At 70.9% G+C, this 461,373-nt stretch carries 375 protein-coding genes, 9 tRNA genes, 3 rRNA genes, 1 other RNA gene, 7 pseudogenes and 1 riboswitch (1 of these 396 only partly in view); of the genes and pseudogenes, 202 read left to right on the top strand and 193 right to left on the bottom strand.

The window, feature by feature from the left end:
• Positions 1-43 precede the first annotated feature (43 nt).
• Together CP978_RS14045 and CP978_RS14040 are read left to right on the top strand one after the other, a co-directional pair.
• Positions 44-658, top strand: a complete 615-nt coding sequence (locus CP978_RS14045; RefSeq protein ID WP_043440792.1) for a hypothetical protein — start codon at positions 44-46, stop codon at positions 656-658.
• A gap of 154 nt (positions 659-812) precedes the next feature.
• Positions 813-1,814 carry an Lrp/AsnC family transcriptional regulator gene (locus CP978_RS14040; RefSeq protein WP_227745369.1) on the top strand — a complete coding sequence of 334 codons (1,002 nt, stop codon included), beginning with the start codon at positions 813-815 and terminating at the stop codon, positions 1,812-1,814.
• Between the two features lie 23 nt (positions 1,815-1,837).
• Here CP978_RS14040 and CP978_RS14035 read toward each other — a convergent pair whose 3' ends face one another.
• Both CP978_RS14035 and CP978_RS14030 read right to left on the bottom strand, forming a co-directional pair.
• Positions 1,838-3,289: a carboxyl transferase domain-containing protein gene (locus CP978_RS14035; protein ID WP_043440790.1), complete on the bottom strand. Its 1,452-nt coding sequence runs from the start codon at positions 3,287-3,289 to the stop codon at positions 1,838-1,840.
• Positions 3,286-4,002, bottom strand: coding sequence for a CoA transferase (locus tag CP978_RS14030; protein ID WP_052454111.1), 717 nt, complete (start codon positions 4,000-4,002; stop codon positions 3,286-3,288). The genes CP978_RS14035 and CP978_RS14030 overlap by 4 nt, the downstream gene beginning before the upstream one ends.
• A gap of 250 nt (positions 4,003-4,252) precedes the next feature.
• On the opposite strand from CP978_RS14030, the gene CP978_RS14025 reads away from it, so the two are divergent.
• Positions 4,253-4,702: an amidase family protein gene (locus CP978_RS14025; RefSeq protein ID WP_227745628.1), complete on the top strand. Its 450-nt coding sequence runs from the start codon at positions 4,253-4,255 to the stop codon at positions 4,700-4,702.
• Positions 4,703-4,778: 76 nt separating this feature from the next.
• Here the strand turns inward: CP978_RS14025 and CP978_RS14020 are convergent, their stop codons facing one another.
• Positions 4,779-5,729, bottom strand: coding sequence for an RDD family protein (locus CP978_RS14020; RefSeq protein WP_043440785.1), 951 nt, complete (start codon positions 5,727-5,729; stop codon positions 4,779-4,781).
• Positions 5,730-5,851: 122 nt separating this feature from the next.
• Between CP978_RS14020 and CP978_RS14015 the strand changes: the two genes are divergently transcribed.
• The 4 genes from CP978_RS14015 to rrf all read left to right on the top strand — a co-directional run bounded on the left by CP978_RS14015 (position 5,852) and on the right by rrf (position 12,607).
• The gene (locus CP978_RS14015) at positions 5,852-6,859 is read left to right on the top strand and encodes a stage II sporulation protein M (RefSeq protein ID WP_043440783.1); all 1,008 of its coding nucleotides are present in this window, start codon (positions 5,852-5,854) and stop codon (positions 6,857-6,859) included.
• 590 nt (positions 6,860-7,449) lie between these two features.
• Positions 7,450-8,974, top strand: a 16S ribosomal RNA gene (locus CP978_RS14005).
• 315 nt (positions 8,975-9,289) lie between these two features.
• Positions 9,290-12,407 (top strand): 23S ribosomal RNA (locus CP978_RS14000).
• Between the two features lie 83 nt (positions 12,408-12,490).
• Positions 12,491-12,607, top strand: a 5S ribosomal RNA gene (gene rrf / locus CP978_RS13995).
• The 16S, 23S and 5S rRNA genes sit together here, the layout of an rRNA operon.
• Before the next feature lie 123 nt (positions 12,608-12,730).
• On the opposite strand, the gene CP978_RS13990 is transcribed toward rrf, so the two are convergent.
• The 5 genes from CP978_RS13990 to CP978_RS13970 are packed head-to-tail and all read right to left on the bottom strand — an operon-like array spanning position 12,731 to position 18,254.
• On the bottom strand, positions 12,731-14,041 hold the full coding sequence (locus tag CP978_RS13990; protein ID WP_043440781.1) for a DUF58 domain-containing protein: 1,311 nt from the start codon (positions 14,039-14,041) through the stop codon (positions 12,731-12,733).
• Positions 14,041-15,030: an AAA family ATPase gene (locus CP978_RS13985; RefSeq protein WP_107070530.1), complete on the bottom strand. Its 990-nt coding sequence runs from the start codon at positions 15,028-15,030 to the stop codon at positions 14,041-14,043. The genes CP978_RS13990 and CP978_RS13985 overlap by 1 nt, the downstream gene beginning before the upstream one ends.
• Positions 15,030-16,223 (bottom strand): DUF4350 domain-containing protein, encoded by a 1,194-nt coding sequence (locus tag CP978_RS13980; protein ID WP_043440776.1) that lies wholly within the window; start codon positions 16,221-16,223, stop codon positions 15,030-15,032. Before CP978_RS13980 ends, CP978_RS13985 begins: the two co-directional genes overlap by 1 nt.
• Entirely contained in the window at positions 16,220-16,936 is a 717-nt protein-coding gene (locus CP978_RS13975) for a DUF4129 domain-containing protein (RefSeq protein WP_376697930.1), read from the bottom strand. Before CP978_RS13975 ends, CP978_RS13980 begins: the two co-directional genes overlap by 4 nt.
• A 4-nt stretch (positions 16,937-16,940) precedes the next feature.
• Positions 16,941-18,254 (bottom strand): DUF7847 domain-containing protein, encoded by a 1,314-nt coding sequence (locus tag CP978_RS13970; protein ID WP_043440772.1) that lies wholly within the window; start codon positions 18,252-18,254, stop codon positions 16,941-16,943.
• Positions 18,255-18,394: 140 nt separating this feature from the next.
• Here CP978_RS13970 and CP978_RS13965 point away from each other — a divergent pair.
• Positions 18,395-18,973 (top strand): annotated as a pseudogene (locus tag CP978_RS13965) (S-methyl-5-thioribose-1-phosphate isomerase); the annotation flags it as partial.
• Between the two features lie 1,289 nt (positions 18,974-20,262).
• Here CP978_RS13965 and CP978_RS13955 read toward each other — a convergent pair.
• A complete protein-coding gene (locus CP978_RS13955) occupies positions 20,263-21,237 on the bottom strand; it encodes a LysR family transcriptional regulator (RefSeq protein WP_043440667.1) in 975 nt (324 codons plus the stop codon).
• An 83-nt stretch (positions 21,238-21,320) separates the two neighbouring features.
• Between CP978_RS13955 and CP978_RS13950 the strand changes: the two genes are divergently transcribed.
• Entirely contained in the window at positions 21,321-22,550 is a 1,230-nt protein-coding gene (locus CP978_RS13950) for an MFS transporter (RefSeq protein WP_052454107.1), read from the top strand.
• Here the strand turns inward: CP978_RS13950 and CP978_RS13945 are convergent.
• The 3 genes from CP978_RS13945 to CP978_RS13935 form a co-directional block, all read right to left on the bottom strand.
• Positions 22,521-22,703, bottom strand: coding sequence for a DUF397 domain-containing protein (locus CP978_RS13945; protein WP_043440671.1), 183 nt, complete (start codon positions 22,701-22,703; stop codon positions 22,521-22,523). The two genes, CP978_RS13950 and CP978_RS13945, sit on opposite strands and share 30 nt — an antisense overlap.
• Before the next feature lie 87 nt (positions 22,704-22,790).
• A complete protein-coding gene (locus CP978_RS13940) occupies positions 22,791-22,973 on the bottom strand; it encodes a DUF397 domain-containing protein (RefSeq protein ID WP_043440673.1) in 183 nt (60 codons plus the stop codon).
• Complete coding sequence (locus CP978_RS13935; protein ID WP_043440675.1) at positions 22,970-23,788, bottom strand: helix-turn-helix domain-containing protein; 819 nt, start codon at positions 23,786-23,788, stop codon at positions 22,970-22,972. The genes CP978_RS13940 and CP978_RS13935 overlap by 4 nt, the downstream gene beginning before the upstream one ends.
• Before the next feature lie 137 nt (positions 23,789-23,925).
• Between CP978_RS13935 and CP978_RS13930 the strand changes: the two genes are divergently transcribed.
• On the top strand, positions 23,926-24,552 hold the full coding sequence (locus CP978_RS13930) for an ATP-binding protein (RefSeq protein WP_079162128.1): 627 nt from the start codon (positions 23,926-23,928) through the stop codon (positions 24,550-24,552).
• Here the strand turns inward: CP978_RS13930 and CP978_RS13925 are convergent.
• The 4 genes from CP978_RS13925 to CP978_RS13910 form a co-directional block, all read right to left on the bottom strand.
• The gene (locus CP978_RS13925) at positions 24,529-24,726 is read right to left on the bottom strand and encodes a hypothetical protein (protein WP_144401448.1); all 198 of its coding nucleotides are present in this window, start codon (positions 24,724-24,726) and stop codon (positions 24,529-24,531) included. The two genes, CP978_RS13930 and CP978_RS13925, sit on opposite strands and share 24 nt — an antisense overlap.
• Positions 24,727-24,901: 175 nt before the next feature.
• Entirely contained in the window at positions 24,902-25,504 is a 603-nt protein-coding gene (locus tag CP978_RS13920; protein ID WP_043440677.1) for a response regulator transcription factor, read from the bottom strand.
• A 31-nt stretch (positions 25,505-25,535) separates the two neighbouring features.
• Positions 25,536-26,147: a hypothetical protein gene (locus CP978_RS13915; protein WP_043440679.1), complete on the bottom strand. Its 612-nt coding sequence runs from the start codon at positions 26,145-26,147 to the stop codon at positions 25,536-25,538.
• Positions 26,148-26,240: 93 nt separating this feature from the next.
• A complete protein-coding gene (locus CP978_RS13910; protein ID WP_079162517.1) occupies positions 26,241-32,426 on the bottom strand; it encodes an RHS repeat-associated core domain-containing protein in 6,186 nt (2,061 codons plus the stop codon).
• A 319-nt stretch (positions 32,427-32,745) separates the two neighbouring features.
• Here CP978_RS13910 and CP978_RS13905 point away from each other — a divergent pair, with 319 nt between their 5' ends.
• Positions 32,746-33,885 carry a sensor histidine kinase gene (locus tag CP978_RS13905; RefSeq protein WP_043440682.1) on the top strand — a complete coding sequence of 380 codons (1,140 nt, stop codon included), beginning with the start codon at positions 32,746-32,748 and terminating at the stop codon, positions 33,883-33,885.
• A 113-nt stretch (positions 33,886-33,998) separates the two neighbouring features.
• Here the strand turns inward: CP978_RS13905 and ssrA are convergent.
• The 5 genes from ssrA to ftsE form a co-directional block, all read right to left on the bottom strand.
• Positions 33,999-34,398, bottom strand: a transfer-messenger RNA (tmRNA) gene (gene ssrA / locus CP978_RS13900).
• A 140-nt stretch (positions 34,399-34,538) separates the two neighbouring features.
• Entirely contained in the window at positions 34,539-35,018 is a 480-nt protein-coding gene (gene smpB, locus CP978_RS13895) for an SsrA-binding protein SmpB (RefSeq protein WP_043440684.1), read from the bottom strand.
• 67 nt (positions 35,019-35,085) lie between these two features.
• Positions 35,086-36,249: a S41 family peptidase gene (locus tag CP978_RS13890; protein WP_079162130.1), complete on the bottom strand. Its 1,164-nt coding sequence runs from the start codon at positions 36,247-36,249 to the stop codon at positions 35,086-35,088.
• Between the two features lie 67 nt (positions 36,250-36,316).
• Positions 36,317-37,237 carry a permease-like cell division protein FtsX gene (gene ftsX, locus CP978_RS13885; protein ID WP_043440688.1) on the bottom strand — a complete coding sequence of 307 codons (921 nt, stop codon included), beginning with the start codon at positions 37,235-37,237 and terminating at the stop codon, positions 36,317-36,319.
• 28 nt (positions 37,238-37,265) lie between these two features.
• A complete protein-coding gene (gene ftsE, locus CP978_RS13880; protein ID WP_043440691.1) occupies positions 37,266-37,955 on the bottom strand; it encodes a cell division ATP-binding protein FtsE in 690 nt (229 codons plus the stop codon).
• A 300-nt stretch (positions 37,956-38,255) separates the two neighbouring features.
• On the opposite strand from ftsE, the gene CP978_RS13875 reads away from it, so the two are divergent.
• Positions 38,256-38,447 (top strand): hypothetical protein, encoded by a 192-nt coding sequence (locus CP978_RS13875; RefSeq protein ID WP_043440693.1) that lies wholly within the window; start codon positions 38,256-38,258, stop codon positions 38,445-38,447.
• 124 nt (positions 38,448-38,571) lie between these two features.
• On the opposite strand, the gene CP978_RS13870 is transcribed toward CP978_RS13875, so the two are convergent.
• From CP978_RS13870 to CP978_RS13855, 4 genes are all read right to left on the bottom strand, one after another.
• Positions 38,572-39,312, bottom strand: coding sequence for a hypothetical protein (locus CP978_RS13870; protein ID WP_043440696.1), 741 nt, complete (start codon positions 39,310-39,312; stop codon positions 38,572-38,574).
• Positions 39,313-39,638: 326 nt separating this feature from the next.
• Positions 39,639-40,745, bottom strand: a complete 1,107-nt coding sequence (prfB, locus tag CP978_RS13865) for a peptide chain release factor 2 (RefSeq protein ID WP_043440699.1) — start codon at positions 40,743-40,745, stop codon at positions 39,639-39,641.
• A gap of 139 nt (positions 40,746-40,884) precedes the next feature.
• On the bottom strand, positions 40,885-42,114 hold the full coding sequence (locus CP978_RS13860; RefSeq protein ID WP_150478221.1) for a serine/threonine-protein kinase: 1,230 nt from the start codon (positions 42,112-42,114) through the stop codon (positions 40,885-40,887).
• A 243-nt stretch (positions 42,115-42,357) separates the two neighbouring features.
• Positions 42,358-43,995 carry a serine/threonine-protein kinase gene (locus CP978_RS13855; RefSeq protein ID WP_043440705.1) on the bottom strand — a complete coding sequence of 546 codons (1,638 nt, stop codon included), beginning with the start codon at positions 43,993-43,995 and terminating at the stop codon, positions 42,358-42,360.
• Positions 43,996-44,492: 497 nt separating this feature from the next.
• On the opposite strand from CP978_RS13855, the gene CP978_RS13850 reads away from it, so the two are divergent.
• From CP978_RS13850 to CP978_RS13835, 4 genes are all read left to right on the top strand, one after another.
• Positions 44,493-48,020, top strand: coding sequence for an FHA domain-containing protein (locus tag CP978_RS13850; protein WP_043440708.1), 3,528 nt, complete (start codon positions 44,493-44,495; stop codon positions 48,018-48,020).
• A 277-nt stretch (positions 48,021-48,297) separates the two neighbouring features.
• Positions 48,298-50,553 carry a bifunctional glycosyltransferase/CDP-glycerol:glycerophosphate glycerophosphotransferase gene (locus CP978_RS13845; protein ID WP_043440709.1) on the top strand — a complete coding sequence of 752 codons (2,256 nt, stop codon included), beginning with the start codon at positions 48,298-48,300 and terminating at the stop codon, positions 50,551-50,553.
• A gap of 66 nt (positions 50,554-50,619) precedes the next feature.
• The gene (locus tag CP978_RS13840) at positions 50,620-52,797 is read left to right on the top strand and encodes a bifunctional glycosyltransferase family 2 protein/CDP-glycerol:glycerophosphate glycerophosphotransferase (RefSeq protein WP_043440713.1); all 2,178 of its coding nucleotides are present in this window, start codon (positions 50,620-50,622) and stop codon (positions 52,795-52,797) included.
• 5 nt (positions 52,798-52,802) lie between these two features.
• Entirely contained in the window at positions 52,803-55,010 is a 2,208-nt protein-coding gene (locus CP978_RS13835; protein ID WP_043440715.1) for a bifunctional glycosyltransferase/CDP-glycerol:glycerophosphate glycerophosphotransferase, read from the top strand.
• Between the two features lie 355 nt (positions 55,011-55,365).
• On the opposite strand, the gene CP978_RS13830 is transcribed toward CP978_RS13835, so the two are convergent.
• Positions 55,366-56,472, bottom strand: a complete 1,107-nt coding sequence (locus CP978_RS13830) for a glycosyltransferase (protein ID WP_063839056.1) — start codon at positions 56,470-56,472, stop codon at positions 55,366-55,368.
• A gap of 185 nt (positions 56,473-56,657) precedes the next feature.
• Positions 56,658-56,885, bottom strand: a complete 228-nt coding sequence (locus CP978_RS35620) for a hypothetical protein (RefSeq protein ID WP_144401449.1) — start codon at positions 56,883-56,885, stop codon at positions 56,658-56,660.
• Between the two features lie 1,492 nt (positions 56,886-58,377).
• On the opposite strand from CP978_RS35620, the gene CP978_RS35615 reads away from it, so the two are divergent.
• From CP978_RS35615 to CP978_RS13815, 3 genes are all read left to right on the top strand, one after another.
• The gene (locus tag CP978_RS35615; protein ID WP_052454110.1) at positions 58,378-58,629 is read left to right on the top strand and encodes a hypothetical protein; all 252 of its coding nucleotides are present in this window, start codon (positions 58,378-58,380) and stop codon (positions 58,627-58,629) included.
• Positions 58,630-59,941: 1,312 nt separating this feature from the next.
• Complete coding sequence (locus CP978_RS13820) at positions 59,942-60,730, top strand: IPT/TIG domain-containing protein (RefSeq protein WP_043440718.1); 789 nt, start codon at positions 59,942-59,944, stop codon at positions 60,728-60,730.
• A 151-nt stretch (positions 60,731-60,881) separates the two neighbouring features.
• The gene (locus CP978_RS13815; RefSeq protein ID WP_043440720.1) at positions 60,882-61,877 is read left to right on the top strand and encodes an IPT/TIG domain-containing protein; all 996 of its coding nucleotides are present in this window, start codon (positions 60,882-60,884) and stop codon (positions 61,875-61,877) included.
• Between the two features lie 252 nt (positions 61,878-62,129).
• Here CP978_RS13815 and CP978_RS13810 read toward each other — a convergent pair whose 3' ends face one another.
• A complete protein-coding gene (locus tag CP978_RS13810) occupies positions 62,130-62,477 on the bottom strand; it encodes a hypothetical protein (protein ID WP_150478220.1) in 348 nt (115 codons plus the stop codon).
• Positions 62,438-63,832, bottom strand: coding sequence for a glycosyltransferase family 39 protein (locus CP978_RS13805; RefSeq protein ID WP_242647116.1), 1,395 nt, complete (start codon positions 63,830-63,832; stop codon positions 62,438-62,440). Before CP978_RS13805 ends, CP978_RS13810 begins: the two co-directional genes overlap by 40 nt.
• Before the next feature lie 104 nt (positions 63,833-63,936).
• On the opposite strand from CP978_RS13805, the gene CP978_RS13800 reads away from it, so the two are divergent.
• Together CP978_RS13800 and CP978_RS13795 are read left to right on the top strand one after the other, a co-directional pair.
• Positions 63,937-65,268: a glycosyltransferase family 87 protein gene (locus CP978_RS13800; RefSeq protein ID WP_079162133.1), complete on the top strand. Its 1,332-nt coding sequence runs from the start codon at positions 63,937-63,939 to the stop codon at positions 65,266-65,268.
• Positions 65,269-65,323: 55 nt separating this feature from the next.
• Positions 65,324-66,940 carry a glycosyltransferase family 2 protein gene (locus tag CP978_RS13795; RefSeq protein ID WP_043440723.1) on the top strand — a complete coding sequence of 539 codons (1,617 nt, stop codon included), beginning with the start codon at positions 65,324-65,326 and terminating at the stop codon, positions 66,938-66,940.
• A 136-nt stretch (positions 66,941-67,076) separates the two neighbouring features.
• Here the strand turns inward: CP978_RS13795 and CP978_RS13790 are convergent, their stop codons facing one another.
• Positions 67,077-68,852 (bottom strand): immunity 49 family protein, encoded by a 1,776-nt coding sequence (locus CP978_RS13790; RefSeq protein ID WP_227745367.1) that lies wholly within the window; start codon positions 68,850-68,852, stop codon positions 67,077-67,079.
• A 135-nt stretch (positions 68,853-68,987) separates the two neighbouring features.
• Positions 68,988-69,623, bottom strand: coding sequence for a TetR/AcrR family transcriptional regulator (locus CP978_RS13785; RefSeq protein WP_043448578.1), 636 nt, complete (start codon positions 69,621-69,623; stop codon positions 68,988-68,990).
• A 259-nt stretch (positions 69,624-69,882) separates the two neighbouring features.
• Here CP978_RS13785 and CP978_RS13780 point away from each other — a divergent pair, with 259 nt between their 5' ends.
• From CP978_RS13780 to CP978_RS13765, 4 genes are all read left to right on the top strand, one after another.
• The gene (locus tag CP978_RS13780; RefSeq protein WP_043440726.1) at positions 69,883-70,797 is read left to right on the top strand and encodes an ABC transporter permease; all 915 of its coding nucleotides are present in this window, start codon (positions 69,883-69,885) and stop codon (positions 70,795-70,797) included.
• Positions 70,790-71,614 (top strand): ABC transporter ATP-binding protein, encoded by an 825-nt coding sequence (locus CP978_RS13775; protein WP_043440728.1) that lies wholly within the window; start codon positions 70,790-70,792, stop codon positions 71,612-71,614. Before CP978_RS13780 ends, CP978_RS13775 begins: the two co-directional genes overlap by 8 nt.
• A 149-nt stretch (positions 71,615-71,763) precedes the next feature.
• Complete coding sequence (locus tag CP978_RS13770; protein WP_043440730.1) at positions 71,764-73,998, top strand: CDP-glycerol glycerophosphotransferase family protein; 2,235 nt, start codon at positions 71,764-71,766, stop codon at positions 73,996-73,998.
• A gap of 20 nt (positions 73,999-74,018) precedes the next feature.
• The gene (locus tag CP978_RS13765; RefSeq protein WP_079162518.1) at positions 74,019-75,671 is read left to right on the top strand and encodes a glycosyltransferase family 2 protein; all 1,653 of its coding nucleotides are present in this window, start codon (positions 74,019-74,021) and stop codon (positions 75,669-75,671) included.
• A gap of 810 nt (positions 75,672-76,481) precedes the next feature.
• On the opposite strand, the gene CP978_RS13760 is transcribed toward CP978_RS13765, so the two are convergent.
• The 3 genes from CP978_RS13760 to CP978_RS13750 form a co-directional block, all read right to left on the bottom strand.
• The gene (locus CP978_RS13760) at positions 76,482-77,903 is read right to left on the bottom strand and encodes a hypothetical protein (RefSeq protein WP_150478384.1); all 1,422 of its coding nucleotides are present in this window, start codon (positions 77,901-77,903) and stop codon (positions 76,482-76,484) included.
• Between the two features lie 290 nt (positions 77,904-78,193).
• Positions 78,194-78,706 carry a GtrA family protein gene (locus CP978_RS13755; protein ID WP_227745368.1) on the bottom strand — a complete coding sequence of 171 codons (513 nt, stop codon included), beginning with the start codon at positions 78,704-78,706 and terminating at the stop codon, positions 78,194-78,196.
• A gap of 210 nt (positions 78,707-78,916) precedes the next feature.
• Positions 78,917-83,857 carry an NAD-glutamate dehydrogenase gene (locus CP978_RS13750; RefSeq protein WP_043440738.1) on the bottom strand — a complete coding sequence of 1,647 codons (4,941 nt, stop codon included), beginning with the start codon at positions 83,855-83,857 and terminating at the stop codon, positions 78,917-78,919.
• A gap of 595 nt (positions 83,858-84,452) precedes the next feature.
• On the opposite strand from CP978_RS13750, the gene CP978_RS13745 reads away from it, so the two are divergent.
• On the top strand, positions 84,453-85,019 hold the full coding sequence (locus CP978_RS13745) for a DJ-1/PfpI family protein (protein ID WP_043440740.1): 567 nt from the start codon (positions 84,453-84,455) through the stop codon (positions 85,017-85,019).
• Between the two features lie 52 nt (positions 85,020-85,071).
• On the opposite strand, the gene CP978_RS13740 is transcribed toward CP978_RS13745, so the two are convergent.
• Positions 85,072-85,737 carry an HAD family hydrolase gene (locus CP978_RS13740; protein ID WP_043440742.1) on the bottom strand — a complete coding sequence of 222 codons (666 nt, stop codon included), beginning with the start codon at positions 85,735-85,737 and terminating at the stop codon, positions 85,072-85,074.
• A gap of 81 nt (positions 85,738-85,818) precedes the next feature.
• Complete coding sequence (locus CP978_RS13735) at positions 85,819-86,328, bottom strand: DUF6912 family protein (protein WP_043440746.1); 510 nt, start codon at positions 86,326-86,328, stop codon at positions 85,819-85,821.
• A 360-nt stretch (positions 86,329-86,688) separates the two neighbouring features.
• On the opposite strand from CP978_RS13735, the gene CP978_RS36085 reads away from it, so the two are divergent.
• On the top strand, positions 86,689-87,723 hold the full coding sequence (locus CP978_RS36085) for an Rv3235 family protein (RefSeq protein WP_278190173.1): 1,035 nt from the start codon (positions 86,689-86,691) through the stop codon (positions 87,721-87,723).
• 121 nt (positions 87,724-87,844) lie between these two features.
• On the opposite strand, the gene secA is transcribed toward CP978_RS36085, so the two are convergent.
• Positions 87,845-90,658, bottom strand: a complete 2,814-nt coding sequence (gene secA, locus CP978_RS13725; protein ID WP_043440751.1) for a preprotein translocase subunit SecA — start codon at positions 90,656-90,658, stop codon at positions 87,845-87,847.
• A gap of 299 nt (positions 90,659-90,957) precedes the next feature.
• On the opposite strand from secA, the gene CP978_RS13720 reads away from it, so the two are divergent.
• Both CP978_RS13720 and CP978_RS13715 read left to right on the top strand, forming a co-directional pair.
• Positions 90,958-91,536 carry a GNAT family N-acetyltransferase gene (locus CP978_RS13720; RefSeq protein ID WP_043440753.1) on the top strand — a complete coding sequence of 193 codons (579 nt, stop codon included), beginning with the start codon at positions 90,958-90,960 and terminating at the stop codon, positions 91,534-91,536.
• A gap of 115 nt (positions 91,537-91,651) precedes the next feature.
• Positions 91,652-92,854 carry a winged helix-turn-helix domain-containing protein gene (locus tag CP978_RS13715; RefSeq protein ID WP_043440755.1) on the top strand — a complete coding sequence of 401 codons (1,203 nt, stop codon included), beginning with the start codon at positions 91,652-91,654 and terminating at the stop codon, positions 92,852-92,854.
• 82 nt (positions 92,855-92,936) lie between these two features.
• On the opposite strand, the gene CP978_RS13710 is transcribed toward CP978_RS13715, so the two are convergent.
• From CP978_RS13710 to CP978_RS13680, 7 genes and pseudogenes are all read right to left on the bottom strand, one after another.
• Positions 92,937-93,683: a response regulator gene (locus tag CP978_RS13710; protein ID WP_043440758.1), complete on the bottom strand. Its 747-nt coding sequence runs from the start codon at positions 93,681-93,683 to the stop codon at positions 92,937-92,939.
• 204 nt (positions 93,684-93,887) lie between these two features.
• On the bottom strand, positions 93,888-94,580 hold the full coding sequence (gene hpf / locus CP978_RS13705; RefSeq protein ID WP_043440760.1) for a ribosome hibernation-promoting factor, HPF/YfiA family: 693 nt from the start codon (positions 94,578-94,580) through the stop codon (positions 93,888-93,890).
• 313 nt (positions 94,581-94,893) lie between these two features.
• Positions 94,894-95,751, bottom strand: a complete 858-nt coding sequence (locus CP978_RS13700) for a ComF family protein (RefSeq protein WP_150478219.1) — start codon at positions 95,749-95,751, stop codon at positions 94,894-94,896.
• Positions 95,752-95,866: 115 nt separating this feature from the next.
• Positions 95,867-97,699 carry an LpqB family beta-propeller domain-containing protein gene (locus tag CP978_RS13695; protein WP_043448586.1) on the bottom strand — a complete coding sequence of 611 codons (1,833 nt, stop codon included), beginning with the start codon at positions 97,697-97,699 and terminating at the stop codon, positions 95,867-95,869.
• Positions 97,689-99,737, bottom strand: a complete 2,049-nt coding sequence (gene mtrB, locus CP978_RS13690; RefSeq protein WP_043440762.1) for an MtrAB system histidine kinase MtrB — start codon at positions 99,735-99,737, stop codon at positions 97,689-97,691. The genes CP978_RS13695 and mtrB overlap by 11 nt, the downstream gene beginning before the upstream one ends.
• A 1-nt stretch (position 99,738) precedes the next feature.
• Complete coding sequence (gene mtrA / locus CP978_RS13685) at positions 99,739-100,428, bottom strand: two-component system response regulator MtrA (protein WP_015659998.1); 690 nt, start codon at positions 100,426-100,428, stop codon at positions 99,739-99,741.
• 8 nt (positions 100,429-100,436) lie between these two features.
• Positions 100,437-100,997, bottom strand: a pseudogene (locus CP978_RS13680) (S-methyl-5-thioribose-1-phosphate isomerase); the annotation flags it as partial.
• Between CP978_RS13680 and CP978_RS13675 the strand changes: the two are divergent.
• From CP978_RS13675 to CP978_RS13640, 8 genes are all read left to right on the top strand, one after another.
• Positions 100,882-103,029 carry a bifunctional polysaccharide deacetylase/glycosyltransferase family 2 protein gene (locus tag CP978_RS13675; RefSeq protein WP_487248048.1) on the top strand — a complete coding sequence of 716 codons (2,148 nt, stop codon included), beginning with the start codon at positions 100,882-100,884 and terminating at the stop codon, positions 103,027-103,029. The pseudogene CP978_RS13680 and the gene CP978_RS13675 sit on opposite strands and share 116 nt — an antisense overlap.
• Positions 103,026-104,306, top strand: coding sequence for an acyltransferase family protein (locus CP978_RS13670; RefSeq protein WP_043440661.1), 1,281 nt, complete (start codon positions 103,026-103,028; stop codon positions 104,304-104,306). The genes CP978_RS13675 and CP978_RS13670 overlap by 4 nt, the downstream gene beginning before the upstream one ends.
• A gap of 187 nt (positions 104,307-104,493) precedes the next feature.
• Positions 104,494-105,081: a CGNR zinc finger domain-containing protein gene (locus CP978_RS13665; RefSeq protein ID WP_043440659.1), complete on the top strand. Its 588-nt coding sequence runs from the start codon at positions 104,494-104,496 to the stop codon at positions 105,079-105,081.
• Between the two features lie 539 nt (positions 105,082-105,620).
• Positions 105,621-106,157 carry a sigma-70 family RNA polymerase sigma factor gene (locus CP978_RS13660; RefSeq protein WP_052454105.1) on the top strand — a complete coding sequence of 179 codons (537 nt, stop codon included), beginning with the start codon at positions 105,621-105,623 and terminating at the stop codon, positions 106,155-106,157.
• Positions 106,154-106,966, top strand: coding sequence for a zf-HC2 domain-containing protein (locus CP978_RS13655; protein WP_079162126.1), 813 nt, complete (start codon positions 106,154-106,156; stop codon positions 106,964-106,966). Before CP978_RS13660 ends, CP978_RS13655 begins: the two co-directional genes overlap by 4 nt.
• Positions 106,967-107,116: 150 nt before the next feature.
• Positions 107,117-109,426 carry a HelD family protein gene (locus CP978_RS13650; RefSeq protein ID WP_043440656.1) on the top strand — a complete coding sequence of 770 codons (2,310 nt, stop codon included), beginning with the start codon at positions 107,117-107,119 and terminating at the stop codon, positions 109,424-109,426.
• A gap of 382 nt (positions 109,427-109,808) precedes the next feature.
• Complete coding sequence (locus tag CP978_RS13645) at positions 109,809-111,227, top strand: NAD-dependent malic enzyme (RefSeq protein ID WP_043440655.1); 1,419 nt, start codon at positions 109,809-109,811, stop codon at positions 111,225-111,227.
• Positions 111,228-111,648: 421 nt separating this feature from the next.
• Positions 111,649-111,930, top strand: coding sequence for an HU family DNA-binding protein (locus CP978_RS13640; protein WP_043440653.1), 282 nt, complete (start codon positions 111,649-111,651; stop codon positions 111,928-111,930).
• Positions 111,931-112,433: 503 nt separating this feature from the next.
• Here the strand turns inward: CP978_RS13640 and murA are convergent.
• Positions 112,434-113,771 (bottom strand): UDP-N-acetylglucosamine 1-carboxyvinyltransferase, encoded by a 1,338-nt coding sequence (gene murA, locus CP978_RS13635; protein WP_043440649.1) that lies wholly within the window; start codon positions 113,769-113,771, stop codon positions 112,434-112,436.
• Between the two features lie 309 nt (positions 113,772-114,080).
• On the opposite strand from murA, the gene CP978_RS13630 reads away from it, so the two are divergent.
• From CP978_RS13630 to CP978_RS13600, 7 genes are all read left to right on the top strand, one after another.
• A complete protein-coding gene (locus tag CP978_RS13630; RefSeq protein WP_043440647.1) occupies positions 114,081-114,650 on the top strand; it encodes a YqgE/AlgH family protein in 570 nt (189 codons plus the stop codon).
• A gap of 30 nt (positions 114,651-114,680) precedes the next feature.
• Entirely contained in the window at positions 114,681-114,962 is a 282-nt protein-coding gene (locus CP978_RS13625; protein WP_079162125.1) for a DUF3039 domain-containing protein, read from the top strand.
• Positions 114,963-115,512: 550 nt separating this feature from the next.
• A complete protein-coding gene (locus CP978_RS13620; protein ID WP_043440643.1) occupies positions 115,513-117,135 on the top strand; it encodes a beta-N-acetylhexosaminidase in 1,623 nt (540 codons plus the stop codon).
• 278 nt (positions 117,136-117,413) lie between these two features.
• Positions 117,414-118,307, top strand: coding sequence for an FAD binding domain-containing protein (locus tag CP978_RS13615; protein ID WP_043440641.1), 894 nt, complete (start codon positions 117,414-117,416; stop codon positions 118,305-118,307).
• Entirely contained in the window at positions 118,304-120,268 is a 1,965-nt protein-coding gene (locus CP978_RS13610; RefSeq protein WP_043440639.1) for a 2Fe-2S iron-sulfur cluster-binding protein, read from the top strand. The genes CP978_RS13615 and CP978_RS13610 overlap by 4 nt, the downstream gene beginning before the upstream one ends.
• On the top strand, positions 120,265-122,568 hold the full coding sequence (locus CP978_RS13605; RefSeq protein ID WP_043440637.1) for a xanthine dehydrogenase family protein molybdopterin-binding subunit: 2,304 nt from the start codon (positions 120,265-120,267) through the stop codon (positions 122,566-122,568). Before CP978_RS13610 ends, CP978_RS13605 begins: the two co-directional genes overlap by 4 nt.
• A 323-nt stretch (positions 122,569-122,891) precedes the next feature.
• Positions 122,892-123,965, top strand: a complete 1,074-nt coding sequence (locus CP978_RS13600) for an SUKH-4 family immunity protein (RefSeq protein WP_052454104.1) — start codon at positions 122,892-122,894, stop codon at positions 123,963-123,965.
• Between the two features lie 31 nt (positions 123,966-123,996).
• On the opposite strand, the gene CP978_RS13595 is transcribed toward CP978_RS13600, so the two are convergent.
• Positions 123,997-124,071, bottom strand: a tRNA-Cys gene (locus tag CP978_RS13595).
• A gap of 205 nt (positions 124,072-124,276) precedes the next feature.
• Here CP978_RS13595 and CP978_RS13590 point away from each other — a divergent pair.
• The 6 genes from CP978_RS13590 (at position 124,277) to CP978_RS13565 (ending at position 130,153) form a co-directional block, all read left to right on the top strand.
• Positions 124,277-125,734 carry an MFS transporter gene (locus CP978_RS13590; RefSeq protein ID WP_043440634.1) on the top strand — a complete coding sequence of 486 codons (1,458 nt, stop codon included), beginning with the start codon at positions 124,277-124,279 and terminating at the stop codon, positions 125,732-125,734.
• A 32-nt stretch (positions 125,735-125,766) separates the two neighbouring features.
• Positions 125,767-125,964, top strand: a complete 198-nt coding sequence (locus CP978_RS13585) for a hypothetical protein (RefSeq protein ID WP_043440632.1) — start codon at positions 125,767-125,769, stop codon at positions 125,962-125,964.
• Positions 125,964-126,332, top strand: a complete 369-nt coding sequence (locus CP978_RS13580; RefSeq protein WP_043440629.1) for a type II toxin-antitoxin system death-on-curing family toxin — start codon at positions 125,964-125,966, stop codon at positions 126,330-126,332. The genes CP978_RS13585 and CP978_RS13580 overlap by 1 nt, the downstream gene beginning before the upstream one ends.
• A 136-nt stretch (positions 126,333-126,468) precedes the next feature.
• Complete coding sequence (locus tag CP978_RS13575) at positions 126,469-128,262, top strand: DEAD/DEAH box helicase (RefSeq protein ID WP_043440627.1); 1,794 nt, start codon at positions 126,469-126,471, stop codon at positions 128,260-128,262.
• A gap of 366 nt (positions 128,263-128,628) precedes the next feature.
• Positions 128,629-129,270, top strand: a complete 642-nt coding sequence (locus CP978_RS13570) for an IclR family transcriptional regulator (protein WP_043440625.1) — start codon at positions 128,629-128,631, stop codon at positions 129,268-129,270.
• Between the two features lie 91 nt (positions 129,271-129,361).
• Positions 129,362-130,153: a S16 family serine protease gene (locus CP978_RS13565; RefSeq protein WP_043440622.1), complete on the top strand. Its 792-nt coding sequence runs from the start codon at positions 129,362-129,364 to the stop codon at positions 130,151-130,153.
• A 67-nt stretch (positions 130,154-130,220) separates the two neighbouring features.
• On the opposite strand, the gene CP978_RS13560 is transcribed toward CP978_RS13565, so the two are convergent.
• From CP978_RS13560 to CP978_RS13545, 4 genes are all read right to left on the bottom strand, one after another.
• Complete coding sequence (locus CP978_RS13560; RefSeq protein ID WP_043440619.1) at positions 130,221-130,403, bottom strand: hypothetical protein; 183 nt, start codon at positions 130,401-130,403, stop codon at positions 130,221-130,223.
• A gap of 12 nt (positions 130,404-130,415) precedes the next feature.
• Positions 130,416-130,997 (bottom strand): winged helix-turn-helix domain-containing protein, encoded by a 582-nt coding sequence (locus CP978_RS13555; RefSeq protein WP_043448549.1) that lies wholly within the window; start codon positions 130,995-130,997, stop codon positions 130,416-130,418.
• A gap of 102 nt (positions 130,998-131,099) precedes the next feature.
• Positions 131,100-131,909 (bottom strand): ABC transporter permease, encoded by an 810-nt coding sequence (locus CP978_RS13550; protein WP_043440618.1) that lies wholly within the window; start codon positions 131,907-131,909, stop codon positions 131,100-131,102.
• A 112-nt stretch (positions 131,910-132,021) separates the two neighbouring features.
• Positions 132,022-132,501, bottom strand: coding sequence for an Lrp/AsnC family transcriptional regulator (locus CP978_RS13545; RefSeq protein WP_043448545.1), 480 nt, complete (start codon positions 132,499-132,501; stop codon positions 132,022-132,024).
• Between the two features lie 122 nt (positions 132,502-132,623).
• Between CP978_RS13545 and hppD the strand changes: the two genes are divergently transcribed.
• Both hppD and CP978_RS13535 read left to right on the top strand, forming a co-directional pair.
• A complete protein-coding gene (hppD, locus tag CP978_RS13540) occupies positions 132,624-133,769 on the top strand; it encodes a 4-hydroxyphenylpyruvate dioxygenase (RefSeq protein WP_043440617.1) in 1,146 nt (381 codons plus the stop codon).
• Positions 133,770-133,918: 149 nt separating this feature from the next.
• The gene (locus CP978_RS13535; protein ID WP_043440615.1) at positions 133,919-135,325 is read left to right on the top strand and encodes an FAD-binding oxidoreductase; all 1,407 of its coding nucleotides are present in this window, start codon (positions 133,919-133,921) and stop codon (positions 135,323-135,325) included.
• 7 nt (positions 135,326-135,332) lie between these two features.
• Here the strand turns inward: CP978_RS13535 and CP978_RS13530 are convergent, their stop codons facing one another.
• A complete protein-coding gene (locus tag CP978_RS13530; RefSeq protein ID WP_043440613.1) occupies positions 135,333-135,761 on the bottom strand; it encodes an SsgA family sporulation/cell division regulator in 429 nt (142 codons plus the stop codon).
• A gap of 244 nt (positions 135,762-136,005) precedes the next feature.
• On the opposite strand from CP978_RS13530, the gene CP978_RS13525 reads away from it, so the two are divergent.
• Positions 136,006-137,652 carry an RDD family protein gene (locus CP978_RS13525; protein ID WP_079162124.1) on the top strand — a complete coding sequence of 549 codons (1,647 nt, stop codon included), beginning with the start codon at positions 136,006-136,008 and terminating at the stop codon, positions 137,650-137,652.
• 54 nt (positions 137,653-137,706) lie between these two features.
• A complete protein-coding gene (locus CP978_RS13520; RefSeq protein ID WP_043440611.1) occupies positions 137,707-138,468 on the top strand; it encodes an RDD family protein in 762 nt (253 codons plus the stop codon).
• A 121-nt stretch (positions 138,469-138,589) separates the two neighbouring features.
• Here the strand turns inward: CP978_RS13520 and CP978_RS13515 are convergent, their stop codons facing one another.
• The gene (locus CP978_RS13515) at positions 138,590-138,862 is read right to left on the bottom strand and encodes a hypothetical protein (RefSeq protein WP_043440608.1); all 273 of its coding nucleotides are present in this window, start codon (positions 138,860-138,862) and stop codon (positions 138,590-138,592) included.
• Positions 138,863-139,345: 483 nt separating this feature from the next.
• On the opposite strand from CP978_RS13515, the gene CP978_RS13510 reads away from it, so the two are divergent.
• Both CP978_RS13510 and CP978_RS13505 read left to right on the top strand, forming a co-directional pair.
• A complete protein-coding gene (locus tag CP978_RS13510) occupies positions 139,346-141,673 on the top strand; it encodes an immune inhibitor A domain-containing protein (RefSeq protein WP_043440606.1) in 2,328 nt (775 codons plus the stop codon).
• 165 nt (positions 141,674-141,838) lie between these two features.
• Positions 141,839-142,171 (top strand): hypothetical protein, encoded by a 333-nt coding sequence (locus CP978_RS13505; RefSeq protein ID WP_043440604.1) that lies wholly within the window; start codon positions 141,839-141,841, stop codon positions 142,169-142,171.
• A 69-nt stretch (positions 142,172-142,240) separates the two neighbouring features.
• Here the strand turns inward: CP978_RS13505 and CP978_RS13500 are convergent, their stop codons facing one another.
• Entirely contained in the window at positions 142,241-142,825 is a 585-nt protein-coding gene (locus tag CP978_RS13500) for a nicotinamidase (protein WP_043440602.1), read from the bottom strand.
• Positions 142,826-143,197: 372 nt separating this feature from the next.
• Positions 143,198-144,577, bottom strand: a complete 1,380-nt coding sequence (locus CP978_RS13495) for a nicotinate phosphoribosyltransferase (RefSeq protein ID WP_079162123.1) — start codon at positions 144,575-144,577, stop codon at positions 143,198-143,200.
• A 273-nt stretch (positions 144,578-144,850) separates the two neighbouring features.
• On the opposite strand from CP978_RS13495, the gene CP978_RS13490 reads away from it, so the two are divergent.
• The 9 genes from CP978_RS13490 to CP978_RS13455 all read left to right on the top strand — a co-directional run bounded on the left by CP978_RS13490 (position 144,851) and on the right by CP978_RS13455 (position 152,827).
• On the top strand, positions 144,851-145,744 hold the full coding sequence (locus CP978_RS13490) for an ABC transporter ATP-binding protein (protein ID WP_043448536.1): 894 nt from the start codon (positions 144,851-144,853) through the stop codon (positions 145,742-145,744).
• Positions 145,741-146,574, top strand: a complete 834-nt coding sequence (locus tag CP978_RS13485; RefSeq protein WP_043440600.1) for an ABC transporter permease — start codon at positions 145,741-145,743, stop codon at positions 146,572-146,574. The genes CP978_RS13490 and CP978_RS13485 overlap by 4 nt, the downstream gene beginning before the upstream one ends.
• Positions 146,575-146,712: 138 nt before the next feature.
• On the top strand, positions 146,713-147,030 hold the full coding sequence (clpS, locus tag CP978_RS13480; protein WP_043440597.1) for an ATP-dependent Clp protease adapter ClpS: 318 nt from the start codon (positions 146,713-146,715) through the stop codon (positions 147,028-147,030).
• Positions 147,031-147,042: 12 nt separating this feature from the next.
• Positions 147,043-147,648, top strand: coding sequence for a DUF2017 domain-containing protein (locus tag CP978_RS13475; protein ID WP_043440594.1), 606 nt, complete (start codon positions 147,043-147,045; stop codon positions 147,646-147,648).
• Between the two features lie 1,596 nt (positions 147,649-149,244).
• Positions 149,245-150,696, top strand: coding sequence for an amino acid permease (locus tag CP978_RS13470; RefSeq protein WP_043440592.1), 1,452 nt, complete (start codon positions 149,245-149,247; stop codon positions 150,694-150,696).
• 87 nt (positions 150,697-150,783) lie between these two features.
• The gene (locus CP978_RS13465; protein WP_043440590.1) at positions 150,784-151,206 is read left to right on the top strand and encodes a M67 family metallopeptidase; all 423 of its coding nucleotides are present in this window, start codon (positions 150,784-150,786) and stop codon (positions 151,204-151,206) included.
• Between the two features lie 79 nt (positions 151,207-151,285).
• Positions 151,286-151,381 carry a putative leader peptide gene (locus CP978_RS36220; RefSeq protein WP_311775015.1) on the top strand — a complete coding sequence of 32 codons (96 nt, stop codon included), beginning with the start codon at positions 151,286-151,288 and terminating at the stop codon, positions 151,379-151,381.
• Between the two features lie 147 nt (positions 151,382-151,528).
• Entirely contained in the window at positions 151,529-151,870 is a 342-nt protein-coding gene (locus CP978_RS13460) for a MoaD/ThiS family protein (RefSeq protein WP_043440588.1), read from the top strand.
• A 6-nt stretch (positions 151,871-151,876) separates the two neighbouring features.
• Positions 151,877-152,827 carry a PLP-dependent cysteine synthase family protein gene (locus tag CP978_RS13455; protein WP_043440586.1) on the top strand — a complete coding sequence of 317 codons (951 nt, stop codon included), beginning with the start codon at positions 151,877-151,879 and terminating at the stop codon, positions 152,825-152,827.
• A 120-nt stretch (positions 152,828-152,947) separates the two neighbouring features.
• Here the strand turns inward: CP978_RS13455 and CP978_RS13450 are convergent, their stop codons facing one another.
• Entirely contained in the window at positions 152,948-153,388 is a 441-nt protein-coding gene (locus CP978_RS13450; RefSeq protein WP_043440585.1) for a type II toxin-antitoxin system PemK/MazF family toxin, read from the bottom strand.
• Between the two features lie 246 nt (positions 153,389-153,634).
• Between CP978_RS13450 and CP978_RS13445 the strand changes: the two genes are divergently transcribed.
• Positions 153,635-154,387, top strand: coding sequence for an MBL fold metallo-hydrolase (locus tag CP978_RS13445; RefSeq protein ID WP_043440583.1), 753 nt, complete (start codon positions 153,635-153,637; stop codon positions 154,385-154,387).
• A 109-nt stretch (positions 154,388-154,496) separates the two neighbouring features.
• On the opposite strand, the gene CP978_RS13440 is transcribed toward CP978_RS13445, so the two are convergent.
• Positions 154,497-155,750 (bottom strand): PTS transporter subunit EIIC, encoded by a 1,254-nt coding sequence (locus tag CP978_RS13440; protein ID WP_043440581.1) that lies wholly within the window; start codon positions 155,748-155,750, stop codon positions 154,497-154,499.
• Between the two features lie 364 nt (positions 155,751-156,114).
• Between CP978_RS13440 and CP978_RS13435 the strand changes: the two genes are divergently transcribed.
• The 3 genes from CP978_RS13435 to CP978_RS13425 all read left to right on the top strand — a co-directional run bounded on the left by CP978_RS13435 (position 156,115) and on the right by CP978_RS13425 (position 157,874).
• Entirely contained in the window at positions 156,115-156,348 is a 234-nt protein-coding gene (locus tag CP978_RS13435; RefSeq protein ID WP_043440579.1) for a PTS sugar transporter subunit IIB, read from the top strand.
• A 155-nt stretch (positions 156,349-156,503) separates the two neighbouring features.
• A complete protein-coding gene (gene rph, locus CP978_RS13430; RefSeq protein ID WP_043440575.1) occupies positions 156,504-157,235 on the top strand; it encodes a ribonuclease PH in 732 nt (243 codons plus the stop codon).
• Positions 157,236-157,367: 132 nt separating this feature from the next.
• Positions 157,368-157,874, top strand: coding sequence for a hypothetical protein (locus tag CP978_RS13425; RefSeq protein ID WP_043440573.1), 507 nt, complete (start codon positions 157,368-157,370; stop codon positions 157,872-157,874).
• A gap of 99 nt (positions 157,875-157,973) precedes the next feature.
• On the opposite strand, the gene CP978_RS13420 is transcribed toward CP978_RS13425, so the two are convergent.
• Entirely contained in the window at positions 157,974-159,386 is a 1,413-nt protein-coding gene (locus tag CP978_RS13420) for an SMI1/KNR4 family protein (RefSeq protein WP_052454564.1), read from the bottom strand.
• 123 nt (positions 159,387-159,509) lie between these two features.
• Between CP978_RS13420 and rdgB the strand changes: the two genes are divergently transcribed.
• Complete coding sequence (gene rdgB / locus CP978_RS13415) at positions 159,510-160,112, top strand: RdgB/HAM1 family non-canonical purine NTP pyrophosphatase (RefSeq protein ID WP_043440570.1); 603 nt, start codon at positions 159,510-159,512, stop codon at positions 160,110-160,112.
• 53 nt (positions 160,113-160,165) lie between these two features.
• Here rdgB and CP978_RS13410 read toward each other — a convergent pair.
• The 4 genes from CP978_RS13410 to bcp form a co-directional block, all read right to left on the bottom strand.
• Positions 160,166-160,240: transfer RNA gene (locus CP978_RS13410), tRNA-Leu, on the bottom strand.
• Between the two features lie 15 nt (positions 160,241-160,255).
• Positions 160,256-160,954, bottom strand: a complete 699-nt coding sequence (locus CP978_RS13405) for an HNH endonuclease signature motif containing protein (protein WP_043440567.1) — start codon at positions 160,952-160,954, stop codon at positions 160,256-160,258.
• The gene (locus tag CP978_RS13400; RefSeq protein ID WP_043440564.1) at positions 160,951-161,613 is read right to left on the bottom strand and encodes an HNH endonuclease signature motif containing protein; all 663 of its coding nucleotides are present in this window, start codon (positions 161,611-161,613) and stop codon (positions 160,951-160,953) included. Before CP978_RS13400 ends, CP978_RS13405 begins: the two co-directional genes overlap by 4 nt.
• Before the next feature lie 140 nt (positions 161,614-161,753).
• On the bottom strand, positions 161,754-162,221 hold the full coding sequence (gene bcp / locus CP978_RS13395; protein ID WP_043440560.1) for a thioredoxin-dependent thiol peroxidase: 468 nt from the start codon (positions 162,219-162,221) through the stop codon (positions 161,754-161,756).
• 170 nt (positions 162,222-162,391) lie between these two features.
• Here bcp and CP978_RS13390 point away from each other — a divergent pair, with 170 nt between their 5' ends.
• The 3 genes from CP978_RS13390 to CP978_RS13380 all read left to right on the top strand — a co-directional run bounded on the left by CP978_RS13390 (position 162,392) and on the right by CP978_RS13380 (position 163,610).
• A complete protein-coding gene (locus CP978_RS13390) occupies positions 162,392-162,730 on the top strand; it encodes a DUF3618 domain-containing protein (protein WP_043440557.1) in 339 nt (112 codons plus the stop codon).
• Between the two features lie 43 nt (positions 162,731-162,773).
• Positions 162,774-163,115 (top strand): GroES family chaperonin, encoded by a 342-nt coding sequence (locus tag CP978_RS13385; RefSeq protein WP_043440554.1) that lies wholly within the window; start codon positions 162,774-162,776, stop codon positions 163,113-163,115.
• A 60-nt stretch (positions 163,116-163,175) separates the two neighbouring features.
• Positions 163,176-163,257: riboswitch (guanidine-III (ykkC-III) riboswitch) on the top strand.
• Between the two features lie 32 nt (positions 163,258-163,289).
• Positions 163,290-163,610, top strand: a complete 321-nt coding sequence (locus tag CP978_RS13380) for a DMT family transporter (RefSeq protein WP_043440552.1) — start codon at positions 163,290-163,292, stop codon at positions 163,608-163,610.
• An 84-nt stretch (positions 163,611-163,694) separates the two neighbouring features.
• On the opposite strand, the gene CP978_RS13375 is transcribed toward CP978_RS13380, so the two are convergent.
• Positions 163,695-166,148 (bottom strand): transglycosylase domain-containing protein, encoded by a 2,454-nt coding sequence (locus tag CP978_RS13375; protein ID WP_150478216.1) that lies wholly within the window; start codon positions 166,146-166,148, stop codon positions 163,695-163,697.
• A gap of 202 nt (positions 166,149-166,350) precedes the next feature.
• Here CP978_RS13375 and CP978_RS13370 point away from each other — a divergent pair, with 202 nt between their 5' ends.
• The 6 genes from CP978_RS13370 (at position 166,351) to CP978_RS13345 (ending at position 173,232) form a co-directional block, all read left to right on the top strand.
• Positions 166,351-167,151, top strand: a complete 801-nt coding sequence (locus tag CP978_RS13370; RefSeq protein WP_043440549.1) for an ABC transporter permease — start codon at positions 166,351-166,353, stop codon at positions 167,149-167,151.
• The gene (locus CP978_RS13365; RefSeq protein ID WP_043440547.1) at positions 167,144-168,019 is read left to right on the top strand and encodes an ABC transporter permease; all 876 of its coding nucleotides are present in this window, start codon (positions 167,144-167,146) and stop codon (positions 168,017-168,019) included. The genes CP978_RS13370 and CP978_RS13365 overlap by 8 nt, the downstream gene beginning before the upstream one ends.
• Positions 168,020-168,064: 45 nt before the next feature.
• Entirely contained in the window at positions 168,065-169,081 is a 1,017-nt protein-coding gene (locus tag CP978_RS13360) for an ABC transporter ATP-binding protein (protein WP_052454562.1), read from the top strand.
• 79 nt (positions 169,082-169,160) lie between these two features.
• Positions 169,161-170,009 (top strand): DUF1707 SHOCT-like domain-containing protein, encoded by an 849-nt coding sequence (locus CP978_RS13355; RefSeq protein WP_043440545.1) that lies wholly within the window; start codon positions 169,161-169,163, stop codon positions 170,007-170,009.
• Between the two features lie 320 nt (positions 170,010-170,329).
• A complete protein-coding gene (locus tag CP978_RS13350) occupies positions 170,330-171,667 on the top strand; it encodes a DUF445 domain-containing protein (RefSeq protein WP_043448526.1) in 1,338 nt (445 codons plus the stop codon).
• Between the two features lie 62 nt (positions 171,668-171,729).
• Positions 171,730-173,232, top strand: coding sequence for an MFS transporter (locus CP978_RS13345; RefSeq protein ID WP_043440542.1), 1,503 nt, complete (start codon positions 171,730-171,732; stop codon positions 173,230-173,232).
• Positions 173,233-173,254: 22 nt separating this feature from the next.
• Here the strand turns inward: CP978_RS13345 and CP978_RS13340 are convergent, their stop codons facing one another.
• Positions 173,255-173,557: a hypothetical protein gene (locus tag CP978_RS13340; RefSeq protein WP_043440539.1), complete on the bottom strand. Its 303-nt coding sequence runs from the start codon at positions 173,555-173,557 to the stop codon at positions 173,255-173,257.
• Positions 173,558-173,813: 256 nt separating this feature from the next.
• Between CP978_RS13340 and CP978_RS13335 the strand changes: the two genes are divergently transcribed.
• Positions 173,814-174,494 (top strand): hypothetical protein, encoded by a 681-nt coding sequence (locus CP978_RS13335; RefSeq protein WP_043440537.1) that lies wholly within the window; start codon positions 173,814-173,816, stop codon positions 174,492-174,494.
• A 104-nt stretch (positions 174,495-174,598) separates the two neighbouring features.
• Here the strand turns inward: CP978_RS13335 and CP978_RS13330 are convergent, their stop codons facing one another.
• On the bottom strand, positions 174,599-174,964 hold the full coding sequence (locus CP978_RS13330) for a hypothetical protein (protein WP_043440534.1): 366 nt from the start codon (positions 174,962-174,964) through the stop codon (positions 174,599-174,601).
• A gap of 175 nt (positions 174,965-175,139) precedes the next feature.
• Positions 175,140-175,297 (bottom strand): annotated as a pseudogene (locus tag CP978_RS13325) (IS110 family transposase); the annotation flags it as partial.
• Positions 175,298-175,453: 156 nt separating this feature from the next.
• On the opposite strand from CP978_RS13325, the gene CP978_RS13320 reads away from it, so the two are divergent.
• The 3 genes from CP978_RS13320 to CP978_RS13310 all read left to right on the top strand — a co-directional run bounded on the left by CP978_RS13320 (position 175,454) and on the right by CP978_RS13310 (position 177,515).
• Positions 175,454-175,927 carry a carboxymuconolactone decarboxylase family protein gene (locus tag CP978_RS13320; protein WP_043440529.1) on the top strand — a complete coding sequence of 158 codons (474 nt, stop codon included), beginning with the start codon at positions 175,454-175,456 and terminating at the stop codon, positions 175,925-175,927.
• A 146-nt stretch (positions 175,928-176,073) separates the two neighbouring features.
• Positions 176,074-176,814, top strand: a complete 741-nt coding sequence (locus CP978_RS13315) for an alpha/beta fold hydrolase (protein WP_227745365.1) — start codon at positions 176,074-176,076, stop codon at positions 176,812-176,814.
• A 98-nt stretch (positions 176,815-176,912) separates the two neighbouring features.
• Positions 176,913-177,515: an SMI1/KNR4 family protein gene (locus CP978_RS13310; RefSeq protein WP_227745364.1), complete on the top strand. Its 603-nt coding sequence runs from the start codon at positions 176,913-176,915 to the stop codon at positions 177,513-177,515.
• 129 nt (positions 177,516-177,644) lie between these two features.
• Here CP978_RS13310 and CP978_RS13305 read toward each other — a convergent pair whose 3' ends face one another.
• On the bottom strand, positions 177,645-177,803 hold the full coding sequence (locus tag CP978_RS13305; RefSeq protein ID WP_043440526.1) for a toxin-antitoxin system HicB family antitoxin: 159 nt from the start codon (positions 177,801-177,803) through the stop codon (positions 177,645-177,647).
• Between the two features lie 50 nt (positions 177,804-177,853).
• On the opposite strand from CP978_RS13305, the gene CP978_RS13300 reads away from it, so the two are divergent.
• Positions 177,854-179,080: an RNA-guided endonuclease InsQ/TnpB family protein gene (locus CP978_RS13300; RefSeq protein ID WP_043440523.1), complete on the top strand. Its 1,227-nt coding sequence runs from the start codon at positions 177,854-177,856 to the stop codon at positions 179,078-179,080.
• A gap of 467 nt (positions 179,081-179,547) precedes the next feature.
• Here CP978_RS13300 and CP978_RS13295 read toward each other — a convergent pair whose 3' ends face one another.
• The 3 genes from CP978_RS13295 to CP978_RS13285 all read right to left on the bottom strand — a co-directional run bounded on the left by CP978_RS13295 (position 179,548) and on the right by CP978_RS13285 (position 183,318).
• On the bottom strand, positions 179,548-181,944 hold the full coding sequence (locus CP978_RS13295; RefSeq protein WP_079162120.1) for a KAP family P-loop NTPase fold protein: 2,397 nt from the start codon (positions 181,942-181,944) through the stop codon (positions 179,548-179,550).
• Positions 181,945-182,272: 328 nt separating this feature from the next.
• Positions 182,273-182,473, bottom strand: coding sequence for a DUF397 domain-containing protein (locus CP978_RS13290; protein ID WP_079162119.1), 201 nt, complete (start codon positions 182,471-182,473; stop codon positions 182,273-182,275).
• Complete coding sequence (locus tag CP978_RS13285; protein ID WP_150478215.1) at positions 182,473-183,318, bottom strand: helix-turn-helix domain-containing protein; 846 nt, start codon at positions 183,316-183,318, stop codon at positions 182,473-182,475. Before CP978_RS13285 ends, CP978_RS13290 begins: the two co-directional genes overlap by 1 nt.
• Positions 183,319-183,526: 208 nt before the next feature.
• Here CP978_RS13285 and CP978_RS13280 point away from each other — a divergent pair, with 208 nt between their 5' ends.
• Both CP978_RS13280 and CP978_RS13275 read left to right on the top strand, forming a co-directional pair.
• The gene (locus CP978_RS13280; RefSeq protein WP_043440521.1) at positions 183,527-184,186 is read left to right on the top strand and encodes an ATP-binding protein; all 660 of its coding nucleotides are present in this window, start codon (positions 183,527-183,529) and stop codon (positions 184,184-184,186) included.
• A gap of 211 nt (positions 184,187-184,397) precedes the next feature.
• A complete protein-coding gene (locus tag CP978_RS13275) occupies positions 184,398-184,697 on the top strand; it encodes an NIPSNAP family protein (protein ID WP_043440518.1) in 300 nt (99 codons plus the stop codon).
• Positions 184,698-184,709: 12 nt separating this feature from the next.
• Here CP978_RS13275 and CP978_RS13270 read toward each other — a convergent pair whose 3' ends face one another.
• Complete coding sequence (locus CP978_RS13270) at positions 184,710-188,273, bottom strand: nSTAND1 domain-containing NTPase (RefSeq protein ID WP_043440515.1); 3,564 nt, start codon at positions 188,271-188,273, stop codon at positions 184,710-184,712.
• 275 nt (positions 188,274-188,548) lie between these two features.
• Between CP978_RS13270 and CP978_RS13265 the strand changes: the two genes are divergently transcribed.
• The gene (locus CP978_RS13265; protein ID WP_150478214.1) at positions 188,549-189,094 is read left to right on the top strand and encodes a YDG/SRA domain-containing protein; all 546 of its coding nucleotides are present in this window, start codon (positions 188,549-188,551) and stop codon (positions 189,092-189,094) included.
• 150 nt (positions 189,095-189,244) lie between these two features.
• Here CP978_RS13265 and CP978_RS13260 read toward each other — a convergent pair whose 3' ends face one another.
• Positions 189,245-190,276: an SEC-C domain-containing protein gene (locus CP978_RS13260; protein ID WP_150478213.1), complete on the bottom strand. Its 1,032-nt coding sequence runs from the start codon at positions 190,274-190,276 to the stop codon at positions 189,245-189,247.
• 385 nt (positions 190,277-190,661) lie between these two features.
• Between CP978_RS13260 and CP978_RS13250 the strand changes: the two genes are divergently transcribed.
• Entirely contained in the window at positions 190,662-191,927 is a 1,266-nt protein-coding gene (locus tag CP978_RS13250) for a M48 family metallopeptidase (RefSeq protein ID WP_043440512.1), read from the top strand.
• 115 nt (positions 191,928-192,042) lie between these two features.
• Here CP978_RS13250 and CP978_RS13245 read toward each other — a convergent pair whose 3' ends face one another.
• Positions 192,043-193,428, bottom strand: a complete 1,386-nt coding sequence (locus CP978_RS13245) for an MFS transporter (protein WP_052454101.1) — start codon at positions 193,426-193,428, stop codon at positions 192,043-192,045.
• 170 nt (positions 193,429-193,598) lie between these two features.
• Here CP978_RS13245 and CP978_RS13240 point away from each other — a divergent pair, with 170 nt between their 5' ends.
• The 3 genes from CP978_RS13240 (at position 193,599) to yidC (ending at position 195,424) form a co-directional block, all read left to right on the top strand.
• Entirely contained in the window at positions 193,599-194,153 is a 555-nt protein-coding gene (locus CP978_RS13240) for a winged helix-turn-helix transcriptional regulator (RefSeq protein ID WP_043440509.1), read from the top strand.
• Positions 194,154-194,249: 96 nt separating this feature from the next.
• The gene (locus tag CP978_RS13235; RefSeq protein ID WP_043440506.1) at positions 194,250-194,561 is read left to right on the top strand and encodes a DUF6412 domain-containing protein; all 312 of its coding nucleotides are present in this window, start codon (positions 194,250-194,252) and stop codon (positions 194,559-194,561) included.
• 146 nt (positions 194,562-194,707) lie between these two features.
• Complete coding sequence (gene yidC / locus CP978_RS13230; protein ID WP_043448511.1) at positions 194,708-195,424, top strand: membrane protein insertase YidC; 717 nt, start codon at positions 194,708-194,710, stop codon at positions 195,422-195,424.
• A gap of 31 nt (positions 195,425-195,455) precedes the next feature.
• Here the strand turns inward: yidC and CP978_RS13225 are convergent, their stop codons facing one another.
• Together CP978_RS13225 and CP978_RS13220 are read right to left on the bottom strand one after the other, a co-directional pair.
• Entirely contained in the window at positions 195,456-195,920 is a 465-nt protein-coding gene (locus CP978_RS13225; RefSeq protein WP_043440504.1) for a heme-degrading domain-containing protein, read from the bottom strand.
• Positions 195,917-197,002 (bottom strand): Gfo/Idh/MocA family protein, encoded by a 1,086-nt coding sequence (locus tag CP978_RS13220; RefSeq protein ID WP_043440501.1) that lies wholly within the window; start codon positions 197,000-197,002, stop codon positions 195,917-195,919. The genes CP978_RS13225 and CP978_RS13220 overlap by 4 nt, the downstream gene beginning before the upstream one ends.
• Before the next feature lie 55 nt (positions 197,003-197,057).
• On the opposite strand from CP978_RS13220, the gene CP978_RS13215 reads away from it, so the two are divergent.
• The 6 genes from CP978_RS13215 to CP978_RS13190 all read left to right on the top strand — a co-directional run bounded on the left by CP978_RS13215 (position 197,058) and on the right by CP978_RS13190 (position 202,781).
• On the top strand, positions 197,058-198,215 hold the full coding sequence (locus CP978_RS13215; RefSeq protein ID WP_043440498.1) for an ROK family transcriptional regulator: 1,158 nt from the start codon (positions 197,058-197,060) through the stop codon (positions 198,213-198,215).
• Between the two features lie 82 nt (positions 198,216-198,297).
• A complete protein-coding gene (locus CP978_RS13210) occupies positions 198,298-199,059 on the top strand; it encodes a hypothetical protein (RefSeq protein ID WP_311775014.1) in 762 nt (253 codons plus the stop codon).
• Between the two features lie 117 nt (positions 199,060-199,176).
• A complete protein-coding gene (locus CP978_RS13205; RefSeq protein WP_043440493.1) occupies positions 199,177-199,956 on the top strand; it encodes an HAD-IIA family hydrolase in 780 nt (259 codons plus the stop codon).
• Positions 199,957-200,109: 153 nt separating this feature from the next.
• Entirely contained in the window at positions 200,110-201,012 is a 903-nt protein-coding gene (locus CP978_RS36215; protein ID WP_043440491.1) for a hypothetical protein, read from the top strand.
• Between the two features lie 3 nt (positions 201,013-201,015).
• Complete coding sequence (locus tag CP978_RS13195) at positions 201,016-201,681, top strand: class F sortase (RefSeq protein WP_043440488.1); 666 nt, start codon at positions 201,016-201,018, stop codon at positions 201,679-201,681.
• 92 nt (positions 201,682-201,773) lie between these two features.
• Positions 201,774-202,781 (top strand): glycoside hydrolase family 6 protein, encoded by a 1,008-nt coding sequence (locus CP978_RS13190; protein ID WP_043440484.1) that lies wholly within the window; start codon positions 201,774-201,776, stop codon positions 202,779-202,781.
• A gap of 108 nt (positions 202,782-202,889) precedes the next feature.
• Here CP978_RS13190 and glxA read toward each other — a convergent pair whose 3' ends face one another.
• The 3 genes from glxA to CP978_RS13175 form a co-directional block, all read right to left on the bottom strand.
• Positions 202,890-204,824 (bottom strand): radical copper oxidase GlxA, encoded by a 1,935-nt coding sequence (gene glxA, locus CP978_RS13185; RefSeq protein WP_043440481.1) that lies wholly within the window; start codon positions 204,822-204,824, stop codon positions 202,890-202,892.
• Complete coding sequence (locus CP978_RS13180) at positions 204,821-206,719, bottom strand: glycosyltransferase family 2 protein (protein ID WP_043440479.1); 1,899 nt, start codon at positions 206,717-206,719, stop codon at positions 204,821-204,823. The genes glxA and CP978_RS13180 overlap by 4 nt, the downstream gene beginning before the upstream one ends.
• A 387-nt stretch (positions 206,720-207,106) precedes the next feature.
• A tRNA-Lys gene (locus tag CP978_RS13175) sits at positions 207,107-207,183 on the bottom strand.
• Between the two features lie 222 nt (positions 207,184-207,405).
• Between CP978_RS13175 and CP978_RS13170 the strand changes: the two genes are divergently transcribed.
• The 3 genes from CP978_RS13170 to CP978_RS13160 all read left to right on the top strand — a co-directional run bounded on the left by CP978_RS13170 (position 207,406) and on the right by CP978_RS13160 (position 210,422).
• The gene (locus CP978_RS13170; RefSeq protein WP_043440476.1) at positions 207,406-208,395 is read left to right on the top strand and encodes a peptidoglycan-binding protein; all 990 of its coding nucleotides are present in this window, start codon (positions 207,406-207,408) and stop codon (positions 208,393-208,395) included.
• A gap of 151 nt (positions 208,396-208,546) precedes the next feature.
• Complete coding sequence (locus CP978_RS13165) at positions 208,547-209,686, top strand: SPFH domain-containing protein (protein WP_043440473.1); 1,140 nt, start codon at positions 208,547-208,549, stop codon at positions 209,684-209,686.
• Between the two features lie 118 nt (positions 209,687-209,804).
• Entirely contained in the window at positions 209,805-210,422 is a 618-nt protein-coding gene (locus tag CP978_RS13160) for a lytic polysaccharide monooxygenase auxiliary activity family 9 protein (RefSeq protein ID WP_043440471.1), read from the top strand.
• A gap of 106 nt (positions 210,423-210,528) precedes the next feature.
• On the opposite strand, the gene CP978_RS13155 is transcribed toward CP978_RS13160, so the two are convergent.
• Positions 210,529-210,602: transfer RNA gene (locus tag CP978_RS13155), tRNA-Lys, on the bottom strand.
• Between the two features lie 251 nt (positions 210,603-210,853).
• On the opposite strand from CP978_RS13155, the gene CP978_RS13150 reads away from it, so the two are divergent.
• Together CP978_RS13150 and CP978_RS13145 are read left to right on the top strand one after the other, a co-directional pair.
• Complete coding sequence (locus CP978_RS13150) at positions 210,854-211,552, top strand: maleate cis-trans isomerase family protein (protein ID WP_043440468.1); 699 nt, start codon at positions 210,854-210,856, stop codon at positions 211,550-211,552.
• Positions 211,553-211,604: 52 nt separating this feature from the next.
• Positions 211,605-212,738, top strand: coding sequence for an LLM class flavin-dependent oxidoreductase (locus CP978_RS13145; RefSeq protein WP_052454100.1), 1,134 nt, complete (start codon positions 211,605-211,607; stop codon positions 212,736-212,738).
• 30 nt (positions 212,739-212,768) lie between these two features.
• On the opposite strand, the gene CP978_RS13140 is transcribed toward CP978_RS13145, so the two are convergent.
• A complete protein-coding gene (locus tag CP978_RS13140; RefSeq protein ID WP_043440466.1) occupies positions 212,769-214,658 on the bottom strand; it encodes a putative bifunctional diguanylate cyclase/phosphodiesterase in 1,890 nt (629 codons plus the stop codon).
• Between the two features lie 461 nt (positions 214,659-215,119).
• Here CP978_RS13140 and CP978_RS13135 point away from each other — a divergent pair, with 461 nt between their 5' ends.
• Positions 215,120-216,499 (top strand): M6 family metalloprotease domain-containing protein, encoded by a 1,380-nt coding sequence (locus CP978_RS13135; RefSeq protein WP_043440463.1) that lies wholly within the window; start codon positions 215,120-215,122, stop codon positions 216,497-216,499.
• 86 nt (positions 216,500-216,585) lie between these two features.
• Here CP978_RS13135 and CP978_RS13130 read toward each other — a convergent pair.
• From CP978_RS13130 to CP978_RS13100, 8 genes are all read right to left on the bottom strand, one after another.
• A tRNA-Lys gene (locus CP978_RS13130) sits at positions 216,586-216,659 on the bottom strand.
• Complete coding sequence (locus CP978_RS13125; RefSeq protein WP_063839053.1) at positions 216,650-217,279, bottom strand: bifunctional DNA primase/polymerase; 630 nt, start codon at positions 217,277-217,279, stop codon at positions 216,650-216,652. Before CP978_RS13125 ends, CP978_RS13130 begins: the two co-directional genes overlap by 10 nt.
• A gap of 153 nt (positions 217,280-217,432) precedes the next feature.
• A complete protein-coding gene (locus CP978_RS13120; protein ID WP_043440458.1) occupies positions 217,433-217,798 on the bottom strand; it encodes a hypothetical protein in 366 nt (121 codons plus the stop codon).
• 219 nt (positions 217,799-218,017) lie between these two features.
• Positions 218,018-218,167, bottom strand: coding sequence for a hypothetical protein (locus CP978_RS34855; protein WP_158508330.1), 150 nt, complete (start codon positions 218,165-218,167; stop codon positions 218,018-218,020).
• Positions 218,168-218,180: 13 nt separating this feature from the next.
• Complete coding sequence (locus CP978_RS13115; RefSeq protein ID WP_376697927.1) at positions 218,181-219,533, bottom strand: AAA family ATPase; 1,353 nt, start codon at positions 219,531-219,533, stop codon at positions 218,181-218,183.
• Positions 219,530-221,134, bottom strand: coding sequence for a hypothetical protein (locus tag CP978_RS13110; protein ID WP_043440456.1), 1,605 nt, complete (start codon positions 221,132-221,134; stop codon positions 219,530-219,532). The genes CP978_RS13115 and CP978_RS13110 overlap by 4 nt, the downstream gene beginning before the upstream one ends.
• Positions 221,125-222,291, bottom strand: a complete 1,167-nt coding sequence (locus CP978_RS13105; protein ID WP_043440454.1) for a hypothetical protein — start codon at positions 222,289-222,291, stop codon at positions 221,125-221,127. Before CP978_RS13105 ends, CP978_RS13110 begins: the two co-directional genes overlap by 10 nt.
• Positions 222,242-223,195, bottom strand: a complete 954-nt coding sequence (locus tag CP978_RS13100; protein ID WP_043440452.1) for a phosphatase PAP2 family protein — start codon at positions 223,193-223,195, stop codon at positions 222,242-222,244. The genes CP978_RS13105 and CP978_RS13100 overlap by 50 nt, the downstream gene beginning before the upstream one ends.
• A 262-nt stretch (positions 223,196-223,457) precedes the next feature.
• Between CP978_RS13100 and CP978_RS13095 the strand changes: the two genes are divergently transcribed.
• A complete protein-coding gene (locus CP978_RS13095; protein WP_043440449.1) occupies positions 223,458-224,054 on the top strand; it encodes a histidine phosphatase family protein in 597 nt (198 codons plus the stop codon).
• A 41-nt stretch (positions 224,055-224,095) separates the two neighbouring features.
• On the opposite strand, the gene CP978_RS13090 is transcribed toward CP978_RS13095, so the two are convergent.
• Positions 224,096-225,610, bottom strand: coding sequence for an NsdA family TPR-like regulatory protein (locus tag CP978_RS13090; RefSeq protein WP_043440447.1), 1,515 nt, complete (start codon positions 225,608-225,610; stop codon positions 224,096-224,098).
• A 301-nt stretch (positions 225,611-225,911) separates the two neighbouring features.
• On the opposite strand from CP978_RS13090, the gene CP978_RS13085 reads away from it, so the two are divergent.
• Together CP978_RS13085 and CP978_RS13080 are read left to right on the top strand one after the other, a co-directional pair.
• Complete coding sequence (locus CP978_RS13085) at positions 225,912-226,346, top strand: hypothetical protein (protein WP_174498630.1); 435 nt, start codon at positions 225,912-225,914, stop codon at positions 226,344-226,346.
• A 117-nt stretch (positions 226,347-226,463) separates the two neighbouring features.
• Entirely contained in the window at positions 226,464-227,330 is an 867-nt protein-coding gene (locus tag CP978_RS13080; RefSeq protein WP_043440446.1) for a spermidine synthase, read from the top strand.
• Positions 227,331-227,369: 39 nt separating this feature from the next.
• Here the strand turns inward: CP978_RS13080 and CP978_RS13075 are convergent, their stop codons facing one another.
• Positions 227,370-227,954 (bottom strand): hypothetical protein, encoded by a 585-nt coding sequence (locus CP978_RS13075; RefSeq protein ID WP_376697926.1) that lies wholly within the window; start codon positions 227,952-227,954, stop codon positions 227,370-227,372.
• A gap of 93 nt (positions 227,955-228,047) precedes the next feature.
• Between CP978_RS13075 and CP978_RS13070 the strand changes: the two genes are divergently transcribed.
• Together CP978_RS13070 and CP978_RS13065 are read left to right on the top strand one after the other, a co-directional pair.
• Positions 228,048-228,752: a response regulator transcription factor gene (locus CP978_RS13070; protein ID WP_043440443.1), complete on the top strand. Its 705-nt coding sequence runs from the start codon at positions 228,048-228,050 to the stop codon at positions 228,750-228,752.
• Complete coding sequence (locus CP978_RS13065) at positions 228,749-230,146, top strand: sensor histidine kinase (RefSeq protein WP_043440442.1); 1,398 nt, start codon at positions 228,749-228,751, stop codon at positions 230,144-230,146. Before CP978_RS13070 ends, CP978_RS13065 begins: the two co-directional genes overlap by 4 nt.
• 465 nt (positions 230,147-230,611) lie before the next feature.
• On the opposite strand, the gene CP978_RS13060 is transcribed toward CP978_RS13065, so the two are convergent.
• The 4 genes from CP978_RS13060 to CP978_RS13045 all read right to left on the bottom strand — a co-directional run bounded on the left by CP978_RS13060 (position 230,612) and on the right by CP978_RS13045 (position 235,517).
• Positions 230,612-232,033, bottom strand: coding sequence for a GH1 family beta-glucosidase (locus CP978_RS13060; protein WP_043440440.1), 1,422 nt, complete (start codon positions 232,031-232,033; stop codon positions 230,612-230,614).
• Positions 232,034-232,228: 195 nt separating this feature from the next.
• Positions 232,229-233,131: a carbohydrate ABC transporter permease gene (locus tag CP978_RS13055; protein ID WP_043440439.1), complete on the bottom strand. Its 903-nt coding sequence runs from the start codon at positions 233,129-233,131 to the stop codon at positions 232,229-232,231.
• 11 nt (positions 233,132-233,142) lie between these two features.
• Positions 233,143-234,159, bottom strand: coding sequence for a carbohydrate ABC transporter permease (locus CP978_RS13050; RefSeq protein WP_043440437.1), 1,017 nt, complete (start codon positions 234,157-234,159; stop codon positions 233,143-233,145).
• Positions 234,160-234,164: 5 nt separating this feature from the next.
• Positions 234,165-235,517, bottom strand: coding sequence for an ABC transporter substrate-binding protein (locus tag CP978_RS13045; protein WP_043440434.1), 1,353 nt, complete (start codon positions 235,515-235,517; stop codon positions 234,165-234,167).
• Between the two features lie 383 nt (positions 235,518-235,900).
• On the opposite strand from CP978_RS13045, the gene CP978_RS13040 reads away from it, so the two are divergent.
• The gene (locus tag CP978_RS13040; protein WP_043440431.1) at positions 235,901-236,956 is read left to right on the top strand and encodes a LacI family DNA-binding transcriptional regulator; all 1,056 of its coding nucleotides are present in this window, start codon (positions 235,901-235,903) and stop codon (positions 236,954-236,956) included.
• A gap of 432 nt (positions 236,957-237,388) precedes the next feature.
• Here the strand turns inward: CP978_RS13040 and CP978_RS13035 are convergent, their stop codons facing one another.
• Positions 237,389-238,030: an HAD family hydrolase gene (locus CP978_RS13035; protein WP_043440429.1), complete on the bottom strand. Its 642-nt coding sequence runs from the start codon at positions 238,028-238,030 to the stop codon at positions 237,389-237,391.
• Positions 238,031-238,263: 233 nt separating this feature from the next.
• Here CP978_RS13035 and CP978_RS13030 point away from each other — a divergent pair, with 233 nt between their 5' ends.
• Positions 238,264-238,749, top strand: coding sequence for a helix-turn-helix domain-containing protein (locus CP978_RS13030; RefSeq protein ID WP_043448500.1), 486 nt, complete (start codon positions 238,264-238,266; stop codon positions 238,747-238,749).
• A 188-nt stretch (positions 238,750-238,937) separates the two neighbouring features.
• Here the strand turns inward: CP978_RS13030 and CP978_RS13025 are convergent.
• A pseudogene (locus CP978_RS13025) lies at positions 238,938-239,258 on the bottom strand (GNAT family N-acetyltransferase); the annotation flags it as partial.
• Here CP978_RS13025 and CP978_RS36390 point away from each other — a divergent pair.
• Both CP978_RS36390 and CP978_RS13015 read left to right on the top strand, forming a co-directional pair.
• Positions 239,257-239,970, top strand: coding sequence for an RNA polymerase sigma factor (locus tag CP978_RS36390; RefSeq protein ID WP_359862850.1), 714 nt, complete (start codon positions 239,257-239,259; stop codon positions 239,968-239,970). The pseudogene CP978_RS13025 and the gene CP978_RS36390 sit on opposite strands and share 2 nt — an antisense overlap.
• The gene (locus CP978_RS13015; RefSeq protein WP_144401446.1) at positions 239,963-240,958 is read left to right on the top strand and encodes a CU044_5270 family protein; all 996 of its coding nucleotides are present in this window, start codon (positions 239,963-239,965) and stop codon (positions 240,956-240,958) included. Before CP978_RS36390 ends, CP978_RS13015 begins: the two co-directional genes overlap by 8 nt.
• Here CP978_RS13015 and CP978_RS13010 read toward each other — a convergent pair.
• The 3 genes from CP978_RS13010 to CP978_RS13000 form a co-directional block, all read right to left on the bottom strand.
• Positions 240,927-241,313 (bottom strand): DUF6415 family natural product biosynthesis protein, encoded by a 387-nt coding sequence (locus CP978_RS13010; RefSeq protein WP_144401445.1) that lies wholly within the window; start codon positions 241,311-241,313, stop codon positions 240,927-240,929. The two genes, CP978_RS13015 and CP978_RS13010, sit on opposite strands and share 32 nt — an antisense overlap.
• Positions 241,310-241,474: a hypothetical protein gene (locus tag CP978_RS13005; protein WP_227745362.1), complete on the bottom strand. Its 165-nt coding sequence runs from the start codon at positions 241,472-241,474 to the stop codon at positions 241,310-241,312. The genes CP978_RS13010 and CP978_RS13005 overlap by 4 nt, the downstream gene beginning before the upstream one ends.
• 216 nt (positions 241,475-241,690) lie before the next feature.
• Positions 241,691-242,410, bottom strand: a complete 720-nt coding sequence (locus tag CP978_RS13000; protein ID WP_150478212.1) for a GntR family transcriptional regulator — start codon at positions 242,408-242,410, stop codon at positions 241,691-241,693.
• Positions 242,411-242,465: 55 nt separating this feature from the next.
• On the opposite strand from CP978_RS13000, the gene CP978_RS12995 reads away from it, so the two are divergent.
• Complete coding sequence (locus tag CP978_RS12995; RefSeq protein WP_150478211.1) at positions 242,466-243,281, top strand: class I SAM-dependent methyltransferase; 816 nt, start codon at positions 242,466-242,468, stop codon at positions 243,279-243,281.
• 70 nt (positions 243,282-243,351) lie between these two features.
• Here CP978_RS12995 and CP978_RS12990 read toward each other — a convergent pair.
• The 4 genes from CP978_RS12990 to CP978_RS12975 all read right to left on the bottom strand — a co-directional run bounded on the left by CP978_RS12990 (position 243,352) and on the right by CP978_RS12975 (position 246,628).
• Positions 243,352-243,424, bottom strand: a tRNA-His gene (locus CP978_RS12990).
• A gap of 112 nt (positions 243,425-243,536) precedes the next feature.
• Entirely contained in the window at positions 243,537-244,139 is a 603-nt protein-coding gene (orn, locus tag CP978_RS12985) for an oligoribonuclease (RefSeq protein WP_043440420.1), read from the bottom strand.
• A 456-nt stretch (positions 244,140-244,595) separates the two neighbouring features.
• Positions 244,596-245,822 (bottom strand): helix-turn-helix domain-containing protein, encoded by a 1,227-nt coding sequence (locus tag CP978_RS12980; protein ID WP_043440418.1) that lies wholly within the window; start codon positions 245,820-245,822, stop codon positions 244,596-244,598.
• Positions 245,823-246,199: 377 nt separating this feature from the next.
• Positions 246,200-246,628: a hypothetical protein gene (locus tag CP978_RS12975; protein ID WP_079162115.1), complete on the bottom strand. Its 429-nt coding sequence runs from the start codon at positions 246,626-246,628 to the stop codon at positions 246,200-246,202.
• Between the two features lie 495 nt (positions 246,629-247,123).
• On the opposite strand from CP978_RS12975, the gene CP978_RS12965 reads away from it, so the two are divergent.
• A complete protein-coding gene (locus CP978_RS12965; protein WP_043440416.1) occupies positions 247,124-247,651 on the top strand; it encodes a universal stress protein in 528 nt (175 codons plus the stop codon).
• 321 nt (positions 247,652-247,972) lie between these two features.
• Entirely contained in the window at positions 247,973-248,539 is a 567-nt protein-coding gene (locus CP978_RS12960) for a GPR1/FUN34/YaaH family transporter (protein WP_043440415.1), read from the top strand.
• A gap of 141 nt (positions 248,540-248,680) precedes the next feature.
• Here CP978_RS12960 and glmS read toward each other — a convergent pair whose 3' ends face one another.
• Together glmS and CP978_RS12950 are read right to left on the bottom strand one after the other, a co-directional pair.
• Positions 248,681-250,498, bottom strand: a complete 1,818-nt coding sequence (gene glmS / locus CP978_RS12955; RefSeq protein ID WP_043440412.1) for a glutamine--fructose-6-phosphate transaminase (isomerizing) — start codon at positions 250,496-250,498, stop codon at positions 248,681-248,683.
• Between the two features lie 99 nt (positions 250,499-250,597).
• Complete coding sequence (locus tag CP978_RS12950) at positions 250,598-250,855, bottom strand: hypothetical protein (RefSeq protein WP_043440409.1); 258 nt, start codon at positions 250,853-250,855, stop codon at positions 250,598-250,600.
• A gap of 258 nt (positions 250,856-251,113) precedes the next feature.
• On the opposite strand from CP978_RS12950, the gene CP978_RS12945 reads away from it, so the two are divergent.
• On the top strand, positions 251,114-252,709 hold the full coding sequence (locus tag CP978_RS12945) for a beta-N-acetylhexosaminidase (RefSeq protein WP_043440406.1): 1,596 nt from the start codon (positions 251,114-251,116) through the stop codon (positions 252,707-252,709).
• Between the two features lie 67 nt (positions 252,710-252,776).
• Here CP978_RS12945 and CP978_RS12940 read toward each other — a convergent pair whose 3' ends face one another.
• From CP978_RS12940 to CP978_RS12890, 11 genes are all read right to left on the bottom strand, one after another.
• Positions 252,777-254,567: an IucA/IucC family protein gene (locus tag CP978_RS12940; protein ID WP_043440403.1), complete on the bottom strand. Its 1,791-nt coding sequence runs from the start codon at positions 254,565-254,567 to the stop codon at positions 252,777-252,779.
• The gene (locus CP978_RS12935) at positions 254,564-255,112 is read right to left on the bottom strand and encodes a GNAT family N-acetyltransferase (RefSeq protein WP_043440400.1); all 549 of its coding nucleotides are present in this window, start codon (positions 255,110-255,112) and stop codon (positions 254,564-254,566) included. The genes CP978_RS12940 and CP978_RS12935 overlap by 4 nt, the downstream gene beginning before the upstream one ends.
• The gene (locus CP978_RS12930; protein ID WP_150478210.1) at positions 255,109-256,392 is read right to left on the bottom strand and encodes a lysine N(6)-hydroxylase/L-ornithine N(5)-oxygenase family protein; all 1,284 of its coding nucleotides are present in this window, start codon (positions 256,390-256,392) and stop codon (positions 255,109-255,111) included. The genes CP978_RS12935 and CP978_RS12930 overlap by 4 nt, the downstream gene beginning before the upstream one ends.
• Positions 256,376-257,818 carry a lysine decarboxylase DesA gene (desA, locus tag CP978_RS12925; protein WP_043440393.1) on the bottom strand — a complete coding sequence of 481 codons (1,443 nt, stop codon included), beginning with the start codon at positions 257,816-257,818 and terminating at the stop codon, positions 256,376-256,378. Before desA ends, CP978_RS12930 begins: the two co-directional genes overlap by 17 nt.
• A gap of 126 nt (positions 257,819-257,944) precedes the next feature.
• A complete protein-coding gene (locus tag CP978_RS12920) occupies positions 257,945-258,787 on the bottom strand; it encodes a siderophore-interacting protein (RefSeq protein ID WP_043440390.1) in 843 nt (280 codons plus the stop codon).
• Positions 258,788-258,867: 80 nt separating this feature from the next.
• Complete coding sequence (locus tag CP978_RS12915) at positions 258,868-259,914, bottom strand: ABC transporter substrate-binding protein (protein WP_043440387.1); 1,047 nt, start codon at positions 259,912-259,914, stop codon at positions 258,868-258,870.
• 145 nt (positions 259,915-260,059) lie between these two features.
• A complete protein-coding gene (locus CP978_RS12910; RefSeq protein WP_043440384.1) occupies positions 260,060-260,590 on the bottom strand; it encodes a YrhB domain-containing protein in 531 nt (176 codons plus the stop codon).
• A gap of 147 nt (positions 260,591-260,737) precedes the next feature.
• On the bottom strand, positions 260,738-261,898 hold the full coding sequence (locus CP978_RS12905; RefSeq protein ID WP_043440381.1) for an acyl-CoA dehydrogenase family protein: 1,161 nt from the start codon (positions 261,896-261,898) through the stop codon (positions 260,738-260,740).
• Positions 261,899-261,901: 3 nt separating this feature from the next.
• Complete coding sequence (locus CP978_RS12900) at positions 261,902-262,840, bottom strand: hydroxymethylglutaryl-CoA lyase (protein ID WP_043440378.1); 939 nt, start codon at positions 262,838-262,840, stop codon at positions 261,902-261,904.
• A complete protein-coding gene (locus tag CP978_RS12895) occupies positions 262,837-264,777 on the bottom strand; it encodes an acetyl-CoA carboxylase biotin carboxylase subunit (RefSeq protein WP_043440375.1) in 1,941 nt (646 codons plus the stop codon). The genes CP978_RS12900 and CP978_RS12895 overlap by 4 nt, the downstream gene beginning before the upstream one ends.
• A gap of 8 nt (positions 264,778-264,785) precedes the next feature.
• On the bottom strand, positions 264,786-266,405 hold the full coding sequence (locus CP978_RS12890) for a carboxyl transferase domain-containing protein (RefSeq protein WP_043440373.1): 1,620 nt from the start codon (positions 266,403-266,405) through the stop codon (positions 264,786-264,788).
• 85 nt (positions 266,406-266,490) lie between these two features.
• On the opposite strand from CP978_RS12890, the gene CP978_RS12885 reads away from it, so the two are divergent.
• Positions 266,491-267,108 carry an SACE_7040 family transcriptional regulator gene (locus CP978_RS12885; RefSeq protein WP_043440371.1) on the top strand — a complete coding sequence of 206 codons (618 nt, stop codon included), beginning with the start codon at positions 266,491-266,493 and terminating at the stop codon, positions 267,106-267,108.
• 103 nt (positions 267,109-267,211) lie between these two features.
• Here the strand turns inward: CP978_RS12885 and CP978_RS12880 are convergent, their stop codons facing one another.
• The gene (locus CP978_RS12880; protein WP_043440369.1) at positions 267,212-268,492 is read right to left on the bottom strand and encodes a hypothetical protein; all 1,281 of its coding nucleotides are present in this window, start codon (positions 268,490-268,492) and stop codon (positions 267,212-267,214) included.
• 344 nt (positions 268,493-268,836) lie between these two features.
• Between CP978_RS12880 and CP978_RS12875 the strand changes: the two genes are divergently transcribed.
• Positions 268,837-269,994, top strand: a complete 1,158-nt coding sequence (locus CP978_RS12875; RefSeq protein WP_043440366.1) for an acyl-CoA dehydrogenase family protein — start codon at positions 268,837-268,839, stop codon at positions 269,992-269,994.
• Positions 269,995-270,086: 92 nt separating this feature from the next.
• Here CP978_RS12875 and CP978_RS12870 read toward each other — a convergent pair whose 3' ends face one another.
• The gene (locus CP978_RS12870; RefSeq protein WP_043440364.1) at positions 270,087-270,875 is read right to left on the bottom strand and encodes a phosphatase; all 789 of its coding nucleotides are present in this window, start codon (positions 270,873-270,875) and stop codon (positions 270,087-270,089) included.
• Positions 270,876-270,965: 90 nt separating this feature from the next.
• Positions 270,966-272,726 carry a helix-turn-helix domain-containing protein gene (locus CP978_RS12865; RefSeq protein ID WP_043440362.1) on the bottom strand — a complete coding sequence of 587 codons (1,761 nt, stop codon included), beginning with the start codon at positions 272,724-272,726 and terminating at the stop codon, positions 270,966-270,968.
• A 227-nt stretch (positions 272,727-272,953) separates the two neighbouring features.
• Here CP978_RS12865 and CP978_RS12860 point away from each other — a divergent pair, with 227 nt between their 5' ends.
• The 8 genes from CP978_RS12860 (at position 272,954) to CP978_RS12825 (ending at position 284,911) form a co-directional block, all read left to right on the top strand.
• A complete protein-coding gene (locus CP978_RS12860; RefSeq protein WP_043440360.1) occupies positions 272,954-274,414 on the top strand; it encodes a sodium:solute symporter family protein in 1,461 nt (486 codons plus the stop codon).
• Between the two features lie 105 nt (positions 274,415-274,519).
• Positions 274,520-275,527, top strand: coding sequence for an agmatinase (speB, locus tag CP978_RS12855; protein WP_043440358.1), 1,008 nt, complete (start codon positions 274,520-274,522; stop codon positions 275,525-275,527).
• Positions 275,524-277,209, top strand: a complete 1,686-nt coding sequence (locus CP978_RS12850; RefSeq protein ID WP_043440356.1) for a thiamine pyrophosphate-binding protein — start codon at positions 275,524-275,526, stop codon at positions 277,207-277,209. Before speB ends, CP978_RS12850 begins: the two co-directional genes overlap by 4 nt.
• 201 nt (positions 277,210-277,410) lie before the next feature.
• Positions 277,411-278,331: a serine hydrolase gene (locus CP978_RS12845; protein ID WP_043440354.1), complete on the top strand. Its 921-nt coding sequence runs from the start codon at positions 277,411-277,413 to the stop codon at positions 278,329-278,331.
• Between the two features lie 130 nt (positions 278,332-278,461).
• A complete protein-coding gene (locus CP978_RS12840) occupies positions 278,462-282,205 on the top strand; it encodes an ABC transporter ATP-binding protein (protein WP_052454098.1) in 3,744 nt (1,247 codons plus the stop codon).
• A 149-nt stretch (positions 282,206-282,354) separates the two neighbouring features.
• Positions 282,355-282,741, top strand: a complete 387-nt coding sequence (locus CP978_RS12835) for a hypothetical protein (RefSeq protein WP_043440350.1) — start codon at positions 282,355-282,357, stop codon at positions 282,739-282,741.
• A gap of 124 nt (positions 282,742-282,865) precedes the next feature.
• The gene (locus CP978_RS12830) at positions 282,866-284,311 is read left to right on the top strand and encodes a S28 family serine protease (RefSeq protein ID WP_043440347.1); all 1,446 of its coding nucleotides are present in this window, start codon (positions 282,866-282,868) and stop codon (positions 284,309-284,311) included.
• A gap of 66 nt (positions 284,312-284,377) precedes the next feature.
• Positions 284,378-284,911, top strand: a complete 534-nt coding sequence (locus CP978_RS12825; protein WP_079162113.1) for a class I SAM-dependent methyltransferase — start codon at positions 284,378-284,380, stop codon at positions 284,909-284,911.
• 166 nt (positions 284,912-285,077) lie between these two features.
• Here the strand turns inward: CP978_RS12825 and CP978_RS12820 are convergent, their stop codons facing one another.
• Complete coding sequence (locus CP978_RS12820; RefSeq protein WP_079162112.1) at positions 285,078-286,082, bottom strand: LysR family transcriptional regulator; 1,005 nt, start codon at positions 286,080-286,082, stop codon at positions 285,078-285,080.
• A gap of 109 nt (positions 286,083-286,191) precedes the next feature.
• On the opposite strand from CP978_RS12820, the gene CP978_RS12815 reads away from it, so the two are divergent.
• Complete coding sequence (locus CP978_RS12815) at positions 286,192-287,094, top strand: EamA family transporter (protein ID WP_043440345.1); 903 nt, start codon at positions 286,192-286,194, stop codon at positions 287,092-287,094.
• A gap of 71 nt (positions 287,095-287,165) precedes the next feature.
• On the opposite strand, the gene CP978_RS12810 is transcribed toward CP978_RS12815, so the two are convergent.
• Complete coding sequence (locus tag CP978_RS12810) at positions 287,166-289,514, bottom strand: ABC transporter permease (protein WP_184750524.1); 2,349 nt, start codon at positions 289,512-289,514, stop codon at positions 287,166-287,168.
• Positions 289,511-290,218 carry an ABC transporter ATP-binding protein gene (locus CP978_RS12805; RefSeq protein ID WP_043440343.1) on the bottom strand — a complete coding sequence of 236 codons (708 nt, stop codon included), beginning with the start codon at positions 290,216-290,218 and terminating at the stop codon, positions 289,511-289,513. Before CP978_RS12805 ends, CP978_RS12810 begins: the two co-directional genes overlap by 4 nt.
• A 216-nt stretch (positions 290,219-290,434) precedes the next feature.
• Here CP978_RS12805 and CP978_RS12800 point away from each other — a divergent pair, with 216 nt between their 5' ends.
• A complete protein-coding gene (locus tag CP978_RS12800) occupies positions 290,435-291,745 on the top strand; it encodes a sensor histidine kinase (protein ID WP_052454097.1) in 1,311 nt (436 codons plus the stop codon).
• Positions 291,742-292,443 carry a response regulator gene (locus CP978_RS12795; protein WP_043440341.1) on the top strand — a complete coding sequence of 234 codons (702 nt, stop codon included), beginning with the start codon at positions 291,742-291,744 and terminating at the stop codon, positions 292,441-292,443. The genes CP978_RS12800 and CP978_RS12795 overlap by 4 nt, the downstream gene beginning before the upstream one ends.
• 220 nt (positions 292,444-292,663) lie before the next feature.
• Here CP978_RS12795 and CP978_RS12790 read toward each other — a convergent pair whose 3' ends face one another.
• Positions 292,664-293,704 (bottom strand): LacI family DNA-binding transcriptional regulator, encoded by a 1,041-nt coding sequence (locus CP978_RS12790; protein ID WP_043440338.1) that lies wholly within the window; start codon positions 293,702-293,704, stop codon positions 292,664-292,666.
• Between the two features lie 285 nt (positions 293,705-293,989).
• Between CP978_RS12790 and CP978_RS12785 the strand changes: the two genes are divergently transcribed.
• The 3 genes from CP978_RS12785 to CP978_RS12775 are packed head-to-tail and all read left to right on the top strand — an operon-like array spanning position 293,990 to position 297,119.
• Positions 293,990-295,141 carry a Gfo/Idh/MocA family protein gene (locus CP978_RS12785; protein ID WP_043440336.1) on the top strand — a complete coding sequence of 384 codons (1,152 nt, stop codon included), beginning with the start codon at positions 293,990-293,992 and terminating at the stop codon, positions 295,139-295,141.
• Positions 295,138-296,289, top strand: a complete 1,152-nt coding sequence (locus CP978_RS12780) for a dihydrodipicolinate synthase family protein (RefSeq protein WP_043440333.1) — start codon at positions 295,138-295,140, stop codon at positions 296,287-296,289. The genes CP978_RS12785 and CP978_RS12780 overlap by 4 nt, the downstream gene beginning before the upstream one ends.
• Positions 296,286-297,119: a sugar phosphate isomerase/epimerase family protein gene (locus CP978_RS12775; protein ID WP_043440330.1), complete on the top strand. Its 834-nt coding sequence runs from the start codon at positions 296,286-296,288 to the stop codon at positions 297,117-297,119. Before CP978_RS12780 ends, CP978_RS12775 begins: the two co-directional genes overlap by 4 nt.
• 205 nt (positions 297,120-297,324) lie before the next feature.
• Here CP978_RS12775 and rbsD read toward each other — a convergent pair whose 3' ends face one another.
• The 5 genes from rbsD to CP978_RS12750 all read right to left on the bottom strand — a co-directional run bounded on the left by rbsD (position 297,325) and on the right by CP978_RS12750 (position 303,299).
• Positions 297,325-297,714, bottom strand: coding sequence for a D-ribose pyranase (gene rbsD, locus CP978_RS12770; RefSeq protein ID WP_043440328.1), 390 nt, complete (start codon positions 297,712-297,714; stop codon positions 297,325-297,327).
• Complete coding sequence (locus tag CP978_RS12765; RefSeq protein WP_043440326.1) at positions 297,711-298,610, bottom strand: ribokinase; 900 nt, start codon at positions 298,608-298,610, stop codon at positions 297,711-297,713. The genes rbsD and CP978_RS12765 overlap by 4 nt, the downstream gene beginning before the upstream one ends.
• A 126-nt stretch (positions 298,611-298,736) precedes the next feature.
• Positions 298,737-300,683 carry an ABC transporter permease/substrate-binding protein gene (locus tag CP978_RS12760; RefSeq protein ID WP_043440325.1) on the bottom strand — a complete coding sequence of 649 codons (1,947 nt, stop codon included), beginning with the start codon at positions 300,681-300,683 and terminating at the stop codon, positions 298,737-298,739.
• Positions 300,673-302,202: a sugar ABC transporter ATP-binding protein gene (locus CP978_RS12755; RefSeq protein ID WP_043440324.1), complete on the bottom strand. Its 1,530-nt coding sequence runs from the start codon at positions 302,200-302,202 to the stop codon at positions 300,673-300,675. Before CP978_RS12755 ends, CP978_RS12760 begins: the two co-directional genes overlap by 11 nt.
• Entirely contained in the window at positions 302,199-303,299 is a 1,101-nt protein-coding gene (locus CP978_RS12750) for a LacI family DNA-binding transcriptional regulator (protein ID WP_043440323.1), read from the bottom strand. Before CP978_RS12750 ends, CP978_RS12755 begins: the two co-directional genes overlap by 4 nt.
• A 356-nt stretch (positions 303,300-303,655) precedes the next feature.
• Between CP978_RS12750 and recD2 the strand changes: the two genes are divergently transcribed.
• Both recD2 and CP978_RS12740 read left to right on the top strand, forming a co-directional pair.
• Entirely contained in the window at positions 303,656-305,935 is a 2,280-nt protein-coding gene (recD2, locus tag CP978_RS12745) for an SF1B family DNA helicase RecD2 (protein WP_043440321.1), read from the top strand.
• A gap of 232 nt (positions 305,936-306,167) precedes the next feature.
• A complete protein-coding gene (locus tag CP978_RS12740; RefSeq protein ID WP_043440320.1) occupies positions 306,168-307,457 on the top strand; it encodes a citrate synthase in 1,290 nt (429 codons plus the stop codon).
• A 624-nt stretch (positions 307,458-308,081) separates the two neighbouring features.
• Here CP978_RS12740 and CP978_RS12735 read toward each other — a convergent pair.
• Both CP978_RS12735 and CP978_RS12730 read right to left on the bottom strand, forming a co-directional pair.
• On the bottom strand, positions 308,082-310,358 hold the full coding sequence (locus tag CP978_RS12735; RefSeq protein WP_043440319.1) for a heavy metal translocating P-type ATPase: 2,277 nt from the start codon (positions 310,356-310,358) through the stop codon (positions 308,082-308,084).
• A gap of 87 nt (positions 310,359-310,445) precedes the next feature.
• Positions 310,446-310,685 (bottom strand): heavy-metal-associated domain-containing protein, encoded by a 240-nt coding sequence (locus CP978_RS12730; RefSeq protein ID WP_043440317.1) that lies wholly within the window; start codon positions 310,683-310,685, stop codon positions 310,446-310,448.
• 206 nt (positions 310,686-310,891) lie between these two features.
• On the opposite strand from CP978_RS12730, the gene CP978_RS12725 reads away from it, so the two are divergent.
• Positions 310,892-311,935, top strand: coding sequence for a zinc-dependent alcohol dehydrogenase family protein (locus tag CP978_RS12725; protein ID WP_043440316.1), 1,044 nt, complete (start codon positions 310,892-310,894; stop codon positions 311,933-311,935).
• 89 nt (positions 311,936-312,024) lie between these two features.
• Here the strand turns inward: CP978_RS12725 and CP978_RS12720 are convergent, their stop codons facing one another.
• The 9 genes and pseudogenes from CP978_RS12720 to CP978_RS12680 all read right to left on the bottom strand — a co-directional run.
• The gene (locus CP978_RS12720; RefSeq protein WP_043440315.1) at positions 312,025-312,228 is read right to left on the bottom strand and encodes a helix-turn-helix transcriptional regulator; all 204 of its coding nucleotides are present in this window, start codon (positions 312,226-312,228) and stop codon (positions 312,025-312,027) included.
• Positions 312,229-312,645: 417 nt separating this feature from the next.
• Positions 312,646-313,239, bottom strand: coding sequence for a chaplin (locus CP978_RS12715; RefSeq protein ID WP_043440313.1), 594 nt, complete (start codon positions 313,237-313,239; stop codon positions 312,646-312,648).
• 131 nt (positions 313,240-313,370) lie between these two features.
• Entirely contained in the window at positions 313,371-313,562 is a 192-nt protein-coding gene (locus CP978_RS12710) for a chaplin (RefSeq protein WP_079162515.1), read from the bottom strand.
• A 533-nt stretch (positions 313,563-314,095) separates the two neighbouring features.
• A complete protein-coding gene (locus tag CP978_RS12705) occupies positions 314,096-314,959 on the bottom strand; it encodes an ABC transporter permease (RefSeq protein ID WP_043440309.1) in 864 nt (287 codons plus the stop codon).
• The gene (locus CP978_RS12700) at positions 314,956-317,844 is read right to left on the bottom strand and encodes an alpha/beta fold hydrolase (RefSeq protein ID WP_043440307.1); all 2,889 of its coding nucleotides are present in this window, start codon (positions 317,842-317,844) and stop codon (positions 314,956-314,958) included. The genes CP978_RS12705 and CP978_RS12700 overlap by 4 nt, the downstream gene beginning before the upstream one ends.
• A 141-nt stretch (positions 317,845-317,985) precedes the next feature.
• A pseudogene (locus CP978_RS12695) lies at positions 317,986-318,147 on the bottom strand (amino acid permease); the annotation flags it as partial.
• 67 nt (positions 318,148-318,214) lie between these two features.
• Positions 318,215-319,717 (bottom strand): CoA-acylating methylmalonate-semialdehyde dehydrogenase, encoded by a 1,503-nt coding sequence (gene mmsA / locus CP978_RS12690; protein ID WP_043440305.1) that lies wholly within the window; start codon positions 319,715-319,717, stop codon positions 318,215-318,217.
• A gap of 13 nt (positions 319,718-319,730) precedes the next feature.
• Positions 319,731-319,955 (bottom strand): annotated as a pseudogene (locus CP978_RS12685) (3D-(3,5/4)-trihydroxycyclohexane-1,2-dione acylhydrolase (decyclizing)); the annotation flags it as partial.
• 122 nt (positions 319,956-320,077) lie between these two features.
• Positions 320,078-320,287 (bottom strand): annotated as a pseudogene (locus CP978_RS12680) (5-deoxy-glucuronate isomerase); the annotation flags it as partial.
• 430 nt (positions 320,288-320,717) lie between these two features.
• On the opposite strand from CP978_RS12680, the gene chpG reads away from it, so the two are divergent.
• The 3 genes from chpG to CP978_RS12665 all read left to right on the top strand — a co-directional run bounded on the left by chpG (position 320,718) and on the right by CP978_RS12665 (position 322,182).
• Positions 320,718-320,957, top strand: coding sequence for a chaplin ChpG (gene chpG / locus CP978_RS12675; protein ID WP_043440299.1), 240 nt, complete (start codon positions 320,718-320,720; stop codon positions 320,955-320,957).
• A gap of 233 nt (positions 320,958-321,190) precedes the next feature.
• Positions 321,191-321,760, top strand: a complete 570-nt coding sequence (locus tag CP978_RS12670) for a hypothetical protein (RefSeq protein WP_052454095.1) — start codon at positions 321,191-321,193, stop codon at positions 321,758-321,760.
• A gap of 125 nt (positions 321,761-321,885) precedes the next feature.
• Positions 321,886-322,182 (top strand): hypothetical protein, encoded by a 297-nt coding sequence (locus tag CP978_RS12665; protein WP_043440298.1) that lies wholly within the window; start codon positions 321,886-321,888, stop codon positions 322,180-322,182.
• A 98-nt stretch (positions 322,183-322,280) separates the two neighbouring features.
• Here the strand turns inward: CP978_RS12665 and CP978_RS12660 are convergent, their stop codons facing one another.
• Together CP978_RS12660 and CP978_RS12655 are read right to left on the bottom strand one after the other, a co-directional pair.
• The gene (locus tag CP978_RS12660; RefSeq protein ID WP_144401444.1) at positions 322,281-324,008 is read right to left on the bottom strand and encodes a DUF11 domain-containing protein; all 1,728 of its coding nucleotides are present in this window, start codon (positions 324,006-324,008) and stop codon (positions 322,281-322,283) included.
• Positions 324,009-324,571: 563 nt separating this feature from the next.
• A tRNA-Arg gene (locus tag CP978_RS12655) sits at positions 324,572-324,644 on the bottom strand.
• A gap of 305 nt (positions 324,645-324,949) precedes the next feature.
• Here CP978_RS12655 and CP978_RS12650 point away from each other — a divergent pair.
• The 4 genes from CP978_RS12650 to CP978_RS12635 all read left to right on the top strand — a co-directional run bounded on the left by CP978_RS12650 (position 324,950) and on the right by CP978_RS12635 (position 331,312).
• Positions 324,950-326,557, top strand: a complete 1,608-nt coding sequence (locus CP978_RS12650; protein WP_043440297.1) for a dynamin family protein — start codon at positions 324,950-324,952, stop codon at positions 326,555-326,557.
• A gap of 5 nt (positions 326,558-326,562) precedes the next feature.
• On the top strand, positions 326,563-328,800 hold the full coding sequence (locus CP978_RS12645) for a GTP-binding protein (protein ID WP_079162514.1): 2,238 nt from the start codon (positions 326,563-326,565) through the stop codon (positions 328,798-328,800).
• Positions 328,801-329,101: 301 nt separating this feature from the next.
• The gene (locus CP978_RS12640; protein WP_043440296.1) at positions 329,102-329,623 is read left to right on the top strand and encodes a single-stranded DNA-binding protein; all 522 of its coding nucleotides are present in this window, start codon (positions 329,102-329,104) and stop codon (positions 329,621-329,623) included.
• A 276-nt stretch (positions 329,624-329,899) separates the two neighbouring features.
• Complete coding sequence (locus CP978_RS12635; RefSeq protein ID WP_079162110.1) at positions 329,900-331,312, top strand: Cys-Gln thioester bond-forming surface protein; 1,413 nt, start codon at positions 329,900-329,902, stop codon at positions 331,310-331,312.
• A gap of 77 nt (positions 331,313-331,389) precedes the next feature.
• Here CP978_RS12635 and CP978_RS12630 read toward each other — a convergent pair whose 3' ends face one another.
• From CP978_RS12630 to CP978_RS12615, 4 genes are all read right to left on the bottom strand, one after another.
• Positions 331,390-332,619: a vWA domain-containing protein gene (locus CP978_RS12630; RefSeq protein ID WP_043448472.1), complete on the bottom strand. Its 1,230-nt coding sequence runs from the start codon at positions 332,617-332,619 to the stop codon at positions 331,390-331,392.
• A 131-nt stretch (positions 332,620-332,750) separates the two neighbouring features.
• The gene (locus CP978_RS12625) at positions 332,751-334,034 is read right to left on the bottom strand and encodes an AAA family ATPase (protein WP_227745624.1); all 1,284 of its coding nucleotides are present in this window, start codon (positions 334,032-334,034) and stop codon (positions 332,751-332,753) included.
• Between the two features lie 161 nt (positions 334,035-334,195).
• The gene (locus tag CP978_RS12620) at positions 334,196-335,719 is read right to left on the bottom strand and encodes a hypothetical protein (protein ID WP_043440294.1); all 1,524 of its coding nucleotides are present in this window, start codon (positions 335,717-335,719) and stop codon (positions 334,196-334,198) included.
• 89 nt (positions 335,720-335,808) lie between these two features.
• Positions 335,809-336,483, bottom strand: coding sequence for a hypothetical protein (locus CP978_RS12615; RefSeq protein ID WP_227745361.1), 675 nt, complete (start codon positions 336,481-336,483; stop codon positions 335,809-335,811).
• A gap of 279 nt (positions 336,484-336,762) precedes the next feature.
• On the opposite strand from CP978_RS12615, the gene CP978_RS12610 reads away from it, so the two are divergent.
• Positions 336,763-337,158, top strand: a complete 396-nt coding sequence (locus CP978_RS12610; RefSeq protein ID WP_043440293.1) for a cupin domain-containing protein — start codon at positions 336,763-336,765, stop codon at positions 337,156-337,158.
• Positions 337,159-337,288: 130 nt separating this feature from the next.
• Entirely contained in the window at positions 337,289-337,879 is a 591-nt protein-coding gene (locus tag CP978_RS12605; RefSeq protein ID WP_144401443.1) for a hypothetical protein, read from the top strand.
• Positions 337,880-337,910: 31 nt separating this feature from the next.
• Here the strand turns inward: CP978_RS12605 and CP978_RS12600 are convergent, their stop codons facing one another.
• A complete protein-coding gene (locus CP978_RS12600; protein WP_052454091.1) occupies positions 337,911-338,204 on the bottom strand; it encodes a hypothetical protein in 294 nt (97 codons plus the stop codon).
• A 98-nt stretch (positions 338,205-338,302) separates the two neighbouring features.
• Positions 338,303-338,941, bottom strand: a complete 639-nt coding sequence (locus tag CP978_RS12595) for an SMI1/KNR4 family protein (RefSeq protein WP_052454090.1) — start codon at positions 338,939-338,941, stop codon at positions 338,303-338,305.
• 342 nt (positions 338,942-339,283) lie between these two features.
• Here CP978_RS12595 and CP978_RS12590 point away from each other — a divergent pair, with 342 nt between their 5' ends.
• Complete coding sequence (locus CP978_RS12590; RefSeq protein WP_043440288.1) at positions 339,284-339,676, top strand: hypothetical protein; 393 nt, start codon at positions 339,284-339,286, stop codon at positions 339,674-339,676.
• Between the two features lie 183 nt (positions 339,677-339,859).
• Here the strand turns inward: CP978_RS12590 and CP978_RS12585 are convergent, their stop codons facing one another.
• Both CP978_RS12585 and CP978_RS12580 read right to left on the bottom strand, forming a co-directional pair.
• Positions 339,860-340,459: an alpha/beta hydrolase family protein gene (locus CP978_RS12585; RefSeq protein ID WP_043440286.1), complete on the bottom strand. Its 600-nt coding sequence runs from the start codon at positions 340,457-340,459 to the stop codon at positions 339,860-339,862.
• A gap of 1,377 nt (positions 340,460-341,836) precedes the next feature.
• Positions 341,837-342,151, bottom strand: a complete 315-nt coding sequence (locus tag CP978_RS12580; RefSeq protein ID WP_043440285.1) for a hypothetical protein — start codon at positions 342,149-342,151, stop codon at positions 341,837-341,839.
• A 1,092-nt stretch (positions 342,152-343,243) separates the two neighbouring features.
• On the opposite strand from CP978_RS12580, the gene CP978_RS12570 reads away from it, so the two are divergent.
• The 5 genes from CP978_RS12570 (at position 343,244) to CP978_RS12555 (ending at position 346,882) form a co-directional block, all read left to right on the top strand.
• Positions 343,244-343,429 carry a DUF1737 domain-containing protein gene (locus CP978_RS12570; RefSeq protein ID WP_043440283.1) on the top strand — a complete coding sequence of 62 codons (186 nt, stop codon included), beginning with the start codon at positions 343,244-343,246 and terminating at the stop codon, positions 343,427-343,429.
• Between the two features lie 318 nt (positions 343,430-343,747).
• Positions 343,748-343,903: a hypothetical protein gene (locus CP978_RS34850; protein WP_158508329.1), complete on the top strand. Its 156-nt coding sequence runs from the start codon at positions 343,748-343,750 to the stop codon at positions 343,901-343,903.
• A 212-nt stretch (positions 343,904-344,115) separates the two neighbouring features.
• Positions 344,116-345,780, top strand: a complete 1,665-nt coding sequence (gene ettA, locus CP978_RS12565) for an energy-dependent translational throttle protein EttA (protein WP_043440282.1) — start codon at positions 344,116-344,118, stop codon at positions 345,778-345,780.
• A 2-nt stretch (positions 345,781-345,782) separates the two neighbouring features.
• Complete coding sequence (locus CP978_RS12560; protein WP_043440281.1) at positions 345,783-346,193, top strand: acyl-CoA thioesterase; 411 nt, start codon at positions 345,783-345,785, stop codon at positions 346,191-346,193.
• Positions 346,190-346,882 (top strand): DUF8185 domain-containing protein, encoded by a 693-nt coding sequence (locus CP978_RS12555; protein ID WP_043440280.1) that lies wholly within the window; start codon positions 346,190-346,192, stop codon positions 346,880-346,882. The genes CP978_RS12560 and CP978_RS12555 overlap by 4 nt, the downstream gene beginning before the upstream one ends.
• 99 nt (positions 346,883-346,981) lie before the next feature.
• Here the strand turns inward: CP978_RS12555 and CP978_RS12550 are convergent, their stop codons facing one another.
• The 15 genes from CP978_RS12550 to CP978_RS12480 all read right to left on the bottom strand — a co-directional run bounded on the left by CP978_RS12550 (position 346,982) and on the right by CP978_RS12480 (position 367,154).
• Complete coding sequence (locus tag CP978_RS12550; protein ID WP_043440278.1) at positions 346,982-347,395, bottom strand: globin; 414 nt, start codon at positions 347,393-347,395, stop codon at positions 346,982-346,984.
• A gap of 251 nt (positions 347,396-347,646) precedes the next feature.
• Positions 347,647-348,942: an FHA domain-containing protein gene (locus CP978_RS12545; protein ID WP_150478209.1), complete on the bottom strand. Its 1,296-nt coding sequence runs from the start codon at positions 348,940-348,942 to the stop codon at positions 347,647-347,649.
• Between the two features lie 92 nt (positions 348,943-349,034).
• A complete protein-coding gene (locus CP978_RS12540; RefSeq protein WP_043440276.1) occupies positions 349,035-350,378 on the bottom strand; it encodes a vWA domain-containing protein in 1,344 nt (447 codons plus the stop codon).
• 123 nt (positions 350,379-350,501) lie between these two features.
• Positions 350,502-351,926 carry a PP2C family protein-serine/threonine phosphatase gene (locus CP978_RS12535; RefSeq protein WP_043440275.1) on the bottom strand — a complete coding sequence of 475 codons (1,425 nt, stop codon included), beginning with the start codon at positions 351,924-351,926 and terminating at the stop codon, positions 350,502-350,504.
• Positions 351,927-351,929: 3 nt separating this feature from the next.
• Positions 351,930-354,491: a serine/threonine-protein kinase gene (locus CP978_RS12530; protein ID WP_079162109.1), complete on the bottom strand. Its 2,562-nt coding sequence runs from the start codon at positions 354,489-354,491 to the stop codon at positions 351,930-351,932.
• The gene (locus tag CP978_RS12525; protein WP_043440271.1) at positions 354,488-355,801 is read right to left on the bottom strand and encodes a hypothetical protein; all 1,314 of its coding nucleotides are present in this window, start codon (positions 355,799-355,801) and stop codon (positions 354,488-354,490) included. The genes CP978_RS12530 and CP978_RS12525 overlap by 4 nt, the downstream gene beginning before the upstream one ends.
• Before the next feature lie 72 nt (positions 355,802-355,873).
• Positions 355,874-356,875, bottom strand: coding sequence for a glutamate ABC transporter substrate-binding protein (locus tag CP978_RS12520; RefSeq protein ID WP_043440270.1), 1,002 nt, complete (start codon positions 356,873-356,875; stop codon positions 355,874-355,876).
• A 14-nt stretch (positions 356,876-356,889) separates the two neighbouring features.
• A complete protein-coding gene (locus tag CP978_RS12515) occupies positions 356,890-358,329 on the bottom strand; it encodes a hypothetical protein (protein WP_043440269.1) in 1,440 nt (479 codons plus the stop codon).
• Positions 358,330-358,805: 476 nt separating this feature from the next.
• On the bottom strand, positions 358,806-359,783 hold the full coding sequence (locus CP978_RS12510; protein ID WP_043440267.1) for an N-acetylglucosamine kinase: 978 nt from the start codon (positions 359,781-359,783) through the stop codon (positions 358,806-358,808).
• Complete coding sequence (locus CP978_RS12505; RefSeq protein ID WP_043440265.1) at positions 359,774-361,075, bottom strand: 6-phospho-beta-glucosidase; 1,302 nt, start codon at positions 361,073-361,075, stop codon at positions 359,774-359,776. Before CP978_RS12505 ends, CP978_RS12510 begins: the two co-directional genes overlap by 10 nt.
• A gap of 110 nt (positions 361,076-361,185) precedes the next feature.
• The gene (locus tag CP978_RS12500; RefSeq protein WP_043440264.1) at positions 361,186-362,079 is read right to left on the bottom strand and encodes a carbohydrate ABC transporter permease; all 894 of its coding nucleotides are present in this window, start codon (positions 362,077-362,079) and stop codon (positions 361,186-361,188) included.
• 2 nt (positions 362,080-362,081) lie between these two features.
• The gene (locus CP978_RS12495; RefSeq protein WP_043440263.1) at positions 362,082-363,023 is read right to left on the bottom strand and encodes a carbohydrate ABC transporter permease; all 942 of its coding nucleotides are present in this window, start codon (positions 363,021-363,023) and stop codon (positions 362,082-362,084) included.
• Between the two features lie 2 nt (positions 363,024-363,025).
• On the bottom strand, positions 363,026-364,357 hold the full coding sequence (locus CP978_RS12490) for an ABC transporter substrate-binding protein (RefSeq protein WP_043440262.1): 1,332 nt from the start codon (positions 364,355-364,357) through the stop codon (positions 363,026-363,028).
• Between the two features lie 74 nt (positions 364,358-364,431).
• On the bottom strand, positions 364,432-365,694 hold the full coding sequence (locus CP978_RS12485) for an ROK family transcriptional regulator (RefSeq protein ID WP_043440261.1): 1,263 nt from the start codon (positions 365,692-365,694) through the stop codon (positions 364,432-364,434).
• A gap of 308 nt (positions 365,695-366,002) precedes the next feature.
• Positions 366,003-367,154: a mechanosensitive ion channel family protein gene (locus tag CP978_RS12480; protein ID WP_079162108.1), complete on the bottom strand. Its 1,152-nt coding sequence runs from the start codon at positions 367,152-367,154 to the stop codon at positions 366,003-366,005.
• Positions 367,155-367,436: 282 nt separating this feature from the next.
• Here CP978_RS12480 and CP978_RS12475 point away from each other — a divergent pair, with 282 nt between their 5' ends.
• Positions 367,437-367,973, top strand: a complete 537-nt coding sequence (locus tag CP978_RS12475) for an HNH endonuclease (RefSeq protein WP_043440260.1) — start codon at positions 367,437-367,439, stop codon at positions 367,971-367,973.
• Positions 367,974-368,164: 191 nt separating this feature from the next.
• On the opposite strand, the gene CP978_RS12470 is transcribed toward CP978_RS12475, so the two are convergent.
• Together CP978_RS12470 and CP978_RS12465 are read right to left on the bottom strand one after the other, a co-directional pair.
• On the bottom strand, positions 368,165-368,416 hold the full coding sequence (locus CP978_RS12470; protein ID WP_043440258.1) for a hypothetical protein: 252 nt from the start codon (positions 368,414-368,416) through the stop codon (positions 368,165-368,167).
• On the bottom strand, positions 368,409-368,762 hold the full coding sequence (locus CP978_RS12465) for a hypothetical protein (protein WP_043440256.1): 354 nt from the start codon (positions 368,760-368,762) through the stop codon (positions 368,409-368,411). Before CP978_RS12465 ends, CP978_RS12470 begins: the two co-directional genes overlap by 8 nt.
• Positions 368,763-368,956: 194 nt before the next feature.
• On the opposite strand from CP978_RS12465, the gene CP978_RS12460 reads away from it, so the two are divergent.
• Positions 368,957-369,757 carry a MerR family transcriptional regulator gene (locus CP978_RS12460; RefSeq protein ID WP_043440255.1) on the top strand — a complete coding sequence of 267 codons (801 nt, stop codon included), beginning with the start codon at positions 368,957-368,959 and terminating at the stop codon, positions 369,755-369,757.
• Positions 369,754-370,455 (top strand): hypothetical protein, encoded by a 702-nt coding sequence (locus CP978_RS12455; protein ID WP_227745359.1) that lies wholly within the window; start codon positions 369,754-369,756, stop codon positions 370,453-370,455. The genes CP978_RS12460 and CP978_RS12455 overlap by 4 nt, the downstream gene beginning before the upstream one ends.
• Here the strand turns inward: CP978_RS12455 and CP978_RS12450 are convergent.
• From CP978_RS12450 to CP978_RS12430, 5 genes are all read right to left on the bottom strand, one after another.
• Entirely contained in the window at positions 370,422-371,030 is a 609-nt protein-coding gene (locus tag CP978_RS12450) for a hypothetical protein (protein WP_043440254.1), read from the bottom strand. The two genes, CP978_RS12455 and CP978_RS12450, sit on opposite strands and share 34 nt — an antisense overlap.
• Entirely contained in the window at positions 371,027-372,376 is a 1,350-nt protein-coding gene (locus CP978_RS12445; protein WP_043440253.1) for a hypothetical protein, read from the bottom strand. The genes CP978_RS12450 and CP978_RS12445 overlap by 4 nt, the downstream gene beginning before the upstream one ends.
• On the bottom strand, positions 372,373-373,158 hold the full coding sequence (locus tag CP978_RS12440) for an ABC transporter ATP-binding protein (protein WP_043448458.1): 786 nt from the start codon (positions 373,156-373,158) through the stop codon (positions 372,373-372,375). The genes CP978_RS12445 and CP978_RS12440 overlap by 4 nt, the downstream gene beginning before the upstream one ends.
• Positions 373,159-373,223: 65 nt before the next feature.
• The gene (locus CP978_RS12435; protein WP_043440251.1) at positions 373,224-374,120 is read right to left on the bottom strand and encodes an anti-sigma factor family protein; all 897 of its coding nucleotides are present in this window, start codon (positions 374,118-374,120) and stop codon (positions 373,224-373,226) included.
• A complete protein-coding gene (locus tag CP978_RS12430; RefSeq protein ID WP_174498627.1) occupies positions 374,117-374,731 on the bottom strand; it encodes an RNA polymerase sigma factor in 615 nt (204 codons plus the stop codon). The genes CP978_RS12435 and CP978_RS12430 overlap by 4 nt, the downstream gene beginning before the upstream one ends.
• A gap of 283 nt (positions 374,732-375,014) precedes the next feature.
• Between CP978_RS12430 and CP978_RS12425 the strand changes: the two genes are divergently transcribed.
• The 4 genes from CP978_RS12425 to CP978_RS12410 all read left to right on the top strand — a co-directional run bounded on the left by CP978_RS12425 (position 375,015) and on the right by CP978_RS12410 (position 379,828).
• On the top strand, positions 375,015-375,299 hold the full coding sequence (locus tag CP978_RS12425) for a hypothetical protein (RefSeq protein WP_043440249.1): 285 nt from the start codon (positions 375,015-375,017) through the stop codon (positions 375,297-375,299).
• A 363-nt stretch (positions 375,300-375,662) separates the two neighbouring features.
• On the top strand, positions 375,663-377,729 hold the full coding sequence (gene malQ, locus CP978_RS12420; RefSeq protein WP_043440247.1) for a 4-alpha-glucanotransferase: 2,067 nt from the start codon (positions 375,663-375,665) through the stop codon (positions 377,727-377,729).
• A gap of 105 nt (positions 377,730-377,834) precedes the next feature.
• Positions 377,835-378,074 carry a hypothetical protein gene (locus CP978_RS12415; protein WP_043440245.1) on the top strand — a complete coding sequence of 80 codons (240 nt, stop codon included), beginning with the start codon at positions 377,835-377,837 and terminating at the stop codon, positions 378,072-378,074.
• 260 nt (positions 378,075-378,334) lie between these two features.
• Positions 378,335-379,828 (top strand): FAD-dependent monooxygenase, encoded by a 1,494-nt coding sequence (locus tag CP978_RS12410; protein WP_079162107.1) that lies wholly within the window; start codon positions 378,335-378,337, stop codon positions 379,826-379,828.
• On the opposite strand, the gene CP978_RS12405 is transcribed toward CP978_RS12410, so the two are convergent.
• Entirely contained in the window at positions 379,806-380,387 is a 582-nt protein-coding gene (locus CP978_RS12405; RefSeq protein WP_079162106.1) for a MarR family winged helix-turn-helix transcriptional regulator, read from the bottom strand. The genes CP978_RS12410 and CP978_RS12405 overlap by 23 nt on opposite strands.
• A gap of 164 nt (positions 380,388-380,551) precedes the next feature.
• On the opposite strand from CP978_RS12405, the gene CP978_RS12400 reads away from it, so the two are divergent.
• Entirely contained in the window at positions 380,552-381,499 is a 948-nt protein-coding gene (locus tag CP978_RS12400) for an EamA family transporter (RefSeq protein WP_079162105.1), read from the top strand.
• A gap of 68 nt (positions 381,500-381,567) precedes the next feature.
• Here the strand turns inward: CP978_RS12400 and pepN (CP978_RS12395) are convergent, their stop codons facing one another.
• Together pepN (CP978_RS12395) and CP978_RS12390 are read right to left on the bottom strand one after the other, a co-directional pair.
• Positions 381,568-384,204: an aminopeptidase N gene (gene pepN, locus CP978_RS12395; RefSeq protein WP_043440243.1), complete on the bottom strand. Its 2,637-nt coding sequence runs from the start codon at positions 384,202-384,204 to the stop codon at positions 381,568-381,570.
• A gap of 119 nt (positions 384,205-384,323) precedes the next feature.
• Positions 384,324-384,929: a TetR/AcrR family transcriptional regulator gene (locus CP978_RS12390; RefSeq protein WP_150478208.1), complete on the bottom strand. Its 606-nt coding sequence runs from the start codon at positions 384,927-384,929 to the stop codon at positions 384,324-384,326.
• 130 nt (positions 384,930-385,059) lie between these two features.
• Here CP978_RS12390 and CP978_RS12385 point away from each other — a divergent pair, with 130 nt between their 5' ends.
• Complete coding sequence (locus tag CP978_RS12385; protein ID WP_207312914.1) at positions 385,060-386,151, top strand: aldo/keto reductase; 1,092 nt, start codon at positions 385,060-385,062, stop codon at positions 386,149-386,151.
• A 76-nt stretch (positions 386,152-386,227) separates the two neighbouring features.
• Here CP978_RS12385 and CP978_RS12380 read toward each other — a convergent pair whose 3' ends face one another.
• Both CP978_RS12380 and CP978_RS12375 read right to left on the bottom strand, forming a co-directional pair.
• The gene (locus tag CP978_RS12380; protein WP_043440240.1) at positions 386,228-387,244 is read right to left on the bottom strand and encodes an aspartate-semialdehyde dehydrogenase; all 1,017 of its coding nucleotides are present in this window, start codon (positions 387,242-387,244) and stop codon (positions 386,228-386,230) included.
• Between the two features lie 382 nt (positions 387,245-387,626).
• The gene (locus tag CP978_RS12375) at positions 387,627-390,953 is read right to left on the bottom strand and encodes a S8 family serine peptidase (RefSeq protein ID WP_043448451.1); all 3,327 of its coding nucleotides are present in this window, start codon (positions 390,951-390,953) and stop codon (positions 387,627-387,629) included.
• Positions 390,954-391,299: 346 nt separating this feature from the next.
• Between CP978_RS12375 and CP978_RS12370 the strand changes: the two genes are divergently transcribed.
• Positions 391,300-391,758 (top strand): NUDIX hydrolase, encoded by a 459-nt coding sequence (locus CP978_RS12370; RefSeq protein ID WP_174498626.1) that lies wholly within the window; start codon positions 391,300-391,302, stop codon positions 391,756-391,758.
• A gap of 232 nt (positions 391,759-391,990) precedes the next feature.
• A complete protein-coding gene (locus CP978_RS12365) occupies positions 391,991-393,766 on the top strand; it encodes a TIGR03767 family metallophosphoesterase (RefSeq protein WP_043440237.1) in 1,776 nt (591 codons plus the stop codon).
• A 15-nt stretch (positions 393,767-393,781) separates the two neighbouring features.
• On the opposite strand, the gene CP978_RS12360 is transcribed toward CP978_RS12365, so the two are convergent.
• The gene (locus tag CP978_RS12360; protein WP_043440236.1) at positions 393,782-394,846 is read right to left on the bottom strand and encodes a hypothetical protein; all 1,065 of its coding nucleotides are present in this window, start codon (positions 394,844-394,846) and stop codon (positions 393,782-393,784) included.
• A gap of 172 nt (positions 394,847-395,018) precedes the next feature.
• The gene (gene pepN / locus CP978_RS12355; protein WP_043440234.1) at positions 395,019-397,631 is read right to left on the bottom strand and encodes an aminopeptidase N; all 2,613 of its coding nucleotides are present in this window, start codon (positions 397,629-397,631) and stop codon (positions 395,019-395,021) included.
• A gap of 203 nt (positions 397,632-397,834) precedes the next feature.
• Between pepN (CP978_RS12355) and CP978_RS12350 the strand changes: the two genes are divergently transcribed.
• Entirely contained in the window at positions 397,835-398,497 is a 663-nt protein-coding gene (locus tag CP978_RS12350; RefSeq protein ID WP_043440232.1) for a mycothiol-dependent nitroreductase Rv2466c family protein, read from the top strand.
• 145 nt (positions 398,498-398,642) lie between these two features.
• On the opposite strand, the gene CP978_RS12345 is transcribed toward CP978_RS12350, so the two are convergent.
• The gene (locus tag CP978_RS12345) at positions 398,643-399,284 is read right to left on the bottom strand and encodes a superoxide dismutase (protein WP_043440230.1); all 642 of its coding nucleotides are present in this window, start codon (positions 399,282-399,284) and stop codon (positions 398,643-398,645) included.
• A 401-nt stretch (positions 399,285-399,685) separates the two neighbouring features.
• Here CP978_RS12345 and CP978_RS12340 point away from each other — a divergent pair, with 401 nt between their 5' ends.
• The 4 genes from CP978_RS12340 (at position 399,686) to CP978_RS12325 (ending at position 403,164) form a co-directional block, all read left to right on the top strand.
• Complete coding sequence (locus CP978_RS12340; RefSeq protein WP_043440229.1) at positions 399,686-400,264, top strand: biotin transporter BioY; 579 nt, start codon at positions 399,686-399,688, stop codon at positions 400,262-400,264.
• 138 nt (positions 400,265-400,402) lie between these two features.
• Positions 400,403-400,888, top strand: coding sequence for a ribose-5-phosphate isomerase (locus CP978_RS12335; RefSeq protein ID WP_043440228.1), 486 nt, complete (start codon positions 400,403-400,405; stop codon positions 400,886-400,888).
• A 39-nt stretch (positions 400,889-400,927) separates the two neighbouring features.
• Positions 400,928-401,737: an Fpg/Nei family DNA glycosylase gene (locus tag CP978_RS12330; protein WP_043440227.1), complete on the top strand. Its 810-nt coding sequence runs from the start codon at positions 400,928-400,930 to the stop codon at positions 401,735-401,737.
• A 248-nt stretch (positions 401,738-401,985) separates the two neighbouring features.
• On the top strand, positions 401,986-403,164 hold the full coding sequence (locus CP978_RS12325; RefSeq protein ID WP_043440226.1) for a PP2C family protein-serine/threonine phosphatase: 1,179 nt from the start codon (positions 401,986-401,988) through the stop codon (positions 403,162-403,164).
• Positions 403,165-403,180: 16 nt separating this feature from the next.
• On the opposite strand, the gene CP978_RS12320 is transcribed toward CP978_RS12325, so the two are convergent.
• The gene (locus tag CP978_RS12320; RefSeq protein WP_043440225.1) at positions 403,181-404,329 is read right to left on the bottom strand and encodes an acyltransferase family protein; all 1,149 of its coding nucleotides are present in this window, start codon (positions 404,327-404,329) and stop codon (positions 403,181-403,183) included.
• Positions 404,330-404,684: 355 nt separating this feature from the next.
• Between CP978_RS12320 and CP978_RS12315 the strand changes: the two genes are divergently transcribed.
• On the top strand, positions 404,685-404,879 hold the full coding sequence (locus CP978_RS12315; RefSeq protein WP_043440224.1) for a hypothetical protein: 195 nt from the start codon (positions 404,685-404,687) through the stop codon (positions 404,877-404,879).
• Positions 404,880-405,059: 180 nt separating this feature from the next.
• On the opposite strand, the gene CP978_RS12310 is transcribed toward CP978_RS12315, so the two are convergent.
• Positions 405,060-405,133, bottom strand: a tRNA-Gly gene (locus CP978_RS12310).
• Positions 405,134-405,283: 150 nt separating this feature from the next.
• Here CP978_RS12310 and CP978_RS12305 point away from each other — a divergent pair.
• The 5 genes from CP978_RS12305 (at position 405,284) to clpX (ending at position 410,410) form a co-directional block, all read left to right on the top strand.
• A tRNA-Pro gene (locus tag CP978_RS12305) sits at positions 405,284-405,360 on the top strand.
• A gap of 203 nt (positions 405,361-405,563) precedes the next feature.
• Complete coding sequence (gene tig, locus CP978_RS12300) at positions 405,564-406,958, top strand: trigger factor (protein ID WP_043440222.1); 1,395 nt, start codon at positions 405,564-405,566, stop codon at positions 406,956-406,958.
• Between the two features lie 522 nt (positions 406,959-407,480).
• The gene (locus tag CP978_RS12295; protein ID WP_150478380.1) at positions 407,481-408,092 is read left to right on the top strand and encodes an ATP-dependent Clp protease proteolytic subunit; all 612 of its coding nucleotides are present in this window, start codon (positions 407,481-407,483) and stop codon (positions 408,090-408,092) included.
• Positions 408,093-408,250: 158 nt separating this feature from the next.
• Positions 408,251-408,931: an ATP-dependent Clp protease proteolytic subunit gene (locus CP978_RS12290; protein WP_150478207.1), complete on the top strand. Its 681-nt coding sequence runs from the start codon at positions 408,251-408,253 to the stop codon at positions 408,929-408,931.
• A gap of 192 nt (positions 408,932-409,123) precedes the next feature.
• The gene (gene clpX, locus CP978_RS12285; RefSeq protein WP_150478206.1) at positions 409,124-410,410 is read left to right on the top strand and encodes an ATP-dependent Clp protease ATP-binding subunit ClpX; all 1,287 of its coding nucleotides are present in this window, start codon (positions 409,124-409,126) and stop codon (positions 410,408-410,410) included.
• A gap of 98 nt (positions 410,411-410,508) precedes the next feature.
• Here clpX and CP978_RS12280 read toward each other — a convergent pair whose 3' ends face one another.
• Entirely contained in the window at positions 410,509-411,462 is a 954-nt protein-coding gene (locus CP978_RS12280; protein WP_043440219.1) for a membrane protein, read from the bottom strand.
• Positions 411,463-411,599: 137 nt separating this feature from the next.
• On the opposite strand from CP978_RS12280, the gene CP978_RS12275 reads away from it, so the two are divergent.
• From CP978_RS12275 to CP978_RS12225, 11 genes are all read left to right on the top strand, one after another.
• Positions 411,600-414,224 (top strand): valine--tRNA ligase, encoded by a 2,625-nt coding sequence (locus CP978_RS12275; RefSeq protein ID WP_043440218.1) that lies wholly within the window; start codon positions 411,600-411,602, stop codon positions 414,222-414,224.
• 489 nt (positions 414,225-414,713) lie between these two features.
• Positions 414,714-416,222, top strand: a complete 1,509-nt coding sequence (gene folC / locus CP978_RS12270) for a bifunctional tetrahydrofolate synthase/dihydrofolate synthase (protein WP_174498625.1) — start codon at positions 414,714-414,716, stop codon at positions 416,220-416,222.
• Between the two features lie 6 nt (positions 416,223-416,228).
• Positions 416,229-416,585: a DUF4233 domain-containing protein gene (locus CP978_RS12265; RefSeq protein ID WP_043440217.1), complete on the top strand. Its 357-nt coding sequence runs from the start codon at positions 416,229-416,231 to the stop codon at positions 416,583-416,585.
• 225 nt (positions 416,586-416,810) lie between these two features.
• Positions 416,811-417,224, top strand: coding sequence for a nucleoside-diphosphate kinase (ndk, locus tag CP978_RS12260; RefSeq protein WP_043440216.1), 414 nt, complete (start codon positions 416,811-416,813; stop codon positions 417,222-417,224).
• 343 nt (positions 417,225-417,567) lie between these two features.
• Complete coding sequence (locus tag CP978_RS12255; protein ID WP_043440214.1) at positions 417,568-418,587, top strand: rod shape-determining protein; 1,020 nt, start codon at positions 417,568-417,570, stop codon at positions 418,585-418,587.
• Positions 418,588-418,796: 209 nt separating this feature from the next.
• Positions 418,797-419,735: a rod shape-determining protein MreC gene (gene mreC, locus CP978_RS12250; RefSeq protein WP_043440213.1), complete on the top strand. Its 939-nt coding sequence runs from the start codon at positions 418,797-418,799 to the stop codon at positions 419,733-419,735.
• Between the two features lie 21 nt (positions 419,736-419,756).
• Positions 419,757-420,425: a rod shape-determining protein MreD gene (gene mreD / locus CP978_RS12245; RefSeq protein ID WP_043440212.1), complete on the top strand. Its 669-nt coding sequence runs from the start codon at positions 419,757-419,759 to the stop codon at positions 420,423-420,425.
• 73 nt (positions 420,426-420,498) lie between these two features.
• Positions 420,499-422,841 carry a penicillin-binding protein 2 gene (gene mrdA, locus CP978_RS12240; protein ID WP_043440211.1) on the top strand — a complete coding sequence of 781 codons (2,343 nt, stop codon included), beginning with the start codon at positions 420,499-420,501 and terminating at the stop codon, positions 422,839-422,841.
• A complete protein-coding gene (gene rodA / locus CP978_RS12235) occupies positions 422,838-424,037 on the top strand; it encodes a rod shape-determining protein RodA (RefSeq protein WP_043440209.1) in 1,200 nt (399 codons plus the stop codon). Before mrdA ends, rodA begins: the two co-directional genes overlap by 4 nt.
• A gap of 120 nt (positions 424,038-424,157) precedes the next feature.
• A complete protein-coding gene (locus tag CP978_RS12230) occupies positions 424,158-425,663 on the top strand; it encodes a CYTH and CHAD domain-containing protein (protein WP_043440207.1) in 1,506 nt (501 codons plus the stop codon).
• A 108-nt stretch (positions 425,664-425,771) separates the two neighbouring features.
• Positions 425,772-427,733 (top strand): TIGR03960 family B12-binding radical SAM protein, encoded by a 1,962-nt coding sequence (locus tag CP978_RS12225; protein ID WP_043440205.1) that lies wholly within the window; start codon positions 425,772-425,774, stop codon positions 427,731-427,733.
• A 95-nt stretch (positions 427,734-427,828) separates the two neighbouring features.
• On the opposite strand, the gene CP978_RS12220 is transcribed toward CP978_RS12225, so the two are convergent.
• From CP978_RS12220 to CP978_RS12205, 4 genes are read right to left on the bottom strand one after another with little or no spacing between them, the layout of a single operon-like run.
• Complete coding sequence (locus CP978_RS12220; protein WP_052454553.1) at positions 427,829-428,302, bottom strand: GNAT family N-acetyltransferase; 474 nt, start codon at positions 428,300-428,302, stop codon at positions 427,829-427,831.
• A gap of 29 nt (positions 428,303-428,331) precedes the next feature.
• A complete protein-coding gene (locus tag CP978_RS12215) occupies positions 428,332-428,754 on the bottom strand; it encodes an arsenate reductase ArsC (RefSeq protein ID WP_043440203.1) in 423 nt (140 codons plus the stop codon).
• A gap of 30 nt (positions 428,755-428,784) precedes the next feature.
• Complete coding sequence (locus CP978_RS12210; RefSeq protein WP_043440202.1) at positions 428,785-429,528, bottom strand: aquaporin; 744 nt, start codon at positions 429,526-429,528, stop codon at positions 428,785-428,787.
• On the bottom strand, positions 429,525-429,905 hold the full coding sequence (locus CP978_RS12205) for an ArsR/SmtB family transcription factor (protein ID WP_043440201.1): 381 nt from the start codon (positions 429,903-429,905) through the stop codon (positions 429,525-429,527). Before CP978_RS12205 ends, CP978_RS12210 begins: the two co-directional genes overlap by 4 nt.
• 83 nt (positions 429,906-429,988) lie before the next feature.
• Between CP978_RS12205 and CP978_RS12200 the strand changes: the two genes are divergently transcribed.
• The gene (locus CP978_RS12200) at positions 429,989-430,459 is read left to right on the top strand and encodes an ArsI/CadI family heavy metal resistance metalloenzyme (RefSeq protein ID WP_043440200.1); all 471 of its coding nucleotides are present in this window, start codon (positions 429,989-429,991) and stop codon (positions 430,457-430,459) included.
• Between the two features lie 39 nt (positions 430,460-430,498).
• On the opposite strand, the gene CP978_RS12195 is transcribed toward CP978_RS12200, so the two are convergent.
• The gene (locus CP978_RS12195) at positions 430,499-431,041 is read right to left on the bottom strand and encodes a hypothetical protein (RefSeq protein WP_043440198.1); all 543 of its coding nucleotides are present in this window, start codon (positions 431,039-431,041) and stop codon (positions 430,499-430,501) included.
• A gap of 141 nt (positions 431,042-431,182) precedes the next feature.
• On the opposite strand from CP978_RS12195, the gene CP978_RS12190 reads away from it, so the two are divergent.
• A complete protein-coding gene (locus CP978_RS12190) occupies positions 431,183-431,776 on the top strand; it encodes a DUF4291 domain-containing protein (protein ID WP_043440197.1) in 594 nt (197 codons plus the stop codon).
• A gap of 43 nt (positions 431,777-431,819) precedes the next feature.
• On the opposite strand, the gene CP978_RS12185 is transcribed toward CP978_RS12190, so the two are convergent.
• A complete protein-coding gene (locus CP978_RS12185) occupies positions 431,820-432,518 on the bottom strand; it encodes a hypothetical protein (RefSeq protein ID WP_150478205.1) in 699 nt (232 codons plus the stop codon).
• Positions 432,519-432,764: 246 nt separating this feature from the next.
• On the opposite strand from CP978_RS12185, the gene CP978_RS12180 reads away from it, so the two are divergent.
• A complete protein-coding gene (locus CP978_RS12180) occupies positions 432,765-433,979 on the top strand; it encodes an IS110 family RNA-guided transposase (RefSeq protein ID WP_043438800.1) in 1,215 nt (404 codons plus the stop codon).
• Positions 433,980-434,049: 70 nt separating this feature from the next.
• Here CP978_RS12180 and CP978_RS12175 read toward each other — a convergent pair whose 3' ends face one another.
• From CP978_RS12175 to CP978_RS12165, 3 genes are all read right to left on the bottom strand, one after another.
• A complete protein-coding gene (locus CP978_RS12175) occupies positions 434,050-434,625 on the bottom strand; it encodes a hypothetical protein (protein WP_043440196.1) in 576 nt (191 codons plus the stop codon).
• A 168-nt stretch (positions 434,626-434,793) separates the two neighbouring features.
• Positions 434,794-436,317, bottom strand: coding sequence for an alkaline phosphatase (locus tag CP978_RS12170; protein WP_043440194.1), 1,524 nt, complete (start codon positions 436,315-436,317; stop codon positions 434,794-434,796).
• A gap of 263 nt (positions 436,318-436,580) precedes the next feature.
• Positions 436,581-437,165: a TerD family protein gene (locus CP978_RS12165; RefSeq protein ID WP_043440193.1), complete on the bottom strand. Its 585-nt coding sequence runs from the start codon at positions 437,163-437,165 to the stop codon at positions 436,581-436,583.
• A 148-nt stretch (positions 437,166-437,313) separates the two neighbouring features.
• On the opposite strand from CP978_RS12165, the gene CP978_RS12160 reads away from it, so the two are divergent.
• From CP978_RS12160 to obgE, 6 genes are all read left to right on the top strand, one after another.
• Positions 437,314-438,501, top strand: coding sequence for a hypothetical protein (locus CP978_RS12160; RefSeq protein ID WP_043440191.1), 1,188 nt, complete (start codon positions 437,314-437,316; stop codon positions 438,499-438,501).
• 48 nt (positions 438,502-438,549) lie between these two features.
• Positions 438,550-439,341 carry a TIGR03936 family radical SAM-associated protein gene (locus CP978_RS12155; protein WP_043440189.1) on the top strand — a complete coding sequence of 264 codons (792 nt, stop codon included), beginning with the start codon at positions 438,550-438,552 and terminating at the stop codon, positions 439,339-439,341.
• A gap of 247 nt (positions 439,342-439,588) precedes the next feature.
• The gene (locus CP978_RS12150; RefSeq protein WP_150478204.1) at positions 439,589-443,515 is read left to right on the top strand and encodes an Rne/Rng family ribonuclease; all 3,927 of its coding nucleotides are present in this window, start codon (positions 439,589-439,591) and stop codon (positions 443,513-443,515) included.
• Between the two features lie 362 nt (positions 443,516-443,877).
• The gene (rplU, locus tag CP978_RS12145; RefSeq protein WP_043440184.1) at positions 443,878-444,198 is read left to right on the top strand and encodes a 50S ribosomal protein L21; all 321 of its coding nucleotides are present in this window, start codon (positions 443,878-443,880) and stop codon (positions 444,196-444,198) included.
• 14 nt (positions 444,199-444,212) lie between these two features.
• Positions 444,213-444,467, top strand: a complete 255-nt coding sequence (gene rpmA, locus CP978_RS12140; protein WP_043440182.1) for a 50S ribosomal protein L27 — start codon at positions 444,213-444,215, stop codon at positions 444,465-444,467.
• 162 nt (positions 444,468-444,629) lie between these two features.
• Positions 444,630-446,066: a GTPase ObgE gene (gene obgE / locus CP978_RS12135; protein ID WP_043440181.1), complete on the top strand. Its 1,437-nt coding sequence runs from the start codon at positions 444,630-444,632 to the stop codon at positions 446,064-446,066.
• Between the two features lie 60 nt (positions 446,067-446,126).
• Here obgE and CP978_RS12130 read toward each other — a convergent pair whose 3' ends face one another.
• Positions 446,127-449,690 carry a bifunctional glycosyltransferase/CDP-glycerol:glycerophosphate glycerophosphotransferase gene (locus tag CP978_RS12130; RefSeq protein WP_043440179.1) on the bottom strand — a complete coding sequence of 1,188 codons (3,564 nt, stop codon included), beginning with the start codon at positions 449,688-449,690 and terminating at the stop codon, positions 446,127-446,129.
• Positions 449,691-449,714: 24 nt separating this feature from the next.
• Positions 449,715-451,946, bottom strand: coding sequence for a bifunctional glycosyltransferase/CDP-glycerol:glycerophosphate glycerophosphotransferase (locus CP978_RS12125; protein ID WP_043440177.1), 2,232 nt, complete (start codon positions 451,944-451,946; stop codon positions 449,715-449,717).
• A 331-nt stretch (positions 451,947-452,277) separates the two neighbouring features.
• On the opposite strand from CP978_RS12125, the gene galE reads away from it, so the two are divergent.
• The 6 genes from galE to CP978_RS12095 all read left to right on the top strand — a co-directional run bounded on the left by galE (position 452,278) and on the right by CP978_RS12095 (position 458,472).
• Positions 452,278-453,249, top strand: a complete 972-nt coding sequence (galE, locus tag CP978_RS12120) for a UDP-glucose 4-epimerase GalE (protein WP_043440176.1) — start codon at positions 452,278-452,280, stop codon at positions 453,247-453,249.
• 192 nt (positions 453,250-453,441) lie between these two features.
• Positions 453,442-454,602, top strand: coding sequence for a glutamate 5-kinase (proB, locus tag CP978_RS12115; protein WP_174498624.1), 1,161 nt, complete (start codon positions 453,442-453,444; stop codon positions 454,600-454,602).
• A 131-nt stretch (positions 454,603-454,733) separates the two neighbouring features.
• Positions 454,734-455,225, top strand: coding sequence for a hypothetical protein (locus tag CP978_RS12110; RefSeq protein WP_043440172.1), 492 nt, complete (start codon positions 454,734-454,736; stop codon positions 455,223-455,225).
• A 60-nt stretch (positions 455,226-455,285) separates the two neighbouring features.
• Positions 455,286-456,572 (top strand): glutamate-5-semialdehyde dehydrogenase, encoded by a 1,287-nt coding sequence (locus CP978_RS12105; protein WP_043440171.1) that lies wholly within the window; start codon positions 455,286-455,288, stop codon positions 456,570-456,572.
• A gap of 120 nt (positions 456,573-456,692) precedes the next feature.
• Entirely contained in the window at positions 456,693-457,283 is a 591-nt protein-coding gene (locus CP978_RS12100) for an SCO2584 family spore wall biosynthesis protein (protein ID WP_446558417.1), read from the top strand.
• Positions 457,284-457,392: 109 nt separating this feature from the next.
• Positions 457,393-458,472: an SCO2583 family membrane protein gene (locus tag CP978_RS12095; RefSeq protein WP_043440167.1), complete on the top strand. Its 1,080-nt coding sequence runs from the start codon at positions 457,393-457,395 to the stop codon at positions 458,470-458,472.
• Between the two features lie 80 nt (positions 458,473-458,552).
• On the opposite strand, the gene CP978_RS12090 is transcribed toward CP978_RS12095, so the two are convergent.
• A complete protein-coding gene (locus tag CP978_RS12090; protein WP_043440165.1) occupies positions 458,553-459,689 on the bottom strand; it encodes a M48 family metallopeptidase in 1,137 nt (378 codons plus the stop codon).
• 158 nt (positions 459,690-459,847) lie between these two features.
• Here CP978_RS12090 and CP978_RS34845 point away from each other — a divergent pair, with 158 nt between their 5' ends.
• The 4 genes from CP978_RS34845 to CP978_RS12080 all read left to right on the top strand — a co-directional run.
• Complete coding sequence (locus tag CP978_RS34845; RefSeq protein WP_043440163.1) at positions 459,848-460,006, top strand: hypothetical protein; 159 nt, start codon at positions 459,848-459,850, stop codon at positions 460,004-460,006.
• A gap of 108 nt (positions 460,007-460,114) precedes the next feature.
• The gene (locus CP978_RS34840; protein WP_167748008.1) at positions 460,115-460,264 is read left to right on the top strand and encodes a hypothetical protein; all 150 of its coding nucleotides are present in this window, start codon (positions 460,115-460,117) and stop codon (positions 460,262-460,264) included.
• 82 nt (positions 460,265-460,346) lie between these two features.
• Positions 460,347-461,009: a nicotinate-nucleotide adenylyltransferase gene (gene nadD, locus CP978_RS12085; protein WP_043440162.1), complete on the top strand. Its 663-nt coding sequence runs from the start codon at positions 460,347-460,349 to the stop codon at positions 461,007-461,009.
• Between the two features lie 16 nt (positions 461,010-461,025).
• Positions 461,026-461,373: the start of an LCP family protein gene (locus CP978_RS12080; protein WP_043440160.1), read on the top strand. Its footprint extends 1,455 nt past the window's final position; only the first 348 of its 1,803 coding nucleotides appear in the window; the start codon lies at positions 461,026-461,028; the stop codon falls past the right edge of the window.

Here is a 461,373-nt window from a genome sequence, read left to right as displayed (position 1 = left end):
CGGACGGACCGGCCGGACCAGTCCGTCACGACCCAGGACCCCCATGCCCCGCGGCCGCTATTCGCTTCACGATCCGCACGATCACACCCTCCTCGCCGAGGAACACTTCCAGTGCGCCCCGGGCCCCTCCGGCTGGCGCTATGTCTCGCAACGGACCACCCCCTCCGGGGATCACTCCGGCTCCGTCGACCTCGCCCTGGACGAACTGGGCCGCCCCATCCGTCTCGAACTCCATGCCGCGGGCTGGCAGGTGCGCGCCGCCGCCCTCGACGGCGTCACCTGGGTCCGCACCGATCCCACCGGCGCCCATGCCACCGAAGGCAATGTCCGCGCCCATGCCTTCACCGGCACCTCTCCGGCGTTCCTGGTCGCCACCGCCCGTCTGCTGCGCCTCACCCCTTCCTCCTCCGCCACCCGCGTACGCCTCGTCGCCTTCACGGACCCGGTCCTCGCCCCCCGTACCGTGGACCAGTCCTGGGCTCTGGTGGAAAGAGAAGCACACCCCACTGACAACGCCCCGCTGATGGTGGACGAATACCAGGTCACAGCGCTGGACACGGGGGAGCGGCACACCGTCCACCTCTCCGGCGACGTGGTGCTCTCGGCGCCCGGCATCGAGCTGGAACACCTCGCATCACCGCCGTCGGTCTTCGACTGACCCGGCGGGCCGGCCCCGTCGGCCACGGTCCGGACGGCACGCACCGGCCACGGCACCGCCCTTTGACCGCCGGGCAGTCGGGCGGGCCGGCCGGAGAGGCTCGTACCGCCGCCTGCGCGCGGACCCGATGCCTCCGCTCGTTACTGTGGAGGCCGTGATCCCAGCCGAAGCGGGCGTGGACGCCCTGGACCGCCGCATCATCGCTGCCCTGCAGATCGACGGCCGGGCCTCCTGGCGGAAGATCGCCTCGGTGCTCGGGGAACCGGAGCGCACGGTCGCCAGAAGGGCGCTGCGCCTGTTGGAGAGCGGCCTGGTGACGGTGACCGGGCTGATCGCCCGGGGGGACACGGTGATCCTCCGGCTGAACTGCCGCCCCGGGGCCGTACGGGACGCGGCGGTGGCGGCGGCCCGCTGGCGGAACACGGTCTTCAGCTATGTGCTGGCCGGCCCCGCGGACTGTGTGGCCGAATTGCAGTGCCCGCCCGAGCAGCTGGCCCGGTTCATGCTGGAGGAGGTGCCCGCGGTGCCCGGCCTGGTGTCGCAGCATGTCTCCCCGGTGCTGCGGTACTTCCGCACCGTGCACGAGTGGCATCCGGGAATCCTGGAGCCCGCCGAGGAGGCGGCGCTGGCCCGCTTCCCGGCGCCCGGGGCGACGGTGGAGCCGCCGGAGACGGACCTGGGACCGGAGGAGTGGAGCATCCTGAACGCGCTCGCCGAGGACGGGCGGCGCACCCATGAGGAGCTGGCGGCGATCGCCGGGGTCTCCGAGGCGACGGCCCGCCGCCGGGTGGAGTCGCTCTCCCGCAGCGGGCAGGTGAGTATCCGGGCGGCGGTCGAGCCCGCACTGCTGGGGCTGCCGGTGGAGGCACTGCTGTGGATCCGCACCCGGCCGGACGAGGTGGAGGAGGTCGGCCGGGCGCTGATCCGTTCCCCGCTGGTCCGCTATGCGGCTGCGGTGATGGGGGAGTACCAGCTGCTGGTCGACGTCACCCAGCCCTCCAAGGACGCGCTGTACGAATTTCTGTCCACCGCGCCGTGGGTGAGCAAGGTGGAGGCGGTGCAGTCGCATCTGGTGGTGGAGGCGCTCAAGCGCAGCGCAGCGCCGACCCCGTTGCTGCGCGCGGTGCAGGACGGGCCGGCGGCGACCGTGGACTGACCATCGGCGCCGGGCGTGGCCGCTCAGGCGACGGCCCCCGTGGCACCGGCGGCCCGGGCGGCGCGGTGCAGGGCCCTCAGCTCCCAACCCAGCGCGGCGACCAGGCGGGCGGTGAAGCCGTCCCGGTCCTCCCCCGCCGGGACCGGTTCGGCGAGGATCCGGTGCACGATGCCGTCGTCCAGCAGCTCGGCCGCGCCGATGCGCTGCTCCTGGGCGAGTTCCGAAGCGCGCGCGGTGGTGCGGTACAGGATCGCCGAGGCACCCTCGGGCGGCAGCGGGGAGAGCCAGGCGTGCTCGGCGGCGAGCGTGCGGTCGGCGGGCAGCAGAGCCAGTGCCGCCCCTCCCGCGCCCTCGCCGAGCAGCAGGCTGAGCCGGGGGACGGTGAGCCGCGACAGGTCGGCCAGACAGCGAGCGATCTCCCCGGCCAGGGCGCCCTCCTCGGCGTCCGGGGTGAGCCGGGCGCCCGCGGTGTCGATCACGGTGAGCAGCGGCAGCCGCAGTTCCTCGGCCAGCCGCATGGCCCGGCGTGCGGTGCGGAGCCCGGCGGGGCCCATGGATCCGGGAGCGGAGCGGTCGTGGCCGGCGACGACACAGGGGGCGCCGCCGATACGGGCCAGGGCGATGCGCAGGGCGTCCTCCCGTTCCCCGGCGCCGGTGCCGCCGAGCGGTACCACGGTGTCGGCGGCGGCGAGCAGCTCGGCCAGCCCGGGGCGGCGTGGATCGCGGGTCAGGCCGACGGACCGCCGGATGTCCTGCGGCGGAAGCGGATCCTGCCGGGGCCGGCCGCCGGGCGGACCGCCGTGGGGAACGCCGGCGGTGATGTCCAGCGTCGCGGCGAGGGTCCCGCGCAGTTGCCCGGGGGAGAGCACGGCGTCGATGACACCGTGCTGTGCCAGGTTCTCCGCCCGCTGGACGCCCACGGGGAAGGGCGCCGCGTGCAGGGCCTCGTACACCCTCGGGCCGAGAAAGCCGATCAGGGCGCCCGGTTCGGCGGTGGTGAGCTGCCCGAGGGAGCCCCAGGAGGCCAGGACCCCGCCGGTGGTGGGGTGGCGCAGATGGACGAGGTAGGGCAGATGGGCGGCCCGGTGCGCGGCCAGCGCGGCGGCGATGCCGGCCATCCGCACGAAGGCGGGGGTGCCCTCCTGCATACGGGTGCCGCCCGAGACGGGGGCGGCGAGCACGGGGAGGCGCTCGGCGGTGGCCCTGCGGACGGCGTGCACCAGCCGGTCGGCGGCGACGGTGCCGACCGAGCCGGCCAGGAAGGCGAACTCGCCCAGCAGCAGGGCGACCCGGCGTCCGGCGATCCGCCCCTCGCCGGTGAGCACGGCCTCGTCGGCGCCGCTTCGCTCGCGGGCGCGCTCCAGCGTCCGGCCGTAGTCCCCGCCCACGGCCGGAGCGGGGGTGTCCCAGCTGCGGTGACTGCCGTGGTCCAGCACGGTGTCCGCGAAGTCGAGGGCGGCGGGTCGCGGGCTCACCGGGGGGCTCCCGCGGTCGCGGTCGGCGCGCGCGCCGGGCCCGTGTCCCGGGCGGCGTCCTCCAGGTCCTGCCAGTCGCGGACGGACCGGTCGTGCTGGCCGAGGGTGGGCGGGGGGAGACGGCGGGTGCGTCCGCCGCCGTTGAAGGACCAGGGCACACCGGCCGCGTCCAGCCGGCCGATCCACTGTTCGGCGCTTCCCCGGGAGAACACGGCCTCCAGTTCGGCGGCGAGCTCGGTGCGGTTCCGGACCCGTTCGGCGTTGCCGGCGTAGCGCGGGTCGTCCGGGTCGAGTCCGGTCACCTCGGCGACGGCACGCCACAACGACTCGCTGCCGGCGGCGAGTCGCAGGTCACCGTCGGCGCAGCGGAACAGTCCGTACGGGGCGATGGCGGGGTGCTGGTTGCCGGTGGTCCGGGGGATCTCCCCGGCGACGGTCCAACGGGTGCCCTGGAAGCTGTGGATGCCGACCATGGACGACAGCAGCGAGGTCCTGACGACCCGTCCCCGGGCGGTCCCCTGCCGCTCCAGCAGGGCCGCGAGCACCCCGGAGACCCCGAAGATCCCGGCCGGCAGATCGGCGACGGGGGTGCCCGCCTTTGCCGGTGCGCCCGGTTCCCCGGTGAGGCTCATCAGCCCGCCCTCGCCCTGGGCTAGGTCGAGCACCAGATGGCCGGAGAGCGGCCCGTCGTGGTGGGGGGTCTGGTCGTTCATGGCACTCCACAGATGCGTCAGAGAACCCATGTGGCTGAAACATTCAAAAGCTAAGCACTTGGTGTCTACTTCCGCCTGGTCCATGGTTTGGATGAAGAATCCCTTCTGCCTGGCATCGTTGCCGACTTCACCCCGCGCCACATGGGATTTTGTTGATGGCTGAAAACGTCAACGTGCACAAACCCTTGACTGAAATCGTCACCGACTCCAGCGTTGGGTCCCATCCCGCACCGCCGAGGCCGCCCGGCAGCTGGCCCGGGGCCGGGCCGTCGGCCCGCTGCACGGTCTCCCCATTGCTTTCAAGGACACCCACCTGACGCGGGACATGCGTACCACCCACGGGTCCCCGCTTTTCGCCGACCATGTACCGGACACGGACGAACTGGCCCCGGTCAGCCAGGTGGTCCCCTTCGAGGTCGAACTGGAGTACCCGCAGCGGATCGCCGGACAGGAACAGCACACCTATCTGGACTGGATGCGCTCCGCGTACCTCATCTCCGTGATGGGATCACCGGCGCTCTCCGTCCCGGCCGGCTTCCCCGCCCCCCGCCGGACTGCCCGTCGGCATCCAGATCGTCACCGCCCCGCGCACCGACCTGACCACCCTCCAGGTCGGCGCCGCCTTCGAGGCCGCGACCGGCCACGGCCGCCGGCCCCCTCCTTCTCGCAGTGCCCGGCACCACGGGCCGTCGCAGGCTGACCTGCCGCACCGACGACGGGCCCCGCCCCTCGGAGACGAGGGGCGAGACCCAGCCCGTACGCGTGACTCGTGCCCGTCACGCGGGCGGTGCGAACCCGGTCGCGGTCCCGTCCGATGTCTCGTCCGACGGATCGTCGTACGACGTCGGCCGCTCCTGTTCCTCCGGGACGCGGGGCGCCTGCGCCTGAGGCTGGGACTGGGACCGGGTATGAGACGGTACGGGCCCGCCCGGGACGGAAAGCTCCTCCGGAGGCACCTCCGCGGCCCCGGCCCCGCCCGGGCCGGTGTACATCCGCCGCTTCTCACGCTCCTGTCGCTCCTGCACCACCGCCGACAGATAGGCCGCCGGTGGAATGCCGTGCGGTGCCGGTGTCCCCGTGCAGGCCGCCAGGTCCGAGGCGAGACGTGCCGACATCGCCCAGCCCACCTGCGGATCCAGCTGATGCATACGCGTCAGGTACTGCCGGATCGCCAGCCACAATCCGTCCGGCACCGTGGAGAGATCCAGCTCCGAGAACCGCCCGACGAGCCAGGGCGGAGGCGGAGGCACCGAGGCCGCCGACACCGTGGGCACCCGCTCCCTCACGACCAGGGTGCCCGCGAACACGTCTCCGAGCCGGCGGCCCCGCTCGGACACGAGGGAGGCGATGCAGGCGACGCATCCGAAGGTCCCCAGGATCTCGATCACACCGACCGCGCCGCGCACCAGCGCGTGCCGGAACCGGATCGGTCCGCCGTCGTCCCGCACCACGCGCAGTCCGCACGCCAGCTTGCCCAGCGAACGACCGTGGCTGAGCGTCTCCACCGCGATCGGCCCGCCCACCAGCACCAGTACGAAGGTCGCGATCGACAGTGCCGTCCGCGCGGCGGAGTCCAGCCCTGAAGTGGACGCCACCAGGGCGACCGTCACAAGGATGTAGGCGACCAGGGCGACCACCAGATCGAGCACCACGGCCAGCGCCCGGCTGGGAAGCTTCGCGGGGCGCAACTCCAGCGCCACCGCCTCGCCCGTCACCAAATCGCTCATGCCCGCCGCCCTTCCCCTGGCCCACCCCGACGGACATCAGTCTGCCAAGCTGAGGGCATACCGCGCCGTAGCGGTACGACAAGCCGACACGCATTACAAGAGGACGAGGAGCAGCCCTTCCCATGGACCTCGATGTGTTCGTGTCGACCCATCGTGCCGAATGGGACCGTCTGGAGGCCCTGCTGCGCCGCCGGCGCGGCCTCACCGGGGCCGAGGCGGACGAACTCGTCGCCCTCTACCAGCGCACCGCCACTCATCTCTCCGTGATCCAATCCAGTGCGCCGGATCCGCAGCTCACCGGCCGGCTCAGCCGACTGGTGGCCCGCGCGCGCAGCACCGTGACCGGCGCACGCAGCGCCTCGTGGCGCGATGTCACACACTTCCTCACCCATGGGTTTCCGGCCGCAGTGCACCGGACGCGCCACTGGTGGGTGCCCACCGCACTGGTGTCCACGGTGGTGGCGGCCCTTCTGGGCTGGTGGATAGGTACGCACCCCGACGTCCAGGCCTCGATCGCGGCCCCCGGCGAGCTGCGCGGCCTGACCCGCCCCGGCGGTGAGTACGAGACGTACTACTCCAGCCACAACGCGGCCGCCTTCGCCGCCCAGGTGTGGACCAACAACGCCCAGGCCGCCGCGCTCTGCCTTGTCCTGGGCATCTTCCTGGGCCTCCCGGTCCTGCTGGTCCTCTTCACGAACATGCTGAACCTGGGGGTGGGCATCGGCCTGATGTCCTCGGCGGGCCGCCTCGACACCTTCCTCGGCCTGGTCCTTCCGCACGGCCTCCTGGAGCTGACCGCCGTCTTCGTCGCCGCCGGAACAGGACTACGGCTCGGCTGGACCCTCATCGACCCCGGTCACCGCAGCCGTCGCACGGCCCTTGCCGAGGAGGGGCGGGCCGCTCTCGGCATGGCCATCGGCCTCGCCCTCGTCCTGTTCGTGTCGGGCGCCATCGAGGGCTTTGTGACCCCCTCCGGCCTGCCCACCTGGGCCCGCATCAGCATCGGCGTCTTGGCCGAGCTGGCATTTCTCGGGTACGTCTTCATCCTGGGCGGGCGCGCGGCCGGCGCCGGGGACACCGGCGACCTGGAGTCGGACGGACGCAGCGAGACGGTTCCGACGGCCGCGTGACGGGAACGGCACCCCATCGGCCCTGCTGGATGTGCGTCTTCCCGTGTTGGCCTGCTAGTCTCCTCTTCGCCCCACGGGAGCCGTTGACACGGGTCCGGTGGGGAGGTAGATTCGAACAGTTGCCTAGAGGTGGACGTATCCACCGGGCGACAGTGAGCGTCTAGCTGCTTCCGAAGCCCAAGGCTTCGAGGAGCCCCTCCCGATGATTCAGAAAATGGAAGCCGGTTAAACGGCCCCCAGAAACTCTGATAAAGTCGGAACCGCCGGAAAGGGAAACGCGAGAGCGGGAACCTGGAAAGCACCGAGGAAATCGGATCGAGAAAAGATCTGATAGAGTCGGAAACACCGAAGGGAAGCGCCCGGAGGAAAGCCGAGAGAGAATCTCGGTGAGTACAAAGGAAGCGTCCGTTCCTTGAGAACTCAACAGCGTGCCAAAAGTCAACGCCAGATATGTTGATACCCCGTCTCCGGCCGGTTCGGTCGGGACGAGGTTCCTTTGAAATAACACAGCGAGGACGCTGTGAACCGAGGGGATTATTCCTCCTCTCTGGTTCCGCTCTCGTGGTGTTTACCCCGATCACGGGGAAGCATTCACGGAGAGTTTGATCCTGGCTCAGGACGAACGCTGGCGGCGTGCTTAACACATGCAAGTCGAACGATGAAGCCCTTCGGGGTGGATTAGTGGCGAACGGGTGAGTAACACGTGGGCAATCTGCCCTGCACTCTGGGACAAGCCCTGGAAACGGGGTCTAATACCGGATACGAGCCGGGGAGGCATCTCCCTGGTTGGAAAGCTCCGGCGGTGCAGGATGAGCCCGCGGCCTATCAGCTTGTTGGTGAGGTAACGGCTCACCAAGGCGACGACGGGTAGCCGGCCTGAGAGGGCGACCGGCCACACTGGGACTGAGACACGGCCCAGACTCCTACGGGAGGCAGCAGTGGGGAATATTGCACAATGGGCGAAAGCCTGATGCAGCGACGCCGCGTGAGGGATGACGGCCTTCGGGTTGTAAACCTCTTTCAGCAGGGAAGAAGCGAGAGTGACGGTACCTGCAGAAGAAGCGCCGGCTAACTACGTGCCAGCAGCCGCGGTAATACGTAGGGCGCGAGCGTTGTCCGGAATTATTGGGCGTAAAGAGCTCGTAGGCGGCTTGTCGCGTCGGTTGTGAAAGCCCGGGGCTTAACCCCGGGTCTGCAGTCGATACGGGCAGGCTAGAGTTCGGTAGGGGAGATCGGAATTCCTGGTGTAGCGGTGAAATGCGCAGATATCAGGAGGAACACCGGTGGCGAAGGCGGATCTCTGGGCCGATACTGACGCTGAGGAGCGAAAGCGTGGGGAGCGAACAGGATTAGATACCCTGGTAGTCCACGCCGTAAACGGTGGGCACTAGGTGTGGGCAACATTCCACGTTGTCCGTGCCGCAGCTAACGCATTAAGTGCCCCGCCTGGGGAGTACGGCCGCAAGGCTAAAACTCAAAGGAATTGACGGGGGCCCGCACAAGCGGCGGAGCATGTGGCTTAATTCGACGCAACGCGAAGAACCTTACCAAGGCTTGACATACACCGGAAAGCATTAGAGATAGTGCCCCCCTTGTGGTCGGTGTACAGGTGGTGCATGGCTGTCGTCAGCTCGTGTCGTGAGATGTTGGGTTAAGTCCCGCAACGAGCGCAACCCTTGTCCCGTGTTGCCAGCAGGCCCTTGTGGTGCTGGGGACTCACGGGAGACCGCCGGGGTCAACTCGGAGGAAGGTGGGGACGACGTCAAGTCATCATGCCCCTTATGTCTTGGGCTGCACACGTGCTACAATGGCCGGTACAATGAGCTGCGATACCGTGAGGTGGAGCGAATCTCAAAAAGCCGGTCTCAGTTCGGATTGGGGTCTGCAACTCGACCCCATGAAGTCGGAGTCGCTAGTAATCGCAGATCAGCATTGCTGCGGTGAATACGTTCCCGGGCCTTGTACACACCGCCCGTCACGTCACGAAAGTCGGTAACACCCGAAGCCGGTGGCCCAACCCCTTGTGGGAGGGAGCTGTCGAAGGTGGGACTGGCGATTGGGACGAAGTCGTAACAAGGTAGCCGTACCGGAAGGTGCGGCTGGATCACCTCCTTTCTAAGGAGCACTTCTAGGCCGCCATGGCGGTCCAGAGGCCAGTACATCGGCGAACGTCCGGTGCTGGTTGCTCATGGGTGGAACGTTGACTACTCGGTCAGGACCTCGGGTCGAAGGCTGCTAGTACTGCTCGTGAGAGCGTGGAACGCATGATCTTCGGACGGGACTTGGCCGGGCACGCTGTTGGGTGTCTGAGGGCACGGCCGTTTGGTCGGAAGCCTTCGGTGCCGGCCCCAGTAAACTCGCTGGTTTTTCAGCGGGGTGATGGGTGGTTGGTCGTTGTTTGAGAACTGCACAGTGAACGCGAGCATCTGTGGCCAAGTTTTTAAGGGCGCACGGTGGATGCCTTGGCACCAGGAACCGATGAAGGACGTGGGAGGCCACGATAGTCCCCGGGGAGTCGTCAACCAGGCTTTGATCCGGGGGTTTCCGAATGGGGAAACCCGGCAGTCGTCATGGGCTGTCACCCGCTGCTGAACACATAGGCAGTGTGGAGGGAACGCGGGGAAGTGAAACATCTCAGTACCCGCAGGAAGAGAAAACAACCGTGATTCCGGGAGTAGTGGCGAGCGAAACCGGATGAGGCTAAACCTATGGCGTGTGAGACCCGGCAGGGGTTGCGTTGTGGGGGTTGTGGGATCTCTTTGTCACGGTCTGCCGGCCGTGAGACGAGTCAGAAACCGTTGATGTAGACGAAGGACATGCGAAAGGTCCGGCGTAGAGGGTAAGACCCCCGTAGTCGAAACGTCAGCGGCTCGTTGGAGAGACACCCAAGTAGCACGGGGCCCGAGAAATCCCGTGTGAATCTGGCGGGACCACCCGCTAAGCCTAAATATTCCCTGGTGACCGATAGCGGATAGTACCGTGAGGGAATGGTGAAAAGTACCCCGGGAGGGGAGTGAAATAGTACCTGAAACCGTGTGCCTACAAGCCGTGGGAGCGTCGGAATGTGCTTGCACATTCTCGTGACTGCGTGCCTTTTGAAGAATGAGCCTGCGAGTTTGCGGTGTGTTGCGAGGTTAACCCGGGTGGGGTAGCCGTAGCGAAAGCGAGTCCGAACAGGGCGTTTGAGTAGCATGCCCAAGACCCGAAGCGGAGTGATCTAGCCATGGGCAGGTTGAAGCGGAGGTAAGACTTCGTGGAGGACCGAACCCACCAGGGTTGAAAACCTGGGGGATGACCTGTGGTTAGGGGTGAAAGGCCAATCAAACTCCGTGATAGCTGGTTCTCCCCGAAATGCATTTAGGTGCAGCGTCGTGTGTTTCTTGCCGGAGGTAGAGCACTGGATAGGCGATGGGCCCTACCGGGTTACTGACCTTAGCCAAACTCCGAATGCCGGTAAGTGAGAGCGCGGCAGTGAGACTGTGGGGGATAAGCTCCATGGTCGAGAGGGAAACAGCCCAGAGCATCGACTAAGGCCCCTAAGCGTACGCTAAGTGGGAAAGGATGTGGAGTCGCACAGACAACCAGGAGGTTGGCTTAGAAGCAGCCACCCTTGAAAGAGTGCGTAATAGCTCACTGGTCTAGTGATTCCGCGCCGACAATGTAGCGGGGCTCAAGCGTACCGCCGAAGTCGTGTCATTGCAGCATGAGGGCCAACGCCTGCTGTGATGGGTAGGGGAGCGTCGTCTGCCGGGTGAAGCAGCACCGGAAGGTAGTTGTGGACGGTTGACGAGTGAGAATGCAGGCATGAGTAGCGATTCACACGTGGGAAACGTGTGCGCCGATTGACTAAGGGTTCCTGGGTCAAGCTGATCTGCCCAGGGTAAGTCGGGACCTAAGGCGAGGCCGACAGGCGTAGTCGATGGATAACCGGTTGATATTCCGGTACCCGCTGTGGAGCGTCAAACATTGAATCCAGTGATGCTAAGGCCGTGAAGCCGTTCCGGACCCTTCGGGGAATGGAAAGTGGTGGAGCCGCTGAACCAAGTTGGTAGTAGGTGAGTGATGGGGTGACGCAGGAAGGTAGTCCATCCCGGGCGGTGGTTGTCCCGGGGTAAGGGTGTAGCCCGGTGTGTAGGTAAATCCGCACACCTTGTGGGTGAGACCTGATGCCGAGCCGATTGTGGTGAAGTGGATGATCCTATGCTGTCGAGAAAAGCCTCTAGCGAGTTTCATGGCGGCCCGTACCCTAAACCGACTCAGGTGGTCAGGTAGAGAATACCGAGGCGTTCGGGTGAACTATGGTTAAGGAATTCGGCAAAATGCCCCCGTAACTTCGGGAGAAGGGGGGCCACTTCTGGTGATCAGCTTTACGCTGTGAGCTGGGGGTGGCCGCAGAGACCAGCGAGAAGCGACTGTTTACTAAAAACACAGGTCCGTGCGAAGCCGTAAGGCGATGTATACGGACTGACGCCTGCCCGGTGCTGGAACGTTAAGGGGACCGGTTAGCTCACTTTCGGGTGGGCGAAGCTGAGAACTTAAGCGCCAGTAAACGGCGGTGGTAACTATAACCATCCTAAGGTAGCGAAATTCCTTGTCGGGTAAGTTCCGACCTGCACGAATGGCGTAACGACTTCTCGACTGTCTCAACCATAGGCCCGGTGAAATTGCACTACGAGTAAAGATGCTCGTTTCGCGCAGCAGGACGGAAAGACCCCGGGACCTTTACTACAGTTTGATATTGGTGTTCGGTTCGGCTTGTGTAGGATAGCTGGGAGACTTTGAAGCGGCCACGCCAGTGGTTGTGGAGTCGTCGTTGAAATACCAGTCTGGTCGTGCTGGATGTCTAACCCGGGTCCGTGATCCGGATCGGGGACAGTGTCTGATGGGTAGTTTAACTGGGGCGGTTGCCTCCTAAAGGGTAACGGAGGCGCCCAAAGGTTCCCTCAGCCTGGTTGGCAATCAGGTGTTGAGTGTAAGTGCACAAGGGAGCTTGACTGTGAGACCGACGGGTCGAGCAGGGACGAAAGTCGGGACTAGTGATCCGGCGGTGGCTTGTGGAAGCGCCGTCGCTCAACGGATAAAAGGTACCCCGGGGATAACAGGCTGATCTTCCCCAAGAGTCCATATCGACGGGATGGTTTGGCACCTCGATGTCGGCTCGTCGCATCCTGGGGCTGGAGTCGGTCCCAAGGGTTGGGCTGTTCGCCCATTAAAGCGGTACGCGAGCTGGGTTTAGAACGTCGTGAGACAGTTCGGTCCCTATCCGCTGTGCGCGTAGGAGTCTTGAGAAGGGCTGTCCCTAGTACGAGAGGACCGGGACGGACGAACCTCTGGTGTGCCAGTTGTTCTGCCAAGGGCATGGCTGGTTGGCTACGTTCGGGAGGGATAACCGCTGAAAGCATCTAAGCGGGAAGCCTGCTTCGAGATGAGGACTCCCACCCACTTGATGGGGTAAGGCTCCCAGTAGACGACTGGGTTGATAGGCCAGATCTGGAAGCATCGTGAGGTGTGGAGGTGACTGGTACTAATAGGCCGAGGGCTTGTCCTCAGTTGCTCGCGTTCACTGTGTTGGTTCTGAAACCACGAACAATCGCACCCTGACGGGTGGTCGGGTTGTGTGTTTCATAGTGTTTCGGTGGTCATAGCGTGAGGGAAACGCCCGGTTACATTCCGAACCCGGAAGCTAAGCCTCAGAGCGCCGATGGTACTGCAGGGGGGACCCTGTGGGAGAGTAGGACGCCGCCGAACAAATTGTGGGAAAACCCCGCACCGTATGGTGCGGGGTTTTCTGCGTTTCCAGGGATTTTTCCATGGACTCGGGGATCCCCCCGTCCGATTCGGACCGGTCGGCTGGATACCGGTCGGTCCGAATCAGAGGCGGCCCGCCGCCTTCAGGGCCAGATATGCGTCCGCCAGGGCCGGCGCCAGATTCTCCGGCGTCGCATCGACGACCGTGACCCCGTGTCGGCGCAGTTGTTCCGCCGTGCGTGCGCGTTCCGACTGGGCCTGGGCCGCCGCCGCGGCCTCGTACACCGCGTCCGTGCTTCCCCGGGCCGTCGACATATGAGCGACGCGAGGATCGGCCACCGATGCGAGCAGGACCGTATGGCGCCGGGTGAGGCGGGACAGTACCGGCAGCAGCCCCTCCTCGACGGGGGCCGCGTCGAGGGTGGTCAGCAGGACGACCAGAGCACGGCGCGGTGCCGTTCGCAGCACGCTGGTCGTCAGACCCCGCGCATCCGTCTCGACGAGCTCCGGTTCCAGGGTCGCCATGGCGTCGACCAGCGACGGCAGGACCTCGCGGGCACCCCGGCCCTGGACCAGCGCACGTACCCGGCGGTCATAGGCGAGCAGGTCCACCCGGTCGCCGGCCCGGGAGGCCAGGGCGGCCAGCAGGAGCGCCGCGTCCATCGAGGCATCCAGCCGCGGTGCGTCGCCGACCCGCCCGGCCGAGGTGCGGCCCGTGTCCAGGACCAGCAGCAGGTGCCGGTCGCGCTCGGGTCGCCAGGTGCGGACCGCGACCGCGTTGTGGCGGGCTGTCGCGCGCCAGTCGATGGAACGGGTGTCGTCCCCGGGAACGTAGTCGCGCAGGCTGTCGAACTCGGTGCCCTCGCCGCGGGTGAGCACGCTGGTGCGGCCGTCGAGCTCACGGAGGCGAGTCAGCTTCGCCGGAAGATGCTTGCGGCTGGTGAACGGCGGCAGGGCCCGTACCGTCCACGGCACCCTGTGGGTGCCCTGACGGGCGAAAAGACCGAGGGGGCCATAGGAGCGGATCGTGACGCGGTCCGCCTGCCGGTCGCCCCGGCGGGTGGGGCGCAGACGGGTCGTCAGCCGACGACGCTCCCCCGGAGGAACCGTCAGGCGGTGGCGTGACGCCTCCACTTCGGTGCCCGGCTGCCAGCTGCTGGGCGGCCAGGCGTCACGCAGCACGGCACGCAGGGGGCGGCGCGAGGGATTGGTGACGGTGAGCGTCACCTCGGCCGTCTCCCCGAGGCGCACGGATGTGTCGCCGGAGCGGCTCAGCGTGAGCCGGCGCACGGGCGCGGCCAGCGCGGCGTCGCACACGCATGCCAGGGCCAGCGGGCCGTTGACGGCGAGGATGCCCGTCCAGCCGGGTTCCCAGATGCCGACCGGGAGACTGCCGAGGGCCGCCAGCAGTGCGGCGCGTCCGGTGAGTGCCATCAGCGGGGGACGGGGACGTGGGCGAGGATCGCGTTGATGACCGAGTCGGCGGTGACCCCCTCCATCTCCGCCTCGGGGCGGAGCCGCACCCGGTGACGGAGCGTCGGGAGGGCGAGAGCCTTGACGTCGTCCGGGGTGACATAGTCACGGCCCGTCAGCCAGGCCCAGGCGCGGGAGGTGGCGAGGAGGGCGGTCGCGCCACGGGGTGACACCCCGAGGGCGAGGGACGGGGACTCGCGGGTGGCGCGGCAGAGGTCCACCACATAGCCGGTGATGTCGGGGGAGACCGTGACGGCGGCGACGGCGGCGCGGGCGTTCTCCAGGACGGCCGCGTCCGCCACGGGGCGTACGCCGGCGGCGCGCAGGTCGCGCGGGTCGAATCCCTCGGCATGACGGGTGAGGACATCGATCTCGTCCTGACGGGACGGGAGCGGGATCGTCAGTTTGAGCAGGAAGCGGTCCAGTTGGGCTTCCGGCAGGGGGTAGGTGCCCTCGTACTCGACGGGGTTCTGCGTCGCGGCGACCAGGAACGGCTCGGGGAGCGGGCGCGGGGTGCCGTCCACGGTGACCTGGCGCTCCTCCATGGCCTCCAGAAGGGCCGACTGGGTCTTCGGCGGAGTGCGGTTGATCTCGTCGGCGAGGAGCAGATGGGTGAAGACCGGGCCGGGCTGGAAGGAGAACTCGGCGGTCCTGGCGTCGTAGACCAGGGAGCCGGTGATGTCGCTCGGCATCAGGTCCGGGGTGAACTGGACACGCTTGGTGTCGAGTTCGAGTGCGGCTGCCAGCGCGCGGACGAGCAGCGTCTTGGCGACCCCGGGCACCCCCTCCAGGAGTACGTGGCCCCGGCACAGCAGGGCGACGACGAGGCCGGTCACGGCGGGGTCCTGGCCGACCACGGCTTTGGCGATCTCGGCGCGCAGGGACTCCAGGGACGCGTGGGCGGTGCTCGCGTCCCCGGTGTACCCGGCGGTGTCAGTGGTCGGGTCCATCATGGACGGCGTACCTCACTTTCGAGGGCGTCGAGTTGGTCGGCGAGGGCGATCAGGGCCGCGTCGTCGCCGGGCGGCGGGCCGAAGAGGAGAGCGTGCAGGGGCGGGTGACCGTCGCCTCCCAGGCGTGTGGACAGCGCGGGAAGCAGTGCCTCGGGCGTGTGTGCCTGAGCGGAGGAGACGCCTACGAGAGGGGCGAGGCGGGTGCGGGTGGTGGAGCGCAGAGCGGCGGCCGCGCGATCGCGGGCGTTCGCCTTGCGGTAGAGGCGGGCGCGGCCTTCGACGGTCTCGGAGGCACGGATCACGACGGGGAGCTTCTCGGGGACCAGCGGGCCGAGTCGGCGTGCCCGCCAGAAGGCGGCCAGGGCGGCGGCGACGAAGAGCTGGAGCGTTCCCCAGAGCCAGCCCGAGGGGAGCAGATCGAGGAAGCTCTCCTCGCCCGCGTCGGAGGCCGAGGAGTCGGAGAGCGAGGGGAGGTACCAGACCAGATGGGAGCGGGAACCGAGCAGCTGGAGGGCGAGGGAGGCGTTGCCCTGCTCATCGAGCCGGTCGTTGTAGAGGATCCGGGGCGAGCCGAGGACGACGGTGTCACCGTCTCCGGATGCGGCTGGGAGGCGTACCAGGGTGGGCAGGCCCTCGCTGGGGTAGCAGGTGTCGGCGCGGGCGTCGTGGGAGCGGTAGCGCATCCCTCCCGTCTCGGCGGCACCCGCCTGCCGGGCGGCCGCCATGCGGCAACCGGGGGGCAGCGTGGAGTCGAAGCCGGCGGCAGGGGCGGCCAGGAGGCCGGGGGCGAGGGTGTCGACGGAGGTCCGGGGCGCGATCAGGACCGTCCGGCCGTCCGAGGCCCGGGTCGTGCCGTGCAGCAGTTGCTGCTGATGGGGAGTCAGCAGGTCGGGCACGGTGATCAGCAGGGTGGTGTCGGGGCCGACCGCGGTGCGTGCCTCGTCGAGGGTGGTGACCACCCGCGTGGTGACGCCCCGTTCGGCGAGCAGCGTGGCGACGGCGTGGCTGCCGTAGGGGGCGGTGGAGCGCGGATCGAGGCTGCCGTACTGGGCGCCCGAGCGGATGACGGCCGTCGCCACGGCGCCGATCAGCAGGAGGACGACGGCGATCAGGACCCCGCGTGTCCGGGTCCACACCTGGCCCACGGTGGGCGAGGCCGAGGTGGCGGGAAGGGCGGCCTCGGTGGTCATCCGGCGGCTCCCCGGTGGACGTCCTGGCCGACGGCGCGGGCGCTGCCGGACAGCTGGGGCCTGGTGAGCAGCAGATCGTCGTCGAGGAGGGAGAGCCGACGGTATGTCTCCTCGCCCGCGGGCCGGCCGCCGTATGTGATGTCGTCGAAGTCCCGGGCGGCGGCGCGCAGCCGGTCCCTGTGGTCGGGCAGGGCCCGGCCGGCCTCGGAGGCGGCCTCGTCGGCGGTGCGCCCGGGACGCACATCGAGGAGGGCACGCTCCTCCAGGGAGCGGACGACGGCGCGCATGCGTTCCTGGACGGCCTGGCTCCAGTGGCCCTGGGCGGCGTGCGCCTCGGCGGCCGCGCGGTGCTCGGCGGCGCTTCTGGGCCGGTCCTCGAAGAGTGTCACGGACCTGGCGGGCGTGCGGCGCGGGGTGCCCAGGCGCCACCACAGGGCCCCGGCGAGCGCCAGGACCGCCAGCACGATCACGAGAAGGCCCAACGAGCCGCCGGGGGTCGCGGTCGAGGCGGCCCCGAAGAGCTTTTCGATCCAGTCCCAGAAGGCGCTCAGGGCGCGCTGCAGCAGCCCGGGGTCGTTCTGGTGGTACATCCCCTTCGACAGCTCACGCCGGGCGGCCTCCCGCGCGGGATCGCGCGGGACCGTCACCGGTGGTCCGTCGCCCGTGTGCCACAGCACCGGTACGACGTACCTTGCTCCCCCCGTCGGAATCACCGCATCAGCCCCAGGTGGCCGGGGAGGGAGCGGTGCCGCCGTGGCCCTGCGGCCCGGCGGAGCGGGCCAGATCGAGGTCGAGGCCCTCACGGCGGATGCGCTGGTCGATGTAGAGCAGCACGATCACACCGGCGGTGAAGGGGAACGAGAGTATGCGCCCGATCACCGAGCCGATCCCGGTGATGATGAGGAAGGTCCAGCCGGGGCCGCCGCGGCCACCGGCGTCGAGCACCCCGGAGATCAGGGTGAAGGGGATCGCGACGACCATGCTCAGGAAGAACGCGATGATCTGTGCCAGCACCTGAATGCCGAAGGTCCGCCACCACGAGCCGCGCACCAGCTTGACGGAGCGGCCCATCGCCTTGCGGACGGTCTGCTTCTCCAGCATCAGCGCGGGCGAGGCGAGCGAGAGCCGGATCGAGATCCACAGGGAGAGCGGGAGGCCGACGAGGACGCCGAACAGGGCCAGCCCACCGCCCGACTCGGTCTGCCCGGCCAGCATGACGACGAGTCCGGGCAGGGCGCACACCGCGACGATCGCGATGCTGATGAGCGGCAGCAGAAGGGTCAGGCCGAGCAGCCTGAAGAGCTGCGGGCGCGCTTCTCGCCAGGCTTCACCGGTGGTCACCGGCCTGCCGAGCACCGCCCGGCTGGTGATGGTCGTGAGCAGGGCCGTGGTCACGAGGGTGCCGAGCAGCGACACCAGGCCCACCAGAACCGAACCCACCATCACCGTGCGTATGGTGGCGGCCAGTTCGCGGAAGGCGGCATCGGAGCCGTCGAAGGAGGTCACCGTGGTGACGCCGTCGTCCAGGAGGACCTTCTGGAAGAGGATGACCAGGACCTGCGTGGCCACCGCGACGGTCAGGGTGAGGCCGAAGACCTGGCGCCAGTAGACGCGCATGGTGGAGATGGCACCGTCGAGGATCTCGCCGAGGCCGAGCGGGCGCAGTGGGATCACACCGGGCTTCGCCGCGGGCGGCGGTGGGCCCCAGGCTCCGTAACCGCCGGGGCCGGGACCGCCCCAGCCGCCGGGGCCGGGGTATCCGCCGGGTGGCGGGGGCGGGGCTCCCCAGCCTCCACCGGGCGGTGGCGGAGGCGCGCCGGGACCCTGCGCCGGGGGAGCGGCCCACTGCCCCGGTGGGGGCTGCTCGGCGGACCAGTTCGCCGGCGGCCGAGTCCCGTCGGCGGCACCCTGTTCCGCGTCCCCCTGGCCCGAGGGCTGCTGCGGGGGCTGCGCGCCGGACGCGCCCGGCTGCTGCCGGTCGGAGGGGGCGGATCCAGATCCGGGCGAGGCCCAGCCCGGAGTGTCTTCCATCGTCGCTCCTTCACAGTGCACATCCGCGGTCGCGGCGGCGATTCGGCAGCCATCGTGCCACGCTGCGCGCCTGAGGGGACCAGGGGGAGAGCTGACCGCACGCCTTCAAATGCCGGCCGGGTACGGGGCACACTGACCGCATGGCCGATCAGTACGCGCAATCCGGCGAGGGCAGACCGTCGCCCGGGATACCCGCGATCCGCTGGGAGGAGCCGCCCGAAGGGCCCGTCCTGGTGCTTCTCGACCAGAGAAGGCTCCCGGCGCAGGAAGCCGAGCTGGTGTGTACGGACCCGTCCGCGCTGGTGGACGCGATCCGCACGCTGGCCGTGCGCGGGGCGCCCCTGCTTGGGATCGCCGGGGCGTACGGCGTCGCGCTCGCCGCCGCGCGCGGCTTCGACGTGGACGAGGCCGCCGCCGTGCTGGCGGGCGCCCGGCCCACCGCGGTGAATCTGGCCGTCGGGGTGCGCAGGGCCCGGGCCGCCCATCGGACGGCGCTCGCCGGGGGCGGCGGCCGGGAACGGGCCGCCGGGGCGGCGCTCGCCGCGGCGCGGGCCCTGCACCGGGAGGACGCCGAGGCCAGCGCACGGATGGCGGGGCACGGACTGGCGCTGCTGGACGAGCTGCTGCCGGGCGGTGGGTACCAGGTGCTGACGCACTGCAACACCGGGGCACTGGTGTCCGGCGGTGAGGGCACGGCGTTCGCGGTGGCGCTGGCGGCGTTGGTCGGCGAGGATCTCGCTGTGGACGAAGCCGCGCAGCATCAGCATCGCCATCAGGGCGGCGAGCACCAGTGTGGGCAGCAGCAGACGCATGGGGACACGGCGGCGGGCGCCGTCCGCGGCTCTGTTCGCTGCTCGGGGACGGCGGGTGCGGGATCCCATCAGAGGACGTGCTCCTGGACCGGGTGGGACGAGGACGGCTGCCCGGCGGGAACCGGGGCGGCGAGCGTCGAGGACTTCGGGGACTTGGGTGCGCCGGCGGCGGGTGGGTTGTTGCCCGGGGTGTCGCCGGTGCCGGTCGGCGTGGGGTCGGCCGTGTCGTCGCCCCCACCGGCCGTCGGGCCGGGGTCGGCCGGAGGAGTGGTGGATGCCGTGGGACCGGTGCCCGCCGTGCTCTTCCCGGGCGACGGGTTCTTGGTGGTCGTGGTCGCCGACGGCTCGGGGGCGGTGGAGGTGTCCGGCCGGCCGGGGTCCGCGGTGACGGCGGGGGCTCCGGCCCCGGTGTCCTGCGAGGGCACCGGGCCCTCGCTCACCGGGGTGCTCTCGTCCGGAGCGACACCGGTCTCCTCGGACGGCAGCACCGACTCCTCCGGCAGCGGCGAGGTGTCGACCTTGCTCGCCGGGGCGTCGTCCTGCCCCGGGACCGGAAGCCAGGCGGCGTCGGAGTTGCCGGACAGGAGCGTGGCGACGATGACGACGGCGTAGACCGCGCAGGCGAGGCCGATGGCCATGCCGATCCGGCGGAAGCGGCGGCTGCGCCGGCCCGACTCGTCGACGAAGACCGGTCCGTCGGCGCCCTCACGTTCACCGGGCCCGCCGGGGCCCGGCCGCCGGGCCGTCATGCCCGGCTGTCGCGGTATGCGTTCCAGCTGGACGGTCACCTCGTGCGGGTCATGGTCGCGCTCGGCGCCGCCGGCGGAGTCCCAGGGATCCCGAGGGGTCACGGTGCCGCCCGCTGCCGGAAGGACCGCGGTCCCGTCCGCGTCGGAGGGCGCTTCGCCCCCGCCCGGGCCTTCGGTGCCCGTCGGCTCCGTCCATATCCGGGTGTCCTGCCCACCGGCTGCGACACCTCGGGTCGCGAAGGCAGCGTCAGGTCGTTCCGGTTGGGCGTTTTCACGCCACTTTTCCACGCGCACGAATCCCCCCACGGGACAGTTCAGGGTGCGCATCCGACCCGAGCATCCGTCGACCGAACCAGGCCCCCAACCGGGTTCTCGCGCTTCCCTCATCGCAGCAGCGTGCTCGGGCCACGAATGTAGCGCATCTGGGGGGTCTGTGTTCGCGGTGTGTCAATTGTGGGAATTCATCACCTTCTCGTCCGCGGCCGGAATCCAACCATCCATAGGCCGCCGCAGCCACCCCTCCCGTGCCGCCACCTCGGCCGATGCCCGTCTGAGCGCCTCAACTCCCGGATGCGCCAGCCCCCTTCGCCATACCAGAGAAACCGGCGACAGCGGTACGGGATCGACAAGCGGGCGCAGCACCATCCCCGGCAGGGGCGGGGAGTCCACCACGGCGAGGATCGGATGCCCCGTCCTGGCCATGATCCGCTGGAACTCCTCGTACCCCACGGCCGGCGGGGCGGCCGGCGCGACCTGGATGCCCCGTCCCTCGAAGAGCCGGTGTGCGAGGTCGGTCCACTCCGGGGTGCGCGGGTTGCCCGCGCCCGCGTAGACGGTCTCACCGGCCAGCGCCGCCAGCGGCACGGCGGTCAGCCGCGCCAGCGGATGCTCCTCGGGCAGGGCGATCGTCATCGGCTCGTACCGTACGGGCTGCTGCTCCAGGCCGGCCCGCAGCGCCGGGGCGAGGCCGGCGAACCGGCCGAAGGAGGCGTCCAGCCGGCCGGCCAGCAGTTCGACGGCGGCGCCCGTCAGGCCGCTCTCATAGCGGGCCAGCAGTTCCTGCTCGGGGGCGAGTTCACGGGCCCTGACCAGCACCCGGTGCCCGGTGAGCAGGCCCGAGAAGTTCAGGTCCACCAGCAGGGGGCGGGCCCGTCCGAAGGCGGCGAGCAGCTCGTCCTGCGCGTCGAGGACCCGACGGGCGTAGGGCACCAGCCGCTCGCCGTCGGGAGTGAGCGTCACCTGGCGGGTGGTGCGCAGGAACAACTCGGCGCGCAGTTCCCGTTCGAGCCGGCGCACATCGCGGCTGAGCGCCTGCTGGGCCACATACAGCCGGGCCGCGGCCCGGGTGAAGTGCAGTTCCTCCGCCACGGCGAGGAAGGCGCGCAGCAGACGGGGGTCGACGGTGACGGGGCTGGTGGGCATCCCCCGAATTTACAACCCAGGTGCGTCAATCGTCGTCGATCAGGTGTTGGACCGGGTCCCGGGCGCCGGGTGACGGTAAGCGCATGCCGTCTACGCCGCCCCTCGCCGCACCGCCCCGGAACCCGTACCGCCGTCTCTTCACCCACCCCGGCACCCTCGCCTTCACGCTCGGCAACCTCGTCGCCCGGCTGCCGATGGGCATGTTCAGCGTGAGCGCGGTGATCATGATCGCCGGGGCCCGGGGGTCGTACGCCCTCGCCGGCGCGGTCACCGCCACCGGGCTCGCGGCGACGGCCGTGGTGGCCCCCTGGATCGCACGGCTTGTGGACCGCCACGGCCAGGCGCGGGTCGCCGTGCCCGCGACGGGGTTCGCCCTGCTCGGCGGTCTGGCCCTGCTGCTGTGCGTGCGCTGTGACGCCCCGGACTGGACCCTGTTCGCCGCCTATGCCGCCACCGCCACGACCCCCAATATCGGCGGGATGTCCCGGGCGCGCTGGGCCCACCTCTTCCGGGGCGACCCGGCGGCCCGGCACACCGCGAACTCCTTCGAACAGGCCGCGGACGAGCTGTGCTTCATGCTCGGCCCGGTGCTGGCCGCGTTTCTGTGCGGGTCGCTGTTCCCGGAGGCGGGCACCCTGACCGGCGGGATCCTGCTGATGACGGGCATGCTGCTGTTCACGGCGCAGAGGGCCACGGAACCGCCGCCGAGCCGGACCGAGAAGGCGGCGCCGCCGCTGCGCGCCCCCGGTATGCCCCCGCTGCTGCTCTCCCTCGTCGCCACCGGGGCGGTCTTCGGCTCCATGGAGGTCGTGACCATCGCCTTCGCGGACGCCCAGGGTCACCGGACGGCCGCGGGCGCCGTGCTCGCGCTCCAGGCGGCGGGGTCGTGCGCGGCCGGTCTGCTGTACGGCGCGATGAAGCCGTCCGGTCCCGCCGAGCGCCGTCTTCCGTGGTGTCTGGCGGCCATGGCGGCACTGATGGCCCTGCCCCTGCTCGCGGCGGGCACCACCGGGTCACTCGTCGGACTGGCGCCGGCCCTGCTGCTCGCGGGAATGGCCACCGCCCCCACGATGGTCACCACGATGACCCTGGTGCAGCAGCGCACCCCCGAGGGCCGCCTCAACGAGGGCATGACCCTCGCGGTGACCGCCCTGCTGGGCGGTATCGCCTGCGGCAGCGCGACCGGTGGCTGGACCGTCGAACACGCCTCGGCGACGACGGGTTACGCGGTACCGGTGGCCGCGGCGACCGCCGCGCTCTTGATCACCCTCGCCTGCGCGCGCTCAACGCGCCGCGTACGCCAGGAAGTCTGACCATGCGTCGACGTCCACAGCGAAGCGCGGCCCCTCGACGCCGAACTTGGAGTCACGGACGTGGATGGTGTGGGGCGAGGTGGCGACCTCTACGCACGCGCCGCCCGAGGAATCGCTGTAGCTGGACTTGAACCATGACAGTTCGTCGCTCACAACGTCTCCGCCGCCTTCCTGGTGAACTGGGCAGACTCGTCAACCACGGCGGCGCCCCGCTGTTGATTTCTCTCGCAGGGCGCGTGCTCAGCGGGCCGCGTACGCGAGGAAGGCTGACCACGCGTCGCTGTCCACCGCGAAACGCGGCCCCTCGACGCCGAGCTTGGAGTCACGGACGTGGATGGTGTGAGGCGATGCGGCGACCTCGACGCACGCGCCCCCTTGCGAGTCGCTGTAGCTGGACCTGAACCAGGTCAAGGGTTCGCTCATAGCTCCTTCGCCACCTTCCTGATGAATGCGGCCGACTCCTCAACTCCCAGAGCCTGCATACGGATCATCCCATGGACTTGCACCAGATCGCTGATCCTATTTGCGTCAGCGTGCAGCACGCTCGTCTCTGGACCCTCAACGTACGCGAAGCGTTCGTGTTCGTCAGTCTCAAGCAAAATGAACGAGCCATTGAGTGCAAGACCGCTGCACTTCCCAAAGGGCAACACCTGGATGGACACGTTGCGCCACCCGCCGATCTCCGGCAGGCGGAGCAGTTGCTGACGCATCACGTCCCGTCCACCCACCTCCGTGCGGAGTGCAGCCTCATAGATGACGAAGCCGTAGACCACTTTGGTGCGATGCGCCAGCGCACCCTGCCGTTCCAGCCGCGCCCTGACCCGCTCCTCAACTGTCTCGTCATCCAGCGGCGGACAACTCTCACTGATCAGTGCTCGCGCGTACTGCTCGATCTGCAGGAGACCAGGAATCAGACCGAGCGAGTAGTCATGCACGGCGATGGCCTCGGCCTCAAGCGCCATGTACTCCTGTGACCGCGCGGGGAACGGCTCCGGCTTCAGGAACTCATGGGCGGCAGCCAACTTGCCGCCGGCCCGGCACAGTTGATCTGCGGTCTGCAACAGTCTGAGGGTGGGCCGACGGCGCCCGCACTCCATCGACTTGACGTACTCGTAGTCGTACCCGGACTCTTCGGCCAGGGACTGCCGGGTGACCTGGGCCTCCTCGCGCCACAACTTGATCTGCCCACCGCAGTAACGCCAGTTCTGCTGCGTCTGCCGGGACTCCCCCGTGGCCATGCGCCGTCACCCGCCTTCCGCCGCCGCACCGTGTACAGCCACGCTGCGTACCCGACTCGCTACTCCCGAGGCTAGGCACGGTCCAGCAGGATTTTCCCGCCGAACGACGGAGAATCACACGCAAGGAACCACTACGTATGCCGACGCCGCACCGCTCCCCCGCCGCGCTCCCCCGGGACATCGAGTTCCGCTTTCCCCGCCATGCCCGCAGCGTGGGCCGGGCCCGGGTGCTCCTGCGTGAACAGGCGACGTCCTGGAAGCTGCCCGACGAGGTGACGGACACGGCGGTGCTGCTGCTCAGCGAGCTGATGACGAACGCCTGTCGCCATGCGAAGGTCTCCCCCGGCCGGGAGATCCGGGCCCGCTGCGTACTGAGCGACGAGGGCCGCCTCCGCGTCTCGGTCGCCGACGCCGACGGCACCCTGCCCACGCCCCGGGAGGCGTCCCCGGACGACGAGTCGGGCCGCGGCCTCACCTTGGTGCAGGCTCTCGCGGACGACTGGGGCGCCGAACCCCGCTCGGGCGGCATCGGCAAGACGGTCTGGTTCGAGTTGTCACCCTCCGGGCGACCTGCGGTTCTTGATTCTGGCACCGAGGAAGGCTCCGCCTATGCCGACGGTCAGCCCTCCCACGACCTGACTCGGAAGGCCGTCACCGAGCAGGGTGGCCAGAGTCGCCCCCACCGTCACGAAGACTGCGAAGATGAGCAGATCGGACAGTTTTATCTTCAACGCCTTCACTCACTCCTGCTCAGCGACGGCTGAGCCAGGCTCGTCCTTGACCGTCGCCCTTCCCAGCCGGATCCCATGGCGAACACACCAGATCGCCACCAGTGAACCCGCCATGGCGGGCAGGAACCACACGAGCATCCACGGCCCACCGAGCATCACACCTGCCACAGCTGATCCGAACACCACCGCGGCCAGGGCGTAGATCACGCCCATCTCCAGCCTTGCTCGCCCTGCCGTTCTCGGCCGCCCCGCCATCAAAACCGTGCGCTCCCCGACTTCCGTGCACCTCTGCCGCGCCGCGCCCTTCGGACCGCGGGGACAGACCGGTCGGTCCCGACCCCATCACGCGGCCCCGGGCCCGGGAAGTGAGATCTTCACGTATCTACAGCCAGCCATGGCGTTCGGCGATGCGGACGGCGTCGACGAGGGTGCGCGCATGGAGCTTGCCGACAGCGGAGGAGAGCCGGTTGCGCACCGTGCCCAGGCTCAGGAAGAGATCGGCGGCGATCTCGCGGGCGTGGGCGCCCGAGGACGCCAGCCGCAGCATCTCGGTCTCCCGCTCGGTCAGAGGGCTGACCGTGTCGGCCCCGCCGTCCCGCATCCGCGGATCGATCACGCGTCCACCGGCGGCGACCCGGCGAATCGCGTCCGCGGTCTCGGCGGGGGTCGCGCTCTTGAGGAGATAGCCGGAGGCTCCCGCGCTCATGGCACGACCCAGATACCCGGGCCGGTCCAGCGCCGTGAGGATCAACGTGCGGCATTCTGGGAGCTGTTCGGCGAGCGCGGAGGCGACGGCGATGCCGTCCACGACGGGCAGGTCGATGTCGAGGAGGACCACGTCGGGCCGAAGTCGCTCGGCCTCCGTGAGCGCCGAGGAGCCGTCGGCGGCCTCGCCGACGACTCCGATGCCCAGTTCCCCCGAAAGCAGCGCCGTGAGCCCGGACCGTACGACGGCATGGTCCTCGACAACCAGCACTCTGATCACCGACCGATTGTCCCTCACCGAGCCAGGGCACTCACATCGCGGTCGTGCCACCCACTTCGTCGTGGACAGCCTTGCTGACATGCGGCGCGAAAGCCTTGAGGACACTCCAACTGGCACCGTCGTCCATCATTCTCCAGGCGGCCTTGGGGCGGGCCTCCATCGCCACGATCGCGGCGTCCTGGTCTGTGGTGATGGAGACATGGAACCTCACCGGGAGGCTCAGGGACTTCCTGCAGATGAGGGTGAGCTTGCCGTGGGTGAATTCCTTGACCTCGTCGATCTCAGGGGCCGGGAGTTGCTTGAGGGCGTGCAGCACACTGTCGGTGAGCTGGTAGGCGGTGATGCCGGGAGGTATCGGAACGCGGATCTCCGCAGTGCACGGCAGACGCACGGCCTCCGCGGACAGCGTCAGGCCGTGGTGCGAAGCCGCACGCGCGGCCTTCCACGTGTTCGACGTGGCGCCCGCAATGGCCACGGCGGCGCTCACCGCGAGACCGAAAAGCGCTCCCTGAAGTAGCGCGGCGGCCCAGGCGGTGGCGTTATCCCAGATCATTACACCGGCCATGGCACCGCCGCAGAGAACGGCGCACACGGAAAGGGCCATGGCAGCACGGCGTACAACCGCCAGCCAATAGGTGAACATGGGTGGAATTCCCGGTTTCTGTGCGAGGGGTGGGCCGTACTGGTCCGGTGCCGGGTGGCGAGACGGCCCACCCGGCACCGGACCAGTGGGGCATTACTTCTTCATGGCCTTCTGGAACTTGTCCCACGCCTTGATGGAGGCGCGGTCACCGTAGCCCCGGAAGATCTTGCCTCCGATTTTCAAGAGAAGCTTTCCTGCCGCTCCTGCAAACCCACCGATCCCGAGGCCCAAGAGGGCTGCCTTCATGGCGCCTTTGGTGGTGTATCCGTGGCCGTCGCGGTGGGTGTACCAGTATTCAGCGAAGCCTCCAGCGCCGCCGGTGACGGCACCGCAGATGACTGGATTCAGCGTGAACCCGGCGCAGATCGTACCGGCGATCGTGGAGACGCCTCCGGTGAACACGGTGCACCAGAAGCCACAAGAACGTGGCTTCTTCTGCTTCTTGTTGCCGTCGAGATCGTAGGCGTTGACCGGGTCGGCCGGGTAGACGTACGGGTTCGCGTTGCCGCCGTACACCGGGTCCGGACTCAGGAAGCGGCCCGTCGCGGGGTTGTACAGGCGGGAGCCCATCAGGGTCAGGCCCGCCACGGTCTCGGCGGAACGCTGCTTGGCGCCCAGCCAGTTGTACCGGGCCGCCTCCTGACCGACGCGGGCATTGCCGAACTCGTCATTGTCCAGCGCCACCGGGGATTGTTCGCTGTCCAGCGGGAGCTGGAGGGCGACATCACCGTGCACGTTGGCCAACTGGAGGACGGTTTCACCCGTCTTGCTCGTGGTGGCGAGGAAATCGCCACCGAAGGACGTGACATTGCGAGTAAGCGCGCCGGTGCCGGTGTCCTCCACGATCCAGCGAGGGCTGTCGCCGTCACCGTCGTAGTGGTTGAGCTTGGACCCGGTCTGGGTCCAGGTGCTGCCACTGCCGCTCTCGGTCCTCCAGGAGCGGAAACGCATGGCGGAGTCGAGCTGCCACGTCTGCCGCTGGGTACCGGAGGTGAGCTGGTAGGCCCGGTCGTTGGCGTAGTAGCCGACCGTGCTGCCCGGCAGTGCCGTAGTGCGGCCGAAGGCGTCGTACGTGTAGCCGCTGTCCACGATCCGATCGCCGCTGTCGTACGCGCTCATCGTGGCGGTGCCACCCGTGGTCGGACAGTCGGCGCCGAGGACCGCAGTAGCGCTGGTGACCGAAGTGCGATTGGAACGCTTGTCCAGTGCGTAGGTGCGGCGGGTGCAGACGTCCGAGGCGATGTCGTCGACCGACGTCAGGCGGCCGGCCTTGTCGTACCGGTAGGTCTGGCTGGACCAGCCGGAGTGCCGGACGACCTGGTCGTGCGCGGACTTGGTCACGCTGTCCGACATGACCGTGGCACCGTCACTGTTCCGCGTGTACACGCGGCTGGTGATCGCGCCGGCCGGGTCGACCTCCTGGGCGAGCGTGTAACCGCCGGGCAGCCTCTGGCTGGTCATGGTGCCGTCGGCGTCGTACCCGGCGGAGAAGGTGCCCGCCACCGAGTCGGTGGTAGAGACCGGAAGTCCGCGCGGCTCCGCCGCCGTGTCGTAGGTGTACGTGACGGAGGACGGGACGGAGTCCGACACCTTGACCATGCGGTCGAGCAGGTCGTACTCGGTCCTGGTGACACCACCGTCGGCGTCCGTGTAGGAGATGAGGCGGCCAAGCTTGTCGTACGCCTTGGTGATAATGCCGCCGGTGGACGAGGTCGTACCGGCCGGGAGGCCGGTGGCCGAGTCGTACACGCTGGTGGAGTCCGGGACCGCCCGGCCCGGTCCGGTCACCGTGGTCTTCAGCCGGCGGCCGGCGTTGTCGAACGTGATGGTGGTGGTGCGGCTCGACCCGTTGGCCGTTTCGATCCGCTTGGTGTTCTGGCCGAAGAAGGCGTACTCGTAGCTGTTGTCAACCACCTGCTTGGGCTGCGAGCCGCCGCCGGTGATCTCACCCGCGGGACCCGTCCAGCACACCGCGTCGGCCCACTCCGGACGACCCTTGCACCAGCCGGTACCGGTCGCCGACCAGTAGACGGAGACACGGGTCGCCGGGTCGGAGCCGGTGGAGCCGGGCTGGCTCACGTCGGTGACGCGGCCCTGGGCGTCGTAGGCCGTGGAGGTGACGAGGTTGAGGCCGCCCGAGTCCGTGATGGTCATCTTCGGCAGGCCCTTGGCCCAGTCGAACAGCGTCTCGTTGACGTGCTTCTCACCCATGTTCGAGTCGTAACCGCGGACCCGGACACCTCTGACGGTGAGTGTGAGCTGGTCCTTGACGACGGCGCTGCCGTCGGTGGGACGGCCGGTGTCGTACTCGCTGACGACCCACTCACGACCCGGGACCGAATCGCCGCCGGTCACCAGGACGGCCGAACCGCTCTTGAGGTCCTGGGTCAGCTCGACCCAGTGCAGCGGACCGAAACTCTCCGTCTCGCGCAGACCATCGGCGCTGTAGTACGTGAGCGTGGACAGCTCCATGGCCCGCTCGGAGTTGGTGAGGGCGTTGATGCCGAGGTCGAGGAGCTTCTCGGCCGCCCCAGGCGCCGTACCCAGGGCCAGCGCCCGGTTACCGGCGGTCAGGCTGCGAACCGGGTTGCCGAAGCGATCGAATTCCTCGGTGCCGATGTGACCGCCCGGCTGCGCCGTATTGACCTCACGCCCTGAGACGCCCAGGTAGTACACGTCCGCGCGCTTGTAGTCGTCAGCGGCGAGGCCGGAGCCGGAGTTCGACGGCGGAGTGACATCACCGGGGAACATGGCCGTGGCGTCGGTCGGGGCGTCGGTCTGGCCCCAGGCCCGTACATCGGACGCGCCCATCTTGTACGGGGCGGCCGACCCGGTCAGCGGGACGTCGTAGACGAGCGTGGTGGAGTTGGTGCCTTCGGCCACGTCGGCCGTGCCACGCTTCAGGCCGGGTCGGCTCGCCTTGAGCAGCATGCCGTCGCCGGCGGTGGCGGCGTTTCCGGCCTTGCCGTAGGTAAACGTCCACGGAAGCTGGCCGGGCGGGGTCAACTGGGTGACCCGTCCTGCGGCGTCGTAGGAGTACGTCGTCTTCAGGGACGGCGTGATCTGCGGGTTCCACGCCTGCCGCAGACGGCCGGCCGTGTCGTACAGATAGTTCTGGACCGCCTTGTACGTCGCCGTGTTGGCGCCGGCCTCGGTGGACCACAGCCGGATCTCCTTGACCTGACCGCTGTAGTCACCGTCGGCGGTGGCGGTGGCGGTGGTCGAGGTCGCGTAGACGAACTCCAGTGAGCGGCAGCCGACGGTGGCCGAGGCCGCCGCACAGGTGGCGTTGGACACGGCCGAGGTCGGAGCGATGACGCGCTTCGGGCGGGCCAGGACCTTGCCGCCGACGACGACCGTCTCGGAGACGACGTTGGAAGTGCTGGAGGCCAGGCCGTTGAGCTTGGACGTGTCGACGACCCAGGTGGTCGCCGAGGCGTCCGGCTTGTTGAAGAGGGTTTCGGCGCCGTCGCTGTCGGTGAGCGCAAAACCGGTGGCGAAGGTGCCCTTGAGCGTCAAATCCTCGGAGCCCGGCTCCGGAATCCAGCCGTTCTGCGCAGCATTGGCGGTGAAGGCGATCGCCTTGCCGCCCTCCTCGACGACGGAGAGAGCCGTGGCCGAGACCTTCTCGATCTGGACATAGTCCGATGCGGCGGTATCGGCGACGGCGCTGCTGGACCACTCCTTGCCGAAGATCGGCATCTGGCCGTCGGTCTGCGCGTTAGGTTCCCGGGAGGAAGCGGTACGGCCCACAGAGAGGCCGAAGTACGAGGCGTCGCCTTCCGACAGCAGGAAGTCACCGGTCAGCAGGTTGACGGTGCCCGGGCCCACCTCCCTCGATGCCGCGCCCGACGCGTTGCGGTCGACGACCGCCGTCAGCGGTTCGGTACTGCCGACCACGCTGTTGGGTCCGGTGAAGTCGGCCTTGATCTGGATCGTGCCGTCCGGGTCGACCGTGTCGGTGGCGTTCCAGACCAGCGGGGCGTTCTTGCCGTCGGTAAGCGGGACGGGCCACGCGGTCAGCCGGTTGCCGCCCGAAGTGACGTCTCCGAGCGGGATCTTCACCCAGGGGTCCGCCTCTGAGCGCCGCCAGGAGAAGGACACCGCGTTGTACTTCGCCGCCTCGACCTCGACGGCCAACGGCAGGCGGCGGGCGGTGCGCTCGCCCTCGGACGGCTGGGCGAAGCCGCCGGAGCCGGCATGGAAGGTGTACTCGATGGGCTCGGACTTGTTGTCGGCCTTGTCGACGGCCCGTACCTGGAGGGTGTGGGTACCGTCCTTGGGCGGGGTAACCGAGATGGCCTTGTCGCCGGCGGCACCGCCGGTGGCGACCTTGGTCCAGGTCAGCCCGTCCAGGGACCATTCGAGCCAGTTGTGGTCGGCGGCAGGCGGGGCGACCGTGAAGGTGCCCGCCTTGCCGGCGCCCTTGACCCACTTGTCCGACGGGTAGTCCGTGGAGACGATCTTCGTCGGGGCGGACGGCGCCTTGGTGTCGACCGTGAAGGTCTTCCACGCCGACCAGCCGGTGTTGTAGTGCGTGCCGTCGTAGGGGCTGGTACGGAACTTGTACGTCTTGCCGTTCGCGAGCAGCCCGGCCGGGACGGTCACCGAGGCAGGCTGGCCCGATGCCACGTACTTCGACACCAGGGCGTTGCCAACCTGCGCGTTGGTGGCGGAGTCGAAGATCTGGAAGGTGCCGTTGACCTTGTCACCGTCGGGGTCGACGAAGGTGTCTCGCAGGGTCGGGGTGGTGGTGTTGACGACGTAGTCGCCGCTGTATGAGAAGTACGGCGGGCCGGCCTCCTGCTTGGTGCCGGTGCGCGGGCGGTAGTTGTAGTTGACGACCAGCTTCGGCGGGTTCGTGGCGGCGTTGGCGGAGTTGACGCGCTTCCACTGGGCCACGACCGCTTCGCTCGTGGCTTGGATGCCCATGTGGCCGCGGGTGGTTTTGGCCGAGGCCCACTCCTGCGTCAGCGCGGTCACATTGGCGTTGATCCAGCCCGCGGGCTGGGTGCTGGTGCACTTGGTGTTGCCGCGGGTCTCGTAGGAGGTGGCCTTCAGGGCCGTCATGGTCGGGCGGTTGGTCCACCGGCTGGAGGTGGAGGCGGCCGGGGAGGACCACACCTCCCACGGGACCGTCGTGCAGTCCTCGTTGGCCGAGTGGAAGTTCCACAGCGACAGCTTCGCGTCGAGGACCAGCGCGTCCTGGATGGGCGTGGTGTTCCAGGAGATGAAGGTCTGCGCGGTGCGCGGGGTGCCGTCGGCGTTCTTGGTACCGGGGTTGCCCCAGTCCAGCTCCGTGTCGGACGACTGGTCGACCGTCACACCCTGCTGCACGTAGGTGTCGAAGACGTTCGAGAGCGAGGAGGTGGAGGGGTCGATGGTGACCGGGTACTTGGTGGCCGGGTCGGCGAGGAAGGCGGCGTCCGGGGTGATCACCAGGTCGACCGAGGCGCCCTTCTGGACCACCTCCAGGCCGACCCTGGCCTTGCGGGTGTGCTCACCGGAGCGCTCGTCGACGGTGGCGTCCCACATCACCGGCGCGGGCATCACGGCCCGCTTCTTGTTCTTCTTGTCGGTGAACAGCACGCTGCCGTCGGCCAGCTGCTTCGCCTTCAGTCCCCTGGCCTTCAGCGGCAGAGTGTACGAGTAGCCGCCCGCGTCACCGGTCTCGGGACGGTGCTTGAGCTCGACGTACTGCTCGAACCCGGTGCGGGTGGCCTCCACGACCACGTCCGCGCCCGGTAAGGCGTTGGAGTACTCCGCCCGCGTACCGTCCAACTTCGGCTGCGGCAGCCCACCCTTCCACCGCAAGGTGATCTGCTGATCGCCCTCTCCCAAAGTCACCAGGTCGGTGGCCTCGACCCGCTGAGCGGCCTCCAGCGACTTCGCCGGGGTCCCGGACCTGCCGGACAGGCGCAGGCCTCCCGGGTGCGCCTTGGGTTCGACGGTCCCGTCGGCCCCCTGGACGAGATCCAGGTCGACCTCGCGCCACTCTCCCGTGGGCTCGTCCTTGAACCGGACGGGACCGGCGGAGAGTTCGGTGGTGAGCGAGCCGTCCTTGTTCACCCAGGTCGTGGAGGTCTCGGTACGCTCCGAGAGCGCCTCGGCCCTCTTGCCGGACAACCGGGCCGCGACCTTCGCCGACGGGATGTCCGCGGCGGAAACGGGGCCCTTGGCCGTTTCCTTGGTGGCCGTCTGCTGTATCTTCTCGCGCGTGAATGCCACCGCTTGGCCGGTGTTGGCGACTACCAGCGCTGTCTCCGCCGCAAGCACCATGGCGGTCAGGACCGCGATCCGGGGCAACAGCCGTCTGTGCCTCTGCAGGGCGACGGCCGAACCTTCCCACTCGCCGGTCGGGCGTGTTCTCTTCGACACGTTCAGTCATCTCTCTTTGGTATGGACATGACGCAGACGCGATCAAAGCAGGGGCACCACGGCCGAAGAAGTGAAAAGTTCACAAGATGCGAAGATCCTGTGAAGCCGCTCACGTGTGCACCTCAAAGGCCCCTTTGAGGGGGACTGGCGGGGTCACGATCACCTCTCCTGGACCGGTCCATAATCGATCGTTAATGATCGAAAACGGAGCGGGGCGAGGATGCAGAGCAGAGCAGCGAAGGGCGTGACGGCCCCGCCGGGGGCGCGGGTCGCGTTAGGCGCACTGGCCGTGGTGGTGATCGGATCACTGGGGCTGGTCGCGCTGGATGTCGCCGCCTCGCCGTTCCACAGGCGCACGGTCACCGCCGGTCTGACCGTGCTGGTGCTGACGCCGGCCGTGCTGCTCGGCCAGTACGCGCCCCCGCCCTACCGGCTGCCGTACCGCTGGAGGTGGGGACTGCTGCTGGTGCAGGCCCTGCTCACCTATGTGCCGTTGGTGGTCTTCCAGCACCGATGGCTCACTCTGCTGGGCTTCCTCGCCGGCGCCGTGATGCTCACCCTGCCGCCCGCCAACTCCGTTCCGGTCGCCCTGGCCGTCGTCGCCAGCGGGCCGCTGCTCATCCGTACGGGCGTGGTCGAGAGCAGCCGCGGTTCACTGGTCGCGCTGCTCAGCGCGGCGATCACGGCGAGCACGGTCTTCGCGGTCACCCATCTCGCCCTGCTCTGCTCGCGGTTGTACGGCAGCAAGGAGCAGACGGCCCGGCTCGCCGAGCAGCGTGCCCAGGCGCGTATGCGGCAGGACCTGCACGATCTGGTGGGGTCGTCGCTGGTGGCCATCGCGATGCGAGCGGAGAACGCGCTGCGCGCGGACGCCTCCGCCGAGTCCGCCGGGGCGGCGCTGACCGAGGTAGTCGAGCTGGCCCGGCGGACGCAGGAGGACGTACGGCTGATCAGCGGCGCCGGGGCGACCCGCTCGCTGGCCGACGAGTTCGCCCGGGCGCAGCGGCTGCTGACCACCTCGGGGATAGGGGTGCGCGCCTCGCTGCCGCCGCGCCTCGAACTGGACGACGCGGTGACGGGGTGCCTGCGGTCGGTGCTCCATGAGGCGGTGGGCAACCTGCTGGAGCACAGCCGTGCCACGTTCTGCGAGATCGAACTGCGCGCCGACGAGGACGGCGTCCGGCTGATCGTCAGGAACGACGGTGTCGCCGCCGGCGCGGCGCCGGCCTCCGCCCCGGCGGCCGGGCGTGGCACGGGTCTCGCCGGGCTCAGGGGCCGGGTCGTCGCGCTCGGCGGGACGCTGCACTCCGGTCCGGAGGGCCGGGAGTTCCGGGTCGCGGCGGTGCTGCCGCTGGGGTGACGGCGCGGCCCGGCAATCGCGGCCGGGGGCGTATCCGGGCAAGCCGAAGGCCCCGTCGCTTGTGAGCGGCGGGGCCTTCGGCCACATGGGAAGGAGGTCCGGGGACCTCCCGATTGTGGAGATGGCGGGAATCGAACCCGCGTCCACCGGTGCGGAACCAGGGCTTCTCCGTGTGCAGTCCGCTTCGCTTTTCTCGGCCCCGGAGATCACGCGGACAAGTCTCCGACGGGCTCAGTCACTGTTAGATTTCCCTCTTCACCCCGTGACCGGGATCAAGGTTTAGTCCCCTAGCTGATGCCAGGATCCGGGTCGGGAACAGCCCCGGGCTGACACTCCCTTAGTAGGAGGCTCGCTCTGCTACCTGAGATCAGGCAGCGAGGGCGAAGGCCTGCTGGGAGGAATCGCGCTTGGTATTGGCGATTATTTTTTTCGGCCTGTGGTTTACGAGATCATGGCCGCTTCCTCGACACGCTTCCCCTGCTTCGACAACCGCTGTCGAAACCGATCATCCCCATGTTGATTTTTCAATGCGCGGCCCTTCGGGAAGGACCCGCACCCTCTGTCGGGTGCGCTGCCATCGTACGTGAGCAACGCGGGTGAGTGCCAGCGTATTCCCCCGGGCGGAGGGCCCAGGCACGCTGCTTACGGCGGCCCTAGGCGCGCTGCTTGCGGCGGGCCGCCGAGACCGCCCGGTCCGTCTCGCGGCGGTCCTGCTTCTCGCGGAGCGTCTGCCGCTTGTCGTACTCCTTCTTGCCCTTCGCCAGCGCGATCTCGACCTTGGCGCGGCCGTCCTTGAAGTACAGGGCGAGGGGCACGATCGTGTGACCCGTCTCCTGAGACTTGGACTCCAGCTTGTCGATCTCGTCCCGGTGCAGCAGCAGCTTCCGCTTGCGGCGGGCGCTGTGGTTGGTCCAGGTGCCCTGGCTGTACTCGGGCACATGCACGTTGTGCAGCCAGGCCTCGTGCCCGTCCAGCTGCACAAACCCGTCGACCAGCGAGGCCCGCCCCTGGCGCAGTGACTTCACCTCGGTACCCATGAGCACGAGACCGGCCTCGTAGGTGTCGAGGATGTGGTAGTCGTGCCGCGCCTTCTTGTTCTGCGCGATCAGCTTGCGCCCTTTTTCCTTAGCCATAGTGCGGCCCATTTTCGCACTACGGAGGGCGTCCACGGGAAACGGATTACCGAGGGTGCGCCCACCGTCACGAGGCGTCGCCCAGGCCGCCGAGCACCGTCTCGGCCCGCTCCAGCGCCTGGCGGTCGGCCTCCAGGTCGGGGGTGATGCCATGCCCGTCGACGCTCCGGCCCGAGGGGGTGCGGTAGTGCCCGACGGTCAGCTCCGCGACGGAGCCGTCGGGCAGTCGGCTCGGCATCTGGACCGAGCCCTTGCCGAAGGTGCGGGTGCCCACCACGACGGCCCGGCCGCGGTCCTGGAGGGCCCCGGTGAGCAGTTCGGCCGCGCTCATCGTGCCGCCGTCGACGAGCACCACCATCGGTCGGGTGGTGTCGCCGTCCGCCCCTGCGTGCAGGGCGCGCTGCCGGCCCTTGACGTCGTAGGTCGCCACCAGCCCGCCGTCCAGGAAGGCGCCCGCGGCGGTGACGGCCTCGGCGACCAGACCGCCGGAGTTGCCGCGCAGGTCGAGGACGATCCCGTCGCCCCGGGGCGCACGGTCGGCGGCCCTGCGGACGAGGGCGCCCGCCCCCTTGGTGAAGGCGGCGACCCTGATCACGGTGACACCGACGCCGAGCCGCCGCGCCGTCACCGGGTCCGTGGAGAGCCGGGCCCGGCGCACCACCGCGTCCCAGGTGCGCGTGGCGCGCTGGAGACCGAGCCGGACCCGGGTGCCGGCGGGCGCGTCGTCGGGGTCGCCGCGCAGCAGGGAGACGACCTCGGTGACGGGCCTGCCGTCGACGTCCACGCCGTCCACGCTGCGCAGCCGGTCGCCGGTGCGGATCCCGGCGGTGGCCGCGGGCGAACCGGGCTGCACCCGGCTCACCTCGATCCGGCCGTCGCGCTCGCGCCGGGCCGACAGACCGACCCCGGTGTACCGGCCGTCGAGGGCCTCCTCGAACTCCTGGTACTCGGCCCGGGAGTACACGGCCCCCCAGCGGTCCCCGCTGCGGCTGACCGCCCGCTCGGCGGCCTCCACGGGGGAGGTGCCGGCGGCCATCGCCCTGGCGGCCGCCTCGGTGACGTCGTCGTCGCGTCCGGCCCGGTCCGCCGGGCCCGCCGCGGGGGAGGTCCCCGTGGGCTCCTCGAACGATCCGGTCGCGGCGCCCGCGACGAGGACGCTCGCGAAGACCAATGTCAGAGCCACCCCGTGGCGGATGCGACGGGGCTGACAGAACAGGTCATGGCCTGACATGCGGGTGAGTCTAGGACAACGCAAAGGGGCGCACGGGCAGTTGCCCGCGCGCCCCCATTGAGGTGCGTCACACCTTCAGATACTTGCGCAGCGCGAAGAAGGCGGCCAGCGCCGGCATCAGCAGGCTGGTGGCCAGTATCAGCGGCAGCTTGGTCAACACGGCGTCCCAGCCGATGAAGTTGATCAGGTTGAGCTTGTGGGACAGATCGAGGCCGTGGTCGATGAGGAAGTACCGGCCGATCAGCAGGAATCCACAGGCGACCGTGCCGCCGATGAGCCCCGCGACGGCGGCCTCCATGATGAACGGCGCCTGGATGTAGAAGCCGGAGGCGCCGACCAGACGCATGATGCCGGTCTCCCGGCGGCGGCTGAACGCCGAGACGCGCACGGTGTTGACGATCAGCATCAGCGCGACGACCAGCATCATCGCCATGACCGCGCGGGCGGCCCAGTTCATGCCGTTGAGCAGTCCGAAGAGGTTGTCGAGGATGTTCTTCTGGTCCTGCACCGACTGGACGCCGTCACGGCCGTTGAAGGCACTCGCGATGATCTTGTACTGCTCGGGCTTCTTCAGCTTGATGCGGTACGACTCCTGCATCTGGTCCGGCGTGAGCGAACTGGCCAGCGGGGAGTCGCCGAACTGCTCCTTGTAGTGCTTGTAGGCCTCGTCCTGCGTCTCGGGGGTGACCTTCTCGACGACCGTGGTCATCTTGTTCAGGTCGTCGAGGATCTGCTTCTTCTGCTCCGCGGTGACCGCGCCCTTGGCGCAGTTGGAGTCGGAGGTCGCGTCGCTCTTGTTGCAGAAGAAGATCGAGACGTTGACCTTGTCGTACCAGTAGCCCTTCATCTGGTTCACCTGGTCGCTCATCAGGAGCGAACCACCGAACAGGGCGAGGGACAGGGCGACCGAGACGACCACCGCGAAGGTCATCGTCAGATTGCGGCGGAGACCGACACCGATCTCGGACAGTACGAACTGGGCGCGCATGGCGTCTGCTCAAGCCTTTCCGTGGAACTCAGTGCTGGTAGCCGTAGACGCCGCGCGCCTGGTCGCGGACGAGGAGGCCCTTCTCCAGCTCGATGACGCGTTTGCGCATCTGGTCCACGATGTTCTGGTCGTGGGTCGCCATCACCACGGTCGTGCCCGTCCGGTTGATCCGGTCGAGCAGTTTCATGATGCCGACGGAGGTCTGCGGGTCGAGGTTGCCGGTGGGCTCGTCGGCGATCAGCAGCTTGGGCCGGTTGACGAACGCCCGCGCGATGGCGACGCGCTGCTGCTCACCACCGGACAGCTCGCCGGGCCTGCGGTCCTCCTTGCCGCTGAGCCCGACCAGATCGAGCACCTGGGGCACGGACTTGCGGATCTCACCACGCGTCTTGCCGATGACCTCCTGTGCGAAGGCCACGTTCTCGCCGACCGTCTTGTTGGGCAGGAGCCGGAAGTCCTGGAAGACCGTCCCCAGCTGGCGGCGCATGTGCGGCACCTTCCAGTTGGAGAGGCGGGCGAGGTCCTTGCCCAGCACATGCACCTGGCCGTGGCTGGCGCGCTCCTCGCGCAGGATCAGCCTCAGAAAGGTGGACTTACCGGAGCCGGAGGACCCCACCAGGAAGACAAACTCACCCTTCTCCACTTCGAGGGAGACATCCCTGAGTGCGGGGTGGGCCTGTTTGGGGTAGACCTTGGACACGTTGTCGAATCGGATCACGGATACACCACGGGCCGTCGGGGGTAGGTGACCGTGACCTTACGCGACTCGGGTGTGGGTGCGCAGTCGCCGATCGGGGTTTGCGCGGGAGTCATGTGGTTTGTCCGCGCGCCATGAAGGTTCCGTGCGTTCCGCGAACGATTTCGGGCGGTGACGGTGCACCGGTGCGGCACGGGCCCGGTGCCCGGCCGGGCGGGGAGGCCGCGCCGAAATCGACGGAACCTGGCACAGTGGGGTGGGGAACGGTTGCGTTCCCGGAGACGTTGTGTACGTGAGAGCGGCACAAGGAGGGCGAGGCGCATGACGTACGACCGATTGGTGTGCGCGAACTGCGCTGCGCCCGTCAATGAGGGTCGTTGCCCGGTCTGCCGCGCCAGCCGGGAGCGGCTCCAGCAGGAGAGCCCCTGGTCGGGGCTGAATCCGACGGCGCTGATCGTGCTCCTGGCCATATTGATCGCGGCGCTTGCGGTGGTGGCGCACCAGACGGTGTGACAGATGTGACAGGACAGAAAGAGGCCCGGGGCAGGTGCCCCGGGCCTTTCTCATGCGCCGCCCGCGGCCGCGGAGGTGTGGATCACCTCCGCGGGCACGGGGTCACGCCCGTCACGACCGCCGCTCAGGCAGCGGCGCCGCCACGGCCCTCCATGAGGCGGGGCAGCATACGGAAGCCGAAACCGCCGGCGATCATCGTGGCGGCACCGATCAGCAGGAAGGCGGTCTGGCCGGCACCCGTCTCGGCCAGCTCCTTGCCGTTCCCCTGAGCGGTGGTGCCGCTGCTGGAGCCGGTGTCGGTCAGGACCGAGGAGCCCTTGTCCTGCTGGACCGGGTGGTTGCCGCCGTCGGGGATGCTGCCCCCGCCGCCCGAGTTGCCGCCACCGTTCGAGCCGCTGCCGCCGGTACCGCCACCGTTGCCCGAGCCACCGTTGTCGCCCGAACCGCCGTTGCCGCCCGAGCCACCGTTGCCGCCGGAGCCGCCGTTGCCGCCCGGGGTGCCCGAGCCGTCGCCCGGGGTTCCGGAGCCGTCGCCCGGGGTACCCGAACCGTCGCCCGGAGTGCCGGAGCCGTCACCCGGGGTACCCGAACCGTCGCCCGGGGTGCCGGAGCCGTCACCCGGGTCGCCCGAACCGTCACCCGGGTCGCCCGGCTCACCGGAGCTGTCGCCCGGGTCGGTCGGGTCGGTGCAGGCGACGATGTCACAGTCGTCGCCCCCGTCACCCGGGTCGTCGGCGGTGGTCAGAGTGGCCGACACATTGAGGTCGAGAGCCGAAGCGGCACCCGCGGCGGTCAGCGAAGCACCGGCGGCGATCATCGCGCCGGCGGCTATGCGCGCCACACGGACCCGCGTCTTTTTTGTCATCTGCCTGCTACCCCCAGTAGCCGATCGTCAATGGAGCAGCGCACGGGGCCGCGGCATCGGGGACGGCTGTGATCGAGCCCCCCGGTTCACATGCACCCCGTAGATACGCATGCCGCGCATCACCCTTCCGACTTTTCACAGCAACGTCAAGGACGTTGCGCGCGGAATGCGGCCTCTGCGGTCCTTTGCGAAAGAGGGAAGGCTGTGAGTGTGATGTAAAACCCGGACATCGGGCAAAAGAGAAGGCAACTACCCTTAGGGAAAGGGCAGTTGCCTTGTCGACAAAGCGTTGTCCCGCGACGGCGGTCTCGCCGTTCGCGTCGGGACTACTTCTCCTGCTGCTTGCGCCAGCGGATGCCGGCCTCGATGAACCCGTCGATCTCACCGCTGAACACGGCCTCGGGGTTGCCGACTTCGTGCTCGGTCCGCAGATCCTTGACCATCTGGTACGGGTGCAGGACGTACGAACGCATCTGGTTGCCCCAGGAGTTGCCGCCGTCCCCCTTGAGGGCGTCCATCTTGGCCTGCTCCTCCTGCCGGCGCCGCTCGAGGAGCTTGGCCTGCAGCACGTTCATCGCGGTGGCCCGGTTCTGGATCTGGGACCGCTCGTTCTGACAGGTGACGACGATGCCGGTGGGGAGGTGGGTGATACGCACCGCGGAGTCGGTCGTGTTGACGCCCTGGCCGCCGGGTCCGGAGGAGCGGAAGACATCGACGCGAAGGTCCGACTCGTCGATCTCCACATGGTCGGACTGCTCGACGACGGGAAGCACCTCCACACCCGCGAAGGAGGTCTGGCGCCGGCCCTGGTTGTCGAAGGGCGAGATACGGACCAGCCGGTGCGTCCCCTGCTCGACGGAGAGGGTGCCGTAGGCGTAGGGCGCCTGGACGGCGAAGGTGGTGGACTTGATGCCGGCCTCTTCGGCGTACGAGGTCTCGTAGATCTCGGTCTTGTAGCCGTGCTGCTCGGCCCAGCGCAGATACATGCGCTGGAGCTTCTCGGCGAAGTCGGCGGCGTCGACGCCACCGGCCTCGGCGCGGATGTTGACGAGCGCCTCACGGGCGTCGTACTCGCCGGACAGCAGGGTGCGGACCTCCATCTCGTCCAGCGCCTTCCTGACCTCGGCGAGTTCGGCCTCGGCCTCGGCGAGGGTGTCCGGGTCGTCCTCGGCCTCGGCGAGCTCGAAGAGCACATCGAGGTCGTCGATCCGGCCGCGCAGGGCCTCGGCCTTCCGCACCTCGGACTGGAGGTGGGAGAGCTTGCTGGTGATCTTCTGCGCCTCGTCCGGGTTGTCCCACAGGGACGGCGCGGCCGCCTGCTCCTCGAGCACGGCGATGTCTGCCCTCATCTTGTCGAGGTCCAGAACGGCCTCGATCGACTCCATGGTCGAGGAGAGGGACTTGAGCTCTTCGGATACATCGACGACTGCCACGCATCCAGCGTAACGGCTCCGCCGGGCGGCGATCGCAGGGTGACCGTCGGTTACCCCGTGCGCCCGGCGGCGGAGAACCGTGACGGGAAGTGGGACGGGGCGGGGCGTCGCGGGGCAGCCGGTGCTTTCGGAACTCGCCCTACGGCACGGCCGGGGCCGAGTTCCCGGTGGGCGGAGGTTGTCCGCCGTCCTCGTCGGACACGGCCAGCCAGGTCCCCACGCCGACCGCGGCCAGCACCACCGTGCTCACGGCGGCCAGGACGATCCTGCGGCGGCGGGCCTGCGCACGGCGGCGGGCCGAGCCCGGGCGCGGGGCGCCCACCGCCCGGGGCACCCGGGCGGTGCCACGGGCGCCGCCCGCCAGCTCGTCCGGCATCGGCACCCGCATCGAGGTGTGGGTGTCCCGGTTGGAGTCCGGCCTGGCCCCCGGCACCAACGGCACCGCCCCACGGCGTTCCCGCGCCGCCTCGGGCCTGCCCGGCACGGCCTCGGGGGCCTCCTGCTCCGTCTCCGCGTCCGGTTCGTCCACGTCCAGCGGCGGAATGCCTGCCAGCAGCGGCAGTTGCTCCCGCAGCCGGGCCGCCAGCTCCGACGCCCGCAGCCGCGACGCCGGCGCCTTGGCCAGGCACTGCACCATCAGCCGCCACAGCTCGTCCGGGATGCCGGGGAGCGGAACCACCGTCTCCGTGACATGGCGGCGCAGCACCGCCCCCGGATGGCCGCCGCCGAACGGGGTGAAGCCCGCAAGCAGCTCGTAGAGGACCGTCATCAGCGCATAGATGTCCACGGCCGCGCTCGGCGGCAGGCCCTCCACGACCTCCGGCGCCAGATAGTCGGGAGTGCCGATGATCTTCGTCGCGCGGGTGCGGCGCGGGGAGTCGATCAGCTTCGCCACACCGAAGTCCGTGAGCAGCGCCGGGTGCGCGCCGCCGGGGCCCAGCGGCCCCTCCATGTCCAGCAGCACATTCTCCGGCTTCACATCGCGGTGCACCACGCCCGCCGCGTGTGCCGCCGCCAGCCCCTCCGCCACGTCCGCCACGATCGCGACCGCCGCCTCGGGCGACAGTCGGCGCTCCCGGTCCAGGCGGGTCCGCAGATCGGTGCCCCGGACCAGGTCCATGACCAGTGCCAGGTCGTTGCCGTCGACCACCAGGTCCCGTACGGACACGACATGGGGATGCTCCAGCCCCAACAGCGCCGTGCGCTCCCGGACGAAGCGGCCCACGAGCTCCTGGTCGGACGCGAGGTCCTCGCGCAACAGCTTGACGGCGACGGGCCCGTCCGGCCCCTCGCCCAGCCACACCGTGCCGGCGCTCCCCCGTCCCAGAATCTGGTTCGCGGTGTACCGGCTGCCGATCTTCCGTGCCAAGGCTGCTCCTACTGGGGACGCGTGGTGCCGACGCTGCGCCGTTCCGGGAACCGGTCCGGCGGCGGCTGGCGCCGACCCGCGGGTCCCGGTCGACAAACCTACGCGTCCGGAGCGACGGCCTTCACCGCCGAGACGGAAATCATCCGTTGGGTGTCGACAAATCCCCATGCCCGGACCGCTCCGGGGTCGTGCCGGGGGCATGCGCCGCGCCGACGGCCCGTCGCCCCCGGCTCCTCAGCTGCTCTAGCCGAACCACCCGGTCACCGTGTCGTACCAGTCCTTCAGCTGGTCCCAGTACGTGTTCGTGGTGCCGAGCCAGCCCTGGAGCGGACTGAACTCCCACACCAGCCACCCCGCGACGAACAGGATGAGGACCATGAACAGGCACCCCTTCAGGCAGCCGAGTCCCGGGATCTTCATCGGGTTGGCGCTGCGCTGCCGCGGCGGACGCGGCTCGCGCGCCGGCCGCGGGGCGGGCTGCTGAGGCTGCTGGGGCGCGGGCGCATACCGCTGGGGCTGCTGCTGCGGGGCGGGTGCGTACTGCTGCCGCTGGGGCTGCTGCTGCGGGGCGGGCGCGTACTGCTGCCGCTGGGGCTGCTGCTGATATCCGTACCCGGGCCCGGGCTGCTGCGGCCGCTGCTGGGGACGCGCGACCTGCCGCTGCGGCCTGCGGCGCAGCGGGTCCTGCTCCGGGTCGAGGTACTGGACCTGGGTCTGTTCGTTGCGGTCGCGGGCCGCGCGCAGCTGGTTCTGCCAGGGGTGCGGCTCCTGCTGCCCGGGCTCGGCCCCCGGCGGCACCGGCGGCAGCACCGCCGTGGGGTCGGCCGCGCCGGTGTTCGGCAGCATGGCGGTGGGGTCCGCGGAGTCCACGGTGTGCGGCAGGACGCTGGTGGCCGCGTTCGGGTCGAAGGAGGCCGAGCCCTGCGGCAGCACCTGGGTGGCGTCGGCGGCGCCGGGCACGGCGGCCGGGGCCGGGTCCGGCCCGAGCAGCGCGCCCACACCCTCGGCGGCGGCGATCTGCGCGGAGTTCGCATGCACCCCGACGCCCTCCGCCACGACCCTCAGCGCCCGCGCCAGGTTCTCGGCGCTGGGCCGGTCGTCCGGGTTCTTGCGCAGACAGCGGTCGATGACCGTCCACAGCGGGTCGGGCACCGTGGAGGGACGGCGGGGCTCCTCGCTCAGATGCTGGTGAAGCACTTCGAGGGCGGTCGCCCCGGCGAACGGCGGGCGCCCGGTGATCAGCTCGTACAGCAGGATGCCGGCGCCGTAGATGTCGACGGCGGAGGTCTGCGGACGGCCCTCGGCGGACTCGGGGGCGACATAGGCGGGCGTGCCCACGAACTCATGGGTACGGGTGAGACCGGGCGAGTCGGCCAGTCGGGCGATACCGAAGTCGGTCAGCATCGGGTGCATCTGCCCGTGCTCCTGCTTGAGCAGGACGTTCGCGGGCTTGAGGTCGCGGTGCACCACTCCGTCCGCGTGGCTCGCGGCCAGCGCGTCGGCGATCTGCGCGGTGAGCAGGGATGCGGCGACCGGCGAGAAGGGGCCGTTGTCGCGGAGGTAGCGGTGCAGGTCGGGACCCTCGACCAGGTCCATGACCAGCGCCAGCAGATCGCCCTCGACCACCAGGTCCCGCACCCGCACGATGTTCGGGTGGGTCAGGCGCAGCAGGACGGACCGCTCCCGCAGGAACCGCATCACGATGTCCGCGTCGCTCGCCAGCTCCTCCTTGAGGACCTTGATCGCCACGGTCTCGCCTGGCTGGCCCGCGACGGCCGCCTCGGCGCCCGCGGCCTCCCGCTGGCTGGCACGCCAGACGGTGCCCGTGGCGCCGCGTCCGAGCGGTTCCACGAGCAGGTATTTGCTGCCGACCGGCCGCACGTCATGCGCTCCCTGCTGCTTGCTTGCCTGGTACGTCCACCGTGCTACTGGTGTTCCGCCCCACTGTAGTGCCGTCGCTCGCGGCACCGGGCGGTCGGCGGCCCGTCCGTACACCGCCGTATTCCACCGTCATGGGCGTCATTCCACAACCGCGGAGGACGGCGGCGAGATCACCGCGCCCCGCACCACCCGCACCTCCGTCTCCGTGGGGGTACGACGAGAAGACGTCCGCCTCGGTGACCAGGTTGCCCGAACCAGGCGTGAGCGGTCTCAAGCGGACCGCGGCCGGGCACCGCGCAGGCATTTTTGGGGGCAGAGCCGACCAATCAAGATCACATGGCTGCGGGCGGCGGGCGCACTGTCCGTGGCAGGTGCGAGGATGCTCCCCGTACTGGCCGATGTGTTCGTGTGCGGTGGGGGGAAGTAGCGGTGGGGGACCGCGACTTCGGCTCCGTCCCCGTGCGCGGGCGTCCGCGCAGAAGGGACCGCTGACGGCGATGCAGATCCGGCTGACCGTCGTAGATCCGCAGGGCCCGCCCCCCACCTCACGGGCCCGCGCCGCAAGCTGCGATGTGCTGGTCACCGCGCCCGCCGGGACGGCGCTGGCCGCGGTGGCCTCGGCCCTGGCCGCGGCGGCGGGAGCGGGCGGGGGTGCCTCCTCGAGCGAACGGGGCCGGGAGCCCGGGAGCGGGCCCGTGGTGCTGTACGCGGGCACGGAGCGGCTGGACGCACAGCGTTGCACCCTGGGCGAGCCGCCGCTGCTGGACGGCGCGGTGCTGACCCTGGGCGCTCCCGCGGAGCCGGGCCCCGAGCCGGACGAGGACGCGGCCCAGCTCCATGTGGTCGCGGGCCCTGACGCGGGCGGTGTCCATCTGCTGCACGGCGGGGTGATCCGCATCGGCCGGTCCGCCGACGCGGACGTGCCGCTGGACGACCCGGACGTCTCCCGGCTGCACTGCGCGGTCACGGTCACCGCCGACGGCCGGGTCTCGGTCGCCGACCTGGGCTCCACCAACGGCACGGTGCTCGACGGCCGCCCGGTGACCGACCAGCCGGTGCGTCTCGCCCCGGGGGCCCTGCTGCGCCTCGGCGAGTCCTCCCTGCGGCTGGCCGCGTCCCGCGGCATAAGGTCCGTGGGCACGGCGCCGGACGGCGAGGGACATGTCCGCGTCCTCGGAGAGGAGCCGGGAGGCACGACGACGGCCGAGCCGCGCGCACGCACGGGACGGGTGAGCGGGTTCGCGCCCGGCGCCGCCAGGGGCGGCCGCACCGGCGGCGACGGCACCCCACGGGACGGACGGCACGGCTCCGGCACCGCCGCCCCGGAGCCCGGTCCTGCCCGCACGGACCGCCCCACCCCGGCCGGGAGCCTCTCCGGTGACACCCATCATGGCTTCGGCGACACCGCCTGGGGCGCCTCGGGCGGCCACGCCCCGGGAGCACAGGAGCACCGGACCGGGGAACCGCTGTCCCCCGGTCCCTCGGGTCCACCCCGCCGACCGGAGGAGGGCCCCGCGGCGCCGGCCGTACCGGAGCAGGGCGGCGCCCCCTCGGTCGAGAACCCGGTCCCGGTGTCCGGGGGCGCGATGGTGTTCGACGGCACCCGCAAGGGCACCCCGCCCCGGGGCATCCAGGTGCCGCCGGGCCTGCGCAGGCGCGGCGCGTTCACCGCATGGGCGCGCCGGCTCGCCGGGAGCCGCTTCGACCAGGGCGGCGCCGGGCGGACGGCGTACGAGGAGGGGGGCGTCCCGGCCTTCGCGGCCCTCCAGGCCCGGGCCCCGGAGAAGTGGCCCGACCCCGCGGCCCTGCTGCTGACCGCGCTCGGCCCCGGACCGCGGCTGTGGGAGCGCGGCCCCGACCATCCCGAGGCGCTCACGGTGCGGCTTGGCACGGCCGACCGGGTGTCGCCGGACGGCTCCGGGGTGCTGCCCGCCGTCCCGGTGACCGCCGGGCTGCGCGAGGTGGGCGCGCTGGGTCTGGCCGGGCCCCGGGAGCGGCTGACCGGGCTGGCCCGCGCGGTGCTGGCACAGCTCGCCGCGCTGCACTCCCCCGATGCCCTGGAGCTGGTCCTGATCAGCGCCGATCGCTCCCGTCCACTGGCGGAGCGCACCGCCGACTGGTCCTGGCTCGGCTGGCTCCCCCAGGTCCGCCCGGGCCACGGCCAGGACTGCCGGCTGCTGCTGGCGTACGACGCCGACCAGGCGGTGGCCCGTACGGACGAGCTGCTGCGCCGGCTCAAGGACCACCTGGCGGAACCGGCGGGCTCCCCCGCCACGTCCGGTGCCGCTCGCCCCACGGTCACGGACCACACGACCGGCACGGACCGCGTCACCGGCGCGACGGGCCCGTCCGGCCCGACCGGCCGCACGTACGGCAGCTGGCACCACCCGGCCGCTCAGGACGCCCCCGCGCGGCGAGGCGCCGGCCGACGCCGTCCCTCCCCGGTGCAGGACGGCGCCTTCACCGGTCCCTGCACGGTGGTGGTCGTGGACGGCGATCCCGGTGCCGAGGTGCGCGAGGCCCTGGTGCGGCTGGCACGGGACGGCGCGCGGGCCGGGATCCATCTGCTGTGCCTGGCCGAGGCGCCCTCCTGCTCACCCGCCTCACCGGTGACCCAGACCTATGAGGCGGCCTGCGCGGTCTCACCGGCGTTCCGTGAGTGCGGTGCCGTCGGTCTGCTGAGCGGCGATGTGGCGACGGCCCTGCGACTGCTGCGGGTCGCGCCCGGGGAGGGCACGGACAGCGTGCGCGGCACGCGTGCCCCGGTGGGGCACGGCACGGTCGCCGCCGTGGACGCGGTGTCCCCGGCCTGGGCGGAGCGGTTCGCCCGGGCGCTCGCCCCGCTGCGCCCGGACGGCGGCGGGGACCGGCACCCACGGGTGTCGGCGCCGTTGCCGCAGATGGCGCGGCTGCTGGACGAGCTGGGGCTGGCACGGGCCACCCCCGCCTCCCTGATGGCGCGCTGGGCGGACGCGACGGACGACCCCGGGGCGCCGGGCGGGCGCGCCTGGGCGGTGCTGGGCGCCGGTCCCCGCGGTCCGGTCCCTCTGGATCTGGCCGCGGAGGGACCGCATCTGCTGATCGAGGGACCGCCCGGCAGCGGCCGTACGGAGCTGCTGCGCTCGATCGCCGCGGCGCTGGCGTCGGTCGAGCGTCCGGACCGGCTGGGGCTGGTGCTGGTCGACGGCCGCGACCGCGCGGAGAACGGCGCGCGGGGCGGTGACGGCCTCGGGGTGTGCACGGATCTGCCGCATGTCACCACCCATCTCGCGGCCAACGACCCGGTGCGCATGCGGGAGTTCGCGCAGTCCCTCAGTGCCGAGCTGAAGCGGCGGGCCGAGCTGCTGGGGCGGCTCGGTTTCATCGAATGGCACCTCCAGCGGGAGGTGTCGGGCAGCCGGATCGTGCCGCAGCGGGCGGGGGGTTCGGCCTCGGGCGACCTGGACTCGCCGCCGAGCACCACCCTGCGGCTGCGGCCGGGGGCGAAGCGCCGGCAACCGGAGCCGGGGCCCGCGCTGGCCCGGCTGGTGGTGCTGGTCGACGACCTGGACGCACTGCTGTCCCCGGCGCTCGGCTCACCGGGCCGCCCGGCGGCCGGGTCGGTCGTCAGGGCGCTGGAGGCGGTGGCCCTGCACGGGGGCCGGCTCGGGGTGCATCTGGTGGCCGCCACGCACCCGGGCGGACGGACGGCGCAGTGGGAGCCGGCCCGCACGGCCCCGCTGCGCATCGCCCTGGAGGAGGTGTCCTCGGGCGCGGACGAACCGGCCCCCGGCCGTGGACGGTTGACGAGACCGGACGGCACGATGACGCCCTTCCAGGGCGGGCGGATCACGGGGCGCATCCCTCGCACGGCGACGCTCCGCCCCACGGTCGTCCCGCTGGAGTGGCATCGCATGGGCGACCCGCCGACCCGGCGTCCGGTCCGCGAGCTGGGGAACGGGCCCACGGATCTGGCCCTGTTGGCGAGCGCGCTGGAGAGGGCGGCACGGTCGGTGTCGGCGACCGAGGTCCCCTCACTGCTGTGACCGGGGCTCCTCGGTCACGGGCGTGTTCGTCCCGAGGGTGATCCCGCGGGGCCGTCCGCCGCGCGCTCCCGCGGCGGTTCGCCTCCGGCGGCCCGTCGGGCAGCGTCAAACGGCGCCGTCCGCACGGAAGTTCACGGGTGGGCCGGGCCCCGGCCCGCTCCTCGCCGTTCACCTGGGTTTTCCACCCGCGTTCCCCCGCTTGCCACGTCCGGCGTAACCAAAGGGCGTCATCGGCCGTTTCCGGGCAGTATGCCCGCGCCGATCCCATGGATGCCCGTTGCCCAGGTTCAGTGTCATCGTCCCCGCGTTCAAGGTTCAGGCGTACCTCCAGGAATGCCTCACCTCCGTGCTGGAACAGTCGTACACGGACTTCGAGGTGATCGCCGTGGACGACTGCTCACCCGACGCCTGCGGCGCGATCGTCGACGAGTTCGCCGCCCGTGACCCCCGGGTGCACCCGGTGCATCTGCCGCAGAACATGGGACTCGGCCGGGCCCGCAACGCGGCGCTGGAGCGGGCGAGCGGCGACTATCTGCTCTTTCTGGACGGCGACGACACCCTGACCCCGGGCGCGCTGCGGGACATCGCCGACCGGCTGAAGGAGACCTCCGACCCGGATGTGCTGGTCTTCGACTACGCCCGCACGTACTGGACCGGCCAGGCCGTCCGCAATCAACTCGCCCATCTGCTCGACGAGGAGGGCCCCGCGCCGTTCCGCCTGGACGACCGCCCCGGCCTGCTGTCCCTGCTGATGGTGGTGTGGAACAAGGCGTACCGCCGGGAGTTCGTCGAGCGCGAGGGCTTCGCCTTCCCTCCCGGCTACTACGAGGACACCCCCTGGACGTTCCCGGTGCTGCTGAGCGCGGACACCCTCGCCACCCTCGACCGGGTCTGCGTCCACTACCGCCAGCGCCGCCGGGGCAGCATCCTCGGCTCCACCAGCCGCAAGCACTTCGACGTCCTCGACCAGTACGACCGGGTCTTCGCCCATCTCGACGCGCACCCCGGACTCGCCCACTGGCGGCCCGCGCTGTTCCACCGCATGGTCGGCCATCTGGCCACGGTCTACACCCGGCGCGACCGGCTGCCCCGGGACAGCCGCGCCGAGTTCCTGCGCCGGGCCCGCGCCCACTACCGCCGCCATCGCGTCCCGGGCCCCCCACTGGAACCGCGGCATCTGCTGATCCGTTTCGGCGCCCATCGCACCTACCGCCTGCTGTCCGCGGTGTCCCGGCCGGCGCGCGGAGTCCGGCGCACGGCCGCCCGGACCGGCCGCCGGCTGACCGCTCTCGCGCTGCGGGCGCACTACCGCGTCCAGCTCCGCCTCCCGCTGCGCGCCGACCGGGCCGTCTTCACCCGTGACGGGGGAGGCGTCTACGGCTGCAACCCGGGCGCCCTGGAGTCGGCGTTCCGTCAGCTGGTCCCGCACATCCGCACGGCGTGGATCGCCCGGCCCGAGCACCAGCACACCGTCCCGGTCGCCACCCGCCGGCTGCGGCCCGGCTCGGCCGCGTACTGGACCGCACTGGCCCGCTCCACATACCTCGTCCACAACGCGGACTTCGACGACCGCATGGTCAAACGCCCCGGCCAGGTGCTGATCCAGACCCGGCGGGGCACCCCGCTCGCCCGGATGGGCCTGGACCTCCTGGGCCGTCCGGCCGGCCCCCGCGACACCGACCTCGCCCGGATGCTGCGCTCCGCCGACACCTGGGACTACGTCCTGTCCGGCAACCGTCACTCCACCCTGGTGTGGGAGCGCGCATACCCCTCCGGGTTCACCGCGCTGGAGTACGGGCTCCCCCGCAACGACGTCTTCGCGCACGCCACCGCGGCCGATGTGACCCGGCTGCGGCAGACCCTCGGCATCCCCGAGGACTCGGTGGCGATCCTCTACGCGCCGACATACCGCGACCACCGGCGCGAGGGGAGTCCCGCCCTCGATCCGGAGCGGCTGCTGCAACGGCTCGGCCCGCGCTTCGTCCTGCTGACCCGTGCCCACCCCGGGCACGGCGCACCGCCCGCGCGGACCTCGAGCGGCCGGGTGATCGATGTCTCCGGCCGTCCGAGCGTGGAGTCGCTGTGCCTGGCCTCGGACGTCCTGGTCACCGACTTCTCGTCGATCATGTTCGACTACGCCAATCTGGACCGGCCGATCGTGGTGTACGCCGACGACTGGGAGACGTACGAGGCGACCCGCGGCACCTACTTCGATCTGCGCGGCTTCCCGCCGGGCGCGATCGCGCGCGACGAGGACGAGCTGATCGACGTCTTCGCCGGCGGCCGCTGGTGCGACTCCCGCTCGGCGCGGCTGCGGACGTCGTTCCGCGAGCGGTTCTGCCCCCATGACGACGGGCGCGCCGCCGAGCGGATCGTGCGCCGGGTGGTCCTCGGGGAGAGCGCCTGGCAACCGCCGGTGGTCCCGCCCGCGGACCGCCGTCCGGCCCCCGCCGCCATGGCGTGCCCGCCGGCCGTGCCACCGGCGACCGTCCCCGCGCCCGCCCGCCGTGCGGTGCTCACCGAGCGCCTCTGACCCGCGCGCACGTCCATGACGCACCGGCCCCGGGGCGGAAACCGGGAGCCCTAGAGAAAGAGCAGCATGCCCCGCTTCAGCATCATCGTCCCCGCCTCCGGTGTCGCCGGCCGGCTGTCCCAGGCACTGGACTCCGTCCTCACCCAGTCCTTCGGCGACTTCGAGCTGATCCCGGTCTGTGACGCGCCCGGCTCACCGGCCGGCGCGGTCGCCGCCGGGTACGCCGAGCGGGACCACCGGGTCGTGCCCATGACGTCGCCGTCCTCGGGCGGCCCCGGAGTGGCCCGGACCACCGGGGCGGGCGCCGCGACCGGGACCTATCTGCTGTTCCTCGAGGGGGACGACGTCCTGACGCCCGGCGCCCTCGCCGCGATCGACGCCCGTCTGACGGAGACCGGCGAGGTGGACGTCCTCTACTTCGACCATCAGCGGGTGCACTGGTGGGACGGCGAGACCTCCACTCCCCCGCTGGGCGAGGCGCCCGAGGGTGCCTTCACCCCCGGTGAGGCCCCGGAGCTGACCGGGGTGTCCGTGCCGGCCTGGAGCGCCGCCTACCGTCGCGCGTTCGTGGCCGGGCATCGCCTGGTGTTCCCCGCGAGCCCCTTCGCCGACCTCGGCTGGGGCGGTCTGGTCACCATCGCCGCCGAGCGGGTGGCGGTGCTGCGCACGGTGTGCGTAAGGCATCTGCTGCGCCGGCAGGGCCCCGGGCCAGAGAGCCCCGGCGAGCAGCGGACGGACCTTCTCGACCAGGTCGAGCTGGTGCTGGACCGGGCGGTCGCGGCCGGTCTGCCCGAGGACCGGCTCGGGCCGCTGTTCGCGCAGCTCTTCTCCGTGGTGCTGGACACCGCCGCGCAGCCGGAACGGCTCCCCGCGCGGTGGCGCCGCCGCCTCTTCCGGCGGGCGTCCCGGCTCTACCGCCGCCGGCGCCCGGCCGGTTTCCGGCCCGGGGTGCGGCACCGGCTGCTCGCCGCCGGTGCCTACGGCGCGTTCCGGGTGCTGTGCGGCGGCGGCCGGGTCGCGGCGCGGGCCCGGCGCGGGACGCTCCGGCCGCGTGGACTGCGTACCCGGCTGCACTATGCGCTGGCCCTGCGCCGCCCGCTCGACGCCGAGTTGGCCGTGTACTGCGCCTACTGGGGCCGTGGGTACAGCTGCAACCCGGCCGCGATCCATCGTGCGGCCCGTGAACTCGCCCCGCACATCCGCTCGGTGTTCCTGGTGGAGCCGGAGGCCGTGGCGGGCCTGCCGAAGGACGTGGAGTACGCGGTGCTGGGCAGCCGCGCCTCCTGGGACCTGCTCGCCCGCGCCACGTACCTGATCAACAACGCCAACTTCGCCGACGGGATGGTGAAACGGCCGGGCAGCGTGCATGTGCAGACCCAGCACGGCACCCCGCTGAAGAAGATGGGCGTCGACCAGTCGACGTATCCCGTGGTCGCGGCCACCACCGGCAGTTTCTCCAAGCTGCTGGCGCGCGTGGACCGCTGGGACTTCAACCTCTCCTCCAACCGGCACTCCACCGAGATGTGGGAGCGGGCCTTCCCCGGCTCCTACGAGACCCTGGAGTACGGCTATCCGCGCAACGACGTCTACTACACCGCGACCGCCGAGGACGTCGCCCGGCTCCGGCGCGAACTGGGCGTCCCCGAGGGCCGGACGGCCCTGCTCTACGCGCCGACGCACCGCGACTACAGCACCGGCTTCGACTCGCGCCTCGATCTGGAGGCGTTCTGCGAGGCGGTCGGCGAGGACTTCGTGGTGCTGCTGCGCGCCCACTACTTCTACGACCGGGGTGTGGAGCGCGCCGGGGGCCGGATCATCGATGTCACCGGGCACCGTTCCTCCGAGGACGTCTGTCTGGCCGCGGACGCGCTGATCACCGACTACTCGTCGATCATGTTCGACTACGCCAATCTGGACCGGCCGATCGTGGTGTACGCCGACGACTGGGAGGTGTACCGGGAGACCCGGGGCGTCTACTTCGACCTGATGGAGGCGCCGCCGGGCCGGGTGGCCCGGACGCCCGAGGAACTGGCCGCCGTCTTCCGCGACGGCTCCTATGCGAACGGCTCCGCCACCGCCCGCCGGGCCGCCTTCCGCCGCCGTTTCTGCCAGTTCGACGACGGGCGCGCCGCGGAGCGCGTGGTGCGCCGGGTGCTGCTGGGCGAGCCGCCGGAGTCGATCCCGCCCGTGATCCCGCTCGCCGAGCGCATCCCGGCCCCGGCCCACGCCCTCGTGAGGAGCTGATTCCCGTGCCCCGCTTCAGTGTCATCGTCCCCGTGTTCAAGGTGCAGGGATTTCTGCGCGAGTGCCTCGACTCGGTGCTCGGGCAGTCGTACGCCGACTTCGAGGTGATCGCCGTCGACGACTGTTCGCCCGACGGCTGCGGGGCGATCCTCGACGAGTACGCCGAACGCGATCCGAGGGTGCGGGTGCTGCATCTGCCGGAGAACGTCGGTCTGGGCCGCGCCCGCAACGCCGGAATGCCGTACGCCACCGGGGACTTCCTCTTCTTCCTGGACAGCGACGACACGCTCACCCCGGGGGCGCTGCGGGCGATCGCGGACCGGCTGGAGGAGGCACGCGACCCGGACGTCCTGGTCTTCGACTACGCCCGCACCTACTGGTGGGGCGGCACCCGCCGCAATGTGCTGGCCCGGGTGCTCGCCGAGGCGTCCGTGGGCACCTTCACCGCGGTGGAGCGCCCGGAGATCCTGGAACTGCTGATGGTGGTGTGGAACAAGGTCTACCGCCGGGGCTATGTCACCGAGCACGGCTTCCGCTTCCCGCCGGGCTACTACGAGGACACGCCCTGGACGTTCCCGGTGCTGCTCGGCGCCCGGCGGATCGCGGCCCTGGACCGGATCTGCGTCCACTACCGGCAGCGCCGCCAGGGCAACATCCTGTCCACCACCAGCCGGAAGCACTTCGACATCCACGACCAGTACGAGCGGGTGTTCGCCCATGTGGACGCCCACCCGGAGCTGGCCCGTTGGCGGCCGTATCTGCACCGCAAGATGGGTGAGCACTGTCTGGACATCCTCGCCAAGCCGGACCGGCTGCCCCCGTCGGACAAGGGCGAGTTCTTCCGGCGCACCGCCGAACTCTTCCGCAGACACCGCACCTCGACGCCGGTCCCCGCCGAACTGCGGGTGCTGGAGGGGAGTTACGCGCGCTATCTGACCCGGCGACGGGCCGCGGCGGCCGGCAGCGCCCTGGACCGGCGTGCCCGGGGGGCCCGCAAGGCAGCGGTGAAACGGGTCAAGCGCGGCTGGTCCTGGGCGCACGAGCGGCGGCCCCTCGACCCGAACCTGGCGCTCTACTCGGCGTTCTCGCACCGCGGGGTGCTGGGCGATCCGGCCGCGATCCACCGCGCGGCACGCGATCTCGCCCCGCACATCCGGGGCGTGTGGGTGGTGCGCCGGGACCAGGTGGAGCAGCTGCCGCCGGACATCGAGTACGTCCTGCCCGACTCCCTGGAGTACCGGCGCCTCGCCGCGCGGGCCACCTATTTCGTCAACAACGTCAACTGGCCCCGGGTCCTGGCCAAACGCCCCGGCAGCGTCCATGTCCACACCCATCAGGGCACCCCGCTGAAGTACATGGGGGCCGATCTGCTGGGCAAGCCGGGCGCCCGGCAGGGGGTCGATGTGCCGGGGATGCTGCGCCGCGCCGACCGCTGGGACCACAGCCTGGTCGCCAACCGCCACTCCGAGCTGGTCTGGGACCGCGCCTACCCCTGCCGCTTCGCCTCGGCCCGCACCGGCAGCCCCCGCAACGACGTCCTGGTCAACGCCAAGCCGGACGACGGGGCCGCCTTCCGCCTGCGGCACTCCATCCCGGAGGACCACACGGTCGTGCTGTACGCCCCGACCCGCCGCGACCATGTGCGGGGCGGTCATGTGGAGCGCTTCGACCTGGCCCGGTTCGCGGAGGACCTGGGCGAGGGCCACACCCTCGTCGTCCGGCTGCACCCGTCGCTGGCGAAGGGTCCGGCCCGCGGGATGGGGCTCGCGGAGCTGCACCGGCGGGGCGCGCTGGTGGACGCCACCGACTGGCCGCGGGTCGAGGAGGTGATGCTCGCCTCGGACGCCCTGGTCACGGACTACTCGGCCCTGATGTTCGACTACGCCAATCTGGACCGGCCGATCGTGGTGCACGCCGACGACTGGGGCGCGTACACGGCGAGCAGGGGCGCCTACTTCGACATCACCGCGGGCGCGCCCGGGCATGTCTCGCGCTCCTACCGCGAGCTGACCTGGCTCTTCGCCTCCGGCTCCTGGCAGGACACGGAGGCGACGGAACTGCGCTCCGGGTTCCGGGACCGGTTCTGCGAGTTCGACGACGGCCGAGCGGCCGAACGAGTGGTACGAACCCTGATGCTGGGCGAACCGGACACCCCGATCTCGATCCCGCTCCCGGCAACAGCAGGCGACGACGAGGCACCGGCCCACGCCTGACCGGCCGAGGGCCGCCCGCCATGGAGCACGGGGCAAGGCCCCCGGCCGGGGCCCCGGGCGGGGACCGGCCGTGGCGGACAGCACGCCATCGGGGCACAGTGCCTCGATGGCGTGCCCGAGCGGGAACAGCGCCGTTCCCGTCAGGCAGCCGCCCGCCGCCCGGACGGGCAACTGCGCCGTCGCGCGTTCGCCGTGGACGGCACATGCCCGCGCGGAGCAGTCCGGCAAGACGGCACCCGGGTGTTCGTCATCACCGCCGTCCGCCGCAACGACGCCCTGACCGCAGCACTGCGCGAGATCGGCATCCGAGTTGATCGCCGTGGTCCGCCGGCATTTCGGAACTCGCGTGAGCCCCCTACTGGCCGACGCCGCCGGCATCGGCCGGACGACAAGACTCCCGGCGCTTCTCGACGGCAAACACCCGGTTCTTCTCCACCTGTTCGCGAACGGCCTCAGGGAGGTCGTTCATCGACAGCAGTTCGTCGCACGCGACGACGGACCGGCCGTAGTCCCCCACCCAGTAGGCGGTGATCGAGTACTCGAAGAGGAGCCCCCACCGGTACACCCAGGGCTGGGTGAACAGGATGTCCTCCGAGGGCAGGGGTTTGCGGATCCCGCTGCCGAGCAGCGCGTGTGCAGTGTGGTAGCGCTCCATCTTCCTCAGCCGCGAGGCAAGTTGGTAGCAGGCCTCGAGCCGTTGCGGCCGGATCTCCCACGCCTTGGTGAAGGCCTCCGCAGCGTGCGGCCAGTCCGAGACGGCGGCCTTGAGCAGGCCGATCTGATACAGGGAGTAATACAACTCCTCCTCCCAGCCACCCATGGCGACGCGGCGCTCGTAGAGATCGATCGCCTCGGCCGTGTGGCCCAGGTCCCGCATGGTCTGCGCCAGGTAGAACACCGTGCGCGGATTGTCCGGGTCGCGCTGGAGTTCCAGGTTCAGCAGACGTGCGTCGCGCTCGAACTTGTCGTGTCTGGAGCCGCCGTCGCCGTGGTCGCGGATGACCAGGGCATCCAGGTTCTCCCGGCGTACGGGTTGGTCACAGGTCAGGTATTCGTGGGTGACGCCTTCGTACCGCCACGGCAGGTCGCCGCGGACGAGCCGCGGGATACGGTACGAAGTGTCGCCGTCATGGCACAGCAAGTACTCGCCGGCGGTCAGCGGGGGAATCTCGCCCTCACGCAGCACTTCGAGATCCGCGTCCAGCAGTAGGAGATAGTCGGCCTTGCCGCGGGCGTGCCGGATGTTCAGGGTGCGGTTGTATCCGAAGTTCACCCAGGGCAGTTCGTGCAGTTCGCCCGGGATTCCGTCGAGCGCCAGGCGGATCATGTCCTGGGTACCGTCGGTGGAGCCGGTGTCGGTGATGACCCATGTGTCGATCACCTCCTTCGCCGCGGTCAGACAGCGTTCGATGATCTTCGATTCGTTTTTTACGATCATGCACAGGCAGACGGTTGGCTTCATGGGGTCCCCTTATGGGTGCTGTCGCTTGCGGTGGATCGCTGCCGAACCGTCACCACTTCAGGACGTCGAGGCCGCTCAGAACGGTCCCGAAAGGTGTCCAAGCCTCCGGCTCACCGACTTGGGGGTCGGCGTGACTGATGAAGAGCTGGCTGCCGTTGCGGTCTGAAATCGCTCTTCGCCCGGGATCAGACCGGCTGGCAGACCGACGTGACGTTGACGGTCGCGGCGTCGACGCCAGGGTTGTGGACAGAGACGGTCCAGGAGTCACCCGGAGAGCTCGTCAGCGTCTGCACCTCACCCGATCCCCCCACCTGGTTCTCGCCGCCACTGACGGCCACGAACGACCCGAGGGTGGTGCAGTCCCCTCCCTGCAGCGTCGCCGTGCTGCCGGCGGGGATCGTCTGGGGGTTCAAGGGCGAGTCCAGCAACTGCGTTTGCGTGGTACCTGACGCGCCGGTCGGACCGGTCGGACCGGTGGCACCGTCCACCCCCGCCGCACCGGTCGCACCCGTCGCACCGTCCAACCCCGCCGCACCGGTCGCACCGGTCGCACCGGTCGCACCGTCGATTCCCGCCGCACCCGTCGCACCCGTCGGGCCAGCCGCACCGGTCGGACCAGTCGGACCGGTGGCACCGTCCAACCCCGCCGCACCCGTCGCACCCGTCGCACCGGTCGGACCGGTCGGACCGGTCGGACCGGTCGGACCGGTCGCACCGTCGATTCCCGCCGCACCCGTCGCACCCGTCGGGCCGGTCGGACCGGTCGCACCGTCGATTCCCGCCGCACCCGTCGCACCCGTCGGGCCAGCCGCACCGGTCGGACCGGTCGGACCGGTCGGACCGGTGGCACCGTCCAACCCCGCCGCACCCGTCGCACCCGTCGCACCCGTCGCACCGGTCGGACCGGTGGCACCGTCGACTCCCGCCGCACCCGTCGCACCAGTCGGACCGGTCGCACCGTCCAACCCCGCCGCACCCGTCGCACCCGTCGCACCGGTCGGACCGGTCGCACCGTCGATTCCCGCCGCACCCGTCGCACCCGTCGGGCCAGCCGCACCGGTCGGACCGGTCGGACCGGTCGGACCGGTGGCACCGTCCAACCCCGCCGCACCCGTCGCACCCGTCGCACCCGTCGCACCGGTCGGACCGGTGGCACCGTCGACTCCCGCCGCACCCGTCGCACCAGTCGGACCGGTCGCACCGTCCAACCCCGCCGCACCCGTCGCACCCGTCGCACCGGTCGGACCGGTCGCACCGTCGATTCCCGCCGCACCCGTCGCACCCGTCGGGCCAGCCGCACCGGTCGGACCGGTCGGACCGGTCGGACCGGTGGCACCGTCCAACCCCGCCGCACCCGTCGCACCCGTCGCACCGGTCGCACCGGTCGCACCGGTCGCACCGTCCAACCCCGCCGCACCCGTCGGCCCAGTCGCACCCGCCGCACCAGTCGCACCAGTCGCACCAGCGGCACCCGTCGCACCGGTCGCACCCGTCGCACCCGTCGCACCCGCCGCACCCGCCGCACCAGTCGCACCCGTCGGGCCAGTCGGACCGGTCGCACCGTCCAACCCCGCCGCACCCGTCGGCCCAGTCGCACCCGCCGCACCAGTCGCACCCGTCGCACCCGTCGAGCCGGTCGGACCGGTCGCACCCGTCGGGCCAGTCGGACCGGTCGCACCGTCCAACCCCGCCGCACCCGTCGGCCCAGTCGCACCCGCCGCACCAGTCGCACCAGTCGCACCAGTCGCACCAGCGGCACCCGTCGCACCGGTCGCACCAGCGGCACCCGTCGCACCCGTCGGCCCAGTCGCACCCGCCGCACCAGTCGGGCCCGTCGCACCCGTCGGACCGGTGACGCCGTTGGGGCCCTGAGGGCCGGTCGGGCCGGTAGGACCGGTCGGACCGGTGCCCGCGCCGCAGAACGGCACGCCGGTCGCGGCGACCCAGTGTGCGGTCACCCAGCCGGGACGGCCCGCCAGCCGGTACCAGACGGTGTTCCTGTGCACGGGAGTGCCCGTGTCCCAGCACAGGATGCTGACGTGCGCCCTGTACCGGAACGAGCCGAGGATCGCCGAGTCGGTCGTGGGCTGCTCACGGATGCTCACACCGGTCCTCGCGGTGACCGTCCCCCTGGCCGCCGACCGAAGGTGCTCGTGATTCCTTCTCGCCCCCGCCTCCTGAGCGATCCGCGCCGCCTGCGAGGCGGCGGCCTCAGTATGCGCCCGGTCCGCGACAGACTGCGCCTGCGTGGCAACAGGGCCGCAGAGGCACCAGGTAAGGCCGAGACTCGCTGCTCCGAGTGCCAAATACGAGACTCTCCTGGTCTTGACGGCCCCATACACCAAACCCACCGTGCCTTCCTGGCGAACTGTGAAGAATGAGATGAGGACAGCCAACTACATACGACTTCAGCAACATCAGACAACCCGACTGCAATGACTCAAACGCCGCACATATATCGCTCAGGAAGCTCGAAAATAATATGATCCGTCAAGCGATAGGAGAGGGGACGGAGATCAGCCCGCAAGGGCACCCCCGTTCACCCCAGACCCCGACTAAAGTCACGTTCGCCCGGTTTGACTATGTAGGGCGACGCCACTCGCGGTGATCGTGTGCGCGATGACCAGCGTGAAACGCAGCTATATTTTCAGGCCGAATCGCGCGGGAGTGCGACTTTCCGGGCCATTTACGCTGGTGGTACGCCCTGTAGAGGCGGAGGGTGGTGCGCTCCCTCGAATGAGGGGTTTGACTGTCACTCTCTTGCGATGATGGCCACCCAGATGGATTACTGACTGTTGTCGGACTGGCCGAGTCATCCGCCTCCGTGTTCGAGATTATCCCGCTCCGGGCTCGGAGCCGTCAGCGGCACGGTTTGGCTTCCAGCGAGTGAAATTCGCTTGCCGGTTCTCAGCTCGCAACGCACATCGTAAGAAATTGGAAGTGGTGCCATGCTCAGCTGCAGCTGAAGTCGACGCCGCCACGTCTTTGGCGTTTCGTCGCCACGAGGCTTTCGACCGCCTCCGTCCTTCCCTGTCACATCCTCGCCGTCGAACCAGCTTCGGACGAGCCGCAATTCCAGTGAGGCTGTGGACGTCACGAACTTCGGTCACGGTACCGGGCCGAGCCGGGACGCCGCCCGGCCATGTGTGCCGCAGGCTCCCGGATGCGCGAGGTCGCTGGGGCTCTCCCCCTTCTCTCTCCATGCGCATCCGGCTCGAACCAACCCGCACCCCCTTCACAGCCCACGGCGCGTCGGCGGTCTGTCGGGAGGCGCCATCGCCAAGCCGGTGGCGCAAGGACCTCACCAGCGGCACGGCCGGCACGACCATGCGCCTGCGCCGGACACTTCACCGTTCAGCCGGCCACCGGACAGGCCACCGAGCCTTGCCCTCGGAACACCCATGCCCACAAGGCCCTTCGGCCCACGCGACCACCACCGATCACACGGCCAACTGCGAAAGGACGCATCATGGCAACCATCACCTCCTTCACGGGCAGCCCCGGCTCGGTCGGGCAGACCCTGACGATCAACGGAACCGGCCTGTCGAGCGCCACCAAGGTGAACTTCGGCAACAAGTCGGCCACCGCCACCGTCGTCAGCAGCACGCAGATCACCTGCCCCATCCCGTCGCTGTGCGCCGGGCAGTACAACGTCAACGTGATGGCCGGAACGTCGACCACCAACTCCCTGCCGTTCTTCTACGCCGCCACCCCCGCCGTCTTGTCCGTGAGCCCTGTCTCCGGCGCGGCCAGCCCCGGCTCCATCACCGTCAACGGCAGCGGCTTCCTCAACGCCACCGCGGTGACCTTCGGCGCCATCGGCGCGGGCACCGGGCTGACCGTGCTCAACGACAGCCAACTCAGCGTCACGGCTCCCGCGCACGGAGCCTTCACCGGCTGCCTGGACACCGTGGACATCACCGTCACCACCCCGGGCGGCACCAGCACCACGAGCGTCAGCGACCAGTTCGTCTACTACAACGCCCCCGCCGTCACCGGAATCAGTCCGACCTCGGGGGCGGAGGGCACCAACGTCACCGTCACGGGCACTTGCTTCGACAGTGTCAGCGACGTGACTTTCACACCGACCGGCGGTGGCGCATCGATCTCGGCGAGCAGCTTCACCCCCATCTCCGAGACCCAGCTGGTCGCCGTCGTCCCCGCCGGGCTCACCGCGAGCGCCACCTACGACATCCAGGTCGTCACCCCCGGCGGTACCAGCCCGGCCGTCGCCGGCGACGTCTTCACCGCGGCCTGACCCTCCACCGCCCAGGGGCCGCCCGTCGTCTCCCCCGACGAGGGCCGCCCCTGGGCACACCCGCACTCGGGAGTGCACGGACCGCCGTGCCCTGACCCCGCTCCTGACCGGGCACGGGGCGCCCACCCCACCACGCGGAAAGGAGCACGTCATGGCGCCGATCATCAACAGCATCAGCCCCAACCAGGGACCGGCCGCCGGCGGGACGGCTGTCACCCTCACCGGCAGCGGCTTCACCGGCGCATCGTCCGTGACATTCGGGACGAACCCGGCCCAGTTCGCCACGCTCAGCGACACGAAGATCAGCTGCACCGCCCCCGCGGGGTCGGGCTCCTCCGCCGTCACCGTCACCTCCTCGGGCGGCACCAGCAACAGCTCGACCTTCACCTACCTTCCCAGCCCGGTCGTCAGCTCGATCGCTCCGAACCAGGGCCCTACGGCCGGAGGGAACACCGTCACCGTCACGGGCACCAATCTCTCCGGCGCCACTGCGGTCGTGTTCGGCAGCCACAGCGCCACCATCACCGGCAACACCAGCACACAGATCACCGTCCAGCCCCCAGCCGGTGCGGCGGCTCCGGTCAACCTCACGGTCACCACGGCGGGAGGCACCAGCACCCCGTTGCCGTACTTCTACATCCCCCTGCCGACCGTCGACGACATCTCCCCTGCCCTGGGGCCGCCCCTGGGCGGCAACGCCGTGACTGTCACGGGGAGCAACCTGTCCCTCGTCAGCGCCGTACGCTTCGGATCCCGCACGTCCGCCAGCATCAGCGTCGTCTCGGACGGCGAGATCACCGCCCTGGTCCCGCTCGGCTCCGGAACCGTCAGCGTCACCGCCACCACGCCGGGCGGCACGAGCCTTCCCGGCGTCGGCAATCCTTACTACACCTACGTCGGGCAGCCGGTCATCACCAGTCTCAGCCCCAACCAGGGGCCGGCCGCCGGCGGAAACAGCGTGACCATCACCGGAAGCAACTTGACCTACACGGACAGCGTCAGGGTTGGCGGCATCCTGACCCCGTTCGTCACCGTCTCCGACACCGAGGTCGTGGCCGTCGCGCCAGGAGGCACCTCCGGCACCGTCGCCGTCCTCGTCCACAGTCCGGGCGGCACCAGCAGCGCCAGCTACCAGTACACACCGTGACTCACAACGCCGGGGCGGTCCCCACGGCGTGATGCCCGCGGCCTCCCGTACGGCCCCACGTCTCGCGGTCGTGGCCGCCCTCCCTGTAGTAGTCGATCGCGAGGGTCCCCCCTCCATCAGCTCCTTCGCCTTCGGAGCGATCTCGCCCGGGAGCGACCGCCCTGGAACGCCGGTCCCCGGCCCCGGACAGGGCCCCGGGCGCGGCCGGCGCCGGAAGGAGGCGTCGGGCCGCGCCCGTTTCCCGTCCGGCGCTCAGGGGCGGGCGGTCGGACGTTCCCCGCGGCGTACATACAGTCGAAGGATGACGCCGCCGCGGGCGTACTCCTCACGGGCGATGAACTCCCGGGTCACCACCCTGAGCTTGACGCGCTCGGTGGCGTTCCTCGGGGTCCAGGTGGGCTGTAGTGCGAACGGCGCGCAGACCACCCAGACGGACGCAAGGCCGGCCAGCCGCCGCCGTAGTTCCCCGGGCCCGGCCTCCCGCCCGTACAGCGTGCCGTCGACGGCGGCGGGTACCTCCAGCGCCACGTCCCGCACGCCGCGGAACGGCGCCGGATAGGTCAGCGCGGACCGCCGCTCCAGCGAGGGCAGAAAGAGCACGGCATCCCCGGGCCGCAGCTCCCGGCCCACGGTGGCGGAGACGACGGCCAGGTCGTCGGGCCGGTGCGCGGCATCGCGGTCCTCCCGCAGCAGCGGGAGCTGCCCGAGGAAGGCACCGCCGACGGCGAGCACCCCGGCCAGGGCGACACCATGGCGCCCGGGCAGGGAGGGCACCGGGAGGTCCCGGCGGACCGGGGCACGGTGGCCCGTGGCGGCTCCGCGAGGGCGACACCGTCACCGGACGACGGCACCGCTCGCGGGCCGGTGAGCGGCGTCCGCGCCCCGGGACCACCGGCGGCCGGGCCCGCGCCGAGCGGGGTGCCGGGAGCGGGCCTCCCCCGGCCGCCGGGCCGCAGCCGGGCCGACGTACCGGCCACGCGGCCCAGCGCACCGGCCACCCGGTCCAGTCCCGCCGCGGCCAGCAACGGCGCCCCGGCCAGGGCGTACAGCACATACCGGTCGTCGTAGAGCGGGTGGATCTGCGACACCTCCATCAGCACCGCCGGCGGCACCAGGACCAGCGGCAGGGCCACCGCGGACAGGGACACCCCGCGGCGCCCCCGCGGTGTCCACACGGCCGTCGCGACCAGGGCCAGACAGGGCCACAGCACACCGGGCGACGGTCCCGCGAACTGCTCGACCAGCTGCCCCGCGCTCTCCGCGTCCGGCGCCGTCAGCCAGGCCACCTGCCTCGCCTGCGCATGTGAGACCAGTACCAGCGGCAGCAGCACCACGACGACGGCACCGGCCGCGCCCGCCCACCCCCGCCACACCTTCCCCGGCGCCCGCGCGAGCGCCAGCGTGCAGGCGTGCGCGAGCAGCACCAGCACGGCGAACTCGTGCAGCACACAGGTGACGGCGACCAGCACCCCGTAGGGCCACCACCGGCCGCCGTCCCGCACCGCCCGTACCAGCAGCAGCGTCGCGCCCATGACCCCGGCGGCGACCATCGCATAGGAGCGGCCCTCCTGCGCGTAGTGCCCGACCATCGGCGTGACCGCGTAGAGCAGCCCCGCCCACAACCCCACGCGGGGCCGGCACAGCCGGGTGCCCAGCGCGCCGACCAGGCCGGCGGCCACGGCCGCCCCGCAGACCGAGGGCAGCCGCAGCAGCACCTCGTCGGGGCGGACGGCCAGCACCGGGTGCATCAGCAGGTAGTACAGGCCGTGCACCGCGTCCACGCTGTGCAGCAGGTGCCAGATCTGCGGCACCGAGCGGCGCGCCACCTGGAAGGTGACCGCCTCGTCGCGCCACATGCCCCCGCGGTCCAGTCCCCACAGCCCGATCGCGGCCATGACGGCCGCGGGCACAAGCACGGCCAGGCGCTCCCGGCGCCTCTCCGGTGACCTACTCATGCCCGCATTCAACATGCACAGATTTTGTACTATCGACCGACTTTTACAGGAGTTGACGGCCTATCAGCACACAGGGCATACAGGCGACTTACCATCCGGCCTTGATGAGTGCCTCGAAGAGCGCCAGAAAGACCCGGGCGGCGAGCCGCGCACCCCTGCCGCCGCCCCGCACAGCACACACCGGCGGCCCCCGCCGGCTGTTCCTTCTCGCCGGCTGCTGGATCGCCACCCGCGCCCTGATGCTGTGGCTCCTCACCCACGACCAGGACCCGCTGCTCGGCCGGGGCGGGGTCTCCCGCGAGGTGGGGCAGCTCTACGTCCACTGGTACGGCATCCTGCGGCACGGCGCGTTCCCCTCGGGCGACCCGCTGTGGCAGTACCCGCCGGGCGCGGGCGCGGTGCTGCTCACCCCCGCGCTGCTGCCGGGCCTGGCGTACGTCCAGGCCTTTGTGGCCCTCACCCTGCTGACCGACGCCGCGATCACCCTGGCCCTGGCCTACGCGGGCCGGCGCCCGGGCCGCTCGCTGCGCGGCGCGGCGCTCTGGACGGCGGGTCTGCCGCTGCTGCTGCACATCCCGCTCGCCCGCTACGACGTCCAGGTCACCGCCTTCGCGGTGTTCTCCCTGCTGGCGCTGTCACGCTCCCCGCGCGGGGGCGGCGCGTTCGCGGCGCTCGGCGCCCTGGTGAAGGTCTGGCCCGCGCTGGCCCTGCTCGGCACCCCGCGCGGGCGGACCACCCGGGAGGCGTGGACGGCGGCCGTGGTCACCGCCGTCACCCTGCTCGCCCTGCTCACGGCCGTGTTCCGCGACCCGTTCGACTTCCTGCGCCAGCAGGGCGGCCGGGGCGTGCAGATCGAGTCGCTGGGCGGCACGGCCCTCATGATCGCCCGCCGGGCCGGCTGGCCGGGGCACACCCACTACCAGTACGGGGCCGTGGAGTTCGTGGGCCCCCAGGTGCACGAGGTCGCCCTCGGCTCGCTCGCGCTGACCGCGGGAGCCTTCGTCCTGCTGCTGCTGTGGCGGCTGCGGGCCCGCCGCTGGACCCCCGCGACCCCGTACGACGCGGCGCTCGCGGCGGTCCTGCTGTTCACGGTGACCAGCCGGGTGATCAGCCCCCAGTACCTGGTGTGGCTGATCGGGCTGACCGCGGTCTGTCTGACGTCCCGGCACACCACCCAGCGCCCCGTGGCCCCGCTCGTCCTGGCGGCGACCGCGGTCAGCGTCGTCGAGTACCCGGCCTGCTACGCCGAGGTCGTCAGCAGCAGCTGGACGGGGTGCGTACTCATGATCGTCCGCAACGGGCTGCTGGTGTCCGCCGCGATGGTGTCCTTCATCCGGCTGTGGCGATCCGGACGACCCACCCCCGATCGGCTGGAATCGGACACGCCACCCCCGGACCTGGCCACCATTCCTGCGAGCTTCCGCACAGGCTGTTAATTGCCTCTTAACAGATGATTACCAGGAATCCCTAACGTTCCAGGGCGTGGAAACCATGCACCCTCATGATGCGCAGGTCAGCATCGTCGTCATCGGGTACGACGACGCCCGTCATGTGACGGACGCGGTGCGTTCGGCTCTCGCCCAGGGCGGTGTCGTACGCGAGGTGATCGCGGTCGACGACTGCTCGACGGACGGCAGCCCCGAGCTGCTGGACGCCCTCGCGGCCGAGGACCCGCGGGTGAAGGTCCTCCGCAGGACCGTCAACAGCGGCGGCTGCGGCACCCCGCGCAACGACGGGATCGACGCGGCCCGCGCCCCCTATGTGATGTTCCTGGACAGCGACGACGTGCTGCCGCCCGGCGCGGTGGAGGCACTGCTGATGGCGGCCGTCGCCCATGAGACCCCGGTCGCCGCGGGACTGTGTGTGCGCCGCGAGCTGCCGTCGGGCCGCGAGACCCCCTGGCAGCCGGAGCTGTACACGCGTCCCGCGCTGATCTCCCACCCCGGCCGGCGCCCCCGGCTGGCGTACGACACCCTGTGCGTCAACAAGCTGTACCGCACGGACTTCCTGCGCGAACACGGCATCCGCTTCCCCGAAGGCCGCTTCCCCTACGAGGACTTCGTGTTCGGCGCGCGCGTACTGGCCGCCGGACCGGCCATCGCCCTGATCCCCGAGACGGTCTACGTCTGGCATGTGCGCCGCGCCGCCCGGCGCCTGTCCATCTCCCTCGACCGCGCCGACATCGGCAACTGGACGGCCCGTATGGAGGCGACCCGGCAGGCGCACCGGATCCTGCTGGACGCCGGTGAGAAACGGCTGGCCCGGGCGGCGCGCACCACCTTCCTCGACCGGGGGCTGCGCATGTACGCCCGGGAGCTGCCGCTGCACGACGAGGAGTACCGCGGCCAGTGGTGGCGGCTCACCCGCGCCTATCTCTCGGACTTCGACGCGGCCGATCTCGCCCAGGCGTCCGTGCCGGGGCGGGTCGTCGCCCAGGTGGTGCTGGCCTCCGAACGCTCGCGCGACCTGCACCGGCTCAGGGAGCTCGCGGCCCGTCCGGCGCGGCTGACCCCGCCCTACCCCAGCGCGGCGGACGGCACCCCCGTCTGGTCCGCGGACCTCCCCCAGGTCCGGCTGGGCCATCTGCTGCACCGCCCGGTCCGGCACCTTCCGGTCGCCGTCGACGCCGAACTGCGCCCCGGCGCGCGCACCACCCTGCTGCGGCTGCGCCTGCACGAGCTGTACGGGCGGCTGGAGAACGCGCGGCCCTCCCGGGTGGACGTGGAGTTCGTGCCGCGGGAGGGCGCCGCGCGGCCCGGGGTCCGCCGCACCACGGCCCAGCTCCGGCGGGACGGCACCTCGGGCGGCTGGACGGCCGAGACGCCGGTGGCCCTCGGAACCCTCGGCGCCGGCACCTGGGACGTGCGGCTGACGCTCCGCTTCGACGACGGCACCAGCCGCGACACCACGGCCCACGCCCTCACCGGCCCCGGCATACTGCGCCGCCGCGTCCTGCCGAGCGTGCGCCACGGCGTACTGCTCGTCCAGCCGTACGCCACCCACTCCGGCGCCCTGGCCCTCCGGCTGGCCCCGGGGGTCCACGGTGTCTCCTCCGTCCTGACCCGCAGACTCCACCGCCTGCTCCGCCGGGCCGCGCTGCCCGGGTGACCGACGGCATCCACGGGGAGGAACCGGTGGCCCCGGGCGGCTCGGGCCCGGAGGTGCCGAGGGCTTAGAGCTCCGAACAAAAGTGGGGCCCGGCGGGCGGCGCCCGCTGATCGGACCCCACTTTTGTTCGGAGCTCTCAGAAGGGCTTCGCCGCCTCCAGGAGCCGGGCCGGCAGATAGGGGGACCTGACCCGGATCTCCCAGCCGCGACGGCGGGCATGGCAGGCCAGGGCCAGGATGTCCAGGCTGAGCGCGGCGTCGGGGTCGGTCGCGCGGTCGCCGATCGCGTAGTGGTCGCGGTGGGCCTCCAGCGCATCGAGGAGCGCCAGCTGGAAGCTCTCCTCGTCGCCCTCGACCAGCTGGGAGAAGAGGACCGCGGGCGGCGGCAGGAAACCCCAGGTCCTCGCCTTCTCGCACTCCTGAAGGGCCAGCTCCGTGGCGGCCTCCGGGTCCTCGCCGCGCAGATAGTCGTGGAGGGCCCGGCGGTAGGCGGCGAAGGCCGACTCGTCCTTGCCGACCCGGGTGGGCCCGGCCAGCACCAGCGGGGCCAGGTTCTCGCGCCGTCCCGTGATCAGGGCGAGGTTCACCGCGGTGTGCCAGACGCCGGGTCCGGCCATCTCCCCGTGATAGGCGCGGTAGGTGACCGGGTGCCCGTCGATGGTCACCTGGACCTCCGCGTCGGGCTGGGCGAGCGTCGTACTGAAGAGCGCGGCCCCGGCCTCGGCCGCGAGCCGCAGGTTGCGGAGCTGGAGGCCCGTCGCGTCCGGGGACTGGGTGGCCCGGATCTTGAAGAGGATGCGCTGGTGGTTCATGGCGGAGGCCAGGCCCCGGGCTTCCAGCGGCTCCGCGCCCCGCGGGGTGACGGCCTCCCTGGTGTACTGCTCGAACAGCGCTTCGCTCTCCGGGTGCAGGGGCTGCGGTTGCTCGGGCCGCGCGAACGTCACCGGCCCGGCGGCCGCCTCCGCCACCGCCTCGGGGCGCCGGTCCCGGCCGTAGGCGCCCACCCTCGGCCCCGCCGACTCGAAGCCGGTGACCAGGGCGCGCGGGAAGTAGTCGGTGGCGACCGGCTGCTGCCAGCCCTCCCGGCGATGGCCCAGGGCCGCCAGGGCGAGCGGAAGCAGCGGCAGCAGGGTGCGCGGCTCGGCGCCGGGCCCGTTGAGCGCGGCATAGGGGAGCAGCAGCTTCACCACGGCGGTGCGGAAGGCCTTCTCGTCGCCGGTGGTCAGGGCCCGCAGGGCCTGGAGCGCGACCGTGCGCGGATCGTGCAGGACGGCGGCGGTCCCGTCGTCCCGGTACCGGATCCGGGTGAGCGCGGCGTCGAGCGCGGCGAGTTTTTCCTCCCGGGACGGCGGATAGCCGGCGTCGTCGTCCCCGGTGTCCCCGATGACGTACGCCATGAAGCCGCCCGCGAGTTCGACCGCGGGCTGTCCGGCCGCGAGGGGCGGGAACTTCCGGCGGGCGAAGTGGAAGGCCTCGCCGTGCCGTTCCGCCCGGTCGGAGAGGATCGCCAGACAGAAGGCGTCCAGCCACAGGTCAGCAGTGACGGACTCCACGGGCGCCCCCGACCCGGGCTCGTAACTCATCCCGAAGTTGAGGTAGTCGAGGAAGATGTGGAACGAGACATGGGGGTGGTACGCGGCATACGCCACCGCGCCCGCCGCGGCCTCCGTGGCGTTGTCGAGGACCGCCCTGGCCTCCGGGGTGTACAGATCCGGGGTGCTGACGGAGAGCGCGCCCAGATAGTCGAGGAACTCCTCCGCCAGCTCCCACCATTCATAGGTGGTCATCCAGCCGGCCTTCGACATCGACCGGGCCAGGGTGCCGATCCGGTCGGCGAAGTTCTCGCGGGCCGCGGCGACCGCGCCCTCACCCACCCGGTGCCGCTCGATGCGCATCGCCGTTCCCCGTCCCATGACATCTCGTTCAAGATCGATTCCGAGTATCCATCAGGGCGTCCGCGAACGGGGAACGGGGGAGGGGTGGAAAACGCGTCGGCGAGGCACGGGCGACGGGGGGCGTCACGGCGCCGAACAGGGCGGACGTCCCGTTCACAGCGCCCTGAGCGCCCCCGCCGTGGCCCGGGCCAGCCCCGCCAGATAGCCCTTGGGCGGCTTCGGATCCCGTACCACCACCGCCCGCCAGTACAGCGGCCCCGAGATCAGGTCGAGCGCCAGGTCCATGTCGATGTCCTCGCCGATCTCGCCGCGGGCGGCGGCCGCGGCGACGATGCCGCTCGCCACGCTCTGCTGGCCCTCGCGCAGCGCCTTCTGCAGGGCGTCCGCGATGTCCGGGTTGCGGGCCGCCTCCGCCTGGAGATCCGGGATGATCTGGCCGGCCACCGGGTGCCGCAGGGCGCGGGAGGTCACCTCGTACAGCAGCCGCAGATCACTCTCCAGGGAGCCGGTGTCGGGGGCGGGCAGCCCCTGCACCGCGACCGCCGAGACCAGATCGAGGACCAGGTGCAGCTTGGAACGCCAGCGGCGGTACACCGCCGTCTTGCCGACCCCGGCCCGGCGGGCGATGCCCTCGATGGACATCCGGGCGTAACCGACGGCCGCGAGCTCCTCGAAGACGGCCATCCGGATGGCCTCCGTCACATCCTCACGGAGGACGGCCGCGCCCGCAGGCACCCTGCGGCGCCGCTTCACCTCTGCAGTGTCGGCAGTGTCGGCGTTCGTGGTCATACGGACCAGCATAGGGCGTGACGACGGAACGGTTGCGTCCCGACGTCGGAACGGCTTACGCTCGCGTAACGACGATACGGTTCCGTCCCGACGTAAAGGGCAGTCGTTCGAACCCCCAAGAGCTGCCCGAGACCCCAAGAGCAGAGCAAGACCCCGGCAAGAAACGTGAGAAAAGCCGGGGAACGGTACCCATGGGGTCGGCACGGCGGAAGACTGCAGACCGGTTCGCGGACCCGATCCCCGAGCGAAAGCGACGGATGTGAGCCAGGCCCTTCACACACCGCCCTCCACGGCGGCCGTTCCGGCCGAGACCCCGGCGCAGCTCGCCGCCCGGTTCGGTCTGTCGGTCAGCGGTGCCCGCCCCACCCTGCGCGCGTACGTCCGGCAGCTGTGGGCGCGCCGTCACTTCATCACGGCCTTCGCCACCGCCAAGCTGACGGCCCAGTACAGCCAGGCGAAGCTGGGCCAGCTCTGGCAGGTCGCGAACCCCCTGCTGAACGCGGCGGTGTACTACTTCATCTTCGGTGTGCTGCTCGGCACCAAGCACGGGGTGCCCGACTACATCCCGTTCCTGGTCACGGGCGTGTTCATCTGGACGTTCACGCAGAGCTCGATCATGGCGGGCACCCGGGCGATCTCCGGCAACCTCGGGCTCGTCCGCGCCCTGCACTTCCCGCGCGCCGCGCTGCCCATCTCCTTCTGCCTCCAGCAGCTCCAGCAGCTGCTGTTCTCGATGGCCGCGCTGCTCGTCATCCTGCTCTGCTTCGGTGTGCCGGTCTCCCTCTCCTGGGTGCTGGCGATCCCCGCGCTGGTGCTGCAGTTCATGTTCAACGCCGGGATGGCGATGATCATGGCCAGGATGGGCGCCAAGACACCGGACATCGCCCAGCTGATGCCGTTCCTCCTGCGCACCTGGATGTATGTCTCGGGCGTCATGTGGAGCATCGACAAGCTGACGAAGAACAGCGATCTGCCGCCCGCCGTGATGACCGCGCTGGAGATCAATCCGGCCGCCGTCTACATCGACCTGATGCGCTTCGCGCTGATCGACAGCTTCCACGCGAGCCAACTCCCCCACCATGTGTGGCCGGCGGCCACGGGCTGGGCGCTGCTCGTCGGCGTCGGCGGCTTCATCTACTTCTGGAAGGCTGAGGAGACCTACGGCCGTGGCTGACCCGACCAGCGCCGAGCGCATCCCGACCGTCATCTGTGACGGCGTCGACATCGTCTACCGCGTCAACGGCACCGGAGCCGGCCGCGGCACCGCCACCGCCGCGCTCCACCGCATGCTGCGCCGCGGGCAGGCGGAGAAGGCGGCCGGGGTGCGCCGGGTGCACGCCGTCCGGAACGTGTCCTTCACCGCCTACAAGGGCGAGGCCATCGGGCTGATCGGCACCAATGGCTCCGGAAAGTCGACGCTGCTCAAGGCCGTCGCCGGACTGCTGCCGGTGGAGAACGGCAGGATCTTCACCGATGGCCAGCCCTCCCTCCTCGGCGTGAACGCGGCGCTCATGAACGATCTGACGGGCGAGCGCAATGTCCATCTCGGCGGCCTGGCCATGGGCATGTCCCGGGAGCAGGTCAAGGAGCGCTACCAGGGGATCGTCGACTTCTCCGGCATCAACGAGAAGGGCGACTTCATCACCCTGCCCATGCGGACGTACTCCTCCGGCATGGCCGCCCGGCTGCGCTTCTCAATCGCCGCCGCCAAGGACCATGACGTCCTGCTGATCGACGAGGCCCTGGCCACGGGCGACCGCTCCTTCCAGCGGCGCTCCGAGAAACGCATCCGTGAGCTGCGCCGGCACGCGGGCACGGTCTTCCTGGTCAGCCACAGCAACAAGTCGATCCGTGACACCTGCGACCGGGTGCTCTGGCTGGAGCGCGGGGTGCTGCGCATGGACGGCCCGACCGAGGAGGTCCTGGAGGCGTACGAGGCCTTCACGGGCGGCGAGGACAAGCCCGGGCGCGCCAAGGCGACCAAGGGCTGAATCCGCGGCAAAGGGAACCTAACTCCAGGAAAACCACTCTTCCTCTCTGAGGCGCAGAAAGCGCTCGAAACTTTGTTCATGTCCCCGGCCGTCGCCGGCAGCGGTGCCCGAGCCATGGGTGTCCGGAGAACAGAAGAAAGGAAAGCCTCGTGCAACCAGGGCTGAGCGTCGTCGTCCACGGCCCCGATCCCCAGGGGCATCTGGGCGAACTCCTGGACGCCCTGTCCGCCGAGCCCTACGCCGAGGCGGAGATAGTCGTCGCCGCCGTCGGCGACTGGGCCCGGCAGCAGGCGGAGCGGTATGCGGCCCAGGACTCCCGGATGGTGGTGGTGCCGCTGCCCGGGAGCACCGGCGACGGCGCGGCCCGCGCGGCGGGGGCCGACCGGGCCACCGGGCGCTGGCTGCACTTCGTGCACGCCAAGGACGGACTGCCGGCCGGCGCCCTGCGCACCGTCGCCGACCGCACCGCCGAACTCGCCGGCTCGGTGGACGTCCTGGTCGTCGACCATGTCCGGTCCACCTGGGGGACCTCGGGCGCGCCCAGCGCGGACGGCCGGTTCCTGGCCCGCGCCGGCCGCCGTGCCGCCCCGCTCAGCGACCTCCCTCAACTGCTGCGGCTGACACCGGTGCTGGGCAACCGCGTGATACGCGCGGACTTCTGGCGGTCCCCGGAGGTCTCCGCGCTGCTCGCGGAGGAGGGGGTCCCCGAGGACGAGGCGTACACCGCCACGGCCCTGCTGCTGGGCGCCGGCGAGATCGCCTGTCTCGACCAGGTGGCCTATGAGATACGGGAGTTGCGCGAGCAGAGCCTGCCGCCGGTGACCGCCGCACAGCGCTATGCGCTCGTCGAACACTACGAGCGGCTGCACCGACTGCTGGCCGAGCGGGGCACGCCCGAGGGGCCCCGGGCGGTGCTGTACGACGTGATGGTCCGCGATCTGCTGCGTGTCTTCGCCCGCAGCGGGATGCCGGAGCCGGTGGCACGGGAGTTCTTCGCGCGTGCGTCCCGGGCCGCGGTGCGCTGGCGTCCGGAACACCACCGGGGGCCCGCCGGGTTCGAGGGCATACGCCGCTCGCTCCTGGAGGAGAACGCGTACACCAGGTACCGCGCCTTCCAGGTCGCCAACCAGAAGCGGCGCCGGGCGAAGTCGGCGGTGGCGGCGGGCCGACGGCAGATCACCGCGAAGCTGCGCGACCACCGCTACCGGAGGGCGCTGGAGGAGCCGGTCGACCCCCGTCTGGCGGTGTTCTCGGCGTACTGGAACCGGGGGGTGGCCTGCAATCCGGCCGCGATCGCCGCGAAGCTCGCCGAACTCGCCCCGCACATCCACCCGGTGTGGGTGGTCTCCCGGGACAGGGCGGCGCTGCTGCCGCCGGGCACCGACCACATCGTCCCCGGCACCCGCCGCTACTGGGACGTGATGGCCAGGGCCAAGTACCTCGTCAACAACGTCAACTTCCCCAATTCTGTGGTCAAACGCCCGGACGCGATCCATCTCCAGACCCACCACGGCACCCCGCTCAAGCGCATGGGCCTGGACCAGGTGGACTTCCCGGCCGCCGCCAAGGGCCTGGACTTCGACGCCCTGCTGGCCCGCGTCGACAAATGGGACTACAGCGTCTCCGCCAACAGCCACTCCACCCGGATGTGGGAGCGCGCCTACCCCTCGCACCACACCTCGCTGGACCACGGCTATCCGCGCAACGACGTCTTCTACTCCGCCACCGCCGAGGACATCCGCGCCGTCCGCGAACGCCTCGGCATAGCCCCGGGCCGCCGGGCGATCCTCTACGCCCCCACGCACCGGGACTACGAGGCCGGCTGGTCCCCGCGCCTGGACCTGGCCTCGCTGGCCGACCGGCTCGGCCCGGACACGGTCCTGCTGGTCCGCGGCCACTACTTCTACGGCGGTGCGGCCTCCCCGCTGACCGGGCTGCTGCGCTCGGGCCGGGTGATCGACGTGTCCTCGTACGACCCCGTCGAGGAGCTCTCGCTGGCGGCGGACGTCCTGATCACGGACTACTCGTCGATCATGTTCGACTTCGCCAATCTGAACCGTCCGATCGTGATCTACGCCGACGACTGGGAGACCTACGCGAAGACGCGTGGCGTGTACTTCGATCTGATGGCGCAGGCACCGGGCCAGGTGGCGCGCACCCAGGACGAGCTCGCGGCCGTCCTGGAGACGGACGCCTGGCGCAACGAGGCCGCGCTGAAGGCGCTGGGCCTCTTCCGGCGGCGCTTCTGCGAGTTCGACGACGGGCGGGCCGCCGAGCGGGTGGTGCGCCGGGTGTTCCTGGGCGAGAGCGAGGAGTCGCTGCCCCCGGTCGTCCCGGTGGACGAACGGACCCCCGCCCCGACCCCCGAGGAGGCGACGGCGTGACGACGCCCCGGACCCCCGATGTGAAGACCCCCGATGTGACCGTCACGGTGATCGTCTACAACGACGCGGAGCGCCTGCCGCGGGCCGTGGCCTCGCTGCTGCGGCAGACCCACCCGGACCTCGAAGTGATCATCAGCGACGACCACTCCACGGACGACACCCCCGCGGTGGCCCGGCGGCTGGCGGCGCAGGACGACCGGGTGCGGTATCTGCGGCTGCCGGAGAACAGCGGTGGTTGCAGCGCCCCGCGCAACCGGGCGATCGACATCGCCCGGGCGCCGTATCTGATGTTCCTCGACAGCGACGACGAACTGCCCGACGACGCGGTGGAGCTGCTGCTCGCCGCTCACCGGGAGCGCGAGGTCGACTTCGCGATGGGCGCGGTGGAGCGGGTCCGGGTCGACACCGGGCGCCGCTCGACCTGGATGCCCCAGCTGGTCGCCGAGCGGCGCACGGTGGAGGGCATCGCGTCCGAACCCGGCCTGCTGTTCGAGCATTTGTCGACGAGCAAGATGTACCGGAGGGAGTTCCTGGACCGGCACGGGCTGCGCTTCCCCGAGGGGATCCACTACGAGGACCAGCTGTTCTCGGCGCAGGCGTACTGTCTGGCGCGGTCCTTCACGGTCGTGCCGGAACCGGTGTACCGCTGGTACATCGCGCCCTACGGGGCGGCCGAGTCGGCGTCGATCTCCAACCAGCGGCACAAGCTCTCCAATGTCCGCGACCGCATCCATGTGCAGAGGCTGATCGACGCCTTTCTGGCCGAGCACGGGCACGGGGAACTGCGGAAGGAGAAGGACCACAAGTTCCTCAAGCACGACTTCCGGATGTACGCGGGTGATCTGCCGTACCGGGACGAGGAGTGGCTCGCCGGCTTCGCGGACGTGGTGACGCCGTATCTGGACACCCTGGCGCCCGAGGCGTACGCCCGGCTGCCGCGGATGGAACGGGTGGTGCTCCAGCTGGTGCGCGACCGCCGGCTGACCGACGCGCGGTCGGCGGCACGAGGACTGGGACACCGGGTGGCCCCGCGGGAGACGGTGACCGACGCGACGGGCACGACCTACTGGGGTACCGAGGTCCCGGCGTCGCCCTCCGCCCGCCGCGAACTGGACCTCTCCGACCTGGATCTGACGGACCGGCCCTTCCCGAGCGCGCTGTTCCGCCATGAGATCACCTCCCTGACGCCGGGCCCGGGGGCCTCGCTGGACCTCACGGTCCGCACCTACGACCCGGGCCTGCGGCTGCCTGTGGGCCCGCAGCGGGCGAGCCTGGTGGTCGCCCCCGGCCGGCGCCGCCTGGTGACGGCGTTCCGCCTGGACCCGGTCCGCCCCGGCGTCTTCGAGGGCCGGGTCCGGCTGGACCTGGCGGCGGCCCGGCTGCCCGTACAGGGCTTCGACGGCATCCGCCACCCGGTCCTGCGCCTCGACCACCACGGCCTGACCAACTCCTCCGTCCTGCTGGCCCCCCTGGACTTCCCACCCTTCGAGGCCGCCCCCGTGGGCACCCTCCCCCACGCCCTCACGGTGGAACCGGAGCACCACACCCCGGGCCGCCTCCAGCTCCGCTGGCGCCCCATAGGCATCACCACCCGCCTCACCCCCCTCCTCCACAAAGCCGCAGGCCCCAAAACCCGCCAAGCAGCCCACCTCCTCAGAAGCACCCTCCACTAACCCACCCGCCCCTCCACCCCAACCACCCCGAACCCCCTGGGGCCCGCGGCGAGGCCCGGCGTGGAGGCCGGGGGCGCCGCCCCACCGGAACCCCTGGGGAGGAGCCCCGCGAGGGGCACAGGGGACGCGGCCCCACCCAAGGGCCAGAGGCAACGCCGCGCGTGGGGGCCGGGGCCACTGCCCCACCGAAACCCCCGGGGAGGGCCCCGCGAGAGGCGCAAGGGACGCAGTCCCACCCAAGGGCCAGAGGCAACGCCGCGCTTGCGGACCGGGGCCATTGCCCACCCGCGGGCAGCCCCGCGAGGGGCGCAAGGGACGCAGTCCCCGCTCGGGGCCAGGGGCGAAGCCCCGCGTGGGTGGCTGGGGCCCTGCCCCCACCGGAATCGCCGGAGAGAACCCGCGAGAGGTGCAGGGGACGCAGTCCCCGCCCGGGGCCAGGGGCGAAGCCCCTGCCGGGGGGGGTCGGGGGCGCAGCCCCGCGATGCACCCCGGTCCCCTGCACGCCGGCTCACGCCGAACTCCGACCAGCGCCCGGCGAGGGGTGCAGGGGACGCAGTCCCCGCTCGGGGTCAGGGGCGGAGCCCCTGGTGGGAGGTTCGGGGGCGCAGCCCCCGCGATGCACCCCGATCCCTGCACGCCGGCCCACGCCGAACTCCGACCAGCGCCCGGCGAGGGGTGCAGGGGACGCAGTCCCCGCCCGGGGTCAGGGGCGAAGCCCCTGCCGGGGGGCTCGGGGGCGCAGCCCCCGGTGGGGGCTCGGGGGCGCAGCCCCCGGGATGGGACGGGTAAGGGCGGCGGGGGCGGGATCCCTCAGCGTGTCACCTCGTACAGCACCTGACCCCCCGGCCCCGAAGCCACCCGCCGCAACACCCCACCCCCCACCGGCAACCCCCCGTCCGAAGGCCGCTGCACGACCCACCGGACGTGGTACGTCCGCAGCACCCCCAGCCGCCGCGCCCGCGACACCCCCGCCCCGAAGTACGTCCGTACCGCCGCCTCCCGCCGCCCCCCGTCCGGCAGAAAGAAGTCCGGGTACCCCGGGGCCACCGTGTACGCCCCGTACGCCGGAATCTGCCGCGACGGATACATCCTCGCCATCACCACATCCCCGTACCGCACCCACCGAGTGATCCAGTGATACCCCGCCCACGGCGCCGAGTACTTCGCCTCGACCACCCGGGGCAGCGCCCCACCCCCCACCACATACCCCACGGTCTGCACCTGCCCCCACACCCCGGCGGCGAGCGCGACCGTCAGCACCCCGGCCGCCACGTTCCGCCGGGCGCCGCGCGCCGCCCCGGCCGCCTCCACGGCCGCCGCCGTCTGCGCGGGGATCAGCGCCGCCGGCAACGCCCGCCCCCATGAGTAGTGCCCGGTCAGCCCGCCCGCCGCGAACACCACCGCCCCCAGCAGGAAGAACACCACCAGCGGATCGCGCCGGTCCCGCCGCGCCCGTACCGCCAGCGCCGCCACCCCGACCAGGACCAGGCAGAACCGCACGAACAGGTGCTGGTACAGCGGCCGGTGGATCTCGTCCAGCCCTCCCGCGCCCAGCAGCGCGAAGAAGTCGTAGTAGGGCCACACCGCGAGCACCACCACTCCGAGCACCGCCCCGGCCCCGAGCCGCAGCAGGGACCGTCGTCCGGCCCGCGCCCCCACCACGGTCGCCAGCACGCCCAGCGTCGCCACCACCCCGGTGAACTGATGGCTGAGCAGAATCACCGCCCACAGCACACCGAGCCCGGGAAGCACCGCCCACCCCACGGGCCCCGCGGGCTCGCCCCTCAGCGCCCGGGTCAGCAGCGCCCAGAGATGGAAGGCCGCCCCCAGCGCGAACACGCTCGGATAGGCCACCGTCAGCGCCAGCGAGTTCAGCCCGAGGAAGCCGCTCCAGCTGAACGCCTGGGTGCCCCACAGAAGCAGCACGCACAGCAGGGCCAGCGGCGGCGCGGCACGCCGGTCGCTCAGGGTGCGGGCATACCGCCATACGCCCGTCACCAGCAGCGTCAGCCCGATCAGCGCACCGATGCGCAGAACGACCCAGACCGAGGCGCCCGTGAGCCGCGCCACGACTCCCAGGAAGACGGTCCACGGCGAGTAGTAGGGGCTCGGTGTGTCCGCGTCGACCAGCGGATTGCCGGGGTGCAACAGCCCGTGCCGCAGCCGTTCCACGGTCGCCGCGTGCATCCCGAGGTCACCGACCCACGGCAGCCGGACGATCACCAGAAGCATCAGGACGACCAGCAGGGCAACTGCCGCCCACAGCACCGCCCCGACCGCACCGCGCGGCGCCGCGAGGGCCCCGAGCCACGCCCGGTGCCGCCCGGCCCCGCCGGTCCCGGGTCCCCGCGTCGTCGTCCCCCCGACCCCGGACACCCCAATACTCCCGGCACTCCCGGCACTCCCGACGGTCCCAAGAGCCCCCAGAGGCCCTACACCCCCACCACCCCCGGAAGACTCCCCGCCGTCCCCTCCGCCTTCGCCCGACCCGGCCGACTCGTCGGCCCCCTGCGGCGCGAGGGTCATCGGGCGCCGGCGCCCGGCTTCGTCCCGTGCTGGAACACCCAGGTCCGGTACACCAGGAAGCGGAACGCCGACGCCAGCACGATCGACAGCGCCTTCGCCAGGTTCGATCCCAGCGCCCCGCTCATACCGAGCCCGTGGTAGCCGATGTAGAACAGTGCGCTCTCCATCACCACGCCGATCCCGCTGAAGGCGAAGAACAGCACGATCTGCTGCCGGGTGCGCGAGGCCCGGTCTCGATAGGCGAAGAAGCGGAAGCCCAGGTAGTTGGTGCCCATGGCGACGACACTGGCGAGCACCGTCGCCGTCATCGGTGCCCATCTCAGCGCGTGCAGCAGAAAGTTGAAAACCAGGAAATTGACCGCGACACCGCTGCCGCCGACGACCCCGAACTTGGCCACCTCGACCGCCAGCCGCCCGAACCGGGCAAATACCGGTGCGGGGACGGGAACGACGGTCTCGGCAGCCGGGCGAGCGGCCTGGGGCAGCTGCTCGGAGAGGTTCACAGTCACGGGTACGGGTCCTCCACACTCGTCCGACGATCAGGCCACACACCAGCCCAAATGTCCGGTTTAGCAGCAAGGGGTAAATCCCGTACTGGAATTACCCAAGGTGTGGGCAAGAAAGCCGGACCGGTGCACAACAGGAAGATCATGCCCCGGTACGCCGACGGGGGCGCCCCAACTCGCTGGAGCGCCCCCGCCGTCGTACAAGGACGTGGACTAGCTGTGCGTCCGCAGCAGCGTCCGCATCGTGCGCATCGCGACCGAGAGGTTCGCGAGATCGAAGGAGTCCGAGTTCGCGATCTCGTCGAGGGTGGCGCGCGCCCGGGTCAGGATCGGCGCGTTGTTCTCGTGCCAGGACTCGAAGCGCTGTTCAGGCGTGGCGGCACCGTTGCCCACCGCCAGGACGTCCGCCGTCAGCGCCGAGTGGGCCGCGTAGAGGTCCTCGCGGATCGCCGCACGGGCCATCGACTGCCACCGGTCGGTGCGCGGCAGTTCGAGGATGCGGTCCATGAGCTGGGTGATCTGCAGCCGGTCCGCGAGGTCGTAGTAGACCTCTGCGACGGCCATCGGGTCCTTGCCCATGCGGTCGGCCACCGAGACGATGTCCAGCGCCGGGAAGGCCGAGGAGAACCCGGCCACCCGGGAGGCGAGTTGGTCCGGGACGCCGGCGCCCGTCAGCTCGTCGTAGATCTTCTGCCACCACTCCAGGTCCGCGCCGCGCATCAGCTTGGGCAGCTCGTTCCAGACCTGCTCGACGCGCTTCCCGAAGAACTCGATCGTCTCCGTGAGCTGCAGCGGCTGCGGCCGGTTGTTGAGCAGCCAGCGCGTGCCGCGCTCGACCAGCCGCCGCGAGTGCAGCCGGATCCGGGTCTGGACATCGGCGTCGACCTGGTTGTCCAGGGCCTCCACCCCGTCCCACACCGCGCTCGCATGGAAGATCGCACGGGCCGCGGTCTGAGCCCTCACGATCTCCTCCAGCGAGGCGCCGGTCTCCTCGCGCAGCCGGTGCAGGAAGCTCGTACCACCCGTGTTGACCGTGTCGTTGACCAGCACGGTGGTCACGATCTCGCGGCGCAGCGCATGGTTGTCGATCTGGCTGAGGAACTTCTTGCGCAGCGCCGTCGGGAAGTAGGCGTGCAGCAGACCGAGCAGATACGGGTCGTCGGGCAGCTGCGTCTGCAGCAGTTCCTCGGCGACCGTGATCTTGGTGTAGGCCAGCAGCACGGCCGTCTCCGGGCCGGTCAGGCCGTGCCCGGTGTTCAGCCGCTCACGGATCTGCCGGTCGGTGGGCAGGAACTCCAGCGCCCGGTCGAGGTGGCCCTCGCGCACCAGGTGGCGCATGAACCGCTGCTGCGCGTGCAGCATGTCCTTGGACTGGAACAGGGCGTTGGCGATCGCCACGTTCTGCGCGTAGTTGTTGCGCAGCACCAGCGAGCCGACCTCGTCGGTCATCCGGGCGAGCAGCCGGTTGCGCTGCTTGACCGTCAGATCGCCGTCGGCGACGACCGAGTTGAGCAGGATCTTGATGTTCACCTCGTGGTCCGAGGTGTCCACACCGGCGCTGTTGTCGATCGCATCGGTGTTGATCTTGCCGCCGTGCTGGGCGCACTCGATCCGGCCGAGCTGGGTCATGCCCAGGTTGCCGCCCTCGCCGACGACCTTGGCGCGCAGATCGCGGCCGTCCACCCGGATGGCGTCGTTGGCCTTGTCGCCGACGTCCGCGTTGGACTCCGCCGAGGACTTGACGTACGTCCCGATGCCGCCGTTCCACAGCAGGTCGACCGGCGCGGTGAGGATGGCCCGCATCAGGTCGGCCGGCGTCATCTTGGTGACGGCGCCGTCGATGCCGAGGGCCTCCCGGATGTGCGCGTTGACCGGGATCGACTTGGCCGACCGGGGGAACACCCCGCCGCCGGCCGACAGCAGCTCGGCGTTGTAGTCGGCCCAGGAGGAGCGCGGCAGCTCGAACAGCCGGCGGCGCTCGGCGTACGCGGTCGCCGCGTCCGGGGTCGGGTCGATGAAGATGTGCCGGTGGTCGAAGGCGGCGACCAGGCGGATGTGCTCGGAGAGCAGCATGCCGTTGCCGAACACATCACCGGACATGTCGCCGATGCCGACGACCGTGAAGTCCTCGGCCTGGGTGTTCACGCCCAGCTCCCGGAAGTGCCGCTTCACGGACTCCCAGGCGCCGCGGGCGGTGATGCCCATCTTCTTGTGGTCGTAGCCCGCCGAGCCGCCGGAGGCGAAGGCGTCGCCGAGCCAGAAATCGTAGCTCTCGGCGACCTCGTTGGCGATGTCCGAGAACGTGGCCGTGCCCTTGTCCGCGGCGACCACGAGGTAGGTGTCCTCGGAGTCGTGCCGGACGACGTCCGCGGGCGGCACGACCTCGCCGGCCACCATGTTGTCGGTGATGTCGAGCAGGGCGGAGATGAACGTCCGGTAGCTGCGGACGCCCTCCGCCAGCCAGGCGTCACGGTCCACGGCCGGGTCCGGGAGCTGCTTGGCGACGAACCCGCCCTTGGCGCCGACCGGCACGATGACGGTGTTCTTCACCATCTGTGCCTTGACCAGGCCGAGGATCTCGGTGCGGAAGTCCTCACGCCGGTCGGACCAGCGCAGGCCGCCTCGTGCGACCTTGCCGAAGCGCAGATGCACGCCCTCGACACGCGGCGAGTACACCCAGATCTCGAACGCCGGGCGCGGCGCCGGGAGGTCCGGGATGGCCTGCGGGTCGAACTTCATGGAGACGTAGTCGTGCGGCACGCCGCTCTTCGTCAGCTGGAAGAAGTTGGTGCGCAGGGTCGCCTTGATGAGGGTGAGGAAGGAGCGCAGGATCCGGTCCTCGTCCAGCGAGGCGACCTGGTCCAGGGCGGCGTCCAGCTCCTCCAGCAGGGCGTCGGTCAGCTCCACGCCGGCCCGCTGCCGGTCCGGCGACATCCGTGCCTCGAAGAGGGAGACCAGCAGCCGGGTGGTGTGGATGTTGTTGCGGAGGGTGTCCTCCATGTAGTCCTGGCTGAAGGTCGAGCCGGCCTGGCGCAGGTACTTGGCGTAGGCGCGCAGCACCATGGCCTGCCGCCAGGTGAGCCCGGCGCCCAGCACCAGCGCGTTGAAGCCGTCGTTCTCGGCCTGCCCGGTCCAGGTGGCGGCGAAGGCCTCCTGGAACCGCTCCCGGGCGTCGTCGCCGAGGGAGTCGACGCTGCCGGTCAGCGAACCGGGCAGCCGCAGACCGAAGTCGTAGATCCACGCGATCGTGTGGTCCGAGCAGCGCAGTTCATACGGGCGTTCGTCGATGACCTCGACGCCGAGCCGGTGGAGCACCGGCAGGACCGCGGACAGGGAGACGGCCTCGCCCTTGCGGTAGATCTTGAAGCGGCGCTCACCGGGGGCGGCGCCCACCGGCTCGTAGAGGCTGAGGGCGAAGTCCCTGCCGCCCTCCCCGGTGGTGAGCTCCTCCAGGTGGACGAGGTCGGAGACCGCCGCACGCGGGGTGTGGTCCGCCTTGTAGCCCTCGGGGAAGGCGCCCCCGTAGCTCCGCTGGAGTTCGGCGGCGCGCTCCTCGCCCAGCTCGGCGTTGAGCGCCTCGGAGAAGGCGTCGGCCCAGGAGCGGGCGGCCTCGACGAGACGGGCCTCGATGCGCTCCTTGTCGGCGTCGGACAGCTGCGGCAGCTCGGTGCCCTGCGGGACGCGGACCACGAAGTGCAGCCGGGAGAGGACCGACTCGGTGTTCCAGGCCGTGAAGTCGACGCTGGTGCCGCCGAGCTCCTCCTTCAGGATGTCGATGATCCGCAGCCGGACGCCGGTGGTGTAGCGGTCGCGCGGCAGGTAGACGAGGGCGGAGTAGTAGCGCCCGTACTCGTCCTGGCGCAGGTAGAGCCGCAGCCGGCGGCGCTCCTGGAGGTAGAGGACGGAGGTGGAGATGGAGCGCAGCTCGTCGGTCGGGGTCTGGAACAGCTCGTCGCGCGGGTAGGTCTCCAGGATCTGGAGCAGGTCCCGGCCGTCATGGCTGTTGGGCGAGAACCCGGCGCCCTCGAGGACCTCCTCGACCTTGCGTCGGATGACGGGCACCCGGCGCACGGACTCGGTGTAGGCGGCGGACGAGAACAGGCCGAGGAAACGGCGCTCGCCGACCACATTGCCCTGCTCGTCGAACTTCTTCACGCCGACGTAGTCGAGGTACGAGGGCCGGTGCACGGTGGCGCGGCTGTTGGCCTTGGTGAGGACCAGCAGCTTGTGCTCGCGCGCCTTGGCGCGGGCGTCGGCGGGCAGCCGCTCGAAGGACGGGCTCACCGGGTGGCTGTCGTCACCCGCGTGCTGCGGGTCGGCCCGCAGTATGCCGAGCCCGGTGCCGGGCACCGCGGCCAGGGAGTCGTCCTCGCGCAGGTGGTACTCGCGGTAGCCGAGGAAGGTGAAGTGGTCGGCGGCCAGCCAGCGCAGCAGCTCTCCGGCCTCCTCGATCTCCGCCTGCGGGAGGTCCTGGGGCACGTCCTCCTTCTGGAGGTCCTCGGCCATGCGCAGCGCGGCGTCGCGCATCTTCTCCCAGTCCTCGACGGCCTCGCGGACGTCGGACAGGACACGCAGCAGATCGGCGGTGATCTGCTTGAGGTCGGACCGGTCGGTCTCACGGTCGATCTCGACGTGGATCCAGGACTCGATGTGCGCGTCGTGCGGCAGCTCGCCGGCGGGCGCCTCGGGCAGCACCTCGAGCAGCTTGCCGGTCACATCGCGGCGGACGACGAACTGGGGGTGGATGACCACATGGATGCCGCGCCCCTGGCGCGACAGCTCATTGGTGACGGAGTCGACCAGGAACGGCATGTCGTCGGTGACGACCTCGACGACGGAGTGGGTGCAGGTCCACCCGTTCTCCTCGACGGTCGGGGTGTGGACCCGCACATTGGCCGTGCCCTGCGGACGCACCTCGGCCAGCCTGTTGTGCGAGAACGCGGCTCCGAAGACATCCACCGGGTCGCGGTCGCTCAGGTCCTCCGGAGCGGTGTGCAGGTAGTAGCGCTGGAGGAACGCGAGCGCCGTGTCCCGGTCGGGGCTGCCCTCGTCCGTCGTCCCGGTCGGTAGGTGTCCCCCGACCGGACCGTTCTCAGCTACCCGGGCAGCCCTTTCGAGCAGCTCGGCCTTGGCTTCGTCCAGCTTGGTCTGCATGGTCCTCTGACTCCTGTCGCGCGCCGTTGCGTGACGTAGAAGGAAATACGGTCGCTTCTCCGGCACAACGCCGCGACGCGGGATGTCCGGCCGGGTTCGACGGTATGCCGCCCGGAGAGCTCGGCGGGGGTTTATCGGCCATTTCCGGCATCCCTGACGGCTGTGACGCTGCTCTCGGCGCATGGAGCGCCTTCCGCGTCCCCGACGCCCGGGCTTCCGTGGCGGGCGCCTGCGGCGCCCTGTCCGACCGGCCCCGCCTGTGAGGATCAGCGACCGCCGCCCGGTCTCGGACATCGTCCGAGCTCACCGGGCGCGGGGCAGGGACGCCGACGTCCCCGCGACGTATCGCGCTGATCACGTCACCAGGCTATCGCCCCGGACCGGGGGCACGTCATGAGCCGTATGTGTACAAAACCAGGGTCGGAACTTTGACGTTCTGCACAGGGGCCAAGAAGACCGTGCCGTGCGGGGGTCCCCGGTGCGAGCATGGCGGTACGAGCGGTGACGGGCCCCCGGCGGGACGTGCCCCAGCTCAGGCACCGTTCCATGAGCACCCGTCCGGGCCGTCCGCACGACCGAGGGGAGCACAGCGAACATGGCGCAGAAGATCCTGATCGTCACCGGCGACGCGGCGGAATCACTGGAGGTCCTGTATCCCTACCAGCGCCTGTGTGAGGAGGGTTACGAGGTCCACATCGCGGCCCCCACACGCAAGACCCTCCGCTTCGTCGTCCATGACTTCGAACGCGGATTCGATACGTACACCGAGAAGCCCGGCTACACCTGGCCCGCCGACCTCGCCTTCTCCGAGGTGGACCCGGGGGACTATGCCGCCCTGGTGATCCCCGGCGGGCGCGCCCCGGAGTATCTCCGCAACGATCCCGAACTGCGCAAGATCCTGAAGTCGTTCTTCGACACCGACCGGCCGGTGGCCCAGATCTGCCACGGCCCCCTGCTCACCGCCGCGGCCGACGCCCTGCGGGGGCGGCACGTCACGGCCTATCCGGCGCTGGAGCTCGACATGCAGGCGGCCGGCGCCACCTTCCAGGACACGGAGGTGGTGGTCGACGGCGCCCTGGTCTCGTCCCGCGCCTGGCCCGATCACGCCCACTGGATGCGTGAGTTCCTCAGGGTCCTGCGGGCGAAGGCGCCGGCGACCTGAGCCCCTCGGCGGGCTCCGGGCGCGGCGCCTGTGGGCGTCGCACCCGCTCAGGTCATGCCGCGAGCCGTTCGGCTTCCTCGACCGCCTCCTCCAGCGAGTCGACCACCGGGACGCCCACGGACTCCAGGCTGGCGCGGCTGTGGGAGCCACCGGTGTACAGCACGGCCCGGGCCCCGACGTGCAGGGCGGCGACCGCGTCGTCCGCGGCGTCCCCGATCACCACGGTGCGCGTCGGCTCGACCCCCTCCAGCCTCTGGAGGTGGCGGACCATGTGCTCGGCCTTGCTGCCGCCGGAGGGCCCGGTACGCCCCTGCACCCGCAGGAAGTGCGGCTCGATCCCGAATCCCCGCACCAGCGGGACGAGCTCCTCATGCCCGTACATGCTGAGGATCGACTGGCTGCGGCCCGCCGAACGCCATCCCGTGAGCAGCTCCACCGCGCCCTCGGTGAGCCCGCAGCCGAGCCGGTGCTCCGCGTAGTAGCGCTGGAATATCTGGTCCATGGCCTCCCACTCGTCGGTGGTCGGCAGCCGTCCCATCAGCCGCTCGTAGAACTTCGGCACCGGTACGCAGTACAGCGCCCGGTAGCGCTCCAGCGTGATGGGCTCCAGCCCCACTTCGGCGAAGGCCGCGTTCGTCGCCCCGATGACCGCGTCATTGTCGTGGAACAGCGTGCCGTTCCAGTCCCAGACGATGTGCGCGCTTCCGTACGTCCCCATGGAGGAAAACGTACCCGGCCCCACCGACAGTCACTGCGGCGGCCGTCCGGCGGCCCGGCGCCGGGCCGGTGAACGCGCGGTTCAGCCGGCCGACCCCAGCAGGTTCGGGATCTCCTGCGTCGCGTACCAGAGCAGCTCATGGTCCTCGGCGCCGTCCACCACGGACTGTGCGTCGTCGTCCCCGCCGTCCGCCGCGTCGAGGGCCCCGGCCGCCGCGGTCACCTCCGCCTCCGCGCCGGCCGCGTCGGCGTGCACCGCCGCCGCCTTCGACAGCGCCACGGTGCCGGAGACCCGCACCTCGCCGAGCGCCGCCGGATCGGTGTCCGGACCGGCCGCCGCCGCGCCGTCGGGCACATCGACCGCGACGACCAGTCGGCGCCGGGGCGCCCCGGGGTCCGCCGCGAGCAGCCGCAGCGAGGCCAGCGAGGCCTGGTTGAGCGCCGCGTACTCCAGCTCCTCCATGTCGTCGGAGCGGCACCACTCGCGCAGCCCGGGAGTGACGGCGTACGCCACGAACGGTCCCGCGCCCAGCTCACCCGTCTTGTACGCCTCGGCGAGACCGGGGAGGGTCAGGGGGACGTAGACGCGCATGGCGAGCCGCTTTCGTAGTCGGTCGGGGCGGCCGGACGGCCGGAAGGCCTCGGGAGACCGTCACGTTCGTGTTCCGGGTCTCCGGCGAGTCACCCCAGGATACGTGCGGGTGTCCCCCTTCGGGTCCCGTCGCGCCCTTCCCCGACGTCAGCCGGGACAACCGCGCTTCACCCGGTTCTCCCCCGCCCCGCCACGGGTTTCCGGGCCGCCGCTCACCCTGACGGGTGAGGCCGCCACCGCGTCCGGCACGCGCCCGGGTTCCTTGCGCACCGCGCCGCCGCCTCGTACAAGGTCCCCAGCGAGAAGTTACCGACCGGTATCGACCGGTCCCGCGAAACGGGGATCTTCATGAACAAGGTAATGACCAGAAACACCGCCGCCCCCAGGAGCCCCAGGAGCACAGCCACCCCCGGGCACACGGCAACAACGGGGGCCGCGAGCACACCGGCGACAGCGGGCACGCCGACCACCGGGAGCACGCCCGCCCCGGGGGCCACCACCGCGGCCAGGAACGCACCGCCGACCGCCGGGCGCGTCACGGCGACCAGGAACACCTCCACGACCGGAAACACCACGGCGGCCGGGAGCGCGCCGACCGCCGGGGACCTCACCGCGACCAGGGTCACCCCCGCCGCCGGGAACGGCTCCACGACCGGGCATACGGCGGCGGCCGGAAGCACGCCGACCGCCGGGGACGCCACAGCGACCGGGGACCCCACCCCCGCCGCCGGGAACGGCTCCACGGCCGGACATACGGCGGCGCCCAGGAGCACCACGCCCGCCGACAACACCAGGACCGCAGGGAACACCAGGACCGCAGGGAACACCAGGACCGTCGGCAACACGGCGACCGCGAGGAGCACCGTGGCCGCCCGGAACGTCACGGCCGCCGGAGGTGTCTCCCCGGCCAGGGGCGGGCGGCGGCCCGGTGGACGGCCTCCGGTGCGCCATGACTCCCGCCGTCCGGGCAGCACGCCCCGTCCCGCGGCACCGAGCAGAGGGACGGGGCGTGCGACGGCACCCGGCGCCGTAGACCGGGCCCCGACGGCCGCTCCGGCCCGCCGTGCCCGCCCGACCGATGTCTTCGCCGACCGCCTGCTGTCCGTGCTGAGCGGTCAGCGCCCGGTGCACAGCATGCTCCGCCACACCGTCGGGCGGGCCTACGACGAGCTGGCACTGCTCGCCGAGCGCGGCCCGCTGCGCACCCGCGGCACCCGTCCGGTCGTCCGCGACATCGGCTACTACGTCCCCCGCCCCGGCGCCATCGAGGCCTTCGCCCGTATCGGCGCGGGCGACCAGCTCCGCGCCATGGCCTTCCGCCTGGAGTGCGGCCCGGACCACCGCTGGCGCTGCACCGCGGTGGAGCTGGGCGGCCCCCGTACGAACACCGGCTGACGCGCGCCGCACCGCCGCACACGCCGCACCACCGCCCGCCGGACGGAACGCACACACACGAGGGCCGGGCGCCCCAAAGGGGTGCCCGGCCCTCACCACAGCGGTGTCGCCCGCGGGGGCGTCACTTCTTGCGGCGCCGGCCCTTCGCCTGCTTGCGGCGCTCCGCCCGCGTGAGGCCGTCCGCCTCCGAGCGCACCGGCTCGCCGTCGCTGGTGAAGTCGCCCTCGACCACGCCGCCCTCGCCGTCCACGGTGGGCGCGGAGAAGTGCAGCCGGTCGTGGCGCTGCGGGGCGTCCAGACCCTTGGCGCGGATCTCCGGGCGGGCCGCCTGGGCCGCCACGGCCTCTTCCTTCTCCAGGGAGGGCTTGGCCTCGGCCTCCTCGACCGGCACCTCCTCGACCTGCTGCTCGACCTGGACCTCCAGGTTGAACAGATAGCCGACGGACTCCTCCTTGATGCCCTCCATCATCGCGGTGAACATGTCGAAGCCCTCGCGCTGATACTCGATCAGCGGGTCCTTCTGGGCCATCGCCCGCAGGCCGATGCCCTCCTGGAGGTAGTCCATCTCGTAGAGGTGCTCACGCCACTTGCGGTCCAGGACCGACAGCACGACCCGGCGCTCCAGCTCACGCATGATCTCGGAGCCGAGCTGCGTCTCACGCTGCTCGTACTGGTCGCGGATGTCGTCCTTGATGGACTCGGCGATGAAGTCGGCGGTCAGCCCGGCCCGGTCGCCGGCGGCGTCCTCCAGCTCCTCGATGGTGATCTTCACCGGGTAGAGCTGCTTGAAGGCGCCCCACAGCCGGTCCAGGTCCCACTCCTCGGCGAAGCCCTCGGCGGTCTCGGCGCCGACATAGGCGTCGATCGTGTCGTCCATGAAGTGCTGGACCTGCTCCTGGAGGTCCTCACCCTCCAGGACACGACGCCGCTCGCCGTAGATGACCTCGCGCTGCCGGTTGAGCACCTCGTCGTACTTGAGGACGTTCTTCCGGGTCTCGAAGTTCTGCTGCTCGACCTGCGACTGGGCGGACGCGATGGCGCGGGTGACCATCTTGTTCTCGATCGGCACATCGTCCGGCACATTCGCCATCGACATGACGCGCTCGACCATCTGGGCCTTGAACAGACGCATCAGGTCGTCGCCCAGGGAGAGATAGAAGCGGGACTCGCCGGGGTCGCCCTGACGGCCGGAACGACCGCGCAGCTGGTTGTCGATACGGCGGGACTCGTGCCGCTCGGTGCCCAGCACATACAGGCCGCCGAGCTCCTCGACCTCGTCCTTCTCGGCCTTGACCGCCTGCTCGGCCCGCTCCAGCGCGGCGGGCAGGGCCGCGGCCCACTCCTCGATGTGCTCCTCGGGGTCCAGGCCGCCCTGGCGCAGCTCGGCCTCGGCGAGGTCCTCGGGGTTGCCGCCGAGCTTGATGTCCGTACCACGGCCGGCCATGTTGGTGGCCACCGTCACGGCGCCCTTGCGGCCGGCCTGGGCGACGATCACGGCCTCACGGTCGTGCTGCTTGGCGTTCAGCACCTCGTGCTGGATGCCGCGCTTGCTCAGCTGCTGGGACAGATACTCGGACTTCTCGACCGACGTCGTGCCGACGAGGATCGGCTGGCCCTTCTCGTGCTTCTCGGCGATGTCGTCGACGACCGCCTCGAACTTGGCGACCTCGGTGCGGTAGATCAGGTCCGACTGGTCCTTGCGGACCATCGGCTTGTTGGTGGGGATCGGGACCACGCCGAGCTTGTAGATCTGGTGGAACTCGGCGGCCTCGGTCATCGCCGTACCGGTCATGCCGGAGAGCTTGTTGTAGAGGCGGAAGAAGTTCTGCAGGGTGATCGTGGCGAGCGTCTGGTTCTCGTCCTTGATGTCCACCCCTTCCTTCGCCTCGATCGCCTGGTGCATGCCCTCGTTGTAGCGGCGGCCCGCGAGGATACGGCCGGTGTGCTCGTCGACGATCATGACCTCGCCGTCGATGACGACGTAGTCCTTGTCGTTCTTGAAGAGCTCCTTGGCCTTGATCGCGTTGTTCAGATAGCCGACCAGCGGGGTGTTCACCGACTCGTAGAGGTTGTCGATGCCCAGCCAGTCCTCGACCTTGCTGACGCCGGACTCGTGGATGGCGACCGTGCGCTTCTTCTCGTCGACCTCGTAGTCGCCGGTCTCCTCGATGCCCTTGAGGGGGTTGCCCGCCTCGCCCTTCTTCAGGCGGGTGACCAGCTTGGCGAAGTCGCCGTACCACTTGGTGGCCTGGTCGGCCGGGCCGGAGATGATCAGCGGCGTACGGGCCTCGTCGACGAGGATGGAGTCGACCTCGTCGACGATGGCGAAGTTATGGCCGCGCTGCACAAGTTCGTCCTGCGACCAGGCCATGTTGTCGCGCAGATAGTCGAAGCCGAACTCGTTGTTCGTGCCGTACGTGATGTCGCAGGCGTACTGCTCGCGGCGCTGGGCCGGCGTCATGTTGGCCAGGATGCAGCCGACGTTCAGGCCCAGGAACTTGTGGACGCGACCCATCATCTCGGAGTCGCGCTCGGCCAGGTAGTCGTTGACCGTGACGATGTGGACGCCGTCCCCGGAGATGGCGTTCAGATACGCGGGCAGCGTGCCGACCAGGGTCTTGCCCTCACCGGTCTTCATCTCGGCGACATAGCCGAGATGGAGCGCGGCGCCGCCCATCATCTGCACGTCGTAGTGGCGCTGGCCGAGGACACGCTTGGCGGCCTCGCGCACGGTGGCAAAGGCCTCGGGGAGCAGGTCGTCGAGCGTCTCACCGTCGGCGTACCGCTCCTTGTACTGATCGGTGAGGGCCCGCAGCTCGGCGTCGGAGAGGTCGATGAAGTCCTCTTCGATGGAGTTGACCTGGTCCGCGATGCGGTGCAGCTTGCGCAGGATCTTGCCTTCGCCTGCACGCATGATCTTCGAGAGGACGGACACGGGGGTTTGTCTCCTTGCCGGTCGGGCCTGGGACGGTCGGTTGCCTGGGAACAGCTTGAGCAACGGCCATCGTAAGCGAGGACCCCGCCGCGCCGGGAGGCCTGCCGATGACAGCCACTAGGACAACGGACGGGCGTCACGGAAGGTGCCGCGTCCGTGCCACGAAAAGTAACCGGCCTTTCACGCTCTGACGACTGCGCCGGGACAACGGCGTGGCGAGGCGGACGACGCGAGGACGGGAGACGCGACCGGCGCGGAAAGTCATGGCGTGACGGCGCGGGTCCGCGCAGAATCGGGCGATGGACCCCGTCACGCTGACCACCGACCGTCTGCTGCTGCGCACCGTGGAGGCGCGGGACACCGACGCGGTGTACGCGGCCGCCCAGGACCCGGACATCCAGCGCTGGACCACCATCCCGTCGCCCTATCTGCGCGAACACGCCGAAGGGTTCGTCCGGCAGATGGTGCCCGACGGCTGGGCGGACTCCTCGGTGTTCACCTTCGGTGTGTTCCTGCCCTCGGGGGAGCTGGTGGGCATGCTGAGCCTGACCATGCGCTCGCCGGGCGTCGCCGAGGTGGGCTTCTGGACGGCCGCGGAGCACCGGGGCAACGGTTACATCACGGAGGCCACGCTCGGCGCGTCGCGCTGGGCCTTCGCCCGTCTCTCGGTCGACCGCGTGGAATGGCGCGCCGAGGTCGGCAACGCGGCCTCCCGCGCGGTCGCGGAGCGGGCGGGCTTCACCGTCGAGGGCGTGCTGCGTTCCGCGGTCAGCAACAAAGGGGTGCGCCGGGACTGCTGGGTGGGCTCACTGCTGCCGTCGGACCTGGGCCTGCCCTCGGCGGCCCCGTATCTGCCGGCCCCCTCACGGGCGTCCTAGCGGTATTGCCCCGACAGGCGGGCGGAGCCTCGCACCCCGCGCGGGCCGAAAAGGCGGTGCGGGGCAAAAGCCCAGCTCACTCCGCGTTGTCAGTGCCACCGCCTACGGTGTGACCATGCCGAGTGTCCCGCGCCCCGCCACCGAACTGACCGCCGACGACGCCCGCCGTATCGCCCTGCGCGCCCAGGGCCTGCTCGGCGTCCCGGACCGCAGGGCCGGTGTCCGCGGCGTCCTGCGTCACCTCGGCGCGGTCCAGCTCGACACGATCTCGGTCCTCGCCCGCTCCCACGAGCTCATTCCCTACGCCCGCCTGGGCGCCATAGGCCGCAAGGCGGTCGACGCGGCCTACTGGACGCCGAAGCCCGACGGCACGGCCGCGGCCCGGCCCCATGCGTTCGAGTACTGGTCGCACGCCGCGTGCCTGCTTCCCATCGAGGAGTGGCCGCACTTCGCCTTCCGCCGCCGCGCCTACCGGGCCCGCCCGCACTGGAACCACCCCCTCCCGGACGGTGTCTACGACCAGGTCGTCAAGCAGCTGCGCGCCGAGGGCCCCCTGACGGCCACGGATCTGGGCGGCGCGAAGAAGACCAGCGAGTGGTGGGACTGGTCGGGCACCAAGGTCGCAGTGGAGCGCGCCCTGATGTACGGGGAGGTGGTGTGCGTGGAGCGCCGCGGCTGGAAGCGGGTGTACGACCTCGCCGAGCGCGCCGTCCCCGCTGCCCTGCTCCACGACGAGCTGGACGACACCGAGTGTCTGCGCCGTCTCGTCCGCCTCGCCGGCCAGTCCCTCGGGGTCGGCACGCGCGGGGACATCGCCGACTACCACCGGCTCAAGGCCGAGCAGGTCGACGCGGTGATCGCGGACTCGGGCCTGGTGCCGGTGACGGTCCAAGGATGGGGCAAGCCGGCCTGGGCGGACCCGGCGGCGCTGGAGACCCCGCCGCGCGGCCGGCACCGTACGACGCTGCTGTCCCCCTTCGACTCCCTGATCTGGGAGCGGGCGCGCACGGAGCGGATCTTCGGTTTCACCCACCGCCTGGAGGCGTACGTCCCCAAGCAGAAGCGGGTGCACGGCTATTTCGCGATGCCGGTCCTGGCCGGCGGCCGGCTGGTGGGCCGGGTGGATCCCGCGCGGGAGGGCCGGGCACTGGTGGCCAAGCAGGTCTCGGTGGACGGTCCCGGGGCGGTTCCGGCCGTGGCCCAGGCCCTGCGGGAGGCAGCGGCCTGGGTGGACTGCACCGATGTGCGCGTGGAGCGGATGGACGATCCGGCCCTGCGGGAGGCACTGGTCCGGGAGCTGGCCCACGCGCAGAACTGACTCGCGCCGGGCTGACTCCCTGCACATCCCCGCGTCCACGGGCCCGTTCCGTCGGCGAAGCCGGACGGTCCGCCGAGGGAACTCAGCGGATCTCCAGGATCTTCTCCCGCATCGCATAGACCACGGCCTCCATCCTGGAGTGCAGCTGCAGCTTCTCCAGGATGTTGCGCACATGGTTCTTCACGGTGTTCTCGGAGATGAACAACTCCTTGGCGATGTCCCGGTTGTTCATTCCGGTGGCGACGAGTTTGAGGACTTCCAGTTCCCGGTCGGTGAGCCGGGGCGCGGGGACCAGTCGGCGCTCGTCGGTCCGCTGGATCATCGATTTGAACTCGGTGAGGAGTTTCGACGCCATGGAGGGGCTGATCTGCGACTGCCCGTCGGCGACCGCGCGAATGGCCGTGGACACCTCGTCGGTGGAGATCTCCTTGAGGAGATAACCGGTGGCGCCCGCCTTGATCGCGTCATAGAGATCGGCTTCTTCATCGCTGATCGTCAGCATGATGATCTTTGCGCTGGGTGCCACCTCCTTGATGGAGGTACAGGCCTCGATCCCGCCCCGTCTGGGCATCCGCACATCCATCAGCACGATGTCGGGCAGCAGGTCGGCCGCCTTGTCCACCGCCTCCGCGCCGTCCCCCGCCTCGCCGACGACCTGGATGTCCTCCTCGGCCGCGAGCACGATCTCCAGGCCGCGCCGGAAGAGAGCGTGGTCGTCGACGACGAGAACACGGATGGGCTCCTTGCGTGAAGAGCCCCCCTCCGGGCCCATGGCGACGACGCCGTCGTCGACGTCCTCGTCATGCATCGGTCCGAAGCTGTCCGCCATCGTTCCTCCCCCTGAAGGCTGTGGCCTGGTCCTGTGCCATCGCCAACCCAAGGCAACGGCCCACCCGTTGGGCCGTTGCGGCCATGATTCCATGCCTGAGCGGCGGTCAGGTGACAGAGCGCGGCGTGAAATGGCCGCATACCGGTGCCCCTGGGGGCGCGGGGGCTCACCAGGGGCACCGGTCGCGGCATCGTCCCGGCCGGATCAGCCGCCGAGCGTTCCGCCCGTTTCGGCGGTCTGCGCCTGGGTCACCATCTGGTCCGTGCTGAGGTGGATGACGCCGTAGTCGTATGCGTGGCGCCGGTAGACGACACTGGGCTGTTTGGTCTCGGAGTCGACGAACAGATAGAAGTCGTGCCCGACCAGCTCCATCTCGTAGAGCGCCTGGTCGAGCGACATCGGGGCCGCGACATGGGTCTTCTCGCGGACGACGAGGGGGCCTTCGCCCTGGACCTCCAGCGATCCCATCCTCCTGGCGGGCACGCCGCCCGCTTCCCCCTCCGTCACGACACTGCCGTTGCCGTCGAGCGTCGCGGCACCCGGGACATGGTCGGGTACCTCAGCCGCAGTGAGCCTGCGGACCCCACGCCGGGTGTGGCGCTTGTCGTGCTGCTTGCGCAGCCGGGCCTCGAGCTTCTCCGCCGCGAGATCGAGCGCCGCGTACGGATCGCTGGCCGCTGCCTCCGCCCGGATCACCGGACCGCGGGAGTAGAGAGTGATCTCCACTCGGTCACAACGGTCGGCCTGTCGGGGGTTGGGCTCCTTGGACACCTCGACGTCCAGGCTGATCACCTTGCCATCGAGCTTCTGGATCTTGTCCAGCTTCAGCTTCTCGGCCACGTGCTTCCGGAACCGCTCGGGCACCTCGGTCTTGCGGCCCTTGACGACGATGTCCACGCAGAACTCCGTTCCCGGATCGCTCCGCACCCCTGGCGGAGCATCTCCCTTGTGCACCAGGCTCCGGTGACCACCGGGGCCTCGGACTCGGTGACTCCACCTCCTCCTCCCCCATGGGCGAGATCTCCACCCTGCCGCCGACGGGATCAAGACAAACCCACAGCACGGCATTCGGATAGGCGGGGTATGGCCTGCGCCTTTCCCTCACCACCGAACATATCTCGCCCGGACGGATGTCGTCACCCTCTACTGCGGCGTACTTCCGTTCAGGTGAATTGACCTGCTCATTACCTGCAACGACGAAAGATCTCGGTCAGTTCCGGTTTGTTTCGAAGGATTCGGGTGGGGCCGCGATCACCGCCGCGCGGATCCCGGGTCCAAGGACGTTTCCAGCGCCCGTTGATCGTGCTTCGCCATGCCGATGTGCGGATGCCGTCCTCTCCCCAGTCGTCCGTTCCCCCGTTGCTTCCCCGGCCTGGCGCTCATACACTTCGCCGTCCGCCGTCCGGGGACCGTCGAGCACCGCCCGGACCGCGCGGGCGGCCTCCGACAGCGAGGCGCCCGTGGTCATCAGATCGTCCACGAGGACGATCCGGCCGCCGGCCAGCAGCCGGCCGCACCCCGCGACCACCTCCAGGGCGCCCGCCAGATTGGCGAGGCGCTGCCGGGAGTCGAGCCCCGCCTGGTCGGCCACGGCCCGCCGCTGCCGCAGCACCGCCGCCACCCGGGCCGCCGTCCCGCCCCTGCGCAGCTCTCCCGCCGCCGCGAGCGCGATCCGCCGCGCGGGATCGTGCCCCCTGGCCCGCACGGCCCGGCGCGCGGAGGGGACCGGCACCAGCAGCACGGGCACCCGGCCGCTACCGGTCCCGGGCTCTCTCCGGCCCAGCGCCGCCTCTACGGCCCCGGCCAGGGACACCCCCAGCGGTCTTGCGAGCGTGAGGGCGCCCCGCTCCTTGTGGGCCAGGATCGCGGCGCGCACCGCGCCTCCGTACACCGCGGCCGCGTGCACCACGGGCAGTCCCCCAGGCGCCGGGACCGGCCGCACCCGGCGCGGCGCGGCCCCGTACAGCGCCGTGCGGCACTTCGCGCAGAGCACCGCGCGTGGCCTGCCGCAGCCGCCGCACTCGGCCGGCAGCACCAGGTCGGTCAGGTCCTGCCACCACCCCCGCACGGCCACCACTGTGCCCGGGCCCGCGGTGACCCGCCAGGCCTGTGGACAACTCCCTGTGGACAACCGGCGGAGGCCCACCGGTGGAGGCCCGCCGCCCCCGGTCGCGGCCCCTCGTCTACCCCGGATAGACGGGAGCCGTGCCCTTCTTCACCACCTTCTGCCACTGCGTCCCGCCCGACAGACGCACGATCCCGTCCTCCGAGTACGCCACCAGCGGCAGCCGCTCGTCCTCGGAGGCCGCTATCTGCTTGACGCCCGTCAGCGAGGCCGGCGGAACCCCCGCCGGGGTGGAGCCGTCGACCTGCACATATCTCAGCTGCTGCACCCCACCGGCCTCGCGTCCGACCACCACGAGCCTGCCGTCACCGGCCCACGACATGGCCGTGACCGCCTCCAACTGCGGGGTCACGGAGTGCAGTCCGCGGATCGACACGGTGATCGCGCCGTCCGCGCCCTCCTTCCGCTCCACGCGCCCGATCTGCAGCGAGGTGGTGCCGCCCTTCTCGACGATCAGGGCGATCCGTACGCCGTCCGCGGCCACCCGCACCGCGTCGATACGCCCGTCCAGGCCCGGTGTGCGCACCGGCACCGGCTCACCCGCGCCCTGCTGAAGCAGCAGCAGCCGAGGGTTCTTCGGATCGCGGTCGGCCACCCACAGATCGCCTCCGCCGTCCCAGCTCGGGGTCGTCAGCCTGTCCTCCTGCGACAGCCCCGCACTGGTCAGCACCGCGTCCCCCAGCGTGGCGCCCGGCACCAGCGAACTTACGTACAGGGACCGCCCCTCGGCCGAGACCCCGGCCGCCGTGCCCTCGTCCCGCGAGACCGCGGCCGCCCGCAGTGGTGTCTCCTCCGTGCCCAGCGCGCCGGGCACCGGATCGGGCTCCTGGGAGGGGCTGCCGGTGGGCAGCCGGACCAGCCGTTGCTTGCCGTCGATGAAGTACTCGTACGCCGGCCGCTTGCCCGTGCCGTGCGAGGCGATCCGCTCGGCCCCGTTCTCGCTCAGCTCACACAGCTTCTTGCCGTTCTCCCGCTGCAGCTCGATCCGGTTGACACCCGTGGGCGTCAGGTCCTGGAGCGTGAACAGCAGCTGCGCCGCCATTCTGGTGCACTGCACCCGCCCGACCCCGTCGGCCTTGCCGTTGAGCGGCACCGTCAGCGTGTTCTGGTCGTCGGGCGACAGCGAGACGACGTCCTTGCGCAGCGCGGTGCCCGTGGGGAAGCCGGTCGTCGTCACGGGGGCCAGCCAGTGCGTGGGGCCCTTCAGCAAGGAGCGCACCGTCGCCGTCACGGGGTCGACCTTGCTGCGCACATACACCGGGTCCGCGACCGTGCTCAGCTGCCCGCTCACCGTGGTCGGGACGTTCGAGGCGTAGTAGTACTTGTTGACCGAGACATAGTTGCGCTGGAAGTCGGACCGGCCCATCACCACGCCCTGCGGCAGCGAGTCGATGCGCCACTGGTTGGTCTTCCTGTCCAGCACGAGATGCACCGTGCTGCCGTACGTCCCCGAGTCCGGCGCATACGCGTGCTGCGCGTCCACCACGGCGAGCCGGCTGCCGGTCAGGGTGTAGGCGTAGTCGTCGCCCACCTCCCGGCTTCTGCTGCCCTCGGGCATGGCGTTCGGCCCGTCGGAGAGCACCGTGGTGGAGGCGTCCGGCCTCCAGGTGCGCGAGGCTCCGGAGGTCAGATACTTCCGCGCCGTCTCATACTGCGGGTCGTCGCTGGTCAGCGCCTCCAGGAAACCCTGCACGATCTCCGCGGGCCCGGCGTTCTCCCGCGGCGGCTTGGCGAACACCCGGACCTGTGCGTTCTGCCGGGGTGTGGACTCGACCCCGCTCAGTCCGCCGCTGTCCGGCATCGAGGCGCACCCGGCCAGCAGTACGGCACCACAGCCGGTGAACACCCCGAGGCGTGGAACACGCCGCCGGCCGCTGCCCTCAGCGCCCACGAACTGCCTCCCCTTGCGCCCGCTCGTCCGGACCGCCACCACCCTGGGGCGGTTCCGGTGTGCTGTCGTCGTTCCGTCGTACGGTCCCGGCGGGCCGTGGCACCACCCGGGCGCCGTTGCCGGGCAGCGCCGTCGGGTCCGCCGTGGGCGTCGCCGGCGTCGACCGCGGCGCGATCGGGGCGTGCGAGGGCGGCTGCTCCCCGGTGGCCTGTACGGGCACCGTGGCGCGCTTGCCGGAGCCACCCGGGGCCAGTCCCGCGTCGTTCAGTCCGCGGTTGCGCCGTGAGTCCTTGGGCTCCAGGGGTATCGGGGAGCCCCGCAGCGGCTCGTCGGCGGTCCGGGGCAGCGTCAGCCGGAACTGCGAGCCTCCACCCGGCTCTCCCCACGCCTGCAGCCAGCCGCCGTGCAGCCGCGCGTCCTCCAGGGAGATGGACAGCCCCAGACCCGTACCACCGGTGGTACGGGCGCGCGCCGGGTCCGCCCGCCAGAAGCGGCTGAACACCCGGGTCGCCTCGCCGGGCTTGAGCCCCACCCCGTAGTCGCGCACGGCGACCGCGACCGCGCCGCCCGCCGCGGCCAGCTTGACGACGACATCCTTGCCCTCGCCGTGCTCGACCGCGTTGACGACCAGATTGCGCAGCACCCGCTCCACACGCCGGGCGTCCGCCTCGGCCACCACGGGCTGCTGGTCACCGACGACGCGTATCCGTGTGCCCTTGCGCTCGGCGAGCGGCTCGGCCCCGCTCACCACCCGCCGCACCACCTCCCGCAGGTCGATCGCATCGGCCTCCAGCGCCGCCGCGCCCGCGTCGAAACGGCTGATCTCCAGCAGATCCGCGAGCAGGGACTCGAAGCGGTCCAGCTGGTCGGCGAGCAGCTCCGCCGACCGCCCGGTCACCGGGTCGAAGTCGACCCGTGCCTCATGGATGACATCGGCGGCCATGCGCACGGTGGTCAGCGGTGTACGCAGCTCGTGCGACACATCGGACACGAACCGCCGCTGCATCCGCGACAGGTCCTCCAACTGCTGGATCTTCAGCTGGAGGTTCTGCGCCATCTTGTTGAAGGCCTCGCCCAGGCGCGCGATGTCGTCCTCGCCGGTGACCTTCATCCGTTCCTGGAGGCGCCCGGCGGACAACCGCTCCGCGATACCGGCGGCCATCCGTACGGGGGTGACGACCTGGCGCACCACCAGCCAGGCGATCGCTCCGAGGAGGACGACCACGAAGAGCCCGGCGGTCGCGAGCGTGCCCTTGACCAGGCTGAGCGACTTCTCCTCCTGGGTGAGGGGGAAGAGGAAGTACAGCTGGTACGGGTCGCCGTTGGAGTCATTGATCTGCTTGCCGATGATCAGCGCGGGCTGGGTGCCGCGGCTGCTGTTCGTGTAGACGATGCGGGTGTAGCTCTGGGCCACCCCGCCCGCGTCCAGACGCCTGCGCAGATCCTCGGGAACGCTCTGGCTCGGGTCCACCCCGCCCGAGGCGCGCGGTCCCAGGCCACGGATGTCGTCGCCCGCGGCGGTCGTGCTGAGCGTGACCACGTCGAAGGCGCCCTGGCCGCCGCTGGAGAGCGACTCGACGAGGTCGCTCATCCAGCCGCTGACGTTCTGCACGGGGTTTCCGGTGCCCGGGCCCTCGTCACCGCCGCTCGCCCCGGCCGCGCTGTCGGCCTTCTGCCCGGCGGCCGTGAAGCCGCCCACGGCCTGGCTCTGCGACGCCTTCACCTTGGCGTCCAGCAGCCCGTTGCGCACCTGGCCGATGACCACGAAGCCCAGCAGCAGCACCACGCCGAGCGACATCAGCAGCGTGGTGACGACGATCCTGAGCTGGATGTTGCGCCGCCACAGCCGGATCACCGGCAGCAGCGGCCGACGCACCCAGCGCATCACCAGCCGCAGCACGGGGCTGCCGTGGACTCCGCCGCGGAGCAGCCCGCCCTCGAAGATTTCCCACCGGGAACCGGCCGTCCGCCCTCCGACAGGCCGCTCCGGTCGGGTTCCCGGCCGACCGGGCGCCGGAGCGGCACTGTCAGGCGCCATATCAGCTCGGTCCGGCCTTGTAGCCGACGCCACGAACGGTCACCACGATCTCCGGCCGCTCCGGGTCCTTCTCCACCTTGGAGCGCAGCCGCTGGACATGAACATTGACAAGGCGGGTGTCGGCCGCATGGCGGTAGCCCCAGACCTGCTCCAGCAGGACCTCACGGGTGAACACCTGCCACGGCTTGCGCGCGAGCGCCACCAGCAGATCGAACTCCAGCGGCGTCAACGCGATCGACTGCCCGTCCCGCTTCACGGAGTGACCGGCCACATCGATCACCAGGTCGCCGATGGCGAGCTGCTCGGGCGCCGGCTCCTCCGACCTCCGCAGCCGCGCCCGGATCCGGGCGACCAGCTCCTTCGGCTTGAACGGCTTCACGATGTAGTCGTCCGCGCCCGACTCCAGACCGACCACCACGTCCACGGTGTCGCTCTTGGCCGTCAGCATCACGATGGGCACGCCGGACTCCGCCCTGATCAGGCGGCACACCTCGATGCCGTCCCGCCCGGGCAGCATCAGATCGAGCAGCACCAGGTCGGGCTTGGTCTCGCGAAAGGCGGCCAGCGCCTTGTCGCCGTCGGCTACGAAAGACGGCTCAAAACCTTCACCACGCAGCACAATGCCGAGCATCTCGGCCAGTGCGGTGTCGTCGTCGACGACAAGGACTCGTCCCTTCATAAACGACATCATCCCATTAACTAAATCGTTACCTGGCGTGACCTGTCACACAGCGCGGCGAGGGCCCCTGCCGTCACGGGCGACACGACTCCTTCTTCGGTGACGATCGCCGTCACCAGCTCGGGCGGCGTCACATCGAACGCCGGGTTGTACGCCTGGGTCCCCAGGGGTGCCACCGGTGTCCCGCCTCCCGTCTCCGCTCCCGTCGGCCGAGGCGCGAAGGCCTCCGTCACCTCGTGTCCGGCCCGCTGCTCGACCTCGATCGACGCTCCGTCCGGCGTGGCCGCGTCCACCGTCGTCACCGGCGCCACCACGAGGAACGGCACATGGTGGTACTTGGCCAGCACGGCGAGGGGATAGCTCCCCACCTTGTTCGCCACCGAACCGTCGGCCGCGATCCGGTCCGCCCCGATCAGCACGGCGTCCACCTGCCCGGCCGCGAACAGCGATCCCGCCGCATTGTCCGTGAGCAAGGTGTACGTCATCCCGTGGCGGGCCGCCTCGTACGCCGTCAAACGAGCACCTTGCAGCAACGGACGCGTCTCGTCCACCCAGAGCCTGCGCAGCCGGCCCTCCCGGTACCGCATCCAGCCCGAGGCCTCCACCGACAAGGTGCCGGAGAAGATCCTCGAGGGCGGCCCGGTCATCGACACCCGCAGCGGCCGCACCGCCAGCATGCGGGTGCCCGACCACCAACTGGTCCTCACCTTCGACGACGGCCCCGACCCGACCTGGACCCCCAAGGTCCTGGACGTGCTGAAGAAGCACGACGCCCACGCGGTCTTCTTCGTCACCGGCACCATGGCCTCGCGCTATCCGGACCTCGTCAAGCGCATGGTGGACGAGGGCCACGAGGTCGGCCTGCACACCTTCAACCACCCCGACCTCTCCTACCAGTCGGAACGGCGCATCGACTGGGAACTGTCCACCAACCAGCTCGCCATCACCGGCGCGGCCGGCATCCGCACCTCGCTCTTCCGGCCGCCGTACTCCTCCTTCGCCGACGCCATGGACGACAAGTCCTGGCCGGTCACCCAGTACATCGGCAGCCGCGGTTACATCACCGTCGTCAACGACACCGACAGCGAGGACTGGAAGAAGCCCGGCGTCGAGGAGATCATCCGCCGGGCCACCCCGAAGGACGGCAAGGGCGCCATCGTCCTGATGCACGACTCCGGCGGCGACCGCCACCAGACGGTGCAGGCACTGGACAGCTTCCTGCCCGGGCTCCAGGCCGAGGGCTACAAGTTCCAGAACCTCACCGAGGCGCTCGGCGCGCCCAGCGCCCACACCCGGGTCACCGGCTCCGAACTGTGGAAGGGCAAGGCCTGGATCTTCCTCGTCCAGGCCTCGGAGGAGGCCACCGGAGTCCTCGCCGTCTGTCTCGCGATCATCGGCGGCCTGGTCATCACCCGCTTCGTGCTGATGCTCGTCCTCTCCGGCGCCCATGCGCGCCGGGTGCGGCGCCGGGGCTTTGGCTGGGGGCCGTCCGTCACCGAACCCGTCACGGTGCTGGTGCCGGCGTACAACGAGGCCAAGTGCATCGAGAACACGGTCCGTTCCCTGATGGCGAGCGAGCACCCCGTCGAGGTGATCGTCATCGACGACGGCTCCTCGGACGGCACGGCCCGGATCGTGGAGGATCTGCGCCTGCCGGGCGTGCGGGTGGTGCGCCAGCACAACGCGGGCAAACCGGCCGCGCTCAACCGGGGCCTGGCGAACGCGAGCCACGACATCATCGTGATGATGGACGGGGACACGGTCTTCGAACCGGCGACCGTCCGCGAACTCGTCCAGCCCTTCGGCGACCCGAAGGTCGGTGCCGTGGCGGGCAACGCCAAGGTGGGCAACCGGGACAGCCTCATCGGCGCCTGGCAGCACATCGAGTATGTGATGGGCTTCAACCTCGACCGCCGGATGTACGACATGCTGCGCTGTATGCCGACGATCCCCGGCGCGGTCGGGGCCTTCCGGCGCTCGGCCCTGGAGCGGATCGGCGGCATGAGCGACGACACGCTCGCCGAGGACACCGATGTCACCATGGCGCTGCACCGCGACGGCTGGCGGGTGGTGTACGCCGAGAACGCCCGCGCCTGGACGGAGGCCCCCGAGTCGGTCCAGCAGCTGTGGTCCCAGCGCTACCGCTGGTCGTACGGCACCATGCAGGCGATCTGGAAGCACCGCCGCGCGCTGGTGGACAAGGGCCCCTCGGGCCGCTTCGGCCGGGTGGGCCTGCCGCTGGTGTCCCTGTTCATGGTGGTCGCGCCGCTGCTGGCGCCGCTGATCGATGTGTTCCTGCTGTACGGACTGCTGTTCGGGCCGACGGAGAAGACCGTCGTGGCCTGGCTGGGCGTGCTGGCGATCCAGGCCGTGTGCGCGGCCTACGCCTTCCGGCTGGACCGCGAACGCATGACCCATCTCATCTCGCTGCCCCTGCAGCAGATCCTCTACCGCCAGCTGATGTACGTCGTGCTGCTCCAGTCCTGGATCACGGCGCTCACCGGCGGCCGGCTGCGCTGGCAGAAGCTGCGGCGCACCGGCGTCGTCGAGGCGCCGGGCGGTCCGGTGCCGCACCAGCGGACCGGCAGCAACGATCGGAGGCCCGTGGCATGACCCACGGATACACGGCCGGAACGGGCACCGGACCGGAGTCGGCACCGCCGTACGGGATCCCGCAGCAGCCGGGTCCCGAGCAGCGGCAGGAGCCCGCGCCCGCCGCGGCGAAACCGGGCCGGGACCGCTATCTGGACCTGCTGCGCTCCATCGCCCTGGTCCGCGTCGTCGCCTACCACCTCTTCGGCTGGGCCTGGCTGACGGTGCTCTTCCCGTCGATGGGTGTGATGTTCGCGCTGGCGGGATCGCTGATGGCGCGCTCGCTGAAACGCCCCGCCCTGAGCGTCATCAAGAGCCGGGTGCGGAGGCTGCTGCCGCCGCTGTGGGCGTTCAGCGCGGTGGTGCTGACGCTGCTGTTCGTCAGCGGCTGGAACCCGGTGAAGGACCCGGACAACGGCGGCACCCTCGGCGTGGTGCAGTTGGTGAACTACATCGTCCCGATCGGCGCCCCGCCCTTCCCCTGGCACATCGGCTCCCCGCACGGACTGCTGGAGGACACCTGGGCGGAGGAGGCCGCGGGCCCGCTGTGGTACCTGCGTGCCTACCTCTGGTTCGTGGTGGCCTCGCCGCTGCTGCTGTGGCTGTTCCGCCGGGTGCCCTGGGTGACACTGCTGGCGCCGCTCGGTCTGACGGCGATCGTCGGCACGGGTCTGGTCACCATCCCCGGTGAGACGGGCAACGCCGTCACGGACTTCGCGGTCTACGGCGGCTGCTGGGTCCTGGGCATCGCCCACCAGGAGGGGTTCCTGGCGAAGATCCCCCGCTATGCCGCCGTCTCCTGCGCGACGCTGGTGATGGCCTTCGGCCTGTGGTGGGCCTCGGGCCATCAGGGCGACGAGGGCTGGGACCTCAACGGCATCCCGCTGGGGCAGGCCTGCTGGTCCTTCGGGTTCGTCGTGATCCTCCTCCAGTACTCCCCGTCGTGGCAGGAGCTGCCGGGCCGGCTGCGCCGGTGGGACAAGCTGGTGACGCTGTCCAACAACCGCGCGGTCACGATCTATCTGTGGCACAACATGCTGATCATGGCCACCTTCCCCCTCGTGGACCTGCTCTACGACCTCCCCTTCATGGGGAGCGACGCCGCGTCGAGCGCGCTGGACACCACCTACTCGCTGTGGACGTTCGTGATGGCCTGGCCGCTGATAGGCCTGGCGATCCTTGCCTTCGGCTGGGTCGAGGACGTCGCGGCGAAGCGGAGTCCGCGGCTGTGGCCCGACGGCACCTCCCGCGCCCGTGCCGGGTCCCGGGACGGCGGGCACCGACGGCGAGGAGCCTGAGGGTCGGCACGGCCGTGGGCAGGCAGGGCCGGACGGGGCCTTCCCGGAGCAAGGGCGGGCGGGCACTGTAGAGGGGACGGACGCGGGCGGCAGGCCTCGGCATCCCGCGGGCACCCTTGCGCGGGCTCGCCTTCCCCGGCGAGCCCGGGCCGCCTCCCGGCGGCAACCCCAAGGCGGTGACTGGCACATGGCAACCGGCGCGGCCACGGCCCCGTACGAACTGCGGTTCGACTCCGGGCGGATCTGCCTGGACCTGCTGGCGACCACCCACCCCGCCGAACGCCTCGACTCGGTGGAGCGGCTGCGGATGTGGATCGCCGGAGCCGGACTGGTGCCCCCCGGCACCCGGCTGGCCGGGACGGACGCGAGATGGCTGACCGACTTCCGTGAACTGCGCGGCCAGATCGGACGGTTGGTGCGCGGGGAACTGGAGGGACGGCCCGCCGACGGGGCGTTGGCGCGGGTCAACGCCTGGGCGCGGGAGGCGCCGCCGGCCCCGTATGCGGTCCGTACGGAGGAGGGCGCACTGGTACGGCGGCTGCGCACGCCACCGGGGCGCGAGGAACTGCTCGCCGCGGTGGCCCGGGAGACCGTCGAACTGCTGACGGACCCCCGGGCGCGGGCCGGCCTTCGGCAGTGCCAGGGCGACAACTGTCCCCTCGTCTATCTGGACACCTCCCGGGGCCGTCGCCGTCGATGGTGCTCCAGCGAGGTGTGCGGCAACCGGGAGCGGGTGGCCCGCCACCGCCGCAGGGCCGCCCTCGCGCGTGGGTGAGACCCGTGGGTGCAACCCGGACCCGTGAGGGATCCCCAGACCCGTCGGGGATTCCCAGGCCCGTGAGGGATTCCCGCGGCCGAAGGGCTCATGATGAACGGGGCCGACTCCGGATATCACCGCGAATGAATCGGGCCAAAAGCGGACTTCGGTGGAATGCACGGAAAACCGGCAAGTCGCGGCAAATGGCGACAGTGATCAGTCGGTGCGTTCCCGCGCCTCGACAATTCCTCCACGAAAGTCAAGTCAAATTTTCACAGGGCGCTCCGGGGTGGGCCCGGGAGTGAAGCCCCCGACCCCTGTGACCTGGCTCTCCCTTGACCGGCAGTCATATGTCCCCTTGGGGGAGAAATAAGTGCCCAGAACGGCGGCGGCCCACACCTCCCTGAGAAAAATTCAGGTCTCACTTTGAACACGACGGCACCCTTCCGCGTACTCGGATGGGAGCGACCGACTGGGGGAACCCCCGGACACCGGAGGTAGGGGTGCGCAAGGATTCCGCCGTGGCTGATGAACGAAGGCCAAGGGCCCGACATCGCATGTCCTCGTCCTCACCGTCCTCGTCGACGGAACCCGACGAGGAGCTGATGCGTGCCCTGTACCGAGAACATGCGGGACCCCTGCTCGCCTATGTGCTGCGGCTGGTCGCGGGCGACCGGCAGCGCGCCGAGGACGTCGTGCAGGAAACACTCATCCGTGCCTGGAAGAACGCCGGTCAGCTCAATCGTGCGACCGGTTCGGTACGCCCCTGGCTGGTGACGGTCGCCCGGCGCATCGTCATCGACGGCCACCGCAGCCGGCAGGCCCGGCCGCAGGAGGTCGACCCGTCGCCGCTGGAGGTCATCCCCGCGGAGGACGAGATCGACAAGGCGTTGTGGCTGATGACACTGTCGGACGCGCTGGACGACCTGACCCCGGCTCACCGTGAGGTCCTGGTCGAAACGTACTTCAAAGGGCGTACGGTCAACGAGGCGGCCGAGACGCTCGGCATCCCCAGCGGAACGGTGCGCTCCAGGGTGTTCTACGCCCTGCGGTCGATGAAGCTGGCTCTGGAGGAGCGGGGGGTGACGGCATGAGCAATGTGCACGGGGGGTTCGGAACGGGCGGCCCGAAAGCCGTGAGAGGCCCACAAGGACAGGGCGACATCCATGAGACCGTCGGCGCCTACGCCCTCGGGATCCTGGACGACGCCGAGGCGACGAGCTTCGAGGAACACCTCGCCGGCTGCGAATGGTGCGCCGGGCAGCTCGACGAGCTCGCCGGCATGGGGCCGATGCTGGCCGCACTGGCGGACCTGCCCGACAGTCAGGGCACCCCGGCCATCGGCGAGTCCCTGTCCGCGAAACCCGCCCCACGACTGGTCGAGCGGCTGGTCGACGAGGTCTCCGAGCGGCGCGCCCTCAAACGCCGTCGCGGTTTCTACCTGGTGGCGGCCGCGGCCGCGCTGATCATCGGCGGCCCGCTCGCCGTGCTGGCCGTCAACGGCGGCAGCGGCGGTGACAGCGGTGGCACGGTGGTGGCCTCCTCCGCCGAGGCGGCCTTCGAGACCATGAACGACAAGGTCTCGGCGACCGACCCGGAGACCAAGGTCGACGCCGTGGTCGCGATGGAGGGCAAGACCTGGGGCACCGACACGGTCCTCCAGCTGAAGGGCGTCAAGGGCCCGCTCAAGTGTTCGCTGGTCGCCGTCGGCAAGAACGGCGCGCGCGAGACGCTGTCCTCCTGGTCCGTCTCGGAGTGGGGCTACGGCATCCCGGACGCCAAGACGGATGAGGCGAAGAACCCGCTCTATGTGCGCGGTGGCGCCGCCTTCACCCCGAACGAGATCGACCACTTCGAGGTCATGACCTTCGACGGGAAGCGGCTGGTGGAGGTGAAGGCGTAACGGTTCGCGGCCTTCGGCCCGGACATCTCCCGCGACGCAGGGACGGCCGGCGTCGCGGGCCGACGTGTGCGGGGCCCGTGCGAGGCGTAGCCTCCCCGGGCCCTTTTCGCGTACGGTAGACGGCTGCCCAGCACGTCAGAAGGGGGCCCGGTGGCCGCTCAGGTTCAACAGGAGACCGCGTTCGGCCCGGTCGACAGGTCCGCGCACGACTCGCTCCGCGACCGGGAGATCAGCGTCGAACAGGAACACCTGGACCGGGTGTACCGGCGCCTCGAGGAGAAGATCCACGAGGCGGAGTTCCTGATGAACGACGCCGTCAAACGCGGCCAGGTCGGCACACCCGGGGCGCTCGCCGAGCGGGACGCCCAGGTCTACCGGGCGGGCATCCATCTCAACCGGCTCAACAACGAGTTCGAGGACTTCCTCTTCGGCCGGATCGACCTGCTGCTCGGCAAGGACGGCAAGAAGGGCCCGGACGGTGCCTACACCGCGATCGAGCCCGCCGAGGGGGCGGTGCACCCCGACAACACCGCGGAGATCGCCGAGACCCTGCACATCGGCCGCATCGGCGTCCTCGACGAGGACTACGCCCCCCTGGTCATCGACTGGCGGGCGCCCGCCGCGGCCCCCTTCTACCGCTCCACCCCGGTCGACCCCGGTCGGGTCGTGCGCCGCCGGGTCATCCGCTCCAAGGGCCGCCGGGTGCTCGGCGTCGAGGACGATCTGATGCGCCCCGAGCTCAGGGCGACCCTGGACGGGCAGGGGCTCCCCGTGATCGGCGACGGCGCCCTGATGGCCGCCCTCGGCCAGGCCCGCACCCACACCATGCGGGACATCGTGGCCTCGATCCAGGCCGAGCAGGACCTGGTCATCCGGGCCCCCGCCGCCTCCGTGACCTATGTCGAGGGCGGCCCCGGCACCGGAAAGACGGCCGTCGCCCTGCACCGGGCCGCCTATCTGCTCTACCAGGACCGGCGCAGATACGCGGGCGGCATCCTGATCGTCTCGCCCACGCCGCTGCTGGTCGCCTACACGGAGGGGGTGCTGCCCTCGCTCGGCGAGGAGGGCCAGGTCGCCATCCGCGCCATCGGCTCGCTCGTCGACGGCGCCGAGGCCACCCTCTACGACTCCCCGTCCGCGGCCCGCGTCAAGGGCTCGTACCGCATGCTCAAGGTGCTGAGGAAGGCCGCCCGCGGCGCCCTCGAACGCAAGGACGCCCCCAGCCGGCTGCGGGTCGTGGTCTTCGGCCGCCGCCTCGAACTGGGCGGCGAGGAGCTGGGGCGGATCCGGCAGAACGCCCTGAGCGGCACCGCCCCGGTGAACCTGCTGCGCCCGCGCGCCCGCAAGCTGCTCCTCGACGCCCTGTGGGCGCTCTCCGGCCAGGCCACCCGGCACACCGACCCCGAGCTGGCCGCCGAGCTGCGCTCCTCCTTCGACGAGGACGTCGCCTCCGAGGACTCCTTCCTCGAGTTCCTGGACGCCTGGTGGCCGGAGCTGACCCCGGCCGCCGTGCTGGACGCGATGGCCGACGAACGGCGGCTGGGCCGCTGGGCGCGGCGCGTCCTCACCCCGGGCGAGGTGCGCAGGGTCGCGCGGTCCCTGAAGCGGGACGGGCTCTCCGTGCACGATGTGGCGATGCTGGACGAGCTGCAGGCGATCCTCGGCCTGCCGGCCCGCCCCAGGAAGCGGCGCGACCTCGACCCGCTGGACCAGCTGACCGGGCTGGAGGAACTGATGCCGGTGCGCGAGGAGTCCCAGTGGGAACGCGCCGAGCGCCTCGCCCAGGAGCGGACCGAGTACGCGCATGTGATCGTCGACGAGGCGCAGGACCTCACCCCGATGCAGTGGCGGATGGTGGGACGCCGGGGCCGGCACGCGACCTGGACGGTGGTCGGCGACCCCGCCCAGTCGTCCTGGTCCGACCCGGACGAGGCGGCCCAGGCCCGCGACGAGGCCCTGGGCACCCGGCCGCGCCGCCGCTTCACGCTCACGGTCAACTACCGCAACCCGGCGGAGATCGCCGAACTCGCCGCCAAGGTGCTCGCCCTCGCCATGCCCGGCTCCGAGGCCCCCTCGGCCGTCCGCTCCACGGGCGTCGAGCCGCGTTTCACGGTGGTGGGGGAGTCGATGGAACGGACCGTGCGGGAGGAGGCCGCCCGGCTGCTCGAACGCGTGGACGGCACGGTCGGCGTCGTCGTCGCCATGAACCGTCGCGAGGAGGCGGCCCGCTGGCTCGACGGACTCGGCGGCCGCGCGGTGGCGCTCGGCAGCCTGGAGGCCAAGGGCCTGGAGTACGACGCCACGGTCGTGGTCTCCCCCGCGGAGATCGCCGACGAGAGCCCCGCCGGCCTGCGCGTCCTGTATGTGGCGCTGACCAGGGCGACCCAGCAGCTCACCGTCGTCTCCGGCCCCCATGACGCCCCGGACGCCTCCGGCCTCCCGGACCTCCTGCGGGACTGACCCGCCCCGGCGCCGGGGCGGGGCGGGCGGGTGAACTGCCGGTGGGGGAATGGCACCGCGGGATCCGTTTGTTAGCCTGGATGTGACACCGGCCCGATCCAAGCCCCCGGGCCCAACCTTCGTCGCTTCGAGCGACCACTTGCCGCGAGGCGAGCATGGCGGGTCGGTGTCCTCGAACTTGCGCAGAGGCCCAGGTCACCTGAGTGACGTGGGCCTCTTTCGTTTCCGATCGCGACCGGTGTGGTGGAAAATGTCTTGCGTTCATCGGCGGGTTCGCGCGAACAAAACGTCCGCAATCCGGGGCGGCTACCACGTACTCAGGGGTAGGTGCGACGATCGGACGGCACACTCGGCAACACGGTGAAAGCAGAGGAAGTCGGCCATGGCAACGGCGCCCAGCGTCTCCTACTCGATGACGGTCCGGCTGGAGGTGCCCGCGAGCGGAACCGCGGTCTCCCAGCTCACCACGGCCGTGGAGTCCTCCGGAGGCTCGGTGACCGGCCTCGACGTCACCGCGTCCGGCCACGAGAAGCTCCGTATCGACGTCACCATCGCCGCCACCTCGACCGCCCACGCGGAAGAGATCGTGGAGAAGCTGCGGGGCATCGAGGGCGTCGTCCTGGGCAAGGTCTCGGACCGTACCTTCCTGATGCACCTCGGCGGCAAGATCGAGATGGCGTCGAAGCACCCCATCCGCAACCGTGACGACCTCTCCATGGTCTACACCCCGGGCGTGGCGCGCGTCTGCATGGCGATCGCCGAGAACCCGGAGGACGCCCGCCGCCTCACCATCAAGCGCAACTCCGTTGCGGTCGTGACGGACGGTTCGGCCGTGCTGGGCCTCGGCAACATCGGCCCCAAGGCCGCGCTGCCCGTGATGGAGGGCAAGGCGGCCCTCTTCAAGCGCTTCGCCGGCATCGACGCCTGGCCGATCTGCCTGGACACCCAGGACGCCGACGCGATCGTGGAGATCGTCAAGGCGATCGCCCCGGGGTTCGCCGGCATCAACCTCGAGGACATCTCCGCGCCCCGCTGCTTCGAGATCGAGGCGCGGCTGCGTGAGGCCCTCGACATCCCCGTCTTCCACGACGACCAGCACGGCACCGCGATCGTGGTCCTCGCCGCCCTCACCAACGCGCTGCGGGTCGTCGGCAAGTCGATCGACGGTGTGCGCGTGGTGATGTCGGGCGCCGGCGCGGCCGGTACCGCGATCCTCAAGCTGCTGCTCGCCGCGGGCGTCAAGAACGCCGTGGTCGCCGACATCCACGGCGTGGTGCACGCCGACCGCGAGGACCTGGTGGGCGCCGCCCCGGACTCGCCGCTGCGCTGGATCGCCGACAACACCAACCCCGAGGGCCTGACCGGCACCCTCAAGGAGGCCGTGCGCGGCGCCGATGTGTTCATCGGTGTCTCCGCGCCGAACCTGCTCGACGGCGCGGACGTGGCCGCCATGGCCGAGGGCGCCATCGTGTTCGCGCTCGCGAACCCGGACCCCGAGGTCGACCCCGCGGTCGCCCGCCAGACGGCGGCCGTCGTGGCCACCGGCCGCTCGGACTTCCCGAACCAGATCAACAACGTCCTGGTGTTCCCCGGTGTCTTCCGCGGTCTGCTGGACGCCCAGTCCCGGACGGTCAACACGGACATGATGCTGGCCGCCGCGACGGCCCTGGCGGACGTGGTGACCGAGGACGAGCTGAACCCGAACTACATCATTCCGAGCGTGTTCAACGACCGGGTGGCCGGAGCCGTCGCCGGAGCGGTGCGGGACGCCGCGAAGGCGGGAGAGGCACCGGCCGAATAAGCCGGACAAGTGCGGGCGAAGCGGACGCGTCGGGTCGATTCACGGTTGTGATCATGGCCACGGTGGCCAGGGGCCCGGCGCGTCGCGGCGCCCGTGTCGGGCCGTCCCTCTAGGGTGGCGGCCAGGCTCAGGTCCCCCAGGTCCTGCGATCCGTGGCCGGGAGTGGACCGAGCGTCACCGTGACGAGGCGCAGTGGCGCTTTCGTGTGACTCCCAAGGGTGTTCTCGCGACTCCTACGGGTGCCGGATTGGCATTACCGCCGCAGGTGGGGGCAGGATGCGTCTTCGGGCGCGAGGGTCTGACGACGGACCCGGGTCCGGGGACTCTCCGAGGACCCTGGCAGCATCGGCTTCGCCGTGCCCAGCATGCGGCTCCGCCGCGTGGCACGCCGCAACGGCAAGAAGAACACGGGAGTAACAACATGAACCGCAGTGAGCTGGTGGCCGCGCTGGCCGACCGCGCCGAGGTGACCCGCAAGGACGCCGACGCCGTGCTGGCCGCGTTCGCCGAGACCGTCGGCGAGGTCGTCGCCAAGGGCGACGAGAAGGTCACCATCCCCGGCTTCCTGACCTTCGAGCGCACCCACCGTGCCGCTCGTACCGCGCGCAACCCGCAGACCGGCGAGCCCATCGAGATCCCGGCCGGCTTCAGCGTGAAGGTCTCCGCGGGCTCCAAGCTCAAGGAAGCCGCCAAGGGCAAGTGATCTTGCTGTTCGTACGCCACGGGACGGCGTACGACAAGGCCGTACCGCCCAGGGACGGCTCCATGGCCCGCTGACGCTCCTCGGGACGGCGTACGGGCCTGGTGCCCCGGCAGGCACGGTCCGCCCCGTCGCGACGACCGGTACGCACCGGACGCCGCACCCCGACGGGCGGCCGCCACCTGACGCGGCACCAGGGCGAGTTTCGAAAGTCCCGCCTGCCCCGCGACGCCTGGCACGCACTTCCCCGAGTCGTTCGAACAGGGGAACCTCGAGCCGCGTCGTCGGGATCGCCCTCGTACGTCCAGTGCGGGGGCGAGCCTCCGCCTTGCGGTCGCACGCCTCCCCACGCTCGGCTGCGCTCGCACGGGCGGTACCTCCCCCACGACGCCGCGGGGCCCGCCCTCAGGGCGGACGACGCCGCGTTCGAGACACGCCCGGGTAGAAGTACGGAGGGGCGGTCACCCGGTTCGGGTGGCCGCCCCTCGCGTGTGTCCTCGGGGCCGTCAGCCGAGCGTCTGCGGAAGCTCGACCTTCGCGCCCAGCTCGACCAGCTTCTCCATGAAGTTCTCGTAGCCGCGGTTGATCAGTTCGATGCCGTGCACCCGGGAGGTGCCCTGCGCCGCCAGGGCCGCGATCAGATACGAGAAGCCGCCGCGCAGGTCGGGGATGACCAGATCGGCGCCCTGGAGCTTGGTCGGGCCCGAAACCACCGCGGAGTGCAGGAAGTTGAGCTGCCCGAAGCGGCAGTGGGAGCCGCCCAGGCACTCGCGGTAGAGCTGGATGTGCGCGCCCATCTGGTTGAGCGCGGAGGTGAAGCCCAGCCGGGACTCGTAGACCGTCTCATGGATGATCGACAGCCCCGTGGCCTGCGTCAGCGCCACCACCAGCGGCTGCTGCCAGTCGGTCTGGAAGCCCGGGTGCACATCCGTCTCCAGCGCGATCGACTTCAGCTGGCCGCCGGGGTGCCAGAAGCGGATGCCCTCGTCGTCGATCTCGAACGCGCCCCCCACCTTCCGATAGGTGTTCAGGAACGTCATCATCGAGCGCTGCTGGGCACCGCGGACATAGATGTTGCCCTCGGTCGCCAGCGCCGCCGACGCCCAGGACGCGGCCTCCAGGCGGTCCGGGAGGGCGCGGTGGGCGTAGCCGCCGAGCTTGTCCACACCGGTGATGCGGATGGTGCGGTCGGTGTCCATGGCGATGATCGCGCCCATCTTCTGCAGCACGCAGATGAGGTCCTCGATCTCCGGTTCCACGGCGGCGTTGGAGAGTTCGGTGACCCCCTCGGCCAGGACCGCCGTCAGCAGCACCTGCTCGGTGGCGCCGACGGACGGATAGGGCAGCCGGATCTTGGTGCCGCGCAGCCCCTTGGGCGCCTCCAGGTACTGGCCGTCGGCGCGCTTCTCGATGACCGCGCCGAACTGCCGCAGCACATCGAAGTGGAAGTCGATGGGCCGGCCGCCGATGTCGCAGCCACCGAGGCCCGGGATGAACGCATGCCCCAGACGGTGCAGCAGGGGGCCGCAGAACAGGATCGGGATGCGCGACGAGCCCGCGTGGGCGTCGATGTCGGCGACATTGGCGCTCTCGACATGCGTCGGGTCGAGCACCAGTTCCCCGGGCTCCTCGCCCGGACGGACCGTCACACCATGCAGTTGCAGCAGCCCGCGTACGACGCGCACGTCGCGGATGTCGGGCACATTGCGCAGCCTGCTCGGCGCGCTGCCCAGCAGGGCCGCGACCATGGCCTTCGGTACGAGGTTCTTCGCACCGCGGACACGGATCTCACCCTCCAGCGGGTTTCCGCCGTGCACAAGGAGGACATCGTCGTTGACGCTCATGAATCTCGCGTTCCGTGGAGTTGGGCAGGGGCCGAAGACGTAAGCGTAATGGCCGCCCACCCCCCTTGAGTAAGCCCGAGGCCCACACAGGTTCGTCATGGCTCTGCCACAACACGAACCGTGTGTCGCCGGACGCGGGCGGTGACCGGCCCCGCCGTGCGCCCGTACCGCATCCGTGCGCCCTCCCTGCTTCCGTCGCCACACGCCGACGGAAGCCCTCACCAGGCGGCCCGTCCCCGCCCGGCGGCATTCACCCGCGTACCCGCATTGCCTCCCCACGGGCGGGCAAGATGCGGGATCATGTCTGGCATGACCGAGGTGTCCTCGCTCACAGGGCGGCTGCTCGTGGCCACACCCGCCCTGGCGGACCCGAACTTCGACCGCGCTGTGGTGCTGCTCCTCGACCACGACGAGGAGGGCTCGCTCGGTGTGGTCCTCAACCGGCCCACGCCCGTGGACGTGGGCGACATCCTGGAGGGCTGGGCGGACCTCGCGGGTGAGCCCGGGGTCGTCTTCCAGGGCGGACCGGTGTCGCTGGACTCGGCGCTCGGCGTGGCGGTGATCCCCGGCGGCTCCGAGGAGCGCGCCCCGCTCGGCTGGCGGCGGGTGCACGGCGCGATCGGCCTGGTCGACCTGGAGGCCCCGCCGGAACTGCTCGCCCGGGCGCTGGGCTCGCTGCGCATCTTCGCCGGATACGCCGGCTGGGGGCCGGGCCAGCTGGAGGACGAGCTGGGGGAAGGGGCGTGGTACGTGGTCGAGTCGGAACCCGGCGATGTGTCCTCCCCGGAGCCGGAGCGGCTCTGGCGGGAGGTGCTGCGACGGCAGCGCAGCGAACTGGCGATGGTGGCCACCTATCCGGACGACCCTACGCTGAACTGATGACGCGGGCGTTTCAGTACCCTTGGCGTCATGAGCACTCTTGAGCCCGAGCGCGGAACTGGTACGGGGACCCTCGTCGAGCCGACACCGCAGGTGTCGCACGGCGACGGTGACCACGAGCGCTTCGCCCACTATGTCCAGAAGGACAAGATCATGGCGAGCGCCCTCGACGGCACACCCGTCGTGGCGCTGTGCGGCAAGGTGTGGGTACCGGGGCGCGACCCGAAGAAGTACCCCGTCTGCCCCATGTGCAAGGAGATCTACGAATCCATGGGCAGCGGCGACGAGGGCAAGGGCGGCGACAAGAAGTAGCCGGCCGGCTCGGAGCCCGTCGATCGCAGGGCCCCCGGGACGCGCGGGTGACGGCGCGTCCCGGGGGCCTTTGTGTCTTCTTCCGGCACCCGGCCGGCGCATGAATTCCGGCGGTACCGCCCCGACCGCCGCTCTCCCGGTTTCCGTTTCCGCGACCGCTTCCGACGCCCCTTCCGGTGCCGTTTCCGGACGGCCTCGTCGATCATGTTTTCCGATCGCCCGGACGGTGCCCGTGGAGGTGGTGACGATCTCCGTCTTCTTCCGTGACGGTCTTCCTCGCGCACACCTCCGACGGCCCTGCGCGGCCCACCGCCCCGGGATCGCCGGTCCCGTCCCCGATCGTTTTCCCGGCCGCCTTCCCGGCTGCTTTCTCGGCGGCCTTCACGATCCGGCGGCAGCGGGTTTTGCGCGGGCCGTTCCCGGGGTGCCGCGGGGCCGATTCCGCGCCGGTGGTCCGCGCTGATCCGGTGGGTACTCCTGCTCGTATGCGTATTGGTGTTCGTACCGCGACGCCCGGTCCCGCGGCCGGGCGGAAAGCTGAGGGAACGACGTGACGGAACTGATTCCGGCGCCCCGCGCCGTCGAGGGTCCCCTGAACCACCACGTCCCGCTCGACCGGGACACCGTGCTGTGCTCCGAGCCCGGCACGGGCACCACCGAACGCTGGCTGCGCTCCACCCTCGGACCGGCCCTCGGCCTGCCGTTTCCGCCCGGCCCCGAGGACAGCCGCAATGCCGTACGGCTGTGTCTGGACGACACCCTGGAGCCGGAGGCCTACCGGCTGAGCGCGCTGCCCGGCCGGGGGGTCGAGATCCGGGGCGGCGACGCGGCCGGAGTTTTCTGGGGTGCCCAGACGCTCCGTCAACTCCTCGGCCCCGACGCCTTCCGGAGGGCCCCCGTACGCCCCGGTACCGCCCGGGGAATTCCGCAGCAGATCATCGAGGACGCGCCGCGCTTCCGCTGGCGCGGACTGATGCTCGATGTCGCCCGGCACTTCATGCCCACCGACGGCGTTCTGCGCTATCTGGATCTGATGGCCACTCATAAACTCAACGTCTTCCACTTCCACCTCACCGACGACCAGGGCTGGCGACTGGAGATCCGGCGCAGTCCGAGGCTCACCGAGGTCGGTTCCTGGCGGGCGCGCACCCGATTCGGCCACCGGGCCTCACCGTTGTGGGAGGAGAAGCCGCACGGCGGTTTCTACACCCAGGACGACATCCGCGAGATCGTGGCGTACGCGGCCGAGCGGCATATCACCGTGGTCCCCGAGATCGACATCCCCGGGCACAGTCAGGCGGCCATCGCCGCGTATCCCGAACTCGGCAACTCCGATGTCGTCGACACGGCCTCCCTGACGGTCTGGGACGACTGGGGGATCTCCCCGAACGTGCTCGCCCCCACCGACCGCACCCTGCGCTTCTACGAGGGGGTGTTCGAGGAGGTCCTGGAGCTGTTCCCCTCGACGTTCGTCCATGTCGGCGGCGACGAGTGCCGCAAGGACCAGTGGCGCGCCTCCCCGGCCGCCCAGGCCCGCATCAAGGAACTGGGGCTGGCCGACGAGGACGGCCTCCAGTCGTGGTTCGTCCGGCACTTCGACGCCTGGCTCACCGCCCGCGGCCGGCGGCTCATCGGCTGGGACGAGATCCTCGAGGGCGGCCTCGCGGAGGGCGCCGCGGTGTCCTCCTGGCGCGGATACGCCGGCGGGGTCGGTGCCGCACGGGCCGGGCACGACGTGGTGATGTGCCCCGAGCAGCAGGTGTACCTGGACCACCGTCAGGACGGCGGCGCGGACGAGCCGGTGCCCATCGGCTATGTGCGCACCCTGGAGGACATCTACCGTTTCGATCCCGTTCCCCCGCAGCTCACCGGGGAGCAGGCGCGCCATGTGCTGGGCACCCAGGCCAATGTGTGGACCGAGGCCATGGAGGACCGCGCCCGGGTCGACTACCAGGCGTTCCCCCGGCTCGCGGCCTTCGCCGAGATCGCCTGGAGCGCCCTGCCGGCCCCCGCGGACCGCGACTTCACCGACTTCGAGCGGCGGATGACCGCCCATTACCGGCGCCTGGACGCCCAGGGGGTGGCCTACCGGCCGCCCACGGGGCCACGGCCGTGGCAGCGCCGGCCCGGTGTGCTCGGACGCCCGATCGAGGGTGCGCCCCCGAACGTGTGAGGCGGTCCCCGAGGAGCGGCCGAGGCGCCCCTCTCCTGGAAACGTGATGCCGTGGAAGAAAACAGGACAGGGGAGGCCGATGAGCGGTAACGCGCCCTCGTCGGCCATCCGGTGGCAAAACGGTCCATCTCTCCGGCCAGGGGGTGAAAGTCTCCTAGCGGACCCCCGCGTCGTGGGACGTGAAAGATGTGCCAGAGTTGCCACGTCCGCCCTGTCAGCACGTACCGTACGGAGCCACAGGTGGGGACCAGGTGGGGCAGCGGGAAGGGGCAGCCGGTTTGACCACGCAGGCACCGCAGGCGGCGCACGCCGTGACGTTGCCCGCCTCGCTGGACGAGGCTGTGGCGGCCCTCGCCGCCATGCCGGCGGCCGTTCCCGTGGCGGGCGGCACCGATCTCATGGCCGCGGTCAACTCCGGTCAGCTGCGGCCCGCCGCGCTGGTCGGGCTCGGCCGGATCAGCGAGATCCGGGGGTGGCAGTACCAGGACGGCCATGCGCTGCTCGGCGCCGGCCTCACTCATGCCCGCATGGGGCGCCCCGACTTCGCCGCGCTGATCCCCGCCCTCGCGGCGGCGGCGCGCGCGGCCGGACCACCGCACATCCGCAACGCGGGCACCCTGGGCGGCAACATCGCCTCGGCCGCGCCCACCGGCGACGCGCTCCCGGTGCTGGCCGCCCTGGAGGCCACCCTGATCATCGCGGGCCCGAACGCGGCCCGCCGGGAGATCCCGGTCTCGCATCTGCTGGCCGGGGTGGACATGTTGCGCTCCGGGGAGCTCATCGGCTACGTGCGGGTGCCGCTGCTGCACGCCCCCCAGGTCTTCGTGAAGGCGACCGGGCGTACCGGCCCCGGGCGGGCCGTCGCCTCCGTGGCGCTCGTCCTGGACCCGGCCCGGCGCGGGGTGCGCTGCGCCGTCGGCGCCATAGCACCGCTGCCGCTGCGCCCCCTGGAGGCCGAGCAGTGGGTCGCCCGGCTGATCGACTGGGACAACAACCGCGCGATCGTCCCGGAGGCGCTCACGGCCTTCGGCGAGTACGTCGCCGCGGCCTGCATCCCCGATCCGGAACCGGCGGAGGACGGCAGCGCCCAGCAGCTTCCGCCCGCCGTACTGCATCTGCGGCGCACCGTCGCCGCGCTGGCCCGGCGAGCACTGGGGAGGGCGCTGTCGTGACCGACGACCAGCACGGGGAGGGCGGCCCCGACCGGGGGGCCCAGGGCTCCTGGGAACGACTGCCGGGGGAGTACGACGACGGCGCCACCGCCTTCGTCCAGCTCCCCGAGGGCGGTATCGACGCCCTGCTCGCCGCCGACAGCCCGCTGGCCGCACCGGGCCACAGCTATGTGCCCCCCTCCTTCACCCCCGCCGCCGGCACGCCCATCGACCAGGCGGCCGCCGGCAGTTGGGACACCCCGGCCGAGGGCGTGCAGTGGCCCGACCCCGCCGCCGGACCGGACCAGGGGGCCGGGGACCGGTTCACATACCACCCCGGCACGGCCGGACCGTGGCACTACGCGGGGTACGAGCAGTACGAGGAGCCCGCGGCGCCCGCGGCACCGCAGGAGGCGCCCGCGCCGGGACGCGATGTCACCGGCGAGTGGTCGATCCCGGTGGCGGGCGGTGATCTGCCCGACGAATCCGGTGAGTTCAGCACCTCCTCGCTCGTCGAGCAGTGGGGCGGCACCCCGCCCGCGACCCTGCCCGGCGGCGCGGCCGCGCCCTGGGCGGCGAGCACGGTGGGACAGCCGTGGCCGGACGCGGCGGAGACCCCCGGGGATCTGCCCGCCGAGGTCCCCGGAGAGCCGTCGGACGCGCCCTACGAGGACGGAGCGGTGCACGGTGGGGTCCCCGGAGGTCCCGAGGCGCCGGAGGCCGCCCAGGAGGCTTCTGGGGCCGTCGAGATGCCCGACGGCGTTCCGGGGCAGGGCTTTTCGCAGGGCATGGGGCACGACCCCGCGCAGGCCCGACGGCAGGACCATGCACAGGGGCCCGGGCACGAGCCCGCCCCGGCTCATGGGCAGGCTGCCGCGCAGGGCGGCTACGACCCCGCACCGGCCGGGCAGCAGGGCTTTGCGCAGGGTGTCCACCAGGAGGCCGCGCCGCTTCCGCCGCACGACGGCGGCCGGCTCGGACACGATCCCGCGGCGGCTCACGCACAGGGTCTCGCCCAGGGCGTTCACCACGACGCCGCGCCTGCCCGGTCGCAGGACGGCCATGAGCCCATGCCGGCCCCGCAGCAGGGTTTCGCGCAGGACGCTCGGCACGAGCCCCGGCCGGCCCAGCCGCAGGACGGTGCGCAGCCCCACGAACACGCGTCCGCGCCGCAGCCCGAGCCGGCGCTCCTCGCGGGGCCTGAGCCCATGGCGGCACCCGGGCCCGCACCCGTCGCCGTACCCGAGGCTCCGACGGCGCCGGGGCAGGCGGCGGCCGAACCGGCCGCCGAGGCCGCCGACGCACCGGACCCGGAGCCCGGCCCCGAGCACGAACCGGGGGCCGCGTCCCCGCACGACGACCACCCCCTCGCCTCGTACGTGCTGCGCGTGAACGGCGCCGACCGGCCCGTCACCGACGCATGGATCGGCGAGTCACTGCTGTACGTGCTGCGCGAGCGGCTCGGCCTCGCGGGCGCCAAGGACGGCTGCTCGCAGGGCGAGTGCGGCGCCTGCAACGTCCAGGTCGATGGCCGGCTCGTCGCGTCCTGCCTGGTGCCCGCCGCCACCGCCGCGAGCAGCGAGGTGCGCACGGTCGAGGGCCTCGCGGCCGACGGACAGCCCTCGGACGTCCAGCGGGCGCTCGCCCGGTGCGGTGCGGTGCAGTGCGGCTTCTGCGTCCCCGGGATCGCGATGACCCTGCACGACCTGCTGGAGGGCAACCCCGCGCCCACCACGCTGGAGACCCGGCAGGCGCTGTGCGGCAATCTGTGCCGCTGCTCCGGCTATCAGAGCGTGATCGAGGCCGTCAAGGAGGTCGTCGCCGAACGCGAGGCACACGCCGAGGCCGAGGTGGCGCTCGACGCCGAGGAGGCCCGCATCCCGCACCAGGCGGGCCCCGGATCGGGCGGTGTCCACCCCTCCGCGTTCGATGACGCGCCCCCGAACGAGCACCCGTACGGCCAGGACGGAGGCCAGGCGTGAGCAATGAAGCCGCCACCATGACCACCGCGGTGGACGCACCCGCCCCCGATCCGCTGCCGCACGGTCTGGGCGCCTCCCTCCCGTCCACCGACACCCGCGCCAAGACCGAGGGCACCTTCCCGTACGCGGCCGACCTGTGGGCCGAGGGCCTGCTGTGGGCCGCCGTGCTGCGCTCGCCGCACCCCCATGCGCGCATCCTGTCCATCGACACCGGCCACGCACTGAAGATGCCCGGCGTCCGGGCCGTCGTCACCCATGAGGACGTGTCCGACGGAGCGCTCCACGGCCGTGGCTCGGTGGACCGGCCGGTGTTCGCCTCCGAGGTGGTACGCCACCACGGGGAGCCGATCGCGGCCGTCGCCGCCGACCACCCCGACACCGCGCGGATGGCCGCCGCCGCGGTCATCGTCGAGTACGAGGTGCTCGACCCGGTGATCGATCCTGAGCAGGCGTTCGAGGCCGAGCCGCTGCACCCCGACGGCAATCTGATCCGTCACATCCCGCTGAGCCACGGCGATCCGGCCGTGATCGGCGAGGTCGTCGTCGAGGGCCAGTACCGCATCGGCCGCCAGGACCCCGCCCCGATCGGCGCGGAGGCCGGCCTCGCCGTGCCCCGGCCCGACGGCGGGGTCGAGCTGTACCTCGCCTCCACCGACCCGCACAGCGACCGCGACCGGGCCGCCGCGGTCTACGGCCTCGAACCCGAGCGGGTGAAGGTCGTCGTCACCGGGGTGCCCGGCGCCACCGCCGACCGGGAGGACCAGGGCTTCCAGCTGCCGCTCGGACTGCTCGCCCTGAAGACCGGCTGCCCGGTCAAGCTGACCGCGACCCGCGAGGAGTCGTTCCTGGGGCATGTCCACCGCCACCCCACCCTGCTGCGCTACCGCCACCACGCGGACGCCGAGGGCAAGCTGGTGAAGGTCGAGGCGCAGATCCTGCTGGACGCCGGCGCCTACGCGGACACCTCCTCGGACGCGCTGGCCGCCGCGGTCTCCTTCGCCTGCGGCCCGTATGTCGTCCCCAACGCCTTCATCGAGGGCTGGGCCGTACGCACCAACAACCCGCCGTCCGGGCATGTGCGCGGCGAGGGCGCGATGCAGGTGTGCGCCGCGTACGAGGCCCAGATGGACAAGCTCGCCAAGAAGCTCGGCCTCGACCCGGCGGAGCTGCGGCTGCGCAATGCCATGGCCACGGGTGATGTGCTGCCGACGGGCCAGACGGTGACCTGCCCGGCGCCGGTGGCCGAACTGCTCGAGGCCGTACGGGACCACCCGCTGCCCCCGCTGCCCAAGGACACCCCCGAGGACGACTGGCTGCTGCCGGGCGGCCCCGAGGGCGCGGGCGATCCCGGTGCGGTGCGCCGCGGGGTCGGCTATGGCGTCGGCATGGTGCACATGCTGGGCGCGGAGGGCGCGGACGAGGTCTCCACGGCCACGGTGAAGGTGCAGGACGGGGTGGCGACCGTGCTGTGCGCGGCGGTCGAGACCGGCCAGGGCTTCACCACGCTGGCCCGCCAGATCGTCCAGGAGACCCTCGGCATCGACGAGGTGCAGGTCGCCTCCGTCGACACGGACCAGCCGTCGGCGGGCGCCGGCTGCCGGGGCCGGCACACCTGGGTCTCGGGCGGCGCGGTGGAACGCGCCGCCAAGATGGTCCGCACCCAGCTGCTGCAGCCCCTGGCCCACAAGTTCGGGATGTCCACCGAGCTGCTCCAGATCACCGACGGCAAGATCACCTCCTATGACGGGGTCCTGTCGACCACGGTCACCGAGGAGTTGCGCGGCAAGGAGCTGTGGGCCACGGCCCAGTGCCGCCCGCACCCGACGGAGCCGCTGAACGAGGCGGGCCAGGGCGACGCCTTCGTGGGGCTCGCGTTCTGCGCGATCCGCGCCGTGGTGGACGTGGACGTCGAGCTGGGCTCGGTACGGGTGGTGGAGCTGGCGCTCGCCCAGGACGTCGGCCGGGTGCTGAACCCGGCGCAGCTCGCCGCCCGGCTGGAGGCGGGCGTCACCCAGGGCGTGGGCATCGCCCTCACGGAGAACCTGCGCACGGCCCGCGGCCTGGTCCGGCACCCCGATCTGACGGGCTACTCCCTTCCGACGGCCCTGGACGCACCGGACATCCGGATCGTGAAGCTGATCGAGGAACGCGATGTGGTCGCGCCCTTCGGGGCCAAGTCGGTCAGCGCGGTGCCCGTGGTGACCTCCCCGGCGGCCGTCGCCTCCGCGGTGCGCGCGGCGACGGGCCGCACGGTCAACCGGCTGCCGATCCGCCCCCAGGCGGCGGTGACCGCTCAGTGACCGGCGGCGGCCTCGGCGCCGCCGCCGCTCCCGTCCTCCTCACGTCCGGGGGACCGTGAAACCCCGGCCGTTCTTCCCCGACCCGCGCCCGGCGCCGGCGACCGCGCCGCCCCGGGCGTTCGTGCCGGCGCCGGGTGCCGATGCCGCCGTCGGGCGTTCGTCATGGCGCCCCGCGTGGCTCATTTCACCTCTTGGACCCCGAAAGTATCGGGGAGTTGTCAGTGGGGCGGCGTAAAGTTCTTGGCATCCGGGAGAGCCGTTCGACGGCTGGAAGCGTCCTTTCTGAGAGAGACGTTCCGGGGACGAACCACACGGGGGAATCAATGGACACGACGAACACCGGCGGTGTGATCACACTGACCACGACGGGCCTCGATCCGTACGGCACACACACCGAGACGCGGCATCTGCGCACGGGACCGGGGCTCTCACCCCCGGGCGCCCCGCCGTGGTTCGGCACCCTGCGCGGGCGGCCGGCGCTGCGACGGATCGCCGAGCTGGTGGCCGAGGCCGGAAAGCTCGCCGCGGTGCTGCGGGAGCAACTGGTCATGGGGGCCCTGCGCACCGTCGACCGCGATCTGCAGTCCCTGGTGCTGGACGGCACCACCGGCGCGGTCCCGACCTATGTCCACCCGTGCAACCCCGGCCTGATGGACTTCTCGCCGCTCGCTCCCTCCCTGGCGCCACTGCTGCGGTGCGCGTCCCACGCCCGGTTGAGGAGGGGGGAGCACAGCGCGCGAGCGGAGGCGTCCGGGCGGCCGGCGTCCCAGGCGGTGACGGAGGTCTCCCGTTGGCTGGCCTCGGTGTTCGGAGCCGAAGCCGCGCAGGACTCGCTGCCGTACCGACGGATGGCCGCGCTGCTCCGCCCCATGGCCCGGATCGCCCGCCCCGCCGAGGGCCTCGCGCTCGCCCTGCCCCCGCGGCTGCTGGACGAGGAGTTCGGTTCCGCGGCCGTGGTGCACTTCGAGGACATCGACTTCCCCGCCGCCCTCACCCACGAGCCGACCCGCCGCTTCCTGCGCGACACGGGGCTGCCCGAACACGGGTACTGGTACGAGCTGGACACGGATGTACCTCTGCCCACTCTGACGGAGTACTACACGGACGAGGACGTCTTCACCGCGGACGAACTCCCCGAGGGCGCGGACCGTCTGATACGCCTCGGCCATCTCCTCGAGGACACCAGCCTGCTCGTCGACGGCACCACCGGCGCGCTCCTGTGCTGGAGCGAGCCCGAGTCACTGCTGCGCCCGCTCCACGCGGACCTCTCCACCCTGGCCTTCACGGTCTGGCTGGTCCACCGCGAGAAGACCCTCGACACGGACCACGCCCTGACCGAGGCCTACGAACACCTCACCGCCACCGCCCCTACAACGATCGACCCGCTGTACGCGTAGGTACCCGGCCGTGGTGGTGCGGTGGCGCGTTTGGAGGCCGTGGCGGGATTCGAACCCACGTAACCCGCTTTGCAGGCGGGCCCCTGAACCACTCGGGCACACGGCCAAGATCAGGTGCGGCACGGCTCACTCGTTCCGACCTGACGTAAGGACCGTACGGCCGGGTGCACAGGGGGCTCAAGGGGATCGCCGGGGCCGCAACGGGACTGCCATACGCCGTTCATGAACGGCGCGTCGTAGGACCAAGGTCGCACGCGATCACCGTCTTCCGACAGGAGCCAAACGCCGCCGAGACCCTTACCCTGACCTGCATGGCAGCCCTGGAACCCCACGACACCGACGTCGTCGCCCCCGCACCTTCCGTCTCCGTGGACGACACCGCCGGTGTGCTGGGCCGGTCCTATCGGGCGCTGAGCATCGGCATCGTCTCCGTCGTGCTGCTGATCGCCTTCGAGGCGACCGCCGTGGGCACCGCGATGCCGGTCGCGGCGCGGGAGCTGGACGGGGTCTCCCTGTACGCCTTCGCGTTCTCCGGGTACTTCACGACCAGCCTGTTCGGCATGGTGCTCGCCGGGCAGTGGTCGGACCGGCGCGGTCCGCTCGGTTCGCTGACCTCCGGGATCGCCGTCTTCGCGGCGGGGCTGCTGCTGTCCGGGACGGCCGGGTCGATGTGGCTGTTCATCCTGGGCCGGGCCGTGCAGGGGTTCGGCGGCGGGCTGGTGATCGTCGCCCTGTATGTGGTGGTGGGCCGGGCCTACCCCGAGCGGCTGCGCCCGGCGATCATGGCGGCGTTCGCGGCGAGCTGGGTGGTCCCCTCGGTGGTCGGCCCGCTGGCCGCCGGCGCGGTGACGGAACACCTGGGCTGGCGCTGGGTGTTCACCGGGATCCCGGTGCTGGTCGTGCTTCCGCTGGCGCTCGCGCTGCCGCAGATCCGGCGGCGGGCGGCCGGCCCCGTGGACGAGGGCGCGGTGGCCCCCTCCGACCGGCGGCGCCTCCGGCTCGCCCTGGGGATCTCCCTCGGGGCCGGGCTCCTCCAGTACGCGGCCCAGGACCTGCGGTGGTTCTCGCTCGTCCCGGGTGCCGTCGGGGGCGCCCTGCTGGTTCCCGCGGTGCTCGGACTGCTGCCGCGGGGCACCTACCGGGCGGCGCGCGGGCTCCCGTCGGTCGTGCTGCTGCGCGGGGTGGCCGCGGGTTCCTTCATCGTCGCCGAGTCGTTCGTGCCGCTGATGCTGGTGACCCAGCGGGGGCTGTCGCCGACGCTGGCCGGGTTCTCCCTGGCGGCGGGCGGGGGGACCTGGGCGCTGGGCTCCTGGGTGCAGTCCCGGCCGCGCATCGAGCCGCACCGGGAGCGGCTGATGACCGGCGGGATGGTGCTGGTCGCGGCCGCGATCACCACCGCGCCCAGTGTGCTGATCCACGCCGTGCCCGTGTGGATCGTCGCCGTCGCCTGGGCCTTCGGCTGCTTCGGCATGGGCCTGGTGATCTCCTCCAGCAGCGTTCTGCTGCTCAAGCTCTCCGCCCCGGAGGAGGCCGGCGCCAACTCCGCCGCCCTCCAGATCTCCGACGGCCTGGCCAACGTCGTCCTGCTCGCGGCGACCGGCGCGGCCTTCGCGGCCCTGGGCGGAGGCACTACGGCGGTGACGACGGACACGGCGACCGGCGCTTCCGGCGTGCACCCCGCCGCCTTCGCCGCCGTGTTCCTGCCGATGGCGGGGGTGGCGCTGGTGGGGGCGTGGGTGGCGAGGCGGGTGCGGGCGGATATTCGGTGACACCGCGCGGTACCACGTAGTACCGTCGAGGCATGGCTGGACTGAATGTGCGTTTCACGGACGAAGAGCTCGACGCGCTGCGCGAGCGTGCGGCGGCGGAAGGGCGCAGCATGCAGGCCTTCGCACACGAGGCCGTGATCGCGGCCATAAACGAGCACGCGAGGCTGTTCAACGAGGCGGCGGAGCATGTGCTGCAGGCCAGCGCCGAGCTGAACCGAAGGCTGGCCTGATGTATCACCTCACGCTTCCCGAGCTGCTGAACCTTGCGCAGCGGCTCGGTGCGGACGAGGTTCGCGACTTCGGGCTTCTGGACTCGGCGCTGGCGCGCCCCCGGTCGAGCGTCTTCGGGCAGGACGCCTATCCGGACGTCTGGCAGAAGGCCGCGGCGCTGATGGAGTCCCTGGCCCGCAACCATGCCCTCGTCGACGGAAACAAGCGCATCGCCTGGTACGCGACCTGGGTCTTTCTGCATATGAACGGGCATCCGCTCGACTCCGGCTTCGATGTGGACGAGGCCGAGCGATTCGTCCTGGACGTGTGTCAGGGTGCCCTGGATGTGCCCAAGATCGCGGCCCGGTTGCCTGAGTTCGCGCGCTGATTCCACGCGCTCTCCTGTGACGTGGCTCCCACCCGCCGCCCCCCGGTCCGGTCGGCGGTCGGGTGAGGGCGGGGCGCCGATAGGGTGGCCCGGTTGTCATACGTAGCCGAGCCGCTCACCCCCCGAACCGGAGACCGTGACTACCACCGCCGCTTCCTCCTCGCATCATCTCTCTCCCGCCTTCCCCGGCCGCGCCCCCTGGGGCACCGCCAGCAAGCTGCGTGCCTGGCAGCAGGGGGCGTTGGAGAAGTACGTCCAGGAGCAGCCGCGCGACTTCCTCGCCGTGGCGACGCCCGGCGCCGGCAAGACGACCTTCGCGCTGACCCTGGCGTCCTGGCTGCTGCACCACCATGTCGTCCAGCAGGTGACCGTGGTCGCGCCGACCGAGCATCTGAAGAAGCAGTGGGCGGAGGCGGCGGCCCGGATCGGGATCAGACTGGACCCCGAGTACAGCGCGGGCCCGCTCAGCCGGGACTACCACGGTGTCGCCGTCACCTACGCGGGCGTCGGCGTCCGGCCCATGCTGCACCGTAACCGGGTCGAGCAGCGCAAGACCCTGGTGATCCTCGACGAGATCCACCACGCCGGTGACTCCAAGTCCTGGGGCGAGGCCTGTCTGGAGGCGTTCGAGCCGGCCACCCGCCGGCTCGCCCTGACCGGTACGCCGTTCCGGTCCGACACCAACCCCATCCCCTTCGTCGCGTACGAGGAGGGGGACGACGGGATCCGGCGGTCCGCCGCCGACTACACCTACGGTTACGGGTCCGCCCTCGCCGACGGGGTGGTGCGGCCGGTGATCTTCCTCTCCTACAGCGGCAACATGCGCTGGCGCACCAAGGCGGGCGACGAGATCGAGGCCCGGCTCGGCGAGCCCATGACCAAGGACGCCGTCAGCCAGGCCTGGCGCACCGCGCTCGATCCGCGCGGCGACTGGATGCCCAGCGTGCTGCGCGCCGCCGACCAGCGGCTGACGGAGGTCCGCAAGGCCGTCCCGGACGCCGGTGCCCTGGTCATCGCCACCGACCAGGACTCGGCGCGGGCGTACGCCAAGCTCATCCGCGAGATCACCGGACACAAGGCGACCCTGGTCCTGTCGGACGACTCCGGCGCCTCGGGCCGTATCGACGAGTTCAGCGGCAACGACGACCGCTGGATGGTCGCGGTGCGAATGGTGTCCGAGGGCGTCGACGTGCCCCGGCTCGCCGTCGGGGTGTACGCCACCACCATCTCCACCCCGCTGTTCTTCGCCCAGGCCGTCGGCCGTTTCGTACGGTCCAGGCGCCGCGGCGAGACCGCCTCCGTCTTCCTGCCGACCGTCCCCGACCTGCTCACCTTCGCCAACGAGATGGAGGTCGAGCGCGACCACGTCCTCGACCGGCCGAAGAAGGAGGGCGAGGAGGACCCGTACGCCGAGTCCGAGAAGGAGATGGAGGAGGCCAACCAGGAGCAGGACGAGGACACCGGCGAGCAGGACATGCTGCCGTTCGAGGCGCTGGAGTCCGACGCCGTCTTCGACCGGGTCATGTACAACGGCGCCGAGTTCGGGATGCAGGCCCACCCGGGTAGCGCCGAGGAGCAGGACTATCTGGGCATTCCGGGCCTGCTCGAGCCCGAACAGGTGCAGATGCTGCTCCAGAAGAGGCAGGCCCGGCAGATCGCGCACAGCCGTAAAAAGCCGGACGCGGACGCCGATCTGCTCGAACTGCCCGCGGAACGGCGGCCCGTGGTCAGCCACAAGGAGCTGCTGGAACTGCGCAAGCAGCTCAACACCATGGTCGGTGCCTACTCCCATCAGAGCGGCAAGCCGCACGGTGTGATCCACACCGAGCTGCGGCGTGTGTGCGGCGGCCCGCCGAGCGCCGAGTGCACCGCCGGCCAGCTGCGCCAGCGGATCGCCAAGGTCCAGGAGTGGGCCACACGGATGCGCTGACATCCGGCGTCCGCGACCGGTGTCGGGCTGATGCCGGACCGGTGCCGTCGCTGTCCCGAGGTGTCGCTCATATCGATCCGACCTGGTGGGCGAGCGGTATGTATCGACCCAAAACCAATCACTATGCGCAGGTCGTTGATCGGATTCTGGACGGAGCCTTCCGCTGAGCGAACTGGCTTCGCTACTGTCCCGCTACGCACACGCCCCGTGGCAGAGCCGCCCCGGAGCGCAGCCGTTGAAGCGACTGAGGCCGGGAACCCCGCGCCGCCAGCCGATCGGCGGCCTCTGAAACGCGTCGCCGACGGGACTCGACGACGTGTCCGCAGCCAGGGGGCCCGCCGACCTCACCACTAAGGAGTGGGCGTCGTGACCGCGGAGACCTCCCAGACGCTCGACCGGGGCCTGAGGGTCCTCAAGCTGCTGGCCGACACGGACCATGGGCTGACCGTCACCGAACTGTCCCTCAGACTGGGCGTCAACCGGACCGTGGTGTACCGGTTGCTGGCGACCCTGGAGCAGCACTCGCTGGTCCGGCGCGATCTGGGAGGTCGCGCCCGGGTCGGGCTCGGGGTGCTGGGCCTCGGCCGCCAGGTCCATCCGCTGGTGCGCGAGGCCGCGCTGCCCGCGCTGCGCGCCCTCGCCGAGGACATAGGGGCGACCGCGCATCTCACCCTGGTCGACGGGGCGGACGCGCTGGCCGTGGCCGTGGTCGAGCCGACCTGGACCGACTATCACGTCGCGTACCGGGCCGGCTTCCGGCATCCGCTCGACCGGGGGGCCGCGGGCCGGGCGATCCTCGCCGCCCGGCAGCAGCCGGTCACCGACCCCGGCTACACGCTGACGCACGGGGAACTGGAGGCCGGCGCCAGCGGCGCGGCCGCCCCGCTGCTCGGGGTGACCGGGGTCGAGGGCAGTGTGGGCGTCGTGATGCTGTCGGACTCGGTGCCGGAGCGGGTCGGGGCGCGGGTGGTGGACGCGGCCCGGGAGGTGGCGGAGGCGTTGCGCTGACCGACCCGCGGCGGGCCGCGGCGCCGGGCGGGTTCCGTGCAGAAACCGACCGGGACCCGGCCCGACGGCGGCACCGCGTTAGATTGATTCCGTGTTCTCTCGTCTCTCGCGTCCCCAGGCTGTCGCCCTCAGTGCCCTGCCCGTCGTGGCCCTGCTCGCCACGGCGGTGTTCGCACCGCTGCCCTTCACCGTGGCGCAGCCCGGGATGACGGCCAATGTGCTCGGCGCGAACCGGGGCGCCCCCGTGATCACGATCAGCGGGGCGCCCACCCGCAGCACGGCCGGCCAGCTGAGGATGACCACCATCGAGGCGACGAGCCCCGACACGGACGTCTCGCTCGCCGATGTGATCCACGGCTGGTTCCGTACGGACCGTGCGGTGCTGCCGCGCGACTCGGTCTACCCGAGCGGCAACAGCCTCAAGGAGATCGAGCGGCACAACTCCGAGCAGATGAGGCAGTCCCAGGACGCGGCGACCCAGGCGGCGCTGAAGTACCTCCGTCTCGGCGACAAGAAGGTCACGGTCTCACTGAAGCTCGCGGATGTGGGCGGACCCAGCGCGGGCCTGCTGTTCACCCTGGGGATCATCGACAAACTGGACGGCGACGGCAGCGGTGGCGATCTGACGGGCGGCCGTACCGTCGCCGGTACGGGCACGATCGACGCGGCCGGCAAGGTCGGCCCGGTCGGGGGCGTCGCCCTCAAGACACAGGCCGCCCGCCGTGACGGCGCGACGGTCTTCCTGGTCCCGAGGGCGGAGTGCGCCGACGCCAAGGCGGAACTCCCGAAGGGGCTCCGCCTGATCCCGGTGACCACCCTGAACAACGCGGTCGACGCACTGGTCGCCCTGGAGAACGGCAAGGGCTTGGTACCGAGCTGCTAGGGCACTGCTAGGGCGTGTTTCGCCCCGGGCCCTGTCGTCAGGCCTGACGCGTAGGGCCGGACGGAACCTAGACCGTGGCAGGCCGGGGCTCCGAGGCGAGGCGCAGTCCGACCTCGACCAGGGTCCAGCCGAGGCGTTTCCGCAGATCGCGGGGGTGCCTGGCCCCGATGGCGAGCCGGTGGGCGTCGGCCTGGGCCTGGAGTTCGGCGGCGCGGTTGTGGTGCAGCACGAGATGGGTCTCGGGGTGCATCGGCGGTGCCTTTCAGTCCGTGGTGAGAGGGAAGACGTCCGTGTGGATCCGGACCTGTGCGGTCCCCGGGTCGGCCTCGCCGGCGAGATCGCGGTACTCGTCGACGAGGGCGTGCATCTTCCGGACGAGTTCGCCGGTGAGCTCCGGTGTCAGTCGTAGCGTCGCGCTGCTCATGTCGCTGACGCGGCCCCATTCCTGCGGCCAGGTGTCACGGTTGCCCAGCCAGGTCGACAGATCGCGGGACCGGGTGGTCGCCACCTCGTGGAGGTAGAGGTCGGCGGCGCCGCGCACCTCGGGGCTGGCGTCGTCGAGGAGGGAGTCGTCGAAGCGCAGACCCCGGTGGACCGCCCGCCACCATCGCTCCCGGCCCTTGCCGTGCTCCGGGGCGTCCTCCACGAAGCCATAAGCGGCGAGCTGACGCAGGTGGTAGCTGGTCGCCCCGCTCGACTCGCCCAGCTTCTGGGCGAGTTGGGAAGCGGTGGCGGGTCCGCCGAAGCGCAGGGCGTCGTGCAGCCGCATCCGCAGCGGATGCGCGAGCCCGCGCAGCGAGCGGGCGTCGAGACTGCGGACCTGTGGGTCCTGGGGCTCGGTCATGGCATCGAGGATAGCCATGCAAAGGAACCGTTGCAACGCTTTCTTTGCAACCAAGTCTTTGGAACTAAGTCTTTGGAACTGCCCGAGGTCCCGGACCCCCCGTCAGATGCCCGTGGCCGCCCGCGGTCGTAGCAGCGCCTCCGCCACCGAGGCCAGCCAGTCGGCCAGCAGCGCCACCGCGGCGGTCAGGACCGAGCCGAGGAGCAGCGCCGGTACGCACCGATGGGTGACCCCGGTGGTGATCAGCGCACCCAGGCCGCGCTGGCCGCCGAGGACTACCAGGGTCGCCGTGCCGGCGTTCAGCACCAGGGCCGTCCGGACGCCCGCGAGGATCAGCGGCACCGCCAGGGGCAGTTCCACCCGGGTCAGCCGGCTCAGCGGGGACATGCCGAGGTCACGGGCGGCCTCCCGGAACGCAGGGCCCTGTGCCGCAAGGCCCGCGACCGTGCTCGACAGCACGGGCAGGGCCGCACAGACGACGAGACCGGTCAGCACCGTCGTGCGGTCGGTGCCCGGCCGGAGCGCCGGCAGTGCCGGAAGCGCGAAAACCGGAGCGGTCCGGCCCAGCTCGGCGAGCGTGCTCGCCGCGGGCGTGAACCGGCGCAGCACCCCGCGGGTGAGCAGCACGCCCAGCGGGAGCGTGACGGCCGCCACCAGCAGGGTGGCGAGCGCGGTCAGTTCGATGTGCTGCCACAGCACCCTGGAGACCCTCAGGCGCGCCAGCGCGTCCTCCGCGTCCGGGTCCAGACGCGCGTGGCGGAACCACAGCAGGGTCGCCAGGAGCGCCACCGTCAGCGCCAGGGGCAGCACGGTCAGCCGCCGCCAGGTGAGCCGCGGCCGTGAGGGGTCCGGCGGGGCCGGCGTCCCGGGCCGCGTCCGCTCCTCCCGCTCCATCAGCTGCGCTGTCGTCACGTCGGCCTCTCCTCCGGTGGTGCCGGTGCCACGCCTCCCGGGGACCGGCCGCCGGCCGTCCGAGGGGCCCGGAAGCGCATCCGCCGGCCCTCGTCCCGGCCGACCGGGGTACCTAGGTCCTGTCCCGGTCCTCCGCCGCCTGCTCCACCAGCGGGATGATCCGCAGCGGAACGGGGTTCTCCATGACGATCGCGGTGGAGGCTCGGACGATGCCATCAAAACCGACAACCCGGTCGATCACACGTTGAAGATCGGCATTCGAGCGAGCCACCAGACGGCAGAGCATGTCCCCTCCGCCGGTGGTGGTGTGCAGTTCCAGGACCTCCGGCACGCCCGCCAAGTGGGCCCGTACATCCGGCCCTTGGCCCTGCCGGATCTCCAGCGTCGCGAAGGCGGTCACCGGGTAGCCGAGCGCGGCCGGGTCCACCTGAGGGCCGAATCCGCGGATCACCCCATTGGACCGGAGCCGGTCCAGGCGTGCCTGGGCGGTGCCACGCGCGACCCCGAGCCGCCGGGACATCTCCAGCACCCCGATGCGCGGCTCCCGGGCCAGCAGCAGAATGAGTCGGGCGTCCAGATGATCGATCGCCATGGCGGGCTCCAAGATGGTCATCATGTACAGAACGCCCGGAGAGGCCCGGCGCTCACTGGGCAGATTGTCCAGCCGATACGCAAACTATTGCGCACCTTGCGAGCAGAGGTGAGGCTGCCGCTATGACGCAGACCACACACCACACCCCCGACACCGCGCGCGAGGCCGACCCCTTCCCGGTGAAGGGTATGGACGCGGTCGTCTTCGCCGTGGGCAACGCCAAGCAGGCCGCGCACTACTACTCGACCGCCTTCGGCATGCGGCTCGTCGCCTACTCCGGACCGGAGAACGGCAGCCGTGAGACCGCCTCGTACGTGCTCGAGAACGGCTCGGCGCGGTTCGTCCTCACCTCCGTCATCAAGCCCGCCACCCCCTGGGGCGAGTTCCTCACCCGGCATGTGGCCGAGCACGGCGACGGCGTCGTCGACCTCGCCATCGAGGTCCCGGACGCCCGCGCCGCGTACGCCTACGCCATCGAGCACGGCGCCCGCTCGATCACGGAGCCCCACGAGGTCAAGGACGAGCACGGAGTCGTCGTCCTGGCCGCCATCGCCACCTACGGCGAGACCCGTCACACCCTGGTCGAGCGCGGCGGGTACGACGGCCCGTACCTGCCCGGCTACGCCGCCGCCGACCCGATCGTCGAGCCGCCCGCGCAGCGCACCTTCCAGGCGATCGACCACTGCGTCGGCAATGTCGACCTCGGTCATATGAACGAGTGGGTGGAGTTCTACAACAAGGTCATGGGCTTCACGAACATGAAGGAGTTCGTGGGCGACGACATCGCGACCGAGTACAGCGCGCTGATGTCCAAGGTGGTCGCGGACGGCACCCTCAAGGTCAAGTTCCCGATCAACGAGCCCGCCGTCGCCAAGAAGAAGTCCCAGATCGACGAGTATCTGGAGTTCTACGGCGGACCCGGCGTCCAGCACATCGCGCTCAACACCAACGACATCGTGCGCACGGTACGGACGATGAAGGCGGCCGGGGTGCAGTTCCTCGACACCCCGGACTCGTACTACGACACCCTCGGCGAATGGGTGGGCGACACCCGGGTGCCCATCGACACCCTGCGCGAGCTGAAGATCCTCGCGGACCGCGACGAGGACGGCTATCTGCTGCAGATCTTCACCAAGCCCGTCCAGGACCGGCCGACGGTCTTCTTCGAGATCATCGAGCGCCATGGTTCCATGGGCTTCGGCAAGGGCAACTTCAAGGCTCTGTTCGAGGCGATCGAGCGGGAGCAGGAGAAGCGCGGCAACCTGTGACACCCGCCGGTACGGCGGCGGCACGCACCCGCCGCCGTACCGCCCGGGCACGGCCCCACGGATCCTGACCCGTGGGGCCGAGGCATGTCACCGGTGCGGCGGCGGCCCGCGCGGCCGGGGTTCACACCGGGGCTCCCCGGTGCAACGCTGTGATCATGAGCCGTATCGAAGCCCCGCGCGACGACCTCACCGGCAACCTCCTCGACCGTCTGCGGGCCGGACTGCCCGCCGAGGCCGTACTGACCGACCCGGACGTCACGGCCTCCTACGCCAACGACATGGCGAGCTTCTGCGCGGCCGGCGCCCCGGCCGTGGTGGTGCTGCCGCGCACCGTCGAACAGGTCCAGCACATCATGCGGACGGCCACCGAGCTGCGCGTCCCGGTCGTCCCGCAGGGCGCCCGCACCGGACTGTCGGGCGCCGCCAACGCCTCCGACGGCTGCATCGTGCTCTCCCTGACCAGGATGGACCGGATCCTGGAGATCAACCCGGTCGACCGGATCGCCGTGGTGGAACCCGGCGTCGTCAACGCCACGCTCTCCCGCGCGGTCGGCGACCACGGACTGTGCTACCCGCCGGATCCCTCCAGCTGGGAGAGCTGCACCATCGGCGGCAACATCGGCACCGCCTCCGGCGGCCTGTGCTGCGTCAAGTACGGGGTGACGGCCGAGTACGTCCTCGGACTCGATGTCGTCCTGGCCGACGGACGCCTGCTGTCCACCGGCCGCCGCACGGCCAAGGGCGTCGCCGGCTATGACCTCACCCGGCTCTTCGTGGGCTCCGAGGGCTCGCTCGGCATCGTGGTCCGGGCGATCCTCGCCCTGCGCCCGAAGCCGCCCCGGCAACTGGTGCTGGCGGCCGAGTTCGCCTCCGCGGCCGACGCCTGCGACGCGGTGTGCCGGATCATGAAGGGCCGTCATGTGCCCTCCCTCCTCGAACTGATGGACAACACCACCGTCAAGGCCGTCAACGACCTGGCGCACATGGGCCTGCCGGAGAGCACCCGGGCTCTGCTCCTCGCCGCCTTCGACACCCCGGACCCGGCCGCCGACCTCGCCGAGGTCGGCGCGCTGTGCGAGGCCGCGGGCGCCACCCAGGTGGTACCGGCCGAGGACACCGCCGAGTCCGAACTGCTCCTCCAGGCACGGCGGTTGTCCCTGCCCGCGCTGGAGACCGTGAAGGGCACCACGATGATCGACGACGTCTGTGTGCCCCGTTCCCGGCTCGGCGAACTGCTCGAGGGGATCGAGCGGATCGCCGGGACGCACCGGCTCACCATCGGGGTCTGCGCGCACGCGGGCGACGGCAACACCCATCCGACCGTCTGCTTCGACGCACAGGACCCCGAGGAGTCCCGCCGCGCCCGGGAGTCCTTCGACGAGATCATGGCCCTCGGTCTGGAACTCGGCGGCACCATCACCGGCGAGCACGGCGTGGGAGTCCTGAAGAAGGAGTGGCTGGCGCGGGAGATCGGCCCGGTGGGCGTGGAGATGCAGCGGGCGGTCAAAGCGGCCTTCGACCCGCTGGGCATCCTCAACCCGGGCAAGCTCTTCTGACCCGGCTTCACTCCCCGTCCCGGGGCGAGGAGGCCAGCAGTTCGGTGAGGCCGTCGTCGATGCCGAGCCGCCCGGCCTCGCCCCCCGGAGGCACCAGCCGCAGGGTGCGCTCCAGCCACGCCGACACCGGGGCGGCCGGAGCCTCGAGCAGGGCGTCCCCGTTCGGCGAACTCAGCGCTATCAGAACGACGCTGCGGCCCCGGGTCTTCGCCGGCCACAGCCGCACGTCGCCGTGCCCGCAGGCCCGGAACACCCCCTCGATCAGCAGCTCGCGGGCAAAGGTCCAGTGCACCGACTGCGCGCAGTCGATGTGGAAGGTGATGTGGACGGCGTACGGGTCGTCGGTGCGGTAGCCGAGCCTGGCCGGGACCGGGACGCTCTGTCCCGGGGCCAGGACGAGCTCCAGGTCCAACTCGCATTCCAACACGGTGTGCATGACGCGCGGTTCCTCTCCGGTACGGGGCCGGTGGGCAGGCCCGTACGAGTGAGAGCGAGGAACCGCGGGAGGCATTACGCGAGTTTCGGAGGTTTTCTTTCGGAGTATGTTCCAGGTGTGTGAAGGGCCTGCGCGGTGTCGCCCGGAAAGGGGTGGGTACGGGCGGAGTGGCCGTACACGCTGCGTGGTTCTGATAGATGTGGACGCCTACACGAATCCCCCGAGCAGATACGGGACGACGGACATGAGCGCCCCAACTCCGGCACCCGGCGACGACCTGCCCCGCGAAGGCTATTACCCGGATCCGTCCATCCCCGGATACGTCCGGTACTGGAACGGCATGGCCTGGGTGCCGGGCACCAGTCGCCCGGCTCCCAGCGACGGTCGGCCGCTCTCCCCGCCGTCCGGCCGGCACCCCGCCTCACCCTCGGTCGAGGAGACCGGCCCGCACTTCTTCGACGAGGACCCGATCGAGGAACCGCGGGGCGAGCCGATCGGGGAGCCGCTGCGGGAACCCGCGGGGAACTCCGCCCCCGACGCCCCGCACGGCCCGTCCGGGAAGCCGGCCGGGGACCCCTCCGCGGCGCCCCCGGGGGTGAACCCCTCCGCGTCCCGGCCCGACGGCCGCCCGGAGCCCGCCTCGGCGTGGGGCGCCGACCGCTCCCGGCAGTCCGGCTTCGGAGGCGACCAGGACCGCCGGGTGTCCTGGGGCGCACCCCAGGGCCCGGACCCCCGTATCCCGCTCACCGGCGGGCCCGAGGGCACGGCGAACCGCACGGACGGCACGGCGACCATCCCGCCCGCCGGCCCCGCCGCCGGGGGCGACTCGTCCTCCGCGGCCCCGGAGGGCACGATGGTGTTCCGTCGGCCGCGGCGCGACGGGGGCTCCGGCACCGGCGCCCCGTCCGCCTCCGGCACCGACGGACCCGTCCCCTCCGAGGACACCATGACGTTCCGTGCGCTCTCCCCGCGCAAGGGGGAGCAGGGCGGAAACGCGGAGGCGGCGGACTCCGGTCCGGGACGGTCCGCCACCACGCCCACCGGCGCCCAGTCGGCGGCCCGTCAGGCGCTCGGCCTGAACCCGCAGTCGCCGGAACCCACCCCTCCGGCCCCGCGGGGGCCCACCCCGCCGGCGCCGAGGGGGCCCGAGTCCGGGCTTCCGGGCCGGCCCGCCCCAGGTCTTCCGCGGCAGTCCACGGGCTCACCGCACCAGCACTCCGTGGGGCTTCCGCAGCAGTCCACCGGACCCGGCGTCACCCCCATGAGCGCGGGTGCGGGCGGCGGGCAGCCCTCCTGGGCGCAGCAGGTGCACCGACTCGCAGAACCGGGACCGGAGGGCGAGCAGCCCGTCGCGCCGTGGAAGCCGCCGGTGGACGACGTGTTCCAGGCGGCCGCCCGGGCCCACGCGGCGGCCCGGCCCGCGGGCCTGGGCAAGCGGCTGGCCGCCCGGCTCCTGGACACCCTGGTGCTCGCGGCGGTCACGGGCGTGGCGGCGGTACCGCTGGGCACCCGGTCGATCGACCACATCCACGCCAAGGTGGAAGCGGCCAGGATGTCCGGGCAGACCGTCACGGTGTGGCTGCTCGACGGCACCACCTCGGTCCACCTCGCCGTCGTGCTCGCCGTGCTCCTCGGCTTCGGCGTCCTCTACGAGGTGCTGCCCACCGCCAAGTGGGGCCGTACGCTCGGCAAGCGGCTGTGCGGCATCGAGGTGCGCGACATCGAGGCCCATGAGCCGCCCGACTTCGGCCGGGCCCTGCGCCGCTGGCTCGTCTACAGCGTCCCGGGCCTGCTGGTGGTCGGCGTCGTCGGGGTGCTGTGGTGCCTGTTCGACCGCCCCTGGCACCAGTGCTGGCACGACAAGGTGGCGCACACGTTCGTGGCGGGCTGACCCGGACGGACCTGTGCGGATGCGGACCCGGGGGGTTCGCGGTCGACTCGGGCCATGAGCACCGAACCGCCGCCCTCCGGCTCAGGAGACGGTCCTGAGGACGATCTCTTCCGGAAGCCGCCGTCCCCGCCGCCCGAGGGCGCCGGCACCGATCCGTACCGGGGCCTCTCCCAGGGCGTCCCGCCCCCGCCGGGTGAGCAGCCTCCCCCCGGCGGTCAGCCCCCGCCCGGCGCGGGCGGCCCCTATGGCGCGCCTCCTCCGCCCGGCGGCGGAAGCCCCTACGGAACCCCTCCGCCGTACTACGGCGGCGATCCCTATGGCGGCGGAGGGCCCTACGGCCCCTACGGCGGCGGCGATCCGCTCGCCGGGATGCCGCCGCTCGCCGACAGCGGCAAGCGGGTGCTCGCGCGGATCATCGACATGATCCTCGTCGGGCTGGTCGTCTGGCTGCTGTCCTGGGCGTTCCACACCACCGAGTACAACGTGGACACCAATCAGATCGACTACGGCAAGTCGCTGGGCCAGTCCGTGATCGCCGCCGTGCTCTACACGGCCTATGACACCTTCATGACCGCCAGGAACGGTCAGACCGTCGGCAAGAAGCTGCTGAATCTGAGGGTGGCCAACCTGGCCGACGGCTCCACGCCCTCCGTGGCGACCTCGCTGATCCGCGCGCTGGTGCTGTGGCTTCCCTTCGCGTTCTGCTGTGCCTGCATCTGGACCGCGATCTGCGGCGGCTGGAGCTTCTTCGACAAGCCCTACAAACAGGGTCTGCACGACAAGGCCGCCCGGACGGTGGAGGTCAGCACGCGGTGACGGAAGGAACCGGTGGGTCCGTGTGACACGGGCCCACCGGTTCGAGTGCCCGCGGTGAGGCGGTGCGTGCGTTGCGCGTGGTGCTCCGGTGACGGTGAAGCGCTGCGGATGCGGGCCCGGTTCAGGGTTTCGCCGGCTCGTGGGCGGACTCGGCGGTCGCGGATCCCATGGACGCCGCGGAGCGCCCGGCCCCGGCGTGCTGCCGTGCGGTGGCCGACGCGGACCTCGACAGGGGGACCGTCAGGGAGACCAGCAGTCCGAGTGCGAGTGCCGCGAGGGCGATCACGGCGATCCCCAGACCCGAACTCGTCTGTGACAGCAGCAGCATGGCGAGGGTGGAGAAGATCACGGTGCAGGAACCGTAGGCGAGCTGTGCGGCGTTCGGACGAGGCATGGCCGTTCCTCGAGGTGGGGGTCTCCCCCGGGCCTCTCACGATGGGGGAGGATGCGGACAACTACGGCTGACTGAAGGGCACGTGAGCGATACCGGGCATCGTGGGTGACGGTGGGACGACAACGGTGTCGACGGGGGTTCCCTCACCTTCCGATGCTCTGCAGCCGACTCTATTCGCCTGCATGCCCGAACGGAACGCCCGGTAAGCGTAACCTAACCCACGGTGCCGATGCATAGGGGGCGCACGGAGTCATGGTGTCCGCCGGCCGGGCCTACTCACGCGCCGGTTGACAGAAGAGTATGTCGTTCGTATAGCGAACATCAGTTTCCGTTAATACATTTGACCTGTCCAAGTCAAGATCTGTCTTTTCTTCTCAACCTCCGGTCAAATGTCGTCACTTGACACACGCGGACCCCGCGCGCGGACCCCTCCAGGACCAGGATTCCTGCTCCGCGCGACCGGGCGCGGAGGAGGACTTTCAAGTGACCAGCAGATCCTGGACGTTCAGAACGGCCGCGACGGTGGTCGCGCTCGCGGCGGCGACGGCCGGCCTCGCGGCGCCCGCCGTGGCCGAGACCGCGAAGGGCGCACCGGCGCCCGCCGTCGACCGCCACGACCCGCAGCCGGTCGAGAGCAGGGGCCATGACTTCGACGGGCCGCTGACCAAGACCCGCAGCGCCCAGCGGGAGGAGGCGCTCCACCAGGTCATCTCGGGCAAGTCCAAGCCCACCACCCGAGGCTCCTCGAAGGTGGTGAAGCTCAGCGGCGGCAAGTACGTCGAACTCGCCCGCGAGCGGACCGACACGATCTTCACCATCCTCGTCGAGTTCGGCGACAAGACCTCGCAGTACGGCGGCACCGTCGGCCCCCGGCACAACGAGATAGCCAAGCCGAACCGCGGCAAGGACAACAGCACGGCCTGGCAGGCGGACTACAACCGCGCGCACTACCAGGACCTCTACTTCTCCAAGGACCCGAAGAAGGACTCCCTCAAGCAGTTCTACGAGAAGGCGTCCTCGGGCCGCTACTCGGTCGACGGGCAGGTCCAGGACTGGGTCAAGGTCGACTACAACGAGGCCCGTTACGGCACCAACGAGTGCGACACCTGCGTCTGGAACCTGGTCAGCGACGCGCTGGCGAAGTGGACCGCCGACCGCAAGGCCGCCGGGGACACCCCCGCCCAGATCAAGGCCGCGCTCGCCCAGTACGACCAGTGGGACCGCTACGACTACGACGGCGACGGCGACTTCAACGAGCCCGACGGCTACATCGACCACTTCCAGATCGTGCACGCCGGTGAGGACGAGTCCGCGGGCGGCGGCGCCCAGGGCGAGGACGCCATCTGGGCCCACCGCTGGTACGCCTACGGCACCGACGCCGGCAAGACCGGCCCCGCGTACAACAAGCTCGGCGGCACCCAGGTGGGCGACACCGGCATCTGGGTGGGCGACTACACCATCCAGCCGGAGAACGGCGGCCTCGGCGTCTTCGCCCATGAGTACGGCCATGACCTCGGTCTGCCGGACAACTACGACACCTCCGGCGGCGCCGAGAACTCCACCGGCTTCTGGGACCTGATGTCCTCCGGCTCCTGGCTCGGCAACGGCAAGGACAACATCGGTGACCGTCCGGGCGACTTCACCGCCTGGGACAAGCTGCAGCTCGGCTGGCTGGACTACCGGACCGTCAGCAACCGCGGCACCTCGCAGACGAACATCGGGTACTCGGAGTACAACACCAAGGACCCGCAGGCGCTGGTCGTCACGCTGCCGAAGAAGACCGTCACCACCGAACTGGTCCCCCCGGCGAACGGGTCGTACCAGTGGTGGAGCGGCCGCGGCAACGGGCTCAACAACACGCTGACCCGTGATGTGGACCTCACGGGCGCCTCGTCGGCCACGCTGTCCCTCAAGGGCTACTACGACATCGAGACCGACTACGACTTCCTGTACACGGAGGTCTCCACCGACGGCGGCGCCACCTGGACGCCGATCGACGGCACGGTCGACGGAGCGGCGATCCCGCGCGACGCCAGCGACCAGCCCGGCCTGACCGGCACCATCGACGGATACGCCGACCTGGCCTACCCGCTGGACGACTACGCCGGCGCCAAGGTCAAGCTGCGCTTCCGCTACACCACCGACGGCGGTGTGGCCCTCAAGGGCTTCGCGGCGGACGACATCACCCTCACCGCCGACGGCGCCACCCTCTTCAGCGACGGCGCCGAGAACGGCACCGGCGACTGGGCCGTGAACGGCTTCTCGGTCAGGGGCGCGTCCTACACCGACGACTACCCGCAGTACTACATCGCCGAGAACCGCCAGTACGTGTCGTACGACACCACCCTGAAGACCGGCCCGTACAACTTCGGCTTCGCGGGCTCCAAGCCGGACTGGGTCGAGCACTTCCCGTACCAGAACGGCCTGTTGATCTGGCTGTGGGACACCTCGCAGGCCGACAACAACGTCAGCGAGCACCCGGGCACGGGTCTGATCCTGCCGGTCGACGCCAACGCCGCGCCGCTGAAGTGGGCGGACGGGACGTATATGCGCAACCGCATCCAGACCTTCGACTCCACCTTCAGCCTGGAGCGGACGGACGCGATCACGCTGCACAGCAACGGAGTGGCCACGAAGATCAAGAGCCGCCCCGGCGTCTCCGTCTTCGACGACCGCACCGGCACCTACTACTACCCCGCCACCCCGTACGCGGGCGTGCAGGTGCCGAACACCAACACCAAGATCAAGCTGGTGGGGCAGGCGAAGGACGGCAGCGTACTGACAGTCCAGGTGCTCCCGTCGAAGAGGTAAATCCGGGGCGATCATGTCCCTAGTGGCACCGCTCACACACTGACCGGCGTTCTCGCAGGTCAGCGCATGATCGGCCGTGACCCCCTGGCGGGTCGCGGCCGATCGTGTTTAGGTGCCTCCTGTGGTTCTCTTACTGACACCAGGTCGAACGGGGGTGTGACACGCATGGCCGCAGGAGGTTTCTGCAAACTGCCGAACGGCAGTGTGGTGGTGGCGCTGAACCTGCCCAGCCCGGGTTCGGGCAGCGGTTTCGTCCGCGTGCTCGTCCTCGCCCACAACCGGGCCCGGGCGCTGACGCGGCTGCGCAATCTGGGCCTGCGCGCGGTCTATCTGCGCGGCAACGCGGCCCCGCCGACCCCCGACGAGGTCACGGCGGTCCTCCACCACCCGGACGGCCTGGTGTGGCGCACGGCACCCGACAGCGCGGGCCAGGAGCTGTCCCAGGAGCTGTGGCATCCGATCAGGGCGCTGCTGAGGGGTCGGACGGCGCGGGTGTAACCCCGGGGACCGGGGACACCGGACCCACCCACTGCGGTCCGGGCGAACCGTCCAGTCGTCCGGGTCCGGTCAGACCACGGGCTTGCCGGAGAGTTCCACCCCGGCCGTGCGTAGCTCCTCCAGCGCCCGCTCGGTGGTCTCCTCGGACACCCCGGCGGTCAGGTCCAGCAGGACCTGGGTGCGGAAACCCTGGCGCACGGCGTCCAGGGCGGTCGCGCGCACACAGTGGTCCGTGGCGATCCCCACCACGTCCACCTCGTCGATCTTCCGCTCCCGCAGCCAGTCGCCGAGCGGCACCCCGTTCTCGTCGACCCCCTCGAAGCCGCTGTAGGCCGCCGAGTACGCCCCCTTGTCGAACACCGCGTCGACCGCGCCGGAGGCCACCGCCGGGGCGAAGTTCGGATGGAAGCCGACACCCTCGGTGCCCGCCACGCAGTGCGCGGGCCAGGAGTGGACATAGTCGGGGTTGTCGGCGAAGTGCCCTCCGGGCGCGATATGGAGGTCGCGGGTGGCGACGACATGCCGGTACCCGGCGGGGGCCTGACCGATCAGCTCGGTGATCGTGGCGGCCACATCGGCACCACCGGCCACCGCGAGGCTGCCGCCCTCACAGAAGTCGTTCTGCACATCTACGACGATCAAGGCGCGGCGCATGGTCGGTGTCCTTCGGTTCGGCGGTGGTTCGGGTGGCGGTGCGGACCCGGCCGTCCGTACGGACTTTGAGCGTAGAGACTTCGTGGGACGGGCGGGAGGGGGGCGGACGGCGGCGGGACGGGTGCGGGGGTGTGCTGCCGTTCCCTTCCCGCCGGGGGACCGTTCATGCCCCCTGCGGGACGGGGCCGTCCGAAGCCGCGCCGGGGCCCCGCCCCCACGGTCGTACGCGCCGTCTCGCACGGCTGCCTCGCGCGGGCGCGGCACCGGGCAGCTCGCGCGCGGATGTGTCCCCGTGACGCGTCAGGGGACATGCCACGGGGACACGGTTACGCGGACACGTCACGGGTGCACGTCACGGTGACACGTCACGCGTCATGCGTACTCGGTCGGGAGGACCGGTTCCCCGCGGGACAGCTGGGTCGCCGACAGCGGCAGACCGGCGAGCGCGGCCGCATGCCTCTCGCGTACGACGTCCAGCGGCTCACGGGTGAGCACCTGGCCGCCCTTGACCAGCTGGACCAGCAGCTGCCGGTCCACCAGTTCGTCGGGCACCGGTCCTGAGCCGATCACCTCGGCCTCCGCCACCCCGTTCTCGTCGAGCCGTCGCGCGGCCCATTTGCGCCCGCCGAGGGACGTCTTGCCGCCGGCCGACTTCTTCGCGACCGGCAGCAGCGGCGCCTCCGGGTCCGCCGACTCGGCGCGGGCGACCAGCTTGTAGACCATCGAGCAGGTCGGATGGCCGGAACCGGTCACCAGCTGGGTGCCGACGCCGTACGCGTCCACGGGCGCCGCCCGCAGCGAGGCGATGGCGTACTCGTCCAGGTCGGAGGTGACGACGATCTTCGTCCGGGTGGCGCCCAGCTCGTCGAGCTGCTGCCGCACCCGGTGCGCGACCAGCAGCAGATCACCGGAGTCGATCCGTACGGCGCCCAGCTCGGGCCCGGCGAGCTCGACGGCCGTCCGGACGGCCTCGGCGACGTCATAGGTGTCCACCAGCAGTGTGGTGCCCCGGCCCAGCGACTCCACCTGGGCCTGGAAGGCGTCCCGCTCGCTGTCGTGCAGCAGGGTGAAGGCATGGGCGGACGTCCCGACCGTCGGGATGCCGTACCGGTAGCCGGAGGCCAGATCCGAGGTGGTGGTGAAGCCGCCGATGTACGCGGCCCGCGCGGCGGCCACGGCGGCCAGCTCATGGGTGCGCCGGGCACCCATCTCGATCAGCGCCCGGCCGTCGGCGGCGGAGGACATCCGGGAGGCGGCGGCCGCGACCGCGGAGTCGTGGTTGAGGATGGAAAGGATCACCGTCTCCAGGAGCACACACTCCGCGAAGGTGCCCTCGACCCGCAGGACCGGCGAGCCCGGGAAGTACACCTCGCCCTCCGGGTAGCCCCAGATGTCGCCGCCGAAGCGGTATCCGGCGAGCCACTGAAGGGTCGCCTCGTCGACGATCCGGCGCTCCCGCAGGAAGTGGAGGACGTCCGGCTCGAAGCGGAAGTTCTCCACCGCGTCCAGGACGCGTCCGGTGCCGGCCACCACGCCGTAGCGGCGGCCGTCGGGCAGCCGCCGGGTGAAGACCTCGAAGACGGAGCGCCGCTCGGCACTGCCCGCCTCCAGGGCGGCCTGCAGCATGGTCAGCTCGTAGTGGTCGGTGAAGAGCGCCGTGGAGGGCACGCCCACGCGTCGTCCGCCGCCACCCGCCCGCGGAAGCGCGTCGCGCTCCTCGCTCTCCGGCGGCACAGGGTCCACTGTGTTCATGGCGCCCGATCGTACCTTCATTTCGTCAGTCTGACGATTTGTGGGGCGCCGCGCGACGGCGCTCCGGGCTCGGACGGCTGCCAGGTCCGTGTGCGCTTGCCCACGCACCCCTTGCGTACCCTTCACGGCAAGGACCAGCCGGGGCGGCGTGGGCCCGCCGCCGACCGGCCGAGCGACGGCATCCAGGGGGAATCCGTGACCTTGCAGGAGACGACGCCGGAGGCCGGCCACGCCTCCGGGCCGAAGCCGGCGATCCATGTCCGCGGACTACGGATGCGCTACGGCACCCGCGATGTGCTGAACGGACTCGACCTGGAGGTCCGCAGGGGCGAGCTGTTCGCACTGCTTGGCCCCAACGGCGCGGGCAAGAGCACCACGATCGAGATCCTCGAGGGCTACCGCAGCCGCTCCGCCGGCGACGTCGAGGTGCTGGGCCAGGACCCCGCACACGAGGACACCGCCTGGCGCGCCCGCCTCGGCATCGTCCTCCAGGCCAACCGCGATCACGGCCGCTGGCGGGTCGGTGATCTGCTGGGCCACTTCGCCCGCTACTACGCGCACTCCTTCGAACCGTCCGAGCTGCTCGGCCTGGTCGGCCTCACGGGACAGTCCGCCCAGCAGGTGAGCACCCTCTCCGGCGGCCAGCGGCGACGCCTCGACGTCGCCCTGGGCATCGTGGGCCGCCCGGAACTGCTCTTCCTCGACGAACCGACCACCGGCTTCGACCCCGAGGCCCGCCGGGATTTCCACGACCTCATCCGCGGCCTGCGCGACAACCTCGGCACGACGATGCTGCTCACCACCCACGACATGACCGAGGCCCAGCAACTCGCCGACCGCATCGGCATCCTGCAGCACGGCCGCATCACCGCCTGCGGCACCCTCGCCGAACTCGCCGCTGTCGCAAGGGCCCGCTCCGAGGTCGCCTGGACGGACGCCCACGGCGTTCCGCAACGACGGCTCACCGCCGACCCGTCGGACGTCGTCTGGGAACTGCACCAGCAGCTCCAAGGGCCGATCCCCGACCTGGAGGTACGCCGTCCGACGCTGGAGGACACCTATCTGCGGATGGTCGCGGAGGGCGACGAGGACGCCGTAGGGACGACGAAGGAGGGCGGAGCCGAAGCGGAGACCGCCGCCCCGCGCCACGAGGAGGCAGCCGCGTGAACCCCTATCGACTCGGTCTGTCGCGCGGCGCCATCGAACTGCGCCAAATGCTGCGCAGCCGCAAGGACATCTACGCCTACCTGTCGACGCCGCTGCTGTTCCTCGCCGTCTCCTTCTGGCTGTCACGGGACGGCGACGACGCCATGAGGCAGCTGTCCCTGGCCGGCGGCATCGGCTCCACGATCTTCATGTCCGGCCTGTTGACCGTCCCCCAGTTCCTCTTCGGCGACCGTGAGGACGGCACGCTGCTGCGGCTGCGCGGCGTACCGGGCGCGATGACCGCCTATCTGACCGGCAAGGTCTTCTTCGTCCTCGTCAACATCGCGGTGTCCATCGCACTGTTGCTGCTGGGTGGGCGTGTGCTGCTCGGGGCCGCACTCCCGGACACCCCGCAGCGCTGGCTCACACTCGTCTGGGTGGTGGCCCTCGGCATCGTGGCCGTCGTGCCGGTCGGGGCGGCCGTCGGAGCCCTGCTGCCCGTCGCACGGGAGGCGCTGGGCCTCTACATGCTGCCGATGATGGGCCTGATGATCGCCTCCGGCACGTTCTCGCAGCTGCGCAATCTGCCGGAGTGGATGCAGAACCTGGCGTCCTTCTTCCCGCTGCGCTGGATCGCCCAGGGTGTCCGCTCCGCGCTGTTGCCCGACAGCGCCCGGGTCATGGAGGTCTCCGGCGCGTGGCAGCACGCCACGGTGGCGGGCGTGCTCGGGCTCTGGGCGATCGCCGGGCTCGTGCTGGCCCCGCGGCTGCTCCAGCGCATGGCCCGCCGGGAGTCGGGGAGCCGGCTCTCGGAGCGGGAGCAGCGGCGGATGGCGAAGACCGCGTACTGACGGCGGCGGAGGCGCGCCTGTCAACGGAACCGGGGTCCCGGCCGATGCTCCCGCGAGAGTGGGGCGTGGGCCTGGGCTCCGGTCTTTCGGCCTCCCCGGCGGTGCCGGTTTGTGCGAGCGGCCCGGTGTGGTGGCAGCATGGGCCGTGTGACGGCTCCCGCTCCCCTAGAGATCGAAAAGACCGAGTCGGCGGAGGAACACTTCGCCGTTCCCGAACCCGATGTCCCTTGGGTGACGATCGTCCACAACGACCCGGTCAACCTGATGAGCTACGTGACCTACGTATTTCAGACGTACTTCGGTTACCCCAAGGACAAGGCCACCAAGCTCATGCTCGACGTCCACCACAAGGGCCGGGCGGTCGTCTCCAGCGGTACCCGCGAGGAGATGGAACGCGACGTACAGGCCATGCACGGCTACGGTTTGTGGGCCACCCTCCAGCAGGACCGGAAGTAAACGATCTCCCTGATGTCAGGACACTTCGAATCACTCCCCGGCGGCGGTGCCGCCCTCGCTCTCGACGACGTCGAGATCTCCATCATCCGGTCGCTGGCCGTACAGCTGCTGGAACTCATCGGGCCGGGCCCCGCCGAGAACGGCTCCGAGGATCCGCTCGCGGAGCTCTTCGCCGAGGGCCCCAGCGAGCCGCCCTCCGACCCGGTGCTGCACCGGCTGTTCCCGGACGCCTACGGCGGCCCCGGCGGCGAGCCGGTCTCGCCCGACGAGGCCGAGGAGCAGCGCGCGTACTCCGCCGAGTTCCGCCGCTTCACCGAGAACGACCTGCGGGCGCGCAAGCGGGACAACGCCCTCGCCATGGTTCGCTCGCTGGACGCGGTGAGTTCGGAGGGCGAGGACGGCGGGGTCCTCAAGCTCTCGCCGCAGGAGTGCGAGCAGTGGCTGGGCGCCCTGAACGACCTGCGCCTGGCGATCGGCTCGCGGCTCGAGGTCGTCGAGGAGGAGGACACCGACCATCTCACCCGGCTGCCGGACGAGGATCCGCGTAAGCCGCTGATGATGGCCTATCTGTGGCTGGGCGCGCTCCAGGAGACCCTCATCGAGACCCTGATGCCCTGAACGGCCCTACCGCCCCGGGCCCCCGGCCGCCCGGGCCGACCCCTACCTGGCTCCGGCGTCAGGCGATCCGCGCGGGCGCCGACCAGCCTCCCCACCCGCGAGGAGACGCCGCCCCCGCCGCCCTTACCCGTCCCATCCCCGGGGGGCTGCGCCCCCAGACCCCCGCCGGGGGCTGCGCCCCCAGGCCCCTTCCGGGGGCTGCGCCCCCAGGCCCCTTCCGGGGGCTACGCCCCCAGACCCCCGCCGGGGGCTACGCCCCCGGGCCTTCACCGGTGGCTGCGCCCCCCGAATCCCGGCGGGGACTGTGTCCCACGTACCTCTCGGGGCGCCGCCCCTGCCGCCCTTGCTCGTCCCGTCCCTGGGGGCTACGCTCCCGAACCCCCATCGGGGGCTGAGCCCCCAGGACCCCTCACCGGGGGCTGCTCCCCCCGGAGCCCTGCGGGGAGCTACGCCCGCAGGGCTCCCGCGGGGACTGTGTCCCGTGCGCCCTTTGGGGTGCGGCCCCCGCCGCCCTTGTCCGCCCCGTCCCTGAGGCTGCGCCCCCGAACCCCCACTGGGTGCTGCGCCCCCGAACCCCCACTGGGTGCTGCGCCCCCGAACCCCCACTGGGTGCTGCGCCCCCGGGCCCTCACTGGTGGCTGCGCCCCGAATCCCGGCGGGGACTGTGTTCCGTGCGCTCTTCGGGATGCGGCCCTGCAGCCCTTGCTCGCCCTGCCCCTCGGGGGCTGTGCCCCCGAACCCGCACCGGGGAGTGCCCCGGGACCCCCCGGGGGGCGCCCCGGAACCTCGGGCGGGGGCTGTGTCCCCTGCGCCCCTCGGGGTGCCGCTCCCGCCGCCCTCGTCTGTCCCCTCCCCAGGGGCTGCGCCCCCCGCCCCCTCTGGGGGCTGAGCCCCCGAATCCCTGCGGGGGGGCTACGCCCTCAGGACCTCCGCGGGGGACTGCGCCCCCGAATCTCGGGCGGGGACTGTGTCCCGTGCACTTCTGGGGGTGCCCCCCGCGCCGCCTTTGCCCGCCCCCCCCGTCCCTGGGGGCACGCCCCCGAACCCCACCGGAAGGCTGAGACTCCCCGGGTCCCTCGGGTGCCACGCCCCAGCCCCCACCCGAGGCTGCACCCCCAGGATCCCCGCGGGGGCTGTGCCCCCTGTACGCCTCGGGATGCGGCCCCCGCCGCCCTTGTCCGACCCGCACCTGGGGGCCGCGCCCCCGAACCCGCACCCGGGGTCGCGCCCAAGGACCCCCCTCGGGGGCTGCGCCCCAGGCCCCCGGGGGCGTTCGAGGGGCCGGTGGGTGGTCGCTCAGAGGACGCTCAAATCCGGATAACGATCGCGTTACCGCAGCCGACGCGTATGCCTCCCCCGGAGTTCTTTGTTCGCTTCTCCCGGTGAGGTGCGTCACATGTCGCGAGGTCGATCGTCGGCGCGACCGTGATAGATCTTCACGACCGCCCGGCGGACGACATCCCTGTCCTGCCGGGTGCGCCACCGAGCCGTCAGACCGCCGGCCAGGCAAACGCTCCATAAACATCCGGGGGGGATCGGAACCCGATTCGAGGCCGTGGGACCGGCTCGGAACGGCGTGGAGAAAGGCGCAGCAACATGACCTCAGCGCAGGTCGGCAGGGAACACGACGGCATCGAGGCCGTGGGCGGCGACGCCCCCGAGGAGGGGTACGAGCGAGGGCTCGGCAGCCGTCAGGTCCAGATGATCGCGATCGGCGGCGCCATCGGCGTCGGCCTCTTCCTGGGTGCCGGGGCGAACATCGCCAAGGCCGGCCCCAGCCTGATCGTGATGTACGCCGTCGCGGGCGCGGTCATCTTCTTCATCATGCGGGCGCTCGGCGAGCTGCTCCTGTACCGCCCGGTGTCGGGCTCCTTCGCGGAGTACTCCCGCGAATTCCTCGGCCCGTTCTTCGGCTTCTTCACCGGCTGGACGTACTGGCTGATGTGGGTGGTGACCGGCATGGCCGAGCTGACGGCCGCCGCGATCTACGTCCACTACTGGTTCCCGGCCATCCCGCAGTGGGTGACGGCGCTGGTCTTCCTGGTGGTCCTGTTCGTGGCCAACCTGATCTCGGTGAAACTGTTCGGCGAGATCGAGTTCTGGTTCTCGATGGTCAAGGTCACCGCGCTCATCGGCATGATCGTGATCGGCCTCGGCGTGCTCACCTTCGGTTTCAGCGCCGCCGGCGACACCGCCGCCGTCTCCAACCTCTGGGAGTTCGACGGCTTCTTCCCGAACGGCATCGGCTCCTCCCTGATGACCCTGCAGGGCGTGATGTTCGCCTACCTCGCCGTCGAGCTGGTCGGTGTCACGGCCGGTGAGTCGGAGAACCCGGAGAAGACCCTGCCCAAGGCGATCAACACCCTGCCCTGGCGCATCGCGCTCTTCTACGTGGGTGCCCTCACCGTCATCCTCTGCGTGGTGAAGTGGACCGAGTTCGGCCCCGGAGTGAGCCCCTTCGTCCTGGCCTTCGCGAAGATCGGCATTCCGGCCGGCGCCGGCATCGTCAACTTCGTGGTGCTGACCGCGGCCCTGTCCTCCTGCAACTCGGGCATGTACTCCACCGGCCGTATGCTGCGCAATCTCGCGGACAACGGCGAGGCCCCGAACCGTTTCAGCCGGCTGTCGGCCACCAAGACCCCGGCCTTCGGCATCACCGTCTCGGTCGCCTTCATGGGCATCGGCGTCGTCCTCAACTATGTCGTCCCGGAGAAGGCCTTCGGCTATGTCACCTCGCTGGCCACCGCGGCCGGCATCTGGACCTGGCTGATGATCCTGGCCAGCCATGTCCGGTACCGCCACGGAGTGCGGGCCGGCCGGCTTCCCGTCTCCTCCTTCCCGGCCCCCGGCGGCGCGATCTTCAGCTGGGTCGCCATCGTGTTCCTGCTCGGCGTCACCGGTCTGATCGCCTCCGACTCCGAGTCCCGGATCTGTCTGTATGTGATGGCGGTCTGGGCGGCGGCCCTGGCCATCGGCTGGGCGGTGCTGAAGGCACGCAACCCGCAGGTCACCCGGCGCAGCGAGCCCGAGCTGGAGAACGTCGGCTGACCCCCCGGCCGCTCAGCATGTGGGCCGCCCCGTACCACTCCTCGGTACGGGGCGGCCCCGCGCCGTGCTCTGCCTATCCTGACCGGCATGCTGACCATCACACAGGACCTCTACGACCGGATCGTCGCCCATGCCCGCGAGGACCACCCCGACGAGGCATGCGGCGTGGTCGCCGGCCCGGTGGGCTCCGGCCGGCCCGAGCGCTTCATCCCGATGCTGAACGCGGCCCGCTCGCCCACGTTCTACGAGTTCGACTCCGGCGACCTGCTCAAGCTCTACCGCGAGATGGACGACCGCGACGAGGAGCCGGTGATCATCTACCACTCCCACACCGCGACCGAGGCCCACCCCTCCCGCACGGACATCACCTACGCCAACGAGCCCGGCGCCCACTACGTCCTGGTCTCTACCGCCGACACCGACGACGCCGGCCCCTTCCAGTTCCGTTCGTTCCGGATCGTGGCGGGAGAGGTGACGGAGGAGGAGGTCGCCGTGGTGGAGAGCTACTGATCCCGCCCCTCGGTCAGAATTCATCCGGCATTCGAGATCACACTCGGGGCACCGAGCAGGGAATCGATACGATGAGTCCATGGTTTCCCACGACGTGAGCAACAAGACGCCGGGCACGCTGCTCGTGGCGCGGCTGCACGTCGACCTGTGCAGGCTCAAGAGCGCCATCTGTTGACCCCCGCCGCCGTCCGGCCATGAGCCGATGGGGGCGCTCCCCGCTCGAAGCGACGTGAGCCGGGGGAGCGCCCCGCGCCCGCGTCCCACCACGTCTCGCGCCGTCGCGCGTCCACCGACCTGACTCTTCCGACAGGAGCCCTGAGCCATGGCCATCGAGGTCCGCATCCCCACCATCCTGCGCCAGTACACCGGCGGCCAGAAGGCCGTCGAGGGCACGGGGGAGACCCTCGCCGAACTGATCACCGACCTTGAGACCCGCCATGCGGGCATCCAGGACCGCATCGTGGACGGCGGCGAGCTGCGCCGCTTTGTGAACGTCTATCTCAACGACGAGGACGTCCGCTTCCTCGACGGCATCAGCACCAAGGTCGCCGACGGCGACAGCGTGACGATCCTCCCGGCCGTGGCCGGAGGCTCCGCCGCGGTGCGGCCGGTCCCGGCCGGGGCGACGGCCGGACAGCGGTCGGTCCCGGCCGACGGCCGCTGATCAGCGATGCGCTACGACTCCCCGCTGGCCGCGGTGGGCAACACCCCTCTGGTGTGCCTGCCGCGGCTGTCGCCGTCCCCCGAGGTCCGCATCTGGGCCAAGCTGGAGGACCGCAACCCGACCGGCTCGATCAAGGACCGCCCCGCGCTGCACATGATCGAGCAGGCGGAGAAGGACGGCCGGCTGACCCCCGGCTGCACCATTCTGGAACCCACCTCGGGCAACACCGGCATCTCGCTGGCCATGGCGGCCAAGCTCAAGGGCTACCGCATGGTGTGCGTGATGCCCGAGAACACCTCCCGGGAACGCCGGGACCTGCTGGGCATGTGGGGCGCCGAGATCATCCCCAGCCCGGCCGCGGGCGGCTCCAACACCGCGGTCCGGGTCGCCAAGGAACTGGCGGCCGAGCACCCAGACTGGGTGATGCTCTACCAGTACGGCAACCCGGACAACGCGGGCGCCCACTATGCGACGACCGGGCCCGAGATCCTGGCCGACCTGCCCTCCCTCACCCACTTCGTGGCCGGACTCGGCACCACCGGCACGCTGATGGGCGTGGGCCGCTATCTGCGCGAGCAGAAGCCGGAGGTGAAGATCGTCGCGGCGGAACCCCGCTACGACGACCTGGTCTACGGCCTCCGCAACCTCGACGAGGGCTTCGTGCCGGAGCTGTACGACGCCTCCGTCCTCACCACCCGCTTCTCGGTCGGCTCGGCGGACGCGGTGGCCCGCACCCGTGAACTCCTCCAGCAGGAGGGCATCTTCGCGGGCGTCTCCACCGGGGCGGCGCTGCATGCCGCCATCGGGGTCGGCAGGAAGGCGGTCACGGCAGGCGAGAGCGCCGACATCGTCTTCATCGTGGCCGACGGCGGCTGGAAGTACCTGTCCACCGGCGTCTACACGGCGGCCACCACGGAGGAAGCCGTCGAGGCGCTCCAGGGCCAGCTCTGGGCGTAGGCCGGCGGAAGCGCCCGGGCTGAGCCCACCCGTCATGGGAACACCGTTCGGCCCCCTCCCGGTGAGGGGGCCGACGCATGCCGCGGCCGACGCGTCGCCGCCTTGCCATGATCAGGCTCATCACCCCGCCAGATACCGCACCTGGTCCCACAGCACCGGGTCCACCACCCCCAGCCGCCGCCGGAAGTCCCACAGCGGCACATCCCGCAGTTCGTCCGTCTCCAGGAAACTGGGCCGCCCCTGGGCGTCGGCCACCGTGCCCGGCGGCAGCGGGATGACGCCCGCCCGCTCGTCGTGGTACCGGCTGGTGATCGTCGCGACCGTCGCACTGTCCCCGCGCACCGTCAGCACCAGACACGGCCCTTCCTTGCCGCCCGACCGGTCCTCGTACGGCACGCGCGCCCACCAGATCTCCGCGGGCCGCGGATGCAGCCGGGCACGCCCGGGCGGCCGCGTGGCGGCACGGCGACGGCGATGCCCCCGCCCCCAGCCGTCCACCAGGGCCGCGATCAGCGCGAGCAGCACCACCGCCGCCAGCGCCAGCCACCAGGAGGTGTCCATAGGATGACGGTACCGGCGCGTACGGCACGCCGCCCGCGCTTCACAACTCCTGTGCGCCCCATGGCGCTCCCCCCGCGCTCTCGGTCCAGCCGAACCGGTGACACCACGGGTGAGTTCCCCCACAACGGCCCCTGGCAGAGGAGCGACCCGACCTTTTGCGCCTTACGCTCGACGGACCGCACGACCCCCGTCACCGTTCCCGTACGTGCGTTCTGCACCTACTCGCCACGCGGAGGTTCCAGCTCTATGAAGCTCACCGTCGTCGGCTGCTCGGGGTCGTTTCCGTCCGCGGACTCGGCCTGTTCGAGCTACCTCGTCGAGGCCGACGGCTTCCGGCTGCTCCTCGACATGGGCAATGGGGCCCTGGGTGAGCTGCAGCGCCACTGCGGTCTCTACGACCTCGACGCGATCTTCCTCAGCCATCTGCACGCCGATCACTGCATCGACATGCTCGGGTATTTCGTCGCGCGCTACTACCGCCACGACGGCGGACGCGCGGCCCCGATCCCCGTGTACGGCCCGGAAGGCACCGAGCAGCGTCTGACCACCGCCTACGCCGACACTCCCTCGGCCTCGTCGATGAGCGAGGTCTTCGACTTCCACACGGTCAAGCCGGGCACCTTCGAGGTCGGCCCCCTCACCGTCCACACCGAACGGATGCGTCACCCGGTGGAGGCGTACGCCATCCGCATCGAGCACGGCGGCCGGTCGCTCACCTACTCCGGCGACACGGGCGTCTGCGAGACGCTGGACGAACTCGCCCGTGACACGGACCTGTTCCTGTGCGAGGCGGCGTTCACCCACGGCAAGGAGGACATCCCCGACCTCCACCTCAACGGCCGCCAGGCCGGCCAGTCGGCCGCCCGCGCCGGAGCCCGCCGCCTGATCCTGACCCATATCCCGCCGTGGACGGACCCCGAGGTCAACCTCGCCGACGCCCGCGCCGTCTACCCGGGCCCGGTGAGCCTGGCGACACCCCGGGCGACGTACGAGATCTAGCCCGTCGCGCCTACGGGAGCCGGCTCGGAACCGCCCCCCCGCATGCCGGAAGGCCCCGGAACCGCTGAGGTTCCGGGGCCTTCGCGTCGTCGCTCGGCGGAGTTCAGACCTACGCCTTGGTCGCTTCCTCGAGCTCCTCCTCGGGCTCCCGGCCCGGGGTGGTGAGGTTGAACTTGAGGATGGCGAAGCGGAAGACGAAGTAGTAGATCGCCGCGAACACCAGACCGATCGGAATGATCAGCCATGGCTTGGTGGCCAGGTTCCAGTTCAGGAGATAGTCGATCGCGCCTGCCGAGAAGGTGAAGCCGGCATGGACGCCGAGCGCCCAGGTGATCGCCATGGACAGGGCGGTGAGGACCGCGTGGATCGCGTACAGCACCGGCGCGATGAACATGAACGAGAACTCGATCGGCTCGGTCACACCGGTCACGAAGGAGGTCAGCGCGAGCGAGATCATGAGGCCCATCACGGCCTTGCGGCGCTCGGGACGGGCGGTGTGCGCGATGGCGAGCGCGGCGGCCGGCAGACCGAACATCATGATCGGGAAGAAGCCCGACATGAACTGTCCGGCGGTCGGGTCACCGGCGAAGAAGCGGTTCAGGTCGCCGTGCACCATGTCGCCCGCGGCGTTCTTGAAGTCGCCGATCTGGAACCAGGAGACCGCGTTCACGAACTGGTGCATGCCGACCGGGATCAGCGCGCGGTTGATCAGACCGAACAGACCCGCGCCGAGCGCGCCGAGGCCGGTGATCCACTTGCCGAGGTCGGAGATGCCGTTGCCGATCGGCTCCCAGACCAGGCCGAAGAACACACCTACGAGCGTGCCGACGAAGGCCATGATGATCGGGACGAGCCGGCGGCCGTTGAAGAAGCCGAGCCAGTCCACCAGCCTGGTGCGGTGGAACCTCTGCCAGAGCACCGCGGACAGCAGACCGAGGAGAATGCCGCCGAGGACACCCGGGTTGTTGTAGGTCGCCTCGACTATCTTGCCCTTTTCGATGTGCTGCTCGCTCAGCGGGAACGCCTTCAGCACATTGCTGTAGACGAGGAAGCCGACCAGGGCCGCGAGCGCGGTGGAGCCGTCCGACTTCTTGGCGAAGCCGATCGCGACACCGACACAGAACAGCAGCGGCAGGTTGTCGAACACCGCGCCGCCCGCCGTGGCGAAGACGGAGGCGACCTTGTGCCAGCCCAGTCCGTCGTCGCCGAACACATCGGGCTGTCCCAGTCGCAGCAGAATGCCCGCCGCCGGCAGCACGGCGATCGGGAGCTGAAGGCTGCGGCCGACCTTCTGCAGGCCCTGGAACAGACCTGATCCCCACTTCTTCGCGGGGGCCGCCGGGGTAGCGGTGGCGGTGCTCATAGTTCCTCCATGTGCCGGGGCTGCCGGGGACGGGAAGGGGGAAAAGGGTGGGCAGCACCCGCGTGGTCTACACCACTTACTGGTGTAGACCTGTTGTAGCACGGTGAAGACGGGATAAGGAACCCTCGATATCTGCGCCCAGGATGTACGGCAGCAATGCCACGATTGCGGCGAACTCCCGGAAACGATAACCGACCGGACGTATGGGGCAAGAGGGTGAATGACGTGATGAAGGCCACGTGGTCGTTCCGGGTTTGGTGACCGTTCCCCCGGTGGTGTAGACCAGTCGACGGATGGGCCGCTCGCGAAGGTGGGCCACCTGTGGGTTACTGCCACAAAGCCGTTCGGATCAGGGAGAAAAGACATGGCCAGCAAGGCTGAGAAGATCGTTGCCGGGCTCGGCGGCATCGACAACATCGATGAGATCGAGGGCTGCATCACCCGGCTGCGCACCGAGGTCCACGACGCCTCGCTGGTCGACGAGGCCGCCCTGAAGGCAGCGGGAGCCCATGGCGTCGTCAAGATGGGCACCGCCATCCAGGTCGTCATCGGCACGGACGCCGACCCGATCGCGGCGGAGATCGAAGACATGATGTGAGCCCGAGCGCTCATACCCACGCCTCAGGGGCCCCTCCCGACCGGGAGCGGCCCCTGACGCATGAGTGCTCCGGCTCTGTCCCTGATCGCTCTGTCCCTGATCAAGGTGCGAAGAAGGCCCCTGGCGCGTCCACGGATGCGGATAGGCTCGGGGCCATGTCTCGAATCGACGGCCGCACGCCCGACCAGCTCCGCCCCATCACCATCCAACGCGGCTGGAGCAAGCACGCCGAGGGCTCCGTCCTCGTTTCCTTCGGTGACACCAGGGTCCTCTGCACCGCCTCCGTCACCGAAGGTGTGCCACGGTGGCGCAAGGGCAGCGGAGAGGGCTGGGTCACCTCCGAGTACGCGATGCTGCCCCGCGCCACCAACACCCGCGGCGACCGCGAGTCGGTCAAGGGCAGGATCGGCGGTCGCACCCACGAGATCAGCCGGCTCATCGGCCGCTCCCTGCGCGCCGTCGTCGACTACAAGGCGCTCGGCGAGAACACCATCGTCCTCGACTGCGATGTGCTCCAGGCCGACGGAGGCACCCGTACCGCCGCCATCACCGGGGCCTATGTGGCACTCGCGGACGCGGTGGCCTGGGCGCAGGGCAAGAAGCTGGTGAAGGCCGGGCGCAAGCCGCTGACCGGCACGGTCGCCGCCGTCTCCGTGGGCATCGTGGACGGCGTACCGCTCCTGGACCTCTGCTACGAGGAGGACGTCCGGGCCGAGACCGACATGAACGTCGTCTGCACCGGCGACGGCCGCTTCGTCGAGGTCCAGGGCACGGCGGAGGCGGAGCCCTTCGACCGCAAGGAACTGAACGCCCTTCTCGATCTGGCGGTCGCGGGCTGCGACCAGCTCGCGGAGATCCAGCGCGCGGCGCTGGAGGCAACCGCGTAGCGCCGTCCGGCGTTCTCAGAGACAGCACAGCCGCATAGCTGACCAGGCGGGCGCCCGGGGAGACCCGTGCGCCCGCCCCGCAATACGCGTACCCAGGGGAGTGCGGCACCGTTCACGGGGAGGAAACCGTTCATGGCCGCGCGCCGTCGCCGATCCGCCGTCACCGCCGCGCTCGCCGCCGTCGCCGTGTTCGCCGCGGTGGGTGCGAGCGCGGGGTGCGGGGCCGCCGGCCGGGCGATCGACTGTGTGGGGACCGCCGATGCGATAGCGGACGGCGTCACCGACCTCCAGCAGACCGTCGAACGCACGGCGAACGAACCGGCACCGACCGCCACGCCCCCGGACCCCTCGGGGCCCTCGGACCCGTCGGGGTCCCCTGCCTCTCCTGCGCCCCCTGTGCCCTCGGAGCCCCCTGCTTCCCGTGACTCCCATGACACCCTCCACTCCCTCGATTCCCTCGAGGAGAAGCTCGAGGGCTTCGGCGGCGAGACGGACGACGTCAATGTCGGCAAGGCCGTCGACGCCCTGCGCGAGTCGGTCGGCGCGGTCCGGGAGGCCGTCGAGGGCGGGGAGAGCAGTCCCGACCTCGGCCCGGTGACCGACGCGGCGGGAGAGCTGACGAAGGCGTGCACGGCCTAGTAGGGCTTGGTCAGCTTCCTTCGTGGGTGGCGTGTCTGTTCGCGAGGGCCCGGCAGGTGGAGGAGCGGTGTCGTTGGCCCGTCCGGCCAACCACACCGCTCAGCTCCCAGCGGGACCTGCAACGCCTCGTCTTGCATGGCCCATCGGTTGTGCCGCGGGACCGAGATCTCCTTCGAGGAGCGTCTGAACGATCTGAGGCCGGTCCCAGAGGGCCAGGATCTCGTTGGCGATGGCCACGACGGGGAGGTGGTCTTGGTCGCGCACCTTGATGGCTGCGGCCGACAAGGTGCGCGGGACGGCTCCGGCGTCCAGGAGAACGCGCCATTCCTGCACGCCGAGTTCCAGGAACTCCAGTCCGGCGAGCCCGGCGACCTCCAAGGGATCGGCCAGCGTGCCGGGGAAAGCGGTGAGGGTGCGCAGCCGGGGCAGACCGGTGACAGGGGCGAGGCTGAACGGCGTACCGTCCCACACACCGATGGACAGGACTTCCAGGGCGGGGTGAGCGGCGGCCTGGATGGTCTCAAGGCTTCCGCTGCCGACCCTGGCCACGACCGGAAGCTGGTCCCCGCGGCGGTCACGGCGCTCCTCCCTCACCCGGCCCAGAACGAAGTCGGTGAGGGAGTCAGCCATGAGTTCGGCGCCGAGGCTCTGCTCGTGGTCGACCAGGATGACCTGCCCGAGGTGTCCGCCCGGGCCGGGCGTCAGATCGACCGCCAGCTGGTCGCCGCCGTTGCCCCCGAAGACGATCCAGCCGGGTGAGCCGGCCAGGCCCTGCACCGCGGCGTCGGGCGGGGTGCTGACCGCCTTCGTCGCCGACAAACCCCAGTGGGAGTGACGGGCCGCCGCATCGACGCCGTACAGGTCGTCCAGGGCGGAGAGTTCGCAGCCGACCGCCGTAGTGACACGGTCCGCCGCTATGTAGTCGTCACCCCAGTCCTCCCACTGTGCCCGTGTCACCCGGTAGACCACCTTGAGCTCGTCGGACAGCGTGACGCCGAGGCGCGCTTCGGCGGCAGCGATCTCCCCCTCCGTCGCGCCGATGGCGTCGGGCAAACGCTCGCGGAGCGTCCGATCCAGCAACCCCAGGTCCGCCGAGGGGGCGGGCATCGCCCCGGGCACCGGATCGGGGAGGCGGCGCCAGGGCTCGGGAAGGGAGCCGTCGGCCAGGACGAGCACCCCCAGGTCCGGGTAGCCGACGGCGGCTTCTACGACCGGGCTGGGCCAGACCAGGCCGAGCGTGGTGCTTCCGTCTGGTTGGACCTCCGCCCTGAACGCGATCTCCTCGACTCGGCCTCGCGCGAGTGCCCGCTGTATGTCCTGCACCGCGATCTGCTCTGTCGACGACATACGTCCCGGGAGGGCCAGGCTCCAGCCGGAGCGGCTGATGCGGCCCGCCACACGGGCAGACCGGGCAGCACGCCTCTCCGTGTCGTCGGCCAGCAGGAGCCGCAGTACGGGCTCCCAGGTCGCGAAATCGTGTACCGATGACAACGGGGGTCTCCGATCAATCATGCGCAGACCGTACGCGGAGCCAGTGACAAACCTGACCAAGCCGTACCGGGCGCCGCTCCTCCTCGGCGGGTGCGGTCGGGGGCGCGGTGAAGGGGCGCCCGCGCCGCACGGATACTGGAGGGCATGAGCCGCCTGATCCTCGCCACGCGTAACCCCGGAAAGATCACCGAACTGAGGGCGATCCTCGCCGAAGCGGGTCTTCCGCATGACCTGGTCGGTGCGGATGCCTATCCCGACATCCCCGACGTCAAGGAGACGGGCGTCACCTTCGCCGAGAACGCCCTGCTCAAGGCCCACGCCCTGGCCCGCGCGACGGGGCTGCCCGCGGTGGCCGACGACTCGGGCCTGTGCGTGGACGTTCTGAACGGTGCCCCCGGGATCTTCTCGGCCCGCTGGGCCGGCCGGCACGGTGACGACCGGGCGAACCTGGAGCTGCTGCTGGCCCAGATCGCGGACATCGACGACGCCCACCGGGGCGCCCACTTCGCCTGCGCGGCGGCGCTGGCCCTGCCGGACGGCACGGAACGCGTGGTCGAGGGCCGGCTCCTGGGCACCCTGCGGCACGCACCGGCCGGCACCAACGGCTTCGGTTACGACCCGATCCTCCAGCCCGAGGGCGACACCCGCACCTGCGCGGAACTGACCCCCGACGAAAAGAACAAGATCAGCCACCGGGGCCAGGCCTTCCGCGCACTGGTACCAGTGGTACGGGAACTACTGGCCTGAGCTACGAACAAGCCCGGCGCCTTGGTATCAAAGGCGCCGGGCTGTTTTTCCTATGGGCCCGGTGGGACTCGAACCCACGACACACCGGATCTAAACCGGCGTCCTCTCGCCAGCTGGGATACGGGCCCGCGGCGATGCCTACTTTACTGGGCGCTGAGGGCGCTCGGTGATGCGGTCATTACATGAACCGTGCGTCGTCCGCCTCTGCACCAGGTGGCGGTGATCGCATGGCAGTTGGGGCACAGCAGCCGTAAGTTCTCTCGCCGGTCGTCGTGCCAGTCTCCGTTGATGTGGTCGATCTCAAGCGTCATGGGCCCGCCGAGCCATTCGGGCCCGGTGCCGCAACGGGCGCAGCGCTCGGGCACCCCGGCCTCGCGGAGCGCCCGGCGCAGACGCTTGGTCGCCGTCCGGTGTGTGCCGTTGTGCTGGACGAGCACGTCTTCCGGTCGCTTCCGGGGGTTCGGACCGGGCTTGCCGCGCCGATGTCCCTGCCCCAAGAAGTGCGAGGTGTCGATTCCGTAGTGAGTGGTGAGCCGTGAGAACAGCGCGCGCTGCCGTGCGTTGTCCGGGCGTTCAAGGATCCGAAGAACCCCGGCGATCGATGCGGACCGCGCCACGGCGTTCCGCAACTGGCCTTCGTCGGGCCGGCCCTGGGAACCGTGGCGTCCCTTACGCGGGAAGTGCGAGACGTCGATGCCGAAGTGCTCGAAGCGCTGGTACAGATATCGACGCAGATTGGCGTAAGGCCGTGTGCCGAGGAAGGCGATGACCTCGTCCATGTCGGAGCACTGCGCGGCCGCCTCGGCCAGCCGCTCGCGCGTGTACGGGACGCCGCTGGTCATACGCGGCTGCCCTTCGGACGTGCCTTGGCCCGGCCTCTGTATGTGTCTGTTGTGGAGTGGCAGTTGGGGCAGAGCAGACGCAGATTCTCGACCCTGTTGTTCCTCCAGTTGCCGTCGATGTGGTCGACCTCCAGGGGCAGTGGCTCTCCGAGCCACACCGGCTCGATTCCGCAGAGGAAGCACCGCTGTGTGATTCCCAGTTCGCGCATGGCCCGCTTGAGCCGACTGCTCGGGACACGTCTGGCTTCCGCCGAGGTGTCCTCCACGAGGATCTCGTGGGGCGTGCGACGGCGCTGGTTGTGTCTCATGCGCTCGGTTCGGACCACCGGTGTGAAGTGCGAGGTGTCGATGCCGTACGCCTTGATCCGCCGACTGATGTGGGTGTGGTGTCCGCCCACCGCGTCCAGTCCGAGACGGCGCAGCACCTCGTACATGTTTGTGGAGGCGGAGACGGCTGCCTGGAGTGTGTCTCTGGACCACTTGATCCCCTCGCGCTCGAAGTGTGAGACGTCCACCCCCAACTTCTTCATCCGCTCGAGCACATAGCGTCGTGTGGAGCTCTTCGGATCCACACCGAGGCTCTCCAATGCCTCCGTCAGCGTTCGCGCCGTCGCGGCGGCCGCTTGCAGACGCTCCTTGTCGAATGCGCCGACCCCCATCGATCCCCTCCGATCTAGGTCACATGTTCGTGGCCTCGCACGGAGTAACGAAAGGGGCGTCCGGTGGTCACGCCTGAAGGTAAGGGAGCGGCCTGCGCCGGTTGTCCGGGCAGGCCGTTCGGTGGGGATTCGGGGGTGGGTCAGAGGGAGAGGTCCTTGATGATCTTTGCTACGTGGCCGGTCGCCCGCACGTTGTAGAGGGCGCGCTCGACCTTGCCCTCCTCGTCCACGACCACCGTGGAGCGGATGACGCCGACGACCGTCCTGCCGTACATCGTCTTCTCGCCGAAGGCGCCGTACGCCTCGAGGATCTGCTTGTCGGGGTCGGAGAGCAGGGTGACCTTCAGGGACTCCTTCTCGCGGAACTTGGCGAGCTTCTCCGGCTTGTCGGGGGAGATGCCGATCACGTCGTACCCGGCGCCCGCCAGCAGCTCCAGGTTGTCCGTGAAGTCGCACGCCTGCTTGGTGCAGCCGGGGGTCAGCGCGGCCGGGTAGAAGTAGACGATGACCTTGCGTCCCCGGTGGTCGGCCAGGGAGACCTCCTTGCCGTCGGCGTCCGGCAGGGTGAAGGCGGGGGCGGTGTCGCCGGGCTGGAGTCGCTCGCTCATCGTTACCTCACGTCGCAAGGGGCGGGTTACCCGACGAGCCTAATCTGCCTCGGTCCGGTGCGCGGAAGGCATGGGGGGCGTCGGCGGGCCCGGCCCCGAGCTGACAGACTGTCGACCACAGAAGCAGGAAATGCGCGGATCACGCCGCAAACGACCACGGAGGAAGCGCGGTGACGGACACGTCGAGCACACCGGACACCAGGACTCCGGCGCAGATCGAGGCGGACATCAAGCGCCGCCGCGAGACTCTCGCCGAGACGCTCGACGAGATCGGCGTCCGGGTGCACCCGAAGACGATCGTCGGGGATGCCAGGGCCAAGGTCGTCTCGCAGGTCGACCACACCCTCGGCCGTGCGTACGTCGGTGCCAACCGGGTCGTCAGCCAGGTCAAGGGGCAGCTGGTCACCGAGGACGGGGCGCCGCGGCTGGAGCGCCTGCTGCCCGTGGCGATGGTCGTGGTCGGGGTCGTGGGCCTGCTCGCCTACGGTGCGCGGCGCCGCAAGGACTGACCCGGACGCGCACGACGGCGTCGAAGGCAGGTAGGTTCGGGGCGTGAGCGAGAAGACCCACCACGACAAGTTGCCCATCCGGATGCTGCACGACCGGGTGCTGGTGCGGCAGGACGCCGCCGAGGGCGAACGCCGGTCCGGCGGCGGCATCCTGATCCCCGCGACCGCGGCCGTCGGCCGTCGCCTCGCCTGGGCCGAGGTCGTCGCGGTCGGGCAGAACGTACGGACCGTGGAGCCGGGCGACCGGGTCCTGTACGACCCGGAGGACCGGGCGGAGGTCGAGGTGCGCGGGACCGCGTACGTCCTGATGCGCGAGCGTGATCTGCACGCCGTGGCGGCGGACCGCTTCGAGGGGTCGGAGGACTCCACGGGCCTGTACCTCTAGTACCCGCGGTACCTGCAGGGGCTGGTGACGGTGGTCACCGGCCCCTTCGGCGTTCCCGCCCGCTTGCTACCGTGGAGGCCCCCGACGAGACGCGCCGTACCGGGACAGGGACCGTCAGGCCCGTACGCAAAGACGACGCACCCCCGTTCCGTTCGTCTCCCGGAGGTGCCTCTCATGGCCTGGGTCCTGCTCGTCGTCGCCGGTCTGCTGGAAGTCGGCTGGTCGGTCGGCATGAAGTACACCGACGGTTTCACCCGGCTGTGGCCGAGCCTGGCCACCGGCGCGGGCATCGTGGCCAGCATGCTGCTGCTGTCGTACGCGGCGAGGTCGTTGCCCATCGGCACGGCGTACGGCGTCTGGGTGGGCATCGGCGCGGCCGGTGCGGCGGTCCTGGGCATGGTGGTGCTCGGCGAGCCGGTGACCGCGGCGCGCACCTTCTTTGTGTCGCTGCTGGTGGTGGCAGTGGTGGGGCTGAAGGCGACCTCCGGGCACTGAGCCCGATCACCACCGGGCCCGCGGGCACGTCGCTCCCGCCGGGCCCGCGGGCACGCCGACCCGACGGGCGCGCGGTGTCGTGCACTACCGGCCGATCAGACCGCCCGGCCCGCCCGCGGCTCCGCCGCCACCCGTGGCGCCGCCGGTTCCGGTGCCGCCGCCCCCGGTGAGGCCGCCCGAGTCCGTGGCGCCGCCCGTCCCGGTGTTGCCTCCGGTGCCGTTCGTGCCCCCGGCCCCGGTGGTGCCGCCCGAGTCCGTGGTGCCGCCGGTGGTGGCGCCGCCGTCTTCCTGGGGGCCGCCGTTGCCAGGTTCCCCGGTCGTGCCCGTGGTGCCGTCCGTCCCGGTGGCGCCGCCGTCCGCCGAGCCCTCGGACCGGCCCTGGCCCTGGTCCTGCCCCTGGTCCAGACCGGGGGTGTCCTGCTCGCCCGTCGTGCCGCCGTCGTCCTGGGTGCCGGTGCCGCCCTGCTCCTCGTCCCAGGGGCCCGTGGGAGGCTCCAGGACCTCGTCCGCCCCGCGCTGCAGGGTCAGGTCGAAGTCATGGACCGGGGTGTTCTCCAGAGCGGCCCTGGTGAACTGCGCCCAGATCTCCGCGGGCGCGCCGCCGCCGTTGACGCGGTCCAGTCCCATCGCGCCGTACAGCGACTTGTGCTTGCCCGATTCCGGGTCCTGGCCCATCACCGTGATCACCGTGGCCAGATCGGGGGTGTAGCCGGCGAACCAGGCCGCCTGGTCCTCCTCGGCGGTGCCCGTCTTGCCCGCGGCGGGCCGTCCGGCGCCCTGGGCGGCGGTCGCCGTGCCGTTGTCCACCACGCTCTGCAGTATCGAGGTGGTGGTGTCGGCGGCCTCGCGGCTCACCGCCTGCTTGGTGGTTCCTTTCGGCAGCGGGACGTCCGTGCCGTTCTTGGAGACCTTCTCGACCATGGTGTACGGGCCGTGCCTGCCGTGGTTGGCGAGTGTCGCGTACGCCTCCGCCATGTCGAGCACGCTCGCGGTGGCCGTGCCGAGCGCGATCGACGGGTACGGCTGGAGGTCGGGGGTGTCCGCGGGCAGGCCGAGATCGATCGCGGTCTGCTTGACCGTGCCCGGGCCGACGTCCACGGCCATCTGCGCGTACACCGCGTTCACCGACTTGTCGGTGGCCGTCCGGACGGTGATCGGGCCGTAGTCGACGTTGTCCTCGTTCTCCGGCGCGTAGGTCCCGCCCGACCAGCCCTCCACCGGGCGCCCGTCCGTGCCGTCGTACACCGTGTTGGGGTTGATGGTGTCGCCGTACTGCGTCCGGGAGCCGTGCTGCACGGCCGAGGCGAACACGAACGGCTTGAAGGTGGAACCGACCTGGTAGTCGCGGCGGGTCGCGTTGTTGACGTACTGCTGGGTGTAGTCGATGCCGCCGTACATCGCGCGGACCTTGCCGGTGGCCGGGTCGATGGCGACGCCGCCGGCCCGGACATAGCGGTCGACCGTGCGGTTCTTCTTGTCGAGCTTGCTCATCACCTGGTCGTCGACGGCCTTGACCAGGGCGTCCTGCTTGGACTTCTGCAGGGTGGTGGTGATGCGGTACCCGCCGCCGGCCAGGTCGTTCTCGTCGACGATCTTGTTGCTGACGAGATAGTCCTTGATCGCCTGGACCAGATAGCCGCGCTGGCCGGACAGACCGGACGCGGTCCCCTGCGCCTTGGGCATGGGGAACGTCGCCTTGCTCCGTTCCGCCTCGCTCAGCCACTTCTTCTTGACCATGCCGTCCAGGACGTAGTTCCAGCGCCCGACGACCGCGGCCTTGTTCTCCGGGTGCGCCGTCACGTCGAACTCGCTCGGCGCGTTCAGCAGGGCCGCGAGATAGGCGCCCTGGGCGGGCGTGAGGTCCTTGGCGTCGATGCCGTAGTACGCCTGTGCGGCGGCCTGGATGCCGTAGGCGTTGCGGCCGAAGTAGCTGGTGTTGAGATAGCCCTCGAGGATCTCGTCCTTGCTGGTCTCGCGGTCCAGCTTGATCGCGATGAAGAACTCCTTCACCTTCCGGGTGACGGTCTGCTCCTGGCCCAGGTAGTAGTTCTTCACATACTGCTGGGTGATCGTGGAGCCGGACTGTTTGCCCTTGCCGGTGGCCGTCTTCCAGGCGGCGCGCAGCATCGCCTTGGGGTCGACGGCGGACTCGGAGTAGAAGTCGCGGTCCTCGGCGGCCAGCGTCGCGTGCTGGGCGGCCTTGGAGATCTGCGCCAGTGACACGTTCTCGCGGTTGACGGAGCCGTCGCGGGCCAGCTGGCTGCCGTCGGCGTACAGGAACACATTGCTCTGCTGGACCGCGGAGGCGTTCGCCGCGGGGATCTGGACCAGGTAGTAGCCGAGTGCGAACAGGCCGACCAGGAGGAGGACGCCCGACAGGAAGGCGCCGAGCGCCATGCGCCAGGTCGGGATCAGCCGTCGCCATCCCGTGCGCCGGGGCCGCCTCGGCTCGCCGCCCGGGAGGTCCCCGGAAGATCCGGAACCCGGTTCCCGGGGCGCCCATGCCTGGCCCTGCTGTGGCTGCGCCTCGTCGCTCATCGTGCTGCCGGACTCCCGTTTCGCGTCGTACGTTCCCGTACGCCCTCGTACGCCATCTGCGTCCCCTTGATGAAGACTGTCGCACCTTGCGTTCCGTTCCCGGCTCCAAGAGCGTGTTGTGGGGAAAAAACGTGTGGAACGCCACTTCGTCCGCGCGCTAGGCTCCTGCGCTTCGCCCGGCGCGCGTCGAAGGAGGGTTTCCGTGGGAACAGGGCGGTTGTACGCCGCCGTCGCGGCCGGTGGATTCCGCCGGTACGCGACCTATCGGATGGCGACCGCGGCGGGGGTGTTCACCAACACGGTCTTCGGGCTGATCCTGGCGTACACCTATCTGGCCCTCTGGGACCAGCGGCCCCATCTCGGCGGGTACGACCAGGCGCAGGCCGTGACCTTTGTCTGGGTGAGCCAGGGCCTGCTGATGACGGTGGCGGTGCTGGGCGGCGGCTTCGAGGACGAGCTGATCGAGCGCATCCGCACCGGTGACATCGCCGTCGATCTGTACCGGCCCGCCGATCTCCAGCTGTGGTGGCTGGCCTCGGATCTGGGGCGGGCGCTGTTCCATCTGCTCGGCCGGGGCCTGCTCCCGCTGGTGTTCGGTGCGCTGCTCTTTCCGCTGGCGCTGCCCGTCTCCCCGCTGACCTGGGTCGCCTTTTTGATCGCGGTGCTGCTCGGGACCCTGGTCAGCTTCGCGATCCGTTTCGTCGTCGCGCTGTGCGCGTTCTGGCTGCTGGACGGGGCGGGCGTCTCCCAGCTGGCGGTGCTGACGGCGATCTTCTGCTCGGGCATGCTGCTGCCGCTCAATGTCTTCCCGGGCGCCCTCGGCGAGGTCGTCCGGCTGCTGCCCTGGTCCGCGCTGCTCCAGGCCCCCGTGGACATCCTGCTCGGCACGGCGGATCCGCTGCCCACCTACGCCTTCCAGGCCCTGTGGGCGGTCCTGCTGCTGGCCCTGGGGCGGCTGGTGCAGTCGGCGGCGACCCGGCGGGTGGTGGTCCAGGGTGGCTGAGACGTTCCGCGCCGGGGCGGGGGAGGGGGACCGCGGGTGGGCCCGGGAGGGAGAAGGCGGACGGGTGCGGGAGGGGCTGCGGGCCTACCGGCTGATCACCGCCATGTGGATCCGCTCCACCATGGCCTACCGCGCCTCCTTCGTGATGAACACCCTCGGCAACTTCGCCGGCACGGCGCTCGACTTCGTCGCGATCATGCTGATGTTCTCGCAGGTCGATGCGCTCGGCGGCTACCGCCTGCCCGAGGTCGCCTTTCTGTACGGGCTCTCCGCCACCGCCTTCGGTATCGCCGATCTCGCGCTCGGCTCGATGGACCGGCTGGGGCGGCGGGTGCGCGACGGCACGCTGGACACGCTGCTGGTGCGTCCGGCGCCGGTGCTCGCCCAGGTCGCGGCGGACCGCTTCGGGCTGCGCCGCCTCGGCCGGATCCTCCAGGGCCTGCTGATCCTCGGGTACGCCGTCGCCGCCCTGGATCTGTCCTGGACCCCGCTGAAGGTGCTGATGGTCCCGATGGCGCTGCTGAGCGGTGCCGCGATCTTCTGCGCGGTGTTCGTGGCGGGCGCGGCCTTCCAGTTCGTCGCCCTGGACGCCTCCGAGGTGCAGAACTCCTTCACCTACGGCGGGCAGACGCTGTTGCAGTACCCGCCGACCGTCTTCGCGAGGGAACTGGTGCGCGGGGTGACCTTCGTACTGCCGCTCGCCTTCGTCAACTGGCTGCCCGCGCTGTATGTGCTGGGGCGGCCCTACCCGCTGGACCTGCCGCTGTGGGTCGCCTTCGCCCCGCCGCTGGTGGGGGCGGGCTGCTGTGCGCTCGCGGGGCTGGCCTGGCGCGCGGGACTGCGTTCGTACCGGAGCACGGGAAGCTGAGGGGCTGAGGGACTGATGGACGGCGGCGGCATGCGGAGCGGGGCCATGGACGAGGGCTCCAGCGAGGACGCTTCCCGGGACGGTTCCCCGGAGGGCGGCCTCATCCGGCTGGAGCGGGTCGAGAAGGTCTTCGACGTGCGCAGGAGGACCGGTTTCCTCAGGAGCGAGCGGCGGCAGGTGCGGGCCGTCGACTCGATCTCCTTCTCCGTTGCGCGTGGCGAGATGGTCGGCTACATCGGGCCGAACGGCGCCGGGAAGTCCACCACGATCAAGATGCTGACCGGGATCCTCACCCCGAGCGGTGGCCGGCTGCGGGTCGCCGGTATCGACCCCTCCCGGGAACGGACCCGCCTCGCCCGGCGCATCGGGGTGGTGTTCGGGCAGCGTACGACCCTGTGGTGGGACCTGCCCCTGATCGACTCCTACCGGCTGATGCACCGCATGTACCGCGTCCCGGACGCGCGTTTCCGGGAGAACCTCGACCGCTGCGTCGAACTCCTCGAACTGGGCGCCCTGTTGGACGTCCCGGTGCGGCAGCTGTCGCTGGGCCAGCGGATGCGGGGCGATATCGCGGCGGCCCTGCTGCACGATCCGGAGGTGCTGTACCTCGACGAGCCGACCATCGGCCTCGATGTCGTCTCCAAGGCCAAGGTGCGGGAGTTCCTGCGGGACCTGAACGCCGAGCGGGGCACCACGGTGCTGCTGACCACGCACGACCTCCAGGACATCGAGCAGTTGTGCTCGCGGGTGATGGTCATCGACCAGGGGCGGCTGATGTACGACGGTCCGCTCACCGGGCTGCACGCGGTGGGCGACAGCGAGCGCACCCTGGTGGTCGACCTGGAGCGTGAGCTGCCGCCGATCCGGACGCCGGACGCCCGTGTGGTGCGCGTCGAGGGCCCGCGGCAGTGGCTGGCGTTCCCGGCGTCCCGGTCGGCGGCTCCGCTGGTGGCGCAGATCGCGGCGGAGTACCCGGTGGTGGATCTGTCGGTGCGGGAGCCGGACATCGAGGCGGTGATCGCGAAGATGTACGCGGGGCAACTGGAGCGGACGCTCTCGTAGCCCCCCTGCCGGGTGAACTCGTAGGCTGACACCCATGAGCGACGCTGTGTCTTCCGGGGGAAGCGACGATCGGCGGCCGATGCCGCAGTCCCCCAGTACCCCCACCCCCGAGCTCCGTGCCTCCGACGCCGATCGTGACCGGGTCGCCGAGGCCCTCCGGGAGGCCGTCGCGGAGGGCCGGCTCGACATGGAGGAGTTCGAGGAGCGGCTGGAGGCGACCTACCGGGCGCGGACCTACGGCGAACTGGAGCCGATCACCCGCGACCTGCCGTCCCCGGGTGTCACCGCTCCGCCGATCTCCTTGCGCAAGGAGCCCGAGGAGAGCGGGGGTTGGGGCGAGCGGATCGTCGGCGGCGGGGGGTCCTCCAGCTGGGCCGTCGCCGTGATGTCCGGGTTCCAGCGCAAGGGGCGCTGGACGGCGCCCAAGCGGTTCACCTGCTTTGCCTTCTGGGGCGGCGGTGAGATCGATCTGCGGGAGGCCGACTTCGCGGACCGCGAGGTCGAGATCAACTGTGTTGCGATCATGGGCGGGATGAATGTCATCGTGCCGCCGGGCGTCGAGGTCGTGGTGCGCGGCATCGGGATCATGGGCGGCTTCGACCACCGTCAGGAGGGCGTGCCGGGGGACCCGGGCGCGCCGCGCGTGGTCATCACCGGGTTGGCGTTCTGGGGCGGGGTCGGCGTCGAGCGCAAGCTGACCCGGGCCGACCGGCAGCGGCTGAAGGAGGAGCGGCGCCAGGACAAGCTGGACCGCAGGACCGCCCGCAAGGAGCTGCACGCGTCCTTCCGTGAGGACATCGAGGGGGCCCATCGCGAGATGTTCGAGGCGCACCGGGATCTGATGCGGGACCGGCACGAGGAGCTGCGCCAGCGCCGCCAGGAGCGCCGGGACGCCCGCCGCGAGCGGAGACGGGACGGCGAGTACTGACCCCGGGCGGGTGCCGGCCCCCGGGGGAGTACCGACCCGTCGGTCCGGCCGCGCCCGCGTCCTCGTACGCCCGCCTCGTATGCCGTCCCGCCTCGTTATGCCGTCCTGCCTCGTATGCCGTCCTGCCTCGTTATGCCGTCCCGCGGAAGACCCCTCGCCGGAGCCCTCGTCATCCCCCGGGGAACCCTGACCGTTCCCTGATCCGACCCTGAAATGCCCCGGACCTTCTCCGTCCGTACCGGCGCGGGGAACTCCTGTTCCGTTCCGGGAGTCGCTCAGGAAGGGACAATGTGTACAGGGCGCACGAACGGGTGGAGTGGATGGAACGCACGGAACCGGACGACACGGCGGCCGAGGGGCCGCCCTCCCGCTCGGGCATCGCCCCGAGCCGGGCGATGACGTCCTTCAGTCCCGCCGACGAGGAGAAGCGCCGGGGCGTACGCCGGATGAAGAGCACGGCCACCGGGCTGCTGCTCCTCGTGGCGCTCGTGTATGTCCTCGCCACCTGGGCGCGGAACGCGGGTGCGGGCACCTGGGCCGGTTATGTGGCCGCCGCCGCCGAGGCCGGCATGGTCGGCGCGCTCGCCGACTGGTTCGCGGTCACCGCGCTGTTCCGGCATCCGCTCGGCCTGCCGATCCCGCACACGGCGATCATCCCCAACAAGAAGGATCAGCTCGGTGTCTCCCTGGGCGAGTTCGTCGGGGAGAACTTCCTCTCAGGGGAGGTGGTGCGCCAGCGGCTGAGAGCCGTCGGCATCACCGCCCGACTGGGCGCCTGGCTCGCCGAACCGGAGCACGCCGACCGGGTGACGGCGGAGCTGGCGACGGCCCTGCGCGGGGCGCTCACCGTGCTGCGCGACTCGGATGTGCAGGCGGTGGTCGGCGAGGCCATCACCCGCCGGGCCGGCGCCCAGGAGATCGCGCCGGGCCTCGGCAAGATGCTGGAGCGGGTCGTCGCGGACGGCGGCCACAAACGGATCGTCGACCTGGTCTGTGTCCGCGCCCATGACTGGCTGGTGCTGCACGACGACCAGGTCATGGGGGCCGTCCAGGGCGGCGCCCCCGGCTGGACCCCGCGTTTCGTCGACAAGAAGGTCGGCGAGCGGGTCTACAAGGAGCTGCTCCGCTTCGTCACCGAGATGCGCGACGAGCCCACGCATCCGGCGCGCGGCGCCCTGGACCGCTTTCTCTCCGACTTCGCCTCCGATCTGCAGTCCGACACCGACACCCGGGCGCGGGTGGAGCGGCTCAAGGGCGAGGTGCTGGGCCGCGGCGAGGTCCAGGACCTGATCGCCTCCGCCTGGACGGCCGTACGGTCGATGCTGGTGGCCGCCGCCTCCGACGAGCGCAGTGAGCTGCGGCTGCGGGTGCGGTCCTCACTGCTGTCGCTGGGCGCCCGGATGGCCACCGAGCCGAGCACCCAGGCCAAGGTCGACACCTGGGCGGAGGGTGCCGCGGTGCATGTGGTGACGACGTACCGCAAGGAGATCACCTCCCTGATCACGGACACCGTGGCCGGCTGGGACGCGGTGCACACCACCCGCAAGATCGAGGCGCACATCGGCCGCGACCTGCAGTTCATCCGGATCAATGGCACGGTGGTGGGATCGCTGGCGGGACTGCTGATCTACACGGTGTCGCGGGCGCTCGGGGCGTGACGGACGGCCGGGCGGCACTCGGGCTGGGTGCCGCGTCACCGGGCGTCCCCGAGGAGGCAGCCATGGCGCACACCGAGCCCCGGCCCGGCACGATCACCACCGCGATCCCCGCCCGTCTGGACCGGCTGCCCTGGTCGCGCTGGCACTGGCGGATCGTCATCGGGCTCGGCACGGTGTGGATCCTGGACGGTCTCGAGGTCACGGTCGTCGGCAATATCGCCGGCCGGCTCTCGGAGCCCGGCAGCGGCCTGCCGATCAGCTCGGGCGAGGTCACCGGGGTCGCGGCCGCGGTGTATGTGGCGGGCGCCTGTTCCGGCGCGCTCTTCTGGGGCCGGCTGACCGACCGCTACGGCCGCAAGAAGCTCTTCATGATCACTCTCGCGGTGTATCTCGGGGCCACCGCGCTGACCGCGGTCTCCTTCCAGACCTGGTGGTTCTTTCTGTTCCGCTTCTTCACGGGCTTCGGCATCGGAGGTGAGTACGCGGCCATCAACTCCGCGATCGACGAGCTGATCCCCGCCTACTACCGGGGCCGCGTCGACCTGATCATCAACGGCAGCTTCTGGCTGGGCGCGGTCGGCGGCTCGCTGCTGTCGATCCTCGCGCTGAACACCGCCGTGCTGCCGAAGGACGTGGGCTGGCGGCTGACCTTCGCCCTGGGCGTCGTCCTCGGCCTGGTCATCCTTCTCGTACGGCGCACCGTCCCCGAAAGTCCCCGCTGGCTGCTGATCCACGGCAGACACCAGGAGGCGGAACGGGTGGTGTCCGACATCGAACACCGGATCGTGGCCGAGAAGGGGGCACCCCTGCCGCGGCCCGCGGGTGAGCTCACCATCCACCAGCGCCCGAGCATCGGCTTCGGCGAGATCGCCCGTACCGTCTTCACCGCCTACCGCAGACGTGCCGTACTGGGCTTCTCCCTCTTCATCGGCCAGGCCTTCCTCTACAACGCGATCACCTTCGGGTTCGGCGCGATCCTCACCCGCTTCTTCCATGTCCCCACCGGCAACACGGGCTACTACTTCGGGGTCATCGCGGCCGGCAACTTCTGCGGTCCGCTGCTGCTGGGCAAGCTCTTCGACACGGTCGGCCGCCGGGTGATGATCTCGTCGACCTATCTGGTGTCGGGCCTGCTGCTGTTCGGCACGGCCTGGCTGTTCGGGCGGGGCTCCCTGACCGCGGTCACGCTCACGGCCTGCTGGTGCGCGGTGCTGTTCGTGGCCTCGGCGGGGGCCTCCAGCGCGTATCTGACCGTCTCCGAGGTGTTCCCGATGGAGACCCGGGCCATGGCCATCGCCTTCTTCTACGCCCTCGGCACCGCGGCCGGCGGCATCAGCGGCCCCCTGCTGTTCGCGGACCTCACCAACACCGGCCATGTTCGCGACACGGTCCTCGCCTTCGGGATCGGCGCGGCCCTGATGTGCGCGGCGGGGCTGGTCGCCGCGCTGATCGCGGTACCGGCGGAAAGACGCTCCCTGGAGGACGTCGCCCGGCCACTGACGGCGGCCGAGCAGGCGTCGGGGACGGTGCGGGCGGACGAACGCCGCGGACGCGCCCCGGAGTGACCGCTCCGCCCTCCCTACGGCCCTATCCGCGCCGGTCGGCCACCGCCCACGAGGCGAGGGCGACGGCCCCGGTCACCCCGAACACGGCGGGCCAGGCGCCCACCTTCTTGGCCAGCGGATGCGACCCGGCGAAAGCGGCCACATACGCCGCGGTCAGCACCCCGGCCGCCGTACCGCCCGCCTGCTTCCGCCACTGCTGCGCGGCCGCGGCCCCCGCCACGGCCAGCACGGCCCCGCCCAGCTGCCGCTTCCCGGTCCAGCGGGCGACTCCGTACCCGCCGACGAGCCCGCTCGCGGCCACCAGTGCCGTGGGAACCTTCGCCATCCCGTCCGCCTCCTGCTGCTCACCGCCCGCCGGCCACCGGGCGCGGCGGCCGTACCGGACTGTGAACGAGGCTAACTCTGCGCCCCACGACACCCCGGGCCAGGGGCCGAACGGCCTCTGCGGGTCTCCCTTGACCCATGCTGGTGACTAGTCGCGCATGCCTCGCTACGTAATCTGAGATCTCTACCGGAACCCGGGGCGGTTCAAAGCCATCCCAGGACGGACTGTCCGCAAAGGTGAAGAAGGAGTTCTGCCCATGACGCGGTCTGGCCCGGACACGGGCAAGTCGGCCGGCAGGAGAGGGGGCGGGGTGCGGCAGGCAGCCCTGCTGGCCGTAACTGTCCTGGTGGCGACGGCGTGTACCGCGTCGTCGCAGGACAGGGAAGCGAAAGCGGCGGCGTCCCCGAAGCCGACCGAGGTCTCGGTGTCGCAGTGGATATGCGAGAACGGCCGATTCCACTGGGGAGAGATCAGGACCACAGGGAAACTGGTCGCCGTCTCCCAGTTGGTTCGTGTCGAGAAGGGTGAGCAGGCGGCGAGCGTCAAGTTCCAGGCCGTTCCCGTACGCGAGGTGACTGCTGGCATCGACTCCAGTGCGAAGGTGTCCGAGGAATTGGTGTTCGCCTCCCTGGAACAGCACATGAATCTCGGAGGGAAGCGGCTCGCGCAGAACGGGGAGTCCGTACCGATGGCCGATTTCGGGACTGACGACATGACAGGAAAGAACGGCGACTACCTTTCGGTGATAGGGGTGCAGGTGGTCGAGGCGAGCTTCGTCCAAGGCTGTGCCGGCAATGCGAAGGCGCCGGTCTACGGCACCGTCACCACGTGGTACGAGAAGACCGCCGGCATGATCAAGTGCGGCCGGAACCCGGGAACGTATCCGGGTTTCCGGGAGGCGCATGACCTGGTATGCGGCGAGGAGCCCCGAACCTAGGCCATATGCGGCTCATCGAGAGGCGAGCACCCCATATCCCAGTCCGCTGACCGTCCAGCAGGCGGCGCTCGCGAGTGCCGCCTCGCTCCAAGGCGCAGGCCGTTTCACTTGTGCCGTCCGTGCCGTCCGCTGACGACACGACCGGCCCGACGGCGCGCTCGCCACTGGGACACGACTGCCGCGGTCACCGAGAAGAGCAGGAGCGGTCCGGCAGCCCAATGGATCACGGTCATCGGCCAGGCTGGCTCCTTGCCGACCAGCATGGCCGTCATCTTGGCAGCCATACTGATGCCCAGCACCACATAGCCGAGACCCCAGGCGCGGGCTACCCACACGGGGCCCCCGATCGGCTGCGGCGGCCGGTGCGGCCGGAGCACAGCCAGCCCTCCCAACCACGTACAGCCCAGGGCCAAGACCGTCATGAACACTCCCCCGGCCGTGTCCAACGCATCGGTCTGGATGCCGAGCATTCGCGCCACACTCTTCTCACTTCACGCGGCCCCCAACGCCAAGGCCGCCCCGGGGCAGCATGATGGCAGTCCGGGTGCGACATCTCACTTGCAGGGCACGGCAGATGGCTGGAGCGCTGCCTTCCGGCATCCGGCAATGTGGGTGGCCCGGACTACGGTCACCGTTGGCGCTTGGCGCTTGGCGGAGCGGTGCGAAAGCGCGCTGTTCGTCGAACGGCTGCCATGTCTGGAGGCAGTGATGCGGTTGGCCGAGGAAGCGGTTGAGCAGGTGACGCTGGGCGGTGTTGTGCCAGTCGCCGTGCCGCGCCGGCGCCGGTAGCGGGCGTTGGCTCCGGCGCACCGCACCCCCCCCGTGAACACTGACCACCTGCCGGGCGCTCCGAAGAGAATGAGACCTAGGTCACACGCGTTGTCTCCATCGGGCCCGTCACATTCCTCCGCTCCGTTCCGTCAGTGCTGTGTAACCGTCCACACGGCAAGGAGATCATCATGGAAGCCCGACTCGACATCTTCGCCAACCCCGTCGCGGGGAAGTTCCTGAAGTACCTCAACTCGGCGGGCAAGGCGGTCACGGACTCGACGCTGCCGGCCGCGATCCAGGAACTGGTGAAGATCAGGGCCAGCCAGATCAACGGCTGCGCCTTCTGCCTCGACATGCACACCAAGGACGCCGCGCACGCCGGGGAGACCTCGCTGCGCCTGAACCTGGTCGCGGCCTGGCGGGAGGCCAAGGTCTTCACCGAGGCCGAGCGGGCCGCCCTGGAGCTGGCCGAACAGGGCACCCGCATCGCCGACGCCTCCGGCGGCGTCACGGATGCGGCCTGGGCGAACGCCGCCAAGCACTACGACGAGGAGCAGCTCGCCGCACTGGTCACGCTGATCGCCCTGATCAACACCTACAACCGGCTGAACGTGATCACCCAGCAGCCGGCCGGCGACTACCAGCCGGGCATGTTCGGCTGACCCGGGACGCGACGCGGGCCCGGAGAACCGCCGCCGACCTGGGCACCACCGGCCTCGGCTCTTCGGGCCCCGTCGCGTCACCGTGGGCGTTCTGCTGTGGGCCAAGACCGTGGCGCCCGCACCGAGGCGGACGACAGGATCGCTCTATGCAGCCGATCCAGCCGATCCAGCCGAACCGGCCCGCGCGGCCGATGCAGTCGGTCTTCGTCCTTGTGCACAGTCCGTCCGTGGGTCCCTCGACCTGGCACCCGGTGGCCGAACACCTGACGGCGGCGGGACACCGGGTACGGGTGCCGTCGCTTCCGCGCCTCGACACCGGTGCCCCGCCCTTCTGGCCCCGTATCGCTGATGCCGTACGCGACGACCTCCGGCAGGTGCCCACCGATACCCCCGTCACCTTGGTGGCCCACAGCAACGCGGGGCTGTTCCTCCCCGTGATCCGCTCGGGCCTGGAGCACCCGGTGGCCGGCTCGGTCTTCGTCGACGCCGCGCTGCCGGCCCGGACCGGATCGACCCCGGTCGCCCCACCCGAACTGCTGGAGTTCCTCCGCCCGATGGCGGTGGACGGCAGGCTTCCGCGCTGGACCGACTGGTGGGACGAGGCGGATGTCGCCCCGATGTTCCCCGATCCGGCGGTGCGGCGGACCGTGGTCGAGGAGCAGCCCACCCTGCCGCTGTCCTACTACGAGCAGCACATCCCGGTTCCCGACGGCTGGGACGACCACCCCTGTTCCTACCTGCTGTTCGGCCCTCCGTACGACGACCTCGCCGCCGAGGCGCGCACCCGCGGCTGGCCCGTGGCACATCTGCCGGGCGCACACCTCCATCAGACCGTCGACCCGGCCGGCACCGCCCGGCATCTGCTGGAACTCACCACCACGACGTGATGCACACCGCATCGGCACCCTCGCCGCCCGGCGCGACCGCGGCGTGCGGTTCTGGTGTGTAGCTCTGACTCATAGTGATGTCGAGGGGGACAGCCGGAGTGTCGGAAGTGGAAGAAGTGCGGTCGGCGTGGGGGCGGATCGTCCATTGGCTCGAGGCGAACGCGCCGGCCAGCGCTCAGGCGCTGTGCGGGCCGGCGACGGACGGGGACATCGCGTCACTGCACGAGGCGTTGGGACTCGACGTACCCGATGCGCTCGAGGCATTGCTGCGGATGAACAACGGCAGCACCGCGAAGGACACCAAGCAGGTCCTGTCCAGCGGGCGGGTGCTGCCCGTCCGCCACCCGGATGCGGCACTCTTCCCCGCCGGGATGGTCCTTCTGGGATGCGCGGAGATCGCCGAGCAGTACGCCAAGTGGCGACGGTCCGAAGAAGAGCACGGAATCGAGGGTTACTGGGGAGCCTCCTGGGTTCCTGTTGTCCAGGACTTCGAGGGGCAGTACTACGGATTCGCTGTTGACGCTTCTGGGGCGTCGTCCGGCTTTCCAGTCCTGGAGTACGGCGAGGGCTCCCTTCCGGGTGAGGCCTCCCCGTCACTGGGCACGCTGCTGGACACGTTCGCCGATGCCCTGCAACGCGGCAGGTGGGACGGGTGGCCCGCGCGGGTGGAGAGGGGCTCGCTGAGGTGGGGCGAGGAGTGAATCCGGCCGGTTTGGTTCCCGTACGCCGTTGACTGAGGCATTCACCTGATGCCTCTGAGGATGCCCCGGCCTTCAGGTCGGGGAGGAATCGGACTCCTGCGGAGCAGGGCAGGGAAAGTCGAATCGCCGTCAGGGTGATTCGGCGCCTGCTGCGGCGGCGTCGCGATCGCTCTCCAGGCGGTAGACGATCTCGGAGTTGAGGGACCTGCGGGCGGACTTGGCCTGAGCGGCCAGCCATGCATGGAGGTCGGCGGGCAGGCGGAGAGTGATGCGCTTCTCTTCATCCATGACCCCAGAATAGTGATTCTCTGACCTGACAATGGTGGTAAAATGGCGTCATGTCGACGCAGCGGGCTGTGGGCGGGGATGCCGGGAACGCCCGGTACACCTACCGGCTGCGCGTGTCGTCGACCGCCCGTACGGCGCTGCTCGCCGAATGGGACCGCTGCCGGTGGGTCTGGAACGAGTGCGTCGCCAAGTCCCGCCAGGTGCACGCCCACAACCGGGCGCATCCCGACAACGGACTGACGTGTGGCCCGGCCCGGCTCGACAAGATGCTGACCGAGGCCCGCGCCGCCATGGCGTGGCTGCGTGAGGGATCGTCGGTGCCGCAGCAGCAGATCGTCCGGGACTTCGGCAAGTCCCGGGCCAGGGCTCTGAAGGACATCAAGGACCGGCTGCCCATGCGGCGGCGTGCCGGAATGCCGAGGATCAAGCGGAAGCGCGACGCGCTGCCCACGCTGAACTACACCAGGCGTGGCTTCCGCCTGAAGGACAGGCGCCTGCACCTGGCGGGCGGCATCGTCCTGACCGTGGTGTGGTCCCGCGACCTGCCGTCGGTCCCGTCGTCGGTACGGGTGTACCGAGACAGTCTCGGCCACTGGTACGCGTCCTTCGTCGTCGCCGCCGAGGCGCAGCCGCTCCCCGCCACGGGCGCCGTGCTCGGTGTCGACTGGGGCGTCAAGGAGACCGCCACCACCACATCCGACGCCCACGACCTGCCCCACCCGCAGCACGGGATGAACGCCGCGCGGCGTCTCGCCCGCTATCAGCGGATGATGGCCCGCCGCCGCCCCGCCAAGGGGCAGCCTGCGTCCAGGGGCTACCGCGAAGCGCAACGGCAGGCCGCGAAGGTGCACAAGAAGGTCGCGCGGCAGCGGCAGGACACCGGCCGCAAGTGGGCCAAGCGTGTCGTCCGCGACCACGACACCGTCGCCGTCGAGGACTTCCGGCCGAAGTTCCTCGCCCGGACGTCGATGGCCCGCAAGGCGGCGGACGCCGCGATCGGCGCCACCAAGACAGCCTTGATCGAGATGGGCCGCAAGCACGGGCGGGACATCCGACTCGTGCACCCCGCGCACACCACCATGGACTGCGCGTCGTGCGGAGCGAGAACCAAGCACGCACTTCCACTTTCGGAACGTACCTACACCTGCACCGCGTGCGGGCTTGTGTCCCCCAGGGACAAGAACTCCGCACACGTGATGCTCGTCCGGGCTGGTCTCAACCCGGCTGGCGCCGAGGGCGTAAGACCTCCGGGAGCGCTGCTCCCGGAGGCAGCCTGAGCCAGGAATCCCCGCCCTTCAGGGAGGGGAGGACGTCAATCCCGTGGCTCCCTCCCGTCATGGTTCCTCGTCGCGAAACACGACCGGACCATCAACCCCGACCAGGAACGCTACGAGGCCAAGCGCGCGGGATCGCACACGGTGGAGATCGACTCCTCCCATGTGGCCATGCTGGCCCACCCCGAAGCGGTCACCGACCTGATCCTCCGGGCGGCCGCGCAATCGCCACCGTCCCAGTGACCTCCTGAAACAGCGCCGCCGACGGACAGCAAGGCCCGTCCCTCCACTTCAGCGCAGCAGTGACGAGCGCTTTGATGTGCAGGAGGCCTTCGCTGGTCCCCGCCAACGCTGAACTCGGCGGTCTTCTCCAGCAGTTCCGCAACCAAGCGGCGTGCCTCGTCGTGACCGTGTCCGGGGCGTGTTGCTGGATCGAGCACCGCTATTCCCACCTCGTGCGCCACACCACCTCAGCCACTTAGGCGCCGCGTATAAAAGGAGTACCTGGCCAACACAGGACACCATCGTTGATAGGCGGCAACATCCAGCCAAACCTCTGTGTTTCCAGTGATCGAATCGAGAACTTCGGCCGCTTTATGGCCGATTGTAGCCTGCGGCGGGCTGTTCCGAAGCACGTCCGTTATCTTCTCAGTCGGTGCAGCAGCGAGGATGTATTTGAAGAGAGCACTAGCTTGCTCAGGGCGCCCGACAAGCAAGGCGAGGAGAATCTGCACTACCTGATGTTCACCCGGCTCGCCAGACGAGGTGTCGACGAAACCGGATAGCCCTTCAGCCTCGACCCCCATGCGGACAAGTCGATAGAGATTTACGAGTTTCTTCGCTGCTCGCGGAGTTGGTAGCAGGGCCCCCAACTGGGCCATGAAGGAGATCTCTGCTGCAGTCAATGACATTTGGCTTGGATTCAGTTCATCGGCGTTCGTTTCAGGTGCGGCTGCTTCTCCTTCGCTGCCTGAATCCTCAGAGGTGTTACCTTCGATGTGCACCTCGCCCTCTGGAGGTGTCTGCTCCGATTCTTCCGATTGGTCGTTGTTCACGCCGGGGGAGCCGAGGAGGGATTCAAGGAGGAGTCCCGTCTTCCTTGGCGTAGTGGGCGGCACCGTGAGTGGAATTTGAAAAATCTTGTCCAGGTAGTCAACGGGTGTCGCAATATCATCGATCGCACCCTCTCCTATCTCGCCCCCTGCCGCGAAGAGCTCCTTGTGGTGATGCTTCAAGCATCTGACTAGCCAGCGCGGATCGACAGCCACAACAACGACGAATAGGGGTAGCGCAAGCATGAGGTGGATGGCAGCCAGTACCTCGACTACGCGATCAGGAGGACAGCGGTCCAAGTCGTCGATATACAGAATTATTCGTTGCAAAGGTGGACGCTGATCAGACTCTGACTGTGCCCACTCATCCTGCGCTGCACGTAGTGCTTCGTCGAGGCGCGTGAGGTCCTTATGCACCTTGGTGAGCAGCCCCTGGTACTCTCGATAGGAGTTCAATGAACCACGCTCAGACAGGAAGTCGGCGAGCCGGACTGCCGCATCGACCTCGGCCAAGCTAGCCCGCGCAACGGCGACTTGGGAGTGCAATTCCTTTTGTATCTCCTTCAAGCGGTCATGGACTTTATCAAGGTTTCTCCTCTGGTCCGGAAGCCATGCCCGCACATTTGCCCAAATCTTGGCTAGGGGTAGACCAGCGAGTATTATTGTAATGCTGCCTGTGATCCATGGCTGGATCACAGGCTCGCCCCAGACGGCTATCGCTAGTGCGGCAACCAGCATAGTGATGGATATTAGGCCGTAGGCGACTATCTGAGCACGCATCTCACGGGTCGCGGCACGCAGGAGGGGCCAGCCTTCCCGAGGTGAGATCAGCGAAGCTAGAAACCCTTGCGGGCGTAGACCCGCAGCTCGCTGCAAATCCGCATCCAGCTGCTGGGATCTGCTCTCCAGGTCAGCGAGTTTTGCAGCCCGTTGGTGGCGCTTGGCGCCGGCACTTTCTGAAGAGTCTGACTGCTCTCGAGGTGTCGACGCAAGGGCGCTAAACAATTCGTCAACAAGGCCCGACCAAACATGCTCGTCACTGTAATGCCAAGCGTTGAAATGGATCTGATGAACGTGCTCCATGAAGGCACTTTCGCCGGACTTCACTTCGGCTGACAAGAGCGTTAGCTGTCGAATTCGCTGATCCATCTGAGCCATGAAACTCGACTTTCCGGCACCCCACTCCCCGAGCAAAGCAATAGCCAACGGCGGCATTGTTGTCGTTGCCAAGACGAGCTTCGCTAGTTTATCAACCTCTGCTCTGTTATTGAGGAGATCATCAACTGTGGAACTGTCGCTATGCAAGGTGGCCAAAGACGGTGGCGGCGAGATAGTGTCCAGTGAATCGCGGTCAACTGGGCCAGCAGGACGAAGCCTGAAGACAATGACATTGCGCGAGTTGCCATTGGCGTCAGGGGCTTGCCGTTGAATGTATGGCTGCTCCGCGTCGACCTTAAACTCGCCCACGTAGCGATGAAGTATGGTCTGGGAACCTTCGACTCTCCCAGCAGCTGTGAACACCCGAAGCGATCGACCGTCCTCAACGTGATTAAGGATGGCCTTGTTGCCGCGCTCAAAAGTCTGGTCCCCAATGGTGCCGGCACCGGTGTACTCGAAGATGGGTCCGCGTGCATCGTCCTCAGCAAGCCAACCATCGAAGTAACCGAAGCGGTGACCGGCGGCAGGGTCGGAGAAGAGGAGCACATTGTTCGTCGTGGCTGAGGGCACGATGCCCCCCTGAGTCCCGCCACCGTAGAGGTTCTTGATCTCAGCGCGGGTGGCAGCCATGCCGGGCTGTATGTGCGATTCGGCCATGGATCAAGGGTAGTTGGCAGCATCGGCAGCGAACCGAGATTTGCCACGAGTGCCTGCTCAGCGACGTAGGCGTGAGCAGGCCCGAAGGTCACGTACCTCAACCGCCTGTCGAATGCGTGTCGATGCCACCATGCGGAGGAGGGAAGAGCAAGGTCAGACCCATCGCGCACGCGTAAGCCAAGAGAACCAGGAGGAAGTCTGGGTCAAGCTGCGCCAGGTCCTGGTGGATTCCTGCTCGTGCAACTCCTCTCGCCCGAGGTCCAACTCCCCCTGCATCGGCTCAGGGCCGTGGTGCCGGATGGGGCGCCGGGTGCGCGCCCTTGCGGTTTTAGTTTTCCATTTCCCCGCTTCGCAGGGCCCGGGTGAATGCGCACCAAGCCGGACCCCGAACGGCGATCACAGGCCCACTGTTGTTCTTTGAGTCACGCACGAGGATGCCGTCTCCGGCTTGCATGCATTCGACGCATTCCGTCCCGCTTCCTCCGCTGTAGGTCGACGTGAACCAGAATGGCGCAGGCGATGCGGTCATCAGGACTCCTTGCTTATGCGGGTGATGAGCTCTGCCGAGGATTCCAGGTCGAGTGCCTGTGCGCTCAGGTATTCGAACGCCAGTCTATAGCGATCCAGTTCCTGAGGCTTCTCCATGAAGAGTCCACCGCCGAGGAGATCTACGTACACCACATCAAGTTCGGGCTTCGGGCCGCGCAGGATGGCGAAGCTGCCGACAGACGCTGCGTGGGCGCCTGTTGAGAAGGGAAGCACCTGGACGGTGATGCCGGGGCGCTCGCACATGGCGCGCAGGTGCCGTAGTTGTTCCTGCATGACCTTGCGACCGCCAACGGTGCGTCGCACGGCCGCCTCGTCGATCACGCACCAGATGTGTGGCGGCTCGTCGCGCTCAAGGAGGTCTTGCCTCTTCATGCGAATGTCAACCATGTGCTGCACCTCCCGTTCAGGGCACTGCACTTCGGAAGCGCGGTGGACCGCTTCCGCGTAGGCGCGAGTTTGCAGGAGACCGGGCACGTACATGCAGGCGTAGTGGTCTTCGCGTACGACCTCGTCCTCAAGTGTGAGCATGAGGTTCATGGACTCGGGGATGGGGTCGGCAAGTGATCGCCACCAGCCTTGGATCTTTGCTCCCTTCGCCAACTCGACGAGTGCGAGGCGTTCTTCGTCGGAGGCCCCGTACTCGCGGCAAAGGGCGTCGACAGCGGGCCACTTGACTGTGCCTTCCTTCGTTTCGTATCGGCTCAGCGTCGCCTTGGAGATGCCTACACGCGCACCTGCCTCTTCCAAGGTCAGCCCTTTCGTCTCGCGGAGGCGTCGCAGGTCAGCGCCGAGTTGGCGCCTGCGGGTGGTGGGTCCAACTGGCATGTTGTGGGCCTTTCGTTATTGATCGTTTAGATCGTGCGGACGTCGTGCCTAGCGGCAAGGTGGTGGCGTACGCCGGGGCGCGTAGACCGGCTCCGCGCTCCACTTCGCCCCAATGTGAGAGTTCCATTTTGAGAGTTTCAATGCAACTCTCTGTGTGGCGCCGGTTGCGCAGCGCAAAAAGACGGTCTCACAGGAAGGAACTGGCTTGATGTACAACGACAACCCTCCGCAGAGGAAGCCATGGAGCCTTCCCTTCCAGGCCGAGCCCGAGGAGGTGTCGGCCCTCCGCAGGCTGATGCGTCTCCACCTGGGGCTGTGGGGCTTGCAGGACGTCATCGAAGCGGCTCAACTCTGCGTGACCGAGCTCGTCTCCAATGTCGTCACGCATGTGGGACCCGGGACACCGGCCACACTCGCCGTCTCTATGAGCGGCCCCCACTTGCGGATCGAGGTCCATGACTCAGACACCCGTGCCCTGCCCACCTTGATGGAAGTCGCATGTGACTCCGAAGGCGGCCGTGGCATGGCTCTTGTGGAGGCCACCGCCGTGCGCTGGGGCGTAGAGCTCCATGCCGATCGCAAGGTGACGTGGTGCGAGTTGGCGACGGAATCGGCTTTGCCTTGGTCAGTAGACGAGGGTCCGCGCTTGAGGGGAGCAGAGGGACTGTTGGACCTCTACACGACCGAGCGAACCGCACGCGTGACGGCCGTCGGTGCGCACCGTCTGAGCGTGGCATGCGCGGAGGAGACGGCCATCGAGATCATCAGCGATCTCCTCCACTGGTTTCACGCTCATGGCCGTGACGCGGATGAAGTGCTGGAACGAGCCCAGGTGCACTTTGAGACGGAGGCTGGTGCCGCCGTGTAACCGGTGCGGCTCTGCACGTTCAGCCACGGACGGTGTCGACGCGCGGATCTGCGACTGCGCCGTCGTGAGGAGTCGGGGGAGTAGAGCGGATGTTGATGGGGGAGGCGAAGGCGTACGGTGGGACCGGCCGCTCGGGCCGGTCGTCCGGCACCCTCGGGCAGTGGCCGTGGGTGATCTGCCGGTTGCCTCGATCCGACAGGAGAGTGCGCTCGTGACCAGGACCACGCAGTTGCGTACGTACACCGTGCGGGAGGGGCTGCTCGACGAGTGGGTTCAGCGGTGGCGCGACGACATTGTGCCGCTCCGGCTGGAGTTGGGCTTCGAGATCGGCGGTGCCTGGGTGGATCGGGAACGCAACCAGTTCGTCTGGCTGATCTCCTACGAGGGGCCTGAGAGCTTCGCGGAGCGGAACGCGATGTACTGGGTGTCGCCCGAGCGCAAGGCCATGGGCCTCGACCCGGACGACTATCTGGTGCACACCGATGACCGTACGGTCGAGCAGCGTTACTGACTCAGCTGTGACTCATGCGCCGTCCGGCGGCAGCAGATGCTGCCGACGCTCCTCCGCGACCAAGGTGCGGAAGACTCGTCCGCGCGCCCGCGCCTCCAGCCTGTCGTAGTCGGGGTCGGCTCGCCATACACGCACGGTTCCGTCGGTGGACGCGGTGAGCAGACGTGTGCCGTCCGGCGACCAGGCCACGGAAGTCACCTTGTCCCGGTGCACGCCGATGACGGCCAGTTCCTCGAAGGTCGTGGACGACCAGAGTCGTACGGTGCGGTCGTCCGACCCGGTCGCGATACGACGACCATCCGGCGACCAGGCGATGGCGCGTACGCGTCCCTCGTGGCCTTTCAGAACCTCGATGCGGCGGCCTGTAGCCGTATCCCATACGGCCGCCGTCCAGTCCCCGGATGCTGTGGCCACGCGGGCTTCGTCAGGAGACCAAGACGCATCCTCGACATAGTTGGCGTGGCCGCGAAGCACGGTCAACTGGGTGCCGTCGGCGGTGTCCCACAAGCGGCACGTGCGGTCGTCGGAGCAACTGGCTAGCTTCCGGCCACTCGGTGACCAGGCAACGCGCCCCACCCAGTCTTGGTGTCCGGTCAGTTTTCTCAGTTCCGCGCCGTCGACGGCTGACAGGATGCCTACGGCGCCGTTATGACTGCCGACCGCGATGCGTCGAGCGTCCGGGGACCACGAGCATCCTTCGATGGGCTCGCCTTGCAGGTCGAAGACTGTGCAGCCTGTGCCGTCTACGACACGGAACAGGCCATCGGCCGTGCTGAGAGCCAGACGGTCGCCGTGTGGAGCCCAGGCCAGGCTCCACACTCGTTCGTCGAGCGTCGTTATCGGCCCGACTGGCCGTCCGGATTCCGCATTCCAGACCCGTGCGGTCCCGTCGTCGCAGGCGGTGGCGAGACGGGTACCGTCACTGGACCACACGGCCTGGTTCACCGGCCCGTCGTGTCCCTGGACCAGGACGGACTCGGCGCCCTGCGGTTGAAGGTCCCACACCCGGCCGGTGCCGTCCGTTGACGCGGTGGCCAGCCGGGTGCCCAACGGTGACCACACAACGGTCCACACCGTGTCGGTATGCCCGCGCAGCACAGCCACCACCTTGGCGTCCTCGGTACGCACGACGCGCACCGTCCGGTCGGACGAAGGCGTTGCGAGGAATCGTCCGTCGGGTGAGAAGGCCGGGTTCCACACGTAGTCGGTGTGGCCGCGCAGCAGGAGCCGCTGCGCGCCCGTCCGGGCGTCCCAGATACGCGCGGTGTGGTCACCGGACCCGGTGGCCAGCGATTCCCCGTCCGGGGACCACGTGATGCCCTCGACGAACTCGCTGTGGCCGGTCAAGGTCATCGTGGGCGATCCGGTCACCGCGTCCCAGACGATCACCGTCCGGTCGTGCGAGGCGGTGGCCAACCGGGAGCCGTCCGGTGACCAAGTGATGCCCCAGACGTCACCCGTGTGGCCGGTCAGTTCGCGCACGAGCCGACCGGTTCCGGCCTCCCACACCCGTACGACCTGGTCCTTGAACGTGGCGGCCACCTGGACCCCGTCCGGCGACCAAGCCACCTGCCGTCCGATGTCACCGGCACCCACGAGATGTCGGACCGGTTCACCGGACGTGACATCCCAGATGCGTACGACCTGGTCGCGGCCGGCGGTCGCCAGCCGCGTCGCATCGGGTGAGAAGGACACCGACTCGACCATGGCTCCCTCGCACGGCAGCACATACAGCTGACGCCCTGACCGTGCCTCGTACACGCGGGCCGTCCCGTCCCTGGAGGCGGTGGCCAGCAACTGCCCGTCGTCCGACCAGGCGATGTCTCGGACGGTATCCGAGTGCCCGTCCAGTCGGATACGGATATGGCTGGCGGCCAGTGCTGTCATCAGCCCGCGTCGTGCGGCCGGAGTCGGGGCACACTCTCCGAGCGCGGCCAGGGAGAGGAGCAGCGCCAGCTCCGGTTCGGTCTCCGCGATCGCCTGCACCTGACGGCCGATGCTATCGGAGACACTGCTGAGGAAGGCCAGGTCCCGGCGCTGTGAGGCCTCGACGAGCGCACGAGCGGGAGCCGATGCCTGCCCGGCCTCTTCCAACGCCACGAGCCACCTTTGCGCGACGGTGAGCCGTTCCCCGGTGAGGAGGTAGTCCACGCTGCGCCCGGACCTCTCCCAGTCAGTAGCCCACCGCTCCAACTCGGCCCGCTCTCGAAGTCGTTCGGCCCGTGCCTCCGCCTCCTGGCGCAGGGGTGCCCACTGGCGGAACAGGGCCTCGTGCGTGACCTTGGCGTACGCCTCCTGCCGACCGCTCACACCGTCTGAGGCCCCTTCCGCCGCGTCGGACCGAATCAGCCGCGCGTCGATGAAGGCGTCCACCACATAGCGCTCCCGGTCGGTGAGTTCCGACAGCCGTACCGGGCGGCGGGCCAGGTCCCGTTCCTCCAGCGTGACGAACTTCAACAGCACCCGTAGGGCGAAATCGACGCCATCCGGCGTGCCGAGCGCCGCAACCGTGTTGTCGGCCTGCCGCGCGAGCGCTCCCGCCACGCCCCCGAGCTGCTGGTACATCTCCTCGGTGACCGTGCCGCCCGGTCCGCACAGGAAATACAACTCCTGGAGGAGGTAGGCGAGAAGGGGCAGTGCGTCGTCCGTGCCGGTGTCATCCACGATGGTTTCGACGAGACCGGGAGCGTATGAGATGCCCACCAGGGCGGCGGGTCGCTCGACCACCTGGGCGAGCTGTGTCCTGTTCAATGTGCCGATGGCAACAGGATGTTGCAGAAACTCCCCGTGACCGGAGCCGAGCAACCGCCCCAGGAGATCCACACGGCACGTGGTCAGGATGCGCACGGAGGGTTCCTGCTGAAGGCACGTGTGCAGCATGTCCCAGAACTGGACCTGTTCCCGTTCGCTCGCAAGGGTGACGAGCTCCTCGAACTGATCGATGACGAGCAGCACCCGGCGGAATTGTCCGCCACGCAGCCGTGACAGCTCGGCCGCGAGGCTCTCCGGCCCCTGACGCAGCCGTCGCAGCAGCACGTCGCTTGACTCCCCGCCGCCACGCGCCACAGCCAGGGACGAGGCCAGGGCGAGAAGCGGGTTCGCTCCCGGAGAGAACGCCGGCACGATCGTCCATCGACGTCGACGCAGTCGGGGAAGTACTCCGGCCCTCACGAGCGAGGACTTGCCGCTACCGGACGCCCCGGTCAACACCAAGAACCGGCCCGTGGGGCGGGGCGCCGCGGCGTGCAGTCTGCGAGTCAGTTCAGCGGCCTGCGCCTCCCTGCCGAAGTAAACGGCGGCCTCGTCCTCACTGTAGGCATCCAGCCCTGGGTATGGAATCCGGTCACGTGGCCACTCCGCCGGCGGGGGCACCGGATTTTCGAGCCGGTACACAACGACTTGGCCGACCACCATGGCGACGATCAGCAGCCCGATCGCCGGAACGGACCCCCTCCGGATGACTTCCAGTGCCCAGGGCGCGTGGTCCGTGTTGGTCGCGTAGTTGGTGGCGATGCCGAGCAGACAGGCGACCAGAGCCAGCAGGATCTGGAGTAGTACTTGCAGACGATGCCTCATGCGGCACCGATCCGCTGTTGACCGGCTCGACATCCGCGCAGCACTGCCATGCCCCCGTCCGGTTCCTCGTTCTGTGTCCCGTCGCTTACCGGAGCGGCGTCACGTTCCTGGACCGGCTGACACGCGAGGAACCATGGACATCATCTGCGCTGGACCAGGTGCGTTCAAGGACACCTACGGAAACCGGCCATACGGGCATGCAGCACAGGGTTGCGAGGTGTATTCCTGGAGCCTTGCCTGTCACGATCAGTCAGCTATGAGCACACACTTGACAAGTGCGATCAACTGCGAACAAGTATGAGTTCGTGGAAATCGAACGAGTCATCGGGCATATCGAGAGTGTCCCCGTGGGGGCGCTCTTCCATAGGCGACAGGACGTGTTGCGAGCCAAGCTGCATCAAAACAATCAGAAGGGCATCTCCTGGCTCGTAGACGAGGATGGCGCTGAGGTCGGCGACGCCATCGTGCTCCACGGGGGGTATGTGGATGACCAGGATGAAGACGAATGGGTGCAGTACACCGGTGCTTCTCCGGACAAAGATAAGGCGGAGGGCGGCAAGAGGCTTCTGCGTAGCCAGTCATGGTCCTACCGGGACAACGCCGCCCTGAAGCGTAGCTATGAGAGGAAGCATCCCATCCGCGTCATTCGCGGCTATAAGGGGGACTCCCGGTACTCCCCGAGCGATTCCTATAGGTATGACGGGCTGTACGAGATCACGGCTATTCGCACGGCTACCTCCAGCCAACCTGCCCCGGACGGCTCGGAGATCAAAATCTGCCAGTTCGACCTTCAGCGTCTCCCTGATCACCTCCAGGCGTAGACCTGCCTGAGAGGTAGTTCATAGGGGGAAGAAGGCGCACGCTGGACCCCAGTCTTGTCTCAAGGCTGGGGTCCTCGGTCTCTCAACCGAACGTGATCGCCTGATCCTTGTTTACCCGCACGATGGCCGCGTTGGCTGAGATACGGCTTCTTAGATGCTTTCGGTGGTTTCAAGCGTGCCGTGACACCCCTCATACCCCTGCCCCGACCCGCACCAGCACGCCGCCCCCCGCTCCGGCGGCCACGCCGCAGCCCGGCCCCGGGCGGCGAGGGTTGTTGCGTACTGGGGGAGGAGGGTCGGGTCGTCCGGGGAGGTGCCCTCGGAGGCGGCGAAGGCTTCGTAGGACGGGACCGTGCCGGTCACGATGCCCAGGTTGGGGGTGCCGGAGGCGGAGAGTTCCCGCAGGGCGTCCTCCAGGGCGGCCAGGTGCTCCTTGTGGGAGGGGTACTCGGCGGTGAGTGCCGGGTACGCCGAGAGCAGTTCCTCCAGCTCGGCCGTCGGCCAGTGCAGGACGGCCACCGGGAAGGGGCGGGAGAGGGCCTCGCGGTAGGCGCCCAGTTCAGCGCGCAGGCGGCCGATCTCGGCCTGGAGCTCCGCCGGGTTGTCCGAGCCGAGGGACCAGACGCGCTTCGGGTCGTGGAGCTCGTCCAGGGAGATTGGGGAGGAGTGCAGGGTGTCCGCCAGGGTGTCCCACTCGTCGTGCGCGGCGCCCAGCATGCGGCGGACCCGGTGGCGGCCTTGGAGGAGGGGAAGCGTGGACTTCGGGGGCTGCGCGCCGGCGCCGAGCAGCAGCGTCAGTCCGTCCGTGAACGTCGCCTCCGCGGCCTCCAGTTCGTCGTGCGACTCCAGCGACTCCGCGACGATCATCCAGGGCGCCGGGTGCCGGGGGGAGGCCGCCCGGACGCCGTCGATGATCGCCCGGGCCTCCGCCTCATGGCCGTATTCCCACAGGTTGGACGCCTTCAGGGCGCGCACCAGATGAGGGTTCTCCAGCGGCTCGGGGGACGACAGCAGGCGGTCGTACAGCGCGCTCGCGGCGGTGCGGTCGCCGGCCAGCTCCCGGTGGGCCGCGGCCTGCAACAGCAGGTGTTCCGCGTCCTCGGGATACAGGCCCGCAGTCCGCTCCAGGCGTGCTGCTTCGGCGTTGTGGTCGACGTTCTCGGCAGGCGTGTCGGGGCGCATGGGTGACACGGTACTGCCGCCGACCGACAAAAGAGAGAGATTGCCAGGCCAGGGGCGACAGCGGGGTGGGCGCAGGCGGAGATCGGGGCGCTCTGTCGTGGAACGGGGCGGTCCGGAGGCGAGGACCGGGGAAGCGGGGAGAGGCGGAGGAGGAGGTGTTCGCTGCCGTGATCACCAGGCACCGCGCCGGCCTGTCCGGTGTCGGCGTCATTGACCGTCTTGTTCGGATCACGGGCGGCGCGCAGGGCACGCAGAGCCTTTACGCGCACGCGCCGGCGTGATCGGCTTCGGCCTGTCCACAACAAATGATCTTGGGGAGGAGCGCGGGGTGGGGGAGAGCACGTCCACGGGCGAGGAAGTAGGCGAAGTAGGCGGGGAAGTAAAGGTGGGTATCCAGCCGTGCCCGGAGTGCGGTGCCGAGATCCGCGTGGACGCGCGGTTCGTCGTCTGGTGTGCCGCCTGTGACTGGAATATCGACGCGACGCCGCAGGAGGAACCCAACCAGCTGGAAAGAGCGCGGCGGGCCCTTGCCCGAAGACACGGCGAGAAGCTGCTCGCCGAGGTGATGGACGGGCAGAACCTGCACGCGCGGCGCGACGCCCCGTCGGTGCTCGCCTACGCGATCGCGCTCGCCGTGCACGGCGTCACCCTGGCGCTGGCGATGGGAGGGATCTGGTGTCTTCTGAGCGGACGGGGCGGCGGCGCCATCGTGTTCGGGGTGATCCTCCTGGTGATGGCATGGGGTTTCCGGCCGAGGGCGCCGCGGTTGCCGGCGGACGCCCTGGTGTTGCACCGCGCGGACGCGCCGGAGCTCTATGCGCTGGTCGACCAGGTCGCTCAGGTGGTCGGCACCCGCGGTGTGGATCTGATCTGGGTCGATGCGGGGATCAACGCGAGCGTCATGTCCTACGGCCTGCGCGGGCGTCGGCTGCTGACGCTGGGGCTGCCCTTGTGGGAGAGCCTCACACCGCAGCAGAGGATCGCCCTGCTGGGCCATGAGCTCGGCCACTACAGCAACGGGGACACGCGTCATGGACTGGTCGTGGCGACGGCGTACCGCACGCTGACCACCTGGCACTACTCCTTCGCACCGACCGCGCGTCCGTCCGCCGTGGAAATGGTGGTCAACGTGGTGTACGTGGTGCCCCGTCTCCTTGTGCTGGGCCTGTTGTCACTGCTGGACCACCTCACGCTGCGAGCCACCCAGCGCGCTGAATACCTGGCCGATCGGGAGGCTGCTCGCGCCGCGTCCACCGAAGCGGCCGTGGGACTCATGGACCGGCTCTTGATCATGGATTCGGCGGCTGTCGCTCTGCGACGCGAGGTCAATGGTGCCGCCCTGACCGGGTCGTACGCCGCCCGCAAGGCCGATGCCGGGTCGGACGACCTGTGGAAGCGGCTCGCCGCACACATGGCGTCGGTTCCCGAGTACGAGTACGAGCGCCAACGCCGTGTCGGCGCCCGGGCCGGGCACAGCGTGGACTCGACGCACCCGCCGACCCACCTCCGGCGCACCTGTCTGCTCGCCGGTCCGCCCATGCCCGCTGCCGTGGTGACGGACGGGGACCGGGAGCAGCGGATCGCCGCTGAGCTGGCCGGGGTGCGGATCAAGGTGGCTCGGCGAATCGTCCGGGAGGGCTTCGACGGCTAGGGTCTTCCGTTCGGATCGGGGCCGGGTCAGAGAACGGGGCCTAGCGCCGCCGACCGACAAAAGAGGCCGACAAACGACCGCCAAAAGAGAGGGATGGCCTGGGCGAGTAGGACGGTCAGGCGCGTTCCCGGGGCAGCAGTACGCCGAGCGCGCCGACCAGGGCCAGGGCCGCCGAGACGATCAGGGCGACGTTCGTCCCGTGGGCCAGGGAGCCGCCGCCCTTGGTCACCAGGGCGATGGTCAGGGCGACCCCGGCGCAGGAGCCGATATAGCGGAACGTCTGCTGTGCGCCGGAGCCCATGGCCGCCCGTTCGACGGGCACCGACTCCACGGCGACATGGGGGAGCGCGGCGTTCAGCAGGCCGCTGCCCACCCCGCCGATCACCAGTCCCGGCAGCAGACGTGTCCAGGAACCCGCGCCGATCGCGCCCAGCATGGTCAGTACGCCCGCCGCGTGCAGTGCGAAGCCGAGGGCCAGTTGCTGGCGCGGTGAGACACGGCCGGCCAGGCGTTTGGTCTGGAGCGCGACCGCGAAGGCCAGTCCGGACCAGATCAGGGTCAGCAGCGCCGTGTCCATCGGGGAGAGGCCGAGGGTCCGCTGGAGCAGCGTGGGGAGGAAGCTGAACAGGCCGAGCACCGAGAGGCCGGTGAAGAGCCCGCCCGCGGCCGAGCCGAGGAAGCGCGGACGGCGCAGCAGGGCGAGGTCGATCATCGGGGTGCGGGCCCGGCGTTCGATCAGGGCGAAGGCCGCGATCAGCAGCGCGCTCGCGGCGAACAGCAGGGCCACCGGCGTCCGCAGCCAGCCGTCCCGGCCGAGGGTCAGCGCGGCCACCAGGCTGACCAGGGCGAGGCTGAAGACCAGGGCTCCGGCCAGATCGGGGCGTCCACCGCGAGGGGCGCGGGACTCGGTCAGGGCGCGCGGGGACAGGACCGCCACGATCAGCGCGGCGGCGCCCAGGATCCCGTACGACACCCGCCAGGACGGCAGGGCCCCGACGACCAGCGGGCCCAGTGCGATGCCGCCGCTGACGAAGGCGCCCCACACCCCGGTCGCGTGCAGGCGCTCCCTCGGGGACGGGAAGGCGTGGACCAGCAGGCCGAGGCTGCTGGCGAGGATCGCCGCGCTCGCCGCGCCCTGGGCGACCCGGGTGAGGGTGAACAGCCAGGTGCTGGTGGCGAAGGCGCTGAGTGCGGTGGTGAGGCCGAGGGCGGCGGTGCCCGACACGAAGATCCGGCGGCGCCCGTAGTCGTCGGCGAGGCTGCCGGCGACCAGCAGCAGCGCGGCCAGGCCCAGCGGGGTGCCGTTGAGCAGCCAGGCCTGTGCGGACACCGGGGTGTGCAGGTCGGCGGCGGTCTCGGGGAGGGTGACCAGCGATGCGGTGTAGGTCATCAGCGCCACGGTGGTGGCCGCGCTGGTCAGGGCGAGGGTGGGGGCCGCCCGTGGGGTCTTCGGGGTGTCGGGGGCGCCGACGGTTTCCGCGGTGCGTTCCAGCTGGGGCATGGGGGTGGCCTTTCCGGGGTGGTCCGGTCGGGGATCGGATGGGTTCGGTGATTGAACCTTCGCCGTGCAGGGATGACCGTAACAGCTTCGGTTCGTTCATTGAACCAAGGTCCCGGAAAGTCGGTTCGTCCAATGAACCGTCATGTCTGCGCGCGGTTACAGTGGGAGCCATGGCTCTCGGCAAGGACTACGCGACACAGCAGTGCTCACTCGCCCGCGCGCTGGAGATCGTGGGAGAGCGCTGGACGATGCTCATCGTGCGCGACGCGCTCTACGGCGTACGGCGCTACAACGACTTCCTCGTCCACCTCGGCATCCCGCGTGCCGTGCTGGCGGCCCGCCTGGGGACCCTGACCGCCGAGGGGATCCTGCGGAAGCAGCGCTACCAGGAGTCGCCGCCCCGGGACGAATACGTTCTCACCGAGCGCGGCATCGCCCTGTGGCCCGCCCTGCGCGCGCTGGGTCTGTGGGGCAGGGAGCACTACTGCGAGGTCCCGCTGCGCGCCTACCGGCATGCGACCTGCGGCACCGAGGAGCTGCTCGGGCCCCACGGCGAATGCCCCGCCTGCGGAATCTTCGTCCCCCTCGCCGACATCGAGCTGCTGCCGGGACCCGGGCTCGACCCGGATCCCGCCGACCCGGTCAGCCGGGCGCTCCTCAGGCCCAAGCGGATGCTGGAGCCGCTCGAGATCGAGGCCCCGGGGGCCGAGCCCGCGCGACCGTGAGGACGCGACCGTGAGGAGCGGAAGGGCGAGGGTGGGCGGACACCGGGCGACAAAGGATGCGACGATAGGGGCGCCGCACAGGGGGGAGGGAAGCCGATGATCCGGGACCGGGTCGCCTCGCGCCCTGCCGTCGTGCTGCTGCTTCTCGTCCTCCAGGTCGCCGTCCTGTACACCGGCAGCCTGTCCGCCGCCGTGGCCCTCGCCGCGACCGCCGCGGCCGGCACCGCCCTCGCCGTCTGTGCGCTGATCGGCGCCCGCAGCGTGCCCCCGGTGCCCCCGGCCCGGGTGCGCACCGCGATCCGCGACCGCGAGCACCGGACCGCCTTCCTGTCCCAACGGGATCCCGACGCCCGGGGCCGCACCCGGCCACGGGCACCCGGGCACGCCCTCGCGACGACCGTCGCGTAGGGCATCTCTCCGTCGTACACCTGCCGGCGGTACCTCGCCGTACCGCCGTATGCGCCGTACGCCCCTGCCCCCGCGCGGTCGTCCTGCCGGCACCGTTCCCGCCTCGGCACGACGAGACCCCGGAGGGCTCACCCATGTCCGCTTTTCTGTCCCTGTTCGCCACCCTGGTCGAGGGGCTGGCCGATCTGCTCCAGCCGCTCTTCCAGGCCTCCGCGGCAGCCGCCGCGATCGTGCTGTTCACCGCGCTCGTACGACTGCTGCTGCACCCCCTGGCCCGGGCCGCCGCACGCGGGCAGCAGGCCAGGGCCAGGCTCCAGCCGAGAATCGCCGAGCTGCGCAGGAAGCACGGCAAGAGCCCCGAGCGGTTCCAGAAGGCGGTGCTGGAACTGCACGCCCGGGAGAACGTCTCCCCGCTGTCCGGTCTGCTGCCCGGTCTCCTCCAGATGCCGGCCTTCTTCGTGCTCTACCAGCTGTTCTCCAGCACGACGATCGGCGGCGAGGACAACGGGCTGCTCACCCACACCCTGTTCGCCGCACCGCTGGGCGGCCGTTGGGCCGACGCCCTCGGCCAGGGCGGGCCTCTCGGGGCCGCCGGGCTCGTCTATCTCGGGTTGTTCGCGCTGGTCGCGGCCGTCGCCTTCGTCGGCTACCGGAACGCGCGGCAGATGGCGGCGGCGGCCCTGCCGGGTGCGGCAGGCGACGGTGAGCAGAGGCCCGGGGCGCTGGCCGCGGTCGGGAAGGTCATGCCGTTCATGTCCTTCCTCACCCTGGTCACCGTGGCGGTGATGCCGCTGGCCGCCGCGCTCTATGTGGTCACCAGTACGACCTGGAGCACGGTCGAGCGGATGCTGCTGCACCGCTGAGCGTGCCCGGACGTCTCCCGGGCCTCCGGGGCTATCCCTTGAACCGCTCCAGGGCCTCCACCACCAGGGCGTGGTCCTCCACCTGGGGCAGGCCCGAGACCACCACCGTGCCGATCACCCCCGCGCCCTCGACCGCGATCGGAAACGCGCCGCCGTGCGCCGCGTACCGGTCGGGGTCGAGGCGGGAGGACTCCTCGAAGGTCGTGCCCTTGGCGCGGAAGCGGGAGCCGACCAGCAGGGAGGAGCAGCCGTAGCGCTCGACGACCCGGCGCTTGCGGTCGATCCAGGCGTCGTTGTCCGGTGTCGAGCCGGGCAGCGCCGCATGGAAGAGCTGCTGGCCGCCGCGGCGGATGTCGATCGCCACCGGGGCCCTGCGCGCCCGCGCCAGCTCCACCAGCAGGGTGCCCAGGGTCCAGGCGTCGTCGTGGGTGAAGTGGGGGAGCGTCAGGCGCTCTTCCTGGGCTTCGAGTTCCGCGATCTCCGGGGCCCCGGTCACAGCGCCACCGCCACCCCGTCGCGGGCCGAACGCCGGGCCGCCTCCAGGACGTCGAGGGCCGCGGCGGCCTCCAGCGCGGTGACCGGGTTGGCGCCGCCCTCGCGCAGGGCCCCCACGATCGCCGCGTAGTACGCCGGATAGTCGCCGGGCAGGGACGGTACGGGGGTGCCGCCGTCGGTCAGCGGGGACTCCCCGGCGCCGATGCGGCCCCACAGCGGCTCGGGCTCCTGACCCCAACCGGGGCCGGGGCGCAGGCCCTCGCGCAGTGCCGCCTCCTGCGGGTCGAGCCCGTACTTCACGAATCCCGCCTCGGAGCCCAGCACCCGGAAGCGCGGGCCGAGTTGGGCCGCGGTCGCGGAGACATGGAGATGGGAGCGGACGCCGCTGGTGTGGGTGAGCGCGATGAAGGTGTCGTCGTCCGCCTGCGCTCCTGGACGGCGTACGTCCGACTCGGCGTACACCGAGGCGGCGGGGCCGAAGAGGGCCAGCGCCTGGTCGACGACATGGCTGCCGAGGTCGTACAGCAGCCCGCCGATCTCCGCCGGGTCGCCGGACTCCCGCCAGCCGCCCTTGAGCTGGGGGCGCCAGCGCTCGAAACGGGACTCGAAGCGCTGTACGTCACCGAGCCGGCCCGCGGCCAGCAGGGCGCGCAGCGTCAGGAAGTCGCTGTCCCAGCGGCGGTTCTGGAAGACGGAGAGCAGCAGACCGCTCTCCTCGGCCAGCGCCGCCAGGGCGCGTGCCTCGGCCGCCGTGCCCGCGATCGGCTTGTCCACCACGACCGGCAGCCCCGAGCGCAGGGCGGCCGTCGCGATCGGGAGGTGCGTCCTGTTCGGGGAGGCGACGACGATCAGGTCGAGAGCGTCGGCGCGGGTCCACAGCTCGTCGGCGCCGGCGGCGATCCGTACGTCCGGGAACGCGGCGCGGGCCTGGTCCTGCCGCTCCGGGTTCGAGGTGACGACCGTGTCGAGGAGAAGGCCCTCGGTGGCGCCGATCAGCGGGGCGTGGAAGACGGAGCCCGCGAGGCCGTAGCCGACCAGGCCCACGCGGAGGGGGGTGTCAGTACCAGGGGCTGTGCCAGTCATGATGCTACTTTCGCAACGCTGTTGCCAAAGTGCAAGAGCCGATGAGAATGGGCGGGTGAACAGGACGTACACGGGATCGTCGGGAGCCGGGCGCGGGGCCGGGGGGACCACGGCGGGCGACGCGAACCCGCCCGCGCCCCGCAGCCGCAACGCCGCGCTGGTGCTGGATCTGCTGCGCACGGCGGGGGAGCGCGGGATCAGTCGGCTGGAGCTGGCGGAGGGGACCGGGCTGACCCCGCAGGCCGTCAGCAAGATCACGGCCCGGCTGCGCACGGACGGCCTGGTGACCGAGGCCGGCCACCGCGCCTCCACCGGCGGCAAACCGCGCACCGTGCTGCGGCTGGTCCCGGGGGCCGGATACGCCGTGGGGCTGCATCTGGACCGGGACGAACTGCGGGCCGTGCTCTGCGACCTGACGGGCGCGGTGGTCGCCGAGCGGCGGGCCCCGCTGGACCTGGGCGCAGGGGCGGAGGCGGTGGTGGCGGGGGCTGCCCGGGAGGTGACGGCGCTGACGGCCGAGGGGGCGCCGGCGGGGAATGCCGTGCTCGGTGTGGGGGTCGCGCTTCCCGGGCCGCTCGACCATCTGCGGGGGGTGCTGCACCGGGTCACCGGGTTCCCCGAGTGGGACGGGTTCCCGCTGCGGGACGCGCTGGCGGGGCGGCTCGGGACACCCGTGGTCGTCGACAAGGACACCAACGCCGCCGCGCTCGGGCTCGCCCTGGGCGGGGCGGCCGGGGACGCCGCTGCGTCGTTCGCCTATCTGCACCTCGGGACCGGCCTGGGCGCCGGTCTGGTGCTCGGCGGGGCCCTGTACCGGGGCGCCAGGACCGGCGCCGGGGAGTTCGGGCACCAGGTGCTCCGGCTCGACGGACCGCCGTGCGGATGCGGCGACCGCGGCTGTGTCGAGGCGCTGTGCCTGGCCGCCGTGGGACGCGGCGAGATGGCCGAGGCGGCCCGGGTCCTCGGCGTGGGCGCCGCGAATCTGGCCGGGCTGCTCGACATCGACCTGGTGCTGCTCGGCGGCCGCACCGTGACCGCGCACCCGGACGCCTTCGTACGGGGAGTGGGCGCCGTCCTTGCGGCGCGCGCCCGGCGGGAGGGGGCGCCGGAGGCCGTGCCGGTGCGGATCGCCCCCGGCGGGGCCCGCGGGGTGGCGGAGGGAGCGGCGCAACTGCTGCTCGCGCCCTTGTTCGGCCGGGCGGAACTGCGCTGATCGAGGGGACTTGGGCCGTCGACCCCGGCCGGCCGGGCGTGGCGTCCTCCGGGGGCCGCCGGCCATGGCCGGTCATATGGCCATGCGCCTGTCTCGAGGATCCCGGCTGTCCCTGGCGGTGTCGTGCGCCGTCGCCGTCACCGTCCTCCTCCCGGGGGCCCGTGCCGGCGCGCTTCCCGGGGACCGGCCGTCCGAGTGCGCCGCCGGCGCCGGCCATGACTTCCCCCTCACCGCCCGCATCCACGGCGGCCCCGGGACCTTTCAGGCCGGCGGCGCCGAGCGCACCTGGTTCATCGACCTCGAGAACACCACCGCGCACACCTGCGAAGCCGTCCACCCGGTGGTCGTCCTGGTCGACAGCAAGCGGGTGCTGACGGCCGCTCAGGTCAGGATGCGGTTCTTCGACGACGGCCGTGCGCACCCGGTCGGCCTGGTCCGTTCCGACCAGGCCGAACTGGTCGGCGCCTTCGACGACGGCTTCCCCGGCTTCACCGTCGCCCCGGGGCGGACGCTCACCGTGCGGGTGCGGCTCGCACTGACCGCCGACGCCCGGGCGAACGACGTGGTGGCCAACGCGGCGCTGGTGCAGCGGCGCGGCGACGACGGCGACTGGGTCGGACAGTCGAACGACTACCGGTTCCGCATCGAGGGACCGGCCCGGCACAGCGACACGAACGGGTCGGCACAGCCCCTCGCGAGCCGGAGCCCGGTCGCAGGGGAACCGGGCGGCAGCGGGCAGCGGGAGCCGTACGACCAGGGGTGGATGCTCGGCGGACTGCTGCTGTTGACGGGCGGTGTCGTCGCCACCGGTCTCCCCTTCCTCCTGCTGCGCAGACGCCTCTGAGACCCCGTGTCCGGACCGGGCGGCATCGGGACGGAAGGTGCTGATTACGCTGGGGCCGGGCGCACAGCGTCCTTCCGGTGTTCCCGGGACCCCCTTGCGTACGGCAGGAGATCGCAGATGGCAGAGCGCAAGCCCGTCGCGTCATGGCTCACCGACATGGACGGTGTGCTCATCCACGAGGGCGTTCCGATCCCGGGCGCCGACGTCTTCCTCGCCAAACTGCGGGAGTCCGGCAGGCCCTTCCTGGTGCTCACCAACAACTCGATCTACACCCCGCGCGATCTGCACGCCCGGCTGCGCCGGATGGGCCTCGACGTACCGGTCGAGAACATCTGGACCTCGGCGCTGTCCACCGCGCAGTTCCTCGACGACCAGCGGCCCGGAGGCACGGCGTATGTCATCGGTGAGGCCGGTCTGACCACGGCGCTCCATGACATCGGCTATGTGCTGACCGACCACGAGCCGGACTATGTCGTCCTCGGCGAGACCCGTACCTACTCCTTCGAGGCCATGACCAAGGCGGTCCGGCTGATCAAGGACGGGGCCCGGTTCATCTGCACCAATCCCGACGAGACCGGCCCGTCCGCGGAGGGCCCGCTGCCCGCCGCCGGTTCGGTCGCCGCGCTGATCACCAAGGCGAGCGGCCGCAAGCCGTACTTCGCGGGCAAGCCGAACCCGCTGATGATGCGGACCGGGCTCAACACGATCGGGGCGCACTCCGAGACCAGCGCGATGATCGGCGACCGTATGGACACCGACGTCCTGGCCGGCATGGAGGCCGGGATGCAGACGTATCTGGTGCTCACCGGGCTGACCTCGCGTGAGGACATCGACCGCTACCCGTTCCGCCCCTCCCATGTCGTGAACTCGATCGCGGACCTCGTCGACCTCGTCTGACGCCGCCCGCCGGCGAGCGGCGGCGGTACGGCGCGGACGGTGCCCGGCGCCCGTACGGCGCAGGAAGGGACCCTCGTACGGAGTAGCCCGGGGTCCCGTCCGGATGCGTCGGAGTGCCCGACGGGGGAGTCTCCTGGTATCGGGAGGTTCACGATGGGTTCACTCCGGCTCACTCTTTGTACGGGTGCCGTCGTCGCATTCGCCCTCGCGCCCTCGGCGTATGCGGCGGACCAGCAGGGCGTCTCGCTGACCCCTGCGTCCCCCGCGCCGGGTACCGACGTCCGGGTCGCCGTGCGGGGCTGTGCCGGCACGACGGCCACCGCCGCCTCGACGGCGTTCGTCGCGGACGCGCGGCTCGTCGGTCAGGACGGCACCCTCACCGGGGACACCCGGATCCGCTCCGCGCTGACACCCGGGGGCTACTTCGTCACGGTCGGCTGCGGCGGCCGGGAGATCAAGGACGTGCTCACCGTCGCCGCCCCGACGACGGCCGCGTCCTCCGTCCCGGACGCGGCGGCCTCCGCCGGTGCGGCCGCCCCTCCCGCCGCCGGCCCTCCCGCCGCCTCCCCGCCCGGTGCGGCCGCCCCCGGTCAGGGTTTCCGGACCGGACCGCTCGGCCTGCCCGGACCGGACTTCTCGAGCGGTCCGCTCGCCCTCCCCGGGCTCGACTCCCTCCCGGGGCCCGACTCCCAGCCCGGACCGATGCCTCAGACCGGGCCCCTCGCCCTTCCCGGGCCCCTCGCCCTTCCCGGGCCCCTCGCTCTGCCCGGTCCGCTCGCCCCGTCCGATACGGCCTCCCCCGCCGATCCGGGTCTCCCGGAAGGCCAGTCGTCCCAGTCGTCCGGAGCGGACCGGACGCCCCTCACGATCCCGCCGTCCGCCCCCTCCTCACCGATCGCACCGGTGAGCGCGGGCGGCGGCGGTACCGCGTACAGCTCCGGTGCCCGGTCCACAGGGCCGGGCACCCTGCAAGCCGTCATCGGCCTCGTCCTCGCGTTCGTCGCAGTCGTCGCGGTCGTGGCCCGGAGCATCCGCCGAGGCCGCGACAAGGAGTGAAGCATGCAAGGGCACCACCGTTCCTCCGGCACCGGACGCCTGTTGATGGGCGTCGCCTGGGTGATCCTGCTGCTCGGGCTGTGGCAGTGGGGCCGTGAGATCACCGATGTACATCTGGGGACCTTCGCCCCGACGACGGGCGACATGGCCGCCGCCGGCCGGCCACCGGGGCCCGAACTGCCGTCCGCGGCAGGACCGTTGCGCAAGGCGACACCGCTGCGCATCGACATCCCCGTCCTGAAGGTGCAGGCGCCGGTGGTGTCCCGCGGCCTGGACCGGCAGGGCGCGGTGGAGGCGCCGCCCTATGACCAGCCGGGGGTGGTCGGCTGGTACGCGGCCGGGGTGACCCCCGGGGCGGCCGGCACCGCGCTGCTGGTCGGGCACCGGGACACCGAGAACGCGCCGGCCGTCTTCCAGCGGCTGGGCAGTCTGCGGCCGGGCGACGCGGTGCGGGTGGTCCGTGACGACGGTGCCGTCGCCGAGTTCACCGTCGAGGGCGTCAAGGTCCTGTCCCGCGAGGGTTTCGACGCCCGGCAGGCGTACGGGCCCGGAAAGCCGGGACGGGCGGAGCTGCGCCTGCTGACCTGCGCCGGAGCCTTCGACCCGGTGAGCCGTACCTATGCGGCGAACGTGGTGGTGTCGGCGTATCTGACGGGCAGCGGACACTGACACCCCGCCGGTGACCGCCCGGCCACCTCGTGTGCACCTAGGCGGGTATGTCACGATCGGGGGCGTAAGGCGGTACACCAAGGGGGAGTTGGATGTACGGGACGAACGGTGCGGCGGCGCGCGCCGCGGCGGTGGCGGTGGGGGCCGTGCTGCTGCTGGCCGGATGTTCCTCCGGGGGCGGTGACGAGAAGGGCCGGACGGGCGCGGTCACCCAGCGGCCGAAGGCCTCCGGGCCCTTCTGGGTCAACCCGGACGGGAACGCGGCCCGGCAGCTGGCCGCCTATGAGAAGGCCGGCCGGACGGCCGACGCGGACCGGATCAGAAGGATCGCCGAGCAGCCGACGGGGGAGTGGATCGGACCGGAGAACCCCGAGGCGGAGGCGCGGGGCTTCACGGAGGCCGCGACCCGGGCGGGCCGGACCGCGCTGCTGGTGCTCTACGACATCCCGCACCGCGACTGCGGCCAGTTCTCGCAGGGCGGCGCGGCCGACGGTGCCGCGTACCGGGCGTGGATCGACGCCGTGGCCCGGGGCATCGGGGACCGGCGGGCGACGGTGATCCTGGAGCCGGACGCGGTGCTGCACATGGTGGACGGCTGCACCCCCGAGGAGTTCCACGAGGAGCGGAACGACCTGCTCAAGGGCGCGATCACCACCCTCGGGGCGCTGCGGAACACCACGGTGTACCTGGACGCGGGCAATCCGGGCTGGCAGCACCCCGACCAGATCTTCCAGCCGTTGCGACGGGCGGGCGTCGACCGGGCGGACGGCTTCGCGGTGAACGTCTCCAACTTCTACTCGACGCGGGACTCCCTCGCCTACGGCAGACAGCTCTCCGCGAAGATCGGCGGCAAGCACTTTGTGATCGACACCAGCCGCAACGGCAACGGGCCGTACACCGGCGGCGATCCGCGCGAGCGCTGGTGCAATCCGCCGGGGCGGGCCCTGGGCGAGACCCCGACCACCCGCACGGCGGACCCGCTGGTGGACGCCTATCTGTGGGTGAAACGCCCGGGCGAGTCCGACGGCACCTGCAAGGGCGGCCCCCGGGCGGGCGACTGGTGGCCGTCCTACGCACTCGCCCTCGCCGGAGCCGAATAGGCCCCGCCGTTGCACCCGGGGGTGCCCTCCGCCGCGGAGGGCACCCCCGGGTGGTGCGTCCCGTATGCGTCCCGAGGGCGCCCCAGGACGCCCCGGGCGCGCCGGGACCTACGGCACCTGGACCCACCGGGCCTCGCTCGGTGTTCCCTGGTCGTCGTCGACGAAGAGCATGTACCAGCCCGACGGGACGAGATTGCGGTTCTTCGGCACCGTCACCGTGATGCTGTCCTCGGCGGCGGTGAAGTCCAGCGCGATCGAGCGCTGGTCGACGTCCGTCACATGGGTGGACGCGCTGGGCCGGATCAGCCGGACCTTGGTGATCGCCGAGGCGTGCTGCGAGGCGAAGGTGCCCGACGCGCCGCGCGCGAGGGTGCGGGGCCCGCCGGACAGGGAGGGCCGCGCGTCCCGGTAGAGATACGGCGGGGTGTAGATCTCGATGCGCTGCTCGAAGACGCCCGGCCTGGTGTTCGCCCGGTCCCCGTAGAGCGGGTCGGAGCCGAAGAACATCACCCGGCCGTCGGGCAGCAGGATCGACCCCGAGTGGTAGTTGCGGCCCACCTGCGGATCGGCCACCCGCTGGAAGGTGTTGGTGTCCGGGTGGTAGAGCCGTGCCTGGAGGATGTCGGAGTCGCCGCGCCCGCGGTAGTCCTCGGAGCCGCCCGAGACCAGCACCGTGTCGTCGGGGAGGACCGAGGCCTGGGGATAGCGGGTGCCCTTCTCCAGCGACGGGCCCTCGGTGAAGCGGGGACGGTCCGCCGTGAGGTCGATCAGCCGGGTCCTGCCGGTGGACCGCTCGGACTCGCCGACCCCGCCGCCCCCGATCACCAGGAATCTCTCGTCCTGCGCGGGTGGCAGCAGCACGGTGCCGGAGGTCTCCATCAGGTCGGGGTCGGCGAGCCCGGGCAGCTCGGTGAAGGCATTGCTGTCCACGTCCCAGATGCCGGGAGCACGCCCCACGTCGTCCGGGCCGTAGCCGGCGTTGGAACCCGAGTAGAAGATCCTGCCGTTCTGCATCAGGAACAGCGCGGGGTAGGTCGGGAACTGCCGGATCTTCCCGGTGTACGTCCACCGCCGGGTCCTCGGGTCGAAGATCTCGTTCTTGCCCGGGACCAGCTGCCCGATGTCGTCCAGCCCGGAGACACTGAGGATCCGCCCGTCGCTCAGGGTGGTGAGGGTCGGATACCAGCGGGCCTCCTTCATCGGGTCGACCTTGATGTACCTCTCGGCGACCGCGTCGAACTCGAAGGCGTCCCGGATTCCCTGGAAGTCCTTCTTGTCGAGCCCCAGCTTGTTGGCGATGCCATAGGTGTTGCGCGCGTCGGCGCCGGTGAGGCCCTGTACCCGGTAGTTGTCCTCGGTGCCGGTCTCGTACCGTCGGCCGCTCTTCCGCGCCTCGACATAGATCCGGCCGATGCCGGGGTCGTTGCGCAGCCATCGGCCGGTCCGGTCGAAGACCTTCTCGGCGCGGGGCACCAGGACGGGGTCCTTGGAGACGAAGGTTTTGCCGTTCGCCCTGCCCCGGAACGCGGTGCCCGCGGGCAGGGTGATCGGCTTGTCCGGGTTCTCGTTGTGGACGATCATCAGGCCGCCGGCCTTGGTGACATCGCCCTTCAGCTTCTCGTACCGCTTGGTGCCACCCGCGATCAGCAGATTGCCGCCGGCCAGCTGGGTGTGGCCGGTGCAGAACAGGTCGCTGGGCGTGGGGACCTTCTTGACGGTGCCCTTGACCGGGTCCCAGATCCGGGTGTCGAACCGCTTTCTGTCGAAGTTCTCCTGGTTGTTGCCCGAGCCCGCGACCATCAGCACCTTCCCGGTGTGCAGCAGCGCCGCGTGGATGGTGTCCTGCCGGTACTCCTCGGGGAACTCGACGATCTCCCAGTGCCCGTTCTCTGCTTTGTACTCGGGCTTGTTGATCGTGTAGTCGTGGTACCGCTCCGTGCCGAAGCGATACAGCCAGGGCCCGTTCATCCCGGCCAGCGCGAGCACCACCGTGGTGCCGAGCGCCAGGCGGCGGGCCCGGCGGCGTACGGTCCGGTCCCTCATCGCTCACGCCCCCCGAGAACGATCCTCAGGGTCGGTTCCTCCTGGTCCTGGCCGTGCCGGCTGCCCTGGCCGGCCCGCCCGTCCCGGACGGCCGGGCTCCGCCTCTCCTGACGCAGGGTCCAGCGCCATACGAGAAGCGGGGCGGCCGTGATCAGCAGGGCGAGCGAGGCCCAGACGATCATCGCCGGGTGGGAGTGGCCGAGGAGGAGACCGGCGACGATCGAGCCGCCGAAGACCAGCATGAAGAACAGATGGATCCGGAACGTCCCGCGCAGGGTGTCGGGGCTCGTCGAATCGCCCTTGGGCGTCACCACGAAGGAGCTCTTGCGGCGCAGCACCGTATCCATGAGCGAGCGGGCGTAGACCGGTGCCGACAGCGCCGACATCACCATGCCGGCCAGCCCGCCGGAGCCCTCCGGTTCGTGCGGGGAGACATTGTGGCGGCGGTTCCAGAGGTAGAGACCGATCTGCAGTGCCGACGCATTGCCGTAGAGCATCAGCCACACGGTCGGGTCGATGTTCACCCCGGAGGCGCCGAGACCCAGGAACAGGGCGCAGCTCAGCGCGGCCAGGATCCAGTTCAGGGCCGACATCGGATAGAAGACGATCATCATCGTGTAGTTGAGGAGCCGGCCCGGCGGCAGCGAGAAGAAGCCCTTCCAGTACTGCTTGAGGATCGTCTCGTAGGTGCCCCGTGACCAGCGCAGCTGCTGGGTGAAGAAGTCCGTCCAGGCGCCGGGTCCCTCGCCGACGGCGAGCACATCCGGGGTGTAGACCGATCTCCACTTCCTGCCGGTGGCCGGGTTCCGGTGGCGGTGCATCTCGAAGCCGGTCGCCATGTCCTCGGTGATCGAGTCGTACAGGCCGCCGATCTGCCGGAGCGCCGTGATGCGTACGGCGTTGGAGGTGCCGACGAACATCGGGGCGCCGTAGCGGTTGCCGGCCCGCTGGATCAGGGCGTGGAAGAGGAACTGCTGCGACTCGGCGGCCTTGGTGACGAAGGAGTCGTAGTTGCCGTACACCTGGGGGCCGATCACAAAGCCCACATCGGGGTCGCGGAAGTAGCCCAGCATCCGCTCCAGATAGTTGGGCAGCGGCACATGGTCGGTGTCGACGGAGGCGAAGTAGTCGTAGTCGCCGCCGTGCGCCTCCAGCCAGGCGTTGTAGTTGCCGTGCTTGGTCCTGGCGCGGTGCGGGCCGGTGGGCCGGTTCCAGCGAGGGACGCCCTTGCGGCTGAAGTGGTGCACGCCCAGACGTGCGCAGACCGCCTTCACCTCCGGATCGTCGCCCTCGTCGAGGAGCCAGACATGCAGAAGACCCCGGTGGCGCAGCCGGACGGCGGCCTCCAGGGTCTTGGTCACCATCGAGAGCGGCTCCTTGCCGGGGACGAAGGTGGTGAGGAAGGCGACTCTGGTACCGGTCTCGGGCACCACCGGGACCGGGTCGCGGGCGACCAGGGTGGCATGCGCGTTCGAGAGCACATTGACGCAGCGGAAGAACTCGATCAGGCCGATCGAGATCAGCATCACCGTGTCGAGTGCGGGCAGGAAGTCATAGGTGGGGTACTGGCGTTCGGTCCAGTGCTTCGGCTGGAGCAGCCAGGCCAGCAGGACCAGCGACAGCAGGGGTGCCGCACCCAGCATCAGCGCGACGCGCAGCCGGTGCGGCTCCTGGGAGAGCAACGAGCGGTACCGGACCCGGTACGGCTCGGCCGGATCCGGCCGGGTGAGGGGCCCCGCCAGCCGGCTGTAGTGCTCGTAGTCGTACCGGGGCGGCGGCGTCCTCCTCGTCTCCCGGTGGCTCTCGGTGTGGCCGGTGCGGTGCGAGGGCACCCTCAGCCGGGTCGTCTCTGACGGGTCCGGGCCCTTGCGGGCACCCGTCGGCGTCGAAGTCATGGCTCATCCCCCCGGCACGCACGGATGCGTGCGTCCATCGACCGACTCGCCCGCATGCGTCCCCCCTGGACGGCTGCGTGCGCATGGCTTCCGGGTGCGCGTCCGGCGGGGCCCCTTCCCCGCGCGGCGCCGGCGTCCTGACCCCCTGGTCCCCGTTGATCGCCCGGCGTCGGCCGTTTGCTGAAGCCCCCAGGGTTCTACGGCCTTCGGCATGATCGCAAGGGCGAACAAGGTGTTTCCCGGTCATACCGGCGCATCGGGGTGCGTGTTGGGGCGCTCCGGGGCGGTCGGCGACACCTGTGTGCGGACGTTGAGGGAGGGGCCGAGGGGGTTCCTGTGCGGGCGGACGACGGAAAGGCCCCTCGCATGCGCGAGGGGCCTTTCCGGTGGTGCGCCGCCAGGGACTCGAACCCCGGACCCGCTGATTAAGAGTCAGCTGCTCTAACCAACTGAGCTAGCGGCGCCTGCCGACCCGGAGAACTCTACCCGACTTCTCGGGGTGTCGATGACCGTCGCGGCCTGCGGCGGCTCCGTCCGGCGGGGCGCCGTACCCCCGGTGGAACGGCGCGCCTACGTCATTCGGGCCGACACCGTATGAATCTGATGCATCGTTGGGAAATGTGACATATATGAAGAAAGTGGATCATATCGCCTCGACCGTGGACAGGGAGTGTGAGGGGCGCCGCATGAAGACTCCGGTATTCGAGAAACGCGATCCCATGACCGGCCGTGACCGTCCCGGCCGCGTTCGCCGGTGCCGCGCCGATGTCCGGTGCGCCCGCTCCGGGCGGGCCGGCCGCCCGGCGGTCCGCAGGGCGCTGGCGCTGACGGCCGCCGCGGGTGTGCTGCTCGGTGTGGGCCAGGCGATGCCCGCCGCCGCGGTCGCCCATGCGCCGTATCGCCCGGGTGTCCCCGCGGGCGATCAGCCGCCGGTCACCCCCCAGGGCCGTACGGCGCCGCTGCGCGGCAGCGCCGAGGTGCCGACCGCGGCACCCCGGACGACCCGCGCGCAGATCATCAGCAGGGCCAAGAAATGGATCACGGCCAAGGTCCCTTACAGCATGTACGACTACTGGTCGGACGGTTACCGGCAGGACTGCTCCGGATATGTCTCGATGGCCTGGAACCTCGGCAGCAACGAATGGACCGGGAGCCTCGACAAGTTCGGCGTCCGTATCTCCAAGGAGGAGCTGAAGCCGGGCGACATGCTCCTCTTCCACAACACCGCCAACCCGGAGAAGGGATCGCATGTGGTCCTCTTCGCCGGCTGGACGGACTCCACGCACCGCTTCTACACCGCCTACGAGGAGACCCCGCCGAGGGCACGACGGCAGTCCACCCCGTATGCGTACTGGAGCAACTCCGGTCGCTATGTGCCCTACCGATACAAGAACGTGGTCGACAGCAAGAGCGCGCTGCCGGATCTCTTCGCGGCTGGGCCCGGCTACCCGGGCCTGGAGGTGTTCCGGCAGGGCGCGGACAGTCCCTTTGTCACCCGGCTGGGCCGGCAGCTGATCAGCAAGGGCTTCGGGACGCACTACACCGCCGGGCCCGGGCCGCACTGGGGCGAGACGGACCGGCGCAATGTCGAGGCGTTCCAGCGCGCCCAGGGCTGGGACGGCGATCACGCCGACGGCTACCCCGGGCCCGAGACCTGGCGGCGCCTGTTCTCCTGACCCGTTCCCGTCCCTCGTTCCCCGTCCCCCCGTTCGTCCCCCCGTTCATCCCCCTGTTCCCCGTCCACCGGTCCGTCCCCGGTGTCCCGGTCCGTTTTCCGACGCGCTCGCGTCACGACGCTTCCCGGTGCGGAGGCATGGAGGCACACAGATGAGTACGACGATTCCGCAGAACCCGGAGCCCGAAGGGGGGCCGGACGACATCGAGGTGCGGCACGCCCGGCTCATCCACGGCGAGTCGACCACCGAGATCCCCGTCCACCAGTTGTTCCGCGAGACCCCCGACGGCACTCACCCCCCGCTCAGCACATCGGTGGTGGGGCGGCGGCTCGGCACCGGGGAGCAGCCACGGGTGCGGCCGCCCGCACGGCGGCAGCCGACGGACCTCGACCCCGAGCTGACCGAGCGGCCCGCCCGGGTGCTGCCCGCCTCACTGGGCGTGCTCGCCGGGGTCGGCGGAGCGGCGGGCTGTGCCGTCGTCTCATGGTGGGCGGGCTTTGTGTCGCCGGCCGCGGCGCGCCTGCTGGAGCTGCCTCCGTCCGGGGCCCCGGGCCTCGGGCTTCCGCAGTTGGCCGCCTATATCGGGGCGGGCACGCTCACCCTGCTCGGCTTCGGGGGGCTCATGCGGGGGCACGCGGGCCGCGCCTGGGTGCTCAGCCTGTTCGGGCGGTACCGCGGCACCATCCGCCGCACCGGACTGATGTGGGCCAACCCCCTGGTGCTGCGCCACCGGGTCGATGTGCGGCTGCGGCACTGGCGCAGCGAGCCGATGCCGGTGGCCGACGCCAACGGGGTCGCGCTCCAGGTGGCCGTGCTGGTGACCTGGCGGGTCAAGGACACGGTGCGCGCCGTGCTGGGCGCCGAGGACCATGAGGTCTATCTGCGGGAGTGCGTCGAGTCGGCGCTCGCCCGGGTGCTGCCGCAGATGTCCGCGGATCTGCCCGGCTCGATGGTCACGGAGAGCCTGCACGACATCGAGGCGGTCGGCGAGGCGCTGACCCGGGTGGTGGCCGCGGAGGCGGATCCGGTCGGTCTCGAGGTGTTCGCGGCGCAGCCGACCCGGATCGAGTACGCCCCCGAGGTCGCCGTCCGGATGCAGCGCCGCCGTATCGCCGCGCTGGAGGCCCGGCACCGCGACACGGTGCTCAGCTCGGTCGTGGACTCGGTCGAGGACACGGTGACCCGGCTGACCACACGCGGTCTGGTCGATCTCGACGACTACGAGCGCAAGGCACTGGTCAAGGATCTGACGGTGGCGTTCTACACCGGGCGCAAGGGCGACGGCTCATGAGTGCGTCTCGAATTGGTATGGACATGTTCAACTCCCGGCCCTAGTCTGTGACTTGGTCTAGACCTGAACAGCGCGCGCACGGCTCAAGGACCTCCCCCACATCTCCAGGAGCGGCAGCATGCGCATCCGTACGACCCGGAAGACGAAGTGGTACGCGGCCATGATCGGTCTCGCCACCGCGGGCACCTTTGTGCTCTCCAGCGGCGGCGCGAGCGCCCACGGCTACACCGACCAGCCCCTCAGCCGGCAGAAGCTGTGCGCGAACGGCGCCGTCAGCGGCTGCGGTGACATCCAGTGGGAGCCCCAGAGCGTCGAGGGCCCGAAGGGCTTCCCGGCGGCCGGACCGAGCGACGGCCGGATCTGCTCGGGGAACCACACCAACTTCGGCGCGCTCGACCAGCCCAGGACGCCCTCGGGGGCGGACTGGCCCACGACCAAGGTGAGCGGCGGGCAGAGCTACTCCTTCCGCTGGCAGTTCACCGCCTCGCATGCGACGACCGACTTCTCGTACTACGTCACCAAGCAGGGCTGGAACCAGAACCACGCCCTGACCCGGGCCGACCTGAACACCACCCCGTTCCTGACGGTCCCGTACAACAACCAGCGTCCGCCGTCCACGCTCAGCCACTCCGGCACCCTGCCGAGCGGACTCAGCGGGCACCACGTCATCCTCGGGGTGTGGACGATCGCGGACACCGGCAACGCGTTCTACTCGTGCGCGGACGTCACCTTCTGACCGGCGCCCCGTCGTCTTCTCCCGTGTCCGTCCCGGGAGCGCGGTCACGCGCTCCCGGCGCGGACGCGAAAAGGGCCCCTCGCTCTCGCGAGGGGCCCCTCATATGTGCGCCGCCAGGGACTCGAACCCCGGACCCGCTGATTAAGAGTCAGCTGCTCTAACCAACTGAGCTAGCGGCGCAGACTCGGTCGCTCTTCGCTCTCGCGAGCGGCGACGGACGAAATACTACCTGGTCCGCGGGGGTGCTGATGACCACCCGCGGACGGCGGGCGCCACCGGGACCGGCCCAGGGGGCCGCGGCCGACCGGGTGATGCCGGGGACTGCCCCGCGTCAGCTGGGTACCCGGGCCCCGGGTCCCCATCAGGCTCTGCTCGACAGGGCAGCGCAGCGCACCCGGGCCCGTACGGCCGGAAGAACAGGAAGGTTGGGCATGACCGCACTCGGATTCCTCTACCCGGGCCACCAGGCCGCGGACGACTATCCGCGCATCGAGCAGCTGCTGGCCAGCGACATCCGGCTGGACCTGGTGCACACCGGTGCCCCGGAGGCCTCCGCCCGGCAGCTCGCGGAAGGGGTGGAGGAGCTGCGCCTGGCCGGCGCCGAGGCGGTGGTCTGGGCCTCCACCAGGGGGAGCTTCGCGCACGGCCGGGACGAGGCCCATGAGCGGGTGCGCACCCTCGCGCGGGCGGCCGGGATGCCGGCCTCCGCCACCTCCTTCGCCTTTCTGCACGCGGTACGGGAGATCGGCGCCCGGCGGGTGGCGGTCGCGGCGCCGTACCCGCAGGACACGGCGGCCCTCTTCGCCGGGTTCCTGCAAGCGGCGGACATCGAGGTGGTGTCGGTGCGCGGCGCGGGAGGCGCCGGCGCGACCGAGGCGGCCGACTGGGGCGCGAAGGAGGTGCTGGCGCTCGCCCACGAGGGCGATCACACCGCCGCGGACGCCGTACTGATCCCCGGAACCGGGCTGCACACGGTCGCCCATCTGGTGGCACTCGAGAGCGAGCTGGCCAAGCCGGTCCTCACCGCGAACCAGGTCACGGTGTGGGAGGGCCTGAGGCTGGTGGACCGCCGGGTGAACGCGCCCAACCTGGGGAGTCTGTTCAGCCGGGAACCGATCGTCCAGGTGTGACAGCCCGCCCCGTGGGGCCCGGGAGCACCGGGGCGCGGGGAATAAGAGGGGGATGCCTCCTGTTGGGGCGCGGGAGAGACACGCGTACGCGGGAGGCATTTCGGTGGACGAGATCCGAGGCACGGCACGGGGCAGGGCGCCCGTTCCCCTGTCCGTACTTGACCTGGTCACGGTCGGTGCGGGCCATACCGCCACCGAGGCCCTCCGCACCAGCGTCGCCCTGTCCCGCCTCGCCGAGTCCCGCGGCTTCCACCGCTTCTGGGTCGCCGAGCACCACTCCATGCCGGGTGTGGCGTCCTCCTCACCCGCCGTGATCCTCGCCCATCTCGCCGCCCACACGGAGCGCATCCGTCTCGGCTCGGGCGGAGTGATGCTCCCCAACCACGCCCCGCTGGTGATCGCGGAGCAGTTCGGCACGCTGGAGGCGATGGCCCCCGGCCGTATCGACCTGGGCCTCGGCCGCGCCCCGGGCACCGACGGCGCCACGGCCGCCGCGCTACGCCGCACCGACCGGCTGAACGAGGGCGCCGACGACTTCCCCCAGCAGCTCACCGAGCTGATCCGCTTCCTCGACGACGACTTCCCGGACGGCCACCCCTACGCCCGCATCCACGCCGTACCGGGCCCGGTCCAGGCCACCTCGCCCGGCGGTGTGCAGTCCCCGCACCGCCCACCGGTCTGGCTGCTCGGCTCCTCCGGCTTCAGCGCCCGCCTGGCCGGCATGCTCGGCCTGCCCTTCGCCTTCGCGCACCACTTCTCGGCGCAGAACACCGTCCCGGCGCTCGATCTGTACCGCGACTCCTTCCGGCCGTCCGCGGTGCTGGACGCTCCCTACGCCCTCATCGGCGTCGCCGCCTTCGCCGCCGAGGACGAGAAGGAGGCCCGCCGCCAGGTGAAGGCCGCCGCCCTGAACATGCTGCGGCTGCGCCGGGGCCGGCCCGGTCTCGTCCCCACCCCCGAGGAGGCGGAGGCGTACGAGTTCGGGCCGCTGGAGGAGGAGTTCTTCGAGAGCTGGACCGCCAATGTGGTCCATGGCACCCCGGACGAGGTCCGCTCCGGTCTCGACGATCTCCACAAGCGCACCGGGGCCGACGAGTTGATGCTCACCGCCAACGCCCATGGCGGCGAGGCCCGGCTGCGCTCCTACGAACTCGTCGCGGACGCCTACGGGCTGCCCGCCGCCTGAGCGCGCCGCTCCTGACGGGCGCCGTCCCCGTCAGGAGCGACGGCAGCCCTCCGCCTCCACCAGCGCGGGGATGCGGTCCGGCGGCACCGGTCGCGAGTAGAGCCACCCCTGACCGGTGTCACAGCCGATCCGCCGCAGCCGGGAGGCCTGGGCGGAGGTCTCCACACACTCGGCGGTCACCGTCAGCCCCAGCCGGTGGGCGAGCTGGATCATGGCTTCGACGATGACCTCGTCGGCCGGGTTCGGACGGGTGCCGCTCCCCTCGTACTGGAAGCCGCGGACGAACGATCCGTCCAGCTTCAGCGCCGACACCGGAAGCCGGCTGAGATAGGCCAGGTTGGAGTAGCCGGTGCCGAAGTCGTCGATGGCGATCCGCACCCCCATGTCGCTGAGCGCCGTCAGGGTCTGGAGGGGACGGCCCGCCGAGCCCATGACCGCGGACTCGGTCAGCTCCAGCTGGAGCAGATGCGGGGCCAGTCCGGTCTCCGCGAGGACCTTCGCCACGTCCGCCACCAGGTCGGAGTCCCAGATCTGGCGCACCGCCACATTCACACTGACGAAGAGCGGTGGCTCGGCGGGGCGTTCCAGCTGCCAGCGGCGCGCCTGACGGCAGGCGGTCCGCAGCGCCCAGCGGCCGAGCTGCACGATCGAGCCGTCCTCCTCCGCGAGACCGATGAACCGATTCGGCGTCAGCCTGCCGAACTGGGGGTGGTGCCAGCGCACCAGCGCCTCGACCCCGTGCACCCGCCCGTCCTCCATGCCGACCAGCGGCTGGTACTCCAGGGCGAACTCGCCCCGTTCGACGGCCGGGCGCAGACCGGAGGACAGCGCCTGACGGGTCATCCGGTGGGCGTTGCGCTCGGGGTCGAAGAGAGTCCAGCGGGACTTCCCGTCGGCCTTCGCCCAGTACAGCGTGGTGTCGGCGGCCTGCATCAGCCCGGTCGCCGTGGTGCCGGCCGCATGCCGCTCCACGACGCCGATGGACGCCGACACGGACAGCCGCTGCCCGGACAGGTCGAACGGCGTCTGGAGCGCGAGGAGCAGGGACTCGGCCAGCTCGGCGAGCTGATCGGTGCCCGTCGAGTCCTCCACCAGCACGGCGAACTCGTCGCCGCCCAGCCTGGCCACCAGAGGAGCGGCGGCTCTCGCCCGGCCCGCCTCGTCAGCGCAGTGCGTCAGCCGTTCGGCGACGGCCGCCAGCAGCCGGTCGCCGACGCGATGGCCGAGCGTGTCGTTGACGGCCTTGAAGCCGTCGAGGTCCAGATAGCACAGTCCGATCCGGCCGGTGCCGCCGTCGGCACAGGACTCCGCCTCCAGCACCGCCGTCAGCCGCTCGAAGAACAGGGTGCGGTTGGGGAGCCGGGTCACCGGGTCGTGCATCTGCAAGTGCCGCAGCCGCCGCTGGAGTTCACGGCGGGCGCTGATGTCGCAGACCGAGAGCAGCACCGCCTGCGCGGCCTCGGGCAGGGCGGTGACGGTCACCTGGATCCAGAGCGAACGGCCGTCGGGGTGCTTCAGTCGGCGCGTGCAGCGCAGCCGGTCCTCGTGGCCGCCCAGCACCTCGAGGTAGGCGTGCCGGGTCGGGGCCTCCGAGGACAGACCGACCAGATCGGCGGCGGCCCTCCCGGCCAGCCCCGCCGCGTCGGTGCCCAGCAGCGTGCCCAGCGCCTCGTTGGCGGTGAGGACCAGACCGTCCCGGCCGACGACCGCCATGGCGAGCGGCGCGGCGGTGAACGCGGCGCCGAGGAGGGAGGGCGGACGGTCCATGGCCGGGGACGGCGCGGCGGCCGGCGCGATCGGCGGCAGCTCGGGGAGGGAGGGTGGCCGGGGAGTGGCGGACGCCGTGCCTTTGTGGCTCTCGGTGACGGCCCGGTCGACGAGGTCCTTCGCGGGCGCCGGCCCTTCGGACGTTCCGCTCACCACTCGCTCCCGCAGTGCACTCGTTCTTCGTACGGATCTCGTGGGTCCCGTCGGGGCCGACGGCCGCATGTCGGGCGGACGTACCGGCTGTGTTCGCGCAGGAAAGTGTGCCGATCATAGAGGCTGACCCCAGCGCCTTGCAGCCACGGCCCGGTGTCCCGGAAGCCCCCGGCGTTCTGACAGATCGTTTCTTCCCAGGCCGGACCCCGATCTGTCGGCCCGGCCTCGACTGTGACGTTCCGTGAGTATTCGGGGTGTCGGCCCATGTCGGTCGCTCCCTCGGAACTTGTGCGTCCTGCCGTGCTCCCGCGCCGCACTTTCCCTCTTCCGGCTGTCGCGGTTCCCCTCTGGGCTTTCCCCCGGCTGATGGTGTCTCACCCTTCCGGTGCAGACAAACAGTGCATAGTCATACAAGTACGACAAAGCTGGGTGCGGAACCCGAACCGCCCCCGGAGGTCGTCGTGCCGCGTCCGCTCTCCCTCAAGGCGTTCCTCCGCGACGTCCCGAAGGGGCATGACGGGAGCGGGGCGCTCGTCCTGCGCAGGACCGCGTCCGTGATGACCTCGATGGTGGCCCTCATCGCGACCTCACTGGTCACGGGTCCGGCGCTCGCCGACCCGGTGGCCGAGCCCTGTGAACTCACCCGCAGCCCGGCCCACCACTCGGAGGGTCTCGACACCTGGAACGCCGCCTACACCCGCCCCACCCACCCGGTGGAGGCGGTCATGATCTTCCTGTCCTTTCCGGACGCCAAGCCGAAGACCACTCCCGCCGAGCTGACCGGGGATTACTTCCCCGACACCAACCGGTTCTTCAAGCGCGCCTCCTACGGCCGCTTCACGGTGCACCCCCATCCGCTGCGCCGCTGGATCGCGATGCCGCGCGCCTCCACCTGGTACGCCGTCCGGCGCGACTGGAACCCCGAGCGCCGGTCCGCGTATCTGCGGGACGCGATCGCCGCGGCGGACAAGAAGGTCGACTTCTCGCGCTATGACATCGTGTACTTCGTGGCCGATCCGGACGCCCCCGGAGTGGACTCGGACGCGACCAAGGTGGTCAACCTCGAGACCCCGCTGCGCGCCGACGGCACGGACATCCGCCGGGTGGTCACGATCTTCGAGAAGCATCCGCCGGACCGGCTCGTCCTCGCCCATGAGACCGGGCACGTGTTCGATCTGCCGGATCTCTATCACCGCCCCACCGACGGCAAGGGCGACTGGGACACCTATGTCGGCGACTGGGACCTCATGGGCAGCCAGTTCGGACTGGCGCCGGATCTGTTCGCCTGGCACAAGTGGAAGCTGGGCTGGCTGGACCCGCGCCAGGTGGTGTGTGTACGGGGCCGGGTCACCCGGCTGTCGCTGGAGGCGCTGGGCGCCGGGCCGACCGGGGTGCCGCAGGTGCCGGTGAGCGCGGGCAGGCCCTGGAGCTCCGGGTCGAAGACCGCGGGCGGCGGGGGCGTGGCGGGTGCGGCGGGCGGCGTCGGCACGGAGGCGTTCGGTTCGGGGAGCGGTACGAAGCTGGCGGTCGTGCGGACCGGTCCGGACACCGTGCTCGCCATCGAGGCGCGGGGGGCGGTGGGCAACGACACCGAGACCTGCTCACAGGGTGTGCTCCTCTATCACGTCACCAGCCTGGCGGCCTCGGGCGACGGCCCGGTCCAGGTCGTCGACGCCCATCCGCACACCTCGGCGTGCTGGGCCACCTCGGTCTACCCGCCGCTGGCGGACGCCCCGCTGGACGTGGGGGAGAGCTTCACGGTGCCGGGGGACGGCGTACGGGTGGAGGTGGAGGACCAGACACCGGGCGGGGCGTACACGGTGAAGATCACAAAGAGCTGAGGCGCGAGACCGGGCGAGGTGGGTGCGGAGCACGACGAAGGCGGGTCGTGCTCGCTCTCCGCGAACACGACCCGCCTTCGTCAAGGTGCGCCGCCAGGGACTCGAACCCCGGACCCGCTGATTAAGAGTCAGCTGCTCTAACCAACTGAGCTAGCGGCGCCTGCTGACGTCGTAGACCTTAGCACCCAGGTCGGCGGGAGGAAAAATCGATATCCGTACGGCGGCCGAGGCGGCCGCACGGGCGGCCCGGACGGCTGCCCAGCGGACGATCTCGGGGCCCGGGAGCCACGGGTGACGGGTGTCGGGCGCCACCAGCCAGCGAGGGGAGAGGTGGGTCGCCGTGGTGCGGGCGGGCCGGACCGCGGGCACGGTGACGGTGTCGCCCGGGCCGTGGCCCAGCAGCGGCGGCACCGCGCGGGTGAGGGCGCCCCGGTCCTCCCGGTCGAGCAGCGGCGGCAGTCGGCGGGCCGTGCCGGGCGCCGTGAACAGCAGCATCCGGCCCCGGTGCGTGGCGACGGGTCCCGAGCCCGGCCCCTCGTCCCAGAGCCGGTCGAGCATCCGGCGCCCGAAGACCGCGGGGGCGCTGACGACGTCGAACGCGGTGCCGCAGGGCAGGACCACCGGGACGGTGGGGCGCCTGGCCCAGAGCGCGAGGGTGCCTTGCGGATGGGTGCCTGCCGAGGCGAGCCAGGCGGCGCCCTCCGAGGTGACGTCCGAGACGTCGAACCGGTCGGGGAGGGGTGCGCGGAAGGGCTCGATGAACGTTGTTCGACTGCTCATGCCGGTCAGATGTACCCGCAGTGAGTGAATCGTCCCGGAGGGTTGTGGAAATCCGGGACAGAAGGGTGAGGGTGGGGTATCGTGCGCCCGAAATATGAACAGACGATCATATGTACGGGGTCGTGTGGGGGTGTTCCCCCGGCTACGGACCTTTCAGCCCAGGTTCTCCGGTCCGCTGGCGTCCGTGCCGCGCAGCAGGTCCTGGCCGAACTCCACCATTTTCTTCGCGTAGTCCTCGGTCCACTCCGCACGCTCGGCGATCGCCGCGGGCGTCAGCCGGTCGAAGCGGCGGGGATCGGCGAGCTGGGCGGCGGCGATCGCCTGGAACTCCACCGCCCGGTCCGCCGCCGCGCGAAAGGCCTGTGCCAGTTCCGTGGCCCGCGTCAGCAGGGCCCGCGGGTCGTCGATCGACTCCAGGTCGAAGAAGTGCTCGGGGTCGGAGACCGCATCCGCGGGCTCGAAGAGCAGGGGCGCGGGGCGTAGCCGCGGTTCGTGCCGACGCGGCGTGGGCTCCGCCATGTCTTCTCCTCCTCGTACGGTTCGAGTGGCGCCGTCCTTTCGATGGGCCACCGTCCATTGTCGCGCGGCGACCCCGGGGCGCGGGGAGTGCGCGGGACCCCCGAGCCGCGCCACCCCCATGCCGGCGTGCCTCGGCGATCCCGCTGCCACCGGCCCCCGTGATGTTCCCCACCGCTCAGGGTCCCCATGCCACCCGGTGCGCGGACCGGTGGTTCGCGCTCAGGGCCGCCATGCCACCCGGTGTGCCGACCAGTGGTCCCAGGTGGACATCATCGCCTCCCAGCCGTCGGGGCTGCTTCCATGGGCCGCCTCCGGCGGCATGCCGGACTCCGTCCGGCGGGAGGGGGTGCATGCGGGGGCAGTCCTCATGCCGGGTGGCTGGTCACGACCGCCATGCCACCCGGTGTGCCGACCAGTGGTCCCAGGTGGACATCATCGCCTCCCAGCCGTCGGGGAATTTCACCGTCACGCCCAGCTGCACGGGCTCCGTCGACGGGTGGTCGTCCAGCAGGTCGGAGACCCCGGCCCGGCACACCACGATGCAGGCGTGCCGGTGGCGGGAGGCCAGGACGCACAGGCGGCCGGTCTCCAGATGGAAGGCCGTGGCGTCCGGGCGTCCCGACAGGGGATGCAGCACCACCGTGACGTCGAACTCCCGGCCCTGGAGCCGGTTGGCCGTGTCCACCGTGACGTCCCTCACCCCGAGGTCCGCAAGCGCGGAACGCACCGCCGCCGCCTGGTCCCGGTGTGCCGTGCCGACGGCGATCCGGTCCGCGGTCAGCGGCACCGGCTCCTCGGCGCGCTCGGAGACCGCCGCCCCGCCCCGGTCGAGCAGCCGCCGTACGACCCCGGCCAGGGCCCGTACCGCCTCGGGATCCGTCCGCGGGGTGTGCCGCGCGGGCAGTTCCAGCAGGCCCCAGCCCGATCGTGCCGCCTCGTCGATCACCCGGTCGGGTCCGGAGCCGTCCGAGGCCACCGCGAAGGTGAGCCGGCGGCCCCCGTGGTCGGTGCCGCTGCGGAACGGGGTGTAGGGATAGAACGCGTCGGACACCAGCGGTGCCGCCGACGCGGGCAGCCGCCAGGACACCGGCAGCCGGTGCTGCGGCAGCTCGGGGTTGTGGGCCAGGAGCGTGCTCACCGCGGACGCCGAGGGGTCGTAGGACAGGCCCGCCCACTGCTCGGCCCCGACGATCGAGAACGGGTCCAGCTGCCCGGGATCCCCGACGAACAGGGCCCGTTCGAAGAGGCCCGCCACGGCCAGCAGCGCGTCCGAGCGCATCTGGTACGCCTCGTCGACGATGGCGTGCCGCCAGGGCTCCACGTTCTTGACGTGCGCCCACTTGGCGGCCGTGGAGATGACCACGTCCAGGCCCGCCAGATCGCCGGCCTTGGCCGACTTCCTGACGTTCGGCAGATCGTCGAGCGCCTTGTCGTACGGGTCGGTGTCGCTGCTGTGCAGCCGGCCCACCGGAAGGTCGGGGGCCTTCTCCGCCAGCCGCAGCACCAGATCGTCCACCTGCGCATTGGTCTGGGCGATCACCATCAGCGGCCGTCCGGCGGCCGCCAGTTCGAGCGCGGCCCGGACGACGAGGGTGGACTTCCCGGCGCCCGGCGGGGAGTCGACCACCACGCCGCGGTCCGTACCGTGCAGGGTGTCCCGCAGGATCGCCTCGGTGACCCGGGCGGCGGCGGCCCCCGGGTCGAAGTCCCGGTCCACGGTGGCCGACACGGTCACAGCACGTCCTCCTCGGTCACCGGATCCGGGTGCGGCGGCGCGTCGGTGCCGCCGGGCGGTCCGCCATGGGTCCACGGGGTGTCCTCCGGCTCGGGCAGCTTCGCCCCGCCGCGCTGTTCGTGCTCGAAGAGCGTGAAGCAGACCAGGTCGCCCTTCTCCGGCACGGATCCCGCCTCCGGCTCCTTGCCGCGGCCCATCTTGTCGACGATGCGCAACACCAGGAGACCGTCCCCCTCCGCGTGCCCCTCGTACCCGACGAACTCGGCCGACTGCGGTTTGCCGCCCAGCGACCGGTAGACCTTGGTGCCCTCCGCGAGATGCGGGTGGTCCTGGGTCCGCACGGTCACCAGGGGGCGCGGGCTGGGCCGCTTGCCCTCGCTGTAGGCGGCCACCACCTCCAGGACCTCGCCCGCGAACGCCTCGCCCGCCAGCCGCCGGCCGGCCATGACCAGCGGGTCGTCGAGCGCCTCCTGGGCGTCCAGACGGGACTGTTCGCGCTCACGGCCGGCGAGCTTGTTGGCCGCCGTCACCGCGTCGTCGCGGCGCGGCTGGGGCGGCTCCCCGGCGGCCACCCGGTCCCGGTGGCCGGTGAACGACCAGCGGTCGCGGGTCCAGCGCTCCGCCACATGCGCGCCCTCCGGCAGCGCGCGCAGCAGATCCAGGCCGCGCCACACCGCCTCCCAGGTCGGGCGCGTACGGCTGTCGATCAGCACGCGGATCTCACGCTCGGCGGCGGTGAGTTCCGCGGCGCGGTCGTCCGCCTGCACCCCGTCCTCGGCGGCGGCCAGCCGGGTCCGTGCCCGGTCGTAGCGCTCGATGGCCGGGGCGAGCAGCCGGTTGTCGAAGGCCGGGTCGGTGGCCGGTCCGGCCGGCGGGCACAGCAACTGCCCGTCCCGGTCCCGCGCCAGCTCGGTCCACTGCGCCGCGTCCGCGCCGGAAACGCCCTCGGGCGGGTCGATCCAGGCGAGCAGCTTGCCCAGCTGCTGGTCCTCCAGGCCGGACTGCCCGGTCGCCCAGTGCCGCGCCAGCACCTCGGTGAGCGCCAGCAGCAGCGAGGAGCCGGGGACCCGGGCGCGCTCCCCGTAATGGGTGAGCCAGCGGCCCAGCAGCGGCACCCGCGGGGGCGCCGGATACGGGGTCTCCGGGTCCTGCTCGGCGGTGCGGCGAAAACGCATCGAGCGGCCCAGCAGCCGTACGAAGTCGATGCCCGCCCGGCTCGGCACGATCAGCTGGGGGGCGTCCGCGCACAGGTCGACCTCGACCTTGACCCGCTTGCCGGTGTCCGGGTCGCTCTCCGTGCGCTCGGCGGTCTCCACCGCCTCGGCGTACGCGTCGACATACGGCAGGACCACATCGGCGAGCTCGCTGAGGAAGGCGAATCTGAGGTCGCGGTCCCGCGGCTGCGGCACCACCAGCAGCCGGGGCGCGTCCCGGTCGGTGCCGACCAGCGCCCCGAGCGGGGCTCCGGCCTCGCCCGCGGTGGTGAGCGGCACCAGGACCAGGGGCCGCTCGGACAGATGCCGGTGCCGGACGGTGGCAAGGAGCTCGGCGCGGCCGGACCGCACGGCCTCCAGCCGGGCGAGGGTGGCGATCAGCGACATGGGGCGCCCTCCCGGCCGGCGAGCGCCTCGGCCCGCAACTGTGCCGCCCTGCGCAGCGCGGCGACCGTCGGATCATCCGGGTCACCCGCCGTGCCGTGGGCGGCGGCCAGCACCTCGTCGACCGTCGTCAGTCCGCCCAGCTCGGCACGGAGCGACCGGCCGCAGGACGTCACCGCGCCCTCGGCCCGGGAGCGGTCGCGGCAGTAGAAGGCGAGCTCGCAGGCGGCCAGGCAGTCGGGCGCATAGGTCGCCGGGACCGACTCCACGGCGGCCGTCAGCTCCTCCCGGGGGAGGCCCGGCGCGAAACAGGTGCCCTCGGGCAGGGCCGCCGCGATCTCCTCGATACGGGTGAGGCGGGCCAGCTGGCGCCGGGTGACCGCGCGCTGCTTGCGGATGTCCACGGGGGACGCGGTGGGCAGGTTGGTGAAGTCCCGCGGACAGACCAGCAGGACCCGGTGGTGCACCACCGGCACGGGATCGAGGCGGGCGGCGACCGCCTCGAGCGCCAGCACATAGACCGCGGACTGGCGGGCGGCCGCGCCCACCTTCGCGGGGTCGGCCGAGCCGTCCAGCATCGGGAAGGACTTGATCTCCACCACGGTCCAGCCGCCGTCCGGGTGCACCACCACCGCGTCCGGCTCCAGGAACGCCGGGGAGCCCGCCACATCGAGGGCGAGCAGGGGGTGGTCGAGCAGCGCCCAGCCGCGCGCCTCGGTGGCCTCCCGCAACGCCAGCGCCGTACGGGCCGCGCGGCCTTCCGGGCCGACCGCGGAGAGATCGGGCACCAGGGCCGACTCCGGGGGCTCGGCGCCCGGGTCCAGCTCGGTGTGGACCAGCCGCAGCAGCTCGGCGCCGCCGTCCGCCTTGACCCGGGCCTCGAACGCGTTGCCCCGCATGAAGGCGAACTGCGACTGTCCGAACGTCGACGGCGCGCCCAGCGCGACGGCCAGCGCCGCCTTGTCCACGCCCGCTCCGTCCAGGAGCGCGCGCCGGTCGCACCCCGGGTTGGAGGCGAGGGCGGCCAGGGCGCGCGCGTCGAGAGACCTGGGCGAGGGGGATCTTCCCGCGCGGGCCGAGCCGAGCGTGGGGGAGGACGGGCCGCGCAGCTCAGCGAGCTGCTGCCGCAGCGCCTTCCCCCGTGTCCGCGGGGGAGGCACCCGGCCCGTCCGCCGCCCCGGGGACGGCGCTGCGCTGTCGGGGAATTCGCTCACCCGCCGAAGTCTGGCACCCGGCACTGACAAACGGGGAACCCGAGGCGGGCGAGGCGCCCGCGGCGGGTGCCAACCGGGTGGCCGGCAGGGCGCGCAGGGTGTCCAGCGCCCGGGTCACCGGCCCGGTCAGCAGGAAGCCGAGACCCATGACGGCGGCGCCCGCGACCGCGTCCAGGAAGTAGTGGTTGGCGGTGCCCATCACGACGATCGTGGTCAGCAGCGGATAGGCGACGCCCGCCGCCCTGGCCCAGCGGTTGCCGCCGTGGCGCCACAGCATCACCCCGCACCACAGCGCCCAGCCGACGTGCAGGCTCGGCATCGCCGCGTACTGGTTGGTCATGCCGCCCAGGCCCCGTGGCGCGCTCGCCTCGCCGCCCCACCAGCCGTACGAGCTGTACTGGGCCATCGTGTCCACGAAGCCGTGGCCCGCGGAGAGCAGCCGGGGCGGGCAGGTCGGCAGCAGGGTGAAGCCGATCAGACCGATGAAGGTGGAGGTCATCAGCCAGGTGCGGACCGCGCGGTAGTGCTCCGCGCGACGCCGGAACATCCACACCAGCAGGAGCGGGGTCACCAGGTAGTGCAGCGACGCGTACCAGAAGTCGGCCGGCACCCCGAGCCACGCCTCCTGGGTGAAGAGGCGGTTCAGCGGGTGCTCGGCGTTGATGTGCAGCAGCTTCTCCAGCCGCAGGATCGCCAGTCCGTGGTCGACGGCGGTGGAGACATCCCCCCGGGCGAGCAGCCGCCCCGCGGAGTACGAGAAGTACACCAGCAGGATCAGGGGCAGTTCGGTCCACCAGCGTGGCCGGGTCCGTGGACCCACCTCGGTCCCTGGTATCTCGGCCTGCGGCATCCGATGCGACCTCCCCCTTCTGCGTCCGGCGGCTCCCGGCGGTCCGGTCGTGCCACCTTACGGTGTATGCGCCCGTTTCGGTGGGGCGCCCCCGGTATTCGAGGGGATTGCCCCCCGGCAGTCAAAGACGCCGGGACCGCCCCCCGGGTTGCCCGGGGGAGGGGTACGCGAAGATGGTGTGACCTGCCCTGTTTCCTTCGCCGTGGCGGTGCCCTTCCGCCTCGGCCCCGCCGGGTTCCCCGGTTGTTCAGAAAGGCCCCTCATGGCACCGCGCATCCTGCTGGCCCGGCACGGGCAGACGGCCTGGTCGCTGTCCGGCAAGCACACTGGCAGGACCGATGTGCCGCTTCTGGAGGAGGGACGTCGGGGCGCCCTGCTCCTGGGGGAGCGGCTGCGCCGGGCGCCGTTCGACGGGCTGCCCGGGGTCGAGGTGCGCACCAGCCCGCTGAGCCGCGCCCGCCGGACCTGCGAGCTCGCCGGGTTCGGGGACCGGGCGCGCCCCTGGGACACGCTGCTGGAGTGGGACTACGGCGCCTACGAGGGGATGACCCCGGCCGAGATCCAGGCGGTCCGGCCGGGCTGGCTGATCTGGCGGGACGGGGTCCCCGAGGGGGAGACCCTGGCCGAGGTCACCGCCCGCGCGGACGAGGTGGTCGCCTGGGCCCGGGAGGCGGACCGGGACGTCCTGGTCTTCGCCCACGGGCACATCCTGCGCTCCATCGGGGCGCGCTGGCTGGGGCTGCCGCTGGAGTTCGCGGCCCGGGTGCGCCTCAACCCGACGTCCCTGTCGGTGCTGGGCTGGGCGTACGGGGAGCCCGCCATCGAGTCCTGGAACGACCTGGGGCATCTGGTGGCCTGACGGTGGGGCCGCAGGCTCCGTGACACCGGCCCGGCCGTCGCTCAGGCCGGGCGCGGCAGGGCCGTGTGCCGGTTTAGGAACTCCGCCACGCCCGCGGCCCGGCGGTGCGGCAGCAGCAGCCGTGCCGTGCCCGCCAGCATCGTCTGGATCCTGGACGACTGGACCTCGTCCAGGAGCTCCAGCACCCGCCCGCCCGCCAGGGCCGCCTCGTCGGGACGGCCGCCCCGGGCCAGGTCGTCGGCGAGTTCCGCGGTGTACAGGGCGATGTTCCGGGTGAAGTGCGGGTCCTGGAGCCCCGCCGCGCGCCGGGCGTGCCGGGCCGCCCGCGGCCAGTCGCCCAGCGTCGACCAGCACTGCGCCTCCAGGCCCTCGAGCTCGGCCTCACCGTAGAAGGTCATCCACTCGGGGTCCGTGTCCGAGGGCCCCCGTCCGAACAGCGCCTGCGCCCGGACGAGCGCCTGCTCACAGCCCGCCCGGTCCGCGAGCCCCGCCCAGCCGCCCGCCTCCCGCAGGGCCAGCAGCGACATCAGACGGTGCGAGCCGAGCGGGCGGGCTGCGCGCTGGGCGGCCTGCGCGGCCCGTACGGCCTCCCGTGGACGGCCCGCGTCGCGCGCGAGGAAGGCGGTGTTGCAGAAGGCGTGCGCCTCCAGGGCCGGATCCCCCGACATCCGGGACGTCGCCAGCGCCTCCGCGTAGTGCGAGCGGGCGTCGTCGTAGCGCCCCGAGTCATGCGCCAGCCAGCCCACCGAGATGGCCAGTTCACCCGCGCCCGCATACAGCCGGTCGGCGACCGACTGCCGGGTGGTGCCCGCGTCGAGCAGGGCGTACGCGGTGCGCAGGGGGGTGGCGGCGCGCCGGTAGAGGCCGTCCGCGCCGTGCCGGTCGTCCAGCAGACGGATCCGGCGTACGGCCTCTTCGAGCGCGCCCGCCTCGGACGAGCCCGCGCGGTGGACGGTACGGTCGGCGGCCACCGCCGGGCTGCCGAAGGCGAGTCCGAGGGGGGCCAGGGAAGCGGCCGCCACCGTGACGGTTCCGCCGGTCATGAATGCGCGACGCTGCACGTCGCTCTCCTTGTGGTTCTGTTCGTCGTGGTTCTGTTCGTGGTACGCGGGGATGCGGTACGTCTTGTGCGTCTCGTGGGTCTCTGGGGTGTCATACGTCTCGTACGGGCGGTGCGTCTCAGCGGGTTCCTCCCTCATACGGGTTCCCTGCGACTCGTCCGAGGCATACGGACGGCGGCCGCAGTGCGAGGGGGGCGCCTCCTCGCCATGGCGCGCTCCTCGGCCGCGGACCGTCGAGCGGGCGGCGAACCCCAGGTCCGCCAGCGTGCGCCCGGGGAACATATGCAAGAACACCCGTTCATAGGCGTAGTTGGGACAACGGATCTCGCCCGCCTCCACCCGTCCGATGTACCGCGCGTCACAGCTGACCCGCTCGCCGATCTCGCGCGCGGCACGCCGTACCGCCGCGGCGAACTCGCCCGGCGAGTGCTGTCCGCGCAGCCGCCGGAAGGCGAGGTTGGGCCGCGGAGGCAGGGGGGATGGGGACGAGGTCATGGCCGGCCCTCTCGTGCGAACCGTCGAACCATGCCGGATCGAGGACGAGTTGTCCGCGCGGTGCCCATGGGCTCCCCTGCGTCCGGCGGTGCAAGAAGGTACCTTCCCCGGGGGCGCCGGCATGCACGGTTTGGCCGCAAACCGGATATCCGGTGCGTGATCTGCCATGAACTGCCATCCTTGCGGAGACATCCCGCCGTTGCCGTTGACGCTCCGGCGCGTTGAACCCCATGGACCGGGAGCCCCCCGAACTCCCGACCCAACTCATCGCACGAGGAGGGGTTCCGCCTTGGAGGCCGGGATGCAGACCACACAGAGCATCGATGTCCGTACGCAGCCGTCGACCACGCGGCAGGGGCCGGCCCCGGAGCGCGGCACCCCGCCGCGGCCGGCACCCGACCTGGTGACCGTCCCGGCCCGGCAGGGACTTGAGGCCGTCGACATCCTCCGTCGCGGCGCGGGCGACTGCGTCGGGCCCGTCCTCCATGACGACGGCTGCGACACCCTCGGCTTCCTCGTCCCGCCCGGCACGGCGGACGCCTGGGACGTCCCCGGCAGCACCTGCACCCAGACCGAGGGACGCGGCATCGGCCTCGCCGCACCGCAACCCCCGGCCGAGGGCACCGGCTGGCTGCTCCCGCCCGGCGACGCGGAACCGGCCACGGACCCGGCGGTCCTCCGCGAGGCCCTCGGCGAGGCGGCCCGGCTGATCGAGGCCGCCGACAACTGTCGGTGAGCGTCCGCCGACGGGCCGAACAGGACGGACGCCGGGCAGGGGCCCCGCGTCCGGATCCGGACGAAGGACCCGGGCCACCGCTGGTCCGCCGCTCGCGCCGCCTCCGATAATGGCGCAATGGGCAGGTCACGGAACACACGGCGCACACAGTCGGCCGAGGCCGTCGTCGAGACGGTCGAGGGCGGGCTCGCCGAGCTGATCCCCGACCGGGACCGGGCGCGCGCCTGGACCCTCCTCATCGACGGGGCACCGCAGTCGCATGTCGACCTCGACGACCCCGCGTACCTTGCCTTCGAGTACCAGCGGCGCCTCGGCCACATCATCGACCTGGCCGCCGCGCCCGGCCGTCCCGTGCACGCCGTGCACCTCGGCGGGGGCGCCTTCACCCTCGCCCGCTACACCGCAGCCACCCGCCCCCGCTCCACCCAGCAGATCGTGGAGCGCGACGAGGCGCTCGTCCAACTGGTGCGCCGCGCCCTGCCGCTGGACCCGAACGCCCGGATCAGGGTGCGCTCCATGGACGCCCGCGCGGGGCTCGCCAAGGTGCCGGACGGCTGGGCAGACCTGGTCATCGTGGATGTGTTCAGCGGGGCACGCACCCCGGCCCATCTGACCTCGGTCGAGTTCCTCACCGACATACGCCGGGTGCTCAAGGACGGCGGTCTGTACGCGGCCAACCTGGCCGACGGACCGCCCCTGACCCATCTGCGCGGACAGGTCTCGACCGCCTCGGTCGTCTTCCCCGAACTGGCGCTGGTCGCCGACCCCGTGGTGCTGCGCGGCAAGCGCTTCGGCAACGCGGTCCTGGTCGCCTCCGCCCACCCCCTGCCGGTCGCCGAACTCACCCGCCGCTCCGCCTCAGACCCCCACCCCGCGCGGGTGGAGCACGGCAGGACGCTGATCGACTTCACCGGCGGAGCGGCGGCGGTGACGGACGCGGCGGCGGTGGCCTCCCCCGCGCCGCCGCCCTCGGTCTTCCGCTGACCCCGGTGGGCGGGGCCCGCCCCCGCCCCGCGCGGCCGGTCAGTAGGCCCCGATCTCCACATGGGGCGGGCCGTCGTGCCAGATGCAGAACACCGAGACCTGTTGCGCTCCCGCGGTGAACTCCACCCGGATCCAGAAGTCCGTCTTCCACACCTGCATCGACCAGCCCGGCTCGGGGGTCGCGGACACCAGCGCCGCGGAGGCCGACCCGAGGTCGAACACCACCCGGCCGCCGTCGGAGTCGTAGCTCTTGATGTGCCCGGGTGAGGGAGAGGGCGAGGCCGGGGAGGGGACCGAGGGGGCGGACGAGGACACCGACGGGGAAGGGGTGGGGTCGGTGACGGCCGTCTCCGGGGCGTCCGAGGTGGGGCTCGGAGCGGGTGTCCCGCTCGCGGTCCCCGCCGGACCGGGCCGCTTCGACGACGACGGCGGCCCGGGTGTCGGGCCCGGTGCCGTGGTGCCCGGTGGTGCGGCGCCGGCCGCCGTGAGGGGCAGGGCGCGCGGCGGGTCGTAGGCGGTGCCCGCCATCACCGTGTGGACGCCCCACCACGACAGGGTGACCGCCGCGCCCGTGGCGAGCGACCATGCCAGTACGGGGACCAGTCCTCTGAGCATCCCGGCCATACTGCCGCACCCGGCGACGGCTGTCTCCCGGGTCGCACAGGATTCCGGGCGCACCCGGTTCCGTCCGCCCCGGCATGGCGTACGGTGCCGCCCATGGCACGTGTGCTCGTGGTCGAGGACGATCACTTCGTACGCTCGGCGCTCATCCGGCAGTTGACGGAGGCCGGGCATGCCGTACGCAGTGCGGGCACCGCGCTCCAGGCGCTGCGCGAGGTCGCCCATGTCCCGTTCGACGTGGTGATCCTCGACCTCGGACTGCCCGATCTGGACGGGTCCGAGGCGCTGAAGATGCTGCGCGGCGTCACCGATGTACCGGTGATCGTCGCCACCGCGCGGGACGAGGAGTCGGAGATCATCCGGCTGCTCGACGCGGGCGCGGACGACTATCTGACCAAGCCGTTCTCGGTCGGGCATCTGTCGGCACGGATCGCGGCGGTGCTGCGCCGCTCCCGCACGGCCACGGCGGCCACCGGGGCTCCGCCGGTTCTCCGGGTCGGCGGCCTCGTGGTCGACCCCCGGCGCCGGCACGCCGAACTCGACGGCAGGCGCCTGGACCTGACGCGACGGGAGTTCGATCTGCTCGCCTATCTGACGGGCCGCCCCGGAGTCGTCGTACCGCGCAGGGAACTGCTCGCCGAGGTGTGGCAGCAGTCCTACGGCGACGACCAGACCATCGACGTCCATCTCTCCTGGCTCAGAAGGAAACTGGGCGAGACCGCGGCCGAACCGCGCTATCTGCACACCCTGAGGGGCGTCGGCGTGAAGCTGGAGCCTCCCGGGACGGATCCCCTGCCGTGAGATGGGCGCTGGTCAAGGTGTCCGTGGCGGTCACCACGATGGTCGTGATCGCCTTCGCGGTCCCGCTGGGTCTGGTCATCCGGGAGATGGCGCGCGACCGCGCCCTGTCGAACGCCGAGCGGCAGGCCGCCGCGATCGCGCCCGCGCTGTCCATCACCACGGAGCGGGGCCAGTTGGAACGGGTCGTCGCCTCCGCGGGCTCCGACGACCGGATCGCCGTGCACATCCCGGGGGGCGACGGCACCGGGGCGGCCGACATCGGCCGGCAGCGCGTCACGGGCGCGGACATCGCGATGACCCGCAGGCTCGGCCGGGCCTCCACCACGGAGGTCCCCGGCGGTTCCGCACTGCTCCAGCCCGTCGCGCTGAGCTCCGGCGCCATCGCCGTGGTCGAGGTGTATGTGCCCGGGGCCGAGGTGAGAAGGGGCGTCGGCACGGCCTGGGCGGTGCTCACCGCGGTCGGCGCCGCCCTGGTCGTCGGGTCGGTGGCGGTCGCCGACCGGCTCGGGGTACGGCTGGTGCGGCCTGCGCGGCGACTGGCGGAGGGCGCGCATCAGCTGGGGGAGGGAAACCTGGGGGCCCGGGTCCCGGAGCAGGGGCCCGCCGAACTGCGGCTGGCGGCAACCGCGTTCAACTCGATGGCCGACCAGGTCGTGCAACTCCTCGCCGCCGAGCGGGAACTGGCGGCGGATCTGTCGCACCGGCTGCGCACCCCGCTGACCGTGCTGCGGCTGAACGCGGCCTCGCTGGGCGACGGCCCGGCCGCCGAACAGACCCGGGCGGCGGTCGCCCAGCTGGAGCGCGAGGTCGACACGATCATCCGCACCGCGCGGGAGGCGAAGCCGGGGACCGCGGCGGCCGGAGCGGGCGGCGGATGCGACGTGGCCGAGGTGGTGCAGGAGCGGATGGGCTTCTGGTCGGCGCTCGCCGAGGACGAGGGACGCACCTGGAGGGTGGCCGGGGTGGAACGTCCGGTGCGGCTGCCGGTGGCCCGCGCCGAACTGGCCGCCTCCCTGGACGCGCTGCTCGGCAATGTCTTCCGGCACACCCCGGAGGGCACCGCGTTCGCGGTCGATGTGCACAACGGCGAGGACGCGGTCATCGTGCTGGTGTCCGACGCCGGGCCCGGCATCCCCGACCCCGAGAAGGCGCTGGCCCGGGGCCGCGGTTCGGGCAGCGACGGCTCGACGGGGCTCGGCCTGGACATCGTGCGCCGGCTCGCGGAGTCGACCGGCGGGGACGTACGGATCGGCTCCTCGGTGCTGGGCGGCGCGGAGGTGCGGCTCCGGTTCCAGCTCGACGGGCGGGCCCCGGTACGGCGGGGCCACCGGGTCCGCCGCCGACGGAGCGGCCCCTGGGACTGGGCGCCCGGCCGTTCCCGGTCCTTGCCCTGAACGCCGCCCCGCCGCCCCGCCGGCGCGTCCAGGGGACCAGGCGTCCAGGGCGGGACCACGCGCCCCGGTCGGCGGCTTGCGTCGTCCCGCAGGCCACGCCCTCTGGCCGGAGCTTCTGCCGCCCGGGTGGGCATGTGTCCTGCCCACCCGGGCGGTACCCCGGACCGCCGGGGCCGCCAGGATCACCGCGGTCACCGCGATCACAAGGATCACGGTGACCGACGGGACTCCCGCGATCCGGCGGGGGCGGCCGGGGGCGCCCGCCCCGGCGCGGCAACGGTGCCGCGCCGGGTGACGTCGGCCCGTCCGTCGAGGAGCGGCGTGCCGCGCCGGGCTTCACCCAGCCGGGGCCCATGCGGGGGAGTCGCACCACCGCCGCGAGGACGACGGGGACTCGGCACAGGCACCGGACGCGGGCCGATCGCCGGGGCGCGACACCTCCCTCCCGTGCCGCGCCCCGGGCGGTCAGTCCTGCACCGGCGGGAGCTCCCCGGTCCGCGCCGCCCCCGCGTACCAGAGCGCGCTGGACTTCGGGGTGCGGGCCAGCGTGGTGTAGTCCACGTACACCGCACCGAACCGCTTCTCATAGCCGTAGGCCCACTCGAAGTTGTCCATCAGGGACCACAGGTAGTAGCCGCGGACGTCCGCGCCGTCCGCGATGGCACGGCGCACCGCCGACAGATGGCCGTGCAGATACGCGATCCGCTCCGGGTCGTGGACGCGGCCCTCGGCATCCGGCTTGTCGTCGTAGGCCGCGCCGTTCTCCGTCACATACAGCGGCAGCCCCGGCGCCTCCCGGTTGTACCGCATGATCAGCTCGTGCAGTCCGGTCGGGTCGATCGTCCAGCCCATCTCGGTGCGGTCGCCCGGCGTCTGGTGGAAGGTGACGTCGTCGGCGCCCGGCCAGGGGGAGTACGAGCTCTCGCCGTGACCGTCCGCCCGGGGGCCGTCGGTGTCCGACGCCGCCGAGACGAGCGCCGGGGTGTAGTAGTTGAGGCCCAGCGCGTCCAGCGGCTGGTGGATCGTCTCCAGGTCGCCGGGCTGCACACAGGACCAGTCCGTGATCGAGGACGTCGCCTCCAACAGCGTCTCCGGGTAGGCCCCGTGCAGCATCGGACCGTGGAAGATCCCGTTCGCCAGGTCGTCGATCTTGCGGGCCGCCGCCAGGTCCGCCGGGTCCTGGCTCACCGTCCGCACCACGGACGAGTTGAGGCTCACCGCCACCGTGTTGCGGGCCGGCATCACGGCCCGCAGCGCGGACGCGCTCAGGCCATGGGCCAGGTTCAGATGGTGGGCCGCGCGCAGCGCCGCCGCCTGGTCCGTACGGCCCGGGGCGTGCACACCGGAGCAGTAGCCCAGGAAGGCGCTGCACCACGGCTCGTTGAGCGTGATCCACTGCTCCACTCGGTCACCCAGGGCCTCGCCCATGATGCCCGCGTACTCGGCGAACCGGAACGCCGTGTCGCGCTCCGTCCAGCCGCCCGCGTCCTCCAGCTCCTGCGGCAGGTCCCAGTGGTAGAGGGTGATCGCCGGCTTGATGCCCTTGGCCAGCAGCTCGTCCACAAGGCGCCGGTAGAAGTCCAGGCCCCGCTGGACGGCGGGCCCCCGGCCGGTGGGCTGCACACGCGACCAGGAGACGGAGAACCGGTAGGCGTTCAGGCTCAGATCCGCCATCATCGCGACGTCGTCGCGATAGCGGTGGTAGTGGTCGACAGCGATGTCACCGGTGTCGCCACCGGCCGTTTTTCCCGGCGTATGGCTGAAGGTGTCCCAGATCGAGGGGGTACGGCCGTCCTCCCGCACCGCCCCCTCGATCTGGTACGCGGAGGTCGCAGCGCCCCAGAGGAAGGCGGGGGGAAAGGTCACCGGGGTAACGGACTCAGTCATGGAAGCGCTCCCATAGGGGGTCGTATGAATCCGACGAGTGGTCGGGGAGGGGGGGGAGGAGAGGGGCCGTGGCGTTGGTGACCCGGCCCCTCGGATCGGAGTGTCGTGGGGATGCGGTGGACCGTCGGGGCGCCCCGGCTCGGAACGCCGGGGACCAGGGCGCCCCGGGCCGGGGGTGATTCCGGCGCGGGGACGTCAGCCCTTGACGGCGCCCTGCATGATGCCGCCCACGATCTGCTTGCCGAAGATCGCGAAGACCAGCAGCAGGGGCAGCGTGCCGAGCAGCGCACCCGCCATGATCAGGGACTGGTCCGGGGTGTAACCGCGGCCCAGGCCCGCGACCGCCACCTGCACGGTCGGATTGCCGTTCTGCGTCAGCACGAGGAACGGCCAGAGGAAGTCGTTCCAGGTCTGGACGAACATCAGCATGCCCAGGACGGCCATCGCGGGGCGGGCGGCCGGGAACACCACGTGCCACACCACGCGCCAGCTGCTCGCGCCGTCCACCCGGGCGGCCTCGATGATCTCGTCCGGCAGCGCCTGGAGCAGGTACTGCCGCATGAAGAACACCCCGAACGCGCTGACCAGCGACGGCAGGATCACCGCCTGAAGCTGGTCGGTCCAGTCGAGCTTGGCGACCATCATGTACAGCGGGATCACGCTGAGCTGGGGCGGGACCATCATGGTGCCGATGACGATCAGCATCAGGGCGCCACGGCCCTTGAACCGCAGCTTGGCGAAGGCGAATCCCGCGATCGTCGAGAGAAAGACGATGGTCGCCGCCGAGACGCCCGCCACGAACGTGGTGTTGAGCAGCGCCTTGCCGAGATTGGCCTCCGTCCAGGCGAGGTCGAGATTGTGGAACAGATTCGAGCCGAACCAGAAGGGCGGGGGTGTCTGCGCCAGCCGGTTGTTGTCGCGCGAGGCGGCGATCGCCGTCCACACCAGGGGGAACAGCGAGCCGAGGGCGAACAGGATCAGGATCGCGTACGCGAGGGGACCGGCGTGCAGTTGCCCGCCGGCGCGCCCTGCCTTGGGCCGGGGTGCGCGCTTCGGCTCCCGCACCGTCTCCTCGGGGTTCGTCAGGGTCGTCGTCACGGCCGGTTCTCCTAACTGCTGGCGCGCAACCGGCGCGAGATGACGTAGTTGACGGCCCCGATCAGGATGAGGATCAGGAACATCGTCCAGGCGATCGCCGAGGCCCGGCCCAGATGCTGGTTCACCCAGCCCTGCTCGTACAGATAGAGACCCAGCGTCTGGAACTGGTGCTCGGCGCCGCCCGACGCGCCCTTGTTCGCGTCGAACATCAGCGCCTCGCCGAAGAGCTGGCTGGCACCGATCGTCGACACCACGCCGGTGAACAGGATCGTCGGCCGCAGCGCGGGGAGCGTGACATGGAGGAACTGCTGCCAGCGGTTGGCGCCGTCCAGGGCCGCCGACTCGTAGAGATCGTGCGGGATGGCCTGCATCGCCGCCAGGTAGATCAGCGCGTTGTAGCCGGTCCAGCGCCAGATGACGATCGACGAGACGGCGATCTGCGACATCCACTTGTCGTTCTGCCAGTCGATGGCGTCGATCCCGAAGAAGTGCAGCGCCCAGTTGATCATCCCGTAGTCGCGCCCGAAGAGCAGCACGAAGACCAGCGAGGCGGCCGCGATCGAGGTCGCGTACGGGGCGAGCATGACGACCCGGTAGAAGGTCGAGGCGCGCAGCTTGTAGTTGAGGATGTGGGCCAGGCCCATCGCCATCAGCAACTGCGGGACGGTCGAGAGGATCCCCATGGTCAGGGTGTTCCGCGCCGCGTTCCAGTAGAACTCGTCGTCGAAGATCCGGGTGAAGTTGTGCAGGCCCGCCCACTGCATGTCGGTGGGCGCGGTCAGTTCCACCGTGTGCAGCGAGGCCCAGGCGGTGTAGACCAGCGGGAACAGGCCGAACGCGAGGAACAGCAGGAAGAACGGGGAGACGAAGGCGTACGGGCTCCAGCGCATGTCCCGCTGCCAGCGGCGGGACAGCCGGGCCCGGCGCCGCCGCTCGTCCTCGGCGGGTCCGGCGTCCTTGCCGGGGCGGCCCGGGGCCGCGCCCCCCGCCTGAGCGGGGAGCGCGGCAGTGTCGTGCCGGGATGTCATACCGGTCACTTCTCGAGGTTGTTGTCGATGGTCTTGGTGGCCGTCTCCCACGCGTCGGCGGCCGACTTGCCCTTGGTCACGAGGATCACGCCGTTGTCGGTCAGACCCTGCTGGATGATCTGGTCCTTCGGGCCGATCGTCTGGACCGGGATGGACTTGGCGGCCTCGGCGAAGACGGTGCCGATCGGGGCCTCACCGGTCATCTCGTTCTTGGCGCCGGTGACTTCGGGCATGGTGTACGCCGACGGCGCGCTCGGGAAGCTGCCCTGGACGCTGAACAGCTTGGCCTGCTGCTCGGGCGCGGTCAGCCAGGCGACCAGCTCGGAGGCCTGCTTCACATGCTTGCCGCTCTTCGGCACGCTCAGGAAGGAGCCGCCCCAGTTGCCGGACTTGGGCGCGACGGCCACGTCCCACTTGCCCGCGGCGTCGGCCTTGGACTTGCCCTTGATGTAGCCGAGCATCCACGGCGGGCAGGCGACCGAGGCGAACTTGGTGTTGGCGATCGTCTGGTCCCAGGTCGGCTGGAACTGGGTCTGCGCGCCGACCAGCCCCTCCTTGGCAGCCTTCGCGGTGAGGTTGAAGGCGTTCTTCACGGCCGGGTTCGTCTTGTAGATGACCTGGCCGGACGAGTCGTAGAACCGGTCCTTCTCGCTGCTGAGGATCGCGTTGAGCAGACCGCCGGGGGAGTCCATGAAGCTGGTGCCCTTCGGCGCCTTCTTCTGGTACTGCTCGCCGACGCTGACGAGCTTGTTCCAGTCACCGGCCCACAGCTTGCCGACCTCGTCGCGGTCGGTGGGCAGACCGGCCTGCTCGAAGAGGTCCTTGCGGTAGCAGATCGCCATCGGGCCGATGTCGGTGCCGAGGCCGACGGTCTGGCCGTCCTTGGTGGTGGCCTGCTCCCACTTCCACTCCACCCAGTTGGCCTTGGACACGCCCGGGGTCTTGGACAGGTCCTCCAGCTTGGCCGCCTGAGTGTCCACGATCTCGGCGATGTTGCCGACCTCGACGGCCTGGACGTCCTGCAGACCGCTGTTGGTGGTGAGGTGGTTGAGCAGCGGGGGGTAGTAGTTCTCGTTCCGCTCGATCACATTCTCAGCGATCTTGATGTCGGGGTGGAGCTTCTCGTACTCGGAGTAGAGTCCGGCCTCCTTGAAGCCCATGGTGCCGAACAGGCCGAGCGTGATCGTGGTCTTGCCCTTGCCGTCCGAGCTCCCGCTGCTCTTCCCACCGCCGTCGTCGGCACAGCCGGCCAGCAGCCCGGCGCTCATCACTGCGACGGCGGTCAGGGCCACCGCTTTGCGGACGGAGTGGGTCCCTCCGTCCCGGCGGAGCCGAGAATGGGGGAGAGTTGCTCGCATGTCGTCCTCCTGTTGCCCTGACGTGCCGACCCCCCGGCCAACTTTCTTCACTGGGCCCGTGGTTCACGCTGCGGCTCGGGCGGGGAACGTGCGGGATATGTATGTGTCAGGTAGCGTGGGAGCGCTCCCACAAGTGATGTGTTGAAGGGTCGTAGGTCCGGGCGGGGGTGTCAAGGGCACGGACAGCGAGAAAAGTCTTCAGTTATCGGCCTGTTAACTAATGCGGCGGACGGTGGCTGGATCCGGTCGGCAACGGGCGAGGTGGCTCGTGTCACTGGGGGCGCCGCTCGGTCCGTCGGACGGCCGGGACCGCAGCGGTGAGATGCATACGGCTGTTAGATTCCAGGCCGGACGCAAGGCGTGCGGTGTGACGGGAGGTGACCATGGCAGGCCACGGTACGCGCGGTCGGAGTGGCCGACGGCCGACCCTGGAGGAGGTCGCCGCGCGGGCGGGTGTCGGCCGCGGCACGGTCTCCCGGGTGATCAACGGCTCGCCCCGGGTCAGCGACGCGACGCGCGCGGCCGTCGAGGCGGCGGTGGCGGAGCTCGGCTATGTGCCGAACACCGCGGCCCGGGCGCTGGCCGCCAACCGTACGAACGCGATCGCCCTGGTCGTTCCGGAACCGGAGACCCGCTTCTTCGCGGAGCCGTACTTCTCCGACATGGTGAAGGGCGTGGGCGCCGAGCTCGCCGACTCGGAGATGCAGCTGCTGCTGATCTTCGCGAGCGGCGACCGGGAGCGGCGCAGGCTGGCCCAGTATCTGGCGGCGCACCGGGTGGACGGGGTGCTGCTGGTCTCGGTGCACGCGGACGACCCGCTGCCCGACCTGCTCGCCCAGCTGGAGATCCCGGCGGTGATCAGCGGCCCCCGCTCGGAGCGGGAGACCCTGCCGTCGGTGGACTCGGACAACTACGGCGGCGGCCGTTCGGCGGTCGAGCACCTGATGTCCCGCGGCTGCGAGCAGATCGCCACGATCACCGGCCGCCTCGATGTGTACGGCGCCCAGCGGCGCGTCGACGCCTACCGTGACACGCTGCGGAACGCGGGCCGGGAGGTGGACGAGGCGCTGATCGCCCCCGGTGACTTCACCGAGGAGGGCGGACGCCGGGCCATGACCGAACTGCTGGCCCGCCGCCCGGGGCTGGACGCGGTGTTCGCCGGGTCGGACGTGATGGCGGCGGGCGCCCGCCAGGTGCTGCGCGAGTCGGGCCGGCGCATCCCCGACGACGTGGCGCTGGTCGGCTTCGACGACTCGGTGATAGCCCGCCATATGGAGCCGCCGCTGACGAGCGTGCGCCAGCCGATGGAGGAGATGGGCCGCGCGATGATCGACCTCCTCCTGGACGAGATCGCGGACCGCCGCCCGCCGGCCTCCCGCACCCTGGAACGCCGCCAGGTGGTCCTGCCGACCCAACTGATGGAACGGGCCTCTTCCTGAGGGGGCGCGCCCCGGGGCACCGAGTGCCCTGACGCCGGGCGGTCCGGCACCGGGCGCTCCGGTCCGGGCGCTCCGGCACCGGGGCTTTGGGCTGGGCGCCCGCGCCCGGCGTGCGGGGGCCGGGTGCTCGGGGCGCGGGCGGCCCGGGGACGCCGACGGCAAGGTCCGCCGCTCCAACCGCAGGGAGCACGCCGCGCTCGATTTTGCGGATGGTGCCCAGGGCCACGCAGGCGGCGTCGGAGAGCTGCTCCTGGGTCATCTTCGGGCGTACGACGCTGCGGTAGTAGGCGATGCGCCTGCCTACGCCGCCATCGGCATGTGCGGGCATCCTGGCTCCAGTTCGGCGCGTCCACTGCGAACGGTATCTTTACGCGCACGCCACGTGCTTACGACCGGTCCCATCGACCCTGACCTATGGGGCTGTTTCACCCGTCAGGCATCCACCACGCCGGTCAGTTCGGCGAGGCCGTCGATTCGCCAGTCGGCCGCCTGCACGACGTCGGGGGTATCCGCCCACAGATGCCCCCATGGGCCGCGGCGGATATGTGCGGCACGCAGTCCCGCAGCCTTCGCGGGGAAGATGTCGTTGGCAGGGTGGTCGCCGATGTAGAGAGTCTCGCTCGGTGCTGCCTGGGCCACCTGCAGTACCTTCTCGAAGAACTCCGGCTGGGGCTTGGCGACTCCCCACTCCCCTGAGGTGACGATGAGGTCTGCGGAGAGGTCCAGACCGCGTAGCAATTCGCCGACCCGAGGCGTCTGATTCCCGGCGATCACCACGCGCACCCCTAGCGTGCGAAGCGCGGAGAGGGCAGAGCGTACATCGTGGTAGAGGTCGCTCTCGTCCAGGTGCTCGCCCTGGCCGGCGGCTTCGCGGGCCTGGTACTCGGCAGCGATATCGACACCCGGTCTGGCAAGCCGGACGGCCTCGGCATTGTCCTGCCCTCGAGCGACGACAGCTCCTACGAGGGCAGACAGGGTGTGCCGGGGGACTCCCAGCCAGTCAGCCCAAGAAGCCCAGTAGCGATCGTCACGGGTGATTGTCTCGCCGACATCGAACACCATGGTCTCAATCACGCCGAAAGCCTAGAACCGTCGCGCTGTCACTTTCCTGGGGGCCTCGGCCTCGATGAGCTGCCGGGTCGTTGGCGCGGGGCGGCATCGGATGCCAAGGGGAGAGCGTGCAGCGACAGTGTGTTCGGCGGGGACAGGACAGCGTTCCGCTCTTCGACGACTTCGCCCGTGAGGCGGCGGGGGTGATGAGAACCTTTGAAACCGCAAGGGCTACCACCGCATCCAGGGGCGTGCACATGACCAGGACCGACATTCGTCCGGTGAAGCTTCCGGACGACAAGCGGCAGGCCGCGAGCCAGGCCCTCACCAAGGTCCGGGCTTATCTGGCAGAGCACCAGGGCGCATCCCAGATCCAGGTCACTGTCCGGGACAGCGGTGATCGTGAACCCTTGACACTCCCACGCGAGGTCGTGGAACTCCTCGCATCACTCCTGGCGCACCTCGGCGCCGGCCGGGCCGTGTCCATCGTTCCGTCCGACGCTGAGCTCACCGCCCAGCAAGCCGCCGACATGCTCAATGTGTCCCTCCCCTTCCTCATCGGCCTCTTGGACGCCGGCGAGATCGGGTGCCGGGCCGTTGGCTCACACCACAGAATCACCGAGTCGTCGCTGCTGGAGTACCAGCGCAGGGACGACCGCCGTCGACGGCGGGTGGCTGACGAGCTCGGCCGGCTCGGCCAGGAGACTGACGCAGGCCAAGTGGACGGACCAGATTCTGGATGAGACCTTCCGGAACCTGAAGAAGCGCCGACCTGGCCCGGATCCGGACGTGCCGTCAGCCGTATCGGTGCGCGGGCTTTCGGCCCGACAAGGCGGTTTGGAGCGGCACTTGCCTGCACAGCCGGAATGTGGAGGAAGACGTGAGCCCGGGCGGTCTGCCGGGCCTTCTCGACTGTCGCGCGGGCCACTGCGCATGAGGCGGGATTGTTCACCCGGTGCCCGAACTCCAGCCGGAAGAGTTCCGCATCGTCGAAAGCCCAGCAGGCCACAGCACGGCAGGCGCGGGAAACCACGCCCCGGCCACGAGCCGCCGCCGTTGTCCGGTAGGACACCCATCTCGTGCCATGGCGCCGGTCCACCCGGCCGACACACGCCTGACCGAGAACGAGGCCTTCGCCATCGACGACGGCGAAGGAATAGGCGGAGTCCGCGGTCCACTGGTCGCCACGAGCCGCTATCCACCGCTCGGCAGCCTCGACGAAATCAACCGGCTCGCTGGACTGGCCACGCATGAGCGGACCGGCGAGGGGGGGGACCTGCAGGAACTTCGTCGGCCCCGTAGTCGCTCGCCGCCACGTTCGGGCGGACACATCAACCTGCCGTCGACCCATCTCGAAATTCCGTCTCAGCGGCTGTAAGGACCAGGGGCCGCTGGACATCTACATGGTTGGAGGGGATGTGGACACACGACATGAGCAAGACTTCACCGCGCTGTACCGCGCGCATCACCCAGCCGTGGAAGCGTACGTACGACGACGTCTGAGCGATGCCGAAGATTGCGATGACGTGGTCGCCGAAGTCTTCCTCACAGCATGGCGTCGGCTTGATGAGATACCACGCGCAGCTGTGTTGCCCTGGCTGTACGCGACAGCTCGCAGGATCCTGGCGAACACGCATCGTGCTGAACGGCGACGTCGGATGCTGGCAGAGACTGCGGCGCAGCAGCGGCAGTGCCTCACACGCGATCCAGCCGAGGACATTGCTGGAGCGCAGGCCGTCGCCATGGCTTTTGACTCGCTGAGTGACAGCGACAAAGAGGTCCTGCGTCTGGCCTTGTGGGAAGAGCTGCCAGCCCGTCATGCGGCCATCGTGATCGGATGCACGACCGCGACGTTCCACGTGCGGCTCCACCGTGCTCGCAGACGGCTACGCGAGCACCTCGATCGCCCCGCCGCCAGCCCGTCCCGGCGGACATCATCGATTCTTGGAGGAGTAGATGCGTGACATCGACCAGGCGTTGCAGCGGCTCAACCCGGTACAGGACGGTGCCTCAGCTGACACCAAGAAGCTGAAGAACATCCTGGCCACGCCACGGCCTGTGGTGTCCGCCACTCGTCCGCGATCGCTGAGGCAATGGTCTATTGCCACGGTGGCTGTCGCAGCTGCTGCGGCAGTGGTCTACACCGTTGTCGACCCCTTCGGGACGTCGGCCCAGCCCGCGCTTGCTGTGACGCCTCAGCCTTTGGCTTATCACTCTGGCAGTCCTTCAGCCGCACAGGTGCTCAAAGACACCGCGTCCCGAGTGGAAGGGCTGCCGGATGATCGCCCGACAGCCTGGAAGACAGAGCATTTTGTTTGGAACGCATGGTCACTCTCGACGCGTGTTGACGGTACGAACGTCACCTCAGCTGTCATCCCTGAGCACAGGGAGACATGGCAGAAGCGTGACGGCTCGGCAAACTGGAAGATCAGCACCCTCCCCCCGGTGTTCCAGAACGAGTCTCAGCGTGAAGCATGGGAGAAGGCCGGCTCAATCGGAGCCGAGTCGGTGGTGTCCCAAGACTCCAGCGGGCCAACTTCTGGGCAGACAGCCACCGAACCGCCGACTACGAAGGCAGGGATGAGGAACTGGCTGGCCAATGGCCGAGATGTAATCACACCAGGACTCCTGTACGAGGTCGTGCCCGAGCGGTTCCAAGATCATGTGTTCTCACCGGCACAGCGTGCTGCGGTGCTTCGGGTCCTAGCAGAGACCGAGGGCGTACGCTACGAGGGCACAGTTCAGGATCGAGCCGGTCGTATCGGGCAGGCGTTCTCCGTTACGGATGCGTCCGGCGGCTTGCCGACCAAACGCGTCCTCATCTTCGACCCGCAGACGGGAGAGCTGCTCGCTGACGAAGAGCAGATTCTCGGTGACACGGGCAAGCTCCAGGTTGCTCCCAACTCCGTGATTGGCTACGTCACGTTCCTGACTTCGGAGCGTCAGCCTTAAACAGGTGGAGCACGGCCGCCAGTACAAACACAGGTCTTTCAGCACTCGGGCCAAACGCCGCGCATACGCAACGCTCCCGCCCTGCGTGGGATTCGGCCGCCCCGCGAGGTCGAGCCTTGCCGATGGCGACGGTCGCGCAGTAGCCGGGCACGTCATCCTCAGGCAGCCCTTCGACCACCGCCTGGACGTCCGGGATGATCGCCTCGATGTGGCCGCACAACAGGCTGGTCAGCATCTCCAGCTCGCTGTCGGCAGGCGCACTCGCGCGGGGAGGCAAGAGACGGCCGACGGTGTCGCGCATCGTCTCGATGTCCGGCCTCACCGTGCCGGTCCAGGCCTGCGCGAGGCCACTCACCGGGTGACCGCCGTCTCGGCGGAACGGTGGAGCGGGCACGCGCACGGCGGATACCCCTGCGCCTCCGGCACCGACCACTTCGCGTACGGAATGCTCGCGACGGTCCCACGATCCTGGGTGATCCCGCCGTCGGCACCCACCTGGTAGACGCGAATCGTCATCTTGACTCTGGGCCTTAAGAGGCCCCTATCGTTCGTCATGTCGGCGCTCCCTCGGCAGCTTTGAGCGTTGGCCGTCCCCGGGGCCGTGTCAGCGGTCGCCGGGGTTCTTCTTCCTGGCAGCCGGGCACAGCACCGCCGCATCCGCAGCGGGCAAGCCCGGCACAAGAAAGAGACTGGACCGGTGGACCGGTCCAGTCAAGCGCCTCGGGTGTGCAACTACCTCATCGGGTACGTCTCGGTCTCCTCGAACACCTCCGACGGCAGCACGCCCTCCTCGCACACCAGCGGACGCCGGCCCTCGTCGTACGCCACATGCACGACCACCGCGACGGCGGCGGGCCGCTCCACACCGAGCAGGCGCGCCTCCTCGCCGGTGGCGAGCCGAACCTTCGTGACGTCCATCCCCTCGACCGGGAACCGGTCCGTCTCACGGCGGACGTAGTGCGTGGTGCCTTCGGAGATCGGGCCCTTCGCGAGCAGACGCGGCGCGACCTTGGCGATCGACGGCGGGAACCACGCCGTCACCAGGCTGTGCGGCGAGCCGTCCTCGAGCAGCACCAGCCGCGCGCGACGCAGCGCCTCGTCTCCCGGCCCGAGCTCCAGCGCGTCAGCGATGTGAGCGGGCGGGACCGTCCAGTCCGGGACTCCCAGCCGCTGGTAAGGGGCCCCGCCGGCCACGCGGCTGGAGCCTGCCCGGCGGCCGCCGGCCGGGCGTGCAACCGGCGTCTCAACGACCGTGAAGCCGGCGCCCTGCCGGGCCACCACCAGGCCATCGGACCGCAGTACGTCATACGCCTTGACCACCGTGGCCCTGGACACACTCCACTGCTCGGCCAGGTCGCGGCCTGATGGCAGCAGGTCGCCGGGGCCGAACTCACCGCCCGCGATGCGGGTACGCAGATCTTCCGCGATCTGCTCGTACTTCAGCAGTGCCATGGGAGTGTTTCCGATCAACTGGACTGGTCCACTGTTCGAGCATCAGAATGCACGCATGACGAGCCCTGAGCTAGCGCCGGAGATCGTGAGGTTCTACTCCGAGACCATTGACGAAGCGGACCGCCTGACAACGACGGCCGACGGCCGTCTGGAGATGGTACGCACCCAGGAACTGCTGCGCCGCCACCTGCCTGCGCCAACCGCACGGATCCTCGATGTCGGCGGCGGCCCCGGCGCCCACGCCCGCTGGCTCGTCGAGGACGGCTACACCGTGCACCTCGTCGACCCGATCCCCCGGCACATCGAGCAGGCCAGACAGATCGGAGCCACAGCCGAGCTCGGAGACGCCCGCCACCTCACCGCGGAGGACGCCTCGTACGATGTGGTGCTCCTACTGGGGCCGCTGTATCACCTGATCGACCGTGCCGACCGTGACCGGGCACTCGCCGAAGCCCTCCGGGTCCTCAGGCCGGGCGGCCTGCTGGCGGCAGCCGGCATCAACCGGTACGCGTCACTGTTCGAGCACTCCGCCTTCGCGCACCTGCATAAACCGTCGCTGCAGAAGAGCATCGGCAGCATCCTCGCCTCGCAGGTCCATGACGGAAAGAAGGCATTCACGGCCGCCTACTTCCACAGCGGCGAGCAGCTGCGCGACGAGGTGGACACGGCCGGATTCACCGCCCCCGAGGTGTACGGCGTCGAAGGCCCTGCGTGGTCGATGCTCGCTGCGGCCGAGCGCACCACCGGAGACGACTTCCGCGATACACCCCTGTTCGAGTCGGCCCTTGTAGCTGCGCGTATGGCCGAGCCCTACCCGGAACTGCTGGCGGCCAGCTCTCATCTCCTGGTGGTCGCCAGCCGCCCGGCGTGACGCATTCTCTACCATCCCGGGAACGACGAAGGGCTGACCTGTTTTCACAGGTCAGCCCTTGATCATTCAGGGTGAGTGACGGGACTCGAACCCGCGGCATCCTGGACCACAACCAGGTGCTCTACCAGCTGAGCTACACCCACCATGACCGGCGGTTCTCGGTGATCCCCGGCGGCCGAGAAAAAGTGTACAGGGTCCGGAGGGGTGCTCGCGCCATCGTTTCTCCGGAGCCCGGGGGCGAGCCCCGGAGAGGGGCTACTTCGAGGACACCACGTGCCGGGCCGCGATGGTGCGGGCCGTGTCCGAGTCGGGGCCCGGCTGCGGCACGAAGATCGCCTCCCGGTAGTAGCGCAACTCCGCGATCGACTCGCGGATGTCGGCCAGCGCCCGGTGGTTCCCGTTCTTCTCGGGGCTGTTGAAGTACGCCCGCGGATACCAGCGCCGGGCCAGCTCCTTGATCGAGCTGACGTCCACGATCCGGTAGTGGAGATAGTCCTCCAGCGTCGGCATGTCGCGGGACAGGAAGCCGCGGTCGGTGCCGACCGAGTTGCCGCACAGCGGGGCCTTGCCCGGATCCTTGACATGCTCCCTTACATAGGCGAGGACCTGCTCCTCGGCGTCGGCCAGCGTCGTGCCGGCCGCCAGTTCCTTGAGCAGTCCCGAGGCGGTGTGCATCTGGCGCACCACCTCCGGCATCGTCTCCAGCGCCGCGTCCGGAGGCCGGATCACGATGTCCACTCCCTCGCCGAGCACATTCAGCTCGGAGTCGGTGACCAGCGCGGCCACCTCGATGAGCGCGTCGTCGGACAGCGAGAGTCCGGTCATCTCGCAGTCGATCCACACCATGCGATCGTTCATGTGTCCCACCTTATGGCCCACCCGGGCCGTACGGACCGCCCGTGCGGACGGGGAAGTGTGGTGCGGGGTGTGCGGAGCGGGCCCCCGAAGCCCGGGGGAACCCGGGCACGGGCCGCCGGCAGGCCAGGTGCGAGGGCCCGTGGTCCAGGAGGCCATGAAATTCGCCACTGCCGCGGGAGCAGGGATCGGTGATCGATGATCGGATCGGGCGAGGGGTGTCGGCCGGTCCCGGGAATGCTCGTGCGGCGCGGGGGTGGAGAGGGGCCGCGGGGGGACCCGTCGCGCCGAGCGGCAGGGCGGGACACCCGGGAAACAGGGTGGGGCCGGGTGTGCAGGGACCGGTCCCGGGCCGGGGAAGGAGAGAGGGGAGCGGCTCCGGGTGCTTCGGGAGCGGGGCGGGCCGGGGCCGGTGGGGGCCGCGGTGGTGGTGACCGCGGAGCCCACCGGCCCGTGACCCTACGGTGCGCTGCGCTGGCCGGGCAGGCCGGGGCGGCTGGTCGCGTACAGTTCCGGTACGTGCTTGCCGTGGTCCGTGGTCAGGGACGCGGCCGTGCCGAGCGCGGTCGCCGTGCGGCGGGTCTGCAGGGGGACCTGGGCCGTATCCTGCGGGACCGGCTGCACCGTGGGCACCGGGGTGCCGTCCGTGTCCCCCGGCCGGTCGCTTCCCGGCCGGCGTGCCCGGTAAGCGGCCCGGTACGCGGCCGGCGAGGAGCCGAGCTGACGGCGGAAGTGCCCGCGCAGCGCCACCGGGGAGCGGAAGCCGCAGCGTCCGGCGACCTCGTCCACCGAGTAGTCGGAGGTCTCCAGGAGCCGCTGCGCCTGCAGCACCCGCTGGGTGATCAGCCACTGCAGCGGCGCGCTGCCGGTGAGCGACCGGAAGCGCCGGTCGAACGTCCGTCGGCTCATGTACGCCCGCGCCGCCAGCGTCTCCACATCGAACTGCTCGTGAAGGTGCTCCAGCGCCCAGGCGACGACCTCCGCGAGCGGGTCGGCGCCGATCTCCTCAGGTAAAGACCGGTCGAGGTAGCGCTCCTGGCCTCCGGTGCGGCGCGGCGGGACCACCAGCCGGCGGGCGAGCGCCCCGGCCGCCTCGTTGCCGTGGTCGGTGCGCACGATATGGAGGCAGAGGTCGATGCCGGCCGCTGTGCCGGCCGACGTCAGCACGTCTCCGTCGTCCACGAACAGCTCGCGCGGATCGACATGCACCGACGGATAGCGCTTGGCCAGGGTCGGCGCGTACATCCAGTGCGTGGTGGCCGGCCGTCCGTCCAGCAGTCCGGCGGCGGCCAGTACGAAGGCGCCGGTGCACAACCCCACGATGCGGGCGCCTTCTTCATGCGCCCGGCGCAGTGCGTCGAGCGCCTCCTGCGGCGGCGGCGCGGTGATCGACCGCCAGGCCGGCACGACGACGGTGCCCGCCCGTGAGACGGCCTCCAGGCCGAACGGCGCGCTGAGTTCCAGGCCCCCTGTGGTCCGCAGCGGGCCTTCCTCGCCGGCGGCCACCAGCAGTCGGTAGCGCGGCACTCCGGCGTCCTGGCGGTCAACCCCGAACACCGACAGCGGTATGGAACTCTCGAAAATGGGGCCGCCGCTGAACAGCAGCACCGCGACGATCTCCTTGCGGCGTCGCCCGGACAGTTTCCGGGCCGCTCCGTCCGGCGTGGCGGTGGAGTCGTGGCTCATCCTGCTAAGCCCCCCTCGGTGGTCGCGGCTCCTCGGTTGTGTCGCTCCTGCACGTTTCCCCTCGGTCCTGCACGAGTCCCCCGCCGTAGACAGTCATGATCGAATCTACTGTGTCCCGTGGTGCCGGGGTGACCAGTTCGCCATCCGGCACATTGTCGACAAGGCAACTTGGCGTGAAGCATTCGATCACGAAGCGTTGCACTCGTGGGCCGTACAGGGAAGTGCGCCTCGTCCGGGTGGCCAATCCGCATAGGGTACGCGGGCCCCTCGGAGGGCTTTCGGCCCAGGTCGAACGGGGGGTGGGGGCCCGTGGGGACCGGGGATGCGGGGGGTTGAGAAGTTGGCTGAAAAGAGGCGGGGGCGTGCGCGGAAACCGGTCAGCGGACCGGAGCGTTCCCCTCGGCCCGACGCCCGCCCCTGTGCGCCCCCGTGGGGTCGGTCCAGCCGTGCGGCCGGCGGTAGGTGACGTGCCCCACGGTCCCCGGTGTTCCGCCCCCGAGCGGTTCGACCCTCCGCACTCCACTTCCCGGCTCCGCGCGCCTGAGGGGAGCCTCCCCTCGCGGGGCGTCCCTCAGTGCTGCGGCTCTCAGTTGTGCCGCGCCCCGCTCGGACTGCCGCAGCAGCGCGCGGCACCCGGCGGTGACGCTGGACAGACCCAGCGTGGCGCTGATCGCACCGGCCCACGAGGTGCCGTACCAGACCAGGACCAGCGGGACCAGGGCACAGCAGAAGGCCGCCCAGCCGACCACCTGACGCGCGGTGTCCTGCTCGGGGGACGGCTGCGGGTCGGTGTGGGGTCCGGACACGGTGTGCTCCCTACGGCGACGGGTCACCGGACTCAACGCGGGCCACGGCCGGGGGTCACTGCCGCGCTCCGCGGCGGTCGGTGCGAGGGGGAGCACGGTTCCGGGGCGGCGGCCGAAGCAGGGCGCGCGGTTCCTGGGATGGCGCCGGAGGCGGGGGCGTACCGTTGCGCGGGCGGCGCCCGGCGCGGAGTGTACGGTTCCGGGGCGGCGCCCGGCGCGGAACGCCGGCGGTTCCCGGCCACCCCCGAAGAAACCGGCTGTACGAGACGGCAGCCATTGCGCTGCGGGCGTCCCTCGTGCATGCTCCCTGAAACCCCCCGCGCCGGGGGGCCGTATCGAGAGTGAAGCCGAGAGCCCGGGACAGTGCGCGGGATCTGAGATCGAGGAGGCGTGCCGCCGTACCCTTGAGGGTATGGGGTTGGGAAGATGATTCCCGGACACAGCTCCGACACGCACTGTCGTCCCACCCACGAGGATCACAACGCCGAGACACCCATGGCCGGTCACGAATTCTTCGATCCCCCGGACCGCAAGCGCCCCGTCGCCGATCCCACGGCGGCCGAGCCCTTGGCGGCGGAAGAGTCCCGCCCGTCCTGCGACCCCGCCTTCAAACATGGTGTGGTGGTCGGCTTCGACGGCTCCACCTCCAGCGAGCGCGCCCTGGCGTATGCGATCGGCATGGCCTATCGCTCCCACGCGGGTCTGATCATCGTCCATGTCGCCAACCGGCTGCCCACCACGGTGTGGGCCGGGTGTGAGCCCCCGGTCTTCGTGGATGTGCCGGACCACCGTACCGAGGTCCTCGGTCTCGAACTCGCCTGTGCGGAGCATCTCTCCGAGGTGCCCTGGATCCTGGTGGAGCGGGGCGGCGACATCTGCCATGAACTCGAGGAGGTCGGGCGGGAGTACGCGGCGGACGCCATCGTCGTCGGCTCCACGCACGGCCTCGTCGGCCGTATCTTCGGCTCGGTGGCCGGCCGCCTCACCAAGCGGGCCCAGCGCCCCGTGATCGTCATCCCCTGAAGCACCGGGCCCCGCAGGGCCGTCACGGGATCCGAAGCGCCGTATGTCTCACCCGTGTGCGAAGGCCGGGCGATGCGCGCACCCGGATACGAGCGCCGTATGCCGTACCTGTGCGAGCGCCGGGTGGTGCGAGACGTCGCCGCAACCTTCCCGTCACCGTCGCGCAACCCGGTGTCGATCCGGGCGAGATGACCGGCGGGCGGTGTCAACTCCCTTCGGAATTCGGGCGAATCTACTCCCGCGTAGAGGTGTTTGTGCCCTTGTGAAGGGCATATACCGGTCACCGCACCCCCGTATGTGCAGGACAGAAGGGAGCCCGCCGTGAACAACGACGTCTCTGCGGGAAGCACCACCTCGATCGTCGGCCGGCTCGCGCTGGGTATCACGCTGCTGGCCTTCGGACTCGGAACCACCAAGGTGATCGACGGCGTGACGACGGCCGACGCCGTGTCACTGGCCCACTATGTCGGCGGCGTGGCCCTGTTCCTCGCGGGCCTGCTCGCCCTGCGCGACCGCGACACCGCCACCGGTACGGCCTTCACGGCGCTCGGCGCCCTGTGGTTCACCTGGGCCGTCACGGCGGGCAGTCAGATGTCCGACAACGCTGCCGGACTCTTCCTCCTGCTGTTCGCCCTGGTCGCGCTGACCTTGGCGGTGGGCGCCGGCGGCGGCGTTCTCGACCAGGGCACCTATGGGCTGTTCTTCGTCTCGCTGCTGCTGCTCGCCGTGGCGCGCTTCGCGGACAGCGACGCCCTGGGCAAGGCCGGCGGCTGGTTCGCGGTCGTCGCGGGCGTGCTCGCCTGGTACGCGGCGACGGCGGTCCTGGCGAAGTGGCCCACCGTCCTGCCGCGACGCGCTGCCGGCCGCGGAGTGACGGCCGCCGGCTGAGGCAGTGCCGGGCCGGGGAGCCCACCCGTTCGAGAGGCGGCGGGAGCGGGAGGGCGTCAGCCCCGGCCCACGAAAGAGCGGCCCCCTGTGCTGTCGGAAGCACAGGGGGCCGCTCACATCCGGTCAGGAGAAGGGGAGTTGCTACTCCACCGTCACCGACTTGGCGAGGTTGCGCGGCTTGTCGATGTCCCGGCCCAGCGCCAGGGCCGTGTGGTAGGCGAGGAGTTGCAGCGGAATGCCCATCAGGATCGGGTCCAGCTCGTCCTCGTTCTTCGGGACGATCACCGTGTGGTCGGCCTTCTCCTGCTCCCGGTGGGCCACCGCGAGGATCTGGCCGCTGCGGGCCTTGATCTCCTCCATGGCCGCACGGTTCTTCTCCAGCAGGTCGTCGTCGGGCACGATCGCCACCGTCGGGAGCGCGGGCTCGATCAGCGCCAGCGGGCCGTGCTTCAGCTCGGAGGCCGGGTAGGCCTCGGCGTGGATGTAGGAGACCTCCTTGAGCTTCAGCGAGGCCTCGCGGGCCACCGGATAGCCCCGCACCCGTCCGATGAAGAGCATCGAGCGGGCGTCCGCGAACTGCTCCGCCAGCTTCTTGATCTCCGCCTCCTGCTCCAGGATCTCGGAGATCTGCCCGGGCAGCCTGCGCAGGCCCTCGATGATCCGTCGGCCGTCACGCACCGAGAGATCGCGGGTGCGGCCCAGGTGCAGCGCGAGCAGCGCGAAGGCGACGGTGGTGTTGGTGAAGCACTTGGTGGACACCACACAGACCTCGGGCCCGGCGTGGACGTACATTCCGCCGTCCGCCTCACGCGCGATCGCGGAACCGACCACATTGACGATGCCCAGCACCCGTGCGCCCTTGCGCTTGAGCTCCTGGACGGCGGCCAGCACGTCATAGGTCTCGCCGGACTGGGAGACCGCCACATACAGGGTGTCCGGGTCCACGACCGCGTTGCGGTAGCGGAACTCCGAGGCCGGCTCGGCGTCCGCCGGGATGCGGGCCAGCTCCTCGATCATCTGGGCGCCGATCATGCCCGCGTGGTACGAGGTGCCGCAGCCGAGGATCTTCACCCGGCGCACCGCACGCGCCTCCCGGGCGTCCAGGTTGAGCCCGCCCAGGTGCACGGTGGAGAACCGGTCGTCGATCCGGCCGCGCAGCACACGGTCCACGGCGTCGGCCTGCTCGTGGATCTCCTTGTGCATATAGGTGTCGTGGCCGCCCATGTCGTACGACTCGGCCTCCCACTCCACGGTGGTGGGCTCGGCCGTGGTGCGGGTGCCCTCGGTGGTGTAGGTGCGGAAGTCGTCGGCCTTGAGGGTGGCCATCTCGCCGTCGTCCAGGGTGACTATCTGGCGGGTGTGGGTGACCAGCGCGGCGACGTCCGAGGCGACGAACATCTCCTTCTCGCCGATGCCGAGGACGACGGGGGAGCCGTTGCGGGCCACCACGATGCGGTCCGGGAAGTCGGCGTGCATCACGGCGATGCCGTAGGTGCCCTCGACGACCCGCAGCGCCTGGCGGACCTTCTCCTCCAGGGTCTCGGCCTGGGAGCGGGCGATGAGATGGGTGAGGACCTCGGTGTCGGTCTCGGAGAGGAACTCGACGCCGTCCGCCTCCAGCTTCTTCCGCAGGTCGGAGGCGTTGTCGATGATGCCGTTGTGGACGACGGCGACCGTGTGGTCGGCCGACATGTGCGGGTGGGCGTTCACGTCGGAGGGGGCGCCATGGGTGGCCCAGCGGGTGTGGGCGATACCGGTGGTGCCCTTGAAGCGCGCGGGGACCTTGGCCTCCAGGTCACGGACCCGGCCCTTGGCCTTGACCATCTTCAGGCCGGCGGACTTCGGCGAGGTGACGACTATGCCCGCCGAGTCGTAGCCGCGGTACTCCAGCCGCTGGAGGCCCTCCAGCAGCAGCGGGGCCACATCGCGCTTACCGATGTATCCGACGATTCCGCACATATGAATCCTTGAGTCCCTTGGTGTAGCTGATTTCGCTGTTTCTGCCGTTTGTGCTGTTTCTGCTTTTCCGCGCGAGGGTGGGGGCGTCCGTACGGCGGCTCAGCCGTAGACGATGCGGCGCAGTTGCCGGAGTGTGAGCCCGGGCGGCGCGACCGCGCGGTACTTCAGGTCCGCCTCGATCCGCTCGAAGATCGACGCGTTCACCAGGCCCTGGGCCTGGAGTTCACGGTGGCGGCGACGGACGAACTCCTCGGTCGTCTCGTCGAAATAGGCGAGCACGTCCTGGACCACGCGCAGCGCCTCGCCCCGGTTGAGGGGGGTGGACCGCGTCAAATGATCAACAAGTTCGTCGTGCACCCGGTAGATCCTGGGGTACGGGGGCCGAAATCGCAAGAATCCTGCCCGGTTTCGGGCAGTGGGCCGTGGGATCCTTCTCCGGTTCCCATCAGTGGCCGCCCCTTTCGTGTGCTGCGTCACATTCCGGTGGGTCGGGACGCGTCACCCGGGGGATTTCCGTGAACAGGGGGTTGCCCTTCCCGCGGTGCGAGAAGGTGGTCCCTACCCCATCGGGTCCGGGCCGGACGAGCCCGTGAACGCTCGTGGAAGGGAGCGCATGTGAGACAGCACCACAGAACGCCCCGCCTCCTCGGCACGCTGCTGCTGGTGGCGGCGGCCGGGCTCTCCGTCGGCTTCGGCGCGGCGGCACCCGCCGCGGCCGACCGCACCGCCGTCCCGCTCGGCCGGGTGATCCCGGCCCCCGCAACGGTCGAGCCCGGGGGAGCCCCGTACCGGATCACCCGAGGAACACATATCCGGGTGGACGAGGCGCGCGCGGCCCGTGAGGTCGGCGAGTACCTCGCGGACGTCCTGCGGCCCTCGACCGGCTATCCGCTGCCGGTCACCACGCACGGCGACGGCGGCATCCGGCTCCGCCTGGGCGACGGCCCCTTCGGCGAGGAGGGCTATCGCCTCGACAGCGGGTCCCGGGGCGTCACCATCACCGCCCGGAAGGCCGCCGGTCTCTTCCACGGCGTACAGACCCTGCGCCAGTTGCTGCCCGCGGCCGTCGAGCGCAGGACCGTGCAGTCCGGCCCCTGGACGGTCGCCGGGGGCACCATCAAGGACACCCCGCGCTACGCCTACCGGGGCGCCATGCTCGATGTCTCCCGCCACTTCTTCGGCGTGGCCCAGGTCAAGCGCTATATCGACCAGTTGGCCCTCTACAAGATCAACACCCTGCATCTGCATCTGAGCGACGACCAGGGGTGGCGCATCGCCGTCGACTCCTGGCCGCGGCTTGCGACCCACGGCGGTGCCGGCGAGGTCGGCGGCGGTCCGGGCGGCTTCTACACCAAGGCCCAGTACCAGGAGATCGTCCGCTATGCCGCCTCCCGCCATCTGGAGGTCGTCCCCGAGCTGGACATGCCGGGACACACCAATGCGGCCCTCTCCTCCTACGCCGAACTGAACTGCGACGGCGTCGCGCCCCCGCCCTACACCGGCACCGAGGTCGGCTTCAGCTCGCTGTGCGTGTCCAAGCAGCTGACGTACGACTTCGTGGACGACGTCATCCGCGAACTGGCGGCGATCACACCGGGCCGCTATCTCCACATCGGCGGCGACGAGGCGCACTCCACCAGCCATGAGGACTATGTGACGTTCATGGACCGGGTGCAGCCCCTCGTCGCCAAGTACGGCAAGACGGTGATCGGCTGGCACCAGCTGACCGGCGCCACACCGGTCAAGGGCGCGCTCGCCCAGTACTGGGGCCTGGACTCCACCGGCGCCGCCGAGAAGGCCCAGGTCGCCCGGGCCGCGCAGAACGGCACCGGGCTGATCCTGTCCCCGGCCGACCGGGTGTACCTGGACATGAAGTACACCGCGGACACCCCGCTGGGGCTCGCCTGGGCGGGCTATGTCGAGGTGCGGCGGTCCTACGACTGGGACCCGGGCAGCTATCTCCCGGGGGCGCCCGCCTCCGCGGTCCGGGGTGTGGAGGCCCCGCTGTGGTCGGAGACCCTCAGCACCTCGGCCCAGCTGGAGCAGATGGCCTTCCCGAGACTGCCGGGCGCCGCCGAACTCGGCTGGTCGCCCGCCGCCACACACGACTGGGACACCTACAAGGTGCGGCTCGCGGCGCAGGGCCCGCGCTGGGAGGCGCTGGGCATCGACTACTACCGCTCGCCCCAGGTGCCCTGGCCCGCACGGTAGTTGCCGGTACGCCGACGGGCACCCCGGAGGACCGTACTCCGGGGTGCCCGCCTGTATGCGGGGGACGCTACCGTCCCGCGATCGGGTTCCTCAGGGTCCCCACCAGCTGCAACGCCCCCGAAGGGTCCGCCAGGTCCACCATCTGCCGGTTGTCGCGCAGCTGGAGCCGGTTGAGACAGGACAGCGCGAACTCCGGCGCGAACATGTCGTACCGCCGGAACCGCTCGGCGAGCTGCGGATGGGCGTCCTGGTACGCGTGCACCACCTCGGCGACCGTCCGCCAGAAGTCGTCCTCCGTCAGCACGCCCTCGTCGGCGAGGTGTGCCGCGACGAAGCGGAAGAAGCAGTCGAAGACATCCGTGAAGATGGACAGGAGCTTCTTGTCGTCCGGGACCTCGACCCTGATCCGGGCGACCTCCGGGGGCAGCGCCGCGTCCGGGTCCATCACCGCGATCTCCTCGGCGATGTCCTTGAAGATCGCACGCTGCACGGCACCGTCCTTCAGGACGAGGATGACGTTCTCGCCGTGCGGCATGAAGACCAGGTCATAGGCGTAGAAGCTGTGCAGCAGCGGGGTGAGATACGCCCGCAGATAGCCGCGCAGCCACTCGGCCGGGGCCAGCCCCGACCGCCGGATCAGCGCGCCCGCGAAGGAGGCGCCCTGCTGGTCGACATGGGCGAGGGAGGCCATGGTCGCCAGGGTCTCGCCCTCCTGGAGCGAGGGCACCGGGCTCTCCCGCCACAGCGCGGCGAGCATCTTGCGGTAGGGGGAGTAGCGGTCGGTGGCGGCCTCGTACTCCAGATGCCGGTAGCCGACGGCGGCGCACTCCCGGATGATCGTGAGGCCGGTCGACTTCAGCACCGGATCGTTCTCGATCAGCTGGGCCAGCCAGTCGTTGATCGCCGGGGTCGCCTCCATATAGGCGGCCGAGAGCCCGCGCATGAACCCCATGTTGAGCACGGACAGGGCCGTCTTCACATAGTGCTTCCCGGGATGGCTGCCGTTGAAGAAGGTCCGTATGGACTGCTGGGCCAGATACTCGTCGTCGCCCTCACCGAGGCACACCAGGTGCTGCCGGGCGACCTCGGCGGCGAAGGTGACGGACAGCTTGTTCCACCACTGCCAGGGGTGGACGGGGATGAGCAGATAGTCCTCGGGGTCGAGGCCCCGTTCGGTCAGCCGGCGGTGGAAGCGCCCGACCGTGGTCTCGCCCAGCTCCTCCCGGACGAAGGACTCGTACCGGATCCCGGCCCCGGCCGTGAACGCCGCCCGGGAGCGGTGCGCGGCCAGCCAGACCAGCCGGACCGGGCGCCCCGCCTCGGGCGCGTAGGCCAGATACTCCTGGACGCCGAAGCCGAGCCGCCCGTTGTTGGCGACGAAGCAGGGGTGGCCCTCGGTCATCCCCGCCTCGATGCCCTGGAAGCCGCGCCCGGCCAGCTCGGCGGAGGTGACCTCCGGCTTGGTGAGCTTGTAGCAGGTGCTGGAGAGGGTGGAGGAGATCTCCTCCAGATAGACCGGGAGCACCTCGTCGCTCAGACCGAGGGAGTTCTTCAGCTCGATGAAGAAGTCCAGTGCGGAGAGCGGGAGTTCCACCCCTTCGCGGCGACGGGTGATCGAGTCGGCCTCGACCCCCCAGTGGTCCAGGCCGCGGAGCGTGGCGGTGAAGCGGTAGTGCGTGAGTCCGTCGTCGCTGCGGACCACATAGGTGTCCTCCGCGCCGGCCTCAGGCTCGGGGGTGATCAGCCGTTCATGGGCGAACTCGGCGAGGGCCTTGCGGACCAGCAGGCGCTCGGCACGCTCCCAGCGCTCGGGGGAGAGATGGGAGACCGCCTCGGCGGAGGTCGTGCCGTAGGTCATGCCGCCACCGCCTTCTCGAACTGCTCCCGCGTGCAGAAGCTGAGCAGCGCCGTCTTCTCCGGCTTCGGTATCTCTCGCTCGGGCACGAATCCGACGGTGGCGTTCAGGGCGTGCACCGCGGTGTTGCGGACATCGGGTTCCACGACGACACGGGCGGTCGTCGGGTCCTCGAACAGGTGCCGCATCACGGCCCTGATCACGGCCCGGGTGAAGCCGTGCACGGGGGTCTCGGCCGGTGCGACCAGGAAGTGCATGCCCACATCGCCGGGCCGGGGCTCGTAGAGGCCGACCAGTTCACGGTGGGCCGGGTCGTACCGCTCCAGCAGGAAGGCGGGTTCGCCGTCGTGCAGACCCAGCAGCGCGTGCTGGTGCTCGTCGGCCTCGATCTCGGCGTAGGCGCGCCGGACGTCCTGGACATCGGCGTCCTGCATCATCCAGAACGCCGCCTTGGGGTGGGTGACCCAGCCGTGCAGCAGTTCGGCGTCCCGGAGCGGGTCGAGGGGACGGAAGGTGAGGGTGCCGAGGGCACGGGTGGCGGTGCTCATGCGGCGAACTCCTGGAAGGCGATGGTCTTCTCGACGGGGTAGTACTCGCTGCCCAGCAGTTCCCGGATGATGCAGGCGTTGCGGTAGGGGCCCATGCCGAGGTCGGGGCTGGTGATGCTGTGGGTGTGGACGCCCCCGTTCTGGAGGAAGACGCCCCGGCCGGTGGTGTCGATGGAGTAGTTGCGGGCCACGTCGAAGTTGCCGTGCCCGTCGTAGCGCAGCCGGTCGCGGACCGGGGCGAGGAACTCCGGTTCGGTGTACCGGTAGCCGGTCGCGAGGATCAGCGCCTGGGAGCGCAGCTCGTAGTCCCTGCCCTGCTCCTCCTGGCGGAAGCCGAGGGTGTAGCCGCCGTCCTCGTGACGGGCGCTGGTGAGCGCGGAGTTGGTGAGCAGCCGGGTGGGGACCGGACCGTCCAGGTTCTTCTGGTACAGCAGGTCGAAGATCTCGTTGATCAGATCGCCGTCGATGCCCTTGAACAGGCCCTTCTGCTGCTCGGTGAGGCGGTAGCGGGTCCCCTCGGGCAGCGCGTGGAAGTAGTCGATGTACTCGGGGGAGGTCATCTCCAGCGTGAGCTTGGTGTACTCCAGCGGGAAGAAGCGCGGGGAGCGGGTGACCCAGTTCAGCCGGTAGCCGTGGACGTCGATCTCGCTCAGCAGGTCCTGGTAGATCTCGGCGGCGGACTGCCCGCTGCCGACCAGGGTGATCGACTCCTTGGCCTGGAGCGCGTGCTTGTGGTCCAGATAGCGGGAGGTGTGGACGACATCGCCCGCGAGACCCCGGCAGGGCTCCGGGATGTGCGGGGAGGTGCCGGTGCCGAGGACCAGACGGCGGGCCCGGTAGGCGTCCCCGTCCCCGGTCCGTACGACATAGACGTCGTCCGTGTCCTGGTACGTCACCTCGGTGACGGTGGTGCCGAAGCGGACGCTGCTCAGCCGGGAGGCGGCCCAGCGGCAGTAGTCGTCGTACTCCACCCGGAGCGGGTAGAAGTTCTCCCGGATGTAGAACGAGTACAGCCTGCCCTGCTCCTTGAGGTAGTTGAGGAAGGAGTAGGGGGAGGTGGGGTCGGCCAGGGTGACCAGGTCCGACATGAACGGGGTCTGCAGATGCGCCCCGTCCAGGAACATCCCGGAGTGCCACTCGAAGTTCGGCTTCGACTCCAGGAACACGGCGTCGAGTTCGGCGATCGGCTCGGTGAGGCAGGCGAGCCCGAGGTTGAAGGGGCCGAGCCCGATCCCCACCAGGTCGTGGATGCGGTCAGGGGCTTCAGCAAGCGCGGTCAAGGGAGTCTCCCAGGTACTGCTCGGCGTGGCCGGCGATCAGATCGAGCACGGCGGTGATGTCCTGCGCCGTGGTCTCGGGGTTGAGGAGGGTGAACTTCAGATAGTGGCGGCCGGAGACCTTGGTGCCCGCGACCACGGCGTCGCCGGAGGCGAACAGGGCCTTGCGGGCGTACAGGTTGGCCCGGTCGATCTCGGCCGGGTCGGTGACGGCGGCCGGGATGTAACGGAAGACGAGGGTGGAGAGCTGCGGTTCGACGACCACGTCGAAGCGGGGATCGGCGGCCAGCAATTGCCAGCCCTGGTGCGCCAGGTCGCAGACCTCGTCGAAGAGCTGTCCGATGCCGTCGGCGCCCATCACGCGCAGGGTCATCCACAGTTTGAGGGCGTCGAAGCGGCGAGTGGTCTGGAGGGACTTGTCGACCTGGTTGGGGATACGTTCCTGCACCATGCGGCGCGGGTTGAGGTAGTCCGCGTGATAGGTCGCATGCCGCAGCGTGGCGGCGTCCCGGACCAGCACGGCGGAGGAACTCACCGGCTGGAAGAAGGACTTGTGGTAGTCGACGGTGACCGAGTCGGCGTGCTCGATCCCGGCCAGCAGCTCGCGGCGGCGCGGGGAGACCAGCAGCCCGCAGCCGTAGGCCGCGTCCACATGCAGCCAGGCGCCGTAGCGAGCGCACAGCTCGGCGATGCCGGGCAGCGGATCGATGGAGCCGAAGTCGGTGCTGCCCGCGGTGGCGACCACGGCCATGGGGGTCAGCCCGTCCTGGACGCAGCGCTCCAGCTCATGGGCGAGGGCGACGGTTCCCATCCGCTTGTCCTGGCCGACGGGGACGGAGACCACCGAGTCGGCGCTCAGACCGAGCAGTTTCGCGGCCTTCCGCACGCTGAAATGGCTCACCTCGGAGGCGAAGATCCGCAGTTCGGCGAGGCTCTCGCACTTGGCCTCCTCCCGCGCCAGCAGCAGCGCCTGGAGGTTGGACTGGGTGCCGCCGCTGGTGAACACGCCGTCGGCGGCGGGGCCGAGGCCGATGCGTCCGGCGGTCCAGTCGATGAGCTTGCGCTCGATGAGGGTGCCGCCGGCCGACTGGTCCCAGGTGTCGAGGGAGGAGTTGACGGCGGACAGCACGGCCTCGCCGAGGACGGCCGGGATGACCACCGGGCAGTTGAGGTGGGCCAGATAGCGCGGGTGGTGGAAGTAGACCGCGTCGCGCAGATAGACCTCCTCCAGCTCGTCCAGGACGGCGGTGGTGTCGTGCAGCGGGCGGTCCAGGTCGATCCGCTCGACGCGGGGGGCCAGGGCGTCGACCGTGATGCCGGTGAACGGGCGCCCGGTGGTGGCGAGTTGTGCGGCCACCCGCTCTACTCCTTCGGTCACGGAGCGGCGGTAATGCTCCGCGGTGAGGTCATTGAGCAGGTGCGAGCGCATGGGGGGTCCTCCGGTGGGGCGGGTCCGCGCGGGACATGAAGAGAGACGGGATCGCCGTTCGAACTTAGGTTAGCCTAACCTAAGTCGAGGCGGGTCTTGATCACGTCCCCGCGGGCATGGCCTCCCTCACTCCCGTTCGCGCAGCTGCTCCTCGCTGAGTCCGCGCCGCCAGTAGCCGACAAAGGTGACCCGCCGGCGGTCGATACCGCGCTCGCCGACGACATGCCGGCGCAGCTCCTTCACCCGGCCCGACTCGCCGGCCAGCCAGACGTACGGGGCCCGCGCCGCCGGGAGTTCGGCGTTCCGCAGCGCGGCCAGGGCCGTGGGGGACCCTTCGCCCGGCACCAGCCAGGTGATCTCGGCGTCGGCCTCGGTCACCAGGTCCTGGACGTCATCGGTGTGGCCGGCCTCCAGCCAGACCCGGGCGCGGGTGCCCGCGGGCAGTCGTTCGAGGATCGCGGAGGCGGCGGGTACGGCGGTTTCGTCGGCCCAGATCACCACCAGATCGGTGTCCTCGGGCGGGCGGAAGCGGATCGCCCGGTTGTCCCGGACCGCGGGGCCCAGCAAGGCCACGCGGTCACCGGCGGCGGCCCGGGAGGCCCAGCGGGAGGCGGGACCCGCGGGCGCGGCGGCACCCGGCTCCACACCGTGCAGCACAAAGTCGATGTCGATCTCGTCGGGGTCGCGCCGCAGCGCCCGCAGGGTGTACGAGCGCATCACCGCCCGTACGTCGTCGGGGAGTTCGCGCCAGCCCTGCCACCAGGCATCGCCCAGCTCGACGGGAACGGCCGGCTCGCTCTGGCCGGGATGCGGCAGAAAGAGCGACAGGCTCTGGTCGTGCCCGTCGGAGCGGAACGCCCGCAGATCGTCCCCCGCGAAGCTGACCCGGACGACGGACGGGCCGAGCCGCCTCGTCCGCACGACCTGGAGGGAGAAGAAGCGGAACGGGGCGGCCACGGCCGTCGTCATATGTGCTCCCGAGTCATCGTCAGGGGGCGGATTGTGTGTGTGGGGGGGGGCGTGCCGGGGGGGTGTGGGCCCCGGGGGTGTCAGCTGACCTTCTTCGCCTTCTCGATCGCCTCGGCGAGGTTCTCGAGCAGCGGGGCGCACTTGTCGTACGACAGGATGGGCTCGGCGTCGCGGGGGATGACCTGGCCCGCCTTGACCGCGGGGAGCTTCTTCCAGGTCGCCTCGGTGATGTCGGCGGGCTGGACGGCCGAGGAGCGGTTGTCCATCATGATGACGTCGGCCTGGTACTTGTCGACGTTCTCCCAGCTCAGGTTCTCGAACCAGCCGCCGCTCGCCTTGAGGGCGGAGGCGGAGGGCTCGACGAAGTTCACCCCGAGTGCCTTGAAGTACTCCAGGTCGACGGACAGGTTGGAGCCGGAGACATAGAAGATGTCCTGGCTCGCGGAGCCGACCAGCACCTTGATGCCGGGCTTGGCCTTGGTGGCCGCGCGCAGCCGGGCCGCCGCGTCCTCGAACCGCTTCTTCGCCTGGGTGATCTTCGCGGAGGAGGCGTCCGCGCCGAGTGACTTCGCGAGCTCCAGCATGCGCTGCAGCGGCTCGGTCAACTGGCGGTCGTAGACGGAGATCCCGACGCTCGGGGCGCCGACCGCGAGGATCTTCTTCTTCAACTCCTCCGGGACGTACCACAGGGTCCCGGCGTCGTCGAACATGGTGCTGACGAGGAGATCGGGCGCGAGGGCCGCGTACTTCTCGATGTTGAACTGGCCCCACTCGTTGCCGAGGACCGTGAGCTTGGAGACATCGAGGTCGCCGGCCTGGACATCGGCCTTGCCGTCCTTGGTCGTGGTCGGCCCGAAGACGCCCTTCACCGCGACGCCGTAGTCGTGCAGGGCGGCGGCGACGCCCACGAACGCCACGATGCTCGACGGGGTCCTGTCCGTCTTCGCGGTCTGGCCCCGGTCGTCCTTGAAGGACCAGGGGCCGGAGGCCGCCGTCGTCGCGCCGTCCGAGCCGCCGCTTTGCGTCTTGTCGTCGCCGCAGGCCGCGAGCGCGGCACCGAGGCCGAGAGCACCGCCGGCGGCGAGGATGCCACGGCGGGTGAGACGGGGGGCACGGACGTGGGACATGAGGTCTGCTTTCGAACAGGGCGGAGTCCGCCGGGGACGAGCTCCGAGATAGGTTAGCCTAACCTCATTTTCTGTCCAGGGAGTGGGTCCCTGAAGCGCCGCGCCCCGCGGCCGTGGCCCTGTCCGATTCACCCGAGGCGACCGGTTATCGGACAGGTCCGGCCAGTGTCTCGATGGGCAAGGGCGGGCACCGCTCTTCCTCCCGAGTGAGGCGCACCAGTTCTTCCGGGGGTTCGGCCCCGTTCCGCAGGGCCACGACATAGGCCTTCGCCTGCCCCGGGGTCAACCGTGGGGCCTGCCCGCGCAGATGGCGCAGGGCGGCCACGGTGCCGTCGTGGCGCACCAGCGTCCGGACGGCCGCGAGCAGCGGGTCGGGCGGTCTGACGCCCTTGATCTGCTGGAGGTAGAGCTGCTCCCAGTCCTCGTGGTGGTAGGTGGTGACGGGAATGTGGTGGATGCTCCCGTCCTGCCCGTCCACCAGATAGGGACCGGACCCCACCAGCAGGTGCGCGGGGTCACCGCTGCGGACGTACTCCACCGACTGACAGACGAACAGCCACCCGAAGGCATGCTTCTTCACATGGTGGACGGCGACTTCCGGAAGCCATGGTGACCCCTGCTGTTCTTTCGACAGCAGCTCCTCCACCAACTGGACGGCGCGCTCCTTGGAGATCACGTCCTGAGTATGCGACGGGGCGTCGTCGGGAGGGCATGGATTAATCGGCCCGGGGGTCGGACGCGTTCGTGGGGTGGGACTTCCGGCGGGTACACCGGTGGGGTGTCCGGCCCGCGCCGGGAGGGCGCGGGCCGGGGGAGGGGTGGTTCAGCCCGTGAGGCCCAGTTCGCGGGCGATCAGCATGCGCTGGACCTCGCTGGTGCCCTCGCCGATCTCCAGGATCTTGGAGTCGCGCCACATCCGGGCCACCGGGTACTCGTTCATGAAGCCGTAGCCGCCGTGGATCTGGGTGGCGTCGCGGGCGTTGTCGACCGCGATCGTGGAGGAGTAGAGCTTCGCCAGGGCCGCCTCCTTCTTGAAGGGCTCGCCCGCCACCAGACGGGAGGCGGCGTCGCGCCAGGCCAGGCGGGCCGTGTGCGCCTTCATCTCCATGTCCGCGATCTTGAACTGAATGGCCTGGTAGGAGCCGATGTTGGTGCCGAAGGCGTGCCGCTCCTTGGCGTACTTCACCGACTCGTCCACACAGCCCTGGGCCAGACCGGTGGCCAGCGCCGAGATCGCCACCCGGCCCTCGTCCAGGATGCGCAGGAACTGGGCGTAGCCGCGGCCCTCCTCGCCCAGCAGATTGGCGGCCGGGACCCGGACGTCCACGAAGGACAGCTCACGGGTGTCCGAGGCGTTCCAGCCGACCTTGGAGTACGGGGCGGCCACGGTGAAGCCGGGGGTGCCGGAGGGGACGATGATCGAGGAGATCAGCGGGCGGCCGTCCTCCTTGCGGCCGGTGACCGCCGTGACCGTCACCAGACCCGTGATGTCCGTGCCCGAGTTGGTGATGAAGCACTTGGTGCCGTTGATCACCCATTCGTCGGTCTCCGGGTCCAGCCGGGCCGTGGTGCGGGTGGCGCCCGCGTCCGAGCCGCCGTCCGGTTCGGTGAGGCCGAAGGCGCCCAGGATCTCGCCGGAGCTCAGCCGCGGAAGCCACTCCCGCTTCTGCTCCTCGGTGCCGAAGAGATGGATCGGCATCGCGCCCAGGGAGACGCCCGCCTCCAGGGTGATGGCCACCGAGGAGTCCACCCGGGCCAGCTCCTCCAGGGCGATGCTCAGGGCCAGATAGTCGCCGCCCATGCCGCCGTACTCCTCAGGGAACGGCAGCCCGAACAGGCCCATGCGGCCCATCTCGCGGACGATCTCATAGGGGAACTCATGGCGTTCGTAGAAGTCACCGATCTTGGGTGCCACGACGTCATGCGCGAACTCCTCGACCGTGCGGCGGAGTTCTTCCAGTTCGGGGGAGAGGCGGTGGTCCATGGGTCACTCCTTGTGGGAGAGGGCGCGGACGGTACGGGACGGGCTGGGCCGGTCCAGATGGGCGGCCATCCACACGCTTGTGGCGGTGAGCCGCTCGAGGTCGACCCCGGTGTCGATACCGAGGCCCTGAAGCATCCACACGAGGTCTTCGGTGGCGAGGTTGCCGGTGGCGGACTTGGCGTACGGGCAGCCGCCGAGGCCGCCCGCGGAGGCGTCGACGGTGGTCACGCCGTGCTGGAGTGCCGCCAGGGTGTTGGCGAGGGCCTGTCCGTAGGTGTCGTGGAAGTGCACGCCGATCGCACTGGTGGGCACCCGCTCCTCGTTGAGCTCGGACAGCAGGTCCAGGACATGGCCCGGGGTCGCCACGCCGATGGTGTCGCCCAGGCTCAGCTCGTCGCAGCCCATGTCCATCAGGGCCTTGCTGACCCGGACCACCTGATGGATGGGGACCGGGCCCTCCCAGGGGTCGCCGAAGCACATGGACAGATAGCCGCGGACATGCACCTTGTGGTCCTTGGCGCGCCGCACCACCGGCTCGAACATCGACAGGGCCTCGTCCACCGTGCGGTTGAGGTTGGCCCGGGCGAAGGACTCGGTGGCGCTGGCGAAGACGGCGATCCGGCGGACGCCCAGCGCGAGGGCGCGGTCCAGGCCCCGTTCGTTGGGCACCAGGACGGGGAGCGCCACCGGCAGTTCGCTGACGATCGGGAAGAGCTCTTCCGCGTCGGCGAGCTGGGGCACCCACTTGGGGTGGACGAAGCTGGTGGCCTCGATGGTGGACAGACCCGCGGCGGCGAGCCGGCGGATGAACTCCGCCTTGACCTCCGTCGGGACGGTGCGCTGCTCGTTCTGCAGTCCGTCGCGCGCGCCGACCTCATGGATCCTGACCCGGGGAGGCAGGTCCTCGGACGGCACGACCATGGGCAGTCCCTGAGCGGTCATCGCTCCGCCTCCGTGTGCTCCTCGTGCGGGGTGATCACGGCCAGCACCTGGTCCATGACCACCGTGGTGCCCGGGGTGACGTCGAGTTCGGCGACGGTCCCGGCGTGCGGCGCGGAGATGACGTGCTCCATCTTCATCGCCTCGACCACCAGCAGGCTCTGCCCTGCGGCCACCTCGTCCCCGACGGCGACCTTCACCACGGTGACCGTGCCGGGCATGGGCGCGGTCAGCGAGTCGGTGCCGGCTCGGGCGGCGCCGGTGAGCGAGGCGGCGACCGGGTCATGGTCGCGCACCTGCCAGGCGTCGCCGTCCCGGCCGAGCCAGTCGGCGGCGCGGTGGAAGGTGTGCCGCACCCCGTCCAGCACCACGGACACCCGGTCCTCGGTGACCGTGTGGGTGCCCCGGGGGGAGTACTCCACCGGTTCGGACACCCGCAGGGGGAAGGACAGGGGCGCGGGCTCGCCGCCGAGGCGCCAGCCGTCCGGCACCGAGAACGGGTCGGTCCAGCCCTCGCCCCGGGGCCGCAGTGCGTCCAGGCGCACGGCGGCGGCGGCCTCGTACACCTCCTCCGGCACCCCCTCCGGGATGAGGCCGTCCGCCTCGCGTTCCACCAGCCCGGTGTCCAGTTCGCCCGCCACGACCGCGGGATGGGCCAGCAGCCGGCGCAGAAAACCGGCGTTGGTCCCCACGCCCAGGGTGACGGTCTCCCCGAGGGCCGCGCGCAGTCTGCGCAGCGCGGTCGCCCGGTCGGGGCCGTGGGCGATGACCTTGGACAGCATCGGGTCGTAGAGGCTGCCGACCTCGGTGCCCTCGGACAGGCCCGAGTCGGTGCGGAGGCCGTCGCCCCCCGGTTCGTGCAGCGCGAGCACCGTGCCGCCGGAGGGGAGGAAGCCGCGGGCGGGGTCCTCGGCGCAGATCCGCGCCTCCACGGCGTGCCCGGTGAGCGTGATGTCGTCCTGCCCGAAGGACAGCGGCTCGCCCGCCGCCACCCGCAGCTGCCATTCCACCAGGTCCAGGCCGGTGACCAGCTCGGTGACCGGGTGTTCCACCTGGAGGCGGGTGTTCATCTCCATGAAGTAATAGGCGGAGGGGTCGTTGCCCGGGACGATGAACTCCACCGTGCCCGCGCCCCGGTAGCCGCAGGAGCGGGCCGCCTGGACCGCCGCCTCGCCCATCGCCGCACGGGTGGCCTCGTCGAGGAACACACTGGGCGCCTCCTCGATGAGCTTCTGGTGGCGGCGCTGGAGGGAGCACTCGCGCTCGCCCAGATGCACCACGTTCCCGTGGGAGTCGGCCAGGACCTGGATCTCGATATGCCGGGGCCGGTCGATCCAGCGCTCGACCAGGAGCGTGTCGTCGCCGAAGGAGGCGCGGGCCTCACGGCGGGCCGCGGCGATCTCCTCGGCCAGCCGCTCCGGCTCCCGCACCAGCCGCATGCCCTTGCCGCCCCCGCCGGCGCTCGGCTTCAGCAGCACCGGCATGCCGATGGTGTGGGCCGCCTCGGCCAGCTGCTCGTCCGTCAGCCCGCTGCCGTCGGAGCCCGGGACGACCGGCACCCCGGCCGCCCGCACCGTCTCCTTGGCGCGGATCTTGTCGCCCATGAGGGAGATCGCCTCGGCGGGCGGCCCGATGAAGACCAGCCCCGCCTCCGCGCACGCCTTCGCGAAGGCGGCGTTCTCCGCGAGGAAGCCGTATCCCGGGTGCACCGCCTGGGCGCCGGTGCGGGCCGCCGCCGCGAGGAGCCGCTCGACGGACAGATAGCTCTCGGCTGCGGGCGCCGGTCCGATCCGTACCGCCGTGTCGGCCTCCCGGACGTGCCGGGCGTCGGCGTCCGCGTCGGAGAAGACGGCCACCGAACGCACCCCGAGCGCGCGCAGGGTGCGGACGACCCGGACCGCGATCTCGCCCCGGTTGGCCACGAGCACCGTGTCAAACATGGATCCCCTCACATCCGGAAGACGCCGAAGCCGGGTTCGCCCAGGGGGGCGTTGGCGCAGGCGGTCAAGGCCAGACCCAGCACCTGCCGGGTCTCCATCGGGTCGATCACGCCGTCGTCCCACAGGCGGGCCGTCGCGTAGTAGGCGTTCCCCTGGTGTTCGTACTGGGCGCGGATCGGGGACTTGAAGTCCTCCTCGTCCTCCAGGGGCCAGGACTCCCCGCGCGCCTCGAACTGGTCGCGCTTGACGGTCGCGAGCACCGAGGCGGCCTGTTCGCCGCCCATCACCGAGATCTTGGCGTTGGGCCACATCCACAGGAAGCGCGGTGAATAGGCGCGGCCGCACATCGAGTAGTTGCCCGCGCCGAAGGAGCCGCCGACGACCACGGTGAGCTTGGGCACCCGGGTGCAGGCGACCGCCGTGACCATCTTGGCGCCGTGCTTGGCGATGCCACCGGCCTCGTAGTCGCGGCCCACCATGAAGCCCGAGATGTTCTGGAGGAACACCAGCGGGATGCCGCGCTGGTCGCACAGCTCGATGAAGTGGGCGCCCTTCTGGGCGGACTCGGAGAACAGGATGCCGTTGTTGGCGACGATCCCCACCGGGTGGCCGTGGATCCGGGCGAAGCCGGTGACCAGGGTCTGCCCGAACTCCGCCTTGAACTCGGCGAAGCGCGACCCGTCCACCACTCGCCCGATGACCTCGCGCGCGTCATAGGGGGTACGGGAGTCGACCGGCACCACCCCGTACAGCCCCGACGGGTCCAGCTTCGGCTCCACCGAGGGGACGACCTCCCAGGGCAGCGGCCCGCGCGCGGGGAGCGTGGAGACGATGGTCCGGACGATCCGCAGCGCGTGCGCGTCGTCCTCCGCGAGATGGTCGGTCACCCCGGACACCCGGGAGTGGACCTCGCCGCCGCCCAGCTCCTCGGCGGTCACCACCTCGCCGGTGGCCGCCTTCACCAGGGGTGGGCCGCCCAGGAAGATGGTGCCCTGGTTCCGCACGATCACGGCCTCGTCGCTCATCGCCGGGACATACGCCCCGCCCGCCGTGCAGGACCCGAGGACGGCAGCGATCTGCGGGATTCCGGCGCCCGACATCCGCGCCTGGTTGTAGAAGATGCGCCCGAAGTGCTCGCGGTCCGGGAAGACCTCGTCCTGGAGGGGCAGGAAGGCTCCGCCGGAGTCGACGAGATAGATGCAGGGGAGGCGGTTCTCCAGCGCCACCTCCTGGGCCCGCAGATGCTTCTTCACCGTCATCGGGTAGTAGGTGCCGCCCTTGACCGTGGCGTCATTGGCGACGATCACGCACTCGCGGCCGCTGACCCGCCCGATCCCGGCGATCACCCCGGCGGCCGGCGCCTGCCCGTCGTACATCCCGTCGGCGGCCAGGGGCGCCAGCTCAAGGAACGGCGAGCCGGTGTCCAGCAGCCGGTCCACGCGGTCGCGGGGCAGCAGCTTGCCGCGCGCGGTGTGCCGCGCCCGGGCCTTCTCGCCGCCGCCCAGCCGGGCCGCGGCCAGCCTGGTGCGGAGCTCCTCGCCCAGCGCGCGGTGCGCCGCCTCGTTGGCCCGCCAGGCCTCCGACGCGGGGTCCGCCCCCACGCTCGTCAGCTCCGGTGCCTCCTGCATCCTGCGGTCCCCTCAGCTGTTAATGAGCGTTAACGCATTTCCTTCAGGTTAACGACCGCTAACCATCCTGTCTAGAATCGATTTCATGGCCACGAGAACCGACGCATCCACCCGTCGCGAGCAGATCCTCAAGGAGGCCGCACGGCTGTTCGCCGAGCGCGGCTTCCACGGTGTCGGGGTCGACGAGATAGGGGCCGCGGTCGGTATCAGCGGACCCGGTCTGTACCGGCACTTCGCGGGCAAGGACGCGATGCTCGCCGAGCTGCTGGTGGGGATCAGCGGGCAGCTGCTGACCGGGGCCAAGCGGCGGGTCGCCGAGGCCGACGGGGGGCCCGGTGGGCGCGCCGGGCGGGACCCCGAGGTGGTCCTCGACTCCTTGATCGAGGGCCATATCGACTTCGCGCTCGACGACCGTCCCCTGATCACCCTGCACGACCGGGAGCTGGACCGCCTGCGGGACAGCGACCGCAAGCTCGTACGGCAGCTGCAGCGGCAGTATGTCGAGCTGTGGGTGGAGGTCGTCCGGGAGCTGTACCCGGATCTGACGGAGCCCGGCGCCCGCTCCGCGGTGCACTCGGTGTTCGGACTGCTCAACTCGACCCCGCATCTGGGGCGGCCCGGCGCGCTGCCCGGACGCGAGGTCATGGCCGGGCTGCTGCACCGGATGGCGCGGGGGGCCTTCGCCGCGGCGGGGACGGACTGAGGGGGCTCGTTTCACGGCCGGGCGACCGGGTGACCGGGCGTCGTCTCGGCGGCTCTGCGGCTCGGCATCTCGGCGGTTCAGTGGTTCAGCCGGTTCAGCCGGTTCAGCGTCTCAGCCGTGCGAACGGGGTCCGGACCAGAGCGGTGAGCAGCATGCAGCACAGCACGCCGCCGGCCAGCCATTTGCTCCACACGGTGGGCGTCAGATAGGACGCCTGCAGAACGGCCAGACCGGCGACCACCGAGAGCCACATCAGCACCCGGGCGGCCGCGGCGGCCGGGGAGAGCGGTACATAGAGCACGATGAGGATCATCATCATGCACTCGGTCACGGAGCGCTGCCGGTAGAACTCGGCGCCGAAGCTCAGCAGATAGGTCGCGGTGTACGCGGCCGACGCCAGGACCATCGTTCGGCCGGCCCCCTCGGTGTCCTTCCATGCCTTCTTCACCGCGACGGGAATCAGTACGAGGGACGCGATCCAGACGGTGGTGCCGAGGTAGAGCCAGCGTCCCGGGGTCGCGGTCTCCGGCCCGAATGCCCAGGGGAACGGTCCGAACAGAAAATGGGCGATGTACTGCGGATTGCTCAGCAGGTTGCGTGAGCCGTATCCCCCGGAGAAGTCGATATAGTTCCCCGCCCCGATCTCCAGTCCGCTGACGAGACCCAGCAGCGTCGTCGCACGAGGGATGACGAACGCCAGAGCGGCAACGGCGGTCACGACCAGGCCCGTGAGGTATCCGCGACGGAACCGGAGGCGGGTGAGCAGGGCGGTCGCGAGAAAAATGGCCGCCGCGGCCCGCAGATAGCTGCACAGCTGGATGCCGGCGAGGGCGGTCAGGCAGGCGAGGGTGAAGCGTGCCCGGAGGAGAAGGAAAAGGGACCAGAGGAGCAGGGCGGTGATCAGGCCGTCCTTGAGGCCCCAGGCGTCCCACAGCAGCAGGCTCGGACTGGTGCCCACGATCAGACCGACCGCCGTCGCCCGTCTGCGGCCGCACCCCGAGAGCGTGGCCAGCCCATGGGCCGCGAGGGCGCCGGTGCTCGCGAACAGGCTCAGCGCCGTCTTGGCGGCGAGCCACCCGCCGCCCGTCAGCAGTCTGCACAGGGCCATCGCGGCGGAGTAACCCCAGAACGACGAACCGGCGATCTGGTCCGGGCTGTGGGCGTACTCATAACGCCAGGCGAAGGCCATCAGCATGCTCTGCTGCTCATAGCGGCGGGCATCAGGATAAAGAGGCTGACCGTTACTGGACAGATGGACGAAGAGAACGACCCCGACATGGAACAGCGCCGACACCGCGAAAACGGCAAGGACGTTCCAGAAGCTCCAGAAGGGCTTTTTTGATCCGGCCTCGGTTTGTTCCTCGGTCACCGAAAGGGCACGCATGGGGATCCGGCTCCTTTCGAGGGTCGTTTCTCCCGGACGTGATCGTAGGCCGGTCGGTGAAGTCTCTGTCCGCTCGTGGAGCGCTGGAAAACGAGTCCACTTGATCGGAGCAGAGGTTTGTAATTCCAGCTTTAAAGCGGGTTGTGATGAATTCATTGACGTGATTGTCGCTCGATATGTTTATGGTGGGCCGGACCGCTGGGGTGCGGGAGGTGGAGGGTCCGGTCGATGTGTGACGAGCGTGACGGGCCGACTGCTCTGGACGGTTGTTCGTACTCGCCGGTACCGTGGGCTGAGCAAGCGCTTGGACAGGCGCTTGGGCAGGCCGCAGCTGGAGGTGGCGGGTGCGTCGTACGGTGTTCGACGAGGATCATGAGGCGTTCCGGGAGACCCTTCGCGCCTTTATCGAGGCCGAGGTCGTACCGGTGTACGACCAGTGGCTTGCCGCCGGTCAGGCGCCGCGCGAGTTCTACTACAAGCTCGCCGACCTGGGGCTGTTCGGTATCAACGCGCCGGAGGAGTACGGCGGCGCCGGCCTGGACACACACAAGTTCGAGGCCATCCAGTACGAGGAGACCGCCCGCGCGGGCGTCACCTTCGGCGGGTCAGGCGTGCATGTCCTGCTCGCCCTGCCGTACCTCAAGATGCTCGCCACCGACGAGCAGAAGAAGCGCTATCTGCCGAAGTTCGTCTCCGGCGAGGAGATGTGGGCCATCGCGATGACCGAGCCGGGCACCGGCTCCGACCTCGCGGGCATGAAGACCACCGCCAGGCTCTCCGAGGACGGCACGCACTATGTCCTCAACGGCGCCAAGACCTTCATCACCGGGGGCGTCCACGCCGACCGGGTGATCGTCTGCGCCCGCACCTCCCCGTCGACGCCCGAGGACCGTCGCCACGGGATCTCCCTGCTCGCCGTCGACACCCGGTCCGAGGGCTACTCCGTCGGCCGCAAGCTCGACAAGCTCGGCCTGCGCACCTCCGACACCGCCGAGCTGGCGTTCGTCGACGTCAAGGTCCCGCTCGAGGACCTGCTCGGCGAGGAGAACAAGGGCTTCTCCTACCTGGGCGCCAATCTGCCCTCCGAGCGCTGGGGCATCGCCTACGGCGCCTATGCGCAGGCCAGGGCCGCGGTCCGGTTCGCACAGCAGTACGTGCAGGAGCGCACCGTCTTCGGCAAGCCGGTCGCGCACTTCCAGAACACCAAGTTCGAACTGGCCGCCTGCCAGGCCGAGGTGGACGCCGCCGAGGCGGTCGCCGACCGTGCCCTGGAGGCGCTGGACGCGGGCGAACTGACCCCGGCCGAGGCCGCGAGCGCCAAGCTGTTCTGCACCGAGGTCGCCCATCGGGTGATCGACCGCTGCCTCCAGCTGCACGGCGGCTACGGCTATATGAACGAATACCCGATCGCCCGGCTGTACGCCGACAACCGCGTGAACCGCATCTACGGCGGCACCAGCGAGATCATGAAGTCGATCATCGCCAAGGACATGGGGCTGTGAGGTCCCTACGGCGCTGAGGCCCGCGAGAACCCGGCCGGGACCCCGTCCCGGGCCCCCGAGGACCGTCGGCGGGCCGGGACGGTGGTCGTCGGTCAGGCCAGGCCCGCCCGGCTGAGGAGATAGGCCGTGAGCGGGTCGTAGTGGCGGGGGCTGGTGACATGGTCGTCGAGGGGGACCGTCACCTGGACGGTGCCCTCGGCCTCGGCGAGGAAGAGCGCCGGGTCGTTGCAGTCGGCGTATCCGACCGAGTCGATGCCGAGCTGACCCGCGCACCCCGCCCAGCCGTGGTCGGCGACCACCAGATCGGGGAGCGGCCGGCCCTCGCGCTCCAGCCTCTTGAGGATCTCCCGCATCGGCTCGGGGGAGTGGGTGTGCCAGAGGGTGGCCCCGTGCTCCAGCACGGCGACGTCCGCGAACTGGAAGACATACCCCTCCTCCGTCCGCAGCCCGTCCGGGATGACGACGATCTCGCAGCCGGCGGCCCGCAGCGCGGCGGCGGTGGCACGGTGCACATCCAGGAGCCCGCCGGGGTGACCGGTGGCGAACAGCACGCGCTGCTCGCCGTCGGCGGCCTTGCGCAGCCGGCCCGCGAGGCGGTCCAGGGCGTCGACCGTCAGCTCCGGGTCGATGGTGTCCTGGCCGTAACGGTGCTCGGGGTCGTCGCTGACGCCGCAGCGCTCCGCCATCACCGCGAGGACGTCCTGCTCGTCGCCCCAGCGGTCGCCGAGTTCCAGGCCCAGCCAGTAGTGGCGGTCGCCGTTCGCCAGCTTGCGGTAGTGGGAGAGGTTGTTCTCGCGGGGAGTGGCGACATCGCCCGCGATACGGGTCCTGACGAGGTGGTCGACGAGCTCGGCGCGGCTGGGGGTCCCGGGTATCGGCATGCTCTCCATTCTGCCGGGGCGCCGCGCCGGGTCAGCCGCTGTTTCGCGCCGTGGGACGGGCGTCACTCGGGGACCCGGAGCGCCCGTCCGTCAGACCGTCCCCGTCTGTTTCAGGGCGAACCACAGCTCCATGCGGACATCCGGGTCGTCCAGGTCGGCGTCGAGCGAGGCGGCGCAGCGTGCGATGCGCTGGCGGACGGTGTTGCGGTGCACGGACAGGGCCACCGCCGTGCGGTCCCAGCTGCCGTGCAGGGAGAGCCAGCTGCGCAGGGTCTCGACGAGCGCGGGGGCCTGGGCGAGCGGTGCCAGCAGGGTACGGGCGTGCAGCTCGGCCTGGGCGGGCGGGACCAGGTCGGTCAGGCCCGTGCGCTCACCGTGGCGCAACAGCGGGGTGCGGGTCGCGCGGGCCCGGGCCAGCGCACGGGACGCCTGTGCGTCGGCCGCCGGCCACCCCGCGGCCTCCACCGGCGCGCTCACCCCGAGCGTCCAGCCCGGCTGCGCGGCAGGCTCCCGCTCGGTGGGCACCAGGACGCGCACCACGGCGTCGCTCACCTCCACGAGCGTGGAGCCCAGCGCCGCGCCGAGCGATGCCGCGGCCACCGCGTCCGGTGCGGGGCGATCCCCGGCCGGCCGGGCGTGCACCACCACCCAGCGGTCGCCCCCGAGCAGAGGTGCGACCTCCTCGGGCGGGGCCCCGAGCAGCAGCCGGACCAGCGCCGAGGAACGCGCCGCGCCACCGGCGCTCTGGTGCTCGCCGGTGAGCAGGGACAGCAGGACCGCCGCGACCGAGGAGATGGTGTGGTCGCCCGGGTCGCGTCGCGGGGCGGCGACCCCCAGGACGAATCCCTGCCCGGTGCCGAGGGCGTAGGCGGCCAGGCGCGTCCCGGCCACGGTGCCGGAGGCGGAGGAAGGGGCGGAGACGGCGGACCCCGAAGGGGCTTTGGGACGCACCACCCCGGCCAGCTCCTCCAGCGCCCGGACCGCGGCCTCCTCGGACCGTCCGGCCGCGGCCAGTTCCGCTCCGTCCGGCCCGTACAGAACGGCCCGGCCGCCCACCCGCTGGGCCAGCCGGCGCAGCACCGCCGGGATCGGGGCGGGGCTCGCCGCCGCCGCGGCCAGGCTCTGCTGCGCCTCGGTGACCCGGCGCAGCTCCGCCAGGCGGGCCCGGGCCATCAGCTGGCCCACCGCACGGGCCACGCCCGAGAAGGTGGTCCGCGGCGGGACCTCGAGGAGCGGCAGCCCATGACGGTCACAGGCCGCCACCAGCGCCTTGGGCACGGTGTCGTGCACCGGCGCCAGACCGAAGCCGAGGGCCGTGCCACCCGCCTCCACCACCCGGGAGACATAGGCGTCGAAGTACGCCTCCAGGCGGCCGACGGCCTTCACATCTGCGGCCCCGGGAACGACCCCGGAAACCCCGCCGTCACCGCGGGCGCCCGCCTCACCCAGGGCGCCGCGCCCGGCGGCTCCCGCCGTCTCCGGTACGCCCGCCGTCTCTGGGACACCGGCCGTCTCCGGGATACCGGCCGTCTCCCGAGCATTGCCGGTCTCCGGAACACCGGCCGTCCCCGGAACACCGGCCGTCCCCGGAACACCGGCCGTCCCCGGGACAACATCAGCCGTCTCCGGCACGACATGCACCCCAGCCGTCAGCAGCAGCTCCCCGCCCAGCAGATACGGGTACGGGTCCGCCATCTCCGAGGTGTGGGCCCAGTGGATCACGGTGCCGGGGTCCACCGGTCCCGCGATCTGCCGCAGGCCCAGCTCCTCCCGGGCGAGCAGCGCGGACAGCGGCACCGGCGGTGTGGGCGGTACCGCGGGGGCGGACGGCGGCGGCGATGGCTCCGGCATGGGTGGACGGTTCCTCCATCCGGTTGGTTTCCGGTGGATGAAACGTACACTTCAGCGATGCTTTCCGGCCACCTAAGGTCGGTCCAGACCGGCAGACGTGGGTACGGGCGGATGTCCCCACGAGCCGTCGTCGCCCCAGCCGGACGGGTCCACCGCGGCCGTCCGCGTCCCCGCTGACAACCAACTGCACGACACGCCGCCGGAGAGTGCGCGAAGGAGGGCCCCGCATGGCCGTCGACTACACAGTGATCGTCGTCTATCTGGCCGGCATGCTGGCCATGGGCTGGTGGGGCATGCGCCGCGCCAAGTCCAAGAGCGAGTTCCTCGTCGCGGGCCGCCGCCTGGGGCCCGCCATGTACTCCGGCACCATGGCCGCGATCGTCCTTGGCGGCGCGTCCACCATCGGCGGTGTCGGCCTGGGCTACAAGTACGGGCTCTCCGGCGCCTGGATGGTGCTCACCATCGGCCTCGGTCTGCTCGCCCTGTCGGTCTTCTTCTCCGCCCGTATCGCCCGGCTGAAGGTCTACACCGTCTCCGAGATGCTGGACCTGCGGTACGGCGGCCGGGCCGGGGTGATATCCGGCGTGGTCATGTGGGCGTACACCCTGATGCTCGCGGTCACCTCGACCATCGCCTACGCCACCATCTTCGACGTCCTGTTCGATCTGAACCGCACGGTGTCGATCATCCTCGGCGGCGCCATCGTCGTCGCGTACTCGACGCTCGGCGGCATGTGGTCCATCACCCTCACCGACATGGTGCAGTTCGTGGTGAAGACCATCGGTGTGCTGCTTCTGCTGCTGCCCATCGCGGTCGTCAAGGCCGGCGGCTTCAGCGAGATGAAGGCCAAGCTGCCGACCTCGTACTTCGACCCGCTGGGCATCGGCGGGGAGACCATCTTCACCTATGTCCTCATCTATACGTTCGGCATGCTGATCGGACAGGACATCTGGCAGCGGGTGTTCACCGCGCGCAGCGACAAGACCGCCAAGTGGGGCGGCACGGTGGCCGGCACCTACTGTCTGGTGTACGCGATCGCCGGCGCCGTCATCGGCACCGCCGCCAAGGTGATGTACCCGAAGCTGAGCAACGCCGACGACGCCTTCGCCACCATCGTCAAGGACGAACTGCCCATCGGTGTGCGGGGGCTGGTGCTGGCCGCCGCCCTGGCCGCGGTGATGTCGACCTCTTCCGGGGCGCTCATCGCCTGTGCCACGGTCGCCAACAACGACATCTGGTCCCGGCTGCGGGGGGTCGTGCGCCGCGACGGGGCAGAGCATGACGAGGTCAGGGGCAACCGGGTCTTCATCCTGGTCATGGGGGTCGTGGTGATCGGCACGGCCATCGCCCTGAACAATGTGGTCGAGGCGCTGACCGTGGCCTACAACCTGCTGGTCGGCGGTCTGCTGGTCCCGATCCTGGGCGGACTGCTGTGGCGACGCGGCACCGTGCAGGGCGCCCTGGCCGCGGTGACGGTCGGCGGTCTGTCCGTCATCGCCCTGATGGCCACCTTCGGCATCCTCGCCAACGAGCCCGTCTACTACGGGCTGCTGGCCTCGCTGGCCGCGTACGTCGTGGTGTCGCTGGCGACGAAGCCGACGGACGAGGCGGTGCTGGCCGCCTGGCGCGAGAGGCTCGCGGGGCGGGGCACGGCGGACACGGACGAGCCCGCCACGGTGGGTGCCTGAGCCCGACGCTTCGGTCCGGCCGCCCGCCCGGCGGCCGGACCGAGCGGGTCCCGCAGGGGGCCCGCGACCTTCGATGACACACGCATGACCTGGAGGAGTCCGAGGATGAGCAGCACCGAGAACACCGCAGCAGGCGACGGCCGGCCCCGCGGGCCCGTCGACTCGTCCCGCGTCCCGCGGTACGCGGGTCCGGCGACGTTCGCCCGGCTGCCGCGCCTCGACGAGGTCGGCACCGCGGATGTCGCGGTGATCGGTGTGCCCTTCGACTCGGGCGTCTCCTACCGTCCGGGCGCCCGCTTCGGCGGCAACGCCATCCGTGAGGCGTCCCGGCTGCTGCGCCCCTACAACCCGGCGCAGGACGCCTCCCCGTTCGCCCTCGCCCAGGTCGCGGACGGCGGCGACATCGCCGTGAACCCGTTCAACATCAACGAGGCCGTGGAGACCATCGAGGCCGCCGCCGACGAACTGCTCGGCACGGGCGCCCGGCTGATGACGCTCGGCGGTGACCACACCATCGCGCTGCCGCTGCTGCGGTCCGTCGCCAAGAAGCACGGCCCGGTGGCGCTGCTGCACTTCGACGCCCATCTCGACACCTGGGACACCTACTTCGGCGCCGAGTACACCCATGGCACCCCGTTCCGCCGTGCCGTGGAGGAGGGCATCCTCGACACCTCCGCGCTCTCCCATGTCGGCACCCGCGGCCCGCTGTACGGCAAGCAGGACCTCACCGACGACGAGAAGATGGGCTTCGGCATCGTCACCTCCGCCGACGTCTACCGGCGCGGCGCGGACGAGATCGCCGACCAGCTGCGCCAGCGCATCGGCGACCGCCCGCTGTACATCTCCATCGACATCGACTGCCTCGACCCGGCGCACGCCCCCGGCACCGGCACCCCCGAGGCCGGCGGCATGACCTCCCGTGAACTCCTGGAGATCCTGCGCGGTCTGGCCTCCTGCAACCTGGTCTCCGCGGACGTCGTCGAGGTGGCGCCCGCCTACGACCACGCCGAGATCACCTCGGTGGCCGCCTCCCACACCGCGTACGAGCTGACGACCGTCATGACCCGCCAGATCGCGGCGGCCCGCGCCGGTGAGGGGACCGGGACCAAGTGACCCACGACCACGACCTGGTCCTCCGCCCCACGGCGGCACAGACCGAGGCCGCGCTGACACCTCCCCCGGGCCGCAACGGCGGAGACCTGGTCGTGGAGACGCTGGCCGGGCTCGGCGCCACCACGGTCTTCGGACTGCCCGGCCAGCACGCGCTCGGCATGTTCGACGCGCTGCGCCGCTCCGATCTGCGGTACGTCGGACTGCGGGTGGAGAACAACGCGGGCTTCGCGGCGGACGCCTACGGGCGCATCACGGGCGAGGCCGCGCCCCTGCTGCTCTCCACGGGCCCGGGAGCGCTCACCTCTCTGGCCGCGCTCCAGGAGGCCGCGTCCGCCTCCGCCCCGGTGCTGGCGATCAGCAGCCAGATCCCGACCGCGGGGCTGGGCGGCGGACGCCATGGCTATCTGCATGAACTGCCGGACCAGGCCGCCTCGTTCAGGGGCGTGGTCAAGTCCGTGCACACGGTCCGCACCCCCTCGCAGATCCCGTCCGCGATCGCCGAGGCCTGGAGGTCGGCGCTGACCGTCCCGCACGGCCCGGTGTGGGTGGAGATCCCGCAGGACGTCCTCCTGGCGGAGACGACCCTGCCGGTGGTCACGGCCCTGGACGCGTCGCCGGGCGCACTGGTGCCGCGCCCCGAACTCACCGCGGTGGCGGCCGACCTGCTGTCGAAGGCCGCTCGTCCGGCGATCATCGCGGGCGGGGGAGTGGTCAGGGCCGACGCGTCCGGCAAGCTGCTGGCGCTGGCGGAGCGGCTGAACGCTCCCGTCGTCACGACCTTCGGCGGCAAGGGCGCCTTCCCCTGGGAGCACCCCCTGTCCCTCCGGTCGTGGCTGGAGGACCGCCATACGACGGACTTCCTTCAGGACGCGGACGTTCTGCTGGTGGTCGGCTCGGGCCTCGGTGAACTCTCCTCGAACTACCACACCTTCAGCCCGCGCGGCCGGGTGATCCAGATCGAGGCGGACCTCGGCAAGCTGGAGTCCAACCACCCGGCCCTGGGCATCCACGCGGACGCCCGCCTGGCGCTGCAGGCGCTGCTGGAGACGGTGCCGGAGCGGGCGGACGAGACGGCCCCGGAGCGGGTACGGACCCTGCTGTCCCGTGTCGAGGAACGCATCGCCGCCCAGGAACTCACCCTGGAACAGGAGGTGCTGGCGTCGGTGCGCCGGGCCCTCCCGGCGGGCTCCCCCTCCTTCTGGGACATGACGATCCTGGCCTACTGGGCGTGGTCGGCCTTCGACCCCCGGGGTGCGAACACCATGCACTCGGCCCAGGGCGCCGGCGGCCTCGGCTACGGCTTCCCGGCGGCGCTGGGCGCGGCGGTCGCGGACCCCACCCGCCCGGTGCTGGCCGTCTCGGGCGACGGCGGAGCCCTCTACTCCATCGCCGAACTGGCCACGGCACGCCAGTACGGCCTGAACGTGACCTGGCTGATCGTCGACGACGGCGGCTACGGCATTCTGCGTGAGTACATGACGGACGCCTTCGGCGAGGCGACCGCGACGGAGCTGACCCGTCCGGACTATGTGGCCCTCGCGGAGTCCTTCGGTGTCCCGGCGGTCCGTACGACTCCGGAGTCCCTGGAGACCGACCTGGCCGAGGCGCTGGCCGAACCGGGCCCCTCGGTGGTCGTCCTTCCGGCGCTGCTACGGATGTTCGCACCGACCCATCTGGACTGACGCGACGGCCCGACGCGACGGCCCGAGACGACGGCCCGAGAGGACAGGCCGACGCGACCATGGCCCCCCGACCGGACCGGTCGGGGGGCCATGGCACTTTTCATCCCGAACGCGCGTACAACGTTCGGTCTCTTCGGCGAGTCAGTAGAGGCGAGCGTGCCCGAGGCGCGCCCGCCCACACCCGGAAAAGAGGGAGATGTCATGACTCACCGGAGATCCCGGCGCGCCCGTGTGCTCTGCGCGGGCCTCGGTGTCGGGATGCTGACGCCGATCGTGGGGGCCGCCGTGCCGGCCGCCGCCGCGACGCCCGCGGTCAGTTGCACATCGGGCCAGGCGGGACTGGCCGCCAAGCTGCAGAAGGACATCACGGCCGCCCTCGCGAGCCGCAAGGGGACGGTCGCGGTCGGGCTCTACGACCGCTCCACCAACACCACCTGCTCGTTGCGCGCCACCAGTGCCTACGACTCGGCGAGCGTCGTCAAGGTCACCGTGCTCGCCACGCTGCTGTGGGACGCCAAGAAGCACAACCGCTATCTGACGAGCCGTGAGGACACCCTCGCCGCAGCCATGATCACCAAGTCGGACAACGCCGCCACCAGCACGCTGTGGAAGCAGCTGGGGATGACCAAGATCAAGGGCTTTCTGGCCGCCGCGGGCATGACGGGGACCACGCCCGGCGCCAACGGCTACTGGGGGCTGACCCAGATCCGGGTGCAGGACGAGCAGAAGCTGCTCAAGCTGATCACCGCCAAGAACTCCGTGCTGAGCGACAACTCCCGCGCCTACATCCTCAAGCTGATGGGGAAGGTCGTCTCCGCCCAGCGCTGGGGCACCCCGGCGGGCACGCCCTCCGGGGTCGCCGTGCATGTCAAGAACGGCTGGCTCCAGCGGGCCACGCACGGCTGGCGTGTGCACAGCGTCGGCACCTTCGACGGCCGCGGCCATGACTACATGATCACCGTGCTCACCCAGGACAACAGCACCATGAGCTACGGCGTCACCACCATCCAGAACGTGGCCAAGGCGATCCACAAGGACCTGGTGCCGACGGCCTCCACCACCACCGCCTATGTGCCCACCAGCACACCGCAGGAGGTCATGCCCGCGATACCCGCGCGCTGACCCCGTCCCGGGACGACGGTCCCGCCCTCCCGCGTCCCCCGAACAAGGGGGAAATATTGCGGAGGGATGAAATCCGGTTCTGTCCGTGTTGGTGCCTTGCGGAAGATCGGGACGGCAGAAGGGCATCGGTGTGGCAGTGCCGGAAGCGGGGGAGCAGCCGGGCGTCTGGAGAAGGCTCGCGGGGTACGCCTGGCGGTACCCGAAGGACGTCGTCCTCGCGCTCGGGTCCTCCCTCGGCGGTATGGCCGTCATGGCGCTGGTGCCGCTGGTCACCAAGGTGATCATCGACGATGTCGTGGGCCGGCACACCCGGTCCATGGCGCCCTGGGCCGGCGCCCTCGTCGGCGCCGCGGTCCTGGTCTACGCCCTCACCTACATCCGCCGCTACTACGGCGGCCGGCTCGCCCTCGACGTCCAGCACGACCTGCGCACGGAGATGTACGGGACGATCACCCGGCTCGACGGGCGGCGTCAGGACGAGCTGTCCACCGGACAGGTCGTGGGCCGCGCCACCAGCGACCTCCAGCTGATCCAGGGCCTGCTCTTCATGCTCCCGATGACCATCGGGAACGTCCTGCTGTTCCTGATCTCCCTGGTGATCATGGCATGGCTGTCGCTGCCCCTGACCCTGGTGGCGCTGGCTGTGGCGCCCGCCCTGTGGTTCATCGCCAAGCACAGCCGCACCCGGCTGCACCCGGCCACCTGGTACGCCCAGGCCCAGGCCGCCGCCGTGGCGGGCGTGGTCGACGGCGCCGTCAGCGGCGTACGCGTGGTGAAGGGCTTCGGCCAGGAGGAGCAGGAGACCGCCAAGCTGCGGGAGGTCGGGCACCGGCTGTTCGCGGGCCGGCTGCGGACCATCCGGCTGAACGCCCGGTACACCCCGGCGCTCCAGGCCGTACCCGCCCTCGGGCAGGTCGCCATGCTGGCGCTGGGCGGCTGGCTAGCGGTGCGCGGGCACATCACGCTCGGCACCTTCGTCGCCTTCTCCGCCTATCTCGCCCAGCTCGTCGGCCCGGTGCGGATGCTGGCCGTCGTCCTCACCGTCGGCCAGCAGGCCCGCGCCGGCGCCGAGCGGGTGCTGGAGCTGATCGACACCGAGCCCACGCTCCGGGACGGCACCAAGGAGCTGCCCGACGACGTCCCCGCGGCCGTGGAGTTCGACGAGGTCTCCTTCGCCTACCAGGGCGGACCGCCCGTCCTTGACCGGCTCTCCTTCGAGATCCGCCCCGGTGAGACCCTCGCCGTCGTCGGCTCCTCCGGCTCCGGGAAGTCCACGGTCTCGCTGCTGCTGCCGCGTTTCTACGACGTCACCCACGGTGCCGTCCTCATCGGCGGCCACGATGTGCGGGAGCTGACCCTCACCTCGCTGCGCTCCGCGATCGGACTGGTCCCCGAGGACTCCTTCCTCTTCTCCGACACGGTCCGCGACAACATCGCCTACGGCCGCCCCGACGCCACCGACGAGCAGATCGAGCGGGCCGCCCGCGCCGCGCAGGCCCATGACTTCATCGCCGCACTGCCCGACGGATACGCCACCGAGGTTGGCGAGCACGGACTCACCCTCTCCGGCGGGCAGCGCCAGCGTGTCGCCCTCGCCCGCGCGATCCTCACCGACCCGAGGCTGCTGGTCCTGGACGACGCGACCTCCGCGGTGGACGCCCGGGTCGAGCACGAGATCCACGAGGCGCTCCGGGAGGTCATGCGGGACCGCACAACCCTGCTGATCGCCCACCGCCGCTCCACCCTGAACCTGGCCGACCGCATCGCCGTGCTGGACGGCGGACGGCTCGCCGACCTCGGCACCCACGAGGAGCTCCAGGCACGCTCCGCCCTCTACCGGCGGCTGCTCACCGACCCGGACGAACTGGGCGGTGTCTCCCCCGGTCATGCGCTGCCGGCCTCCCCGCCGGAGGACACCACCCTGCGCGAGGAGCTGGACGCCCAGTACGACGCCGAGCGCGGCGTCACCCCGCATCTGTGGACCGGTGACCGCGAGCCCAAGGATCCGGCACTGGCCGGTTCCCCGGCGACCCCCGAACTCCTCGCCCAGGTCGAGAAGCTTCCCCCGGCCACCGACACCCCCGACATCGACGAGGCACGCGCGGTCCGCCCCGAGGAGTCGTACGGTCTGACCCGGCTGCTGCGCGGCTTCGGACTGCCCCTCCTGATCAGCCTGGCCCTGGTCGCGGTCGACGCGGGCATGGGGCTGCTGCTGCCGGTACTGATCCGGCACGGCATCGACCAGGGCGTCTCCCGGCTCGCCCTCGGCGCGGTCTGGTCCGTGTCCCTGCTCGCGCTGCTCGCCGTCCTCGTCCAGTGGACGGCACAGATCGGTGAGACCCGGATGACCGGACGGACCGGTGAACGCGTCCTCTATTCGCTGCGGCTGAAGATCTTCGCCCAGCTCCAGCGGCTCGGCCTGGACTACTACGAGCGTGAGCTCACCGGCCGGATCATGACGCGGATGACCACGGACGTCGACGCGCTGTCGACGTTCCTGCAGACCGGTCTGGTCACCGCGTTCGTCTCGGTCGTCACCTTCTTCGGCATCATGGTCGCGCTGCTGGTGATCGACCTACAGCTGGCGCTGATCGTGTTCGCCACGCTGCCGCCGCTGATCGTGGGGACCTTCTTCTTCCGCCGGGCGAGCGTCAAGGCGTACGAACTCGCCCGGGAACGGGTGTCGGCCGTCAACGCGGACCTCCAGGAGTCGGTGTCCGGGCTGCGGATCCTCCAGGCGTTCCGGCGCGAGGAGGACGGCAGGCGCCGCTTCGCCCGGGGCAGCGACGACTATCGCCGGGCCCGGGTCCGCGGCCAGTGGCTGATCTCCGTGTACTTCCCCTTCGTCCAACTGCTGTCCTCGGTCGCCGCGGCGGCCGTCCTGGTCGTGGGCGCGCACCGGGTGGACGCCGGGACCCTCACCACCGGCGCGCTGGTCGCCTATCTGCTCTACATCGATCTGTTCTTCGCGCCGGTGCAGCAGCTGTCCCAGGTCTTCGACGGCTATCAGCAGGCCACCGTGTCGCTCGGCCGCATCCAGGAGCTGCTCCGCGAGCCGACCGCCACCAAGACCGCCGAGGAACCGCTCGATGTGCTGTCACTGCGCGGCGAGATCACCTTCGAGGACGTCGGCTTCGCCTACGGCGACGACGAGGAGGCGCTCCACGGTATCGATCTGAGGATCCCGGCCGGACAGACCGTGGCCTTCGTCGGCGAGACCGGGGCGGGCAAGTCGACCCTGGTCAAGCTGGTCGCCCGGTTCTATGACCCGACACACGGCCGGGTGCTGGCCGACGGCACCGATCTCAGGTCGCTCGATCTGACCGCGTACCGGCACCGGCTCGGCGTCGTCCCGCAGGAGGCCTACCTCTTCGCGGGGACCGTCCGGGACGCCATCGCCTACGGGCGCCCGGACGCGACCGACGCCGAGGTGGAGGCGGCGGCCCGGGCGGTCGGCGCGCACGAGATGATCGCCGGTCTCGAGGGCGGCTATCTGCACCAGGTCGCCGAGCGCGGCCGCAACCTCTCCGCCGGACAACGGCAGCTGATCGCCCTGGCCCGCGCGGAGCTGGTCGACCCCGACGTCCTGCTGCTCGACGAGGCGACCGCGGCGCTGGACCTGGCCACCGAGGCACAGGTCAACCAGGCCACGGACCGGCTGGCGGGCCGCCGTACCACGCTCGTGGTGGCCCACCGGCTGACCACGGCCGCCCGCGCGGACCGGGTGGTGGTGATGAGCCACGGCCGGGTCGCCGAGGACGGCACCCATGAGCAACTGCTGGCGCACGACGGACGCTACGCCCGCCTGTGGCGGACCTTCCTGGGCGAGCCGGAGCCCGAGACCCCGGAGGAACCCGTGGGCTCGACGCCCTGACACAGGACCACAGGGGGGCGCCCGGTCACACCCGGCGCCCTCCTGCCGCCGGGCGCCCCCCGGACGCGGGGCGCAACCGTCCGGTGCGTGAGGGGCGTCCGTACACCAGTACGGTGATGGGGTGTTGACCACGGGGGAGGGCGACAGCAGTGGGCCATGGAGGAATACGCCGGCATCTGGCACTGGGCATCACCGTGCTGACGGTGTCCGGGGTGCTCGCCCTCGCCGCTCCCGGGCAGGCGGAGGCGGCCGACCACTGTGCCGGACGCAAGGTCCGTACCCTCTCGTTCTCCACCGGCTCGGTCCGGGTCTACAAGCGCGACGGCTATGTGTGCGCCATGACCGTGACCAAGAAGGCGTCCGGCCGCAAGGCCATGTCGGTCAGCGTGCAGGCGCGAGGCAACCGTCCCGTGGTCGACAGGGGCCGCTATCTCCATCACGCCGGCCCGGTGACCGTGCACGCCGGCCACCGCTGTGTACGGATCTCCGGATCGGTGGGAGGCGGGTCCGTCAACTCGGGCTGGATCCTCTGCTGAAGGGCTCCCCCTGATCGGTGGGGGATCTTCTTCGCCAATTCACCGATATCACCAACCTCCCCTGGTGTGACGCCAGTTGGTCCGCTAGTTTCCGGCGGACATCTGCGTACACAGGGGAGGGTGCATGCGCAAGGCGCTCAGATGGCTGCTGGCGCTCGTGGTGCTCACCGGCACACTGAGCACGGCCGGGGTGGCCACCGCCGCCCAGCCGGAGGCCACAGGTACCGTCGCGCCAGCGGCCGACATCAAGGACCGGCTGCTCGCGATACCGGGAATGAGCCTGATCGAGGAGAAGCCGTACACCGGGTACCGCTTCTTCGTCCTGAACTACACCCAGCCGGTCGACCACCGGAACCCGTCCCAGGGCACGTTCCAGCAGCGGATCACCGTGCTGCACAAGGACGTCTCGCGGCCCACGGTCTTCTACACCGGCGGCTACAACGTCTCCACCAGCCCCGGCCGCCGTGAGCCGACCCAGATCGTGGACGGCAACCAGGTCTCGATGGAGTACCGCTTCTTCACCCCGTCCCGTCCCGCCCCCGCCGACTGGACCAAGCTGGACATCTGGCAGGCGGCCAGCGACCAGCACCGCATCTTCGAGGCGCTCAAGCCGCTCTACACCCAGCGGTGGCTCGCGACCGGCGGCTCCAAGGGCGGGATGACGGCGACGTACTACAAGCGCTTCTACCCGCACGACATGGACGGCGTGGTCGCCTATGTCGCGCCCAACGACGTCGTCAACAACGAGGACTCCGCCTACGACCGCTTCTTCGAGAAGGTCGGCACCAAGGAGTGCCGCGACCGGCTGAACGCCGTGCAGCGCGAGGCGCTGGTGCGCCGCCAGCCGCTGGAGAAGAAGTACCAGGCGTACGCGGCCGACAATGGCTACACCTTCCAGACCGTCGGCGACCTCGACCGGGCCTATGAGGCGGTCGTCCTCGACTATGTGTGGGGCTTCTGGCAGTACAGCCTGCTCTCGGACTGCGACACCATCCCCGCCGACGCCAAGGACGCCACGGACGACCAGATCTGGAACACCGTGGACACCATCTCCGGCTTCTCCGCCTACACCGACCAGGGCCTGGAGACGTACACCCCGTACTACTACCAGGCGGGCACCCAGCTGGGCGCGCCGACCATCCACTTCCCGCACATCGAGAAGAAGTACCTCCGCTACGGCTACCAGCCGCCGCGGAACTTCGTGCCCCGCTCCATCCCGATGAAGTTCCAGCCGTCGGCGATGCGGGACGTGGACAACTGGGTCCGACAGCACGCCGAGCACATGCTCTTCGTGTACGGCCAGAACGACCCGTGGGGCGCCGAGCCCTTCCACGTCGGCAAGGGCGCCAAGGACTCATATGTCTTCACCGCCCCGGGCATGAACCACGGCGTCAACGTGGCCGGTCTCACGGCCGACCAGAAGGCCCTGGCCACGGCCCGCATCCTGGACTGGGCGGGTGTGACCCCGGCGGCGGTCCAGTCGAACCCCTCGGCGGCCAAGCCGCTCGCGGCCTTCGACGCCAAGCTGGACCGCCGGGAGGCGGAGAGCGAGCCGGGGCTGCGCCCCTGACCCCGTCCCCCGTCAACACTCACCACGAGGCGGCACGGCCCGGAAACCCCGGGACCGTGCCGCCTCGTGCGCACAGCGCGCCGGTCGCCGCACGGGACCAGGTGCGAGAACCGCGGTTCCCCCGCTCATCTCCAGGAGTCGGGGCTGGCGGTGTTCGGCGTCGACGCCTCTCCCGCGATGATCGAGTCGGCTCGGCACGCCTATCCGGGACTGCGGTTCGACGTGGGCTCGATGGCCGCGCTGGACATCGTCGACGGCGCGCTGGGCGGCGTACTCTCCCGTTGGTCCGTCATCCACACCCCACCGCGTGAACTTCCCGCCGTCCTGGCGGAGTTCCACCGTGTGCTGGCCCCCGGCGGCCATCTGCTGATCGGCTTCTCGGCCGCCGACGACCCCTCTCACCCGACCCAGGCTTTCGACCACACGGTCGCGCCGGCCTATCGATGGTGGCCGGGCCATCTCTCCGCGCTGCTGCGCGAGTCCGGGCTCGTCGAGAAGGCCCGGATGGCGCGCCGGCCCGAGCCCGGCGAACGACGGCAGTTCCAGGAGATCCACCTGCTCGCCCGCAAGTCCGCTGCCGACCGGGGGAATGCGTCGTAGCCGCCGTAGCCGCCGTAGCCGCCGTAACGCCCGTGATCGGCCCGGGGCCGTCATCGGCGCACGGGAGGGGGTGCGCCGATGACGGCGTGCTGCCGGCCGCGTGCGGCGGAGAGGGGGGTCGGCCCTCGCACGCCGGCCGTGAGGGCCGGCGCCGCGGCGCGGGGACTCATCCGGCAGCCCGCGCGTTGGACGCGGCGGGCGCGGAAAGGGTTCCCGGAAGCGCTCCGGTCGCCGCACAGCGGTGGAGCGGTGGCCGAGGTGACGCGGCGGCCGTCACCCGGGGCCAGAACCCCTTCAGGGTGCGGACGGCCTCCTCGATCGCCGGCCGGCGCGCGGCACCGGTGCGCCACAGCGCGTACAGACGCCGTACCGGCATCGGGTCCAGGGCGACCTGGACGACCCCCTCCGGCAGCGGGCCGCGGCCCAGGCGCGGGATCAGCGCGACCCCGAGACCTGCGGCGACGAGGGCCACCAGGGTGGGGTTCTCCTCGGCCTGGTGCACGACATCGGGCTCATGTCCGGCCGCGCGCAGGGTCCGCAGCAGCCAGTCGTGGCAGATCCGGCCCGGCGGCTGGCAGATCCACCGCTCGCCGCCCAGCTCCTCGCGCCGCACGGAGGCCCGGCCGACGAAGGGATGCCCCTCGGGCACGAGCAGATCGCACAGGTCGTTCCCGATGACCGCCTGCTCCACCCCGGCGGGGGCGGGCAGCGGGGCCACGTCCCAGTCGTGCGCCACGGCCAGATCGACGACGCCCTTGGCGACCAGGTCCACGGACAGATGCGGGTCGACCTCGGTGAGCCGGGTGTCGAGCGCGGGATGACGCGCCGCCAGGTCCGCGAGCACACCGGGCAGCAGCCCCCGGGCGGCGGAGGCGAACGCCGCGACGGTCAGCCGCCCGGCCGGCACCCCCCGCCGCTTCTCCAGCTCGGTCTCCGCCCGCTCCACGATGGCCATCAGCTCCTGTGCGGTGACCACGAGCTGCCGCGCCTCGTCGGTGAGCCGCACCCCGCGCCCCTCCCGTTCGAGCAGCACGGTCCTGGTCTCCCGCTCCAGCTTGGCGATCTGCTGGGACACGGCGGAGGGCGTGTATCCGAGCGCGGTGGCCGCGGCGCCGACCGTGCCGTGGACGGAGACCGCGTGCAGCGCGCGCAGCCGCTGGAGATCCAGCATGGGCGACTCCCAGGGGTGAAAGGCTCCCGCCATACATCAGCGTTGCTTCATCCAACCATGTAGTAACCATCGCTGGTGCTTCACGGTTGTGAGGCGTGATCCTCGACGCATGCGACCCGCACATCTCTGTCTCGCCGTTCTCGTGGCCGCCCTCTGGGGCGTGAACTTCACCGTTATCGAGATCGGACTCGAACACTTCCCGCCGCTGCTGTTCTCGGCCCTGCGCTTCCTCGTCGCCGCCGTACCGGCCGTGTTCCTCGTCGGCCGTCCCAAGGTGGCCTGGAAGTGGATCGTGGGCGTGGGACTGGCCCTGGGGGTCGCCAAGTTCGGGCTGCTGTTCATCGGGATGGACGAGGGCATGCCCGCGGGACTGTCCTCCCTGGTGCTCCAGATCCAGGCCGTCTTCACCGCGCTGATCGCCTTCGTGGTCCTCGGCGAACGGCCCACCCGGCTGCGGGCCCTCGGCATGGCGGTGGCCCTCGGCGGGGTGGCGCTCGCCGCCGTCGACGAGGGCACGGCCGGCCCGCTGGGCGCCTTCGCCCTGGTGATCGCGGCGGCGGTCTGCTGGGGCGTGTCCAATGTGCTGACCCGCAGGGCCGCCCCGCCGGACTCGCTGAACTTCATGGTGTGGGTGAGCACGGTGCCGGTACTGCCCCTGCTCGGCCTGTCCCTCCTCAGGGAAGGACCGTCCCGCGACCTCGACGCCCTGCGCGCCCTCGACTGGCAGGGCGCGGGCGTCATCCTCTATGTCGCCTGGATCACCACGGTGTTCGGCTTCGGCGCCTGGGGCTGGCTGCTGCGCCGTCACCCGGCCTCCACGGTCGCCCCGTTCTCCCTCCTGGTCCCGGTCTTCGGGATGTCGGCGGCGGCCCTGTTCCTGCACGAGTCGGTCACCCCACTGCGCTGGGGCGCGGCGGCCCTCCTGGTGGGCGGCGTCGCCCTGACCTCTTTGGCCCCGGCGAGGGCGCGGCGGGTGGACCCGTCCCGCACTCCCGAAGCCGTCGCTCACTGAAGACCCGCCGCTCAGGACCGGAATCGGCCGGACGGTCCTCAGGAGGCGGCAGGGGCTTCGAACCCGACCTCCTATTCGGTGCGCAGGGCCGTGGCGGTCCGGGTCCGGGCGGCCCAGCCGGCGGGCAGGAGCGCACCCAGGACGGCGATGAGCAGCCCGCCGAGTGCGAGCGGGAGCAGCTCCGCCGCGTGGTAGACCGCGATGACGGAACCGGGGAGACGCAGCCCCACGCCCTCCCCCATCGCGGGGACGACCCAGCCGTGCAGGGCCACGCCGAGCGGCACGCCCAGGGTGCCCGCGACCAGTCCGGTCACGACGACCGAGGTGACGACCATCGCGACGGTCTGCCGGGGAGTCATGCCGAGTGCCTTGTGGACGCCGAGCTCCCGGACGCGCTCGCGGGTGTCGAGCAGCACGCCGTTGAGCACGCCGAGCGCGGCGACGGCGACGAGCATCAGCGTGAGGAGCACGGACAGCGCGTCGAGGGTGACGACCATGTCGCCGCCGGCGTCGGGCCCGCCGGCCCGAGCAGCGACCCCCAGCGGTGCCAGATCCCTGTTCAGCGCGTCGACGTAGTCGGAGACACCGGTGCCCGGCCTGACCGCGATGTGATGGCTCGTCTCCGTCAGGTCGGGATGCGCGGCCATGAGGGTCGAGGCGTCGGTGAAGACCTGCATGCCGTCGTGGCGGGGGTCGAGGACCTCGCCGACGATCCGGACCGTGACCGGTTCGGCCAGGCCGTTCAGGGTGACGGTGTCACCGAGGCGGGTGCCGGTGGCGGCCAGGAAGGGGGTGGGGACCACGGCCTCGCCGGGCTTGTCGATCCAGCGGCCCGACACCATGGTGTAGCCGCCCCAGGAGGCGTCGCCGGTGAAGGCGATCACGTCGACGGTGCCGGTCAGGCCGGACACGGTCGCCCGTACCTTCGCGGCGCCGTAGTGCTCCCCGGTTCCGGCGGCGGTCTCGACGGCCGCGGCGACCGCGGCAGGATCGGTTGTGGGCCCCTTCCGGAGGCCGGGGCCTCGGAGGCCGAGGTCCGGCGGGGGCGCGGGCACGGTGACATCGGCGACGTCATGGGCCCTGGCCTTCATCACCTGGCCGAGCGAGGCGCCCATCCCCACGGTGAAGGTGACGGCGACCGTGCCGAACAGGACCGCTGTGCCCATGGCCAGCGCGCGGGCGGGCCGCGCGAAGGGCCGGGCCAGGCCCAGCGCGACCGGCTGGGGCAACGGCAGCCGTCCGGCCAGGCGAGCCGCCCACCGGCCGCGCCCCGCCGAAGCGCCGCGCCCGACGGCGAGCGCGTCGACCGTACGCAGCCGCCCGCCGCGCCAGGCACTCGCCCACGCGGTCGCCGCCACCAGGCCGAGCACCCCGGCGATCACCGCCAGGTCGACCCAGGGGGTGACGGCCAGGGACGAGGTGCCGTAGACCTCCTCGGTCTCGGCCAGTACGGGGACGGCGAGCAGATGGCCGACGAGGACACCGAGGGCGGTGCCGACGGCGGCCGGGACCAACGCCTGGCCCACATAGGCCCGCACGACCTGGGCCGGGGTGAATCCGACGGCCTTGAGGACGCCGATGCGGCGCGTTCCCGTGCCGACGGCCGACGCGATGACATTGCCGACGATGAGCACCGACATGACCAGGCCCAGGACGCCGAACGCGATGAGGAACGGCACATAGGGTGCGGTGTCGCGCTCGGCGGTCTTCTTGACGGTGAGCCAGGACTGCCGGCCCACGGCCGTTCCCGGTGGCAGGGCTTCCGTCACCGCCCTCGCCCCGGCGGTGATCCGCGCGGCGGTGTCCGCCTCGGTGAAGCGGTAGAGCATCTGGTACCCGCCCTCGCCGGGCGCGGTGAGGGCCGGCATCTGGGACGGAACCACCCAGGCGTCGGCGGTGCGGGTGACCGAGCGGGCCACCCCGACCACCGTCAGCGTCGGAGCGCCGGGCAGGCCGGGGAAGGCGAGTCTCCTGCCCAGGGCCGGGACGAGCGAGGAGTCGGCGGACAGCACGATCTCGCCGGGGCGCGTGGGCCACCGCCCGTCGAGCAGCGCCACCTCGTCCACGTCCCGGCCGGGACCGGAACGGCCGACCACGGTCACCGGCCATCCGGGGTTCGCCCCGTCCGGCCGCGGGGTGACCGTCGCCGTACGGAACGGCCCGGCCGCATCGCTCACCCCTTCGGCGTCCTTGGACCTCGACAGCTGCCCGGCACCGACCTTGCCCGCGTCGAACTGGACGGACAGGTGCGCGCCGTGCTGCTCGGCGAAGGCGTCGTCGAAGGGCGCGCCGGAGACCGCCAGCAGCGATCCGCCGAGGACGGAGGCGGCCACCGCCATCATCGTGGCGAGCCCGATCACCAGCGTCTGCACACGGCGTCGTCCCACCCCCGAGCGCACCACCGTGCCGAGCGCGCTCATCGGACGGCCTCCGGGGCGACGGCCCCCGACCGGACGTCTTCGATGATCCGGCCGTCGGCGATCCGGACCGTGCGGTTCGTGCAGGACCGGGCCAGGGCCAGGTCGTGGGTGACCACGACGATGGTCTGGCCCTCGGCGTTGAGGTCGGTGAGCAGCCTGCTGACGTCCTGCCCCGCGGCCGTGTCCAGGGCCCCGGTCGGCTCGTCGGCCAGGAGCAGCGGCGGCCGGTTCATCAACGCCCGGGCCACCGCGACCCGCTGCCGCTCGCCGCCGGACAGCCGCCCCGGAAAGGCGCGGGCGTGCCGGCCGATGCCGAGGTTCTCCAGGAGTTCCGCCGCCCGGCGGTCAGCCTCGGCACGTGCCGTACCCGCCAGCCGCGCGGGCAGCGCGACGTTGTCGGCGACGGTCAGATCGTCGAGCAGGTTGAAGAACTGGAAGACCATGCCGATCTTCGACCGTCGGTAGAGCGCTGATCCGGCCTCGCCCAGCTGATCCACCCGCACCCCGTCCACGGTGACGTTCCCCGTGTCCGGCCGGTCCAGGCCCGCGATCAGATTGAGCAGCGTGGACTTGCCGCTGCCGGAGGGGCCGAGGATCGCGACGGCCTCGCCGGGCCGCACGGTCAGCGACGCCTTGTGCAGGGCGGGCGGGCCGTCGTCGTATCGGCGGCTCACCTCGCGCAGTTCGATCACGGGTACGGTCATGGAAGGGCTCCTCGGACGCGGTCATCAGGCCCCTCGGAGGCTAGGAGCGCGCCCGGCCTCCGCGCGTCGCCCGCCCGACCCCCTTGCCGTACCGCATCGGGATGATCTGCCGGAACGTCATCCCTGCGATGTAGTCGTCCGAGGGATGCCGGGCGGCGGGAACCGACCGCCGAGGCGGACTTCGAGAGTCCGGGCGACGGCGACAATGAGCCGGTGATGAACGCGCGTACGACGCCGGAGCGGTTGCGGGTCCTGGCCCGTGAGGCGGTCCGCGACGCCAGGTTCGCCACCGGTCCGCCGCCGCGGCTCAGGCGTCGCGCCCGGCAGTTCGACGGGCTGGTGGCGCTGGTCCTGGGCATCAGCACCGTCTATTACGGCATCGACAACGTGGACGTCGTCGTGGTGCGTGAGATCGCACCCGGTGTGGAGTACACCCTGCCGCGCCCGTCCGGCCCCGGCGGCATGGCCTTCATGGTGACCCTCGCGGTCGTCGCCTCGGGTGCCCTGGCGCTGCGCCGCCGCTTCCCGCTCGCCGTGCTGTGCATCGTGACGGCCGCGACACTGGCGACCCCGCAGAGCGTCCTCCGGCTGACCTTCTACGCTTTCGTCATCGCCGTCTACAGCGCCGCCGTGTACAGCCCGTACCGGCTGGGGACCCTGGCGGCGCTGCTGGTGTCGGTCGTCCTGGTCGGCACCTCGGGGAACCCGGTGACACCGATCATCCCCAACGAATATGTCGCCCTGCTGATCCTGGTCCCGATGGCCGTGGCCGCCCTCGGGCTGCGCACCTGGAAACACCGGTCCGACGAGGGCCGGACCCGGCTCTCCGCTCTGGAACGTGAACAGGCCGAGGCACTGCGCCGGGCGGTCGAGCACGAGCGCGCGAGAATCGCTCGCGAACTGCACGATGTCGTCACGCACAACGTCAGCGTGATGGTCATTCAGGCGGGCGCCGCCCGCAAGATCATGAAGACCGCCCCCGAGCAGGCCGGTGAGGCCCTGCTCGCCGTCGAGGCGGGCGGTCGGGCAGCCATGACCGAACTGCGGCACGTCATGGGCCTGCTCACCATGACCGGCGAGGGCGAGCCGACGGGCGGGGCCGAGGAACTGGCCGACGGGGGCCTGGAACTGGCCCCGCAGCCGGGCCTGGACCAGTTGGACAGGCTCGTGGGACGAGTACGGGACGCCGGGCTGCCGGTCGAGCTGACCGTGACCGGCCCGCCCCGCGAGATCCCTTCCGGCATCGAGCTCGCGGTCTACCGCGTGGTCCAGGAGGCCCTCACCAACACCGTGAAGCACGCGTCCGGCGCCACCGCCTCGGTGACGGTCGAATACGGGCCGGAACGGCTCCGGGTGGAGGTCACGGACACCGGTGGACGCCCGGGCGCGGGCGCGGCCACCGGAAACGGCCGGGGCCTGATCGGTCTGCGCGAGCGCCTCGCCGTCTACGACGGAACCCTGGACACCGGCCGACGCCTGAGGGGCGGCTACCGTGTGGAAGCGCTGATCCCTCTGGAGGCACCGTGACCGAGCAGCCGCCGCGTGTGCTGCTGGCCGACGACCAGACCCTGGTCCGCACCGGATTCCGGATGATCCTCGGCGCCGACGGCATCGATGTCGTCGCTGAGGCGACCAACGGGGCCGAGGCGGTCGAAGCGGTCCGCCGGGTACGTCCCGATGTGGTCCTGATGGACATCCGGATGCCGGAGATGGACGGTCTGGAGGCCACCCGCCGCATTCTCACCGGCGCCCCCGGCGAACCCCGCGTCATCGTCCTGACCACCTTCGACCTCGACCGGTATGTCTACGCGGCCCTGTCCGCCGGGGCCAGCGGCTTCCTCCTCAAGGACGTCACTCCCGAGCAACTGGCCGCGGCCGTCCGCACGGTCCGCACCGGCGACGCCCTCCTCGCGCCCGCGATCACCCGCCGCCTGGTGCGGAGGTTCGCCCGGCACGGCAGCGACACCGCCGCTCTGCACCGGGACCTCGCCGCGCTCACACCGCGCGAACTGGAGGTCCTCGGCCTGCTGGCCCGAGGACTGAGCAACGCCGAACTCGCGGGCCGTCTCCACCTGGCCGAGGCGACCGTCAAGACCCATGTCGCCCGCATCCTCGCCAAGCTCGGACTCCGTGACCGTGTCCAGGCCGTCATCGTCGCCTATGAGACAGGACTGGTCAGCGTGGGCGAACACGAAGCCGGCCGGCAGTCCGGCGAGCAGATGTAGACCGGGGCCGAAGCCGGGCGCCCGGCCGGTCCTCGCGCCGGTGTGCGACGGACCGGGGGACAGCAGCCGTAACCTTCGCCCGTCGTGGTGGGCATGCCTCCGAACTGTCCTACGACGGTCGCCGGGTGCCCGCGGGAGGCGGTCGAGACGGCTCCTCGCGCGAGCCCACACCCGCGCCCGGGGGCCCGGTGCCGAAGAACGGGACCCCGGCCGTCAGCCCCTACGCCCGCGGCGCCCCCGTCGACCCGCGGACCATCAGTTCGCCCGGTACCGTCGCGATCCCGCCCGGCGGTGGTTCCTCGCGGCCCATGGCGATCCGGCCGGCCCGGGCGCCGGCCTCCGACAGCGGCAGGCGCACCGTCGTCAGCGCGGGTACCGCGTCGATCGCGAAGGGGAGGTCGTCGAATCCTGCGACCGACACGTCCTCGGGGATGCGCAGCCCCGAGTCCCGCAGTGCCGCGCAGGCACCCAGCGCCACCGTGTCGTTGGCCGCCACGATCGCCGTCAGGGAGGGGTCCCGGCGCAGCAGTTCCAGCGTGGCCTCATAGCCGGCGCGGCGGTCGTAGCGGCCGTGCACCGTCAGCCGGGGGTCGTCCTTGACGCCCGCGGCGGCCAGGGCCTCCCGGTGCCCCTCCAGCCGGTGCCGGGTCGTCGTACGCTCCTCGGGGCCGGCGATGTACCCGAGCCGGCGATGCCCGAGCTCGATGAGATGTTCGGTGAGGCGTTGTCCGCCGCCGTGGTTGTCGAAGGCCAGGGCGACCGCATCGGGCGCGGGCGGCCGTCCGCACAGGACCACCCGGGTCCCCGCCGCGCCGAGCTTGCGCAGTTTCGCGCCCATCGCCTCCGCGTGCGCGCCGTTCTCCACCGCGCCACCGGTCAGCACCACGGCCGCCGCCCGCTGTCGCTGCAACAGCGTCAGATAGGTCAGCTCCCGCTCCGGTGAGCCCCCCGTGTTGCAGACCACGGCGAGCCGTTCGCCCCCCGCGCGTCCCCCGGGGCCGCCGATCTCCGACTGGATGGCGCTCGCCATGATGCCGAAGAACGGGTCGGCGACATCGTTCACCAGGATCCCGACCAGGTCGGAGGTGGCCGCCGCGAGCGCGCTCGCCGGGCCGTTGAGGACATAGTCCAGCTCGTCCACGGCGCGCAGCACCCGCTCCCGGGTGGACGCCGCCACCGGGTAGTTGCCGTTCAGCACCCGCGACACGGTGGCGGGCGACACCTGCGCGCGCGCCGCCACGTCCGCCAGGGTCACCGTCATCGTCGTCCTCCGGTCGCGCGTCTGGTCGTACCCGTCGTACTGGCCGTGCTCGCCCTTCCGGGGCGAGGGAACCGCACGGTCGCACGGCCCCGTGCCACCGGGTCGCCCCGTGTCACGCCGTACCCGGACAACGCGCGCCCCGCAGGACGGACACGTGTGGTTCGCCCGCCGCGCGCTCTTGTCCGATCCCCCGGACAGAGGCTAGCGTCTTTCCGTATAGAAAGCGCTTGCTGTCACGCTCACCGGGGAGCGTACGCGGCGCGGGACGCGTACGAAGGGAACGACGTGACACGCAAGACGGTGCGTATCGCCATGAACGGCGTGACGGGACGCATGGGCTACCGCCAGCACCTCGTCCGCTCCATCCTGGCCATCCGCGAACAGGGCGGCCTCGACCTGGGTGACGGCACCGTGCTGTGGCCCGAGCCGGTCCTGGTGGGCCGCCGCGAGCACGCCCTGGCGGCGCTCGCCGAGCAGCACGGGCTTCAGCACTGGTCGACGGACCTGGACGCGGTCCTCGCCGCCCCCGAGGTCGACCTCTACTTCGACGCCCAGGTCACCTCGGCCCGCGAGGAAGCGATCAAGAAGGCCATCGCGGCGGGCAAGCACATCTACACCGAGAAGCCCACGGCCACGGGGCTCGAGGGCGCCCTCGAACTGGCCCGGCTCGCCCAGGAGAAGGGCATCAAGCACGGCGTCGTCCAGGACAAGATCTTCCTGCCGGGTCTGCTGAAGCTGAAGCGGCTGATCGACGGCGGCTTCTTCGGCCGGATCCTGTCCGTCCGCGGCGAGTTCGGCTACTGGGTCTTCGAGGGCGACTGGCAGTCCGCCCAGCGGCCCTCCTGGAACTACCGCGCCGAGGACGGCGGCGGCATCGTCGTCGACATGTTCCCGCACTGGGAGTACGTGCTCCACGAGCTGTTCGGCCGGGTCACCTCCGTGCAGGCGCTCGCCACCACCCACATCCCGCAGCGCTGGGACGAGAACGGCAAGCCGTACGACGCCACGGCCGACGACGCCGCCTATGGCGTCTTCGAGCTGGAGGGCGGCGCGATCGCCCAGATCAACTCCTCCTGGGCGGTGCGGGTCAACCGCGACGAACTCGTCGAGTTCCAGGTGGACGGCACGGAGGGATCGGCCGTCGCCGGACTGCGCGGCTGCCGGGCCCAGCACCGGTCGGCCACCCCCAAGCCCGTATGGAACCCGGACATCCCCGTCACCGAGTCCTTCCGCGACCAGTGGCAGGAGGTGCCCGACAACGGCGAGTTCGACAACGGCTTCAAGGCCCAGTGGGAGCTGTTCCTGCGTCATGTGTACGCCGACGCCCCCTACCACTGGGACCTGCTGGCCGGCGCCCGTGGCGTCCAGCTCGCCGAACTGGGCCTGAGGTCCTCGGCCGAGGGCCGCCGCATCGAGGTACCGGAGATCTCCCTGTGACCATCCGACTCCCGGACGCCGACGGCCGGCTGAGGACGTACGAGCCGCGCCGCGCACCCCTCGCCCTCACCACCGGCACCCCCTTCGCCTCCCGTACGGTCTTCTCGGCGGCGCATGTGGTCGCCGACCCCTTCGCGGATGTGTCCCCCGACTCGCCCGCCGCCGTCGACTGGGACGCCACGCTCGCCTTCCGCCGCCATCTGTGGGCGCAGGGGCTGGGGGTCGCCGAGGCCATGGACACCGCCCAGCGTGGGATGGGCCTGGACTGGGCGGGCGCGGCGGAGCTGATCCGCCGGTCCGCGGCCGAGGCCCGTGCCGTGGGCGGCCGGATCGCCTGCGGCGTCGGCACCGACCAGCTCGCCACCGGTTCCCTCACCGAGATCCGCGCGGCCTACGAGGAACAGCTCGCCGTGGTCGAGGAGGCGGGCGCCCAGGCGATCCTGATGGCCTCCCGCGCCCTCGCCGCCACCGCCGAGGACCCCGGGGACTATCTGGAGATCTACGGCCATCTGCTGCGCCAGGCCGCCGACCCGGTGATCCTGCACTGGCTCGGCCCGATGTTCGACCCGGCGCTGGAGGGCTACTGGGGTTCGTCCGACCTGGACGCGGCCACGGAGGTCTTCCTGGAGGTCATCGCGGCGCACCCGGACAAGGTGGACGGGGTGAAGATCTCGCTGCTGGACGCGCAGCGGGAGGTCGATCTGCGCCGCCGTCTCCCGCAGGGCGTGCGCTGCTACACGGGCGACGACTTCCACTACCCGGAGCTGATCGCGGGCGACGAACAGGGCTTCAGCCATGCGCTGCTGGGCATCTTCGACCCCCTGGGACCGCTGGCCGCGCACGCGGTACGGGTCCTGGACACGGGCGATGTGAAGGGCTTCCGGGAGGTCCTGGACCCGACGGTGGAGCTCTCCCGCCACCTCTTCCAGCCGCCGACCCGCTTCTACAAGACGGGCGTGGTCTTCTTGGCCTGGCTCGCGGGCCACCAGGAGCACTTCACCATGGTGGGCGGCCTCCAGTCGGCCCGCTCGCTGCCGCACTTCGCCCGGGCCTACGAACTCGCCGACGGGCTCGGCCTGTTCCCCGATCCGGAGCGGGCGGAGACCAGGATGAGGACCCTGCTGTCCCTGTACGGGGTGAACGCATGAACGACTCACTGAGGCGTTTCTCCATCAACCAGATGACGGTGAAACAGCTCTCCCTCCCGGAACTGGTCGACGCCTGCCTGGAGCTGGGTGTGCCCGGCGTGGGCCTGTGGCGCGAGCCGGTGCGGCAGTACGGAGTCGCGGCCGCCGCCGAGCTGGTGCGGGGCGCGGGGCTTGCCGTCACCACCCTGTGCCGGGGCGGCTTCCTCACCGCGATCGACCCCGGCGAGCGGGCGAGGGCCCTGGACGACAACCGGGCCGCCGTGGAGGAGGCCGCCACCCTCGGCACGGACACCCTGGTCCTGGTCTCCGGCGGGCTCCCGGCCGGCAGCAAGGACCTCCACGGGGCGCGCGAGCGCATCGCGGACGCCCTCGCCGTGCTCGGCCCGTACGCGGCCGAGCACGGTGTCCGCCTGGCGATCGAGCCGCTGCACCCGATGTTCGCGTCCGACCGCTGTGTGGTCTCCACCCTGACCCAGGCCCTGGACCTGGCCGAGCGGTTCCCCGCCGAGCAGGTCGGGGTCACCGTCGACACGTACCACATCTGGTGGGACGACCAGGCGCCCGCGCAGATCGCCAGGGCCGGTGCCCAGGGCCGTATCCACACCTTCCAGCTCGCCGACTGGACCACCCCGCTGCCCGAGGGCGTGCTGAACGGGCGCGGCCAGCTCGGCGACGGCTCGGTCGACATGCGTGAGTGGAAGGGGTACGTGGAGGCGGCCGGGTACACCGGGCCGATCGAGGTCGAACTCTTCAACGAGGCACTGTGGGCCCGGGACGGCCGCGAGGTCCTGACCGAGACGGCACGGCGCTTCGTGGAGCATGCCGGATAGCCGGCAGCCCGCCCGAAAGCCCGCCCGAAAAAAATCTTGAAGAGTCGTACAACCCTTTCCCCGCCCGGCCTGTCGTACTGGGTGTCAGCGCCCCTGGGGGGATCCGGGGGGATCTACGGGGCGCTGACGGAGGGGGAAGCACGAGGGGGCCCGGTCGGAAGACGGGGCCCCCTCGAATTATTTCCGTCCCGCTCGATGGGAGCGGCTAGAAGAACACCCCGCAGCGCAGCAGCACATTGGCGTACGGGCGGGCCTCGCCGGTGCGGACGACCAGGCGTGCGCCCGCCGCCAGCTCCTTCAGCCGCTCATGGGGTATCAGCGCGAGATCAGGGAAGCGGGCGTCCAGCAGGGCCGACGCCTCCGGGTTCGCGCCGCGTACCTCCCGCGCCGCCGTGGCGCCCTCCACCACCAGTTCGTCCAGCAGACCGTCGAGCACCTCGGCGAAGGCCGGCACCCCCGCGCGGAACGCCAGGTCCACCACCCGGGGCCCGGCCGGGATCGGCATGCCCGCATCGCACACCAGCACCGTGTCCCCGTGCCCCAACTCGGCCAGGGCGCCCGCCAGATGACGGTTCAGGATGCCGGACCGCTTCACAGCGCCCCGACCTCCTCGGCGGTCGGGTAGGACTCCTGGGCTCCGGGGCGGGTCACCGCCGCCGCGCCCACCCGCGCCGCGAACGCCGCCGCCTCCGGCAGCGACGAGCCCGTGCCGAGCCGCCACGCCAGCGCCGCCGTGAACGCGTCGCCCGCGCCGGTGGTGTCCACCGCGTCCACCTTCACGGACGGCACCCGGGTCATGGTCTCCCCGGTCGCCACCAGCGCGCCCTCCGCGCCCAGCGTCACCACGACCGAACGGGGACCGAGGGCCAGCAGCGCCGCCGCCCGGTCCTCGGGCGAACCGTCCGGCTTCCCGCCCGCGATGACCCGCGCCTCGTGCTCATTGACGATCAGCGGGTCGCACGCCGCGAGCAGCTCGGCGGGCAGCGGCCGCGGCGGCGACGGGTTCAGCACGAAGCGGGTGCCGGACGGCAGGTTCCGTACCACCTCCACGACCGTCTCCAGCGGGATCTCCAGCTGCGCCGACACCACCCGGGAGGAGCCCAGCAGACCGCTGGCGGCCCGTACGTCCTCGGGGGTGAGCCGGGCGTTGGCCCCGGGCGAGACCACGATGCTGTTGTCCCCCGAGGGGTCCACCGTGATCAGTGCGACCCCGGTGGGCGCCCCGCCGGCCAGGACCCCGGTCGTGTCGACGCCGGCCGCGCGCTGCGACCGGAGCAGCAGCTCCCCGTGCCCGTCGTCGCCGACGCGGGCCAGCAGCGCCGTACGGGCCCCGAGCCGGGCGGCGGCCACGGCCTGGTTCGCGCCCTTGCCGCCCGGGTGGACCACCAGGTCGGAGCCGAGCACGGTCTCCCCGGCCGCGGGCCGGCGCTCGACCCGGACGACCAGATCGGCGTTGGCCGACCCCACGACCAGCAGGTCGTAGTCGTACATGAACTGTCTCCCTACGGATCCTCATGGACCCTCTGGATCCCCGTGGGCCCTCATGGAACCCCGCGGACCCTCATGGAACCCCGTGGATTCCGCGGATACCTGCGACGACGAGGCCCGGCGCGCGGGTCAGCCGGTGAACCCGGCCACGTTCTGCTTGGTGACCACCTTCACCGGAACCTTCACCGTGTCGTCGACCTTCTTGCCCTCGGCGGCCCGCAGCGCATTGTCGACCGCGATCCGCCCCAGCTGGCTCGGCTGCTGCGCCACCGAGGCGTACAGCGTGCCCGCCTTGACCGCGGCCAGTCCGTCAGGCTCGCCGTCGAAGCCGACGACCTGGACCGAGGTGCCGGCCTTGGAGCCCAGCGCCTTGACCGCGCCGAGCGCCATCTCGTCGTTCTCGGCGAAGACGCCCTGGACGTCCGGGTGCGCCTGGAGCAGGTTGGTCATCACATCGAGGCCCTTGGTCCGGTCGAAGTCGGCCGGCTGCTTGGCCAGGACCTGGATGCCCGGGTAAGCCTTGAGACCCTCGGCGAAGCCGGCCCCGCGCTCACGGCTGGCGGAGGTGCCCGCCTGGCCCTGGAGGATCACGATCCGGCCCTTGCCGCCCAGCTTCTCGGCGAGCGCCTGCGCGGCCAGCCTGCCGCCCTCGACGTTGTCGGAGGCGACCAGCGCGACCGTCTGCGCCTTGTTGACGGCGCGGTCCACGCCCACCACCGGTATCCCGGCCTTGTTCGCGGCCCGCACCGCCGGGCCCGCGGCATCCGAGTCCACCGGGTTGACGATGATCGAACCCAGGCCCGAGCTGGTGAAGTTCTGCAACTGGTTGGCCTGCTGCGAGGCGTCGTTCTGCGCGTCCGTGACGGTCAGCTCCACGCCCAGCCTCTTCGCCTCCGCCTGCGCACCGGACTTGATCTGCACGAAGAACGGGTTGTTGAGGGTGGAGAGCGACAGACCGACCTTCTGCGTGGTGGCCGAGGAGCCGCCGTGCAGCAGGGAGACCCCGCCCACCACGGCCGCCGCGACCACGGCGGCCAGCAGATAGGTCACCGTCTGCCTGCCCTTGCCGCCCGGAGAGGTGCCGGCGGCCACCGGGGTGGCCCCCGCCTTGCGCCGCACCGTGTCCAGCAGCACCGCCAGGGCGATCACCACACCGATCACGACCTGCTGCCAGAAGGCCGACACCGAGAGGAGGTTGAGACCGTTGCGCAGCACCGCCAGGATCAGCGCGCCGATCAGGGTGCCGGACGCCTTGCCGGTGCCGCCCGCCAGGGAGGCGCCGCCGATGACGACCGCCGCGATCGCGTCCAGCTCATAGCCGTTGGCGGCCTGCGGCTGTGCCGACGACAGCCGCGCGGCGAGCACGATGCCCGCGGCCGCGGCGAACAGACCGGACAGCGCGTAGATCGCGAGCTTCTGCCGCTTCACCCGCAGACCGGAGAGGCGCGCGGCCTCCTCGTTGCCGCCGATCGCGTACATCGAACGGCCGATGTAGGTACGGCCCAGGACGAAGGCGGTGATCAGACCCACCACGACCATCACCAGCACCGGCACGGGCAGCCAGCCGCCGAGGGTGTCACCGAGGTGCGAGATCGAGTCGGGGAAGGCGATCGGGGAGCCCTGCGAGATCACCAGCGACAGACCGCGGCCCACCGACAGCATGGCGAGGGTCGCGATGAACGGCGGCAGCTTCCCGTACGAGATCAGGATGCCGTTGACCAGACCGCAGGCCAGGCCGGTGGCGATCGACAGCAGCACGGCGAGCACGACCGGTACGCCCGCCGAGGTCGCGCTCCAGGCGAGGACCGTGGCCGACAGCGCCGCCACCGAACCCACCGACAGATCGATGCCCGCCGAGACGATCACAAAGGTGACACCGAAGGCGAGGATGGCGGTCACCGCCGCCTGGACGCCGATGTTGAGCAGGTTGTCCGTGGTCAGGAAGTCGCCGGACAGCGCCGACATGGCGATGACGAGGACGATCAGCGCGGTGAGCGCGCCGTTGTCGAGCAGGAGCCGGCGTACCCCCGCGGCGCTGCCGGCGCCCGCCCGGCCCTTGAGCGTGTCAGTGGCCACGGGTGGCCTCCGTTCCGTTGACAGAAGTGGTGGGTGTGGAGACGGCCAGTGCCATCACGGAGTCCTGGGTCGCCTCGGCGGCGCTCAGCTCGCCCGCGATCCGGCCCTGGGCCATCACCAGGACCCGGTCGCTCATGCCGAGCACCTCGGGCAGATCGCTGGAGATCATCAGCACGGCGGCGCCGGCGGCCGTGAGTTCGTTGACGAGTTGGTAGATCTCGACCTTGGCGCCGACGTCGATGCCGCGCGTCGGCTCGTCGAGGATGAGCACCTTGGTGTCCGCGAGCAGCCACTTGCCGATGACGACCTTCTGCTGGTTGCCGCCGGAGAGGGTGCGCACCTGCTGGCCGAGCCCGGCCATCCGCACGCCCAGCCGCTCGGCGACCCGGGCCGCGGCGGCCCGCTGCCCCCTGCGGTCGACCAGACCGCCGTGGGTCGCGGCCCGCAGGGTCACCAGGCCCAGGTTCTCCTCGACGGAGGCGTCCAGGACGAGCCCCTGGCCCTTGCGGTCCTCGGGCACCAGTCCGATTCCGGCGTGCATGGCGGCGTTCACATCGTGCCGCCGCACCTCCGCGCCCGAGACCCGCACGGTGCCCTTGTCGTAGGGGTCGGCCCCGAACACGGCCCGGACCACCTCCGTACGGCCGGCCCCGACGAGCCCGGCGACGCCGACGACCTCACCGGCCCGCACCTCGAAGGACACATCGTGGAAGACCCCGTCCCGGGTGAGCCCCTCGACGGTGAGCAACGCGGCGCCCGCGTCCGCCCGTTCGCGTGGGTACTGCTGCTCGATCGAGCGCCCCACCATCAGGCGCACCAGCTCCTCCTCGGGCGTGGCGGCCGGGACCTGCCCGACGCTCCGGCCGTCGCGGATGACGGTCACCCGGTCGCCGAGCGCCGCGATCTCGTCCAGATGGTGCGTGATGAACACGACCCCGACGCCGTCCTCGCGCAGTGAGCGCACGATGGCGAAGAGCCGCTCGACCTCCTCCGAGGTGAGCACGGCCGTGGGCTCGTCCATGATGAGCACCCGCGCGTCCAGGCTCAGCGCCTTGGCGATCTCGACCATCTGGAGCCGTGCGATGCCGAGTTCCCGCACCCGCGCCCGGGGCGAGACCCGCACGCCGACGCGTTCCAGCAGCCCGGCGGCGTCGGCCTCCATCTTCCTGCGGTCGATCATCCCCAGCCGGCGTGGCTGCCGGCCGAGGAAGATGTTCTCGGCGACGGTCAGATCGGGAACGAGGTTGAACTCCTGGTAGATGGTGGCGATCCCGAGGCGCTCGGAGTCCTGCGCCCCGTTGATCCGCACCTCCTCGCCGCCGACCAGGATCCGTCCGGCGTCGGGCCGGTAGGCGCCGGAGAGCATCTTGATGAGGGTGCTCTTGCCCGCGCCGTTCTCACCGAGCAGCACATGCACCTCGCCCCGACGCAGATCGAAGTCGACGCCGTCGAGCGCGACCACACCGGGGAAGGTCTTGCGTATGCCTTCGATGCGCAGCAACTCGTCCGGGTCGCTCATGACTGGCTCCTGTTCATGACGGGGGACGGCTCCCTGGGGGCCGGGGGCTCCCGGAGAGGCTCCTGGAGAGCGGAGGGCTCGCGGAACGCGACGCGCTCCCTGGGAGCGGGCTCGCCGCACGAGCGGCGCACCACGAGACGGGCGGGGAGGGTGACGGACGCGGGGGGCCGTCCCTCGATGCGGTCGACCAGTGCGCGCACGGCGGCGCGCCCCAGTTCGCCGGTGGGCTGGGCTATCGCGGTGATCGGCGGATCGGTGTGCACGAACCACGGGATGTCGTCGAACGCGGCGAGCGCGATGTCGTCCGGGACCCGCAGCCCGCGCGCGCGGATCGCGTCCAGCGCGCCGAGCGCCATCAGGTTGTCGGCGGCGAACACCACCTCGGGCGGCTCGGCCAGGTCCAGGAACCGCTCGGTGGCCCGGCGTCCGCTCTCGGCCTGGAAGTCGCCCTGGCCGATGCAGGCGTCCGGGAGGGGAAGCCCGTACGCGCCCAGGGCCCGGCGGAAGGCCTCGACACGCTCCTGCCCGGTGGTGGTCGTCGCGGGACCCGCGATGATCGCGAGCCGGCGGTGGCCGAGCCCGTGCAGATGGGTGACGAGGTCGTGCACCGCCGCCTGTCCGTCGGACCGCACCACGGGTACGTCGACACCCGGGATCCACCGGTCGACGAAGACCATGGGCGTCCCGGAGCGCACCGCGTCCAGCATGAGCGGCGAGCCGCCGTCGGTCGGCGAGACCAGCAGTCCGTCGATCCGCCGGTCCAGCAGGGTCCGCACATGGTGGTCCTGGAGATCGGGCCGCTCGTCGGCATTGCCGATGATCACGCTGTAGCCGAGGGCGCGGGCCTGCTCCTCCACGGAGCGGGCCAGATGGGTGAAGTAGGGATTCAGCACATCGCTGATGACCAGCCCGAGGGTGCGGGTCTGGTCGGTGCGCAGGGACCGGGCGACGGCGTTCGGGCGGTAGCCCAGCGCCTTCACGGCGGCCAGCACCCGGGTACGCGCGTCCGCGCTGACCGACGGGTGGTCGTTCAGGACGCGCGACACCGTGGCGACGGAGACGCCCGCCTCGGCGGCGACGTCCTTGATGCTCGCCATCGCCTGGACCACCTCCTTGTGGACCTTTGGGTGTGTTCGCGACTCGATGGAATCGTTTACACGAACTGTCACGGAGGATTGGAAACGATTACACGAGGGTGAATCAAGAGTCCGGCGACACCGAGACCGGATTGTGACCCCTGTGACCCAGGTCTCGGTCCGGCGTGCCCCGTTGCCCGTCCGGCGTGCTCCGTCGTCCGTCCGGGGCGGGACGGCGGCGGTCCGCCGTCGAAGGCGTGGTGAGGGAAGGGCGGCTGACATCCCGTCCGCTCGGGAGCGGTGGGCACCCGCGCGTGCCCGCCCCCCGGCCCCCCCACCCGCCCCCGTCCGTCACACCCCGGCGGTAGCGTCGGGGCATGAACAAGGAGGCGGCCCGGGCGGAGCAGTCGGGCGGCGGGGAGCGGCGCCCGGCCGTGCTGGAAGGCGTGTTGGAGCGCATCACCTACGCGAACGAGGAGAACGGCTGGACGGTCGCCCGCGTCGACACCGGCAGAGGCGCCGCCGATCTGCTCACGGTCGTCGGCGCGCTGCTCGGCGCGCAGGTCGGCGAGTCCCTGCGGATGGAGGGGCGTTGGGGGTCCCACCCTCAGTACGGCAAGCAGTTCACCGTCGAGAACTACACGACCCTGCTGCCCGCCACCGTCCAGGGCATCCGTCGCTATCTGGGCTCCGGCCTGGTCAAGGGCATCGGACCCGTCTTCGCCGACCGCATCACCCAGCACTTCGGCCTCGACACCCTGAGGATCATCGAGGAGGAGACCGGGCGGCTCATCGAGGTCCCGGGGCTCGGTCCCAAGCGGACCAAGAAGATCGCCGACGCCTGGGAGGAACAGAAGGCGATCAAAGAAGTGATGCTCTTCCTCCAGACCGTCGAGGTCTCCACCTCCATCGCCGTGCGGATCTACAAGAAGTACGGGGACGCCTCGATCTCCGTGGTGAAGAACCAGCCGTACCGGCTCGCCTCCGATGTCTGGGGCATCGGCTTTCTGACCGCCGACAAGATCGCCCAATCCGTGGGGATCCCGCACGACAGCCCGGAGCGGGTCAAGGCGGGGCTGCAGTACGCGCTGTCCCAGTCCACCGACCAGGGGCACTGCTTTCTGCCCGAGGAGCGGCTGATCGCGGACGCCGTCAAGCTGCTCCAGGTGGACACCGGCCTGGTCATCGAATGCCTGGCCGAGCTGGCGACGCCCCCGGAGGACGGCGGTGACCCCGGCGTCGTACGGGAGAAGGTGCCCGGTCCCGACGGCGGCTCGGGCCCGGTCACCGCCCTCTATCTGGTGCCCTTCCACCGTGCCGAACTGTCCCTCTCCGCCCAGCTGTTGCGGCTGCTGCGGACGGAGGAGGACCGGATGCCCTCGTTCCGCTCCGTCGTCTGGGACAAGGCGCTGGGCTGGCTCAAGGGCCGCACCGGCGCCGACCTCGCCCCCGAGCAGGAGGCCGCCGTCAAGCTGGCGCTGACCGAGAAGGTCGCCGTGCTGACCGGCGGCCCCGGCTGCGGCAAGTCCTTCACGGTGCGCTCGATCGTGGAGCTGGCCCGCGCCAGGAAGGCGAAGGTCGTGCTGGCCGCGCCCACCGGACGGGCCGCCAAGCGGCTCTCCGAGCTGACCGGCGCCGAGGCCTCCACCGTCCACCGGCTGCTGGAGCTGAAACCCGGCGGCGACGCGGCCTACGACCGGGACCGCCCGCTGGACGCCGATCTGATCGTCGTCGACGAGGCGTCCATGCTCGATCTGCTGCTCGCCAACAAGCTGGTGAAGGCCGTACCGCCGGGCGCCCATCTGCTCTTCGTCGGCGATGTCGACCAACTGCCCAGCGTGGGCGCGGGGGAGGTCCTCAGGGATCTGCTCGCCGACGGCGGCCCCGTCCCCGCCGTCCGTCTCACCCGTGTCTTCCGCCAGGCCCAGCAGTCCGGCGTGGTCACCAACGCACACCGGATCAACTCCGGGCAGCACCCCCTCACCGACGGCCTCAAGGACTTCTTCCTCTTCGTCGAGGACGACACCGAGGCGGCCGGCCGGCTCACCGTGGACGTGGCGGCACGGCGGATCCCGGCCCGCTTCGGCCTTGACCCGCGCCGGGACATCCAGGTGCTGGCGCCCATGCACCGGGGGCCCGCCGGTGCGGGCACCCTCAACGGACTGCTCCAGCAGGCGATCACCCCCGCCCGCCCCGACCTGCCCGAGAAGCGCTTCGGCGGCCGGGTCTTCCGGGTCGGCGACAAGGTCACCCAGATCCGCAACAACTACGAGAAGGGGGAGAACGGCGTCTTCAACGGCACCGTCGGCGTGGTCACCTCGCTGGACCCGGTCGACCAGCGCCTGACCGTGCTGACGGACGAGGACGAGGAGGTCCCCTACGACTTCGACGAACTGGACGAGCTGGCGCACGCCTACGCGGTGACCATCCACCGCTCCCAGGGCAGCGAGTATCCGGCGGTGGTCGTCCCGGTGACCACCGGAGCCTGGATGATGCTCCAGCGGAACCTGCTCTACACGGCGGTCACCCGCGCGAAGAAGCTGGTCGTCCTCGTCGGATCGCGCAAGGCGATCGGACAGGCGGTGCGTTCGGTCTCGGCGGGCCGGCGTTGCACGGCCCTGGACTTCAGGCTCTCGCCGAGGCCCCTCGACGGCTGAGGACGGCACACCGGCCCGATCCTCCTCCAAAATGATCGATCAAATGAGTCGTGAAGGTCACAGAGCACTTCCGGAACCGCCCGAAGGCGGGCAGGATGAGCAGGTTGGCGGCACTCAGTGCCGCCGATGAGCCCGTTGGCCGACCCCGAGTGCACTCTTCTGCGCCAAATGGGGGATGGTAGAGACAGTCAGGGCACCTCGAAGATGAGGCACTACGTCGGTGAGGGAAGACGTGAGCGAGAACTCTGTAGTACTGCGGTACGACGGTAACGACTACACCTACCCGGTGGTCGACAGCACCGTCGGTGACAAGGGCTTCGACATCGGGAAGCTCCGTGCCCAGACCGGTCTGGTCACCCTGGACAGCGGCTACGGAAACACCGCCGCCTATAAATCCGCCATCACCTACCTCGACGGTGAGCAGGGCATTCTCCGCTACCGCGGCTACCCGATCGAGCAGCTGGCCGAGCGCTCCACCTTCGTGGAGGTCGCCTATCTGCTGATCAACGGCGAGCTGCCCACCGTCGACGAGCTCTCCACCTTCAAGAACGAGATCACCCAGCACACCCTGCTGCACGAGGACGTCAAGAACTTCTACACGGGCTTCCCGCGGGACGCGCACCCGATGGCGATGCTCTCCTCGGTCGTCTCCGCGCTGTCCACCTTCTACCAGGACAGCCACAACCCCTTCGACGAGAAGCAGCGCAACCTCTCCACCATCCGCCTGCTCGCCAAGCTGCCGACGATCGCCGCGTACGCCTACAAGAAGTCGATCGGCCACCCCTTCGTCTACCCGCGCAACGACCTCGGCTATGTCGAGAACTTCCTGCGGATGACCTTCTCCGTGCCCGCGCAGGAGTACGACCTCGACCCGGTCGTGGTCGCCGCCCTCGACAAGCTGCTGATCCTGCACGCGGACCACGAGCAGAACTGTTCGACCTCCACGGTCCGCCTGGTGGGCTCCTCGCAGGCGAACATGTTCGCCTCGATCTCGGCCGGCATCAACGCGCTCTGGGGTCCCCTGCACGGCGGCGCCAACCAGTCCGTCCTGGAGATGCTGGAGGGCATCCGCAACTCCGGCGGCGATGTCGACACCTTCATCCGCAAGGTGAAGAACAAGGAGGACGGCGTCCGCCTGATGGGCTTCGGCCACCGGGTCTACAAGAACTTCGACCCCCGCGCCAAGATCATCAAGGCCGCCGCGCACGATGTGCTCTCCGCCCTGGGCAAGGAGGACGAGCTCCTCGACATCGCCCTCAAGCTGGAGGAGCACGCGCTGTCCGACGACTACTTCGTCGAGCGCAAGCTCTACCCGAACGTGGACTTCTACACCGGTCTGATCTACCGCGCCATGGGCTTCCCGACCGAGATGTTCACGGTCCTGTTCGCCCTCGGCCGGCTGCCGGGCTGGATCGCCCAGTGGCACGAGATGATCAAGGAGCCGGGTTCCCGCATCGGCCGTCCGCGTCAGATCTACACGGGCGTGGTGGAGCGCGACTTCGTGCCGGTCGAGGCGCGCTGACCCGATCGGCAGCAGTGGGTGAGGCGTACGCCGTCCTGGTACGGCGTACGCCTCGCGCGTTCCCGGCGCGCAGCCGCGCCGCGGCCCGAGGGCGTACCGCGGCCCGAGGGCGCGAGAAGGAAGCACAGAAAGCGGAAGGCGCCCTGCAGACGGTCCCCCCACGGGCCGACGTGCAGGGCGCCTTCCCATGTCCCGGTGCGGATTCCCCCCACGGGATCCGGCCGGGCGTCTGCGGGACAGCGCCTGAATCGCTGTTGAGCAAAACGAGCAGAACTCGACGTATCACTGCGGTGCGGTCTGCCGGGACGCGCACGGACGGGAGGGCCGCTCAAAGCTCCCCGGTGTACGTGCCCCGGCAACGCAGTTTCCCGGGAACGTCCCCCAAGACATCCCCAGATGTCGTTCGCGCCCCCCAAGACGCTCCCGACATCGTCAACTTAGACTCACGAACCCTTCCGCTGGTTACGTTCACAACATTGTGATCTGTGTCTCCTGCGAATGTCCTGAAGATGCGCAGGAGCCCCGATATGCCGACCGAGGCCCCAGCGTAAGGATGATGCGCGAGCCTTGTGAAGAGCTTATGTGAGGCACGCCTTGGACTCTAGAGGGACTGTCACCTCTCCGTCAGGAGAATGCCCGGAGTCGAAGGCTGTTCGTTACCACGAACACCGAGGAGAACGCCATCGCCGCGCCCGCGATCATCGGGTTGAGGAGCCCGGCGGCGGCCAGCGGCAGCGCGGCCACGTTGTACCCGAAGGCCCACACCAGATTTCCCTTGATGGTGGCGAGGGTCCGCCGGGACAGCCGGATCGCGTCCGCGGCCACCCGCAGATCCCCGCGCACCAGCGTCAGATCGCTCGCCTCGATCGCCGCGTCCGTGCCGGTGCCCATGGCCAGCCCCAGATCGGCGGTGGCCAGTGCGGCCGCGTCGTTGACGCCGTCGCCGACCATGGCGACGACGCGCCCCTCGTCCCTCAGCCGCCGGACGACGCCGACCTTCTCCTCGGGCAGCACCTCGGCGATCACATCGCCGGCGTCGATGCCGACCGCGCGGGCCACCGCCTCCGCCACCGCCCGGTTGTCCCCGGTCAGCAGGACCGGCCTCAGTCCCAGCGCACGCAGCTGTCGTACGGCCTCCGCGCTGGTCTCCTTGACCGCGTCGGCGACGGTCAGCACACCGAGGGCCTCGCCGTCCCGGGCGACCACGACGGCGGTACGCCCCTCTGCCTCGGCCTCGGCCTTCACCCGGGCCAGGTTCTCCGGGAGGGCGCCCGGGAAGCGGCCCACCGTGACCTCATGGCCCTCCACGCGCCCGCGCACGCCCACCCCCGGGGCGTTCTCGAAGTGCTCCGGCGCGGGAAGGCCGCCGGTGCGCTCCTCCGCGCCCGCCGCGATCGCCCGGGCGATCGGATGCTCGGAGGCGTGCTCCAGGGCGCCTGCGAGCCGTAGAACGTCCTTCTCGGCGGTGCCCTCGGCGGCGTGCACCTCCCGGAGGGTCATCCGGCCGGTGGTGACCGTGCCGGTCTTGTCCAGGACCACCGTGTCGACCCGCCGGGTGGACTCCAGCACCTCCGGGCCCTTGATCAGGATGCCGAGCTGGGCGCCGCGGCCCGTGCCGACCATCAGCGCGGTCGGGGTGGCGAGGCCCAGCGCACACGGGCAGGCGATGATCAGCACCGCGACGGCCGCGGTGAAGGCGGCGACCGTGTCACCGGTGACCCCGAGCCACACCCCGAACGTGCCGAGCGCGATCAGCAGCACCACGGGCACGAAGATCCCCGAGATGCGGTCGGCGAGGCGCTGCACCTGGGCCTTGCCGTTCTGTGCGTCCTCGACCAGCCGTGCCATCCGCGCCAGCTGGGTGTCCGCGCCGATCCGGGTCGCCTCGACCACCAGCCGGCCCCCGGCGTTCACCGTCGCCCCGGTCACGGAGTCCCCGACGGTCACATCGACCGGTACCGACTCCCCGGTCAGCATCGATGCGTCGATCGCCGAGACGCCCTCGGTCACGATCCCGTCCGTGGCGATCTTCTCTCCGGGCCGCACCACGAACCGGTCGCCCACGACCAGCCGCGCCACCGGGACACGCACCTCGCGCACGGCCCCGCCGGCCGCCTCGGGGCGCAGCACCGCCACGTCCTTCGCGCCCAGTTCGAGCAGCGCCTTCAGGGCCGCGCCCGCCCGCCGCTTGGAACGCGCCTCCAGATAGCGGCCGAGCAGGATGAACGCCACCACACCGGCGGCCACCTCGAGATAGACGGCCGACGCCCCGTCCGTCCGGGAGATCGTGAGGTCGAAACCGTGACGCATGCCGGGCATCCCGGCGTCGCCCCAGAACAACGCCCACAGGGACCAGCCGAAGGCGGCGAGTGTGCCGACCGAGACGAGTGTGTCCATGGTGGCCGCGCCGTGCCGGGCATTGGTGAGAGCGGCCCGGTGGAAGGGCAGCCCGCCCCAGACGACGACGGGCGCGGCCAGCGTCAGGGAGAGCCACTGCCAGTTGTCGAACTGGAGGGCAGGGATCATCGCGAGCAGTACGACGGGCAGTGCGAGCAGGGCGGAGACGGTCAGTCGGCTGCGCAGGGCGGCCGACTCGGGGTCCTCGTCCGCCGCCGGGGCCTCCTCGGGCCGCTCGGGCCGGGGCGGCGGGGGTTCCTCGGCGGTGTAGCCGGTCTTCACCACGGTGGCGATCAGATCGGCGACCTCGATCCCGGCGGGGTAGGAGATCTTCGCCTTCTCCGTCGCGAAGTTCACCGTGGCCGAGACGCCGTCCAGGCGATTGAGCTTCTTCTCGACCCGGGCCGCGCAGGAGGCGCAGGTCATCCCGCCGATCGCGAGTTCGACCCGGGAGAGCGCGGTCCCCTCCAGGGGGGCGGGCGCGGTGGTGCTGGTGGTGGTCATGTCCGGACTCCAGACAGTGGACCGGGCCGTGCGGAGCCAGTATCAGCTGGTCGGCACGGCCCGGTGCGGAGAACAGATGCTGGCGTTTCAGGCCTTGCCGACGAGCTCGAAGCCCGCCTCGTCGACCGCGGCGCGCACGGTCTCGTCGTCGAGGGAGGCGGCGGAGACCACCGTGACCTCGCCCGTGGACGCGACCGCGGTGACCGAGCTGACGCCGCTGATCCCGGAGATCTCGCCGGAGACGGCGCCTTCACAGTGTCCGCAGCTCATCCCGACCACCTTGTAGACGGTCGTCACGGAACCCGGGGTGTCGGTCTGGGCGGTCATCTCTCTACTCCTCGAGGAGGCGTGTGGTGCTTACGGGAACGACTCTATACCCCTAGGGGGTATTCATCCAAGGAGATTCGGGGCGGATCCCACGGGAGTCGCCTACGGCCCCCACGGTCCCACGGGCCTCATGGCTCCCGTTTTCGGCATGCGGTTAGCGTTCCGTGGTGAAGCCGGACCAGGACATCGAGGAAGGGCGCGGTCGTATGCGTGCGGTGGTGTTCGAGCGGTACGGGCAGCCGGCCGAGGTGCGGGAGGTGCCGGACCCGGCGCCTTCCGAGCACGGGGTCGTGGTGCGCGTCGAGGCGACGGGGCTGTGCCGCAGCGACTGGCACGGCTGGATGGGCCATGACCCGGACATCGTGCTTCCGCATGTGCCCGGGCACGAGCTCGCCGGTGTCGTCGAGGCGGTGGGCGCCCGGGTGACCCGCCATCGGCCCGGCGACCGGGTCACCGCGCCGTTCGTCTGCGCCTGCGGCAGCTGCCCGTCCTGTGCGACGGGCGACCAGCAGGTGTGCGAGCGGCAGACGCAGCCCGGTTTCACGCACTGGGGGTCCTTCGCCCAGTACGTGGCCCTGGAGCACGCGGAGGTGAACCTGGTGACGGTGCCCGAGGAGATGTCGTTCGGTACCGCCGCGGGGCTGGGGTGCCGGTTCGCCACGGCCTTCCGGGCGGTCGTCCAGCAGGGCAGGGTGGCGGCGGGGGAGTGGCTCGCCGTCCATGGCTGTGGAGGCGTCGGCCTGTCTGCGGTGATGATCGCGGCGGCGGCCGGGGCGCGGGTGGTGGCCGTGGACGTCTCCCCTCAGGCCCTGGAACTCGCCCGCACGTTCGGGGCGGCCGCCTGCGTGGACGCCTCCGGCACCGAGGACACGGCCGAGGCGGTCCGGACCCTGACCGGCGGGGGCGCCCATGTCTCCCTGGACGCACTCGGCTCCCCGGCGACCTGTGCCGCCTCGGTGAACGGCCTGCGCCGCCGCGGGCGCCATGTCCAGGTCGGTCTGCTGCCCTCGCCCACCGGCACGACCCCGGTGCCCATGGCCCGGGCGGTCGCGTTGGAGCTGGAGATCCTCGGCAGCCACGGCATGGCGGCCCACACCTACCCGCCCATGATGGAACTGGTCCGCTCCGGCGCCCTGCGCCCTGACCTCCTGGTGACGTCCACGATTCCCCTGGACGCCGCCCCGGAGGCGCTGGCGGCCATGGGGACGGCCCCCGGCCGGGGGGTGACGGTGATCGAACCCTGGAGCTGACGGCGCCGCGTCCGTGTCTGTGTGCCGTGCCGACGGCCGAGTGGCCCGCTCCGGACGGAGCGGGCCACTCGGCGGAAGCGGCGGACGGGTCAGGTCACTCCCCGGCCACCACGGTTTCCGGGCCGGGCCGCCACCCAGGTCCGGACCGTGTCGGCGTACCAGAAGGGTCTTCCTCCCTCCACATGGTCGGGTGGTGGGAGGAGCCCGTGTTTTCGATAGGACCTCACGGTGTCCGGCTGGACCTGGATGTGTGCGGCGATCTCCTTGTACGACCAGAGGCTGCGGTCGGTCATCAGCAATACCTCCCCGCGCGCGCCACGGACGCGGCCGGGGGAGGCCGTCAGGGGGAGCCGGGCGCCGCGCTGGCGATCACAAAGCCTGTGCCCCCCTCAACGAAGGGCCTCGCGCGGCGGACAGGGGCTGTGAACCGGGTGTGACAGAAGACCCGCGTACACGAGACATGTGTGACAGAGGTGTGTTCTTTGTGACACAGGTGATGAAGAGCGCCGGGCCCACCGAGTGGCGCGCCGCCTCCGGGAGTGCTCCGGGCCGTACCCGATGCCGGCGGGCCGGAGCGCCCTCCGGGTACGGGAACGGCCCGGGGGCGGCACCCTGAGTGGGTGCCGCCCCCGGGCCGCGGACCGAAGGAGAGACAGGTGCGCACGGGGCGCGGGGCGCCGGGCGCCGCGGGGCGCCCGGCACCCGATGCGTCACCGGTGGGACGCGACCCGACCCCGGCGGTACAGGACGAGCCCGCCCGCCAGCAGGGCGACGCTGACCGCGGAGGCCGCGAGGATGCCCTCACCGCCGGTCTCGGCGAGGGCGGGCGTCGACTCCGCCTGCGTCCCGTCGTCGACCACGGGCGTGACGAGGTGCGGCTGCTGGTACTGCGGGGTGCCCTGGCTCGTCTGGTGATGCACGGGGACCGGGGCGGCCGGCGTGTGCTGGGACACGACGGGGCTCCTCGGGGCCTCGGCCGTGCCGGAGCCGTCGACGGGCGTGGACTGCGCCGGGACGGTGACGGCCGGTGGCGCGGGAGCCGCAGGAGCAGCCGGCGCGGTACGGCCGTTGCCGCAGGCGTTGCCGAACGCGGGGTTCAACGCGGCGACCACATCGACCGTGTTGCCGCAGATGTTGACCGGGACGTGCAGAGGGATCTGCACGGAGTTGCCGGACAGGACGCCCGGAGAACCGGCCGTGCTGGCTTCGGCACCCGAGTCCGCGAACACCGGGCTGCCGCACAGGGACAGGACACCTGTCGCGGCGGCTGCCGCGACCATTCCCCTGCTCAGGGTCTGTCGCAATCTACTTGTCTTCCTGCTGGTAGTAGTGGGAAAAGAGGGAAGGCCGGCCCTGGTGCCTCGTGAAGGGCAGTCCAAGGCCGGCCCTGACACAGCCGGACGGCCGGTGTAGATCAGCCGTGGCGACTATGGCGTCAGCTGTTCACGCACGCGTTGCCGAACGAGGGGTTCAGCAGCGCGATGACGTTGAGGGTGTTGCCGCACGCGTTGACGGGGATGTGCACCGGAACCTGGATGACATTCCCGGACAGGACACCCGGAGAGTTGACCGCGGAGCCCTCGGCACCGGAGTCGGCCATGGCCGGGGCGGCCATTCCCAGGGTCATGATGGCGCCGGCGACAACGGCAGCGCTCTTCTTGTGCTTCACGTGGTTTCCCTTCTGTGCGGTCGTGCCCCTGTGGCAGCAGAAGCCGAGCGGGCACAACTTGAACAGCCCGCCGCACGACCTGCATCTGTGAAACGAGGAATAGACGGCCGAAGCAACTCCCGAACCGGATACGCCCGGCAATTCACCCGAACGCCACCCCTGAATTCATACGGAAAACGCACAGTGACATCGACGCGTCCGGGTGCGGCCGAAGGCGGTTTCGGCAACGTCTGAACGCCCTTGGGGGACACGGTCCGACCTGGCGCGGACCTGTGTTCCCGCTCCCTGCGGACAACCCCGGAGCCCGGAATCCGTTGCGGTAATTCACCCGGTCGGGCCGCTCCGGGGAGACCAATTCGGCCGATCCGTGCAGGGAGCCGGAGCGCTCCGGACGGAACGCGGCCGTGGTACGGGGGCGCTCCGGAAAAAGACGGAAAAGGGAACGGCCCGGCGATGTGCACCGGGCCGTTCACGTACAGGGCGGGAGATTTCTAGGAGACGACGTCCTTGCGTGCGAAACCGCGGAAGGCCAGGGCGAACAGCACCAGCGCATAGGTGAGGGAGACGGCGGAGCCCTGGATCATGCCGGACCACTCCGGACTGGGCTGGACGGCGTCGGCCCAGGCGAACTGCCAGTGCGCGGGCAGGAAGTCGCGCCAGTGGCCGAGGGCGGTGACCGCGTCCAGCACATTCCCCACGATGGTGAGGCCGACCGCCCCGCCCACCGCGCCCAGCGGTGCGTCCGTCCTGGTCGACAGCCAGAACGCGAGCCCGGCGGTGACCAGTTGGGACACGAAGAGGTACGCCACCACGACGGCGAGCCGCTGGGCGGCCGTGCCCGGGGCCAGGGCGCCGCCGGTGGGGATCTCCAGCGGCCCCCAGCCGTAGGCCGCCGTACCCACCGCGAGCGCGACCACCGGCAGCAGCACCATGGCCGCGAGGCTCATCCCGAGGCCGACCACGAGCTTGGACCACAGCAGCCGGGCGCGCGGGACGGGTGCCGCGAGCAGATAGCGCAGCGAGGACCAGCTCGCCTCGGAGGCGACCGTGTCCCCGCAGAACAGGGCGACCGGGATGACCAGCAGGAACCCGGCGGAGACAAAGAGGTTCACCGCGGCGAAGTTGGCACCCGAGGCGGTCGCGGTGTCCATCAGGGTGATCCGGCCGTTGCGGCCGCCCGGTTCACCGCCGATGGCGAAGGCGAGGACCAGGACGAACGGCAGCACGGCCAGGATCGCGCCCATCACGAGCGTGCGGCGCCGCTTGAACTGCCGGGCGAGTTCCACCCGCAGCGGCAGGGTGCGCCGGGCCCGGTACCCGTCGGCCGTCTCCGCCCGCTCGGCGACCGTGCTCATGCGGAACCTCCGATCAGGGTGAGGAAGGCGTCCTCGAGACGCCGATGGGGACCGAGCGAGGCCACCGGGACATCCAGCCGCACCAGCTCGACGAGCAGCCGGGCGGCAGCCGGGGACCCTCCCGCGGCCGGCTCGGCGGCACCGTCGACGGAGGCGTCGGCCCCGGTGCCGGTCCCAGCGGTGACCGGCCCGGTCGGGCACTCGGCCGGGGTGAGCGGGTTCCCCTCGTCTTCAGGGGACGTACCCGGCCCGGCTCCGACCTCGACGGTGGCGCCCGGACCGGTGCCGACCACGGCCGGGGTGGACCCGGCGGTGTCCGCGCCGATGACGACCGGCGCGGGGGCGACCGGCCGCGCGTCCGGCGCCAGGCGTACCAGCAGACCGCCCGGTGCCCGCACCGCGGAAGACACGCCGGGCAGCGCCGCCACCTTCTCCACCAAGGGGTCGGGGACGGCCGCGGCCAGGCCGACGAGCAGGGTGTCGCCGGAGCCCACGATCTCCTCCACCGGACCCGCCTGCACCAGGCGTCCACGGTCCATCACCACCAGATGGGTGCAGGACTGTTCCACCTCGGCCAGCAGATGGCTGGAGACGATCACCGTGCGGCCCGCCGCCGCGTACCGGATCATGACCTCGCGCATCTCGCGGATCTGTGGCGGGTCCAGACCGTTGGTCGGCTCGTCGAGGATCAGCAGATCCGGCAGGCCGAGCATCGCCTGTGCGATGGCCAGCCGCTGCCGCATGCCCTGGGAGTAGGTCCGCACCGCGCGGGCGAGTGCCTCGCCCAGCCCCGCGATCTCCAGCGCCTCGTCCAGATGCGCGTCCTCGGGCGGGCGGCCCGTCGCGCGCCAGTACAGCTCCAGGTTCTCCCGGCCGGACAGATGCGGCAGGAAGCCCGCGCCCTCCACGAAGGCCCCGACCCTGGACAGCACCGGCGCACCCGGTCGGATCGCACGGCCGAAGACCCGGATCTCCCCGCCGTCCGGCTTGATCAGACCCATCAGCATGCGCAGGGTCGTCGTCTTGCCCGCGCCGTTGGGCCCCAGAAGGCCCAGTACCTGGCCCTTCTCCACGCGGAAGGAGAGGTCCCGCACGGCATAGCGGTCCGAGGAGCGGGCGTAGCGCTTGCTCAGGCCGGTGATCTGGAGCGGGACCTCGGTCAGCGCGGGGTCGGGCGCCGGTGCCGTCGTACGGCGGCGGCCCGTCAGCAGCAGCGCCAGGGCGATCACCGCTCCGCCGAGCGGGAGCCACCAGACCCAGGAGGGCAGCGAGGCCGCCGCGGTGGTCACGCCCGGTGCCGTCGGCACCTCCAGCGCGCTCTTCAGGGACACCGTGTAGTCGGCCGGGGCCGCCGGGGAGGCATAGCCGAGGTCCGTCGAGGCGAGGACCAGCCGCAGCCGGTGGCCCTTGCGCACCTGGTGGTCGACGGCGGGCAGGGTGAGAGTGACGTCCTTGCCGTTCTTCGCGCCCGCCACCCGCACGGGGGCGACCAGTTGCGCGGGCAGCACCGGCTGGGTGCCGCCCGGGCCGACGTCGTACACCTTTCCGAAGAGCACGGCGTCGTCGCTGGTGGACGTCACATGGACGGTCACGGTCGGCGATCCGGTGATCCGCAGATCCTCGGGCAGGGGCCGGGAGTCGAAGTGCGCGTACTGCCCGGGGAAGTCGAGGGAGACCCCGACGCCCAGCGACGACAGCTGGGACAGCCCGCCGGCGCCGCCCAGACCGGGCAGTGCGGAGATCGCGGGCGGACTGGCGCCCGCCGGGTTCACGAAGCGCTGCTCGCGCCCGCCGAGTGCGACCGTCCGCAGCCCGCCCTCCAGACCGGGATAGGCATCCGAGCTCGCCCCGCGCAGCAGGGCCGCGCCGTCCGTGGAGTCGACGCCCCCGGTCCGGGTGATCCGGAAGGCGGGGCCGGTGTCGACTCCCTTGTCGCCCTTCAGATAGCGGTCGAACCAGGCTGTGACACGGGCCTGGACGCGGTCCGTCTCCATGTCCCCGCCGTCGTGGCCGCCCGCGATCCAGTCGACGTCCACGGGCGCGCCGTTGGCCCGGATCGCCTTGGCCGCGGCGTCCGCCTGGCCGAGCGGGAACAGCGAGTCGGACTGGCCCTGCAGCAGGAGCGTGGGCACCTTGATGTGCTCGCCGGCGGCGGACGGGGAGCGCGCCTGGAGCAGGGCGCGGGCCTGGGCGTCGGGCTTCCCCGACTCGGCGACCCGGTCGTACATCCGGCACAGCTCGGCGGTGAAGTGGGCGCAGCCGCCGCCGGAGTTCATGAAGACACCGGCCCACAGCTTCTTGAAGACGCCGTTCGGGAACAGGGCGTCCGCGAGGTTCCAGTAGGTGATCGCCGGGGCGATGGCGTCCACCCGGTGGTCGTACCCGGCGGCGAGCAGGGAGACCGCCCCGCCGTAGGAGGCCCCGGCGACGCCCACGCGCGGGTCCCCGGGACCGTCGAGCCTGACCTCGGGGCGTTTCGCCAGCCAGTCGATGAGCCTGGAGACATCGGCGACCTCGCCCCCGGGGTCGTTCAGCCCGATCTTCCCGGTGGACTTCCCGAAGCCGCGCGCGGACCAGGTCAGTACCGCGTATCCGTCCCCGGCCAGGTCCTCCGCCTGCTGCCGGACGTCGTCCTTGCTGCCGCCGAAACCGTGCGCCAGCAGGACGGCCGGGCGGCGGCCCGCGGCGCCCGAGGTGAAGTACGAGGTGTCGATGCGCACCCCGCCTCCCATGTCCAGGACTCTGTCGGCGCGGTGCACGGGCGGCGTGTCGTCGGAGGCGACGGCCGTCCAGGTGCCGGCGCCGGCCAGCGCGAGGACGGCCGCGGCCACGGCGGCCACCACGCCCCGGCGCGGCCCCCGGACGGAGGGCAGGCGAAAGATCATGCATCAACCGTAAGGGCCGCCGCCGGCAACCGGGGCAGCCGCCGGGCTGAACTCGGGGCCCTCCCAGGGGCGTACGGACCCTCCGGGCGCGTACCGCGATCGTGGTACGCACCCGTTCGGGGGACGGGCCCTCATACGGCACTAGGACCGGGCGTCCTCCGGGATCGACACCAGCCAGCGGGTGTCGCGGCGCGGGCGGAGGTAGAAGATCCAGTACAGGGTGGCCACCGCCGTGATGCCGCCCGTCCGGAGCAGATGGACCGCCTCCTGCCGGGTGAGCACATACACCAGGACCGCGATCAGAAAAAAGAGGGGCCGTCCGCATACCGGACGACCCCTCCCGAGCCCGATCAGGCCCTTGAGTCCACTCTCAGTGGTTGCGCGGGAACCCGAGATCCACACCCGCCGGAGCCTCGGAGGGGTCCGGCCAGCGGGTGGTGACCACCTTGCCGCGGGTGTAGAAGTGGGTGCCGTCGTTGCCGTAGATGTGGTGGTCGCCGAAGAGCGAGTCCTTCCAGCCACCGAAGGAGTGGTAGCCCACCGGGACCGGGATCGGCACGTTCACGCCGACCATGCCCGCCTCGATCTCCAGCTGGAAGCGGCGGGCGGCACCGCCGTCCCGGGTGAACACCGCGGTGCCGTTGCCGAACGGCGACGCGTTGATGAGCGCGACACCCTCCTCATAGGTGTCGACGCGCAGCACACACAGCACCGGGCCGAAGATCTCGTCCTGGTAGGCCTTGGCCGTGGTCGGCACCCTGTCGAGGAGCGAGATCCCGATCCAGTGGCCGTCCTCGTGGCCCTCGACGGTGAAGCCGGTGCCGTCCAGGACGACCTCGGCACCCTCCGCCGCCGCGCCCGTCACATAGGACGCCACCTTGTCCCGGTGCACCTTGGTGATCAGCGGGCCCATCTCCGAGGTGGGGTCGTTGCCGGGACCGATCTTGATCTTCTCGGCGCGCTCGCGGATCTTCGCCACCAGCTCGTCGCCGACGGAGCCGACGGCGACCACCGCGGAGATCGCCATGCAGCGCTCGCCCGCGGAGCCGTAGGCCGCCGAGACCGCGGCGTCAGCCGCCGCGTCCAGATCGGCGTCCGGCAGGACCAGCATGTGGTTCTTGGCGCCGCCCAGGGCCTGGACGCGCTTGTGGTTCGCGGAGGCCGTGGTGTGGATGTAGCGGGCGATCGGGGTGGAGCCCACGAAGGACACCGCCTTGACGTCCGGGTGCTCCAGCAGACGGTCCACGGCCACCTTGTCGCCGTGCACCACGTTGAGGACGCCGTCCGGCAGACCGGCCTCCGACAGCAGCTCGGCCAGGCGCATGGACGCCGACGGGTCCTTCTCGGAGGGCTTCAGCACAAAGGTGTTGCCGCAGGCGATGGCGAGCGGGAACATCCACATCGGCACCATCGCCGGGAAGTTGAACGGCGTGATGCCCGCGACCACACCCAGCGGCTGCCGGATCGAGGACACATCCACCCGGGTCGCCACCTGGGTGGACAGCTCGCCCTTCAGCTGGACGCTGATGCCGCAGGCCAGATCGACGATCTCCAGGCCGCGCGCCACCTCGCCGAGCGCGTCGCTGTGCACCTTGCCGTGCTCGGCGGTGATCAGCTCGGCGATCTCGTCCCGGTGGGCGTCCAGCAGCGCACGGAACCGGAAGAGGATCTCGGTGCGCCTGGCCAGCGAGGACTGGCCCCAGGTGAGGAACGCCTCCTTGGCCGCCGCGACGGCCGCGTCCACCTCGTCCACGGTCGCGAAGGCGACCTTGGTGGTGACCGCGCCGGTCGCCGGGTCCGTCACCGGACCGTAGGTGCCCGACGCGCCTTCGACGGTCTTCCCGCCGATCCAGTGGTCGACGATTTTCGTCATGCCAAGAACTCCTTCACAGATGGCGGCGTCGGGTCGAGACGTGCCGGTCGTACTCCTCGCGCGCCGTGACCGCCGACGGACGGGTCGCGGTCTCGGCCACAGGTACATCCCACCAGGCCTGCGCCCCGGGCGCGCCCGACAGAGTGTCTGCGGTTTCGGTCTCCACGTAGACACATGTGGGAGTGTCCGCCCCGCGCGCCTCCGCGAGGGCGCCCCGCAGGTCACCCACGGTCCGCGCGTCGCAGCCCTGGTGGAACGGCATGACGTCGCAGTGCTCCGGCAGCGCCTGACGGACCCCCGCGACATTGCCGTGGCCGAGGACGCCCCAGGTCATCGCCGTTCCTCCGTACGATCCGGGCCGCGCACCCGGCGGACGCGGATGCCGCCGCCGCGGCCTTCGACGGGAACCTCCGGCGCGGGGCCGTAGCGGGCGGGGAGTCGGCGCTCGCACTTCGCTCCTGCCAGGGCGAAGCGGCCTCCCGCGCCGGAGGCGATCGATGCCCGGGCGTCTCGGGGCGCGCACGCGAGGCCGGAGACCCCCACGAACACGGGCTCCCCGCCCGGGAGTTGACATGAGGGGTGCGAGCCGCGGGGGGTGTGCGGGCCGGCGGGCATGTCGACGCCGCGCGGCACGAACTCCTCGAACTCCACCATCGAGTTCCCCTCACCTCGGTCGGCTGTCTCAAGGTCTAGCCGCGCCGGGGGAGCCCTGTCAATGTTTTGTCCGGACATTCGGACGACAGCTCCGGAGGGGGCCGCTCCGGGGGAGGGGCCCGGCCCGTTCCCCAGGTGGTCGGCCGGTCCCTGACCTGCCCGTTCGGCCCGTCCGGCGGGCCGGTCCCGACCGGGGCGGCGAACGACTCAAGTGTGTCGAAGGTGTAAAGCGAGACGATTCCGGAGATCACCCCATCGGAGGTGTAACCAGGGCGCGTGCCTCGCAGTTGACTCAGCGTCGGGCATTCCGCCCGGTTGTTGTGACGATCCCAAGGAGCACCTCTCCATGTCGCGTATCGCGAAGGGCCTGGCCCTGACCTCCGTTGCCGCTGCGGCCGTGGCGGGCACCGCCGGCATCGCTGCCGCCGACAGCGGCGCCAGCGCCGCCGCCGACAACTCCCCGGGCGTCCTGTCGGGCAACGTCCTTCAGGTCCCGGTCCACGTCCCGGTCAATGTCTGTGGGAACACGATCGATGTCATCGGTGTGCTGAACCCGGCGTTCGGCAACTCCTGCAGCAACGCCTGAGCGGACTCTTCCGACCGGCCGCCTTCCCCCCGGGGGAGGGCGGCCGGTCGCCCGTCCGGGGTTGCCCCGAACGGGCGAACCGGGTTTCCGTGCCTGTGAGCGGGGCCCTCAGCAGGGACGACAGCAGCGACACCGGGCCGGCACGGCCACCGCCTATGTTCGAACGGTTGCACGTGGCGGTGTCTCCTTCCACGGTGAGCACGAAGCACCGGGCTCACGAGGAAGGAAGACTCATGCGTGATCTGCCTGCGTGGCGCCTCGTCTCCTGCACCCTGTGTGCCGCCGTCGTTCTCGCGGCGACCGGGCCGACAGCCCTGGCGGCCGACCGTTCCCCACGACTCCGCACGCATCCGACGACGGCACCCGTCCCCGGGAAGGACCCGCTTCCCGCGCGGGGCCACGGGATGGACGGCGCCGACGATGTCGCACCCCCGGTCGCCGATCTGCTCAGAGCCGTGCTCCGAGCGGACAACGGCCGGATCTCAGCCGACGAGGCGTCGAAGCTCGGCAAGGCCGTGAAGGACGCCATCGCCAAGGTGGACACGTCCGCGCCGACGGCCTCGGCCGAGCGGTCCCGGGGCGACGGTCTCGCCCGTCTGCGCGAGGCGGTCGACCGGCTGATCGCCGCGGCCACCTCGGACAACTCCCGCCAGGTGCTGCCGTCGGCCATGGGACTGCTGGACGGACTGGCCGCGGTGATGGCCGGTGACCTGTCCGGCACCGCGCCCTCCGGGCGCTCGGACTCGTCGTCACCGTCCCGTCCGGCCATCTCGCCCCGCACCACGACGCCCAAGGCCTCGTGACCTCGACCCGACCCGTACGGAATCCGGCACGTCTTCCGGGGTTTCCGGGGGCCGGGGGGCTCGTTGTCCAGGGCGTACCCATCCGCCCGCGGCGACAGACACCGGTCGCCGGAGAAAGGAACACGATGAAGCCCCTCAAGGCCGCCGCCGTCCTGGCCGGATCCCTGGCCGTCGCCGGTATCGCCGCCCCCGCCTTCGCCGACGACGCCTCCGGCACCGCCTCCACCGGCCTCAACGGCGCCCTGGGGACCATGACCGGCCAGAAGAAGATCGACGTCCGTCACCTCACCCACCGGACCGGCGGCCTCGACACCGAGAACAAGAACTCCGTCCTCGGCACCGTGAAGACCGCCACGACCTCCCTCAACCGGCAGGGCGGCACCGCCCGGCTGCTCGGCGGGCTCCCCGTCCGGGGCCGCTGAACTCCGCGGCAGCCCGTCCCCGGTCGTGCCGGTGCCCCGGACCCTGATCCGATCAGGGTCCGGGGCACTGTCTGTCAGGACGCCAGGACTTCAGGACGTCAGGAGCGCTTGGCGAGGCGGGGCCCGTCCGAGGCCATGAGGTCGCGCCTCCTGCCCTGGTCCCGGACGTCGACCCGGTCGAGGGTCGAGCAGTCCCGGCTGCGGGAACCGGCCGCGCAGTTGCTGCCCTGCGCACCGGAGACCACCCGGTTCACCAGCCTCCGGTCCCCGGAGGAACGCCGCTGGACGGTGACGGAGAAGGTGATGGTCGCCGTCTGTCCCGGCCTGAGCGTGCCCACCCAGTGCAGTCGGGGCTCGGCATAGCTGACCGTGCCGGTGGTGGCGTCCATGTCGCCATTGAAGCGTGCGTCGTCCAGCACCCCGGACAGGTTGTCGGTGAAGCTCGCCGGCCTGGCGGAGGTGTAGGCCACCGTGCCGGTGTTGCGGACCCTGATGGTGTACCGGACGGTGTCGCCGCGCCTGATGACCCGGGGTGCCTTCACCGACTCGGTGATCCTCAGATGACGGGCCGCGGTGCTGCCCGTGTTGTTGCGCGGGTTGGGGTCGACGTCATTGCCGTGTACCACGGCCAGGTTCTCGACGCCGTTGAACCTCTGGTCCGCGGTGCCGGTCACGGTGATCGTGGAGCTGGCGCCGCTCGCCAGCGCGCCTCCGGTGCAGGTCAGCACACCGCCCGAGATCGTACAGCCCGGGGTCGAGGTGGTGGGGTTGAGCAGACGTGCGGGCAGCCGGTCGGTGACGGTCCAGCCGGTCGAGGCGTCCGGGCCGTTGTTCTTCACCGTGATGGTGTACGTGACCGTCGCACCCGGGGCCGCCGAGGTGGGACCCGTCTTGGTGAGCTGAAGGTCGGCCCGGATGCGGGGCGTGACCGTGGTGTGCAGGGTGCTCGTGTTGTTGCTGTGGTCCGGGTCGAGCTCACGGCCCTGGACCGTCACGGTGTTGTCGAGCGCGGTGACCCGGCCCGCGGTTCCGGTGACGGTGAACGTGACACTGGCGCCGCTCGCCAACGGCCGTCCGGTGCAGGTCAGTACACCCCGGGAGATCCTGCACCCCGAGGACGCGCGGGCGTCGCGCAGACCCGACGGAAGCCGGTCGACCACGGCCCAGTCGGTCGCGGTGTTCGGCCCGTTGTTCGTCACCGTGATGGTGTAGGTGACCCTGTCGCCCTCCTCCACCGTCGCGGGTCCCGTCTTGGCGACTTGCAGGTCCGCCAGCCGTCCGGAGATGGCGGTGGTGGCGGAGGAGATGTTGTTGCTCAGGTTCGGGTCGGGTTCGAGACCGATGACCGTCGCGATGTTCTGGATGTGCGTGAAGTTCGGGCCCGCCATGCCCGTCACGGTGATCGTGGAGCTGGCCCCGGCGGCCAGTGGCCCTCCGACGCAGGTCATGACCCCGGCCCCGAAGGTGCAACCGGGAGTGGAGCTCGCGGGGTTGAGAAGTCCCGCCGGAAGGTAGTCGGTGACGGTCCAGCCGGTCGAGGTGCCCGGGCCGTTGTTCTTCACCGTGATGGTGTAGCTGACCGAGCCGTTCGGCCGCACCGCCGTCGTACCCGTCTTCACCACCTGAAGATCGGGGCCGGTCTGATGTGCTCGCGTCTGCGCGGGGGAGTGTGACTTCTTCGCCTGGGCGACGGAACTGCTCGGGGCGGCGACCGCGGTGGCGGACGCCGTGCCCGAGACCAGCGCGGTCATGATGCTCACAACGGTGAGCGCCGACAGCGCGCCGACGCGCCGGGCGCCAGGTCGCATGTCGTTGGCTTGACTCACGAGGGTTGACCCTTCATGCCGTAGGCGCACCACAGCCGGCGCCCGAGCGCCCGCTGCCGAATGCGGCCTGTCGGAAGATTGCAGCTGAAGAAGAGCACATGTGCTGTTTATCGGTCGGCGATGGCGCGAGCGCCGTGAAGTTTTTTAGCTCCAATGGAGTCGGCGAAAAGCAGACGTATTACGGCCGTTCCATGGCGCCCCGGGAAGGAAAAGGGAAACCGGCGGGATCCGGCCGGACCTGGGCATTCGGTGTCGTCCGCGCCGAAACGGGCGAACGCATGCGCGGGGCGACGCCCGCCGGGGGCTGCGCCTGGGGCGAAGGATGCGAGAGGTGTGCGGTCCCGTGCTCGAAGCGGAGGCGGATCCGATGGCGTGAACGACACGGCCCGCGACGCCCGGACGGGCGGCTCCCGGGCCGGGAGAACGGGCCCTGGTGAACGGTCGTCGGCGTCGTCGCCGGCCTTGGATACGCGGAGCGCTTGGCCCGGCACCGTCCGAGGAACGGACCGCGTCGCGGCAGCCGGGGGGCTTGAGGCTTTTCCCGCAGGTCAGATGGTGTGAAGCGCCCCCGGCAGGACTCGAACCTGCGGCCAAGCGCTTAGAAGGCGCCTGCTCTATCCACTGAGCTACGGGGGCCGGTGTGGTGGCCTGTCGTGGTGCCCGGGTGTGGGCCGATCCTGACCTTACCGGGACAAGGATAGGGGTCCCTGGACCTCGTCCCTGATGCTTCGCCTCCGTGGCTCGATGTGGAGGTTCAGTGAAGCGGTCCCGATAATCGCAGGCAGGTGCGAATCTCGCATCGCTTTTGACGTCTCGCGCCCCGGGTGTTGTGCACTCGTTATGCCTGTGTCCTGGTCGCACCTTCCGTCCCTTGTGTCCCGTCGGCGCGCAGGCGTCCCCATATGCTTCATAAAGCCTCCGAAATTGGGCATTCTTCGCATGTGGTGACCTTGGATGTACGGCCCCGGCTGCTCGACACACTCTCCGCTCTGCGCGACCGTGTCGCCGCCGCACGCTTTCCGCTGCCCCTCATGGGGGCTCCACGCGCGCGTGCCAACCGCGACGAACTCCTCGCACAGCTCGACGACTATGTGGTGCCCCGGCTGAGAGAGCCCGAAGCGCCTTTGCTGGCCGTCATCGGCGGATCGACCGGGGCCGGCAAGTCGACCCTCGTCAACTCACTGGTGGGGCGGAAGGTGAGCGAGGCGGGCGTGCTGAGGCCCACCACCCGCACGCCGGTCCTCGTCTGCCACCCCGAGGACCACCACTGGTTCAGCGGCATGCGCGTCCTGCCCCATCTCACCCGGGTCTGGGTACCCCATCAGGAGCCCGGCGACGATCCGTACGGCGTCGTCGGGAACGAGGAGCGGGTGCTGCGCATCGAGACCGCCGACACGCTTCCGCGCGGGCTCGCCCTGCTCGACGCACCGGACATCGACTCGCTGGTCGCCGACAACCGGGTCCTCGCCGCCGAGCTGATCAGCGCCGCCGACATCTGGGTCCTGGTGACCACCGCCGTCCGCTACGCCGACGCCGTGCCCTGGCATCTGCTGCGGACCGCCAAGGAACACCGGGCCACCCTGGTCACGGTGCTCGACCGGGTGCCGCACCAGCTCGTGTCCGAGGTGTCACGGCAGTACGGAGCCCTGCTCACCAAGGCGGGGCTCGGCGAGGTGCCCCGCTTCACCGTGCCCGAACTGCCCGAGTCCGCCTGGGGCGGGGGGCTGCTGCCCGCCACCGCCGTCGCGCCCCTGCACGCCTGGCTCACGCATCTGGCGCAGGACCCCGAGGCCCGGGAGGCCACCGTGACCCGTACGGCCTGCGGAGTCCTCGACTCGCTCAGGTCCCGGGTGCCCGAGCTGGCCGGTGCGGCCGCCGCCCAGTACGCCGCCGTGCTGCGGCTGACCACGGCCGTCGACACCGCGTACGAGGGCGAGTGCACGCGGGTGCGCAGCCGTCTGGACGCGGGGGACGTGCTCGCCGGGGACGCTCTGAAGCGGTGGCGGGGCTACCCCCTGGACAGCAGCGCGGGGGAGCTGCTGGACGCCCTCGTGGACAGCCTGGGCTCCCTGCTGCTGTGCGCCGTCACGGCCGCCGACGAGCGCATCGACGACGCCTGGCGGCGGGAACCGGCGGGCGGAGCCCATGGGCTGACGGACCATGACCCGACGTCGGAGAGCGCCGAGCACCGTATCGGGATGACCGTACGGCGCTGGCGGCGCGTTCTCGAGGAGTACGCCGAGGACTCGGTGCGCGGCCTGGACCGGAGCACCGCCCCCGACGCCGAGGCGGTGGCCGCTCTGGTCGCCACGGCGCTGCTGGGCGGACGCCGGGCGGGAGCGGCAGGTGAAGAGCTCGCCGAGCGGATCGGCGCCCAGGAGGCGGTGCGGCTGCGTGAGCGGGCGACACGACTGCTGTCCGAGTACCTCGACCGGGCGCTGCGCACGGAACGCGAGCGCCGTCTCGCCCCCCTGGATGCCCTCGACGTCCATGCCGAGCCCCAGGCCGAACTGATCGCCGCGCTGTCCGTACTGCAGAAGGAGAGGTGACCGCGGTGACTGCCGTCACTGACCGAACGGATCACGACGAGCACTCCCGGGAGGAGCCCCCGGACGAGGCGGTCGCCACGGCCGGGGAGCGACCCGAGGCCGGGCGGGGCGGCGGCCTTCTCCGCGCGACGGGCGGTGACGGTGAGCATCCGCGCGGGGAGCGGGCTCCCGGAGCGGCCGGCACGACGAACGCGGCACGCGTGGAGGGGGATGGCGGCAAGCGGCCCGATGCGGACCCGGCTGCCGGGGAGGGACCACGCGCGGCGGCTGGGGCTGGGGCGGTGGAGCGGGACGAGCACGCGTGTGCGGCGGGAGACGTCCGGCGCGGGTGCGCCGATGGCGACCTCCGGCCCCACCGGGCCGGCGGTGACGTCCAGCACCCGCGTGCCGACGGCGACTTCCCGGGCCTGCGCGCGGACGGCGGCCTCCCGCATCCACCCGCGGACGACGGCGCCGGCCCCGTGTGCACGGACGGTGACGGCGATCCGGCCCACCTGGAGGACGAGGGCCCGGCGGACCACGCCGGATCCGTGCCCCCCTGGGACGACGGACTGATCGCACGGCGTCTGCCCGGCACCGTCGTCCCACCGGAGGGGATCACGATCGTGGAGCCCCGCAGCCCGGTCGTACGACAGTCCGTGCCCCTCGCCTACGACGGTCCCCTGCGGTCCCGGCTGGACGCGCTGCGGGAGCTGGTGGGCCTCTCGCGCACTCGTCTGGACGGCCGTACGCTCGCCGAGGCGGGCCGGGTCCTGGACGAGGCCTCCGCGCGGCGCAGGCTCTCCGGGGAACACACGGTGGTGGCCATCGCGGGCGCCACCGGCAGCGGCAAGTCGACTCTCTTCAACGCGCTCGCCGGTGTGGCCATCTCGGAGACCGGACTACGCCGGCCGACCACCGCGGCACCCCTGGTGTGCAGTTGGAGCGACGGCGCGGCCGGGCTCGTCGACCGGCTCGGCATCCCGGGACGGCTGCGCCGGCGCCCTGCGCAGGGCCCGGAGGGCGGGACGTCCCTGCAGGGGCTCGTCCTGGTCGACCTTCCCGACCACGACTCCGCGGTGGTGGAGCACCGGGAGCAGGTCGACCGCGTCCTGGCCCTGGTGGACGCCGTGATCTGGGTGGTCGACCCGGAGAAGTACGCCGACGCCGTCCTCCACGAGTGCTATCTGCGCCCCATGGCCGGGCACGCCGAGGTCATGTTCGTCGTCCTGAACCAGGTGGACCGGCTGCCCGGGGAGGCCGCCGAGCAGGTGCTCGACGATCTGCGGAGGCTGCTCGACGGGGACGGGATCGCCCTGGGCGAGTACGGCGAGCCGGGCGCGACCGTGCTCGCGCTGTCCGCCCTCACCGGGGACGGCGTGGGCGAACTGCGCGAGGCGCTCGGTCAGTTCGTGTCCGAGCACGGGGCCGCGGCGCGCCGTGTCTCCGCCGATGTGGACGCGGCCGCGGCCGGGCTGCGGTCCGTCTGCGCCACCGGGGGGCGCGGCGGGCTCAGCGAGGAGGCGCGGGAGGAGTTCAACGGGGGGCTCGCGGAGGCGGTGGGCGCCACCGCCGCGGGCGAGGCCGCCGAGCGCGCCTGGCTGCGCAACGCCAACCGTGCGTGCGGCACGCCCTGGCTGCGGTTGTGGCGGTGGAACCGGGCCCGGCGCGAACCCTCCACGGGACGGTCCCTGGTAGCGGCGCCCGCCGATCCGGAGACCACCGCGCGCCAGTGCGTCGAACAGGCCGTACGGACGGTGGTGGAGCGGGCCGCAGTGGGTCTGCCCAGGCCCTGGGCCCAGGCGGTGCGGGAGGCCGCGGTACGGGGCGCGCAGGGGCTGCCGGAGGCCCTGGACGAACTGGTGACGGACACCGTCACGCCGCCGCGGCGCCCGCCCCGGCCCGGTTGGTGGCCCGCCGCCGTGCTGGCCCAGATGGCGATGACGCTCCTTCAGGTCGTCGGGATGCTGTGGCTGCTGGGTCAGATCGTCGGGTTCATGGCGCCGGACTTCGGGGTGCCGGCGCTGCTGATGCTGACCGGGGTCGTCGGGGGGCCGGCCGTCGAGTGGAGTTGCCGGCTGGCGGCACGGGGCCCGGCCCGGCGGTACGGGCTCGACGCGGAACGGCGGCTGAGAGAGGCGGCGGCCGGATGCGGGCGGGCCCGGGTGCTGGATCCGGTGGCGGCGGAGCTGCTGCGGTACGGGGAAGTGCGGGAGGAGTACGCCAAGGTCACGGGGGCGGGTGCGGGGGCGCGTGTGAGGTGAGGGCGGTGAGGGCGGTCCGGGCGTGGGCGTGGGGCGGGCCGGGTCCGCGGGCGTGTGGCGGGACGGGGCGGAGGTGCCCGTTCGGGTGGCGCGGTTGTCCACAAGCAGGCGGTCGCCCACAGCGCTCAGCGGGCTCGGGCCGACGGAGGCAGTCTGATCTCGCGGCGATCACGGCACACGCGGTCGTCGTACCGGCGGCGGTGGTGCGACCGGCATGACCGCCGCGGCAGACGCAGCCGTGCGGGACGGACCCGTACGCGTTCCGTCCCGGCGGGCGTGCCGGGCGAGGGAGGGAAGCCGTATGAACGAGACCGTGGTGTGCGTGGTCGGCAATGTCGCCACCCAGCCGGTGTACAGGGAGTCGCCGACCGGTCCCACCGCGCGGTTCCGGCTGGCGGTGACGACGCGGTATCTGGATCGCGAGAAGAACGCGTGGACGGACGGGCACACCAACTTCTTCACGGTGTGGGCCCGGCGTTCCCTGGCCACCAATGTCGCCGCCTCGGTGGCCGTGGGCGATCCGCTCGTCGTCCAGGGGCGGTTGAAGGTGCGGACGGAACAGCGGGACGGACAGGGCTGGCTCTCGGCGGACCTGGACGCGGCGGCGATCGGCCACGATCTGTCGCGGGGCACCTCGGCCTTCCGTCGGTCACAGAGGCCCGAGACACAGACCGGGATGCAGACCGAGGGGCAGACGGGCGCGACCGGGGCGCCGCCGCGGCCGGAACCCGACTGGGAGACGGTGCCGGCCGAGCGCCCCGAGGACATCGAGCGGTCCGGGACCGAGACCCGGCCCCGTCCGGAACCGGCCGGAGTGATCTGACATCGGGGTGAGGTTTCACCCGTCTCGCCCGAACCGACACCTATCGCCCCTTACCTCAACCGATGTCCGGACAGCACCCAAGTAACCGGATGATAAGCGCAGTTCACAGGCCCTGTGGGCGATAACGATTGCGAGTCGGATCGGGCGTCCGGCCACATGATCGGCGGGAGGGGTTTCGCCGCCTCCTTAGGATGCCGGGCATAGCTCTCGGAGTTTCTGATTCTGCTGGCGGGACCGTCCCCCCATGTCAACGCGTCCTGCTCGAAAGGGAATTCGGTGTTTTCTTCGTTCTCTGCGTCGTCCGTGAGTGAGCGAGGGGCCGCCCGCCTCGTCGCCGCGGCGTTGGTGTCCGGACTCGTCGGGGTGGGTCTGCTGACCACCGCGGGGGCGGCGGTCGCCGACGAGACACCGCAGAACGAGGCCGGGGCGGCCGCGACCCTGGGCGGGCTCAAGACCTACGGCACCGCCGTCGTCCACGACGGTGACATGGACGAGCAGGTGCCCGCCGGTCTGTTCGAGATGTCCGTGGACAACGGCGGCACCCTGCAGACGTACTGCATCGACATCCACAACCCGGTCCAGAAGGACGCCAGGTATCACGAGACGCCCTGGAGCGCCACCTCGCTGAGTGGCAACAAGAACGCCGGCAAGATCCGCTGGATCCTGCGCAACTCCTATCCGCAGGTGAACGATCTGGCCGCGCTTGCGGCCGAGGCCGGCGCCAAGGGCCTCACCGAGCAGGACGCGGCGGTGGGCACCCAGGTGGCGATCTGGCGCTTCTCGGACGGCGCCGACGTGGACGCGGTGGACCCCCGGGCGGAGAAGCTCGCGGACTATCTGGAGAAGCACGCACGCAACCTCGCGGAGCCCGCCGCGTCCCTGAGCCTGGTCCCGTCGGCCGTCTCGGGTCACCCCGGGGAGCGGATAGGCCCGGTCCGGGTGCACACCAATGCCGACAGCGTCACGGTGCGGCCGCCTGCGGACGCCACGGCGTCCGGGGTCAAGATCGTGGACCGGGCGGGCAAGGAGGTCACCTCCGCCGCTGACGGCAGCCGCGTCTACTTCGAGGTGCCGCAGAGCGCCCAGGACGGTTCGGCCGAGCTGACCGTGCAGGCGTCGACCACCGTGCCGGTCGGGCGGGCCTTCGCCTCCGAGACCCGCAGCCAGACCCAGATACTCGCCGGCTCCAGCGAGTCGACCGTCTCGGCGACGGCCACGGCCAACTGGGGTGACACCGGCGCGATACCCGCGCTGTCGGCCGAGAAGAACTGCGCCGAGGGCGGCCTGGACATCACGGCGGACAACCAGGGCGACGAGCCCTTCACCTTCACCCTGATGGGCGTCTCCCACACCATCGCCGCAGGCAAGAGGGAGACCGTGACGGTCCCGTTGCTGGAGGACCAGGCCTATGACTTCACCATCAAGGGCCCGGCGGGCTACGAGAAACACTTCAAGGGCGTCCTGGACTGCAGGACCGAGAGCAGCATGGGCGACCTGACGGTCCAGACCCTCAACGAGCCGAGCCCGGCGACGGTGGGCGGTATGGCGGCCGGAGACACCGACCTCGCCGAGACCGGCGCGTCGAACGCGACCCCGATCATCGCGGGCACGGCCATCGCACTGGTCGTGATCGGCGGAGCGGTCCTCCTCCTGCTCCGCGGAAAGCAGCCCACCCCGACACGCGACTGACCGCCCGCCCCTCACCCCCGCCCGGCTTCGGGGCCGGGCAGGGTCGGGGCCGGGCTGTTCCGCCCGCCCCTTTGACGTCAGCCGATGGTGACGACACGCGCCCAGGGCGGCGGGGCGTCCGGGACGTAGTCCGGGTCCTCCTCGTCCACCGCGCGGGCGGGACGGGGGAAGAGGCCGACAACGGTGCGGCAGGACGGCTGCGCGGAGGGCCACGGCGTCTGACCGTCCGTCAGGGCCACGATCACATCCGGGCGGGGCCGGGAGCGGAGCGCCCGGTCGAAACCGGAGCGCAGATCCGTTCCCCCGCCGCCGATCAGTGCGATGTTCTCCGCGCGGCAGAGCGGGACGGCGACCCCGGCCGCCGCGTCGCAGGAGATCACCGAGACCAGGTCGCGCCGCCCGCCCACCGCCTGCGCGATCGCCGCCACCTCCAGCAGCGCGCCGCCCAGCTCGGCGTCGCTCACCGACCCGGAGGTGTCGATCACCACGCAGACCCGGGGTGGCGTGCGGCGCAGGCTCGGCAGCAGCACCCCGGGGACACCGGCTGAGCGCCGGGACGGACGCCGGAAGCTGTGGTCCTCGCCCACCCCTGCCGCACCCGCCGCCGAACGGACCGCCGCCCCCAGCAACTGCCGCCACGGCTGCGGCGGATGGAAGGCCTCGTCCGCCCATCGGCGCCACCCGTCCGGTGCGCTGCCCGGCCGGCCTCTGATCCCCTCCGCGACCCGGAAGCGGACCGCGTCCCGTTGCTGCCTGCTCAGCCCGTGTGCCCCGTCGGGCCCCAGCTCCCACGGCCGGATCTGCCCGTCGGCGCCACTGCCGCAGTCCAGCCAGGCGAGGTCCGCGGTGAGCCCGGACATCGACGCCGTCCGCAGGTACTCCTCCATCAGCAGCCCGGCCGGCAGCCGCAGCAGCGACGGAAGCACGGCCCCGGAAGGCAGCGGAAGACCGTCACCGTAGATGTCGTCGTTGATCTCGAAGTCGGCGGCGATGTTCCGTCGCAGCCTCCCCCAGCCCGCGGCCGTGCCCCGCTCACCCGGCCTGTGCTCCTCGTGCTCCCGTGCGTACCGCTCGCCCCGCCCGTGGTGGTCCCGCAGCAGATGGGAGACTTCGTGCACCCATACGCCGGCCAGTTCCTCCACCGGGGTGCGTGCCACGAAGCCGGGGGAGACATAGCAGCGCCAGTGCGGGTCCACCGCCATCGTCGGCACCGAACGGTCCTCCACCACGTGCAGTGCGAAGAGCGCAGCGGCCAGGTAGGGACGGACCTTCACCGCATGCAGCCGGGCGGCCAGCAACTTCTCCATGTCCAGCGGGAGTACCGGCTGACCGGCCCGCTCGCCGTGACCGGCCGGCGGTCCCGGCGCAGTGACCCGTACGGAGCGCGGCGGCGCGGGCCAGGGCGTCGAACGCGGCCCTGGACGCCGCGCGGTCTCCGTCATCGGCCTGCACCCGCCGCTCGCCCGGCGCCGGCCGACGCGGCGGCCCGGCCCACCGACCGGTCCGCCCGCCGGGCGAGACCGATCACCCCGGCCAGCCGTTCCACCGCCTCCGGGACCTCCCAGTCGTCGCGCCGCAGCGCGGCCAGCACCGTCGCCGGGGCGACCAGGAGGTCCGGGGCGCCCGTCTCCAGCGCCCGTACCAGCACCGCCCAGCCCGCCTCCCACCGCTTCCGCTCCGGCCGCGCCCCGACGGCGGCCACCACCGCCTCCAGTGCCGCCTGACGCAGATCACCCCGCACCGGCAGCTCGGCGGAGGGCGGATCGGCCAGCAGCGACTCCGGGTCCGGCAGATCCATCCGGTCCAGATGGGCGAGGAGTTCGAGCCCCGGGCCGTCCCCCACCGCGCCCCGCACCAGCTGCGCCAGCACGTCCCGGGAGACGGAGGCGGCGGTGCCGAAGGCCAGCAAGGTCAAGGCGGCCTCCCAGCTGCGGGGCGAGGGCCAGGCACCACCGCGCCGTGTCTCGGTGTTCGGCAGGCGGTGGATCAGCGTCGGCCGGGCTTCCAGGAAGCCGCAGACCGCGCGCCGGGCGAAGGCCACCGCCTCCGGCAGTCGCTCCGGCACCAGCCGGGGCAGCTCCGCCCGGGGCCAGACTCCGCCCAGCCCGCGCACCACCACCTCCCGGTCGTGCACCCAGTACAGATGCACGAACCGGTTGGCCAGCGGTGGGCTCAGCTCCCAGCCGTCCGCCGCCGACGCACGCGGATTGGCGGCGGCCACGATCCGCACGCCCGGCGGCAGTTGCAGCGCACCGACCTTCCGCTCCAGGACGACCCGGAGCAGCGCGGCCTGGACGGCCGGGGTGGCGGTGGAGAGTTCGTCCAGGAAGAGCAGCCCCCGCCCGGCCCGTACGAGTTCGACGGCCCATTGCGGCGGCGCCATCGGCACCCCCTGCACAGCCGGGTCGTCGCCCACGATGGGCAGCCCGGAGAAGTCGGACGGCTCGTGGACGCTGGCGATCACCGTTGTCAGCGGCAGGTCGAGGGAGGTGGCGAGCTGCGTCAGGGCCGCGGTCTTGCCGATGCCCGGCTCGCCCCAGAGCAGCACGGGCAGGTCGGCCGCGACGGCCAGGGTGAGCGCTTCGAGCTGCTCATCGGGGCGGGGCTCGGTGGTGGTGGTCCTCAGAAGCGTCAGGAGATCGTCGGCGAGCGCGAGCTGGGTGCCGGTTCCGGATGTGCCGGCACGGGTGAGTGCCGGCGTTCCGGCGGCCGGGGCGGGCATGAGGGTGGTGCTGGAGGTCATGGACATCACCTGGGTGGAATCAGGGAACGGAAGCGACCCGTTCCGGATGTCGGGGGCGTGCGGCACGGAATGCGCAGCACAGAGCGGAATGCGCAGTACAAAAAGGGGACTTCGGTGGGGCAACCGGTCGGCAGGCCGGATCAGAACAGGGCGATGCGGGGCCGTGTCCGGCTGCTTCGCTTGCGGCGCTCGGCGGGAGGCGTACGACGGTCGAGCCGGGAACGGTGACCGGCCTCCGCGTGTTTCGCGCCGGAGGCGTTCCCGTCCCCGACCGCGCCTGCACCGGGGTGGGCGGTGAAGAGTCCCGAGCGGAAGAGACCATGGTCGACGCGGCGGGCCGCGGCCGTTTCCAGTTCCTGCCGGAGCGGCCCGTCGCGCAGCACCGCGGCGGGACCGAGCAGCCCCTCGACCACGGCCAGCGCTCCGGCGACATCACCGTGGCCGAGCCGTTCCCGGACCGCGGGCAGTGCTTCCGGGTCTCGGTGCACCGCGTCGATCGCCCGCAGGCACGGCAGCGCCGGCCCGCCGAGCGCCACCAGCAGCTCCTCTCGGCGCAGTTGGGCCGGATCGTGGTCGATCGCCGTCAGCACTCCGTTCCGCAGTGCGATCCGGTGCGTCTCGCCGCGGCATTCCACCCGGTGCGGGTCGTCGGGCTCCGGGCCGGACCCCGGGCGGGGGCCTGCCACCGGTGCCCGGCCGGACGCCGCGAGCGCCCCGGTGACGAGCGGGTGCAGCCGCTCGGCCGAGACCAGCCCGGCCCGCAGCAGCTCCAGATCAGGAAGGATCCGCGTCGCCGCCTCGGGCAGCACCGGAAGCGCCGCGACCTCCTGTGGCGGCAGCGCCTCCCGCAGCGACCGGAACGTCGGGGCATGACTGTCGTCGGGGGCGACCAGTTCGAGCACGGCACGGACGCGCGCACCGAGCCGCACCGTGAAGGCCCCGCGAGGGCGCCCCTCGGCCCGCAACAGCAACTCGGCCTCGGCGGCCCAACGCGCCACCGCCCATGGGGAATCGTGACCGACGGGCCGCTCGCACCGCCCATCCGACAGGTCCGGCCGGTTCCACGGCACCGGCCGGCCGGATGTGCCGGGCCGGTCGGGCGGCGACATGGACGGCGCCCCGTCCGTACCGCACCGCCGCGCCAGTTCGCCGCTCTGCCGGGAGTCCCAGAGATGCCGGTGCAGGTCGAGCCGGAAACGTCGGTCGGGATGCGGGTGCGGATGGCGCCCCGGAGCACCGTTCCCTGACCCCTCCCACAGGGCCAGGGACATCCGCTGTCCGGCGTCCGCCCAGGCCGGCGGTGTCCGCACCACCAGCTGCAGGGGCGCGGCGCCGGAACTCCGGTAACGCGCCAGGGAGATGGTGAGGCCGGGACGGAGCCGCCCGTCGGGGGCGATCCGGGGCATGTGCCAGCGGAGCAGATCGGGCGCCAGCCGACGCAGATCCGCACGGAGGCGGGTGACGAGCTCGGTGCCGTGGCGGTCGCGCACGGCGCGCAGATCGAGATCGACGTCGATCCGGGCGGCGGCGCAGGCCCCCGCCCAGTCACCGACCGCACGCCGTGCGGTCGCGGTCTCGATCATGGACAGTGGCACGGCGTACTCACGCACGCGCTGCCACATCAACAGGCGGGTCGGAATCGCGTTCGCGAGGTGATGTGCCATCAGCACTCACCTTGCGCGGACGATTCCCCCATTCCGTACGAGGAGAAGTTCTTCATCTCGCGCATCATAAGCACGGCGACGAAGACCTGTCAGCCTTGTTCCGGTCCGCCCATGGGCCTCTCTCCGGCGCACGCCGCAATACCCGGACCGTACGCCGGGGTCCCGCAGCCGCCGCCCGTGTCGGCCAGCCACGTCCTCCACACATGCCGGGTGTTCGGCACGTCGGGATGGTCCAGGAGCCAGAGAACATGGCCCGCGTGCAGCTGCGCCCATGAGTTCTCCGACCGCAGAGCCCTGTGGAGCCTGCCGCGCAGCTCGTCTCCGTCCACCGCCCGGGCCACCCGCACATACTCACGGTCCTTGCACCGATAGGGCCGCTGGACGACGAGGTCGACCAGCTCGACGAGTTTCGCCCTCACCCGGTCGTCATGGTCGGCAGCGGCCAGCTCCCTTATCAGGGACTGCTTCGTACCCCACGCCTTCGCGTGCTCCGTCCACTCCTGTGGGTACCGGGCCTCCCATTCCAGGAACAGCAGGGCGAAAGGCAGCCCCGCCCAGGCATCGATCGTCCCGGAGTGCTGTCTGCCCCACAGGGCATGGGGCAGACAGTGACGCGCGGCCTCGTCGTACGCCTTCTGGGCCCGTGACCGGGAGGTCGGGAACCAAGCCTTGTAGAGCCGGAGAAGAGCGGACTCGGCCTCTTCACGGGCACCGGCCAGCCGAGCAAGCGCCGTGGCACGTTCGGCGGGGTCCGGTGCTGTCAAGCCGTAAGCCCACGCCAAACGCTCAGTCCACCCGTGGTCGTCGTCGACGCCCGGGTCTGTCGTCTCTGTCACGCGACGGATCATCGCCTGATCGGTGCGCCGGTGCGATCCCTATACGCATGCCCCCTACGCACGGCCGCGCAGGCGAGGTCGGCCGGCCGGATCTGGATGTCGAAGGTGGCAGGGCGCCGGGCGACGCGGCGACACGAGTCGGGTCGTTCCTCAGCCACATCAAAAACGTGCAAGACACCTGGCCGAGGGCGATCGAGAATCGGTGCCATGGATGCGAAACCCGTGAACCTGAGCGAAGCGCTGGCGTCCTTCGACGACGTCTACAGCCCGCGGATCGTGGCCCGCATGAACGACTACGACGTGCGGATCGCCCACACCCTGGGTGAGCACGTCTGGCACGCCCACGACGACACCGACGAGTTCTTCCTGGTCCTCGACGGCCGGTTCGACATCGCCCTGCGCGACGCCGACGGCAACGAGACCACGGTCGTGCTGCGCGAGGGAGACACGTTCGTCGTCCCGAAGGGCACCGAGCACAAACCGTCGTCGCCGGGAGGGGCGATCCTCATGTTCGAACCCACCGGGACCAGGACGACCGGGGACCGCCACGATGGGGAGGTCCCCGACCACGTGGACAGCACCGCGGGCCACGAACTCGGCTGAGCGGTGAACCCGGGGTCTGCGGTATTCCGTGGACCCCGGGGCTTTTCGTCGCACCTCGGGTTCCCGGTGCAACCGCCGGTGACTTCGGGGTGTCGTACCCGCCGTGGCCGAAGAACGTGTACAGCGCAGCGTGAGGTTGTCGCCCGCCGTCTCCACGGCAATAGGCGTCGGGAGTCTGGTCCTTGCCGCCGTGGCGAGTTGGAGCAGCCTGCTGCTGGTCGTACGGGGGCGGGTGGTGCCCGGCTGGGCGCTGAGCGCGGCTCTCCTTGTCATCGCGCTCGTGCTCCGATGGGTCCTCACCCGGGAGGGCGGCCCGGCAGACGCTTCGAGACTCTCGGGGAAGCGAGCCGTCTGGGCATGGTGGGGCAACTGCCTGCTGATCGTCATGGCGGTGCTCGGCACCGCAGGAGGAGCGGTGGACGACCTGATCTCCAGCGCGGAGTACCACGTGCTGCGCCCTGAGGGGCCAGGCGGCTGCAGGGCCGTGGTGCGGGAGACCTCCTTTCTGGTGATCGCCAACGGCGAGGCGTACGCGGTGGGGCGCACCGGCCTGGCCCTGGGCGAGTCGGGATCCTGGGTGGTCGACGACGGTTACCGGCCGATCGACGGAGGCACCTACGCGTTGGAGTGGGGACGGGACGGCGGCTATCTGCAGATCAGCGGGACGAGCACCGACCCGGTCGTCCGCGGGGGATCGGCCGACATCGACTGCGGATGGTGAGGAGACTTCCGGTTGAAGGCCTTCAGCCGGACTACTCGTTCCCCCACCGCAACCACAGCGTCTCGTGCCAGTTGCCGGAGTCGGGGGCAGGACGAGCCACTGAGGGCACCGGTCCGGGGCCCGTCTCGATCAGGTGAACCAGCGTCCAGGCGACGCCGTAGCAGTCGTCGGGCCCGAAACATGTGGCCAGTGCCTGAGCCTCCTCCGCCGTAACCGGTCGGGAGATCGCTCGAAGCTGCTCGTAGCGCCTGTCGATCTCGTCTTCACTCCCGTCCCAGTCGGGGAGGGGACCGTCGGCGATGAACGCCTGCACTTCGGGTCTCATGCTCGAATGATCCGCAGCTGTACCTGTCGCGGCAAGGCGTCTCGGCGAACACGACGGCCGATCCGTGGCCGGGGGCGCCTGCCGCGTTGCACCCTGCGTCACGATGCGGGCCACTGCAGGAAGTCCTGCACGAGGGGGGTCGGCTCGCCCGTCTCGGGGTCGAGGCCGGCGAGCCAGCGTCGCTGCTGCTCGCGCCAGTGCACGAAAGGAGCCGCCTCGCCCCAGAGGGAGGCGTCACCGAGAGGGCATTCGTCGAAGTCGGCGCGCATCATCCTGACCAGGAAATCGACCATGCCGCAGTCGAAGAGTTTCCATCTGGAGTCGCCGTAGCGGATCTGCCGGCGCCAGGCCACCACGGGCCATTTGTCGGGGTCCGGGTCGAGTGTCAGCCAGCCCAGTTCGTTGGCATTGCAGCCGGAGCCCCAGGGCAGGACGACGCTGCTGTCCGCAGTGACGCCGGGGACGCCGCCCTCGCTGTCCCACAAGCCACGGAACCCGGGCGTAGCGTCCAGGACATTGCCGGGGTCCCATTGCACGTAGTCGACGGGCAGCGGCCCCAGGATGCCGAGTTCTCCGATGTCACCCGCGCCATAGACGGACATGAACGCCTTGTAGTCGCTCGGGAGACCGGCACCGAGAGCCTCTTCGGCGGCTTGCCAGTCCACTTGCTCGTCGGCCCCGTGCGCAGGGGATACGAGACTGAGCAGCGGCTTCAAAGAAGGGTTCTGAACGGACATGGCGCTCCCCGTGATCGGCTTGGGCGTCTCACCGTAGGTGCACGCGCTGACAATCCCTGTCGGCGAGGGGACGCTCCGCTGCGCTTGGCGCGGTGGCGTGACAGCTCGGTGTGGCTGGCCGCTGTGAAGCGATTTCAGGGCCCCGCACTCGCGGCACGGTTGAGTACACGTACTCACGCCCTCGCCGCGCACGCGAAGGGAGACTGGGATCATGACCCGTCGTACCGGCACGGCCGCAGCCGCGGTGCTCTGCGTCCTCGCTCTGGGGAGTTGCGGGAAGGCCGTTACCTACGACGAGCCGCTCAGCACCGTTTTTCAGAGCCGTTTTCACATGGGGGGAACATGACCACCATCAAGCTTCTGAGGCCCGCCCTCGCTGCCACGCTTCTGGCGTCGGTGACCGCCTGCGGCGCGTCGGCCGTGCCGGACGTCTCGCCGGGCCCCACGGCCGGTTCGGCGTCCGCTGAGACACGCCGCTCGGCAAACCCCAGGCCGGTCGCGGCCATCATGCCTGATGTCATCGGCGGCAACGCCGGGCGTGCGCACGAACAGATGGGTTCCGACACCGATGTGATCTTCAAGGACGCGAGCGGACAGGGCCGTCCGGTGGACGACCCGGCTGCATGGAAGATCTGCACCTCCCAGCCGGGACCGAATCAGCAGATCACCGATTTCCCGGTGGTCTTCGGCGTGGTGGAGGTTTCGGAGAGCTGCAAGGACACGGTGCCGGAGTGATGACGTAAAGGGGAGAGAAAGCGCGAGGTCATCCCACAGCGATGGCGCTGACGCCAGTGCCGGTCAGGTGCCATGACTCAATCCTTATAGGGAATCGAGCCTCTGTCCGACCCGGGGAGTTCAAAGAGCCCGTCAGCAAGCTGACGGGCTCCCGGGAAATGCTGAGGCTAACCTGTCATCAGGTCAGATCGTCGGTGTCTCATCGACGATCTCTTTGTGCGGTTCGACAATGAACTTCCAGCCATCGCTGGGCTCCATGAATCGCACTCGGGTCGGGTAGATGTCCAAGGCGCGGCGGTCGCGGATCTGGCTGCCCGCGTTCTTCCGCCCCCGGACCGGCTCCTCGAACAAGTCGACCTTGACATCCGGCACCGCGACGAGTTCCTCGCTCCAACGCTGAACAATCCCCGCGCCGAAGGCGTCCCGGGCGGCGGAGTAGAGCGACTCCAGGGATTCCCTGTTCCCGTTGGGCACGAAGAGGGCGAGATTCAGGAGGACGCCGGCATTCTGAAGAACCTCGATTTCTTCCCCTGCCTCGTCGGCAACCCAGATCCCGGACTCTTCGTCATTGTCCGGGAGAGCGCGGACTTCCTGACCGAATATCGTCCTCGCGGTGAAGGACCCTCCCTCGAAATTCTTACCCGGCTCCGTAAGGGAAGCCGGGGCATAGCAGTCGAGAGGAAGGCCGTCCATCTCTGCCGAGACAAAGATTTCGTCCTGGCGGCTCAACTCCGAAACCTCTTCGGCCGTAAGACGTCGAGCCGTGACCTTCTCGGTATTCACGCCATTCCCCTTTTTTCGTGGCGTCCTGCGAATTCATTGAAAACTCTACCACGAAAACGATCACTCAACTCCCGTTCAATTCCTGCTGGGAGAAGAGTAGAAGATTCCTCCCGCGTCACCGGCGAAACGTGGCAAGCGTAGCGAAATGAGCGAAACCTGGGAGGTTCCCCATCCTTCCGGTGATGATCTCGGTAACCCGGCCGTCAAGTGAAATGACGGAGCAAACTTGTCTGAATAAGAAAAAGCGGACGGAGGGTGCCTTGCTGCTCGGCATGTCGCCTGCCGCGCGCTGCCATCCGGCGGGACTTTCGGCTAGGGGTGCAGTCAGGGCGTACTGAAGGGCCTTGCCGGCGGAGGACCGCGTGAGTCTGACATGTCAGTCTTTTGTGATCTTGTGGGATGGGTGAGGGGAGAGGCAGATGCGTCGACGCAGAGGGACCCCGCAGTCGTGACTGCGACCGTGCGTGAGTGGAGGGGCGGCGCGTGCTCGACTCGCCCGAGACTCCCGGAGGGTGCTTCGGCCACACTCCACTCGTGGTCGTGACGTCCCTCGGCTCCCGCCGCACCGCGAGCGCACCAGATCCAGCGGGAAACCACGGTGAAAGCGGCCGAGCCCACCGAGGTCGCAACGGGGCCGCCAGAGTAGATCAACGGCCGATCAAGCCCCAAAAGCCCACAACTTCCCAAGCTGAGGCATGAGTTCCAACGTGTCGATGTGGATGCATGCGACACTGCATGCATGACGAACAACCGAAAGGCCGATGCCTCGTAGACGCCCGTCGCGCCTCAGGGCGCATAACCGGGTGTTCGCCCCGCACCGGGGCGGCTACTCCAAGATCGGTCGGCTCTCCGGACCTGGTCAGGCTCAGATCATCCAGTTGGAACGAACGCGGCTGAGTCCGGGCGTCATCGGGCAGGCCCTCGCACGTTGGTCTAGCATTGCGCGATCCCCTCGGCGTCGCCTTCCACCACTCTTCGCTGACCGCTGCGGCCAACCCGCGTGTTGCCCGGAACCCGCCGACGAGCGGGCCATCTTGGAGGCCGCGATTTGCGCGCTTCCCCTCAAGACGGCTCGCGAGCTGCGTCTCATCGTCCAGCGCTTGGATGAGTTGATCATCCAACGACAGGGCATAGAAACGCACGTCCGTCGCATGAACCGATGGTGGGAGGATGCCTTCTGACTCTCGGCCGATCAGAAGTTCAGCCGTAGTACGACGCAGAGTCCGGCTCCTGCCACAGCCGCGCCAGATGCAGAGGTCAGCCACAGTCAACAGTGGTGGCTAACGGCCGCGGGCATGCCCGCTAGGTCGCCCAGCGAAGCCGCACGTCACCGGCAGAGTGCCCCACCCTCTCTCCTGAAGTGGTTATCCAGCCCGCTCACCGAGTCCACACCCGCTGGAACTCCTCGGCCGGGATGGTCTCCAGCGGATCCTCTTCAGGGTCGATCGCTTGGTCTGTCAGGAAGCCGTGCTCGTCCTCCAGGTGCTCCCAGCTGTACCGGTGGAGTTGGCCGGCCGGAGTCAGTTCGACTTGCTTGATGGCGGTCAACTCGCCGCGGTCGGGTACGGCCTCGAAGTACCACAAGCCGCCCTCCTCGTCAGTGCCGCGGAAGTGGTGCCGCAGGGTGGCGTTCTCATCGAGTGCTCGGAAGTACGCCACGCTCTCTGCTTTGATGCGCTCCAGATCAACCACGGGACCATCGTGCCAGCGAGCGAGCGCGGGTTGCTTCGTTCTGACATCTACGAGTGACATCAGCGACGCCGGACGCCGGCATTCCTGGGCGGTCCGACATGGCCAGTCCGGCCGGGTGGCTCCCCGGCAGTGCCGACCAGCGATCGAACTCCTCATGCGGTGGTCACGCACGAGCGCCTTCCCCGGCCGTCCTTGGCGGCGTAAGGCGCTCGACCAACTTCCGACAGCTCAGTGCGGTGGCCGATGAAGCGGGGTCACGGCTGCCGTCGGTCATCTCTGGCTGTGCAGCAGCTCGGCGTGTGCATCATGGAGCGTGGGCATTGATCTGGAATTGCACTCGACGCGGCCTACCCGCAACTGGCGGAAGTCCCGCGCAACGTTCCTTCGGAGCTCCTACGGGCACGGCGACGCGTTGGCCGATGCGCTCTGCTCGCTCCAACTCCTCGGAGTACCCGGTCGGCTCACTGCCATCGACCCGTACGGGGATACGTTCATGAACGAGCAAGAGTCCGCAGTCGTTCTTCAGGAGATCCAACATCTGAGGCAGCGCTGCGGAGATGAGCGTCAGCTCGCCGCAATGGACGACCTCGCAGCGATGCTTGAACAGTGCGTGGCCACCCCAGGCAGTTGCCTGTGGTTCGCAGGCGACTGAAGCCCGTGCCATAGACGTGCCAGAAGAGACGGGGAACCATGGGGGACACCGGGCAAAGGTCCGCTCCGTCCTCACGGAGTCGGCGATCATGCCGGGCTGTGGTCGATGGTGCACGGCAGCGTGGCTGAGCCGGGTTGGGGTGCAGTGAGGCACATGTGTGCGTGGTCGGTCGGCACGACCGTCATCGTGGCTGACAGTCGGGGCCTGCATGACGCGACGGGGAGAGGAGCCCGGTTGGGTGACCAGGCTCCTCGCCCCGTGGAAGTGGAACGGAAGGTCCATGCGTGCCGAAGCCAGGTGACAAGCCGTCAACAGGGCAGATGCTGCCCAAGTTGGGGACCGATGTCGGGTGAACACGCAAAGCGCCTTCTAACGACCTTGGGGGCGATTGAGCTGGGGGTGCTCATAGGCACCTGGAACTGGCCTGAGATCCTTCGCTCATGAGCACACCACCGGACGGGTTGCCCGTCTACCGAGTCTTGACCGGCCCGGACGACGCCACGTTCTGCCACCGGGTGAGCGAGGCGATCGGCCTTGGTTACGAACTGCACGAAGGCCCTGCCGTCACCTTCAACGGTGAGAACGTCATCGTCGCCCAGGCGCTGATCTGGCCGGCACGGTCGTAGAAACCTTGAGAGTGGCGGTGGTCACGACCGGTTCGTGCGACCCGACACAGGCCCAGCACCGAACTGGTGGTCGTACGACCAACCGACTGCTGACCACACAGCAGCCGACTCGCCAGGTCGGCATGCCCCGAACTCAATCGCTCCCAATGTCGTAAGCCTCTAGTCGTTCGCTGCTTCATGATCTGTTGATCGGCGAGTACGTATGGCCTACGGGTCTGGACCTACCAGCCGCAGAGGTCGTGATGCGGAAATGGGCGGCAACCGTCGCAGCTCTGCCTCGGCCGCCAGCGGTTCGGTGTCTTCGTCCGAATAGATGGCGTGCCCGAAGCCGTGGGGCTGGCCGAGGTCGGCGGCATGCCGCAAGACATGGATCTGCCTGCCGTCGGGGCCGAAGTCGCAGGCAAGGTCGTCTGGGATGCGGACCACAACCATCAGGTGAAGATCAAACTGGACGAGTGGTGCCGGTCCGAGTGATGTCGCTGGGCCGTCCCTGGGCCGTGCAAGGGCGCCCGAGGGTGCTCGGCAGCGACCGACAGTGGCAGACAGTGACAGGCCTGCCACCGTTGCCGGCAGTGAAACCCCAGGTCAGAGGCGCCTGGCGATACGCGTTTCCGCACAGGGGTGGCGGTACGGCAAGATGGGGTGTATCTGCCCACTGCCAGATTCAAGCTGCCGGACGGTTCCTCTTGGCTGAGTTCATTTACACCATGCGCAAGGCGCGCAAGGCGCACGGCGACAAGGTGATTCTCGACGACGTCACCCTGAGCTTCTACCCGGGTGCGAAGATCGGCGTCGTCGGTCCGAACGGTGCCGGTAAGTCGACCGTCCTCAAGATCATGGCGGGTCTTGAGCAGCCGTCGAACGGTGACGCGTTCATCACTCCCGGCTACACCGTCGGCATCCTGCTCCAGGAGCCCCCGCTGACGGAGGACAAGACCGTCCTGGAGAACGTCCAGGAGGGTGTTGCCGAGATCAAGGGCAAGCTCGACCGGTTCAACGAGATCGCCGAGCAGATGGCGGTCGACTACACCGACGAGCTCATGGAGGAGATGGGCAAGCTCCAGGAGGACCTCGACCACGCCAACGCGTGGGACCTGGACTCCCAGCTGGAGCAGGCCATGGACGCCCTGGGCTGCCCGCCCGGCGACTGGCCCGTCACCAACCTCTCCGGTGGTGAGCGCCGCCGGGTCGCGCTCTGCAAGCTGCTGCTGGAGCAGCCCGACCTGCTGCTCCTCGACGAGCCCACCAACCACCTCGACGCCGAGTCCGTGAACTGGCTGGAGCAGCACCTGGCCAAGTACCCGGGCACCGTCGTGGCGGTCACCCACGACCGGTACTTCCTGGACAACGTCGCCGGCTGGATCTGCGAGGTGGACCGCGGCCGTCTCCACGGCTACGAGGGCAACTACTCCAAGTACCTGGAGACCAAGGCCACCCGTCTCAAGGTCGAGGGCCAGAAGGACGCCAAGCGGCAGAAGCGCCTCAAGGACGAGCTGGAGTGGGTGCGCTCCAACGCCAAGGGCCGCCAGGCCAAGTCCAAGGCGCGGCTGGCCCGCTACGAGGAGATGGCCGCCGAGGCCGACAAGATGCGGAAGCTGGACTTCGAGGAGATCCAGATCCCGCCGGGCCCGCGGCTGGGCAATGTCGTGGTCGAGGTGGACAAGCTCAACAAGGCCTTCGGTGAGAAGGTCCTCGTCGACGGCCTCAGCTTCACCCTGCCGCGCAACGGCATCGTGGGCGTCATCGGTCCGAACGGCGCCGGCAAGACCACCCTGTTCAAGATGATCCAGGGTCTGGAGGAGCCGGACACCGGTTCGATCAAGGTCGGCGAGACCGTCAAGATCTCGTACGTCGACCAGAGCCGCGAGAACATCGACCCCAAGAAGACGCTGTGGGAGGTCGTCTCCGACGGGCTCGACTACATCAACGTCGGACATGTCGAGATGCCCTCGCGCGCCTATGTCTCCGCGTTCGGCTTCAAGGGACCGGACCAGCAGAAGCCGGCCGGCGTCCTCTCCGGCGGTGAGCGCAACCGTCTGAACCTGGCGCTCACCCTGAAGCAGGGCGGCAACCTGCTGCTCCTCGACGAGCCGACGAACGACCTGGACGTCGAGACCCTCTCGTCGCTGGAGAACGCGCTGCTGGAGTTCCCGGGCTGCGCCGTGGTCGTCTCCCACGACCGCTGGTTCCTGGACCGGGTCGCCACGCACATCCTCGCCTACGAGGGTGACTCCAAGTGGTTCTGGTTCGAGGGCAACTTCGAGTCGTACGAGAAGAACAAGATCGAGCGGCTCGGCCCGGACGCGGCCCGTCCGCACCGTGCCACCTACAAGAAGCTGACCCGGGGCTGATCTTGCGGCACATCTACCGCTGCCCGCTGCGCTGGGCGGACATGGACGCCTACGGTCATGTCAACAACGTGGTGTTCCTCCGCTATCTGGAGGAGGCCCGTATCGACTTCCTGTTCCGCCCGGACAAGGAGTTCCAGCAGGGGTCCGTGGTGGCACGCCATGAGATCGACTACAAACGGCAGCTGGTCCACCGGCACGCGCCGGTGGACATCGAGCTGTGGGTCACCGAGATCAGGGCCGCGTCCTTCACCCTCACCTACGAGGTGAAGGACCCGGACCAGATCTATGTGCGGGCCTCCACGGTGATCGTGCCGTTCGACTTCGAGGCGCAGCGGCCGCGTCGGATCACCGACGAGGAACGGGAGTTCCTCATGGAGTACCAGGACGACAAGGAGGAGGCCGTCGCCGCATGACGGTGCTCCATCTGGCGGACGACGGGGAGGCGGCGGATCTGGCCGCCTTCCTGTCCCGCCTGATCCACTACGACCGCGGTGCCGCGGTGCGGCTCCAGGCGGCGCGGACGGCGCTGGCGGTGTTCGGCCGGCCGCCGTCCTTCGAGGTGCTCGCGGTTCGCGCGGTGCGGCTCGCCAAGCCCTATGAGAACGGCATCGAGGACCGCCTCGATGTGACCGTCTCGGCGGGCGAACTCCTGGAGTCCGTGGACGAGTCGGCCGCCACGGCCACCGTGCCGGCCGCCGTCACCGGGCCGCCGTGGGCCGGGGTCCTGCCCCCGCGCGGCGGCTGGCGGCCCGAGCCGGGACTGCCCGCGCGTGATGCGCTGCGGGCGGCCGTGGCCGCGGGGGTCACCGAGTTCCGGGCGCGTACGGAGGAGTTGCCGCCCGAGCGGCGCATCCGCACCGAACTCGACCGGATCGGACGGGAGATCTGGTCCCGCACGGTGGGGAACACCGGGCTGCCCGTGCGCGCCGTGCACGCGGCGCAGTCGCTGGGCTTTCTGCGCCCCACCCCCCAGGAGCCGGGCATCGAACCGCTGGGACTGTTCTCCTCGGGCCGATGGCTCCGGCTCCGCACGCCGTTCGGGTCGGTCGCGGTGCGCGGGGCGGATCCCGGCCTGGGGGCTCTGGGCGTCAGCGTGCGCTGAGGGCGCGCATCCGCGGGTGCCCGCCGGGAACCCGTCGGCCCTTCCGGTGATCCGGCGGGGCTCCGGGAACCCGTCGGCCCCCTCCGGCGATCCGTCGGCTCACCCCGGGGTGTTGATCATGAAGCGGGCCGCATGCGTCAGATAGTCCCAGAGCGTGGTCCTGTGCTCCTCGGAGAGCCCCGACTCGTCCACGGCCGTGCGCATGTGCTTGAGCCAGGCGTCATGGGCGGCCTGGTCCACAACGAACGGGGCGTGGCGCATCCGCAGCCGGGGGTGGCCGCGCTGATCGCCGTAGGTCGTCGGGCCGCCCCAGTACTGGATCAGGAAGAGGGCGAAGCGCTCCTCGGCCGGGCCGAGGTCCTCCTCCGGGTACATCGGCCGCAGGATCGGGTCCTCGGCGACTCCCTCGTAGAAGCGGTGCACGAGACGACGGAAGGTCTCCTCACCGCCGACCTGCTCGTAGAAGGTCTGCTCCTGAAGCGTGCCGCGCCGAATCTCATTCACGCAGTCCATGGTCTCAGACCCGGTGACCGAGGACCCGAGGCGTAGGACCACCGTCCGGAGAGTGAGAAGGCCCACAGGACCGGGGTGAGGGGCCCGGGGCCGGGAAGCAGGGCGCCGGAGACATGGCGGACGTGGGCGGCAGGGGGCAGCGGGCGACGACCGCCGGGCTCCTCGGGGCGGGGCACCGCCTTCGCGTACGGGGCCCGCGAAGGGGCCCGTACGCGGACACGGAGCTGAAGTCCCGCCCGGAAGGGCGGTGCTCAGCCCCGGCGGACCGTGATGGTCGTCCAGGCGCCCACATGGACCCGGTCCCCGTCCCGCAGCGGGACCGGGACGAAGGGCTGGATCGGCTCCTCGCCGCCGTTGACCGTCGTCCCGTTCGTGGAGTTCTGGTCGACGACCGCCCAGGAGCCGTCCGGCTGCTGCACCAGCATCGCGTGCTGGTGCGAGACGCCCGGGTCCTCCGGCGGCACCGACAGGTCGATGTCGGGAACGTCACCGGTGGAGTGGCGGCGACGGCCGATGGTGACCTGGTCGCCGGTGAGCGGGCGCTGCTGCTCCGGGGAGTACGCCGGCAGGTTCAGGCCCGCTGCCTCGGGGCCGGAGCGGTGCATCATCGCCAGGAAGTACTCGCGGTCCGGACCGATGGTCGCGGTCCAGTTCGCCGGCTGCCCTCCGTACGGCGGCGGAGCCTGGTCGGGTCCGGGCTGGGGGTAGCCGTAGGCACCGCCGGGACCGCCGGGCATGCCGGGGCCTCCCGGGCCGCCGGGCGCGCCGTTCCCCGGGGAGGACGTCGGCGGCGAGATCACCCAGTCGTCGTCCTCGGCGCCGAAGGCCGGGCCGCCGGGTCCCGCCGGAGCGGGCGGCGGGAAGCCCCGGCCCGGCGGAGGGGACCCGGCGGGCGGCGGGAACGCGCCGGGCGGAGCCGGCGGGAAGGGCGAGGGGGCGCCCGGCGCACTGGTCCTGGGACCGCCGGGCGTGGGCCCGGGCGGTGGAACCGGACGTGAGGGATCCGCGCCGAAGCCGGGCGGCGGCGAGGGCTCGCCCCCGAAGGCGGGCGGGTGCGAGGGCGCTCCGCCGAAGCCGGTCGGGCCGGACGGTTCGTCGCCGAAGTGCGGAATCGGCTCGGCGGGGCGGTTCATCTGCGACGGACGGGACCGCTCGTAGTCGAACGAGTCGGGTCCCTGCCCGGCCGGCCCGCCCCCGGGGAAGCGCGCCGCCGGATTCTGCCCCGCCGGGTGCGGTGCGGGCGGGGTGAACGACGTCGCCGTGTTGGTCAGGAAGTTCCAGCGGCACTCCTCGCAGAACGGGGCCGAGCCCTCGCGGGGTGTGCGGCACTGCGGGCAGAGCTCCGGCGCCCGGCCGGGACCGCCGGCCTGCGGGTGCCCCAGGGGCCGGCCCATGCCCGGAGGCGGCGGGGGCGAACCCGGGGGAGGGAAGCCGTAACCGGCAGGCGGCGGTGGCGGTGGCGGAGGTACGGCACCGGCCATCCGGTGACCGCAGACCTCGCACCAGTCGTCGGAATCCGACTGGTGTCCGTTCGGGCAGGACGGCATGTCGGCGCTTCCCCCTCTCCTTCGCCGGTCACCGTGACCGGCGTGATTCTCCGGCCCTCGGGGGCCGGGCTCGCTGCTGTCGGGCTACTGCTTCACTTCTTGACACGAACGGTTTTGGTGGACCGTGTCTCGAGAGTCATCTCGTCGGCGTCCGCGACCTTTGTCTTCAGTCGCACAGTACCTGTCGCGGCATCGACCACGTCCACCACCTTCGCAAGCAGTTTCGCAGTATCCGTGTTCCCCGACGCGCCGGCGAGCTGAACGGCGCGGCCCAGCTTGGCCGTTGCGCCGTCGACATCGCCCGCTTTGCGGAGGTCGAGACCCTGCTGGATGACCTGCGCCAGTTCGGCCTGGCCGGTGTAGTGCGCGACTTGGGGGTTGATCGAGGTGGAGGCGGCCATGTCGTCGGTCCACACGGCCCGTACGAGTCCCTGGGTGCCGAGGTTCTCGACGGAGTCCCCGCCCCGGGGGATCACCAGGGAGACCCGGGCGGCCAGCATCTCCTGGCCGAGGCGCGCGGGCGGGACCCGGACGCTGATGTGGTAGTCGCGGGACTCGTCGCCCCAGGAACCGGTGGGGTAGTCCCCGGCGCGCGGGCCCGCCTCGACCCGACGGCCGGTCAACTCCTCGACGGTGGGCGCCACCTGCTTGACGAAGGCGATCTCGGTACCCGTGGGCGTCCACAGCCGCAGCGCGACATCGGCGACCTCCTTGCCCATGGCCTTCGCCATCATCCCGGTGAAGTCGGCGGCCAGGGCGGCGGGATCGGCGACGATGTCGGCGGTGCCGAGCAGCGCCGAGGCGATCCCGGTGACCTCCTTGACCTCCCAGTCGGTGCCCACGCCCCGCGCGTCGCAGGTGAAGGAGCCGGCGCAGTCGTCCAGTGCCTCCTTCAGGGCCTCGGAGGACTCATGCTCGTTGCGGCCGTCGGTGAGCAGGATGGCGTGCCGCAGGGAGACGTCCACCGAGGACAGCAGCCGGTCGGCGAGGCGCAGCCAGGTGCCGATCGCGGTGCCGCCGCTCGCGGAGAGCCGGCGCAGCGCCAGCTTGGCCTGACCACGGGTCATCGCGTCGGCGACGGCCAGCCGTCCGCCGCCCGGATAGACCTCCTTGGCCACATGGGTCCCGCCGATCACCGCGAAGCGCACTCCGTCGCGCAGGGTGTCGATCGCCGCGGCCGTGGCCTCGCGCGCATGGCGCATCTTGGCCGGCGGGTAGTCCATCGACCCCGAACAGTCGACCATGATCGCCACGGCGGCGCTCGGGCCCTGCCCCGCCGAGAGGCCGGGTGCGGCGGTCGCGCCCCCGGTGGTGCCGCCGCCGGTCGCGGTCACCGTCACGATGGCGTCGACCTCCCGGCCCCCCTCCGGCAGATACTCGTTCTGGTAGACGTCCACCGAGAACTGCGGCACGTTCGACTTCGAGAAATTGGCCATGCGTTCTCAGATCCCCCTTGAGAACCCCGGCGCTGCGGGGTGACGACTGGAAGAGGATCGGACCCCTCCGCGGCCCCCGGGCCGGCCCCGCCGCCGGCCCCACGGGTGCCCGAGGGGCACGCCTCAGGCGGATCCTGCCCCCTGCGGCGGGGTGGGGAACGGGACCACCGCCACTGTTACGTTGTCGTGGCCCCCGCCGTCCAGGGCGTGGCCCACCAGCACCCGGGCGGCGTGCAGGGGCCGCCGGTCGGCGTCGGGCGGCACCACCGCGGCCATCTCCTCGGCGGCCTCGGCGTAGTTCCACAGCCCGTCCGTGCACACCACCACCACACCGGGGCGGTCGGGTTCGAAGGAGGCGGTGTGCGGCTCCAGTTCGTAGGCGTCCGCGCCGAGCCAGCCGGTGATCGCGTGGGCCCGCTCGTCGGCGTAGGCCTGGGCCTCGTTCATCAGGCCCGCGGCGACCATCTGGCCGGCCCAGGAGTCGTCCTCGGTGAGCCGGGCCGGGGGAGCGGAGCGGTCGGCCGGGACCCAGTAGGCACGGCTGTCCCCGACCCAGCCGACCACGAGCAGTCCGCCGCTGACGACGGCGCCGACCAGGGTGCAGGCCGGCGCGTTCTGGTGCGGGGCGTGCTCCTGGGCCGTCTCCGGCTCCGCGGCCAGGGCGTTGACGGCGCCCGAGGCGGCGATGATCGCCTCGTGCATGGCCTGCTGGGGGCGGGTGCTGCGGGGCAGGGCCCGCGTCAGCGCCTCGCCCGCGGTCCGGGCGGCGGCGAGGGAGGCGTCGTCGGGGCGGGTCGCCGAGGAGACACCGTCGCAGACGACCGCGACGGCGGCGGGCGAGCCGTCGGGCAGGGTGCTCCAGGAGAGCGCGAAGGCGTCCTCGTTGCGGTGGTGGCGCAGTCCACGGTCGCTGACCGCGGCCAGGGCGCCCGACTGCTGTTCGAGATGGTCGCGTTCGCGGGGCTGGGCGTGGCCGCAGCGCTCGCAGTAGCCGTCGCTGTCCACCGCGCCCGCGCGGCAGGCCACACAGACCTTGGCCTCGGCGGGGGACGCCGGGGACGGGACGGTGGCGCGCGGGTCGGCGGGCCCCGGCTCCGCGGGACGTGGCTCGGCGGGGCGTGGCGCGGCGAGGTGGTAGTCCCCCGAGTCCGGCTCCACCGGACGTTCCAGCCGTACGCCCTTGGAAGCGCTCTTGGAAGCGCCCTTGGCGGCATCCTTGGCGGCGCCCTTCGCCGCAGGCGTGGCGGCGTGCGCGGCCGGCAGTTCGGAGCCCGCGGAGTCGGTGCCCCGGATGTCGGTCGGCAGATGCACCGGGACGGGCGCGCCGGGGCCGCCCGCGGGCGGAGCCGCCGGCCACTCCACATCGGCCGCCTCCGAACGGGGGCGCGGCGTCGTGCCGTTCATGGTCAGCGTCGGGGTGTCCGGCGGCGAGGCCGGCACCGCCGACAGTTCGTACCCGCAGGCGCCGCAGTAGCGGTCGCCCGACTCGACGGGCTCCTCACAACTGGGGCACCTCGAGAGCGCAGTCGGCTGGGGCATCTGCGACATCGATCACACCCATGTCCGGGGGCGGTAACGGTTGGCTCGTTCCACCAGGTCGATCCTCTCCTCGCCACCCTGCGAGAGTCTGGCCAGCATCCGGTACGCGCGCTCCAGGCCGAAGCGCAGTCCACGCTCGTCCAGAGCGCTGCCGAGCACCGCCCGTCCGTCCGCCGCGGACGGTGCGGAGCCCTGGCTACCGGAGAGTACCCAGTCCAGGGCGGAGCCGAGGACCTCTGTGGACAACTCCTCGCGCCGCACGGCGTCCAGACCGTACGACTCCAGGGCCTGGACCTGCCCCGCGGCGGCCACGAGATCGTCCAGAAAGGCCGGATCGGATGCCCGGCCGGTACGGTGCCGCAGCCGCGCCCGTACGGCGGCGACCCGGGCGGCGGTGTAGTGGATGGACGCCTCCGGCACCGACTCCAGGGTGTCCACGGCGCCGGCGCGGTCGCCCCCGGCGAGCAGCACCCTGGCCAGGCCGAACGCCGCGCCGACATGGCCGGGATCGGTGGTCCACACCAGGCGGTAGTACTCGGCGGCGTTGTCGAGCTGACCGAGGACCTCCGCGCACAGTCCGAGGGCCAGCTTGGGGGCGGGCTCGCCGGGAAAGGCGTCGTAGACCGCGTCGAAGGAGTGCGCGGCGGCCTCGTGGTCGCCGGTGACCAGCGCGGTGACCCCGCGGTACCAGACCACCCGCCAGTCCTCGGGGCAGGTCGCCTCCAGCGCCTGCAGGGTCCGCTCCGCGTCGGCCGTCCCGCCCGTCTCCAGCCGGGCCCGGAGCTCGCGCAGGCGCAGCTCCGGGGAGTCCGCCGGGGCGGCCCGCAGCGCGGTGATCAGCTCCGCGGGCGCGGAGTGCGGAAGACCGGCGAGGAAACCGGCGTTGGGGTCGCCGGGGTCGACCCGGGGGACCGGCAGGGCGAGCGCGGCGGCCGGGGCGTCGACCGGTTTGACCACGGCGGACGCGGCGGGGACGGCCCCCTCCGGGCCCGGGGCCGTCGAGTCGGTCCCCCGGGGCGCAGCCGTGGGCACACCCGAGGGGGCCGCGCCCGCTCCGGACCTCCGCCGCGCGGGCACCAGCCGGGCCCCCAGCCGCGACACCTCCCCGTCGAGCCTCGGGAACAGCTCCGTGTCCGTGACCCTGACCTCCGGTCCGAACAGCGTCGACAGGGCGGGCCGCGGCCGGCCGGTCCGCAGGGCCACGACCTCCCGCAGCACCCCCGTCAGCTGCTCCGCCATCTCCTGCGCGGACGCGAACCGGCGGGCCGGGTCCGGGTCGGTGGCGCGGACCAGCAGACGGTAGAAGGACTCGTACCGCCGGAAGACCTCGACGGAGTCCGGGTCGGGCAGGGAGTCGGCGTGGACACCGGTGTAGCCGTGGAAGTCGAAGGTGAGCACCGCGAGGGTGCGCGCGACCGTGTAGAGGTCGCTCGCCACCGACGGGCCGACCTGGGCGATCTCCGGCGCCTGATAGCCCACCGTGCCGTAGATGGCCGACTCCTCGTCGTCGGCCCTGCGCACCGCGCCCATGTCGATCAGCTTGAGCTGGTCCTCGCTCTGGATCGCGTTGTCGACCTTGAAGTCGCAGTACAGCAGGTTGTGGCTGTGCAGATGGCCGAGGGCCTCCAGCGCCTCGATGCCGTACGCACAGGCCTGCTCGACCGGCAGCGGATCCCGTCTCCCGTCCGCGGCCCGGCGGGAGTTGGCGATCTCCTTGAGCGACTTGCCGCCGACGTACTCCATCACGATGTAGCCGTCGAGCGACCCGGTGCGCTGGTCGAGATGCTCCACGAAGTTGTAGATGCGCACGATGTTGGAGTGCTCGATCTCCGCGAGGAAGCGCCGCTCGGAGATCGCCGCGGCCATCGCGTCCTGGTCGCCGGTGTCCAGCAGGCCCTTGAGGACCACCCAACGGTCGGAGACCGCGCGGTCCACCGCCAGATAGATCCAGCCGAGCCCGCCGTGCGCGAGACAGCCCATGACCTCGTACTGGCCGTGCACCACATCCCCGGCGCGCAGCTTGGGCACGAACGAATAGGGGTGGCCGCACTCGGTGCAGAACCCCTCCGTGCGGCCCGGCTGTTCGCCGCGGGCCCGGCCCACCGGCGCCCCGCAGTCGGAGCGCGAGCAGAACCGCTTGCGCTCGGGCACCTCCGGGTTCTCCAGCACCATGGCATGCGGATCGGGCCGCGGCACCTCCGGCACCTGCACCAGGCCGAGGCCGAGCCTGCTGCGCCCGGAACTCGCGGTGCCGGAACCGGAGCTGCGCACCGACACCGAGCGGCCGCTCGACGGTCCTGACAGCCGGCCGGACACCGAGCGCCGGGACTGGGACGACCCGGAGGACATACGGGAACTGGCGCGCGAGCCTTGGCTTCCGGAGCCCCGGGAGCCCCCGCCCGGTGCGGAGATCCCCGTGGCCGGCGACGCCACCGGCCCCTGCCGGCCGCGCCCGGACGGCGCCGGGACGACCGGCGCCAGACCGCAGAGGCCGCAGTACAGCTCGCCGCCGCCGACGTCCTCGTAGGAGCCCTCGCAGTCGGGCCGCTGACAGTTCTGTCCCGCCTGGCTCATGACTCCCCCGTCCGGTCGGCCGGGGTGCCCTGCCGGGGCACCCGCGGGTCGAGCAGCTCCACCGCCGCCCGCTGGTAGCGCAGCACCGCCTGCTCCGCGACCCGCAGATCACAGGGCGCGCTCCACAGCATGCGGCGGGCCGCGTCGTACCGCTCGACCAGCAGCGGGTCCTCGGCAAGACCGTGCCGGGCCACCTTCGCCTTGTACGCGTCGAGACGGCCGCGCAGCTCGGCGCGGACCGCGAGGGGCGCGGTGACCGCCGTCAACGACTCCCGGGCGCGCAGCAGTTCGTCCTCCGCCTTCTGCTCGAGGGACTCCAGGAGCGGCGAGAGACGGTGCCACTGGGCGTGTCTGCGGTACTTGGCGGCGGTCGTCAGCTGCTCCTGGAGCACGGTCGGTGGACCGCTGACCGCGGGCACCTCCGAGGCCGCGATCTTCGCCAGGACCTCGCCGCGGGCGCTGCGGGCCTCCGCCAGGGTGCGGTCCGCGCGGCTGAGCACGTCCCGCAGTCTGACGAGCCGCGCCTCCGCGTCCTGACGCACCGTCAGCACGGCGTCGATCTCCCGGCGTACGTCCTCCAGGGCGCGCGCCTCACGGTCGTAGGTCGTGGTGTCCGGCCGGCCGCCGCCGGGCGCCGAACTCCCCTGCGCCGGGACCCAGTGGGCGAGCGGATCGGAGACCACCTGCTCGCGCAGCCTCGTCAGGGTGCGGGTGATCCGCTCCAGATCGTCGCCCGCCGGGTGCTCCCCGGGACGTACGCCCACGGAGTGCGCGAGCCCGCGGGTGCGCTGCAACTCGGCGGCCAGCAGATCGATCCGGGCGGGCAGCGCCGACCACACCGCGTCGGCGGCGACGACCATGTCCAACGAGGTCGCATAGAGCTCGTTCATCCGTTCCACGAGCTCGGCCAGGGTGAACCGCTCGCTGAGCCGGCCGGTGCCGGCCGGGGCGTGCGCCGCCGCGGCGGCGCCGGCGACCGTGACGCTCGCGCCCCGCAGCAGTTCGGTCAGCCGCACCAGGTCCTCACGGCTGGACCAGCGCCGCCGGGAGCGGATCTCGCGCGCGGTGCGCAGGGTGCCCGTGTAGGCGTCGAAATACGTCCACAGCAGGGTGATCGACGCCTCGGCGGCCGCCCAGCGCTCCCGGGTGACCCCGGTCAGCTCGGCGCCCTCGAGGAGTCTGCGGCCCGCGTGGTCCTGAAGGGCGAGGAGCGAGGTCTCTATGGCCTCGTGCTCCGCGCCGAGCCGCGCCAGCGCACGGTCCACCTCGTCCCGGTCCAGTACCGGCCCGGTGGGTCCCGTGACGCCCATCGATCACCTCTCGCTCTTGTCGTCCCCGGTGCGCCGGGGCAACTCTCCAGTGGTATCAGGTCGGTTGTGCGGTCAGCGGGACGGTGGGCGCGAGGACGCCGAGTCGGCGCCCAGGGTCCGGGACAGCCACTTGTCGTACGAGGCCCCCCAGCCACTTCTGCCGTAGTCCACGAGCACCTGGTTGACGCGGCGCACCAGATCCACGGACCGCTTGTTCATCGCCACGCCGTAGTACTCGGTCGTGAAGGGTCTTCCCTTGAGCTCGACCGCCGGATCCTGGGCCGCCTGGCTCGCGGCGAGCGCGCCGTCGGTGACGATCGCGTCGACCTCGCCGAGCTGCAGTTTGACCAGGCAGTCCAGCTGGTTGGGGACGGTGGTGGAGATGTCGGCGGAGGCCGGCAGGGTGTGGTCCTTCTTGTCCTCGGCCAGCCTGATACCGGCCGTCGACCCCTCCGCCGAGCAGATCCGCCGGTGCGCCAGCGACGCGTCGTAGCCCGTGATGCCCGACGCCTTGGGCGCCAGGACCTGCTGACCGGTCACGAAGTACGGGTCGGAGAAGGCCACGTCCCGAAGCCGGTCGCAGGTGATCGTCATGGTGCGTACCACCACGTCCACCTGCCCACTTCGGATCGCCGGGATGCGCTGGTTGGTGGGGATCGCGTGAAAACGGACGGCGGCGGCGTCGCCGAGGATCTGCCGTGCCATCTCGTGCGCCAGGTCGATGTCGAAGCCCTCGAGGTCACCGCCCCTGGTGCTGGGGTCGCGATAGCCCCAGCGGTAGCTGTTCTGGTCGACGCCCACCGACAGATAGCCGCGCTTCACGATCTCCGTGACCGCGGGGCCGCTCTGGTCGGCGGACGGCGCCGGGCTCAGTCGCTCGGGGTGCTCGCCGCAGGAATCGGCCGTCACCTGGGTGGCGTCGGCGAGCCCCGGGCCGCCGGTGCCCGTGGACCCGTCCCCGTGCGCACGGGTCAGCGGCAGCAGGACGAGCACCGCGGTGAGCACACAGGCGAGCAGCATCGCGCCCACCCCGCCCCAGCCCTTCAGGCTCGCCCTCAGACGCCGTGCGATCATCGCCGCTCCCCCTCTCACCGGTACTCCGACAGCCTGCGCCCGATGCCCAGCACCGCGCCCGACGCGCCCAGCACGGCGAGGACCGCCGCCCCCAGCGGCAGCCCGCTCAGCGCGTCCCGGCCGTCGCCCGCCGCCTGCCGGAACTGGCTCTCCTCATGCGTCAGCGCCTTCGCCAGATGCGCGTCCACGGCGTCGAAGGACTCGCCCGTGGGCTTGTCCTTCCCGGTGCCGATGATCTTGTCCAGTGCGGCCTGGTAGTCGCCGTTGTCATCGGCGGTGCGGGCCTGCTTGTGACGCTGCTGCCACTCCGTCGTCCGGTCCGCGGCGGCCTTGACGGGCTCCTCCCCCGCCGAGTCGTCGGCGAGGGCCCGGGCCCGGGTCAGGCCCTCGGAGAGCGTCTTCATGTCCTGCTGGAACGCATAGTCGTAGGCGTCCTCGACGGTCCCGTCGGGCAGTTGTCTGGTCTCGGCGCCCCGGCTGACCAGCGTCAGGTTCTCGTTGCCGCGTGCGTTCAGAGAGGCGATGCGCGCGTCCTGCAGCGCGTTCAGCGAGCGCACGGCGCCGTCGTAGGACGAGTTGAGCCCGGCACGGGCCACGCTGTGGCCGACGGCCAGCCACAGCAGAGCGACCGCGGTGCAGGCGGTGGCGGCGACCAGGCCCCGGTTGAACACCCGGTTGGTGCGCCGGTACTGGCGGCGCTGCGCCCAGCCCAGGGCGGCCAGCGCGAGCACACCGAGGGCGAGGGCGAACCAGGGGTACGGGGTCGCGTCCGCGTAGTCGGAGCGCAGCCGCTGGTTCTCCTCGGTGTACAGGTCCTGTGCGGCCGGGAGCATCCGCTGCTGCATCAGTTCGTCGGCGGCCCGCAGATAGGCGCCGCCCACCGGGAAGCCCTGCCGGTTGTTGGCCCGGGCCCGCTCGATCAGGCCCTTGTACTCGGGCAGCAGCTTGTTGAGCGTGGCGATGGTCTTGGCCGCGGGGGAGCCGGATTCCGTGCCGGCGGCGGCCGCGACGAGCCCCGCCGCGGCGGCCCGGATGTCGTTCTCGTACCGCTCGGTGGTCGCGGCGGGCTCCTGTCCGCCGGACAGAAAACCGCTGGAGGCGGCGGTGTTGGCGTCCGCAAGGGAGCGGTAGATGTCGGCCGCGCCCGCGCTGAGCGGCTGGCTGCGGTGCAGCACATCGTCGGCGGCGGCCGTACGGCCGGCCGTCTGCCAGGCGGTGACGGCCCCGAACGCCACCACCAGCAGGGCGAGGACGGCGCCGATGACGCGCAGCCGGCCGGGCTCGGTGGCCGCGGCGACGCGCAGCCGGTCGGCGCCCTCGGCGAAGGCCGTGCGACGCGGCGGGGCGGGGAGGCCCGCCGGTACGGGGGCCGGCCGCGCCGCGGGCACCGTGGCCCCCGGTGGCGCGATCTGCGTCGCGGACGGTGGCGTGCCGCCCTGCCGCAGGTGTGTCACTCGACCTCCCCCATGGTCATCCGTCGGTCACCTCCGCTCCGGCGCGGGAGCGGACGCGGGTGCACGGCGGCAAGTATCGTCGCCGGGAGCCGTGTCCGCACAGGGCCTCGCCCGATCTCGTCCCCGGATCACGGCGACGCCCGCCGGCTGTCGGTCACTCTGCTGCCCGGCTTCCGTGGGATCACCTCCGCTGAGGAAAACGCGACATGACGGTTTTCGGTTCCCCTCCGTCACCTGCTCGGTGCCCGCGGGAGGGGAGTCACGGCGTCCGGGCGCGCCGCGAGGGGTGCGGGGAACCGCGCGGCGGCCGGCCGTGACGAGCCTGCGGCCGCGCCGCTCCGGAACACCCGGGCCCGGAGGCGCCCGCACGGCCGTCGGCCGCACGGGGCCGCTCGGGGCCGCACGGCCCACCCCGCTCCCGGACGGAACGGCCGGTCGCCGGGAGCCGTGGGTGACGGCCGGGTGCCGGGCGGTGCTCAGGCGGTGCCCTCGTAGTGTTCCCGCACCCGGGCGTGCACCTCCTCGGGAGCGCGGACGCGGTCCAGGCCGAGCAGGATCGCGCCGAGCACCGGGCGGGCCATGACCACCCGGGGCACCGCCCCGGGCGCCCGGACCGCCAGCAGTTCCCGTATGCGGTCGTCGAGTTGGGGATGGCGGGCGGCCAGCACGCTGCCGCCGAGCAGCACCGGGGCCGGTTCGCCGAGCAGATCCAGACGGGTCAGCGCGACGGTGACCATGGCGACGACCTCCTCGGCGAGCCGGTCGACGATCGCCCGGGCCACCGGGTCGCCGTCCCGTGCCGTGGCGAACAGCACCGGCGTCAGCTCGTGCCGCCGGTCGTGCGCGAGGTGCTCCAGATGGAGCGCCTCGATGAGCGCGTACATGGAGTCCAGCCCGAAGTGCGCGGGCAGGGTGCGCATCAGCGCGGTGGGGCCGCCCCGGCCGTCCTCCGCGCGCGCCGCCCACCACAGCGCCTCCTCGGCCAGGCCCCAGCCGCCGCCCCAGTCGCCGGAGATACGGCCCAGCGCGGGAAAGCGGGCGGTGCGTCCGTCGGGGCGCATCCCGGCGCAGTTGATCCCGGCGCCGCACACCACCGCCACCCCCAGGGGCTCGGAGACACCGGCCCGCAGCACGGCGAAGGTGTCGTTGTGCACCTCGGTGCTCGCGCCCCAGCCGCGCGCGTCCAGCGCCGCCGCCAACCGCTCCTCCTCCACCGGGAGGTCGGCGTTGGCGAGACAGGCCGAGACATGGGCGACGGAGCTGACGCCGGCCGTGGCGAAGGCCCGCCGGACCGCCTCGGCCAGGGTGTCCACCGCCGTCTCGACGCCCACCGCGGGCGGTCTGAAGCCCCCGCCCCGCGCGGTGGCCAGGATCTCGCCGTCGGCGGCCACGACGGCGACATCCGTCTTGCTGTTGCCCGCGTCGAGAGCGAGGACGCTTGCGGTCAGGCCCACGGGAGGTGCTCCCGGTTGTGCGCGATCAGCTGGTCGGTCAGGGTGTCGGCGTAGGCGTACTGGCCGATCAGGGGATGGGCGAGCAGCGCCCGGAACACCCGGTCCCGGCCCCCGCGCAGGGCGGCCTCGAGCGCCAGGTCCTCATAGGCGGTCACCTGTGCCAGCAGCCCCGCGTACAGCGGGTCCACCGCCGGCACGGGCAGCGGGACCGGGCCGTGCGGTCCCACCGCGGCCTGCACCTCGATCACCGCGTCGTCCGGCAGGAAGGGCAGGGTGCCCCGGTTGGACACGTTCACCACCTGGTACGGGGAGCCTCCTGTCCGCGTGCCCGGGGAGACCTCGGGGCCCCCGCCGTCGCCCAGCAGCGCCGCCGCCAGGTCGACGGCCGCCTCCGAGTAGTAGGCGCCGCCCCGCCGGGCCAGCAGCGCCGGCTTCTCGTCCAGCGCCGGGTCGCCGTACATCTTGAGCAACTGGCGTTCCATCTCGGCCACTTCGGCGGCGCGCGAGGGCTTGGTCCGCAGTTCCCGCACCACCTCGTCGTGGGCGTAGTAGTAGCGCAGGTAGTACGACGGGACCACGCCCAGCCGGTCCAGGAGGGCACGGGGCAGACGCAGATCGCCCGCGATCGTACCGCCGTGCTCCGCGAGCAGCCGGGGCAGTACGTTCTCGCCCTCGGGGCCGCCCAGGCGTACCCCGGTCTCCCAGGTGAGGTGGTTGAGGCCCAGGTGGTCGAGATGGATCTCCCCGGGCGCCACATCGAGCAGGGCGGCGAACTTCCGCTGGAAGCCGATCGCCACATTGCACAGTCCGACCGCCCGGTGGCCCTCCTGGAGCAGCGCGCGGGTGACGATGCCGACCGGGTTGGTGAAGTCGATGATCCAGGCCTCGGGGTTGGTGCGGCGGACCCGTTCGGCGATGTCCAGCACCACCGGTACCGTGCGCAGCGCCTTGGCCAGGCCGCCCGCTCCGGTGGTCTCCTGGCCGACGCAGCCGCACTCGAGCGGCCAGGTCTCGTCCTGCTGCCGCGCGGCCTGGCCGCCGACCCGCAGTTGGAGCAGCACGGCGTCGGCGCCCTCGACCGCCCCGTCCAGGTCCTGGGTGGTGACGATGCGCCCGGGGTGGCCCTGCCGGGCGAAGATCCGCCGGGCCAGGCCGCCCACCAGGTCCAGGCGTTCGGCGGCCGGGTCGACGAGGACCAGTTCCTCGACCGGCAGGGTGTCCCTGAGCCGGGCGAACCCGTCGACGAGTTCGGGGGTGTAGGTCGACCCTCCGCCGACCACGGTGAGTTTCATGGGAGGTTCCCTCGTTTCCGGATAATCGGGGCGGTCCGGGGCGGCCGGGGGGCCGTGGGCCGGCCCCGGGAGAGTGCGGCATCCGCTTTCCGTGCCTGTCGAAACACGGCCTAGCCCTTCACCCCGGTGAGGGTGACGCCCTCGACGAACGCCTTCTGGGCGAAGAAGAACACCAGGATCACGGGGGCCATGACCAGCACGGTCGCGGCCATGGTGAGGTTCCAGTCGGTGTGGTGCGCGCCCTTGAAGGACTCCAGGCCGTAACTGAGGGTCCAGGCACCGGGGTTCTCCGAGGCGTAGATCTGCGGACCGAAGTAGTCGTTCCAGGCGTAGAAGAACTGGAAGAGCGCGATGGCGGCGATGCCCGGCCTGGCCATGGGCAGGACGACCCCGATCAGCGTCCGCAGCTCTCCGCAGCCGTCGACCCTGGCCGCGTCCAGATATTCGTCGGGGACGGTCATCAGGAACTGGCGCAGCAGGAAGATGGAGAACGCGTCGCCGAACGCCATCGGGATGATCAGCGGCCAGAGCGTGCCGGACAGGTCCAGCTGCTTGGCCCAGAACAGATACATCGGAATGATGACCACCTGCGGCGGCAGCATCATCATCGAGACCACCAGCATCAGGGACAGACTCCGCCCCCGGAAGCGGAACTTGGCGAGGGCGTAGGCGACCGGGATCGAGGACACCACGGTCAGGACCGTGCCCAGTCCCGCGTAGAGCAGGGTGTTCCGCCACCAGGTGAGGAAGCCGGGCGTGGCGAAGACCTTGCGGTAGTTGTCCCACTCCCACACCTGCGGGATCAGATCGCGGCTGAGCGCCTGGCTGTCGCTCATCAGGGAGGTCAGGAACACGAACACGAAGGGCAGAGTGAAGAAGAGGGCGGCGGCCACCCCGAGGGCATGGACCGCGATCCACTCCAGAACGGCCCTGCGGCGGGCGGTGCGTTCGGCCGGGGGAAGGGACGGGGCCGAGGTCATGGGCTTGTCGAGCACCTGGGCCATGGTCAGTCACCTGCCAGATTGAGTCCGCCGCGGCGCCGCATCAGGAACGCGGTGAACGCCATCGACAGGGCGAAGAGCACCAGCGCGACCACACAGGCGGAGCCGTAGTCGAAGCGCTGGAAGCCGAGGTTGTAGACGAGCTGGGGCAGGGTGAGCGTGGACCTCTCGGGAAAGCCCGGCTCGAACTGCGTACCGGCGCCCTGGATGACGCCCGAGGCGACCTTTCCGGCGATCAGCGGCTGGGTGTAGTACTGCATGGTCTGGATCACGCCGGTGACCACCGCGAACAGGACGATCGGCGAGATGTTCGGGAGGGTGACGAAGCGGAACCGCTGCCAGGCCGACGCCCCGTCCAGCTCGGCCGCCTCGTACTGCTCCCTGGGCACATCGAGCAGCGCGGCCATGAAGATGACCATCAGGTCGCCGATGCCCCACAGGGCGAGCAGGGTGAGGGCGGGCTTGGACCAGGCGGGGTCGTTGAACCAGCCGGGCGCCGGGAGGCCGATCGCCTCGAGGATGGAGTCGACCGGTCCCGTACCGGGGTTGAGGAGGAAGGCGAAGGCCATTGTCGCGGCGACCGGCGGTGCCAGATAGGGCAGATAGAACAGGGTCCGGAAGACCCCCGCGCCCGTCCTGATCCTTGTGATCAGCAGGCCCACACCGAGACCGAAGATCACCCGCAGACTGACCATGACGACCACCAGCCACAGGGTGTTGCGCAGCGCCGGCCAGAAGTACGGGTAGTCCCGGAAGACATACGTCCAGTTCTGCGCTCCTCGCCACGTCGGCGGCTGGAGGCCGTTGTAGTGCATGAAGGAGAAGTAGACGGTCGAGATCAGCGGGTAGGCGAAGAAGACCGCGAAGCCGATCAGCCAGGGCGACATGAAGGCGGCCGTCACAAGCGCCGCCCGGCGGCGCTTCGAGGCGAGGGTGACGGTGGTCATGGCTACTTCGCCTGCGCGATGTCCGTGTCGATCTGCCGGGCCGTGCGCTCCAGACCCGCCTTGAGGTCCTTGACCTTGCCGCTCTCGTAGTCGTAGCCGAACTGCTGGATCGTGGACAGGTACACACCGCCGTTGACCGACGCGGGGGTGGTGGTCGAGTGCGGGTTCGCCGCGATGTCCAGGAACGTCTTGAAACGCGGGTCGTACGTCAGCTTCGGGGACTTCAGCGCGGCCAGCGTGGAGGGGACATTGTGGATGTCGTTGGCGAAGCCGACCACCGCGTCCGTGTCCGTGGTCATGTACTTCACCAGCTCCCAAGCCGCGTTCTGCTTGGTGCTGGTGGCGGCGATGCCGGCGATGGTGCCGGTGATGTAGCCCTTGCCGTACTGGTCGGCCCGGTCGTCGGGCACGGGCAGCGGGGCCACCCCGATCTCGAAGGACGGCTCGGCCTCCAGGGCCATGCCCAGGCGCCACTCCCCGTCGAGCTGCATGGCCACCTGGCCGGTGTGGAAGGGGTGCTTGGGGCCCCATTCGTCACCCAGCTTCGAGCGGTACTTCTCCAGTTTCCGGAAACCGCCCAGTTCGTCCACGAGCTTCTTCTGCAGGGTGAAACCGGCGGCGAAGGCCGGGTCCCCGGCGAGGTCGGACTTTCCGTCCTTGTCGAAGTATGTCGGGGAGAACTGCGCGAAGTAGTGCTCGGTGGTGCTCTCCCAGCCGTGGTAGTCGGGCATGAAGCCGAGCTGCTCATAGCCGTCGCCGTCGGCGATCGTCAGCTTCTTCGCGTCGGCCTCGAACTCCGACCAGGTCCTGGGCGGGCCGGTGATGCCGGCCTTCTTGAAGGCCGTCTTGTTGTAGTAGAGCCCGTAGGCATCGCCCAGCAGCGGCACCGTGCAGCGGTCGCCCTCGAACTGGGTGTACTCGTTCATCGCCTTCGGGAAGGTCGTCTCCGGGTCGATCCCCGACTTCTCGAAGAAGGGGTTGAGGTCGACCAGGGCGCCGGAGGAGCAGAACTTGCCGACATCGTTGGTGGTGAAGGAGGAGATGACGTCGGGGGCTTTGCTGCCGCCGGTGCGCAGCGCCTGGTTGAGCTTGTCGTCGGTCATGTCGGCGACCACGTCGACATGGATGTGGGGGTGCGTTTTCTCGAAGCCCGCGATGAGCGCGTCGACGGCCTTGGTCTCCGACGGGGCGCTCCAGGCGTGCCAGAAGTTGATGGTGGTGTCCTTGGAGGCGTCGTCGTTCGCCCCGGAGGAGGGCTGTCCGGTGCAGGCCGTGGTGAGGAGGGCGAGGGACGCGGTGAGGGCGAGGGCCGTCTTACGGATCACTTCGGGCATGACGGGGTCTCCCTGGGACGGGCGGGATGCGGCCGGGACGGGTCCGGGCGCCGGGGACGGCGGTCCGGTGGGGCTCAGCGCGAGGTGTCGAAGACCTCGTCGCGGGTGGTGGCGAGGGCGCTCTCCAGCGCGCCGCGCAGTACGGGGTGTTCGGGTACACCGCCGAGGGCCAGGCGCGGCCGGGACGCGGCCAGCTCCTCCAGTTCGGCCTGGAGCAGGGTCCGCAGCGGCTCGCCCCCGGCGGTGAGCGAGGTGCCGCTGAGGACGACGAGTTCCGGGTCGAGCACGGAGACGAGCGCGGCGAGACCGGTGGCGAGCCGGGTGGCGTACGTCGTGAGGAGGGCGCGGTGCGGACCGGTGGGGTGGTCGGCGGCGCGGCCGAGGAGTGCGGCGGCGGCCTCGGCGTGGGGGCCGGTGGGTACGTCCTCGATGCCGAGTTCGCGGGCCAGCCGGGGGAGGGCCTGGGAGCCGGCCAGCTCCTGGTAGCCGCCGCTGTTGACCCGGGTCACCTGGCGGACCAGGGGAGCGCCGGGCACCGGCAGGAAGCCGACCTCGCCGGCGCCGCCGGTCCAGCCGCGGTGCAGCCGGCCGCCGAGGACGAGGGCGGCTCCGAGACCGTCCTGGTTCCAGAGCAGGACGAAGTCGTCGTGGCCCTTGGCCGCGCCGAGCCGCTGCTCGGCCAGGGCCACGAGGTTGACGTCGTTCTCGTACTCGACGGGCATCGGGAGGGCCGCCGCGAGCTCGTCGAGCAGGGTGGGGGAGTGCCAGCCGGGCAGATGGGAGGCGTAGCGCAGTCGGCCGGTGTTCGGGTCGAAGGCGCCCGGGGTGCCGATGACCACCCGGTGTACTGCCGAGAGCGGGAGCCCGGCGGCCTTCACGGCGCCGTCGAGGGCGTCGGTGACCTGGCGGACGACGGGGGAGGAGCGGCCCGACCGCCCGGGCGCGGCCGAGTCCTCGGGGGCCGGGCTCCTGGGGGTCCGGCGGCCCGGAGTGGGCAGCTCGTGCAGGCCCACTGTCTTGCCGGTGATGTCGGAGACGGCGGCGAGGATGCGCCCGGGCGTGACATCGAGGGCGGCGACATGGGCGACGGCCGGGTCGACCGCGTACAGCTGCGCGCCCGGGCCCGGGCGGCCCTCGCTGGTGCCGGTCACCCTCACCAGACCGGCGGCTTCGAGGCGTGCGAGGAGCTGTGAGGCGGTGGGCTTGGACAGACCGGTGAGCTTGCCGATGCGGGTGCGGCTGAGCGGGCCGTGCTCAAGGAGCAGATCGAGGGCCGCGCGGTCGTTCATGGCGCGCAGTACGCGCGGGGTGCCGGGTGTGCCTGCGGATCCTGCCATCTGTCCCACCTGCCCCTCGACGGTCCGGTCTTCCGGCGGAGCCGCCGGAAGCCCACCGGTGACCGGGGTCCCGGGCGCCCGCCCTGGCCGGGCGGGCCCCTTCCGGTCACTGTTAGGAAAGTTTCCTGTTGCTGGTGGCAGGAAGGTAGGCCCGGAGCCGGGGAGGCGTCAATACCTGGTTCGGGACCTGGTTCGGGACCTGGTTCGGGCGGAGATCGACTCGTTGCCCGATACGGGATTCCGGGCGCCGTGACGCCGGAAGGCGGTGCCCGGGACGTCCGGACACCGCCTTCCTGGTACGGCTTCTGTCACTTGCCCCCGCGGGGCGCCGACGGGATCGGGGACGCCGCCTGGGCCTGGGGCGAGGTCAGGTTCGCATACGCCGACGGTGCCGCCATCGCGGCCGTGGGGTCGACCGTGGCGGCGTCCTCCACCGGGGCCGGGGCGCCGCCCACGAGGGGGATGTCCGCCGCGTCGAAGGCCCGCTTGACGCGCCAGCGCAGCTCGCGCTCCACCTGCACCGCCTTGCCCGGCATCGTCTTGGCCGAGACCCGGACCACGACCGAGTCCAGCAGCACGCTCTCCAGGCCGAGCACCTCGATAGGGCCCCACAGGAGCTCGTTCCACGGCTCGTCCTTGCTCATCCGACCGGCCACCGCGTCCAGCGTGGACCGCACCCGGTCCAGGTCCTCACTCGCGGGGACGGCCACGTCCACCTCGGCCGTGGCCCAGCCCTGGGACAGATTTCCGATGCGCTTGACCTCGCCGTTGCGCACGTACCAGATCTCGCCGGCGGAGCCGCGCAGCTTCGTCACCCGCAGACCGACCTCGATCACCTCTCCGGAGGCCACCCCGGCGTCGATGGTGTCGCCGACGCCGTACTGGTCCTCCAGGATCATGAACACCCCGGACAGGAAGTCCGTCACCAGATTGCGCGCGCCGAAACCGATCGCCACGCCCGCGACCCCGGCGGAGGCGAGCAGCGGCGCCAGATTGATCTGGAAGGTGGCCAGCACCATCAGGGCCGCGGTGCCCATGATGAGGAAGGAGGCCACCGAGCGCAGCACCGAGCCGATCGCCTGCGAGCGCTGGCGGCGGCGTTCCGCGTTCACCAGCAGACCGCCGAACGCGGTGCCGTCCACCGCCTCGACCGTGCGGCTCATCCGGTCGATCAGCTTGGTGATCGCCCGTCGCACCGCCGATCTGAGCACCGTCGCGATCACCAGGATCAGTACGACCCGCAGTCCGATCGCGAGCCAGGTCGACCAGTTCTGCTCGACCCAGCTGGCGGCGTTCGTCGCCTGCTCCTGGGCGTCCTGGAGCGCGGGAACCACGGGACCCGTCGTCGGTGAGGGCGAAGGGGACGGGGCGGCGGCGAGCAGGGCGGACAGGGACACGGCAGGTACCTCCAGATGCGCGTCTGCCTCCGGTGCCGGTCGGTCCAGGCCGGTCGCGGTCATGAGGTGCACCGGACGGGCAGAAGCACCACACTAACGGGGCATCGTGGGGGGATCGTGCCGAAGTCCCCGGAAGGGACCGCGCTCACCTGGGGAAGTAAGGGTGAAGTAAGGGGGCGCCCGGGTGAAGTGAGGGGGCGCGTATCGGGGGATGCATCCGGTGTGGTCGAAAACACTCCCAGCCCGTTACCGGGACATGGTGGCGCTCACACCCGGCGTGAGGGGAAACTGGCTGCAGATCGTCCCGGCGCGAGCCACGCGCCGCCGGCGTACAAGGAGGCCTACGTGCCGCATGTCCTGGTCCTCAACGCGTCGTACGAGCCGCTCGGCGTCGTACCGCTCCGCCGCGCGCTCGTCCTCGTCCTCGAGAACAAGGCCATCTGCCTCGAGGAGTCCGGCGCCTTTATGCACAGCGCAACCGTCACTGTCCCGGCACCCAGCGTGGTCCGGCTGAAGCGATTCGTCCGGGTTCCCTACCGGGGGCCCGTCCCTCTCACCCGGCGCGCGCTCTTCGCCCGCGACGGCGGCCGGTGCATGTACTGCGGTGGCGTCGCAACCAGCGTCGACCACGTCATTCCGCGCAGCCGCGGCGGTCAGCACGTCTGGGACAACGTGGTGGCGTCCTGTCGCCGCTGCAACCATGTCAAAGCAGACCGTCACCTCATCGAGCTGGGCTGGCGGCTGCATCACAAGCCCGCCCCGCCGAGCGGTCTGGCCTGGCGCATCATCGGCACCGGGCATAGGGACCCGCGCTGGCTGCCATACCTGCAGCCGTACGGCGCGGACGACGCACTGGCCCGGATCGACGGCATTTCCGCCTGACGATTCCGGGCCTTCACCTTGCCGGCGGCCGGCCCGAGCCCCGCACCCCCTCGCGGGCCCCGGGCCGCCACGGCCGCCTGCCACGAACACGCGGCCCGGGCGGCACGCGGTGCCGTCGGCTCAGGTTGTCGCACGGACCTTCCGAGGCTGTTGCATCGGCCATGCCAGGAGCGTGACCATGTGGCGGCCGCTCAGCCGAACCAGCTCACCTGTACGACGACAATGCGTTCACCTCGGACGTCTGTCAGGTAGGTGAGCATCAGCAGGCTGCGGCTCTCGGTGCGCACCCCGGGGCCGGGGCCGGTATAGGCGGCGCCCTCGAGAAACACCATCGATTCCCGCACAGCGATCTCGTTGGCAAGTCTTTCCGTCTCCGCGCGAGCGGATTCCGGAAGTCCTTCCATGAGATCGTCCTGGAAGAACTCCCAACGCCAGTCAGCCACCGGCGACCTCGCGGTGCGCCGAGCGCACGATGTGTGCGGCCTCCTCGATGGCACGGTCGCGGACCGCAGGGTCCCTGTCAGTGATGGCCTGTTCGGCTGCGCGCAGGCGGCGTGCGGTCTCGGGGTATCGCTCGATCTCGACCACGACCCCCCATCGCCGGTAGAACATCCGGATCGGTACGACGCTGTCCTCGTCCCCGGCATGGACGAACGCATTCTGCAGGTCTTCGAAGAACTCGGACAGGCGGGAGGGCGCAACCGTCGCCACAGCCTGCCGCAGCGCCGGAAGCGTCAGCGCCGGCCGCGGGATGAGCGGAGCGTCCTCGTGCATGTACGGCATGGTCATCGGCCGCCCCTTCCTCGCGTCGAGCACCCTTCTGCCACGGGCACCACGCTAGCGCCATTCCCGCCGCCTCCGGCCCGGGTGAGGGAATCGTCCCCGCAGAGGGTGAGGAGGTTCTGCCCGGGCTGTCCCCGGCCGTGCTCCTCGGTGGGCCGGGCGTTGACCTTGTCGTGGCGGCAACGTTTCTACTGGGGGGTATGCGCATCGGAGAGCTTGCCGGGATCGTCGGCATCACCACCCGTGCCGTACGGCACTACCACCGCATCGGACTGCTGCCGGAACCGCCTCGGCAGCCCAACGGGTACCGCGAGTACGCGCTGCGTGACGCCGTCGAGCTGGCCCGGATCCGTCGGCTGACCGAGCTCGGGCTGAGCCTGGACGAGGTGCGGGACGTGCTGGCCGGTGACGCGGGCAGGGACCTCGTCGAGATCCTCACCGAGCTGGATGCCGATCTGGCCCGTCAGGAGGACGCCATCCGGCGGCGCCGGGCCCGTCTGGGCCGGTTGCTGGAGCAGGCCGGGCCGACCGGGCGGCTGCCGGCCGAGGCCCCGGTCTCTCCCGAACTCGGGGCCCTCTTCGACGACATGGCCCGCGCCGCGGCGAGGCTGCCCGGTCCTGAGCCGGCGATGGCGGCCAGGGAGCGTGAACTGCTCGCCCTGCTGGAGACCGCAGCGCCCGGCGGCGACCACGGCCCGCTCCACGCCATGGGGCGCGGGTTCCGGGACGACCCGGACGCCATGCGGCGCGCCTATGAGGTCTACGCCCGGCTGGACGACCTGGCCGAGGCCGCCGAGGACGATCCCAGGGTGGAGGAGACCGCCCGGGCCGTCGTGGACATCCTCCCGGACGAGGTGGTGCGGGCCCTCGGCGTCCCGGGGGACGCCGAGGCCCCTGGTGAGGCGGGCGGATTCATGGACGCCCTGCTCGCGGAGTTCGCCCCTGCCCAGGCCGCGGCCGTGTGCCGCGCCATCGAGCTGCTCGAGGAGCGTGCCCGGTGAGGGCGCCGAGAAGGGCCTTCGCCCTCCGCGCCGCGATCGCCGACACCGTCCCGGCACCCGTGCGGAGGCTGATCGCCCATGAGTTCTCCCTGGCCGCCGACCTGTTGCGCTGGGTGAGCCGCCGTGGTCCGCAGGGCGTACCCGCGGGTGATCTCCCCGTCCCGTACGCCCCGGCCCAGGCGGCGACCCTGTACGGCTTGCTCTTCGTCTGTGTCGTCGAGACCGTGGCCCTCGCCTTCCTGATCCCCTGGCCGGTGGTGCACGCGATCGCCCTCGTCGTCGACGTCTGGGGCTGTTACCTCGTCGTCGCCCTGCATGCGTCCTGCGTGGTGCGCCCCCATGTGGTCGGGGCCGACGGCTCGCTCCGGCTGCGCTACGGCGCCCTCCTGGACATCCGCATCCCGGCCGACCGCATAGCCTCCGTCCGCTGCGACCGGAGATTCCCCGAGGCCGGTCCGGGCGCCGCGGACGAGAACGGCATCGCCCAGCTGGCCGTGGGCGGGCAGACGACGATCACCGTCGAACTCACCGGGCCGGTCGGGTACACGCGCGTCCTGGGCGGGCCCGCCGAGGCCCGGGTGTTCCGCTTCTACGCCGACGACCCCGCGCCCGTCGTGGCCGCGCTGAGGGCGGGCGGCGGAGCTGCCCCCGGCGGCTCCACCGCTCAGACACCGGGCCCCTCCGGGCGGGAGCCGTAGGCCGCGTGGAGAGCGGCGCCCACGGCGAAGGCGGTCAGGGCGGCCGCCCAGGCGCCGGGCGCGCTGCCCGGTTGCATCGGCCATGCCCAGAGGGTGACCCCGTGGCCGCGTATTCCGGGCGGGGTCAGATACACCGCGCTGACATAGCCGAAGGCCGGCAGCCAGCTCAGCCGGGCGCCGAGCAGGACGGCCGCGACCGCGGTGACACCGGTGCACCCCAGGACGTTGCGGATCATGGCCGGAGGGCCGAAGGCATGCGCGTCCCCGAGCACGGCCGCGGGCAGCAGGACCGCCGCGACCGCGGTGAGGCCGAGGAGCTGGGCCAGCCGCCGTGGCCACCAGGGGTGTACGGCCGTGCGGTCCAGTTCCGGGGAGGCCGAGTGCAGGCTCGTACCGATCACGGCGGCGGCCAGCAGCGGGGCCAGCGCCAGGATCGGCACCCTGCGGTAGGTGTCCAGATAGGCGTCCATGAGATGGGCGGCCCAGACGGCGAAGGCGGCGGTACCGGCGAGCGCGGCGAGGGTGACGGGGACGGCGCGGGAGCGCGCGTACAACAGGGGACCGGCGGATTTCACAGGGCCGGCACCCCCTCGGCGCCGCACCGGCCCGCCGTCGCGAAGTACGCCGACAGCCAGGCGCGGCGCTCCTCCTCGCCCATCGACGCCAGCCGGCCCCTGGCCGTGAGCCGGGCCTTCAGCCTGGCGCGACGGGCCGGGTCGCCCTGGGCGTCGTGGTCGTCGAAGTACTGCTGCGCGGGGCTTGCCGCCAGATAGTTCACCACGGCGTCGTCCACCCTGCTCACCGACGGGTCCGTCGTCGTGCAGCGGTCGCGGGACGTCAGGGCCGTCGCGGCCTCCCACGCGTACTGCCGTGGATCGGTGAGCCGGCCCCGTACGACGGACCAGCCGAACGGCTCCAGCATGGGCAACTGCGCCTCCTCGCGCCGTGGGTCGCCCGGGTGGTCCTCGAACCGGACCGGCAGATTGCGCACGCCCTCCAGCCGGCCGGTGATCCCGGACAACGCCTCCGTGACCTGCGGCAACAGCCCTTCATAGCGCGCGTTCACACAGATCTGGGGCGTGGTGGAGGTGTCGCACACCTGGTGGCGCCGGAGCGGGTCGTCGTGCCAGAGCCCGTCGCCGGTCTGCACCAGCAGCACACCCGCGGCCGACGCCGCGGCCAGCGGCAGCAGCGCCGTGTACCGGCGGCGGGCGGCGTACGCCAGGACCACGGCCGCCGCCAGACCACCCGCCCACACCGCCATCACCGGCGGCTGCCACCGGACGGGGTCCGAGCCGATCGGTACCGGGAAGGCCGGGTCCAGCTGTCGGCCGCCGCCCGAGTGCGCCATTGCCGGCAGCCCCAGGACGAGGTAACCGGCCACCGCCACCAGGGGCGCCGTCACCCGCCAGGGCGCCAGCCGCCCGACCACCTGACCCAGCAGCGCACAGGCCGCCACCACCAGCGCGTCCGCCGGCAGCGGGGCGAGACGCGGCCGGTCGCCCTGGGCGTACGGCCAGGTGGCGAGCAGCGCCAGGGCCGCCGCGAGGACATACCCGGCCAGCACCCAGAACGCGACCGGCAGGGCCGAGGCCAGGAACCGGGCCAGCGGGGAGCGCACCGCCGTCCCCCACAGCTCCTCGGTCCTGCGCCGGCGCTCCCGTCCGCCCTGCCGGCAGCCCGCGGCCGCCGCGAGGGGTGCCGCGATCAGCAGCGCGCTGTGCAGCCGCGTACGGGTCTCGGCCCAGTCGCCCTGCCACCGGTCGGACGAGCCGGCCAGCAGCGCGCACACCGTCAGCAGCACGGCGGCCCCGGCCCACGGGGCGAAGCCGCGGACCGCCTCGGCGCGCAGCGGATGCGGCGCTCTCGGCCGCGGGGCGGGCGTGGTCCGGGGCTCGCTCCGCTCGGTCAGGAGGGTCATCGCACCGCCACCCGTGCCGTGGAGGCGCGGTGCGCCCGCAGGGCCGCCGTGTAGCCGCGCTCGATCGGGTTGTCGCCCAGGTCGTCGCTGCCGCCCCCGTCCGCCCCCTCTCCCGTGGTCCCGCCGAGCGCGGCGAGGGAGGAGGGCGTGCCCCGGTAGGCGACCCGGCCGCCGTCGAGGAGGGTGACCCCGGTGCAGGCGGCGGCCACGTCCTCCACCAGATGCGTGGAGACGATCACCGCGGCGTCCCTGCCGAGCTCCCGCAGCAACGCACGGAACTCCATGCGCTGCTCCGGGTCGAGCCCCGCGGTCGGCTCGTCGAGGAGCAGCACGCGGGGATCGTTGACCACGGCCTGGGCGATGCCGACGCGGCGGACCATGCCGCCGGACAGCGTCTTGATCTTCACGTCGATGCGGTCGGCCAGGCCGACCCGGGCCACGGCCCTCTCGACGGCGGCCGGGGCGTCGGCCGCGGGCATCTCCTTCAGCCAGGCGACATAGGCCACGAACTCGCGCACGGTGAAGCCCGGGTAGTAGCCGAACTCCTGCGGCAGATAGCCCAGACGGCGGCGGACCTCGCCGCGCCGCCGGTGGTCGCCGAGGTCCTCCCCGAGGATCTCCACCCGGCCGTCGGCCGGGCCGGTGACCGTGGCGAGGACCCGGATCAGGGAGGTCTTGCCCGCGCCGTTGGGGCCGAGCAGACCGTGCACGCCCGGGCCGAAGGCGAGGTCGACGCCGTCGAGGGCGACGGTGCTGCGGTGCCGTACCCGCAGGCCGGTCACCTCGATCGTGCTCAATGTCTCTCCAGAGCGGGGTGGTGGGGTGGGGCAGGGGCTTTTTGGACCGGTCATGTGCGCTCCGCACGGTCGTAGGAGGTACGGCGCGCGGTGAGCAGGGCGGCGCAGAGTCCGGCCGCCGCCGCCCAGCCGGCCTGTGCGGGGGCGCCGTCGAGACAGCGGGAGAGCTGCTCGGTGAGCCGTTCGGTCAGCCGGCCGCCCGGCCCCGACAGCACCGGGGCAAGGACGGCGCACAGCCAGCCGCCCCCGGTGAGGGCCGTCGCCACCCGGAGGTCGACACAGGACGCCAGGGCGAGCGAGGCCAGGGTCAGCGTGAGCCCGGGCAGCAGCCAGGCCGCCGCGCCCGGCGCCCCCGAGGCGGGCAGCAGCAGCCCGGCGAGGGTCAGCAGCGGGAGGCTCACCGCCAGGACGGCGAGGGTCCGCGTCAGCAGCAGCCGCAGCCCGCCGGAGGGGGTGGCCGCGGCGATCTCGTGCAGCGGGTCGGCGTGCTGCCCGTAGGAGAGGGCCACCCCGGCGACGGGCACCACGGGCGCGACGGCGAGCAGCAGCGGCCGGACCACGGAGAACCCGCCCCACTGCGCCAGCGCGACCGCCCCGGCGGCGACCAGCAGCACCGCCGGCAGCCAGGCCCCGCGGACGGCGGGTCCCGCGGCCCACAGCACGCGGGCCGGAAGTGGACGGGTGGGCCACCGGCCGACCCGGGAGGGACGGGGGCGTACGGGGGCGGCCGGGACCGTGACCGTGGAGACGGGCGCCGCCCGCAGCACCGCCTGCCGCACATCCGCCAGGACCGGCCCCGCCGCCGTCTCCCGGACCGCCCGGGAGACCCTCGTCGCGCAACCGCCGCAGTTCTCCAGGTGTTTCTCCAACGACCAGGCGTCCGGCTCCGGCAGCGAGCCGTCCGCATAACGGGTGACCAGGTCGTCGGGGGCGTGCCAGTGGGTCATGCCGGGCCTCCCATCGGGGTCGGGTCCAACCGCGCCAGGGCGGCGCGCAGTTCGGCGCGGGCACGGCGGGCGCGGGTCTTGACCGTGCCCTCCGGGATGCCGAGCAGCCGGGCGGTCTCCCGGGTGGTCAGTCCGTCGACGACCGTCGCGCGCAGCACCTCCCGCAGCTCGGGGGAGATCCGGTCGAGGGCGGTGCCCACATCGCCGAACTCCAGTGCCGTCAGGGCCCGTTCCTCTGCGGACGGGGTGGCCACGGCCGGCTCGTGCTCGGCCCCCACCGCTTCCATCGGCGCCGTCTCGATCCGTGCGGCCCGCTCCTGCGCCCGCCGGGCGTCGACCAGACGCCGGGCGGCGATCGTCCACAGCCAGCCGCCCGCCTCCTGGCCGCGGTGGCTCCCCGCCGACCGCCACACCGTCACAAAGGTGTCCTGCAGCACCTCCCGCACCATCTCGGGGTCGGCGCAGCGCCGCGTCAGACGCCGGTGCAGCCAGCCCGCGTGCCGGTCGTACAGCACCGCCATCGCCGCCGAGTCCCCGTCCCCGACGGCGCGCAGCAGGGCCGCGTCCGTGTCCTTCTCCCGGTGGCCCCCCACGGGGCGGAACAGTCTCACACCCCGTCTATCGGTCCGGCCGGGGCCGGCGGTTCGACCCCGGCCGTTTTCCGGTGCCGCTCCGCCGGAGAAGCGCCGAGGCCGCCGTCCACGTGGTTAGAGTGTCGACGAGAGCGGCCGATCTGCCGTATTCGCCCTTTGTGGGGGAGTCGTGCGCGGGGTGACATGCCGTCAGGCGGACGTCGTCGGGCGCACCCGGTCCGTCCCCGTGCGTCTGCGTGGGCGCCCACGGGGTAGGGCTGCTCTCGTCCGCCATGCGTCGTACGACGACAAGGAGGCCCCCGTGGCCGCACCGGCACAGTCCCTGCCCCCGGCCCCGCCCAGAGGCGATGCGGAACCGCCCGCCGACCCGGTCCCCCTGCCCGGCGCGCTCGGCGTCGAGGAGCCCCGGGTCGGGACACCACCGCCACTGTCCGGCGTGGAGCCCCCGCTCGCCGATCTCACCCCGATGACCAGCGAGCCTCCGCCGGGCGACCTCACCCCGCTGACCAGTGAGCCCTCGCTCGCCGACCTCACGCCCCTCACCAGCGAGCCCTCGCCGACGGGCCCGGGCCTCACGGGGTGCTAGATGGCCCCCGCCGATCCCGCACCTGCCGATCCCGCGCCTGTCGGCCCTGCGCCCACCGACCCCGCAAGTGCCGCCCCTGCGCTTGCTGATCCCGCCCGTGCCGGTCTTGCGCCTGGTGGCGACGTGCCTGCGGATCTCGTGCCTGGCGGCGGCGTGCCCGCTGTTCCCGTGCCCGGCGCCGATGCGTCGACTGGTCCCGCCTGTACCGGTCTTGTGCCCGGTGATGGCGTGCCCGCTGGTCGTGTGCCTGGCAGCGGCGTGCCGGCTGATCCCGTCCGTGCCGGTCTTGCGCCTGGTGGCGACGTACAGGCTGTTCCCGCGTCCGGCGTCGACGCGCCCGCGAATCCCGCGCCCCACGGCGACATGACCCCGCTCGCCCGGCTCGCCCGGCTGTACGGGGTCGCCACCTCCTATCGGCCGTCCCCCGACCGCACGGTCGAGGTCCCCGGCGCCGCCGTCGTCGCCGCGCTGGCCGCGCTCGGGGTGGACGCGGGCACCCCGGACGCCGCCCGCCGCGCCCTGGCCGTGCGCGAGAGGGAGCTGCGGGAACGGCTGCTGCCGCCGACCGTGGTCTGCTGGGGCGGACGGCCGCCCGCCGTGCTCGACGGGCTTCCGGACGGCACCCGGCTGCGGATCGTCACCGAGCAGGGCGAGACCCGCGCCTCGGCCGAGCAACTCCCGCCCGGTGTCCACACCCTGGAGGTCTCCACACCCGACGGACGCACCGCGAAGGCCCATCTGATCGCCGCTCCCGCCCGGCTGCCCGCGCCCCCGGCCCGCTCCTACGGAGTGCTGGTCCAGCTCTACTCCCTGCTCTCCCGCCGCTCCTGGGGCATGGGCGACCTCGGCGACCTCACCGAGCTGACCGCCTGGGCCGGACGTGCGCTGGGCGCGGGGTTCGTGCAGATCAACCCGCTGCACGCGGCGGTGCCCGGCGCCCCCACCGACCCGTCTCCCTACCGCCCCTCCTCCCGGCGCTTCCCGGACCCCGTGCATCTGCGGGTCGAGGACGTCCCCGAGTTCCCGTACATCGAGGACCGGGCTGCCCTGCGGGCGCTGCTGGAGCGTGCCGCACGGCTGCGGGAGTCCGTCCTCGACAAGGGCGACCTGATCGACCGCGACGCCGTGTGGGAGCTCAAGCGGGCGGCACTCGAACTCGTGCACGCCGTCCCCCTCGGGCCCGGACGGCGCGCCGCCTACGCCGACTTCCTCGCCGAGGAGGGCCAGGCGCTGGAGGACCATGCGACCTGGTGCGCGCTCGCCGAGGTGCACGGCCCCGACTGGCAGAACTGGCCCGTCCCGCTGCGCGATCCGCGCTCGGCGGAGACCGCCCGCGCCCGGGCCGAGCTGATGGACCGCGTCGATTTCCACAGCCGGCTCGCCTGGCTGACCGACGCCCAGCTCGCCACCGCCCAGCGCACCGCACGGGACGCCGGGATGGCCGTCGGCCTGATCCACGATCTCGCGGTCGGGGTGCATCCGGGCGGTGCCGACGCCTGGGCCCAGCAGCGCCACCTCGCCGCGGGCATGTCCACCGGCGCCCCGCCGGACGCCTTCAACGCGCGGGGTCAGGACTGGGGTCTGCCCCCCTGGCGCCCCGACCGCCTCGCCGCCTCCGGCTACGCCCCCTTCCGCCGGCTGCTGCGCGCCCTGCTGCGGCACGCGGGCGCTCTGCGCGTCGACCATGTCATGGGCCTCTTCCGGCTGTGGTGGGTGCCGCAGGGGCAGCCGCCCACGGAGGGCACCTACGTCCGCTACGACGCCGAGGCCATGCTCGCGGTCCTGGTGCTGGAGGCCTCGCGCGCCGGGGCGCTGGTCATCGGCGAGGACCTCGGCACGGTGGAGCCCGGCGTGCGGGAGGCGCTGCACGAGCGCGGGGTGCTGGGCACCTCCGTCCTGTGGTTCGAACGGGACTGGGAGGGCACCGGACGGCCGCTGCCGCCCGAGCGCTGGCGCGCCGACTGTCTGGCCACCGCCACCACCCATGATCTGCCGCCCACCGCCGCCCGGCTCACCGGGGAACACATCGAACTCCGCGACCGGCTGGATCTGCTGGCCCGCCCCCTGGACCAGGAGCGGGCCGCGGCGGCCGTCGACACCGGTGAGTGGCTCGCCCTGCTGTCCCGCCTCGGGCTGCTGAAGGGGGTGAGCGGCGGGGTCTCGGCGGTCTCGGAGGAGCGGGAGGTACAGGCCGTGCACCGCTTTCTGCTCCGCACCCCGGCCCGGCTGATCGGCGTCTGGCTGCCCGACGCGGTGGGCGACCGCCGCCCGCAGAACCTGCCGGGGACCTGGGACGAGTATCCGAACTGGCGGCTGCCGATAGCGGGCGCGGAGGGCCGCCCGATGACCCTGGAGCAGCTGGCGGCCTCGCCGCGGCTGCACGCGCTGGTGGACGTGGTGCGGGGAAGGAACGGGGGAAGGAGCGGGTGAAACGGGCGTTCGGGACCCATGGCGGGCCCCGGGGCGGCGGCACCCCGGGGCCCGTATCCCACCCCCGGACGCGCGGTCTGTTCGAGCGTTCGCTACGTTTGCACCGTGGACAAGAAGAACGCCCTGCGCGCCGGCGCCCTGGCCGCCGGTACGACGCTGATGATGCTGCTCATGTCGTCCCCCGCGCTCGCGCTGACCCGCGACGACGGCGACGACCCCGGCCAGGGCCTGAGCGTGGCCTCGACGCTGGGGCTCTTCGTGGCGGCGCCGATCGTACTGTTCCTGGTCATCGCCGGTCTGGTCATGGTGCTGGACAAGTCCCACAAGCAGCCGAAGCAGGGCTGACGCCCCCTTCCGGAGCCGACGGGGCCGCCCGCTCGGGCCCCGAGGCGCCCCTGCCCTTTCACGCTTCCGCCGAGGGAGCCCGCGCACTACCGAGTGCCGCGGGCTCCCTCGGCGTTTTTCCGTGTGCGCTCCCGGCGCGGCCGTCCGGGCCGGGAGCGGTCTGAGGGCCCCTCGTCCGCGTGCCCGCCGCGCAACGAACGGCGGCCCCGGTCGTTGACCGACGCACATCCATCGGTGAGCGTGGGCAGCAGGAGGCAGCCATGACAGACAAGGACCGCACCACCGCTCCCCGCCCCGGCACCCCCGCTTCCGACGGCCCCGGCGCCGCCGGTGTGATCGTCGTCGGCGCCGGGCCCACCGGCCTCCTTCTGGCCGGTGACCTCGCCGCAGCCGGTGTTCCCGTCACCCTCGTCGAGAAGCGCCCCCGGGGGATCAGCAACCTCTCCCGCGCCTTCGCCCTGCACGCCCGCTCCCTGGAACAGCTCGACGCCCGGGGGCTCGCCGACGAACTGGAGGCCGTCGGACAGCCCCTGTCCGACATCCGGTTCCTCCAGCGTGTCTCCGTCCGGCTCGACACCCTCCCCTCCCGTTTCCAGCATGTGCTGGTCCTCCCGCAGTACGAGGTGGAGAAGGCGCTGGAGCGGCGCGGGTCCGCGGCCGGGGTGCGCTTCGCATACGACACCGAGGTCGCCGGGCTGAGACAGGACGCCGACGGGGTGACCCTCCGGGTCCGCGGGGCCGACGGCGAGCCCGGTGAGATGCGCGCCGCGTATGTGGTCGGCGCGGACGGGCTGCACAGTGCGGTGCGCCGGGCGATCGGCCAGCCCTTCCCCGGCAGGTCCGTCATCCGGTCCGTCGTCCTCGCCGACGTCCTCCTGGAGGAGCAACCCGAGCAGGTGCTGAACGCCGCCGCCGGCGGCGATGCCTTCGCCCTGATCGTGCCCTTCGGTGACGGCTACCACCGGGTCGTCTGCTGGCACCGCCGGCGCGAAGTCCCCGACAGCGCGCCGCTCGCCCTCGACGAGGTCCGGGAGATCACCCGTTCGGCGTTCGGCCGCGACTACGGCATGCGCGAGGCCCGCTGGCTGTCCCGCTTCCACAGCGACGAGCGCCAGGCACCCGCCTACCGCGTCGGACGGGTCTTCCTCGCCGGGGACGCCGCACATGTGCACTCCCCGGCCGGCGGCCAGGGCATGAACACCGGTCTCCAGGACGCGGCGAACCTGTCCTGGAAACTCGTCGCCGTGCTCCACGGCCACGCCGGCCCCGCCCTGCTCGACACCTACCAGTCCGAACGCCACCCCGTCGGCCGGTCCGTGCTGCGCAGCAGCGGTGGGATCCTCCGGCTGGCGATGGCCGAGCGCCCCTGGACCCTGGCGCTGCGCGCCGTGCTGATCGCCGCGTTCGGCCGGGTCGGCCTGCTGCGGCGGCGGGCGATCGGGCAGGTCACCGGGATCGGGTACGCCTATGCCGCCCCCCGTGGCGCCCATCCGCTGACCGGCCGACGCATCCCCGATGTGGCCCTCGCCTCCGGCCGGCTCTATGAGGCCCTGCGCGGTGGCCGGTTCGTGCTGATCACCCCGGAGGAGTACACGGCGGACGGCCGCGGGGACCGGCTGGCGGTGGAGCACTGGGCGAGCGGACGGCGGACGACCGTGCTGGTACGGCCCGACGGGTATGTGGCCTGGGCGGCCGAGACGCCCGATGCGGCGCGGCTCGAGGAGGCGCTGGTCAGCTGGACGGGCCGGAGTTGACCGTTCCGGCGAGCAGTCGGCGCAGCAGATCGGCCAGTTGGCCGGCCTGCCGCGGGTCCAGGGCGCCCAGGGCCTCGGTCTGGAGGGAGAGGCCCGCGCCCAGGGCCTCGTCGACCAGCCGGAACCCCTTGTCCGTGAGCGTCACCCGGAGTCCGCGCCGGTCGTGCGGATCGGGGGAGCGGCGCAGCAGCCCCGCCCGCTCCAGTCTGTCCAGCCGGCCGGTCATCCCGCCCGTGGTGATCATCAGGGTCGCGGAGAGCCGGCGCGGCGAGAGCGCATAGGGCTCGCCGGAGCGGCGCAGGGTCGCCAGGACGTCGAACTCCCCGCGGGAGATTCCGAACCGTGCGTAGGCCTTGTCCATCCGGTCGCCCATGGTCCGGGTGATCCGGGAGATGCGCCCGAAGATCTCCATCGCGGCGGTGTCGAGGTCGGGCCGCTCGACGGCCCACTGCCCGATGATCGCGTCGACGGGATCCCTGGGCACCCCGCCCTCGGCGCTCTCGGTGCCCTTGTCGCGTTCGCCGCGTTCGCCGTCGTTCCCGCGGTTGTCCCTGGTCATGGGCAGAGTATCCGCCAGCCTTCCGGTCGCTCGCAAGAAAGCAGCTTGACGCTAAGTCGCTTAGAGCTAAGCTATTTAAGGTTCGAGCGCTGGGGCGGCGCCGGGTTCCGGGAGCGCCGATGTGCCCGCGTCGTCGTCCGTCTCGTCTCGGGAAGGAGCCCGTCATGAAGCGGTACGCCGTCGTGCTGCTCACCGCCCTCGCCCCCGTCTCCTGGGGGACGACCTATGCCGTCACCACCGAGTTCCTGCCGGACGACCGTCCGCTGTTCACCGGTCTGATGCGCGCGCTGCCCGCCGGGCTGCTGCTGCTCGCGCTCGCCCGGGCACTGCCACGCGGCGCCTGGTGGTGGAAGGCGGCAGTGCTGGGCGCGCTGAACATCGGCGCCTTCTTTCCCCTGCTGTTCCTGTCCGCGTACCGGCTGCCCGGCGGGATGGCGGCCGTGGTCGGGTCGGTCGGGCCGCTGTTCGTCGCGGGCCTGTCGGCAGTGCTGCTCGGCGAGCGGCCGACCGTACGGACCCTGCTGACGGGCGTGGCCGCGGCCCTCGGCGTCAGCCTTGTCGTCCTGAAGGCGGCCGGGGCGCTCGACTTGGTCGGGGTGCTCGCCGCGCTCGCCGCCACCGCCTCCATGTCCACCGGCACCGTGCTCACCAAGCGCTGGGGCCGCCCGGAGGGTGCCGGTCCGCTCGCCCTCACCGCCTGGCAGCTCACGGCCGGCGGGCTGCTGATCGCACCCGTCGCCCTGGCCGTGGAGGGGGCGCCGCCCGCGCTCGACGGGCCGGCGGTGGGCGGGTATCTCTACCTCGCGGTGGCGAACACCGCGGTCGCGTACTGGTTGTGGTTCCGGGGCATCGGGCGACTGACCGCCACCCAGGCCACCCTCCTCGGCCCGCTCTCGCCGCTGACCGCCGCCGTGGTCGGCTGGGTGGCGCTGGGCCAGGCGCTCGGCCCCGTCCAGCTCGGCGGCATGGCGGTGGCCTTCGGGGCGACGGTCCTCGGCCAGCTCAGGCCACGCACACCCGGCGTCCGGAGGCGGGCAGGCCACGGAGAGGACCACGCCCCGAACCGACCTGCCCCTTCCCGCGAGGCCGCGGCGGCCCACGAGAACGGATGAGCACGGGAGGGGGCGCCCGGCACGCGCCGGACGCCCCCTCCCGTCCACAACCTCCCGGAACAGAACAGCTAGGCCCGGGTCGCCGCCGCGTCCGCGGCCTGGGCCTTCAGGGCCCGCTCCACACCCGCGCGCGACTCGGAGATCAGACGCCGCAGCGCCGGGCTCGGGTCGGTGTCGGTCACCCAGGCGTCGGTCCTGGCGAGGGTCTCCTCGGACACCTGGACCGACGGGTAGAGCCCGACCACGACCTGCTGGGCCATCTCGTGCGAACGGGAGTCCCAGACGCCCTTGACCGCCGCGAAGTACTTCTCCGTGTACGAGGCGAGCAGCTCGCGCTGGTCGGTCTGGACGAAGCCCGCGATCACCGCCTCCTGCACGGCGTTCGGCAGCTTGTCGGACTCGACGACCGACGCCCAGGCCTCCTCCTTGGCCTCCGGGGCCGGACGCGCCGCACGGGCGGTGGCCGCGTGCCGCTCACCGGCCGCCGTCCTGTCCCGCTCCAGCTCGCCCGCGATCTCCGCCTCGTCGAAGCGGCCCACCGCCGCGAGCCGCTCCACGAACGCCCAGCGCAGCTCGGTGTCGACGGCCAGGCCCTCGACGGTCCCCGTGCCGTCCAGCAGCCCCTCCAACAGGTCCAGCTGCTCGGGGGTGCGGGCGGTCGCCGCGAAGGCGCGCGCCCAGGCCAGCTGGTGGTCGCTGCCCGGCTCCGCGGACCGCAGATGGGCCAGGGTCGCGTCCGTCCACCGGGTGAGCAGCGCCTCACGGGCCGACGGGGCGGCGTACAGGTCGACGGCCAGCTTCACCTGGCGGTGCAGCGACTGCACCACGCCGATGTCGGACTCCTTGCCGATCCCGGACAGCACCAGCGACAGATAGTCGCGGGTCGCCAGCTCCCCGTCCCGGGTCATGTCCCAGGCCGACGCCCAGCACAGGGCGCGCGGCAGCGAGGACTCGAAGTCGCCCAGGTGCTCGGTGACGACGGCCAGCGATCCCTCGTCCAGGCGCACCTTGGCGTACGACAGGTCGTCGTCGTTGAGCAGGACGACCGCCGGGCGGCGCCGGCCGGCCAGCTGCGGCACGGCGGTCAGCTCGCCGTCCACGTCCAGCTCGATCCGGCCGTCCGCGGCGCGCACCAGCTTGCCGCTGTCCGGGTCGAGGTCGTAGAGGCCGATGGCGATGCGGTGCGGGCGCAGGGTCGGCTCGCCCTTGGCGCCGGCCGGGAGCGCCGGGGCCTCCTGGCGGACGGCGAAGGAGGTGATGACGCCGTCCGCGTCCGTCTCGATCTGGGGCCGCAGGACGTTGATGCCCGCGGTCTGAAGCCATTTCCTCGACCAGGTCTTCAGATCGCGGCCGGAGGTCTGCTCCAGGGCGCCCAGCAGGTCGGACAGGCGCGTGTTGCCGTAGGCGTGCTGCTTGAAGTACGCCTGTACGCCCGCGAAGAAGTCGTCCATGCCGACATAGGCGACGAGCTGCTTGAGGACCGAGGCGCCCTTGGCGTAGGTGATGCCGTCGAAGTTGACCAGCACATCGTCGAGGTCGTTGATCTCGGCCATGATCGGGTGCGTCGACGGCAGCTGGTCCTGCCGGTACGCCCAGGTCTTCATGGAGTTGGCGAACGTGGTCCAGGAGTGCGGCCAGCGGGACTGCGGGTGGTACGCCTGGCAGGCGATGGAGGTGTAGGTGGCGAACGACTCGTTCAGCCACAGGTCGTTCCACCACTCCATGGTCACGAGGTCGCCGAACCACATGTGGGCCAGCTCGTGCAGGATCGTCTCGGCCCGCGTCTCGTACGCGGCGTCCGTCACCTTGGACCGGAAGACGTACTGGTCGCGGATGGTCACCGCGCCCGCGTTCTCCATCGCGCCCGCGTTGAACTCGGGTACGAAGAGCTGGTCGTACTTCTTGAAGGGGTAGGCGTAGTCGAACTTCTCCTGGAACCATTCGAAGCCCTGCCGGGTCACCTCGAAGATCGCGTCCGCGTCCAGGAACTCGGCCAGCGAGGGCCGGCAGTAGATGCCGAGCGGGACCGACTGGCCGTCCTTCTCGTACACGCTGTGCACGCTGTGGTACGGGCCGGCGATCAGCGCCGTGATGTACGTCGAGATACGGGGCGTCGGCTCGAACACCCAGACGTCGTTCTCGGGCGCGGGGGCCGGCGAGTTGGACACCACGGTCCAGCCCTCGGGCGCCTTCACGGTGAACTGGAAGGTGGCCTTCAGGTCCGGCTGCTCGAAGCAGGCGAAGACCCGGCGGGCGTCCGGCACCTCGAACTGGGTGTAGAGGTAGGCCTGCTGGTCGACGGGGTCGACGAAGCGGTGCAGACCCTCGCCGGTGTTGGTGTAGGCGCAGTCGGCGACCACCCGGAGCACATTGCGGCCCTCCAGCAGGCCGGGCAGCGCGATCCGGGAGTCCTTGAAGACCTCGGCGGGGTCGAGCGGGTCCCCGTTGAGGGTGACCTCGCGGACGGCCGGGGCCACCAGGTCGATGAAGGACTCCGTGCCTCCCCCGGAGGCGCTCCCCTCGGCCACGTCGAAGCGCACCGTGGTCACGGACCGGTAGGTGCCTCCCCCGTTCTCGCCGTCACCTGCGGGGGAGGTGCCCCCACTCTGGGCGTCGGAGAGGTCGAGATCGATCTCGTACGAGTCAACAGTGAGCAGCTTCGCCCGCTGCTGTGCCTCTTCGCGAGTCAGGTTTGTGCCAGGCACGCGGTCATCTCCTCATTATGTGTGGGTTGCGTCATCCTTCCATGTCGTCAGGGCGTCGGTGCGGTGACCGGGCGCGCACCGGGGCGGTGCGGGCCCGGCCCGGGGAAGCGGTCACATGGTCAGGGGGAGACTTCCTGGGCGACCGAGCCGCGCAGGTAGCTGATGAGGATCTTCAGAACCGCCTCCAGATGATCGGTGCGGCCGGTGGTGCGGAGCACGGTGACGCCCCCCTGGATGCCGGCGATGAACGCGCCGGCCGTGCGTCGCGCGTCGATCGTGGCGCTCACCGCGCCCTTGGTCTGCATGACGACGATCCCGCGCTCGACATAGTCCTGCCACTGCCCCAGCAGCGTGGTGGTCACCTCCGCGGCGCCGGGGACATGGCCGACATGGTTCATCAGCGAGGCCAGCGGGCAGTTCGGCCCCTGGGCCTTGTAGCGGGCGATGAGCGCCCTGCGCCAGCGGTCCCATGCCGCCCAGGAGTCCAGGGCGCCGAGGTGGGGCTGCTGGTCCTCCAGGACCCGGCCGGCCTCATGGCGGGCCACCTCCAGCAGAAGCTCCTCCTTCCCTCCGGGGAAGTAGTGGAAGAGCTGGCTCTTGCTGGTCCGGGTCACCTCACGGATCTCGTCGAGCGTCGCGTTGCCCGCGTCGTTGCTGCGCAGATAGGCGGCCGCGCCCTCCAGGATCCGCTGTCGGGTCGCCATGCCCTTGGTGGTCAGTGCCATGCCCCGAGCATAGCCCTCCGTTCTGGACCGCCCAGTCCATTCAGTACCTGTTTCTGGACTTGTGGGTCCAAAATAATCTTTCTACCGTCGTGGAGGTCGTCCCGACCATCACGGCGTGAAGGAGACCCACGTGAACCACTACTATCTGCTCGGCCGCTCGGGCCTGCGCGTGAGCCGACTCGCGCTCGGCACCATGAACTTCGGCGTCGGCGGCCTCCACGCGCCGTACGGCCGGACGGAGGAGGAGGCGGCGCCGATCTTCCACCGGTACGTCGAGTCGGGCGGCAACTTCATCGACACCGCCGACTTCTACACCGCCGGGGAGAGCGAGCGGATGCTCGGCCGGATCATCGCCAAGGCCGGCAATCGCGAGCGGCTGGTGCTCACCAGCAAGTACACCAACTCGATCGACGCCACCGACCCGAACGCCGGCGGCAACGGCCGCAAGCACATGATCCGCGCGCTGGAGGCGTCGCTGCGCCGGCTCGGCACCGACCACCTCGACCTCTATCTGCTCCACACCTGGGACCGGATCACCCCGGTCGAGGAGGTCGTACAGACCTTCGACGACCTCGTCCGCGCCGGCAAGATCCGCTACGCCGGCCTCTCCGATGTGCCCGCCTGGTACGCCGCCCGCGCGCAGAGCTACGCCGAGGCCCACGGCCTGACGCCGATGGTGACCGTGCAGCTGCCGTACTCCCTGCTCGACCGCGGCATCGAGGCGGAGTACGTCCCGATGGCGCAGACCCTCGGGATGGGGCTGACGGCGTGGAGCCCGCTCGGCGGCGGCCTGCTCACCGGCAAGTACCGGCGCACCGAGGCCGGCGTCGCCGGGGAGGGCCGGATCAGCGTCCCGGACGCCCCGGTCCGCCCGGTCTCCGACCGCGACTGGGCCGTGGTGGACGCGCTGCGTACGGTCGCCGACGGACTCGGCAAGCCGATGGCCCAGGTGGCGCTCAACTGGTCGCTGACCCGGCCGGCCATCTCCTCGCTCGTGATCGGCGCGAGCAGTGAGTCGCAGCTGGAGAGCAACCTCGCCGCGCTCGGCTTCGAGCTCCCGGCCGACGCGCGCGCCCGGCTGGAGCAGGCCAGTGCGCCGGTCACGGCCGCCGTCTACGGCATGTTCACCCCGGAGTACCAGTCGTGGGTGGTCAGCCCTGGCCTCGGCATCGGCGACCGGCCCGACACCTTCGCCCCGCCGGTGTGGAACGGCCGCCGTTGACGCGGAGCCCCGGTGAAACGCCGTCAGGGGCGGTCCGAAAGGACCGCCCCTGACCCGTCATGACGCCGCGGGAGCGCTATGCGTTCAGCTCAGCCGCCACCAGTTCCGCGATCTGCACCGCGTTCAGGGCCGCGCCCTTGCGGAGGTTGTCGCTGGAGACGAACAGGGCCAGACCGTTGTCCACCGTCTCGTCGGCGCGGATGCGGCCGACGTACGACGGGTCCTGGCCGGCCGCCTGGAGCGGGGTCGGGATCTCGGAGAGGGCCACGCCCGGGGCGGCGGCCAGCAGTTCGGTGGCGCGCTCCACCGGCAGCGGACGCGCGAAGCGGGCGTTGATCTGGAGGGAGTGGCCGGAGAAGACCGGGACCCGGACACAGGTGCCGGAGACCTTCAGCCCGGGGATCTCCAGGATCTTGCGCGACTCGTTGCGCAGCTTCTGCTCCTCGTCGGTCTCGTGCAGACCGTCGTCGACGAGGTTGCCCGCGAAGGGGAGCACATTGAAGGCGATCGGACGCTTGTAGACGGACGGCTCCGGGAACTCCACAGCCGCACCGTCGTGGGTGAGCCGGTCGGCGTCCGCGACCACCTTCTGGGTCTGCCCGTGGAGCTCCGCGACGCCCGCGAGACCCGAGCCGGACACCGCCTGGTAGGTGGCGACGACCAGCGCCTCGAGACCGGCCTCCTCGTGCAGCGGCTTCAGCACCGGCATCGCGGCCATCGTCGTGCAGTTCGGGTTGGCGATGATGCCCTTGGGGCGGTCGGCGATCGCATGCGGGTTCACCTCGGACACCACCAGCGGCACATCCGGGTCCCTGCGCCAGGCGGAGGAGTTGTCGATGACCACGGCGCCCTGCGAGGCGACCTTCTCGGCCAGCGCCTTGGAGGTCGCGCCGCCCGCCGAGAACAGCACGATGTCCAGGCCGGTGTAGTCCGCGGTCGCGGCGTCCTCCACCGTGATCCCGTCCAGGACCGTCCCCGCCGAGCGGGCCGAGGCGAACAGGCGCAGCTCGGTCACGGGGAAGTCGCGCTCCGTGAGGATCCCGCGCATGACCGTGCCGACCTGACCGGTGGCTCCGACGATTCCGATCCTCACGGTGACTCCCTCTGCAGTGTCTCTGGTGTCTCTGTGGCCTGGCCGAGGCCTGTTCCATCATGCGGCCGACCCCTGGCCGCCTGTCCAATTCTTAGCGTTTTTAGCGTTCTCAGCGCCCGCTGCCCGAGGGATGGGACGTGAGACCCCCGGACGCCGGTTGCGGACGTCCCGTGCCCGCCCCGCCGGACCGGAGGAATGCGTCCGCCGGGCGCTCCGCGCCGGACGCCGTGCTGTCCGGTGCCTGCCCATGGCTCTCCGGCGCACTCGGCGATGTGATGTACGCCTCTGCCGTGCCCTGGGCGCTCAGGTGTCGGACGAACGGAAGGGGCGGGCTCCGGGTGGAGCCCGCCCCTTCGTCAGCTACCGGAGGTGGAGACCGCCGTTACGAGATGACCTTGCCGATCTTCACGCTGCCCAGGCCCGCGACGGTGCCGCGGGTGTTCAGCACCTGGACCTCGCCGAAGAACTCGCGGCCCGCGGGGGCCGGCTCGTTCGCGACGACATCGGCGGAGATCTGCGCCGTGCCGTTCGGGGCGAGCGTGAACACCTTCGCCTCGTCGACCTTCACCGAACCGAGCGCCGCCGAGTAGTACACGTCCCGGTAGTCGTAGGCCGTGGTGCCGGCCGGCACCGAGTAGGCGTTGACCAGAACGGTGTAGGTGCCCGCGGCGGGCTTGGCGATGGAGACGGACTCCTCCGAGCCGCCCGCCGCCGATCGGGCGACTTGCTGGTTGGCGGCGTTGTACACATACAGGTCCAGGTCGGCCCCGGCGTCCGAGACATTGCCGATGGCGACGTCCAGGCGCTCGGCACCGGCGGGGACGACGACCGTCATGGTCTGCTGGTCACCGTCGGCGATGGTGGGGCGGTTCGACTTCGACGAGCCCAGCGAGCCGCCCTTGAGCTGGGCGTCGAGCCCGGCGAGCTTGTTCGTCAGCGTCCAGGAGACGGGGGTCGGCGTACCGGCCTTCGCCTCCTCGACCGTCTGCACCGCGGGGCTGAACTGCAGCCCGTACACCGCCGCGTTCAGCTTGAACGGGTTGTCCAGCAGCGGGGAGGTACGACGCGCCTCGACCTCGATCTCCCAGACGCCCGGCGCCGGGTTGGCGTACGAACGCACGTCCGGACGGCAGGTGTTGGCCGGGTTCTCGTAGTTCGGGTAGCAGTACGGCGTCGAGGTGTTGTCCACCGGGGTGCCGTACGGGTGGATCGCGATGAAGCGGGTCTGGCTCTTGTCCTTGAGGCCGCTCATCGAGATCTCGAGGGTCTTCGCGCCCTGCGGGACCGTCACGAAGTACGACAGGGTGCTGTTGCGCTGCGCGACACCCGACACGGAGTAGGCGTACGACGGCTTGGCGATCTCCGTGGCGACCACCACGGTCAGCATGATCTGCTTGTCCACGCCCTCGGTGCGGCGGTCGTCGACCTCGAGGATCGCGCTGTGCACACCGGCGGAGCCGGGCTTCGCCTCGATCTTGACCGTCACCGGCTTGTTCAGCGGCAGCGAGACCTCGGACGAACCGACGATCTTGAAGGTGCCGTCGCCGTTCTGCACGCTCAGGTGGTGCTTGACCGAACCGGCCTGGCCCGTGGTGCGGGTGACCTGGACCTCGTAGGTCTTCTTCTGGCCCTTCTTCAGACCGCCCTCGCGGTCGTACAGGCCGGTGCCGAAGTCCGGGGTCGCCAGCGCCCAGGACAGCGAGGTGCTGACCGGGGCCTTGACCGTGTACTGGTGCGCCGAGGCGCCCTTCTCGATCGACTTCCAGGCCTTGACGATGTCCATCAGGCCCGCGCCCTCGCTGTGCGGCTGCTCGCCCTTGATGTGCTGGGCGGTCGAGGTCAGCGCGGTGCGGAGCGTCGCCGGGGTGAGGTCGATGCGCTTCTGCTTGGCCGCCGACAGCAGCAGCGCGGACGCGCCGGCCGCCTGCGGGGACGCCATCGAGGTGCCCTGGAGCATCGAGTAGCCGGCCGGGAGCGAGTAGCCGGTTTCGGCGACCGGGCCGCCGGGCAGCCAGGTCTGGGTGGTGTTGATGGCCGCGCCGGGCGCCGAGATGATCGGCGCGAAGCCGCCGTCCTCACGCGGGCCGCGCGAGGAGAAGGGCATCATGGAGTACTTGGTGTCCACGACGGAGCCGTAGTTGGCCGCCCAGGTCTCCTTGGAGATGGTCGCGCCGACCGAGATGACCTTGTCGGCGAGGCCGGGGTCACCGATGGTGTTGAGGCCGGGGCCGCTGTTGCCCGCGGAGATCACGAGCTGCACGCCGTAGGTGTCGATGAGCCGCGTGTACAGCGCCGCACGGGCGTTGTTGCCGTCGTTGAGCGCCGGCAGGCCGCCGATGGACATGTTGACGATGTCCACGCCGCGGTTGACCACGAGGTCGATCATGCCCTCGGTGAGCGCGACGTTGGTGCAGCCGCCGTCCCAGTTGCAGGCCCGGGAGGAGACGATCTTCGCGCCCGGGGCGGCACCGTTCATCTTGCCGCCGAACAGGCTGTTGGCGGCGGTGATGCCGGCGACGTGCGTACCGTGCTCGGACTCGATGACGCCGATGTTGACGAAGTCGGCCTTCTTGCCGATCCAGGACCCGCCCTTGGGGTCCATCGGTACGTCCTTGCGGGTCTCCACGACGAACGGCACGCGCATGCTGGCGCCGGTCGCCGGGTCCGTCGTGTCCTGGCCGAACCAGCCGACCTGGTAACCGTCCTTGTACGGCTTCATCGGGACGTCGTCCGTGAAGTCGTTGTTGTTGTTCAGGTCGACGCGGACGGTGCCGTTCGCCGGGTCGTACAGGACGCCCCACACGCTGGTGGTCCTGCCGTCGCGGTCCAGGTCGCCGTTGGCGTCGCCGCCCTTGGTCACGGACTCGCTGAAGGTGTTGAAGAGGAAGGAGCCCGCCGGGGTCTTCCAGGTCTTGCCGCCCGAGGTGAACTGGGGGCCGGTGACGCCGGTGGTCATCGGCAGCCAGGTGCCGTCGTTGTCGACGATCGGGTCCGTGGCGGTCACCCAGTCGACGATCTTGCGCTCGCCGGTGGTGGTCTTCTGGAGCGCCGGGTGGCCGAGGTCCACACCGGAGTCCAGGACGCCGATGGTGATGCCCCGGCCGTCCGCCTTCGGGTTCTTCTTCACGAACTCCACGGCGCCCGTCTCGAAGGACGGGTTGTACGGGTTCTCGGCGGGGGTGTTCTTGCCCGGTGCCGGGTAGCTGCCCTTGTCCTTGCTCTTGCCCTTGTCCTTGCCCTGGGCGGTGTCCGCCTCGGGCCTCGGGTCGTCGAGCGGGATGTCCTGCTTCAGGTCGATGGCCTGCACGGAGGACAGCTTCGTGGCGGCGGCGATCGCCGAGTCCGCCTTGTCCGTCGGCACGGTGGCGCGGACATAGCCGAGCTTGTCGTAGGCGCGGCCCACGGCGGCGCCCTTGACGGCGTCCAGCTGCTCGGCGACCTGCTCGGTCTTGCCGGGCGCGGTCGCGATCATCATGGTGACGTTCTTGGCGCCCTCGGCCTTGGCCTCGGCGAGCAGTTCGGCACCGGTCGAGCCGAGTTTGTCGTCCGCCGGCTTGACGGCCGGGTCGGTGGCCGTGGGGCCGTCCTGGGCAAGGGCCAGGGGTATCGGGCCGGCCACGGAGAGCGCGGTCACCACGCCGGCGGCCATGGCTATGCGGGCCAGGCGTCTCGCGCCCGTGAGTGGTGCGCGCTGAGGGTCGGAGGTCATCAGCATCCCTTGTCGGTAAGGAACGAGGACGGGGGAGGCAGAACCCGAGGTGAACGGATCCTGACCGTTGTCGTCCGGATTTCGGGTCCGGGTGACCGCTCAGGTTTACCCAAGGGGCAGAAGTTTGGGGAGGCTTGACCGAGACGGGATTGTCGCATGGCGTAATCCCGCCATACGCCATCGGGGATGTAGCGGTGCATGCCGGGGCAATCCCGCGGTCCGTGGCTGTTCCCTACGCGCGTAGTCCAGGGGCCTTCGGGACGGCGTGCGCGCGAGGTCCGCGCACCTCGCCGGGCGACGGGAATACCCGGGTGCCGATCCCGCCCCCGCGGGTTACCGTCCCGGGATGCGGAAGGACTTGAGGGTGGCGGCCTACGCCGTCTGTGTGCACGAGGACCGGCTGCTGCTCGCCCGGCTGCCGGGCATCGACGGCACGCCGAAGTGGACCTTGCCCGGCGGCGGCATGGAGCACGGCGAGGACCCCTACGACACCGTGCTGAGGGAGGTGGAGGAGGAGACCGGCTACCGCATCGAGCTCACCGGGCTGCTCGGCGTGGACTCGGTCCGCCGCAGCTTCCGCGGCCGCCTCGGCGACACCGTCGACCATCACGGCGTACGGCTCGTCTACGAAGGCCGCGTCATCGGGGGCGAACTGCGCGACGAGATCGGCGGATCCACGGACATGGCGGCCTGGCAGGACCTCTCCGCCGTGCCCGGGCTGCAGCGTGTGGGGCTCGTCGACGCCGGGCTCGCCCTGTGGCGGGAGCGTCCCCCGGCGGGACGGCCCGCCCTCCCCGGCCTCTGACCTCCGTACCCCGCGAGATGAACACGGAGTGACCGCCTCCGGGACGTTCGACGAGCGGTCGTGAACGCGCAGGGTAGTCCAAGATCCACGTTCGGTGATCGGTGTCGCGGCTTGCCGTGGCGTTCACTCCCGGGTCACCCCCGGTGCCGACGATCCAGGGAGAGCGGGACGTTCGCGACCGCGACGGTCCCGCGACCACTGCCGATGCGTTCGCACCCGGGGAGATCGCGCCATGCCGCGCCTACGCTCTGTCGCCACGGCGGCCGCTCTGAATCGTCGCACCCTGCTCGCCGCCGCCGGGGCGGCCTCCCTCACCACGGGCCTCGGACTGGCGCTGCGGCCCGGCCCGAGCCACGCCACCGGCGCCCCGGTCGGCTCCCTCGCCGGGGAGGTGCCCGCGGGGGAGGCGCCCGTCGCCGTGTCCGGGCGGGCGACGGCCGCGACCCCGGGCCCGTACACCCATGGCACCACCCTCGCCGGTGTCGCCACGCCCGGCTCCGGCTCCGGCTACCGTCGGCTGGGCGACGGCCCCGGCTGGAAGCGCGTGGTGCGCGGGGAGCTGGCCGAGCCCCGGTCCGGCCGTGCCGACCGTCGCACCCCGCTGGCCGCCTTCGTGCAGTTCACCGATCTGCATCTGGCGGACTGTCAGCATCCGCTGCGCCTGGAGTATCTGCGCTCCACCGACCAGCACGCCTGGCGGCCCCAGGAGGCGCTGAGCGTGCCCGGCGCGATCGCCCTGGTGGAACGGGTCAACTCGCTGCACGGGGCCCCCGCCACCGGTGCTCCCCTCGGCTTCGTCATGACCACCGGCGACAACACCGACAACAACGCCCACTCCGAGCTGGAGTGGTACATGAAGGTCATGAGCGGTGGCCGTATCACCCCTAACTCCGGTGATCCACGGCACTACGAGGGCGTCCAGAACAGCGGGCTCGACCTGTACTGGCAGCCCGACTCGACCGTGCGCGACGCCGACAAGCGGAAGGGCTTCCCGCACATCCCCGGCTTCCTGGCCGCCGCGATCGGCGAGGTACGCAGCCCCGGCCTCCGGCTGCCCTGGTACTCCACGGTCGGCAACCATGACGCCCTGCCGCTGGGCTGCTACGGCCAGGGCGACCCGTATCTGGCCGAGTACGCCATCGGCGGCAGAAAGCTGATGAGCCTGTCCGCGGCCGAGGCGGCGACGCTCCAGCAGGCGATCAGCGACGCCACGGACCCGGTGGGCCTCCGGTTCCGTGATCTGCTCAGGGCGCACACCCGTGAGATGCGCGCGGTCACCCCCGACGAGAAGCGCGCCCCCTACACCGCCGACGAATACCTCAAGGCCCATCTCGACCCGGCGTACACCGGCGCGGGACCGGTCGGTCACGGCTATGCACAGGCGAACGTGGACGCCGGCACCCAGTACTACTCCTTCCGCATCAGCGACGACGTCATCGGCATCAGCCTCGACACCACGGACGCGGGCGGCCACTACCTCGGGTCCATCGGAACGGCCCAGGCGAACTGGCTGGACAGGACGCTGCGTGACCACCGGGACGAGTACGCCGTGATCTTCAGCCACCACACCAGCACGAGCATGGAGAACACCCGACCCGACCCGGCCCGCCCCGGCGAACGGCGGCACAGCGGCGCCGAGCTGGTCACCCTCCTCGGGGGCCACCCCAATGTGCTGGCCTGGGTGAACGGCCATGTCCACAAGAACGTGATCACCCCGCACTCCGTCCCCGGCGGACACTCCTTCTGGGAGATCTCCACCGCCTCGCATGTGGACCACCCCCAACTCGCCCGGATCATCGAGCTGGTGGACAACAAGGACGGCACGCTCTCGGTCTTCACCACCCTGATCGAGTCCGCGGCCCCGTACCGCACGGATGTCACCGATCTCTCCCAGCCGGGGCTGGCCGCCCTCTACCGCGAACTGGCCTTCAACGCGCCCGGCGCCAAGCCGGCCCGGGCGGGCGAGGCGACGGACCGCAACACGGAACTGGTGCTGAAGAAGGGCTGATCGGCGGGCACGGTCCTACCGGGGCAGCACCATGATCTGTGCGGCCGGCGCCCGGTCCGTCGACGCCGACAGCGCCGTGCGGACCACCGCCGCCTGCTGCTCCGGTGCGTCCCGCAGCTTCTTCGGGGTGATGTGGAGGACCGTGATGCCGAGCCGCTCCAGGAGCTCACGCTTGCGGGCGTACTCCGACCACTGGGTGTCGTGCTCCTGGCGGGAACCGTGGCGCGGGGCACGGGTGTCCAGCTCCAGGGCCACCGCCTGCCGGGGCCAGTAGGCGTCCAGACCGCCGAGCCAGGGGCCGCCGGGGAGCTTCAGATCCACATTCCACACCGGGTCCGGGAGGCCGTGCTCCCGTACCATCCGGTACAGACGCTCCTCGGCGACGGCCCGGCGCTCCGCGAGCAGCGCGTCCACCGCCGCCACCAGATGCGGGCGGCTCAGCAGCCGCGCCCGGTGCAGTTCCCTGACCACACAGGCCGGTTCGCAGTGGCCGCCGCGCACCGCCTCGCTCAGCAGCCGGCGCACCGCGTCGGCGTCCGACAGATGGGTCACCGTGTCCGCCAGGGCGCGCGGCACCGGCGCGACCGGCAGCCCGGTCACCGGCACGGGGCTCGGCATCTCGGAGGTGCGCAGCACCCGGGCGCAGCCCGTGCCGCGCAGTCGGCGCGACCGCGGGACCAGGACGTCGATCTTCTCCAGCGAGGTCAGCGGGGGTGCGCCGGCGAAGCCGTGCAGGGCGAGCGCGGCCGGCCCCGTGAGGATCGCGTCCGGCCGGCGCCGTGGGGGATTCCGGCCGTCCGCGCCCGGCTGGGCCGGGACACCGTGCGCCGGGTTGCCGTGTGCCGGGCCCCTGGCGTAGAGCAGGACCGCCTGGAGACGTTCCGCGGAGGTCGGCGGGCCCGGGTGCAGCAGATACACCCCCGGCAGGAACTGCTGCCAGGGGCCGCCGGGCCGGCAGCGCTCGTCCGTCTCGGCGGAGGTCACACCGTGGGCGTGCAGCTGGGCCGTGGTCAGCACCCGGCGCTGCACCTGGGAGAGGTGGTGGAGGGGGCGGGGGGAGAGCGGGGTGTTGTGGGTCATGTCCCTGGAGGTTCCCGCCTTCGGCCCCTCTCTTCACCGTTGTGACATACCTGTCGACAAATAAGGACAAGATGACACAAAAATACATGCGTTCGACGGTCGAAAGGGTCTCCTGCCCGGGCAGGCGCTCCATGGGAGCCGCCCACCCGGGCCGGAACGGAACAGGGCCGCCTCAGCCGGCCGTCCGCGCGTCCCGCGCCTGGGCCCTGAGGGCGCGTGCCAGGTCGTCGCGCGCCTCGAGCACCAGCCTGCGCAGCGCCGGGGGCGCCGACTCATGGGCGGTGAGCCAGGCGTCCGTCGCGTCCAGCGTCTCCCGGGAGTCCCGCAGCGACGGGAACAGGCCCCTCACCACATCCATCCCGATCTGGATGGACCGCTCGGCCCACACCCGCTCGATCACCGCGAAGTACCGCTCGGTGTACGGGGCGAGGAGTTCCCGCTGCGAGGGCTGCACCATGCCCGCGATGGTCGCCTCGACCAGCGCGTTCGACAGGGTGTCGGACTCCACGACCCGGGCCCACGCCTGCGCCTTGACCTCCGCCGAGGGGCGCGCGGCCAGACAGCGGACCTGGTGGCGCTTGCCGGAGGCGGTGTCGTCACGGGCCAGTTCCGCCGCGAGCACCGAACCGTCCGCGGCGCCGTGCGCGGCCAGCGGCTCCAGGAACGCCCAGCGCAGCTCCTGGTCCACCTCGAGACCCTCGATCGTCGCGGTGCCGTCCAGCAGCTCCCGCAGCAGCCGCAGCTCCGCCTCCTGCGAGGCCGTCGCCGCGAAGAACCGCGCCCAGGTCAGCTGATGCTGGCTGCCCGGCTCGGCCCGGCGCAGCTCGCGCAGCGCACCCTCGGCCAGCAGCCGCCCGCCCGTGGCCCGCCACTCGGGCGCCGCATAGTGCGTCTGCGCCGAGTTCGCCCAGGCGTGCAGCATCTGGAGCACCCCGATGTCGGACTCACGGCCGGCGAACCGCAGCACCAGGTCGATGAAGTCCCGGGCGGGCAGCAGCGCGTCCCGGGTCAGATTCCACAGCGCCGACCAGCACAGGGCGCGCGCCAGCGGGTCGGTGATGTCGCCGAGACGGTCCTTCAGGGTGGCCAGGGAGACGTCGTCGAGACGCATCTTGCAGTAGGTGAGGTCGTCGTCGTTGACCAGCACCAGCTCCGGGGCCCCGGCACCGGCCAGTTCACCGATCACCGTACGCGGACCGTGGACGTCCGTCTCGGCACGCGCGTACCGGACGAGCGCGCCCCCCTCGCTGCGGTACAGGCCCACCGCGACCCGGTGCGGGCGCAGTTCCGGGGTGCCCGACGGCGGAGCCGTCTGATGGGCCGGGCCGGCGGCCTCCTGGAGCACCGACAGCTCGGCGATCCGGCCGTCCTCGTCCAGACGCACCTGCGGGGTGAGGGAGTTGACGCCCGCCGTCTGCAGCCAGGACCGCGCCCAGGTCGTCATGTCCCGGCCGCTGGTCTCCTCCAGCACCGACAGCAGGTCGCCGAGGCGGGTGTTCCCGTAGGCGTTCCGCTTGAAGTAGCGGCGGGCGCCCTCCAGGAAGGCGTCCCGGCCGGCATACGCCACCAGCTGCTTCAGCACGGCGGCACCCTTGGCGTAGGTGATGCCGTCGAAGTTGAGCTTGGCGTCCTCCAGGTCACGGATGTCCGCCGTGACGGGGTGGGTGGAGGGCAGCTGGTCGGCGCGGTACGCCCAGGCCTTGCGGTTGTTGGCGAAGGTGATCCAGCCGTCGGTGAAACGGGTCGCCTCCACCAGGGAGAAGGAGCCCATGAAGTCCGCGAAGGACTCCTTCAGCCACAGGTCGTCCCACCACACCATGGTCACCAGGTCGCCGAACCACATGTGCGCCATCTCGTGCAGGATCACATTGGCCCGGCGCTCGTAGGACGCCTGGGTGACCTTGCCGCGGAAGATGAACTCCTCGCGGAAGGTGACCATCCCCGGGTTCTCCATCGCGCCCAGGTTGTACTCCGGCACGAACGCCTGGTCGTACTTCCCGAAGGGGTACGGGTAGTCGAAGTGGTCGTGGAAGAAGTCCAGGCCCTGCTTGGTGACCAGGAAGACGTCGTCCGCGTCGAAGTGCTTGGCCAGGCCCTTGCGGCACATGGCGCCGAGCGGGATCTCCAGCGTCGTACCGTCGTCGAAGGTGCGCGAGTAGCTGTCGGTGACATAGTGGTACGGCCCTGCCACCACCGCGGTGATGTAGGTGGAGATCGGCTTGGTCTCCGCGAACCGCCAGACCCCGTCCTGCAGTTCGCCGGCGCCGTTGCTCCATGCCGTCCAGCCCTCGGGGGCGCGGACCTCGAAGCGGAAGGGGGCCTTGAGGTCCGGCTGCTCGAAGTTGGCGAAGACCCGGCGGGAGTCGGCGGGCTCGTACTGGGTGTACAGATAGACCTCGCCGTCCTCCGGGTCGACGAAGCGGTGCAGGCCCTCGCCGGTGCGGGAGTAGGCGCACTGGGCGTCGACCACCAGCTCGTTCTCGGCGGCCAGGTCCTCCAGCTGGATCCGGGTGCCGTCGAAGACCTCGCTGGGGTCGAGGTCCTTGCCGTTGAGCGAGACCGCGGTGACGCTCGGGGCGATCAGATCGGCGAAGCTGCCGGCGCCCGGCTCGGCGCAGCGGAAGCGGATCGTGGTGACCGAGCGGAACGTGCGCGGCTCGCCGTCCGCGTCGCCGGGTCCCTCGCCCACGGCGGACCGCAGGTCGAGCGACACCTCGTACCCGTCGACGGACAGCAGGGCGGCCCGCTCCTGGGCCTCGTCGCGGGACAGATTCTCACCGGGCACGGGCGGCACTCCCTCGGGGGTCGGCTGAATGGCTTGAACAGGACCGATCCTGCCATGTGCTCCTGACGCGGGCATCGGGGCACACCTCGCCCGTGTCCCCGGACACGGCTCGTCCGCTTTCCGGGGAGCGGATCCGTGTCACCGGGAATGGCCGGGGCGACCGTCGATGTTGCACAGTCCACGACCGCATCATGAGGAGAGTCATGTCCGAAACCGCGACCGCTTCCGGAAAGACCCCTGTCGACTTCTGGTTCGACCCGCTGTGCCCCTGGGCCTGGATGACCTCGCGCTGGGTCCTGGAAGTGGAGAAGGTCCGCGACATCGAGGTGCGCTGGCACATCATGAGCCTGGCCGTGCTCAACGAGGACAAGCTGGACCAGCTGCCCGAGGAGTACCGGGAGATGCTCGCCACCAAGGCCTGGAAGCCGGTGCGTGTGGTGACCGCGGCCTGGCAGAAGCACGGGGCGGAGGTGCTCGGCCCGCTCTACACCGCGCTCGGCACCCGTTTCCACAACCAGGGCGAGGGGGCGACGACGGAGTCGATCGCCGCCGCGCTGAAGGACGCCGGGCTGCCCGCCGATCTGGTCGACTACGCCGATCAGGAGGACTTCGAGTTCGAGGCCGAGCTGCGCGCCTCGCACAAGGAGGGCATCGACAAGGTGGGCCAGGAGGTGGGCACGCCGGTGATCGCGGTTCCGGGCGACGACGGCGAGCAGATCGCCTTCTTCGGCCCGGTGGTCACCCCGGCCCCCAAGGGCGAGGATGCCGCGAAGCTGTGGGACGGCACGCTGGCGGTGGCCTCGGTGCCGGGCTTCTACGAGATCAAGCGCACCCGGACCAAGGGCCCGGACTTCAGCAACCTCTGAGACGCTTCAGCAGTCTCCGGGACGCTTCAGCGCCCTCCGAGACAGGGAACGGCCCCGCGAGTCTGGTCCTCGCGGGGCCGCCCCTTTTTTCCGCCTGCCACGTGAAGGGTGAGAAGACGATCACGAGCAGGACGCCTCGGACTTCTCAGGGAGCGAGCAGCAGCACATCGGCGCGGGACTTGGCGGCCTCGTAGCGCCGTGCCACGTCCTGCCAGTCGACGACCTGCCACATGGCCTCGATGAAGTCCACCTTCTGGTTCTTGTACTGCAGATAGAAGGCGTGCTCCCAGGCGTCGAAGACCAGGATCGGGGTGGAACCCTGGCCGACGTTGCCCTGGTGGTCGTAGATCTGTTCGACGATCAGCCGTCCGCTGAGCGGCTCATGGGCGAGGACACCCCAGCCGGATCCCTGGGTGGTCGCGGCGGCCTTGGTGAGCTGGGCCTTGAAATTGGCGAACGATCCGAAGGACTCCGCGATCGCGTCCGCGAGGCCGCCCACACCGTCGGCGGCCAGGGGCTCACCGCCGCCGTCACCGGTCATGTTGTGCCAGTAGATCGAGTGCAGGATGTGGCCGGAAAGGTGGAAGGCCAGGTTCTTCTCCAGGCCGTTGACCGAGCCCCACTGGTCCTTGTCCCGTGCCTCGGCGAGCTGCTCCAGCGTGTCGTTGGCGCCCTTGACGTACGCCGCGTGGTGCTTGTCGTGATGCAGCTCGATGATCTCGGGGCTGATCACGGGAGCGAGCGCGGAGTAGTCGTACGGCAGGTCGGGCAGCGTGTAGACGGGCATGACGGTCCCCTCCGAAACCTCTTATTGCAAAGGGCTTGCAACTACACGTTAGCAACAAAAGAGGCCGGGAGGGCAACAGGCGGGGCCCGTCGTCCGTCCCGGTCGAGGGCCCCTCAGGGGGGTGTGGTGGATGGTGCGGGTCCGCCCGGAGGTCGCAGCGAAGGGCGGCCCGAATTGGTGGAACCCTACAGACGCCCGACAGATCCGTTCCCCTGTCGACGGCCGGTCCGGCTTCGTGACCGGTATCACCTCGCGCCGGGTGTAAGGCGGGTCTTTTGTGGAAGATCCACCAAGCCGTGGATCCGCCCTTTGTCGAGCGCTGACGGTGATCGGCCCACCGGCCCTGGGATAGCGTCGCCCTGTTCCCGAACCGCCCCCCTCAGCGCCGGAGTGAGCCCTTCATGAGTACCGCCACCGCCATAGCACGCCCCGGCGAGGTCCTCGCCGACCTGCTGCCCGCATCCCGCGTCCGGGACATCGCCCTCGTGGCCGGCGGCGCCGCGCTCACCGGGCTCGCCGCGCAGATCGCGGTGCCCGTGCCGCACTCCCCGGTGCCGGTGACCGGCCAGACCTTCGCGGCGCTCCTGGTGGGCACCTCCCTCGGCGCCGGCCGCGGCTTCCTGGCCCTCGCGCTGTACGCGCTGGCCGGATCCGCCGGTGTCCCGTGGTTCGCCGGCGGTGCCTCCGGTGCCGGCGGTGCCTCCTTCGGCTATGTCCTCGGCATGATGCTCGCCGTCGCCGCCGTGGGCGCCCTCGCCCGCCGCGGAGCCGACCGCTCGGTGCTGCGCACGGCCGGTGCGATGCTGCTGGGCGAGGCGATCATCTACGCGGTCGGCGTGCCGTATCTGGCCGTCGCCACCGGCATGTCCCTGAGCGCCGCGCTCGCGGCCGGTCTGGTGCCGTTCCTGATCGGCGACGCGCTGAAGGCGGCGCTGGCGATGGGTCTGCTGCCCAGCGTCTGGAAGCTCGTCAGGAAGTGACCCCGTCGGGGGCCGGGCGGTGCACCCGGCCCCCGGACACGCCCGCCCCCGCGGCGGGCCCGCAGGCCGCCTTCTCCGCACCCGGAGAAGGCGATACCCGGAGAAGCCGATGGGCGTCGGCCGTGAAACACTCGCCCCATGCGCGTGTATCTCGGCTCCGACCATGCCGGCTACGAACTGAAGAACCACCTCGTCGACTGGCTCGAGGCGGCCGGCCACGAGCCCGTCGACTGCGGGCCCCATATCTTCGACGCCCAGGACGACTACCCGCCGTTCTGCCTCCGCGCGGCGGAGCGCACGGCCGCGGACCCCGACTCCCTCGGCATCGTGATCGGCGGCTCCGGCAACGGCGAGCAGATCGCCGCGAACAAGGTGAAGGGCGTACGGGCGGCCCTCGCCTGGAGCGAGGAGACGGCGTCCCTGGGCCGGCAGCACAACAACGCCAACGTCGTCGCGGTGGGCGCGCGGATGCACACCCAGGAAGAGGCGACCAGGTTCGTCGAGACCTTCCTGAACACGCCGTTCTCGGGCGACGAGCGGCACGAGCGGCGCATCGGCATGCTGACCGCGTACGAGACCACGGGCGACCTCCCCCCGATCCCCCCGCACCACCCGCAGGCCTGATCCACTGCCGGACGACATGCGTCGGGAGGTACGACGACCGTGCCGGAGGGGCACACCATTCATCGGCTGGCCGAGGACTGCGCCGCCCGGTTCGCGGGCCGCGCCGTCCGTGTCACCAGCCCCCAGGGCAAGTTCGCCGACGCCGCGGCCCTTCTCGACGGGGCCGAGCTGCACACCGCCGACGCCCATGGCAAGCACCTCTTCCTCGGCTTCCGCGACGACTGGGTCCATATCCACCTGGGCCTCTTCGGCAAGGTCACCTTCGGCGGCGCCCCCGCGCCCCCGCCCACCGACACGGTCCGCCTCCGCCTGGCCGACCCGGACTCCTATCTCGACCTGCGCGGCCCCACCACCTGCGCGCTGATCACCGACGAGGAGAAGGCCGCCGTCCACGGCCGCCTCGGCCCCGACCCGCTGCGCCCGGACGCCGACCCCGACGCCGCGTACCGCCGGATCTCCCGTAGCCGCACCACCGTCGCCGCCCTGCTGATGGACCAGAAGGTCATCGCCGGCGTCGGCAACGTCTACCGCGCCGAGGTCCTCTTCCGGCACGGCATCCACCCCTACCGGCCCGGCAGGGACATCACCCCCGCCGAATGGGACGCGATCTGGGCCGACCTCGTCGCCCTGATGCGGGAGGGCGTCCGGAACAACCGCATCGACACCGTCCGCCCGGAACACACCCCCGAGGCCATGGGCCGCCCGCCGCGCGTCGACGACCACGGCGGTGAGGTGTACGTGTACCGCAGGGCGACCCTGCCCTGCCATGTCTGTGGCGGCGAGATCCGCACCGCCGGTCTCGCCGCCCGCAATCTGTTCTGGTGCCCGGACTGCCAGCGACCCCGCTAGCACCCCGCCAGTTCTCGCCGCCCGGCACGCACCGGTACGGTGCCTGAACAGCGGTGCGCCCAGGGCGTGTTCGCCCTTCGCGATCTCCGTGGCGCGGCAAGGGCCCCACTCACCGGGGCAATCGGGGTGAGCGGGGTGATATCCCCCCGGTGTGGGGGGGCCGGTTCCTGTGAAGATCGGTGCCCGGACGAGGGACAAGTGGGACCTCCCGTGCCAAGCGGCTGGTCCGATGGATAAGGTCCCGAGCAATGGCAGTAGGACGAGAGCGGCGAGCGGAAGCCGAGACGTGGCCGGCCCGGTTGAAGAAGCAATGGCACCGGGTCCGCACCGGTGTGCGCAAATCCGCCGTGGACTACTTCCGCGGGGACGGATCGGACTGGATCGCCCTGGCCGGTCTGCTGCTGACCGTCCCGTTGATCGCGGCGACCACCCTGATCGACTCCGTGTGGTGCTCACCCGCCGCCCTGGTCCTGCCGATCGTGGCGGGCGGCCTGCTGCTCCGCCCCTCCAGCCTGCTCGGTCTGTACGCGGCCGCGGCCACCGCGCTGATCGTCGAGTCCGTGGAACTCGGCCCGTACACGGAGGGACCCTCGCGGGTCACGCCCGGCATCGTGCTGGTGGTGGCGGCCTGCGGGTTCTTCGGCCTGCTGATCGCGCAGTTCCGCAGCAGGGTCGGCGTGCCCTGGCGGCGCGGCGGGACCATGCTCTTCGACCTGCGCGAACGCATCCGGGTCCAGAGCAAGCTGCCCAAACTGCCGGTGGGCTGGCACCGTGAGATGGCGCTCCGGCCGGCCGGCGGACAGTCCTTCTCGGGTGACTTCGTGGTGGCGGCCCGCACCAACGGGGGCCGCACCCTGGAGGTGGTCCTGACCGATGTCTCGGGCAAAGGGATGGACGCGGGCTCACGCGCCCTCCTGCTGTCCGGCGCCTTCGGCGGGCTGCTGGGATCGCTGCCGCCCCACGCCTTCCTGCCCGCGGCCAACGGCTATCTGCTGCGCCAGGACTGGGACGAGGGGTTCGCGACCTCCATCCACCTGGTCCTGGACCTGGAGTCGGGCGACTACGAGCTGTACTCGGCCGGACATCCGCCGGGCCTTCAGCTCAGCGCGGGCACCGGCCGCTGGGAGGAGAAGGCCGCCGAAGGCCCTCTTCTCGGGGTGTACGACGGCGCCCAGTTCGACTCCGTGAAGGGTGCGCTGCGCCCCGGCGACGTCCTGATGCTGTTCACCGACGGCCTGGTGGAGACCGCGGAACGGGACATCGTCGAGGGCATCGACCGCCTCACCGGCGAGGCCGACCGCTATGTGCCCGGCGGCTTCCACGGCGCGGCCTGGCATCTCATCGAGGCGGTGGCCAAGGACGTGAACGACGACCGGGCGCTGCTCCTGATCTGCCGGGAGGGCCCGACGGCGCTGGCCGCACGCTGAGCCGGGCACGCGGCCCTCAGCCGGCCGGTGGCGCGGAGCGTTCGCGGGCGAGTTCCACCGCGTCCTTCCGGAAGGCCCACTCCATCCTGGGCTCCACCACACACCGGAAGACACGCCGCACCGGTGGCGTGCACAGCGCCGTCACCAGAGCGCCCGCGAGGACGGTCACACACACCACGCCCAGCGGCCCCTGCACCCACTGTGCGTCGTACCAGCCCCGGTACAGGGCGGTCTTCACCACGAACGCGTGCAGCAGATAGCCGTACAGCGTGCCCGCACCCAGGCCCGTGAACCACATCGTGCGGCGCGGCACCCAGGCGAAGAAGCAGACCGTGAGCAGCAGCGAGCAGCCCAGCAGGGCGAGTTCCATCACCGGCCCGCACCACCAGGGCGCCCCCAGCTCCTCCGCGCTGTCGCGGTGGTAGAACCAGTCGGGGTTCATCCGCGGCACGGCCCACCAGGCCACGCCGAGGGCGCCGACGAACACCGGCACCGACAGCAGGCGTGCCGCGCGGCGCCGCACCAGCTGGAAGTGCTCCGGCTTCAGGGACAGGCCGATGACGAAGAACGGCAGGAACTGCAGCACCCGCTGGAGGTCGAGGTCGTCGCCGATGTCGGGCGAGGTGGAGGCCAGCGTGGCGATCGCCACGGACAGCAGGACCGGGTGGCGGACCAGCTTCCAGACGGGGGTCGTCAACCGCCATATGAAGAGCGCTATCAGGAACCACGTCAGATACCAGGGGTCGGTCAGGCTGATCGGCATGTCCGGGTCGTCCCCGACCGCACGCTCGAAGAGCACGAACGCCGTCTCGAACACGACATAGGGCACGACGACCCCCGTCAGCAGCCGCTTCAGCCGGTCGGGGCGCATGTCGAAGCTGCGCGAGAAGTAGCCGGAGACGACGATGAACGCCGGCATGTGGAAGGCGAAGACGAAGAGATACAGCGCCGCCATCATGCGGTTGCCGTCCCTCAGCGGCTCCCAGGCGTGGCCCATCGCCACCAGCACGATCGCCAGGTACTTGGAGTTGTCGAAGAACGGGTCACGCTGCCCGGCGGGCGGTCGCGCCGCCCGGCCGTCCCGGGGACCCGGAATGCCGTCCGCCGGGGGCCGGGCCGGGGACGGGTCTGTCGCTGTTGTGGGGGACGAGGCGGCGTGAGACATGTCTCCAACCCTGGTGTTGTCCGTGTACATAGGGAAAACCTTCGACGTACATCGTGCTCTCGCCTGCGCGTACCCCCGACGCGAAAAAGCCGACGGATTCGGAACGTGTTCTTTCGCACATTCGCCGTCGCGCCGATCCACCTCTCACGGACGGCTGTTGTGTCCCTATTCATCTGGACTGCGACAAGGCGCACTTCGCGGTGGGTCCGGCGCGGGCCGCGCGGCCGAGGTGACCGGCGATGCCTCAGAGACCGCATGGGGCAGGCCCGTTGGTGGCACGATGGTTCCAGCGGGGGTGCGCGCAGGGGATGGTGCCTCCGGGCCGGGAGAGTACCGATCGAGGGTGTGATCAGTTGTGGCCATTTCACTGTCAGCGGTGCTGCTGTTGGCGATCATCCTGGTGGTGTTGATCCGCGGGGGTTCGATCAAGCCGGGCCCGGCGATCGTCGCGGTCCTCTTCGGATTCTTCCTGGCATCGTCCGGTATGGCCCCGTCCATCACCCGGTTCCTCGACTCGATAGCCGAGACCATCAACTCCATCAGCTTCTGACGGCTCCCCCCCGCGCCTTCAGCCGTCGGCCTGCTGATCTTCCTGGCTTCGAGGAAGGGCCCATCGGACCGGTCGCCACGCAGGGGCACGCGGGGGACGTGGCGGACTGATCGATCGCAGCCCCCGGAAACACTCGGGGCCAGGCGGAGGAAAGATCCTCGGGCCTGGCCCTGAGCCGTATGGAGCGGGCGACGGGAATCGAACCCGCGTAGCTAGTTTGGAAGACTAGGGCTCTACCATTGAGCTACGCCCGCGACAGCGCGCCGCAGGTCGGCGACCGCGGCACAGGAGGCATCGTAGCGGGTCGCCCGCCTCGGGGGCCAACGCATCGGCCCGCGTCCGTGCCCATGAACAATCCGGCCGACGCATCCCGTCCGGCCATGTACCCTACGTGTCGCACCAGACGGGGTGTGGCGCAGCTTGGTAGCGCGTCCGCTTTGGGAGCGGAAGGCCGTGGGTTCAAATCCCGCCACCCCGACCACCGGCCGGAGCCGCCCGGTTACCGACTCGCGTGATCACCTTGGGGGCGCTGACCGGCTGCGGTTACTATGCAAACTGCGCGCCCGTGTGTCTGCACTGCCACGTCTCTCAGGTCAGGGGCCGCGAATCCGCCGAAGGCCCACCCGTCCGGGGTGGAACATCTCGGCAGAACCCCGAAGAAGTCAGCCACAAGGAGACCGAACCGTGAAGAGCGCCGTGGAGACCCTGAACCCGACCCGGGTTCGGCTCACTGTTGAGGTGCCCTTCGAGGAGCTCAAGGACAGCCTCGACGCGGCGTACAAGAAGATCAACCAGCAGGTCACGGTGAAGGGCTTCCGTAAGGGCAAGATCCCGGCCCGCGTCATCGACCAGCGGTTCGGCCGCGGTGCGGTCCTGGAAGAGGCCGTCAACGACGCGCTCCCGAAGTTCTACACCGAGGCGGTCAACGAGGCCGAGCTCAACCCGCTCGGCCAGCCCGAGGTCGACATCAAGGAGCTGAAGGACAACGAGCTGCTGTCCTTCACCGCCGAGGTCGACGTCCGCCCCGCCATCGAGATCCCGGACTACTCCGGCATCGAGGTCGAGGTCGACGCCATCGAGGTGACGGACGAGGACATCGACACGTCGGTCGAGCAGCTGCGTGACCGCTTCGCGTCGACGAGCCCCGTCGAGCGTGCCGCCGAGGACGGCGACGTCGTCACCATCGACCTGGAGGCCAAGGTCGAGGGCGAGGTCCTCGAGGACGGTGTCGCCGAGGGTGTCTCCTACACCATCGGCTCCGGCGAGCTGCTGGACGGCATCGACGAGGCCGTGAAGGGCCTGTCGGCCGGCCAGGAGGGCACCTTCACCTCCGAGCTCAAGGGCGGCTCGGCCGCGGGCAAGGAGGCCGAGGTCACCGTCAAGGTCACCCAGGTCGCCGCCCGTGAACTGCCCGAGCTGGACGACGAGTTCGCGCAGCTCGCGTCGGAGTTCGACACCCTGGAGGAGCTGCGGGCGGACAGCCGCAAGCGCCTGGCCAACATGAAGCAGTACGACCAGGCCACGCAGGCCCAGGAGCGTGTCCTGGACAAGCTGCTCGAGCTGGTCGAGGTCCCGGTCCCCGAGAAGCTCCTCGAGGACGAGATCAACACCCGTAAGCACAACCTGGAGCACCACCAGCTCCCGCAGATGGGTCTGACCATCGAGAAGTACCTGGAGATCCAGGGCAAGACCGCCGAGGAGTTCGACACCGAGACCCGCGAGGCCGCGGTCAAGGGCATCAAGACCCAGTTCGTCCTCGACGAGCTGGTCAACCGGGAGAAGCTGAACGTCAGCCAGGAGGAGCTCACCGAGCACCTCATGCGGCGCGCGGCCTCCTCCGGCATGTCCCCCGACCAGTTCGCCCAGGCGGTCGTCGAGGGCGGCCAGGTCCCGATGCTGGTCGGCGAGGTCGCCCGCGGCAAGGCGCTCGCCACGGTCGTCGAGGCCGCCACGGTCAAGGACACCAACGGCGAGATCGTCGACCTGGACGACGAGGACGAGGACGAGGCCGGCACCACCGAGGCCGCGAAGGACTCCGCCGAGGCCGTCGAGGCCGCCGAGGAGAAGCCGGAGGCGTGACCTCCGCGCGGCGGGCCGGCCGCACGCGGCTCCCCGAGCCGTAGGCGGCACGAAGCACGATCGACGGGCCCCAGGACGCACAGCGCGCCCTGGGGCCCGTCGCCGTACGGGGCCGCCCGGCCGGTACGCCCCGGCCGCCCCGCCGAGCAGGCTCCGCGGGCGCCGGGAATCATGGACCCCGCCACCAACAGCCCGCACCGACGCGACCGCCGCCCCGACCGCGGCGACAATGGACGCGGGGCACCCCCGCACCGGGCCGTGTGACGGGGCCGGGGAGCCCGCCATGATCCGAACGAGAGGCCCTGAGGGCCCCACAGGGCCGGGGCCCATGCGCTGACAGCGAACACCCGCAGAAGCGGGATGGCACCCGACTGCCTGCGCGTTAGGGTCCATGAATACGAGGGCAGGGGAGTCCCCGAAGCCGCCTCGACGAGGGGCGCACGGGGTTCCACGCCCCGGCAGAACACGTGAGACGGCCCCGCGCCGTCGTCAAGACGAGCAGGTGGATACGTGACGAATCTGATGCCCTCCGCCGCCGGCGAGCCTTCCATCGGTGGCGGCCTCGGTGACCAGGTCTACAGCCGGCTGCTCAACGAGCGGATCATCTTCCTCGGCCAGCCGGTCGACGACGACATCGCCAACCGGATCACCGCACAGCTGCTGCTCCTTGCCGCCGACCCGGACAAGGACATTTACCTGTACATCAACAGCCCCGGCGGCTCCATCACGGCCGGCATGGCGATCTACGACACCATGCAGTACATCAAGAACGATGTCGTGACCATTGCCATGGGCATGGCGGCGTCGATGGGGCAGTTCCTGCTCAGCGCGGGCACCCCGGGCAAGCGCTTCGCCCTGCCCAACGCCGAGATCCTCATCCACCAGCCCTCGGCCGGTCTCGCCGGTTCCGCGTCCGACATCAAGATCCACGCCGAGCGGCTGCTGCACACCAAGAAGCGCATGGCCGAGCTCACCTCCTTCCACACCGGCCAGTCCGTCGAGCAGATCACCCGTGACTCGGACCGCGACCGCTGGTTCGACGCCGACGAGGCGAAGGTGTACGGCCTGATCGACGAGGTCATCACCACCGCTGCCGGCATGCCGGGCGGCGGCGGCACCGGAGCGGGCTCGTAAGGGCTCATCGGGCCCCCGTACGGCGGAGGCGGACGCCCAGGAGGCTCCCCACCGGCCCGTACCGGCCGACGGAGCCCCCACGGGCTCGTCCGGTCCGCCCAGGCCCCTCTGCCCCTTCCGCCCCCAAGCCACCGCCTCAGCCCCTTTCAGGAGACACCGTGAACGACTTTCCCGGCAGCGGCCTCTACGACCGTGCGCGCGCCGAGTACACCGCCCCCGTGGCCGAGTCCCGCTATGTGATCCCGCGCTTCGTGGAGCGCACCTCCCAGGGCATCCGCGAGTACGATCCGTATGCCAAGCTCTTCGAGGAGCGGGTGATCTTCCTGGGCGTCCAGATCGACGACGCCTCCGCCAACGACGTCATGGCGCAGCTGCTGTGCCTGGAGTCGATGGACCCCGACCGTGACATCTCCGTCTACATCAACAGCCCCGGCGGCTCCTTCACCGCGCTCACGGCCATCTACGACACCATGCAGTTCGTGAAGCCGGACATCCAGACGGTCTGCATGGGCCAGGCCGCCTCGGCCGCCGCCGTCCTGCTGGCCGCGGGCACCCCGGGCAAGCGCATGGCGCTCCCCAACGCCCGTGTGCTGATCCACCAGCCCTACAGCGAGACGGGTCGCGGCCAGGTGTCCGACCTGGAGATCGCCGCCAACGAGATCCTCCGGATGCGTTCGCAGCTGGAGGAGATGCTGGCCAAGCACTCGACCACGCCGATCGAGAAGATCCGCGAGGACATCGAGCGTGACAAGATCCTGACGGCCGAGGACGCACTGTCGTACGGCCTGATCGACCAGATCATCTCGACCCGGAAGATGAACAACGCGTCGGTTCGCTGACACGGATCCAGCGGATTCGTCGTCGGACCTGTATCGTCTGCCGCTCCTTGGCACGGTGTGACTGGGTGCACGTCAAAGTGAACCGTGCCAAGGGGGGCCCGGACGAGGGGCCCGGCAAGGTACCGTCGGACATAAGGCAGCACCAGGAGCCGCTGGACGTAAGGCGTCTCCCAGGCGAAGGGGAAGCACACCGTGGCACGCATCGGTGACGGCGGCGATCTGCTCAAGTGCTCGTTCTGCGGCAAGAGCCAGAAGCAGGTCAAGAAGCTCATCGCAGGCCCCGGTGTGTACATCTGCGACGAGTGCATCGATCTCTGCAACGAGATCATCGAGGAGGAGCTCGCGGAGACGAGCGAGGTGCGCTGGGAGGAACTCCCCAAGCCCCGCGAGATCTACGAGTTCCTCGAGGGCTATGTGGTGGGCCAGGAGGCCGCCAAGAAGGCCCTGTCGGTCGCGGTGTACAACCACTACAAGCGGGTCCAGGCCGGTGAGAACGGCGGGGCCCAAGGCCGCGACGACGCCATCGAGTTGGCGAAGTCCAACATTCTGCTGCTGGGCCCCACGGGCTCCGGCAAGACACTGCTCGCCCAGACCCTGGCCCGCATGCTGAACGTCCCCTTCGCCATCGCCGACGCCACGGCGCTGACGGAGGCGGGCTATGTGGGCGAGGACGTGGAGAACATCCTCCTGAAGCTGATCCAGGCCGCGGACTACGACGTCAAGAAGGCCGAGACCGGGATCATCTACATCGACGAGATCGACAAGGTGGCCCGCAAGAGCGAGAACCCGTCGATCACCCGGGACGTCTCGGGCGAGGGCGTCCAGCAGGCCCTGCTGAAGATCCTGGAGGGCACCACGGCCTCGGTGCCCCCGCAGGGCGGACGCAAGCACCCGCACCAGGAGTTCATCCAGATCGACACGACGAACGTGCTGTTCATCGTGGGCGGTGCCTTCGCGGGCCTGGAGAAGATCATCGAGTCTCGGGCGGGTGCCAAGGGCATCGGCTTCGGGGCGACCATCCGCTCCAAGCGGGAGCTGGAGTCGAAGGACCAGTTCGAGGACGTCATGCCCGAGGACCTGGTGAAGTTCGGGATGATCCCGGAGTTCATCGGCCGGCTGCCGGTCATCACCTCGGTCCACAACCTCGACCGCAAGGCCCTGCTCCAGATCCTCGTCGAGCCGCGCAACGCGCTGGTGAAGCAGTACCAGCGCCTCTTCGAACTCGACGGTGTGGAGCTGGACTTCGAGCGGGAGGCGCTGGAGGCGATCGCCGACCAGGCGATCCTGCGGCAGACCGGCGCCCGGGGTCTGCGCGCCATCATGGAGGAGGTCCTCCAGGCGGTGATGTACGAGGTCCCGTCCCGCAAGGACGTGGCCCGGGTCGTCATCACGGCGGACGTGGTCCTGTCGAATGTGAATCCGACCCTGATCCCCCGCGACGCCCGCGGCCGGGGCCCGGGGGAGCAGAAGACGGCCTGACCCCGCCGCCCGGCTCGTCGCAGCCGCAGGCACCGGAACGAAGAACGAAGGAAGCCCCGGTCGGCCGACCGGGGCTTTCTCATGGGAGCGGTACCGCGTCAGGCCTTGACGCGGACCTCCTTGCGGAGCTTGGCGGTCAGTTCGGCCGCGTTCTTCAGATCGGGGCTCTTGCCGGACGCGGCGTCGGCCAGGTCCACATGGATGACGATGCCGATCGTGCTGTGGTCGCCCCAGATGCACACCGGCATATGGATCTCACTCGGACCGGCGGAGGCACCGCTGCTCTCCGAGTCATCCTTGATCTTCATCTCCTGGCACTTGAGCACCGCACCGTCGAGACCGCTCGGGGTGAACTTCTCCGGGCTGCCGATGACCTCGCCGTTGCCGTCCTTCGCGGCGCTCTTGGTGGCCCCGGCGAACATCCCGTCCACGACCTTCTCCGGATCGGCGATCTCGCCGTAGACACCCTGGAAGTTGATCGCCCGCACGGCCAGCGGGTTGGACCCGTCCCCGGCCTGGTACGTGGCGTGCACGTCCTTGGCGTTCTTCACGCCGTCCTTCTCGGCGTCCTCGAGGTCGCTCTTGGTGAGGCCGCCGCCCTCGTCGTCGGTGGACTTCTTGTACTCGGTGAGCACCGTGTCCGGGGTGGTCAGCTTGTGCGGCCCGTCGTTCTGCACGGAGCCGGAGCCGGAGCCGCCGTTCAACGCCCAGGCCACGCCCACCGCGACGACCGCCACCACCGCCACGGCACCGATGATGATCCCGGTCTTCTTCCTGCCGCCGCCCTGCTCCGGCGGCTGCGGGGCACCGTAGGCCGGGGGGCCGTAAGGGGGCTGGCCGTACGGCGGCTGCTGGGCGTACGGGTTGGCCTGCGGCGGAACGCCCTGGGGGGCCTGCGGGGGATAGCCGTAGCCGGGGCCCTGCGGAGCCTGTGGGGGGTAGCCGTAGCCGGGCTGGGGGGCCTGCGGCTGCTGGCCGTAGGGGCCCGGCTGGCCGTACGGTCCGGGCTGCTGGGGCTGCCCGCCGTACGGGCCCGGCTGGTTGTAGCTCATGTTCTGGGATCCCTCCCGGTGCTTTATATGTTCCTGACATCCTGACGCAGGCGGCGGCGCACGGGGCCGCCAGGGGGCGCACCGTTACCAAAGAAACGCGTTTCGGGACGGCGCGGTGACACCTCTAAACTGACCCCGTGACCGAAAACGCTCAGCAGCAGCCATCAGCGCCCCCCATCGAACTGCCGACCCAGTACGCGCCGGCCGACGTAGAGGGGCCGCTGTACGAGCGCTGGGTGGAGCGGGGTTACTTCGAGGCCGACGCGAAGAGCGAGAAGCCGCCCTTCACCGTCGTCATCCCCCCGCCCAACGTCACCGGCAGCCTGCACCTCGGGCACGCCTTCGAGCACACCCTCATCGACGCCCTCACCCGCCGCAAGCGGATGCAGGGCTACGAGACGCTGTGGCAGCCGGGCATGGACCACGCCGGCATCGCCACCCAGAACGTCGTCGAGCGGGAGCTGGCGAAGGAGGAGAAGTCGCGGCACGACCTGGGCCGTGAGGCCTTCGTCGAGCGCGTGTGGCGCTGGAAGGGCGAGTCCGGCGGGCAGATCTCCGGCCAGATGCGCCGGCTGGGCGACGGCGTCGCCTGGTCCCGGGAGCGCTTCACCATGGACGAGGGGCTCTCCCAGGCCGTCCAGACCATCTTCAAGCGGCTCTACGACGACGAGCTCATCTACCGCGCCGAGCGCATCATCAACTGGTGCCCGCGCTGTCTGACCGCGATCTCCGACATCGAGGTCGAGTACCAGGACGACGACGGCGAACTGGTCTCCATCCGCTACGGCGAGGGCGACGCCTCCATCGTGGTCGCCACGACCCGCGCCGAGACGATGCTCGGTGACACCGCCGTGGCCGTCCACCCGGACGACGAGCGCTACCGCCATATGGTCGGCACCGAGATCGAGCTCCCGCTGACCGGGCGCCGCATCCCCGTGGTCGCCGACGCGCATGTCGACCCGGAGTTCGGCACCGGCGCCGTCAAGGTGACGCCGGCCCATGACCCCAACGACTTCGAGATCGGCCAGCGGCACGACCTGCCGGCCATCGCGGTCATGGACGAGCATGCGGTGATCACCGTCCACGGCCCCTTCCAGGGACTGGACCGGCTGGAGGCCCGTTCGGCGATCGTCGCCGCGCTGCGCGCCGAGGGCCGGATCGCCTCCGAGAAGCGGCCCTACGTCCACTCCGTGGGCCACTGCTCGCGCTGCAAGACCACCATCGAGCCCCGGCTGTCCATGCAGTGGTGGGTCAAGGTGGGCCCGCTCGCCAAGGCCGCCGGTGACGCGGTCCGCGAGGGCAAGGTCACGATCCATCCGCAGGAGATGGAGAAGCGGTACTTCGACTGGGTCGACAACCTCCACGACTGGTGCATCTCGCGGCAGCTGTGGTGGGGTCACCGCATCCCGGTCTGGTACGGGCCGAACGGCGAGGTCGTCTGCGTCGGACCCGACGAGCAGCCCCCGAGCGGCGAGGGCTGGCACCAGGACACCGATGTCCTCGACACCTGGTTCTCCTCCGGCCTGTGGCCGTTCTCCACGCTGGGCTGGCCCGAACAGACCGAGAGCCTCGCGAAGTTCTATCCCAACTCCGTCCTGGTCACCGGCTACGACATCCTCTTCTTCTGGGTCGCCCGGATGATGATGTTCGGCCTGTACGCGATGGACGGCACCCCGCCGTTCCGCACCGTCGCCCTGCACGGCATGGTCCGCGACCAGTTCGGCAAGAAGATGTCGAAGTCCTTCGGCAACGCGGTCAACCCGCTGGACTGGATGGACAAGTACGGCTCCGACGCCCTGCGCTTCACCCTGGCCCGCGGCGCCAACCCCGGCGTCGACGTGCCGATCGGCGAGGACTGGGTCCAGGGCTCCCGCAACTTCGCCAACAAGATCTGGAACGCCACCCGTTTCGCGCTGATGAACGGCGCGACGGTGGACGGCCCGCTGCCGGAACCGTCGAAGATGTCGGCGACGGACCGCTGGATCCTCTCCCGCCTCAACTCGGTCGTCGCCGAAGTCGACGCGCTGTACGACGACTTCCAGTTCGCCAAGCTGTCCGACGCCCTCTTCCACTTCGCGTGGGACGAGGTCTTCGACTGGTACGTCGAGCTGTCCAAGACGACCTTCCAGGCGGGCGGCGAGCCGGCCGAGGTCAGCAAGCGGGTCCTCGGCGAGGTCCTGGACGTGACGCTGCGGCTGCTCCACCCGGTCGTCCCGTTCGTCACGGAGACGCTGTGGACCACCCTCACCGGCGGTGAGTCCGTCGTGATCGCCGACTGGCCCGCCGACAGCGGCTTCCGTGACGCGGCCGCCGAGCAGGAGATCGAGACCCTCCAGTCGGTGATCACCGAGGTCCGCCGCTTCCGCGCCGACCAGGGCCTCCAGCCCGGCCAGCGCGTCCCGGCCCGGCTGACGCTGGACGGCACGGCGCTCGCCCCGCACGAGGCCGCCGTCCGCCAGCTGCTGCGCCTCCAGCCGGAGGGCGAGGGCTTCACCGCCACAGCGACCCTCCCGGTCGCGGGGGTCGAGGTCGCGCTGGACCTGTCCGGGGCGATCGACGTCGCGGCCGAGCGCAAGCGTCTGGCCAAGGACCTGGCGGCCGCGCAGAAGGAGCGCCAGCAGGCCGAGGCCAAGCTGGGCAACGAGGCCTTCCTGGCGAAGGCCCCGGACCAGGTGGTGGAGAAGATCCGCACCCGCCTCACCAAGGCGGCCGAGGACATCACCCGCATCCAGACCCAACTGGACCGCCTCCCCCAGCCCTGACCCACCCGAGGCCCCCGAAACCCCCACCGGTTCCGGGGGCCTCAGCCATCCACCACGTCCCCCAGCCCTGGGTTTTGTGGCTGGCCCGGCCCTGGGCGGTCGGTCGGACTTCGGGTGGCCGACTTGGTTCCTGCGTGGCAGACCCGGCTCCGGGTGGCCGGTGCCGCCTGTCTGTCCCGGCGATGTCGGCAGCGACGGTGGTGCACAGGCTGTGGGAGCCCCAGTCCATCGGGCGGTGGCGCCCGCCGGCGGCTCTGTGACGGGGCGGAGCGGGTGCGGGAGCGGGTGGACCCCACTCCGACGCCTCGGACGCCCCATACGCCCCGCACGTCCGGTCCGCCGGTCACCGTCCCGTCGACCGCCGCGCCGGTGCCGTACCAGCGGGTGACCCGGGGGCCCGGTGGGGGCTGTGGGGATCCGGGAGGTCACGGGGGTGTGACGGTGGTGCCCACAGGCACACCGGTGGGCGTGGCTCCGTAGACTGGCCCTGTGAGTGAGCTGCCCCCGCGTGACCCCCATGAGAGCGACCCCTTCGACGACATCGTCGCGGCCCAGACGGAGCGCGACCCCGATCTCGCGGTGATCGAGGCCGGCAGCCGCACCCTGCGGACGCAGGGCGGCGCGCCGGAGGCCGAGGTGCCCGCGCGGCCCGCCGATCCCGAGGTCGACCAGGCGCTGCGCGCGGTCGAGACCGAGTTGGCCGGCCGTTGGGGCGAGACCAAGCTGGAGCCGTCCGTCAGCCGGATCTCGGCGCTGATGGACCTGCTGGGGGAGCCGCAGCGCTCCTACCCCTCCCTCCACATCACCGGGACCAACGGCAAGACCTCCATCGCACGCATGATCGAGGCCCTGCTGGGCGCCTTCGAGCTGCGCACCGGCCGCTACACCAGCCCCCACGTCCAGTCGATCACCGAGCGGATCAGCCTCGACGGTGCCCCGATCTCCGCCGAGCGGTTCATCGAGACCTACGCCGACATCAAGCCCTACATCGAGATGGTCGACGCCCGGCAGGAGTTCCGGCTCTCCTTCTTCGAGGTGCTCACCGGCATGGCGTACGCGGCCTTCGCGGACGCGCCCGTCGATGTCGCGGTCGTCGAGGTCGGCATGGGCGGCAGCTGGGACGCCACCAATGTCATCGACGCCTCCGTGGCCGTCGTCACCCCCATCGACCTGGACCACACCGACCGGCTCGGCTCCACGCCCGGCGAGATCGCCCAGGAGAAGGCCGGCATCATCAAGCCGGACGCCACCGTGATCATGGCCCAGCAGCCGGTGGACGCGGCCCAGGTACTGCTGAAGAAGGCCGTGGAGGTGGACGCCACCGTCGCCCGTGAGGGCCTGGAGTTCGGCGTGGTCTCCCGACAGGTCGCGGTCGGCGGACAGCTGCTGACCCTGCGCGGCCTCGGCGGCGAGTACGACGAGGTGTATCTGCCGCTGCACGGCGCCTACCAGGCCCACAACGCCGCCGTGGCGCTCGCCGCGGTCGAGGCGTTCTTCGGCGTCGGCGGGCAGCGCCCCGGCCCGCTGGACATCGACACGGTCCGCAAGGCCTTCGCGGCGGTGTCCTCCCCGGGCCGGCTGGAGGTCGTACGGCGTTCCCCGACGGTCGTCCTGGACGCCGCCCACAACCCGGCGGGCGCCCGTGCCACCGCGGAGGCCGTCAGCGAGGCCTTCGACTTCAGCCGGCTGATCGGGGTCGTCGGCGCCAGCGGCGACAAGAATGTGCGGGGCCTTCTGGAGGCGTTCGAACCGATCTTCGCCGAGGTCGTGATCACCCAGAACTCCAGCCACCGCGCGATGGACGCCGACGAGCTGGCCGCGATCGCCGTCGAGGTCTTCGGCGAGGAACGGGTCCAGGTCGAGCCCCGGCTGCCCGACGCCCTGGAGGCCGCGATCACCCTCGCCGAGGAGGAGGGGGAGTACGCGGGCGGCGGAGTGCTCGTCACCGGCTCCGTCATCACCGTCGGCGAGGCCCGGCTGCTCCTGGGAAGGGGCTGAGTCCTGGTGCGCATGCTCTGTGCTTCGACCCTGATCGGCGAGTTCTTCGTGATCGGCTTCGCCGGACTGGTCGCGATGAAGGACCCGAGCCTGACCATGGGCACCGTCTGGACGGTCAGCGGCATCGCCATGGCGCTCAGCGTCCTGCTGTGCGGGCTGATCACCCGCCCCGGCGGTGTCGCGCTGGGCTGGGCGTTCCAGATCGTCCTGATCGCCTCCGGGTTCGTGGTCCCCTCGATGTTCTTCCTGGGCGTGGCCTTCGCGGCGCTGTGGTGGGCGTCGGTCCACTACGGACGCAAGATCGACGAGGCCAAGGCCCGCTTCGCGGCCCAGCAGGGCTCCCCTCCGGCCGACGCCGTGTGACGGTGCCGGGGGCCTTGCCGGTGGCGGATGTTTCACTGGAATTCGGCACCCGGACCTTCACCGCCGCCGCGGGACGATCCCGGCTTGCCCTTCTGCTCGGCGTATTGCAGATTGTGCTCCCCGGGCGGGGAGCGATGCGGGAGCGGTCCGGGTGCCGCGTTCTCCTCGACACCCGGTAACCTCTGCCCATTGCATAGTTCGTGGCCTGCAAGGGAGCCATCCATCATGACCCAGCGCACTCTCGTCCTCCTGAAGCCGGACGCCGTCCGTCGTTCACTGGTGGGCGAGATCATCAGTCGTATCGAGCGCAAGGCCGACTGGCGGATCACCGCGCTGGAGCTGCGCACTTTGGACCGTGCGATCCTCGAACAGCATTACGCGGAGCACATCGGGCGTCCTTTCTACGAGCCCCTGGTGGAGTTCATGGCCTCCGGCCCGGTCGTGGCGCTCGTGGTCGAGGGCGAGCGGGTCATCGACGGGGTGCGGGCGCTGGCCGGTCCGACCGACCCGATCGCCGCCGCCCCCGGCTCCATCCGCGGCGACTTCGGTGTCATCGTCCGTGAGAACCTGATCCACGCCTCCGACTCCGAGGAGTCCGCCGAGCGCGAGCTGAAGCTCTTCTTCCCCGGGCGCTTCTGAGCGCACGGGTGAAGAACCTCTGAGCACGTCGTGTGAAGAATGTCTGAGGGCTCGTCATGTCACTCGGACGCCTGAACGGGGGCGGCCCGGAAAACCGGCCGTGAAAAACCCGGACGCCCCCTGGCATAAGCGTGTCGTTCGGGGGAACGGCTACCCCCGAACGCCCGTCTCCACAAGCGAGGCGACGCGTCATCTGATGACAATGGCGAAGACCCTCGCACCGTGTTCGTGCAGGCGAGACTACGATGGAAGCCTTCACGTCACAGCACCCACTTCGCCGCCCCAACGAAAGCCATATAACGCTCGACTTGGGAAGGCCAGACGAATCCTGATGGGGAACTCAATGTCGTTCATCGGCCGTGACATGGCTGTCGACCTCGGGACCGCCAACACGCTGGTGTACGTCAGGGGTCGCGGGATCGTACTCAACGAGCCGTCCGTCGTCGCGATCAACACGAACACCGGTGGAATTCTCGCGGTCGGCGCGGAAGCGAAGAAGATGATCGGCCGGACGCCGGGCAACATCGTGGCCGTGCGTCCGCTGAAGGACGGGGTGATCGCCGACTTCGAGATCACCGAGCGGATGCTCCGCTACTTCATTCTGAAGATCCACAAGCGGCGCTATCTGGCGCGTCCGCGGGTCGTCGTCTGTGTGCCCTCGGGCATCACGGGCGTGGAGCGCCGTGCCGTCATCGAGGCGTCCTCCCAGGCCGGCGCCCGCCAGGTGCACATCATCGAGGAGCCCATGGCCGCCGCCATCGGCTCCGGCCTGCCGGTCCACGAGGCCACCGGCAACATGGTGGTGGACATCGGCGGCGGCACCACGGAGGTCGCGGTCATCTCGCTCGGCGGCATCGTCACCGCCCAGTCCATCCGCGTCGCGGGTGACGAGCTGGACAACGCGATCATCCAGCACATCAAGAAGGAGTACTCGCTCCTCCTCGGTGAGCGCTCGGCCGAACAGATCAAGATCACCATCGGTTCGGCGTACGAACTCGACACTGACGAGCACACCGAAATCCGCGGCCGGGACCTGGTCTCCGGACTGCCCAAGACCGTCGTCATCTCGGCGACCGAGGTCCGCAAGGCCATCGAGGAACCGGTCAACGCGATCGTGGACGCGGTCAAGACGACCCTCGACAAGTGTCCGCCGGAGCTGTCCGGCGACGTCATGGACCGGGGGATCGTCCTCACCGGGGGCGGCGCCCTGCTGCGCGGCCTCGACGAGCGGCTGCGCCGGGAGACCGGCATGCCGATCCATATCGCCGAGGACCCGCTGGACAGCGTGGCGCTCGGCTCCGGCAAGTGCGTCGAGGAGTTCGAGGCGCTCCAGCAGGTACTGGACGCCCAGCCCCGACGGTGACGCGACGCGTCGACTCCGCCGTACGAGGCCATTCCCCCTCGTGCGGCGGAGCATTGACATAGAGACATCGACACTCCCCATATCGTCCCCGGGCTCCGCCCAAGGGGCCGTGCCGGCCAGGTATCGCCCCTCGGGTCCGTTCCCACCGGCACCGCGCACCCGGGGCGCCCGCCCTACACATTCCGACGAGGAAGGCACGGCCGCCGCACGTGAGGGACACACGAGAGAGCCGGCTGCTCCTGGCGCTGCTGACCGCCATCGCGTTCGCTCTGATCACGGTGGACATCCGCGGCGGCCAGGATTCACCGGTCGAAGGTGCCCGCCAGGCCGCCGCCACGGTCTTCGGCCCGATCGAGAACGGGGTGTCGTCCGCCGTCAACCCCGTGGGCAACGCGGTCGTGGCCGTACGCGAATCCGGCAGCAGACACGACCGCATCGCCCAACTGGAGCGCGACAACGCGGCCTTGAAGGCGAAGCTGGGCAGCGACGACCGCAACAGCAGCCGTCTCAAGCAGCTCGACAAGATGATCCGCGTGGCGGGCGAGGGCCAGTACGGCATCAAGGGCGCCGAGGTCATCGCGATAGGAGCCGCCCAGGGCTTCTCCTGGACCGTCACCATCGACCTGGGCGCCAGCGACGGCATCAAGCGCGACATGACCGTCCTCAACGGTGACGGACTGGTCGGCCGCGTCACCACCGTGGGCCCCCACTCCGCGACCGTGCTGCTGGCCAGCGACCCCGACTTCACCGTCGGCACGCGCATGGAGAGCAGCGACGAACTCGGCTTCGCCTCCGGACAGGGCGACCGCCCGCTGCGCGTCCAGCTCCTCAACGCCAAGGCGGACGTGAAGAAGGGCGACCGCCTGGTCACCTTCGGCTCGGAGGCCGACAAGCCGTTCGTGCCCGGCGTCCCGGTCGGTGTGGTCTCCCGGGTCGACCCCTCCGGGGGCGACCTGACCCGCACGATCTATGTGAGGCCGTTCGTGGCCTTCAGCAAGCTCGATGTCGTCGGCGTCGTCGTCCAGGCGCCCAAGAAGGACCCCCGCGACACCGTGCTGCCCCCCAAGCCCCAGCCCACGCCCACGCCGACCGTGACCGTCACCGTGACGCCCTCGGCCCCGGCCGCCGACGACTACTACCAGCAGTAGACGCCCCAGGAGCTGAACCAGATGCGCTTCAACCGGATGCTGCTCTCCACCACCTTGGTGGTCGTCGCCCTGGTGATCCAGGTGAGCGTGCTCGCCCGCCTCCGCCTGCCCGGCGCCGTCCCCGACCTGGTGCTGCTCACCGTCGTCGGCCTCGCCCTGGTCTACGGCCATGTCGGCGGCTGCCTCGTCGGCTTCGGCGCGGGCCTGCTCTCCGACCTGGCCCCGCCCGCCGACCACGCCGCGGGCCGCTACGCCTTCGTGCTCTGCGTCATCGGCTACGCCGCCGGACTCGCCAAGCCCGAGAACGGCAGACTGAAGTCCGCGATGGGCCCGATGGCCGTGGTGGTCGCCACCGCCGTCGGCTCCACCCTGCTGTACGCGGGCGTGGGCGCCCTGGTCGGCGACACCGCCGCCCGCCATGTCGGCCTGGGCGGCCTGCTGTTCACGGCCGCCCTCTACGACCTGCTGCTCGCGCCCTTCGTGGTCCCCGGGATCATGGCGCTGGCCCGCCGCGCCGACAACGACCCGCTGGCCGACGCCGGCTCCGGCACGGCGGCCGACGTCTCCTCCGGCTGGCTCTCCGCCGGCACCGGACTGCGCATCGGCAACCAGCGCGCCGGGCTGCTCGTCAAGGCGGCCAAGGCACGGGGCGCGCGCGCCGGACGCATCAAGGGGGTCAAGCGACTGTGAGAGCCCGCAATCCGGCCGCCTGCCCCCCTGAGTCCCTCTGCCACCACCAGCCGCAACGGAGTGGGCCTCGCCCATGACCAACATCCCGGAGACCGGCCGGACCCCACGCGTCCAGATCCGGCTCGTCGTCATCCAGATCCTTGTCGTCTCCCTGCTCGGCACCCTCGGCGGCCGCCTCTGGTACCTCCAGATCCGCAACGGCGCCGAGTACGCCAAGGAAGCCTCCGGCAACCATGTCCAGCAGGTCGTCCAGCCCGCCGTGCGCGGCGAGATCCTGGACGCGCGCGGCGTCCCCATCGCCGACAACGAGACCCGCCTCGTGGTCTCCGCCTCCCGCACCGATCTGATGAAGATGAAGGACGGCGGCAAGGCGGTCCTCACCAAGCTGGCCGGCATCCTGGACATGAAGCCCCAGGACGTCATGGACAAGGTCCGCCTGTGCGACGCCAAGACGCCGCAGCCCTGCTGGAACGGCTCCCCGTACCAGCCGATCCCCATCACCGACGAGGCCACCCCCCGGCAGGCCCTGCAGCTGCGTGAGCGCTCCGAGGACTTCCCCGGCATCACCGCCGAGCCCGAGGCGCTGCGCCGCTACCCGAGCCCCGGCGACGCCAACACCTCCCAGGTCCTCGGCTATCTCTCGCCCGTCACCGACGACGAGATCCAGCAGGCCAAGGACACCGACTCCCCTTATATGCGCTCCGACCAGGTCGGCCGCTCCGGACTCGAGCGCCAGTACGACCAGGTGCTGCGCGGCAAGGCCGGCGTCACCCGCTACGAGGTCGACAACCTCGGCCGGGTCATCGGCAAGGCCAAGAGCGACCCCGCCCAGCCCGGCTCCAACCTGGTCACCAGCATCGACGCCCGGGTCCAGCGGGTCGCCGAGTACGAGCTGAACGAGGCGATGAAGGCCGCCCGCGCCCAGTTCGACAACATCACCGGCGAGAACTACAAGGCGGACTCCGGCGCCGTCGTGGTGATGGAGGCCAAGACCGGCCGCGTCGTCGCCATGGCCTCCAGCCCCACCTACGACCCGAACATCTGGATCGGCGGCATCACCGCCAAGGACTACAAGAAGCTCACCGGCAAGAACTCCGACTACCCGCTGCTCAACCGGGCCATCCAGGGCCAGTCGGCACCCGGCTCCACCTTCAAGGTGGTCTCCACCGCCGCCGCCGTCGAGGCGGGCTACGCCTTCGACGGCAACTACCCGTGCACCAGTTCGTACACGGTCGGCAATCAGGTCTTCAAGAACTTCGAGGGCGAGAACTTCGGGCCGATCTCGCTCGGCCGCGCCCTGGAGGTCTCCTGCGACACCGTCTTCTACGGCCTCGCCGACAACGAGTGGAAGAGGGACGGCGGCATCCACCCCAAGAAGGGGCAGCCCAAGGACTACTTCTTCAAGGCCGCCCACCAGTTCGGGCTCGGCCAGACCACCGGCATCGACCTGCCGAACGAGGTCACCGGCCGGGTCCCCGACCGCCAGTGGAAGCAGAAGTACTGGGAGGCCAACAAGGACTCCTGGTGCAAGACCGGCAAGAAGGACGGCGACTACGTCGAGAAGATCGCCTATGAGAACTGCCTCGAGGGCAACAGGATGCGCGAGGGCGACGCGATCAACTACTCCATCGGCCAGGGCGACACGCTGGTGACCCCGATCCAGATGGCGACCATCTACGCGGGCATCTCCAACGGCGGCACCCTGTGGAGCCCGACCATCGGCAAGGCGATCATCAGCCCCGACGGCAAGGAGATCACCGAGATCAAGCCGCACGCCCGGGGCAAGCTGCCGATCGACAAGAAGACCCGGGACGTCATGGAGGAGGCCCTCGCGGGCGTCGTCACCCGCGGCACCGCCGCCTGGAAGTTCGGCGGCTGGCCCCAGGACAAGATCCCGCTGCACGCCAAGACCGGTACCGCCGAGGTCTACGGCAAGCAGACCACGTCCTGGCTGACCACCTACTCCAAGGACTACGCGGTCGTGATGACGATCTCCCAGGCCGGTACCGGATCCGGTGCCTCCGGTGAGGCCGTGCGCAACATCTACAACGCCCTGTACGGCGTCCAGTCGGACGGCTCGATCGACAAGAAGAAGGCCCTGCTGTACACCCCGCAGAAGGACCTCCCCCAGATCCGTCCCGACGGCACGATCGTGTCCCCGAAGATCGAGAAGTTCGACCCGGACGCCAACCGGGCCCAGGACCAGCAGGCCCAGGGCGGACAGACACAGGACCCGCAGGCCCAGGACCAACAGGCTCAGGACCAGCAGACGCAGAACCCGCAGGCCCAGGACCAACAGGATCAGGGGGCCTCCACCGACAATCCGGCGGCCACCGTGCCCTCGCCGGCCGGGACCGACCGCGCCAACCGCAGGCGCACCGCCCGTCCGAAGAAGAGGCGGAGGATCCTGACATGACCGGAGCGACCAACTTCTCCGTCTCCGGATACGGCCCCGCACGCGCCGGCTGGACCCGGGTCTTCGCCCGCGACGGACTGGCCCGGCGCCTCGACTGGCCGATAATCCTGTCCGCCGCCGCCCTGTCCCTGATCGGGATGGTCCTCGTCTACTCGGCGACCCGCAACCGCACCGAGATCAACCAGGGCGATCCGTACTACTTCCTGATGCGCCATCTGATGAACACCGGCATCGGGATCGCCCTGATGATCGGCACCATCTGGCTCGGCCACCGCACCCTGCGCACCGCCGTGCCGATCCTCTACGGACTCTCGGTCCTCGGGGTGCTGCTGGTCCTCACCCCGCTCGGCGCCACCATCAACGGCAACCGCAACTGGATCGTCCTCGGCGGCGGCTTCTCCCTCCAGCCCTCCGAGTTCGTGAAGGTCACGATCATCCTGGGCATGGCGATGCTGCTCGCGGCCCGGGTCGACGCGGGCGACAAGCCGTACCCCGACCACCGCACGGTCCTCCAGGCGCTGGGCCTGGCCGCCGTACCGATCATGGTCGTGCTGCTCATGCCCGACCTCGGCACGGTCCTGGTCCTGCTCACCATCATCCTGGGCGCGCTGCTCGCCTCCGGCGCCTCCAACCGCTGGATCTTCGGCCTGCTCACGGCGGGCGTCCTCGGCTGCGTCGTCGTCTGGCAGCTGCACATCCTGGACGAGTACCAGATCGACCGGTTCGCGGCCTTCGCCAACCCCAGCCTCGATCCGTCCGGGGTCGGCTACAACACCAACCAGGCCCGCATCGCCATCGGCTCCGGCGGCCTGACCGGCTCGGGCCTCTTCCACGGCTCCCAGACCACCGGCCAGTTCGTCCCCGAACAGCAGACCGACTTCGTCTTCACGGTCGCGGGCGAGGAACTCGGCTTCGTCGGCGCCGGCCTGATCATCGCGCTGCTCGGTGTCCTGCTCTGGCGCGCCTGCCGCATCGCCCGTGAGACGACCGAGCTGTACGGCACCATCGTGGCCGCCGGAATCGTGGCGTGGTTCGCCTTCCAGTCCTTCGAGAACATCGGCATGACGCTGGGCATCATGCCGGTCACCGGCCTGCCCCTGCCCTTCGTTTCCTACGGCGGTTCGTCGATGTTCGCGGTCTGGGTGGCGGTGGGACTGCTCCAGTCGATCCGGGTCCAACGACCACTGTCGGCCTGACCGGCCCCGCCCGATCCGTACGGCCCCGCGCGCCCGCCGCCCGGGGCCGTACCCGTCCCCCACGGCTCCTCCCGCCCCTCGGCCCTGCCCTCCCCGCCCCGAAGCCACTAGATTCGGTGCATGGCGGACACCAAGCGCGAAATCGAGCGGAAGTACGAGGCCGCGGCAGAGGACGAACCGCCCGACCTGACCGGAACCGGCGGAATCACGGCCGCCCTCGACAAGGGCGTCACCGCACTCGACGCCACCTACTACGACACGGCCGACCTCAGACTGACCCGTGCCTCGCTGACCCTGCGCCGCCGCACCGGGGGAGACGACGCCGGCTGGCATCTCAAGCTGCCCGTCGAGGAGGGCGTACGCGACGAGATCCGCGCCCCGCTCTCCGACACCGTCCCCGAACACCTGCACGGACTGGTGCGCTCCCGGACCCGGGACGCCGCACTCGTGCCCCTCGTCCGGCTGCGCACCGCCCGCGCCGTCCACCACCTCGTCGACGCCGACGGCACCCTGCTCGCCGAGGTCGCCCTCGACCGGGTCCGCGCCGAACGGCTCGGCGGCGGCACGGGCACCGCCGCATGGACCGAGATCGAGGTCGAGCTCGCGGACGACGGCGACCCCGCCCTCCTGGACACGATCGACAAGAAGTTCCGCAAGACCGGACTGCGCCCCTCGTCCGCCCCGTCCAAGCTGGCCAGAGCACTGACGGAGACCGGCACGGGCCCCGCCACACACGGCGAGGAAGAGCAGTCACCGGTCACCGCGGGCGACCATGTCCTCGCCTATGTCCGCGCCCAGCGGGACGCGATCGTCGCACTGGACCCCGCGGTCCGCCGGGAGCTCCCCGACTCCGTGCACTCCCTGCGGGTGGCCACCCGGAGGCTGCGCAGCACCTTCCGCACCTTCGGCACCGTCCTGGACCGCGGTGTCACCGACCCCCTCGCCGACGAGCTGAAACGGCTCGCCGCCGAGCTGGGCGTCGACCGCGACCGGGAGGTCCTCACCGACCATCTGACCGCCGCCCTCGACGAACTCCCCCGGGAGCTGCTCTCCGGTCCCGTCCGCAACCGCCTGCTCACCTGGTCGGACGCCCGGGGCGGAGGCTCCCGGCGCCGGCTGGCCGCCCTCCTCGACAGCAGGCGCCACCTCGATCTGCTGGACGGCCTGGACGCCGTGATCGCCGCCCCGCCCCTGCTCGGAGCCGCCGCCGGGAAGCCGTCGAAGGTGATCACCAAGGCCGTGCGCAAGGACTTCCGCAAGGTCGCCGCTCTGGTCGGCCGGGCCCTGGACCTGCCGCCGGGCCATGACCGCGATGTGGCCCTGCACGAGGCCCGCAAGAAGACCAAGCGCACCCGCTACGCCGCCGAGGCCGCCGTGCCCGTCCTGGGCAAGCGCGCCGCGGCCCTGGTCACGTCGATGAAGTCGCTCCAGACCCTGCTCGGCGACCACCAGGACAGCGTGATGGCCCGGGAGGCGCTGCGGGAGCTGTCGGAGCAGGCGCACGCTGCGGGAGAGAGCAGCTTCACCTACGGTGTCCTGTACGGGCGCGAGGAGCGGCGCGCGGCGGCCGGGGAGGCGGCGCTGCCGGAGGTGTGGCGGAAGGCGGAGCGGCGGATGCGGCTCTGAGCGGACGCCCGGAAGGCTCGGCAGTCCGGGGAGGGGCCGCGGTCGCGTTAGGCTTGATGGCCACCCTGCCCTTCAGTCCTGTCAGTCCCGCTCCAGGAAAGTTCCGAGATGCCTGCCGAATCGGTCTTCCCGCAGCTCGAAGCCCTGCTCCCGCATGTGCAGAAGCCGATCCAGTATGTCGGCGGAGAGCTCAACTCCACGGTCAAGCCGTGGGACGCCTGTGACGTCCACTGGGCGCTCATGTACCCCGACGCCTACGAGGTCGGCCTGCCCAACCAGGGCGTCATGATCCTCTACGAGGTCCTCAACGAGCAGGAGGGCGTCCTCGCCGAGCGCACCTACAGCGTGTGGCCGGACCTGGAGGCGCTGATGCGGGAGCACGAGGTCCCGCAGTTCACGGTGGACAGCCACCGCCCGGTGAAGGCCTTCGACGTCTTCGGCCTGTCCTTCTCCACCGAGCTGGGCTATACGAACATGCTGACGGCCCTGGACCTGGCGGGGATCCCGCTGGAGTCCAAGGACCGCACCCTGGACGACCCGATCGTCATGGCGGGCGGCCATGCGGCCTTCAACCCGGAACCGATCGCGGACTTCATCGACTGCGCGGTGATCGGCGACGGCGAGCAGGCGGTCCTCGAGGTCACCAAGATCGTCCGAGCCTGGAAGGCGGAGGGCCGCCCCGGCGGCCGCGAGGAGCTGCTGTTCCGCCTGGCGAGGACGGGCGGGGTGTACGTCCCCGCGTTCTACGACGTGGAGTACCTCTCCGACGGCCGGATCGCCCGAGTCGTCCCCAACAGGTCGGGCGTCCCGTGGCGGGTGTCCAAGCACACGGTCATGGACCTGGACGAGTGGCCCTACCCCAAGCAGCCGCTGGTCCCCCTGGCGGAGACGGTCCATGAACGCATGTCCGTCGAGATCTTCCGCGGCTGCACCCGCGGCTGCCGCTTCTGCCAGGCGGGCATGATCACCCGCCCGGTCCGGGAACGTTCCATCACCGGCATCGGCGAGATGGTCGACAAGGGCCTCAAGGCGACCGGCTTCGAGGAGGTGGGCCTGCTCTCCCTCTCCTCGGCGGACCACACCGAGATCGGTGACATCGCCAAGGGCCTCGCGGACCGCTACACGGACGACAAGATCGGCCTCTCCCTCCCCTCCACCCGCGTGGACGCCTTCAACATCGACCTGGCGAACGAGCTGACCCGCAACGGCCGGCGCTCGGGCCTCACCTTCGCCCCCGAGGGCGGCTCGGAACGCATCCGCAAGGTCATCAACAAGATGGTCTCGGAAGAGGACCTGATCCGCACCGTCGCCACCGCCTACGGCAACGGCTGGCGCCAGGTGAAGCTCTACTTCATGTGCGGCCTGCCCACGGAGACGGACGAGGACGTCCTGCAGATCGCCGACATGGCCATGCATGTCATCCAGAAGGGCCGCGAGGTCTCCGGCGCGAACGACATCCGCTGCACGGTCTCGATCGGCGGCTTCGTCCCCAAGCCCCACACCCCCTTCCAGTGGGCCCCCCAGCTCTCCGCCCAGGAGACGGACGCCCGCCTGGAGAAGCTCCGCGACAAGATCCGCGGCGACAAGAAGTACGGCCGCTCGATCGGCTTCCGCTACCACGACGGCAAGCCGGGCATCATCGAGGGCCTGCTCTCCCGCGGCGACCGCCGCATCGGCTCGGTCATCCGCGCGGTCTACGAGGACGGCGGCCGCTTCGACGGCTGGCGCGAGCACTTCTCCTACGACCGCTGGATGAACTGCGCCGACAAGGCACTGTCCGCCTACGGCGTCGACGTCGACTGGTACACCACCCGCGAGCGCGCCTACGAGGAGGTCCTCCCCTGGGACCACCTCGACTCCGGCCTCGACAAGGACTGGCTCTGGGAGGACTGGCAGGACGCCCTCGACGAGACCGAGGTCGACGACTGCCGCTGGACGCCTTGCTTCGACTGCGGGGTGTGTCCGCAGATGGACACCACCATTCAGATCGGCCCGACCGGGAAGAAGTTGCTTCCTCTGACGGTCAAGAACGCCGCGCCGGCTCCCGTATCGAGTGGTCACGCGCACTGAGGTGAGCGAGGCACTCGATCGAGTGATGGGCCCCCTTTCCTATGGCGAGGGGGCCCGCTGGTGTCTGGTGGCGTTTGAATGCGCGGTGTACGCTACTATGCGACCGCAGGGCTGCGGCGTTCGATGAGTACGACGTCGCGCCATACGCCGTGATGCCGGCCGATGCGTTCGCGCGTGCCGATGATGCGGAAGCCCACCCTCTGGTGCAGGGCGAGGCTGCTGGTGTTCTCGGGGAAGATGCCTGACTGGATGGTCCAGATGCCCGCTGTTTCGGTCGAGGCGATCAACGCGTTCAGCAACGCCGTGCCGATTCCTCGACTGCGGGCGTCGGGGTGGACGTACACCGAGTGTTCGACCACGCCGGCATAGACGCACCGGTCGGACACCGGCACCGCCGCCACCCAGCCCAGCACCTTGCCCCTTTGGTCCACGGCGATGTGCCGGTGGTCGGACAGCTTGGTGGCGTTGAATCGTTCCCAGGTGGGCGCGGTGGTCTCGAAGGTGGCGTTGCCCTCGTCGATGCCGAGTCGGTAGATCCTCAGAACCTCGTCGGCGTGCTCGGGGCCCATGGCCGCGATGCGGACGTCGGTCGCGGCACTCACGCTTGGCTCGTCGGGGCGATCTCGTCGAGCAGGCCGTGGATGCGCTTCTCGATCTCGTCGCGGATCGGGCGGACGGCGTCGACGCCCTGCCCGGCCGGGTCGGGGAGCGCCCAGTCGAGGTAGCGCTTGCCGGGGAAGACGGGGCAGGTGTCGCCGCAGCCCATGGTGATGACCACATCGGAGGCCTGGACGGCTTCGGCCGTGAGCACCTTGGGTACCTCGGCGGAGATGTCGATGCCTGCCTCCGACATCGCTTCGACGACGGCCGGGTTGACCGTGTCGGCGGGCGCGGATCCGGCAGAGCGGACCTGTATGCGGTCGCCCGCCAGGTGGGTGAGGAACGCTGCGGCCATTTGGGAGCGCCCGGCGTTGTGGACACAGACGAACAGCACGGAGGGACGTTCGGCGGAGGTGTTCATGGCCGGTGTGTCTTTCTGGGCGGAGGCCGGTCAGGGGAGTGTGGGCGCGGCGAGTTCGGGTTCGCCCTGGAGAGGGTCGGTTGCGGTCTGTGCGGGTGCCGGGCGTCCGAAGACCGCGAGCATCAGCCCCAGCCCCAGCGCGGCACCCACCAGTTGGGCCACGATGAACGGGCCGAGCGAGCCGGGCGCGATGCCGGCGAAGGTGTCGGTGAAGGCCCGGCCGATGGTGACCGCCGGGTTCGCGAACGAGGTGGAGGACGTGAACCAGTACGCCGCTCCGATGTACGACGCCACGGCCACCGGGCCGAAGTGGGCGCGGTCGGAGCGGGCCAGGCCGAAGATCAGCAGGACGAGTCCGGCGGTCGCGACCACCTCGCCCAGCCACAGGTGACCGGCGGAGCGGTCATGGGTGGACCAACGGACGAGCGGTTCGCCGAACATGGCGTCGGCCACGACGGCTCCGACGATGGCTCCCATGAACTGGGCCGGGATGTAGGCGGCGACGTCCCGCGAGGTCGGTGCGTCCTCGCTGCGGCGGCCGGTGAGCCAGGCGGCGAGGGTGACGACGGGGTTGAAGTGCGCCCCGGAGACCGGCCCCAGGAGCGCGATGAGCACGCCCAGGCCGAAGACCGTGGCCAGCGAGTTGGCCAGCAGTTGCACGCCGACATCCCTGGTCAGCTCGGTGGCCTGGATGCCGGAGCCGACGACCACCGCGACCAGGGCGGCCGATCCCACGGCTTCGGCGGCGGCCCGGCGGCCCAGCGGGGCGCTCATGCGGTCGTCTCGGCCGTCTGCGACGTCTTCAGGAAGGCGGCGAGCCGGTCGAGGGTGGCGGGCAGGGCCCAGTAGTAGACCCATGTGCCGCGCCGCTCGCAGTCGATCAGACCGGCCTGCCGCAGCAGCTTGAGGTGATGCGAGATCGTCGGCTGGGACAGATCGAAGGCCGGGGTCAGGTCACAGACACAGACCTCACCGCCCGCCCGTGAGGCGATCATCGACAGCAGGCGCAGGCGTACCGGGTCGCCCAGCGCCTTGAACAGCTTCGCCAGCTCCGCCGCCTGGTCCTCGTCCAAGGGGGTGGTCACCAGCCCGGGGCAGCATCCGCCGTTCTCGTCGCTCTGTCCGAGCACCACAAGCTCTTGCTTCGACATGTGTCTATATTGACATTCTTCGATTCAACGCACAACCTTATATCGACAGACGTCAATGCAATGCAGTCGATGGGAGCCCTGTCATGCCCCGTGCCCAGCTCGCCCTGCGGGTCGGCGACCTGGAGGCGTCGATCACCTTCTACGCGAAGCTGTTCGGCGCCGAACCGGCCAAGCGACGCGAGGGTTACGCCAACTTCGCCCTCACCGAGCCCCCGCTCAAGCTCGTCCTGATCGAGGGCGAGCCCGGCGAGGAAACCCGCCTCGACCACCTCGGCGTCGAGGTCGAGTCCACCGACCAGGTCGACGCCGCCACCACCCGTCTCAAGGATGCCGGTCTGGCCACCTTCGAGGAGAATGACACCTCCTGCTGCTACGCCCTCCAGGACAAGGTCTGGGTGCACGGCCCCGGCAAGGAGCCCTGGGAGGTCTATGTCGTCAAGGCCGACGCCGACACCCTCGGCAAGAGCGCCGCCCTCAACGCGGCCGACGACGGCTGCTGCACCACCCGGACCACCGAACCGGCCTCCGCGTCCATGGGTTGCCACCGCGGCTGAACCGGCGGTCAGGGCATCGGCCGGCTTCAGACGGGCACCTCAACTCCTCGGTGATGCCGAGGGGTTCGCCTCGCAGTGGTCGACCGATGACAGGAATCGTTTGTCGAGGGCCACCCGGGCGAATTCCTTTTCCTTCGCGGACACCGGGACCACGGGGGACGAGTTCTCCAGGAGCGGGGTCCCTTCCGCGTCGTAGAAGGTGACCCGGGCCTCGAACTCAGCCTTTCTGTCGTTGGGGTTACTGACCTCGACGGTCGCGTACGGCTTGTTCTGCGTCGCGCAGCTGATCAGCTTCACTGTGGCGTCCTGCAACGGCTGTCCGGTGCCGCTGCCGGTCGTCGGAGTGGATGTCTGCCGGTGGTGGTAAGTCCCGCCGGTGCTTCCGTAGCCCGAGCCGCCGTAGGAGCCACCGGACGATGAACTGTCGTGATCCTGGTGCGAGTTGCTGCATCCACCCCCGCCCCCGCCACTGCCGCTGTGCCGGCTGTGCCCGTGCCCGCGGCTCTCGGAGAAGCCCGTCAGCGCGAGCACCACCACCGCCAGTACCGCCGTGAACCTGATCCTGCGCCCCCGTGTCTGCATGCGGTCACCCTATCGACGCAAGGGTGTCCCGTGAGGGCTCGCGCGGCGACCGGTCGCACGGGGGAGCGGCGTCACGCGTGCGACCGGTGAGGTGCGAAAACCGATGGCCGACGGGGAGTCGTCGGCTTCAGGCTGTGCACCATGGATGAACCCCAGCACGGGATCCGCGCGCTCTACACGGTCTCCACGGTCACCGTCTACCAGGCTTATTCCCCTGAGATCGGTGTGCCCGCGGTTCGTGGGGGCCGTTTCCCCGCCGCGTGGAAGCGGGACCGTATGACATGGATCAAGCCGTCGTTCCTGTGGATGATGTACCGCTGCGGCTGGGGCACCAAGGAGGGGCAGGAGACCGTTCTCGGGATCGAGATCAGCCGTGTCGGCTTCGAGTGGGCGCTGCGCCATGCGTGCCTGTCGAGCTATGTACGTGGGCTGCACTCCGACCGCAGTACCTGGCAGCGCGAGTTGAAGCGCGCGCCGGCCCGCGTCCAGTGGGACCCCGAGCGCGATCTGCACTTGCAGCCCCTGCCCTACCGCTCGCTGCAACTCGGGCTCTCCGGGGACGCCGTGCGGCGGTACGCGGACGAGTGGACGGTGGGCATCAGGGACGTGACGCCGCTCGCCCGCGAGATCCGCGCGCTCGTCAGCAGCGGTGATCTGGACTCCGCGGCCCGATTGTTGCCCGGTGAGGAGCCGTATCCGGCCGAAGGCGAACTCATGGCGCACCTGCGCTCGTGATCGGGCAGGTTCGCCACCCGCTGTGGGCTGTCGGCGCGAGGGCTCAGCGTGGTGCGTGGGGGCGGGGCAGGGCCGGTGCGACGGGGTAGCCCATGGTCAGGGCTTTCTGAAGGACGTCCTCGACGGGGGCTGTGGGATTGAGGCTGGTGATCAGGGCCCGGTCCAGGGGGCGCAGTTCGTAGATGTGGCGTACGGCCTCGATGGCGACGGCGGTCTCGTAGTAGTCCTCGGCGAACGCCTGGAAGGCTTCGGGAGTCGGGTCCAGCAGGAGTTCGAAGAGCCAGCCGGAGCCGTCGGGGTCGGGATGTCCTTCGGGGAAGGCGATTTCCCCGGCCTGCCAGCGCCCGGTCTCCGCCTCGTGCCACAGGCACACCGTCACCACAGGAGTGCCGTCCTCATCGGTGAAGGCGGGCTCGCGGACGTACCGCTGATAGGCCGTGGGCACGGCGTCCACCACTCCGGGCCAGGGTTCGGGCGTGTCGTCGTGCCGGTACGGACTGAGCGGGGACTCGTGGTCGAAGCCGCGTACATAGGCGCCGGCAGGTGAGAAGACGATGTCGAACTCGTCGCCCGAGCCGTTCGCCATGGAGGCCAGTTCCTCGGTTTCCGACCAGTTCGGATCGAACGAGTGGTGTCGCTCGGCACCGGGGTTCACGATGGTTTCGGCCATCGCCACGGACAGGCAGAGCCTTCGCAGGGACGGGACATCGGACAGCATGCGGGCCACGTCATGGACGGTCATGCGGCCCATCGAAGCGGACGCCACTGACATCGATGCTGATACTCAGGTTCCGGTGGTCGTGGCTCTGCCACTGACTGACGCCCTGCTGGGCTGTCTTCCCACTGTTCTGTCCGGCCGCCGGGACCTGTTCTCATGGCTCCGGCCGGGCGGAACATGACCTGATAGGAGCTTGGTCAGAAGCCCCCTCGATGTCCTGTCTGCGCCACCCGGCCGGCGCCCACCTTCGGCTGGGAAGGCATCATCAGCATGACATCAGCGGTCGTAGACGACACGGCGGACCAGGATGTGTTCGGCGGGGTCGACTCCCATGCCGACACCATCCACGTCGCGGTCATCAGCGACAACGGCGGTCACCTCGCCGACGCCGAGTTCACCACCACCGGCGCCGGATACGCCGCGGCCCTGGCCTTTGTGGCCGCCCACGGCCACGTGATCGCGATCGGGGTGGAAGGCACCGCCTCCTACGGCGCCGGCTTCACCCGCGCCGCGCGCTCGCACGGCCACCAGGTCGTCGAGGTCAACCGGCCCGACCGGGCCGAACGCCGCCGCATCGGCAAGTCCGATCCCATCGACGCCTACGCCGCGGCCCGCGCCGCCCTGTCCGGACGGGCCTCCAGCGCCCCCAAGGACGACACCGTCGCCGGCATACGCGCCCTGCACAACGCCGCCCGCTCCGCCGTCAAGGCCCGCACCGCAGCCCTGAACCAGATCGGCCACATCCTCATCACCGCCCCCGACACCGTCCGCGCCAAGTACGGGCAGCTCAAAGGAACGGACCGCACCGACGCCCTGGCCCGACTGCGGCCCTGCGGGGACGCCGTCCACACCGCGGTCCTCACCGCGCTCAGGAGCCTCGCCCGGCGCGTCAAAGAACTGACCGCCGAGCACGAAGCCCTGACCAAGGCCCTGGACAGCGAGGTCACCGTCCACAACCCCGGACTGCGGGCCTCCTACGGAGTCGGCCCCGACACCGCCGCCCAGCTCCTGCTCACGGCGGGAGGCAACCCCGAACGCATGCGGACCGAGGCGGCCTTCGCGGCCCTCTGCGGAGTCGCACCCGTCCCCGCCTCCAGCGGCCGGACGAACCGGCACCGCCTCTCACGAGGCGGCGACCGGGCCGCCAACGCGGCCCTCTACCGCATCGCTCTCGTCCGTATGTCCCACGACTTGCGCACCCGCGAGTACGTGACACGACAGACCACCGCCGGCCGGACGAAGAAGGAAATCATCCGGTTGCTGAAACGGGCCATCGCCCGGGAGATGTTCCGTTGCCTGACCACCACGGTCGCCGTCCCCGGCATCGCCGACCTGCGGCCTCTGCGGCAGTCCAGGAACATCACGCTCACCGCCGCAGCGAAGCACTTCGGCGTCTGGCCGGCCACCATCTCCACCCTCGAACGCGGAATCCGCCGAGACGACGACCTCGCCCACGCCTACCGCAACTGGCTCCAAGCCGCTTGACAGCAATAGGAGCATCATCGGGTTCTTCGGGGCGGCCGCCCGCCCCCTGCCGGCGGTGGTGGAGGGGCCGTTATTCGTTCACCAGTACAGGGATGGAGACCACGGCGGCGGTGGGGGTGCCACGGAGGGCCTTGGCGGGGATGGTGAAGTCGATTCCGCCGTTCTCGGCCTGCGGGCCGGTGTGCTCGCCGTGGGTGTGGGCCGCCTCGCCCTCCTCCGCGTACTCGAAGCTGCCGGTGCCCAGCAGGCGGCCCCGGGTGTCGTAGTAGGCGGCTCGCAGTTCGAGGGCGATGAGGTCGCTGACGTCGGAGGTGACGACCAGGTGCCCGGTGACGGCCGCCGGTCCCTTGCCCAGGGCGAGCTCGGTGATGTGGACCCGGTCGGTGAAGGGCCCGTCCGAGAGGCGGACCTCACCGGGGGTGGCGGCGGGGCTGAGGCTTGCCGCCGGGGTGGGGGCGGACCGGGGCGAGGGCAGGGCGAGTCCGCCGGCCGTGGCCGACGGCGCCGGGCTGTGGTCGCCGTCGTGGCGGCTGTCGCTGCCGTTGCCCGTACAGCCGGTGAGTGCGGCGAGCAGGAGGGCGGTCATGGTCGCGGTGGAGGCGACGCGGACGCGGGTACGACCGCGGGGGCCGGCGGGAAGAGGCATGGGGAGGACTCCTGATACGTACTCGGGACGGTGGGCCGGCGCCCGGTGGACGGCTTCCGGGCCTCCGGGCCACGGCACGGTCCGGTCGGCCTTCGGCAGGCGGAGCGGGTACGGGAAACCGCAGGGGCCGGGAACGGTGTGCGCTCCCGGCCCCGCTTCAGCTCCTGATCAGCGGTGCTGCTTGGCCGGCTGCGAGCGGAACAGCGACACGTACATCTTCCGGTACAGGTCGGTGTTGTCCTGGCTGGCGGCGAAGCCGGTGGCACCGGGGCCGAAGGCGTAGATCGGCACGTCGGCGCCCGTGTGGTTGCCCGACAGATAGGTCAGCCACAGGCTGGCCTCCGGGGAGCCGTCCTTGACGCCCTTGGGATCGTCGGCGGTGCGGAAGGTGGCCGGGGCGAAGTTCTTCGCGTCACCCGCGCCGGCACCGTTGACGATGCCGGTGGAGCGGGCCGGGTCCAGCACGTTGCCGCCCTCGCGCGACGGCGTGGAGTTGTTCGCCGTGTTGCCCGTGTCGGCGTTCACCGGGGGCGCGGCCGCCTCGGCGTTGGTGAAGCTGCCCCGCTCGATGATGTTGAAGCCGGCACACTCGTGGTCGGCGGTGACGACGACCAGGGTGTGGCCGTCCTTCTTGGCGAAGTCGACCGCGGCCTTGACGGCGTCGTCGAACGCCTTGATCTCGTCGAGGGTCTGCGCGGCGTCGTTGGCGTGCGAGCGCTTGTCGATCAGCGCGCCCTCGACCTGGAGCAGGAAGCCCTTCTTGGAGGCGCCGTCCAGCAGCGAGATGGACTTCTTGGTCATCTCCGCCAGGGTCGGCTCCTGCTTCTCGGCGGCACCGGCCGGAAGCTTGGCCTTGGCGTTCTCCACGGTCAGATTGCCGCGGTTGAACAGGCCGATGACCTTGCCCTTCTTGACCTTGTCCAGCTCCTTCCCGGTGGCGACCTTCTGGCTGGCGGCGGTCTGCTCGCCGAGCCTCGCGTCACCGAAGCTGCCGAGGACCTGGTAGCCCTGGGACTTCATGGCCTTCTCGTCGTCCGGCTGGAAGCGGGACAGGCCGCCACCGAAGATCACGTCAGCGACGCCGTTACGGGCGATCTGCTGGGCGATCGGGGTGATCAGGGTCTTGTCGGACGGCTTCTTCTCATAGCTGCCGTCGGCCTTCTTCGGCAGGCAGGAGGCGTCGGAGTAGGTCGGGCCCTGGCAGCCGCGGAGCAGCGCGTGGCTGAACATACCGGCCGGTGTGGCGTCGGTGATCTCAGCGGTGGAGACGTTGCCGGTGGCGAAGCCGGCCTTCTTGGCCTGCTCCATCAGGGTCGGCACGGACTTCTCGTAGGAGTCCACGCCGATGGCGGCGTTGTAGGTCTTCACCCCGGACGCCCAGGCGGTGGCCGCGCTGGCGGAGTCGGTGACCAGTGCGGGCTGGTCGCTGCCCTTCTCGACGGCGTACGTCGAGACGGCGCCGTAGGAGGGCATGCGCTCCATGTTGAGCTTGCCGTCGGCGCCGTAGAAGCGCTCACGTCCGGCGGTGACATGGGTGCGGCCCATGCCGTCGCCGAGCAGGAAGATGACGTTGCGGATGTCCTTGCCCTTGGCGGGGGTGTCCTTGGGCTGGGAGTTTGCCGCCGCCGGCACGCCGGCGGCCAGCGCGCCCGCAGTGGCGAGGACCGTCAGGATCCTGACGGATGTGCGCATCGTCGGTGCTCCTCGATCGATGAGGCGTTCAGGACCCCTTGCGGCAGCCGTGAACGCACCCGACGGACTGCCGGGTAAAGGCACGTTAAAGGCGGGTCGTGAATCGTCGGCCACCGCAAGGTGTACGGCACTCGAACGTGCCCGGGGTGTGGCGGGGAGCTGCGCCTGATGCGTTCGGGTCCGGCCGCGCGGCCCGGGCCCCATACGGGCGCCGGGCCGCGGCGGGCCTCCGGGAGACCGCAGGGGCCTCGGAGATCAAGTCCTCACATGCCGACGGCAAAGCGCATCAGGGCGTGCTCGTCGCCCTGCTTGATCTTCCCCGTCGTGTTGATCACCTGAAGCTTCCAACTGCCGCCGACCCGCACGGCCTTGGCGACGGCACAGCCGTTGTCCTGGGTCAGCAGGCTCGGCCAGATGTCGGCGACCTGCTCGGAGCTGCCCCCGGTCGCGTCGTACACCTTGAAGCTGATGTTGCGCGCCTTCTGGAAGGAACTGTTCTTCTTGAAGGCGGCGGCCACGAACACGATCGACGTGATGTTCTGCGGTATCCGCGCGAACTCGACCGTCACCGTCTCGTCGTCGCCGTCCCCGTGGCCGGTCTGGTTGTCGCCGCTGTGGAGCAGAGACCCGTTGCCCATGGGGTCGAGGGAGTCGAGACCGGCCAGCCGCACCGGGTCCCCGTTCTGCATGGCGATGGCGATCAGATCGAGGTCGGTGCCGGTCTTGCGGCGGATCTTGCCCATGATCCCGCCGCTGCTGCCGGCGGTGGGGTCCCAGGACACTCCGATGGACAGATGGGTCACACCGTCCAGATCCGCGGGGCCGTCTTCCTTCGTGAGCGTAATCATGTCTGGATCATCCTCTTGCCGACGGGACTTCGATAGGCAAAGTGTGCCTGGAGCTCCCGGCGCCCCCTACGGCCGGTCAGCCGCCGGTTTCCGTACGGGACGGCCCTGTCGCCGCATCCATAGGGGGCATTGAGGCGTCTACACCGGTATGGACCTGGAGAAGACGCCGCCTCGGCAGCCCGGCGAGGGCTGCCTCACCGTGGCGATCCGCCTGCCCGTGCGGATCGTGGTGCTGGTTCTGGTGGTGCCGGTGCGGCTGTCGTGGGACGCGATGGTCGTCGGGGGACGGGTGCTGCGCGACAGCGTGCTGCGCCCGGTGGGCCGTGCCCTGGGGTGGCTGGCTCGGGCGGTGTTCGTATGGCCCTGGGTGATGATGTGGCGGTATGCCCTTGTGCCGCTCGGCAGGGGTGTCGCCTGGCTGGGTCATGTCCTGATCGTCGTACCGGCGTTGTGGATCCACCGTCGAGTGCTGACGCCGCTCGGGCATGGTGTCCTTCGGGTGTTGCGGGGGACGGGTGCCGGATGCGCCTGGGTGTACGCACGAGTGCTGACTCCGGTGGGGCATGCCGTCGTTCGGCTGCTCAGGGGGGTCGGGTACGTCCTTGTCGTCCTGGGCGCCGGGGCGTACACGGTGATGGCCTGGCTGGGGCGCCGGCTGCTCGTCGTGCCGGCGGGGTGGCTGTACCGCCGGGTGCTGACGCCTCTCGGGCATGGCGTCGTCCGGGTGTTGCGCGGCATCGGCGCCGGATGCGCCTGGCTGTACCGGACGGTGCTGACCCCGCTCGGGCACGGGATCGTCCGGCTCGCAAGCGGTGTCGCGTGGCTGGTGGGCATGGCCGTCACCGGGATCGGCGTCGCCCTGTACTGGACGCTGCGGGTGCTGCTAGTGGTGCCCGCGCTCGCCGTCGGACGGTGGATCCTGGCTCCGGTCGGCCGCTTCCTCCTGGTCGTCGGGCGGGAGATCGGTACCGCGATCGTGCATGCCTGGCGCGTCGCCGGGCACATCTCGCTCGTGGTGGGCCGGTTCCTCGCCGCCGTTTTCCGGAGGATCTTCGTGGAGCCGGTGCGCTGGGCGTACCGGACGGTGCTGACGCCCGTCGGGCACGCCCTGCGCGACACGGTCCTGCGGCCCGCCGCCGAGATCGCGCGCGGGGTCGGCCGGGCGACCCGGCAGGCGCTCGCCGGAGCGCGCGAAGCCGCACGTCAGGCCCGTGCCGACATCCGCCGCATGCTGTTCGGAGAGCCCCGCGAGCCACAGGCGGTCTCCCGCAGGGAACCTCAAGCGGGTGAAACACGTACTCTAGGTAGCAGTACGACCGCTCTCACGAAGGACTGAACGACACTGGGCAAGCGACAGCCCGAAGGCCCGCCGCCCGCACCCGCGGTGCAGCGCATCCGACTGCGCTACACCAAGCGCGGCCGCCTCCGGTTCACCAGCCATCGTGACTTCCAGCGTGCCTTCGAGCGTGCGCTGCGCCGAGCCGGGGTGCCGATGGCGTACTCGGCCGGTTTCACGCCGCATCCGAAGGTGTCGTACGCCAATGCCGCACCCACCGGCACGGGCAGTGAGGCGGAGTACCTGGAGATCGCGCTCACCGAGGCGCGCGACCCGGACAGGCTGCGTGACCTTCTCGACGAGTCGCTGCCCGCAGGGCTCGACATCGTCGACGCGGTCGAGGCCCGGACGTCGGGGCTCTCCGACCGGCTGACGGCTTCCGTGTGGGAGCTGCGGCTGGACGGTGTGGACCCGGCGGACGCCCGCCGCGCGGCCGAGGCCTTCGGCGCGGCCGGGACCGTGGAGGTCCAGCGCCGCACCAAGAACGGCGTCCGTACCTTCGACGCCCGTGCCGCGGTCGCGAGCCTGGAGTGCCTGGAAACGCACGGTTCGCCGACTGATAGGCCGAGCGACCGGCCTTGTGCGATACTGCGGCTGGTTGTTCGGCACGTGACGCCTGCCGTACGACCCGACGACGTCCTGTCCGGTCTCCGCGCCGTGGCCGACCTGGCGCCGCCGGTCCCCGCAGCGGTGACCAGGCTGGCGCAGGGGCTGTTCGATGAAGAGACCGGCACGGTGACCGACCCGCTCGCGCCCGACCGCGAGGCAACGGCGACCGAGCCGAAAACGGCCGCCACCACTGCCGCCGCGACGGCGCCGGTGTTGGAAGGATCCGCGTAGGGACGGACGTCGTAGCGCCGCCCTCGTACTCGGGAGCCACCTGGGTCGGGCAGCGCACCGACCAGAAGACTTTCGCCAGGCCGTACGCATCATGGCGTACGGAACCGGTGGGACAGGACACAGAGAGCTCCCGTGCGGCGCCCGCGCCCCGGACGGCGGCACCGCGCGATGCGCGAGCCGCGGACGTCACCGGCGAAACCGCCGGACCAGGCGCGGCGCCCGGGAGCCTGACGGGAGATACGCCCGCATGCTCGAACCGATCGAGCCCGCACAGGGTTCCGAATACAACACCCCCAGCGACACTCTGCCGCCGCGTCGCCGACGCCGCGCCGCATCGCGGCCGGCGGGACCGCCGGCCGCCACCACCGAGGCCACGGCCACCGATGCCGTGACCACCGAGGACACGGCCGACGAGACCGTGACCGGTACGGCGGCGGCCGAAAAGCCGGCCGCGGAGACCGCGCCGGCTGCCGAGGCCGTGGTGGCCCCTGGGGACGAAGAGACCGAGGAGACGGTGGCCGAGGCCGCTGTTCCCGAAGAAGCGAGGACGACGGCCGAGTCCGTCGTCGAGGAGCCCGCTCCGCGTCGTACGCGTCGTCGTGCCACGCGTCGGGTGTCGGCGCCCGCCGGGGCGCCCGAGACCACGGAGACGGCCGAGGTCGTGGTTCCGGCGGTTCCCGAGACGGAGGCCGTGGCGCCGGTGACCGCCGAGGCCGTTGTCTCCGAGGTGGTGGAGGCGTCCGAGCCTGCCGCCGAGGAGGCCGCCCCGCGTCGTGCGCGTCGTCGTGCCACGCGTCGGGTGTCGGCGCCCGCCGGGGCGCCCGAGACCGCCGAGGCCCCGGTGAGTGAGCCGGTCGAGCCGGCCCCCACGGCCGAGGAGATCCCCGCCGCCGAGGAGACGGCCACCCGCCGCACCCGTCGCCGGGCCACCCGCCGGGTGACCGCTCCGGCCGGTGTACCCGCAGCCGAGACCACCGAGACTCCCGAGGAGGCGCCTGTGAGCGCCGTCACCGAGGCCGCCGAGGCCCCGGCCCCCGCCGCGGCCGTCGTCGCGGCGCGCAAGGAGACCGAGCCGGTCGCCGAGGAGGCCGCCCCGCGCCGCAGCCGCCGTCGTGCGGTCCGCAAGGCCGCCGGTGGCTTCTCCGAGCCCACGCACCGGCCCGCCGAGGAGGCCGGCGACTCCGCGCGACGGCCCGTGCGGCCCGCGGTCGCCGTGTTCAAGGCGCCGGTGTTCACCGAGCCGATGTTCCAGACCCCGGAGCGGGCCGCCGCTGCCGCTGCCGCCGAGGCCGCGGAGCAGGAGACCGCCGAGGAGGAGAGCACCGCGCCGCGCCGCCGTCGTCGCCGCACCGGCGAGGAGGAGGCCGCCGCCGAGACGCCCGGGACCACCGAGGTGGAGGAGACCACCGAGGAACCGGAGGAGTCCGCCGAGGGCGAGGAGGCCGACGACTCGGAGGAGACCGGTTCGCGCCGTCGCCGTCGCCGCGGTGGCCGTCGCCGCCGTCGTGGGGAGTCCCCGGACGCCGAGGAGAGCGAGGAGTCCGAGGAGGCCGACGAGCAGGCCGCCCAGGACGCCGAGGACACCGCGGAGCAGATCGACGAGGACGCGGAGGACACGGCCCACCACGAGGACGAGGACTCGGGGTCGTCTTCCTCCAGCAGCCGTCGCCGCCGCCGTCGCCGCCGTCGGGCCGGTGACACGGGTACCGAGGCCGAGTCGGCGTCCGACGACCCGGAGCGCACCGTCGTCAAGGTCCGCGAGCCCCGCAAGAAGGACGAGCGGCCCGGTGACGGCACCGACGAGGTGCAGTCCATCAAGGGCTCCACGCGTCTGGAGGCCAAGAAGCAGCGCCGCCGTGAGGGGCGCGAGCAGGGCCGCCGCCGCGTCCCGATCATCACCGAGGCCGAGTTCCTGGCCCGTCGGGAGGCCGTCGAGCGTGTGATGGTCGTCCGCCAGAGCGGCGAGCGCACCCAGATCGGCGTCCTGGAGGACGACGTGCTCGTCGAGCACTACGTCAACAAGGAACAGGCGACGTCGTACGTCGGCAATGTCTACCTGGGCAAGGTGCAGAACGTCCTGCCCTCGATGGAGGCCGCCTTCATCGACATCGGCAAGGGCCGCAACGCCGTCCTGTACGCGGGCGAGGTCAACTTCGAGGCGCTCGGGATGGCCAACGGCCCGCGCCGCATCGAGTCCGCGCTGAAGTCCGGGCAGTCCGTGCTGGTGCAGGTCACCAAGGACCCGATCGGCCACAAGGGCGCCCGGCTGACCAGCCAGGTCTCCCTGCCGGGCCGTTATCTGGTCTATGTGCCCGAGGGCTCGATGACCGGCATCAGCCGCAAGCTGCCCGACACCGAGCGGGCCCGGCTGAAGACCATCCTCAAGAAGATCGTCCCCGAGGACGCGGGCGTCATCGTGCGCACCGCCGCCGAGGGCGCGAGCGAGGACGAACTGCGCAGGGACGTCGAGCGGCTCCAGTCGCAGTGGGAGGAGATCCGGAAGAAGTCGAAGAACGGCGGCAACGCGCCGACGCTGCTGTACGGCGAGCCGGACATGACCGTCCGGGTCGTGCGCGACATCTTCAACGAGGACTTCTCCAAGGTCATCGTCAGCGGTGACGAGGCGTGGGGGACCATCCACGGATACGTCTCCCATGTCGCCCCCGATCTGGCCGAGCGCCTGCAGCGGTGGACCTCCGAGGTCGATGTCTTCGCCACGTACCGGATCGACGAGCAGCTCGCCAAGGCGCTGGACCGCAAGGTCTGGCTGCCCAGCGGCGGTTCGCTGGTGATCGACCGCACCGAGGCGATGGTCGTCATCGACGTCAACACCGGCAAGTTCACCGGTCAGGGCGGCAACCTCGAGGAGACCGTCACCAGGAACAACCTGGAGGCGGCCGAGGAGATCGTCCGTCAGCTGCGGCTGCGCGACCTCGGCGGCATCATCGTCATCGACTTCATCGACATGGTGCTGGAGTCCAACCGGGACCTGGTGCTGCGGCGTCTGCTGGAGTGCCTGGGCCGGGACCGCACCAAGCACCAGGTCGCCGAGGTGACCTCGCTGGGCCTGGTCCAGATGACGCGCAAGCGCGTGGGGCAGGGCCTGCTGGAGTCCTTCTCCGAGACCTGCGTCCACTGCAACGGCCGTGGTGTGATCGTGCACCTGGACCACATGGCCGGCGCCACCGGCGGCGGCAAGCGCAAGAAGCGCGGCCGGGGCGGTGCCGAGCACGAGCCGGAGACGCACGAGGTGGCCGCCGAGGCCGCGGAGACCACCCCGGCACCGGCCGTCGTGGAGACCGAGGCCGCCGCTGCCGCCGAGGTCACGGCCCCGGTGGCGCTTCCGGAGCCCGCGTTCGCGCCCGACGAGGAGCTGTACAGCAGCATCGCCGAGGCCGAGGCGGCCGCTTCCCGCGGCCGTACGCGGCGCCGGGCCACCCGGCGGGCCTCGGCTCCGGCGGGTGCGCCGCGGAGCGAGGAGCGGGCACCGAGGTCCCGTAGGAGCGAGCGCGCCGCTCAGTCGCGTCAGAGCGCGGAGCCGGTGGCCGCCGAGGACCCGGTCGTCCCCGTGGAGCCGGTGCCTGCCGCCGACCCGGTTGTCGAGGCGCCGTCCGCGCCGGCCGAGGAGGAGGCCGCGCCCAAGGGCCGTACGCGCCGTCGTGCGACCCGCAAGGTGTCGGCACCGGCCGCCACGCCCGCGGAGGCCGTGGTGACGGTCGTCGAGCCCGAGCCGCAGCCGGCCGCGCCGCGGGCCGAGGCCGAGCCGTTGTCCGAGCCGGTCGCCGAGCCGTCCGAGGCTCCCGCCGAGGATGCCGCCCCCGCCCGCCCGCGCCGCCGTGCGGTGCGCAAGGCCACGGCGCCCACCTCGTCCGAGGAGACCGCCGTGGTGGTCGTCCCGGCGGCCGAGGCGGAGGCCCAGGAGCCGGTGGCGTCCGCGGCGGACGACGCCGAGGCGTCGGCGCCCGCCAAGAAGGCGGCCCGCAAGACCGCCAAGAAGGCGACGGCGAAGAAGGCCGCCACCAAGAAGACGACGGCCAAGAAGACCGCCGCCAAGAAGACCGCCGCGAAGAAGACGACCGCCAAGAAGGCCGCGGTCAAGAAGACGGCGGCGAAGAAGACGGCGGCGGCGGAGCAGACGCCCCTGCCGTCCGTCTCGGCGACGACGGAGGGCTGAGGCCGGGTTCCGGGCGTCCCCGCTTCGAGGGCGCCCTGAGCGAAAAGGCGCGGGGCACCGGTGGGTTCACCGGTGCCCCGCGCCTTGTGTCATGGGTGGCCTCGTGCCGAAGACGTCCGCGCCGTGCGGCTGTCGGCCCCCGGGGTCCACACGGCGCGCCCGGGACGCGGCCCGGACCCCGGTTTGACCCCTCAGGGCGGGCCTCGTAGTCTTAACCGTCGGCATGTCTCCAGACCTGCCACATCCCCGTAAACCTCTTCCTTCCGGACACGGGTCAGTGATTCGGGAGAGGCCGTCCGCGCTCTCGTGCCGGGCGGCTGGACTGCGGGGTGCCGTTTCCGAGCGAAGAGAGTGAGATCCGCGTGTACGCCATCGTGCGCAGCGGTGGTCGCCAGCACAAGGTTGCTGTCGGCGACATCGTTGAGGTTGACAAGATTTCCACTGCCCAGGTGGGCGACACGGTCGAGCTCTCGACCCTGCTCGTGGTCGACGGCGGCGCCGTGACCAGCGACCCGTGGGTGCTGGCCGGCATCAAGGTCCAGGCTGAGGTCGTGGACCACCACAAGGGCCAGAAGATCGACATTCTGCGCTACAAGAACAAGACCGGTTACCGCCGTCGCCAGGGCCACCGCCAGCAGTACACGGCGATCAAGGTCACCGAGATCCCCACGGCTGCGAAGTAAGGGACTGAGAACAGATGGCACACAAGAAGGGCGCATCGTCCACCCGGAACGGTCGCGACTCCAATGCCCAGCGGCTCGGCGTGAAGCGCTTCGGCGGTCAGGTCGTCAACGCGGGTGAGATCCTGGTCCGCCAGCGCGGCACCCACTTCCACCCGGGTGCGGGCGTCGGCCGTGGCGGCGACGACACGCTGTTCGCGCTGCAGGCCGGTGCGGTGCAGTTCGGCACCCACCGCGGCCGCAACGTCGTGAACATCGTTCCGGTCGCCTGACCCGAGCGTTCCACGAGTCTTCGCGGGCGATCGCGAAAACCTCGCGAGGCGGACCTCACTTCCCGGTCGGGAAGGCGGGTCCGCCTTTCGCTTGTTGAGCACCACATATTCCGTATCACCCCCGGCCACCCCGGCAGGGGCACCCCCAGGAGGCACCGAACCATGACCACCTTCGTGGACCGCGTCGAACTGCACGTCGCCGCGGGTAGCGGAGGCCACGGCTGTGCCTCCGTGCATCGTGAGAAGTTCAAGCCGCTCGGCGGCCCCGACGGCGGCAACGGCGGCCGCGGCGGCGATGTGTTCCTCACCGTCGACCAGTCCGTCACCACGCTGCTCGAGTACCACCACTCCCCGCACCGCAAGGCCACCAACGGCAAGCCCGGCGAGGGCGGCTTCCGGGCCGGCAAGGAAGGCCAGGACCTGGTGCTGACGGTCCCGGACGGCACGGTCGTGCTCGACAAGGCCGGCAATGTGCTGGCCGACCTGGTCGGGCACGGGACGTCGTACGTCGCCGCCCAGGGCGGTCGCGGCGGCCTCGGCAACGCGGCGCTGGCCTCCGCCCGCCGCAAGGCGCCCGGCTTCGCGCTGCTCGGCGAGCCCGGCGACCTCCAGGACATCGTGCTGGAGCTGAAGACCGTCGCGGACGTGGCGCTCGTCGGCTATCCCAGCGCCGGCAAGTCCTCGCTGATCTCCGTGCTGTCCGCCGCCAAGCCGAAGATCGCCGACTACCCGTTCACCACCCTCGTCCCGAACCTGGGCGTGGTGACCGCGGGCGCGACCGTGTACACCATGGCCGATGTGCCGGGGCTCATCCCGGGCGCCAGCCAGGGCAAGGGGCTGGGCCTGGAGTTCCTGCGGCATGTCGAGCGGTGCAGCGTGCTGGTGCATGTGCTGGACACGGCGACGCTGGAGTCCGACCGTGACCCCGTCTCCGACCTCGATGTCATCGAGGAGGAGCTGAAGCAGTACGGCGGCCTCGGCCGCCGTCCGCGGATCGTCGTGCTCAACAAGATCGACGTACCCGACGGCAAGGACCTGGCCGAGATGGTGCGGCCCGAACTGGAAGCCCGCGGGTACCAGGTCTTCGAGGTGTCCGCCGTGGCCCACCTCGGGCTGAAGGAGCTGTCGTTCGCCCTCGCCGACCTGGTCGGCAAGGCGCGCGCGGCCAAGCCGAAGGAGGAGGCGACCCGGGTCGTCATCCGTCCCAAGGCCGTGGACGACGCGGGCTTCACGGTGACCCGCGAGGACGACGGGCTGTTCCGGGTGCGTGGCGAGAAGCCCGAACGCTGGGTGCGCCAGACGGACTTCAACAACGACGAGGCCGTCGGCTATCTCGCCGACCGGCTCAACCGCCTCGGAGTCGAGGAGAAGCTGATGAAGGCGGGCGCCCGGTCCGGGGACGGCGTCGCCATCGGCCCCGAGGACAACGCGGTCGTCTTCGACTGGGAGCCCTCGGTCATGGCGGGCGCGGAGATGCTCGGCCGCCGCGGTGAGGACCACCGCCTCGAGGGCGTCCGTCCGGCCGCGCAGCGCCGCCGCGACCGGGAGGCGGAACGCGACGAGTTCGACCGTGAGTACGACGGATTCGAACCGTTCTGACGGACGTGTCGACCACCGAAAAACCGGCCGGGCTCGCAGCCCGGCCGGTTTTTCGTTCGCTCACTCCTCCTTGGCCTGTTCCAGCATCCGGTCCAGGACCCGCCCGGAGGCATGGCCGTCGTCGAGGTCGCAGAACAGATGGTGGAACCGCGCGAACCGGTCCTGGTACTCGGCGGTCACGCTGTCGATGTCCCGTATCGCCGTCACCAGTTCCTCGGACGTGGCGATCAGGGGCCCGGGCGAGTCCTTCTCGAAGTCGAAGTAGAAGCCACGCAGTGTGTCCCGGTAGTGCTCCAGGTCGTAGGTGAAGAACAGCATGGGCCGCTTCAGATGGGCGTAGTCGAACATCACGGATGAGTAGTCCGTGATCAGCATGTCCGCGAGCAGATACAGATCGGCGATGTCCGGGTACTCCGAGACGTCCCAGACGAAGCCGTTGCCCGCGCCGGGCACGGCGTCGACGACGTTGGAGTGGCGGCGGATCAGCAGCACATGGTCCTCGCCGAGACGCCGGCGGGCGTCGTCCAGGTCGATCCGCAGATCGAACTGGTACTGGCCGGCGCTGTGCGACTGGTCGTCCCGCCAGGTCGGCGCGTACAGCACGACCTTCTTGCCGTCGGGGATGCCGAGCGTCTTCCGCACCTTCTCCGCGATCTTGTCGCGGTCGGGCGAGTAGAGGTAGTCGTTGCGCGGGTAACCGGCCTCGAGTATCTCCCCGTCGTAGGAGAAGGCGCGCTTGAGGATCGGTGTGGAGAACCGGTTGGAGGAGACGAGCAGGCTCCAGTTCTTCGCCTCGAGCGCCAGCCGGTTCTGGTACTCGCGGTCGAAGTACAGGGTCTCGATGTCATGGCCGATCTTCTTGAGCATCGTGCCGTGCCAGGTCTGCACGACGACCTGACCGGGCCGGCGTTCCGCCCACTCGGGCAGATGCCCGTTGGTGACGATGTACCGGGACGTGGCCAGCGCCTCGAACCACTCGCGGCCCCACATGCGCACCCGGTCCGCGGTGGGCGGCAGGACCACCTGGCCGTCGCGCACGGCCCACAGGAACGTCAGGTCGCTGCCGCGGCGCAGCAGCTCCTCGTGCATGGCGCGCGGACTGTCGGAGTACTGCTTGCCGTTGTAGCTGAGGAAGAACACCTGGTCGCGCAACGGCAGCCGGCGGCCCGGCTCGTACACCTCGCGGCGCAGCTGGAGCTGGCGGTACGGGCCGCGCTCCAGGTCGCTCAGCTCGGACCGGCAGTTGAGCTGGGGGAAGCCGCCCCACCGGTTCTCGAACCAGTAGCGGCGCCCGTTCAGTTCGGTGTGCAGGGGGAACTGGGACAGGGCGAGCCGGTCGATGACGAACTCGGCGTCCGGCACCTCCTGGTCCCGGGCGCGCAGGATGAGGTTCCAGCGGCCGGCCTTGAGCGGCACCTGACCGGATCCGCCCATCACCGACGGGTCGAAGGCCGTGGTGAACGTGCCGTCCTCGGACCAGTCGACGGACGCCGTGCGCTCGTCGAAGCGCGTGCTCGCCTTGAGGATCAGATCGGCTCCGGCGAGCGCGAGGCTGCCGCGGCCCTGCACCACGATCCGCCCGTCCTCCAGGCGGATCCCGGTGATCACCGCGCGCCGTGTCCGGCCGATGATCTTCAGATAGCCGTTGTGCCCGGACACGAGTGCGATCTCCCGGTGGGCGCCCGCCTCGCCGAAGGAGGAGGGCAGGTCGAAGGAGAGGTCCTCGAGTCCTTCCCGCACCACACTGCTGAACTGGCGCTCGGTGCCGTCCTCGGCGGTGGCCAGCAGCACGGTGCTCCACTGGCGGCGCTCCGGCTGGGCCTGGTCGTCGACGGCGCTGTCGCCGAGGAGGGCCACGTCGGTGAGCGGGACACGGGTGAGGAAGGCCGTCCTGCCGTCCTGCTGTGTCACCTCGACGGGGTACTTGCGCACCTCGCCGCTCTTGGCGTGGAACAGGCGGAACACCAGCGTCTCGCCGTCCTTCAGCGGGACGCGGACGTCACCGCTGATCTCCACCGCGTCACCGTTCAGCCGACGGTCGGTGATCAGGGCGCGCACCTTCTCGACGCGCAGTTTGAAGGCGTCGCGCTCGACGGTCGGCAGCAGCCGGAAGTCCTCGTCGAGCCACCGGTAGGGCGGGTAGTTCGCGGCCGAGCCGCCGCGGGCCCAGACACCGCTGCGCCGCACCAGGCCGGAGGCGTAGACATTGATGCCGACGTGCCAGAGGCCTTCCTGCCAGGCGCCGCCCTTGCGCAGTCTGGCGGGGTCGAGGGCCAGCTCCCAGCCCGCCCAGTCGTAGTTGTACCGCTGCTGCCCGGAGTCGGTGGTGCACTCGGGCCGGTGGACGTTCCTGGTGGGCAGGAACGTGCGGCGGCGCGAACCGTGGCGCTTGAGCTGGACGACCTTGATGCTGCTCCGCTTGGCCGACACGTCGACCTTGTCGATCCAGGCGTCGCCGGACAGCAGCAGCTTGCCGTCCTGCCAGGCCACCGAGCGCAGTGGGGCGCGCAGGTCCAGGTCGCCGTCGATGCGCAGGGCCGCCTTGGGGAGCTCGAAGCCGCTCTCCTCCAGCGTGCGGAAGCTGGCGTACTTGCGGAAGGTCCCGGAGACCTCCACCGGCTCCCGGCGGCGCTGGGAGGCCAGCAGGGCGATCAGTTCCGGCATGGCGTGCTTGCGGACCAGGAGCCACTGGACCCGCAGGTCCGTGGGCAGCGACATGACGATCTTCGGGTCCACCAGGTCGAGATAGCGGTTGGTGGCTTCCAGGAAGGCCTCGTGGAACTCCGCCGTCGCGTCCGGCAGCACCCGCAGGAACAGTCTGAGGTCGTCGCGGAGCACCCGGTCGTCGTACTGGCGCTTGTACTCGGCGAACTCCGGGCCCGACTGGTGCGCGAGGTAGTCGCTGACCATGGTCACCGCGGTGACCCGGTCGCGGACGGCCTGGGGTTCCTTGCGGCGCTGGGTGATCGAGGGCGCCGACTCGCCCTCGCGCAGCCGCCAGAAGTACGTCGGCTCACCGATGATGTCGACGGCCTCGGCGCGGTAGTGCGCGGGCAGGACGACCGGGATGTCCTCGTGCAGGATGCCCTCGGGGAAGACGAGGGCCTCCTTCTCCCAGTAGGAGCGCCGGAACACCTTGTTGCAGGCGATGCGGTCGGCGATCAGCTTGGGGTTCTGGGATATGTGGGTGCGCTTGCGGGCCTCACCGGCGAGCATCTTCAGCAGCGGCACCTGCCACGACTTCTCGCCCTTGAGATGGAAGACATTGCCGGTGGCGAAGTCCGAGCCGGACTCGTCCAGGCTGGCGATCATCAGCCGGTAGGCGTCCGGCGGGATGACGTCGTCACTGTCGACGAAGGTGAGGAACTCCGCCTCGGCCGACATATGGGTGATGCCGGTGTTGCGGGCCGCGCCGAGCCCGGCGTTCTCCTTGCGGATGAGCGTGAAACGCCGGTCGCGGGCTTCGTACTCCGCGGCGATGGAGGCGGAGTCGTCCGGGGAGCCGTCGTCGACCATCAGGACTTCGATGTCCCGGAAGGTCTGCGCGGCGAGCGAGTCAAGGCACGCGGGCAGATAGCGCTCGACGTTGTAGATGGGGACGATGACGCTGAGGCGAGGGGCCATGGCTGTGGTGTGCTCCTTCCGGGGTCAGGCCCGCTCGACCAGTTCGAGTGCCTGGTCGGGGGTCGGTGTGTGGGGTCGCTCGGCGAACGGGACGAACGGCAGCGGGCTCTCCTCGCCGAGGAAGACGCGCCGTACCACTCGCTCGGCCGCATGCCCGTCGTCGAACTCGCAGAAGCGGCGGCGGAACGCGGTACGGCGTTCGGTGGCGTCCGCTCCGCCGTACTCCTCCGAGCCGAGCAGCCGGATCAGTTCGGCCTGTGAGGTGGCGACCACACCGGGCGGTTCCTCCAGCAGGTTGAAGTACGTGCCGCGGACCGCGGAGTAGATGTCCCAGTCCGGGGCGTAGATGATGATCGGCCGGTCGAGCACGGCGTAGTCGAACATGGCGGAGGAGTAGTCCGTGATGAGCGCGTCCGCGGCCAGGTACAGCTCCTCCACCCGGGGGTGCCCCGAGACGTCGACGACCCGGCCGCTGCGGCGCAGCTCGGCGACATGCGGCGAGCTGCCGTAGAAGTAGTGACCGCGGATCATCAGAGTGACGTCGGGACCGAGTTCATCGGCGAGCCGGGCGAGGTCCAGTGCGGGGGTGAAGCCCGGCTGGTACTCGCGGTGGGTCGGCATGTACAGGAAGGCCTTGGCACCGTCGGCGAGTCCCAGCGCGGCACGCGCCCGGCGCACGTCCTCGACCGTGGCGTTCACCAGGATGTCGTTGCGCGGGTAGCCGGTCTCCAGGGAGGTGTACGAGCAGGGGTACACGCGCTCCCAGACGGCGGTCGAGAAGCTGTTGGAGCTGAGGCTGAAGTCCCAGCGGTCGCATCGCTCGAGGAGCTTGGCGAAGTCCATGTGGGTGGAGGCGGGGTACTTCCGCTGATCCAGGCCCATCGTCTTGAGCGGCGTCCCGTGATGGGTCTGCAGATGGATCTGGCCCGGCCTCTTCACCACGGCGTCCGCGAAGTTCACGTTGTTGACGAGGTACTTGGCGCGCGCCAGGGCCGCCCAGTAGGCACGCGAGCCGACGGGGACGACGTCCACGCCCTCGGGAACCTGGCTCATCGCATCCGGCCGGACGGCCCACACCCGGCGGATCTGCGGTGCCAGCCGGGCGAGTTCGGCGTCGATCGCGGCGGGATTGCAGGAGACGCTGCGGCTCCAGTAGGCGGAGAACAGAGCGAGGTCCCCGTCGATCGGGAACCGGAGCCGGGACTGGTAGAAGATGCCCATCGCGCTGCGCCTGGACCGGTTGAGAGCCGTGCCCGCACGGGCTTTGACGGAGCGCCGGAGCTTGGCGGCGGCGGTGCCGCCCGCCATGGCCGCGTATGTGTTGTGCTCGAGGAACGCGTACTTCTGACCCTGGCTGCCGGCCGGCCGCTCGAAGCTCTCGGGCAGGCGCGCGCGGTAGTCCGCGGCGGCGCGCCGGAAGAACTCCGCCCTGGCGTTCCGCGGCAGACGGCCCGGGCGCTCCAGCACGGTCAGATAGTGGTCGGCCATCTTGCGGAACAACGGCACCCGCCACCGGGCGAGTTCTTCGTGTGCCTCGACGAAGTCGAAGACGCGGCCGTACTGGTCGAAGACGTCGAAGTGCTTGCGGCTGACGGTCTTGAGGATGTTGCCGCCCTCGCGGCGCTGCCGGTAGAGCACGCAAGTGCGGTCCAGTACGGCTATCCGCTCGGCACTGATCATCGAGCAGAACGTCCAGGGGGCGTCCTCGTAGTACCCGGGTGGGAAGGTGAGGCCGGTGCGCGTGATGAAGTCGCGGCGGTAGGCCTTGTTCCAGACGATCTGGAGCAGGTCGAGCAACTGCGGGCGGTCGGCGAGGCGGAAAACGTCCGGGCCCTCGGCCTCGAGCAGATCCGCTCGCTGATTGGGGCGGACCCGGCCGTCCCAATAGGTGCGCGCGTAGTCGTAGACCAGTATCTCGGGATCCCCCGTGGCCTCCAGACGATCGGATATCGCGGCCAACGCACCGTCGGACAACGTATCGTCACTGTCCAAAAACAGAATGTAATCGCCCTGGGCTTTCTCCAGTCCTGCGTTGCGGGCGCGACCGAGGCCCACATTTTCAGTGAGGTGAATCACATGAATACGGGTGTCTCTCTCCGCGTATTGGTCGAGGATGGCGCCCGAGCCATCCGGAGAGCAGTCGTCGACAGCGATGACCTCGAAGTCCGTGTAGCTCTGCCCGAGTACGGAGTCGAGGCACTCAGGTAGGTAACCCTGCACCTTGTACGCGGGGACAACGAGAGAAAGTCTGGGCATCCGTACAACCTGTTCCGAGAACTGACCATGTCTGCATGCTGACCGTGCTCCGGGGGGATGTGGGGGGGGAAGGGGGGATGGAGGGTGTCGTCGCATCAGGGTAAAGGATTCACGCGAAGTTTCCGTGGATGAGGTTGTGGACGTCCAGAGAGTGGCCGGTGCCCGACTGGCCTGATTTCCATGCCCCTTCGACCTCTTGATGAAAAGAGAAGGGCACTCCTGCGGTCAACGAAGTCGCGCTTTTTCGCCTTATATTCCATCTGTCGGATTCGACTTTCTTGCGTCGGCGGAAGAGTCTGCACGCAATGACCGCGACCTTGGAGGCATGAGGATGAGCTGGCTCGTCACCGGTGGAGCCGGATACATAGGCGCGCATGTGGTGCGTGTCATGCGTGACGGCGGTGAGTCCGTCGTGGTGTACGACGATCTGTCCACCGGCCGTGCGGACCGGGTGCCGGACGGGGTGCCTCTCGTCGTCGGCAGCGTCCTGGATCGTGATCTGCTGGAGCGGGTGATACGCGACCACGGGGTGACGGGTGTGGTGCATATCGCGGCCAAGAAGCAGGTCGGCGAATCGGTGGAGCGACCGCTTCACTACTACCGCGAGAACGTCACCGGCCTGCAGACGCTGCTGGAAGCCATGTCCGCGACCGGCGTCGGCGCGATCGTGTTCTCCTCCTCCGCGGCCGTCTACGGCATGCCCGATGTGGACCTCGTCACGGAGGACACCGCGTGTGCCCCGATGAGCCCCTACGGGGAGACCAAGCTCATCGGGGAGTGGCTGATCAAGGCGGCGGTCACCGCGTACGGGATGCGCGGCGCGTCCCTGCGCTACTTCAATGTGGCCGGTGCGGCGTCCCCCGAGCTGTCCGACACCGGCGTCTTCAACCTGGTGCCCATGGTGTTCGAGCGGCTGGAGGCGGGGGAGGCGCCACGGATCTTCGGTGACGACTACACGACTCCCGACGGCACCTGTGTGCGCGACTACATCCATGTGCAGGACATCGCCTCCGCCCACCTGGCGGCGGCACGGCGCCTCGAAGACGCCCCGAGGGGCACGGCTCTCACGCTGAACATCGGCCGTGGCGAGGGAAGTTCGGTGCGGGAGATGGTCGACCGCATCCTCAAGGTCACCGGCAATGAAGGCGTGACCCCGGAAGTGACGGATCGTCGTGCCGGTGACCCGGCCCGTGTGGTGGCCGCGGCGGACCGCATTCGCGGCGAACTGGGCTGGTCGGCCCGGCACGGCCTGGACGAGATGATCGAGTCGGCCTGGCAGGGGTGGCGGCACCACCGCCGGTGACACAGCGGCAGAACCGGCCTTCCGGAGGGGCGGCTCCTTCCCGGAGCCCTGCTTCCGGAGGGTCGGGAACGGGCCGTGCCGCCGCAGGACATCTCCCGTGCCTGTCCGCAGCGTGGACCAACGCACGGCGCACGGCCCCTTCGCGTAGATTCGGACGGGAAATCCGAGCTACGCGAGGGAACAGGCGGCAAGGTGACAGGGGCGAGGCAGGCCGTGCGCGAGGCCCATCGGATCGTCGTCAAGGTGGGTTCCTCCTCACTGACCACGGCCGCGGGCGGGCTCGACGCCGACCGCGTCGACGCCCTCGTGGACGTGCTCGCCAAGCACCGCGGCGCACCCCCCTCCCCGGGCGAGGGCGGCAGACGCATGGGCGAGAAGGAGATCGTCCTGGTCTCCTCCGGAGCCATCGCCGCCGGTCTCGCCCCCCTCGGTCTGCGCCGCCGCCCCCGGGACCTGGCCCGGCAGCAGGCCGCGGCCAGCGTCGGGCAGGGGCTGCTGGTGGCCCGCTACACCGCGTCCTGCGCCCGCCACGGCATCCGTGTGGGGCAGGTGCTGCTGACCTCCGACGACACCAGCCGCCGTGCCCACCACCGCAACGCCTCCCGCACGCTCGACAAGCTCCTCGCCATGGGTGCGCTGCCGGTCGTCAACGAGAACGACACCGTGGCCACGGACGAGATCCGCTTCGGCGACAACGACCGGCTCGCCGCGCTCGTCGCCCATCTGGTGCGGGCCGATCTGCTGGTCCTGCTGTCGGACGTGGACGGCGTCTACGACGGCGACCCCAGCAGGCCCGGCACCTCGCGGATAGCGGAGGTACGGGGGCCGGAGGACCTCGCCGAGGTGGAGATCGGCAGCGCGGGCAAGGCCGGCCTCGGCACCGGCGGCATGGTCACCAAGGTCGAGGCGGCCCGGATCGCGGCGGCCGCCGGAATCCCGGTGGTGCTCACCTCCGCCGTCCACGCCGACGACGCCCTGGCCGGCCGCGACACCGGCACCTACTTCCACCCCACCGGCAAGCGCTCCGCCGACCGGCTGCTGTGGCTGCAGCACGCCTCCACCCCGCGGGGCGCCCTCACCCTCGACGACGGGGCCGTGCGCGCCGTCGTCGAGGGCCGCAAGTCGCTGCTGCCCGCCGGTATCGCCGCGATCGAGGGCGACTTCACCGCCGGGGACCCCGTCGAACTGCGCGACGACCGGGGCCGGGCGGTGGCGCGCGGCATCGTCAACTTCGACGCCAAGGAGATGCCCCGGCTGATCGGCCACTCGACCAGGGAGCTGGCGCGCGACCTGGGACCCGCCTATGAACGCGAGGTCGTGCACCGGGACGACCTGGTCCTCCTGCACCCGTAACGGGCCGAAAGGGCGGCCCCGCGCCCCCTTCCGGTGAGGGACGTTCCGCAAAACCGCCCCCATGGACCCGTGCGGGCTGCCAACTTTGACCCGGGGAGCCATTCCGGAGAGCACTGCGCAAGGAGGCGGTCGTGAGACGAGTGCGCCCTGGGGCGGTGGTGTGCCGCGGCGCCGGCAGCGCCGGCACCCATGCCTCCTGTGACGACGCCGCCCCCCGGGGCGGCGAGGAGCGCGCCCTGACCAGCGTCCCGGCCGGGGAGACCTATGAGGAGCCCGAGGAGGCCCCCCGTCTGTGGCATGTCACCCTCAGCGTCTCGGGGGCCGAGGCCCCGCTGAGCGAGGTGCGGCGCGCCCTCGAGCAGCTCGCTCATGACCATCCCTTCCTGATGACCAGCCGCTATGCCGGCGATCACGCGGAGATCCGCTACTGGGAGGAGGCCCGCGATCTGCATGACGCCGCCGCGGTCGCGCTGCGCCTGTGGGGTGAGCACCGCCGGAGCGCGGGACTCCCGCCCTGGGAGATCGTCGGCCTCGAGGTGGTCGACCGGGTCACCTACCGCCAGCGCATGGCGGAGGGGTACGGTCCGCGGCCGGCGACCCCGGTCGGGGTGCACCCTTTCTGAGCGCGTCTCGGTGGTCGGGACGTCCACGGCACGGGCCGTCCGCCGCACTACCCTTCCCCCATGACCACGCTCTCGCCGTACGACTCCATGTCCCCGGTGGCCCGGGCCGCCTACCGCGCCAAGGCCGCCGCCGCCGACCTCGCGCCGCTGCCGCGGGCCGAGAAGGACGACGCGCTGCTCGCCGTCGCGGACGCGCTGGAGGTCCGTGCGGCCGACGTCGTCGAGGCCAACGCCAAGGACATCGCCAAGGCCCGCGAGGCCGGCACCAGCGAGGCCGTCATCGACCGGCTCACGCTCACACCCGAGCGGATCCGGGCCATCGCCTCCGACGTCCGGGACGTGGCCGCCCTGCCCGACCCGGTCGGCGAGGTGGTCCGCGGTTCCACCCTCCCCAACGGCATCGACCTGCGTCAGGTCCGCGTCCCGCTGGGCGTGGTGGGCATCATCTACGAGGCCCGGCCGAATGTGACCGTCGACGCCGCCGCGCTCTGTCTGAAGTCCGGGAACGCGGTGCTGCTGCGCGGCTCGTCCTCCGCCTACGAGTCGAACACCGCCCTCGTCAGGGTGCTGCGGGACGCGGTGGGCGGCGCCGGGCTGCCCGCCGACGCCGTGCAGCTCGTGCCCGGGCAGAGCCGCGAGTCCGTGGGTGAGCTGATGCGCGCCCGCGGCCTGGTCGATGTGCTGATCCCGCGCGGCGGCGCGTCCCTGATCCGTACGGTCGTCGAGGAGTCCACGGTCCCGGTGATCGAGACCGGCACCGGCAACTGCCATGTCTATGTCGACGCCCGGGCCGACATCGACATGGCGGTCGAGATCCTGGTCAACTCCAAGGCCCAGCGGGTCAGCGTGTGCAACGCCGCCGAGACGCTGCTGGTCCACCAGGACATCGCGCCCGAGTTCCTGCCGCGCGCCCTGGACGCCCTCGCGGACGCCGGGGTCACCGTGCACGCCGACGAGCGGGTCATGGCGTACGCCGAGGGCTCCCGGGCGACGGTCGTGGAGGCCACCCCGGAGGACTGGGACACCGAGTACCTCTCGTACGACATCGCGGCCGCGGTGGTGGACTCCCTGGACAAGGCCGTGCAGCACATCCGGCTGTGGAGCTCCGGTCACACCGAGGTGATCGTCACCACCTCCCAGCAGGCCGCCCGGCGGTTCACCCAACTGGTCGACTCGACCACGGTCGCCGTGAACGCGTCGACGCGCTTCACCGACGGGGGGCAGTTCGGCTTCGGCGCGGAGATCGGCATCTCCACCCAGAAGCTGCACGCCAGGGGCCCGATGGGCCTGCCGGAGCTGACGAGCACCAAGTACATCGTGACCGGCGACGGGCATGTACGGCGCTGAGCGGGCGCTCGGCACCGGTGGTCGCGGGGGCTCCCGGCGACCGTTCGCGCACCGTCTCGCCAGGCGGATGAATTTCCTTACCGTCTGCCCAAATTGACCCCTCAGGTCTACTCTGGATCCGTGCCGGAGGACGTGGGGGGCACGCCGTTCGCTGACGGCCGGGAGCCCGACGACGACCGCGACCGCGGAGGCAGGGACGAAGAGTTCCCCTCCGTGGTCTTCGACGAGGCCTTCGTGAAGGCCGCAGTGGTCCATGAGCCGACGGCAGTGGAGAGACTCCTCGCCGCCGCCGAGGCCCGTGCGGAGGCCGAGGCCCGACGGGCGCGCGCCCGGGGCGCGGGCGGTGACGACGAGCGCCATGAGGACGGATTCGGGCCCGGCGAGGGCGATCCGTTCGCCTACGGCCGGGAGCTCGACGAGCTGGACGAGACGGAGGCCCTGGAGGGCCGTCACGGAGCCATGGGCGGTTTCGGCCGTGCCCGCTGGCACCGCCCGGTCGCCTGGCTGCTCGCCCTGGTGATGGGCATCGGCATGGTCGCACTGGCGTTCACGGCGGTGTACCGGGGCGGTTCCTCGGGCCGTCAGGACCCGGTTCCGCAGCCCGCCACGACCGGACTCGGACAGGGCCGGGAGGCGACCGCGGGCACGGACCCCTCGGCCTCCGCGGACCACTCGCCCCCGGTGTTCTCGGCGGTGCCGCGCGTCCCCTGAGGGCTCACACCGGCGTGTTCGACATTCGTTCGAAAAATGGTGAGAACCTGTCAGAACTTGTCGTGCACCAGGGCGTTTACCCGGGCTCCGGGAGACCTACTCTGAAGATATGGGCGGGCCTGGAGAGCCACCTGCGGGGACACCCGAGGGTGCGCCCGGCGGTGGTGAGGACGAATACCGATCCGTCGTCTTCGACGAGTCGTTCGTGCGGGCTGCCCGCCTCCAGGAGTACTCGGCGCGGGAGCGGATCGCCGACCACGCCCCGGCCGTACGCCGCCGTCCGCCGCTGCACCGGGCGCTGCCCCGGCAGGCCCTGATGCTGGTGCTGCTGATAGCCGTCGCCTTCGCCACCGCGGTCTACATGGGCGTACGCCATCCGTACCGGGCGCCCGAGGCGGCCACCGTCGATCCCCTGCGTATGACGGTCATACCCCTGGCCCCACGGAGCGCCGTCCCGGGCTCCACCGACCCCGAGACGCTGTTCGCGCACAGCCCCGCCGCACGGTTCCGGGTCGGTGCCAAGGGCATCACCCTGCCCGCCGCCGCGCCGCGCGCCGCGCATTTCTCCGAGGGCCAGGTCATGGCTGCCCTGAACATCGCGAAGGAGTACGTCGTCGCGTCCTCGATGGACCCCGTCGTCCTCGCCGGCGGCGCGGTGAGCCCGGTCCGGCTGCTGCTCGACCCGCGGCAGTTCGACCAATTCGATCAGAGTTTCGAGCATCCGGCGGCGGACGGGGAGCACGCGCCCACCGGCTGGCTGATCCGCTTCGACCCCCGTGCCCGGCTGGCCGACCGCGGCATCCGCGTCCAGGGCACGCTCCGTGCGACGGAGACCGGCCCCGACGCGCTCCAGGTCACTGCCGACCACACCCTGGTGTACGCGCTGAAACCGGCCGGTTCCGACGCCACGGCGCGGGTCTCGCTGTTCACCGTGCGGCGCACGCTGACCTTCCGCTTCGACCACGGCGACCTGCGGATGCACCAGACCGTGCTGGCCGTCTCCTCGGTCCAGGCCGGACCGCTCGCCTGCGCCGAGAACAACACGGACCGGCTGCACCCGCTGCTCGCCGGCCAGAAGCCCGGAACGGCCGGCCCCGCGGGCACCGACCCCTACACCACGGTCAGCGCCACGGCCCTCTGTGGAACCCTGTCCCCGGCCGCGCAACCACGGGTGTCCGGGACGCCGTGACCCTCGGGCCGGGGACCGTCCTACGCCGTACGGCAAGTTTCCCGGCCGGGCGTGCGCGCCCGGCCGGGAGGACCGGGTGGTCAGGGGGTGCCGTCGTGGTTCCGGTCGTTCGGGTGGTCGTCGTTCGAACCGTGGGCTTCCGGGTCGCCGGGTGCGTCCTTGGGGGTGGTGCCCGAGAAGCCGGCGAAGCCGCGCCGTACCCGGTCCCCGAGGTCGTTCGCCCCGCCCGCGATATCGGTGACCAGCTTCATCAGCGGGTCCTTCGACCGCTTCACCTCGCTGGCGTAACCGGCCGCCGACTCCCGGAACGAGTCGGACACCGAGGCGTCCTTGTCCTCGTCGCGCCGCGGATAGTGACCGTCCATGATCCGCTGGTAGCCGCGGGAGGCCGCCCACTTCTTCAGCTCGGCCGCCCGGACCGTGGCGAAGGGGTGGGTGCGCGGCAGCACATTGAGGATCTTGAGCACCGAGTCGCGCAGATCGCCCCCGGCCTCGTACTCCTCCGCCTGCTCGAGGAACGCGTCCACATTCATCTCGTGCAGATGGTTGCCGCCCGCCAGCTTCATCAGCCCCCGCATCGAGGCCCGCAGGTCCTGACCGACCAGCAGTCCGGCCCGGTCGGCCGACAGCTCCGACTTGCGGAACCACTCCCGCAGCGCGGTCACGATCGCCATGATCGCGAGATTGCCCAGTGGAATCCAGGCCACCCGCAGCGCCAGACTGGTCAGGAACAGCAGAACGGTCCGGTAGACCGCGTGGCCGGACAGCGCGTGCCCGACCTCGTGCCCCACCACCGCCCGCATCTCCTCCTCGTCGAGGAGCTCCACCAGCCCGGTGGTCACCACGATGATCGGCTCGTCGAGACCGATGCACATCGCGTTAGGCTGCGGGTCCTGGGTGACATACATCGGCGGGACCCTCTCCAGGTCCAGGATGTAACAGGCGTCCCTCAGCATGTCGTGCAGATGGGCGAACTGCGCCTCCGAGACCCGCACCGAGTCCGAGAGGAACAACAGCCGCAGGCTGCGCTCGGGCAGCAGACCGCTGAGCGCCTTGAAGACCGTGTCGAATCCGCTGAGCTTGCGCAGCGCGACCAGGGCCGAACGGTCCGCCGGGTGTTCGTACGCGCGTGAGGAGATTCCCTCGAAGCGCCTGCGCCGCCTGCTCGGCACGTGCTCGTGCCCGTAGCCGTTCTGCTCATGGCCGTCGTCGGACATGTGTCCCCCATGTGTCTGAAGACCCACTGTGCGATTGATCATCGGGCCACCGTCCGGGTGGGTGTCCGCGCGGTGCGAGGTGCCCGATGCTCCCCCGAGGCGGGGTCCAGCCTAGGCGGAGATACCGTGAAGAGCAGCACACCGTAAGGAGCTGTCCCATGGAGTACGTTTCCGCCGCCCGGCTCACCGAGGCCGTATCGGCCGCCGACCAGCAGGGACCGGGCAATCTGCTCCGCATCGTGCTGATCGTGATGGTCGTGGGCTGCGTCCTGACCGCCTGGTTCCTGCTGCGGGGATACCGGCGCAAGGATGACTGACCGCTCTCGACGACGCCGACCACCAGGGCGACCGCTGCGCCCCGGAGGCGTCCGCTTACGATGAGGCAAGGTCTTTATCCCGCCCACACCGGATAGGTTCAGCCGAAGATGAGCTTCCACAGCCCCGCTGCCCAGTTGTTCACCCTCGCCGAGGGCGAAGGCCACGCCAGCCTCAGTCCCTTTGTGACGGGTGGGTCCGCCTTCGTCATCCTTCTTCTGCTGCTGTGGATCACCACGCGCTTCAACCGCGACCGCTGATCCCGGCGAACTCCCTGGTCCGGGCCGCTCACGGGGGCCTCGCGGCGGGCGTCGGGCGGCCGGGCCGGTAGGGTCTGCACGCATGGGAGAGCAGCACATGCCCACCGGTCCGGCGAAGGGCCCGGGACCCGGCCCCGGATACGGGCCGTCGAACCCGGGCAAACGCCGCCTCGGCGTGATGGGCGGAACGTTTGACCCGATCCACCACGGGCACCTCGTCGCGGCCAGTGAGGTCGCCGCGCAGTTCCACCTCGACGAGGTGGTCTTCGTGCCCACCGGGCAGCCCTGGCAGAAGACCGACCGCAAGGTCGCCCCGGCCGAGGACCGCTATCTGATGACGGTCATCGCCACCGCCGAGAACCCCCAGTTCTCGGTCAGCCGCATCGACATCGACCGCGGGGGCCCCACCTACACCACGGACACCCTGCGTGATCTGAAGGCCCTCAACCCGGACACCGACCTCTTCTTCATCACGGGCGCCGATGCGCTGGGCCAGATCCTGACCTGGCGCCACACCGACGAGTTGTTCTCCCTGGCACACTTCATCGGAGTCACCCGCCCCGGTCACACGCTGACCGACCCGGGACTCCCCGAGGGAGGAGTCTCGCTGGTGGAGGTTCCCGCTCTCGCCATCTCGTCCACAGACTGCCGTGCGAGAGTCGCCAAGGGCGAACCCGTCTGGTACCTGGTGCCGGACGGCGTGGTGCGCTACATCGACAAACGGCAGCTGTACCGCGGCGAGTGAGCCGAGAGGGGTACCGGTGAACGACCGATACGACGGATACGCGGGCGGCGATCCTTACGAGCTGGTCGGCTACGACGAGTTCGGACAGCCGGTCTACCGGCAGGCGCCCGCGCAGCAGACCCCGCAGGGCTACGACCCGTACGGCACGCAGAACCAGCAGCAGTACCAGCAGAACCAGCAGCAACACCAGCAGAACCAGCAGCAACACCAGGGCTACGGCTACGACTCGTACGGGAACGGCTCCGGGGGCCAGCAGCCGCCGGAGCCGCATCACACCGGCACCCAGCCGTCCGTCACCTCCTACGACCCCTACGACCCGTACGGAGCCGCCGGCACCGGTGGCTACGACCCCTACGGGCAGACC

The sequence above is a fragment of the Streptomyces nodosus genome (genome assembly GCF_008704995.1).
Taxonomy (GTDB): Bacteria; Actinomycetota; Actinomycetes; order Streptomycetales; family Streptomycetaceae; genus Streptomyces; species Streptomyces nodosus.
This window is presented reverse-complemented; position numbering and strand designations above follow the sequence as displayed.

Excerpts from the sequence above, each read along its gene's own strand:
- CP978_RS13100 (WP_043440452.1), bottom strand. The coding sequence starts at position 223,195 with ATGCCGCAGGCCGAGATACCAGGGACCGAGGTGGGTCCACGGACCCGG.
- CP978_RS13400 (WP_043440564.1), bottom strand. The coding sequence starts at position 161,613 with ATGGGGGTCGGCGCATTCGACAAGGAGCGTCTGCAAGCGGCCGCCGCG.
- CP978_RS12190 (WP_043440197.1), top strand. The coding sequence starts at position 431,183 with ATGGATGAACCCCAGCACGGGATCCGCGCGCTCTACACGGTCTCCACG.
- CP978_RS13425 (WP_043440573.1), top strand. The coding sequence starts at position 157,368 with ATGGCCGCGCGCCGTCGCCGATCCGCCGTCACCGCCGCGCTCGCCGCC.
- rodA (WP_043440209.1), top strand. The coding sequence starts at position 422,838 with ATGACCGGAGCGACCAACTTCTCCGTCTCCGGATACGGCCCCGCACGC.
- CP978_RS12165 (WP_043440193.1), bottom strand. The coding sequence starts at position 437,165 with ATGATTACGCTCACGAAGGAAGACGGCCCCGCGGATCTGGACGGTGTG.
- CP978_RS12525 (WP_043440271.1), bottom strand. The coding sequence starts at position 355,801 with ATGGGCGTCACGGGACCCACCGGGCCGGTACTGGACCGGGACGAGGTG.
- CP978_RS12130 (WP_043440179.1), bottom strand. The coding sequence starts at position 449,690 with ATGGCCCCTCGCCTCAGCGTCATCGTCCCCATCTACAACGTCGAGCGC.
- CP978_RS13625 (WP_079162125.1), top strand. The coding sequence starts at position 114,681 with ATGAGCACTCTTGAGCCCGAGCGCGGAACTGGTACGGGGACCCTCGTC.
- galE (WP_043440176.1), top strand. The coding sequence starts at position 452,278 with ATGAGCTGGCTCGTCACCGGTGGAGCCGGATACATAGGCGCGCATGTG.
- CP978_RS13585 (WP_043440632.1), top strand. The coding sequence starts at position 125,767 with ATGGCTGGACTGAATGTGCGTTTCACGGACGAAGAGCTCGACGCGCTG.
- CP978_RS12230 (WP_043440207.1), top strand. The coding sequence starts at position 424,158 with ATGGCGGACACCAAGCGCGAAATCGAGCGGAAGTACGAGGCCGCGGCA.
- CP978_RS13080 (WP_043440446.1), top strand. The coding sequence starts at position 226,464 with ATGGGCAGGTCACGGAACACACGGCGCACACAGTCGGCCGAGGCCGTC.
- CP978_RS13440 (WP_043440581.1), bottom strand. The coding sequence starts at position 155,750 with ATGAGCACCGCCACCGCTACCCCGGCGGCCCCCGCGAAGAAGTGGGGA.
- CP978_RS13045 (WP_043440434.1), bottom strand. The coding sequence starts at position 235,517 with ATGCGAGCAACTCTCCCCCATTCTCGGCTCCGCCGGGACGGAGGGACC.
- CP978_RS13205 (WP_043440493.1), top strand. The coding sequence starts at position 199,177 with ATGGCAGAGCGCAAGCCCGTCGCGTCATGGCTCACCGACATGGACGGT.
- CP978_RS34855 (WP_158508330.1), bottom strand. The coding sequence starts at position 218,167 with ATGAGGACTGCCCCCGCATGCACCCCCTCCCGCCGGACGGAGTCCGGC.
- chpG (WP_043440299.1), top strand. The coding sequence starts at position 320,718 with ATGTCGCGTATCGCGAAGGGCCTGGCCCTGACCTCCGTTGCCGCTGCG.
- CP978_RS12830 (WP_043440347.1), top strand. The coding sequence starts at position 282,866 with ATGCGCAAGGCGCTCAGATGGCTGCTGGCGCTCGTGGTGCTCACCGGC.
- CP978_RS12340 (WP_043440229.1), top strand. The coding sequence starts at position 399,686 with ATGAGTACCGCCACCGCCATAGCACGCCCCGGCGAGGTCCTCGCCGAC.
- CP978_RS13740 (WP_043440742.1), bottom strand. The coding sequence starts at position 85,737 with ATGGGGACGTACGGAAGCGCGCACATCGTCTGGGACTGGAACGGCACG.
- CP978_RS13210 (WP_311775014.1), top strand. The coding sequence starts at position 198,298 with ATGCGCCTGTCTCGAGGATCCCGGCTGTCCCTGGCGGTGTCGTGCGCC.
- CP978_RS13070 (WP_043440443.1), top strand. The coding sequence starts at position 228,048 with ATGGCACGTGTGCTCGTGGTCGAGGACGATCACTTCGTACGCTCGGCG.
- CP978_RS13515 (WP_043440608.1), bottom strand. The coding sequence starts at position 138,862 with ATGCCTCGTCCGAACGCCGCACAGCTCGCCTACGGTTCCTGCACCGTG.
- CP978_RS12610 (WP_043440293.1), top strand. The coding sequence starts at position 336,763 with ATGGATGCGAAACCCGTGAACCTGAGCGAAGCGCTGGCGTCCTTCGAC.
- CP978_RS13545 (WP_043448545.1), bottom strand. The coding sequence starts at position 132,501 with ATGGCGATCGATCATCTGGACGCCCGACTCATTCTGCTGCTGGCCCGG.
- CP978_RS13985 (WP_107070530.1), bottom strand. The coding sequence starts at position 15,030 with ATGGACCCGACCACTGACACCGCCGGGTACACCGGGGACGCGAGCACC.
- CP978_RS12845 (WP_043440354.1), top strand. The coding sequence starts at position 277,411 with ATGACTCACCGGAGATCCCGGCGCGCCCGTGTGCTCTGCGCGGGCCTC.
- orn (WP_043440420.1), bottom strand. The coding sequence starts at position 244,139 with ATGAACGATCGCATGGTGTGGATCGACTGCGAGATGACCGGACTCTCG.
- recD2 (WP_043440321.1), top strand. The coding sequence starts at position 303,656 with ATGAACAAGGAGGCGGCCCGGGCGGAGCAGTCGGGCGGCGGGGAGCGG.
- CP978_RS13120 (WP_043440458.1), bottom strand. The coding sequence starts at position 217,798 with ATGGCGGAGCCCACGCCGCGTCGGCACGAACCGCGGCTACGCCCCGCG.
- CP978_RS13290 (WP_079162119.1), bottom strand. The coding sequence starts at position 182,473 with ATGACCGCATCGCCTGCGCCATTCTGGTTCACGTCGACCTACAGCGGA.
- CP978_RS13980 (WP_043440776.1), bottom strand. The coding sequence starts at position 16,223 with ATGACCACCGAGGCCGCCCTTCCCGCCACCTCGGCCTCGCCCACCGTG.
- CP978_RS13875 (WP_043440693.1), top strand. The coding sequence starts at position 38,256 with ATGACGTACGACCGATTGGTGTGCGCGAACTGCGCTGCGCCCGTCAAT.
- CP978_RS13270 (WP_043440515.1), bottom strand. The coding sequence starts at position 188,273 with ATGAGGCATCGTCTGCAAGTACTACTCCAGATCCTGCTGGCTCTGGTC.
- CP978_RS12870 (WP_043440364.1), bottom strand. The coding sequence starts at position 270,875 with ATGCCGATACCCGGGACCCCCAGCCGCGCCGAGCTCGTCGACCACCTC.
- CP978_RS12280 (WP_043440219.1), bottom strand. The coding sequence starts at position 411,462 with ATGAGCTACAACCAGCCGGGCCCGTACGGCGGGCAGCCCCAGCAGCCC.
- CP978_RS12890 (WP_043440373.1), bottom strand. The coding sequence starts at position 266,405 with ATGCAGGAGGCACCGGAGCTGACGAGCGTGGGGGCGGACCCCGCGTCG.
- CP978_RS13815 (WP_043440720.1), top strand. The coding sequence starts at position 60,882 with ATGGCGCCGATCATCAACAGCATCAGCCCCAACCAGGGACCGGCCGCC.
- mrdA (WP_043440211.1), top strand. The coding sequence starts at position 420,499 with ATGACCAACATCCCGGAGACCGGCCGGACCCCACGCGTCCAGATCCGG.
- CP978_RS12880 (WP_043440369.1), bottom strand. The coding sequence starts at position 268,492 with ATGCGTGCCCTTTCGGTGACCGAGGAACAAACCGAGGCCGGATCAAAA.
- CP978_RS13305 (WP_043440526.1), bottom strand. The coding sequence starts at position 177,803 with ATGGATGAAGAGAAGCGCATCACTCTCCGCCTGCCCGCCGACCTCCAT.
- CP978_RS12220 (WP_052454553.1), bottom strand. The coding sequence starts at position 428,302 with ATGGGCCCCGAGCACGCCGACGAGGTTCTGAGGATCTACCGACTCGGC.
- CP978_RS12720 (WP_043440315.1), bottom strand. The coding sequence starts at position 312,228 with ATGACCGACCGCAGCCTCTGGTCGTACAAGGAGATCGCCGCACACATC.
- mmsA (WP_043440305.1), bottom strand. The coding sequence starts at position 319,717 with ATGACGAAAATCGTCGACCACTGGATCGGCGGGAAGACCGTCGAAGGC.
- CP978_RS12375 (WP_043448451.1), bottom strand. The coding sequence starts at position 390,953 with ATGACCTCCGACCCTCAGCGCGCACCACTCACGGGCGCGAGACGCCTG.
- CP978_RS13245 (WP_052454101.1), bottom strand. The coding sequence starts at position 193,428 with ATGCCCCAGCTGGAACGCACCGCGGAAACCGTCGGCGCCCCCGACACC.
- CP978_RS13360 (WP_052454562.1), top strand. The coding sequence starts at position 168,065 with ATGGACGAGGGCTCCAGCGAGGACGCTTCCCGGGACGGTTCCCCGGAG.
- CP978_RS13420 (WP_052454564.1), bottom strand. The coding sequence starts at position 159,386 with ATGATTGATCGGAGACCCCCGTTGTCATCGGTACACGATTTCGCGACC.
- CP978_RS12255 (WP_043440214.1), top strand. The coding sequence starts at position 417,568 with ATGTCGTTCATCGGCCGTGACATGGCTGTCGACCTCGGGACCGCCAAC.
- CP978_RS13710 (WP_043440758.1), bottom strand. The coding sequence starts at position 93,683 with ATGGCGGACAGCTTCGGACCGATGCATGACGAGGACGTCGACGACGGC.
- CP978_RS13445 (WP_043440583.1), top strand. The coding sequence starts at position 153,635 with ATGAAGCTCACCGTCGTCGGCTGCTCGGGGTCGTTTCCGTCCGCGGAC.
- CP978_RS13840 (WP_043440713.1), top strand. The coding sequence starts at position 50,620 with ATGCCCCGCTTCAGCATCATCGTCCCCGCCTCCGGTGTCGCCGGCCGG.
- CP978_RS12995 (WP_150478211.1), top strand. The coding sequence starts at position 242,466 with ATGACGAGCCCTGAGCTAGCGCCGGAGATCGTGAGGTTCTACTCCGAG.
- CP978_RS13145 (WP_052454100.1), top strand. The coding sequence starts at position 211,605 with ATGCCTCCTGTTGGGGCGCGGGAGAGACACGCGTACGCGGGAGGCATT.
- CP978_RS12180 (WP_043438800.1), top strand. The coding sequence starts at position 432,765 with ATGACATCAGCGGTCGTAGACGACACGGCGGACCAGGATGTGTTCGGC.
- CP978_RS12885 (WP_043440371.1), top strand. The coding sequence starts at position 266,491 with ATGGCCACGAGAACCGACGCATCCACCCGTCGCGAGCAGATCCTCAAG.
- CP978_RS13160 (WP_043440471.1), top strand. The coding sequence starts at position 209,805 with ATGCGCATCCGTACGACCCGGAAGACGAAGTGGTACGCGGCCATGATC.
- smpB (WP_043440684.1), bottom strand. The coding sequence starts at position 35,018 with ATGGCTAAGGAAAAAGGGCGCAAGCTGATCGCGCAGAACAAGAAGGCG.
- obgE (WP_043440181.1), top strand. The coding sequence starts at position 444,630 with ATGACCACCTTCGTGGACCGCGTCGAACTGCACGTCGCCGCGGGTAGC.
- CP978_RS12500 (WP_043440264.1), bottom strand. The coding sequence starts at position 362,079 with ATGGCCCAGGTGCTCGACAAGCCCATGACCTCGGCCCCGTCCCTTCCC.
- CP978_RS12865 (WP_043440362.1), bottom strand. The coding sequence starts at position 272,726 with ATGCCGGAGCCATCGCCGCCGCCGTCCGCCCCCGCGGTACCGCCCACA.
- CP978_RS13670 (WP_043440661.1), top strand. The coding sequence starts at position 103,026 with ATGACCCACGGATACACGGCCGGAACGGGCACCGGACCGGAGTCGGCA.
- CP978_RS12540 (WP_043440276.1), bottom strand. The coding sequence starts at position 350,378 with ATGGCCAATTTCTCGAAGTCGAACGTGCCGCAGTTCTCGGTGGACGTC.
- CP978_RS36215 (WP_043440491.1), top strand. The coding sequence starts at position 200,110 with ATGGGTTCACTCCGGCTCACTCTTTGTACGGGTGCCGTCGTCGCATTC.
- CP978_RS13795 (WP_043440723.1), top strand. The coding sequence starts at position 65,324 with ATGCACCCTCATGATGCGCAGGTCAGCATCGTCGTCATCGGGTACGAC.
- CP978_RS12365 (WP_043440237.1), top strand. The coding sequence starts at position 391,991 with ATGCCGCGCCTACGCTCTGTCGCCACGGCGGCCGCTCTGAATCGTCGC.
- CP978_RS13560 (WP_043440619.1), bottom strand. The coding sequence starts at position 130,403 with ATGCACCCCGAGACCCATCTCGTGCTGCACCACAACCGCGCCGCCGAA.
- CP978_RS12480 (WP_079162108.1), bottom strand. The coding sequence starts at position 367,154 with ATGACCGCGACCGGCCTGGACCGACCGGCACCGGAGGCAGACGCGCAT.
- CP978_RS13170 (WP_043440476.1), top strand. The coding sequence starts at position 207,406 with ATGAAGACTCCGGTATTCGAGAAACGCGATCCCATGACCGGCCGTGAC.
- CP978_RS13125 (WP_063839053.1), bottom strand. The coding sequence starts at position 217,279 with ATGAGCAGTCGAACAACGTTCATCGAGCCCTTCCGCGCACCCCTCCCC.
- CP978_RS12815 (WP_043440345.1), top strand. The coding sequence starts at position 286,192 with ATGCGACCCGCACATCTCTGTCTCGCCGTTCTCGTGGCCGCCCTCTGG.
- CP978_RS13655 (WP_079162126.1), top strand. The coding sequence starts at position 106,154 with ATGAGCAATGTGCACGGGGGGTTCGGAACGGGCGGCCCGAAAGCCGTG.
- CP978_RS36390 (WP_359862850.1), top strand. The coding sequence starts at position 239,257 with ATGAGCGGACCGGCGAGGGGGGGGACCTGCAGGAACTTCGTCGGCCCC.
- CP978_RS13660 (WP_052454105.1), top strand. The coding sequence starts at position 105,621 with ATGTCCTCGTCCTCACCGTCCTCGTCGACGGAACCCGACGAGGAGCTG.
- CP978_RS12860 (WP_043440360.1), top strand. The coding sequence starts at position 272,954 with ATGGCCGTCGACTACACAGTGATCGTCGTCTATCTGGCCGGCATGCTG.
- CP978_RS12590 (WP_043440288.1), top strand. The coding sequence starts at position 339,284 with ATGACCACCATCAAGCTTCTGAGGCCCGCCCTCGCTGCCACGCTTCTG.
- mtrB (WP_043440762.1), bottom strand. The coding sequence starts at position 99,737 with ATGGCGCCTGACAGTGCCGCTCCGGCGCCCGGTCGGCCGGGAACCCGA.
- CP978_RS13030 (WP_043448500.1), top strand. The coding sequence starts at position 238,264 with ATGACCAGGACCGACATTCGTCCGGTGAAGCTTCCGGACGACAAGCGG.
- CP978_RS13665 (WP_043440659.1), top strand. The coding sequence starts at position 104,494 with ATGGCAACCGGCGCGGCCACGGCCCCGTACGAACTGCGGTTCGACTCC.
- CP978_RS12370 (WP_174498626.1), top strand. The coding sequence starts at position 391,300 with ATGCGGAAGGACTTGAGGGTGGCGGCCTACGCCGTCTGTGTGCACGAG.
- CP978_RS12335 (WP_043440228.1), top strand. The coding sequence starts at position 400,403 with ATGCGCGTGTATCTCGGCTCCGACCATGCCGGCTACGAACTGAAGAAC.
- CP978_RS13630 (WP_043440647.1), top strand. The coding sequence starts at position 114,081 with ATGACCGAGGTGTCCTCGCTCACAGGGCGGCTGCTCGTGGCCACACCC.
- murA (WP_043440649.1), bottom strand. The coding sequence starts at position 113,771 with ATGAGCGTCAACGACGATGTCCTCCTTGTGCACGGCGGAAACCCGCTG.
- CP978_RS13090 (WP_043440447.1), bottom strand. The coding sequence starts at position 225,610 with ATGACCTCGTCCCCATCCCCCCTGCCTCCGCGGCCCAACCTCGCCTTC.
- CP978_RS12545 (WP_150478209.1), bottom strand. The coding sequence starts at position 348,942 with ATGCCGTCCTGCCCGAACGGACACCAGTCGGATTCCGACGACTGGTGC.
- CP978_RS12195 (WP_043440198.1), bottom strand. The coding sequence starts at position 431,041 with ATGCAGACACGGGGGCGCAGGATCAGGTTCACGGCGGTACTGGCGGTG.
- CP978_RS12325 (WP_043440226.1), top strand. The coding sequence starts at position 401,986 with ATGGCAGTAGGACGAGAGCGGCGAGCGGAAGCCGAGACGTGGCCGGCC.
- CP978_RS13075 (WP_376697926.1), bottom strand. The coding sequence starts at position 227,954 with ATGGCCGGGATGCTCAGAGGACTGGTCCCCGTACTGGCATGGTCGCTC.
- CP978_RS12530 (WP_079162109.1), bottom strand. The coding sequence starts at position 354,491 with ATGAGCCAGGCGGGACAGAACTGTCAGCGGCCCGACTGCGAGGGCTCC.
- CP978_RS13850 (WP_043440708.1), top strand. The coding sequence starts at position 44,493 with ATGCAGATCCGGCTGACCGTCGTAGATCCGCAGGGCCCGCCCCCCACC.
- CP978_RS13220 (WP_043440501.1), bottom strand. The coding sequence starts at position 197,002 with ATGACTGGCACAGCCCCTGGTACTGACACCCCCCTCCGCGTGGGCCTG.
- CP978_RS12495 (WP_043440263.1), bottom strand. The coding sequence starts at position 363,023 with ATGACCACCGTCACCCTCGCCTCGAAGCGCCGCCGGGCGGCGCTTGTG.
- CP978_RS12775 (WP_043440330.1), top strand. The coding sequence starts at position 296,286 with ATGAACGACTCACTGAGGCGTTTCTCCATCAACCAGATGACGGTGAAA.
- CP978_RS12345 (WP_043440230.1), bottom strand. The coding sequence starts at position 399,284 with ATGCCCGTCTACACGCTGCCCGACCTGCCGTACGACTACTCCGCGCTC.
- CP978_RS12185 (WP_150478205.1), bottom strand. The coding sequence starts at position 432,518 with ATGACCGTCCATGACGTGGCCCGCATGCTGTCCGATGTCCCGTCCCTG.
- CP978_RS13355 (WP_043440545.1), top strand. The coding sequence starts at position 169,161 with ATGCCGCAGTCCCCCAGTACCCCCACCCCCGAGCTCCGTGCCTCCGAC.
- CP978_RS13295 (WP_079162120.1), bottom strand. The coding sequence starts at position 181,944 with ATGGCCGAATCGCACATACAGCCCGGCATGGCTGCCACCCGCGCTGAG.
- CP978_RS13315 (WP_227745365.1), top strand. The coding sequence starts at position 176,074 with ATGCAGCCGATCCAGCCGATCCAGCCGAACCGGCCCGCGCGGCCGATG.
- CP978_RS12905 (WP_043440381.1), bottom strand. The coding sequence starts at position 261,898 with ATGGACCACCGCCTCTCCCCCGAACTGGAAGAACTCCGCCGCACGGTC.
- CP978_RS12790 (WP_043440338.1), bottom strand. The coding sequence starts at position 293,704 with ATGACGGTGACCCTGGCGGACGTGGCGGCGCGCGCGCAGGTGTCGCCC.
- CP978_RS13320 (WP_043440529.1), top strand. The coding sequence starts at position 175,454 with ATGGAAGCCCGACTCGACATCTTCGCCAACCCCGTCGCGGGGAAGTTC.
- CP978_RS13190 (WP_043440484.1), top strand. The coding sequence starts at position 201,774 with ATGTACGGGACGAACGGTGCGGCGGCGCGCGCCGCGGCGGTGGCGGTG.
- CP978_RS13040 (WP_043440431.1), top strand. The coding sequence starts at position 235,901 with ATGGCAGGCCACGGTACGCGCGGTCGGAGTGGCCGACGGCCGACCCTG.
- CP978_RS12490 (WP_043440262.1), bottom strand. The coding sequence starts at position 364,357 with ATGCCCGAAGTGATCCGTAAGACGGCCCTCGCCCTCACCGCGTCCCTC.
- CP978_RS13000 (WP_150478212.1), bottom strand. The coding sequence starts at position 242,410 with ATGGCACTGCTGAAGTACGAGCAGATCGCGGAAGATCTGCGTACCCGC.
- CP978_RS13760 (WP_150478384.1), bottom strand. The coding sequence starts at position 77,903 with ATGCTTCTGGTGATCGTCCGGCTGCCGTGGGTCGGTGACCTCGGGATG.
- desA (WP_043440393.1), bottom strand. The coding sequence starts at position 257,818 with ATGCGCTCGCACCTGCTCAATGACCTCACCGCGGAGCATTACCGCCGC.
- CP978_RS13285 (WP_150478215.1), bottom strand. The coding sequence starts at position 183,318 with ATGCCAGTTGGACCCACCACCCGCAGGCGCCAACTCGGCGCTGACCTG.
- CP978_RS13405 (WP_043440567.1), bottom strand. The coding sequence starts at position 160,954 with ATGACCAGCGGCGTCCCGTACACGCGCGAGCGGCTGGCCGAGGCGGCC.
- mtrA (WP_015659998.1), bottom strand. The coding sequence starts at position 100,428 with ATGATGTCGTTTATGAAGGGACGAGTCCTTGTCGTCGACGACGACACC.
- CP978_RS12755 (WP_043440324.1), bottom strand. The coding sequence starts at position 302,202 with ATGAGCGACCCGGACGAGTTGCTGCGCATCGAAGGCATACGCAAGACC.
- CP978_RS13930 (WP_079162128.1), top strand. The coding sequence starts at position 23,926 with ATGCCGACGCCGCACCGCTCCCCCGCCGCGCTCCCCCGGGACATCGAG.
- CP978_RS12725 (WP_043440316.1), top strand. The coding sequence starts at position 310,892 with ATGCGTGCGGTGGTGTTCGAGCGGTACGGGCAGCCGGCCGAGGTGCGG.
- CP978_RS13870 (WP_043440696.1), bottom strand. The coding sequence starts at position 39,312 with ATGACAAAAAAGACGCGGGTCCGTGTGGCGCGCATAGCCGCCGGCGCG.
- rpmA (WP_043440182.1), top strand. The coding sequence starts at position 444,213 with ATGGCACACAAGAAGGGCGCATCGTCCACCCGGAACGGTCGCGACTCC.
- CP978_RS13580 (WP_043440629.1), top strand. The coding sequence starts at position 125,964 with ATGTATCACCTCACGCTTCCCGAGCTGCTGAACCTTGCGCAGCGGCTC.
- CP978_RS13500 (WP_043440602.1), bottom strand. The coding sequence starts at position 142,825 with ATGCGCCGCGCCTTGATCGTCGTAGATGTGCAGAACGACTTCTGTGAG.
- CP978_RS13495 (WP_079162123.1), bottom strand. The coding sequence starts at position 144,577 with ATGAACACAGTGGACCCTGTGCCGCCGGAGAGCGAGGAGCGCGACGCG.
- CP978_RS13735 (WP_043440746.1), bottom strand. The coding sequence starts at position 86,328 with ATGCGCGTCTACGTCCCCCTGACCCTCCCCGGTCTCGCCGAGGCGTAC.
- CP978_RS34845 (WP_043440163.1), top strand. The coding sequence starts at position 459,848 with ATGGAGTACGTTTCCGCCGCCCGGCTCACCGAGGCCGTATCGGCCGCC.
- CP978_RS13335 (WP_043440537.1), top strand. The coding sequence starts at position 173,814 with ATGACGCGGTCTGGCCCGGACACGGGCAAGTCGGCCGGCAGGAGAGGG.
- CP978_RS13450 (WP_043440585.1), bottom strand. The coding sequence starts at position 153,388 with ATGGACACCTCCTGGTGGCTGGCGCTGGCGGCGGTGGTGCTGCTCGCG.
- CP978_RS13720 (WP_043440753.1), top strand. The coding sequence starts at position 90,958 with ATGGACCCCGTCACGCTGACCACCGACCGTCTGCTGCTGCGCACCGTG.
- CP978_RS12390 (WP_150478208.1), bottom strand. The coding sequence starts at position 384,929 with ATGGCACTGACCACCAAGGGCATGGCGACCCGACAGCGGATCCTGGAG.
- CP978_RS12150 (WP_150478204.1), top strand. The coding sequence starts at position 439,589 with ATGCTCGAACCGATCGAGCCCGCACAGGGTTCCGAATACAACACCCCC.
- CP978_RS12800 (WP_052454097.1), top strand. The coding sequence starts at position 290,435 with ATGAACGCGCGTACGACGCCGGAGCGGTTGCGGGTCCTGGCCCGTGAG.
- CP978_RS13460 (WP_043440588.1), top strand. The coding sequence starts at position 151,529 with ATGGCCATCGAGGTCCGCATCCCCACCATCCTGCGCCAGTACACCGGC.
- CP978_RS13260 (WP_150478213.1), bottom strand. The coding sequence starts at position 190,276 with ATGCGCCCCGACACGCCTGCCGAGAACGTCGACCACAACGCCGAAGCA.
- CP978_RS12435 (WP_043440251.1), bottom strand. The coding sequence starts at position 374,120 with ATGACCCACTGGCACGCCCCCGACGACCTGGTCACCCGTTATGCGGAC.
- CP978_RS13345 (WP_043440542.1), top strand. The coding sequence starts at position 171,730 with ATGGCGCACACCGAGCCCCGGCCCGGCACGATCACCACCGCGATCCCC.
- CP978_RS13475 (WP_043440594.1), top strand. The coding sequence starts at position 147,043 with ATGTCAGGACACTTCGAATCACTCCCCGGCGGCGGTGCCGCCCTCGCT.
- CP978_RS13195 (WP_043440488.1), top strand. The coding sequence starts at position 201,016 with ATGCAAGGGCACCACCGTTCCTCCGGCACCGGACGCCTGTTGATGGGC.
- CP978_RS12405 (WP_079162106.1), bottom strand. The coding sequence starts at position 380,387 with ATGACCAGGGACAACCGCGGGAACGACGGCGAACGCGGCGAACGCGAC.
- CP978_RS12595 (WP_052454090.1), bottom strand. The coding sequence starts at position 338,941 with ATGTCCGTTCAGAACCCTTCTTTGAAGCCGCTGCTCAGTCTCGTATCC.
- CP978_RS13530 (WP_043440613.1), bottom strand. The coding sequence starts at position 135,761 with ATGCACACCGTGTTGGAATGCGAGTTGGACCTGGAGCTCGTCCTGGCC.
- CP978_RS12210 (WP_043440202.1), bottom strand. The coding sequence starts at position 429,528 with ATGAGCGCCCCGCTGGGCCGCCGGGCCGCCGCCGAAGCCGTGGGATCG.
- CP978_RS12125 (WP_043440177.1), bottom strand. The coding sequence starts at position 451,946 with ATGCCCAGACTTTCTCTCGTTGTCCCCGCGTACAAGGTGCAGGGTTAC.
- malQ (WP_043440247.1), top strand. The coding sequence starts at position 375,663 with ATGACCCCGCTCGCCCGGCTCGCCCGGCTGTACGGGGTCGCCACCTCC.
- CP978_RS12550 (WP_043440278.1), bottom strand. The coding sequence starts at position 347,395 with ATGGACTGCGTGAATGAGATTCGGCGCGGCACGCTTCAGGAGCAGACC.
- CP978_RS12555 (WP_043440280.1), top strand. The coding sequence starts at position 346,190 with ATGACGGTGCTCCATCTGGCGGACGACGGGGAGGCGGCGGATCTGGCC.
- CP978_RS13330 (WP_043440534.1), bottom strand. The coding sequence starts at position 174,964 with ATGCTCGGCATCCAGACCGATGCGTTGGACACGGCCGGGGGAGTGTTC.
- CP978_RS12980 (WP_043440418.1), bottom strand. The coding sequence starts at position 245,822 with ATGAGCCACGACTCCACCGCCACGCCGGACGGAGCGGCCCGGAAACTG.
- CP978_RS13750 (WP_043440738.1), bottom strand. The coding sequence starts at position 83,857 with ATGCAGACCAAGCTGGACGAAGCCAAGGCCGAGCTGCTCGAAAGGGCT.
- CP978_RS13830 (WP_063839056.1), bottom strand. The coding sequence starts at position 56,472 with ATGAAGCCAACCGTCTGCCTGTGCATGATCGTAAAAAACGAATCGAAG.
- CP978_RS14030 (WP_052454111.1), bottom strand. The coding sequence starts at position 4,002 with ATGAACGACCAGACCCCCCACCACGACGGGCCGCTCTCCGGCCATCTG.
- CP978_RS12900 (WP_043440378.1), bottom strand. The coding sequence starts at position 262,840 with ATGACCGCTCAGGGACTGCCCATGGTCGTGCCGTCCGAGGACCTGCCT.
- CP978_RS12915 (WP_043440387.1), bottom strand. The coding sequence starts at position 259,914 with ATGTCCCACGTCCGTGCCCCCCGTCTCACCCGCCGTGGCATCCTCGCC.
- CP978_RS12445 (WP_043440253.1), bottom strand. The coding sequence starts at position 372,376 with ATGACCCTCCTGACCGAGCGGAGCGAGCCCCGGACCACGCCCGCCCCG.
- CP978_RS13505 (WP_043440604.1), top strand. The coding sequence starts at position 141,839 with ATGGCCGCAGGAGGTTTCTGCAAACTGCCGAACGGCAGTGTGGTGGTG.
- CP978_RS12295 (WP_150478380.1), top strand. The coding sequence starts at position 407,481 with ATGCCCTCCGCCGCCGGCGAGCCTTCCATCGGTGGCGGCCTCGGTGAC.
- CP978_RS14015 (WP_043440783.1), top strand. The coding sequence starts at position 5,852 with ATGGACCTCGATGTGTTCGTGTCGACCCATCGTGCCGAATGGGACCGT.
- CP978_RS12460 (WP_043440255.1), top strand. The coding sequence starts at position 368,957 with ATGCGCATCGGAGAGCTTGCCGGGATCGTCGGCATCACCACCCGTGCC.
- CP978_RS12700 (WP_043440307.1), bottom strand. The coding sequence starts at position 317,844 with ATGATCTTTCGCCTGCCCTCCGTCCGGGGGCCGCGCCGGGGCGTGGTG.
- CP978_RS13240 (WP_043440509.1), top strand. The coding sequence starts at position 193,599 with ATGGCTCTCGGCAAGGACTACGCGACACAGCAGTGCTCACTCGCCCGC.
- CP978_RS12735 (WP_043440319.1), bottom strand. The coding sequence starts at position 310,358 with ATGACCACCACCAGCACCACCGCGCCCGCCCCCCTGGAGGGGACCGCG.
- CP978_RS12205 (WP_043440201.1), bottom strand. The coding sequence starts at position 429,905 with ATGTCGAAGCAAGAGCTTGTGGTGCTCGGACAGAGCGACGAGAACGGC.
- CP978_RS12535 (WP_043440275.1), bottom strand. The coding sequence starts at position 351,926 with ATGTCGCAGATGCCCCAGCCGACTGCGCTCTCGAGGTGCCCCAGTTGT.
- CP978_RS12320 (WP_043440225.1), bottom strand. The coding sequence starts at position 404,329 with ATGTCTCACGCCGCCTCGTCCCCCACAACAGCGACAGACCCGTCCCCG.
- CP978_RS13905 (WP_043440682.1), top strand. The coding sequence starts at position 32,746 with ATGCAGAGCAGAGCAGCGAAGGGCGTGACGGCCCCGCCGGGGGCGCGG.
- CP978_RS12410 (WP_079162107.1), top strand. The coding sequence starts at position 378,335 with ATGACAGACAAGGACCGCACCACCGCTCCCCGCCCCGGCACCCCCGCT.
- CP978_RS12640 (WP_043440296.1), top strand. The coding sequence starts at position 329,102 with ATGAACGAGACCGTGGTGTGCGTGGTCGGCAATGTCGCCACCCAGCCG.
- CP978_RS12400 (WP_079162105.1), top strand. The coding sequence starts at position 380,552 with ATGAAGCGGTACGCCGTCGTGCTGCTCACCGCCCTCGCCCCCGTCTCC.
- CP978_RS12630 (WP_043448472.1), bottom strand. The coding sequence starts at position 332,619 with ATGGAGAAGTTGCTGGCCGCCCGGCTGCATGCGGTGAAGGTCCGTCCC.
- mreD (WP_043440212.1), top strand. The coding sequence starts at position 419,757 with ATGCGCTTCAACCGGATGCTGCTCTCCACCACCTTGGTGGTCGTCGCC.
- CP978_RS13375 (WP_150478216.1), bottom strand. The coding sequence starts at position 166,148 with ATGAGCGACGAGGCGCAGCCACAGCAGGGCCAGGCATGGGCGCCCCGG.
- CP978_RS13015 (WP_144401446.1), top strand. The coding sequence starts at position 239,963 with ATGCGTGACATCGACCAGGCGTTGCAGCGGCTCAACCCGGTACAGGAC.
- CP978_RS13085 (WP_174498630.1), top strand. The coding sequence starts at position 225,912 with ATGCAGACCACACAGAGCATCGATGTCCGTACGCAGCCGTCGACCACG.
- CP978_RS13590 (WP_043440634.1), top strand. The coding sequence starts at position 124,277 with ATGGCAGCCCTGGAACCCCACGACACCGACGTCGTCGCCCCCGCACCT.
- CP978_RS14020 (WP_043440785.1), bottom strand. The coding sequence starts at position 5,729 with ATGAGCGATTTGGTGACGGGCGAGGCGGTGGCGCTGGAGTTGCGCCCC.
- CP978_RS14045 (WP_043440792.1), top strand. The coding sequence starts at position 44 with ATGCCCCGCGGCCGCTATTCGCTTCACGATCCGCACGATCACACCCTC.
- CP978_RS13640 (WP_043440653.1), top strand. The coding sequence starts at position 111,649 with ATGAACCGCAGTGAGCTGGTGGCCGCGCTGGCCGACCGCGCCGAGGTG.
- CP978_RS13050 (WP_043440437.1), bottom strand. The coding sequence starts at position 234,159 with ATGACATCCCGGCACGACACTGCCGCGCTCCCCGCTCAGGCGGGGGGC.
- CP978_RS13890 (WP_079162130.1), bottom strand. The coding sequence starts at position 36,249 with ATGTCAGGCCATGACCTGTTCTGTCAGCCCCGTCGCATCCGCCACGGG.
- CP978_RS12935 (WP_043440400.1), bottom strand. The coding sequence starts at position 255,112 with ATGAGCACCGCCACCCGTGCCCTCGGCACCCTCACCTTCCGTCCCCTC.
- clpS (WP_043440597.1), top strand. The coding sequence starts at position 146,713 with ATGGGCCGTGTGACGGCTCCCGCTCCCCTAGAGATCGAAAAGACCGAG.
- CP978_RS12670 (WP_052454095.1), top strand. The coding sequence starts at position 321,191 with ATGCGTGATCTGCCTGCGTGGCGCCTCGTCTCCTGCACCCTGTGTGCC.
- CP978_RS36220 (WP_311775015.1), top strand. The coding sequence starts at position 151,286 with ATGGTTTCCCACGACGTGAGCAACAAGACGCCGGGCACGCTGCTCGTG.
- CP978_RS13180 (WP_043440479.1), bottom strand. The coding sequence starts at position 206,719 with ATGACTTCGACGCCGACGGGTGCCCGCAAGGGCCCGGACCCGTCAGAG.
- speB (WP_043440358.1), top strand. The coding sequence starts at position 274,520 with ATGAGCAGCACCGAGAACACCGCAGCAGGCGACGGCCGGCCCCGCGGG.
- CP978_RS12940 (WP_043440403.1), bottom strand. The coding sequence starts at position 254,567 with ATGACCTACGGCACGACCTCCGCCGAGGCGGTCTCCCATCTCTCCCCC.
- CP978_RS12505 (WP_043440265.1), bottom strand. The coding sequence starts at position 361,075 with ATGAAACTCACCGTGGTCGGCGGAGGGTCGACCTACACCCCCGAACTC.
- CP978_RS12090 (WP_043440165.1), bottom strand. The coding sequence starts at position 459,689 with ATGTCCGACGACGGCCATGAGCAGAACGGCTACGGGCACGAGCACGTG.
- hppD (WP_043440617.1), top strand. The coding sequence starts at position 132,624 with ATGACGCAGACCACACACCACACCCCCGACACCGCGCGCGAGGCCGAC.
- CP978_RS13300 (WP_043440523.1), top strand. The coding sequence starts at position 177,854 with ATGTCGACGCAGCGGGCTGTGGGCGGGGATGCCGGGAACGCCCGGTAC.
- CP978_RS12920 (WP_043440390.1), bottom strand. The coding sequence starts at position 258,787 with ATGACGACGGCCGTGGCCGCCCCGTTCCGCTTCTTCTCCCTCCAGGTC.
- CP978_RS12710 (WP_079162515.1), bottom strand. The coding sequence starts at position 313,562 with ATGACCCTGGGAATGGCCGCCCCGGCCATGGCCGACTCCGGTGCCGAG.
- CP978_RS12160 (WP_043440191.1), top strand. The coding sequence starts at position 437,314 with ATGGACCTGGAGAAGACGCCGCCTCGGCAGCCCGGCGAGGGCTGCCTC.
- CP978_RS13005 (WP_227745362.1), bottom strand. The coding sequence starts at position 241,474 with ATGACGATTCGCGTCTACCAGGTGGGTGCCGACGGCGGGATCACCCAG.
- CP978_RS13600 (WP_052454104.1), top strand. The coding sequence starts at position 122,892 with ATGGACACGACGAACACCGGCGGTGTGATCACACTGACCACGACGGGC.
- CP978_RS13350 (WP_043448526.1), top strand. The coding sequence starts at position 170,330 with ATGGAACGCACGGAACCGGACGACACGGCGGCCGAGGGGCCGCCCTCC.
- CP978_RS12665 (WP_043440298.1), top strand. The coding sequence starts at position 321,886 with ATGAAGCCCCTCAAGGCCGCCGCCGTCCTGGCCGGATCCCTGGCCGTC.
- CP978_RS13915 (WP_043440679.1), bottom strand. The coding sequence starts at position 26,147 with ATGTTCACCTATTGGCTGGCGGTTGTACGCCGTGCTGCCATGGCCCTT.
- CP978_RS12730 (WP_043440317.1), bottom strand. The coding sequence starts at position 310,685 with ATGACCGCCCAGACCGACACCCCGGGTTCCGTGACGACCGTCTACAAG.
- nadD (WP_043440162.1), top strand. The coding sequence starts at position 460,347 with ATGGGAGAGCAGCACATGCCCACCGGTCCGGCGAAGGGCCCGGGACCC.
- CP978_RS13110 (WP_043440456.1), bottom strand. The coding sequence starts at position 221,134 with ATGTCGCTGATCGCCACCCTCGCCCGGCTGGAGGCCGTGCGGTCCGGC.
- CP978_RS12965 (WP_043440416.1), top strand. The coding sequence starts at position 247,124 with ATGGCCGGTCACGAATTCTTCGATCCCCCGGACCGCAAGCGCCCCGTC.
- CP978_RS13935 (WP_043440675.1), bottom strand. The coding sequence starts at position 23,788 with ATGGCCACGGGGGAGTCCCGGCAGACGCAGCAGAACTGGCGTTACTGC.
- CP978_RS13520 (WP_043440611.1), top strand. The coding sequence starts at position 137,707 with ATGAGCACCGAACCGCCGCCCTCCGGCTCAGGAGACGGTCCTGAGGAC.
- CP978_RS13095 (WP_043440449.1), top strand. The coding sequence starts at position 223,458 with ATGGCACCGCGCATCCTGCTGGCCCGGCACGGGCAGACGGCCTGGTCG.
- CP978_RS12225 (WP_043440205.1), top strand. The coding sequence starts at position 425,772 with ATGCCTGCCGAATCGGTCTTCCCGCAGCTCGAAGCCCTGCTCCCGCAT.
- CP978_RS12215 (WP_043440203.1), bottom strand. The coding sequence starts at position 428,754 with ATGAACACCTCCGCCGAACGTCCCTCCGTGCTGTTCGTCTGTGTCCAC.
- CP978_RS12805 (WP_043440343.1), bottom strand. The coding sequence starts at position 290,218 with ATGACCGTACCCGTGATCGAACTGCGCGAGGTGAGCCGCCGATACGAC.
- CP978_RS12820 (WP_079162112.1), bottom strand. The coding sequence starts at position 286,082 with ATGCTGGATCTCCAGCGGCTGCGCGCGCTGCACGCGGTCTCCGTCCAC.
- CP978_RS13380 (WP_043440552.1), top strand. The coding sequence starts at position 163,290 with ATGGCCTGGGTCCTGCTCGTCGTCGCCGGTCTGCTGGAAGTCGGCTGG.
- CP978_RS13645 (WP_043440655.1), top strand. The coding sequence starts at position 109,809 with ATGGCAACGGCGCCCAGCGTCTCCTACTCGATGACGGTCCGGCTGGAG.
- CP978_RS12350 (WP_043440232.1), top strand. The coding sequence starts at position 397,835 with ATGTCCGAAACCGCGACCGCTTCCGGAAAGACCCCTGTCGACTTCTGG.
- CP978_RS13800 (WP_079162133.1), top strand. The coding sequence starts at position 63,937 with ATGAGTGCCTCGAAGAGCGCCAGAAAGACCCGGGCGGCGAGCCGCGCA.
- CP978_RS13455 (WP_043440586.1), top strand. The coding sequence starts at position 151,877 with ATGCGCTACGACTCCCCGCTGGCCGCGGTGGGCAACACCCCTCTGGTG.
- CP978_RS13990 (WP_043440781.1), bottom strand. The coding sequence starts at position 14,041 with ATGGCACTCACCGGACGCGCCGCACTGCTGGCGGCCCTCGGCAGTCTC.
- CP978_RS13555 (WP_043448549.1), bottom strand. The coding sequence starts at position 130,997 with ATGACCGAGCCCCAGGACCCACAGGTCCGCAGTCTCGACGCCCGCTCG.
- CP978_RS13060 (WP_043440440.1), bottom strand. The coding sequence starts at position 232,033 with ATGACTGAGTCCGTTACCCCGGTGACCTTTCCCCCCGCCTTCCTCTGG.
- CP978_RS13465 (WP_043440590.1), top strand. The coding sequence starts at position 150,784 with ATGCTGACCATCACACAGGACCTCTACGACCGGATCGTCGCCCATGCC.
- CP978_RS12705 (WP_043440309.1), bottom strand. The coding sequence starts at position 314,959 with ATGAGCACGGTCGCCGAGCGGGCGGAGACGGCCGACGGGTACCGGGCC.
- CP978_RS13745 (WP_043440740.1), top strand. The coding sequence starts at position 84,453 with ATGGCGCAGAAGATCCTGATCGTCACCGGCGACGCGGCGGAATCACTG.
- CP978_RS13235 (WP_043440506.1), top strand. The coding sequence starts at position 194,250 with ATGATCCGGGACCGGGTCGCCTCGCGCCCTGCCGTCGTGCTGCTGCTT.
- ftsX (WP_043440688.1), bottom strand. The coding sequence starts at position 37,237 with ATGCGCGCCCAGTTCGTACTGTCCGAGATCGGTGTCGGTCTCCGCCGC.
- CP978_RS36085 (WP_278190173.1), top strand. The coding sequence starts at position 86,689 with ATGACCAGAAACACCGCCGCCCCCAGGAGCCCCAGGAGCACAGCCACC.
- CP978_RS12485 (WP_043440261.1), bottom strand. The coding sequence starts at position 365,694 with ATGGCAGGATCCGCAGGCACACCCGGCACCCCGCGCGTACTGCGCGCC.
- CP978_RS13715 (WP_043440755.1), top strand. The coding sequence starts at position 91,652 with ATGCCGAGTGTCCCGCGCCCCGCCACCGAACTGACCGCCGACGACGCC.
- CP978_RS12765 (WP_043440326.1), bottom strand. The coding sequence starts at position 298,610 with ATGTACGACTACGACCTGCTGGTCGTGGGGTCGGCCAACGCCGATCTG.
- ndk (WP_043440216.1), top strand. The coding sequence starts at position 416,811 with ATGACCCAGCGCACTCTCGTCCTCCTGAAGCCGGACGCCGTCCGTCGT.
- CP978_RS13970 (WP_043440772.1), bottom strand. The coding sequence starts at position 18,254 with ATGGAAGACACTCCGGGCTGGGCCTCGCCCGGATCTGGATCCGCCCCC.
- bcp (WP_043440560.1), bottom strand. The coding sequence starts at position 162,221 with ATGAGCGAGCGACTCCAGCCCGGCGACACCGCCCCCGCCTTCACCCTG.
- CP978_RS13955 (WP_043440667.1), bottom strand. The coding sequence starts at position 21,237 with ATGCCCACCAGCCCCGTCACCGTCGACCCCCGTCTGCTGCGCGCCTTC.
- CP978_RS12520 (WP_043440270.1), bottom strand. The coding sequence starts at position 356,875 with ATGATCGCACGGCGTCTGAGGGCGAGCCTGAAGGGCTGGGGCGGGGTG.
- CP978_RS12175 (WP_043440196.1), bottom strand. The coding sequence starts at position 434,625 with ATGCCTCTTCCCGCCGGCCCCCGCGGTCGTACCCGCGTCCGCGTCGCC.
- CP978_RS13910 (WP_079162517.1), bottom strand. The coding sequence starts at position 32,426 with ATGGTGCTTGCGGCGGAGACAGCGCTGGTAGTCGCCAACACCGGCCAA.
- CP978_RS12600 (WP_052454091.1), bottom strand. The coding sequence starts at position 338,204 with ATGAGACCCGAAGTGCAGGCGTTCATCGCCGACGGTCCCCTCCCCGAC.
- CP978_RS12465 (WP_043440256.1), bottom strand. The coding sequence starts at position 368,762 with ATGACCATGCCGTACATGCACGAGGACGCTCCGCTCATCCCGCGGCCG.
- CP978_RS13470 (WP_043440592.1), top strand. The coding sequence starts at position 149,245 with ATGACCTCAGCGCAGGTCGGCAGGGAACACGACGGCATCGAGGCCGTG.
- CP978_RS12895 (WP_043440375.1), bottom strand. The coding sequence starts at position 264,777 with ATGTTTGACACGGTGCTCGTGGCCAACCGGGGCGAGATCGCGGTCCGG.
- CP978_RS13950 (WP_052454107.1), top strand. The coding sequence starts at position 21,321 with ATGCCGTCTACGCCGCCCCTCGCCGCACCGCCCCGGAACCCGTACCGC.
- rdgB (WP_043440570.1), top strand. The coding sequence starts at position 159,510 with ATGAGCCGCCTGATCCTCGCCACGCGTAACCCCGGAAAGATCACCGAA.
- CP978_RS12200 (WP_043440200.1), top strand. The coding sequence starts at position 429,989 with ATGCCCCGTGCCCAGCTCGCCCTGCGGGTCGGCGACCTGGAGGCGTCG.
- CP978_RS13820 (WP_043440718.1), top strand. The coding sequence starts at position 59,942 with ATGGCAACCATCACCTCCTTCACGGGCAGCCCCGGCTCGGTCGGGCAG.
- CP978_RS13340 (WP_043440539.1), bottom strand. The coding sequence starts at position 173,557 with ATGGCGAAGGTTCCCACGGCACTGGTGGCCGCGAGCGGGCTCGTCGGC.
- CP978_RS13280 (WP_043440521.1), top strand. The coding sequence starts at position 183,527 with ATGTACAACGACAACCCTCCGCAGAGGAAGCCATGGAGCCTTCCCTTC.
- CP978_RS12105 (WP_043440171.1), top strand. The coding sequence starts at position 455,286 with ATGACCACGCTCTCGCCGTACGACTCCATGTCCCCGGTGGCCCGGGCC.
- CP978_RS12570 (WP_043440283.1), top strand. The coding sequence starts at position 343,244 with ATGAGCACACCACCGGACGGGTTGCCCGTCTACCGAGTCTTGACCGGC.
- CP978_RS12625 (WP_227745624.1), bottom strand. The coding sequence starts at position 334,034 with ATGCCCGCCCCGGCCGCCGGAACGCCGGCACTCACCCGTGCCGGCACA.
- CP978_RS13150 (WP_043440468.1), top strand. The coding sequence starts at position 210,854 with ATGACCGCACTCGGATTCCTCTACCCGGGCCACCAGGCCGCGGACGAC.
- CP978_RS12095 (WP_043440167.1), top strand. The coding sequence starts at position 457,393 with ATGGGCGGGCCTGGAGAGCCACCTGCGGGGACACCCGAGGGTGCGCCC.
- CP978_RS12810 (WP_184750524.1), bottom strand. The coding sequence starts at position 289,514 with ATGAGCGCGCTCGGCACGGTGGTGCGCTCGGGGGTGGGACGACGCCGT.
- CP978_RS13435 (WP_043440579.1), top strand. The coding sequence starts at position 156,115 with ATGGCCAGCAAGGCTGAGAAGATCGTTGCCGGGCTCGGCGGCATCGAC.
- CP978_RS12620 (WP_043440294.1), bottom strand. The coding sequence starts at position 335,719 with ATGGCACATCACCTCGCGAACGCGATTCCGACCCGCCTGTTGATGTGG.
- CP978_RS13490 (WP_043448536.1), top strand. The coding sequence starts at position 144,851 with ATGCGCTACGGCACCCGCGATGTGCTGAACGGACTCGACCTGGAGGTC.
- CP978_RS12170 (WP_043440194.1), bottom strand. The coding sequence starts at position 436,317 with ATGCGCACATCCGTCAGGATCCTGACGGTCCTCGCCACTGCGGGCGCG.
- CP978_RS13525 (WP_079162124.1), top strand. The coding sequence starts at position 136,006 with ATGAGCGCCCCAACTCCGGCACCCGGCGACGACCTGCCCCGCGAAGGC.
- CP978_RS13785 (WP_043448578.1), bottom strand. The coding sequence starts at position 69,623 with ATGACCACGAACGCCGACACTGCCGACACTGCAGAGGTGAAGCGGCGC.
- CP978_RS13940 (WP_043440673.1), bottom strand. The coding sequence starts at position 22,973 with ATGAGCGAACCCTTGACCTGGTTCAGGTCCAGCTACAGCGACTCGCAA.
- glxA (WP_043440481.1), bottom strand. The coding sequence starts at position 204,824 with ATGAGGGACCGGACCGTACGCCGCCGGGCCCGCCGCCTGGCGCTCGGC.
- CP978_RS12750 (WP_043440323.1), bottom strand. The coding sequence starts at position 303,299 with ATGGCGAGCATCAAGGACGTCGCCGCCGAGGCGGGCGTCTCCGTCGCC.
- CP978_RS13805 (WP_242647116.1), bottom strand. The coding sequence starts at position 63,832 with ATGAGTAGGTCACCGGAGAGGCGCCGGGAGCGCCTGGCCGTGCTTGTG.
- glmS (WP_043440412.1), bottom strand. The coding sequence starts at position 250,498 with ATGTGCGGAATCGTCGGATACATCGGTAAGCGCGATGTGGCCCCGCTG.
- CP978_RS13165 (WP_043440473.1), top strand. The coding sequence starts at position 208,547 with ATGAGTACGACGATTCCGCAGAACCCGGAGCCCGAAGGGGGGCCGGAC.
- rph (WP_043440575.1), top strand. The coding sequence starts at position 156,504 with ATGTCTCGAATCGACGGCCGCACGCCCGACCAGCTCCGCCCCATCACC.
- CP978_RS34840 (WP_167748008.1), top strand. The coding sequence starts at position 460,115 with ATGAGCTTCCACAGCCCCGCTGCCCAGTTGTTCACCCTCGCCGAGGGC.
- CP978_RS13790 (WP_227745367.1), bottom strand. The coding sequence starts at position 68,852 with ATGGGACGGGGAACGGCGATGCGCATCGAGCGGCACCGGGTGGGTGAG.
- CP978_RS12360 (WP_043440236.1), bottom strand. The coding sequence starts at position 394,846 with ATGACCCACAACACCCCGCTCTCCCCCCGCCCCCTCCACCACCTCTCC.